The following is a 461,373-nucleotide window of genomic DNA, read 5'->3' as shown; positions in this document are numbered from 1 at the left end:
AGAATTCTTTTATCTATAGGCTCTTGATGCTGCCGGCTTCTAGGGTGAATATTTATTGGGCGAAGCTTGGTGCCATTCTTGTTTTTGTTTTTGGACTGATTGCGTTTCAGTTGGCCACTTTGCCCTTACACGTGTTTACGTTCAACAGTATCGTACCCCTGGAGGTCAGGAATCCCGTAACGATTGCACAAATCATTATGCGAAATGATCTGTTTCAGGTGTTACTGCCCCTTCATGCTGCTGATTTTTTGCTGTTCTACAGCGTCGGAGCCACCGCCGTCATCGTCGTATTTACGATTATTTTAATTGAACGTAGTTACCGTCTTCGGGGTTTGATTGCAGGGCTGCTCTATCTGCTTGGAGCGGCTGCCCTGTTATTTGCTGCTCCTGTTATAAATGAAGCTAGTAACTACCTCTACAGGGATGAAGTGTTCATTCTGGTAGCTGCAGCTGCCCTCTTCATTCTAATTCTGTCCGTGTGGATCAGCCTATATCTGATCCGCCGCAAAATATCTGTGTAAGGAGGAGTATCCGAATGCTGAGATATTGGAAATTGACGGTACTCCTGCCGCTCATCACCCTGGTCATCGGATCCTATTATGCCACCGCATACGGTGGCAGGCCTGAGTATATACTGGACACTATTCGCGGAAACGGGTCGGAGGCTGAATCTTTGGCGCTTCAAGCCTCGGATGGCGGTTTTCTTCTTGAGATTTCCAAGGAGGGCAGCCGCTTTCGTTCTATATGGGAGTATCTCTATGGTGATGTGTATGTCACGGACACCCGACTTAAGGAAAAGGCTGCGGAATACCGCGATTTTATGCGCGGAGTTACACATTTGAACGGAATAGTAGAAGATGACTCAAGACTGGTACGTGCGGAACTCAAGAGCGAGCGAGTTAGAACACTAGGAGAGGAAACAAAGAAATACCGTTTTCAGATTTCGCTGCTCGATAAGAGTACTGGAAATCAATCCACTTGGGAAATCCCGATTGTGAATGAAGAAGTGTTCCCCAGCATTGACCTTCATAACGTTTTGCTGCAGGGGCAAACCTTAAACTTGTTTACTTATAAAAGTAAAATGGTAGACAACGTTGACATAAGCGAATTTCATAGGTATACCGTAGACCTCAACACAAAGCAGCTAATAGAAGATCGCACCATTCTATCGCGTGAGAATTCCGCTGGAATTTATCTTATTAATGAACAGGACCCTACGCAGGCAAACCGCTATGCCGTGTTCCATAAAATTTATGCTTCTAAAAATGCTGCTACTCTCGCCAATGAAATACAGTACCATGAACTATTCATTTTTGACAATCAAACCGGTATATTGGAAAAAGTTCAATCTGGGCCTCTTGACGAACTGCTTAAAAGTAAAGCAGAGGTCGGGATGAGTTACAATGCAGAAGAGATCTATCTGACATCTTGGGCTAACCCCAAAGAACCCAGAGTAATGCGTTATAACATAAAGAAGACAAAAGTAACGCATGATCACCGTATTTCCATGGACGGAGCCCCTCTTCGTGCCGATGTAAGTTATGGTCAGATTTCACATAACCGAATCTACCTGCTGTTGAATCCCAACATGTTCGAAGACGTTCCTCCCGGCGTGGTGATTGCCGACTTGGAAAGCGGCAAGGTTATGTACGAAGGTGTTGTAGCCCGAACGGACAGCGGCAGGCTAGAGCGTTTTAGTATAAGAGACATGAAGGTTCAGTAATATGCTTTCGATCGAATGTTCTGCAGCTCATTGATAACTTTAATCACCGTAAAAAAGCGCTGCCTTCTCCCTTCGGAGAGTAAGCAGCGCTTTTCCTTTTCCGGCCTCTACATCTTCGACTTCAGAATCGTCAGCAGCGCATACGAGATCACATGCAGCTGGGCATTGCTCTCGTCGAACGGGCTGTCCTGCGTCCCGTAGGTGTCCCTGCGGAGCAGCTCCCGGTTCAGCTTGCTGAGGGTGTCGAGCAGGCGTTCCTTGTCCCATTCGTCCATCTGTGATTTGGGGCGGTCGGCCGGGGCTTCCACATTATTAAACCGGCTGAATTCCGGGGTAAGCATGAAATCGGCGAACTTCATGGATTCTCTTTCCTTTCGTAAGGAGGTTACGAGGGAAAGTATATAGCAAAATGGACGCAAAGTGAATCCTTGAGGTCTACGCCTTCTTCATTGGTGACTCAGGCCTCATTCAGGTTTCATTCCGGCGGTATCCGACTGCCGCCTACCCCATACCGCTCCGCCCTACTCGGCCGCCTGATGCCGCTTGCGCCGCAGTCCCTCGAGGAAGTGCAGCGACACCCGCAGTGCGTTCTCCAGATACGGCGTTGTTCCGGCGAACGGATGAACCGCTCCGAAGGTGTGGTTGGCGCCATCTATGGTCAGCGGTTGATGCTGAGGCGCCGCTTCCTTCAGCCGCTGGAAGCCCTCCCGCAGCCGAGGCGAATCCTGGTCTCCCTGCACCTGCAGCACGGGCAGCTTCAGCCCCGCGAGCCGCGCGGCGACATCGAACCGCTCCTCATTGGCCCGCAGATCCTCATAGAACACGGCCCGGATCGGCATTTCTTGCTTGGTCCGCGCATTCGCCACGTAGGCCACGCCATGCTCGGCGAGCTCCCGCTTGAAGGTGTCGTCGAACAGATCGGCCCGCGCGATCCCGTTCCATGTGATCAAACCGGCAATGTCCGCCGGGTGGTCGGCGGCATAGATGATGCTGCCCCCTCCGCCCTTGCTGTGCCCAAGCAGGTACACCTGCGAGAGGTCCGCATGCTCCGCCCCGGGCAGACGGCCGTTTTTCAAAGCCTCCAGCAGCAGGGAGAGATCTTCCTGCTCTCTGGAGTACGTATTGAACGCGAATTTCTCCAGTTCGTCGAAGTCCGACTCGCCTACGCCGTTGCAGGAGAAGTTGAAGGTCACCGTATAATAGCCCTCGGCGGCAAAACGCTCTGCGGCATACGGGAAGAAGCCCCAATCCTTGAAGCCCTTGAACCCGTGCAGGATCACAAGCACCGGCTGCTTGTCCCCTCTGTCGGAAGGCTTCACCCTTACTTCGCCACGAATACGCAGTGCTCCCAGCTCTACATGGGTGCCCGCATCCAGCTCGAATGGCTGCTTCTGTACAGCTTCGCTCATCGTCGCTCACTCCTTCGCATGATCGTATCCTTTGGTAAGTGCTCATCTGACACACCTTGGGATTACCCGGTTTCTTTCTTAATTCCCGGCAGGTACCCCAATATCCTCCAGGAGCGGCGAACAACAAAAGAACCGGACCCGCAGGCCCGGCTCTCGCTTCTTGGCATTATTCCAAGCGCCTTCCGATTCCAACCCGGCCTGCCCTCTTAGGCCGTTACAACTTTCTGGCTTGCCGTGATGGCCTGCTCCAGATCGTACAGGATATCCTCGATTGCTTCCGTACCGATCGACAAGCGGAGCAGCCCCGGCGTGACGCCGGCGGACAGCTGCTCTTGCTCGTTCAGCTGCTGGTGGGTCGTACTCGCCGGATGGATGATCAGCGACTTCGAGTCGCCGACGTTCGCCAGATGCGAGAACAGCTTCACGGCATGGATCAGCCGCTTGCCGGCCTCGACGCCTCCCTTGATGCCGAAGCTTAGGATCGCGCCCTGTCCCTTCGGCAGGTATTTCTGTGCGAGCGCATGCGATGCGTGGCTCTCAAGGCCCGGGTAGCTCACCCACTCCACCGCCTCGTGCGCCTCGAGGAAGCGGGCGACCTCCAGAGCGTTGGAGCTGTGGCGCTCCAGGCGCAGATGCAGCGTCTCCAGCCCCTGCAGGAGCAGGAACGAGTTGAACGGCGAGAGCGAGGCGCCAAGATCGCGCAGGAGCTGGACGCGGGCCTTAATGATGTAAGCGATCGGGCCGACCGCTTCCGTATAGACCACACCGTGGTAGCTCGGATCCGGTTCCGTCAGGCCCGGGAATTTGCCGCTGGCGGCCCAGTCGAATTTGCCGCTGTCGACGATCACGCCGCCAATCGAAGTACCATGGCCGCCGATGAATTTCGTGGCGGAGTGCACAACGATATCCGCACCATGCTCGATCGGGCGGAGCAGATAAGGGCTTGGGAACGTGTTGTCGACGATGAGCGGGATGCCGTTCTCATGTGCGATCGCGGCCACCGCCTCGATGTCGAGCACGTCTGCCTTCGGATTGCCGATGGTCTCGGCGTACAGTGCTTTCGTCTTGTCGGTGATGGCCGCACGGAAGTTCTCCGGATCGCTCGAATCGACGAACTTGACCGTGATCCCGAGCTTGCGCAGCGAGTGGGCGAAGAGATTGTACGTCCCGCCATACAGGCTTGTCGAGGACACGATCTCATCTCCCGCTTCCGCGATGTTCAGGATGGAGAACGTGATGGCCGCCTGCCCCGAAGCCAGCCCGAGTGCACCGACCCCGCCTTCGAGCGCCGCAATGCGTTTCTCGAAGACATCCGTCGTCGGGTTCATGATCCGTGTATAAATATTGCCGAACTCCTTCAGCCCAAACAGGTTTGCTGCATGCTCGGTATCCTTGAAGCCGTACGAGGTCGTCTGGTAGATCGGAACGGCGCGGGAGAATGTAGTCGGGTCAAGCTCCTGGCCTGCGTGGACGGCAAGGGTTTCGGGTCTCAGTACTCTTTCGTTCGTGGACATGGTCATCAGCCTCCTGAGGGTTCTTGGGCTGCTCTGCAGCCAGCTTGCTGAAGAGAGCCCGGTTACAAAAAAGGAGACTCCAGGCTCCTTGCGGGCGTGGGTCTCCGGAAATCCGGTCAACCGGGTCATGGTGTAAAAGATTATTCCGATTATTCCGATGTGGTATTCAATTTCTCTTTGTATCCTACCATCCGCCACTCATGCTGTCAATACAGTCCAAGCTTTCCGTTCCAAAGCATTCTTGGCGCCGTCCACAGCGGACCGGGACCGGTGCAGCCTCCCGGCGCCTCTGTCTCAGCATGCAGACGGCCTGCCCCGATACCGGTCCTTCGTGATCTTAATCCTTCGTAATCACGATCCAATTGTTCTCTTCGCTCATCGGCTGCACCTCGGCCCCGAGCTGCCCGGCCAGAAAGCGGATCGGCGCGTACAGCACCGGGCCGCACCATTCGGCCGGACCGCCCATGTCTACGGATGCGCCGTCAACCATCGCCGCGGAGCTGCCCGGCGTCAGCACGATCACCCGGCTGCCGGCCTCGACTCGAACCGTCTTGTCGGCCGCATTCCAGGATACTTGGCCGCCGAACGCCTCGGCCAGCTCCCGTACGGAGCCGTACCCGATGCCGTCCGTAATGTAATACATATCCTGGAAAACTTCAGGCTCTCGTCCCTCGTTCATGATATGCTGCAGTTCGGCTTTATCTGACCAGTAGAGCTCCAGTTCTTTGTGCATGAGCTTCAGATCCTCTTTGAGGAAGCGGTACAGGTCCGACCGTTGGTCGAGCGCTTCAATCACCTCATCGGCGGCCTCCGCCGCTTCGAGGTCGATCCCATTTCCTTCCGGAAGCTGGGTGACGGTCACCTTCCCGTTCACATTCCAGCGCTCGAGAGACAGGGAAACTTTCCCGCTTTTCACGCCGTCCGCCATGAACCGGGGGTCCTTGCTCTCCAGCTCGAATCCGGCTTTTCTCCACTGCTGCTTGTCATCGGCGAACAGCGTCACGACGGCCTTCGTGTCCTTCGGCGCCTCCTCCTTCTTCCACTGCGACGAAGCGGCTGCCGCATAAGCGAACATGGATTTGCCCATGCCGTACAAGCCCTCCACCGTCACTTCCTTGTCGAAGAAGAAGCTCTCCACGACCGGTCTCAGCACCTCTTCGGCTTCCTCGCTTCGTTCCTCATCCCTCTGCTGCATGAACTGCCGTACGCCTTCGGAAGCCGCTGCCGCCTCCGCCGCTTCGTAAACCTTCTCCGCCAGCTTGCGGAGGCCTGTATCATCCAGCGTCAGGTTCTTGAGATACTTCTGCAGCAGCACCGGGAACTCGCCGTCCTGCACGCTGAGCGACAACACCGTACCCTGCACCTCGCTTCCCTGCAGCTTCTCGCTCTTCTTCTCGGCCCGAAGGTTCGCCGCATCAGGCAGGTTCAGGAGCAGGAAGCTTCCGAACTCATTCGAGACTTCAGTCGCCTGCTCCACCAGTCCGGCAAATTCCTGCGGAATCTCCGACAGCTCACCCATCGTATCGATGACGAGCGGACGGCTGAGCCCTTCTACTTTCACAACCAGGGTGTCCCGGTCGGCCGAGAGCTCGAAGGGAATCACCCGATCCGCTTTCTCCAGCGTTCCCTTCGCGGAGACCGTGCTGTCCGCGTTATTCAGCGAGACGGAAGTGAGGCTGAGCTTCATCTCGTCCAGCGTCCGGTACATTTTCAGGTCTTTTTCCTTGTCAATTTCGGTCCAGATTTCCTCGGCCGAAGCATTTTCCCCATTGGCATCTGCTTTGGGAGGCTCCACATCAAAATCGAACGACAGCGTCATGTTTCCTTCATACGACACAACCTGCTTCTCGTTCTCCAGCATCACCTTCGGGTCAAAGCCTCCGACGGCCGAGCAGCCCGACACGACCACGAGCGAACCTGCCAGGCATCCGGCCAACCAGCGTTTGTTCATCAAATGAAAGCCCTCTTTTCTCTGTTCTGTCTCTATGAAACCCTCTGCTTATGTATTGTCTCTCTCAATATAAAGGGGTGCGCCCTCCGCTGACAAGAAAAATCTGTACCTTCCAATTTAACCCAATCGCATCGATAGCCCGCCTAAACAAAAAGAAAGCCTCCGGAACCGAGTCCGGAAGCCCTCTATCCACCGGCAAACTGCCGTGTCCTTTACCATCCTAAACCACAACTACAACTACTTCACCGCAGCCACCTGCAGCTCATACGTCCAGCCGAACGGATCCGCGACGCGGCCGTACTGGATACCGGTCAGTGTGTCATAGACCTTGGCCGCAAGCTCGCCGGTCTTGCCTCCGCCGATCTCGATGTCGCCGTTCTCGGAATACAGTGCCCCGATCGGGGAGATGACCGCTGCAGTGCCCGAGCCGAACGCTTCCGTCAGAGTCCCTCTCTCATGCGCCTCGAACAGCTCGTCGACCGAGATCGTGCGCTCTTCCACCGGAATGTTCCACTCTTTGAGCAGCGCGATGACCGAACGGCGGGTGATGCCGTCGAGAATGCTGCCGCTTAAGCTTGGCGTAACGACCTTCCCGTCGATGTAGAAGAAGACGTTCATGCTGCCTACTTCCTCGATATACTTGCGGTGTACGCCGTCCAGCCACAGAACCTGCGCGCAGCCTCTCTTCGCCGCTTCCTCCTGGGCTTTCAGACCGGAGGCATAGTTGCCGGCCGTCTTCGCCGTACCGACGCCGCCCTTCACCGCACGGACGTAACCCGATTCCACGTAGATTTTGACCGGATTGATGCCCTCGGCATAGTACGCGCCTACCGGCGACATGATGATGATGAACTGGTACTTGGCGGAAGGCGCAACGCCCAGCGACGGCTCGGTGGCGATTACGAACGGCCGGATGTACAGGGACGTGCCCGGTGCGGACGGAATCCAGTCACTGTCGATCCGGATCAGTTCTTCGAGGCCGGCCATGGCCAGCTCCGCATCGATCTCCGGCATATGCATCCGCTCGTTCGACAGGTTCAGCCGCTTGAAGTTGTCCTGCGGCCGGAACAGCAGCAGACGCCCTTCGGCGGCCCGGTAAGCCTTCAGCCCCTCGAAGACCGACTGGCCGTAGTGGAAGATCTTCGCCGCAGGGTCCAGCGTAATCCCCTGGTAAGGAACGATCCGCGGAGCGTGCCAGCCCTTGCCCGTCTCGTAATCCACAATGAACATGTGGTCCGTGAAATGCTTGCCGAAGCCCAGCTGATCCTCCTTCGGCCTCTGTTTGGGTGAAGTGCTGCGCTCGATCTCTATGGAATAGGTCATTCTGCATGTTCCTCTCGAATTGGTTTGGTTGAAAAGTATAATACCACTCCGGCTCCTATATGAAAAGGATCTGTTTTATGGGATAATCATACCTAATAGGTATGGAGAGCGCAAAGGAGTGAAAGAGCATGGATATTCGCCAGCTGCGTTACTTCCTGGCGATCGCGGAAGAAGGCGCCATCACGCGTGCGGCAAAGGTGCTTAATATCGAACAGCCGCCGCTCAGCCGGCAGCTCAGGCAGATGGAGCAGGAGCTTGGCGTCACCCTGTTCGACCGCAGCGGCTCCCGGCTCAAGCTGACGCCGGCCGGGGAGCGTCTGCGGCAGCGGGCGCAGACGCTCCTGGCCCAGTTCCACGAGACGGTGCAGGAGGTCAAGGAGCTCGACGAAGGCGTGCGGGGCGTGCTGTCCATCGGCTCGGTCGTCTCGTGCATCTCGCTATTGCCGCCGAAGATCGAGGTGTTCCGGGAGCGGTATCCGGAGGTGACGTTCAAGATCCAGGAGGGCGACCACTACCAGCTCGGCGAACAGCTGGAGAAGCGCAGCATCGACCTCATCCTCGCCCGCCTGCCCTTCGAGGCGTCCGGCAGCGCCGAGCATGCGGTGCTGCCCCTGCCGTCCGACCCGTTCGTGGCCGTCATCCCCGCTCCCTGGAGCAGCCGCTTCTCCCCTGGCTGCATCCGGATGAACGAGCTGGCGGACGTTCCGTTCCTCAGCCTCAAGACGGAGAAGACCACCGGCATGCATGAGAAAGTCATGAAGGAATGCCGGGAGCACGGCTTCGAGCCCCGCGTCATCGGCGAATGCTCCTCCGTGGCCATCATCATCGCGCTGGTCGCCGCCGGGATCGGGGCCACCGTCTTTCCCGCTTCCGTCATGGCCTCGTTCACGCTGCCGCAGATCAAGACGCTGCCGATCGCCGATACGGAGGTGCAGTCCGGCGTCGGCATCCTGTGGCTCACTGACCGCTACCTGCCCAAGACGGCCCGCCGGTTCATCCAAATGTTCGCAACATGAGAAGACGAAGAGAAAGCCGTCCGGCTGCGGCCGAACTGGTGCCCCCGACCGCCCTGATTCCGATGATCCCTCTAACGAGCCGCCTGGTGTTTGACCCCCGGCAATTTAAGCCGCCGGACCCCGCCGGCGGCGGCCCGCATCGTTCTCAGGCAGGCCCGCTCTTCTCCTACGACGCCTCACCGGCGGCCGCCTGTGCAGCCGCTTCACCGCTGAGCGCCGGAACCGTGATCCGCACGCCGGTGCCCATGCCCGGCCGGCTCTCGATCTCCACGCCGTATTCCTTGCCGTAGTGCAGGCGTATGCGCTGGTCGACGTTCCGGATGCCGTAGCCCACATGCTGCCCCTGCACGGGATCGAACACCTGGCGGATGAGCCCGCGGTCCATCCCGATCCCGTCGTCGATGATCTTGAAGACGACGCTGCCCTGCTCGAGCCGTCCGACGATCCGGATGTGAATGCGGTCGCCGCACCACGCATGCTCGAGCGCATTCTCGATGAACGGCTGCAGGATGAGCTTGACCGTCGTGTACGGCAGAATCTCCGGCTCGATGTCGAAGAGGATGCGCAGCCGCTCCTCGTACTTCGTCTGCTGGATATTCATGTACGCCTGGGCCTGCGCCAGCTCGTCCGCGACCGGGATCACCGTCCGCCCTTCGTTAAGCGAGAGGCGGTAGAACTTCGCGAGGTCGAGCACCATCCGCTGCAGCTTGTCGGTCTGTCCGAACTTCGCGAGCCGGGAGATGGACGAGAGCGTGTTGTACAGGAAGTGCGGGTTGATCTGCGCCTGCAGCGACTCGAGCTCCGCCTCTTTCTTTTGGATGCGGGTCAGGTAGACCTCCTGGATGAGATTGCCCGTATGCTGCCCCATCTCATTGAGCGCCTCCGAGATCTGGGTGAACTCGTCCCGTCCCCTGAAGTGAAGCCGCCGGTCGAACTCCCCCTCCTGGAACGAATCGAGCACCTTCACAATCTTCGATACCCGGCGGGAGAAGTAGCGGGAGATGAAGTACCCGATAGCCAGGAAGACGGCGATACAGCCGAGGCAGATCAGAATCGTCCACGTCCGCACCTTCTCCGTATCCCGCTCCGTGATGTCCGGCGGTATGACCGCGGTGAGCTTCCAGGGCAGCCCGGGCAGCTCCTCCCGGATGTAGAGCCGCCCTGCCTCCTCTCCGCTCCATACGTCCGCGCCTCCTCCGCCCTCCGCTCCGGTTGAGATCACCACGGAACGGCGCTCCTCATCGGCCACCAGGAGCGTCGTCCCCTGGCCGATTTTGGTATAGTCGACGCTCTCGAACAGATCCGCCAGCCGGACGGAGATCCGGATGAACCCGGTCTCCTCCAGATTCAGCGGGTTGCGCGTGTCCACGATGCGCCGGAGCAGTGAGATCCGTCCGTATTGCGCGTCATCCTCTACCTGCTGCCAGCGCATCGTCACGCCGTATTTCTCCTGCGGGTACTCCCGGTACCAGGCTTTGTCCGTAATCCGCCGGATGTGATACAGGTCGAACAGCCGGTTCTTCAGGGTCAAAGGATCGGCGCCCTCGTAGTTCTGGTATACCTCAGGCAGCGTCTCGTTGTGGAGATACACCGACAGCCAGAGCATGCCCGAAGTCGTCTCCAGCGTGGAGCGCAGCTTCGGCAGCAGATATTTGGTCGTCGCCTCGTAGCTGACCCACCCCTCCTGGTAGTGCCGCAGCTGGTCGCCGAGCGTATAGTCGAAGTACAGCATGTCGGAGACGCGTTTGGCCTCGGCCATTTTGTACCCGATATTATCCTTCATCTGCTGCAGCGTGCCCCGGATGTTCTCCCGCGTCTGTTCGCGGATCGACCCGACGAAGATCGAGTTCGCCGTATAGCCGACGAGCAGTACGGGAATGAGGATGAGCACGCAGAACGACAGCATGAGCTTGTAGCCGAAGGGAAGATACGGATTCGTCTGCCTCCACTGCCCCATAAGTGATCCCCTCCGCCCTGTACGGTTAATGCTTGCGCCGGTATTCGAGTGGCGTCATGCCATACGTCTCCTTGAACTGCCGGGAGAAGTACGGCAGGTAGCGGTACCCCACGCCCTCGGCAATCTCATAGATCTTCAGCTTGCTCTGCCTCAGCAGCTTGCAGGCCTTCTCCATCCGCAGCGTGATGAGGTATTCGCTGAAGCCTCGCCCCGTTTCTTCCTTGAACAGAGACCCCAGATAATTGGGCGAAAAGGAAAAGCGCTCCGCCACATCCTTCAGGGTGATGTTTTCGGCCAGATGCGTCTGCAGGTACGCCTGGATCTCGCTGACCAGCTTCCAGTTCTTGTTGCGCCGCCGGGTGTGCAGCCGTTCCGAGACCTCGAAGACCCGGCGCCTCAGCCAGGAATGGATATCGCCTATGGTCTCGAAGCGGTGAAGAATATCCAGATCCTGCAGCTCCATGCCAAGCAGGGAGAACAGGTCCTCGTTCATCGTCCGCAGCCGCTCGTCAAGCTTCATGAGCAGCGCCAGGGCGAAGTTGTGGATCGTAAAACGGGATTTGAGGCTCATCGCCACCTGGAACAGCCGCTGCAGCTCATCGTGGATGCGGACGAGATCGTAATTCGCCATCGCTTCGAACAGGGCGTCGAGCTGCAGATCGAGCTTGCGGGAATCCTCCCGCTGCGCCGTCCGGAGCTGGCCCGAGGAGATGACCCGGCCTTTGCCGTAGAACATCTTGTACTCGAGCGCCTCCGCCGCCTCCCGGTACGAATCCGCAAGCGCCGCCAGTTCGCTCGCCTCGCCTCCGAGCCCGGCCGTGACCGTGAAGGCGCTGCGTTCGTTCAAGTGCCGCAGCACCTCCTCGGCCAGCTCCGCGCCGTCAGCCGGCAGCAGCAGCATGATCCGCTGCCGGCTGACCTTGCATACATGCTCGATGCCGAGCCTGCGGCTGAGCTCCATCACCTCGGGGACGAAAGCCTGCGGCTCGCCGCCAGCCTCGCGGCCTTCCTGCGGGCCGAGCTTCCAGGCGAGGTCGTCGATCTCCAGCACGGCCGCCCGGCCGGGCCAGCTCCAGCCGTTCATGCCGTAGCCGGTGCCGAGCGCCTGCAGCACGTCGGCTCCCGTGCTTCCTTCGAGCAGCCGGAGCAGATACTCGTTCTTGGCGATCGGGATCATCTGCTTGTAGGCGAGGTCTGCCTCCTGGCGCGCCCGCTCCTGATCGAGCTGCCCGCGCACCTTCACCAGGGAGTCGATGAGCTCCTGGTCGTCCATCGGCTTCAGCACGTAGCTGCAAGCGTTCAGGGCGAGCGCTTGTTTGACGTAATGAAAGTCCTGGTAGCCGCTGACGAAGATGACGCGCAGCGCTCCCTGCTTCTCGATTGCCCGCTTCGCCAGCTCCAGGCCCGACATGTTCGGCATCCGCACATCCGTCACCAGAATATCGACCGTCTCGGTCTCGAGCACCTTGCAAGCCGCAAAGCCGCTGTTCACCGCATCCACCACTTCCATGCCGAGCTCCTGCCAAGGAATGAAGGTCTTCATTCCTTCCAGGTCGAGATTCTCGTCGTCGGCGAGCAGCACTTTGTACATGTCTTTGGACCTCCTTTTGGCAAATACAAAGAAGGATATACTTTTCAGTATACCCTCCCCCTGTCGTTTGGCAATAGAGCGCTTACTTGCCGCCTTTCATCTGCTTCAGGTTCTCCTGCCACTTCTGCGTCTTGTACTCGAGGAGCTTCGCATACCCCGCCGCCTGCGCATCCTTCTCCGCCTTGTCGAGGATCGCCAGGACCTCTTCATCGCTCTTCGCAAAGAGCGCCTTGGCCCGTGCCTCGAGGAAAATGTCGTTGATCGTCTGCTCGGAGATTCCCTCCGGCGAATCCGGCAGCGGCTTCAGGTTGATGAATTCCGTCGCGTTCGCCTGCGTCTTCCACGTGATCTCGGACTGCCAGCGAGTCGCCCAGTTGCGTTTCTCCACCGGCAGCGTATTCTCATACTTCGCCTTGGTCGAATCGATGTACACGGTATTGCCGTTCCACATCAGGTTGATCGTCACCGACTGCAGCTTCGACAGCCCTTCCGTGTCGCTCGAATACTTCTCCGTGAACTTCGGTGTAATCCCGTCCGCCTCAAGGCCGTCCCAATACATCCCCGGAGGGCCCCACATCTGGACGCGCTGGCCTTCCGGCCCCGTATACCAGTCGAGGAAGGCGAAGATTGCTTCCGGGTCCTTCGCCGCCTTGGTGATCAGCGAGACGTTCCAGCCGAGCTGGGTATAGTTGCCCGGGAAGATCTTGTTCTTGTCGAGCCCCGCCTTGTGGATCGGCCAGATCACGAAATATCCGGCTCCCGGGTCCTTCGCCGACAGCGCCGTATGCGCCTTCAATCCGATGTCGGTCGGGCTCGCTCCGGCGAACACCGCCACATTGCCGTTCACGACCTTCTCGGTGATCTGGTCGACCGTCTGCGTCAGCGCATCCTGCGTAATGAGCTTCTCGCGGAAGAGCTTGCTCGTATACAGCGTCGCTTCACGGAAGACCGGATCGGTGAAGATCGAAGTCAGCTTATCCCCGTTCGGCACCGCACGGTTGCCTACGAAGCTGTTCGGATGGTTCTCCGCGAAGGCCGAGTACAGTACGTCGAGGCCCTGGCCGTCCTTGGCCAGATGCGGCTCATACGGCACGACGTTCGGGTACTTCTCTTTGACCATCCGGAGGTAGGCATACAGATCGTCCGTCGTCTCGAGCTTCGGCGAGCCGAGCTCCTTGTAGATCTTCTTATTAACGACATAGCCGGCGTTGCCGTTCGGCTGATTCGTGTACCAGTTCGGGAACTGATAGATCTTCCCGTCCGGGGAGCGCAGCATGTTCAGCCCTTCCGGCCCGAGCCACTTCTTGAGGTTCGGATACTTCTCGATGTATTCGTCATAGGCTACGAGCATCCCGGCTTCACGGAGCTTCTCCACGTCCGATCCGCGGTCGGTCCAGATGACGTCCGGCAGCTCATTGGACGCGATCATCGTATTGAGCTTCTGCTTGGCCGCACCGCCGGAGTTTACGGGCTTCACGGTGACCTTCTTGTTCTCCTTAATCCACTTCGTCGCGGCATCTTCGCCCCACGGCGGCATTGTGTACCAGTCATAGTGTCCGTAGAAGGTGAACTCCAGGGGCTTCGACCCCAGCTCGACCGGCGACCCTCCCGTGCTCCCCGTGCCGGTCTGGGCCCCCCCCGAAGGTGCGGGTTGACTGCTGCAGCCCGCCAGGATTGTTACGGTGGCGAGCACCGATGCGCTGAGCGCCGCCCATCCTCTTTGTCTGTTGATCATCCCGTTAACCCCTCTCATTCATCGGAATTGTATGTGAACAGCTCATGCTTGTAAAGCCATTCCCCTGCAGGAGGCGGACATCAGCCCTTGAGCGAGCCGACGAGCACGCCTTTGACAAAATATTTCTGCACGAACGGGTACACGAGCATGATCGGCACGGTAGCCACCATCATCGTCGCCATCGACAGCGACTTGGTGGTCACGGTCTGCATCTGGCCGAGCCGCCCCTGGGCCGCCGAGTCCATCTGCGACATCTGCTCGCTCATGATGTTGGAGCTCAGGATCTGCTTCAGCATCGTCTGGATCGGGAACAGGTCCTGGTTCGTAATGTAGATGCTCGGGAGGAACCAATCGTTCCAGTGATACACGGCGGTGAACAGACCGAGTGTCGCCACCACCGGACCCGAGAGCGGCATCACGATCCGGATGAACGTGCCCCAGTTGCCGCAGCCGTCCATTTTTGCCGACTCTTCAAGACCTGCGGGAAGCTCCTGGAAAAAGGTGCGGAAAATGATCATATTCCAGACGGAGATCAGCGAAGGGATAATGAACACCCAGAACGAGTTCATCATGCCGAGTTCGCGGATGAGCAGGAAGGTAGGAATCAGCCCCCCGCTGAAGTACATCGTGATGATGCAGACCACCATGTAGAATTTGCGGCCCATGAGCTCCCGCTTCGACAGCCCGTAGGCGAACAAGGCGGTGGCGAGCACCGAAAGCACCGTCCCTACCACGGTCCGCAGCACCGAGACGCCGAAGGCGGTCAGGATCCGTTTGTCGTTGAAGACGATTTCATAATTCTCCCACGTGAAAGCGCGGGGCCAGAACGTCACGCCGCCGAGCATTGTGTCCGAGCCCTTGTTGAACGAGATGACCGCCGCATTCCAAAACGGGTAAAAGGTCGTAAACGCCAGCAGGGCCAGCGCCGCATAAATGAAGGCCATCAGGACGCGGTCCGACGGGCTGAGCCGGATCATAAGCTTCTCTCCTTTCGGTTAGCGGTGCGCCGCTGTGAGGTGAGGACACCGCCAGTCCTACCACAGGGAATTCCCCGAACGGCGTGCGGCGTAGTTCGCCATAGCCAGCAGGCCAACGGAAATCACGGCCTTGAACAATCCGACGGCGGTTGCGTAAGAGTAGCGGGAATTCTGAATCCCTACGCGGTAGACGTACGTATCGATGACATCCGAGACGTCGCGCAGCACCGGGTTTGCGCCGAGCAGGAGGATATCGTCGAAGCCCGCGTTCAGCAGGTTGCCGATTGCCAGGATCATGAAGATAATGATCACCGGCATCATACAGGGCAGCGTGATCAGGAACATCTGCTTGATCTTCCCCGCCCCGTCCATCTCGGCGGCTTCATAGAGATGCGGGTCGATGCCGGCGATGGCCGCCAGATACACGATCGAGGCGAAGCCGATCTCCTTCCACACGCCGGTGGACACCAGGATGGTCCAGAAATACTCCGGCAGGGAGAGGAAATTAATCGGCTCCCCGATGAGGCCCGCCGCCTGCAGCGCGATATTCACGCTTCCATTATCCGTCGACAGCATGGACATCACGAACCCGGCGACGATCACCCAGGACAGGAAGTGCGGCAGGTAAGACACGGTCTGCACGACCCGCTTGAACATCATATGCTTGACCTCATTGAGCATGAGCGCCAGCAGAATCGGGGCCGGAAAGCCGATGACCAGCTTCAGCAGCGAGATCACGATCGTGTTGCGCATGACTTCGCCGAACTCGGCCGCCTGGAAGAACATGTTGAAGTGCTTCAGCCCCACCCAGGGGCTCTCTTTCATCCCGCCGAAAATGTTGTAATCCTGGAACGCCATCAGCACGCCGTACATCGGAATATAGCTGAAGACGAAGATCAGGATCAGCGCGGGCCACACCATGAGCTGGATATCCAGCTGCCCGAGGAACCGCTGCACGGCACTCCGGCGGGGCCGCCGTTTGGCGGTTTCGCTGCTGCCGCTTACCGTAAGTTCGGCCACTGCCGCTCCTCCCTCCATCAGATCCGTTTGAGCTTACTATGCTGCCCGTTTCATGTCTTCATTGTATCCCTCTGTAAGTGCTGCATCTATCTGTCTAATCAACTAAAAATGATACTTTTCAATGATGCGATCCTACGCTATTTCTTTTACCTTATCCGAAAGCAGAAAAACCGTCCGGTGCCCGGACGGTCCTCTTGATGTATGATCCATAAGTTCGGTTTGGGAAGGGATCTACGTTCCGTCAACCCCACCATTCTCTCTCCGAACTGCATTCCACCTTACTCCGCAAAACGCCAAAGGCACTTTATACACATTACAGAAGGCTAAATGCCGCATTGGATAATAATGTAATCTTCCTCTTGAACCTTCTTTGCAAATGAAATGAGCCTGCCAAGACAATCGAGCATTTCTTCCCTTTGGAATGTTAAGGGTTCATAGTATCCCGATTCTATGGGGGCTTCGGCTCCATCCCAAGTATATTCACCTGTCAGAATCACTTGGTCAGGTGCTTCGGAAAAGATCAGAAACCAAGCTTCCATCAATCTCAGGAATTTCTCCGCTCCCCTTCTCTCTACCATGGACTGACCATACCGGTTAAATCCATACTCCCTCACGTTCTTAGAAGGGTTGTGGGTTTCGATCCAGCTTAGCGAATCCTGCATATATGCAAACATGCCATCACTCATAACGGCAACATTTGCCGGATGTCTGTCTCTGTATTTTAAAATCTCGGTGCTGTGCAGCAGGGCGTTATAGTCATTTTGTGAAATCAGAATAAAGTCATGTACTAAAGCCATTACGGCAGCCCCCTTTTTTAGGTACCATCTCTCCATTCATCTAACCGAAGTATATCAGAACTTCCATCTGCAGGTCCTTTGTTAATCCCCCATTCTGTTTCAAATAGAACTAAAATGATCAACAAGAAGCCTTATGCTAGAGACCATATGCGTAGGGAAGAACAAGCCCCCCCCCCCCTTTACATTGACGTTACGTTAACATTTAATTTGGTAGTATGGAAGGCAGGGAATCCCATTGAAGATCAAAGAAGCCGCAGAGAGGCTCAACATTACGGCTCGGGCGATCCGGTTCTATGAAGAAAAAGGGCTGATCGCCCCGGCCAAGCAGGACGACAATCAATACCGCCGCTTCAGCGAGAAGGACATCTGGCGGCTGCAGACCATCATCGCGCTCCGCGAATCCGGCATGCCTTTGGAGGACATCAAGAAGGCGCTGGAGCAGAGCGATGCCCGGGATCACGAAGAGCTGCAGTATTACCTGGAGCTCCAGCGCTCGGTCATGTTCTCGAAGTGGCTGGAGATCAAGCAGATTATCGAGACGACCGACTATATGATCGGTATGCTGAAGGAGCACCAATCGCTGCCGCTGGACGATATCTATGCGCTCGCCGAGGGCTCCAAACGGCTGCGGGAGCAGCGCCGGGACTGGAAGGACCTGTGGAACTACGACCGGCTCGCCGGCCTTCACGACCAACGGGTGCTCACCGATGCCGAAGAGTACAGAGGCTATACTGAGGCGCTGGAGACCGCCGTGCGGTGGCTCGCCCCCATTCCCGGGGAGAACGGGCTCGATATCGGGACGGGTACCGGCAACCTGGCCGCACGGCTCATCGAACGCGGTGTACGGATGTCGGGCGTGGACCAGTCGAAGGAAATGCTGAAAAGGTGCCGCCGGAAGAACCCCGGGATGGAGACGAAGCTCGGAAATTTTCTCGCACTCCCCTATCTGGACGGGCGGTTCGACTTCGTGGTGACGAGCTTCGCCTTTCACCATCTGACCGACGACCAGAAGGTGCTGGCTCTGGGCGAGATCCGCAGGGTGCTGCAGCCCCGCGGACGGATCTGCATCGTGGACCGGATGGTGACTGCGGATGACGAGTCCGCTGCCTGGCAGGGGAAGCACTATCCCTCCCTGCCGCGGCTGCTGCAGTGGCTCGAGGATGCCGGCTATGTGACCAAACACGGACAGATCGACGGCATGGTGCACATCGTCTATGCGGTACCGATCCGGTAGCATCATGCGCTTGACCTTGCCGCAGCGTCAATCCCTATGATGAGAGCATCACACAAAGGGAGGCTGTATCCATGGACAAAGAGCAGCTGCAGCAGATCTACACGCAGGAAGAGTATTACTGGGGCAGGGAACCTAACGAGCTGGCAAAGCGCGTATCCGCATTCATTCCGGAAGGCGGCCGGCAGGGAAAGAAGCTGCTGGACCTCGGGGCCGGGGAAGGACGGGACAGCGTGTTCCTGGCAAAGCTGGGCTTCGATGTGCTCGCCATGGACTTCTCCTCTGCGGGCCTAGCCAAAGCCCGCCGGCTGGCGGAAGAAGCGAAAGTGTCCATCCGTACGCTGGAGGGTGACTTGAATGACTGGGTACCCGATGCCGAAGCGGATGTCGTCTATTCGATAGGTACACTCCAGTACCTGCATCCGGAGAACCGGTCCCGGCAGTTCCGCCATTGGCAGGACCGCACGGCTGCCGGCGGACTTCACGTGTTGTTCGCCTTCACACGGCATCCCGATGTGGAGACAGCTCCCGATTGGGGGAAGAACGAATACCTGTACGAGCCGCAGGAATTGGAGAACTATTATCCACACTGGGTTACACTCGCAAGCGAGTCCGTCATCTTCGATTGCTCGTCCAGCGGCATTCCCCACCGGCATGCGGCAAGCATTCTCATCGCCAAGAAACCAACCTAAAGAAGGGCTGCCGAGCGTTCGGCGGCCTTTTTCTCACCCTTTACCATTTATATAGTTATAAATTAATAAAAGAAAATATTGACAAATTAATATCAATTATTTAACATAAATTTTGTAGATGGATGCGCTTTCAGTGATATTCAGCCCCAATATCCCACTTCAGCGGTCCTTCTGCGCAAGCCCATCCGTATCACGTATCATGACTTGGAATGGAGGTGACACAGTCCTATCCGTAAATAGCGGCGTTAACCGTACGTCTGCAATCCCAATTCCCTAATTGAAAGGAAGCGAATTCGTATGAAAAAGCCCGCCAAAAAATGGCTCGTCACCGCCGCTCTCAGCTGCGCCATGGCACTCACCTCCGTGATCCCGGCCAGCGCCGCCTTCTGGAACCTGACCGGAGACATCGGCGTGCATGACCCTTCCATCATTAAGGAAGGCAGCTCTTACTATACGTTCTCCACCGGCACGGGCCTGCAGGTGCTGCGGTCGGATAACGGCACGAACTGGTACCGTACTCCGCAGATTTTTCTGCAACCGCTCTCATGGTGGAAGACCTATGTGCCCAATAACACCAACAATGACGTCTGGGCACCGGACATCCACTATTTTAACGGCCGGTACTGGCTCTACTACTCCATCTCCACCTTCGGCTCCCGCACGTCCCTCATCGGTCTGACCTCGACGGCCAGCATCGGCTCCGGTCAGTGGCGTGACGACGGACTGGTCATCCGCACGACGCAGGACGGCAACGACTACAATGCGATCGACCCGAACCTCACGATCGATGCCAATGGCGAGCCATGGCTGAGCTTCGGCTCCTTCGGCAGCGGTCTGAAGCTGGTGAAAATTGATAAGAACACGATGAAGCCGACCGGCAGCCTGACGACGATCGCCCGACGTACCACGAACGGCGGGGCCATAGAAGCGCCGACGATCACGTACCGCAACGGCTACTACTACCTGTTCGCCTCCATTGACTACTGCTGCCGCGGCGTGGACAGCACGTACAAGATGGTGTACGGCCGTTCGACCTCCATCACCGGCCCGTACCTCGACAAGAACGGGGTCTCCATGCTGAACAACGGCGGCACGATCCTCGACAGCGGCAATGACCGCTGGAAGGGTCCCGGCCACCAGGACGTGTACAACAATAACATCATCGTCAGACACGCCTACGACGCGACAGACAACGGTGCGCCGAAGCTGCTGATCAACGACCTGCTGTGGGATTCCTCCGGCTGGCCGACGTACTAAGATCGAGCCCTCGTGAGATATAAATTTTTAGATTTCAAGTGAAAAACGGCGTACCATGGGGCTGCCTATGGTACGCCGTTTCTATTTAGGCTATGGTATGGTTACTGCCCCTCCTCTAGAGGATTTCCGCTGTTCGGCCCTGGAACGGAGACAGTTCCGTCGATGCGCTCTGTATAATCTGATGTGCAGCGTGCCGTGAATTTGCCCGGTGTATTGGGGAGCACCTCCATGACGCACATCTGCTTTTGTACCTTGTAGCGGTTTCCTGCCCGAACCACAAAGTAGTCCAAGGGCGGCCAATCCGGTCCTTCCGCAAAATGCGCTGTTACCGAAACGCGAATCCGGTCCGGATTGGAAGCATCCGTCCTCCCAACCTCAAATGAGCTTAACGGTGAACCCTCCAGTGTCTTATCGTTCATCAGCGCTGTAAAATAATCGCGGACGATCGCTTCGCCCTGCTCCGCCGGATTCGCCGTCACTTGCTCTGCAGGCCGGCTTGTGCGCGCTTCCAGTGTTTGCGTGCTTCGCCAGTATTCAGCCCCGTAGACGGACGCACACAGCGAAACTGACAGGATCATCATGAGTACTATAACGTTCCTGGTATGACCCACTAGGATAGACCTCCCCATCACTATGCTTGGCGATCTTGGCCGACGATGACGCGCCAGTGGGAGCCTTTCCTGATCACGGGAAAGGTGAATTCGCCTGGTTCCCCGCCCACAACCGCGTGGATTCTTGCTTCCATGATCCTCTCGCCCTTCTTGGTTACGGAGAGAACGCGGGCTTCGCTAATTTCATCTGAGATCGTGCGGTACTGGCGGATCTGCTCCCTCTTGGCCGGGAATCTCAGGTCATCCGCATACTGCACCATGCTCTCGATATCGTGTCTGAGCAGCGATTCCAGGTAACGTTCCACCACGATCCGGGCTTCGTACTCCGCAGGAATCGGCGCCTTCGCGGCCGTTGCGTCTTGAGTCAGTCCGGCCAGGACCACAGTGAACAACCCGATCACACTGACCGCCGCCTTCCACCTGTGTCTGAACAGAAGGACCGGCACGATCAGGAGGAAGACAAAGGCCAGGCTCTGAAGTACCCAGGCACCGATGCGCTGCTGTCCGGGCTCGGTCAATCTCACCCAATCAAACATCTGGATGATGCCGAGCCCTGCCTTCGGCAGCTCGATGCCCATATAGCCGAATACCGTGCCCACAGCTACAGAGCCTGCGGCCAGACCGAAGAGAACGGTGAACCGGGAAAACCGGCCGATCCACTTCGGCAGAAGGAAGGCCAGCAACGCGCCCGCCGATATCATGCCGATGCTGTATATGTAAATCTCCGTCTCTGTTACGGGGATGATCAGACCTAAGGGTACAGCCCCCGTGTCAGCGGACCTCCCGCCGGCAAGCAGGATACGAATCCCTACCATAACCATGTACAGTCCGGCTAATCTCGATACAAATGACGCACCAAGTTGTAAAGCGCTCATGCTCCCTCTCCCCTTAAGATCCGGCCTTGTTGATGCGCCGGTAATGCACAATTTGTGTGAAGTAACGAAGTACCAGAAGAAAAGCAACCCATACAAAAGTCCGAATCAGAAGAGAGTCCAGTTGATACGTCATGTCCATATAGTACATCTCATGCTCATTCGGACTGCTGTATTTGAGGTGATACATGTAATTCCAGATCCGTCCCGGCAGCTGGTGTGCAGAGTACAGGATAGGCAATAGCAAAGGTAGAGAAGCGATCCTCTCACTCTGCGTCCTTAGGAAAATAAGCAGTCCCAGAAGGATCATTATCCCCGCATAGCCGGAGTAAGATCCCCAGCGGTCACCCAGCAGAACGCCGTAATACCAAGGCAAAGGCCCCGGGAACCTGCAGCTTTTGAAGCCCGAAGACCAGCCCAAAGGGTAGCAGCGTCAGCATGACGGCCCACCGGTCAGCTGTTTTTCGGGTCAGCAGCAGAGACAGCATTCCTGCCAGCAGGGTCAGAGAGACAACCCCGATCCCTCGACCGAGATAATGCACCTGAAGCTCCTCCACCACGGCATAAGCATACCAGCCCAGAAACAGCACGGACACAGGCAGCAGGACATCAAGGCTTGCTCCGTACGTCTGCCGGGTCAGCTCCCGGCGAAGCATGCGTGGATCACCGAACTGCCGCAGCGTCCGCTCTAACGCGTCTTCCCTGCCTAGACCTTCCGCCTCCAGCTCCTCCACGGAGCAGGCGATGTGGGTCCGCATCTCCTCCCGCCACTCCGCCTTTTCTTCACGCCGAAGGAACGTCCCTCTGAGGATGCTCAACAGGTAGCGGTCTATCTTATCCATTTCTGTGTCCTCCAAGTGCTTGATTATTTATGAACGGAGCTGTCCTCCCGAGTACCCGGCACGCTCCGCATAAGGCATTCGGTCCAGCAAAGGCTGAGCGTCTTTTAAGGCTTCCGCCGGCAGCTTGCCTGCCTTCACATCCTTCAGGATCTGATTCATCCGCATGTAGTCCTCGTGCGAGATCAGGGTTCCCACCACAAGAACCCACCGCCCTCCTCGGCGAACGGCCGGATACGTGTATTCATGCGTTCTTCCTTCCGAAACCGTATGGAGCATCACTTCCATCACATGCCGGCCAAGAGGTGCAACCGATACGACCGAGACTTCGGAGTACGTCTTCGCTATACGCTTGTCATCTTCAATCTGGGACTGACGATTAGCGAAATGCCGGTTCTCTGCATATGTTGCGGCCTCTTCCGGCTTTCCGCTCAGCAGAGCTGCAGCGTACTTCCCAGCCGTGGCCTTCACTTGGCTTTCCGCATCTGCACCGCTGCTCCCCGCTGTCGCCGCCCAGCCCGTTCCCGCAAGACAAAATAGCAGAACGCATGACGTCTTACGAATGGCAGTCGGGGACATGGCGTGCCAGCGGATCAGCAGCCCACCCGGTACTAGAAGGAGCAGTACTGCTGCCAGTCCCCCCATGATCCACCCGTACAGGACCTGCTCCCTCGGATGATGGAGTTCAAACATGCCAAATAGGGATACTCCAACCTCCTCCAGATGGAGGATATCCGATGCCGCCCTGGCGCACAACACCCCGAGTCCGAGCGAGAATACTGCTCCGGTTAGCAAGCTCATCCCCAAGGATTGCCTTCTCAGAATGAAAGGCAGGACCGCCGAGACACCGATCCCTGCTGCAAGCAGCAGGCCGGCATAGGCCAGCATCCCCTCCTCCGAACCCGGCGTGAACAAGCCGAGCTGCGCATAGCCGGTGTCATCCCCCCCGGCCTCACGAAGGAGTATCCGGATGCCTAGAAGCACCAGGAAGAATCCGATAAGACGAAATCCAGTACTAATGAAAATTTGGAAACGGGACACGGTCATTCCTCCTTTCCCCCTATGCCCTGCTGGCTCCGGCAGGCTTGCTCTTCTGCTGTTGAAGAAAACCATGAGCGACTGCCAGAAAGACCGCCAACACGAAGAGTCGGATCGAGACCCCTTCCAAGTGGGACAATACTTCGTGGCGGGATACAGGATTCATTCCTCGATCCAAGGCCGAGAACAGATGCAGGTTCAAGCTCCTGCACAGATCAAATGCCTTGTAGAGGAAGGCAAGAACCAAAGGAAGAGCGGAAACGCCGGTGTTCTTCGTTACGTTCAGAAGCACCAGCCCCCACAGGAACATCATCGCCAGGAAGAGCTGATAGCTTCTCCAATCCGATGTGTAGTTGTTCATGACCGCACCATACCACCTGACAGCCTCCGGAATCCCGATGGCAAGGCACACATGCAGGAAGGCATAAGGCAGCACCGCACCCAGCAAACCGAAGCGGTCTGCTCGATTGCGGGTCGTGAGCATAAACAAGACCGCAGCCAGCAGGGTGAGCGGAATCAGCGGAAGCACCAAGCGGCCGTCGTACAGACGAAACTGGTTCTGCAGATACAAGAAGAGGAACGTCGCCCAGAGCAGCGCAGATACATGCAGGACCACATCCATGCTGACTCCGTACGTCTGCCGGGTTAAATCCCGGCGAAGCATGCCCGGATCGCCGAACTGCCGGAGGGTGCGCTCTAGCGCTTCTTCCCTTCCGTGGCCTTCCGCCTCCAGCTCCTCCACGGCGCAATCGATATGCGTCTGCATCTCGGCCTTCCACTCCGCCTTCTCTTTCCCGGTCAGAAAGGTGCCTCTAAGTATTCGGTTCAGATAGCGGTCCGCCTTGTCCATGCCCGAGCCCTCCAAGAAATTGGTTGATGATCTGCGTGTTCCTTACCCAGGATTCTTTATTCCGGGCCAGCTTGCCCTGCCCTTCCTCCGTGATCCGGTAATACCTGCGGCGCGGCCCTGCATCCCGCTTGTCCCAGTAGCCCTCGATGAACCCGTTCGCCTCCAGCCGCTTGAGCGCAGGGTACATTGTGCCTTCCTTGAGCTCGAAGGCTCCCTCGGTCGAGGCATTCACAATCTTGGTGATTTCGTACCCGTACGCATCCCCGTTCTGAAGGATCGACAGGATGATGGCATCGATATAGCCTTTGATCATCTCATTGCGCATGACGGGCCTCCTTACTATGTCATTCTATGTATTCAGAATAGCTTGGCAGGGATTGCACAGCATGAGGCTAAATATCCATTTTTATACAAGGTAAAAAGATACAAAAACGTAAATATGTCCCCAATTCAAGAATGGGGGGCACGAAAAAACGGGCCTCTCCCTTCCAGGAGAGCACCCGCCCTTCTCTGTTACACCTGAAACTTCGCCGTAATGGCCTTGAGCTCCTGCGCCATCTCGTTCAGGGAAGCCGCCGAGTGGGAAATCTCCTGCATCGAGGCCAGCTGCTGCTCTGTCGCTGCCGAGACCGTCTCGGTACCGGCCGCTGTGGCGTCTGCAATTCCCGCCACCTGGTCGATCGAGTACGAGACCTGCTCCACACTTGCGGCAATCTGCTGTACGGCAGCCGAAACCTGCTCGATCTGCCCCGCTACGTCGTTCACGGACCGGTTGATGTCCCCGAACTTGTCCCCTGCGGTCTGCACCGCCACGATGCCGCCCGAGACTTCCTGTACGGCCACCTCCATGGTGCCGATCGCCTGTCTCGTCTCCGACTGAATATGCGAGACGAGCTCCTCGATCCCCTTGCTCGAAGCCGCCGACTGCTCGGCGAGCTTCCTCACCTCGGCGGCGACGACCGCGAAGCCTTTGCCCTGCTCGCCCACGCGCGCCGCTTCGATGGCCGCGTTCAGTGCCAGCAGGTTCGTCTGGTTCGCAATCGCCGAGATCATGCCGCTGATCTTGCCGATCTCATCGGAGCGGGCACCGAGGCCCTGGACCACTCCGGCCAAGCCGCTTACCGCAGCCTGGATGGATTTCATCTGTTCCACCGCCGTGCCCGCCGCTTGGTTGCCTTCGCGGGATTTCTCGAGCGTCTGCACGGCCGATGCAGCCGCATCCGACGTATTGGCAGCCACATGCTGTACCGAGGTCGTCATCTCTTTCATCGCCTGGGCACTCGAACCGACGGACTGCACCTGCCGGTCGGAGCCGGAGGCGACCTCCTGGATGATGTTCACAATCTGCTCGGTTGCGAAGCCCGTCTCTTTCGCGCCTACGGTGAGCTGCTCCGCCGAAGAAGCGAGCTGTTCCATGTTCCCGCTGACCCGGGAGATCACCTCCCGCAGGTTCGCGGACATCCGGTTGAAGGCGCCCGCCAGTTCTCCGAGCTCATCCCGGCTGCGGATCGCAATGGTCTCAGTCAGATCACCCTCGCTGATCTTCTGGGCGGCCGAGCGCATCTCGCGGAGCGGTCTGAGGATGGAGCGCATGAACAGATACGCGGTCAGTGCGCCCAGGAGCAGCGCAGCGGCTACCACCAGCACGGTCGTGTTAAAGATCCCCCGGGCCGCTTTCTCCACCTCCGAGTCGAACATTGAACCGGCCAGCTTCCAGCCGGTCGCCTCGTTCGTGTAGAACACCATGTGTTTGTCCGCACCTTCATCCGTGTACGAAAATTCGCCTTGGGCATTCGCATACATAGGATCAAAGTGTGATGCCGCGGATTCGGTGCCGCTGGCGATCTGCGGGTGAACGACGACCTTCCGATTTTTGTCCAAAATAAACGTATATCCTTCCGTGCCGATCTTCGCCAGCTTCGTGAACTCCAGAATGTGCTTCAGGTTGATGTCGATCCCGAAGACGCCCGAACGGTCCTCCAGCATCTGCACGACACTGACGACCACCTCACCTGTGGATGCGGTCACATACGGATCCGTAACGACCGCCTTGCCCGGCTGCTTCATAGCCTCCTCGTACCACGGCCTATTCCGGGGATCGAAGCCGGCGGGCAGTTCCTGCAGCGGGGAGAGGAACATCCGCCCATCTGCCGTTCCTACGTAAGCGACCATAACGTCCGGATGCAAACCCACGTACTGTTCCAGCTTGGTGATCAGCAGCGGGATCTGCTCCGGTCTGTAGTTGGATGCGTTGAACACCTTGGAGAAATAACTCATGTCATGAACCTTGGAGGCCATTTTATCGTTAATGGTAGAGTTCAGCATCTGCAAGTTGTCCATAGCACTCGAATGAATCTTGGAGCTGATCTCATTCTTTGCGCTCATGTAGGCCAGAATGCCGATCGTCAGGCTCGGCAGGAGCAGAATGGCGGCAAATACGGTCACAAATTTCGTTCGGAGATTCCACGCGGTTCCGGCTTTCCCGGGTTTTTTCGGTTTCATCGCTTTTACCCTCGCTTTAGATAGTTATGTACCGCCAAGGTTTTACACAATTCGACATGTTTATCATAAAAAAATACCCCGTATGCGGATAGACACGGACAGGGCCTGACATCGCAGGGAAGTGATCGCAGTGTGGGATGCAATCTGCGTAATGTTCTTTATCAAGAACATTTGTATTGCTGATTATGATACGCGCAGGCACACTACATGTCAACAACCTTAACATAAGGGAGTATCGGCTGTAAGACGAGCATTGTTTAGAGGCTGTCCCGAAAAAGTTCGGGATTTTGGCATCGCGGGCACCCTTCTGCCGCAGTATCGTTGGCGGACAAGCTCAACGCTCTCCTCTACCCATGACTCCTTTTACTTTTTGGTAAAACGAAAGAAGCCCGAAGAGAAGCATTCTGCGTCAGAAGGCAGATATGCTCTCATCGGACGAAACAAAACATCAGCCTAAAAGCGGCGGTGACTTGAGACAGGCTTACCCGGGCACCGCTGGGGCATCCGTTCAGAAGCAGCGGGAAGTGATCATCTTCTTCTTCGTGTAGAACTCGACGCCGTCCCGGCCGTTCGCATGCAGATCGCCGTAGAACGAGTCCTTCCAGCCCGAGAACGGGAAGAACGCCATCGGCGCAGGGACGCCCACGTTCACGCCCAGCATGCCCGCTTCCGCTTCTTCGCGGAACTGCCGGATCGCGCGGGCGCTGTCCGTATAGAGCACGGCCGAATTGCCGAAGCGGGATTCGTTCGCGATGGCGAGCGCTTCATCCAGGTCCGCAGCGCGGAGTACCGCGAGCACCGGACCAAAGATCTCCTCCTGCGCGAGGGACATCTCCGGACGGACGCCGTCGAAGAGCGTAGGCCCGAGGAAATAGCCGGCAGACGGAGAGAGCGAGGCTGTCCCCGCTTCTGCGGCTCGGGAAGCCGGAGCCCCCTCGGCCGGCGGCGGCGGATCGGCGGCATGGCGGAGTCCCCCGCTCCGGCCGTCGAGCACGATCCGGGCGCCCTCCGCCACGCCGCGCTCGATCATGCGCCGGATCCGTTCCCGGTGCTCCTCGCGGATGACGGGCGTGAGCCCCGAGTCCGGATCTGCGCCGGGGCCGACGGTCAGGGCGGCTGCCGCGGCCGCCAGCCGCCCGACGAAGGCATCGCCGTCGCCTACGACGACTACGGCGCTGCAGGCCATACACCGCTCGCCGGCGCTGCCGAAGGCCGAGGCGATGATGTTCTCCACCGTCTTCTCCGGGTGGGCGTCCGGCATGACAATATGGTAGTTCTTCGCGCCCGAGAGCGCCTGCACCCGCTTGCCGGCGGCCGTACCTTTACGGTATACGCTCAAGGCCGCCGGCTGGGAGCCGACGAACGAAAGGGCTTTGACCTTGTCATGTTCGGTCAGCGCATTCACGGCGTCATAGCCGCCATGCACCACGTTCAGCACACCGGGCGGCAGGCCGGCTTCCTCGAGCAGGGCTGACAGCTTCATGGCGGTCAGCGGCGTGCGTTCGCTGGGCTTCAGCACGAACGTATTGCCGCAGGCCACGGCCAGCGGGAACATCCAGCAGGGCACCATCATCGGGAAGTTGAACGGCGTGATCCCCGCCACGACGCCCAGAGGCACGCGCAGCATCGACGAGTCGAGATCCGGCGCGATGTTCGCGAGTCCCGTTCCCATCATCAGGGACGGGGCGCCTGCGGCAAATTCGACGCATTCGATGCCCCGCTGCACTTCCACGGCAGCTTCCTTCAGGCTCTTGCCGTTCTCGGCGGTGATCAGCGCGGCCAGCTCCTCCGCATGATCCTGCAGCAGCTGCCAATAGCGGAAAAGCACGCGCGCCCGCTTTGGCACCGGCATCCGGCTCCAGGAACCGAATGCTTCTACCGCCGCTTCCACCGCCAGACTGACTTCCGCAGCTCCCGAGAGAGGCACCCGCGCCAGGAGCCCGCCGGTCGCCGGGTTGACCACCTCTTCGCAGGCTCCGTCTGCGGGAAACACCTCCCGTCCGCCGATCCGATTCGGCAACAGCGGCACCCCGCTCTGCTCCATTCGTATAGCCGCACTTCCAGCGTTCATAGAATCTCCTCCGTTTCGGGTGAGATATAAATTCTTATCTTTGAACAAATCGATCCCTCATGGCAGGAATTCTCCCATGTCTATCGAAATAAAAGGCAAACACGCCGTTCCGTCCCTTCGCTCCCTTCCTCGTTCCATCCCGTCTCGCTGCGCCGGCCTGCCTGCTGCACTCGCTCGTTACCACGGCGCTCACAACACATCTACCTAAGTAGGAGGCGATGTTCTTGGCAAGCACGCTGCTGCAGCTCACGATCCGCGAGATTCTCCGCCGCCCCCTGTTCCGCAAGGCGGAAGCGCTGGCCAGCGACCAGGCGCTCGATCGGGTCGTCCGGTGGGCCCACATCTTGGAGGTCAGCGAAGTGGGCCAGCTGCTTAACGGCGGAGAGCTGGTTCTCTCTACCGGCGTCGGCTGGCAGGAGAGCGAAGAGACGAGCCAGCTCTTCCTGAAAGGGCTGATCGACAGCGGGGCCTCGGGCCTCTGCATCGAGCTCGGCCGCTACACGAAGCACCCTCTCCAGGGCATGAAAGAGCTCGCGCTTCAGGCCCACTTCCCTCTGATCTTCTTCCATGAGGAAGTCCGCTATATTGACATCACCCAGGATCTGCATTCGTTTTTCATCAACCGCCATCACCGCATGGTCTCCGAGCTGGAGGCCTTATCCGCCCGCCTGAACCAGTCCCTGCTCGCCGGACGGGGTATCCTTCCGCTGCTGCAGCTGCTCCAGAGCACTACCGGCGCTTCCATCGCTTTCCTGCCGATCGGGGCGGAAGCTTCCTTCGTGCCTCCGCTCGGGCGTACGGAGGAAGCCCGCTTCACCGCCGAATGGTCCCAGGGCGCTCGCAGCCGGCCGCCGCAAGCGCCGCCGTACCGGACCCACCGGCCGATCCTCGCGCTCGATCAGCATTTTGGCGACCTCATTCTCTCCTCCCCCGAAGAGCTCAGCGACTATGCGCTGCTGGCGCTCGACCGCACCGCCACTGCGGTGGCCCAGGAGATGATGCGCACCCGTTACATGGAGGAGAAGCGCCGGCACCAGGAGGACCGCTGGCTCGCGGACTGGCTGGACGGGAAGCATACGGAGAAGGAAGTGCTCACCGGCCTCAGTACGCTGTGTGCAACGGGCCGCATCCGGTCGGCCACCGTCTGCCTGTTCGATCCCGAACCTGCGCTGGCCGCCGCCAGGGACTTCGAATCCGTACTCATCCAAAAGCATATCGTCGCCCGTTCCATCTTCGGCGGCGAAGGCTTCACGGTCCTGCCCGGCTGGGTGGACCGGCAGGCCGTGTATGTACTCGCGGACGGGATGCCTCCGGGGCGTACGCCGGCCGCCGAGCGCATTCTCCGCTGCCTCCACCTTCTGCGGAAGACCGAGCCGGGCACCGGCCTCTTCCACAGCCGGGCCGGCATCGGCCGGGAGGTCACCGACCTCACCCGGCTGCGGGAAAGCTATGATACCGCGAGGGAGACGGCCGTAATCCAGAAGGATACGGGCCCTCTCCCCCGGCCGATGTACAGCGAACTCCACGTGGAGCGCATCCTGGCCCTGCTCAAAGGCACGGGGCAGCTGCCCGCCTTGATCGAAGATTACATCGGGCCGCTGATCCGCTATGACGCCGAGCGCAGCGCCCAACTGCTCAAGACGCTGAAGGTGTATCTCGCCGCCAGCGGTTCCAAGCAGGAGACCGCCGCCGCCCTGTTCATTGTCCGGCAGACCCTCTATCACCGTCTCGAGAAGATCGCTTCCCTGATCGGCAGCGACTTCGACCAGCCGCGCAAGCGGCTGGCCCTGGAGCTGGCTCTATACGCCTACGAATACGGGAACGGCCCGATGAGCTGAGCCGTTTCTCCTGAAGCCGGCTTAGCTTACACGGGCGAATTCCGGCACGGCCAATCCGTTTTAATCGCATGGCCCTGAGCCCGCTCAGCCTGCCACATACGTCACGAGCACATCCCGATTCCGCTGCCGGCAGGCCGGAGTCATGCCCGGCCGAGCTGTTTCATCAAAGCGCAGCCCAGCGTTCTCCTCGCTTCCGCAGTGAGCAGGTGCATCACCCGCCGCTCCTCCGGCCGCTGCGGATGGTGCAGCACGATCCTCGTGCCGCTCAGCCCTTCGGACACTTCTCCGATGATATAGCCCTGGATCAGATAGGCGTTCATCCGGTACTGCTCCTCGACCACCTGTCTATGTTCGGACATGGGCATCCCCTCCTAACCCTGCAGCAGCGGCTGGGTGGTGCCCGCCCCCGGACTGCCGGCGTTCCCATCCGTCAGCCCCGCTCCGTATTTTGCCCGCTTCAGATACTGCCCGCGGCCGGGAACGCCCGTGAAGACGCGGTCGCGGACGACGAACTCGCCGCGGGAGAGCACCGACACCGGCAGGCCGGTCAGCTCCATGCCTTCGAACGGGTTGTAATCGACGTTCATGTGATGGGACGCCGCCGAGACGACGCGGCGCGCCGCCGGATCGAAGAGCACGAGGTCCGCGTCGCTGCCTACAGCCACGGTCCCCTTGCAGGGGAAGAGACCGAACAGCTTGGCGCTCCGGGTGGAGACGATATCGACGAACTGGTTCAGCGTCAGCCTCCCCTTGGCCACTCCTTCGGAATAGAGAATGCTGAAGCGGTCCTCGATCGTCGGCCCCCCGTTCGGAATACGGCTGAAGTCGCCGCGGCCGAGCTCCTTCTGCCCCTTGAAGTTGAAGGAGCAGTGGTCCGATCCCAGCGTTTGCAGCTCCCCGCTCTTCAGCGCGTTCCAGAGTGCGCTCTGATGGGACTTCTCCCGCAGCGGCGGAGACCAGACATACTTCGCCCCTTGGAAGTCCGGCCGCTCCAGGTCCGTCTCGTCGAGTACGAGGTACTGCGGGCACGTCTCGCCCCAGATATCGAGACCCCGGCTGCGCCCTTCCGCGATCTGCCGGACCGCTTCCTCGCAGGTGACATGAACGACGTAGAGCTGGGAGCCCGCCAGAGCTGTCAGCTTCACGGCGCGGCCCGTCGCCTCGCCCTCGATCACGGAGGGTCTCGTCTTGGCATGGTAGATCGGATCGGTGTTCCCCGCCTCCAGCGCCTCGCGGATCAGGTAGTCGATAACGTCCCCGTTCTCCGCATGCACCATCACCAGCGCGCCATGCTCTTTGGCCGAGAGCAGGGTGCGGTACAGGGTGCCGTCATCCGCCTGGAAAACGTTCTTGTACGCCATGAACACCTTCAGTGAAGTGATGCCCTCCTCCTTGATGATCCGCGGCAGCTCCTCCAGAACCTCATCGGTCATCTCCGAGATCATGAGGTGGAAGCCGTAGTCGATCACCGCCTTCTCCTCCGACTTCGCATGCCACTGAGCCACGGCCTCGGAGAGCGGCTTTCCTTTGTTCGTCAGGCAGAAGTCGATCACCGTCGTTGTCCCGCCGAAGGCGGCGGCTCTTGTACCGGTCTCGAAGTCGTCCGCCGTCACCGTTCCGCCGAACGGCATGTCGAGATGTGTATGCGGGTCGATGCCGCCGGGCATGACGTACAGCCCCGCCGCATCCACCACCTCAGCCCCCTCCGCCGAGAGCCCTTCCCCGATCGATGCGATCCGTCCGTCGCACAGCAGAAGATCCGCCCGGTACGTATCGCTTGCCGTGACAATCGTGCCGCCCCGTATCAGCTTCGCCGTCATGGTTACACCGCCTCCTTCGTATCGCTGCTTCCCGTCTGTGCCCCGCTTCCAAGCTCCGCCAAGGCTTGCTGCCGTTGGTTCCAGGACATCGGGGCTGCCAGAGCCGGCAGCTCCACCATCTCGATCGCCCCGTCGACCGGGCATACGATCGAGCAGAGGTTGCAGCCGACACAGTCTTCCTCCCTCACCTTCAGGTAGGAGGAGCCGTCCGCCGCCGTGTGCCTCTCGATGCACTGGTGGGATGTGTCTTCGCAGGCGATATGGCATTTGTTGCACGAAATACAGGTCTGCGTATCAATTCGTGCGACAACCTTATAGTTGAGATCCAGCGCACCCCAATCCGAGTACCTCTCGACCGAACGGCCCACAAGCTCGGACACGCTGGAGATGCCTTTGTCATCCAAATAATCGTTCAGCCCCTCGACCAGCTCATGAATGATCCGGAAGCCGTGGTGCATGACGGCCGTGCACAACTGTACGCCCGTCGCGCCCATGAGCATGAACTCCACCGCGTCCCGCCAGTCCGAGATGCCGCCGATCCCCGAGATCGGCACGCCCACCTGCGGATGCCGCGCACATTCCGCCACCATGTTCAGCGCGATCGGCTTCACCGCAGGTCCGCAGTAGCCGCCGTGCGTCCCCTTGCCGCCGACATGGGGAACCGTGTTCCACGTGTCGAGATCGACGCCGGCGAGCGAGTTGATCGTATTGATGAGCGACACGGCGTCCGCTCCTCCCCGTACCGCGGCCGCGGCCGTTGCGGTGATGTCCGTGATGTTCGGCGTCAGCTTCACGATGACCGGCGTGCGGGCCGCCTCCTTGACCCACATCGTCTGCGCTTCCACGAGGTCCGGCTGCTGCCCGGACGCCGCCCCCATGCCGCGCTCGGCCATGCCGTGCGGACAGCCGAAGTTGAGCTCAAGCCCGTCGACGCCGACCTCCTCCACCCGCTTTACGATCTCATGCCACTTTTCCCGCTTCGGTTCCACCATCAGCGAGGCGATGATGGCGTGCCCGGGAAACCGTTTCTTGGTCTCGGCGATCTCCCTGAGATTCACTTCCAGCGGACGGTCGGTGATCAGCTCGATATTGTTGAAGCCGGCCACGCGCCGGCCGCCGAAGTGAACGGCGGCGAACCGGGCCGACGTATTGATGATGGGATCCCCCAGCGTCTTCCACACGGCGCCGCCCCAGCCCGCTTCGAAAGCACGCTGCACCTGGTAGCCCGTATTGGTCGGCGGCGCGGAGGCCAGCCAGAACGGATTCGGCGACTGAATTCCTGCGAGATTGATACGTAAATCGGCCATGCCGTTCCCTCCTCGACATTGTTCTGCATACGCTGGTTACGCGGTTTCTACGCCATAGCCTTCGGACATCCGGCGGATCGCTTCGGCGGCCAGCTTGCCCTGCTGTGCGGCGGAGACCACCATCGCCTCTCCCTGTCCCTGGCCGAAAATCACATCGCCGGCCGCATAGATCCGGGGATTCGAGGTACGAAGGGTCTCGGGATCGACCCGCACGACGCCGCGGTCATGCTCCAGCCCAAGGGCCTCGATTAGCGGCACATGCCGCGTCTGGCCGATGGCCTTCACTACTGCATCCGCCTCCATGACGAAGGAAGAGCCGGGGATCTCCACTGGCACGGGCCGCCCGCCATCTTCCGCCGGACGCAGCTCCATGCGCACGCATTCGAGGCCGGTGACCCGGCCGGAGGCATCGCCGACAATCCGCTTGGGCGCGGTGAGCCAGCGGAACTCGACCCCCTCCGCCTTCGCGAATTCGTACTCGAATGCGTAGGCCGTCATCTCCTGCCGGGTGCGGCGGTACACCATCCGTACCTGCGAGGCTCCCAGGCGCTGCGAGGTCACCGCGGCATCCACGGCGGTATTGCCTGCGCCGATCACGATCACCCGGGCTCCGGCAAGATCCTCGGGCATCCCGGTCTTCGTCCCTTCGATAAGCTCGATCGCATCGTAGACGCCGGCAAGCCCTTCTCCTTCAATGCCGAGCATGGGCACCGTCGACATGCCGGCCGCGAGCACGATCTCATCGTACGAGGCCAGAAGCTCCTCCACGGAGATGTCCCGGCCGACCCGCACTCCGGTACGGAGTTCCACGCCGAGCGACCGCACCTGCTCCACCTCCCAGAGCGGCACCTCCTGCGGCAGCCGGAACGATACGATGCCATAGGTGTTCAGGCCGCCTCCGAGCTCCTTCGCTTCATACACCGTCACCGCGAAGCCGAAGCGGGCCAGCTCCCTGGCGGCGGACAGGCCCGCGGGCCCGGCTCCGATCACCGCCGTCTTCCGGCCGTTCGGTGCGCCCGCCTGCAGCAGCGCCTGGCCGCTCTTCATCGCCCAGTCCGTGGCATAGCGCTGAAGCCTGCCGATGAGAATCGGCTTCGAGGCGCCGTTCAGCACACAGGCGCCCTCGCAGAGCTCTTCGGTCGGGCAGACCCGGGAGCAGCTCGCCCCCGCCGGGTTCGCCAGCATGATCGTCCGCCCCGCTCCCTTGAGGTGGCCCGTGGCGATCTGTTTGATGAACGTGGGCACGGGAATCGCGGTCGGACAGGCCTGGACACAGGGCGCGTCATAACAGTACAGGCAGCGGTTCGCTTCCTCGAGCGCTTCGCCCGGCCGCATCCCGGGGTCGATTTCGTCGAACGGTCCTTTGGCCTTCGAGGCCGAGCATGGCAGATGGTTCATAGGCAGGTCCTCCTTATTACGGTCTCTGTTTGATCGCCGGCAGGCAGCCCTTCCTTTTTCCCCTACAGATTCATAATCGCCTCATACGTCTCCGGCCGCCGGTCCCGGTAGAATTGCCAGATGTCCCGCACCTCGCGGATCAGCTCGCGGTCCATCACGCCGATTACCACTTCATCGCTGTCCCGGCTGCCGATCGATAGGATGGTGCCTCTCGGGTCCACCAGGTACGACTGGCCGTAGAATTCGCCCATGTTCCACGGCGCCTCGACCCCGACCCGGTTCACCGCCCCGACATAGTAGCCGTTGGCCACCGCGTGCGCCGGCTGCTCCAGCTTCCACAGGTACTCCGACGTTCCCGCCACCGTCGCCGACGGGTTGAACACAATCTCCGCCCCGTTCAGGCCGAGCAGGCGGGCGCCCTCAGGGAAGTGCCGGTCATAGCAGATGTACACGCCGATCTTCGCATAGGCCGTATCGAAGACCGGATAGCCCGTGTTCCCCGGCTTGAAGTAGAACTTCTCCCAGAAGCCGGAGCTCCCGCCGCCCGCCGCCACATGGGGAATATGATGCTTGCGGTACTTGCCGAGGTAAGAGCCGTCCGCATCGATCACGGCCGCGGTATTGTAATACGATGCGATGCCTTCGCGCTCATACACCGGGAGCACGATCACGATGCCAAGCTCCTTCGCGAGCTCCCGGAACCGCCGCGTCGTCGGCCCCTCCGGCACCGGTTCGGCCGCATCGTACCATTTCGTTTTTTGTTCGGAGCAGAAATACGGGCCGTAGAAAATCTCCTGCAGGCACACGATCTGCGCTCCTCTGGCCGCCGCCTCCCTTACCAGCTCCACGTGCTTGAGCACCGCGGCCTCCTTATGCACGCCCACCGGCTCATCCCCATGCACGTCGTGGGAGGCCTGGATCAAACCTATCGTTACGTAGCGCATAAGCGCTCCTCCTTCCGGGATTCGATGATGCGTCTGGCCGCCCTGTACAGCAGCTGCGCGCCGAGGGCAATGTCCTCCGGTGACGAATACTCCTCGGGATTGTGGGATATGCCCTTGCGGCTGCGGACGAAGATCATGCCGTAGTCACAGAAGTGCGACATCGCCAGCGCGTCGTGAAAGGGCCCGCTCATCAGCTCCGGCGGCTCCAGCCCCATCGCCCGTCCCTGCTCCCTCAGCAGCGCCTTGATCCAGGGGGCGCAGTAGCGGGGCTCGCTGTTCGTATCCTCGCGGATGGTCACGGTGAGCCCGTGCGCTTCCGCCGTATCGTCGATGAGCCTCCGCAGCCGAAGCTCCAGGCTTTCGCGACGCTCAAGATCGATGTCCCGCAGGTCCAGGGTGAAGCTGACCCGCTCCGGGATGATGTTGCGCGAGTTCGGGAACACGTTCAGCGAACCGACCGTGCCGACGGTCGGCGCTCCCGGCTCCTCGCCGGCGAGGGCGTTCAGCCCCGCGATGATCTTGGCGGCGCCAACCAGCGCATCCTGCCGCAGCAGCATCGGTACGGAGCCGGCATGCCCCGCGAAGCCCGTCAGCTCCACAGTCAGCCACAGCGGGCCGGCGATACCCGTCACAATGCCGACGGGCTGCTCCAGCGCTTCGAGCACCGGCCCCTGCTCGATATGCAGCTCGAGGTAGGCGGCCACGCTTGCAGCCGGGTACTGCGAAGCTGCGAAGGCTTCCGGATCCGGCGTGCAGCCGAATGCCTCGAGCGCCTGCCTGCGCGTAATACCGTCCGCGTCCGCCCGGTCCAGCTCGCCTTCCTCCAGCCGGCCGGTCAGCCCCCGCACGCCGAACAGCCCTTTGTTGAACCGGCAGCCTTCCTCATCGCAGAAGGCCGCCACCTCGACCGCCATCCCCGGCACGACGCCGTCTTCGATCAGCGTCTGCACCGCCTCCAGCGCGCCCAGCACGCCGATCGCCCCGTCGAACCGCCCGCCGTAGGGCTGCGAGTCGATGTGCGAGCCGAGCATGAGCACGGGGGCGGCCGGGTCCGTCCCCTCAAGGCGGCCGATGAGATTGCCGAATGCGTCGATCCGAGTCTGCAGCCCGGCTTCCTCCATCCAGGACTTCACGAGCAGCACGCCTTCCTTGTCTTCTTTTGTGAGCGCCAGCCGGCGCACACCGGTCTCCCCCAGCATGCCGATCTGCGACAATGCTTCCAGCCGTCCGTGCAGCCGTTCGCTGCTGATCGTACGCGGTGCCGTTTGGGCCATGCAGCCTCCCGCCTTTCCTATGTGATGGGTTGATTCTTCATCGGGGTAAGGTGTATTGTCTGCCGAACCTCCTTCACAGCGTCTCCAGCGCTTCCCTGAGCGTCACGGCGATGAGATCCAGCTCCGCTTCCGTCGTTACAAAAGGCGGCGCCACCGTCACGATATTTGCATAGCCCGGCACAGTATCGCCGTTCTTGCCGAGAATCACGCCCCGGCTCCGGCAGAAGGAGAGCACCTTCATCACCTTGTCCGCAGATGCCGGTTCCTTACTCTCCCGGTCCTCCACCAGTTCGATGCCGGCGATGAATCCGAAGAACCGCAGGTCCCCGACATGCGGATGCTCCGCAAGCCCCGCCAGCCGGAGCCGGAGCCCTTCGCCGAGCTCCGCCGCCCGCTCCACGAGCCCCTCCCTCTCGAGGATCTCGAGGTTCTGCAGCGCCACGGCACAGGAGACCGGATTGCCGCCGAAGGTGTTGACATGGCGGAAGTGCGTGTCGTCCCCGGCCCCGCGGAACGCTTCGTAGAGCTCCGCCCTCACCGCTGTTGCGGACAGGGGGGCGTAGGCGCTCGTCAGGCCCTTGGCCATCGTGACGATGTCGGCCGTGATCCCGTAGTTGTGATGGCCGAGCCGCTCGCCGGACCGGCCGAAGCCCGTGATCACCTCGTCGATGATGAGCAGCACGCCGTATTTGTCGCAGATCTCACGCACCGCCGGCAGGTATCCGGGCGGGGGGACGATCACCCCGCCCCCGGTGATGGCGGGCTCCATGATGACGCCGGCCACCGTCTCCGCCCCTTCCCAGACGATCGCGTCCTCGATGGCTCTCGCGCACTCGAGCCGGCAGCTCTCCGGGGACTGGCCGAACGGACAGCGGTAGCAGTACGGCGGAGGCACGTGCTGGAAGCCCATGCCGAGCGGTTCGTATTTGCGCTTGCGCTGGGCCTGCCCCGTCGCCGCCAGGGCTCCCATGGAATTCCCGTGGTAGGCCCGGTGCCTCGAGATGAATTTGTGCCGTGCCGGCTCGCCGTTCTGGTGGTGATACTGCCTGGCGATTTTGAAGGCGACTTCATTGGCCTCCGAACCCGAGTTCGAGTAAAAAATCCGGTACTCCGGCCCGCCGATCCATTCGCTGAGCTTCTCCGCCAGCCGGATCGCGGGCAGATGGGACTGCATCAGCGGCGTGTAGGCGATCGTCTTCATCTGCTCGAAGGCCCGCAGCGCGATTTCTTCCCGGCCGTGCCCCACGTTCACACACCACAGACCGGACATGCCGTCGAGGTACCGGTTCCCGTCGACATCCGTCACCCAGCTTCCCTGGCCTTCGGCGAAGATCACCGGATGGTCATTGTGCGGGCTCATATGGTGCCACAGGTGGCGCCGGTCCTTGGCCAGCAGCTCTTCCTTCAGCGACTGCTCTTCCATCGTGCTCATAGCCCCGCCCCTTCCTCATGGAGTAGAGCGCCGGTCCGCGGACGGACGGCTGCTCTCCCGCTGCTTCCTAGGGGTACCGCCATTATGGGGGCGGCAGCTCCCGTTCTTTTCTGAAAGCTGACTTGGTCATGTTAACATCAAGCTGCCCGCTAACATCCTGCGGTTTGCCGTTCGACTCCCCGGTTACTTGGAAACCGCCGCTTCAAATACCTTCTTGTCGATCGCCTGATCGAGCTCCGCGGGCTTCTTGATCAGCCCGTACTTCAGCGCGATGTCCGCCGTGCGCTTCACCGAGGCGTCGTCGAACCTGCCGACGTCCTCGGGTTTGAAGCCTTCGGGGCGCACCAGCTTCGCCATCTCCATGAGCATCGTCGTCTGGTGCCCCTTCGTCGTGCTGCCGGCCGACACGCTCTTCATGACCGTATCCACCGTCTCCTCCTGGTGGTCAATCGCATAGTTCCAGCCCTTCAGGATCGCACGCACCGTTTTCACCGTGAGGTCCCGGTTCGCCTCCAGCCAGTCTTTTTTGGCAATCAGCGTATCCTCCAGCATCGCTACTCCGGCTTCTTCGAGGGAGAAGACGTTCAGATCCGCCTCCTTCACCCCGCTCTCGAGCACGACATAGTACTCGTTATAGATCGTCGCCGTAGCCACATCAAGCTGGTCGCTGAAGAACTGGTCCATGGTGAAGCCCTGCTTCACGAGCGAGATATCCTTCTTCGGATCGAGTCCGTATTTCTCCATGAACGCGAGGACCTGGAACTGCTGGCTCCCCATCCATGTGCCGACCTTCTTCCCTTTCATCTTCTCAGGCGTATCGATACCCTTCTCCTTCTTGGCGATGAGCCGGTAGGAGCTCTTCTGCGACACCTGGGCCAGTGAGACGAGCGGCAGGCCGTTGTCCCGGTTGACGAAGAGGGAGTCAAGTGAAGTGACGCCGATGTGCGCCGCCCCGTTCACCACCTGCTGCTCGATGATCACGTCCGGCCCGCCGGGCACAATCTCCGCATCAATGCCTTCCTCTGCAAAATATCCCTTTTCCTTCGCCGCATAAATTCCCCCGAACTGGGCTTGAGGCACCCACTTCAGCTGGATTTTGACCTTCTGCAGCGATTTGGTTCCGCTCCCTCCGGCAACCGGTTGGTCGCTGCTCGAGACATCCGCCGGAGCCGTAGCGCCTCCTCCACAGGCGCTAAGAAGCAGCATGACGGCGGCCAATACGATGGAACAAAACCTCATCCCTTTGCGGCTGCTCATCTGGATCGTGTCCCCTTCCGAAATCATTGCTCTCTCTCGTTCTTGCTTCTGATGGACTCCCGATGGTGGTAAAGCTGCTCGGTCAGGATTTCCGCCTCTGCGATACGTGCCACGGGATCGCGAGCCGTTCCGCTCCTTCGATCAGAGCGTAGAGCACGATGCCGAGCACGGCGGCGATGGTGATGCAGGCCCAGGCCAGCGGCATGCTGCCAAGCCGGATCTGGTCGGAGAGCAGGTACCCGAGCCCCCGGGAAGCTACGAAAAATTCGCCGACGATCGCCCCGATAATGCCCGTCGACATGCCGATCTTGAGAGCCGAGAATATGTCGGGCAGCGCATGGGGAAGCCGGAGCTTGCGCAGCGTCTGCCAGCGGTCCGCCGCCGCCGAGGCCATCAGCTCCAGGCAGCTGGGTTCGATGGCCGTCAGCCCCTTGTACGCGCTCACGGCCATCGTCGCCGTTGTGAGTACCGCCACCACTGCGATCCGCGAGAGGATGCCGTCGCCGAACCAGGAGCTGGCGATCGGCGACAGCGCCACGATCGGCACGGCGCTGACGGCCGCCAGCACCGAGATGCCCGCCTGCCCGGCCCGGGGCAGAAACGAGGCGCCGACCGCGGCGGCGAGCCCGAGCGCCGAGCCGAGCAGGCAGCCGCCTGCGATCTCGGCTCCGGTGTACAGGGAGTAGAGCCAGAGCACGTCGGCGTTATCGCGGATCGAAGCGCCGATGTCGGACGGCATCGGCAGCTGGTACGGCTCGAGGCCAAACAGCCGGTGCAGCCCACCGAGCTGCCACAGGAGCAGGAACAGGAGGCCGGCGGCAGCGGGATACAGCCGGCTCTGCCAGGAGGCGGCGCTCCTGGCTCTGCGCCCTCTCTCCGTTCGTGTGAACTCCGCCGGAGGCTCTCCGCGGTCTCCCGGCTCCCGGACCGCTTGGGCCAGCAGCTCTTTTTCCGCTGTGAATGCGGCTTCTTTCACGAGCCTCCCCTCCTTGCCCGAAATTCCGGCTGCCAGGGCGCCACCCGCCGCTCGATCCAGGAGACGATCCCGTACGCCCCGAGCCCGATGCCCATCGACACGATCACCGTCGACCAGAACGTATAGACCTGGGCGCTGCCGTAGTAGAGAGACGACACCATAAGGACGCCGATCCCGTCCGGCGCTCCCATCAGCTCCACCACGACCGAGGCCGTAATCGCCAGCGGAGCGGCGATCTTCAGCCCCGTGAAAAGGCCGGGCAGCGCCGCAGGGAGGATCAGCTTGCGGTAGGTCACCCGCCGGCCGGCCGCCAGGGACCGCATCAGCTCGAGCTGTCCCGGCTGCACGCTTTTGAGCCCCCGGAGCGCATGAACCGTCACGGGAAAAAACGTCACATAAGCGGCCATCAGCACCCGTGCCGTTTCTGCCTGGTGCAGAATGCCGTAGACGATGGGCGCCAGCCCGATGATCGGAACCATCTGTGAGGCGACGGCGTAGGGGGCGAAGATGCGCTCGGCCGTCCGGGACAAGCTCATCCCTATGGCGAGCAGGTACCCGATCAGGGCTCCGGCGGCAAAGCCGAGCGCCGCATTGCCGAAGGTCACGGCGCCCTGCCCGGCTAGCTCCGAACCGCCCGCAGCTATCGCAGCCAGCACGAGATGCGGGTACGGCAGCTTCGAGGCGGCGGACGTTCCGGCCGGCCCGGAGGACTGGTGCAGCAGCCAGGCGCACGCCTCCCACAGGAGCAGGAGGCCGCCGGCCCAGCAGAGAATCCAGCGGGTGTCCCGCCGGTTAGACCGCTCGTTCATGACGGGGCTCACCTTCCTCCCGGAAACAGGCCCGGACCCGGCTGACGAGCTCATGGAATGGCGGCTCATCCCGCTGTCCCGGCACGCGCCGGGGGCCGAGGCCTACGTCGAAGATGGAATGCATCCGGCCCGGATGGGCGGACAGGACCATAATGCGGTCGGAGAGAAACACGGCTTCGGGAATCGAATGGGTCACGAAGACAATGGTCTTGCCTGTGGCTTGTTTGATGGAGAGGAGTTCGATGTGCAGCTTTTCCTTGGTGAATTCGTCGAGGGCGGAGAAGGGTTCATCCATGAACAGGATCGGGGGATCCAGCGAGAGGGCTCTGGCGATGGCCACCCGCTGCTGCATCCCGCCGCTGAGCTGCCAGGGGTAATGGCCCGCGAAGCTATGGAGGCCGACCAGATCGAGAAGAGCGTCACAGGTGTCGTCGCGTTCGGCCCGGCTGGCGCCCAGCAGCTCGAGCGGGAGCTCGATATTCCTGCGCACCGTGCGCCAATCGAACAAAGTGGGGTGCTGGAACACGATGCCGAATTCGCGGCGCAGGCGGGCGGTGCGGGGATCTCCGCCGCTGACACGGATCTCTCCCGCTGTGGGCTGGAGCAGGTCGGCCATCAGCCGGAGCAGGGTGGATTTGCCGCAGCCGGAAGGGCCGAGCAGGGATATCAGTTCACCGGGATAAATGTCGAAGCTTATTCCGCTTAGGGCCGGCATATCTTGAAAACGGTGAAACACTTCACGGACAGAGATACACGGGGTTTCCTGGTTCGGCGGTCGGTCCATGCGACCCCTCCTTACGCAGTGGTTGCGAACTGAAGAGCGGTGGATACAAATCGGGGTATGTGAACGGGCAAGTTACTTTTATGTCCTTTGTATGTCATATTATATAACCTCTTTCTGCCTTTATCACTATACAGACTGTGGGGAATCTGGGCTTAACGCTTTGACATACTGTCCAAAGATATCGTAAATATCTCACCGGTACAGCTGTCTCCCTCCCCGTTATCGCCTTCATCATGCACCTTACGTCCCATTTACCAAATATTTTCCCAAGCATTCTGTCCCCCTGTGAACATTCTATGTGTCAATCTTCGCAAAACAATGTAAAATAATAGGGACAGTCCCTACGGAGTCCCTACTCCGAAAGCGGACGCGGCCGGTCTTCATCAAACCCGGTCCAGGCGCCGATGTATATAGTAAGAACTATTTGAATCGTTCATAACAAGGGAGTTTTCTCATGAGTATAGATATCATTTCCGAATCCAAACAACGCTGCATCGAATGGGGGATGAAGCCGAATCAAATTCCCGTGCCAGTCTCCACCCTCTCCCCCTTGGAGCTTAAACGAAGCCAGGATAAATACCATGCGATCATTTCGGTGGTCGATTATTTCGTACAGAAACTGATCAAGATGCTCGACGGCACGCCGATCATGCTTCTGATCGCCAACCACGAAGGCTTCGTCCTCTCCCTCTTCGGAGACGAGAACATCCGCCAGATGATGAACAAGCTTGGCATCGTTGAAGGCATACAGTTCAGCGAGAAGGAAATGGGCACGAACGTAGTTCATATGGCTATGCTGCACAATAAGAGCATCCAGCTCGTCGGTCCCCAGCATTTCCATGAGGTGCTGTGGCAGACCGCGTGCTACTGCGTTCCTTTTCATTTCAAAAAAATCAACAACCTGTCCGGCACGATCGCTATCATGACGGCAACGCAGTATCACAGCCCCTTCATTCTGCCTCTGCTCACCAGCATGGTCGATTCCATGGAACGGGAGCTGCTGCTGCGGCAGGCCAGCCGGGATCAGACCATCATCAACGACCTGATGATCCATACCATGAATAACGGGGTCATTATCACCGATGACAAGGGCAACATCCAGGAGTTCAACTCGTTTGCCGAGAAGATTACGAACCGGGACCGTGAGAGCGTCATCGGTAATCCAATCTTCTCCTTCGAGCAGTTCGGCAACTATATCTATAACGTGCTGAAAAACAAGCAGCGCTTCCAGGACATCGAGCTGACCTTCACGAACTCGCTCGACCACCGGACGATCTGTCTGTTCGATGCCATGCCGATCTTCGGCGACCGCGGCAACCTCATCGGCTCATACGCCCAGTTCCGCGACATCACCGAGCGGTATGAGCTCGAGAAGCAGATCATCACCTCCGAGAAGTTCTCAGCGATCGGCAAGCTCGCTGCAGGCCTCGCCCACGAGATCCGCAATCCGCTGACCTCCGTCATGGGCTTCATCTACCTGCTGCGCGAGCGGGCCAAGACGGAATCGGAGAGCGGGTATCTCGATCTGATCTACTCCGAGCTTGAAACGATGAAGCAGCTCGTCTCGGACTTCGTCATGATGGCCAAGCCCGGCACGCCGGACCGCAAGGACATCGTAATCGAAGATCTGCTCAGGGACACCGTTCGTTTTATGGAAAGTCAGGCCAAGCTCAGCTCATCGACCATCACCGACTACATCCTGACGGAAGAAACCCTGATGCGCATTGACCCTATCCAGATCAAGCAGGTGCTCATTAACCTGATTCAGAATGCGCTCGAGGCGATGCCCGAGGGAGGGGAGGTCAAGATCGAATCACGCTTGGCCAAACCAAATAGTTACCATATTACCATTTCGGATGAAGGAATGGGGATGACCGATGACGAAATGAGAGAGGTGATGAACCCCTTCTTCACGACGAAAGAAGCGGGGCTGGGCCTGGGGTTATCTACCTGTTACCGGATTATCGAGAATCATAAAGGCAAGCTGTCGTTCACGTCCCAAAAAGGGAGAGGCACGAAATTTACCATCGATCTTCCAAGATAGAAGATCAGGAAATTCATCCCACAGAGGAGGTTTTCTATGGAAACTGTTGCATCATCGCTCGTTCGCCATCTTCACCGCTGGGGAATTCGGCACACCTTCGGCGTGCCCGGCAAAGCGATCGTTCCGCTCATCCTTGAACTTGGCAACCAGAACGTGGAGTTCGTGCTCAGCCGCCACGAAGGCGGCGCCGGGTTCTCAGCCGCAGGGTATGCCCTCATGAACGGCAGCCTTGGCGTGGCCATCGGCACCTCCGGACCTGGAGGCACCAATATGCTGACCGCGGCCGGACAGGCCAAAGCGTACCACCTGCCCGTCCTCTTCATCACCGGGCATGCGTCAAGCAAGGACAGCGGCCGGCCGCTCGGGCAGGACTCCACCTTCTTCGCGGCCGATCTGGCCCGCATGTTCGAGTCTGTGACGCTGTTCAGCGCCAGAGTCGAGCGGAGCGAGCAGTTCCCCGTGTACCTGCAGCATGCCCTAGAGCGTGCGCTTACCGGCGTGCGCGGCCCCGTCCATCTTTCCATCCCGCAGGATGTGCTGACCGAGCCGGTTCTCCCATTCGAGCTCGAGCTGCCCGCTGCCCACCCTCCCCTGCGTTCTCCGCGTCTGAAGGAAGCCGTAGAGATGCTGGAGCAGGCCCGCAGGCCCGCTCTTCTGCTGGGCAAGGGCGTACATATCTCCGGGGCTTACGAGGCGGCGGAAGCCTTCGCCGAACGGTGGCAGATCCCCGTTATGACCACACCCGGCGGCAAGGGCGCCTTTCGTTCACGGCACCCCCTGCATATCGGTCCATACGGCCTAGGCGGCTGCCCTGAGGCTTCCATGTACCTCAAGAGCGGCATCGACCTGTTCGTCGCCATCGGCACGAAGCTCAGTGACATGTCCCTGCCTGCCATCACGGAAGACATGGTTCCGCAGGCTGTGCTTCATTTTGACATCGACGGAACCTTCGTCGGCAAGAGCTTCCCTGCCCCCACCCTGTTCATTCAAGGAGATGCCAAGGCGAACCTGGAAGCGCTGCTGGAGCTTGCCGCTGACCGAGCACCACAGGCCGGCGAAAGTTATACCGAGGTCGCTGCCGCGCTGCAGACGCCTGTCCTTTCGGAGAATGAGGTTATGAAAGCGAAATCATTGGTAATTCCGGACGAAACCGGGGCGCTCATCACCGCCGTACAAGTGATGGAGGTCCTGGGCCGCAGCCTCCCTCCGGATGTCATTGTGTTCGGAGATGACGGGAGCCACAGCTATCATGCGATCCGAAGTCTCGACATTCATACCCCCGGCTCCTTCCGCTTCGATGATGTCTTCGCGGCGATGGGCCATGCGATCGGCTTCTCCATCGGAGCCAAGATCGCCTCGCCCGAGCGGACGGTGATCTGCCTGACCGGTGACGGCTGCATGTTCATGCACGGGACCGAGATCTCGACGGCCGTGAACAATGGGGCGGACGTGATCTTCGTCGTTCTGAACAACGGCCGCCTGGATATGGTCAATAAAGGCATGCGGCATGCGACGGGACGAAGTGACGGGACGGTGTACGAGACGCCGCTGCAGGCCGCTCTGCTCGCCGAGGCCCTGGGGGCCTTGGCCTTCACCGCTTCCACCCCTCCCGAGCTCGAGGAGGCACTGGAGAAGGCTCTGCAGGCGGGGAGAACCGCCGTCATTGAAGTTCTGGTCGATCCGGAGGAGATTCCTCCTACTTTAGCCCGAGGATAGGGGAGACAGCTATGAACAGCGAACAAATGGATAAAGGCAAAGAACAGCTTACTTTGATGGCCGGATCCATCGGCAATCAGATTGTGGGCCAATTGCAGCAGGATTTCCCCGAATTGGCGGAGTATGTCGTCGGATTCGGATTCGGTGAAATCTACGCCAGGGCAGGGCTCAGCCTGCAGCAGAAGGAAATGCTGACTATCTCCGCCCTGATCGCACTGGGAGACACAGCCAACCAGCTGCACTTTCACTTTCATGCGGCACTGCATGTGGGCTTGACCCCCAAAGAGCTCACCGAAATTCTGCTTCACTGCATTCCTCTAGTAGGCATCCCCAAAGTGATGAACGGCTTCCGCATCCTGGGTGCCGTCCTGGAGGAACGCGGGAATATGGCATCCCAGTAAGCAGAAGCCTTGGGAGGCAAAGCGGCCGCCGGTCTGCTGCCTCCCGACAGTCCCCTTGATCCACATCAAGAGCATTAGACATACAAAAGAAGGCCCGCCACCAAGGGAACGGACCTTCTTTTTTGTGCGATTCGATTGGCTTATCCGGTTGTCAGTCCAAGTTCAGTTCGATCTTACGCTCCTGGAATACGCCCATGACCACATTCAGAGCGCCGCAGGCCTTAGGGAAGCCGGCATAGCCCGCGCAGTGCATGACAATCTCCAGAATATCCTCCGGTTCCAGTCCCACGTTCAGCGCTGCATGGACATGGAAGCCCAGCTGATCGGTGGCTCCCTGGGTGATCAGAGAGGTCAGCGTGATGATCTCCCGCTGTCTCAGATCCAGCCGCTTGCGCGAGTAAAGATCCCCAAAACCGAAAGAAACCAGCATGTCTCCAAAATCGGGGAAGAACGTGCGGATGCCTTCGATGGTCCGCGTGCCTTCTTCTCCTACCATCTTCACCAGCGTATCCCGGCCCTGCCGGTAGCGTTCCTCGTTCGTTTGTTCCTTACCACTCATGGTCTTCCCTCACTCCTGTTCAACCGTTATCCCCGGGCCATCGTCGGCGGAATCTCCAGAGGATCCACCATAATCTCAATCACAGCGGTCCGCTTGGCCCCAAGGGCGGAGGCCATAGCCTCTCTCAGCTCTTCTGCGGTACGGCAGCGGTACGACAGGGCTCCCATCGATTCCCCGAAGAGAGCCGCGTTCAGCGGCGTTTCGTAGACGGTCCCGATCGCCCGGCCCAGATGCCGGGCCATTCCCTTATCCACCATATCCAGTCTTTCGTTGTTCAATACCACGAAGAGCACAGGGGCACCGTAGTTCACCGCCGTAGAGACTTCGGTCCCGTTCATGAACATACAGCCGTCTCCCGTGAGGCATACGACCACCCGCTCCGGCTCGGCCAGCTGGGCACCGATTGCATACCCGATTGCCCGGCCCATCGTTGCATAGACTTCCTCGAAGTGAAACGTCCCAGGCTCCAGAACCTCGAAGTGCTTCACGGCATAGAACGAATGGCTGCCGGCGTCCCCGAACATCTGGCTGCTTGCCGGCAGCGCTTCGCGAAGAAGCTTCATCACCTGTTCGCCGTTCAGCATTCCGCCTCCTGTATCAGCCGCAGCCGCGACCGCAGTCTCCAGTGCGCAGGCAACGGCTTCCCGGGCGGCCGCTTCCAGCTCACGCTGAGCGGCACGTCCCGAACCGAGCTCCACCAGCTTCCGCAGGTTAAGCGTCAGGTCGCCCAGTACGGGAAGCGTCGGTACCGGTAATGATTTGCCGATGAAGCGGGCATCATAATCGAACTGTACGACCTGCTTCGGGAAGAGGTCGGGCCCCATACCGGCCGTCTCCATATCGCTGAGCTGAGTGCCTACGGCTACCAGCACATCGATGCCCTGGGCCAACACGTCATGGGCAGCGTCTGTTCCCCCAAGGCCGAAGGGTCCGACCGAGAGCGGATGGGTCGAAGGGAAAGCCCCCTTGCCGCCAGGTGTCGTGATCACAGGGAGATTATACAGCTCGGCGAACGCCATAAGCTCCTTATAAGCCCCCTGGTTGTGCACACCGCCGCCCAGCAGCAGCAGCGGGCGCTCGGCGCTGTCCAATAAATCCGACACCTCCTGAAGATTGGAGGAGAGCACGGGCGGATAATGCGTAGGAAGAGCCAGCTGGAATTCCGGAATCTGTTCCATCAGCACATCGGAGGGGATAGACAAATGCACGGGACCCTTGGCGCCGGTGAAGGCCTGTTCAAGCGCATGCTGCAGATACGTCTTCAAGAGATCCCCCCGGTCCACACGGGCGCTGAATCGGGTGACAGGCTCAAACATCTTCACGAGGTCCGTGCCGAACATCGTGCTGTCCTGGCCGAGGACTTTGCCGATCTCGCGGATCGGCGGCTGCCCTGTCAGGAACAGGACCGGCAGATTCGACGCCAGGGCCTGTCCCGCAGCCGTCAGCATATTCACGCCCCCCGGCCCCGCGGTGCCGAGAGCTACGCCAAGGGATCTGCCGCCGTAAGCATATCCTGCGGCGGCGAGGCCGGCCCCGCCTTCATGCTTGCTAAGTACGAACGTCAATCCTTGACGGTCCATTTCGACCACCAGGGGAGTCACGGGCTTGCCGGGGATCCCAAACACGTGGGTTACGCCCCAAGCCGCGAGATGCTTCACTAACAATTGCGCCACGGTTTGCATAAGTTGTACTCCTTCTCTTTGGTGCCTTTATCCGTTGTTTTTCGCGAGGAGCTGCAGATGCTCGTATTTCGCCTCGAACTCATCTGCAGGAATGGGTTTGCTGTAATAATATCCCTGTACTTCATTGCATTGCTGCTTTCTCAGGAACTGAAGCTGCCCCGCATCCTCCACGCCCTCCGCGATCACTTCAAGCCCCATGCCGTGAGCCATCGCAATAATGGTACCCACTATATCGGAATCATGGGCATCGAACATAATATCGCGGACAAAGGACTGGTCGATCTTCAGCCGGTCGATCGAGAATTTCTTCAAATAATTGAGCGAGCTGTATCCCGTACCGAAATCATCGATACTGATTTGAACGCCGAGCGCATGCAGCTTCTCCAATGTCGGAATCGTGTGCTCCACGTCCATCGTCATCGTCTCGGTAATCTCCAGTTCCAGGTACTTCGCCTCCAGGCCGCTTTCCTCCAGGAAGTTCCTGACGATATCCACCAGTGAGTCCTTCGCAAACTGCTGCGAGGACAGGTTCACGGCAATCCGCAGGGGGGCAAGACCCATGTCCTGCCATCTCTTGTTCTGGTGGCAGGCAGTGCGCAGCACCCATTGGTCGAGCGGGATGATCAGCCCCGTTTCTTCCGCCAGCGGAATGAATTCATAAGGCGAAACGATGCCGCGCTCCGGATGCTGCCAGCGGACCAGCGCCTCCACCCCGTTGACCCTGCCGGTCCGGATATCGATTTGGGGCTGATAATAGAGAACAAATTCGTTGTTCTCGAGCGCCCGGCGCAGGGAAGTCTCCATCCGGATTTTCTCGTGGGATCTCGTCTGCATGTCCGCCGAATAAAGCAGGGACTGATTCTTGCCCCGCTCCTTGGCCTTGTACATGGCCGTATCGGCATGAATCATCAGCATCTCGATATCGAGACCGTCATCCGGGTACATGGCAATGCCGATGCTGGCCGTGATGTGGAACTCGTACCCGTTCATGTTGAACGGCTGATGGAAGAGCTTCAGAATATCTTCCACGCGCCGGGTCACTTCCTCAACCGAGAGGATCCCCGGAAGCATAAACATGAATTCGTCTCCGCCCATCCGTGCGATGATATCCCCGGGTGCCAGCAGCGATTTGAGGCGGTCGACGACGAGCTTCAAAAGCATATCGCCGTTGGTATGGCCCAGCGTGTCGTTCACGAGCTTGAAGCGGTCCAGATCAAGATAAATGACGGCAATCTGATACGGATGCAGCCCCATCTTCGCCTGCTCGATCATCGAATGCAGCTTCATTTTGTAATACCGGCGGTTCGGAATGTCTGTCAGGTCGTCATGATTGGCCAGGTAATTGTAGCGCTCTTCGGCTTCGTAGCGGTCGGTAATGTTGCGGAACTGGCCGAACGCCCCAATGATTCTCCGGAACTCGTCATAGATCGGGAACGCATCGAATAGACAGACGTTCTTATGCCGGCTGCCGTCCCGGCTGCCGAATTCGATCTGGATGTCCTCATACTGCTTGCCTTCCTCAATGACGGAGTGGATGAACCCTCCCATCGGATCGAGCAGCAGGACCGGCTTGTCCACCGTCTCCTCGATAGTCAGACCCGTAAGTTCCTGGGCAAATTGGTTGAAATCCGTTATGACACCCTCTTTGTCCGTGATAATGATCCCGTTGCGGGTATTTTGAAGCATGATCTGGTTCATGATGTTCAGCTTCCGGTTCTGTTTCCGCAGCAGCAGCTCTCTTTCAATGGAGTCGATCGTCGTCGTCAGCATCGTAATCATCAAGGGATTCTTAAATTCGATGGCCGTCATGATGGACACGGAGCCGAGAAGATTGTTATTGTCCGTGTACCGGAACGCCACCGCATAGCAAGCGCTCGTATGCAGATACTCATGGTAGTGGTCAGGCCCGATCAGCTCGATCGGATGGCCGCTGTGCATGAGAGACAGGGAGACTACGTTGGTGCCCATCGCTTCCTCGGTAAACTGTACCCCGGGACGGATTCCCAGCTCGTTGACCATGCTTCTGATGGTCTCATCACCCATCATGCGGAGAATGAAACCTTTCTCATCTGCGACGGAGAGCAGCAGGGGGGTCCCTTTCAGGGAATGCAGCACTTTGTTCCCGAAGAACTGGACTACCGACAGGATTTCATCATATTCCTTGCGCTTGGCTTCCAGCTCCTCCTCTGTCATCACGACGGCAGGAGCGGGGATCACTTTGGAATCCATGCCGGCCTCGGCGCAAAACCGCTTCGATGCGGTAATGTAATCTTTAGGTATGCCGCTCATCTTAAAGTCCTACCTTTGTTTGACGTGTATATCTGTTATTTCGCCAAGTCTTTGGGTATATTATAGACCAAATGGCCGTTTTTGTCGCATAATATCACATTTTTTTAATATTAAATTATGGAATTCGATCATTATCATCAAATTTCTTCCATAATAGGGTGATATCATCGAAAAAGTAGGAATATGGACCCTAAACCGGATGACCTGCCCATCCGTTCATTCCCTGGTTTTCGACATCGCGAAACGCGATACAGGAGGCTTTCCAGCTCCTGCCTTGCAAGCGCCATAAACACCAAATTGACACGGAACCCCCTTAAATTATTGGAACATTACGGATCTTTTTTGGTAGAATTATGTTAAAACGGCTGGGCCGTCCTAGAGAGGACGTTTAGCAGGAAAGGACGGTTTCGACGCGTGATCTTACCATTCAAATTTCCGGGTGCCCGGTTCAGTGCGGGCATCGTAGTGCTGGCCGCGGTGACGGCAGCTGCAGCCCTGCTCTCCTCCCCGCCGGGCTTCCCCGGCGGCCTCCCCGGAGCGGGCGTCCCCGCCAATCCCCCCGGGGATGAGAAGCAGCAGCCGGTGCAAGGCGAATCCGCGGCGGCCGGACCACTCCGGGTGGACCGCTTCGGCCAGGTTACTTCCTCCCGGTACCAGGAGAAGGTGACCGTCGAAGAAGCGCTGAAGCAGGACCGCAAAGCCGATGAAGCCTATTACGGCAGTCTGCAGGCTCCGGACTGGGACGCTTACGGAGGTCTCAAGGGCAGCGGGGAAACCTATGGGCTCAAGGCCACCGGCTATTACCATGTCGAGACGGTGCAGGACCGTAAAGTGCTTGTCACGCCTCTTGGCACGCTGTACTTCTCCCTCGGCGTCAACGGCCTGACGGTGAATGATACGTATACCCAGGTCAAGGGCCAGGAAGATCACTTCGAATGGCTCCCTCCCTATGAAGGGGAATACCGCTCCGCCTTTCTGAATTCCAAGGATACGTTCTCCTTCTATGTCGCGAACCGTGTCCGCAAGACCGGGCAGCCCTACACCTCCCGCGAATTCTACCAGGAGAGCATCACCCGCATCCGCAAATGGGGCTTTAACAGCGTCGGCGGCTGGTCTCCGGCCAACTACGCCACGGAGTTCAAAGTGGCCCACTTCCCTTTTCTCCCGCTCTCGGAGATCAAGGAAGCGAAGGTGGACGGGCTGAAGATTTTCGATATTTTTGCGGATGGCATTGAAGCCAAGATCGATGCCCAGTTCGCGAAGACCCTTCCGCAGAACAAGGATAATCCTTATATCGTCGGATACTTCCTTGGCAATGAATCCGATTACCACCGGATCATCAACGAGGTGCCGAAGCTGAAGGCCAGCCAGGCGCCGTCCAAGCGCAAGCTCGTGGAGATGCTCATCGCTGAATATGGCACGGTCGACAAGTTCAACGCCGCCTGGAAGGCCGGCTTCAGCTCCTTCGACCGCTTGTATGAGGAGCCGCTTGCCCTCTCCTCCTCGCAGGCGGCCAGCGACATGGATGCCTTCCTGGAGCTGTATCTCGACACCTATTACGGAACGGTGGAGCGTCTTTTCCGCAAGTATGACACGAATCATCTGCTTCTCGGGGACCGCTGGCTGACTACGCCTTCGAACCACCCGAAGATCCGCGGCATGATGGCGAGGGCTGCCGGGAAGTATATGGATGTGATCTCCATCAACCACTACTCCCCGCAGCTGGACCGGACGATGCTGCAGGATGTATATGACAAGTCGGGCGGCCGGCCGGTGCTCTTGACGGAGTTCGCCTTCGGCACCCGGGAGCAGGGGCTGTCCGCACCTCTGCTGGCGGGCAGCGAAGACGGGCGCGCGCGTCTGTACCGCGCCTATGTGGAAGAAGCCGCATCGCTGGGCTTCGTGGTCGGCACGCACTGGTTCTCCTACCTTGACCAGCCGGCGACCGGCCGGTGGTTCGAGGGTTTGGAGGGCGAGAGCTACAACTTCGGCCTCTTGAATGTCGCCGACAGGCCCTATAAGACGTTCCTATCCGGCGTGACGGAGACGAACAAGAACATCTATGACCTGATGCTCGGCAAAAAAGCCCCCTTCCGGACGACGGAGGCGGCGGTAAGAACCAAGTAAGGGCGAGCCCGATGAAGCTCGGGAAACGGGAAACGATTGGAAGGGCCGTTCGGACAGGGAACAGCGGAGGGGACAGCCGGGTTCATCACACCGGCATTCCGTCCATCCGCAAGCTGTGTTACAGCTCGGACGGCAGTCCGTGAAGATACATCGCCCTGCAGTCGGAGTGCCGCAGCAGGGCGGCTGTCGTTGAGGGATGGGGCGCTTTGTAAATCAAGGGATCATCCCTCTCGTCATAGGCTTCCCGTATCGGAAAGGCCAGTCGCTCATCATCCAGCGAGAACCGGGCGTCTACGCCCGGTTTATTCCCGCGGGCATCCAGCCGGATCCATCTTCCGAGCGACCGGAGGTATACGGCATTCAGCGCGTGGATCACGTAGCCGGTATCCGGCGTATCCCCAAGGGTCAGACGCTGATAGCAGTAGCCTGAGGGAACCCCTTGACTTCTCAGCAGCGCACACAGCAGATTCGACTTGGCATAACAGATTCCCTCTTGGTACCGGAGGACCTCGGAAGCCCCCTTGGTGATCCGCGTGCTTTGAATATCCCAGGAATGCGAGATGCGGTCACGGACAAACTCGAATGCCGACTGGACAAAAACGACCTCATCGGCGGAAGCGCGGTAAAGCTCATCCGCGAGCTCCCGGATCGAAGGGTGGCTGTAGTCCGCCCACTCCGACTCTTCCAGATAATCCTCCAGCGTATCCGATTCGCAGCTCAATTTCATAGTCATACATATCCCCTCCTAATTAACAGGTAATAGAAAATGGCAGCCAATCCTATGTACTTCGGCGTGATGAAGTAATTATGCATGATAATTGATTATGCATTATAATGAATAATTATACAATTCATTTTTACGCCATCCGGAACCGTATCCTAAAACAAATACTCCCCAGCCGTAAACCAGGCTGGGGAGTTCTTCATTTGATGAGCTGTGGCGAACGGAACGATACGGAACGGTTACCCTTTGATCCCGGTCAGCGTGACGCCTTCGATAATGTACCGCTGGCCGAAGAGGTACACGATCAGGACGGGCACGACGGCGATCGACGAGCCGGCCATCATCAGCGTCCAGTCGGTAATATACATGCCGCGGAACATATTGAGCAGCAGCGGCACGGTGAATTTCTCCGGCGTATTCAGGAAGATCAGCGGTCCGAAGAAGTTGTTCCACAGCCCGAGGAAGGTGAAGATCCCGAGGGCTGCCAGCGCCGGCCGCACCAGCGGAAGGATGACGCGCCAGTAGATCGTCCAGCGGCTCGCGCCGTCCACGACGGCGGCTTCGGCCAGCTCGTCGGGGATGCTCTTCATGAACTGGCGCAGCATGAACACCCCGAAGGCGCTGAAGAGAATCTCCGGCACGAGGATCGCCAGGTGGGTGTCGATCCAGCCGATGCTCTTCATCATGAGGTAGAGCGGGATGATCGTCACCTGCCCCGGCACCATCATCGTCGCCAGGAAGAGCACGAAGATCGGCTCGCGGAGCGGGAAGCGGATCTTGGCGAAGGCATAGGCCGCCATCGAGCAGGTGAACAGCTTGCCGATCACCGAGAGCACCGCGATGTAGGCGCTGTTGAAGTAGGCGCGTCCGAAGGGTAGTGCCTCCCACGAGCGCTTGTAATTGCCCCACTCCCAAGGATCCGGGATCCATTGGGGAGGGATCAGGAAGATCTGGTGAAACTGCTTCAGCGAGCTCAGGATCATCCATACGAACGGTCCTGTCATGAGCAGGGCGCCGGCGATCAGCACGGCGTGCAGCAGGAGCCCTGCCAGCGGGCTCGCCCCGCTGCGGTCCGTACGGAGCAGACCGGCGGATGCCGATTTGCTTTTGGGCGGCGTGCGCATTTGCATGTTGGCTTCCATAGGGATCTCTCTCCTCCTCTCTCTAGGCCGTCAGTCGCCGTAATGAACCCAGCGCTTCGACGTGTACATCTGCACCAGCGTCAGCGACAGGATCAGAATGAACAGCAGGACGGCGGCGGCGGCGCTTTTGCCGAACGTGAAATCCACGAACGCCAGCTGATAAATATGGTAGACCATCGTATAGCTGGCCTTGGCCGGACCGCCGCCCGTCATGACGAACGACTGGTCGAACACCTGGAACGAGCCGATGATCGTCATGATCGTCGCGAAGAAGGTCGTCGGCGACAGCAGCGGCAGCGTGATATGCCAGAACTGCCGGAACTTCCCGGCCCCGTCGATCTGGGCCGCTTCGTAATAGCTTGCCGAGATGCCCTGCAGCCCTGCAAGGAACAGCACCATGTTGCCGCCGAGCCCCCACCAGACGCTGAGCAGAGCGATCGACGGGATGACCATAGCCCGGTCCGTGAGCCAATTCGGTCCCTCGATGCCGAACCACTGCTTCAGGTAAACGTTGATGACACCGAACTCCGAGTTGAGCAGCCACAGCCATACCATCGACACGGCGATGGAGCCGGTGACCACCGGCATATAATAGAACAGCCGGTAGATCACCTTGCCCCGCACCTTATTCAGCGCTACGGCTACCAGGATGGCCAGCAGGATGCCGGACGGAACGACGAGCACCGTGTACCAGAGCGTGTTGAAGAGCGACAGACGAAAATCCTCGGAAGCGAGCTGGCCGGTAAAATTCTGCAGGCCGACGAACTGCTTGGCGCCGAACCCGTCCCACTTCATCATACTGAGCGTGAAGGCGGAGATGAGCGGGATCAGGGCGAACACCAGGAGGCCGAGGGACTGCGGGAGAATAAAGAGATACCCCCACAGCCCTTCCGATACGCGTTTGTTCATAGCCTCATCCCCCGTTACTTGCCCGACTTGTATTCTTGGATCTTCTGGTTCGCCTTCGTGCCGAGCGACTTCAGCGTCTCATCGAGCTTGCCGTCCTTCAGCCAGAGCGTCTCCATCTCATCGGTGATGACCTTGCTGAGGCCCGGTACCCCCGCTTCAGCAGGCATAAGGGCATAGCCGACCGCTCGGGTATCGAGGAAGAATTTCGCATGCTCCGGCACATTGCCTTCCATGACGACCGCGTCAGCCCCTTCGACGGATGGAACCGCATTGCCGCCGCCCTGCAGACGGAAGGTCTGGCCTTCCTTGGCATTGAATTCGTTAATGAAGTCGAACGCTTCTTTCGGATGCTTCGTGCTCTTATTCATTACCATATAGGCTGCGGCGATCGCCGCCGGCTCGATCTTCTTGCCCGTATTCGTCGGGTAAGGCACGATGTCGAACTGCAGGTCCTTGTTCTGCTTGAAGATCGGAAGGTACCAGCGGCCAGCCGTAACGAAGCCCACCTGGTTCGACATGAACATGGCGTCTCCGCCCTGCCCCTTCGGCAGCGTGCCGGCGAAGGTCATGTTCTTTTGCTTCACATTGTCATACAGGAACTTGAACGCTTCGACGGTCTTCGGATCCTTGTCCGCAACAAACTCCCCTTGCTCGTTGTAGACCTTCCCTCCGTTAGAGGAGGCGAAGCTGTAATAATTCGTCCACGAATTATCAAGCACGAAGCCGTGCTTGCCGGCTGCCCGCAGCTTCTCGAGCACGCCTTGGAAGGCCGCCCAGGTCCATTCGCCCTTCTCATGCAGATCGGCAGGCAGGACGCTGACGCCGGATTCCTGGAGCAGCTTCTTGTTGTACCACAGGATGAGCGGGTTGCAGTCCACCGGCACCCCGTAGATCTGATCTCCCTTCTTCGCCGCCCCCCAGAGGCCCGGGAAGAACGAGTCCGGCTTGATTTTGCTGTTCGCGTCTTTCATGTATGTACTCAGGTCGGCGATCGTGCCGTTCTCGATCATCTTGACGATCGCCGCGTCGCCCGCATAGAACACATCCGGTGCCGCTCCGCCGCTGAGCTGGGTCAGAATCTTCTGGTCATAGTCGGCAGGGATCGGAATGAGCTCGACCTCCACGTTCGGATGCTTGGCGTTATAGTCTTTCGTGAATTCCTGGAATCGTCCGAGCTCGCCCGGATTCCCCCACGTCGACCACTTGATCTTGACCTTCCCTCCGGAAGAGCCCGAATCCGCCGTCCCGCCGGCTCCGCTATCCGTACCGCAGGCCTGAAGCAGCGGCAGCATAGCCAGTACAGCGGCCCCCATCACAAACGGTACGCGTGCATTCCATTTCATACTGATCATCCTTTCGACCCCCGAATTTGAATACGCTTTCAGTATAGCCCTGCGGACCCGTTCTTTGTAACCGCTTTTATTCCGAAATGGTGTCATGATTTCCTGAGATTAGGAGCCCTCTTCTCCGCCCGCTTGTCCCTTCTCCCGATAGTCCGCCGGCGACACCCTCATCACTTTCTTGAAGGCCTTGCTGAAATACTTGACATCATTGAAGCCGGAGAGCTCCGCCACTTCATACACGCGCAGTGTAGTGGTCCTTAGCAGGCTGCATGCATGCTCAAGCCGCAGATGGATCAGATGGTCGATGAAATTCTGGCCCGTCACCTTCTTGAAGAGCTCACTGAAATAGTTGCGGCTGACCGCCACATGATCCGCGACGTCCTGAAGTGAAATATTGCGGGTATAGTTGCTCCCAAGATAATGGAGCGCCTGCGTGACGATGCGCCGGTGCAGCCCCGCATCCTCGCTGCCCGCCGGCCGGGCGTCGGCCCGTTCAAGCGAATGCAGCGCCCCATGCAGCAGGCAGCGGACCTCCTCGAGCGATTCCATCGCCCGCAGCGCATCCAGGCGTTCGGCCGCCTCGCCGCCCGCATCCGCCGGAAGGCGCATCGAAGCGAGCAGGTCCCGGGCCTGGCGCTTCACCTCCGCCGGGGACGGGCGGTGCCTGCGCCACTGGTCCGCCAGCTCGTCAAGCAGGCGGGACGCCTCCTCAGCCCGCCCGCCTGCGATCTGCCCTTCCAGCGCGGTGAGCAGCTTCTCCTGCGCCTCCCGGGCACGGGCTGCGCCGGCTCCGGCCGGCTCCCCGCGGTACTCGCGAAGGGCACCCGGGCCTTCATAGAAGCGCAGACGCGAAGCCTCGCGTCCCTCCCGGACCGCCCGGCGGAAGCCCGCCGCACCGGCTGCCTGACCGCTCACCCCAAGGGTCATGGAGCTCCCCCGTTCGGCCGCCTTGGCCTGCAGCCGCTGCAGTCCCTCCGTGCACCGCAGCACAAGAATGAGCTGCTCCGCACCGACGCGCAGAGCGATGCCCTCACCGCCGTATTCCTCATAAAAGCTCTCCTGCAGCTCTTCCATCAGGATCTCCGTGTAGATCCCGCCTTCCTCCGAACGCAGCTTCGCCGCCCCGTCGAGCTCGGCGACGACGGCCCGGTAACCGGCTTCCAGCCAATGCAGCTCGGGAGCTGTGGACTCCGCCGTCTCTTCCCCCATAAGCAGCCGGGCAAAGGCCTTCTCCAGCTCCTCCCTGCGCTGCGCCAGCTTCCGGTGCTCCATTAGGTCGCGGATTCGGCGCTCCTCCTCGGCCTGGGATCTCGCTTTGTCCAGCACTTCCTTCAGATCCGAAGGCTGCATGGTCGGCTTCAGCAGGTAATCCGTCGCCCCCATCCGTATTCCTTCCCGGACATAGGCAAAATCGCTGTGGCAGCTCAGCAGGATAATCTTAAGCGACGGGCACCGCTCCCTGGCCACACGCATCAGCTCCATGCCGTCCATGACCGGCATGGCGATATCCGTGATGAGAATATCCACTTCTCCCCGCTCGATCCAGGGCAGCGCACTGCGGCCGTTCGAAGCCTCGCCAACGACCCGGTAACCGTTTCCTTCCCAATCGAACGTCTCCCGCAGGCCCATCCGGGCGAGCGGCTCATCATCCACGAGCAGAACTCTGTACATAGGCTTCCTCCTTCGGTTGTTTCGGAAACATGTTGGACTGCATGGGAAACGAAAGCTGTACACGCGTTCCCGCACCTTCACGGCTCTCCACCGAAACCCCATACTGGCTCCCGTAGTAGAGCTGAAGCGTCTGGTGAACATGGGAGAGTCCGATGCGCGTCATCCCCCCCGCCCGGCTGCCCCCGCTCCCGCTTAGCAGATAAGGCAGCTTCTCCGGTGGAATCCCGATACCGTCATCCTCGATGACAATCACGGCATCCTCCCCCTGGCTGTAGACCGTGATGCCGACCGCCCCATGGTCATCCCTCGGCGCAATGCCGTGGAATATGGCATTCTCCACCACCGGCTGCAGCAGCATCCTCGGCATCGTCAGGCCGGAGAGCTCCGGCGGGCACTGTACGCGAAGCGTAATTCCGTTATTATAGCGGTACTGCTGGATGATCATATACTTCTCCAGCAGCTGCAGCTCTTCTCCCAGCGTAACGATCGGACCGGTCCGCTCCAGGCTGGATTCGAGAATATGCACGAGCGTCGAGATCATGGCCGCCACATCGTCGGTGCGCTGCAGCTTGGCCATCCAGCGAATGGTATTCAGCGTGTTGTACAAAAAATGCGGGTTGATCTGGTAGCGCAGCGCCCGGATCTCGGCCTTCTTCTTCTCGCCCTCCTCTTCCGCGATCCTTGCAATAAGCTGCTGAATCCGGGCGATCATCTTATTGAAGCTGCGGCTAAGCCGCCCGATCTCGTTGCGCCCCTGAATCGGGGCACGCACTGTCAGATCCCCAGTCTCCCCCCGGTGCATGAGCTGGCTCAGATGCACCAGCGGGCGGCCGATCCGCTGCGCAACATAGTAGCCCATGATCAGGGCCACCAAGCCCGAGCCCAGAGCAATCCACACCGTAAGGTCGCGGATCTCCACGGTTCCGGCGACGAGCTCCTCCAGCGGTACGATCCCGGTAACCTTCCAGCCGTTGCCCAGCACCGCCGGAATCACCATCTGCTGGCGGCCTTCGACCTCCAGAACCTCCGTCTGATCGGGGAGCTGAAGCGCGGAGCGCTGACCGTACAAGGAAGCGTCGCTGTGGTAAGCGAACCGGTTGCTATCATCGACCAGGAACGTGTAGCCTGTCCGGCCAAAACGCATCTCCCCCAGCGTCTCGGTCAGCACCTTGCCCCGGACTTCAATGAACATGACGCCGATGATGCGGCCCGTCTCGACCTCCTTCACCGTCCGGCCCACCCCGAACACCGGGATGCCCATATCGACGCCTTTGAGGTAGGAAATATTGGAGAGGCCGAACCAGACCGTGCGTCCATCCGCTTCCACGATCCGCTTGTACCACTCCGACTGCCAGGGGTCGGTCAGGCTCTGGATCGAGGAGGAAATCACCGAGTTCTGCCGGTCCACGTCCAGGATGTAGATATCCATAATCTCCGGCATGTTCATGATGAGCTGGTAGAGGAACTGCCTAGCGTCATAATTCAGCTTGAACTGTTCGAAGGGCTCGGAGGCCTTGGTTTCCAGCGCTTCCTGGATGAGCGGCGAGCTGAACAGCCGCATCGAGGTATCGTCGAGCCGCTTGAAGACGAAATCCAGGTTATCGCGCACCTGCTTGATCGTCAGTGTCGCCACGTGGCTGACCTGCTCTTCAATCATGCGGGCCGATTTCTGGTACGACAGGTATCCGCCGATCAGGACCGGGATAAGAATCGAGATAAAGAAGAGCAGGTAGAGCTGGACCGCAATGGAATGAAAACCTTTGACATACCGATCGAAGAACCTCTTCCACCGGGAGAATAAGGCGCTGGGCATGATGTCCCTCCATTCGTAACTGATTGGTAGAGGGATTCGGATACGGGGGGACGATTTCCTGCTTGACAGAATGGGCCCGCCTGCAGGGCCTTCTCTCCATCGGCCTTGATTGTATTTTATTCGACACCGAAAAGGTTACTTCGACATCCACAATATGTTAGATTGTTAACGTAATGTAAATCATTTACTTTATATGGGGGGTATGATGATGTTGAAATGGGTTCCAAAACAGGTCCGTTTGCTCTCTCTGGCGTTATCCTGCGTTCTGGCTCTTCCTTTAGGCAGCGCATCGGCAGCCGAAAGCGCTGCCATACCGACTGTCGAGAAAGCCCAGGCCGCCCCTGCCGGAGCCGGCGAATGGGATTATGTCGGCTCCTCCACCTTCACCTACTCGAGCGCGGTTGCTAAATCAGCCGGAGGCGATTTCCTCGTCTGTCTGGAATCCGGTCCCTCGGGCTACTACAACCTGTATGAAGACGATCCTGACGGCAACCCCGACGAACGGGTAGGCTACGTCTACCTGTATCCCGGCGCATGCGGCGCCTTCCGCAGCATCGGCGGTTTCGTGGACGGCGATAACAAACGGGCGGAGTTCTATGTGTACAAAGCTTTCGGAGGCACGGCTACGGTTTCCTTCTATGATTGACGGGAAATCCGCTCCTTGTGCGGCAGCAGGTACCGCAGCACGTGTTGAAGCTTGATCAGGATTGGCTGGGCCATCGGTTTTCCGATGGCCTTTTTTATATCGAGGCTTTTGCCCACGAGCCCAGGCTAGATCTACATTCTTGTCGTTCAAAAAAAAGACTGCCTGACGGCAGCCTCTCTGGTCCTAAAGACGTTAGTTTGGTTTTGGGACAGGTACATACTGTATCCGCTGCATTCCGGTTCAGGCACGTTCCTACCGGCTGCTCCTCAGCCCGGCTACCCCATCCACAGCTTGAACAGCCCTTCGGTAACCCCGAGATTGTACATGTAATAAATCCCGAAGCCCGTGCTGACGATCCCGGTCAAGGAAGTGAGCGGGGTATTCAGGCGTGATTTGCCTGCCGTAAGCACGAACGGGATTCCGATCACCGTAGTAAAGAAGAGCATGCCCGCTACCGTTCCCGCCCCGAAGATCAGGATATAAACGGCTCCTTCCCAGGCGCTCCGCACTGTACTCATCGTAAGCAGCACCATAGCCCCGCTTCCCGCCAGACCATGCACGAGCCCGATCAGCATGGACTTCCCATAAGAAACACGGGACCGGGAGGATGCCCGATCGTCCGATGGAGGAAGATGCAGATGAGGCGCCCCGCCCTGTTCATGCGTATGTACTTTGATTTTCCGGAAGGACAGCATCGTAGTAATTCCGAGATACACCAGCATGATGCCCACGAGGAATTCCAGGGACATCGCCCATTTCTCCGGGATTTCATTTTTCATGAGAATCAGAATCACACCGACGATGAACAAAGTGGCCGTGTGGCCGATTCCCCAATAGACCCCCGCCAGGGAAGATCTGGACAGCTTCTTGCTCTGGCTCGCGATCGTCGATACGGCGATGACATGGTCCGGCTCCACGGCGTGCTTGATGCCGAGGATAAAGCCCAGAGCCAGAATCGACAGTAAACTGACTTCCATTACCAACAACCCCCTGCTCCCTTAATCCAAATCCGTGTTCCGTGTTACATTCTCAAAACATCGTGTTACCTATGTTACTTAATGTAACACACCCTCCGGCATTCGTCATCTATTAAATTCGTCATCTCTCCATTGACGAAGGAAGCGAGGCGCCGCCGGCCGGCAACCCCCGCATATAAAAAGGGTGCCTCGCCCCATCCGGAACGGACACCCTTCTTGCTTACACTTATTCCGCTTCCTCAAGACGCTCTCTACAGAAGTGCTCGAGGGTCTGCACCTCTTCGTCTTCGAGGTCGAACTCCAGGTATTTGTCGCTGCTGCGCTCGTAAAGGTCATACTTCACGATGCCGCTGCGGTTCTCATCCACTCCGTAAATGACGCGCACATACACGCCCTGCTCGGAGTAGAGCTCGTCATCCTCTTCCACCTCGAGATCGAGCCTGAATTCATAGCGCTGGCCCGAAATGATGCCGAACGGATCTTTGACCTTCTCCACGCTGTATTCGGTAACACTGAACAATGGAATCATCCTTTCCAGACTTCTGCCCCCCTATTATACATGAAAAAGGGCGGAAGACCAGCGTTCGGCCCCTGTCCTCCGAACCGGCCCGGCCGGCCTACCTCCCGCTTGGCCGCACAAAGGTGGAAGACTCCCGGATGATCAGCCTGGACTTCACTTCAATCGGACCAGCCGTCATCCCCCCGCTGCCCGGCTTGTCCTCCCCAAGTATGGCGATCAGCTTCTCCGCCAGCATCGAACCCATCAGATAGCCCGGCTGCTCCACCGAGCTGAGATTCGGGGTGATATACCGTGAGATGCGGTTGTTATCCACGCCGAATACCGCCAGCTCGTCCGGGATGTGGATGCCCCGCTCTCCGCACGCTTTGTAGACGCCGAGCGCCATCTCGTCATTGGCCGTGTAGACCGCGGTGAATGGAATCCCCTTCTCCCTCAGCCGGAGTAGGGCACGGTAGCCGCTTTCTTCGCTGAAGTCCCCCTTCTCGATCAGCTCCGGCTCGAAGCCCAGGCCGTGGCGGTGAAGAGCCTTCATATACCCCTCCAGGCGCTCATAAGCGTCGGTGGCCTCTTGGTAGCCGCTGATGAAGGCGATCCGCCGGTGGCCCTGCCGGACGAAATGCCCGACGACCTCCATCGAGAACTCTACATTATCCGTACAGCAGCAGGGGATCGAGTCGTGTCCGATCTGCCTTCCGATTACGCCGATCGTGAACCCCTTGTCCGCCTCCTCCGCAAGCACCTCAGAGGGCATCTCCGGGGACACGAAGATCAGCGCATCCACCGTCCGGTTGTGCAGCAGGGCAAAATACTCCTGCTCCCTTCCTTTCCTCCCGGAGTAGTCGCAAATGATCACATGGTAGCCCTTGGATTCCGCTTTATTCTGGACCCCCTTGATGATCTCGGCGAACAGCGACACATTGATATCCGGCACGATCACGCCGATGGTCATCGTCCGTTGGGACCGAAGCTGCTTGGCGGCCGCATTCGGGTGGTAATTCATATCGCGGATCGCCTGCAGCACCTTTTCCCGCGTTTTCTCTTTGACAAGCTCTCTATTGTTCAGCACCCTCGAGACCGTCGCTGGGGACACCCCGGCCGCCCGGGCCACGTCGATGATTTTTTTATCCAATCCGGCTCCCCGCCCTTCCCCTGACCACGTCCGTCTTCTCCCATGCCGGAAGAACATCGGGTTTCCTCCCATTATAGGTGGGCCGCCCGGCTAAAACAATAGAAGGGGCAGGCCGCTGCAGGGGACTAGTCCAATGTAGTACTTTTTACAAAAGGTGGTTTGTTTATAATGGATATAAGGATGATTTATCTCCTTAATCTCTTTTATCTGGGGGGTCTATGATGGCGAAAAAACGGTACGACTCCGCACTGCTGCTCAGTCTGCTGCTTCTGGCCGGCAGTCTGCTCTTCGTCCTTGCCTTCTTTGTCCTCCGCTATATCCTGCTGTATACGGATTGGATCCAGTTGAATTAATAACCGGGCGGGATTCATTACCTGGGAGACGGGGCTCCCTTTCTTCCGGACACGACCCGCCGCGCGAAGATCGCCCATTCGATGGAGCCCGAGTGTCACTCCCCACTGCCGGCGATATTCCAAGCCGGTCTTCGCCGCTGTATCCTTCCTTATAAGCTCTGCTCGGTGATGGTCCCGCCGGGCCCGAAGGTCAGCGTCTTCGTAGCAATCTTATCGATGAAGAACCGGTCATGGCTGACCGTGACCACCGCGCCGGGAAAATGGATCAGCGCCTGCTCCATCACTTGAATGCTCGCCAGGTCGAGATGATTCGTCGGTTCGTCGAGTACGATGACCGAAGCTCCCGACAGCAGACACTTGGCCAGCGCCACCCTCGCCTGCTGCCCGCCGGACAGCTGACCGATCATTTTATGCTGGTCGGCCTCGGAGAACTGCAGCATGGACAGGAAGCGGGTTACTTTCTTGCGGGGCGCATCCAGGCCAAGACCGTAAACATTCACGGCGTGAGAGACGGTGTCCTTCCCGTCCAGCTCTTCCCACATCCGGTTGAAGTAGGCGAATGAGACGCCCTTCTCCCAGCGGATCTCGCCCGAGTCGGGCGGCTCCTGTCCGGTCAGCGCTTTGATCAGGGTCGATTTGCCGCTGCCGTTCGGCCCTAGAATGGCCAGCCGGTCTTCCTTCTGAATATCGAAGCTGACGTTCTGGAACAGGGTGCGGTCCCCATACGACTTGCAGATTCCTTCAACCCTGCACAGGTTATCCGGAACCCGCAGGTTCTGGTAGATATCGGTAATGAGCGCATTCACCGGATTAGGCTCGACACGCTTCTTCAGATCCGCGAGCTTGCGGGACAAGCGGTCGCCCGATTTCTTCTGGCGCTTGTTGTCGATCCCTTCGGCCTCAATCAACAGCAGCTGTTCTTCCCATTCGAACTGGCGGTCGAGCTCCTTTTTGCGGAGTTTTTTCTTCCGTATGTATTCCGTATAGCTTCCCTCATATTCGTGAAAATGGTAATTCTCGATCTCCACGATTCGGGTAACGACCTTGTCGATAAACTGCCGGTCATGCGAGATCAGGATCATCGCGCCGCCGAACCGGTTCAGCCACTGCTCCAGCCACACCAGCCCGTCGAGATCCAGATAATTCGTCGGCTCGTCGAGCAGCACGACATCCGGCTGCTGGATGAGCATCTTCGCGAGGGCGGCCCGGTTCCTCCATCCCCCGGACAGCTGTCCGATCGGCTGGTGGCGGGACGTGTCGTGGAATCCGAGCTTGCTCAGCACCGTGTCGATCAACACCGGTACATTCCAGCCGTCATGATGCTCCATCATCTCGAAGAGCTCCGCCTGCCGGTTCAGCAGTTCATCCATCTGCCGGTCGTCCGGACCCGCCCCCATCTTCTCCTCAATCTCCTTCAGCTCCCGTTCAATCTGGCGGATATGCTCAAAGCATAGTTCCAGCTCCTGCTGGACGGAGTTCTCTCCCTCCAGCTCCGAGAACTGGGAGAAATACCCCACCTTGAGGTTCCCGTTCACTTCCACTTTCCCAGCGGTCGGCACTTCCCGGCCCAGGATCAGCTTGAAGACCGTTGATTTGCCTGCTCCGTTGCGGCCGATGAGTGCCACTCTTTCCCCTTCACCCACCTTGAAATACACATCCCGAAGGATCAGGGTATCCTCATATTTCTTCGTGACATTCTCCAGTCGAATCAAACTCACACCATTCACCTCCTCTCTATAATTCTGGAATGGCGTCCGTTCTCCTGCACTGCATCATGAGACAGACGCCGCAGTCCCTTCCCCGATACATAAAAAAACCGGTAACCCGGAGCAGAGGAACCTCTGCAGCCGGCATACCGGTCTAATCTATACCTAAGCATCCGGGTTCACTTCCTGCGAACCGGGCGTTCTATCTCCCCACGACAGGCCCTGCCGCACGGATATCCTCGCTGACGTCGCCGAACTTCGCGAAGTTGCGGTGGAACGCAGCCGCCAGCTCGGCCGCTTTGGCGTCGTAGGTGCTGCCGTCCGTCCAGGTTCCGCGGGGCTGCAGCACGTGATCCGGCACGCCGGCAACCCGGTCCGGGACCTGCAGGCCGAACACCGCGTCCGGAGTGAACCCCGCCTTCTCGATGCCGCCGTCCAGCGCGGCGGCGACCATCGCGCGGGTATGCGCCAGATTCATGCGCGAGCCCGTACCGTAAGGACCGCCCGTCCAGCCTGTATTAACGAGATACACGCGGACCGCATGCCGGTCGATTTTGCTGCCGAGCATCTGCGCGTACACTTCCGGCTTCATCGGCAGGAACGGAGCGCCGAAGCAGGCGGAGAATACGGCTTCCGGCTCCGTGACGCCGCGTTCGGTACCCGCAAGCTTCGAGGTATAGCCGGAGAGGAAATGATACATCGCCTGCGCCTTCGTCAGCTTGGCGATCGGGGGCAGCACGCCGGACGCATCGGCGGTCAGGAAGACGATGACCTCCGGGTGGCCGGCCATGCCGTCCGGAACGGCATTCGGAATGTAGTCGATCGGATAAGCGGCCCGCGTGTTCTCCGTCAGCTCCCCGCTGCTGTAGTCGGCTTCGCGGGTGAACGGATTCACCGCTACGTTCTCCAGCACGGCGCCGTGACGGATCGCCTGCCAGATCTGCGGCTCCTTTTCTTCGGTGAGGCCGATGCACTTGGCGTAGCAGCCGCCCTCGAAGTTGAACACGCCGCGCTCCGACCAGCCGTGCTCGTCATCGCCGATGAGGCGGCGGGACGGGTCGGCCGAGAGGGTCGTCTTGCCGGTGCCCGACAGGCCGTAGAAGAGCGCCGTATCTCCGCGTCCGCCTACGCTGGCCGAGCAGTGCATCGGCAGCACGCCCTGCAGCGGCAGCAGGTAGTTCAGGACGCTGAAGATCGACTTTTTCATCTCGCCGGCATATTCCGTTCCGCCTATAAGAACCATCCGGCGCTCGAAGGAGATGACAATGAACGTCTCGGATCTCGTGCCGTCCTTCTCCGGCTCGGCCTTCAGGCCCGGCAGCGCCAGCACCGTGAAGTCGGGCGTCACCGCCCCCTGCTCTCCGTCCGCCGGACGGATGAACAGCTGCCTAGCGAACAGGTTGTGCCAGGCATACTCGGTCCGTACGCGGATCGCCAGGCGGTGAGCCGGATCGCTGCCCGCATAGCCGTCGAAGATGTAGGTCTCGCGGCCGGCCAGATAGTCCTGCGCCCGGAGATAGAGCCGTTCGAACTGCTCCTCCGTCATGGGTCGGTTGACATGACCCCAATCGATCTGCTCGCGCACGGAAGGCTCGCTGACAATGTACTTGTCCTTCGGCGAACGGCCCGTGAACGCACCCGTGCGCACACTCAGGGCGCCGGTCGAGGTCAGTCTGCCCTCTCCCCGGGCCAGCGCCTCCTCGATCAGCTCGCTAACCCCGAGTCCGTAATGTACCTGCTCCGATTCGATTATATCAACACTGCGCTTTGCCATGGCTGCACATTCCTTTCTGCTGTAAGCTCCGCCAATTCCACAACCCGGCAGGCATAGGCCCACTCGTTGTCATACCAGGCGAGCACCTTGATTTGATTCTCCATGGAGGCGACGGACAGGCCGTCGACCACCGCGGATTGGGAGCTGCCGATGAAGTCCACCGAGACGAGCGGCTCTTCGGTGTATCCGAGATAGCGGGAGAACGCCCCCTGCGCCGCTTCGCGGAAGACCCCGCGCACCTCGGCCGCATCAGCGGAGCGCCGGACCTGGACCGTCAGATCGATAAGCGAGACATCCTGCGTCGGCACCCGGAGGGACAAGCCCTGGATGTGCGGGGCCAGGTGAGGCAGCACATCCCCGAGCGCCTTGCCGACTCCGGTCGACGTAGGCACGATCGACTGGGTGCAGGCGCGGGCGCGCCGCAGATCCTTATGCGGGTTATCCAGGTGATTCTGATCGGAGGTGAACGAATGAACGGTGGTCATCCAGCCGCCGGTAACTCCGAAGGCACCGTCCAGGATATGGAGCACGGGCGACAGGCAGTTCGTGGTGCAGGAGGCGGCGGAGAGAATCCGGTGCTTCTGCGGATCGTATATGCCGTCGTTCACCCCCATCACGACCGTCAAGTCCACATCCTTCCCCGGCGCGGTCAGGATGACCTCGGCAGCTCCGGCGGCGAGATGCTTCGCGGCGCCCTCCCGGCTGTTGAACTTGCCCGTCGCATCCAGCACCAGGGTTACGCCGAGCTCTCTCCAGGGCAGATTCTCCGGGTCCCGCTCGCAGGTAACACGGATGCTCTGTCCGTTAATGACGAGCCCGCCGTCCTCTACCGAGACGTCAGCGTCCCAGCGGCCGTGGACCGTATCGTATTTGAGCAGGTGGGCTACCGTCTCCGCGGGGTAGACGCAGTTGATCGCCTTAAGCGCAAGTCCCGACGTTTCTCCCGAGAAGAGCCGGCGGATCAGAAGCCGTCCAATCCTCCCCATTCCGCTGATGCCGATGCTTTTCGTCACTTTCACCCTCGATCGCCTCCAATGGTACACTCATATAAAGTTTGATCTCGGTATTTATTGTACACTATTTAATATATAATGTGCACTATTTAATTCATTAATTCTCTTTTTGTTCATTTAGAACACGATCACGCCAAGCAGCAGGGCGGTGGCCAGCATGACAGCCGTAGTACCCACCGCCCACTTCAGGGTGAACCGCTGGTGGTCGCCAAAATCAACGCCCGCCAGGCCTACAAGCAGGTAGGTCGACGGTACCAGCGGGCTGAGCAGATGCACGGGCTGTCCTAGCAGCGACGCTCTGGCCATCTCTGCCGGGGTGACCCCGTAAGCCGCCGCCGCTTCCGTAATGAGAGGCAGAATACCGAAATAGTACGCGTCATTGGTCATGAAGAACGTAAACGGCATCGAAGCGAGCGCGGCGATCACGGGCATATGCGGCCCGAGTGCATCGGGAATAACGGCGACGAGGGACTGGGCCATGGCGTCGACCATCTTCGTGCCGGAGAGAATGCCGGTGAAGATCCCGGCGGCGAACACCATGCCTGCCACAGCAAGCGCATTGCCGGCATGGGCCTCCAGCCGCTCCTTCTGGTCCGCGAGCTTCGGATAGTTCACGATAAGGGCGATCGCCAGCGCGATCATAAAAAGAATCGTCAGCGGCAGCACGTTCAGGATCAGACAGGTCATCAGCGCAGCGGTCAGCGTAAAGTTGAACCAGAGCAGCCTCGGCCGCTTGTGCTCAAGCACCTCGGTGGAAGCCGCGAGCCCGGCGATGGCCGCCTCCTGCTCCGGATGGCGCAGTGCGCCTTCGAGCCCGAGCCGTTTGCGCTCTCCGCGCCCAAGCAGATAGGCGGCGAAGACGACCCATACCGCGGCAGCCACCATGCCTGGAATCAGCGGCGTGAACACCTCCGAGGCATCGAGATGCAGGGCACTCATGACGCGGGCGGTAGGTCCTCCCCATGGCGTAATGTTCATAACGCCGCTGCCGAGCATCGTTATCGCGGACAGAATCAGCGGGTTCATGCCGAGCCGCTGGTACAGGGGCAGCATCGCTGCAGCCACGATCATGTAGGTGGTGGAGCCGTCCCCGTCGAGCGACACGAACAGCGACAGCAGTGCCGTGCCGACGACGATCTTGACCGGATCGCCCTTCACCAGCCTCAGCGTTGTATTCACCATGGGATCGAACAAGCCGGCATCGATCATGACGCCGAAATAGAGGATGCCGAAGGTCAGCATAACGCCGGTAGGAGCGATCGTCTTGACACCGTTCAGCATCATGTTCCCGAGCTCCGCATGGAAGCCGCCGATCAGGGCGAAGACAATCGGTACAAGGATCAGCGCCGCCAGCGGCGAGATCCGCTTCGTCATGATCAGGTACATGAAGACCGTGATCATTCCGAAGCCGAGCAGCGAGAGAAACATCTTCAGCACCCCCCTGCCGCGGAAGGCAGCATGTGAACGAAGTCTTCCTTCAACCGATTGTCTTCCAGACGGTACGCCGGAAAGGAAGCATAGCCGAACTCCAGCAGATCGAGACACGTCTCGCAGAGCTCTTCCGGCCTCCGGCTTCGGGCGGCATCCGCACCGCAGAGCGGACAGGCCGTGGAGTTCCCCGCTGTCTTAACCGCTTTCATTCTTCTGTAAGTTTTCAGCATGGTTTGCTGTGCCTGCATCTCCAATCATCCTCCTCGAGGGCTGCACTCTATGGAACCCCTTCCATGTAAGCGCATTATTTTGTTCTTACGAGTAGTATAGAGACCCTGAGGTGAAGGGAACAGTTTTCACGCATAAGTTGGATTTTTTTCATGAAGTTCATTTTTTTCATAAATTTCACGGCTCCCTCCCTGCATCTCCCATGGAAGCGAATACAAGAAATCTGTTACAATGTACGAATGACCATTTCGCCTTTTCTCTCCATCCATCGCGATCGTGAAGGACTTTTAAGCCGTTCCTCAGACCGAAGGGCATGGGGAAACCAGGCCAATCCACACCGGAACCACAGCTTCGTAGGACCAGGAGGCCTCATGTTCCCGATACCGAAACCGAGACCGAGACTGCGTCTGCTGACGCAGATCGTTCTGCTGATCTCTGCTGTCGTCTTCACCAGCATGCTGCTGGCCGGCACCCTATTCACCGTCATGCTGGAGAGGGTGGTTGCCGGGTATATCGGCCAGAATGCGCTGAATGTCGCCCGGATGACCGCGATGAACGAGCGGGTCGTGGAGGCGTTCGACACCCCCGACCCCTCCTCCGTCATCCAGCCGATTGCCGAGCGCATCCGCCGGGAGACCGGGGCCAGCTACGTGGTGGTCGGCTCCCGGGAAGGCATCCGCTACTCCCATACGAACCCGGAGCTCATCGGGAGCGGCATGCAGGGCGGCGACAATGCCCCTGTGCTCGCCGGAGAGTCGATCATCTCGGAGGCGGTCGGCTCGATGGGCCCGTCGCTGCGCGGCAAAACACCCGTGTTTAACGCGCGCGGCGAGGTGATCGGGATTGTCTCGGCCGGCTTTCTCTCCGGCAATATCCGCAGCGTGGTCGAAGGCTATACGCATATCATCGCCGGCCTCAGCGCTCTCCTGCTTGCCGCCGGCATCATCGGCGCCTACCTGATCGCCCGCCGGGTCAAGAAGCTGATCTTCGGCCTGGAGCCGGGCGAGATCGCCTTCCTGTTCAAGGAAAAGGAAGCGACGATCGAAGCCATCCGCGATGCGATCGTCGCCGTGAACCGGCAGGGGATCATCGTGACGATGAACCGCCGGGCCCGGGAGCTGCTGCAGATGCACCATCTGGAGGTTGGCGGCAGGCTGACCCACCGCCCCCTCCTCGAAGCTGCCAGGGAGGTGGCCGAATCGAAGCGGGGCTACAGCGACCACCGCGTGTTCCTCGACTCGGAGGTGTATGCCCTGCATGCGGAGCCGATCCTGAGCGGAGACCGGGCGGAAGGCACGGTCTTCACCTTCCATACCGAGTCCGAGATCGAGCGGCTGACGGATGAATTCTCGAAGATCCGGGCCTTCTCGGATAACATGAGGGCCCAGACCCATGAATACCTCAATACCTTGAACACGATCTCCGGCCTGCTGACACTCGGCCACACCGACAAGGCGGCCGAACTCATCTCGGGTGAGGTCCGGGAACGGCAGGACGTGATCGCCTTCCTGGTGAGCTCTGTGCGGGACCCGCTCGTCGCCGCCTGCCTGCTCGGCAAGTCCAACCGTGCGAGGGAGCTGAAGGTGCTCCTCGACATCGACCCGGACAGCCACCTGTCCAGCCTGCCTGAGGGGCTGGACAGCCAGGCCCTGGTCACGGTGCTCGGCAACCTGCTCGACAATGCCATGGAGGCCGCCCGCGGACCGTCTATCGGTGACCCCCGGGTCCGGCTTTCGTTCACCGATCTGGGTCACGATATTATCTTCGATATTGAAGATACCGGGCCCGGCATCCCTCCGGAGCGGGAGAAGGATGTGTTCATCAGCGGGTACTCCACCAAGCCGGGCGGGAACCGGGGGCTCGGTCTTGCCATCGTGAAGCATGCGCTGCAGACAGTGCACGGGAGCATCTTCCTGGGCCGCAGCGAGCTCGGCGGCGCCCGGTTCACCGTCACCGTCCCCAAGTCCAATCCATCCGCCCACGAGGAAGCGAGGTGATTCCCAGTGTCCGATATGACGCTGACCGTCATGATCGTCGAAGATGATCCCGTGGCGGCCAAAATCTACGAGCAGTTCGCCGCCAAGCTGGGGGATTTCCGCATCATCGCCACGGCCGCCACAGGCCGCCAGGCGCTCGAGCTGCTCGATGTGTACACTCCGCAGCTCATTCTGCTCGATGTGTTCCTTCCCGATATGAACGGGATGGATGTGCTGCGCCATGTCCGGCAGCACGGGCTGAAGACCGACGTGATCCTCATCACCGCCGCGAACGATACCGAAACGGTAGGTGAGGCGATCCGAGGGGGCGCATACGGTTATATCATCAAGCCCATCCTGCTCGACAAGTTCACGGCGACCCTGAAGCAGTATGCACAGACCCGGGCCCAGCTCGGGCAGCGGCAGACAATGGAGCAGCATGAGGTCGACCGTCTATTCAGGCCTGCCTCGGCGGACGGCAGCGGACCGACCGCCGGCGAGCAGGCGGCCCTTCCGAAGGGCATCGATAAGCTGACCCTGAAGCTGGTACGCGATAAGCTTCGCACGCTGGACGAGCCCAAAGGCGCCGACGAATTCGCCGCCGTGGCGGGTATGAGCCACTCCACCGTGCGGCGTTATCTCGAATACCTCGTTTCCGTAGGCGAGGTGCAGGTCGATATCCTCTACGGCACGGTTGGCCGGCCGGAGCGCAAGTACTCCCGCCGCCTGTCATGAAGCCGGCTTCCTGATGCAAGCGGGTCTGGAGGTGCGGCTGACCCGCAGGGCACTTCCATGCGCCATCCTCTGCTCCTCCCATCGCAGGACCTGGTCCACGGTTACCCTGGGACAATAAACAAGCACCTCCGCTTCCCGAAGGAAACGAAGGTGCTTGTTTATTGTGCGTATCGCAGCTGTTCAGTGGTGCTGCTTACTTTCGGGAACTGCCCCTTAGACGCTGCCCTGGGAGCTGACTCGGCCGGCCACAGCGGTGCGGCGGCTCCACGCCAGGGAGACGAACAGACTGGCCATGAGCACGGCTGCGCCGAGCAGATAAGGAATGTTGATGTGAATATCGAACAGGATGCCGGCAACGGCAGGTCCGAAGATATTGCCAAGGCTCATGTAGGCGTTGTTCATGCCCGCTACGAAGCCCTGCTCCTCACCCGCCATCTTGGATAGCAGCGTATTGATCGCCGGACGCATGATCGAGGTGAAGGTGAAGAAGAGCAGCGTTACGACAAGCACGTACGAGAAGCCGCCCGACACCAGCATCAGCACAAGCATAACCGCTGAGAAGAGGAACGTCAGGTTGATCAGCTTCCGCTCGCCGAAGCGAAGCAGGAGCTTGTTGATTAGAACGGCCTGGATGACGGCACCGATCAAGGCGCCGATCGTGATCAGAATCGAGATTTCGCGTGCCGTGAAGCCGTACTTCTGGTCAACGAACAGCGGGAAGATCGCTTCGAAGTTCGCGAGGCCGAAGGTCATCGTGAAGACCAGCAGCAGCAGGACGAAGTACGGGGCGTTGAACGAGCGGCCGAGCTGCTTGAAGATGCTCTCCCGCTTCCTTGTGCTGTTCTTCGCGGAGTCGCGCTGTGCGGCGGACAAGGTCTCCGGCAGCATCAGCATCGAGAGCAGCATGGCCACAAGGCCGACGCCGGCCGATACGTAGAACGGCGCCCGGAAGCCGAATTCGGCGAGGAATCCGCCGATACCGGGCCCAATCACGAAGCCGAGCGACATGGCGGCGCCGAGCAAGCCCATGCCCTTGCCGCGGTTTTTCTCATCGGTAATGTCCGCCACGTAAGCCATCATCGACGGGATCATGGCTGCCGCGCCGATACCGCCCACGAAGCGGGACACGTACAGCATCCAGATCTGCTCCGCCGCGGCGAATATAAGATTGGAGATCGTGAACATCGCCAAGCCGAGAATGATCAGCTTGCGGCGCCCGTACTTGTCCGACCACTCGCCGCTGATCGGCGAGAAGATGAATTGGGTCAGGCCGAAGGCGGCCACCAGGTAGCCGGCGGTTTGGCCGCCCGCGTTAAAATGCTTCAGGAACTCGGGCAGGACGGGAATAATGAGTCCGATCCCCAGCATCGCGATGAACATGTTGACCATCAGGATATAGAGCGGGGATTTCTTATTTTGTAACTCTGACATGACTAAGGTTTCTCCTCTTCTTTCTTCCGGCCGGAGGCCGGCGGTTTCTCTCTTAAGGTAGTATATCACAGATTGACTTTAAGTCAATCTGTAACAAAAAACGTCTCCGGTGGTTCTTGACACCTCCGCCCTGCCGCACTATCATAAGATCGACCCGGTGAGGAGTCCAGCAGGAAGAGGAGAGGTTCGGTACCATGCCAAGAAACACAGCCAAAGACCAGGAACTCCGCAAGGAACGCTGCAGCCAGATTCTTTCCGCTGCGGTGGAGCTCTTCGCAAAGCAGGGGCTGACCTCCACCAAAATCTCCGATATTGCCAAAAAGGCCGGCATGAGCCACGGGCTCGTCTACAATTATTTTCGTTCCAAAGAGGAGATCTATCTCTCCCTTCTCGATATGAATATGAACGTGCTGGAGAACATCCTGCTTTGGATCCATTCACTCGACCGCACACCGAAAGGCAAGCTGGAGCAGCTCATCGACAAGTTCCGTAATGAGCCTTGGGATGAAGCCCTGTTCTATCAGATGTTCGTCGACCAGATTTTCTCCTCTGAGACGATCTCCGAGGAGCTGAAGGCCTCCGTCCGTGGCAAGATGAGCGAGAATCTGGATATTCTGGCGGACATCTTCGCGGAGGGACAGGCTGCCGGGCAGTTCAGGGCAGGGTCTGCCCGGGAGCTCGCTTTTTACTTCCTGACGATTGCCCATGCCCGAATGATATCGGAGTCACAGGGATTTAAGATTTGTGACAACCGCTCGGAAGCCTGGGATGCTATTCTTGACTTCTTTTGTGTGGTTGAAGACGGGACCTGACCATCCCTTAGCGGGCAGCCTGCTGCAGGATCGGGTTTGAAATTGCATTACTGCCGCTTTTCCATACCTACCCAAAGAGAGCCCGTGCACCGCACCGGCTCTCTTTGGGCCGCAGCATGCTGCTGCTCTTTCGTATTCTTAAGGCCGCTTAAGTCCCGGGCTCCGCATCCATTTCGTCGGCTGCATCAATCGCGGACTCGCCAGGCACTCTCGTGATGGACTCCGCCTCCTCCAGCCGCCGCTGGATGGCCCCAAGGTCTGCCCCGTCCGATTCGTACTCCCGCTTCCCTGCGCTTTCCCGATTCACCGCATCATCTCCTTTTATCCTCCGGTCTGAACTACATCAGTACAAGCGCCTGCGATTTGCGGTGGCTCATATGCTCCATGAGGTAGGCGATGTAGACCTCGTCACGAACGAGCCAGGCGCCGTACTGCCGCTTGACATACCTCTCCGCTTCCTCGAACGACGGGAACGTACGGTTGAGCTCGTCCCCCTCCACATCGACAATCCAATCCTCATCCGAAGCGAAAACGAACATCTGCTGTTCTTTGCCGTTCTCGTACAGGGTGCCGAAGGAAGAATCCTTGACGTTGTATTCGTTCCTGAACGCATCCATGCGCAGCGGCTCCTTGGAGAAGGTCTCCGCGACGAAGATGCGGTATACGTCCTCCGTCATCGGGCAACCCGATGCCTTCGCGTGCCCTCCTCCTCCGAACTGTCCCGCTACGGCGGACACGTCAACATCGTCGTGAATGGTGCGGAAGCTGGCTTTTCGGCCGCTCATGTTCATGATCGCAATATAGTCCAGGTGCGGATACTCCTTGCCCAGCTCATTGCCGAGCTCGGAGTGGTAGGATTCCGCATGCACCACACCGACACAGTATCCCCCGACAAAAGTCTGCACGGTCTCCCGCTTCTTGCGGCGCACATACCGTCCGATCCGCTCTTCCTCCACATCCAGCATCTCGAGCTCCAGAGCACTGAAAGCGAACGGCTCCCCGGTCTTCAGCCGCTCGAGCATCCGTTCCTCGAACTCTTCCAGCGACAGCATGGAGAACAGATCGCTGAGCCGCTTCGCGTCCATACTGCCGGCCCTGTCCCACTCCCATGTATCGTACAGGCGGACAAGCTCGACGAAGTCCTCGAGACCCTGGCTCGGCTTCAGCAGCCGGCCTTTGAGCAGATAGTCGTAGAACAGCGAGGTGGCGGAAGCCAGCCGCCCGTCATCATACTCCACCTCCACGAGCGCCCAGGGGTGGCGGTTCAGGTGCTGGGAGGTTTTGTGGTGATCGATAAGCTTCACCTTCCCCCCGCTGCTCACAAAATCGCTGATCCGCTGCTCGTTGGCCTCATTGACGGCCAAGTCCGTAATGAAGAGGTGCTTCTTCTTCTTCTTGGTCCGCTCGAGGAACCGCTCTACCTGCGTGTTCAGTCCGCCGATGGAGTTGTAGCGGACCTCCACCTTGTCGCCGAACGCGCATTTGGCCAGAATGCCGCAGCCGAGCCCGTCGAGATCGTTATGGGTATAGAGATAGTACATGGCTTGGGGCTCCTCCCGCATAGGCATGTTAGGATTACGAGGGATAAAATTCCCTCCGGAGGATGGAATTATGCGCCAGAGACCGGGAAGCTGCAGGGACAGGTTCTGCAGCGAGGCTGGGAGGCCAAGCCCCGCGCTGTCCGGCGGCATGACAAAGAAGCCGCCGCACCGACGGCGCAGCGGCCCTTGTCTTCGAACAACCACGCTATCTGCCGGTCAGCCTGACATTCTTCATCAGCGCATCCCAAGCTTCGGAGGAGCCGTACCACTGGGTACCTTTGGCGATCCGGACGGCGTAAACGCCGTCCAGGTTCCACTCCTCCTCCTGCCATCCTGCTGCTTCCTCATGGTAATTCACGATGAGCAGAGAACAGCCGCGGGGAGCCGTCAGCTCATCGAGCGCTTTTTTGAGTGGCGCGGCTTCCTCCTTGCGGACCAGGCTGCGGATGAACAGAATCCGCTGCCCGCTGCGCACGGTCCGCAGAAAGCGGGCAATCCGGCGGTCGAGCTTCTTCCGGAAGTCCGGATAACCGTAGAGCGGATCCTGGCCCGGCTCCGTCGGCAGTGGGAAATCATGATAGGACCAGCATGTCGTCGCTCGGTCGCGCACAAGCGTCGTCACGCGGCTGGGCCGGCCCGGCTCGAGATTGTCCCTCCGCATGAACTGCGCAAACTCCGTCTGCAGCACCTTCGTCAGCTCGGGGGTATGGGAGAAATAGAACCAATCGAACGGATAGGCGTCCCGGCGGAGCTTCAGCCGTCTGAGCTGGAAGGCGGTCTGGCAGTTCGCTCCAAGAGAGATCACCACATCATAGCTTCGGGAGGCTGTACTCCAGCGCATGGATTTCACTCCTCTCTAGTGGACGCCGCTCGGGTGAATCCCGGGTTACACCACGCGGACAAATTGGATGGCGCGCAGCGGAATCACCGCTTCATCTCCGGGAGGGCCATAAATGACCGGAGTGATCTTGAGCGTAATCCGCGACCCGGTTACCGCCAGCAGTTCGCCGGTAAACAGCTCACCTGGCACCAGCACCTCGACTTCACTGCCGATGAAAGATGACAACATCTGCTTGAAGTTCATTACGATCTCTCCTCTCCTGGTTATTGAACGGCCACGATCTGCGACAGCGGAATCATGACGAGCTCGCCGGACGTTTCCCGGATCTGTACCGCGTCTACGCCTACCGTAATCACCACGCCCTGCAGCGACGCATCAGGCAGTGTAATGGAAACGGTGTCGCCCAGCTTCGACTCCAGGTACGCCCTAAGCTCAGGCTGCGGGAACAGTCCGGTCTCCAGCTGCTCCCGAAGTTCCGCGAGCTCGCTTGTCACCGCGATCCACTGCCCCTCAAGCTCAAGGAGCTCGCCGCGGAGCTGGTTCACTTCCTGCTTCAGGGCCAGCTGCGCATCCTCCAGGCGGCGGATCTCCCCGGCTGCAAGCTCGCGGAACGCTTCGAACTCTACCACAAGCCGGCGCACCCTCCTCTCGAGCTCCTTGCTTGGCTTCCAGCAAAAAAAACACATGGCAGCAAAACTCCCTTCTGCAACTGGGAATAAGTGGTACATCTCAGTGTATGAGAGATTGATAGAGTAGAGTGACGGCACCGCGCCAAAAAGGGCGGCTGCAGCATGCATCAGCCCTCTTCTCTTTACGCCTCCGGAGCTTGGTTCCGTCGGAGCGGCCGAATGCGCGCCTGCCGCTCCGACAGCTTTCTTTTGTCCGCATCTTGTAGGTCAGGTTCCGTTCTGCGAGACTTCCCGGCTCATAAAGACCGGATAAGGGCGTCCGCCTGGAGGGCCCGCTCCTCCCACCGGTTGCGGAACGCATACGCCCTCCGCTGCTCCTTCGCCCCGGGGGAGTCGGATTCACTCAGCAGCTTGTGAAGCTTCCAGCCGAAATCGTCATGCGACGTCGCTGTAACCACGTGCGGATGCATAGCGATGCATTCAGGCAGGGCCGTAGACAGCACCCTCGCCCCACCGGCGAGATATTCGTAAGCTTTGACCGGATTGGTGGCCAGCGTAATCGGATGGTAGCGGAACGGAATCATCGCCACGTCAAAATGCTGCAGGTAAGCAGGCAGCGCCTCATGCGGCTTCTCGCCCAGCACATGGACGTTCGGGAATTCCCCATAGGACGGCACATCACCATAGGCCGCACCGATGGACACAAACTGCACATGCGGGAACCACCGGGCCATGGTCATCACAAGCGGATGGTCCACCCAGTAAGCCCAGGCTCCAATGTACCCGACAAGGGGACCCTCGGGCAGATCCGCCGGACGGGGATATCGATCCCGAGCCAGGAACCGTTCATCCGCCGCATTGCGGATCAGTGTGATGCCCTTATCCGGGTAGGCCAGCTCCAGCCGCTGCCGGATGACTTCCGCACTGCAGACGACATGGTCTGCCGAGGCCACCATGGGCGCTTCGTACCTCGCCCACTGGGGAAACTCGTCGCAGCAGTCATAGACTACCCGGTTCGGCCGAAACAGGGGGATGCGTGTGCGCTGCTTGGCCCATGTCGTCCACACGATCACCTGCTCGCTCCGCCTCAGCTCCGGCAGCACCTGCCCGATCAACCTATGCGTATCGCTGAACAGGAACACGTTCGGCTCCACTTCCTCGAACTGTACCTTAAGGGGAGTGAGGTTCTCGAAGAAGACCCGGTGTCCCCTCCTTCCTAGATGAGTCATGAGCTGCTGCGGACGCTGCTTCATATAATTCCAGCTGAGCGTCTTCGGGTAGATGATGACAGCCACTGACACAACAACTCCTCTTTGTCCATATGCTTCAGTGTATGCGGTGCCCGCGCCACGGGTAGCCGTAAGAGCCCGCTCCCGGCAAAAATGGGTGCTTGCATCATCCGCCCTGCGATGATACCCTGAATTTGGAAAATTGCTTCATCATATATCCCCATTTCATAAGGTATTGGCGACCATGAGGGGCAGGGAGGCATGCTGATGAATAGCATTCATAAGGATGCGGGCAGGCACAAAGACGACGGCATAGTGACGGCCGTCAGCCGGAGTGAAGGACACACGTTCAGCAAGCGCAGCCTGGAAGAAATCCGGCTCGTGGCAGGGCTCGGCGTCGAGGGAGACGCACACCAGGGCGCTACCGTCAAGCACCGATCCCGTGTCGCGCAGGATCCGACCCAGCCGAACCTGCGGCAGGTGCATCTGATTCATGCGGAGCTTCATGATGAGCTTCGAGCCAAGGGCTTCCCCGTAGGGGCCGGCGAGATGGGAGAGAATGTCACCACGCGCGGCATCGATCTGCTGGGACTTCCCGCCGGCGCAGTTCTGCATATCGGGCTAGATGCGGTGATTGAGGTGACGGGCCTGCGCAATCCGTGCCCCCAGCTCGACCGGTTCATGCCGGGGCTGAAGGATCAAGTGCTGGAGCAGAAGCCGGACGGCAGCCTGGTCCGGAAGGCCGGGATCATGGCGGTTGTGCTGGCCGGCGGATTGATCCGTCCGGGGGACTCTATCGTCGTGAAGCTGCCTCCGCTGCCCCATCGGCCGCTGGACCGGGTGTAGGACGTTTTAGGCTGATACGCGCGGTCATTCGTGCTACCCGCGGCCCCCGGTGGGGGCCCTTGTCTTCTGCCCTGCCGCGGGGCGTCTGGTATGCCATATCATTTTTGCTATGCTGAATTCAAACCTTTGAATACGGGAGTCGGAGCATTGATGCCTAACATACTGATCGTGGACGATGAAGCGGATCTTCGAAAGCTGCTTACCGATTATTTTGAAATCAACGGGTATACCGTCATGACGGCCAGGGACAGCCGGGAGGCACTGCGGAAAGTGGAACAACAACCCGATCTCGTTTTGCTGGATATCAACATGCCTGAGCAGAACGGCCTTCAATTATGCGAGAAAATCCGAGACTTTGTCTCTTGCCCGATCTTATTTTTAACGGCTCGAATCGAAGATGCCGATAAAATAGCCGGATTTCGGGCTGGAGGCGATGACTATATCCTCAAGCCTTTCAGCATTCACGAGCTGGGGGCCAGGGTCGAAGCGCATTTGCGCAGGGAACAGCGAATCCAAACCAAATCCTCGGTGAGGTTTACCGATGATTTGGTCATTGACTATACGGCCCGGGAGCTCCACTACCGGGATCAGCGAATTCCTCTGGCCAAAAAAGAGTTCGACATTATCGAATTGCTGTCCACGCATCCCGGTATGGTGTTCGAAAAGGAACGCATGTACGAAAATATTTGGGGCCTGGAGGATGAAGGCGACAGCAGCGTGATCGCGGAGCATATCCGGCGAATTCGTTCCAAATTAAAGGATTACGGCTGCGATAACCGAATCGAGACCGTTTGGGGAGTAGGATACAAATGGCCAAGCTCATAAATGAGCTGCTGCTAAAGCGGTTTACCTTACTGCAATCTTTCATCCTATTATGCGTGGTCACGCTCATTGCCGTGCTGGCCATCATAACCATGGAGTTCGCCTTGGCGGAGAACCTGCGTCAGCGTTTCGGTGAAACGGATTGGATGCTGCCCTTCCTCGTCGCGGCGGTGCTGCTGACCGTGGCCGCTGGAATTGTCACCATGGCCGTTCTATTTTACAGATGGAAACTAAAACGTCCGCTGGAGCTATTAAAGCGGGCATCCGAAAACATTACGGCCAACGATCTAGGCTTCCGCCTCTTCTATGACAGCCGGGACGAGATGGGCGAGCTGATCACGGCATTTGAAAATATGCGCTCACAATTGGAAAAAAACATAAAGACGCTCTGGCGTTCGGTCGAGGAGCGCAAGCAGCTCAATGCGATTTTTGCCCATGACCTGAGAACGCCGCTGTCGGTGTTGAAAGGAAACGCCGAACTACTCGCCACCTATCTGCCCGAGAAGAAATTGTCGGAAGAAAAGGTGCTGGACCTGATCCATACCATGAACCTTCACATCATGCGTCTGGAGAGCTATGCGGAGGCCATGAATTCGATTCAGAAGCTGGAGGATGTCCCAGTGAATCGCCAGTCGATGGATGCGATCTCGTTGACGGCTTTGCTGAACGGCAGCGCCGAACAAATCACAAGGCAGTTCGGCAAACGCTTCGTCTCTTCCATGGAATATGATAATCCCGCAATACACGTGGATCCCTATATCGTCATGCGGATTTTCGAGAACATGGTGGCCAATGGGGGGCGATACGCAGCCAATCAAGTGAACATTGGCTATGACATTCAGGAAGGCTCTATGAAGATTACCGTCTCAGACGACGGGCCTGGTTTCTCGGACGAAGCCCTGCACAAGGCTGTGCTCCCTTTTTACCGTGGCGAGGTGTGGGATGCGACCGAACATCGCGGGCTGGGCCTTTACGTTTGCAAGGTGTTTAGTGAAAAACATGGAGGGAGCCTGCGGGTCGAAAACGGTCCTCACGGCGGCGGACGCGTGACGGCAAGTTTTGGGATCCAAGTTGATAAATAGTTGAAAATGATCTGATAGCATTTCCTTATCTTGAATTCAAGGAGTGCTATGATGCTAAAACTGAAAAAAAGAATGTGTATCGCAATCAGCTGCTTACTGTTGTTATGTTCCGTGTGGGGGAACCCCGTCTCCGCCAAGGAAGCTCGAGAAAGGACAGAAGTCCTGCGGGATATCGACGACTATATGAATCGGAACATGAAGGCCAATCACATCAAGGCTGCGTCACTGGCCATTGCCAATAGCGATGAGGTCTTCTACGCAAAAGGCTACGGAACATACACAGATGGCCAAAGCGTTACGGGCGATACCCCTTTTCCTATTGCTTCATTAAGCAAGTCCTTTACCGCATTGGCCGTTCTGCAGCTGGCGGACAACGGTCGGATTGACCTGGATGCGGCTTACGCTTCCTATTTTCCCGAACTTTCTCCCCGGGATCCCCGCGTTCATAACATCACGGTCCGTCATTTATTGAATCAGACCAGCGGTCTCAATGACAAAATCAATCCCGATATGACGAGGACTCCGCAATTCCAATCCCTGCATGAAGCGAATCGGTTATTAACCGACGTTCAAGTTGCCCATAACCCAGGAACAGCTTACAGCTATCATAATCCCAATTACGTGCTGCTGGCGAACCTCGTGGAAAGCGTCAGCGGAGAGCGCTTTTCAGATTACCTGAGCAGCCATATTTTTGAACCGCTGGGAATGAACCATACCTTCAGTGTCAGCACGACACAGCAATTCTACGCCAATGAAACTATTCCGCTAGGACATTACTTTAGTTTGGGACTTTCCGTTGGCCATTCGGAACCGCTGTGGTTCATTGAGGGCCCTGCCGGCATCGTTTCAACAGCGGAGGACATGTCCCTGTGGATGCTTTCCCAATATCACGGCCGCCTCCTTTCGCCTGCGCTGATGAAACAATATCATGCAGCCGGAACCATCGGTCCATACGGCATGGGCTGGCTTGCAGACCAAGACGAATCCGGCGGCCGAACGATCTCGCATAGCGGCATTTTCTGGACGTACAAGTCGGAAGAAAGGGTTTATTTGGACGAGCGGATGGGCATCGCGGTGATGTTTGATTCCGGTTTAAACGCTTTTGTGAACTACTCGGCTTTTATCGATGGAATCGCGGATATCATGAGGGGGGTGAAGCCTGAATCCTCTTTACTGAACGGCCGAAACATGGAGACGATCATGATTGCGCTGATCCTCGCTACGCTTGTTTGGGGCGTGTACGCCTATTTTCGCATCCGTAGGAGGAACAAACGCCTAACAATCAGCAAATTGATTCTCATAACGGTCGGAAGGCTGATCCCGATCCTAATTCTCTTGTCCCTCTCCCCATTGGTGACGTTTATCGGCGGAGGACGCGTGCTGCCTTGGTTCGGCATCTGGACTACCCTGTCGTCTCCAATGCTATGGCTTGCTGTATGGTCGCTTGTCAATGTCGTGCATTTGGCTGTCTATTATAACGTCTATATTCAGAATACAAAGAACGGCCGTTTGGGGGCCGACTGCCGGTAATGCTTGTGCCGCGGCGCTCATTATTGAAACATTTCGCCCTCTCTTTTCGTTTACTATTATGGAATTAATTGGTTTCCAAAATGATGGGAACGAAACGGAGTTTTTTTACATGAAGGTTCGCAATGCATGCAGGCCGCTGCTTCGGTGGTCTGCCGTCTTGTCTGCCGCAGCCGTGCTGGCAGTATCCACAGGGACACCCTCATCCGTCCAAGCGGCCTCCCGTGCCGAAGCGGCACAGCCCAAGATCGTCCAAGCCATAGCCGATACTTATCCCCTGGCGCTCGATGACCAAGGGAATGTGTGGGGCAAGGCCCTTCGGTCCATCTCGGTCAAAGACGGGTTTCATCGTTCGCTATTGATGAAGGGCAAAGGGTTGGACCGGGTAAGGAGCATAGCTTACGGAAAAGGAAATATAGTGGCTTTGAGGGAGGACGGAACGCTCTGGACTGTGGAAAAGGAAGACCCCGCCATTACAAAAGAGCTTTTCCACGTGTCTCTTGGTGATCAGGTACCCGGACTGCATGGAATCGAGAAGGTCATTCTCAATGGAGCACTCGGTCTGGCTGTGGACCAAGAGGGGAAGGTATGGACGTTTGAGTCGGTCTCGAGAAAGTACCGAAACAGTCCAGGGGATTCCTACTACTTGAAAGCCGAGCAGCTGAAAGGACTGGATTCCATTGAGGACTTGGCCTTCGGCACAACCGGCTTGTCCTTCTTACGTGAGGACGGAACCGTCTGGGTCATCGAATATCCCAAAAGTCAGTACGGCTTCACTTTGGATAAACATGCAATCCGCTCGACAGCCCCCAAGCCCATGAAAGAATTGAAAGATATTGTGAAGGTCGATACCGATACCGCCCTGACCAAAGACGGCACCGTCTGGGTGTGGGGGACCGGCGTGCTTGCGACCAAACAAAAAAACAGTATTGACACCGTGGTCTCCCCCTATCAGCTGCCCAGTTTATCGGAAGTAGCGGATTTCGATAACGGAGGCAAGCACGCCCTGTTCGTGAAGAAGGATGGTTCCGTCTGGGGGCTTGGCTATTTCATCCTAAAGATGGATGCCTTGGGCGGGAAACATCCGGAAGAATGGAAGGACCTCTCCCCGGTCGAGGGATTGTCGGATATCGTGTCCGTCTCCGTAAGCGACGATCCTGTCGGCGTCGGAGTCGATGCTGCCGTCAAGAAAGACGGCACCATGTCGATGTGGGGGATCACTGACAACCACACCTTTTACCCCAAGCCGCTTCAGGTCGACTTTAGAACAAATTAAACGCCCCAAAGCCTGCTCCTTTAACGGGGCAGGCTTATGTTGGTACTACGGCGTCGGCGTGGTGAATGAAAAGAACCCTTGGAAGAAACGCTTCCCCCATCCGGCATTAAGGAAACTTATACTTCTTGCTTATAAGAAGCCGAGGGCTTGCGAGCACGCGCCGCGAAGAGGCTGCCGATCTTTTGCATAGGCACGCCGAACAGGATAAGCAGCGCCGCGAACCCGTCAATCCAGGTCAGCCTCTCACCCAGCAGCAGGTAGATGAACAGCAGCGTCACAAAGGGCGTAAAGAACGTGAAGCTCGCTATCAGCGAAGCCGGCGAATAGGCAAGAGCCCGGAAATAAAGGAAAAAGCCGAGGACGATATTGCTCAGGCTCAGCCACAAGACGCCCAGGAAATCCGCTCGTCCGGGAACAATCCAGCTGGAATAGCCCAGCATAGTGACCGCAGATAACACCAGCGCCACAAGGGTGATCAGGAACGTACTGATCATGGTGTCCTTCGAGTTCTTTTTGACGAGATTGGTGAAGATTCCCCAGCTCACGGCGGCCAAGATGGCCAGCATATCGCCCTTGGCATTGGTGAAGCTGAGATTTGCGGGATCTCCCTTGGTCATCAGCAGCACCGTGCCGAGAAACCCCGTTCCCACCGAGACGAGCTTCGGCAGCGTTAATTTTTCTCTGTGCATGGGAACGGCGAACAGGACAATGAAGATCGGAAACAGGTAGTTGAGCATCGATGCCTCGACCGCCGGAATCAGCTCCAGGGACTTCAGATAAAAGAAGTCATAGAGAAACGTGAACAGCCCGCAGGCGAACAGCAGCCCATAGTCTGCGCCCTTCCACGACTTCAGCGCCCCCTTCAAGCGTACCTTGCAGAGCAGGACGGCCAAAAACAGGAGCGCTCCGAGTCCGTACATATAAAACATCACTTGGTAGCTGTCAAGCCGGTCCAAAAGCAGCTTGCTTACGGCCGACAAGGACCCCCACATGAGCAGCAGGATCGGCATGAGCACGTATGGATTTTTGGAAGCATCGAGCTTATCTTGGTGTTGGGTTTGCATAAGATCCTCTTTCTTTGATCATCTTTACATCCTACAATCACAATCTCGAAAACAGAATTTCAGAAGTCCCTTCAGCATGGCTGTCATCCATCATTTTGGTATAGCGATAACTCATTTACTCCCCACCTTACACCGGAATCTCGAATTCATCCATAAATCGTATCAGCACCTGCTTTAATTTCAAACATATAAGAGGGCCTGATCTCGTCGAGCCTCCGCCGAAGATTGTACTTGAATTTCTTCTCGATGAACGTGCGGATCTCTTCTTTGGAATGAAGCCGATCGGACTTACTCGCATGGCCGAACCGTTCCCGTAGCTTCTATACGGTTTGGCACCAGGAGTCTTGCTCCAGGCTTCGAATTGCTGCCCATACCCCACATCCGGATACCACTTGGCATACTGCCTCAGCTTCTCTGCATACAGCTTCCTGCCGGCGAAATAATCAAAGAGCTTATTCTTATGCTTCTCCCTGCTGAGCACAGCATCGGCGACAGCTGCGGTCAAGACCGTATCATCCGTATATCTCGTAAATCGATCATACAGTGGGAAGTCCGTGGATTTGACATTATGCCATTCGAACACCGAACCAATCACATCCCCTACAACAGCGCCTAACATTGTTCACCCCTGCCAATGGAAATCCTTTGATCTCTCTTACTCATATATCCTCGCGGCTAACAACAGATCTGCGATTGTCTGCCAAGTAGGATCAGAAGGGACTGCTTCACTGTCCGTCAGCCATGCTTCCATCGCTTCGAAGTGCCCGTCCAGCGTCCTATTCTCCCACCCCTCTGGCTGCTCTGACAAGTCTTTACGCAGTTCCACTAAGAATCGAATCAAATCCTCCTTCGACTGTACCTGCCTTCCGTTCTCGTGAAGGGGCATCCGATTCCTCTCCTTTCCTTCGCCTCATTCTTCCCTCCGCCATTCCATCAGCCAGCAGTCGCGGAGCGCCCCCTCGTGCCACTCGTGCGCAGGCAGCAGCTTCACCTTGCGGAAGCCGCTCTTCCCATAGCACGCCAGCGCCCGCTCATTCCAAGCCTGCGGATCCATAACCACCCGCTCGGCCCCGTGTTCCTCCGCCAGGAAACGTAGCATACCGCGCATCCATTGCTCTCCGACGCCCTGGTTCCAATAAGCGGGCTCCCCGATGAACTGGTCCATGCCGAAGCACCGTTCCCCCGCCTGCTCCTCTAACCCGTACTCCGCTCTCTCGTCGCCATCCACGGTATAATATTGAACATAACCGATCGGCTTCCCGCTGTGCTCCAGTATGCATTTGGCCGCCGGATCGTCTTGGTCATAAAAATCGGCCTGGATCATCTCCATCGTATACGGCCGGTCCCGGCCCTCATAATAGCGAAGAAGCTCCGGGTCGTTCAGCCAGCGTTGAAGCAGCGGAGCGTCTGTGTCCTGCAGCTGCCGTACGGTCAGCGGATTGCTACGGAATAGGATCGGAGTTTCCCCCCGTAAAGCATACTCCATCAGAAAAGCCCGGTCCTCCGGATACGTTAAGGGGAGCTCCCGGATCTCCTGCGCCGTCATCCACCGGATATCATAGATCAGCCCGTCCGGATCTTGGATCACGGGAGTCCCTCCCGTGATCTCCGCTTCATAGAATTTGACCAGGTAGGGATAGCCGCGGGAAACGCCTCTCTTCTCATGAAGATAGGCTCCGACCTGCACCCGGTACCCCGTCTCCTCCCATACTTCCCGGGCACAGCAGTCTTCGTAGGCTTCCTCCTCTTCAAGGCCGCCTGCGGGAACCGACCACTTCTTTTCTTCCTCGGGCCTCCCCTGCAAGATCATGAGCATTTGATGATTGTTATTGCGGATTACCGCCGCCGCACCTCTCCACATGCCGATTCCCGCTTTCCTGATTGATTTTATAGTAGGGAACGTCTGAAGGCCTGCCCAGTGTACCGGCCGGGCAGGCGGATGATCAAAGCTGCGATGGTTACTGCAGGTACTCCGCTTGGTGCACGAATCACCTTCGATAGGCTGAAGCCTGCCTGTCGACACTCCCTCTCACCTGGATCCCCATCTCCCACCTATTGTAGCACATTTCCAATTCCAATAGGCTCAGTCAACGTGGTTCAGACGATTTTTTGCCCAGCGTTGGTCACGGACGGCCCCTTCACATAGCTTTCGTTCACGCCTCTCTCCATTTTCAGCAGCAGGGAATAGGACAGCATCACAAATGCAAAGACCACGACGGACTTGATACTTGCCATGGGATTGCCGACCGCCATCTCGGACCAGAAGGCAGCAATGCAGTCAATCACCAGGCCGGCATACGCCCATTCTTTCAGCCTGTAATACTTGGGAACGAGCAGAACAAGGATACCGATGATTTTGGCCGTTCCGAGAAGAGTCAGGAAGTAGGCCGGGTAGCCTAGCCCCTGAGTCGTTTCCACGAACGTTTTGGGCGAATGGGCAATCTCATTGAAGGCGCTGATGGCGAATCCCAAGAGCGTGCAAAGCGTGATGATCCAGTAAGCGATTTTGATGTTTTTCATTTTGAACTCTCCCCGTCTCATTTATTGTTGTTCCTGTTGTTCATTGTAGCTGGAATGAGACGCGGGCAAAGCTGAATAAAGTCATGAATTCACAAAGAAAAAGGCAGAACATTTGATCGCTAAAGCATGATGAATCTCATGCTCTATGCCAAAAGTCATGCCTTTATCGGATGGATGCTTGATGACGGACTGAGAAGAGTGCAGCCTGTGTCCGGTCCCGCAGACCGAGTTTGGCTATGAGGTTCGAAACGTGGTTTTTCACTGTGCCTTCCGTGATGACAAGGCTGCCTGCGATCTCTTTATTATTCAATCCCTGCCCAAGCAAAGTGAGAATCTCTTTCTCACGTTCGGTCAGAACCTCAAGAACGGCAGGTTCGTTTGGGCTGAGCACATGCGGTTGATCCATGTTCCGTTCCGACATTTTATGAAGCTCCCCCAGCAGCACCGCCGTAATATCGGATTGAAGCACCGTTCCGCCGTTATAGACGGTTCGTATGCTGCTAACGATCGCCTCGGATGGCATATCCTTCAACAAGTAGCCATGGACACCTTGTTCCAGGACTTGCAGGATCAACTCCGCATCATCGAAGGTGGTCAGAATGAGGATCTTGGTCTCAGGCAGATGCTTTAAGATCAACCGGGTCCCTTCGATCCCATCCATTCCCGGCATTCGGATATCCATCAGCACCACGTCCGGCCGCCATTCGAGCGCTTTGGCATAGGCATCTCTCCCGTCCACCGCCGTTCCGACCACTTCCATACCCGGTTCTAGACCGATGAGGGCGGCCAGCCCCTCTCTCATGAGCCGCTGGTCATCTACGATCAGAATTTTCAAAGAACGACACGCTCTCTTTCCAAAGCAGAATAGGGAAATGCTCCCTCCACAGCAAAACCGTTGTTGCGATCCAGGTAGAATCTCACCTCTCCATTCCATTCCCTCGCTCTTTCCTGCAAACTGATGAGACCAAAGCCCGGTTTCAGTTCATCAGGTACCACGCCGTCATTGCGGATGCTCAGTGATAATCCGCCCTCCGAATAGGCTAATGTAACATTCACATGCTTGGCATGACCGTGCTTCTGCGCATTGGTAAGCGATTCCTGAACCATGCGATACACCGTTAACTGGAGATTGCCGGGCAGTGCAACGGGGATTCCCTTGAGTTCAACGTCGGTTTGTACTCCTGTGAATTTGGTAAATTCATCGCTCAGCTTTTGGAGGCTGTCATGCAGGGAGGTCGAGGACTTCGCAGGTTCATCCCGGATGGCCCTTACCGACAGCCGGATTTCCTGCAGGGACGCTCGGATTAAATCTTCACATTCCAGGTAGATCTGCTGACTGCGAGAGGGATCCGACCCGCCCAGCTTGCGGGCCAGCTGCATTTGAACCAATAATGCCGTTAACTTATGACCTACCGTATCGTGAATATCCCGTGCAATGCGCACTCGTTCCCTGGCAGCCGCCCACTCTTCCGTTTGGAGAGCATATTCCTGCAGCTGCTCATGAGACTGCATCAACTGGGCATACAGCTGCATCGCATTCTTGCGGGAGCGCCCATAATGCTGGATGACAGCGCTCACGATCCCCGAGAAGATAATGAACGAACAGGAAATAAAGTAGCCGGTTGTATCAAGCTGCTGATATAAATACCAATCCATACTTCCCATCGTTACTAGGTACACGGTAAGCAGCAAGACGCACGTCGTGACCAGCATTCGGGTGTTTGGGACCAGCATAAGAATCGCCAGGGCGGTAATTCCAATGAACAAATGATTGGGAAAATCTTCACTGATATACACATAGCCGTAAGCAGCGGATACCAGGAAATCGAGGAGGAGGATGTGAAGAAGCCCATTGTGCCGTTTCTTCTTTTGAAGATAGAACAAGTTGATCCCCAGGAACAGCAGCAGGGAAAACACAACAATGCCCAGTCTCCAGAATAGCGCAATCGAATGCTCAAAATAAAAAGCACCGGCTAACGCCAAATCCAAAATGAGCTTCAAGCCGAACAGAAGTCTCCATGAAAAGGGGCTCTTTCTTATGTACTCCATCGCCTTGATCATGCACTGGTTCACCTCGCTTTACCCCCATATTAGCACAGATCCTTACGGGCGTCGTGAAAAATGAACAGTAGGTGCACAAAGGCAGCCGATCATCCTGGTCGGCTGCCCTTCGATTTTGATTCGGGTAACTCGCTCCATCCTTGCCATTCTTGGTTGGCCTTGCTGGAGGGCGGCTGTTAAATTTTCTCCAGGATCACCAGCCGGTTGGTAATCTGGTTGTAGGCCAAGCGATAGGACTTTCCATTGATCAGCCCAAACTTGGATGCGTTGGCAGCGGTAAGCTGAAAGAAGAGATCGAACGATTCAACATTGCTTTTTCGGATGGCGAACGTCTTGCATAGGTTTCCGCGAACAACCGTTATCGTTTTTCGGGTACTGTAGATTCCAAAGTCATCTATAAAAGGACCGCCAAGCGTGATCGAGCCGCCATGCAGGTTATTCCTGTCGAGTTTAAATTCAGCATTACTCCGAGTGACAGGGGATCTGAACATTCTTATGATCTTTGTTTTTTCATTGAAGACAAGCAAATAACGTTGTTCCTCCTTAACGTTAAACAACCGGGCTGTGCTTGTACTTAAAGAGGCAAAGCTAAAGTCACATTCGGAGGCATCCCCTTTGACAACACGAACCCTCTTCTTAACCTTGCCACGTTGGAGGATAACCATGGACCCATTAGGAATTCTAAACAGATTCCCGCCGCCTCCCCCACCACATTCATTGATGAATAAAATATTGGAGTCTTGATTCCTGATGACATCGAAATCCAAAACGCCTCTTAAAATCATGCAAGCCCACCATCCCCTCGCCTCAGTACTACAACCTATGCGAAGAATAGCGGAACGTTTGTACACCTCCCCAATCCATGCGTTAAAAAGAGGCAGTTACATTGCGACGTGCTTATACAAGCAGTCAACGAAATAACATGCAATTTCATAAATCAAATGCTTCTTCTAGTGCGGCCGTATCCTCAAAGATTTGAAATAAACGGATCTTCCCTTGCTCTACTTCGCAAATGCTTGCCCAATCACTCTCGAACACTTTACCCGTTATGTTAACCTTAATGCGGAAATTCCCCCATGCACAGGCTGCTTCCTCATTACCGATGAGTTTATGTAGGACAAACCGTTCTATTTGTTCTGTTTCCTCTAACAGGTTTAAATATTTTCTCACGCCTTCTTTACCATAAAATGTGCCGTATAAAGGGATTTTATCGGAGGGCTCTTTTTTAAGAATAATAAATTTCGCTTCATCATGAACGAGTTCGATCACTTTATCCATCTGTTTGCTTCCTAATGCTTGAAAATAACTTGTCAGCACCTGTTGGGCACTTTGCATTTTCAATTACTCTCCTCTCAAAATAGGGCATAGGCTTCGCCATCCAATATTAGCATATTTCACCATTATTCTCTCCCTTGATGAGAAAATCGGCAGCCGATCGCTGACCGGATATTTTTTACTCGGTAAAAGGAGAATTTAAAACCCCATGTTCAAACCCCATTCGAAGCAGCGCAGAACTTAAATTATTTTGCTGTTGATTTCTAATCTTCAATTCCGCATCGTAATTTATTAGTTCAATCATAGCTTTCTTAAACCCCAGCCTCGGGTAAGACTCCAGTATTAGTTTCACAATCTCCTCCGATAAATCCCCTGCACGCAAGCCTAACACATCCATACCGGCTCCAAAATGTACTAAAGCGATTTCCGGCTGCTTCTCTCCTGCAACCTCGGATGTATGTAAAAGAATGGCCTCTCTCACCAAATCGATTTTCTCTGGAGAAATTCCATGACTTGCAAGAAATGTTTCAGCATGATCCGCTCCCTCATGTTCGAATGAATGCTTACGGCAAACATGTTCCGTCAATCCAATATCATGCAGCACCGCACCGAGAAAGAACAATTCTTGGTCATACGTAAGACCGTACTTTTTACCTAAGGCATCGCCAAATGCATAGGTGCGCATGCAGTGATTATAGAGAAATTCAGGTGAGATTTCGAGAACAAGTTGTGCTGCTTTATTAGCCAGCCTGCTATCTGGAATTGTAATTTGGTACATAGTGTCCCCTCCGTTTTGGAATCATTTTCCGGAACCGATCGGTCTCTAATAGAATAATGGATGTTGTTCATTTTAACAAGAGAAATATGATACATTTTAGATACCATCACTTACTGGGGGTTGTCATGAGAAAGGGAGAAGTAACGAAACAGCATATTATCAATAAATCCGCGGAACTATTTAATCAAAAAGGGTATGCAGGTTGTTCGATAAGTGAAATTATGGATGCAACAGGTTTAAAGAAAGGCGGAATTTATCGTTTTTTTAGCAGTAAAGATGAAATTGCGTTGGAATCCTTTGCCTATGCAGTAGAGATGGTTGGTGAGCATTTTACTCGTGCTATGGAGGGGAATAAGACAGCAATAGAAAAGATCATATCGCTCTTCGATGTCTATGCAGACGTTGTTCACCACCCTCCACTAAGAGGTGGATGTCCTCTATTGAACACGGCTGTTGAAAGTGATGATACGCACCCTTTCTTACGAGAACAAGCATTGGCAGCCATGAACGGTTTTCTAGCCACAATTCAAAGTATCTTATCAGAGGGGATTGAGAACAAAGAGCTGCGTCCGGATATTGATCGCACCTCTTTGGCATCCTTCATATTTGCAAATTTGGAGGGGAGTATCATGGCCAGCAAGTTAGAAGGGGATAACCAACATGTTGCTTTTGGTAAGGAGCATTTGTTTACTTACCTGCGAACCCTTCGAATCCAAAATTGATACCTTGGAGGATTATTATTCTGCCTCAATCAGAAACCTGTCGAAAGTAAGAATGGAGAGTGGCTATGATTGATGAGGTCAATGATCCGAGCCTCCCCAACGAAAGAGGTACAAACAAGATGCGGGCGATGGTCTATGATACCTATGGGATGCCGGAAGTCCTCCGAATAGAAGAGGTGGATATTCCTGTTCCGAAGGACCATGAAGTGTTGATCGAGGTGCATGCGGCCTCCGTTAATTCCTGGGATTGGGATCTCCTTCGCGGAAAACCGTTCTTAACCCGCCTGGGCGGGTTTCGTCGACCTCGCTACAGAATTCTTGGCGCGGACATCGCGGGGCGGGTCGTTGCGGTAGGAGTAACGGTTACACGATTTCGACCAGGGGATGAGGTTTTTGGGGACCTTTCCGGGAGTGGCTGGGGTGGATTTGCGGAGTATGTATGCGCCAGCGAGGAGGCATTGACCCCGAAGCCCGCCAGGCTGAACTTCCCGCAGGCGGCGGCAATCCCTCAAGCAGCCGTTCTAGCCTTGCAGGGCATGCGCATGAAAGGCGAGCTTCAAAAGGGTCAACGAGTTCTAATTAATGGAGCTGGCGGCGGAGTTGGGACGTTTGCAATCCAATTTGCCAAATTGCACGGGGCGGAAGTGACCGGTGTAGATAGCGCAGAGAAGCTGGATATGCTTCGTGCTATAGGGTCGGATTTCGTGTTGGATTATACGAAAGAGGACTTCACCAGAAGGGGACATAAATACGATTTGATCCTCGATGTCGTCGGGAACCGTTCTGTTTTCGCGGTGAAGCGTGCACTAATGCCAGGAGGCACGTATGTCATGATCGGCGGCCCCCTATCTCGGATTCTTCTGGCGTTGGTGGCGGCACCGTTGTACGCTCGGCTTAAAAGAATGAAATTGGCGGTGCTCGTCCATAAACCAAATCACAGGGATCAAATGGTTTGGAAGGAGCTTGTCGAATCAGGCCAAGTTCTTCCTGTTATTGAAAGTCAGTATCCGTTAAGCGAAGCGGCTGAGGCGCTTCGTCATATGGGAGAAGGTCATGCTAAGGGGAAAATTGTTATCCAAATGAAGCGTTAGTGAGCTGTCCTTTGCTGCCCCATATATGAGCAAAGGCTGTCGTTCTAACGAAGCTATTCATTTTTCCGTGAACATAATTAAAGCTCAAGCCTTTCGGCCTGAGCTTTAATCCATTAGATGACCCAGCCTGCCGCAAGAACGATGACCAGCAGAATGTAAAGGACCAGAATTGTTGCTGTGCTGGTAGAGAAGCCTTTTACGCAGCTCATGGTGTATCCTCCCTTCGCAACCGATACGATATTGTATGGATGTTTATGCAGGAGCGTATAGGCGATTTGGATAATTGGGTGGGGCTTTTTTTCTCCCCACCCTTACGCATCCGATTCTAAGAAAAAGACAAGTTAACCATAACGTTCATTGACAATAACCACATTTTGAATAACTATATAATTTCCAAGGTCAATGCATTCATTTAGGTGTCGGCGATTATTCCTCTTTAGATTCGACTGGATTCCCCAATGATGCTGGCTCATCGATTAGCTTGATTGGCGCATATGTAAGGTTGGAATCCGGATCTGAATTACGCCGGTTCCTCATTCGGGCCCTTTCCACATTGAATTAGTCCCAAACAATGACGGTATTAAAAAACTCAATGGATTTGATTTCTTTATCATTGATTATGGGGACAAAGGGTTTCACGATTGTTGTGTAATCACTAGTATAATCCGCTCGTACAAGCCCGTTGAAAACAGACGTCGTTTCCGATCTTCCATCTTTGTAATGGATAGTGATTGGATAACTGTCCACATGCTCGTTCAGCCCTTTTTCCTTACTGAGGCGACTGGCCTCTTCATAAATCTCTTTGATATGCGAACTTTCGAATTTTATTGTAACCGAAAGCGGAGAAATGGAAATCGATGATAGCGTGGCTGCATAGTTATATAATGACAGGCCCTGTTGGAACTGATGTGAAGTTGAGATATCCTTGTAATCCAGTATGAATTTGGTCTCCCATGAACCTGAAACTACAGTTTCGTATTCATCTGGATATACATCGGCCCCCTCCAAATCACTAAGCTGCAAAGTAACAGGACTTCCGGCGATGGCTCTAGCCGTCGCCATTGAAATACTCATCATCAAACTGATCTTATTATCGCTCGGATTCTCATCGTCCAACAAGATATAATCAAAACTCGCACTGTATGTCGAAGTTAAATTTAAGTAGGAATCAAATCGGTACCGTTTTGCATCCAGAACCGTACCTTCCACCGCTGTGAAGTCTATTAAAATATAAATCATGCTGCTGTCGCCGATGATTTGCTTCACTTCAAGTGTGCCCTTCTCGTCTACCGCCAGCTTATTAACGACATAAGCGCTTTTTTTCAATAACACCTCTTGCTCGCTATCCGCAGGTTTTAGGAAGTTCATCCATCTCATATCCAAAGCCGTATTGGCGCCTGAATAAACAGGCTCCGTCTCGATAGTACCTAAGTTCTCCTCAGTTGTATTCTCTACAATTCCGTGCTGTGAATGTATCGTGTCGGTATTCTTGGGAGATTCATGGAGCTCTACAGGGATCCGTTTAGTAAGGATGAAAAAACTAAGAGCTGCCATTCCGATTAGAAGGAAGCAGAACATTCCTCTCCACTTTTTCTTCATGGTTTCTCCTTTGTCTGCAGATGGACTGATTACACAAATTACCATAATAAGTAACGAAATCCACCAGCAATTTGTTGCATTGATGCAGGGAATGCCAAATAGTCCGAACAACCAGACGGCTGCTCACCTGTCAATTCAAGCTTCATAAAGACAAATAAACGAAGCTCCCCTATTCCTTTATGGAGAGCTTCGTTTATTTGTCGACTTATGAAAATCCCCGTTTACGGTTTTTCTAAGGCGATAGCGGTGAGCGGCGGGTTAAGTGAGTGTTTTGGTCATGATATAATCTATTTGTTCTTCATCCCCCATATAGAAAGTGTGGGCTCCTGTCTGAACAAACTCCATTTTTTTATAAAAGGCAATGGCATTCTCATTTTTTTCCCAAACCCCCAGCCAGATCTTCGCTTTATTCCGCTCCATCGAAAGGTCTATCGCTTTATTCAGTAGATATTTACCAAGCCCCTGTTTATGAAATGCTTTCCTTATATAAATCCTCTCGATCTCAAGCGAATCACTGCCCATGAATTCTGATTGGGCGTCATCGGTGTTTACCTTTAAATATCCGGCAATGTCTTCGTTCGAATAAATAAAATAGAATGCCGAAGAGGGATTGGATAACTCTTTTTCTAATTGGGTTAAGTTAAAGGCTCTTTCCAAGTAGGCTTTCATTTGTTCAGGAGAATTTTGATCCCTAAATGTCTCGTTAAATGTTTTAACACTAATTTCTTGGAGCAAGCCTAGATCCTCCATTGTGCACTTTTTTATCCCTATAGTCATTGGATTCATCCTCCATTACATCAATCAATAAATTCTCTTGTTTCCCTTTTTTACAAACTCCCAGTCTTTTTCCACATTTTTTCTGACTCTTTGCAGCAGGTCAAAAATGGTTTCTATTTCACTTTCGGAAAATCCAGAGAGTGCGACCGTATTGGAATAATCGTTTTCCCTTTTTATGAAAGGGTACACCGTCATCCCCTTCTCTGTAGGGAATAGCTTTTTGATTTTTTTGTTAATTTGATCCTCCTTCTTTTCGATGAATCCATTCATCTCAAGCTTCATTACAGCACGAGCGGCCGTTGTTCGGTCTACCTTTATCATTTCAGCTAACTTTTCTTGAATAATACCTGGATGTTCACATATTCGCACGAGGTACAAGTACTGTCCTTTGGTAAGATCATATGTTTTAAATTCGATATTACTTATTGAATCCAATGCCCTGGCAATCATTCCGACCTCACGTAGAACTTCCTTCATATCGACAACTCCGCTGCAATTGTATTTTCAAAAACGTGGTAAGAGAATAGTACATCATTTTTGTTGCAATTACAACAAAATATCTACAAGTATTTACGCACTAACTAGCCGTTAACGTAATGAAGGCCGCCAATCGTGCCGGCGGCCTCCATGTGTTATTGAGCAAATGTTTGCGCGGAAGCGCATTGAGGAAGATGGAGGAATAGAAGTTTACGCATCCGCGCAAGGCAAGCTGATCCGAAACAGGGTCGTATAATCCGGACTTGATACGAGCTCGATCGTACCATGGTGGAGCGTAATGATTTTTTTGCAAATCGCAAGGCCGAGTCCCGTGCTGTCCTTCCCGCTGCCTGCTGTACGGGTAAACTCATCGAACAAGCTGCCTCGTATCTGTTCATGCACGCCTACTCCGTTGTCCCCAATGCAGAGCTCCGCCTGATCGCCCTTTCTCCTGCAGGATATGTACAGCATGGTTCCCGCGGGATTATACTTCATCGCATTGCCGATCAGATTAGTAACCACCCGGTTCATATGCACTTTATCCAGATGAACGAAGAGCGGCCACTCCACAATCTCTGCTTCCAGTATGAACCCCTTGTCTTCCAAATCCGGATAGAATTCGGCAGCGAGCTCCTGAAACCACACAGCAATATTTACCTTTTCCCTATGCAGCTTCATTCTAGGGTCATCCAGCTTGGACAGCTCGAACAGATCTTGGATCAGATGGGCCATATAAGCGGACTTGTCGTGAATATACCGGATATAGTTAGCCTCCTGCTGTTCTTCGAGATCCCGGTTGTCCAGCAGCAGCTTGGAATAGCCGAATACGGAGGTCACCGGTGTCTTGAGATCGTGCGACAAGTGCAGCAGCAGGTTCAGTTTGTTGGTTTCCGCCGCATCGCGCTCGGCCGAGGTGCGCTGCAGGCGCTCCGCCATGCCGTTGAAGGCTTCCCGGATCTCCGCCAATTCCTGCTCGGCTGAGAAATCCAGCCGCTTGTTGTAATTGAGCCTTTCCATTTCGCGGATTCCTTCCACGATCTGCTGCAGCGGTTTCTTGACCTGCCGGACGGAGAAGCGGGTGTACACATAGATCGCGATGATTAGGAACATCAGGAACAATCCTGCAAAAATACCCAAGGCCAGCGAAATGTCCCACCAGGCTTCAGGCACCTTCCACAGCAGCACGAAGGACTCTCCCTTCGGGCCTGTGACCGGATAAGCATGGTAGAATATCGAATCCCCGTTCCGCAGAACATCCAGCTTCTCGAAAAGCTGCTCCTGGCTGTATCGGACAGTGCTGTCCTCTTTGACACCGTGAATGTCAATGACCTCTCCCGATTCGTTCACGAGCTCGACCCACCCGCCATACTTCCCGAGAAGTTGGCTGTTCACCCTCCCGGAAGCGGAATCGTAGATATCCTTGCTGCTGATCTGCGAATAATCCGGTGAAATATCGAACATATGGTCCATGAGCAGGTCGGCGGCGAAGAGGGAGGCGAAGAGCGTAACCAGCAGCAGACCGCTGATTGCCAAGTAGTTGCGAAAAAAAAGCCGCTTCAGCGGCCGCTTTTCGGACAGGTCAGCAGCCTTTTTCAAAACGGTAGCCGAGCCCCCTTATTGTGATCAGATAATCCGGCTTTCTTGGATTCGCCTCAATCTTTTCCCTGATTTTGCTGATGTACACCATAATCAAATTCTCATCCCCGATGTATTCTTCGCCCCACACCTGCTCGTAGATGTGTGCCTTGGTCATGACACGGCCCGCCCCCTTCATCAGCAGGGCGAGGATCTTGAATTCGTAGGAGGTTGTTTCCTCCTGGACACCTGCTTTGTAGAGCTTGCAGCCCTTCAAATCCAGCCTAATGTCCCCGATTTCAATATAATCCAGCTCCTGCTCCTCCGGATCCCGGTACGCTTCAATCCGGCGGAACAGCGCCTGCACCCTGCTTGCCACTTCAAGCGGATTGAAGGGCTTGCCGACATAATCGTCAGCGCCCAGCTGAAGTCCGTAAATTTTGTCCATATCATCGGATTTGGCGGATACAAACAGGAACGGAATATTCGAGGTGGAACGCATGGTTTTGAGCAGCTGGTACCCGTCCATCTCCGGCATCATGATATCTGCGATGACCAAATCGACCGCTTCGCGTTCAAACATTTCCATCGCTTCCGCCCCATTCGCCGCTTCCAGCGTCGTATAACCGAGATTCTTCAGATAGATGGTAAGCAGCTCCCGAATTTCCTTTTCATCGTCAATGATCAGGATGGTCTTCATCTTCTCCCCCCTCGATACAGCAAGGTCCTCCGGTGCACAGAAGTACAACCAGGAGGACCGGACCAAGTAGCTTAGAACAGATTATCCGCAAAACGTGATAATAACGCCGCCGCTTCCTTCCGCAGCATCGGCCGCTCCGACTGGTAATCGATTGAACCGTCAGCAGCCGGGGTCACTTCCGGCCCATATAATCCTTTCGCCGCCGCAAAGCGAACTCCTTCGAGGGACCAGGATTCCGTCTCTCCGGTCAGCTTCACTTCCTTCGGAACAGCCCGCAGTTCTTTGGAGGCCAGGCGCCAGGCTATCAGCGCCGCTTCCCCTCTGGTGATCGGCCGGTCCGGATCGAAGCGGGCTCCTTCTGTTCCGTCGATCAATCCAAACTCATAGGCGGCCTGAATTCGCTCGGCATTGGCGCTGTGCACCGTGTCACTGAATACAGACTTCTTCTGGGAGGAGCCCACCCCGGACCAGCCCATGAACCAATCGACGAACTCCCCGCGCGTGATCGGCCGGTCGGGATCAAATACATTCGCAGCGGCAGCATTCTCATTCATGACCCCCAGCTGACGCAGATGATAGATATAGCCGGCATACGGATGATCCGCGCCAACGTCGGCATAGCGCTGCGGCTCCGGCAGCTTCTGCGCCCAGCTGTCGGACTTGGCATCGTAATAAAATGCGGTCACGGCGCCCCTGTCATCCAGCTTGAAAGCGGCCTGCACCCCTTTCTCATCCTGAAACAGGTTCGGTTCGATGGGGGTAAGGGTGTGCTCGCCAAGCAAATCCTTCACCTTAAGCTTCCCTTCCTCCGCATGGATACGGATGGTCCACATCCGGTTGCGCAGGTCGCCGTACATCCCTTCGAACGGAGCCAAAGGCTCCTGCAGCGCCTTGACGGGACTCGGACCGGCAGTTTCATCGGGGTAATACCGGTCCATGAACGACTCGAACAGATCGGTACGGAACTCCGCATCTTTATTGACGGCGATGAATACGCCGACCTTCTGTTCGGGAAGGAGCCACATCGTGGAATGATACCCATACAAGTCCCCGCCCTTCTCTACAACATTCCGTCCATTGTAGATCTGCCGATTGGAGTATTCATATCCGTAAGCCATATTGGGCAGCTTCGGATGGATCGCCAGCTGCGGCTTGAGCATTTCCTCCGTCGTTTCGGCTTTGAGAATCCGCTCGCTCCCAAGCTTTCCGCCTCCCAGCTGGGCCATCATGAAGTTGGCCATGTCGGAGCCCGTGGACAGCATCCCTCCGCCAGGGAGCTCCGTGGGAACAGTCGCATAAGTTTCCATCGCTTGGCCGAGCACGTCGTAAGGAATGGCCAGCTCCTCGATGATCTCTGGAGTCAGCCTGATATCGGTACGGGTCATACCGAGCGGCTGGAAAATATGTTCCTTGAGATAGGCGCCGAAGGGCTGGCCGGTGACCTGCTCAACCGCATACCCTTGAATCGTGAAGGCCAGGTTATCATACCGATAGAAGGCTCCGGGTGTGCGGGTCACGGTGGGCACATGCTCTTGTAGATACTGCCCCAGTGAAATTTCCTGCGCCAAGTCCGTAGTCGTGTCACCAGGGGCGTCCCCGCTCTCGAAGCCGGTGGAGTTGGTGAGCAGATGCTTCATCGTCAGCGGGGTGTCTGTCTGGTTGGGGATGCGGAGCTCTCCCAGGTAAGAAGACATGTCGCGGTTCAGATCGATCTTCCCCTGCTCGGCCAGCTGCATCACGGCGGCAGCGGTAATGACCTTGGACACGGACGCCAGGCGAAACACCGTTTTATCCGGATCGACCGGCCTTTTGTGCTGGATATCCGCATAGCCGTATCCCTTCTTCAGGAGAACCTCATCGTCCTTCACCACCGCAATGACGGCTCCCGCCATATTCCCCTTGATGTCCGTCCGGTCAAAAAATGCATCCGTGAACTGTTCCACATCACCTGCAGTAATCGTTCCTGGTGCGGAACCGGGTACAGCGGCCGATCCTTCTGAAGGCGCACTCACTCCGGCGATTAAAGTGAAGGCCAGAACAGCGGCCGCCTTACGGAGTAATCTTGGATTCCTCATCGTCTGTTGGCTCCTTCCATATCACTGTTGTAACAAAGGTAAGCATAGCGGAGCAAACTTAATGGAGATTCTACATAACCTTAATGTAATGTGAAATGTGGAGGTCCACGCCGCTGCCCAAGCCGCTCTGCTACAGATCCGGCAGATTCCCCGATTTGGTTCCGACCCTGTAAGGAGTCGTAACACCTTCATAATTGAACATCATGCTCATGCCCATGGAGGCATGCATCAGATTGTGGCAGTGCATCATCCACAGCCCCGGATTATCCGCGATCACGTAGATTTCATAGGTCTCATCCTGCTGCGTTAGAAGCGTATCCAGAACGACAGGACTTCCGCTAAGCGGCTTGCCGTTACGGCTCAGTACCTGGAAGGTGTGGCCGTGCAGATGAAAAGGATGGTCGCCGCCCCCCTCATTCGTAAGCGTAATCTTCACGCGATCCCCCTCTTTTACGATCACCGGCGGGATTTCATGAAAGCTTTTGCCATTGATGGTGTTGATGAATACGTTCCGGCCCAACGTCAAGGTCTGCGAGCGATCTACGGGTAGGTCCGTCATAGGAGGGCTCTGAACTGGAGCTCCATAATCCGTCCATGTGAATAAGGCGAGGCCGGCAGGGGTGTCCGGTTCACTTCCCGATCCCAGACTCATCTTCAAGCCCGATCCGCTCACCAGCGTTACCTTCCCCTGCTGCGGCATCTGCAGCAGAAGATCATACCGCTGCCCGGCTCCCATCCTGAATTGGTGATGATCCAGCTCCCCCGGTTCATTCAGATCATGACCGTCCATGGCGATGATACGGTAAGGAGCCCCGTACACACTTACGGTTTCGGTCTCGTTCGCCGCATGGATCAGCCTTAGTCGGATTGCCTCCCCCGGAGCCGCATCGATCGTCAGCTCCTTCGTGGAGCCGTTCAGGAGATAGCTGCCGTTCAGCTCCTGTACGAGCAGGGTCTCCTCCCGGTTGTAGTCGAACGCATCCTCCTTCGGCTCAACGATGAAGGGGCCGAGCAGGCCTTTCTTGACCTGCTCCGAACTGGCCTGATGGGAGTGATACCAGTAGGTTCCGGGGGAACCCGCAATGAATTCATACGTGAACTGCTCCCCCGGATTCACAACATCCTGGGTGACGCCCGCTACGCCGTCCTGTGAGCAGGGGAGCTCAATACCGTGCCAATGCAGCGTCACCCCTTCGGTTATGTCCTCATTAACAAGCATGACGCGGATCCGGTCCCCCTGGGAGACCCGAATCTCCGGACCTGGCGTAAGACCGTTGAAAGCCCACACGTTCTCGGTTCTTCCATCGTCCAGCTCCTTCACGGTCTGCGAGGCGGTGAGCCGGAATTCCCTAAGGGGCTCCTCGCCTGCCCCCTCGATTAGTGCTTCGCAAGACCGACCGGCCACGTTATGCGCGGCCGTCAGGGCGGAACCGTAGACATGCTCCGCTCCCGCTTCCATAGAATGAGCTCCGCCCATATTCACTTCGTAGGGCCGCTGCATTCGCATCTGCCAAAAGTAAGTTCCGATCACTGCGCCAAGCAGTATGGTTAAACCCAGTGCTGCCAAGCCCCCTTTCGCTTTCCAGCCAAGTCTGCGCATGGACACCCTCTCCTTAGATAGTGATTGATCAATAACTATTCGCGGCAGTCCGACGATCCTTACTCCCTTTTCTGCAGCGCACGAATCGTAGCCGCAATGCCGTCCGCCGGCTTGGTTGCCGGGATTTTACCAATGCAGCGTTCATATTTTGCGCCGCTCAAGCGCAAAGGCTCTTCCGTTAAATAGAGCATTTCAACGACCTCCTTCATGACGGGGACGAACAGGCCCAGCAGCGATAATCCTACTCTGCCCAGCGGAATCACCGGCTTCTTCGTCCCGCTGGCCTCTTGGGCGATCCGCACAATCTCGTGCCCTGAGATGATGTCCGCCCCGGGAATATTCCAGTTCTGCCCGTAGGCCTCCTCATGACCGGCCAGTTCGACAACCATGATGGCAGCGTCCGGCAGATACACATACTCACGGGGAATCTTCATGCTGCCGATGAAGAAGGCCATTTTGCCAGCGGCGATTGCCTCGAGTGTACCGCCCAGGTAAGAAGCCTGGTTCGCGGTCGGTCCGTAGTAATCCGGCAGCCTGACAATCATGGGGCGAACATGGTTCCAGCGGCTGCTGAAGATCATCTGTTCGAACGCAAGACGGACCTTTCCTTTCTTCGTATGCGGCTGTTTGGGATGATCCTCGGTCACCCGGCTCATCTGTCTCCTTCCGTACGGGTAAATCCCGTCGATCGCCACCACTTTGAGGCCCAGCCGGTTGGCAGCCTCCATGACCGATTCGCCCAGCGGGATCAATTTGCTTTCCATCTCATGGTAAGGTACATTCGCGCAGTGGAACAGCACATCCGCTTCCTTCGCCGCTGCAGCTACGTCATCCGGCTTGAAGGCGTCGCCGACCGCAAGCGTCAGGTGAGAGGGACGTCCCATCTGCTCCGCAAGCTCCTCCAGCTTTTGACGCGACCGTCCGAAGGCAATCGTGGGTACTCCCCGTTTGACCAGCTCCGCCGTAATAACGGCTCCCGTTCCACCTGTTGCTCCTACTACCATTGCTTTTCTCATGTTCTTCATCTCTCCTTTTCATTTGTGATTGATCAATCACTAACTGATTGATTTCATCTTACATCGCGGTTAGTGATTAGTCAATAACTAATTTTGCAGACAAGTTTCTTTTCCTCTTGCAGACCTGAACCCCTCACTCCGCCGCAATAGGAATAAGAACCACAATGCCGATGGTCACCACCAAAAAGAGTACTGCGGCCAACCGGTAGTCCCGGTCCCTTCTCTTGAATAACACCCAGCTGAAGATTTCGGAGAAGAGAGGAACGGCGAATAAGAAGGGAAACAGGTACTTCATCGAAAAGCCGAACGATAAGCTGCCCGCGAGAAATAGAGGAAAGCCGGTCAGCAGCCAAAAGAGAGCGAGCAGGATACCGACGACGATATGCAGAAAAACGATCAGGCCCCTGATCATATTGGATACAGTCCTCCTATACCTTCGTATAATTGACAGCCGGCGAAGAGTTACGCTAGCCTGAGTAAGGGTGTAGGCAGTGAGCACACTCACCACACCAAGCAAAAAAACGATGGGAGACATAGATCATCATGACGTACAGGAACATACAGCTCCGCCGGCCCAGGCCGGATGACGCCCAGGCCGTCAGCGATCTCGTGATCGCCTGCGATGTGGAGGATTTCGGGTTCCCCGACTTCGACCTCAGCGAGCTGCTCGACATGTGGTCCGGCTTTGATCTGGAGCGCAATGTCTGGATCGCCGAGAACGCCGATAACACCATTGTAGGCTATGCCTTCCTCGAGGAGGACAGCGACGAAAAGCTGTTCAGCTATGGCTTCGTCCTGCCGTCCGCCCGGGGAACGGGCATAGGGACCGCCCTCCTCGCGGCGCTCGAGACCCGTGCCGGTGAGCTCGCGGCTGCATCCGGACGGCACAAGCGGCTGCAGAATGTCGTGCCGACCCTCCGGACGGACGCTCAAGAGTTAGTGCAGGGCCGCGGTTTTACTCCCGTCCGGCTCTTCAAACGCATGAGCATCCGCATGGAAGCCGCCCCAGCTCAGCCGGTACTGCCGGAAGGCGTCACCCTGGCCCCGTTCCTCCCTCATCGGGACGGACGCAGCGTGTACGATGCCTATATCGAGACCTTCGCTGACCACTGGGACTTTGCGGCTCCCGAGTACGCTATATGGGCCGAGCAGCTAAGCCGTCCCTCCTTCGGCCCCGAGTGGTGGCTCATCGCCCGCGGGTCTGCCGGCGATATCGCCGGATTCGCGCTCGCCCGGATGCGGGAGGACACGCTGTATATCCAACAGATCGGTGTCCGCGGCCCCTTTCGCGGTAAAGGACTCGGCCTGGCTCTGCTGCAGACGGCCTTCCATAAGGCATACGCCGCAGGACAGCCGAACGTCTCCCTCGGAGTGGATACCTCGAGCGCCACAGGCGCCTTCCGGCTGTACGAGAAGGCCGGGATGCAGGCCGTCTATGAGGTTACGATTGTGGAGAAGAGGGTTCAGCCGTGATTCGTTCGTTGGCTCCCCCCGCTCACCATCCCGCGTACACGATATTCCCCGCTTCATCCAACCCGCGGAAAACAAAATTACCGGCATCGGCCGGGGATAAAAGCAGGTACTGGGCGGCAAAGCCCTGCTCCACATCCATCTCCACATACACGGCTGATTGACTCCTGGCCGCTTCGACCGATGTGATGTTCTTCATCGGCCCTTCGCTCGTCACGATGATTTTCTTAATCCGCGGGTCTGCCGCCTCTGCCGCCAGGATCGTATCATACTTCTGCTCCTTCGTAAGCTGGGCGGACCATGTGGTTCTTAGCGCCGCTCCGGGCTCGCGCTCCGTGAGCGAACCGGCCATATGCAGACGGTAGAGCAAGCCCCACGTTCGCTTGACGACCATTACTTCATGAGAATATCCGGTATCCCAGAGCATCAGGAGATGATCTCCGGCCTTCTTGCGGTATGTGGACTCCCCTTCCGTATGCAGACGGCGGACCGCCCCCTCGGGCGTATAAGCATTGCCCATGAGCATGCAGGGGATTCCATAAACGATCACCCAGAGCAGCAGCCCGCTCAGCACTATGCACCGCTTCTTCATCCGGTCACCTCCGGCAGATCGCTATTCCTTTTGCACCATCCAAATGACTACGTCACTGCTCAGCTCCACCCTGCTTCTTTGTCCATTTTACCATATTCAGGAATATCAATGGCATATGCTGAACAAAAAACCGCCGGCATCTCCATGCCAGCGGCTTCCCCAATGCGTTTTTTATTTGTCAAAAAGCTTCTCCAGCGCTTCCCGCTGCGGCGGCCGAATGCTGATCACCGGGCGGATCTCCTTCGCCATCGCTTCGGCTTCCTCGATGGTCGACGCTTTACCGAGAGCGATCAGGGTGCCGACCGCTACCGCACCGGTACGGCCTTTGCCTCCGCCGCAGTGAAAGCCCACCTTCCTGCCTCGGCGGTAGGCGTCCACGACCGTATCGATTGCCTGCCGGAACAGCACGTCCTGCGGCTCGTCCGCATCGTCACCCAGCCCGATCTTGATCCACTGCGCATCCGAGCCCGGATACGCACACTCCTCCGCTTCCCCGCGCAGGTCCACAATGACCTCGCACTGTTCTTCGGTAATCATGTCTTTCACATCGGAAGCACCCCCGAGATAAATCCGGTCATCCACTAAGGCTTGATACGTTTTGGTCATGAGCGTAAGCATCTCCTTTTCGTTCCAACGGACCCGATCTTCTCAGATGGTCTTTGACTTTGACTGGTATTACTCTTTGATCGGTATTACGTGCCGTCTGATGCGAACTGCTGTATCCGTGCCTTGATGCTCTCGCGCACCTCGCGGAACTTAGCCATGATCTCTTCCTCGGTTCCCGTCGCCTTGGCCGGGTCTTCGAAGCCCCAATGCCACTTCACGGTGTTCTTGTTGGGGATCACCGGGCAGTGCTCGTCCGCATGGCCGCAGAGCGTGATGACATAATCCGCGCGGCTCAGGATCTCGGGGTCGATCACATCGGACGTATGTCCGCTGATGTCCACGCCGGCTTCCTTCATGACCTGAACGGCCCGCGGATTAAGGCCGTGGGACTCGAGGCCCGCGCTCTTCACTTCATATTGGTCGGAGCCGAGGGCCTTGAGAAAACCGTCCGCCATCTGGCTGCGGCAGGAATTCCCGGTGCACAAAAAGTATACGAGCTTCTTTTCCATAGACAGGTTCCTCTTTTCGTTATCTCGAGATAGGTCCGGCAGCTGCTCTCATGATCCTTAGGAGAGGAGCCGGAGCCACAAGTACAGCCCGGTTAAGGTAATGAACAGCGTGGGGACCGTTAGAATGACCCCCACCCGGAAGTAATAGCCCCAGGTAATCGTGACGCCTTTGCGCGAGAGAACATGCAGCCACAGCAGCGTGGCCAGGGAACCGATCGGTGTAAGCTTCGGGCCCAGGTCCGAACCGATCACATTCGCATAGATGAGCGCTTCGCGGATGACCCCTTCCGTCGCCGTCTCCCGGATAGCGAGCGCATCGATCATCACCGTCGGCAAGTTGTTCATAACCGAGGACAGGATGGCGGCGATGAAGCCCATGCCTGCCGTCGCCGCGAACAAGCCGTGACCTGCAACGGACTCGATCAGGCTCCCCAGTTGATCCGTGAGCCCGGCGTTGCGCAGGCCGTACACCACGACGTACATCCCGATCGAGAAAACGACGATCGCCCAAGGCGCTTCCTTGACTACGCGGCGGGTTTCGATCGCCGGGCTGCGGCGGGCCGCCAGAATGAAGAGAAGGGCAACCACACCGGCCACGATCGACACGGGGATGGACGTGAACTCGCTCATCAGGTACGCGATCAGCAGAACCCCCAGGATGACCCACGAGAGGCGGAACAGCCGCTCGTCCTTGATCGCTTCCCTTGGCTCCTTCACCTGACCCGGGTCATAGCGCACCGGGATGCTTTTGCGGAAGAAGAGATACAGCACCAAGAGGCTCGCCGCCAGAGAGAAGAAGTTCGGCACGATCATCCGGCTGGCATATTCCACGAACCCGATGTCAAAATAATCCGCCGACACGATATTCACCAGATTGCTGACGATGAGCGGCAGCGAAGCTGTGTCCGCGATAAACCCGCCGGCCATAATAAACGGCAGAATCATCCGCTCGTCGAACCTCAGCGCGCGGACCATAGCCAGCACGATCGGCGTAAGGATCAGCGCGGCCCCGTCGTTGGCGAAGAGTGCGGATACCGCCGCGCCCAGCAGGATGACGTAGATGAACATCAGCCTGCCGTTCCCCTTGGCCAGCCTTGCCATATGAAGGGCCGACCATTCGAAGAATCCGATCTCATCGAGGATCAGCGAGATCAGGATAATCGCCACGAACGCCAGCGTCGCATTCCAGACGATCAGCGTAACATCCCGGACGTCACCGAGGCTTACCACCCCGAAGAGCAGGGCCAGTACCGCCCCGCCAGTGGCCGACCAGCCGATGTTCAGCCCCTTGGGCTGCCAGATGACGAATACCAGTGTAATCAAGAAAATCAAAACTGCCGCGTAAACCATACGTACCCCCTGTGTCGTTCAGCTTGGGCTGCAGCAGTCATTCCCGCAGCCCAAAGCCTCCACCCTCTCCTGCTGGGAAGGGAGATGCTCAAAGAGGTCCTGCAGATATGGCTTGTCCCGTATCGCCAGGGAGTAATAGATCCACTGCCCTCTGCGGGTCTCGCTGACAAGACCGCCATCCTTCAGCTTTCTCATATGCTGGCTCACATTCGGCTGGCTGAGCTCCATGAGTTCCACGATCTCGCAGACGCACAGCGGCCTCTCCTTGAGCAGCGCGAGCATCGTCAGACGGGATTTGTCTCCGAGCAGCTTGAATACGTCGGCCATCCCTTGAATGGTCTGCATCTCCAGGCACCTCCTCTTCCTCCGTACAGTATGTAGTGTGCTGCTTTAACTGCATATTATTATATAACTATTTGCTTATATGTAAAGAGGGGAGTGGAAAAAGGGTTAGTACTCTGTACGATTGCGCTGATCAACCAACTCCCTTGCTGCACTTCGATCATGGATTCACGTAATCGTCAATCGCAATACTAAAAGGGCTGCCGGATAGCAGCCCTTTCCTATCTAGTCCCTCACATCTGACCTCTTCAGCCTCTCAGTCTCCTGCCTTGGCGGCTTCCCCGCCTGCTTCCGTCCACAGCCTGCGCGCTGTCCGGGCCAGCCACAGCGACTGCGACCACCGGTCCCCGAGCTCCTCGGTTCTGCCGGCAGCCTCATCCCGGGTGATTGCATAGGGAGGCGGCCCCAGCTCACAAACGAACGGTAGGATGGCCCCCCTTCCTGCCGCCTGCCGCCAGTGCTCCATCCCCCGCTTCCACCAGCGGGCAAAATGCTCCACCGCTTCATGCTCCCCATGATCGCCCGGATCAATCTGAATCTGCTCCCCGTTCGAGATGCGGCCGTGAATGGCGGACGTGCGTGTGAGCAGGGTTCCCAGCAGCGACTCGGCTTCGGGCGGGACGGTCCGCATCTCTCCAGCGGTCACGTAGTGGGAGAAGTCGATCGTCAGCCGCAGCTTCTCCAGCGCGCGGACATAATCCACTGTGCGCAGCAGGTCCTGCGTGATCGTCCCGCGGTGGGTTTCGATGCAGACGGGGATCCCGTATATCTCCTCCAGCGCCTGCAGCCCCCCCAGCAGCTCCACTGCAGGGACACCGGTTACAAACGGCGTCATGACCTGGACATTCACATGCCCGATCACGCCCTCGTACGCTGCGGCCCGCTGCAGGAACTCCTCCAACTCCTGCACGGTAGCGGGATATGCGTTGACACTGAACGACAGGCCGTAGGCTTGCAGCAGCGATTTCCAGGCGTCCGCCTTTCCGGGCTCCGGCAGGAAGCCGTTCACTCCGTCGAAGCCCGCTTCGGCGATGAGGCGGACTTTGTCCTCGTCGGTGGGGTGCCGCCCGGTGATCTGCAGCCCGTTCATCCCCCACCAGGACATCTCGACCTGCAGCTTCGGCGGGTTCTCAATGCGGATAGAGCGCGTCGAATTCAACACCGCAGGGCCCTCCATCCATGCTCGTCTCGGCATCGACCGGCGTCCCGTCCGCTCTCAGCAAGGGCCTGTAATGCGTGGCGATCTTCGCCAGCGAAGCCGGCGCATAGTGGCAGATGAACGCCCGGCGGAAGCGGTCCTTGGACTTGTTCCGGTAGGAGCCGTGAATGAGATTGCCGTTGAAAAAGAGAACGTCTCCCCCGTCCATCACCGCAGGAACCGCCTTGAGGCCCGGCGGTACTTTGACCAAATGCTTCGTGAAGGATTCGCTCTCGTCGGCAAGCTCCGGGCACACGATCTCATGCCCGCTGGTTTTCGGTACGACCAGCAGACCGCCGTTCTCTTCATCGGCTGGATCAACCGCCGTCCAGGCGGCGATGCAGTTGCCCGGCTCCACTTTCAGGTAGAAATTGTCCTGATGGAGTGCCTGCCCCCGGGAGCCCGGCGGCTTGTAGTAAAACATGCTCTGGGCCGCGAGCGCCTCCTCTCCGTAGAGATCCTCAAGGACCGCCAGCACAGGTGGGTGCAGCAGATAACGCCTGGAGGTTTCGTCGAATCGGTGAGGGTGCATCACTCTCGGGTAGCGGGAGAGCGGATCTTCCGCTCCGGCATCCAGGTTCGGCTCGAAATGACCGGGGATCCTCCGGCTGCCGATCTCCTCGAAGGTGCGTCCGATCTCGGCCAGTTCCTCGTCGGTGAACAGCCCTTTGACGATGAGATAGCCTTCGGTGTCAAAGTGATTTTTTTGCTCGGCGGTGATTGATTTCAGTACTTGCGGCACGGGTACTCTCCTCCTTGAAATGATGCGGAATGGTGGATCATGAATCTGATTTCGTACTTTCATCTTACGGGAGAACGGCCTGCCCTCCAAGCAAGAATCCTGCTGAGAGGTATCACGATTCTGCTGCAGTTCCGATTTTGTTTACGTTAATAGGCCTTATTTTGAATGGGGACTGGTGCTTTTGTGCCGCCGGGCTTATGATGGGAAGCAGTAAAGTCTGCATTATGTTCCTGCTGCCGGGCAGGGACCGTGAAGGAGGTACCAATGTGATGACCAAACGCAAGGAAGAGCATCCCGCCCCCAAGGAAGAAGTCAGCGGGATCGTGATTGCCGGGCATTTTGATGAAGGGGACCATTATGCGACTTCCCGCCCGAACGGCCGGAAGGACTGGCTCCTTACTTATACCCTGGGCGGCGAAGGGTATTACGAAACGCCGGGCCAGGAGCTCCGCTGCCGCCGGGGCGACCTTGTGCTGATGAGGCCGGGTACGCCCCACAGGTACGGCACCGTGAAGGGGGAACGGTGGCATTTTGTATGGGTTCATTTCTCAGATCGGATTATGGAGACCGGCACGCTGACGGATGCCCCCCTCCTCCATCACCAGGTGAGCGACAAAACCGCCGGGCGGCGCATCTACCGCGCTTTCCGGCGCATTCTGACCGACTCGGTCGAGCGGAACCTATACTGGCAGGAGCTCTGTGAGCAGGCGGTTCGCGAAATTCTCCTGCTGCTTGCCCAGTCGATGAAGCGGGCAATCGACCCGCGCATCCGGTCTGTGCTGCACCTGCTGTCCACCCGGCTTCGTGAAGGGGTAAGCATTGAAGACGCGGCCCGGACCGCCGGCCTGTCGCCTTCGCGCCTGTCCCACCTGTTCAAGGCCGAGACCGGGCACTCGGTCATCGAGACGCTGAACCGCATGCGGATTCAGCAGGCCGCTCTGCTGCTCAGCCATACGGACCGCACCGCGCTGGAGGTGTCCCAGGACGTGGGATACCAGAACTATCACCACTTTGCGGCACAGTTCCGCAGAGTTTACGGGGTGAACCCGAGCACGTATAAGAGCGGAGGGGCTGCACGAGAGGTGTAAAAGCTTGTGCGGGGTGAGCGTGGAGTGAGCGTTGTGTGTGGCGGTGGAGCGTGGCGATGGAGCGGGCATGACGGCGCATGGTGGCGGCGGAGTGAGCGTGGAGTGTGGCAGCGGAGCGGGCGTGGAGTGTGGCGGTGGCGTAGGTGCAGTGCGAGGCGGCGAGGCGTGACGGCGGAGCGAGCGTGGTAGCGGAGCGGGCGTGGTAGCGGAGCGGGCGTGGTGTGAGGCGGCGCGGCGATGCAGCGGAGCGAGCGTGGAGCGTGGGGCAGAGCGGGCGCGGAGAATGGCGGCGGAGCGAGTGCTGAGCATAGCAGCGGAATATAGCAGCGGAGCGTGGCAGCAGAGTGCGCGTGGAGCGTACACGGTGCGAGGCGGTGGAGCGAGCGTGGTGTGGCTGCGGCGCAGGTGCGGTGCGAGGCGGCGAGGCGTGACGGCGGAGCGGGCGTGGTGTGAGGCGGCGCGGCGATGCAGCGGAGCGGCAGGCACTGGCATTTGTAGCCAAGCTTCTTGTGGCGGACCCAGGGGACACGGACCGGAGTATTGGCCAGACCCAAACCGTACACTGAGCTGATTCCTGCTCCTACTGTGCAAGTAAACAGCTCTACCCGGATTGCCAAATGGGATCCAGGTGGGTTTGCAGCATCCCACACTGTGTAACTCTGCCGGCCGCACCAAATTTCAAGTGCATGCCCACAGAGCATGTGAGCAATAGAGGAACTCAGATGCCTTATTCCATGGAAAAGAGCCGCCCTGAGAGGAATAGAGGAACTCAGATTCGCTATTCCATGGGATTGAGGGGTCATTCCCCCAATTGCGTCTGCATAAGGAATCTGAGTTCCGTTATTATTCGGGAAATGATGGGAAATACTCGAATAGCGAACTTCAGTTCCGTTATTTCAAAATAGCAGGCCAGGTGTGTGACTTTGCGGTTTGTGTTGTCAAGTGTCGGCAGCCAATTGTCGGGTCATGATGCGAGTGCCTGCTGTACCGGACTCATCTCCCGAACTCAAACGCGAGTCTTGAGTCCGCATCACCCGAGTGCGCTCTCCACCCGGCCTTCGGCCGTCCAGCTTGCGCTGTTGCGGATCAGCCGCCGGTAAGGCTCGGCCGGAACGACAGCGCGTGATGCCACGGCTGCAGGTACACCACCCGCCCGGTACCAGCCCGCATCAGCCGGGCGTGCTCTTCACCCGGCCTTCGGCCGCCCAGCTTGCGCTGTTGCGGATCAGCCGCGGTAAGGCGCCGGCCGAAACGATGGCGCGTGATGCCCCACTGCGGGTACAGCACCGGCCCGGTCCTGCCCGCATCACCCGAGCGTGCTCTCCACCCGGCCGGCCGCCGCCCAGCTTGCGCTGTTGCGGATCAGCCGTCGGTAAGGCGCCGGCCGGAACGACGGCGCGTGATGCCCCGGCTGCAGGTACACCACCCGACCGAGGCCGTAGTCGTGCTCCCAGCCGGCGGGCAGCCGATTGCCCTCGAATTCGAACTCGAGGAAGATCCTCCGCTCGACGAACGGGTCCGGCGCGAACAGGTAGGGCTCCTCGTCGAGCACGAAGTCCTCCACGCCTTCGAGCAGCGGATGCCCTTGCGCTTCCGCCGTGCGGGAATACCGCAGCTTCTGATACGGCGGATGGCCGGTGAACTCGGCCCCGATCATCTGCAGCAGCTCGTAGCTGCACTGCAGCGAGATGCCGTTGTGGATCACGAGCAGGCCGCCCCCGCCCGCCACGTACCGGAGCAGGCCGGCAGTCTGCGCCTTGGTCAGCTCCCGGTTCCAGCAGTCCGTGTAGGCGATGCAGAGCGGATAGCCGCCCGCCTCGGTCTGCAGCCGGAGCAGGACATCATAGTCCTCCGTCGCCGTCAGTTCGAACGCTTCGCCCAGAATCGCTTCGAGCTCCACACGTGCGGGCTCCAGGGGATGCCAGGGGGCATCCGTGTAATCGCCAAGCAATAGAGCTTTCTTTTTCTCCATCATTCTTCATACGCCTCCCGTAGGTTCAGTTCAGCTTGCATACTTACTTACCAAGGCAGCTCCCTGCCGGTGTCCGCTTCGATATAGATCGGCTGCTCGCGGATCTCGTTCCCGTGCTCGCCGATGCGCCGAAGGATGTTCTCCGCCGCCTCTTGAGGGGTGTAGGTCCCCGCGTCGTTCCATGTCCCGCTCATATACGTCTTCACCCACCCGGGATGGAACAGCAGCACGCGCCCTCCGTCACGCCGTATACGGTTATGGATGATCGTCGAGCCCATGTTCAGTGCGCTCTTCGCCATACAGTAGCCGAACCAGGCTTCCCGGTAGCTCTGCGTAATGCTCCCCGCTTCCGAGGAGATGTTCACGATGAGCTTGCCGCCGTTCATGAGCGGACCGATCAAGGCGTTCGACATCCGAATGGCCCCGAGTGCCGAGACATTATACACCCGCAGCATTTCGTCAAAATCTAGCTCCCCCTCGATCGGCACCGAGGTATCCCCGAGCAGCGCCGCATTGTTGATCAACAAGTCCAAAGCATCCGTTCGGCTGCGGATGAACGCTCCCGCTTCCCGGACACTCTCGTCACTGCCCACGTCGAGGTAGAAAGCATGCAGCGTCTGGGGGAACGTCTCCTTCAGCCGGTCCATCTCCGCATTCTCTCTAGAGATCCCGCCGGCAAATACGGTACAGCCGGTGCGAAGCAGCGTCTCCGTCAGTGCCAGCCCTACTCCCCTGTCCGTTCCCGTGATGCATACCGTCCGGTGCTCTGCCATGCCGCTCACGCTCCGTTTCATTTTTCAAATGTGTGCCGGCTCTACTGACTACTGTCTGCTGACTGCGGCTCCTTTTATCGTAAAAGATACGCTCCCCTCCGAACATAACCCAATGGAGGGCAAATATAGTATAATGTCTTTGTCTGTATGCGCATTCAATTAGGATTCAGAGAGGAGTGCGGAGCCATGCAAGCCCACCAGCCGAAGATGAAACACACCGTCAATTTCCGCCAGGATATCAAATTCTATTATGCCGGAACGGAAGCCTGTGAACCCGGACAAGCCTGGGGGCCCGGCGTCAAGGATCATTACAAAATCTTCTACATCCACAGCGGCCGGGGAACCTTCCGCACGGCCACATCGGCTTACCCGAGGTCTGCAGGAGAAGGGTTCTTTCTGGTACCCGGCGAGCTGTATGATTACGAGGCCGATGCGGAGGATCCCTGGACACTCTCGTGGGTGGCTTTCAACGGTGAAGCGGTGAATCCCTTTCTCGAGCAGGCCGGCCTCTCCTACGCAAGCCCCTTATTCACGTGCCCGCCGGACGGCCCGATCCGCCAGAGTCTGCAGGCTATGGTCGAAGCGGACCGGAACCCGGACAGCTTCAGCCTGCCGCTCCGTCTGACTGCAGCTCTTTACACCTTCCTAGCCGCTCTTATAGATGCGATCCAGGCCGGCCCGGTTGACCCGACCCGCAGCTCGATCCAATCGTATTACGTCTCCCAGGCGCTCGATTTTATCGAAACGAATTATTCCCGGTCCGTCTCCATAGAGGATATGGCCCATGACATGGGGCTCAGCCGCAAATATATCGCGAGCCTGTTCAAGTCTGCCGTCGGCGTCCCTCCCCAGCAGTACCTATGCCGCTACCGGATGCAGAAAGCCCGCGAGCTTATGCAGGGCTCCCTGTCGATCAAGGAAATCTCCTATTCCGTGGGATACAGCGACCAGCTGATCTTCTCCCGCATGTTCAAAAAGACGTTTGGCTACGCGCCCAGGGAATACCGGCAGAAGGCCGGAGAATCTCTGCGATCCGGACAACCGGCTTCTCCACGGCCCGCCCCCTCTTCTTGATGGGGCGCCCCCCCTCCCCATCCGGTTCCCATGCCGGACGGGGATATTTTTTGTCCTGACAGCAAAAAACCACCCCGCGCCGGAGGATGGCTCATCGCTTGTCGTATGGGTTGGTTACATCCTCGTCTTCCACCGGATCCTGACACGGATCGCGATCAGCTCGAGTAGAATCGCTAAGCCAAGAAACGAAATCGGCATGCCTCCAGCTTCCCGCAGATCGCTATCAAAGGAGCTGGCCATGGACATGTCGAAGCTTACTTATCCCGCCCGCCCCTGCAGCACCCCCCCTGGCAATGGCAGCCGCAGAGTTCATCTCGAATGCGAGGAACGTCCAGGAGATGAGGAAGGTGCTGCAGGATGGAATGACCGCCTGGAACACGATCTGCCACCCATTCGCCCTGCCCGCCCGCAGGGCCTCCAGCACACCTTCGTCGAGCTCCCCGAACGATTCGGAATAGGCCTTTGGCCAAGTTAGCCGATGGTGGGAACGGTCATGCCGATTACGGCGGCGGCACATCCTCAACTGGCAGCTGCGCAGGCTGCCTTAAAGCCGGCCCAGGCTGATGAACCCGCTGCATACGATATCTCTACCCTGTTCTCTACCCCCGGCTGACTCATGCCCGTCTTGCTATACGAATGCTTTTTGCATGTGCTCGGCTTTCGCTTTCAACGCTTCAACGCAGGCCTGCCCCGGGTCCTTGCTTCCCAGAATCACTTCGCTCTCGCCATACCACCCGTGATAATCGGTACCGCCGGTCATCACCAGTCCATACTGCTCGGCATATGCCCTGGCACGGTCTTCGTCCTCCGGGCCGTGAAGCGGATGACGCACCTCAATCCCTGCCAATCCGGCTTCCACCAGCTCAGCCACGGTTTCGAAGCTCCGGTATGGTCCCGGATGGGCCAGAACGGGAACCCCTCCCGCAGCCCGTACCGCTTGAACGGCCGCCGCGGCATCCGCATATTCCATCGGCATATAAGCGATCCCGGGCTTCTGTCCATCCTGCCCCCGCGAGAACAGCTCCTCATACAAGTCGCCGTAGATGGTGTCGGCATATCCGTTCTCAATGAGAGCATGCATAATATGCTGCTTATACACAACCGTGCCGCCCTGTGCAAGCTCCATCACCTCGTCCCAATCAATCCGGTAGCCCGCCGCCTTGATCCTGGAGACCATCCGGGGGGCAGCTTCGCGGCGCCTTTCCATAATCGGGTCACACAGCGCTCTCAGTGCAGGATGCTCCGGCTGAATATAATAACCGAGGATATGGACTCTCCGTCCTCTCCCGAAATCATACGCGGAGATCTCAATGCCGGGAATGATCTCCACCCCCCGTTCACGCCCTTGTTCGATCATCCCTTCAAGGCCTTGGCTCGTATCGTGATTAGTAATGGCCAGGTGGGTCACTTCTTCTTCTACCGCTATGTCGAGAATCTCCGCAAAAGACATGGAGCAGTCCGATAGATTCGTATGGCAGTGCAGATCCGCTTTCATGGGCAAGCCCCCTCCGTTTATCAGTTCCCTACTTCAATGAGTTTAAGTTAGTGTAACTTGATGCCCGGCAGGCTTGGTTAAGATCATGTAAAATTCATGCAAAGAATTTGTGAAGATCACCTTCCCGCCGCTCGGCGTGACAATTCCGCTCCGGATTTAGTACACTTGAAGGATAAGGAGTGATATGCGGTGAACAACAGAAGATTTACTCTGGAGGAAGCCAATGCGATGCTGCCCGGGCTCCGGCAGGATTTGGCCAAGCTGCAGAACCTCATGAAGCAGTTCGAGGGGCTCTACCGGGAATTGAAGCAGGCCAAGGCCGAGCACCTGCTGCAGCCGGCCGGCGGGGACGGCGGCGACCCGTTCTTCGAGATGGAGGGGCGGCTCGACTTTCTGCGGATCGAAGCGGAACTCTTCATCGAGAACTTCACGCGCCAGGGCGTGCTGCTCAAGATGATCAAACCCGGCCTGATCGACTTCCCTGCGGTCGTAGACGGCGAAGAAGTGCTCATCTGCTGGAAGGAAGGCGAGGAGCGCATCACGCACTACCACGGCTGGCACGACGGCTTTGCAGGCCGCAAGCCTTTTCCGGGTGCTTGAGGCTCACGAACGCCTTCACATCAGACGGCCCGGCTGTTGGCAAACAAGAAAAACCGTCCGGCTTGCCTGGACGGCTTTTCTTGTTTTGCCTATGGAGAGAGGAACGGGCTTCGTCGGGCGCTGTGACACGGAGTTACCGGCCATCGCAGCCGTCCATCCTATAGGGAGCCTGCCGCAGAAGCGGCAGACCTCCTTCTCTTATGACTGAGGCCGGAGCGGCCTCAGTCATAAGAAAAAGCCCGCTGCTCCCCTTCAAGGGGGAACGCGGACTTTTTCTTATGCCAAGTACACAGGCAACCGGTCCCCGGCCCGGAACCAACGACCATGCCGGCCGTCTCGGCTGCTTCACCGGATTACTGTTGATTGTTGTTCGCATTCGGGTTCTCGGAGAACACCTCGGCCGCTTCCTCTGCGGAGAATTCCGTATCGTTCTCGCCCTCGACAGGCAGCTTGTTCAGCTCCGTGGACTGTACGTCCGCCTTGGACACTTGATTCCGCTGGTTTGCCATCGTAAGCACCTCCTTCCTGAAAATGACAACAACATCCGTTATCATTCCACAGGAAGGCTTTTCTATACCCCACTCCGGAAAAATCTACCTTGTCATGCTGCGGCCGGTGCTACGCACCGGCTTTTTTCGGCTGCCCGGCAGGTTCGTGCCCACGACTCCGAGCACGATCAGCGCCGCGCCGACGAAATGATAATACAACAGCTGCTCGCCGAGCAGAAGCGCTCCCGCGGCCATCGTCACCAGGGTGGAAAGATGGCTGAAGACCCCGGCCTTCGAGGCCTCCAGCTTCGACAGCGCGTAGTTGTTGAGCATGGCGGTCACCATCGACGACAAGATGCCCAAGTACAGCACGGAACCGAGGAATGGCAGGCTGCCCAGCGGCTTAAAGTAAGCCGGGAGCGTCCCGGCCAGCAAGTGGCGGATCACGGACATGCCGTTAAAAAATACGAAGCCGATCAGCGTCATGGCAAAGGTCATCTCCATCACCTTGAAGCGCTGGGTCATCCGCCGGGCAAGCACGCTGTAAGCAGCCATGCAGCCGGCGGAGACCAGGATCAGCACCGTTCCGAGCAGGGCTCCCGATCCGATGGCCGCCCCCTTCATCACAAAGATGTAAACCACGCCTGCAGCCGACAGGAGAATGAACAGGATCTGCCGCATACCTGCAAATTCCTTGAGCACCACAGCCGCCAGCAGTGCCGTGAAGATCGGTACGGTCGCATGGATGATGCCCGCTTCCGACGAAGTGCTGTACGCCAGCCCGAACGCCTGGAAGGCGAAGAACAGCGACGGGTACATCAGCGCCAGCGGCAGAAGATGGGCCAGCTCCCGGGGACGGAGCTTCACGCGGATCCATCCGAATGCCGCGGCCAGCGCCAGCACGGCGAACGAAGCCGTGAACCGGTGGGCCAGCGTATCGAGCGGGTGTGCGGTGTCCAGGGCAATCTTCACGAAGAGGAACGAGAAGCCGATGATCACCGCACTACCCACAGCCGCCAGATATGCCGCTGTTTTCCCGCGATCACGCAAGGCCTCGTCGTTCTTCTGCTGACGGGTGACGCTGGTGTCGGCCTTTTCGGCCCCCTCTTCCCTTATCCTGCTCTCAGTCTCCATAGGCTTCATCAAGCTGTCCCTCCGTTCCTGCCTGTGTGTCTTACCAGGCTCTGTCGAGACCTATCGTAACCCGATCCTCGGCGTGGTACAATATGGTAAAAATCGAATCTGTACCGGTACAGAGGATTCCGGAAGGTGAACCGCATGCTGAAATACATGGAATTGGCGTACGAAATCGAGCGGCTGATCGAGACTCTTCCGCTCCGGGAAGGCGGCAGGCTGCCTTCGATCCGTACGCTCTCCCAGCGCTATGGCTGCAGCAAGAGCACGATCATCCGCACCCTGCAGGAGCTCGAACGGCAGCACCGGATCTACGCCGTGCCCAAAAGCGGCTATTACGTCGTCCGCAGCCGCGCGGCCTCGGAGGATGCCGGGTCCGGCACGCTTGACTTCATCTCCGCCGCGCCGGACCCGGAGCTCTTTCCGTATCTCGACTTCCAGCACTGCATCAATCAAGCGATCGAAACGTACAAAAACGACCTGTTCGTCTACGGTACATCCCAAGGCCTGCCATCGCTGCTGCGCATGGTCCGCCGTCTGCTTGCTTCCTCTCAGGTGTTCACGGAGACGGACCGCCTCTTCGTCACCTCCGGCGTTCAGCAGGCACTCTCCCTGCTGGCCACCATGCCGTTCCCCGGCGGGCGCCGCACCGTCCTCATCGAGCAGCCCGGCTACCATCTTATGGTACGTCACCTGCAAACCTACGGCATCCCGGCCCGGGGCATCCGCCGTACAGGGGAAGGGATCGATATGGAAGAACTGGAGCATCTCTTTCGCGGAGGAGATATCAAGTTCTTCTATACGATGCCGCGCTTTCACAATCCGCTCGGGTGCTCCTACATCGAGGATCAGAAAAAGCAGATCGTAAGGCTCGCCGCGAAGCACGATGTCTACCTGGTCGAGGATGATTATATGGCGGACTTCGAGGAGAACCGCCGGGCCGATCCCCTCTTCGCCCATGATCCTTCGGGGCGCGTGATCTATCTCAAAAGCTTCGCCAAAATCCTGTTCCCGGGCCTGCGTCTGGGCATCGCGGTCCTGCCGCCGGCGCTTGCCGAGGAGTTCTCCAGCTACAAGAAGCTGCAGGATATCGACACCTCCATGCTGTCGCAGGCGGCGCTCGAGATCTACTTGAAGAGCGGCATGTTCGAACGGCACAAGCAGCGGATCTCCCGTTCCTATGCAGAGAAAGCCCGCCTGCTCCACGACTGCCTGCAGAAAGCTGCCGGGCCGCTGGGGGATCGCGCAGCGTTCCGTCCGTCTTCCGCACCCATGATCCACACGCATCTGGATCTGCATCCCGGGATCGATGTCCCCCGACTGGCCGCCCGGCTCGACCGCCGCTCCGTTCGGATCGGGACGATGGATCCGCATTATCTGCACGGCTTCCCCCGGGATAACCTGCTCAAGCTGACCGTATCCCAGGTGAAGGCGGACGAGATCGAACGTGGGGTGGAGCTGATCGCGGAGGAGATAGCGGCAAGTCCTTTGAACGCTGCTAAGGGCCGGCCTTTCTCTTGATCGTTCATTCTCTTCTCTTTCGACAGCAAACAACAAAAGATAACAATTATAACGATGTTCGTGTTCAAACAGAAGGCTGCCCGAAGGCAGCCTCGAATGGGAATCGTATGTGGTTGCGTCGAAATTACAGCGCCTGCTCCTCCGCTGCACGGCCCGCTTCCTGCGCGCCTGCACCGCCTTTGATAAAATCGTACATCGACCGTACCTGCACACGGCCCGGGTCCCCGGCCGCGAAAGGCTCGCCGCCGTCCGAACGCTTGCGGAATGCTACGGTCACCGGACTGCCCGGCAGAAGATCGAAGAAGTTGTCGGTGAAGTGGCCTTCGGCCTCCGGCGACAGCCATACCTGCTTCGCTAGGCGGTCCGCCTCCAGCGTGAAGAGCACCTGCTCCCCTTCCACACGCTGCGTAACCTTCACGCCCGGCGCCGCCAGCTGCAGATCCTTCACCGGGACGAAGTAATGCTCCTTGAGATCCGCCGTGCCTTCGCTGCCTTCGAAGCGGGCTGTGAGCACGACCGAGGCCGGGTCGGCCCCTTCCAGCACTTCCTCCCGCGCCAGTGACTTCAGCAGCACCGACGTATTCGCAGCCAGCGTCACAGCTGCAGTCCACTGCTTCAGCACGTTCCCCTGGAAGTCGAGCAGCCGGAGCTCCAGCGCTCCCGTCAGCGGCTCCAGCAGGTCGGACACCCCGTGGATCTCGACCGTGCCGTCATTCTCGTCGAGCGACAGCATCACGCTGCGGAAGCTCCGCTTCGCATAATACTGCAGCGCCTTCCAGCGGCCGAGATAATCCATGCCCGCCCAGGAAGCGACCGGCCAGCAGTCGTTCATCTGCCAGTAGAGCGAGCCCATCGTGAAGCCCATGCGGCGGCGGTGCGCTTCGATCGCGGTTTTCATCGCTTCGCCCTGCAGCACCTGGCTCATATAGAGGAAGGAGCGGAAATCCTTCGGCTCGCTGAGATACTGGTCCATATACTCCTTGATGAGCATGTTGCCCCGCCCGTTCTTCTGGTGGCTGAGCATGACCTCGGAGACGAGCGCCATATCTTCCTCGGCCGCATAGGTCTCCACCGTCTTCTCCTCGGGGAACGATTGGAAGCCGTATTCGCTCATGAAGCGGCCGATGTGCACCTTGTAGTTCGAGAACGGCTCGACGTTATGCCACACGCCCCAGTAGTGGATATCCCCATCCGGTGAGGAGCTCGTGGCATGCTGGTTCTCATCCCCAGTCACTTCGCGCATCGGGGAGGACGGCCAGTAATCCGTCTCCGGCGACAGGGCGCGGATCGTTTCGGGCAGAATCTCATGGAAAATCGCCTCATAATCCCGCCAGATTTTCTCCCGGAGCTCCGGCGTATACTGCTTTTTCCAGCCCCAGCCCGCATTCTCGTTATAATGGGACCAGGCCGTGTCCATCTCGTTGTTGCCGCACCACAGCACGACCGACGGGTGGCGGCGCAGCCGCTTCACGTTTTCCTCGGCTTCGGCGCGGACGCTGGCCAGGAACGCCTCGTCCCCCGGATACATGCTGCACGCGAACATGAAATCCTGCCACACGAGGATGCCGTACTCGTCGCACAGCCGGTAGAAGTCATCGTGCTCGTAGATCCCGCCGCCCCAGACACGCAGCATGTTCATATTGGCTTCCGCCGTCGAAGCTACCTCATGACGGTAGCGCTCATAGGTCACCTCGGTCACGAAGCTGTCGTTCGGGATGTGGTTCGCTCCCTTGCAGAAGACCGGCACGCCGTTGAGCTCGATGTAGAAGCTCGTGCCGTGCGCATCCTTCTCCCGCACGAGCTTCGCCGACCGGAGACCGGTCGTCACGGACTCCTGCGCATGCACCTCCCCGCCGGATACCAGCTCCGCCCGGAAGTCCGTCAGCTCCTGAGTCCCCAGGCCGCGCGACCACCACAGGCGCGGGCTCTCCAGCTCGGCGGCCAGTTCGACCGTATGGCTGCCGGCTTGCAGACGGACCTCACGGCTCCACTGCCGCCCCTCGGCCGTTACGCGGAGCTCGCCGCTCCAGGCTTCGTCCGTCTGGACCTCGACCAGCGCCGTGAGACGGGCCGCCTCCGCCTTCACCTCATCCTGGCGGATATGGAAGTCCCGGATGCGGATGCCGGACCAGCTCTCGAGCCGCACGTCCTTCCAGATGCCGCTGGTCACAAACCGCGGCCCCCAGTCCCACCCGTAGTGATAAGGCGCCTTGCGAGCGAAAACGCTTACCTTTTCGTCCCCAAGACCGCCTGCTTCACTCTGGTCATTGACCGCAGGCAGCGCATACCCGAGCGCCCGCAGCTTCGGCAGATCCTCTTGAATCGGGGAACGGAACCGGATGCGCAGCGTGTTCTCCTCCTGCAGCAGTCCTTTGACGTCTACGCGCCAAGAGCGGAACATATTGTCGGCTGACAGAACCGGCTTCCCGTTCAGGTACACGTCGGCATACGTATCGAGGCCGTCGAAGACAAGCTCGACGTTCACTTGGCTCAGCTGTTCGGATGACGCATGGAAGCTCGTGCGGTACTCCCAGTCTTCCTTGTCGATCCACTGCAGCCTCTTCTCATTCGTGCCGTAGAAAGGATCTTCGATCTTCCCGTTTCGGAGCAGGTCCGTATGTACACAGCCCGGTACGGCGGCGGGCAGCCACTGCTCGTCTTTGCAGGCTTTGAATTCCCAGCCGGACAGGGTTATATAAGCAGGTTTCGTTATTGTCACAATCACCGTCTCCTTCTATGGAAGTGAAATAGAGTGGAATGCTGTGCCCCCATTATAAGGCAAATACCCACCCCTGACAATAACATAATACGGACATCAATTATAACAAATATAACACAAGATACAGTTGATCTTGGCCCCCATGGCCATGGAGGATAAATGGACGAATGCCGGTATATCCGTGAAAAAAAGCCCAGTCCGCTTCCCCTTCGGGAAACCGGCTGAGCTTATTGAGGATAGGAACCTTAGAATTCATACGCTTGAAGAAGCTCCGCCAATCTCAGTGCATGTGAGGCATGGAACGCTTCCCGCTTCTCCGCATCCAGATAATCGTCGATATAGTGCATGAGCACCGTTCTGCGCTGAAGCTCTTCCGGCAGCGTCAGAAGCTCATCCAGCGATGTATGCGACGGCAGGTTGTGGGGCTGCATATGGCACTCGTAGAAGAGCACCTTCGTCTTCGCCGCGGCCTCTTCCATCTGGCCGAGGTCAAACCGCGTATCCCCGCTGAAATAAAAATAAGGCGCGCAAAGCAGCCCGAAGGAAATCATTCCCGGGATATGTACGGTTCTTACCAGCTCGAAGCGCTGTCCTTCGATCTCGAACGCGTCCCGTACTGGGACGACCTCGAAGAAGTCCGAGAGCTCCTTCGGCCCCCGCGTCGAATAAGCGAGCCCGTGCCGGAGCGCATCCCACAGGTCCCCGAGCAGCTCTTCGTGCACGAACAGCCGGGGATTGCCCTTCAGCGGGTAGACCCCATGGTAGAACGCCAGCTTTTGCAGCCCGTTGATGTGGTCCTCGTGCAGGTGGGTGACGAAGACGTTCTCCACCCGGTTGAGCTCCAGCCCCAGCTCATGCAGCGCCGCATGGTTGGACTCCGGAAAATCAATGCACAGATTCGTGCCGCCGAACTCGAGCAGGGCGCTGTTATGCCCCTGCTTCACGCTGAAGCCGTCGCCCGCCCCCAAAAAAGTGAGTTTCATATTCCCTATTTCCCTCCCACAGTGAATCTATTATAGTAAGGATGAACTGACACCCTTGCTTGGAGGATAACCTGATGCTCCGCCGACTCTTCCCTTCCCGCCCGGAGCGGCGAAGATGGAAGCCATCGCTCTCGATGCTGCTGATCTCCTTGATCATTGTACTACTTACGAACAGTGTTTTCTATTATTATACAAAAAACAGAATGGCCCGCGAGCTCGAGGAACGGCTGCAGCTCATCGCCGATGTCCTGGCCGTCTCCATCCAGCATGCACGGGCCGGCGAGAAGCATGTGGAAGATCTCATCGGCCTGAACCTGCGGTCCGTCTCGATCGCAGCCCAGAGCCAGCTGCCTGCCGACATCGAGCAGGTCACGAGCGAACAGCTGGAGACGCTCAGCCGGCAGCTGATGGTCGACCATATCACGCTGATGAAACGGCAGGGCGACGATATTGTCGGCTACAAGTCTTCCGACCCGAAGGAGATCGGCATGAGCACAAAGGGCTGGCGCGGAGACTGGTTCCAGGCGTTCACCCAGCTGCTGGACCGCAAACAGACGCAGGTCCCGAGCGGGCAGGCGCTGCCGAACTACTGGTCCGGCCCGGTCAATACCTCGATGACCAATCCGAGCTCCGTGGACAAATGGGGCTATTATCATGACGGCTCGACGAACTACATCACCGATCCCTTCGTTCACGATACGCATCTGAGGTCTTACCAGCAGGATACCGGGGTGGATGCATTCATCCGCGAGATGACGCGCGAGGACCGGCCGAATGCGGCAAGCGAGATTACGGTCTACAACCCCCCGATCTTCCTGAAGGAGCAGGAGCAGTACCGCAAGGACGGGTACACTTGGTTCTCCGACCGCGAGATTCTGTTCGGCAGCTACACCATGAAGGACGGCCGGGATCCCTCCTCGGTCCATGAAGTGATGCGAACCGGACGGAATCAGGCGTTCACGACCGTGCTGGACGGGCATACCTATCTCAAGATGTTCATCCCGCTCGGGCTGGAGTACCCGGTCGTCATCGGGCTGACCGCAGATTATGAGCCCATCCTGGACTGGGTCCGCAAACAGCAGAGGCAGCTTACCCTGCTCATCGCCACCACGATCTTCATCGGGCTGCTCACCCTCTTCCTCTCGGCCCGGGTGATGAGCCGCAGCCGGGAACGGACGGCCGAGAGCGTGCAGGAAGTATATACCGACAAGATCGACGATCTGTTCCGCTCGATGAAGGAGCAGCGGCACGATTTTAACAACCATGTAGCGGCTCTCTCCGCCCTTGTGCAGCTGAAGCAGTATGAGGAGCTGACCCAGTATACGGAGCAGCTGATGGAGGAGACCCACGCCCTGAACGACATCATCCAGATCAACGTCCCGGCCCTGTGCGCTATTGTCCAGGCCAAGCTGATCCAGTCCGCCCAGCGGAAAATCCACTTCACCCACGATGTGGCGAACTTGTCGGGCGCGAACCTCGGGGCGCTGAAAGCTACCGACCTCGTCAAGGTCGTGAGCAACCTGCTTGATAACGCTTTCGATGCCGTCAGCGATTCGCCAGGGTCCGAGAAGCATGTACGGCTGACCGGGAGACTCTCGGACGGGAGGCTGCAGTTCGTGGTTGCCAATAACGGCGAACCGATCCCGGAGACGATGCGGGAACATATATTCGAAGCCGGCTTCACCACCAAGACGGGGAGCGGCAGCCACGAGGGACTCGGGCTGTTCATCGTTCAGTCGATCCTGAGCAGATACAAGGGACAGATCGAGGTTCACAGCTCTCCGGCCGAAACTCGTTTTGTGCTAAGCATTCCGGTCTAGGAATTAGGGAAACACATCAGGAGAAATACAGAGGGTAGGGATGCATCATGACTTATACCGTTATCATTGCGGAGGATGATCCCCTGCAGGCGAGGCTGTTGGAGCAGCTCTGCACGGAGGAGGGACTGCTGGTGGTCGGCGCGGTTTCGTCGGGCCGCCGGCTCATTGATGAGGTCACGGCAGGGAGGCCGGATCTCGTGATAGCCGACATCACCCTAAAGAGACAGGACGGCATCTCCGCCGTCCGGGAAATGATCGGGGACGGGCTCGCTCCCGTGGTGATCCTCGTCTCCGGCTCCGTCGATCCAGAGCACCTGCTCGCAGGCTATGACATTGCCGCCGTGGATTATGTGCGCAAGCCGATCCTGCGTGCCCGCTTCCAGCAGGCCGTGGACCGGGCCAAAGCCAGGGTGGATGCCAGACGCCGGGCGGCTGCGCTTCCGGAGCAGGTGAACTTCATCACCTGCAAGGTCCGTTACAGGGACCTGCAGTTCGCCGAGCCAGAGCTGCTCTACGCCGAGCGGACGATGCTCCGCAAGACGAAGGTGGTTCTCAGCGACGGCACCCATTTTCTCACAAGCACTCCCCTGCATGACATTCAGGTCCAGTGTTCGGAGCGCATCGTATTCAGCCACCGGAGTTACCTCGTCAACACCGCGCGGATCGCGGCGATCGAAACGGTACCCGGCGGTTCCAGGCGGAACTACGAGATCACCTTGATCGGCTGCCCGGTCAAGGTGCCGCTGACGCCTACGTACTACGGCGAATGCAGACAGCAGATGGAGTCGTTCGCGGGTAGACCGCTATGAGGACCAGCGCATCCGCTGTTTGCCGGCCGGCGGCAGCTTGGACGAATCCGGCGGAATCGGCATCGGGAGCAGCCAGTGGCCGGGCCGCATCCCCCGCACCGGCGGAACGGACAGCTTCGGGCGGACATACGCTTCATTCCTTTGGGGAAGCCGTGACAGAGGAAAGTGGCGGCGGCACGAACGGCAGAGCCCTTCGCTCGGCTCCTCATAAATGATCAGTCTCTCCGACAAGCAGTGTATGCAGCGGTCTCTCATGGTTCCCGTCCTCTTTCGATCAGTATATACTTCTACTGTACCAACCGGCAGCAGGGCTTGGGTATGGGTTGCGTCCGAAATGCGGAATCTTGCGCCCGAAATGTGCATGGCCGGGATGAACCTGAAAAGGAAGAAAAATATAGTCGAATGAAATATGCACCTAAAAGCGCGCTGGGCCAGGGCATGCTCTTCGCAGCGGTAACCATCCTGGTTGTCTCCATTGCCGGCGGCATCGCGCTGTACCTCCTGTTCTTCCGCCCGGCGGACGATTTTGCCTACCACGATACCTACTTTGCAGTTGGGCACATCCCCGTAGTCACGGCAGGCCTTCTGCTCGTTCTTTCCTTTATGGTGCTGACGGGATTATTCTGCGCGGTCAAGTGACTGTGGCTCCGGTACCGGCAATGATCCGCAGCTGCAGCAGCGATACTCTAAGATAAACGGCTTCTCCGTCCTATTAGGGCGATGCGTGTTTATAAGAATCGAGCCTTGGCGAGTTATAAATTGTTGTCAAGGAAAAAGGCCCGGGATCCTGTGATCCGGGCCATTATTATGACGCCTGCTCCTCGTATCCGCTTCCAATTCGTTCGCATGCTACTACTGCGATTCGCTCGCTCCGGTAGGGATCCGCAGATCCTGGAAGTTCTCCACAGATGCGCTTTTCTCATAAAAATGGGTGGCATTCGCCTGAATCCCTTCGCGGGTGTAGAACGGGTCGTCCGGCTGCAGCGGGAAGGTCACCTTCTCTCCGGTGCTTGCCGACTTGTAGATTCCGAGGATGAGCTCCAGCGTGCTGCGGCCGCTGATCCCGTCGACGAGTACCGGCGCTCCGGTTTCGATGGCGGCGAGGAGATTGTCCACCTGGCCGGCGTGCCCGGTGTGCGCCGGACCCGGCAGGCTGTCATACAGCTCCCGGATCTGTGCCTCAAGTTCGCCGTCCGCTGCCGGGAAGCCGTTCGGCAGCGATTGCGAGGCCTTCACCTTCCAAGGAGCGGAAACGCGGGCCCGTCTGCCCTGGAAGATCAGCTGCTGCTCCTCCCCGTGATGCACGACCGAGCTGGTGATCTGAGCCAGCGCCCCGTCCGGGAAGCGCAGCATCGCAATCGAGAGATCCTCAACCTCCGCGTTGTCGTGGAATGTGTTGCTCATGAACGCCTGCAGCTCGGCCGGCCTGCCCATCATCCACAGGAACGCGTCGATATGGTGCACCGCATGGTTCAGGGTGCAGCCCCCGCCTTCCTTCTCCCAGGTGCCGCGCCACCACAGATCGTAATAGCAGTGGCCCCGCCACCAAAACGAATCCACCTGCGCGTGTACGACCGGTCCCATGAGCCCGCTGTCCAGGACCGACTTCAGCTTCCACAGGGGCTCCGTGAATCGGTTCTGGGCCACCACCGACAGGATTCGTCCGCTCTCCAAGGCTGCCGCATTCATTTCGTCACACTCCTGCAGCGAGGAAGCCATCGGCTTCTCCACGAGCACATGCTTGCCGGCCCGCAGGAAGTCGATCGAGATGGGTGCATGGGTGTAGGGCGGCGTGCAGACCGATACGAGATCAATGTCCTCCTGAAGCAGCTCCTTATAATCCGCGACTGCGCGCGCACCCTCCAAGCCGAATTCGGCGATGCGGGCTTCCGCCTTGTCCTGGTAAATATCGCTGACCGCGACAATCCGGCAGCGCTCCGGAAACTTCAGGTAAGCATCGATGTGGGCACGCGAAATGGCACCTGTGCCAATGATGGCTATCTTCAACATAGGGAAAGACCTCCTCAGGCTTCTCTTTTTTCTTTTATTGTAAAAGAATCCTGCTCTCCTTTATGCCGCAATATTGTGGGATAATGCTTCAATCTTGCGGAACTGTGTGAACGGCTGCTGGTGGAGCAGCGAAATCATGCCGGGGCGGAGAACCGGCCTGCGAGGTGGCTCCATGCTGCCGAAGCGGGATCTTTTTCGGGCTTACGGAGGCGGCGCCCCGCCGATGGGCCGAGGCTTCGGGCTTCGTACACGGATTTTCCGTGTTCGCCCGGTCGGCCCAAGGCGGTTTCGCGTCCCCAAGACGGATTTTCCGGCTTACATGGGCCGCGTCCGGCCGATGGTCCGAGGCTTCGGGGGCTGTACACGGATTTTCCGTGTTAGCCCGGCCAGCCCGGGGCGGGATCGCGGCCCGAAGACGGATTTTCCGGCTTACGTGGGCTGCGCTCGGTCGAATGTCCAAGGCTACGGGCTCCGTACACGGATTTTCCGTGTTAGCCGGCCAGCCGGCCGCATGTCAGGGAGGCTTGTCCCTGGGCTAGCCTCCTCCTCCGGCACGCGTACACCGTATCAGGCCGCACACAGTTGGCGTGTTGTAACCCCGTCCCCAGCATATGCAGCGGACAGAATCGCTTAATGTTCCACTCCTGCGCCTCCGTTGGCATAAGAAAATCCCCTGGTCGGTGTCCTTTCGAAGAAGTGCATCCGTGGATTAATCAAAAACATCCGTCTCCCCGGCCAGCCCTGCCGGAAGAAACGGATGTTTCACTCAGCCCTTTTTCACACCGTCCGCATCAAATAACCGCACGTACGCCACAAGCTCAGCCCAGTTCACCCACGATAGGCCCACCTTCTGGTCAGCCGCCCCATAGGCCATCACGAGATCGTCTCCGACAAGGATCCCTGCGGTGGTGAACAGGCATGGCGTCGGATAATCCGTCGGCATCTCCCACTCCTGCTGCGCGTACATCATGCGCTCGGAGCACCGGTGTGTCACGACGGGAAAATCATCCTCCTGCTCCCGTACGATCAGGAACGACTGGGTGTAGCCGAAGTGCGCATCCTTTTTGCCGTGGTACGCGACCAGCCACTCGTCTTCGGAGATGCGCAGCGGCGGCCAGCTCGCCCCGATGCGGTTCTCCTCCCAGTCGAACCGGCCGGCCGCCAGCAGCCGGTGCTCCGCCTTCGGCGAAGCGAAGTCCCCGATCTCCTCGGCCGCCGCCAGGTAGATCGAAGGGCCGAGATCCGCCCCGTCCGGGAAGGCCGCCGGGGTCATGGGACGGTGCAGCATGACATACTGCAGCCGCCCGTGGATCTTCATCCGCTCAGGGAACAGGAACACATCGCGGTTGTCACTCACATGCCCTTCGGTCAGCGGGCCCACATAAGCGAAGGCTTCCTCATACCGGCGCGCCTTCAGCTTGTCGAGGTCAAGCCGGTACAGCACGGTAACCGTCACGTTCGTCCGGCACGTTTCGTAGAAAGGGCCCTCCCCCTCCTGAGTCCACTCCGGCACATAATCGTAGCGGGTCTCAATGGGAGGGTCCCCATCCACCAGCCAATACGGCCCGGGCGGGAACAGCCGGCACGCAGCCGAGAGATACAGCTGTCCCTCGACCGGAAAAATCCGTGGATCTTCGATGCAGCCGTTGGCGTAATTCCATACCTGCCGCCCGACCGCATCCGTGACCTTCAGTTCCTCTTCCTCCCAGCCCAGCTCAGGGGCCAATGCCGGACGCGAGAAATCCGCATCCCAGGTCTGCCCCCGGTCATGGCTGACGGCATAGCCAAGGAAGATCGGGTAGGGCGGGTATTTGCCCTCGCGCTGCTTTTGCGGCCACGGCCCTGTCGCCCGGAACAGCATATGCAGGGTATCCGCATCCTCCGGGTCCTGGACGATCGCCGGGTTGAGCACCATCTTGCTGGCCCAGTCGCAGCCCGGCTGGGGGACCAGCACCGGCTCCGGCGAATAGTGAAACTGGGGTTTCATGCCTCTCTCCGCCTCCTTATCAATATACAGAGATACGCAGCGGAACGAACCGCCTGCAGGAGACGGCATCGGCTGCCGCCCCGGCTTTACTTGTCAATCTGATGCTGACCTTCCGTCCGGCCCTTGCCTATCGATCGGCCCTTGTACTACCGCCTGACGATTCCTTCGTTCGGACTCGCCCTTCCATATCCACTATGCTCGACAAACAGACTCCGGCTTCCCTCACGGCGGCTGTGCCATCCACCAGACTATGCCATTCCATCTCAACTATGCCCCGAGCAGTCTCGTCTTTTCTTCCTGACCCTGCTTGTCGATCTGATGCTGACCTTCCGTCCGGCCCTTGCTTATCGATCCCGACCCTGTCCTACCGTCCCGACAATTCCTTAGCTCGGACTCGCCCTTCCATATCCATTAGGATCGACAAGCAGACTCCAGCTTCCCTCACGGCGGTTGTGCCATCCACCAGACTATGCCATTCTATCCCAACTATGCCCCGAGCAGTCTCGTCTTTCCATCCTGACCCAGCTTGTCGATGAGAACACTTCCTTATCGTCCGGTCCTTGCCCAAGGATCAGACAATGCCGCTTCATCCCGGCTATGACTTCCGCTGACCTTTCTTTCCTTCCGGCTGGACTTGCCCAACCTGCTCCGCCTTCCATTCCGGCGATGCCGATCGATTCTGCCCTGCGATCCCGACTTGCGGCTCCATCCTCCTCTCCACCTGCTCTCCGCTCACTCTCAAGACTTCCCCTTGCGCGTCAGCCCGGCAAGCTCGCTCCACTCCTCGGGGGTCACCTCGAGCAGGTCGTTGAACTGCCCGGCGCCCTGCAGCCACTCCCCGCCGTCGATCGTTACGACCTCGCCGTTGATGTAGCCGGCGTAGTCGGAGATCAGGTAGGCGGCCAGGTTCGCCAGCTCCGCCTTCTCCCCGACGCGCTTCAGCGGCACGCCCTGCACCAGCTTCTCCGCGAGCTCCGGCGTCGGCGCCAGCCGGCTCCACGCACCGTCGGTCGGGAACAGGCCCGGGGCAATGGCCGCCTGGCGGATGCCGTAGCGGGCCCACTCCACCGCGAGCGAGCGGGTCAGCGCCAGCACGCCGGCCTTCGCGGCCGCGGAGGGCACGACGAACGCCGAGCCCGTGGACGCGTACGTCGTCACGATGTTCAGCATCGTGCCGCCCCGGCCCGCTGCGATCCACCGCCGGCCCAGCTCCAGCGTTGTGTAAAACGTGCCGTGCAGCACGATGTTCAGCACGGCGTCCACTGCCCTCGGCGAGAGGCTCTCCGTCGGGCTCGCGAAGTTGCCCGCCGCATTGTTCACGAGCACGTCGATGTGCCCGTAGTGCCCCTCGACGGCATCGATCATCGCCAGCACCTGGGCCGCATCGCGCACGTCGCAGGGCGTATGGAACACCTCGCCGCCTCCGGCGCAGAGCTCCGAAGCGGCCTGCGCCAGCACCTCCTCCCGGCGGCTGGTGATCGCCAGCTTCGCCCCGAGCTCAAGGAAACGCTCGCCCATCGCCCGGCCGAGTCCGGTGCCGCCGCCGGTGATCAGCACGACCTTATCGCGCAAGAGCTCCTTATCGAACATGGCGGCGCTCCTTCCCGGCCGGCCGGCGTCCCGGCACGGCCGCCCCCTTTTCCAGGCAGCCCTCTCCGAACCGTCCCCGGGCATGCCGCTCCCCCTCATGCTCGGCCGCGGCCGCCTCTCCTGCCTCCACCCGTCCATGCTCCGCTTCAGCCGGCCCCGCAGGCTCTACCTGCTTCCACCTCCAGTTCACCGCATTCATCCTAAGGTTCAGCCCGATCAGCGTATGATTCATCGTCTATGCCCCATCTCCTGATTGGTAGTGGTCCTTGTACTGCTCGCGAAGCTCGCGCTTCATGAACTTGCCTACGGACGTCCGGGGAATCTCCTGCAGCACCACGACATCGTCCGGAATCCACCACTTGGCAAACCGGCCCTCCAGAAAGGCCAGCAGCTCCTCCTTCCCGGCCGCCCCTTCCGAGCCCTCCTTCCACGACACAAAAGCCAGCGGCCTCTCACCCCACTTCGGATGCGGAACCCCGATGACACAAGCCTCGAAGACCCCGGGATGCGCCATGAGAGCGTTCTCCAGATCGACGGAAGAAATCCACTCGCCGCCGCTCTTCACGAGATCCTTCATCCGGTCGACCAAGCGCACGAAGCCCTCCGCATCGATCACCGCGATGTCCCCGGTCTTGAACCAGCCGTCCTCGAACGCTTCCCGGGTCCGTTCGTCCCTGTAATACTCGGAGGCGATCCACGGCCCGCGCAGCCAGATCTCGCCCATGTCCCTGCCGCTGCGGGGGACGTCGCCCTGGGGACCGACGATCCGCATCTCGAGCCCGGGCACGAGCACCCCCTGCGACGCCAGAATATCGAGCTGCCGCTCCTCCGGCAGGCTGAGCTGGCCGCTCTTCAACCGGGAGACGGTCACGAGCGGACTCGTCTCGGTCATGCCGTATGCGTGGCAGAGCGGAACGCCGATCCGCCGGTAGCTCTCGATGAGGCTCCGGGGCGCCGCCGATCCGCCGCAGATGGCGGCCCGCAGGCTCGAGAGGTCCGCCTGCACGGACATCTGTGCCTGCAGTGCCGCGGTCCACACCGTAGGGACCCCGGCGGCAATCGTCACGCGCTCCGTCTCGATGAGCCGCAGCAGCACATCCGGCGCGGGAACCGGCCCCGGCAGCACCTGCTTCGCGCCGAACCAGACCGAAGCGAACGGCAGTCCCCACGCGTTGACGTGGAACATGGGCACGACCGGCAGCACGGTATCCCGCTCCGACAGTCCGAGCGTATCGGCGCTGCCCAGGGCCAGCGAGTGCAGATAGATGCCCCGGTGGGAGTAGATCACGCCTTTGGGGTTGCCGGTTGTGGCCGAGGTGTAGCACATGCCCGCGGGAGCGCTTTCATCAATGTCGCCGGGAAACTCGCAGCCTGCGTCCCCGCTCTCTATCATGTTCTCATAGGAATAGGGCGGCTGTAAAGAGGTCTCCGGGAGGCCTTCCCCCTCCGCCATGACGATATAACCTTCGACGTGGACCAGCCGGTCCTTCACTCTCTCGAGCAGCGGCAGCAGGCACTCATCCACGAGCACGAAGCGGCTCTCCGCATGATTCAGGATATACGCGATATGTTCCGGAGACAGCCGGATATTCACCGTATGCAGGACCGCCCCCATACAGGGGATCGCAAAATAAGCCTCCAGGTGCCTGTGATGGTTCCACGCGAAGGTCGCCACCCGGTCCCCTCGCTTCACCCCCAGCGCCTCCAGCGAGGAAGCCAGACGGCGCGTCCTCCGGCCGAACTCGCCGTACGTATAACGCAGCACCCCCGCAGCTGTGCGGGATACGATTTCTTTTTGCGCGAACAGCGTCTGGGACCTCTCGAATAATGAGCGGAGCGTTAATGGAAATTCTCCCATCCAGCGGCACCTCCGTGAGTAGATTCCTGCCTTCCGCTTCCTACTGTCATCATATCAGAGGCCCCCCGCTTATATGAATGAAAAGTAAAGAAGTGTTACAATAGGGAGGTGGAGCTTTTTTCCACCCCTGTGCCACTGCCCCTCGGGCGGACCAAACACTACAGAGAGAAGGGTGTTCGCATGCCAAACCAACTGCAGCGCCAAGACGTGCCCGCGCACGAAAAATGGAATCTGGCCGACATTTACCCCTCGCCCGCCGCGTGGGACGAAGACTACGCCAAGATCGAAACCCTGATCACCACGGTCAAGGCATTCGAGAACCAGCTGACCGCAAGCGGCTCCCTGCTCGCTTTCCTCCGCAGCCAGGAAGAGATGTACCGCCTGTACGAAAAGGTGTATGTGTACGCTTCTCTCCAGCTCGCCCAGGATACGCGCGAAACCTCCTCGCAGGCTCTGCTCGACAAGGCCAGCCAGCTCGGTGTGCGGGTCAGCGCTTCGACGGCCTTTTTCTCCCCGTTCCTGATGTCCCTCGATCCCGAGGTGCTCGAAGGCTATATCAAGGAAGAGGAAGGACTGCGCTACTACGAGAGAGACCTCTACGAGGAATACAAATACAAGAAGCACGTGCTGAGCCAGGAAAAAGAGGAGGTCCTCTCCCAGCTCGGCGAGGTGATCGGCGCCCCGCGCACGATCTTCAATATGCTCAACAATGCGGACATCCGCTTCGGCAAGGTGCATAACGAGGAAGGCGGCGAGGTTCCGCTGACCCGCGGGATGTACGCCAAGATCATGGAGCACCAGGACCGCTCGAAGCGGGAGGAGGCGTTCCATGCGTTCAACAAGCCCTACCTCGAGCTGAAAAACACCATCGCCGCCACCCTCGGCTCCTCGGTGAAGAACAACGTCCTCTTCTCCCGGATGCGGGGCTATGAGTCGCCGCTGCAGCGCTCCCTCTTCAAGGACGACGTGCCGGTGTCGGTGTACGATAACCTGCTGGAAGCCACCAAGGCGAACCTGGCTCCCCTCCACCACTACCTCCAGGTGCGCAAAAAAGCACTCGGCGTCGAGGATCTGCGCGTGTATGACCTCAGCGTGCCGCTGGTCACCGATGTGGAGATGACGATTCCGTACGAGGAAGCGTACGACACCATGCTGGCAGCCCTGGCTCCGCTCGGCGACGAGTATGTGAGCGTGCTGGCCGAAGCCCGCACCTCCGGCTGGATCGACGTCCGCGAGACCGAGGGCAAGCGCTCCGGCGCCTTCTGCTCGGGCCCGTACGGCACGCACCCGTATGTGCTGCTCAACCACAACAACACGTTCGACAGCATGTTCACCCTGGCGCACGAGATGGGCCATGCCATGCACTCGTACTACAGCGACAAGCACCAGCCGGCGATCTCGGCGCAGTATACAATTTTCGTGGCGGAGGTGGCCTCTACGGTCAACGAGGTGCTGCTCATGAAGCACTACCTGAAGCAGAATCCATCGGAGAGCCTCAAGAAGTACCTCCTGAACCACTTCATCGACGAGTTCCGCGGCACCTACTTCACGCAGGTTATGTTCGCCGAGTTCGAGAAGCAGGTGCACGAGAAAGCGATGCGCGGCGAGACCCTGAACAGCGATTCGCTCAGCGAGGTGTACGAGGACCTTTACAAGACCTACTACGGCGACGTGCTCGAGCTCAACCCCGAGGTCAAATACGGCTGGGCCCGCATCCCGCACTTCTACAACGCGTTCTACGTCTACAAGTATGCGACCGGCTATGCGTCGGCGTTCCATCTGGCCTCCCGCATCTTCGACGGGGATGCCGAAACGGTGCGGACGTACCTGGAGTTCCTGAAGTCCGGCCGCTCGGAGTACCCGCTCGAGCTTCTGCGCCGCACCGGCGTGGATCTGCTCCAGCCCGAGCCGATCCAGGGGGCCATGGAGGCGTTCGCCGGGATCGTGAAGGAATTCGAGAGCACCTTCTGAGTGCAGCCTGAAATAAAAAAAGCCAAGCTTCCTCTCCGCCGCGGAGAAGGGGCTTGGCTTTTTTGAGATCGTCAGCAAGACGGACCGCTTCGGTCAGCACGCATCGTCTCATCAGGGAAATGTGAGCCTGTTGTCGCCGGACTGCGTGATACAATGGGAGGCAAATGGGCTGATCATACCAGTTTAGAATCGACAGAGTGGGAGTTTCTGCGCCATGTGGGATTGTCACTCGGGGTGCCCGATACGGCCATTCTGCGTGAGGACCAGGCGGCTCATACATTCGATAACGCCCGCTTGTCCCGGGAAGTACTGCAGCAGGCAGGCATTCATCCCCGGAGCTTCACGCTCGTCTGCAAAAACTACCATGCGCGAGGAGCTCTGCTGACGTATCAGCTTCATTTTCCCAGGGAGACAGTCTTCCATGTGAGTCCGGTCGTTGACAACACCGGGATTACCAAGGAGAATTGGCATCTGGAAGAATCAAAGATCCACTGCGTCATGAACGAGCTCGAGAAGGTCGGAACGTATTTCCGCCCTCATATTCTCCGCAGTTCCATGTGAAGCAGAGGAAAGGGCCGGCCGGCACCGTCGAGCTCGGAACGGCCTCTCTGTACGAATCCATACCGCTTGTAGAACGCACATGCGCCATCGTTTTGTTCGTTGACATCTACTTGCAAAGAGCCGCCATGCATGCTTTCCACATGCCGGATTAACCGGCTGCCCATCCCCTGGCCATGATACGCCGGATCGATGAACAGCATCTCGATCTTGGTCCCATCCAGCCCGATGAATCCGGTCGGCGTCTGATGGTCCCACAGGGCCAACCAGATTTCAACCTCTCGCAGGGCACCGCCCCGAACGATTCCATGGTAGAATTCCAAATCCACTTCGGTCAGAAAGGTATGCGTCTGCCGGACAGCCCGGTACCAGATATCCACGAGCTGATCATGAAATTTTTCTTGATAAGGGATAATGTCGATTGTCATGACAAGTCCTCCTGTACTTTTGTTGATCGTTGATCGCAGATTGCAGACGACCCTCGGTTTCATGTTACCAGACACTAAGCCCAGTTCGATGATCGTTATCCTCGGTGATATATGCGAGCGACTCTACTCCGTTGAACCGGGCATTCTCGTACAGCCGCTCGAGCTGCACTTGATCTTTGCAATAGACAGCAGCATAGATGCTGTCGACAATGAGGAAAATCAGGGCGCATTCACTTTTCATAAACTCCTCAAATGTACAAAAGGTTGAGATCGCCTTCCCCTTTGGAAAGGCCTTCAAATCCGCGAAGATGACATACTGCGGGAACTCCCTCTGGATGATATTATTCAGCATCTCACCTTCCATCTGCATGACATGTCCGTCAAACATCTCGATGAGGTTCCCGTCCACAGCCTGATACATCTCCGCAGCGCCGATCCTCCACGTGTATGCGGAGCAGTCGACTGGCTGTAACATCCGCGCTAACCATCGGTCATACTCATTGGGAATAAGAAAACGGATCCCCCGCTTCATCCGTGGACCCTCCTTCTTGCTGCCCCCCTATTCTACCACTCTTCTAATATATGGTAGAATAGTCAAGGTAAATACGAATAAGGAGCCTCTTACGTCATGTGGAAAAAATCAACTTTGGCTGTTCTGCTGGGGATCAGCCTTTCACTGTCCGCAGCCCTACCCGGCAGTGCCTCGGAATATGCGGATACCCCTACGCTGCCTGCGGACGGCGACCATATTCCGAAGTCCGTAACACTGCTCAAGGAAACGCCTTACTATGCGATCCCGAATGTGCTTCTGAATCAGCCGGAAGGGGCTTTCTCCCCGCAGACGGTGGAGATTATAGAAGCCGAGGCCCACTGGGCGGCCTTCCCCAACTGGTGGAAAATTCGTACGGTCTTCGGCGACCGGTGGATTAAGACGGAGCCCGGGACGTTCGAAGTGCCTCTGCCAAGCAAGCTTACGCTCCTTCAGGACACCCCGATCTATGCCAAAGCCGACGAGCGCCTGAAGCCCTCCGCCGTTCTGTCACCCCAGGAAGTCAGCGTTGCCGGTGCCGAAAAAAGGTGGTTCTACAGCGCACTGAATGACGAGAACGAGCAGAAATGGATCCAGATCCAGACCTCCTGGCTTGGCCCCCAATGGATCCGTCTGCCGATGAAACAAATTGGATCGCTGAAGCGCAGTTCCGGGAGTAAATTTTATCGAATCACGCAGCTGTCTACCCTTCCTCCCATGCTGGAAGTACTCGGCACCAGTGCTCCCTCGAGTGAAGTAAGAAACAGCATTCTGACAGAAACCGGTGAATTCGTCACCCCGCTTGGCAGCTTTTATGAGGTGGAAACGAGCGAGGGCAGAAGATGGACGCGGACTCCCGGTCAGGTAATCACTGTGTCGGACGAGACGATCACCCGAAGCAAGCCGGCCGCTCTCTATCCGCTGCCTAGTCTGGACAGCGGCGAGCCTGTATTGGCTGCCCCCCAAACCTTGAACGTTTCGGAGAAACTCGAAGGGGATCCGGTGCATTACTACGACGGAGGCTGGTATCATGTGAAGGCTGCCGAGGGCGAGGGCTGGTTCAATGCCCGGTTCTCGGAGCCGGAAGACTCTAAGCCCGTAATGGCGGAGATTGACCTGCGAACGGACAAGACCCCTCTGTATCTCTATCCCGACAGCTCCCTTCTGCTGCACAATGGGGTACTGAGTCCCCAGACGGTACGAGCGACAGCTTCCTGGGATGCTCCGAACGGTGTACGCTGGTTCCGGATTTCGACCTTCCTGGGGGACGCCTGGCTTGAACTCAACCCGCTTCAAGACCGTTATCTCCCGGCCGGGCGCGAACAGGATCCGCAGATCTACGGAGAGAAGAGATATCAAGGCTACTTTTATATGAACAATGGGGTACTGCCGCACGGAGAGGAGAAAGTGGGGGTTGAACGGCAAAATGAAATCTACTTTCGATCCTCCTTTTTGGCCCAAATGTATCACTTTACCGTCAGTGGACCCGATGCCGACAGCAGCTGGACCTTCACCCATGAGTCGGGCTATGCTTTCCGGGTGAAAGCCGGCGGGAAGAAGGCCGAGCTGTTCTGGAAAGGCCGGAATGCCGGAACCGCGCTTCTGTCCGCCGAGCCAGCCGTCTCCGTGGATCAGGAAGCGCCCGATCTCCGGCTCGACGATATGAGAGCCTTGTTCGGGGCTTCAACAGTGACCGCACCGGATCACAGCTGGGTGAGTCTCAGTTCCTCTGAGTATACATTGGGTGACTTCGAGCCGCCCGTCCGTATGGAAGGGAATGTGCTGAGGTTGTCGGTCCTGCTGTATGACATGGAACGCCCGGAAACCAATGAGTCGGCCAACCGGCTCAAGCTATACGTCATCGACCGCGATGCCGAGCGTTCCACGGCTTTGACAGCACAGAACAGCGCAAACCAAGAAAAACTGTTCTCCATGGCCCAAAACGTGGCTCTGTATGACCTGACAGCGCAAAAAACGCTGAAACCCGGCCTGAACCGCCTCACCGCCGTCTTCAAGGTAGGCGAACGGATCATCCATGAACAGGACTTCGAGGTGACGGCACAATAAGCTACAGAGGCTTCGATAACCGCTTCTTGCTTCAGTCTGTCTGTCCGCACGCTGTTAAGGATCCAACCAAACTAAGAAAAACGCCTGTCGGCGTCCTTTTAAGGAAGATGCGCGTTTATAAGAAATATAAGATAACGGGATCGGGCCCTGGCGTGACCGCCGGGAGGTGGCGGCCCAACTGTTCTTCAACCTGAACTGGCAGGATCCCTATTTCACCGCAGTCCATATGGGCAAGGTGCGGGAGAGTACGCCTGCCGGACGAATGGTTTCAACAGCAGCCCCAGCCGTCGGTGCTGAAAAGCCTGTTTACCTTAGGCGGGCGGCCGCGCTCCGCGACCTGCAGTTCAATACGGAAAGTGTGCGATTCAGCCTCCGCCTCTGGTGACCGATCGTATTGGCAGGACGTCGGAGCGTTCATTTTAAATAGCGGAAGTGAGGTATCTTATTGGGGGATTTCCCAGCATTTCCCGCAAAATAGCGGAACTCAAATGCCTTATATGGGGAAAAGGGGCCTGCAAACCACGCCGATCCTTAGGATAGCGCATCTGAGTTCCCTTATTTCGGGTAGGAACCATCGAAAAGTGGAAATAACGCACCGTACTTCCGCTATTTTCATAGACGGCTTGCGCGCCAGCAGAATCGTCTTGCGATATAGGAAAGCTTCAGCTTCGCTAAGCATATATCCTTTCTTATATCTTAAGCCAAAGGGCTGCCCATCCAAGGCAGCCCTTCTTTTTGCCCCCACCCCGGTTACCGCACCCCCATCGCCCGTTCCGCCGCTTCCACCGTATGCTTCAGCAGCATGGCGATCGTCACGGGCCCTACGCCGGCCGGAACCGGCGTAATGGCGGATGCGTTCCTGCACGCCGCTTCATAATTGACGTCGCCGACATTGCCCGGATTGTAGCCTGCATCGAGTACTACGGCGCCCGGCTTGATCCACTCTCCCTGGATGAAGCGCGGCTTCCCCACCGCCGCCACCACGATATCCCCCAGGGCCACCATCTCGGCGAGGTTCGCAGTCTTGGAATGGCAGACCGTCACGGTCGCGTTCCGGTTAAGGAGCATCGCGGATACGGGCTTGCCCAGAATGGGGCTCCTTCCGATGACCACCGCATGCTTGCCTTCGATCCCGATGCCGTAATCATCGAGGATCGCCAGGATCGCAGCAGGGGTACAGGATGGATACGCCGCTGCACCGAAAACATTCATGGCATAGCCCAGCATCGTCACCCCGTCCACGTCCTTGCCGATCGCAATCGCATCGAAGGCCGCCCGCTCATCGATATGCGCGGGCACCGGATGCTGCAGAAGAATGCCGTGCACGGCAGGGTCTTCGTTCAGACGGCTGATGACGCCAAGCAGCTCCTCTGTCGTTGTCGTGCCGGGAAGCTCCACCCGGATGGACTCGATGCCGAGCCGCCGGCAGGCATTTCCCTTCATTTTCACATACGTCGCCGACGCAGGATCGCTGCCGACCAGGATGGTCGCCAGGCAGGGACTACTCCCCCGCTCCTTCAGCCGCCCCACACGCTCCGCCAGCCTTGCTTTGATGCCTGCCGCCACACGGCTGCCATCCAGCACAATAGGTTCCCTCATGTTCATACCGCTCCTTCGCTTGGAGATATAAACAAAAAGAGGCAAGGGAATCTTCTCTCCCTTACCTCTGCCCAGGCGTACGGCTCGTATATCCGTGTGCTTCCTCATGGTTCCCCATGCTCCGCCAGTCACACACAGCGATCAGTTTCTATCATTGTACATGATTCGCTGCCAATTCATCAACTGCCGCTTGTATCGTTCTAACGTTCAGCCCGAGATCTGCAGCACCAGCTTCCCCACCGTGCTCTTCCCCTCAAGAAGCTCGTGTGCCTCGGAAGCCTTCTCGAGCGGGTACACGCCGAACACCTCCGAACGGATCACGCCGTCCGCCAGCAGGCCGAGCGCGGCCTTCGCCGCCTCTCCCACCTCTGAAGAGGCATACTCACTGTAGCCGCCGATGTTGAAGCCGATCAGCGATCGGTTCGCAAGCCAGGCCTCCGTCATGGACTGCGGGACGTCCCCCGCTCCGCTGGCATTGCCGAGCAGCACGAGCTGACCCAAGGGACGCAGCAGCTCCTGACTGGCCCGGCGCATCTCCCCGCCTACGGGGTCCAGCACCAGATCCAGGCCGCGGAAGCCTTCCTTCCGGCGCAGCTCTTCCGCGAAGCTTGCCCGCAGGAACAGCTCGTCGTAGCCCAGCGATGCGGCCAGCTCGACCTTCTGCGCGCCGCCGACCGTGCCGTAGACCCGGCCTGCGCCCAAATGCCGGGCAAGCTGCCCAAGGAAGCTGCCGAGTCCGCCCGCTGCACCATGGACGAGCACATGGTCCCCTGGACGCATCCTCGCCACCTGGCCAAGGGCCATACACGCTGTCGTCAGGTTGACGATGCTCGCTGCGGCCGTGCACAGGTCGAGCCCGGCCAGGGGACCTTCAAGCGGTATCGTCAGCTCCGGCCGGGTGACGGCAACGGAAGCGTAACCCCCCAGCTCGGTCAAGGTCATGGCAGCTACAGGCTGCCCCACCCGGAACCCCTGCACGCCTTCGCCGATGGCCCTGACATAACCGGATACCTCCAGGCCGGGAACGACCGGGAAAGGCAGCAGCTCCCCGAGATCCCCCCGCCTCAGGAGGACATCCACATATCCTACGCCTGCATACACGACGTCCACCGTCAGTCTTCCCGGAGGCGGCTGAAGGTTCGGCAGCTCCTTCACCGTCAGTTCCTCGGCCCCCATCGGCCGGTCAATTACTACTGTTTTCATCACCTGTAACACCCTCTCTGATTTCGTTAATAAGCTTAGTTTAGACGGATCCGGAGAGGGGAGCCACAGTATGTTTATGCTAGTAAAAGCAGTACCAGGCAGCCGTTCATCCACCGGTACCGCCCAGCAGGTGCAGCAGATTCGATTCGGTCTCCGTCCCCGTGACCGGGGTGTATATGCAGCAGTGCACATCCGTTCTGCCGTTCAGGCTGCCGAAGGAATGGATCTCGAAGAGAAGCTCCCCGGCACGCGGGTCGTTCAGCTCCACGCGGGCGGTTTTCTTCAGCTGAATGTCATGCCGGCTCCAGAGCGTATCGAACACCGGGCACTTCCTGCAAAGCCGCTTCACCGTCTCCCCGAACCACGGGTCCTCCCGGTGCTTGTCGTAGTAAGAGCGGAATACCGCGACGGAATACCGGGCGAATGCCTCCCAGTTCACCATGCGGGCCCGAAGGCTCTCATCCTCGAAGAGCAGCCGGATCATCACGCGGTCGTGAGCCTCCATGGACGCAAAGTCCGCAAGCACCATCCCCGCCGCCCGGTTCCAAGCCAGCACTTCCGTCCGGTCGCTGCTGATAAAAGAAGGGTACGGGAGCCGGTCGATAATCCGCTGCCATTCAGGGCAGATCTCCGTCTCCCTGGAGACAGGGGTTTCGGAGGCCTCCGGGGAAGCAAGCCGGAGAAGGTGCGTCATCTCATCCCCGCTGAGCTGCAGGGCCCGGCCGATGCCTTCGATGACCTCCCGCGACGCGGTCACTTCACGCCCCTGTTCGAGCCAAGTGTAGTACGTGGCGCTCACCCCCGCCAGATAAGCCACCTCTTCCCTGCGCAGCCCAGGCGTTCTCCGGCGTCCGTACGAACCGGTGATGCCGGCCTGCTCCGGCTGCAGACGCTCCCTCCTGGATTTGAGAAATTCGCCCAGAATTTTCGCCCTGCTTCCGGCTTCCTCTGCTTTCAACGCTGCTTCTCTGCCTGCCATCCTGCCTCACCCGCGCTTTCTTCCTTTTTCTCCTATTGTAACGTCTTCGGGGCTCCGAATACCATACCCGAACACCTTAGGCGGCGATCGGAAGCAAGCAGTCATATCCCCTTCTTCCGAAGCGTAATATTACTAAAGGCAATAGAGCGAGAGCGAAGGAGGCTGCGTACTCATGGAATACATCCTACTCGGGCTGCTTGCGCTGCGCGGGCAGACGATCTACGAGCTCAGCAAGAATATGAAAAATACCGTCGCCCTCTCCTACAGCGACAGCCTCGGAGGCATCCAGGCGGCGCTGAAGAAGCTGATGGACAAGGAATGGATCTCCTGCAGCGAGATGGTGGAGCGCGGCAAGCTCAAGAAGGTATACTCCATCGAAGCGCCGGGCCGCGAGCAGCTGCTCGATTGGCTGCGCTCGCCGATCCCGATCGACAAGCTGAAGGACCTGGCGGTGGCGCGGCTGTTTTTCCTCGGACTGCTTCCCGCCTCCGACTGCGCCAAGGTCATCGAAGGGTACACGGTATCCCTTACGGAGATGCACCGGCACCTGACCGCGCTGGAGATTCAGGCGAGCCTGATGGAGCCCGGAATCCCGGAGGAGAAGCGGGAGATCTACCGCTGGCAGCTGCTCTCGCTCCGGTACAGCGTAGACCAATATGCATTCGGCGCAAAGTGGTACTCGGAGCTGCTGAAGAACATGACAGAAGGAGGCGGGCCAAGCGATGGGAATCTCCACGGAGCATAAAGTACTGCAGACGGACGAGGCGCAGGTTCACTACTATGTCACGGGGCAGCCCGGCGGGGAGCTGCTGATGTGCCTGCACCCGGCGTTCGGGGACCACCGCTGCTTTGACGGGCAGCTCGCTCACTTCGCCGGACACTGCCGGGTGGTGACGGTCGATCTGCTCGGACACGGCCGCACCCAGGTGTACGATGCGGGGCTGGGCCTGGATGCGGCGGCCAGCCATCTGCTCGGTATTCTGGCGGAAGAGAAAGCGGACCGATGCCATCTTCTGGGCGTGTCGATGGGCTCGCTGCTGGCGCAGGCCTTCGCCTGCCAGTACCCGGACAAGGTGAAGTCCCTCATCTCCGTCGGCGGCTATTCGATCCGGGAGGAGCATCCGGAGATTGTTAAGGCCCAGCGGGCCGAAATGCTCAAGTGGCTGCTCATGGGCATTCTCTCCATGAACCGTTTCCGCCGCTACCTGGCTTCGGTCACTGTGATCCGTCCCGAGCAGCAGGAGCTCTACTATGAGATGGCCTGTGCGTTCAGCCGCCGTTCCTTCCGGGTCATGTCCGGACTGCGTCATCTGCCCGGCATCGCTGCAGGGAAGGTGAGCGCGGTTCCGCTGCTGCTTGTCTGCGGAGACCGGGACCTGCCCTTGGTCAAAGAAGCTTCGATCCGCTGGCAGGAGCGGGAGCCCCAGAGCACCTATGTGGAGCTGGAGGATGCGGGTCACTGCGCCAATATGGACCGTCCGGAAGCTTTTAACGAAGTGCTGGCTGCCTTTTTGAGGAGGGGCGTTTGCGGGTAAGAAGGGATAAACGTGCCCATAGGCAGGAAGGAGCAAGGAAAATGAGCGGAAGCCGCGGGGAGACCAAGCGGGAGGCCGAACCGGCCAGAACGGCACGCAAGGCAGCCATGGTTACGGGGGCGAGCAGCGGGATCGGCAAAGGGATTTGTCACGTGCTGGCACGAGCGGGATACCATATCTCCACCGTGTACAAGTCCAATGAACTCGGCATCCAGGAGCTGGAGCAGACGGTAAAAGGGACTTACGGCCGCCAGTTCCATGCGGTGCAGGGGGATTTGTCCGACCCCGGCTTCGTGGAGCGGTATGCCGAGGAAGCGATCCGGGAGCTGGGCGAGGTGCACCTGCTCGTCAATAATGCAGGGGCCGGCTTCGGGAAGCACCTGTTCGAGATCGGGACGGAGGAGATGCTCTCGTTCATCAACATCGATTTTGTCGCGCCGGTGCTGCTCATGAAGCACGCCGGCCGGCATATGAAGGAGAAGGGCATCCGGGGGAGCCTGATCAATATCACCTCCACGCGGGCCGAGCGGGCCTATCCGCATGACTCGCTGTACGGCGGGATGAAGGCGGGCCTGCGGCGAGCGGCGGAGTCCATCGCGATCGAGCTGGCGATGCACGGCATCCGCGTGAACAATGTGGCCCCCGGGGCGACCGAGATCGAACGCGGCAGCGCGGCGTATTACGACAAGCTCGGGGAGAAGATCCCGCTGCGGCGGGTCGGCAAGCCGGAGGACATCGGGGAGGCCGTGCTGTGGCTTGCCTCCGACGCGGCCTCCTATATCACCGGCGCCACGCTGAAGGTGGACGGCGGCCTCATCCTGCCCGGGATGCCGGAGAAGGATGACGAGACGGCGAAGTATTACGGCTGGGAGCCTGTCCGGGCGGAGCGGTAGAAACCGGCGGGCGCCGCTGCACGGCGGTTCCGGGCAGGTGACTGCGGAGGCTTCGCTGCGCAGGGGCTGCGGCCGCGCAGGTTGGAGGCGGGATCGGGATCGGGTCCGGAAGGGTTAAACTTGCGATAGGGGAACTGAGATTCGCTATGGAGACGAACGCCCCCGTTTTCCGCTCAAAAGGCGGGCCATAACGCATCGGAGTTCCGCTATCTTCCGGAAAATCATGGGAAATGCCCCAATAAGGAATCCTAGTTCCTTTAATGGAAAACCGGTGGGATTTGGCGTTACGATACATGGCTTGAACCAGCGAGACAGAGGAATATTAGCCGGTTGGTACTTCGCCGGCGCCCCAAGTGGACAAGCGGAGCTTCGTAGGAGGCTCCGTTTTGGTCTACGCAGGAAGCCGTTGGCAGATGAATCTGGCGGCTGACAAGGCTCCGGGCTCCGGCTCTCCCGAGGCCTGACCTGCGGGTATCTAACGGCTTTCCTGGGAAGTAAAAAAGGGAGCCTTGCAGGAGGCTCCGCTTGGGGTTAAGTGCAAAGAAAACTTCTGGCCAAGCGGTTTCTCTGCTGGCCGGCAAGGCCCTGCGTGCAAGGCTCCGCATGCAGCGCAGCCCTCGGTCTCGAGGCTCCGCTGAAGCCTGTCCTCACCTCCCGGCTCACTGCCGGCAGGTATGTTTCAGCGAGAAGCGGATCCTTGGCCCAGCTGCCATAGGTCGCATATGTCAGCCCGCCAAGCGGCCCTCATCACTCCAGGCGCTCTGCCTACAGGATGCTCTGCCGCGCAGAAGCATTCTAAGGCCTCCCCTGCTTCACCGAATCCGGTTGGTTCACGCGGAACTTGCGGTCCTTCTCGTTATCTTGTGGAGCAAAGGCCGGGTCGATCGGATGGCTGTCCATGATCTTCTCACTTGCCGGCTTCTTATCCTCCTGGCTCATCTCGTGTCACCTCCTTACGTAGAATGTTCTGCATTCGATGGAGTCAGCGCGGCTGCCAATCCTCCCACATGTCCTTCACGGCCTGCAGTTTGCCTACTTCAAGCAGGCCGATCACTTCCGTATGCAGCAGATCCGACCAGCCGGATACGATGGTGCCGTCCTTCATCCGGGCGACATACACGACGGACTCGACCGAATCGTCATCCTCAACAACGGACAGCAGGTGGTGAAGCAGCGCCCGGGGCGAAAGTGCATCATCCATCGGCTCATCCCTCCTGTCCTTCAAGTGGTTCCTTCCTGTATCTCTTCCTGCTGCAGGGCATGGGCCACAGAAGCCAGCACCGTGAGAGGTCCATCCTCCCGGTTAGCTTGGAAAGGGGACGCATGGATGAGCGCCCACCCGATTTCCTGCAGAATCCACGTCCATAGAGCTTTCTGCTGCGGTTCAGCCGCCGGATTCTCCTTCGGGTCTCTCACAGACCACACCAATTCCGTAAGCACCGCCTGAAACGCCTGCTTGCGGAGGGAATGGGATTCTTCTGCCCCATCCGAGATAATCCGAACCCGCAGCCGCTCGTTGTATCGGATCTCCAGTCCGCTGCTCATGTTCTCATGCTGCACAGGCTGCCTGCTCCCCCTCCGTCTGATAAGCAGCGGGGCCGAACTCCCCCTCCTTGGCGGACCCGGCCCGGCTTCCTATTCGTTTTCCACGGAAATGTGGGAGTTGTCGAGCTTGTAGTTTTCCTTGGCGGTGACGTTCTCTTCTTCCTCGCCATTCATGGCACTCGCCAGATTCGCCGCATCCACGGTCTGCTCCTGCTGGTCGATTCCTGCTTTGGTCGCCTGATCCACTTGCGTATCCCTCCTTTCCTTGGAACATCAGTTACTCTCCCCAGGCCGGTTGTAAATATACGCCAGAAGTTCCAAACTTCCTCCACTAAGGAACATGCGCTCCAACTCTTTCACGGTGAAAGCCAAACCACCCAAAGGGTTACGTCAGCTTGTTCAGCGGCGGAGCGAATAGGTATACAATAGGAGCATCATAGAGAAAAGGATGTGCACGTCATGAAGCTCAGGCTGATCCGCCACGCCACCCTGTGGATTGAATACGGGGGACTCACCTTCCTCGTAGACCCGATGTTCAGTCCGGAAGGAGCCAATCCGCCGATCAACGGTTCGACCAACGAAAGACGAAATCCGCTCGTCCCCCTGCCCCTTCCGCTGGAGAGCCTGCTCGATCCGTCTGCGGTTCTCGTCACTCATACACACCAGGACCACTGGGACAAAGCGGCGGCCGCCGCCCTGAACCCGGCCATGCCGCTGCTCTGTCAGCCGCAGGACCAGGCACTCTTCGAAGGGAGCGGATTCCGTGAGGTGCTTCCCGTCATCGCATCCGCCGAATTTAAGGGAGTCACGATCACGCGGACGGGAGGCCGGCACGGCACCGGCGAGATCGGGCAGCGGATGGGCCCGGTATCCGGATTTGTACTGCGGGCGCCGGGCGAGCCAGTCTTGTATATTACCGGCGATACAATCTGGTGCGACGAGGTGAAGCAGGCGCTGGATGAGCACCGCCCGGACATGACGGTCGTGAATGCAGGCGGGGCCCGGTTCGCCCAAGGGGATCCGATCACCATGGATGCGGACGATGTGACGGCCGTCTGCCGATACGCTCCTTATACCCGGGTGGCGGCCGTGCACATGGATACGATCAACCACTGCCTGGTTACGCGGGACGACCTTCGCAGCCGGCTGAAGGAGGAAGGGCTGCTCGGCCAGACCGCCATCCCCGAGGACGGTGATTGGCTGTGACCCTGACCGACAGCGGCCCTGCTCTCCGTATTTCCTGTGACCGTGACCTGCTCGACGAGCCTTTCGTCTATGAGTATCTGCACCGGAACATGTACTGGGCCAAGTCCCTGACCTGGGACCAGTTCCAGCGGTCGCTGGACCACTCCGCCCTGCTCTTCGGAGTTTATGACCTCAGCGGGGGATACCGGCGGCAGGCCGGCTTCGCACGGGTCGTCTCGGATCTTGCCACGTTCGCATACCTCACGGACGTGTTCATCACCGAAGAGAGCCGCGGACTCGGCTGGTCCAAGCAGCTGCTTCAGGCCGTCATGGCCCACCCGCAGCTGCAGGGGCTGCGCCGTTTCCTGCTCGTTACAGAAGATTCCGCGGGCTTGTATGCGAAGTTCGGGTTCCGGCCGCTGGAGGATGCCGGACACTGGATGCAGGTGTTTCACGACCCCGGCGGGCATGCCGCTGCTTCCGATGCGTCCGCCGTGCCCCTGCCCGGTACGGGATAGAAGCCGTCAAGCGCCGCCCGTCTCTGGGAATTCAAAAAGGAGCTTCCGTCAGGCAAGCTCCTTTTTCACGTCATATGCTATCCGGCTGTACCCATAGATTCAGCCCCGCCCGCTGCCGAAGCGTTCACGCCCCTATTCTACGAAGGGCTGTCCCCCCATTACACTTTGTGGTGTTTCTAAAGATCTTCATATGATCCGCGTACGTTCTTTAAAGCTGCTCGGCCCCCTTAATGAACTGGCGTCCTGCCATCTTCTTGATTTCGTCCATCAAGAGCTTGACCCCTTCTTCGATCCGCTCTTCTTCCGCCCTGGCAATGCTTATCTTAAGTAGGGGGCGCTTCTCAAAGCCTTCCGCGAAAAAAGGATCAAGCGGCTTCAGCACGATATTCTTTTTTTGCAATCGGTTCACCAGAGTGGGAATATGCAGCGGTACAGAAAACGCGATATGGGTATGCGAACCGGAGGAGACGGACACATGATGCGCGAAATCCGTATCATTGAAGGTGTCCAGCGCCCGGTTCAGACGAAGCAGACGTTCGCTGTAAGAAGCAGATATCTGCTGCTTGCGCCTCTCGAACATCCCATTCTGTATGTAAATTTCCAGCGCGGCCTGCGACAGCATCGAACTGTCGAGATCGGCCAGCTGCTTGTACAAGCCGAATGTGTCCTGAAGCTCCGGAGGAAGAACCGCCGCGCCAATCCGCAAACCAGGGAACAGCATCTTCGAGAAGCTGTTCAAATATATGACTCGCGACGAAGCGTAAGCGTAAATGGGATCGGACCTCGGATCTGTCTCGAGATCGGCCAAATAATCGTCTTCCGCCACGTATACGTCGTAGCGCTCCGCCAGCTCGGCTATCGCTTTCTTGGTCGATTCCGGGTAAGACGTGCCGAGCGGATTGTGGAAACGGGGCATGGTATAGAACATCTTGATGTCTCCGGTTCGGAACAAATGCTCCAGCTTATCCAAATCGATCCCTTGCTCCGTCCTGGCGATACCCCGAAGCGGAACGCGGTGCGTTACCAGCAGCCGAATCATCAGATGATAGCTGGGCTGCTCCAGCAGAACCGCTCGCTTCCCATTCGGAAACGGCATCGTGCACAGGAGCGACAGCGCCTGCTGTATGCCCGACGTGATCGTGATCCGTTCGGGGCGGACGAACACCTGGCGGTCCGCTAGGCGCTTGCTTATCACATGCAGCAGCGTAGGCAGGCCTTGCGACATACCGTAGGTAAACAAATCGCTCCGGTACATATCAATCGCTCTATTCAGGCAGTGCTGAAAATCCACATATGGAAAAAGCTCCGGATCGGGAGAAGGGGCCGAAAAATCCAGCATTGCCTGCTCCCGCGCCTGCTCTGCGCCGGGCTTTTGCACAACCGCATAATAACCGCTCTGCGGAACCGTATACACGAGATGGCGCCGTTCCAGCTCCGCGTAAGCCCGGATCACGGTGCTCTTGCTGCAGGCAAAGCGCAAGGACATGTCACGGATGGACGGCAGCCTCTGCCCTCCGCGAATCGTTCCGACTTCCAACTGCCGCTCGATTTCTTTCATTAGTTCGACATATTTCCGGATGACGGTGTCCCCCTTTTTCTTGTCATACCAACAAATATTGTACCGGTACAGTTTGGGTGGAAATAGATTGAATCCCCACCGGACGTCCTTCATACTTGATCTTAAAGTCGGCCGGCTTTTTGAAACCAAGTGAAAGGAGGACTGGGATTGGGAAGTCAGCGCCCAGTTTATTTACTTGCTTTATTATACGCGCTCATTATTGGCTTTTCCTTCCTGTTTACGAAGCTTGCTCTGCAGGTTGCGGATCCGGTCGACACGCTTGCAATACGATTTGTGATTGCGTTCTTCGCGATTTCCGTTCCAGTGCTGGCAGGCTGGATCAAACTGAGGCTGAGCCGCAGCTTGTGGCGCCTTATTCCGTTAGGCCTACTGTACCCAACCGCTTTCTTTGGATTTCAGGCTGTCGGACTAACGTACACGACGTCGTCGGAAGCCGCTATTTTTCAAGCGACTTCGCCCATCTTTACGCTGGCCCTGGCAACATTACTGCTCCGCGAAAGCACCACGTGGATTCAAAAGGCGTTGGTTCTGTTCTCGGTCGGCGGGGTGATCTATATCGCGGTCATGAATGGGGTATCGATAGAGAGTACAAGCGCATGGGGGATGGTGTGGCTGCTCGTATCAACCGTCGCCTTATCGCTGTACAGCGTGCTTGCCAGATTGCACCGCAGCGGGTATACGGCGTTTGAAATGAGTTACGTAATGATGCTAACCGGCTGCATCGCCTTCACTACGCTTGCGGTCGTCCGGCATACGATTGCCGGAACCATGAACACATTGCTGGAGCCTTTGGCGGAACCGACCTTTCTCTTGTCGATTCTGTATATCGGACTGATGTCGTCCATGCTTTCTTCGGTTATGTCCAATTATCTCTTGTCCCGAATCGAAGCCTACAAGATGAGCCTCTTCGTCAATCTCGGCACGCTATTGTCGGTTGCAGCCGGAGTTGTCTTTCTGCGCGAAAAGCTGGAATATTTCCACATTGTCGGTGCGATGCTCATCATCGGCGGCGTACTTGGGGTTCACACCCGAGCGAAAAAACAAGTAACGGAGGTTGAATCGAGATGAAAATTGTAGTCGCTGGAGCGAGCGGTGTCGTCGGACAGGCGCTCATGCCCCTTCTTGTTCAAGAGGGGCATGATGTCGTCGGATTTACGCGAAACCCGAATAGCGCAACCGAGTTGAAAAAAAAGGGCATAGAGCCCGTTATTCTAGATGTGTTTGACCGTGAAGCTGTATTTTCCGCACTGCAGGAAACAAAACCGGATGCCGTGATTCACCAGCTCACCTCGTTAAGCGCAAGAAACTTCTCCGACAACGCCAGAATCCGAAAAGAGGGGACGCGTAATCTCGTGGATGCGTCACTTGCGGCAGACGTTGGCAAAATGGTCGTCCAAAGCATTTCGTGGACTTATGCACCGGGCGATGGGCCGGCTGAGGAAGACAGCCCGCTTGACCTGGATGCCCCGCCTCCGCGGAGCACAACGATCGAAGGTGTCTGCGCACTGGAAAGCGCCGCTTCCGAAATGCCGGAACATGTCATCCTGCGCTACGGCTTACTTTATGGAAACGGAACGTGGTACGCCCCGGATGGCTATCTGGCAGAGCAGGCCCGGCAGCGGCTGCTCCCAGCGACGCGGGGGATTAGTTCCTTCGTGCATGTCGATGATGCAGCCCTAGCCGCGGCAAATGCCTTGAATTGGCCTTCCGGATGCTACAATATCGTCGACGACGAGCCGGCTGCCGGAACCGATTGGCTTCCGGTCTTCGCTGATGCCGTAGGCGCCCCACAACCGGACGTTCAACAGGGACATGCGGCCTGGGAGCGCGGGGCCCTAAACGGCAAAGCGCTTAGGCACGGCTGGAAGCCGCGCTACACCTCGTGGCGTGATGGATTCAGGCTCGCACTCGGATCCGCCTCATCGCAAGACTCGCTTCGACAAGATGCTAGGCCATGACTTTGAGACATGCAAGGCCAGTCCCTTGAGGAGCTGGACTTAGGGTGGCTGGTGCAGCAGATCTGCTCAGGCTGTTATTTCACCTGCCTACCCTATGGGAGGGAGCTTATCACTGTACTGTCCCCCATCAAGCAGACAGCACACAAAATAAAAATCAATTAAGCGGTCTTGGTCCTGTATTCCTTCGGACGGAGGCCGCTTAGTATTGCTTGTAATCTGAGTCAGCCCCGTGAAATACTGATCTAAAAAGGAACCAATCCATTGATTAAAACCATAAAGTGATTAAATTTCCTTTATGTTCTAATGGTGGGAAGGTAAAACCAAGATTATGTCCAAATCTTTCATGTAGATACGATCTGCTCAGTCCCTTCGCTTCTCGCATCGCCGTATCCAAAACTTTCTGGAAGGATGGGAAACAAATGGGTATGTGCTTATCAAAAGCAGCCAGACGTTTTACCCTGCTGGCCGGTTTGCTCCTCGGCCTCCAGCTGCCTCTTCTGCTGCCCCTCACAGCCGAAGCGAAAAGCAGTATCGATGTCAGAATCACCAATCCCCAGAATGTACAAAAAGTTGGGGGACAGTTAAGGGTTGAAGCCTCTATTTCATCGGAGTATGCACTGAAGGAGGCTAAAGCTTCCGTCGGCGGCATAGAAGCCCCTCTCTTTCAAAGCTGCTCTGGCTGTTCAACCTGGACCGGCACGCTGAATACCTCCTCATTGCCCCAAGGCCCCCATAACGTAATCGTTAAAGCTACAGATGTAAAGAAGAAGACTGGAACCGCCAGCGCACCCTTCGTGCATGATGAAGTCCCGCCCGTCGTTTCCTTAATCGAGTTACCCGAGCAGCACAGCATCATTACCGACGGCTCGATTCAGATCAACTCAGAGGCCACGGATGAATTCGCAACCCCGGTGCATCTCCTCAATATATACGAAGAAGGCGACCCGTATAACGCCGTTATATCAGAATCCTGGACGGGAACATCGTACTCAAAGATGGTTAATGTCTCGGCTTACACTGGCACCACACTGCTCATCCACTATTCCATCGGCGACGGATGGGAGCCGGAAAGTAATAACCTCTCGAATCCCGTAAACTTCGGCCGAACAGTTCATATTGCGTCCCTATCCGCTCTCACCCCTGCTGAACGTATTCCAAATGCTGAGATTGTCGACAGTGATGCGAACAGATTGCTGATCAACCGATCGGATAAGCTATTTATCCGAAGCCGGACCGATGGTACGGAAACACCGGTTGCCGGTGGATACTATCCCGTCGGATTAACTCTGAACGGAGCCGTGACCGGATCTTTAGCTGAGCCGGAATACACGGTCCGCCTTCATAGTTGGAATGGCACAACCGTTGCCCAAGCCGACATAGGACAATGGGATCGCCCCTCGGCCATCACGATCGCATCTAGCGCCAGTCGCATCAGGGGCAAGTATCTGCTTTCTGCCTTTGAAGGAACTGTTTATTGGATCAATACGGAGACCAATGAGGTACGCAAACCTCCGGACTTCTTGCAATTCCCCCATAGCTCTGATATTACCGATTATGAACTCATGGATAATGGCGACCTGCTGATGAGTGGGGACCCAAAGTCTCCTGACACCATATACCGGTATTCTGCGGCGACCGGTCAGACAGAACCTTTCCTCACCTTCCCATATCCCCCGTTTGGACCCATCTCTGATGGTGAGACGATCTTGTTCTATGCCGGCGGGGCCCTGCAGAAATACCGGGATGGCAGTGTAACCAGTGAAGTGTATGGTATTCCCCTTGATGAATTCTCAGTGCCTTCAGAATACTATAAATACAATAATGGATGGCTCGCCTATATAGGGCAAAACCATCAGGCGTATTTGAAATCCCCGGAAGGAACGGTCACCCAAGTTACTTACTTTCAGGAGCCGGTATCGCTCCACGCTCTAGGAGAAGACGGCACTCTGATCGTTAAGGATTCGCCATTTACCTACCATCTTTACCGTCCGGGTCAGGAGCAGCTAATTGAAATTGGATCTAACCGGGGGGCACGTGTGGATTTACATGAAGGCCAGGTCCATTATCTGCTTGGGGACACCTTTTTCTATGTTAACCAAGCTCCCGGAGGTACACAGGCCTTCTCTTCGCCAGCGCCTCATAGCTTGAGCCTGCCGTAGTACGGCACAGTGGTGCCCAGGGGGCATGCACAATCGGCAGTGGTAAATCAAAAAAGCGTGAGTCATGGAGGTCAACTACTCCAAACTCGCGCTTCTCCTTGCCCCTTCTCCTTCTGTACCTTGGTACAGACTCCGTTATTTGTTCTTGCGTTCGGGACGGTCCTGGATCGGCACAAGGTCCACGCCGGCCTCTTCCGCAAGATCAGGGAATTCCGTCACGAACCAGCTGTCCCAGCCCCGGTTCTCATCCCGGTCGTTGCGCCACTCGTCGAGCCGCTTGGCCGCTTCCTCTTCGCCCATCTCTCGCAGCTTCTCGATCACTTCCAGCTTCCTCTCAGGTCCTTTACCGGACATGCGAATCACCCTTTCTCCTTATTGGTCCTCTCTTCTAAGAAAATGAATCAATGACCGACACCAAAACCAGCACAACCCCCGACCAGGTGGGCCCCCACAGCGAATCCACCCCCGTCACCTCCTCCGAATCCATGATATAATTGGTAAATCCATTCCTCTTATTCCGTTTTTAAACCAATCTATACAGTTCAAACCAAGCGTCTGTCCGGAGGAAAGGATGTTCGATAGACCTTGGTTTGCTGCCGCTGCCAGGAGGACAAGAGAACCTATGAACCGTGAAGAAATTGTAAAACTGCTGGAAGACTCTGGACTTGAGGCGTACCGGGAGGCCATCGCTTCCTGGATTTTCCCCTCTCATCAGTTACATCTGCAGCCCGAGCAGGAAGAGCTTCTCCCGCTTGGCTCCAGCAAGATGGGCGGCCATCCCGACCTTCCCTCAGACGTGGAATGGCCGATGTGGAAGCACTACCACCAGAGCTTCCTTGCCCAGATCAACCTGGCGGATGTTACCACACCACCTCATTCCCTGCCTTCCGGTGGGCTGCTGTCCTTCTTTTATGCGGTCGAAGCGATGCTCGAGGACTCGGAGTTCTACGGAGATCGGCATACCTGCCGTGTGATCTATACCCCCGCCGAGCAGCTGGGTGAGCTAGCCCGCCGCCCTTCACCGGATGAGCTCCGGGAGGAATTCGTGCTGAAGCCGAACCGGGTGGGCTTCGTCCCGACCCTCTGCGTTCCACCGCAAGAGTCCGCCTTCTTGGAGAGCCTGGGTCTCGGCTGGAACAGCAGCAGAAAGGAGTTTGACAAGTATAGGAGAGCCTTCCTCAAAGGATTCAACAAACACCAGTCCGCCGGAAACTGCATCCACCGCTTCCTCGGTCATGCCGATCCGATCCAGGGAGATATGCAGTTCAGCTGCGAGATGAATACGCAGGGGCTGTCCTGGGAGGACATCCGGGAGTCGGAAGCGGTACGTCAGCGTGTGCAGCAATCCGCGCTGGGCTGGCTCCTGCTGCTGCAGATCGATTCCGAGGAAGAGAAGACGGGCATGATGTGGGGTGACACAGGGAGGGTTTATTTTTGGATCAAAGAAGAGGATTTGTCGGCGCAGCGGTTTGACCGGGCGGTATGCGAAATGCAGTGCTGCTGAGCACAACGGAAATGGACGAGGGGCAAGAATCCATGGGGCAGCCCTGTCCGTAAGCCGATGATTCCGTACATACATTGTGGAGACCGGCCGTTCGGCAAATAACAAAGCACCGCAGCGGCCTGCGGTGCTTTCTCATATTCCGTGCCTGTTTAGCCCTGCTGCGCTGCATTCGGATCCATGAAGAAGACTTCCCATTGATGGCCGTCCACATCCTCGAAGCTCCACGAGTACATAAAACCGTAATCGAGCGGCTCTTTGGCCGGCTTGCCCCCCGCTTGACGCACCTTGTCTACAATCTCGTCCACCTGCGCCCGGCTCTCTGCCGTCAGCGCCAGGATTACCTCGCCGCTCCGCGCCGTGTCGCAGATTTCTTTGGTGCTGAACGAAGCATACTTCTCATGTGTGAGCAGCATGGCGAAGATCTGCTCGCTGATGACCAGACAAGCTGCCGTATCATCGGAGTATTGGTCATTGAACGCAAAGCCTACCGCCTCGAAGAACGCCCTGGACTGCTTCAAATCCCGAACCGGCAGATTTACAAAAATCATGTTCGCTGTCAGTGCCATCCTTGAATCACCTCATCAGAATAGTTGGGAGCTGCTCCCCTTGGTTTCCACTTCTTCATCATAGCAAAGCGTGACCCCAAATATTTCTTACCGATTGCGGCTTTTCTTCAGGAACCCTGACAGACTGATGTCACTGTGCCTCCTTATAATAAGGGTATAAAGTCAATCAGAGGAACAAAGGAGATGTATCTTATGCCAAACGCCGTAACGATGTATCAATACCATGCCTGGGCCAACCAAACCCTGCTGAACCGGATCAGCGAGCTCCCTTCCGAGGTATATACACAGGAAGTGAAAAGTATATTCCCCACGGTTGCCAAAGGCATGGCTCATATCTATGCCGTCGACTGTACCTGGCTGGAGATCCTAAGCGGCGTGCCGATGCCGGAAGCTTTGGTTATCGGCCGCCCCCTGGAAGACGAAGCCGAGCAGCTGAGCATCCGGGAGCTCTCGGAACGGTTCAAACTCCTGTCCGAACGGTATGAAGCCTTCTTCCGGAAGGAGACGGACCTGGAACGTACGGTCCTGCTCGATAATCCTTACGTCACCGTGCGTGAAACGAGTTTGGCCGAGATGGTGCTGCAGGTGGTCAATCACGGGACCTATCACCGGGGGAACGTATCGGCTATGCTGCGGCAGATGGGCCACGCCTCGACAATGACGGAATACGCACTGTTCTGGTATATGGACGGCAGCCAGACGGCCGGGCAGACCCCTCCGGCAGCCAAAGCCCAGTAACCCAGTAAAGGGATTACGATTCGTTGAACCCGGCAAGATCACCGGGGCTTCAGCGTCAAAGAAACGGACTGCCGGAGCGGTCCGTTTTTTGCTGCCCGATGGAAGGCGCTCCGGAGCGCTGCGCCTCTCAATCCAAGCTGTAATGAATTTACACTTTTAACTCAAATAAATCTATTTTTTAGGCTGAGAAAGTAGGATAAGATTTGGTATGAGCTCAGAACAGGGAAGACGATAGCGGCAGCAGCGGCCTTCTTCTCCCAGATCGATGGGTTTAAGTTACCAATTGAAGGAGGAATCAGCGGCTAACCAAGATGCATTCATCACGAAAAAGAAAGCGAATTCATAAAGAGGAAATCGAAGTGAAGGAGACGATGTAATGAAAAAGTTTGTCAAGCCTTTATCCATGGCGCTGGTGCTTTTATGGACCTCCGCCGCCACATGCTTTGCCGATAACCCCGTAGTTCTAAATACCTATACCGCTGACCCTGCGGCTATGGTCTATAACAATACGGTCTACTTGTATACCGGCCACGACGAGGCTTCCGCTACCGGCACCGGGTATGTCATGCGCGACTGGAAGGTCTACTCCTCCACGGATATGGTGAACTGGACGGATCGTGGGACGCCTATGGCTGTAAGCGCCTTCGGCTGGGCCAAAGGAGACGCCTGGGCCGGCCAGGTCATAGAGCGGAACGGCAAGTTCTATTGGTACATCTGTGCAGAGCATAAGACCATTCCGGGCAAAGCCATAGGGGTGGCGGTATCCGACAGTCCGACGGGTCCATTCCGGGATGCCCTGGGACATGCATTGATCACCAACGATATGACGAAGTTCTCGGGCATCTCCTGGGATGACATCGACCCGAGCGTGATGATCGATGACAACGGGCAGGCTTATCTGTACTGGGGCAACACCGCCCTGATGTATGTCAAGCTCAACAGTGACATGATCTCCTACAGCGGTTCGATCAACAGTGTTCCCTTGACGCAGGCTTCCATCGGTCCTACGCAGTTTACGGAGGCCCCTTGGATCCATAAACGCAATGGACTTTATTACCTGTCGTACGCTTCCGGCTGGCCGGAGGCGATCTCCTACTCCACGAGCACCAGCCCGACCGGCCCCTGGACGTACAGAGGGGTCATCATGGCGCCGACAGGAACCAGCGGTACGAACCATCAAGCGATCATCGAGTATAAGGGGCAGCCATATTTCATTTACCATAACGGCGCTCTCCCTACAGGCGGGGATTACCGCCGCTCGGTGGCCATCGAGAAATTCAACTACAATGCGGACGGGACCATTCCTGTGCTGAGCCAGACCTCCACCGGAGTGAATGGGGTCAAGAACCGCCTGCAGTCCTATAATTTCCAGAATATGTTCGTGCGGCACGCGAGCTTCGATGTCACGATCGATACGAACATCTCGCCGGCCGGCGACCAGTATTGGCAGGTCGTGCCGGGGCTTGCGAATGGAGGCTCGGAATATGTCTCCTTCCAATCGGTGTACTATCCCGGATATTACCTGAGGCATTCCAATTACGATTTTGTCCTGGCGAAGAACGACGGCACGGACACCTTCAAGGCTGATGCGACCTTCAAGAAGGTGCCGGGGTTGAAGGATGCCACATGGACCTCGTTCCAGTCTTATAACTTCCCGGCACGGTACATCCGGCACAGTGCGTATCAGCTGAAGCTCGATCCGATCAGCACCGATCAAGAGAAGCAGGACGCCACGTTCAAAATTGTGAATTAATTCAAAGTGTAACAAGAGCAAGCATCCCCGGATCCAGGAAGGACATGGTTCCAGGGGGTGCTTGTTTTTTAGTGAAAAGATGCGGGTAAACAGCGGAAACGGCGGTGCCTCCTGCTGCTTATGCCGAATTCATCCTACTGCCGGGCGGCACGCTGCGCGAGCATTCTGCGCACGAACACAGCCGCGATCATCATCGACATGGCGACCGATACGGCGCTGATGGCGAACAGAGCCGGGTAGCCGAGGTAATCGGACACGGCCCCAAGCAGAATCGAGCCCAGCCCGATGCCGAGGTCGAAGGCGGTCAGGAACGAGGCGTTGGCCAAGCCTCTGCGCTCCGGATGCGCCATCCGAAGCGTTGCGGCCTGCAGAGCCGGCTGGGCGCCGCCCGTGCCGATCCCGTACAGCACCGCTGCCGCAAGGACCCCGGGCAGGCCCGAGGCAACCGCGAGCACAGCCAGCGCCGCCACCGTGACCCCAAGCGCCGGCACGATAACGGCGAGCTCGCCATGCCGGTCCGACAGAGAGCCGGCCAGCGGGCGGATCAGAGTTAGCGTGATGGCATAGGTGAGGAAGAAATGCCCGGCGTTGACGCCGATGGACTGTGCAAAGAGCGGCAGGAAGGTCGTTACCCCGCCGTAAGCGACCGCAAGGAAGAAGACGCCGGCCGCGATCGGACCGAGCGACTTGTCGAAGAATACCATCGGGCCGCGGGAAGCCGAAGGCTGGAACGGCGTACGCACACCGGACGCCAAGAGCAGCGAGACAGCCGAGAGACCGGCGGCGAAGAGGAAGAGATGGTGGTAGGAGGACTGCTCCAGCACCCACAGACCGAGCAGAGGCCCTACTGCCATGGCCACCGTCATGGAGGCGCCCGCCCATCCCATGCCTTCAGCACGCCGGGAGGCCGGAATGCTGTCCGTGATGGCCGTGAAGATGGACGTGGTGGTGAACGCCCAGCTTACCCCATGCAGCGCGCGCAGGATCATCAGGGCAGCGATACCGAATACCCAGTCATACAGATACATCGCAGCCGTGAAGGCCAGCAGCCCGCCAAGAATGAACGGCCTTCTGCCGTACCGGTCCAGCAGTGCGCCGACCAGCGGACGGCAGACCACCGCCGCGATCGTGAACATGCCCGCCGCAAGGCCAATCTGCGAATCGGTGCCGCCAAGCTTCTGGATGAAAAAGGGCAGCGTAGGCAGCAGCAGATAAAACCCCGTTCCCAGAAACAGCATCCCGATCGTCAATGTCATGAACGATCGCGTCCACAATTTGTCCACGAGGATCCCCCCGATCAAATGGATGAACTCCCTGCCATACCGTGAAGCGTATAAAAGAATAGGCACTCCGGTGAACCCTTCACGAGGTCTCCACAGATCACTACGACTTATGATGTATCCTTTCCCTGCATTTGGCAACCATTTTTTATTCACCGAAACCAGTTGATTCCTGGCCGTGTCCAGGTGAATCCCCAGCGGAGAGCAGCCCGCTGACGAACCCGTATTTTCATTTCCGGTTTGTCCCCCACCCTGTTTCAACGATCCGCAGAACGGGTAATCACCCTTAAACAACTGCTCAGAATTTTTTGGAATATGGCCGGTCATCTTGTACTACATTCGCTCCTGCCACATATATGTAAGTAAAGGAGAGTGATGGTTGTCATGGATGAGCAGGCACAGTACATTGTCAAGGTGGACGATCAGGATCACATCTTTGAGTCGTATGCGGAATTCTGCAACTTCATGTCGGATAACAGCCAGGCTGTTATCCAGGGAATCGAGAAGCTGGAAGACTAGCCTCTGCCTCCATGAATCCGTCGGACGGATGCTCTTTGCTCCCTTTTGTAACGCAGCTCTGCAAGGCTTAGCTGGCCATTGGCCGGCTAGGCCTTTTTCGCATACTCTGTTCTGATCTCTTGCGCTTCAGCTCCTCCTCTGCTCACCCGCTGCCGCCCCTCCCCGCTGCCCTGCATCACCGAAGGTCCAGTTCACGAGAAAGATGCCCGCAAAAATCAGCACCCCGCCTGCAGCCGTATATCCCGTGACCTCCTCGCCGAGAAGCAGCCAGCCGGACAGCACGCCGAAGAAGGGGGCGAGGAACAGGAACGCGCTCGTGCGCCCGGGATCCCCCTGGCTGAGCAGATAATACCAGGCAGCGAACTGCACGATAGAGCCGAGCAGGGCCAAATAGAGCAGAACTCCGACGGATACGGCGTTCCAGTGGAGCTTCGGCGTTTCGGCCAGGAGGCTCAGTCCCAGCAGGACCAGCCCGCCGAAGAGCATCTGGTACGCGGTCAGCACCCAGGTGTGAAAGCGGGCGCCCCAGGCTTTGACGAGCAGCGTGGCGGCCGCCCAGGAGAAGGCGGATCCGAGTCCCAGCAGCGTCCCTGTCTCGAGCCGCAGTCCTCCGCCGAGTGTAACGGCCACGCCTGCGAAGCCGGTCAGCACGCCCAGCCATTGGACCGGGCGGTATCTCCAGCCCATGAACAAGGTGCCGAGCACGACAACCAGCAGCGGGTTCAGAAACGTGAGGATCGACGATTCCCCCGCCGTGATGGTCTGCAGGCTGAGGAAGATACAGCCCATGACGCCTGCCGTCTGCAGGCAGCCGATCAGGGTCAGCCGCCCCCAATCCGGCAGGCCCGCCGGCAGCGGAAGCTTCCGGCGGCGGACCCACAGGGCCATCAGCCCGCCCGCCAGCGTAAACCGGAGTCCGACGAGCAGCAGCGGGGAGAGCCAGGGCAGACCCAGCTTGCCGACCGCGAAGGACGAGCCCATCAGCGAGGTGGCCAGGAGGGTCAGCAGGGTATACGGAATACGGTTCATCTTTTTGTATCCTCCTTGCCGGATAGTGTATGGATTGTTCCTCTCCGATTGTAGCATGGAGACACTTCGGTTATGATCGAACTATGGAAACACGCTGTCTATCCGGATCAAAAAAAGGAGATTCTGTCCATGAGCCTTCCAGGTCCTCATCTCACCTCAGCTGCCGCCCTGATCGCAGACCCGTCGCGTGCCGCGATCCTGCTCGGCCTGCTCGGCGGCAAATCGCTTCCTGCCGGGGAGCTGGCGCGCCTCGCCGGTGTCTCACCCCAGACGGCCAGCTCCCACCTGGCCAAGCTGGTCGAAGGCGGCCTGATCGTCCATGAATCGCAGGGCCGGCACAAGTACTTCCGGCTAGCCGGCCGGGAGGTCGCCCACGCGCTCGAGGCGCTTCATGCGATCGCTCCGCCGAAGCCCGTTCGCTCCCTGCGCGAATCCGACCAGCTCCGGGCACTGAAGCATGCCCGCACCTGCTACGACCATCTGGCCGGCCGCCTGGGGGTCGCACTGACGGACCGGCTCCTCGAGCTTGGGTGGCTTGAAGCCTCGGACTGCCGGGACTTCGCCCTGACGGGGCCCGGCCGGGAGCGGCTCGCGCAATTCGGTGTGAGCGTCCCGGAGAACGGCGGCAGGCGGCGGCACTTCGCCCGGCAGTGCCTCGACTGGAGCGAACGCCGGCCCCACCTGGCCGGGAGCCTCGGTTCAGCGCTGGCGGACCGGTTCTTCGAGCTCCGGTGGATCGAAAGGCTGCCCGGCGGGCGGTCCCTCCGGGTGACAACCGAAGGCACCCGCGGGCTGGCCTCCGCCTTCGGCCTGTCATGGGAGCCGGGCACCGGGGTACCGCCTCACGGCGAGTGACGGCCGTGCGGTCCCCTGCCGAGCCGTACGGCTAGCTGACCGGCACGGCGTCCATCTCGGGGCCGTGCACGTTCGTGATCTGAGCACGTGCCAGCCGCCGAGATCCTTTCGGGACCATACGCGAAGAAGCGAAGAACCCTGTCCGGCGGTAAAGCCGGGCAGGGTTCCATTTTTTGTATACGCTAAGGACTACTGCTGTTGAATTCATAGTAGAATCGCGGGCGCTCTCCCATCATCACCTGATAAATTTCATAATTGCTCTTCATCGCTCCGGCCAGGAAGGTCTTGTAGGGCCTGTCCGCCACATTGACCAGTCCGGAATTATACCGCTCCGCCCAATCGCCGATGCCCTGCCAGTATCTTCCCGTTCCGGCCTGGTCGACGTAATTAAACCAGTGCACGCCTACGACATAACTGAGGCTGGCCGCGCCTTCCACATAATTGCGGTACCGCAGCTGCCGGTCGTTCTGGTTCAGCGCCGCGCCCGGCACAAGAGGCTTCAGCCCCTGCTCCGCCGTGCCGTAGCCGAATTCGCTGAAGAGGATCGGCTTGCCTCCCGATTTTGCGTGCACCTCGCTCAGCAGGTCGGTCTCCAGCTTCCGCGTGTAGTAGTTGATGGAGATGACATCCATGTATTTGCCCGATGCCTCGGCGAGATAGCCCCGGAGCTTCGTATCATGGAACGGCGTCGTGATCCACCGGTCCCCGAGCAGGAGGTGGTTCCTGTCGTACTTGCGGTAGACGCGCGAGACCGTGCCGTAGAACGTATCGAGATAGAGCTGGAAAAAGGCATTCATGTCCTGCCACGAGGCCGAGCTCTTCAGAGGCAGCTCCTTCTCTTTCATCTCCTCGAAGGATGAGAAGGCGGTGCCCCACGCCGTATTGAATGCAGTGACGGTCCCGTACTTCGCCTCGAGCTCGCTCACCAGCCGCAGCTTGATGGCCGCCCGGCTCCCCTGCAGCTTCGGTACCTCGCGGTGGAACTTGTGGTAGTCGTACTCGTTATCGAGGAAATACCCGACGATCATCTCGTCGTTCTCATGCTGGGGCAGGACGGCCGCGAAGGTCTCCTCCATCTTCTGCTCCGCATCCGGAGCGAAGATATCGAACAAGGACAATCCCGGCACGCGGGCCCAGTCCATCCAGCTCAGGGGCAGCATCCGCACATACGGGAAGGCGTTCCGGCTCCCGTACTGCTCGGGGGAGAAGCTCCCTGCCGTGTTGAAGCCCCAGCCTTTCAGCCGTCCCACTGCCTCTGAATAGAAGCCGCTGGCGGAGGGAAACCGGCCCGTCTTGCGGTACTTGTTCGCCATGTAGTAGGAGAAGCTCCCCGGATCGTCCGGCACAAAAGCCTGCTGGTACTCCCCTTCCGGCGAAGGAAACCACTCGAACTGCTCCTCGCGTCCCTCCACCTTCGTGTAAGTCTCCAGGTTCGTCAGGCCGTTCACCCCGAGGCTGAAGAAAATATTTCCTTCCGGCGTCTTCAGCACCTTCCGTCCTCCGGCATCGCCTACGGCGAAGTAGCCCGTCGCCTCCAGGCCGTACCGTTCGGCGCTGCCGTCAAGCCCTCCGAAGCGGTCCCACTCCTGGGGCGGCGCCAAGCTGCCGTAGTAGACTTCATCGGCAGCCGCGTCGCTGCGCAGCTCCTGCTCGCTTTTCACCCTCCCCGCGAAGGCGTTCATGCCAAGCTGGCCGAAGCGGTCCACCTTGATCGAACCCGATGCGTTCAGCGTGTACGTGCGCAGGGAGCTCGGCTCCCAGCCGTCCATTACGGCGTAGGTCTGCAGCTTCGGGAAACCCGTCAGCCGCAGGGGCTCCGTGTAGCGCACGTATGGCTGCTCGTCCCCAAGCCGGTAATACACCGCCGCGCCCGGGGAAGCGGAGGAAAGCTCTGCGGTCACCCCTTCCGCCGTACGGGTTGAAGACAGCTGAACCGAGGTCGTGCTCCGGTTGATGGTCACCTCGGCCAGCTGTAGTGCCCACGGCTTGTCCGCGGACTCCGGCAGCTCGAGCTTGAGGTAGCGGAGCCCTTCTTCCGCCGTTACAGCCTCGTAGACGTATCCCAGCCAGCCGCCGGATGAGGTCCCCGCCCCGTAGGCTTCCGCTTCGATCGGCTTGTAGGCTGATCCATCCGTGGAGCCGTAGATCCGGAGCTTGTCCCCGGCGGCCGCCAGGTACTTGTACACCGATAACGTGACCGAACGGATATCCTCATCGAACCGGTACACGATCCGCCCGGGGGCAGTCGAGGTCCGCGTCAGCCGGCCGGTATCCCCTCCGTAGTAAGCAGGGTCGGTGCCGGTCAGATACACATTCGAACGGGCGTAGATTTGGCCCGTGGTATCGAGGGTGTCGGTGAAGCCCTTCATCCCTTGCGGAGAGGACAGGAGGAAGGGCGCCGTCTCCCCGGATTCACGGCTGCTCAGGAAGGTCATCCCGTCCGTTTCGTTGACGAGCGCCAGGCTGATCTCCGTGAGACCCAGCATCCGGGCTTCCCTGGCATACTCCGTAATGTCGAACTGCAGCCAGCCGGGAGGCCCGTAATCCAGGGTCAGCCCGCCGAGCAGCTTCCCGTAGGTCAGTCCGGTGACGGTGGACGGATCCGGCGTATAGGCCGCAGCGGTTACGGAGGAAGCCTCCCCTCCGGCCGGCCATCCGTGGACTTCGGATCCCACCTGGCCGTAGACGGCTTCCGTTAAGCTGGAGAAAGTCTCTCCATACGCCGACTCCCCTACCGTGGACGGCACGCTGTCTCCATACGCCGCGCCGGTTACGGTCAGCGGCTTATTCGCATACGTCAGCGTCCTCTCCGACCACATCCCGGAGACCGAGTATAGCTTGAGGACGGCCGGCCGGCGGGAGCTGTCCGAGGCATACCCGTAGACCTGAAGGGTGACCGTATCCCCCTCGCCGGTGAGTTCAGGCAGACGGAATTTGAGATAGGCCTCCCGGCTGCGGAATTTCTTGACCAGCAGCTCTTTCTTATCCCCGTAGACCGCCTGGGGAACTCCACTGTCCACGAACCCATCCTCGTAGGCCTTCTCCACACGGCCCTCCGAATCCGCCGGCACGGGCACATAGCGGTAGGTGGACACACGGCTGGCCGCCGTCCCGGTCAAGACGGCGCAGGTTCGCAGCTCCATATAATCCAGGACATCGATCGGCCCTCCATAATGCCTGCGCGAAGGGGATGAACGGGGATCGCTTCCGTCCGTCGTGTAATAGATCGCGGCTCCCTCCGTATCGGAGCGGAGCACCACCTTGCTGCCATAGGGAACCAGTCCGCCGGGCAGAGAGGCACTAACGCCGGCCGGCCCGTTCAGCACCACCTTCCCCAAGGAAGGCGGTTCCTCGGAGGGCCGGCCGTTATAACGAATCTGGACAAAATGCGTGTCCTCCGGAAGCAGACTCGTTTCATACGTCACGGCATGGAGATACCCCCCGTTCTCGTACACATTCGCGGTCACTTGACTGTATGTCATGCCGTCCGGGGATACATAGAAGCTCGGGTGTCCGTAAGGCCTGCCCGTAGGCGTATAGTAAGCACTTACGGCAAAAGAACGAAGAGGCTCCTTCGTCCGGTAGGTTATGTACTCCCCCCCGGAGCCGCTGGGCTGTACGCGGGTTACATCCTCAGCATCGCGCCCGGGGTAGGTTCGCAGACTCAAGGAGCTCGAACGGTCATAGATCCTGCTCCAATCCGCGAGATCGTCGATCAGAACGGCGGAGACACCTGCCGCAATCCCTTTGCCGGACGGCGGCAGCAGCATGGCAAGCAGGCTGCACACCAGCAGCCTGGGGATCCAGTTACGAAACAATAAGTTCAAAACAATCACTAGTTCATCCTTTCTCTCATCCACGTAATCCGGCAGCTAGGCACGGATTCTTTTCCCTGCATAAAACTTGCACCAGGTGCGGCTGTAACGTACGCCGCCGATCTGCACATAGTCGTCATCATACCCTTGGATGATGCCGCTGCAGTCGAGCCGGCGCTCCGCGTCAGGCTGCGTGAGCCAGATGTTCACGGGCCGTTGGAACAGCGCAGCGGCAAACAGCTCCGTACCAGAGACCAACTCTTTATGGTCTCTCCCCATGAATTTGGGATTTTCATACATTTTATACCACCTCCAAGTAGCAGTATGGCACAAGTTGGGGCCATGTTCAATTGTTGGCGCTTTCTTCCGGGGGATTTGGAGCCGCAACGCCAACAAAAGCCAGGCCATGTAAGTTCGGCTCTGACTCTGATTATTGGATCATAAAAACTGGATCTGTTGGCATCGATTAGTAGTGTATAGATGGAATATACCCGCTGTGCAAGCAGGTGAATCAGCCCAATGGATGCAGCGCCGTTCATCGGCAGGAGAATCCAACCCGATGAGCGTTCCAGCATGACCTCTGAGGAGCCTCCGGTCCCCTGTGACAAGCAGGTTCATCCACACTAGCCCGCACCGGGAGTTTTCCGAAGTCTCGCCGTTTCATGCTGAAACAACAGGATACTCTAAGGCGCCATCCCCTTGCATTTTATAGGCCTTTGACCGGAATCCGGATCGTGAATTCGGGGTCCGGATCATACGGGTTCTGAGACATCGGGTACACCTCGTAATGCGTGATCTCCGTGTCCTTGTTCAGGACGCAGCCCTGCTCTGAGATCCACTCGTAGATCAGCCGGTACGTTTCTTGGATGTTCTGGCCTTTGGCATGCTTGCATTCGGCATAGGCGAGGGTCGGGACGCTGATGTCCAGCATGCCATCGGGTACCCCCGCTTCAGGAGTGACTTCCAGCACGGCATAGTGAACGAAGCCCTTCGCCTCGGGATGCGCGTGATAGGAGAGGCCGAGCAGCTGCTCCGGGTTTGCCTGATGGGCAATCTCACCGAGCCGCCCGCGCAGCTCCTGCTGAACGAGCCGGATGCCGCCCGCGGCCGCCTCCGCGAACGTGCCTTCCCACCGCAAACCTACCGCCCGAAACGCCGGCTTCTGAATCACTTGGACTTCCAGTACTCTTGTCATGCTCCCGCCTCCCCGTGAACGTTTCCTACAAACTATTCGATAAGCGCCTGTTGATTCCCTTTTTTGTCATCCTCCGATTTTACAAATAGAGGATAATGAAGAACACCAAGGCAAGCACGAACCGGTAGACAGCGAACCACGAGAGGCTCAATCGCTTGATGAGATTCAGGAACGTGACAATCGCCAGCATCGCCACGAGGAACGCTGTGCTAAGTCCCGTCAGGAACAGCGGAAGATCGCTTACCGACAGAAACTCCCGGCTCTTGTACAGGTCGTAGGCGGATGCGGCGAACATGATCGGCACGGAGACGATGAAGGTGAACTCCGCCGCCGCCTTCTGGCTCGTCCCGAGCAGCATGCCGCCCGAGATGGTCGAGCCCGACCGGGAAAAGCCCGGCCAGATCGCCAGGCACTGGAACAGTCCGATGCCGAACGCCTGCTTGTAGGTGATGTCATCCATCGTCTCGGCGGTGACCCTTCCCCGGAAGCGGTCGGCGGCAATCATCAGCACCCCCCCGGCAACGAGCCCGATGAGCACGGGCGTCGGACCGAAGAGGTGTTTTTTCATATATCCGTAGATCGTCAGGCCCGCCACCCCGAAAGGCACCAGTGCCGCCCCTACATGAAGCAGGTTCAGACCCGGGCGCTTCAGCATGCGCGGGGAAATCCGCAGGAAGCCGAGGAACCGCCTCCAGTACAGCACCAGCACGGCCAGTACCGCGCCGAACTGGATGACGACCTTGAAGGTCGATGCCTTGTCCCCCTCGAACTGGAGCAGGTACCCCGTGAGAATCATATGACCGGTCGACGAAACGGGCAGGAATTCGGTCAGCCCCTCGACGATGCCCATCACGACGGCTTTCCACAAGTCACTCATGCTTCTCTCTCCTCATTTACTCGTTACTGTATCTCTTTCTACGGAATATCCGTGCGCTTAAAATAAATCAGCGTCGCCAGGAATCCGGCCAGGGAGGCCAGGCCTACCGCTATGTACGAATAGTGGAGCGGATACGCCTCCACCTGTCCTCCGCCTGCAATGACCTGCACGGCCGACCAGGGGAAGAGGGCCTTATAATCCCGGTTGGCCAGGGCCACATTGCCCATCGTGATCACGGAAGTGAAGATAATCGTGGGCACGTAATTCTTGAAGAGGAACGTCACGAACATCGTCGGCGTGGACAAAAGAAACAGCAGGCCGCCCCCGGCCAAATACTGCCCGAGCGACTGAAGCAGCACGTCCGTATCCAGGCCGACGGCTCCACCCAGCAGGCCGGCCGCCAGAGCCAGCACCCAGGCGGTCAGCGTCAGCACCGCGATCCAGAGGCAGAGCAGCAGCAGCTTGCTGATAATCAGGCTGCCCCGCGATACGGGAATCGTGAGCAGATTCTTCAGCGTATCTTCCGTATATTCGCGCTGGAACAGGTACGCAGTGATCACCCCGTAGAGCAGCGTCCCGATGAGCAGCATCACATACAGGTTCGTGTCCTCGAACACCTTGGCGAAGCTCACGGTTTCCCCCGGCCGCCTCATGTGGAAGTCCAGCAGCCCAAGGAACATCATCACCGGGGCTGCGGCCGCCCCGATCAGGCTGACCAGGAACATGCGCGCCCGCTTCAGCTTGAGCAGCTCCGTATAGAGCAGATTAACCAAAGCTTCCTCCCCCAATCTTCCGGACAAAATAATCCTCGAGCCGGTCCTCGCTCACCGCCATTCCGGTCACCTCGATGCCGTGCTCGACGAACAGCTTGTTGATCTTCCCCTGCTCCCCGATGTGGGAGTAGATGCGGATGCGTCCCTCATCCCCCACTTCATAATCGTGAATGTGCCAGAATTTCTCGAGCAGCATGGCCGCCTTCGTATCGCTCGACACCTTGAATTCGAGAAACCGCCGGTTCTGGCGCCGGAGCTCCTCCAGGGAAATCTCCTCGAGCAGCCGGCCGTGGTGGATCACGCCGATCCGGTCGGCGAGCTGCTCTACCTCGGGCAGGATGTGGCTTGAGATCAGGATCGTGATCCGCCGCTCCCGGGCCAGCGAGGAGATCAGCCGGCGGATCTCCTTGATTCCGATGGGATCGAGTCCGTTCGTCGGCTCGTCGAGAATGAGCAGCTCCGGATGATGCAGGATGCTGCGGGCGATGCCGAGCCTCTGCTTCATGCCGAGCGAATACGAGCCGACCCGCTTCTTCGTCTCGCCCTGCAGGCCGACGGTCTCCAGCGCTTCGTCAATCGCATTCTTCTTATGTACGCCCATCAGCCTGGCATTGACCGCCAGATTCTCCCGCGCCGTCAGGTTCTCATAGAAGCCGGAGAACTCGACGATCGAGCCGATTCTCCGCAGGATCTCCTTCTGCTTCTCCTGCAGCCGTTCGCCGAAGATTTCGATCTCGCCCTGCGAAGGGCGGATCAGGCCGAGCAGCATGCGGATGGTGGTCGTTTTTCCCGCTCCGTTCTGTCCGAGGAACCCGTAGATCTGTCCCTGCTCCACGTGCATGTTCAGGCGGTCCACCGCTTTCTGCGTGCCGTAGATCTTGCTCAGCTCCGTCGTGCGGATGACAGTGCCCATGCGGCGCCTCCTTTCCTTATGTGGTGATATCCCCCGCTTCTCACTCATCATAACCCCCAGAGTTTAAGCCCCGCTTATCGAGTTCTTACCATTTCCTTAATCGGCTGCCCGTCCAAAAGCCAGCGTAAACACCGTTCGCACCCCCGGCTCGCTCTCGGCGCGGAGCCTTCCCCCGTTCTTCTCCGCCAGCGCCCGGGCGATCGCAAGACCGAGTCCGCTCCCTCCGTCGCGGGACGATCTCGATCGGTCCCCCCGGTAGCTGCGCTCGAAGATGTGCGGCAGCTCCTCCGCCGGGATGCCCGGTCCCCGGTCCCAGACCTGCAGCCGGTATTCCCCGCCCTCCGCCGCCAGCTCCACGCCCAGGACGCCGCCTTCCCCGCCGTAGCGCAGCGCGTTCTCCAGCAGATTCGAGAGAATCCGCTGCAGGCTGAGGGGGTCGGCTGTGATCCGGCAGCCCTCTTCGGGCAGACGGACCTGCAGTTCGATTCCCCGCTTCTGGAGCTCGGGGAGCCGGGAGATCAGCGCCTGCCGGGCTTCCTCGGCGAAGTCGAGCGGCTCGGGGCGCTGAGGCAGATCATCCGCGTCGAGCTTCGCGAGATGGAACGTCTCGTCGACGAGACGCTTCAGCGCATACGCCTTCCGGGAGAGGATCGCCACATACTCCTCCTGCTCCTCGCGGGTCGGCGCCACCCCGTCCCGCAGCGCATCGACATACCCGATCATCGAGGTGAGCGGGGTGCGGATGTCATGCGAGATGTTGGCGAGCAGGCTCTGCCTCGCCGCCTCAGACCGGAGCGAACGGGCCTGGACCTCCGCCAGGCGCTCGATGAGCCCGTTCACCGCGAAGGCGGCCTCGTTCCACACGGCATCCCCGCCGGCCAGCAGCCGGGCTCCGCCGTGTCCCTCCATGACGCGGTGCAGCTCGGCCGTCAGGGACTTCAGCCGTTCGGTATGCCGGAGGCTGCTCCGCAGCAGCAGCAGGGAGACCGTCACGACCACGGCCCACAGGACTCCCCGCAGGAGCCCCGCCGGCCCGCTCCAGCCCCAGCCCCCGGCCTCGGAGAGCAGCAGTCCCCCGGCGGCCGTCAGCTGCAGGAGGGGCAGCCCCCCTCCGTCACGCTTCATGAGGCTCACCCGCGAATTTGTAGCCGATCCCCCAAACCGTCTGGATGCGCTTCGGGTCGGACGGGTCGTCTTCGATTTTGAGGCGGAGCTTGCGGATATGCACCATCACGGTATTGTCGTCTTCGAGATACTCGCTGTCCCACACCTGCCGGAACAGCTGGGTCTTCGTGAACACCTGGTGGGGGTGCGAGGCGAACAGCTTCAGGAGCTGGAACTCCTTGGCGGTGAGGCTGACCTCCTGCCCGTCCTTGGTTACCGTATAGGTCCGCGTATCGACCGTCAGATTCCGAAAGCGCAGCACGGCGCTGTCGTGGCCGCCGCTCCCGACGGCGTCCGCTTCACTGCCCAGCACCCTGAAGCGCCGCAGCTGCGCCTTCACTCTTGCCACCACCTCATGGATGCTGAACGGCTTCGTAATATAATCATCGGCCCCCATGCTGAGGCCGAGCACCTTGTCAATCTCCTGATCCTTGGCGGTCAGCATGAGGATCGGCACGTTCGAGACGGCGCGGATGCGCCTGCACACCTCCATGCCGTCCACACCCGGCATCATCAGGTCAAGCAGAACCAGACTGTATGTCTGCCCCCCGATTAGGCGCAGTGCATCCTCCCCGTCTGCGGCCAGATCCACGCGGTACCTCTCCCGCTCCAGGTAGAGCCTGAGCAGATCCCGGATTTCTTTCTCGTCATCGGCGACAAGCAGCCGAACTTCTTCCATCGTTCTCACCTGTTCCTTTTCCTTCTCTAGTGCGTCACAGCCGTCCGGCCGTTCGCCATGAACTATCCTTATGGCAGACGGAGCCTCCCCCCCAAATGTTTCAATTCCGGTACTATTGCCCCCCGGGACTCCGAAAGTCCCCCCATTTTCCCATTCCTTCCTGTCCCTTCGGGGGCGGAGGAGGTATAATAGAGGAACATTCATTCTTACTTTTTCCCACCATTCATGCACAACAGGAGGACTTCCCTTATGCCCAGCGGGATGCTGCAAGGCCTTGCCCACCGGTACGAAGCGCCGGTTCAGTATAGATTGAAGCTCGACGATACCGAATTTCCCCTCAACGACTGGATTGGAGAGACGCTCCACATCCAGTTCACGGGAGAGATCCGCTGCGTTCACTGCTCGCGGAAGATCAAGAAAACCTATAATTCCGGCTACTGCTATCCCTGTTTCACCGAGCTGGCCGAGAACGATCTCTGCATCGTGAAGCCGCATGAATGCCACTTCGATCAGGGCACCTGCCGGGACCCCGAGTTCGCGCAGACCTACTGCATGGTACCGCATTATGTCTATCTGGCCGTAAGCAGCGGCCTGAAGGTCGGGCTGACGCGCAAGGGCAACCAGATGAAGCGCTGGACCGATCAAGGGGCGATCCAGGCGATTCCCCTCGCAGAGCTGCCGACACGCAAACTCGCAGGCGAGCTCGAATTCGAGCTGAGCAAGTATGTGATGGACAAGACCGACTGGCGAAAAATGCTCAAAGGCCAGGTCGACGACATCGACCTGCTGCGGAGCCGGCAGGAGATTCTGCCCCACGTGCCGGAAGCGTTCCGGCCCTATCTGCTGGATGATGCGGAGGTTCACGAGTTCGTGTATCCGCAGCTGCTCTCGCCCGAGAAGATCAAGACCTACGATCTGGCCAAGGCGCCGATCATCACGGACCGCCTCATTGGCATCAAGGGCAATTACTTGATTTTTGAAGGGGCCGTCCTCAATGTCAAGAAATTCAGCGGCTACAAGGTGAATATTGACATTACAGCCCCGGTGCCTGTCGAGGAAGCCGAAGACCAGCTCGTATACTAGAAAACAGCCATCATTCTTTGATTCCCATCCATCTATAATGAAGCGGCCCCCGATGCATTCCATCGGGGGCTGTTTTTACTTCCGGGCCTTCGCCAAATTCCAGACCGCGAGCAAGAGGGGGACAGCGAACGTTCCTAACCAACCGATGGTTGGCGCATACGTTACATAGTTTCGGCCAAACAGGGCAAACATCATCAGGAGGATCATGGCGAACGGGGCCGCCTTCACCGCCGTTTCGAATTTCATGCCGTACCTCCTTCGCGCAAGTGGAAGTGGGGTAAGCAGCGGCAGTTATCAGGGATTTCCTTGCTTAAGTTAGGATAAACAGGGAACCAATTATTGTCAATCTTATTCGTATCCTCTATTTCCCCTCTGCCCTATCCTGCCGGTCTCTCAAAAGTATCCTGCCGGGTACTGCCCCTCACCTTCGACGAGCTGGAACGGCTGACCGGTGAAGGACTAAGACTTCAGAAAAGGGAACCATCCCTCTTCTTTCGAGTCGGAACGGTTCCCCTTTTCTCCTTATGCTATCTTATTCACAGCCATGCTCGATCTACCTTCCCTGCAGCACCAGCACGTGCTCCGAAATCGGGATCCCCAGCTCTCGCACGCCCTCGGCCAGGAGGGCTGCAATCCGCTGCGCGCCGGCCTCCGTGAAGTGCGTGTGGTCCGTCCCGTTCACGGAGATCATGAACAGGCGCTGCGCCTCGTCGTAGCCCATCGCCGCATAATCGGCCAGGCTGCGGGTCATGAGGTCGACGAGCGGCACGCCCAGCTCCTCCGCCAGTTCTTTCATCGCCGTGCAGTAGTCCGCGAAATCGTTCAGGAACACGCCGTCCTCGTAGTGCAGGCGGCCCATCGGCGTAATCAGCACCGGCCGGGCCCCGTGCTCATGGGCCCCCGTGATGTACTGCCGCAGATAGTCCTTATAGCCCCCGAACGGCTCCGTGTACCGCTCCGGCCGGCTCGGCGTCGCATCGTTGTGTCCCATCTGCACGAAGAGGTAGTCCCCCTCGCCGATCTCCGCGAGGATCTCCGCCAGGCGCCCTTCCTCCACGAACGTCTTCGAGCTGCGCCCGCCAATCGCCCGGTTATCGAAGAGAACCTCCGCTGTAAAATGCTCCGCAATATACTGGCCCCACCCGGCCTGCGGCGCCCGGTCCTCCGTATAAGTCTGTACCGTGGAGTCTCCGGCCAGATAGACTTTGATCTTCTTAGTCGCGCTCATCGTTACTTCTCCTCTCCCGCCGTGTAGATGGACAGCTTCACCGGACCGATCAGTCCCGAGGGTAGCGACTGCCCGTCGTAGCGGTTGGCCAGCGTGTTCGTCACGGCTACCGTCAGCTCGTTATCCCCCCCGCGGAGCAACTCCCCGACCTGGAAGCGGTACGGACTCCACATCTGGGCACCGGCCTCCCTGCCGTTGACCCATACGCGGACAAGCTCATGTGCCTCGCCGAGATCCAGTACGGCATGGTTATCCACGCCAGCCGTTCGGCTTTCCAGCCGCACGTTCCCCTCATAGACTACCGTGCCGGAAAAATGAGCCATCCCCTCCCATTCCGTCCATGAGGAAAGGGAGGAAAGCTCTTCCACGCCCGGTGCTCCCTGCACCCGCCAGCCTTCCGTCACCGGAATCTCCTGGGACAGCCTCCGGATGCCGGAGACCGCAAGCTGCCGGTCAGCCGGCTGACGCGGGTCGACGGCGATCACGAGGCATTCCCTCCGCTCAATCCGCAGCTGCAGCTCCGCTCCGTTCTCTGCAGGTGCGGTCGCAGCCGTTTCCATCGTCCCTGTCCAGGGATTCCAGATCTCCGTTCGTCCGTCGGTGCCTGCCGGCAGTCGGAATGCGCCTTCGTAAGCGGCCTCCCCTTCGTTGACCACGCAGTAGAAGTGTACGCCTTCCTTCACGACGTGGCTGATCCGGATGTCCGGATGGGCGGGAGACAGGCTGCCATCCCGTCCGAGCGCCGCTTCGAGCAGCTCCGCCGCTCCGGCGGGCGCCGTCCGCCTCTGGCCGATGTCCGGTCCGCCGGCACCCGCCTGCTCCCCATCCACGGCCTCGACCACAATGCCGCCCTGCTCCGCGAAGGTCCGGAGCCTGCTCCAGGTCTCCCGTCCGAACTGGCTGCCGTTCTCCACGAGCACGGACCGATACGCCTGACCCGCGATGCGAAGCACTCCCCCGTCGAGCTCGCATGCGGAGTGCAGCAGCTCTTCTTCGAGATAATTGAACTCGAGCTGCCGCTCGAAGAGCCCCCGCACGGACTGCCAGGGCAGGCCGGAAGGCGCTGTCAGGACCGCGATCTGCGCCTGGTTGACGCTGTCCGTCATGAGCCAGCTCATCCGCTTGATATAGCGGGAGAACCGCCGGTACTCCGGCCACCAGATATTGTTCAGTCCCACATCCGGCGGACGCTCGTCACGCCGCTCATCACGGATCGAGTAATAGAACGCGTGCGGAGAGATCAGGTTCACGCCTCGGACGAACAGCCAATCCAGGTACCATTTCATCTCGTCCGCCTTGAGCGCCCAGCCGCTTTCTTTTCCGCAGACCCCGAACGCCTCATTGAGGTTGCGCCGTCTGCCCCGGTGGCGGGCCGAATCAGCCGAGCACTTACCGAGCGTGCTGTGCGCCCCGGTGATCCCGAGGTCGTTCTCGGGAGCGATGAAGCGCCATACGACGTCCTGCCCGGGAATGTGAAAATACTGCAGCAGCCCGATATCGTCGCTCGCCGCCGGATGGCCGGTCAGAGCGATCCCGTGCGCTTCGCACCAATCGTAGAGAGGCTTGTAGTAAGCGCGCGTCATCCGCAGGTAAACCGCATGCTCGTAAGCGCTGCGGATGCGCTGCGTCTCCTCCCCGGCCTGAAGCCACAGGGCGGGCAGTTCTTCCAGCCGGACACCGGCGGCAAGCACCTCCTCCAGCAGGTCCGCTGTCCATGGCTTCAGGCCGCGGATATGCCGTCTCCCGAGCAGATCCGGTTCGTCGGTGAACATCGCGATCACGGTCGATCCGAAGTACGCCCCGAGCTTCCCATAATACCGCTCGTGGGTCAGCTCAATGAATGCCCGGACCGCCTCGGGATTCAGAAGGTCGGCAGCCAGCGGGGCATCCGCTTCCCCATCGTCCTGTCCCTCGTGAATGCCGCGGATCGTCCCTTTGGAATACGTATCCGTGAACACGAGAAGGGACCAGGTCCCCTCGCCCGGCGGAGTGAATTCGACTGTCTCCCCGTCGGAGGCAGCGGGTTGGAGCTGCAGCGTGGCCGACGGGTCAATCTCCTTCTCCGATATCCTGCGGACCGCCAGAGCCGCAATAATCCGCTCGCCCGGGCTTACGCTCAGCTTGATGCGGGTGCTCCCCTCCTCAGCGCAGGGGTACTCCGTCATCTGCAGTCCCCGGCTGGCGAAGTCCGGATTGCGCTTCACCACGAGGCCATTGGCCGCTCCGGAGGGATACATGCCCTCATCGTACAGAATGACTCGCATACCGAGCTCCGCCGCTTCCTTCACGGCCGCTTCGGCCAGCTCCAGGAATTCCGGCCCGAGATAAGGCTGGGATCGCGGCAGTCCCATGCGCGGGTGAAGCACGAAGCCCGCGACCTCCTTGGCATGGAAATCTCGGATCTGCCTTATGATTTCCTCCTTCGACAGCCCATCGTTCCAGAACCAGAACGGCACCGGGGTGAATTCGTCGGGGGGATGGACGAACGTTTCCTTCAAACGGTCCAGCATACGGTTGTACCTCCAGGGTCAAAAAGTAATGTTCCATGCACACGATCGGCGGCCGCTTCGGCGACTTTTCTTCTATGTAAGCCTGTTTCCTACTGCCGGCCTTGGCCTGAACGCGTCCGGTTCATGCCGGGCAGCCTCCACAGGCAGGATGTCTGATACTCTCTATGGATTCTCTATGGCTGCCGCAGCATGGCCTCTCTCTTCACCATACCCGCTCCGCCGCTTGACCGCCATTGGATATTCTTGCAGATCCTTGTGCGATGCCCGCTAAGCCGGGCTCATGCGCATTTTTCGCTGTACCGCCGCTTTCCGACCGGCGGGAGACGCCTGCTGCGGGACCGACCTTGCGCGGGAGGAACGGGCGAACTGCCCGCAGATACTCCAAAAAGGGACACCCCGTTCCCGGAGTGCCCCGCCTTCGATCAGTTCAATCCGCCCAGCACCGGATGCGGTACATACGGCTCTTCCAGACGCGTGATCTCTTCCGGCGTCAGCTTCAGCGTCAAGGCTGCGGCCGCATCGTCGAGGTGGTGCGTCTTCGTCGCCCCGATGATCGGTGCGGTCACCGGCTCCTTCTGCAGCACCCACGCCAGCGCAACCTGGGCTCGGGGCACGCCGCGCTCCGCCGCCACCTCAGCCACCCGCTCGACGACCCGGCGGTCGGCTTCCGCCGTAGCGGCATAGAGCGTTTTGCCGAACTCGTCCGTCATCGAGCGCTCGCTGCTCTCATCCCATTCGCGGGTCAGCCTTCCGCGTGCCATCGGGCTCCATGGAATGACGCCGATGCCCCCGTCCTTGCAGAGCGGCAGCATCTCCCGTTCTTCCTCGCGGTACAGGAGGTTGAGGTAATTCTGCATGGAGACAAAGCGTGTCCACCCATGGCGCTCCGCCGTATGCTGCGCCTTGAGGAACTGCCACGCATACATGGAGGAGGCGCCGATATAACGGGCCTTGCCGGCCTTCACGACATCGTGGAGGGCTTCCATCGTCTCTTCGATCGGCGTTGCGTTATCCCAGCGGTGGATCTGGTAGAGGTCGACATAGTCGGTGCCGAGCCGCTTCAGGCTGTGATCGATCTCGGTCAGGATGACCTTGCGCGACAGTCCGCCGCCGTTCGGCCCCTTGCGCATCGGATAGAACACCTTCGTGGCGATGACCACCTCGTCGCGGTTCGCGTAATCCTTGAGGGCACGGCCAACGATTTCCTCGCTCGTCCCGTCGGAATACATGTTGGCGGTATCGAAAAAGTTGATCCCGAGATCCAGCGCCTTTTTGATGAACGGCCGGCTCTGCTCCTCATCCAGCGACCACGGGTGCGCCCCGCGCTCCGGCACCCCATAGCTCATGCACCCCAGGCACAGCCGGGAAACGTCCAATCCGGTAGAACCAAGCTTCACATACTCCATCTTCCCACTCACTCCTCCTTGACCAAGCTTCAGTTCCCATCATATCCCAAAAAGAGGAAGAACGGAAGACACGCACTTGAGAGATTGTTTGGCCCCTGGACTGTGATGGCTGTCAGTCAGACAAGCCGGTATGTATATGGTGGTATATTAAAAAAGGGGGCCGCACGAACCACCCTCCGCCCCGTCGGCAGGGTCACCCCCAAGGTCAGAAAACTCAGGGCCGATGGAGGTTGATGCATTATTGCCGTCGTAAGGCGTGACTTTTGAAACAAAAGCGGAACTGCGATGTGCCGCTTCCAGCGGAGAAGGCGACTTTTGTAACTCCGATGTACCATCCCGAGCGTGAGAGGTCTGCTCCTGTGAACCAGCGGAATTATGATGCGCTACTGCACTCGTGGGAGGGTCTTTTGTGAAATAGAGGTAGTACGACGCGCTATTGTCACCATGTGAGGTACCTTTTGAGAAATAGCGGATCTCCGATGCACCGTCCCCAGCGTGAGTGGTCCGCTCCTATGAAACAGCGGAGCTTCGATGCACTACTACACTAGTTGGCGGAACTGTCGTGAAATAGGGGTAGTACGACGCGCTATTTTCACCATGAGAGGTATCTTTTGAGAAATAGCGGAGCTCCGATGTACCATCCCCATCTTGAGAGGTCCTCTCCTATGAACCAGTGGCTGTGATGCACTTCTACACTCGTGGGAGGGCCTTTCGTGAGATAGAGGAACCACGATGCGCTATTGTCACAATGTAAGGTACCTTTTGAGAAATAGCGGAGCTCCGATGTACCATCCCCATTTTGAGATGTCCTTTCCTATGGACCAGTGGCTGTGATGCACTTCTACACTCGCGGGAGGGCCTTTCGTGAAATAGAGGAACTACGATGCGTTATTCTCACCATGAGAAGTCCCTTTTGGGAAATAGCGGAACTCAGATGCGTTATTGGCATCCTAACAGGCCTATACCCCCATGTTAGAGCAAAATAAGACATCTGAGTTCCGCTGATATGAACGTAACCGAGCAACTCCCAGCACGTATCCCTGTTTTTTTGTACTCCAAACTAAGCCTGTCAAGGTGTTCTTTTTGACAGGCGGCTTCTTTCCTCCCATACTTGTTTACGGGTCTGACTATCAAGTCAGACCCTGCCTTACGGCGAGTAACGGGGTGCAGGGGGCGTGCTCCCTGCATAGTCTTTTTCCTGAGAACAGCGGGACATGTCTACATTCCTTGGCACGAGGGCAAAATGGTTCTTTGCGCCGGCTGGCAACCTGATATTCGTGGGTTCTCACATGTGATTACATACGACCAGAGAGTTTCCTGCTAACTATCAACGCACATAAAGCTCCTGTTCCCTTGCTTTGTGCAGCGGAACTACGCGGATTTCTCTCTGCCTAGCTTTGTACTTTGCCCCCGAGCCAAAGAATGTAACGCATCTTCCTCAAATCCGTTCTCTTACCACCTCCTTCTTCGTATTTTCAAACTTCTATTACAAGCACAAGCGATTATGCTGCCGCCCTTTGCTTCTGGACTTCCTTGGCTATAGCCCAGATAAATCCCAAGAGCTCCCTGGCCACGGCGGTAACGATGGTTCCTTTGTTCTTTCCCCTGAAGCTTAACCTATTAAATTTATGATGCAGTCTTTTATGCGCCTTCCAAGAGATCTCAATAATCTCCGAGCTTAGCTCCTTTTGCCTCTCTCGCAGGGCTCTTCTTACAGCGGGTTTGCTCCGATAGGTCCAGGCGGCTTCGACCAGTACCCGTCGGATATGCGCATTTCCGACTTTCGTGATTCGCCCTTGCCGGCGGCTGCCTCCGCTTGAACTTTCCGAAGGTACCAATCCGGAATAACTCATAAGCTGCGGCGCAAAAGCAAATCTTCCTGCGAGATCTCCGAGTTCGGCCGCAAGAGTAGTGGCCGTAACTAAAGCAATACCATGAAGTCCTTGCAGCGCCTGAATCATGGTAGCCTGGCACCCTGCCGAAGCCTGCCGTTCCATTTCCTTTTCGTATCGCCCAATCCGGTTTGCGGCCTCCCTGATGGTGTTGCGGTATTCTTGAAAGACGATATCCTCGCACGCATCCGTAAAGCGCAAGGTATCCAGCCAGTTCTCGTAGGCCGATGTCCATACCTTCGTGCCGCCCGGTGGATGAAGCTGGTGCCGAAGCAGGAACTTCGTTAGCCGCTGCTTGTGCCGATTCATATCCTGAACCGCATCCTCCCGGGCCCGAACCAAATCCCGCAGCGCTTCGTCCTCGGGTGTAGGTACGTAGATTTCGGTTAACTCTCTGGCCCTGTAGAGCTGCGCTAAACGTATGGCATCCCTTTTGTCGGTTTTAATGCGCTTGTTGCCATCCAATGCTTTGGGCGCAACGACGCTGCAATTGACAAAGAGTTCAAGGAACCAACGATACAGTTGAAACCCTGTAGGCCCGGCCTCATAGCAAACGTCGAGTTTGATCTCATCGTCCTTTGCAAGCTGCTTGACTAATTTTCGCACGGCCTCTTTGGTATGTGGAATCGTCCCCCAGAACCGTACAGGCTCATCTCGATTTTCCGTGGCGATAGCAACAGCAATTTTTTCCTTGGATACGTCTAACCCTACATACTTTGTGGACATACTCATTACTAACCGACTCCTTTTTGTTTGTAGCTCTGTTTTGGATTTGATTGGTTTATTCATTCCAAGTCATTTCCAACTTCAACCTACGTGATGCAAAGAGGTAGTCGGTTTCGTTCATTATAACTATTCGACGTACACTATGCGAAACGGGGCCGCAGCAAGCCCCACAGCTATTCCGGGCGTGCATCAGCACCTACGCGTACCGTATTTCCCCATAAAGTCCGGCTCCGTAACTTGCCGAAGGACGCCTCGAGGCTTGCAGATCCAGCCTGCCACAGCGGGCGCGACGGACGAGGGCCTGCCACGCCGAGCGGGAAACAGGCCAACCATTCAACCATGCTCAGGCACCCGACCCGCATCCCACGCATTCATTCTTCTCCATCCAGCGCCTCCCCCTGGCTCAGCGTGTAATCCGCACTCGGCCAAGGGACAGTCCCTTCGTCTCGATCCGCAGGGTGAGCAGGACGAGTCCTGCCACGCCAAGCGCGACGAATACGGGGAACCAGGCTCCCGCCAGCCGGCCAAGTCCGATGAAGAGGCACATGGCGAGCGTCGGGATCAGCGGCTGGCCGTAAGCCCGCCACCAGTCAAGCGGGAAGCGTTCCCGGTGGAAGAAGCCGATCATGGCCGCTGCCGATGCGGCCCAGCTGCCGGTATAGATCCAGACGGCCCATACGGGGTGGATGCCGACGAGCAGAGGCACAAGTACGATCACCGGCACGCCTGCCACGATCATCACCCAGAAGTTCGCCTTCGTCTTCCCGACGCCCGCCAGGATATTGCTGCCGAGCCGGCCGACGGAAGAGAAGAACACCCCAAGCGCCAGCAGGCGGATATACGTGCCGGAATCCTGCGTCGTATAGCCCGAGCCGAAGAGGAAGGAGTTGAGCTCGTCCGGGAAAAGGCAAATGGCCGCAGTCAGCGGATAGAGCGCCAGATTGTTGTAGCGGATGCACAGCGTGCCACGGCGCCGGCTTTCTTCGGGGTCGCGGATACTGTCGGCCACGAACGGCAGCGTCACGATCATGAACGCCCACGTGATGATGCCCACGAAGCCCGTGATCCGCGACGCATTCGCCAGCTCGCCGACGGCCACGACCGAGATCGAGCCGATCATCATGACAAGGAAAGGCTGCTGGAACGCCTTGGCGATATTGCCGGCCCACATCGGCACCCCGTACTGCAGCATTTCGCGCAGCTGGCCGAGGGACAGCGGACCTTTCCACTTCGGGCGGTGCACCCGGTGCGCCCGCCAGCTGACGAAGGCCGCCGTACAGGCCGCCCCGATGCAGCTCCACAGGGCGACGCCCCACAGATAGCCGCCGACCGGCAGCAGGACGCCCACAACCATGCCGGCCGTCGAGAAGACGGTCATGACAACCATGAAGAACGCCTGGGTGTGGAACTCCCGGGAGCCTGAGAACGAAGCGACGCCGATGTTCACGACGGACTGGAAGATCAGCGTTGCCGCGCTGATTGTCAGCGCTCCCTGCAGCTTCGGGATCCCGTAGGCCCCCGCCAGCACCGGCGCCAGCAGAACCAGAACCAAGCCCGTCAAGACAGCAAAAAACACGCTGCCGGCAACCGCATGCCGGAATTTCACGTGCAGGGCTTCTTCCTTATGCGTTGAGAAAGCATACACTAGGGCCGAGTTGAACCCCACATTCAGAAACAGCGTGACCATTCCAAAAATCTGCAGAAGCAGATTCACTTCCCCGAACGCCACGGGATCGTTCAGCAGCCGTGCGAGTACAATGCTCCCCACCGTCTGCAGAAGTTGATTGACGAACAGCCCCAAGACCACAATCGAGACGCTTCGAATCAAAAATCGCTGGGAGCCGCTCAGCGGCATACCCGATTCGGACATGGCCATCCCCTTCTTCTTCGATGAAATCACTTGCTGCATGGCAATGCAAACGTTTGCTACATCGTATCAGTGAAACGTTTTAAGCGCAAAGGCCAAAAAATGCGAAAAAACAGACTCTCGGACCCATTTCACCGAAAAAACATCCATTTCTTGCTCTTCAGACACCAAGTTAGATTCTTCCCGAGTCCAGGCGCGGGAGGCGTAGGCGGAAGGGAAGTGCTATAATACCCGGTAAGTAAAACGGGGCCGCCGTTCGTTTCATAACGGTGCGCATTGAGTAAGGAATGCGGATGACTACAAATTAAAAACGTCTTGTGAAACGCTTGCAAGCACCAAGAATAGGAGAACCCGCCGTGACGTTACTTACCCGCCCATTGAACCCCATGAACCCCGGGGGCCTTATGAGCCTTCTGCAGCCGGCAAGGCCTTATCTCATTACGCTGCTCGTGCTGGCGTATGCCATGCATGTGCTGACCGGCTGGGCTTGGGCCGCCGCGCTTCAAGGCTGGCTCGCCGTCCTCTGTTATCTCGTCTCCTTCCCGGCCGCCCGCCGCCTGTTCCAGGTGGTCGGCTCGCTGTTCATCGCCGCCTCGCTGGCCTGTATGGCCTGGGCCGGAGTGCCCTGGAGCGAGCTGCCGGGCCTCATGACCCGCAATGTGATGCTGGTCGCCCTGCTCTTCATGCTCCCCTTCGTGAACCGAGCGATCCGCCTTGGCGGGTACGACCGTAATCTCAGCCGCTGGCTGAACGCCCCCTCGGGGGGCTTGGGCCAGCTGTATATCCGTTCCTTGGCCGTCAGCTATATCCTGAGCCTGTTCCTCTTCTTCGCCGCCCTCCCTCTCCTGCACCGCGTGCTGGGGAGGCAGCTGAGGAACGCGGGAGAGGACACTTCGCGCCGGTTCATCGGCATGTCGGTGCTCCGCGGCTTCGGCATGGTCGCCGTGTGGAGCCCGGTGGAGCCGCTCGTCGCCACCGCCGTCCTCCTGACCGGCGTGTCCTACCTCGCGCTGCTGCCGTGGCTGCTCGCCGTCTCGCTCGTGCTCTTCGCCGCCTGCTGCCTGTGGGCCCTGAAGTTCCGCAGCCTGCCGCTGGCACCCGCACAGGAAGCGGACCCGTCTCAGCCCCCGGCACAGCCCAAGGCCCACTCGATCCCGAAGACGCTCGTCTTCCTCGGGGCGCTTGTGCTGCTCATCGGCTCGGCCTTCCTGCTGCAGGCGGCGCTGGGGTCCACCTTTTTCGCGGCGATGACCTTCGTGCTGCTGCCCTTCGCAGCCGGATGGGCCCTGCTGCTGAAGCGCTTCGGGCGCTTCGCCGCGCTCAGCTCCCGGCACTGGAAGGAAGGGGTGGACAACCTCCGCCATCTGCTCGTTCTGTTCCTCTCCTTCGGGCTCTTCAACAGCGTGCTCGCACGCACGCCGCTGCTGGGAGAGCTCAGCGGAAGCGTCGAAAGCCTCTCCGGCTCGCCGCTGCTGGTGTTCCTCATCATCCTGGCCGTCTCGCTCGTTCTTCCGGTGCTCGGCATCCATCCGCTCGTCGTCATGAGCCTGTTCGGCATCTTCCTCCAGCCGGTGATGGAGCACGTGAGTCCGCTGAGCCTTGCCGTTGTGATGATCACCTCGACGCTGGCGTCCTCTTTTATGGGCACGTTCAACACGACCGTGACGATCATGGCCGGACTGCTCGAGGTGAATCCGTACCGGATTACGCAGTGGAACCTGGCCTACGGCATCGTCTTCGGCGGAATCGGGATCGCCGCGGGGCTGCTGCTTTTATAATTTCTTTGACAGGCCGAAAATACTTCAAAACCCCTTGCCTTAAAGTCCACTTGAAGGTGTAGCATGAGGACTTGAGGTGAAAAGATCCAATGAATACCCTATATGCAGACTATCCGGGATCAACGAATGCGGATCGGAAGGTGATCCCATGGACTTAGTCAGACCTATTCTGCGGCTGGCTCTGCCGTCGATCGCAACGTTCTCATCCATGACTTTTACGGGACTGCTCGTCCTGATGATCGTCGGCAAACTGGGGGCCGCAGCCATTGCCGTCGTCGGTATCGCCAACATTCTGATGTACAACGTGTGGGCCATGTTCTCCGGCGTACAGGGCACGATCAACTATCTCGTCGCCCAGAATTTCGGCTCGAATACGATGAAGCAGGGCAACCAGCGCATGCAGATCGCCCTGCTCGGCACTCTGCTGCAGGCCATCGTGCTCTTCGCAGCCAGCTTCGCGCTGCCCTATTGGACCCTGAAGCTGATGGGCTCGAACGAGGAAATCCTGACCCTCGGCGCCCCTTACGTGCAGGTCCGTTTCTATGCCATGATCTTCACGCTCTTCAGCGGCGTCTTCTTCGCCTACATGAGAGCGATCGGCGACACGAAAACCCCGATGACGATCTCGTTGATCAATAGCGCTCTTGTCGTCACCCTGACTTACCTGCTCGCCTACGGCAAGTTCGGCTTCCCGGACCTCGGGCTGCAGGGAGCCGCATGGGGCATGGCGGCGGCGGAGGTGATCACTCTGCTGCTCAACCTGGTCGTCTTCTACCGGGTCATGCACAAGAAGTACAATACCAGAGCCTGGTTCAAGATGGAGCTTGCGCAGATCAAAATGGTCTTCTCCGAGAGCGTCAAGCTCGGCGTGACAGAGATGTCCAACAGCGTCGGGATGCTCGTCTTCACCGCCTGTATTACGCGCCTTGGCACCACGGCGATCGCGGCCAACGAGATTGCCCTGAATATCCTGTCGTTCGGCTTCATGCCGTCGAACGGCTTCGGTGCCGCCGCGACGATCGGCATCGGCCAGGAGATCGGCAAGGGCCGCCCGCTGGAGGCCAGGCGCTTCGGACTCGTAACCGTATACCTTGGGCTTCTCTTCATGGTGCTCGTATCACTCTTCCTGTTCCTGTTAGCCCTGCCGGTAGCGAAGCTCTATACGAGTGAAGCGGCCGTATATATGACCGCGATCTCGCTGATCCATCTTGCCTCGTTCATCCAGCTCTTCACGGGGGGAAGCATCATCTTCGCCGGGGGCTTGCGGGGCATCGGGGATACGACCTTCCTGTCCCGCATCTCGCTGGTACTCAACTGGCTGCTGTTCATTCCCTGCACGGTTCTGTTAACGCAGGTCTACGATTTCGGCCAGGTCGGCGCCTGGACCGCGCTGTGCATGCTCATCGTCATGCAGGCCGTTGCGAACGGCTGGCGCTATCTGTCGCTCGACTGGAGCAGCGCCAGCGCCAAATCGGCCCCCGCTGCACCCGGCGCAGCGATGCATATGTAAGCAGCCTGCCGGCAGGGTACGCGGCATGTCGAAGCAGTCCGGCGCTCACCTTGGGGCAGAACAAAAAAGCCCGTCCGAAATCCTTTTCGGACGGGCCTTGCCTTCTGTAAGCGGCTTACGGATGCTCACGTATTGCTCGCATGCGCCAATGACTGGATGACGCGGGTGTACTTCCGGCCGCATCTATGTCTGCTTGCTGCTTCAAGCGCAGGGTCCTCTACGTCTGCTTGCTGCTTTAAGACCCGGGTCATCTGCGCTTGCTTAGCAACTTAACGCTGCTCTCGGGCTCGCCGCTCAAGCGAGTCGTACCACTCCATCTTGGCGTCGATCTTGCCGAGGGCGTGCTGCAGCTCGTTCATTTTCTCCTGGATCGCGGTACGGTGCAGGGCCAGCATCGACTTGCGCTGGGAGATCGTTCCGTCGCCCTCGCGGGTGAGCTCGACCATCCGCTTGATCTCGGAGACCGGCATGCCTGTGGCTCGCAGACAGGTGATGAGCTCGAGCCATCCCATATCATGGGGTTCGAATATTCGGTTGCCGTGATCGTCCCTGCCGACATTCGGCAGCAGGCCCTCCTGTTCGTAGAACCGCAGGGTATGGGGCATGAGGCCTACCTGCTGTGCCGCTTCCTTGATGGATAATCCCATGATTCCGTCCTCCCGTGTTCACGCACCGCCGCCGGGCGTAACTGCCGGCCGGATACGCAGTTATGTATCGTTGTTCTCCGTGTATGTCATACGATTGGTATGTAGCATTTTAGCACGATCCTTATCCCTTGTAAAAGGAGAACCATGCCATGATGCGGTCCTACCTGCTCTTGTTATTCTGCGTTACCTGCTGGGGTAGCAACTTCGTCTTCGGGTCGATGCTCGTTCACGAATTCCCGCCCCTCCTTCTGTCGGCCTTCCGGCTTACCGCCACCTCTCTGTTCCTGCTGGTTTATGCGTGGAGCACGAAGCGGCTGCAGATCCTCTCCCGCAGGGATTACCTGCTTCTCGTCCCGCTCGGCTTCATCGGCACGCTGATGAATCAGGCGGCCTTTTTCACGGGCCTGCAGACGGTAAGCGCCACGACAGCCTCGCTCGTCCTGTCGCTGGCTCCGATCACCACCGCCCTGCTCGCCGCGGTCTTCCTGAAGGAGGCTTTCACACCGCGCATGGCGGCCGGTTCGGTCCTTGCGATTGGGGGGATCTTCCTTGTCGTCGGGCAGTCCGGCGGGCTCGCGCTGTCCCGGGGGCTGCTCTACATCGGCATCGCCATGCTGACCTTCGCCGTCTCGATCATCATGATGCGCAGGCTCACCGAACGCATCGATCCTTTCGTCGCGACGGTCTACTCGACCGTCATCGGCTCCGGCATGGTCATCCCCGCCGCCCTGATCAAGGAACCGCTGCATGGCATCAGCACACAACTATGGGCCTGGGGACTGCTTGTGACGACGGCCATTGTCATGCAGGGCGTCTGCGGACTGGTTTGGAACACGCAGCTGCGCCGGGTCGGAGCGGGCAAAGCCTCCGTGTTCCTGAACCTGCAGCCCTTCGTCGCCATGGTCGTCGGCTTTGCCTTCCTGGGCACACCGGTAACCGCCGTGCAGCTGGCCGGCTCCGTCCTGATCGTAGGCGGCGTCATCCTCGCCACACTCAAGAAGAAGGCGAAGGCTCCTGCCCCCCTGGCTCCCGGCGTCACCACTACCTGAACCCGGCGGCTTCCGAGCCGGCCTGGCGGCATATCCTGATGCCGTGCGGGGAAGCCGCCCGGATATCCTGTCCGGATGATCTCCTCATCCGAATGAGCAGCTCCGCGTCCCTTGGGACGGCGGGGCTTTTTGGCGTTCCCTCCCGCCTCTCCCGCCTCCCTCTTTCACGGCCTGCCTGTTCCCTGAGAATTACATACCCGCTGGGGCCTGTTCTTTTATTAACCTCCAAAAATTACATTTACAGGTTATTCCTTTTCTGTTATGATCATCTCACAGACAACTAACCGGCATAAATACACTATATGAGTTATAAATGAGGAGGATGGGATCGATGAAAATTCAACGTTTACCTTGGGCAGGCATCCGGATTGAGGCAGGAGACAAGGCTGTGGTCATCGATGCGGTTACACGCATTCCCGCGAAGTTCGGCGGTTCCAAGGAGCCGATGTATCCGCTGGCCGAATTCGGAAGAGCCGACGCCGTACTGGTCACGCATTTGCATGAGGATCACTTTGATCCCGAGGCGATCATCGCAGCTTACGGCCCTGATATTCCCGTCTATGTGCCGGAGCAGGGGGCTGACGCCGCCCGGGCGGCCGGACTGCGGAATGTCTCAGGCAGTACGGCCGGTACGGCCTACGAGCTCGGCGGCGGAATCACCGTGACGGCGGCTCCCTCGGTGGACGGCGTCGGCGATCCCCAGATCGCCTGGATTGTCGAAGCCGGCGGACGCAGAGCCATCCACTGCGGCGATACGCTGTGGCATGGCTATTGGTGGTCCATTACCGCGGCTCATGGCCCCTTCGACGCCGCCTGCCTTCCGGTCAACGGAGCTGTGCTGGAGGTACCCGGCCGGACGCCGAGCGGCCAGCCGATCTGTCTGACGCCTGAGCAGGCCGTCTCGGCTGCGGCCGTGCTTCAAGCCGGCGTGCTTATCCCCATCCACTACGGGGCCATTCACCATCCCCCGGTCTACCGGGAGACACCGGATATCCCCGCACGGCTGGAGGCCGCCGCGGCAGGCCGGGTGACCCTGAATCTGCTGAAGCCGAGAGAAGCGCTCGAGCTGTAACCTTGGCCGGCTTCCGCTGTTCTTCATATATACTTGCACCCTATTCGCACCGGAAGAGCAGGCAGCAGAGCAGCAGTTCATTCACATGGGTGACTGTTCTGCCATCCCTGATTCTGCCTCTCTTCCCATCCGGGCCAATGGGATGAGGCGCCTCTTCTCTTTCGGACCGGTTTATGGGCTTGCGTCCTTATTTTATAAGCCGCGGTCCCCATCCTGTACGGATTTTTTCAATAATAACCAAAGTCCCCACATTGAGTTGTTCGCCACCTGCGCATATAATAGGGAAAGAATGAAGACTAAAAGAAAAGGTGTCACTCAATGAGCATACTTAATGTAGAACGACTGAGCCACGGCTTTGGAGACCGCGCGATCTTCAATAACGTATCTTTCCGCCTGCTCAAAGGCGAGCACATCGGACTGATCGGCGCCAACGGCGAAGGCAAATCAACCTTCATGAACATCATTACCGGCAAGCTGCAGCCGGACGACGGCAAGGTGGAGTGGTCCAAGCGCATGCGCGTCGGTTATCTCGACCAGCACGCCGTGCTGAACAAGGGCATGACGATCCGCGACGTGCTCAAGGGTGCGTTCCAATACCTGTTCGATATGGAGCAGGAGATGAACGACATGTACGGCCGGATGGGCGAGGTCTCTCCGGAGGAGCTCGAGCAGCTGCTCGAGGAGGTCGGCGTGATCCAGGATACGCTCACCGACCAGGATTTCTATATGATCGATGCGAAGATCGAAGAAACCGCCCGCGGTCTCGGGCTGACCGATATCGGACTCGACAAGGACGTCAACGACCTCAGCGGCGGACAGCGGACGAAGGTCCTGCTGGCGAAGCTGCTGCTTGAGAAGCCGGACATCCTGCTCCTCGACGAGCCGACGAACTATCTTGACGAACAGCATATCGAATGGCTGAAGCGGTACCTGCAGGAGTACGAGAATGCGTTCATCCTCATCTCCCATGATATCCCGTTCCTGAACAGCGTCATCAATCTCATCTATCATATGGAGAACCAGGAGCTCAACCGCTACGTCGGAGACTACGATCATTTCCAGTCGGTCTATGAGATGAAGAAGCAGCAGCTCGAATCCGCCTACAAGCGGCAGCAGCAGGAAATTGCGGACCTCAAAGACTTCGTGGCGCGCAACAAAGCGAGCGTAGCCACCCGGAACATGGCGATGTCCCGCCAGAAGAAGCTCGACAAGATGGATGTCATTGAGCTGGCGAAGGAAAAGCCGAAGCCGCAGTTCAACTTCAAGGATGCGCGGACGTCCGGCAAGCTCATCTTCGAGACGTCGCAGCTGGTCATCGGCTATGACAGCCCGCTGTCCCGCCCGCTCGATCTGCGGATGGAGCGCGGCCAGAAGATCGCCCTCGTCGGCGCGAACGGGATCGGGAAGACGACGCTCCTGCGCAGCATCCTTGGCGAGATTCCGGCGCTGTCCGGCTCGGTGAGGCTCGGCGACAACCTCGATATCGGCTACTTCGAGCAGGAAGCGAAGGATGCCAACTACAATACCTGCATTGACGAAATCTGGAGCGAGTTCCCTTCCTTCAACCAGTTCGAGGTGCGCGCGGCGCTGGCCAAGTGCGGCCTGACGACGAAGCACATCGAGAGTAAGATCGCGGTGCTGAGCGGCGGCGAGAAAGCCAAGGTCCGCCTCTGCAAGCTGATCAACCGCGAGACGAACCTGCTCGTGCTCGACGAGCCCACGAACCATCTGGACGTGGATGCGAAGGATGAGCTGAAGCGCGCCCTCAAGGCGTACAAAGGCAGCATCCTGCTCATCTCCCACGAACCGGAATTTTACCGCGACGTCGTGACGGATACCTGGAACTGCGAGTCCTGGACGACGAAGGTGTTCTAGAACCCTTGGTAGTCATGAAGAAACCTGCCGGCCCATAGGTCAGCAGGTTTTTTGCTCTTTCCTTTATCCCAGGGAGACATTAAACTGGAGTATTGGAGGAATTAGCCCACCCGGACGGCTTGGCTCTACTTCCCAATCCCCTTCTCTTACCCGGTGTGATGCTTCGCATGAAGCTGCTTGAGATCCGCCACAGGGTCGTGGATCTCTTTGATCTCTTGTTCCACTCGGTCTCATCCCTTCAGCTAACCATGGCCGGCATTGCTGTGTATCCACTCTCGTATTCCTAGAGCCACCTCGGCTGGGTCCGTCTCGGACGTATCCAAGGTCGGCATGGGCGGATCATAAGCCAGATCCGCATTGTCCAGCAGCCACCTGGCAAACTTCAAATGCTCCGCAATCCGCTCCTCAGGCCAGCTCCTTGCCTCCAGCCGGGCTATCCGGCTTTCTTCGTCGCAATGCAGATTCAAGTAGTGCACGTTCGCAAAATAGGAATAATCCTCGCACTGCTCGGCATCCCACGGCATCACGGTCCCGCAGATCACGGTCATTCGTCCGCTTTCGGCAATGCCTCTGGCCACACGAAACCAGATATTCCGGATGCTCTGCCAATCTTCCCGGGCGAATGGAAGAATGTCGTCGATATCGAATACGGCCATGTCCGGCAGAATTCGCCGCAGCTCCGGAATGACCGTCGTTTTGCCGGAGCCGCTTGCTCCAGTAACGATAAACAGCGGAGTCTTGGACTGACCCGTCATACGCTCCCGCCCCCTTCGCTGTTCTCTTTTCCGCTGCCGCCCCCTGTCACTATAGCAACACCTGCAGGCTCAGCGTCTTCCATCACCAGGAACATGCCGGTCATGCTGGGAGAGTGATCACGGAAGCCGAACCGTTCGTAGAACCCCTCCTTGCCCGGGGACGCAAACAGCCCGACGAACGCGAGCCCCTGCGCATACCGGTTCGCCCGGATATACGCCAGCAGCCGCTCCACGATCGCCCTGCCGATCCCCCGCCCCCGGTATTCAGGCAGGACAGCCACATCCTGGATATAAAAGTACATCGCACCGTCCCCGACAATGCGGCCCATGCCCACCGTGCGGCCTTCCGCCTCAGCCACCACCGCATGCACGGAACGGGCGATCGACGTTTCCGCCATCCGGGAGTCTACGGTGCCCCATCCCGCAGCTTGCCACAGCATGAGATGCTCCTCCACGGTAGGCGGCCGTTCCACGATCTCGAATGCTTTTGCCCTCGTCATAGCACTCCTCCTCTCAACCGGCGGCTAGGAGATCAGGTCGCGCCAGTTGGGCCAAGCCTGCAGATAGCCTTCCAGATCCTGTGGATGCACGCTGACGCAGATGGCAATACGGCAGTAGAGCTGGAAGACCGTTTCCTCGATCAGCCGGGTCTGATCTACCGGCTTAGGATGCAGCACGTCATAGGCGGCGAGCAGGGTATCCAGATTCAAGTCGTCCGGGGATGAACAGAACGCGTATGTCAAATCATACAGCACCGGACCGGTCATCGGCGAAGGATCGATCACGCCGCAGAGCTCACGGTGATGAAATACAAAATTGTGGATGCCGGTATCGCCGTGCAGCAGATAAGGCTCTCCCGCATCGGAAATCCGTCCGAGCAGCCCCCTGATCCGTTCATGATCCTCAGCGGGAAGGATCCCAGCCAAGGTACGGGACGCATCCTCCGCACTCCGCTCTTGAAAGGCCCGCCAAGACTCCCGCGGCGCCTCGAGCCGCCCCCATCCTTCGCTGCTTGGGCACGCCTGATACTTGTTCAGCAGCTCCCGGACCAGCCGGATCATCCAGCGGGCCTTGGGGCCCCGGTGAATGTGCGTCGTCCCGGGCACGAAGGAATACACCATGCTGCCGCCCGCCGGGTCCGCGTGAAGCAGCCTCGGCAGCAGGCGGCTGTCCGCATACGCCGTATAGAACTGCTCCACCTGGCGAATCTCCTCCGGGCGGTCCATCTTCAACACATAGGCCGGTTCCTCTCCGACCGCGAGCTCGTATACCACCCCATCGGTAGTGCCCTTCAGCTGCTCCCTTGCATAGGTGCGGCTGTCCACTACGCCTGTGCTGCGGAGTGTTTCCAGCAGACCGTGAACGTCTTTTCTCTGAGTCATGTGTAGTCCTCCCCGTGATTCTCCATTCATCCATTATAAAATCACGGGGCCTCCCCAAGCGATGGAGAGTATGAGTATAGCGAAATGTTCTCTAAAGACGAACGAGCACGAGGGAATCGTTCCAATCACTAGATCCGGCCGTATGCCCCAGCCCCGCGAAGATGCCTGTGAAGGACAGAATCGTCATGGGATTCGTGATTGTGAGGAGAAAAATCGAGGTATACGACTTCAGCAGGCTTCCCCTCTGTACGGCGGCGGATTGCTCGGGCGGCTTGGATCGCAGGGTCCGCCATCCGAGATAGCATAGGAAGATCCCGCCAAGCAGCTGCAGCCAGAACGCATGGGCCGTCAGAAAGCCGGACACCGCCGTAAGGCCGAATCCGGCGACGATGCCGTAGATCGTGGCCCGAGACAAGCCCGTAGATCCGGCCCTGGACCAGCGACCGCCGGATGCAGAGCAGACCGATCGGCCCCACAAGTGCCGCAATGGCCAAGCCGATCAGAATGCCTTCCATAAATAACATGATACTCATCGCGCGCCCTCATTTTTGCCCTGAGATTAGTGCCACTCCAGGAACTCCAGCCGGTTGCCGAACGGATCGCTGACGTAGAAGCGGCTAACGCCTTCCTCCGATCTGGCATCGTCGTCAATGACAGGTATGCTCTGCTGAAGCAGATGGGCGCGCAGCTCCTCGAGCCGCTTCACCCTGAAAGCGGGATGCGCTTTAAGCGCGGGACGGAACTCCTGCTGCACACCGATATGCACCTGATGGATGCCGCATTGGAACCATACTCCCCCGCGCTTCTTCAGCGGCTCCGGCTTGGGAATCTCCTGCCAACCTAACACTTCTGCGTAGAACCCCCTGGCTTCTTCTTCGCATCCCTCGGGCGCAGCCAATTGGACATGATCCATTCCCTCGAATGAAAATGATGACACTGCAGCTCCTCCTCCTTCTCTCGCCCCCGCCCTCGTGAAGCAAATCATGCACCTTGACGGTACCGTTCCTATTCCCGCGCCGCTTCATTAAAAGTATGTTTGCGCTCTATCCCACGGCCTTCACTATCGTCAGAAAAGCATTGGTCTTCAGGTGATCGTATCATGCGGCCCCCTGCACAGCAACTGCTCTTTTCGAAGATCCCTTCATAAAAACATTACAAACAAAGGGAATATTTTCCTTTATACTGTTCTAGAAATTTCGTATTCCTATCATTCCTATCTCTCAGACAAAGGAGGCTTTATGTAATGAAAACCGCGTTGAGATTCATCGCCATGTTCGCCCTTATGCTCAGCCTGATATTCGGCAGCGTGGGGTCGGTGATCCCGAACGGAGGCGCCCCGACAGCCGAAGCGGCCGTGTCCGGGCCTACGGATTTTGCCGGCATCATCAACTACATCAAAGCGAACGGCTGGCTGCCGGGCAACTTTATCACCAAGAGCCAAGCGGCCCAGAGAGGCTGGGTTTCCAGCCAGTGCAACCTGGCCACGGCAGCACCGGGCTACAGCATCGGCGGCGACGTCTTCTACAACCGCGAGGGCAAGCTGCCATCCGCCTCCGGCCGCGTATGGTACGAGGCCGACGCATACTACAAATCAGGCTGCAGAGGCTCGCAGCGCGTTCTGTTCTCGAACGACGGCCTGTATTACACAACCAGCGACCATTACGCGACGTTCAAGAGATGGTATTAGTCTGGAATGAATAAGAGAGGGGCTGTCCCAAAGTCATGTGAGTATGACTTGTGGGACAGCCCCCTCTTATTGCACAGTGAGGAAATGTCCAAGGAAGATACGGACGTTTCCGCTTGTATGGCTCTATTTCAAAGCAGGGACATTCACATCATCTACATTGATATGCCCGAAGCCTCCCGTTGCATTATCGACAATCTTGATGTAGCATGACGTCCCCACATAAGAACCGGCATTCCATGTGATCCGGCTGTACGCTTCGTTATTGCCGCCCGTCGTCTTCATCAGTTCCGCTCCGTCGGAAGCGCGCACCAGAGCAACGTACAGGTTGTTGATATCATTTCCGCCGCCGATCAAGAAATCGATGGCACCGCTGCCGTCAAGTGTGAATGTCTCGGATTTGAGGACGCCGACTTGCCCGTCACCTCCGTCTTTAAACCCCCACAGGTGATACGATCCACTCTGATTGAAGGGTCCACCCCATCCCCAGTTCACATCGCCAGTCACGTCTGCAGCACTGAATGCGTTACCGCTTTCGACTGTCCAGCCGGTCAAATTCCCGCTCTCGAAATCATGGTTGGTTATTCCACCGATCGTGGAAGCTTGGGTCGTAATCATCAAGCTGCTGCTGGCGGCGGATCCATTTCCGGCTGCATCCCACGCTTTTACCGTGTAGGCGTAGGCTGTGCCTGCTGTTAATCCGGTGTCGGTATAACCCGTTGTTGTGCTGGTGCCCACTTGAGTCCCATCGCGGAAGATGGAATAGCCGGTAACCCCGACATTGTCGGTTGATGCTCCCCAGCTGAGCGTGACCGAATTCGCTGTCTTGGCCGGTGCTTGCAGATTGGCCGGCACCGTTGGGGCTTGCGTATCCGTCGTGCCTCCTTGAACAGGAACAAGGAAGTCGTCCACGTTGATATGACCCCACCCATCCGTCCGTTCATCGACAACCTTAATATACATGGAAGTCCCGATATAAGCGGTGGCATCCCAGGATCTTCGGGTGTAGCTTTCCGTTTCGCCTTTACTGCTTTGCCAGTTCCAGTAGGTGCCGGGTCCCGTCGACCGGAATAATTCTTTTCCGTCCGAAGCCCGGTGGAAGGATACGTAGAGCTTGTCGATGTCGGAACCTCCGCCGACCAGGAAGCTGATCTGACCATTGCCGCCTAATGTGAAGTTTTGCGACTTCAGAACGCCTGCTGCTTCGTCTCCGTTTTTCATACCCCAGAGATGATACGTGCCTTTGTGGTTGAATGGCTGTGTCTCCCAGAACACGGATTGATTCGTCACCGCCGCATCTGAGAATGCATTCCCGCTTTCAACTATCCAGCCGCTTAGATTGCCGGATTCAAATCCTCCGTTCGTCAAATTCGCGGACGAAGCCGGCGCGGCAACGGTAATCGCGCTTGCTGCCGTTTTGGCACCATCACGGGTTTTGACCGTGATCGTTGCGGTGCCTGCCGACTTGCCGATGACCACACCATTGACAACCGTTGCGACGCCGGGATTGCTCGAAGTCCAGGTCACGTTCTTGTTCGTCGCATTTGATGGAGCCACCGTCGCCTGTAACGGTTTTTTTTCGCCCACGGTCACTTGGAGGCTTGCCGGAGACAGTGTTACGCCGCTCGCCGGAGTCTGTACGTAAGCCGAGTTCATGCTCCAGACCTTTAGCGACTTTACGACAATGGAATCCGTATTGGTATCCGCCCATAACTGCAGGCCTTTAGCATCCTCACGCGTGGAATACGTGCGCGTCGTGATGGATTTTAATCCGTTCAAGTAAGACTCCACCATGGATTTATCCAGAAAAACATGCAGCTTTACATTTTCATTCCCGATATCTACGGTGCCCTTTTGGATCCCCTTGTTCGTACCCGCGACCGTTTTGGTCCGGTTCACTCCGTATTCATCCGCGCTGTTCTTGTAATACAGCAAGGTTTCTTCCTCCCCGTTTGGAGATCGGCGTACTTTGATGCCTACTTGATCCGCAGCCCCTCTGGCGAGCTCCATTTCAATCTCCAAGGTATCACCCGATACTGCGGAGAGAGCGGTGTTCGCCGCGGCAAAACTGGTATCCGTCGTGATATTAACCAGCTGCTGACCGCGTAGTGACTGCAGCTCGCGGATAGGGTTGATCCCCAGCTTACCGTCCGGCCGGAGACTCAATTCCACCGGCAGGCCGGCATTATGCGCCCAACCTGCATCGGATTCTTCCTGAGAAGATCTCTCTCCCTGTGCAATCGTAAACAGGATATTCCGTCCCAAGACCGGGTCAACAAAAGCGCTCGGACCCGTGAATTTGAAATCGCCGAAATCCATCAATTGCGGAGCCGGTTGATCCGGGGTGAATTTGGCGGTGCCGCTGTTCCAGGTGCCGATCCAGTAGTATACTTCAACGTCCGCTCCAGACCCGACCGGACTAATGGCGAGCAGGTGCTTGCCATTGCCCAGAGGCAGCAGCACGGGAAGCTCCCATACCGTTCCCAGGTGGGGATATACAGCCGTATTCGATTGATACAATGGCCCCCGGTAGGTCCAATTCATGAGATTGGAATCTGACGTGGAGTAAACAGCGGCGGTGCCGCCTTGACCATCGATCCCCGTCCCTACCAGCATGAACCATGTCGAACCATCCTTGAATACATAAGGATCACGGAACTCACCGATTTTTCCTTGGCCTGGCTGCTGAGTAACCGCAAGCTTGGATTCTTTGATCCACTTCTTCAAATCGTTGTCGCCATCCTGCTTCACCGTGCTCCGTGCCACACCGATATTCTGATTGCTGCCGATATAGGGCTTGGCATCATTACCGGCCGTGAAGAACAGCGTAGGGTTCCCGGCATCGTCTATGACGGAGCTTCCCGTCCAGTCGCCATCCGGGTCCACCTGGAACAGCTCCGGCGATACCGCCGGCGGAAGATCCCGCCAGTGCACCATGTCGTTGCTCACCCAGTGTCCCCAATGCATATTGTGCCAATAAGGGCCGTGTTGGTTGTTTTGATAAAAGAGATGGTATTGTCCGTTATAATAGAGTGGCGCATGGGGTTCGTTCATCCAATGGCCCGGTGCGATAGCATGATAAGTGGGACGGTATTTGTCCCCATTGTACGAGCTTCGGTCAAAGCCTAGGTCAGGCGTTGGCATATTCCCGCCCAGCTGGGTCAAATAGCTCTGGTAAGAACTTTGCACCTCCGCCGCGCTGGCAGCTCCGCTCCGAATCTTCACTTCATCAATGAGACCGTTAAACATATTCAGAGGGAACACAGCGAGCGGTGTGCTCTGGTTGTTCTTGCCGATCAGCAAGTTATTAGCAGAAGGAGTGATCGTTGAATTGGCAGGAATACTGCGCGATGCGACCTGCTGCCCATTCAAATACAGCTTCATCGTCCCTTGCGTTCCGTCCACCGTGGCTGTAAGATGCGACCATTCGTATTTGGGGAGCGGCTCGTAAGCCCACAGCTCATACCAATTTCCGCCTGACCCGATTTGCAGCGACCAGGTGCCTCCACGAAAGACCCCCAGCACAAATCCCTGTTTGGCGGGTTTATCATGCTGATTGACGATGGCCGACAGCATCCCGTTATCCCCCCATTCATAGGCCCGGGGGGCGACCCAGGTCTCGATGGTCATCGCCGTCGAAGGCGTGGCAATCGGGTTGTGCGTTACCCAAGTGGAGTAGCCGTCGAATAATAAGGCACTGCCTAAGATGCCGTCCGCTTTCCATTCGGGGGCGCTGGACGGTTTATAAACCGCGTTATTAAACACATAGTGTATGGGGTCGTTCGTATTTCCCACCGCTTCCTTCGTCGTGTTCCCGCTTCCTTCGTCAAACTTCCACTGGGCAACGGTGGTCGCAGCCGCATGGGTCTGTTGATAGGCGGGGCAGGATATGAGACCTAACGTCATAGAGAGCATGATGCTTAGCCATTTTTTACTTTGAAACAAAGCATTTCCTCCTTTTTCATCGTCAACTGATGTAACCGCATACATGAATCTCCGTAAGTTCGTTCCCTCCTTGATGATTACGATCATTCCGAATTGCGGCATCCATCACCCCCTCTCCTACTTGGATATCGTTCTCAGGAACCTCGTCGCTCGGACGCTCTTCGTAACAGTTCCTTTTCCAGCAGAAGGATGAACTCCCTGCTAAGCCCGAGCGCAAGCGCCTCTTGATAGGCGGCGGCGAGTACATCCGTACTCGCCTGCTCCAAGCCTGTTGTGCGGTCTGCCCCATCGATCACATGCATCACCCGCTGCCCAGACCCCCAAGAACCCTATTATCGCTTTCCCTGGGCGGACGTGTATTTGTCGCTGTCATAGCTGATAAATCCCTTGTTCTATTCGCTGGATGCAAGATTCAGCAAATTTGTAATAATCAAATTCATGATGGTTTGAGTCCTTCGTAAGTCCACTGTAGAATAAGCCCCACGCAACCTCACGGACCATGGAAACGTATTTCATGTCCTGCAGAATGTGAAAGGCATCCTCTTCGGCATGTCCGAAATATAACCCAAGCCATTCCCGCTCCTCCCCTTCACTGAATTGGTTTGTGAACGGAATAAGAGTCAACTCAAAAAACACATCCCCCATCCCCGACAATTCCCAATCTATGATTTGCAGCTGGTCGCCGGTATAGATCATGTTGCACAAGAAGGAATCATTGTGGCAGAACTTGTTGTTATATTCTTTGTCATTACTCCGCCTATGCGCAATGGTCTCCACTCGATGCAAGATTCGGTTTAGCCCCTCCGGATGCTTGACTTGAAACGAATCGGCGCCTTTCAAATAGCCATGAATCAAGTCGTAGGGGCTGCATATTCTTCCCTGATCCTCCATGCGGTGTATTCGCTTGAGACGATCCATGATCATTCCTTTGACGGCAGGGTTCTTCAGATCATCCTTCGCTAACATGCGGCCTTCGATGAACTCCGTAACTACAAATTGTTCAGGAGCAGCGCTAGAGATGACTTTAGGCGCAAATCCCTCACGGTTTGCCATCTTCATCACTTCGGTCTCTGAGCGGCGGGTCAGGTTTAAATATTCATTTTGCCTGCTGTTGATGCGAAGCACGTAGGCCTTCTCTTTGGTGTATACCTTATAGGTTTCGTTGCACAGGCCCCCTCCCAGTGTTTCAAAGCCCAACCGTTCGCGGTTTAGCTCGGGTACTGCACGAATGATGTCTTCCACTTCCATCCTCAAGAGGATTCACCCCGCCTTCTAAGCTTGAGAGTCCAGTCCCCTTCAACGTCATGAACCGTACCCCGCCCTTACCACGCCATCAAATTAGCTATCACCTGTGCGCTCTCCGCGCGGGTCACCTGATCTTTGGGCACGAATAGACCGTCGCCGCGTCCGTTAATCAGCTCCAGTGCCTGCGCCTTTCTTACTGCATCCAGCGCCCAGGTGCTGACGGTTCCTTCGTCAGCAAAGCCTTTGGCTTGGACCACGTCCGCCTGGGAGCTTTTAGCGTGCTTCCCATAGGCACGTACAAGCATGATCGCCATCTCCTCTCGGGTTATGACCGCATCCGGTGCGAAGCTGGTCTCCGAGAGTCCGGTCACGATGCCCGCTTCGCTGGCAGCAGCCACAACACCTGCGTACCAGCTTGTTGGCGACACGTCAGTGAACATCACGGCCCCTTGTGCACCAAGGCCAAGTGCCCGCACAATCAAGGCGGTGAATTCGGCGCGAGTCACCGGCTGGTTCGGCGCGAACTGCGTTTCACTGATCCCGTCCAAGATGTGTTTGGCCGCCATTTCCTTAATGACTCCCGCCGCCCAGAATGAATCGCTCACATCCGAGAAGCTCTTGTCGTAGTGGACAACGGCATACTTGCTGAAATGGCTGATGTGCGCAGTCCACTTGCCGTCCTCCATCCGGCCCCCCGCATACTCCATAGAACCGTCATCTTCGATGCAGTAGGCGCCCAGAAGCTCTGTCTTGACATCAGGTAAGAGTGTAAATGAAATTACAATCGTTTCGTCAAACTGGGATAGTGTCTTTTCCACTCCGTCTTTGCCAACAATGGCAAGCGAAAATTCAAGCATATCCCCGGCAGCGGTCAGCTTCGCATGCGACTTCTCTCCCGCTTTGTTAAGCAGCATGGTTTGATCCGATGCAGACACGGGCTCCATTCTAAGAAGGATCGTCGCATCTTTCCGTTCATCTGCCGGGAGGAAACTTTGCAGTTTCACCAGAACGCTGCCTGGGATGGTAACCGTCAGATGGTCATTGGAAATCTCGATGATATTCTTGTTGGTTATGGCGGCTGCATCCGCGGGAAGAACGACCTGCTTGGCATCACCGGCAATCGAAACGGCAACTTTGCCATCATGATCGGCCTGCGGGAGGTTCACCACCTCCGGTCTCGGATCAATGGCTATCCCGCCGGCAGTGCCGGGGCGGCTGTTTCCCTTCAACGCCACCGGAACATTCAGATTGTCAAAATTGATATGCCCCCAGCCACCTGTCGCCTGGTCGACGACCTGAATATAAAGGAGCTCTCCCTTATACGCCGAAGCATCCCACGTTACACGGCGGTAGGCCTCATTGTTGTCTCCGGTCTCTTTCATTAGAATCTGGCCGTCCGAAGCACGAACCAGAGCAGCATAAAGTTTGTCGATATCCTTGCCGCCGCCAACCAGGAAGCTGATCCTGCCTTCCCCGCCTAACGTAAAGGGTTGAGTTGTCAGGGAACCTGTCGCAGAATCCCCGATCTCCGGTGTAAATCCCCACAAATGATAGCGCTCGGGGTCCTTGGCAGCCGAGGCCTGGTTAAAGGGCCCGCCCCAACCCCAATCATTCACCTTCACGACATTCCGATTGGAAAATGCATTGCCTTCCACAGTCCATCCGGACAAATCGCCCTTCTCGAAATCGGCATTGGGCAGTTCGCCGACAGGCGTCTTCTGAACCTCGGGAGCCGGCCAGCTCGCTGGTACCGTATCTCCATAGGCGGAATTCATCTCCCATACCTGCAATTTCTCAATGGAGGCTTGTCCCCCTTCGCTCCACAAGCGAAGGCCGAGTGCATCGGCACGTGTCGGATAAATCCGGGAGGTGATGCTGTTCTTCCCGTTGGCATAGGCCTCCAGCATCGAGCGATCGAGATAGATATGCAGCTTTAATACATCCCCATCGAGCTCCATCCTGCCGCTCTGGATCCCCTTCTGCACATCCGGATCCAGAGAAGATTTCCATCTGTCCAGGTTCAGAAGCTGCTGATCCGCATCATAAACCAATCGGGTCTCCTCCTTGCCGTCGGCGGTCTTCCGCAGCGAAATACCAACCTTGTTCGCTGCACCGATTCTGGCTTCCAGGACAACCTCCAGCATGTCGCCCTGCACTCGAGCCAGCTTGGCATTGGCGGCTCCTATGGAAGCCTGCGACAGATCTACCAGCTTCCGGCCGCGGAGAGATTGAAGCTCTGTAATCGGCTCCACACCGAGCGTGCCGTCACTGCGTAAGGATAACTCGAGCGGCAGCCCGCCATTATGCGCCCAGCCTGAATCCGCATGCTGCTGTTCTGTACGTCGATCCTGGGTAATGCTGAACAGGATCGAACGTCCTTGACCATCCACCATACCGCTCGGACCGGTAAAATGTTCGCCAAAATCGAACATGCGGGGTTCCTCGTGGTCGGGGACGAACTTGTTGTTGGCTTTATCCCAGGTACCAATCCAGTGGAAGACATACTTCACATTATCTGCATCATAGTGGTCGAACCACGGATTAATAAAAAAGGCATATTTCATCGTTCCATTGCTGTCTTTGCCCAGCGGCAGGAATACCGGAAGCTCCCACACCTGCCCGGTTTTATGGTACTTCTCATAATTGCCGGCGAAGAACGGACCTTGGTAAGTCCAGTGAACCATATCCTCCGAGGTATACAGCAATGCCGTTCCGCCTACATTCTTGATTCCGGACCCCACCAATTGGTACCACGTGTTCCCGTCCTTCCATACGTATGGGTCCCGGAAATTGCCGAACCACACTTCGCCTTCGTCCGCCGGCAGGTTAGGCGCTTGAGTGGTGACCGGTGTTCCGTGGTAAACCCAATTCTTCAGGTTGACATCACCGTCTTTCGTGAAGGTGCTCCTGGCAAGTCCCGTCGCCTGGTTAGGCGAAGCCTTGTCATCCCCTGCCGTAAAGAACAACGCAGGATTGCCATCGTCGTCGACAACCGCGCTGCCGGACCACACCCCGTCCGGGGTTTCCGAACCCGCTTCCGGGGCAAGAGCAACCGGCATATCCTTCCAGTGCACCATATCCTCGCTCACCGCATGCCCCCAATGAATCTGATGCCAGTAAGGACCCTGCGGATTAAACTGATAGAAGATATGATACTTGCCGTCAAAGTAGAGCGGAGCGTGCGGCTCATTCATCCAGTGGCCGGGCGCGATCAAATGATACTGGGGCCGATAGCGGTCTCCATCGTACACGCTCCGGTCAAAGTCCATGGAAGGCGCAGGAGCAATGCCTCCCTCAAAATTCGACGTGACGGTATGATAGTCGTTTTGAATTTCCTCTGGAGTCAGAGACCGATTGAACACCTTCACTTCATCGATCATGCCGTTAAACATATTGGCGGTGAAGGCCCCGTTAATCACAACGCCGGAGTTATTTTTGCCGATCATAAAATCTTGGTTCGCCGGAGAGAGGGGGAGCTTCTTCTCCGCTGCTGAGGTACCTGCCAATTCGCCATTCAAATACAGCTTCAACTTCCCGTCGGTTTTACTGTAGGTAGCAGCGATGTGAGACCACTCGAACTTGGGGAGCGGCTTGTCTTCATCGGCCCATACTTCCGTCCATTTCCCGTTAATCCCTGCCTGGAACGACCACTTGCCATGACGGCCCATGCCAAGGATGTAGCCGGTGCGGGTATCACTGTCATATTGATTGACGATCGCCGACAGCTTTCCCCCATCCCCCCACTCATAAGACCTGGGGGCAACCCAGGATTCGATGGTGATTTCATCCGTAGGCTTGGCGATTTCATTCGCAGGTCTGGCTATCCAAGTGGAGTAGCCATCAAAGAGCAGCCCTTTGCCGGCCGCGCCTTGTCTCCATAAAGGTTCACTGTTCGGTTTGTATTTGGCATTGTTGAATACATAGTGAACCGCATCATTCTTATTGCGGACATCGTCCTTGGCCGCCGCTCCCTGACCTTCGTCCAAATGCCAGCTGCCGATCAGACCGGATCCTTTGACCTGAAAATCATCGACATTGATATGTCCGGCCGGATCCCCGTCTACAACTTGAATATAGACCTCCTGGCCGAGATAAGGCGCTGCATCCCAACGGGTGCGGGTATACTGCTCCGACTGGGTCCCGGTCGCTTTCATCAACACGGCTTGATCGGAAGCCCGGACCAGGGCCACGTAAAGGTGGTTCGGGTTAGCTCCGCCGCCTACAAGAAAAGAGACGAATCCCGTTCCGCCGAGCCTGAAGGGACGGGACGTTAACGTTCCCGTAGCTTGGTCCGCTTTACCATAGCCGGACACATGATAGGTACCCTCCTGTCCATAGGGCGCTGCAGGGTCACCAAAGCTGGACTGATCGGTCAGCGCGCCGGTAAATGCTTCGCCTTCCAAGGTCCAACCGCTCCAATCACCGGTCTCAAAACCTGGATTTTCAAGAGTCTCCGGCGTGGACGAGTATAAATTGGCTGCAAGAACGCCATCCGTCGGAACCGATTCATGGTAGGTAAAGAAAGCATCCGCAAACATCATCCCCCAATCCGAATCGGCATTGTCGACCAGCTCTAGATAGAGGTTCTCGCCCAGGTACTTGGACAGGTCCGCCCTGTACTGAACCATGTTGGCAAGCCGCATCCCTTGTTCAATGTTCGGGAAATTCCCATCATTGAACTCCGTATTTCCGTAACGGGCGATGAGCTCATCCGTATCCGCATTGTATAGGTTCAGATGTACAAGATCGGTGTGTTTGCCGCCGCCCAGCTTAAACGTAATCCAGCCGCTTCCGCCCAAGGTGAACGTAGACGAGCGCAGGATCCCGGTGTTCTTCTCGTCATATCTCCAGCCGTCAAGATGATAGCTGCCTTCCTGGCCATAGGGGATGTTCTCATCCCACCAGGTCGGATCGCCGGACACGCTGCCCGGTCCGAAGGCAGTGCCGGCGACAACCGTCCAGCCCAGCAGTGTGCCTGTTTCGAAGCCGGGATTGCGCAGCTCGTACCGGACGGGATGGTACAGATTCTTCGCAAGGACACCACCTGTCGGTGTATCCGTGAGATAAGTCCTGAAATCGTCGGCGAAGACGACTCCCCAGTCACTTGTGGCATCGTCTACAATCTCCAGATATAAGTTCTCACCTATATACGACCGCAAATCCGCTCTATACTGCACCATATTCGCAAGCCGAAGACCCTGGTCGACATGCGGGAAGTTCAGCTCAGAGAATTCCGTGTTTCCGTAACGCGCCACCAGCTCGCCGGTCTTGGCATCATAGACATCGATATGGGCCAAATCCGTATGTTTGCCGCCTCCTAGTCGGAACGTAATCCAGCCGGTTCCGCCCAGCTTAAAGGCAGTCGAACGAAGCTTCCCCGTCTTCTCCTCCGGGTATTTCCAACCGTTCAGATGATGTTGGCCTTCTTGGTTATAAGGAATCTTCTCATCCCAATAGGTCGTTTCATTCGATACGCTGCTAGGACCGAAAGCATCTCCTTCCACAACGGTCCAGCCGCTCAGATCTCCCGTTTCAAAGCCGGGATTTTGAATTTCCTTCACGCCCGGATCGTACAAATTATCTGCCCTAACGCCCTCACTTGGTTTGTTCTCATGGTATGTATGGATGGCATCGGCGAACAGCAGTCCCCAATCCGAAGTGCCGTGATCTACGATATCGATATACAGATGCTGTCCGATATAGGAGCTCAAATCGGCCTTATACTTCACCAGGTTGGCCAAATGCAGGCCAAGCTCTACGTTCGGGAAATTCTCCGCGCTCCACTCCGTATTGCCATAGCGTGCCAGCACTTCACCCGTATTCGCATTGCCGATTTCAATATAATCCCGATCCGTGTGTCTGCCGCCGCCGAGCATAAAGGTAATCCATCCGGAACCGCCTAAGGTGAAGGTGGAAGAACGTACCCTTCCTGTGGCCGATTCTTCATACTTCCATCCATTTAGATGGTAGGTGCCTTCCTGCCCATAGGGAATCCCTTCAGCCCAGAACATGGTTTCGTCCGATACGCTGTCAGGACCGAATGCACTTCCTTCGATCACCGTCCAACCGGTCATGTCTCCGGTTTCAAAGCCGGGATTCTCAATGGTATTCGCATATACCATCGATGTAACAGGGTTTGTTCCCGTCATCATAGCATTCGCGGGTCTAAAATCCGGCTTCACGGGATTCGCATATACCGATGAGGCAGCGGTCGTAACCGTATTATTAGCATTCATGGCTGGAAAATCATCAGCATATGCTCTATCAAGTCGGATTCCAGGGCACCCTGTCGACAGCACTAAGGAAAGGATGATCATATGGATCAGGCTGAAACGAATGTTCTTTTTGTTCAAGAGTCTGTCCTCCCTAGATCCAAATATTGCGCTTACATTTAGAAAGAGTTCAGTCTCCCCAATCCTATACCGACCTTATCGAAGTATAGTCTGGAGAGAACAAAACGGTGCCGCCTTATCGTCTTGAGATCGGCGCGTGCGAATAGATCGATTGTAGCGGATGGAAGTCCAAGCGATGAATGGTCGCCTCGCCGCCAATGGCATACAGCTCCAGACCTACGCTGGAAGGGTCAGGGAAGATTTGGTCAGTCATGGCCATCTCCCCGTTATTGGCAAAAATCTCAATAGAAGAGTGGTCGACGAATAAATGAAGATGAATCCGGCCTTCGAGGGGCTCAAGCCTTGCGTCATGCCTGCACGCGAAGCCAGGATGGAATCCACTTTCGCCGGAGTCGGTTCGGCAGACGTACAGCTGTCTTTCGGCAGCACGATATCCGACTACCGTCTTCTCCGTATCCGAGGTCCGAAGATGAAACCCTATTTCCTCCGCGCTGCCAACGTCAAATTCGCAAATGAGTTCGTATCGGTCCCCCTTCACATCCTTCAATAGATTCTCCCCGGGACGAACGGTTACGCCCCCCCACTGCCGGCTCTGCTCCTGCTCCCTCAGGCCCTGGAGCTCCGAAACCGGCTGCTGCACCACTCGAATGCCGGAAGGTGTAAGCCGCAGACGCAGCTCTCTCGGAAGCGTCATGGCGCTTCTCCATTCCTTCGTCGGCGTCAGATTGCAATATTTCCAGTTGCTCATCCAGCCGATAAACAGCTTCGCTTGATCCGGTCGCTGAACATCCGACCAAGTAACACCGGCATAATTGTCCCGGCCGTGATCCAGCCACAGCACCGTGTCCGAAGCGTTCTCATTTGTAAAGGTTATGCCGTCGAACTGTCCTATGAAATATTGAGTTCTGGAGCCCTCCGGATGATCGGGATGATCTCCGATGCTGACAATCAGCACCCACTTGTACTGGCCTTCGGAGCCCTCGATCGGCAGCTCGATGAGATCGGGGCATTCCCACACTCCCTCATGTGACCCTTCCGCTCTGCCAAATTCACTTGCGAAGGTCCAGCTCTTCAAGTCCTTCGAGGTGTAGAATTGAATATGATCGCCGGCAGCCAGCACCATGACCCAATGCTGCTTTTGCTCATGCCAGAATACTTTGGGATCCCGGAAATCCGTATGCAGCTCGTTGTCAAGAACAGGATTGTTCTCGTACATCGTCCAGCTTCTGCCTTGATCCGTACTGTATGCCAAGCTCTGCCGCTGTCTGGGGCGGTCGGAATCCGGGTACTGATCAGCGTGTGTAAATATCGCGACAAGGCCCCGCCGGCCGCCGAAGAAGCCGCTGCTATCCTTCCAATCCACTACAGCGCTGCCCGAGAATATAAAACCGTTGTGATCCGGCTTCAACGCGATCGGCATATGCTCCCAATGCACCAGATCCGTACTGATGGCATGACCCCAATGCATCGGCCCCCACGTTGTCCCATTCGGATGATGCTGATAGAACAAATGGTACTCCCCTTCGAAATAAACCATGCCGTTTGGGTCATTCATCCAGTGGGCCGAAGGCGTAAAGTGAAATTGCGGCCGGTATTTTTCGTTCTGAGATTTTTCGTTCAGGTCTGGAGTGTTCAATTCGTGTTCATCCTTCCTCATGTAAAGCCAAAGCCTTTTTCATTCGGGAAGAACAGACCGGAACAACGGGAAGATCGCTCCGGTTTGCTCTTCTGTGTTATGTGCTGGATATCATGCGGCTTGCTTTAGCTGTTGTTCTTTTTGAAATCGTCGTAGCCCTTTTGGTAGATCTGGAGCAGCTTTTGCAGTCCAATCTGATCCAGTTTCTTCAGGTAGCCGTCCCACTCTTTCTCGACGCCGCCTTCCATGAGCCACTTCGCTTTCATTTGCTTCGTATACTCTTTGAGCTGCGTCTCGATTTGGTTGATCTGTTCCAGATCTTCTGCGGAGAAGAAGACAAAAGGATAATTTTCTTTTGCTTGGTGCGGGAAGTAATGCGTTTGCAGCTCGTCCAACCGCTGCTTCGCACGCGGCTCCATGTCCACCAGTTTGCCGAATGCATCCTTCGTTATGACAACCGGTCCGCCTGGCGCCACTTTAATACGGTACTCCCCAGCCGTTGTCCCTTGCGGAACCGGCAGGTTCACAAGCTTGCCGTTCTCTTCCTTGTACACTTCGCCGATCGGTCCCCAGTGCGCCTCAATCGCCGTCTTAGGGTCATACAATTGGTCTGCCCAGCGAGCGGTAATTTCCGGATGCTTGTTCTCCTTCGTAATCACGAAAGAGTCGCGAGAGTACTCGGAATAGTTGGTTTTGCCGATGAGAATCCGGCCTTCTTTATTCTTGAGAGGCGGCATCAAGACGTAGTCTTTCATCCGCTCTTCACCGACAATCTCGGCTCCTTCCCACCAAATAAAAGATCCCAGGGTTTCATCGGTGGTCTTGCCTTTCGCCTTCAGCTTCTCGGCATCCATGCTGGCGATTTCCTTATCGATCAATCCTTCCTTGTACCAAGTATGGTAGTAGGCCATGGCTTCCTTGTATTCCGGGAGAGCCAGCGAATACAGGACCTTTCCGTCTTTGACGATCCGGTGGTCGTCCGTCGTTACGTCCGGCGCTCCGAACATCCCGAGCAGATCTCCCTCGTTCCCGCACCAGCCCTGGAACCACCAAGAGAGCGGAATGACCGTCCCCTTGCCGTTCACATTGCTGTCCTTGAACGCCTTCAAGGCGTCATGGTACTCATCCAGCGTCGTCGGTACCTTCAGATTCAATTGATCCAGCCACTTCTTGTTGATGAACATCTGGTTGGGCATATTAATCAGGTTCATCTCTTCCGCGTATGGCAAAGAATAGATATGGCCGTCGGGCGCCGTAACCACCGCTTTCAGATCGGGACGGGTCTCGAACAACTTCTTCAGGTTCGGCATGTACTTATCGATCAGGCTCTCCAGCGGGATAATGGTTCCCTCGCTACCGTATTTAATCAAGTCGAAATCAGAGAACTGCGCGTTGTAGAAGGCATCCGGAAGATCGTTTGTCGCGAGGAGCAGGTTCTTCTTCTCTTGGTAGCCGTCGCTTGCGATATTATTCCACTCAATATGCACATTGGATTGCGCCTCCAGATTCTTGAAGAAGGTCATTTCGCCGAAGCCCGGAGCTAACGGATTTTTGGGGGATACGAACTTCAGGGTGACTTTATCCTTTACAATCGGGTATCCGGTCATATTGATATCGGCCGCCGGAGTACCGCCTTCATTCGACTTTGACGCGTTCGAATCATTTTTGTTGCATGCGCTTACCAGCAGACTTGCCACGACCAATGGCACAACAGATGCAGCATATCTTTTTTTCAACTTCTGTTCCTCCCTTTTATGCACGCTGATCAAGTAACCGCCCTCTTCCCTCACACGCCAACATTGATTCTGGAATCCACCACCCCCTTTACGATTTTCTCCCCATAATCCGGTCGGATTATCCTTTCACGCTGCCGATCATAACCCCTTGGACAAAATAACGCTGAATAAAGGGATATACGACGAGTAACGGCAGAGAAGCAATCACGATGACGCCATACTTTAGCAAACTGGCTACCCGCTGCTGGACTTCCGCCGATTCCACATCGGTCACGAATTGGCTGGCGAGCTCGTTCTGAATGACCAATAGGTTGCGCAGCACGAGCTGCAGCGGATACATTCGTTCGTCCCCCAGGTAGATCAGGGCGTCGAAGAAGGAGTTCCAGTAGCCGACGGCGTAGAACAAGGCCAATACGGCAATAATGGCTTTAGAGAGAGGAAGCACGATCTTGGCAAAAAAAGTAACGTCCGAACAACCATCCATCTTCGCAGCCTCAAGCAGTTCAACGGGAATCGTATCCTGAAAAAACGAACGCGCAATGATGACATTAAAGAGAGAGACGGCCTTCGGCAGAATTAACGCCCACATCGTATTGATCAGATGCAGCTTCTTGATGACGAGATAGGTGGGGATCAACCCGCCGGAGAAGAACATGGTGATAAGCAGGTATACCATGATCGTGCTGCGCCCATATAAATCTTTGCGCGATAAAGCGTAGCCTGCCAGTACCGTGAGCAGAACGTTAATAGCCGTACCGACGCTCGTATAGAGAATGGTATTTTGATACCCTCTCCAAATGCTGCCTTCCTGGATGATTCTTGAATAGCCTTCCATCGTAATGCCTTTCGGCCAAATCCACATCTCCCCATTGAGAACGGCTGTGGGATTGCTGATCGAAGCGATAAAGACGAAATACAAGGGGTACAGCACAATTAGCGCGATGACGGACAGAACGAAATAGTTCAGGACATCGAATATCAAATCGTTACGCGATCTAAGCGTTGAGTTGGTCTGACCGACGGACACGGTACGTCCCTCCTAGAATAAGCTTGTATTGGACAGTTTTTTGGCGGTTTTGTTGACGGCGATCAGCAGGATCAGGTTAATGACCGAGTTAAATAAACCCACCGCAGCGGAGAAGCTGTACTGAGATTGCTTCAGGCCCACCTTGTAAACATAGGTTGAGATAATCTCGGAGCTCGGTAAATTGGTCGGTGTCTGCAGCAGATACGCCTTCTCGAAGCCCACGCCCATCACATTGCCGACCGCCAGGATCAAGAGAATAATCGCCGTAGGCATGATCGAAGGCAGATCGACATTCAGGATGCGCTGCCATTTCGTCGCGCCATCGACGATGGCCGCCTCATGAACTTCGGGATTCACGCCGGCCAGTGCCGCAATATAGACGATGGCACTGAATCCTGTCCCCTGCCACACATCGGATAAGATATAAATGGCTTTGAAATACTCCGGCTGGGACATAAACAGAATCGGTTCATTCCCGCTCCAATGCACGATAGCCTGATTGATGATTCCCGCCGGAGACAGGAAAACCAGAATCATGCCCGACAAGACGACAGTCGAAATAAAGAAAGGGGCATACACCGTGGTTTGGACAAACTTCTTAAACCGCAGGTTCGACACTTGATTCAACAGCAAGGCAAGAACGATAGGGAGCGGAAAGGTTACGATCAGACCAAGCACACTGAGTCCAAGCGTATTGCCAATCAGCTCCTTAAAGTTATAGGAGGTAAAGAACCGTTCGAAGTGCTCGAACCCTACCCACGGGCTTCCCAAGATCCCCTTCGTAACAGAAAAGTCTTTAAACGCAATGATGACCCCGTACATGGGCCAATAAGCGAAAACCGCAAAGTACAAAAGCGTAGGCAGCAAAAAAAGATAGAGCTGATAATTGTTAGCAATCGCTTTGAAACGACTCGAAATCAATGGGTTTACCTCACTTTCGATATGTATTGAAACGTTCCCATTTCAGAACTATAGTGCCCCCCTTTTTACGAAAAGGAAACGGATTCGCAATGATTTTATGAAACGTTTCCAAAATTCGGACCAAAAACCCGCAGCCGCTTATTTTGAAACGTTTCCAAATTGAGCGGAAAAACCAGGCCCTGCGTAAGCAGCTACGTTGTCTCCCCGGGCCTGAACTGTACCGGAATCCGAATGGTGTCCGTCGAGACCGATTCTCCGGCGATTTGGCTCAGAAGCAGCCTCACGGAGGTGCGGGCCATCTCCTCTACCGGCTGGCGTATCGTTGATAGGATGGGATGAAACAGCGTGTTATCTTGGATGCCGTCATAGCCGATCACCTTCACGTCCTGAGGAACACGGATCCCGTACTTCTGCGCCTGATCGATGTATTTGGCCGCGAAAATATCCGTGATGGCAAATACACCATCGACCTCGCGATGCTCTCTAACCTTGAAGAAGTTGCCGAAGTATTTCAGATCGTCCATCACAGGGTCGGGCTCTTCATAGACGATATAGTCCAGCCCCAGTGACTCCGCCTCGTCAATGAACCCTTTCTTCCGAAGCATCGTCTCGCTAAAAATCTCTGTTACAACGCCCAGAAAAGCCGGCTTACGAACACCTGCCCTATACAATTCCCTCATAGCCATCCGGCCGCCGGTATAGTTATCCGACGTTACGCAGGGGACGGATTTGGAAAAGTGGCGGTCGATGCTGACAATCGGAATCTCCGTATTCAGACTGCCCTCAATATCGTTATAGGTAATTCCGAGAACCCCCGCTACTTTGTTCTGGCTGAGCGTATCGAAATAATACAGTTCCTTCGCAGGCTTGCCCCCGCTGTTGCACAAGATCAATTTGTATCCTTCGCGGTCCAGCTCGTCTTCGATATAATAAGCAAGCTCCGAGAAGAACGGATTCCATATGCTTGGCAGCAGAAGCGCAACCAGATTGGATTTTTGCATTTTGAAATTCCTGGCGATCTCATTGGGTACATAATTCAACTGCCTGATCGCTTCCAGGACCTTTTCCCGAGTCTTCGGTTTGACCGAAGGGTGATTGTTGATGACCCGCGATACGGTACCCACACCCACTTCGGCCAATTCCGCTACATCTTTCAAGTTTGACAAGCCTATACCTCCCGGAAGCACACTGCCTCTTTCCTTGATATCGATATCATAGCATTAATTTGGAAACGTTTCAATATATTTTTGCAAGCAAGCTGCCGTCGGAGTTGGATAAGGTGCAGGGCAAGGCCCAGGCAGCCCAGTGAGGCTGAATTTCCAGCCAGTGCGCCTGGCCGAGATAGCACCGGGGTACAGCATCGGCGAGGACGTCATCTACAACCGCGAGGGCAGGCTGCTATCCGATGAAATAAGATTAACGGGTCACCGTTCTTTTGGGACGATGCGCGCAAGGAACTTGCTGAGAAGCAGTTCCCTTGCGGCATTGGAGCATGGATTATGAGAGTCTAGTTTTCGAGATAGAGCGATGAATGAGAGTTTATTTCAATGTGATATTGGTACCGGCCGGGTTATACCCTTCCTTATACGCACCCTCAGTAAAGTACTCCAAGCCTGTGATCCCGTCCAGGTGTTCTACCTCGAATACGATCTTCCCAGTTTTGAACACCTTCCCGTTGAATTCTCCGCCTACAGGATCCGATGCAGCGGACGCCTTGGCTTGCTCCCGTGTATTGGTAATGATCTTTCCGTTGGAAACCTGCCAAGTTAACCGCTCATCCGATGTATTGTCCACTTTTACTTCAAGCACAACCGCCTTCATCGGAACAGGAAAATCATCCTTTTTATATGCCGGATCGAGTGTCACTTTGAAGATCTGCATTCTCATGGGACCGCTGGTCACTTCGATGCTGGTACTGAACGACTTCGCCTGGGCAGGTGCAGGTGCGGCCGGCACAGCATCCTCCTCCGGAGGGGCGTCTTTCGCATCAATATGAATCGTCCGGTCGTCCCCGTTCCATTTCACCTCGGCGCCCAGCATTTCTGCAACGGTCCTTAGAGGTACTTAACTGGAACCATTGATGTTCTCCACGACGGCAATTAGGCGGTAAACCCGGGCTTCATACGGCAGAAGCCGGGACAGATCCCCCGGATCCCTGTCCGCATAGTTGAACAGGAGCGGCTCCATTCCCATCGCGGGCACCGATTCCGGAAGCTCGCAGTCTGCAGCTTCTTCGGAGATATTGAGCAGCACGAGCCAGCGGTCTCCTCCGAGCACCCGGAGGTAGGCATAGATTTGCGGATGCTCCTCAAACAGGGGCACGTAATCCCCGTAGACCATCACCTTATGGGCTTTGCGGAGAGAGATCAGCTTTTGGTAAAAGTAAAACACCGAGCCGGGATCTGCGAGCGCGGACTCCACGTTGATCTCCCGGTAGTTCGGATTGACCTTAAGCCAAGGGGTACCTTCGGTGAAACCGGCCTTCGGCGAGGAATTCCACTGCATCGGTGTACGTGAATTGTCGCGTGAGAGGTGGAGCAGCTCCTCGAACGCTTCCTGCGGATCCCGGCCCTTCCTCACTTCTTCCCTGTACTTGTTCTTCATCGCAATGTCGTTGTAGTCATCGATCGATGGGAAACGGACGCCGGTCATCCCGATCTCTTCCCCTTGGTAGATATACGGCATGCCAGGCAGTGTATGCAGCAGCACCGCAAAGCATTTGGCCGACTCCACCCGGTACGTCCTGTCGTTCCCGAAGCGCGTCACAAGACGTGTGTGATCGTGGTTGTTCAGGAACTGGGAATTCCATCCACTGCCCCACATGCCGTCGTACCACCGCTTCTGAATCGCTTTGAACCGCTGCATATCCCAGTGCGCCATGTAATCGCACACTTCAAAATGGAACAGCGTATGCAGCTCCCGCCGCTCCTCGCCGACATACAGTACGCCGTCTTCCGGCGTGACGAACGGAATCTCGCCCACGGTGAAGATATCGTAGTGCTGCAGCACCTTCTCGTGCATCTCTTGGAGATACTCGTGGATGCCCGGATTGTTCCCGAGATAGGAGATATTCTCCGGATGCTCCGCATCCGGGAAGCCCTCCTGCTTGGCGAGCAGGTTGATCACGTCCATCCGGAACCCGTCGATTCCCTTGTTCAGCCAGAAGCGCATCATGGCATAGATCTCCTCGCGGACCGTAGCGTTCGCCCAGTTCAGGTCCGGCTGCTCGACAGCAAAGGAGTGAAAATAATACTCGTCTGTCGTTTCATCGAACTCCCAGGCCGAAGGCGTGAAGTAGGAACGCCAATTATTCGCTTCCTTGCGCCAGATGTAATAATCCCGCTTAGGGTTGTCCGCGGAGGAGCGTGATTCGATGAACCACGGGTGCTGGTCTGACGTGTGGTTGACCACCAGATCCATGATCAGCTTGAGGCCCCGAGTGTGCACCTCTTTCAGCAGACGATCGAAAGAATCCATCGTCCCTGCCTTCGGCATGATAGAGAGGTAGTCGGAGATATCATAACCATTATCCACATCCGGCGAGCCGTAGCACGGATTTAACCAGATGACATCGGCACCGAGCTCCTTGATGTAATCCAGCTTGGCGATGACGCCTTCCAGGTCGCCGTATCCGTCTCCGTCTGTATCATAGAAGCTGCGCCAATACACTTGATACACGACGGCTTCCTTCCACCATGTTTGTTTCACAGCTTATGCCTCCTTCCTGTAGTTCAGCCCAAGTCCGGTCGTATTCTCCAGAATGTCGACTCGCAGGCCTCCGGTATCTCCCTGTTTCGTGACACTCAATGACAAACAGCCTTCCCCGATGCGGATGCGCTCGGCCGTCAGCTCGCCGAAGCCTTCCGGCAGGCAGGGGCTGAGCTCGATCGTCCCGGATAGCACATCGGGCACGAGCCCCAGCATCGCCTGCACGAACACCACGGCCGTGCCGGCCGCCCAAGCCTGCGGCGAACAGGTCCCCGGGTAGGCGACGGGGGCGCCGAACGAAGCGTCATAACCGCAGAACAGCTCGGGCAGCCGCTGGGTCTCGAAACCGGACGAAGCCTTCAGCAGACCGTTGACCAGGCGTCCGGCCTCCTCCGTATAGCCGAGACGGCTCATCCCGAGCAGGATCATCGCATTGTCGTGCGGCCACACGCTGCCGTTGTGGTAGCTCATCGGGTAATACCCGGCGGCGTCCGTGCTCATCGTCCGGACGCCGAACCCACTGAACAGGTCCGGCGCGCTCAGCCGCTTCGCTACCTGAGCGGCACGTTCCTCCCCCGGGAGGCCGCTCATCAGGAGATGGCCCGGATTCGAGGTGACGGACTTCACCTGCCGCCCCTCCCGGTCCAGCGCGACCGCATAGTAGCGCTCGTCCTCCATCCAGAACGCCTGCTCGAACGAAGCCTGGAGCGCAGCGGCCTCTCTCTCCAGCCTGCCGGCCGTCTCCGTCTGTCCAAGACGGGCCAGAATCGGCGCCAGCCCTTTCTTCGCCTGATACACGTAGCCCTGCACCTCGGAGAGGGCGATCGGCGAAGCGGCGTACTCGCCGGAGTCATGCACGATGGAGTTGGCCGAATCCTTCCAGCCCTGGTTCGGGAAGCCCTTCTCCGCCTCCTGGCGGTAGGTCAGGAAGCCGCTGCCGGCCCGCTCGGCCGCATCCATCCACTCCAGCGCCCGCATGACGCTCGGCAGGAGCTCCTCAGCCAAGATCAGATCCCCGGTCCACCGCACATACTCCACGAACAGCACGAGGAAGAGCGGCGTAGCGTCCACCGATCCGTAATAGGGGCCGAACGGCGATTGGCCCGTGTGCACGAGCTCGCCGAAGCGGATCTCGTGCATGATTTTGCCCGGCTGTTCGTCCCGTGATGCATCGTACGCCTGTCCCTGGTACGCGGCCAGCGTTCGCAGCGTGCCTGCGGCCGGCCGGGGGTTCAAGGGCAGCATGAACAGGGACGTAATGACGCTGTCCCGCCCGAACGGAACGGCGAACCACGGCAGCCCGGCCGCAGGAGTAGCGCCGTATCCCACGTCGGTCATCAGCATGCGCAGGTCCGTTACTCCCCTGCGGTACAGCCCGTTGAAGACGTCGTGATCGGAGGTGACGCGCGTTGAATGTTCATACCACTCCCCATAGGAAGCTTCCAGCAGCCCAAGCCCCTCCTCGAAGGTGTGTGCTTCCGCCCCGGGTGCCCCATTCAGAACCGGAGTGATGAAGAAGCAGATCTCCTTCCGCTCCTGCGGCTCCAGCCGGATGCTGAATCCTATCCTTCCGTCCGGACCTGCGGTATCCGCCGGCACATCCCACTGCACATGCGTCTCCCTCGTAATCCCGTCCTTCCCATCATAACGGATGGATAACGACCGGCTGTCTGCCGAACGGTCCGTGATGTGCCCGACTTCCCCGGCGCGGTACTTCCGGACGATGAACATATCCTGGAAGTCGGCATCGAAGCGGACGGAGAGCCGGACTTCTCTCGCCTTCGGATAATAGTTCGTCACAGCCAGCCTCTCGTACAGCCCGCCGGCATAGATGAACCTTTCCCGGCTGAGCTCCACAGCGCCTTCATCCTTACTGGCGCGCATGAGCCGGAACGAGGCCGCATAGCTGCGGTCCGCCTCGGACGAGAGCAGCTCCGGCCGCTCTCCGTCAATCCGCACTTCCATGCGGCTCAGAAACCGGGTATCTTGGGTGTACAGCCCTTGTCCCGTCTCCCCGTCACCGGTATCCCCGTTCAGAGCCGTGAGGAAGAACAGGTCCCCTTCTTTGATGACACGATAATCCATTGAACCCATCTCCTTTTATATTACCCGCGCCCATCGAGCGGCGGGCATAAGCCGAATATCTTTTGACACATAATCCTTCAACACATCAGCCCTTGATACCGGAGCTCGACACACCCTCGATATATTGTCTCTGAAAGATAAAGAAGAACACCAGGATCGGCAGCGTGCTGAGCACCACACCGGCCATGATAAGCGGCGTATTCTCGAAGAAGAGATCCTTGACGCTGTTGAGGCCGACGACAAGCACGTACCGCTCGGGGTCCGTGACCATCGTGCTAGGAATGAGGTACGAATTCCATGTGCCCGCGAAAGCCAGGATCGACATCGTGATCAGCGAAGATTTCGCCAGCGGATACACGATACGCCAGAACGCCCCCATCTTCGTCAGCCCGTCGATGCGCGCCGCTTCGATGAATTCCCCCGGCACCGAGATGAAGAACTGCCGCAGCATGAAGATGTAAAGGCATTGGTACAGGAACGGCACCGTCAGCGCCGCATAGGAGTTGAGCCAGCCCAGCTGCGCCACGTTCACGAACACAGGGATGAGAATCATATGGTACGGCACCATCATCGTCGCCACAACGATCCAGTAGATTCCCTTCCTCCCTGCGAATTGAACCTTGGCCAGGGCGAAGCCGGCCATCGGGTTGATGATGAGATTGCCAAGGATGACAAGCGCCGTCATTACTGCCGTGTTGGCGAGCCACTGGGGCACGTTATAGGCCGGGTTCGAGAAGAAAATCTTGTAGTTCTGGAACGTCCAGTGCGCGTCCAGCGTCAGCTTGTTGACGTCCTGCATCGTTACGAAGGACGTGTACAAGGTATAGAGGAACGGCAGGGCAAATATAAATCCGAGGGCGAACAGCAGGACGTAATTGCCCAGCCCGCCAAGTCTTTGGTAAGCTGTCATGTGGTTCACCCCTTCTCGTCCAGCAGCTTTTTCTGGAGAAACGTGATGATCATGATAATGAAGAAGAAGAGAACGACTGCGGCACTGCCGTAGCCGATGTTCATGTAACGGATTCCATGCTGGTAGAAGTACGTCACGACCGTATTCGTGGCGCCCGCCGGCGAGCCCAGTGCCCCGTATCTTGAGATCGCGGCAATCTGGTCATAGATCTGGAAGCCGAGAATCGTGGCCACGGATACGACGAAGAAGGTGATCGGCTTCAGGTAAGGCACCGTGATGTAGCGGAACTGGGCCCACTTCGAGGCGCCGTCGATCTGTCCCGCTTCGTACAGATCTTTCGGCACCTCCTGGAGCGCGGACAGGTAGACGATCATGCTGAAGCCGCACTGCTGGAAGATGAAGAGAACCGCCACGAACCACAGGGCATAATCCGTGCTGGCATACCAGGTGACATCCTTCAGACCGAAGAGCGTGAAGAACTTCGTCACGAAGCTGCCCTGCTTGAAGAGCATCATGAAGACGGTGGTCACCGCAATGGTCGAAGTGATGTACGGAATGAAGAAGATTGTGCGGAACACGCCTTTGCCCTTGATCTTCCGGTTCATAAGAATGGCCATCAGCAGGCCGATCACCGTCTGCAGCGGAACCGCAACCACCACGAGCTCCAGGGAATGCAGGACCGCCCGGTAGAACTCCTGGTCGTTCAAGATCTTGAGATAATTCTGGAGACCGATGAACCTGGCACTATCCAGAGCAGCGAAGTTGGCATTCTGGAAGCTGCGGGTGAACGATTGGATGAACGGATACAGGAACCACCACGCCCAGAGAATCAGAAAGGGAAGCGAGAACAGCCAGCCGACGGCATTGTCGGAATCGGCCACAGTCCTGAGCCAAGAGGTCTTCTTGACCGGCAGAGAATGCGCAGCGGCACCCGGTTTAGGATATACAGCCATACGATACCTCCTCAGGTGTGTAAGTCAGGGGTTCGGGAGAGCCCTTAGGGAATAAAAATCCCGTCCCCCACCGGGAACGGGATCGCTTCAACGGGGTTTACATGCAGCGCGTGCGTACTACTGCTTGAACTGGGATTGGATGCCGTCCAGAATGTCCTGCGGGCTCTTTTTCACGCCGCCCAGGATGGCGCTCTCCAGCTGGTTCACTAGCTCATCCTTGAACCGCTTTGAATCCGCTGGGTACGCGAAGTCCGTGCTGTAGTCAAGCGCCGGCTTCAGCTCCTTGAATTCCGGGTTCTCTTCGAAATACTTGGCCGAGAGGCTCTTCACCGCAGAGTTGTTGCCAAGCTTCAGGAACTCGGTCTGTGTCTTCTCGTTCGTCATGTAGTAGGCCGCCTGCAGCGCCGCCTCCTTGTTCTTGGCATCCTTGAGCACCACATAGGCGTCGGAGATCATCGTGCTGCCCTGCGCCGTTCCTTTGGGAACCGGAACAACCGCATAGTTCAGATCCGGCGCAGCGTCCTTCAGGAAGCTCTTGTACCAGTGGCCGCCGGTGGTCATTGCCGACTTCTTGTTCGCGAAAACCTCTCCGTCCCAGCCGTAGCCCAGGGATTTCGGCGTAACCGCAGCACCCGAGGCGTAGAGGTCGAAGATCTCCTGCAGCGCCTGCACGTTCTCCTTGGAATTGATCGACTTGCCGTTGTCCCAGCCGCCCCCGAAACTCTTCGCATAATTCGTGATATGGTACGGATCGAGGTTGATCGTGATGCCGTATACGTCATTCGTCTTGAGTTTCTTCGCCGCCGTTTCAACTTCGTCCCAGGTCGTCGGGTATGCGCCGAGTCCGGCATTCTTCCACATCTCTTCGTTGATGAAGAACATGGCCGGAGAGGAGCTGTTCGGCACCCCGTACAGCTTGCCGTCCGCCTTCCAGATGTTCGTGACCGCTTCACTGAAGATGCTCATGTCCACCTTCGTGGAAGCGACCAGCTCGTCGAGCGGTGTGAAGAGTCCCTTCTGAATATACTCATAAGCGCCTTCGTTAGAGATTTTGATAAAATCCGGAGCCACCTGCGCGGCGATCTCCCCCGGAAGCGCGTTCCAGAACTGGTCACTGCTCGGATACTGCTTGATTTTCAATTCGATGTTCGGATACTGGGCGGAGATCGTGTTCGCCGCCTCCTGATACGTCTTCAGGTCCTGCGCCGTGCCCCAGAAGCCCATTGTGACCGTCGTCTTCTTCACGCCCGCATCTCCCGAAGCACCAGATGTTGCCGCGCCGTTGTCGTTACCGCTGCCGCAAGCGGCGAGCGCCAGCGTCAAGGCCGCCGCAGCCGAGAGTTTCAATGTTTTATTCATGGTGTTCCCCCTACGATTGGTGTAGTGTGCTGTCCTGCTGTTATCGTAGCCCGTTTGGAAGCAAAAAAAAATTAACCCATCCACGATTCGTTTAATGAAATACACTTGGATATTTCAGGAAACCCGTGAATGGGCCGTTTTTTTATTGGAATGTACTTTTCTTAAACGGAATCAACCCGTCTCCCTGCGGTAATCCTTGGGAGCCATCCCCATGTATTTATGGAACACGATGGTGAAATGCACCTGGCTTTTGAAGCCGACGAGCTCGGCCACCTCATAAATCTTGTAAGTGGGATCCTTCAGCAGCTCTTTTGCCTTCTCGATCCGCACTTCATTGAGATAGTCGAACAGCCCACGGCCCACCTCCTGCTTGAAGATCCGGCTGACATAATTCGGGCTCGCCTGCAGCAGATCGCCAAGCCCTTTCAGGGAGATCGCCTCCTGGTAGCTCGTCTCCAGATATTGCAGGATCCGCCTCACCAGCGGATTATACTCCCTGGCCGGACCGGTAATCTTGGCTTTGAGCCGCCGGTTGATCAGCCCGTGGTAATAAGCCGACATGTCCGCGAACGATTCGAGCTCCTCTGTCCGGTCCGCAGTCCCCGCATCCGTCTCCCCTTCCTGGAGCATGAACAACAGCCCCTCATACGTCATCCGGACTTCCCGGCCGGTGAGACACTCATACTGCTCGACCAGCGCCTCCCACTCCTGCAAGCTTCCGGCGAGCAGGTCGTACTTCTCTTCGCGGATCCCGCTCTTCATCGCCGCGGTACAGGCCTGGATGCGCTCGTACGCCTCCTCCTGACCGGCAGGCTGCGGGCGGTAATAGAACAGGGGCTCACCCGGGTGATAGAACCGCTGGTCGAGGGCCTGGCGTGCCTGCGAAAGAGCCTGCGCCGTCCCCCGCAGCGAGTGGAACGGCTCGCTGAGGCCGAACACCGTATCGATGTTCAGGAACTGCTTCAGCGAAGAGTGGATCTGGATCACCGTATCGTTCACATAGGTGAATGCAGCATGGACGCTCTTCGACTCGCTGTAGCCGATCACGACAGCATACAGATTCTCCTCGACCTGAACGAATTCCGCCTGCTTCTCATGGGAGAGGAGCTCCCCCATCAGGTGACGGATCGTATTCGGTAGAATCGCCGGACTTTCCTTCGTGTAGCGTCTAAGCACATCGGCATACTGTTTCACGGTGAACAGCACCACGTGTAGGTTCCCTTCCGAGATGCCTGTTATTGCGGCATACTCGGTCTGTCCGGTCAGCAGCGCTCGCAGGGCTGCTTCCTTTTCCGGTCCGGCAGCCGCCGGCTCCCTGAAGTCAACTCTTCCGCCCGAAGGCAACGTTAGTTCTGCTTGCAGCCCGCTCAATACCTTCATGACTTCACCGATCTCCATGCTCGGCTTGTGAAAATAATCTACGGCCCCCAGTTTCATCGCCTGCTTCACATGAAGGAAGTCGTCGAAGGAGCTGAGCACAATCACCTTCGACCGTAGACCCCGGGTCTTCATCTCAGTCAGAACTTCGATCCCGTCCTTTTTCGGCATCTTGATATCGAGCAGCACCACGTCCGGCTGCAGTTCCTCCATCAGACGCAACGCCTCTTCTCCGTCGGCCGCCTCACCGGCGATCTCCATACCGGCCTCCTGCCATCCGATGGACGATTTGATACCCACCCGAACGAGAGGCTCGTCATCCACTACGATGATTCTCATGGTTCTCTCCTCCCTCCTCTTCCTGACCGCGGATCAGCGGTACGACGACCTCCGCCGTCGTGCCCCCGCCCGGTCTGCTTGTGATGTTCAATCCGTACTCCCCGCCAAAATGCAGCCCGATCCGTTTGCGGATATTGCTTACCCCAATACCGTTCAGCTGCTCTCCTGCCGTTTGAGCGATGCCGTCCTCCTGGCCCGGCTCAAGCCCCTTACCATTATCTTCCACAAGCATGTGCAGACACCCTTCCTTCGCGAAGATCCGGACAGCCAGTCGTCCCATGTGGGTGTTGCCGTCGAACCCGTGGAATACCGCATTTTCGATAAGCGGCTGCAGGAGGAACTTCAGCGTGGAACAGGCCATGACGTCCGGCTCTACGTCTAGTTCCACATCGAATTTATTGAAATACCGGAACTGCAGAATCTTCGTATAGCTGCGGATGAACGACACTTCCTCCTCCACTGTAACGAAGTCCCGCTCGGTCTTCGCCGTAAACCGGATCACGGCTGAGAACGCGGTCAGTGCGTCTTCGATGCCTGAGGCGCCCTGAATCTTGGCCATCCACTTGATGGCATTCAGCGTATTATACATAAAATGGGGATGAATCTGCGACTGCAGGGCCAAGAGCTCCAGCTGCCGCTTCTCCTCTTCGTCGTCGTAAATCTTCCGGATCAGCCTCCGGATCTCCCCAAGCATATGGTCGATCGTAATTCCGATCTTGCCGACCTCCCCCTGGTGAATATCAATTGTCACATCCAGATGTCCCTGCGATACCAACTTCATCTTCTTCTGCAGGTGCAGCAGCGGCCGGGTAATACCAGTGGCGATATAGACGGAGGCCCCGATCGATAAAGTCAGCAGCACGAGCAGCGAGATCGTGATCGTCCGGACGATGGTGTCCACGAAGCCGAACAGCTCGTTCTTCGGGATGATCGTAATCGCTTTCCAGCCCGAGATCTCTGAGCCAAACGAGATAAAATATTCCTCCGCATTCTGCGTCGCCTCCGGCGTCTCCCCTTTGATCACCACAAAGTCGTCGCCAAGCCGCTCTGCCGCGGAATGGCCGATCTCATCGCTGTTCGGGCTGTAGATGATCCGATCGTTCTCGTCCACGAGATAGAACCGCGTGTTCTCGGTGAACCGGATATCGCTCCATAAGGACCGCAGTTGGTCTACGCCGATGTTCAGGAGAATCAGTCCGAGGGCTTCTTTCGTATACGGATCGACGATCGCCCGCCCAACCGAGACCACCGGCTTGCGGTCATAGGACATCAGCCGATCGGGATGGACGCCGATCAGAACATGCTGTCCGTTCTTCGCGATGACCGATTGCACGAACGGCTCCCGGTAGAATTCTTGTTCCAGATAGTTGTGATTCATATAATCGTCATTGCTGCGGCCGAGCACGATCCCACCCCCGCTTTGGTAGATCACGACGGAATCAAGCAGATCGGAGTATAGCCGGATGCTGTTCTTCACAATATCGCCGGCCGTATCGTAATCCTGCTGCCTCTCATACAGCGGATAGATGGCGGCATCATAGTCCTTATGCATCATGAGCAGTAGCGTCTGGTTCTGCACGGGGTACATCGAAAGCCGTAGCAGCGGGCCCAGCGAGGTATCGATATTGCGGATAATCTGCCTGTTGTTTTCGAGGGCGGTATCCAATATCATACTCCGATTCGAATCGACGTACAGCCAGGACAGTGTCCCGCCGATGGTCACGAAGGGAATGATGATGAACGCGGAGAACGCCAGAATCAGCTTCTCTCTCAGTGTGGATTGGCGAAGGCGTTCCTGGATCAATTCCTTAATCCTTATCATACTAATCAACTCGCTCTGCAAGAATGAATGGTCCGTATGCTTCTAACTATAAACCGAAGAGGTCCGGAGATCTATTGCATTTTATGGAAAGGACCTGGCCGCAGGCTGGGAAAAGCACTCAGGAAACCTTAAGAATACCGCAGCCATTGGAGGAAAGGATGCGGCTTTCAGTTGTGACGAATCGATCAATCGTACGCTTGATTAAATGAGGCGCAATTGTAGGTAAGCCCGGATTCACATATACACTTCTTACGCATAGAGGAATAAGACCAGAACGACCGCGAGGGGCACCGGAGTCCAGGAGAATCTTCAAGTCGTTTCGTATCGCATCCGAAAACGCTCATACTTGTCGTCCCTCAAATGGAAGTAGCTGCAGAGCACCACGCTGCCCCCAGCTCCTTACCAGCTCCAGGCCCCGAACATCACGGTCAAAGCCGGCAGGCGTGAAGCGGGTACCGCGCAGGCTCAGCCGTAGCCCCTTCGCCGTTATGCGAATCTTGGCTATCTCTACAAACATGATCTGAAGGAGTCCCATCAGAAAGGAGGAGAACTTGTTGAACTGCTCTAGACTCTTCCGCATGGTTGTCCGCCGATACAGGAAGAACGCGATCGCCGCGCGCACCCGCTCGCGGGAAATTCCATGTGATCCCTTGCCGTGCTGGGTTCTAAAGTGCACCTGCTTCGGGGAAACGGACTCAACGAGATTGATCCTCCCAAGTCCAGTCTCTACTGTGCCGGAAGCAAACCTCTTAAAAAAACGTCGTTCCCACTCTCTTGCTTTTACGTCAAAATGATTCATACACTAACTCCTTTTGTCGGGTGAGCCCTCGTGGCAAACACGGAGCCACTGGCTGCACCTCTTATTCGATTTGGGCAAAGAAAAAAGCCCAAATCGAATGTTCAATCCCTCGGAAGGGCATTCACACATGCTGAAATAGGCATGTGCCTTGAACGCTCGATTTGAGCTGAGCTTTTTAAAACCTGGCAGGGGCAATCAACATAAGAAATAGATAAACACATTATACTCATTGTTCGATAAAGAATCTATACCGATATTTGTCAATTAGGGTCCTTCAGACGCAATTCTCCATTTGTTGTATGGTATCATAGATGTATAGAAAATCTTACGCCGGAAGGACACACCACCATGAAAAAACTGATCCCTTGGGCCCTTCTCATAACCCTCTGCCCCCTTTCTTCTGTTTTGCTGCAGACATACCTGGGAGGGGCCCGGGGCACATTCAGGATACCGCCGGCATGTTCCGCCGGCCGCTGCAAAGCGTGTATGCCGTTGTATTTCTGGATGCCATTCATTTCAAAGTCAAGCAGGACGGCGCGATGATCAACAAGACAGCATATATGGTGATTGGCATCGATCTGGACGGTAACAAGGACGTACTGGGCATGTGGATCGGTGAGAAGTTCTGGCTCAGTGTCCTGAGTGAACTCAAAAACCGTGGCGTCCAAGATATCCTGATCACGTGTGTGGATAACCTCAGCGGCTTCAGCCAAGCGATATCCGCATGTTATCCGAAGACAGAGATTCAAATGTGTATTATTCATCAAATCCGAAACTCCACACGGTAAGTCTCCTACAAGGACCTGAAAAAAGTAACGGCAGACCTAAAGCCCGTGTACAAAGCGGCAACAGTGGAAGCTGCTGAGTTTGAACTTAAACGGTTTGAGGAAGCGTGGGAAAGCAAGTATCCACTCATTATTCAATCATGGAGAACCAGTTGGGACGAGCTGACAATATTCTTTAAATATCCACCCGAACTTCGAAAGCTCATCTATACGACGTATATGATTGAGAGCAACTGCGCAAGGTAACAAAGGGAAAGAGCATCTTCCCAAGCGATGAAGCTCTTTTGAAGATGCTGTATTTGGCCACGATGGATGTTACACGCAAGTGGACAGGAAGGGTACAAAATTGGGGACAAATCCTTCTTCAATTATCCATACTGTACCCGGAGCGCATTGAACAGCGCCTGCGCTAGCTCCCCCCACACACACAAAATAAGGGGTTAGATCTACTCAGAATTTGGCTTGTTGTATTTCCAAACGTGCGGTTCCATATTTGAGTTTACACAAAATATTTGACAGACCTGGCAAGCAAGCCACGAACTGTTCGCATTGTCTATAGAAGATGCACCTATTCGGACAATTCCACTCCGCATAGGTGCTTTTTTTACATTTCGAACATACGCATATATTTGTTTAATGTATCGGAAAGCTCACTAAGATCTTTCGCCTGCTGGGCAAGTACTTCGATGCTGGTCAAATAACCTTTGGCCATATTCGTCATTTCCTGAGCGCTGGCGGCCGTTTCTTCAGAAGTGGCTGAAATGCTCTGAATGAAATCGACCAAACTCTCGTTGTTGGCTTGAACGGTCTTGCTGTTCGCGAGAATATCCTCGACCTTTCTAGTAAGCGTAGCTAAATTATCCGAAATGTGTACGAAAATATCCCGGGTGCTGCTAACATTCCGGTCATTCTCTTCGACGATGCGCAAATTGAATTTCATCTCGGTTACGGCCATTTCCGACTTGCTGCGAATCGTATCGACCTTGTGCTGAATTTCCTCCGTCGATTTGGCAGTTTGCTCGGCCAGCTTGCGAATCTCCCCCGCGACGACAGCGAAGCCTCTACCTGCTTCTCCGGCTCTTGCCGATTCGATGGATGCGTTTAGCGCCAGTAAATTCGTTTGATTGGCGATCTGATGAATGGTGTTGACGATGCTGTTGATTTCGGTTGAGCTGCGGTCCATTTCAACGACAATACTCTCAACATTTCTCGAAGCACGCTTGTTTTCTTCAGAGGAAGCGGTGAGATCGTTAATGATCGAAAGACCGTTATGGCTTAACTCATTTGTTCGATGGACCATAGAGCCGATCTCCGACGTTCTGCTTAAAATATTACCCATGCCGAGAGCCAGATCCGTCACTTGATCGGAGCCGCGCTCCGTTTCATAAGCCTGTTCTTCGCTGGCTTTCGCAATATTATAGATCGACTGGTCCAGCTCCGAAGTCGCGGCCATGTTGTTTTTCGATACATGATTCAACTTGTCGGAAGCACTGCCAATATCATTGGAAGCTTGATTGATTGAGTTGAAAATCTCTCTAAGCGAGTTTCGCATTGTGCCGATCGCCAGCGTGATTCTGCCGATTTCGTCGGAACGCTTCGCCAGTTTTTCGAAAGTAGCGTCATATTTAAGGTCTAACGTGCTCGTTTTGCGAATCAATACGACCAAATTGTCGAGCGGACTAAACGTTCTTTCGTAAATCAACAACATCGTAATAATAAACGCTACGAGACCGATAACCGATATGATGCCTTGGTACATTAAGATATTGTTAATCGTTTGGCTAATTCCGTTTACGGGGATGCCGATGTCCATAGCGCCATAAAGAGTACCGTCCTTATATATTGGCGTCATAATGTCATAAGTCCACACTTTTTGAACGTCTGCGTAAAATTTACTCGTTTTCACGGCCCCGTTCTTGGCTCCGTCAAGTGTATAGGCATCGTCCTTATATACTTTGCCGATTTTCTGAGAATCGCTATGTGCGATTGCCGTCACATTCGTGTCAATGACAACGGCATAAGCCAAGTTGGCTTGCTTAACCTTATCTTCCACAAAAGCCTGCAGATTTTTCGCGGGATCGGTCCCGCCTTGCAAAATGAGCTCGGCCTGCGCGGCGATTTCCTTGTCCAAGTCTACAGCCTTGCTGATCAGCACCTTGTTCATGTTGTTATTGATCGAATAGATAGTTGCACCCGTAGTGGCGGATAGCAGAATGAGCAGCATAATCAGCGTTATGACAACGACTTTATTTTTCAGTTTGCTAGATTTGGTGGATAGCTGTTTTCCCATAGACTCACCTCATAGATTTAAGTAGTTCTTTGCAGTGCTTTAAATAATACAGTAACCTTGTCTATCGGCTGCGAGAAGGCAAGCAGCACGCTTCCGTCACTTTTGGAAATGATCGCATCACTGATAAACGAACTGCCCTTCATTGCTTCGGTGAAATACTCGCGGTCCGCTCGCGATTGTCCAATATTCTCTTGATTTGTTCCTGCCACAATCGTCCCCTTGGCATCGATCACCAAAAACGACTTGCTCCCTCTGGAGCCCTGAAAGCTCTTCACCAGTGTATCATTGCCCCGCGTATAGAGCGGATTGTTGGCGGAGAAAAAATCGGCATCCGTCAGGCTTCCCGGAGCTCAAGCAGTTCACGGGACGTGTTGTGGGATGACAACAAATAAGCGGCCTGCTCCTGCAACTGCAGTGCAGTCCATAACCCTCCTGCGATTCAGTCCGAGCGTGTCTGCCCACCCATAACTGTACACTCCTCCGATAGGTAAATTTACTTTACCTATAAATGTATATCGGAGAAACCGGCAGGCGTTTGAAGTGGTTATTTTATACTAGCTTGGCTTGCCCTCTCTTCGGAAGCTCTGCCGCAGAAGTGCTGAGCCTCCCCTCAATTTCTCTATCCCGCAATGACATTGTTCGTATCTCATTAATTGCCCATTCTCGTACGTACACCTAGACACCCATCCAGTTCGCCGACATTATTAAATTGCAGGCCATATTCCACATCTCCGATGTATACCAAATACTCTTCGTCAAACCTAAACTCATGTACGCGTTTTACTCGGAGCAGCTTTCCGTCTTGATCAAACCCGTATTCGTACGAGTAACCCCCCAGTTCGGGTACCTTCTTTTTGTACAGCCTGCCTCTTTTCAATCCGCCAATAATTAGCTCCTATACAGGGCTGGACAGTAAAAGCCGCGGTGGATCGCTTCTCCGCCTTTGGAATAAGAAAGCCTTACAATGCTCCTGTGCAGCAACGCGCAGATGAGGGAGTTTGTCTGCATACTCGTGTTTAATTGGATTAACTGCGAATAATACTTACGAGTCTGGACGGATCGATTCGGTCTGATGCTTTGATTTGTGACTTTGCATCCTCTGCCCATTCATCGAATTCCGCCATCATCCATCAATGCATCTCCTGCGCTGCACCACAGAGTAAGGAAGTTAATCCGTTCTTTCATGGTAATGAACAAGTGTCTGTATTGAATTTCAAATTAATCTAGTTTACTAATTGGAATTTTAAAGTAAACTAATCCAAAAATTATTAATCCAAGGCTCACTAACGATGCCAAAAGAGGTTTCGAATAATGGAGACGTATAACAGAAAGAGCCAAATACCAAAACGCAACTGACCACCAAATGCTCCACCCATTGTGATAGGTCAAGAATTTTGCAAAACCAACGAAAGCTTCTGTCAATGACAAGATAACAACCCAGAATGTGATGTACAGAAACTGTTGAATAAACCCTGATCTATAACGATAAAAAGTAAGAAAAAGTAAGCAAATAGGAGGTAAAACAGAAAAATTTATCCGATGTTCATGTAATGTACGATTTGGAAAGAGGAATGCGCCGTGAAATTTCCATAATGGATGATTATGCTGTAGAGTAAAAATCACTAAACTTACAACGACTGTGAAAAGGGTGGATGGGTAATATTTCCTCCAGTTTCTCCAGTCCCCAAAACGCCATGCTGCAATTAGCCATACTATTGAAAGGATTAATGGCATGTAGGGGCGTACGATGGTTAACATAAGCATCTCCACAAAAAGGAATTTTTTTACTAGTATTAGCTTCTGGCATTAGTTTGTATTCGTTAATAAGAAACTTTGAGGCAAGAGAAGATTATATTTTTCGCAAATTACGACGAAATTGTTCGTGTTCAACTAAACTGCCCCGTTAACGTAATGAAGCTGCCGATCTGGGCCGGCAGCGGGTCTGTAAAATAAAATGTGTAACCTCTTAAACCGGAGAAAAAATGGAAATACTGAATTCCATATAAACCAACCGGACCGGAGGAACTGCACATGACTCAAAGTAAGTTTTGGACCAAGCAAGATCTGCGTTCTTTTGTAAAAGAACACAATTTCACTTCCCCTGAGCAAATCCAGATCACCTTAAAAGAATTGTTCAAAGATGTACTTCAGGAAGCATTGGAAGCTGAACTGGATACGCAGCTCGGCTATGACAGGCACGACGTGAAGAACAAACAGACCCAGAACAGCCGCAATGGCTATACCAAGAAAACGGTGACCTCGGAATACGGCGATGTGGAGATTCAGGTGCCCCGTGACCGGCTTGGAGAGTTTAACCCCATTGTGGTCACGAAGCATCAAACAAACGTTACCGGCATCGAGGATCAAATCATTGCCCTGTATGCCAAGGGAGTAAGTACAAGGGACATCCAGGATCACCTGGAGCATCTGTATGGCGTTGAAGTCTCTCCCACCCTCATCTCCAATGTCACCAATAAAATTGTTCCCCTAATCAAGGAGTGGCAAAACAGGCCGCTGCAAAGCGTCTATACGGTTGTCTTTTTGGACGCCATTCATTTTAAAGTCAAGCAGGACGGGCATATTGTGAACAAAGCGGCCTATATGGTCATTGGCATTGATCTGGACGGAAACAAAGACGTGCTTGGCATCTGGATTGGCGAGAACGAAACCGCGAAGTTTTGGCTCAGTGTGCTAAATGAGCTTAAAAACCGTGGGGTTCAAGATATACTTATCACTTGTGTCGACAATCTGTCGGGATTTTCTCAAGCCATAGCCGCCAGTTTCCCGCAAACGGAGATCCAAAAGTGTATCATTCACCAGATCCGTAACTCTATTCGCTACGTTTCCTACAAAGACGTAAAGAAGGTTACAGCAGACCTCAAGCCGATCTACAAAGCACCGACCGAGGAAGCCGCGCAGCTGGAGATGGACAAATTTGAGGAAACGTGGGGCGAGAAATATCCGCTTATTGTGAAGTCCTGGCGGCAGAACTGGGATGAGCTTACGACCTTCTTTAGGTATCCAGCCGAACTGCGAAGGCTGATTTACACCACAAACATGATTGAGAGTTATCACCGGCAGCTGCGCAAAGTGACCAAAGGAAAAAGCACCTTTCCCACCGACGAATCGTTGCTGAAGATGCTGTATCTCTCCACCATGGATGTACTGAAAAAGTGGACCGGCCGCATGCAGAATTGGGGGCAGATTTTGCTGCAATTGACCGTGTACTACCCCGAGCGTGTCCAAGTACGCTAAAAGCAGCTTTACTTGGAGAGGTGGGCATGGTAGGCTGATCGCCGGCGCGAGGAGGCTTCCAGCCAACTCGGCCACTCGCGATATTCCATGCCCACAGAGGCTCTAAGTCAAGCTGCGGAACAACCCTTAACTAGAATCGGCGTTAAAAGGTTACACAAAATTCTAGACAGACTCGTTATTAACTGCAATCCCCTCTACTTTGCCTTCTTGGCAAGGTGGAGGGCGATTTTCTTTATGTCCGTCCGAGAAGCGTTCTAGCTGGTTGCCGATCCATGATCCTGCACCCCGATTATCTGCATTAGGTATATATTCAACACTCGACCCCACTCCACCCTCGGCGCACATCATAGGCCGCTCTTCCCGATCGTAGCCTTTCTTCGTGGAATACCTTTCAGCGATTCTTTCCGGTTTTCTCCGCTCCTTCCCGATCAATCGTAGTACACGCAACGGATTCACCTTCAGCAACAGCTTTCCGATTATGCTTCACCGTCTCTCGATACCGGTCCGCCGGCAAGATCATCGTGTAGTCCACGCCCTTCGGCTGCAGGTTATCCATGTCGTTTATAACTCGCTCGGAGTACAAAGACATGAGAAATAAATGCAGCATCTTCATTGTTCTTTTGGCTCCATCCCTATTATTCATCATTAAAATTCAGAAATCCTACCACAATTATAACATGTACAGCTTAGGACCCATTGATAACGGCTATAGATTGATACTTCTTATAGCTGAGTCTTTTTTCAACAAAAAGCACTCTTCCCACTAAAGAAAAAGTGCCCCCCGTGCATTATGTAAGTTCAATATTCGTAATAGAGGAGAAGTGGATCCGCATGAGGCCTCGGTCTTCTGTAACCAGAACAATCATCCTGGTCATTGGGTCTATCTTATCAATATGCCCCGCGGCCGTGCGGATTCGCTTGCTCTCATAATATGATATACGCAGCTCCCTGCCGTTCTCCTGCGCTTCAGCCAGCTTTTCATCGAATTCCTCAAATCTTTGTTCATCCAGCACCGGCTGTTTCACGTCGTTATGCGACTCGTACATCTTCGCAAGCATTTTCTTCTGCTCGGGCATATAGAATCCAGCCCACTTGATGCGTCCACGGTCTCGTATCATGCTTTATGACCTCCAATTAGACCAGATCTCTTCAGACTCGTTGCCTCAGGATTCAAGCTGCGTGCCCGGAAAATGGCTCGCGTGCCAAATCGATTCCTTATCGAGTCCATAACATAACCGATCTCCCGCTCCTTGCTGTTATCCTCGAACAAATCCAGCTGAACAGTTGTGTCATCCTGCAGGTTGGTCAACGACACATGTACGTTACGAACGGACCGGCCGTGGTAATTCTGTTTGAAGATATCTTTGCAAACCTCATAAATCTTCGCCGTGACATTCGTGGCTACATCGATCGTGCGGGCGCGGCTGAATCCCCCTCCCCCTTCATCCTGGCTATACCCGATGCCAAGGGAAATCGTCCGGCCGGCCATCTTCACGTTCCGCATACGCCGTGTGACCTCCTCGATCTGGTCAAAGATCACCGTAAGCACTTCATCCCCCATGTAATCTCGCATTAGGGTGATTCCTGATCCTACGCCTTTTGTACCAACTCATTGCGATGCAGCTGTGGCCGATGATACGGGTCACTCAGATCGATACCGTGTGCGTGATTGTGGAGTTGATCTCCCATAATACCAAACCGTTTACGAAGCCTCTCGACAGGCATTCTGGCCAGATCTCCCAGGTTGTAGGCGCCCATGCAGTTCAGATTACGCTCCATACGGGAGCCAATTCCCCAGACGCTACGGAGCGGGGTGCCCCAGAGCTTCTCTGCAAAATCATGATATGACACTTCTGCTAAAAATCCTGTCTCCGAATTATTCTTAGCCAATACGTCGAGACAGACCTTCGCTTGAAAATAATTTTCGCCGACTCCGACCGCTACGACCAACCCACCAAGCTCTACTGCGATGCGATCTTGTATCATTCTTGCCGCCTGAAGATTGGTTCCATACATACCTGAATCGTAGCAAAAAAAGCTCTCATCAACGCTGTACTGGTACACACATTCAGGCGGGGCAAGCTGATGGAGAACTCAAGGTACGTAGACATGCTTGCTTCAACGACATGAATTCTGGGATCCCTGGGTACTTCATAATATCGAGATCCCGTCTTTATCCCGAAATTTTTTTTCATTGGTGGACTGGCAGCTAACACAACCGACCCACTTCGACTGGCATCTCCGATGACCACCAGAAATGTTTCAAGCGGCGGTAATCCCCTCCGGATACATTCAACGCTGGCATAAAAACTCTTTGAATCAATACAGAAGACCGGTACTCTTGGAAATGAACTGGTATCATACTTCATGCTGCATGGGTCACCCCCAATACGGAACATTTGTTCTCACTAGAAATATACCCATTATAAGGCGAATATATGTTCCCTACAATGAATAAATTTTTCCTTGTATGGCTTCACTGAACCCCCATCTTTAATGAGTGCTGCATAAAAAGCCTATCATCCGTCATTGATGACAAGGCTTCCATTTGAACATGTCAACAGAGCAGGCCATCAACCAGAGGCCAAGCGCAGACATGGCGGCGGAGTGCGACATCTCCGAACGACAGCTTTACCGCTGGCACAAGCTAAACTCCCAGGGGTAACAAAAAAGGAGCACGCTTATGCGGCTCCCCTTTTTGTTTTTGTTATGCTATATAGTTCTCTCACGATTATGATCAGGCTCCAAATGACCATAATCACGCCGATGGTCAAAAGTACTCTTGCAAGAGCACCACCTGGATCATCCATACCGAGGGTCATTCCAATCTCGTAAAGTAGAAACGGTTGTACTGGTGGCGTGAACATGAGTGCAAACCCGCTGAAAAAGGCAACTACGGCAACGATGAAACGACGGTCCACTTATATTCCCTCCCTTATGCCGTTTAGAATATATTAACAGTTGGATTTAAAACGTACAACAGAGGATATTACTTACAATCTCTATATAGCGCTCTCCTTTTACAATACGAGCGTGGGCTGTGAATACGATTTATCTGCGATGACACAAGTGAATGGACAACAAAAGACCATCCGATAAGATGGTCGTTAAAGTCTTCTCTCCATACCAAAGGGGGTAAATGAATCAATTCAAGTACCGCTATTAGAACCGGCACAGGCAATTTCGGAAAACGACTCGTATCAATCCAAACCATACCTTGATTCGCCAGGCTATCCCAGTGACTCATATCCAGGTCAGGCATGATCCGCTTCGGATGAGCAATTCTCCAGAAACCAAAGTACTCTCCAAGCGCCATGAGACGAAGAGCAGCATCCTGCTTTCCGAGGATCTCCCCTAGCTCCACATAAGTCAAACCATTCATCCGGGGAATATCGGATCGGGATAGGTTGTACATTAAATCTTTGGACAATCTTTCCGCATGCTCTTTCAGGATCAGTATCGTGAAAAAGTGAACATCGACTGCATCATAATAATCGCGGAATGTTTGTCTTATCGTTGAACTAAAAGGTATGGCAGCCCGAATAGCTTCCCTAGGTACAGAAATCGTCGTCTCTTCAACAATCTGATTAATCTTCTCGATGTGTCCAGTCATGTTCGTTCCCTATCCCCTTTTGATGGATTGCTGAAGTCTGATTTCATTAACGCCATGCTTGTTGGCTTAGAGCGACTTCACTTCGGCTACGGAACTTGGTTCAAGGTAAAATGCTATGTACAAAAGGCCTCAAACTTAGGCGAACGCAGCTTGCCGTCCTTTGTGAAACACTGAAACTTCACAGTGCAGCTGATGACCGGGTCAACAAAGATCCAGTCCTTGTTTTCGCCGCGGGTTATTTGCTTGGCGATTTTGATAAATGCTTTTCGCTCCGCGGCCGGCGGCGGAAACTCCAGCACGCCTACGTACTTCCCGCCGATCGACAGCCCCCATCCAAACTCACTGCGCTTCATAGAGCTTACCTGAACCGTCGCATACTGATATGCCTTTACCTTTTCCCATACATTCTTGGGGCGGGCATCGAGCGAATAAGATGAGTCGGGTCGGTACTGAACAACCCCCTCCAAACCAAGCTCCTTCGCCCTGGCAAAGAGCTGCTCTCCATCCTCATAAAGAGGGGTTACGGATACGATGTCACCAGGCCCTACGATGTTCTTCAGATGCTCTCTACGCTCGAGGAAGGTCTTCTTCAATAGCGGTACACCGTCTAAGAATAAAATGTCCCAGACAGGAAAATGGGCCCGCATTGTCTGGGCTGCCTTTTTCACAGCAGCCTCCTTCTTGGTGTGGAAGCGGGCCATGGCATCATCCCACCATGCCTTTGGCGGCTGGCCGGGCGTTTGATTGAGCAGGTCAAAGCATATGCATTCGCCATCCAGGATCGCTGAACGGCAGTTGAGTTTTAACTGAGATAGTTCCGGGAAGAAGCTTGCCGTGATTTCATTACCTTCACGTGTGAAGGCGCGCGTCCTCCCTTCGTTATAATGAATTATTGCGCGAAATCCGTCCCACTTCAAACTCGCCGGCCAGTCCGGCTTTAGGGTATGGGACGGCTGCAGCAACATTGGTTTTAATGGTTGATTTAACATGGACATCGTCCTCCATGTTCACCATATCACGGCAGCCACATCCCAAGGACATATGGAATGGCTGGAAACGAACGATCAACCATCCCTACAATTCCTCGTCATACCTAAACACTTGATCGTCACCACATTTTTCAATGCATCGTTTTAAAGCAATACCCTCTTGGTGCCAGAATCTTCTCCGTTTTTTGATCAGGGGTGTGCTAATCACAAGGAGCAGACCAACGGCCCATTCCATATAAATGACGCCGATCCCGTACGCCGGAGTCAAAGTGTTGTAGAGAATTACGCCGGCGAGAAATGCATACAACAGCCAATTGCTGCATATCTCCCCGATTGAAAAAGTACACCAAAACTGCCTGGGCCGCGAAGCCCGGAAGCATATAACCTAACCACTTTAATATTAGTATAAGATCCTTCATATATCTCCTACCTGCGGGCCCCCTCAAGCATTATTTTTCGTAGCAGCGGAGCATCCCACCATCTTGTTTCCACTGCGTGATAAAGCCAAAAGGGAGAGCATCTGTCCCCTCCCGCTCTCCCTTTATTTCAACTTTGCAAGCCGATCCGCAGCCAATTTATAACCACGGTCTGCGGCAAACTCGTATGTTCCTTCGCCTTGACCATATCACCGGTTGTTTCATAAATCACCCCGAGCTCATAGGCCGGGAGAGTGCTTCCTGCCCCCCGTACTCCATCATACCGATCAGTTTCACCGATCTCCAGGCATGCCTGAAAGCATCTCTCGATCAGCGGGTAGTAGTTCATGTTTTTCTCAATATCGCTGTACACCAGCTCCCGGTAAAAATGACCGCAGGCAAGATAGAAATCAGGATACTCGTACAGGTAGCGCTCCTCCTGCTCGATGATCTTCAGGCCTGCCTCAAAGTTTTTACTCGCTAGGGTATTGTAGAGAAAGTCCACGATCGCCAGCGGATAAAAAGCTTCATCTCCCTGCAGGAGGTTATAGCACTGCGTGAAGATCTCGTCCGCCTTGTCATACTCACCGATTAGCCGGTACTCCTTGGCCAGCTGGAACTTGAAATACGGATCTTCCGGATGCTCCTCGACCGCTTGCTGCAGTAACGCCAAGTTGCGCTTGGATTTATCCTTCTGGAAGTACCCAGCAACAGGCCGATCTGCTTGCTCCCAGCTCGGTCTCCTGCTTCATGCGCTTGGTTCGGTTCGGTTCGGTTTATATACAAGCTTCTCGGCTATCTGAAAAATGTGTATTCCTTAGGCGCGCATTCTACCACTTGCTTGTTAAGCTTACGTTTATTGGCGTTGGCTTTGAGATGGGTAGAGTCCGTGATGAGCACGCGGCCAGCTACCATCCGATGTTCCATAGCCACACGAACGACATGGTCGAAGAGCCCTTGGAATACTTCTTTGCCCTCAAAGCGATAATTCCGGTTCCAGCTGATCGTGCTGTGGTCCAGTGCTTTTTGGAGAGACCAAGGCACAGAAACCAGCGGTAGGCAATATTCAGGTTGATTTCCTGTTCCAACCGTCGCTCCGAACGGATTCCGTAAAGATACCCGATGAGCAGCATTTTAAAAAGCATAACAGGATCGATGGAAGGACGGCCTTTTGAATGGCTGTAATACGGGCGAACAAGCTCTGTAATAAAGGAAAAGTCGATATGTTTTTGGATATGCCGCAGCAGATGATTGTCCGGCACCATATGCTCAATACAGATAAGCTCATAGTCCCAATTGAGGATCAGGCTGATAAGTATATAACAAGAGGAACACCCGCTTCAGTCTGAGCTGCTCGTAAGCAACCTTCTTGCCTGATATGTCCCGCGGAGGTGCCACTGCAGCCGCGGTATTGGTTATGGATCAGTATTGGATGCTATAAATATATCATGGTTCCCGTCAATTGGACGGCCATCTATCGGTCATTTTCCGGTCAGAAATCGGCCACATTTTGACTGCTAATTTACCGATGTATTATGCCGATAAGTTAAATGTACGGGATTTTTCAAAAAGAACATAGGAAAAGAGGCTTTTTTTTTATGAAAACCCATTAGATTACAGTAGGCTTGAACAATTAATTCAAGCAGATGAATATTCTTAGAACATAGGATTATAGAAATTCCGTTAGTAATGTGTTGATAATATGGAGGGGAACTTAATGAGAAAACAGCTGAAAATTGTACTTGCGCTGGCATGTTTATTGATGTTTACGGGATGTTCAGCTTCCATAACGTCACAAGAAACAACCAAGATCACACTTCTAAATTCCAAAACCGAGATAACTACTCAATTAGAAGAAGTAGCGAAACAATACAATCAAGAGCATCCTGGAGTAACCTTAGAAATAATAACCGCCCCGGAGGGTACGTCTGCATATCAAAAGCTTATGTCGATGTACGGCTCAGGGAGCGCGGCAACCATGTCGATGCTTGATCCAGGGGACACACAGCAGTTCCTGGATCAAGCTGTTGATTTAAGTAAAGAAAAATGGGTGGCTGAAACGATTGACAATGGACTTGATGCTGTTAAGAAAAACGAAGCTGTACTCGGCTTTCCATTTGCAGTTGAAGGCTACGGATTAATATACAATAAGAAGGTGCTCGACAAGGCTGTTGGGGGTTCTTTCGATGCTTCATCGGTAAAAAGTAGAAGCAGCCTAAACTTATTAATGACTAAGATCAAGAAGACAGGTGTAGAACCAGTCTTGCTTTCTACGATGGATTGGTCACTCGGCTCTCATCTTTTAACTGTATCTTATTCTGTTCAACCCGGGGGTTTTTCAAACTTTGTTAAGGATATGCAGAATAAATCCATAGATATGTCTCAAAATGATGTGATGTCCGGGTGGGTACAAACCTTAGATCTGCTCAAAGATAACAACATCAATAAGAATTCGCCTCTGGAAAATATCGATGGAACCAAGGCTTTGGGAGAGGGAAAAGTAGGGCTTTGGTTTATGGGCAACTGGGCCTGGGCTGGAATCAAGAGCAATGATACAGGAAATGGGGAATATGGTTTCTTGCCTCTTCCGTTAAACGATAATACGGATGATCCTATTAATTCAAAGATTACAGTTGGAGTAACAAAGTATATATTCATCGACTCAAAAACCACCACTGCTAAACAGCAAGAGGAAGCCAAGAAGTTTCTTAATTGGCTCGTTTTCGAAAAATCCGGACAAGAGTTCCTAGTCAACAAGGCCAGTATTATACCTGCGTTCAAGAACATTTCCTTACAGCCTGTCGATCCTTTGGGGAAATCAATCAAGGCGTATATCTCGGAAGGAAAGACCTTGCCGTTTATGACAACTCTTCCTCCTGATCATTGGGCCATCACTGGTGCATCTATCCAAAGCTACATCAGCGGGAAAATAGATTCGGCTGAGTTGTTACGTCAAATACGCATTTACTGGAAAGCCCAACAATGACATCGGGACCAGGTATAGGAGGAAGAAACGATGTTTAGATTAACGTTAAAGAAAAAAATAATAAGTGCGGCGCTCATATTAGTTATCGTTCTTTCACTTTCGAGTGTTGTAGGCATTATTAAGATGTCGGATATGGGGCAGGCAGCAGATAATGTTAATAAGCGCTCTTTACCTGCCGTTATTCTTCTTCAGGGTATGGACAAGCAGATTACAGAAATCGACAGACTCACCGTTCGAATGATACTCGAAGAGGATCCTGCAGCCCGAAAAAAAGATCAAGATGACCTAGCAAAAGCTGTAGCTTTAATGGAAAAGAGCGTAAACCAATATCAGAGTCTTGCCTCCACAGTAGAGGAAAAAGAGCTATTCACCAATTTTTATGGTCAGTGGGCAATGTATCTTCGGTATTTAAAAGTGGTTTCCACTGCGATGGAAGAAAATAATAAAGTGATGTCATACATGATCATACAAGGGAATTCTGCTATTTATAATGCCGCATTAGACGATGTTAATAAACTGAGGCTTCTCAATGAGCAATACGCTATAGATGCAGCTAATCTATCGAGTCGTGCTTACCAATCAGGAAAAACATTAATGATTTCCCTGGCTGCCGTAAGCACTATCCTTGGAATCATCGGTTCGCTTTTACTTGCTGAATCGTTCACTAAACCTATATTAAAGATCGCGGAACAAATGAAGTTGGTAACTAGGGGGAACCTGCAAGTCGAGCCCCTTATGGTCAGATCAAAAGACGAGGTCGGGGAGCTGGCATCTGATTTTAATGTCATGTGCGAGTCACTGAGTAACCTTTTAAAAGAAGTGGTGGAAAACTCGTTACTGGTTGCCTCTACGGCAGAGCAATTAACGGCTAGTGCGGAGCAGACAAGTACTGCTAGCGAGCAGATAGCTGTAAGTGCCACTTTAGTCGCGGAGGGGTCGCAAACACAGCTTGCAGATATAGCTGAAACGTTGAATATAACAGTAGACGTTTCTAATAGTGTCGAGAAAATAACCAATCGGTTTGGTAATGTGGCCGATCTCACAATCCAAGCACAGAAAAAGGCTAATAATGGCCAAGCCATAATCTCTTCCACTGTCTCTCAAATAAGAGATGTTCATAGCAAGGTAACTCAATCTGCTGAAATAGTAAATATTCTAGGGGAGAAGTCTGCCGAGATTAGTCAAATCTCAGCTATGATCAGTGACATAGCAGACCGAACCAACTTACTTTCACTAAATGCGGCTATAGAAGCTGCAAGAGCAGGGGAGCATGGAAAAGGGTTCGCGGTTGTTGCCTTCGAAGTACGCAATCTGGCAGCACAGGCAAGCGAAGCAACGGGCAAAATCTCTTCTCTGGTCAACGAAATCACCTTGAGAACAGACGAAGTTGTAAACTCGATGAATGAAGGGGTTCATTCTCTAAATGAAGGTATGGTGCTCGTCGAAGGTGTGGGTACCGTATTCTCTGAAATTGTCGTTGCATTTGAAGAAGTCAGCGGTGAGGTGGATAATGCCGCTATTGAGGCAAGATCCGTAAGTGGAGGGACCGTTTCTATGGTGGAATCAATGAGAAAAATAGCTGAAATCTCCGAACGCGCAGTAGATTCGACTCAAATGGTAGCATCCGTTGTCGAGGAAACAACGGCATCCATGGAGGAAGTTTCTGCCGGGGCCAACATCCTTGCCAAGAGGGCGGAAGAAATGAATCAAACGGTATCTGTTTTTAAGATTTAAGTAGCCTGTGAAATCTATAAAATACACTTCAATTTTCCGGACACCACACTCCGTAACGTACAGGCAGAATGTAGTTCAAGTCCAAGAGGCTGACTTAAAAGTATTCACAAACTAATTTTTGAAGCCTGCGGATACCTCTAAACGACATAAATGGCGTCACCGATTCCGTATCTGTGACGCTATTTCTTGACTTAACCGCTTGCTCCAGCTTTTGTTTCGTGATGGGATGCGGTTTCGCCAAACTCGTTGAGAAACAGGCCGTTTAGCGCAGCGTCTTCCTCCTTCTCGGCTTTTTCGATCGTCGCCAACAAAGGTTGCACTTTTGCTTGCAGTATTCATTTTGTGTTTAACAACCGATCAGGATATATATTGATAATCCTCAGTTGCTTTTACGCGGCTCGCCGGACTCTATACGGATCACGCTGGCTGTTCCAATGCCAATCAGTTTAGCAAATGGACGAACGCCAAGGCTCTTATATTGTTCCCTAACCGCACGTATCTCAATCGTCGGCAGCTCATACTAATTAAAGGATCCCAGGGACTCTTCAAGAGGTTAATCAGCTCCTCCCTGGGGTCTCCCCGTCTGTGCTTATGCATGACATGCTGCGTCGAATAAACATTGAGAATGTTGCCAAACCTATAGATGTACCCCCTGCTTGATGGCAGGGTTTATCCGCTTGGCCCCCAGCTTGGTCACTGGGGGCCTTTTATTTCATCGACTCATAAGAAACAGTATGTTCGTAAATCCTACAACTATCAGAAGGTCCCGGAAGCTACCCTGAAAATAACTCATAGCGTATAGCCTAAAAAGGCAGCACGAAACTAGGCGCAGCTGCTTCAATTTTTTAAAAGCTGCGTCTTCCTCCAAGTAATGAGGCTGCTTCGGAACTAGGATACCTCGGTAGTGGCCAAAGTTACAGAGTACCCTAAGTTTTCTAACTTTCGAACCGTCTGTCTGACGATGGCGTCTTGCTTGCGCTTCTCAAAGTAATCAGAGCCTAAATCCTTGTAATTTTCCTGCCGGGTTATCAGATGGTACGCAATGGTCATGATGGAATTAGCAACAGCAACAGCTGCCCGATGTCCGCCTTTACGGGCTGCAATGCGTCTATACTGAGCACCGAGGTAGTTGTTCGATCCTCGAATGGAATGAGGCTTCAATGAGGGCAGAGCGGAGGTATTTGTTGCCTTTTCGTGTTTTGGAGGGGTTGCGCTTACCTGCACTCTCATTGTGCCCTGGCACAAGGCCGATCCATGAGCAGAGGTGTGGTGCACTTGGGAAACGGGAGGCGATATCGGTGCCGATTTCAGCCAGGATTTAATAAGAGTCTGTCAAAAATTTTGTGTAACCTTTTAACGCCGATTCTAGTTAATGGTTGTTCCGCAGCTTGACTTGGAGCCTCTGTGGGCATGGAATATCGCGAGTGGCCGAGTTGGCTGGAAGCCTCCTCGCGCCGGCGATCAGCCTACCATGCCCACCTCTCCAAGTAAAGCTGCTTTTAGCGTACTTGGACGCGCTCGGGGTAGTACACGGTCAATTGCAGCAAAATCTGCCCCCAATTCTGCACGCGGCCGGTCCACTTTTTCAGTACATCCATGGTGGAGAGATACAGCATCTTCAGCAACGATTCGTCGGTGGGAAAGATGCTTTTTCCTTTGGTCACTTTGCGCAGCTGCCGGTGATAACTCTCAATCATGTTTGTGGTGTAAATCAGCCTTCGCAGTTCGGCTGGATACCTAAAGAAGGTCGTAAGCTCATCCCAGTTCTGCCGCCAGGACTTCACAATAAGCGGATATTTCTCGCCCCACGTTTCCTCAAATTTGTCCATCTCCAGCTGCGCGGCTTCCTCGGTCGGTGCTTTGTAGATCGGCTTGAGGTCTGCTGTAACCTTCTTTACGTCTTTGTAGGAAACGTAGCGAATGGAGTTACGGATCTGATGAATGATACACTTTTGGATCTCCGTTTGTGGGAAACTGGCGGCTATGGCTTGAGAAAATCCCGACAGATTGTCGACACAAGTGATAAGTATATCTTGAACCCCACGGTTTTTAAGCTCATTTAGCACACTGAGCCAAAACTTCGCGGTTTCGTTCTCGCCAATCCAGATGCCAAGCACGTCTTTGTTTCCGTCCAGATCAATGCCAATGACCATATAGGCCGCTTTGTTCACAATATGCCCTTCCTGCTTGACTTTAAAATGAATGGCGTCCAAAAAGACAACCGTATAGACGCTTTGCAGCGGCCTGTTTTGCCACTCCTTAATTAGGGGAACAATTTTATTGGTGACATTGGATATGAGCGTCGGGGAGACTTCTACACCATACAAATGCTCCAGGTGATCCTGAATGTCTCTTGTACTCACACCCTTGGCATACAGCGCAATGATTTGATCCTCGATGCCGGTCACGGGGCACCTGAATCTCCACATCACCGTATTCCTAGGTCACCGTTTTCTTGGTATAGCCATTGCGGCTGTTCTTGGTCTGTTTATTCTTCACGTCGTGCCTGTCATAACCGAGCTGCGTATCCAGTTCAGCTTCCAATGCTTCTTGAAGTACATCATTGAACAATTCTTTTAAGGTGATCTGGATTTGCTCAGGGGAAGTGAAATTGTGTTCTTTTACAAAAGCACGTAGATCTTGCTTGGTCCAAAACTTACTTTGAGTCATGTTCAGTTCCTCCGGTCCGGTTGGTAGTATTTCCATTTTTTCTCCGGTTTAAGAGGTTACACATTTTATTTTACAGACCCTAAAAACTAACGTCTCCAGTTAGCTTAGTCTACTCAGGCAATTTAGCCTCAATGAAATTCCCTAAAGCTTCACTTTCAATATAGAATTGTGTCTCATGATCTATATGTCTTGGACTGAGTTCAAAAATTGAACTGACACCTGCAGTACCTCGATAGTAACTCACAGAAATACCAATATCCTTAAACTGTAACAATAAACTTCCGTCAGGTGTTGAGCCGTGGTTCATCCTATTACTACTTTCGAATTTGGCATCCCTTAATAACCGAAGCAATTCATTTTGTTCATTCTTATCAAGTTGAATTTTTTGATCGGGGAGCAGATTAATCGTTAATTCTTCAACCTGATCTTGATTTAAACTTTTACGAAATTCATTCCAAACAAGAACATCTTTAATATTGTCGCTGTTCCATAAGACCACAGCAGCAATAAGTGCGAGGCCTATAAGTGTTCTTACATTGTACTTCATTGAATGTGCTCCTCTAACCCGTTTGTCCATGTTATAGACGTTAATAGATAAGAGAAGTTCTGCAACCAATCGAATTAAGCTAAAATAAAGGAGCAGCTACCGCGTGATATGCTCCCCCACTCTGGGCTATAAGATATCAGAATACTCTTTGGATTACTCGTTCATCTCGTTCATCTCGCTCATCTGTGTGACCATGAAGTGCTCCACGGTAGCTTCCCAGTCCCATCGTAATGTACCCACCCAGAGTCCAATGCCCGTCCCTCCTAATCTATCTCTGTTCCCGGCTCCCCTCTTGTTCGCGCTGCACGGTTCGGCGGAGTATATCCGACCTGCTCCTGGAGCGAGGCCTTGATCTCTTCCGGCAGCGCGTTCCAGTGCAGATCCCACAACGCCGCTTCCATTGCATACAGTGCAAGAATGCTCACGCCCGGAATGCTTGCCTTCAGGCGCTTATAAGCCTCAACCGAGCCGATCCGCTCCAGGTCCTCCCGCGTCATGATGCCTTTGCTCTCCAGCCACTGCCTGCCCTTCGGGCCCATGTTCTTGATCCGCCCGCTCTCCTGCGCCCTTTTACGTCTTTGTGCCACAGCCTGCTCACCTCTTCTCTTCATATTGACCAAGCATCTCCCGCAGCTTGTCGCGGATCCCTTCGCGCACTTCCTTGGGACCTTTCACGATCGCCTCCATCCCCAGGCCGAGGAAAAAATGTACCGCCCATGGCACATACGAAGCGGGCATAGGGGTGCGGATGCTGCCCGAGCCATCCTTATGCAGCACAAGCGATTTTGCTAACCATACGTCCGTCCGGCACCGCCTTGCCCCCTCCGGGGTCAGCCCTACCTCAAGCACCAGCTCCTCGTTATCCCCAGGCCGCATGATCCACTCCTCAATCGCTTCTCTGCCGGTATCCAGACGTACGCTTTGGTCTTCCGCCGGCTGGCAGGACTGAACCCGATCCACGCGGAATACCCGGTAATCTCCGGCGGAGAAGCAGTACGCCTGGCAGTACCACAGTCCGTTCATCGTATAGATCCCAAGCGGCTGAATGCTCCGCTCCCGCAGTGAGGATGATTCGTACTTCATGGTCACTACCTGCTGCTGTATCGCGGCTTCGAGCAGTTCCCCCAGGTGCGGAGCTTCCAGTTCATGCGGCGGCACCCAGAAGATCAGACGCTGCTGCATCCGGGTGATGGAAGCTTTAAGGTCGCTGGACAAATAATGAAAAAACTTATGGAGCGCTCCCTCCACCTCGTTCCCGAAGGGCAGCGACTTGTAATTGCGAAGGGATTGGGCTGCGAAAAACAAAGCCATCGCTTCCTGCTCCGTAAAGCTGATCGGCGGCAGCACCTTCTCGCGAAGCACCCTGTAGCCGCCCCCTGCGCCTACCTCGGAATAAAGCGGGACGCCCAGTTCACCGAGCTCCATCAAATCGCGGATCATCGTACGGCGCGATACCCCGCACTCATCGGCGAGCTCCTGGACCGTAAACCTCATGCGCTCATTGACAAGCATGATCAACTGAACCAGCCGCTGCGCTTTATGCATGGATCCTTCCCTCCCTATGTCATTTACCGTGTAGAAGATAAATCCAGTATAGAGGATAAATGTGCCAGCAGCTGTCACTATTTTTGCGTATGCTTAGTCCCGAAGTTCAATCCACTCCCAGGAGGAATCCCCTATGCAACTCAATAATCAAAGTACAACCGCAGCAGAGTTCGTCTCGTGCAGGCTGAAAGCCGGCGTGGATCGTGAAGAGTTCCTGCGCCATGTCCGCGCATCCCAATCTTCGTTGAAGCAGTACCCGGGTTATGTCAGCCGGGAACTGTATCATGATGCGCATCAGGGCACCTGGTTTGATCTCGTCCGATGGGCGGATATGAAGTCAGCCGAGCAGGCCGCGGAGAAGTTCATGGACGACCCCCGCGCAGCGGGGTTGATCGGCTGCCTGGACCCTGCGGGCCTGGCGATGCATCATTATGACTGGCGGGAGGAGCTTGGCGCCGTCTCGGCACGGAATCCGATTGACACGGCCTCCGGCTGCGTCGAAATACTGCAGTACCGGCTGCTCGCAGGGGCCGGCCTGCCGCAGTACGAGGATGTGCTCCGCGAGATGTCGGGGACCCTCCGGACCCACGCGGGCTTCATCCGCAGAGAAGTCTATTACAGCGCCAAGACGGGACAGTGGCTGGAGACGATCTTTTACCGGGACCGTGCCTCCGCGGATGCGATGTTCGGCGAAATCAAGGACGCCCCCTGCATGAAAGCCTGCATGGAGATGCTCGATGAGCCCACGTTAACGATGACGTTTGCCGTTCCTGTGGCGTTGGGGGGAGAGGTTGTGTCAGGGCCGGCGTGGTCAGGCTTGGCCCAAGGTTCTTGAGGCAGCAGCAGGAACCCGAAAGTTGTGCGTCTCCGGATAATTCAGGTTGCCCCGTAGGAGCAGCTGCTTACAGGTATGAGTTCATCGGGATGCTGGAGAAGGCAACTTTAGCAGGCTATCAACGGTTTCTCATGTAAAATGCGCAGCGAACAGACTGATGGGCGAGTCCCGTCAGTCTGTTTGTTTGGGCAGACGGTTCCGCTCCGAATGTCTGCTCGCTGGGGCTGCTCAGTTTTTTGAGTGGATGCAAAAAAAGAAGGACCGCAGAGGCGATCCTTCGGACGACTGGTGCTAAGAATGGAGATTGGACGTTCCAGCACGCAGGCCATAACAAATAACGGAACTCAGATGCGTTATGCTCCTCATGCGATGGCCCTTTACAAAAATAGAGGAACTGTGATTCGCTATCCTGCCCCTTTTGCTTGTTTGGAGAGGGGAAGGGGGCCGATAAGGCATCTGAGTTCCGCTATTCACTGGGAAATGACGGGAAATGATCGAATAAGACATCTGAGTTCCTTTATTTGAAAAATCAATGAGTAACTAACGCCCTCTCCGGTTGCTCTAGGCGAAATACGGCACCGCCTGCAGCGGCACGGCCGTCCGGTCGTACGCCTGCGCAGCTCGTGGGCACGGCCTCTCCACCGGGCCGACTCGCCCGCCCCCCGATCAGCTGCTGCGGATCCACACCGTCATCTCGCCCGGCGTGCGGTTGCTCCAGGCGAAATACGGCACCGCCTGCAGCGGCACGGCCGTCCGGTCGTACGCCTGCGCAGCTCGTGGGCACGGCCTCTCCGCCCGCCCGACTCGCCCACTCCCGATCAGCTGCTGCGGATCCACACCGTCATCTCGCCCGGCGTCCGGTTGCTCCAGGCGAAGTACGGCACCGCCTGCAGCGGCACGGCCGTCCGGTCGTACGCCTGCGTCGAGTACAGCGAGCCGCCGCTGCCCGGCGGAACCACGCTGCGCGTGCCCATGCCCCGCAGGACGGTGACGCCGCCGAGCAGCCCCGCGTCGAACTCGGCCTCGAACTCCGCATCGCGTTCCAAGACGATGTCCTGCAGGTTCGGACCGTTGTCGGCCTCCTCGAGGCAGAAGACCACCGGACCGCGCTGCAGAGCGATCCGTCCGGCCGTCGCCCGCACGTTCGGATGGGCTCTGACGATCTCCACTGGCATGTCGAACGACAGCTCGATCCGGTCGCCGTCACTCCAGATCCGGGTGATCCGCAAGTAGCCCTTATCGAGCTGGCCGGTATCCGCACCCGAGCCGTTCACGGTCACCGCCGCCTTGCGGCACCAGCCCGGGATGCGCACGCATACCGTGAACTCCGCCGGCTGGGCCAGCCCGACCTCCAGCGCCGCCTGGCCGTTCCACGGATACTCCGTAGTCTGCGTCAGCGTAACCGGCTGCCCGTCAAGCGCCACCTCCGCCCGGCTGCCCGCATACAGGTGCACGTGCAGCTCCCGCTGCTCCTCGTTCACCGAGTAGATGTACTGCCCGAGGGAGGCGATCAGCCTGGCGATATTCGGCGGGCAGCAGGCGCAGCCGAACCAGGGCTGCCGGGTGCCTTTGACCGTGCGCATGTCATCCCGGAAGTTCGCGGTGTCCGGCCATACTTCCAGAGGATTCACATAGAAGTAGCTTTTGCCGTCGAGCGAGATCCCGCTTAGCACCCCGTTGTACAGTGCGAGCTCCATGACGTCGGCGTACCGGCGGTCCTGCTCCATCTGCAGCATCCGCTGCGCCCAGAACATGAGCCCGATCGCCGCGCAGGTCTCCGTATACGCCCGGTCGTTCGGCAGGTCATACGGCACGGTGAACCGCTCTTCGTATGCCGAGGAGCCGATGCCGCCGGTGACGTACATTTTGCGCTCGACGACATCGTTCCACAGCTCCCGGCATGCCTCACGCAGGCCCGTGTCCCGGTAATGCACCGCCAGGTCCGCCATGGCGCTGTACAGGTAGACGGCACGGACCGAATGCCCTTCCGCCGTCTTCTGCTCCCTTACAGGCAGGTGCGCCTGGAAGTAGTCGTAGCCCCGCTTGCGCTTGCGTGCCGCACCGCTGTCCCGCTGCGCCTCCGCCCGTTCCTGCTCCTCCGCATCGAAGAAATGCGGAAGCTGGCCGCGCTCCTCGACGAAGTATCGGCTGAGCTCGAGATACGCACGGTTGCCCGACGCCTGGTACAGCTTCACGAGCGCCAGCTCCACCTCCGGGTGGCCGTCGTAGCCCCGCTTCTGGCCGGGCTCCCTGCCGAACACCTCGCCGATATAATCGGCATACCGGCACATGATGTCGAGCAGCTTGCGCTTGCCGGTCGCTTCATAGTAAGCGACGGCGGCTTCCATCAGGTGGCCGGCGCAGTAGAGCTCATGGTTGTCGCGCAGATTCGTCCAGCGGGCCCCCGGCTCCTTCACCGTGTAATACGTGTTGAGATAGCCGTCCGGCCCCTGGGCCCGCTCCAGCAGATCGATCACGTCGTCAGCAATCTTTTCAAGCTCCGGATTGCGCTCCTTCGATAAGGCAAAACCCACAGTCTCCAGCCACTTGCCGAGGTCGCTGTCCTGGAACACCATCCCGTAATACTCGCCCGCCGCCTCTCCTGCGGCAAGACGGAAGTTCTCGATCGTATGGCTCGGCTCCGCTCCGGGAATCGCATCGTTAAGCGCGTCCCATTGGTAAGGAATGACGGTGTCGATCACATTGCGCTCCCTTGCCGACCAGAACGGGTCCTGAATCGTAACCTGGCGGAGCGGAACGGGGATAAGGGTCTTGCCAAGCTTATTATCGATGGTGGACATTGCGGCATACTCTCCTTTGGCTGGCGGATTGGTGTATTCAAGGTTTCTCAAGGTTTTCGGTTTCGGCGTTCACAAGTGTTACTCCAGGTCCACTCCAGATTCATTCCAGATTCACTCTAGGTTTACTCGCCCTTCAGACCCGACAGCGTGACTCCCTTGATGAAGAAATCCTGCGCGAGCAGGAAAATAACAATCAGCGGCAGAATGCAGATCACCGTGCCGGCCATGAGCACCGGCCAATCCGTCGAGTACATCCCCTGCATGGAAGCGAGCCCGAGCGGCAGCGTCATCAGGTCAACCGAATTGATATACACAAGCGGAGCGACAAAATCATTCCACGTCCCCATGAACACGAACACGCCGAGCGTGGCCATAGCCGGTTTGGAGAGCGGGATGAAGATGCGCCAGTAGATGCCGAAGGGCGTGCAGCCGTCGATCTTGGCGGCGTCTTCGAGCGATTCGGGAATCGTCACGAAGAACTGGCGCAGCAGAAAGGTGCCGAAGGCCGAGACGAGGGCCGGCAGGATCAGCGCCCAATGCGTGTCGACAAGGTTGTAGGAGCGCATCACGATGAAATTCGGGATCATCGTCACCTGGGCGGGCACCATCATCGTGGCCAGGTAGAGGCCGAAGAGCAGGTCACGGCCGCGAAAGCGCAGGCGGGCGAAGACGAAGCCGGCCATGGAGCTCGTCACGAGCTGGGCGGCGACGACGATCAAGGTGATTTTGACCGAGTTGAAAAAATACGTGTCAAACGGGAACCGCTCGGAGATGCGCAGGTAGTTGCCCCACTGGAGCTCGGCGCCGAAGGGCCTCGGCGGGAACACGAACACTTCGCTGAGCTGCTTGAGCGAGGTGCTGACCGTCCATAGGAAAGGCAGGATCATCGTAATGGCGCCGGCCAGCAGTACCAGGTGGGCGGCGGCTCTCAGAGCTGCGTGATTTTTCATCGTCTCATCCTCCGTAGGCCCCCCATTTTTTCTGACGCCACAGCTGAATCATTGTGATCAGGAACACCATGAAGAACAGCACGTAGGCCATGGCGCTCGCATATCCCATGTTGAAGTACTTGAAGGCGTTCTCATACAGGTAGTGAACGATCACGGACGTCGACCGCGCGGGTCCCCCCTGCGTCATCAGGAAGACGGTATCGAAGACCTGGAAGGATCCGATGAACGACATGACCGTCACGAAAAAGGTGGTCGGAGACAGCAGCGGTACCGTCACATACCAGAACTTCTGGTGCCACCGCGCCCCGTCCAGCTCCGCCGCCTCATAATAGCTGTCCCCAATCCCCTGCAGACCCGCCAGGAAGATCAGCATGTTGAACCCGACGTTCTTCCAGACGCTGGTGAGGATCACGGCCGGCATCGCCCAGACCGTGCTCGTGAGCCAGTTCGGTCCCTTGATCCCGATGAGGCTGAGCGCGTAATTCAGCAGTCCGTACTCGGGGTTGTAGATGAACTGCCAGACGACGGCTACCGCCACCATCGAGGAGACGACAGGCAGGAAGTACGCCGCCCGGTAGAACTTCTTGAATGCAATCCCCTGGTCCAGCGCGACGGCGAGGAACAAGGAGCAGACGATGCCGGCCGGCACGGATACCCCGGCAAAATAAATCGTGTTCCAGAATACCTTGATGAACGTCTCATCCTTGAGCAGTGCCGCATAGTTGTCGAAGCCCACCCACTGAATCGGCGAAAGCATATCCCAGGACGTAAAGCTGAGCAGGAAGGACGCGATCACGGGAATCAGGGTAAAAGCAAGGAACCCGATGATGTTGGGCAGCAGCAGCAGGATGGCCCATGTGCCGTTCTTATGAAACCACTTTTTGACCGCCGAAGCGGCTCCTCCCGGTTTCTTCGTATCCAGGGAAGCGGCTCCGGATTGGCCCAGACGGCCCTCAGCATTCATACAGCAATCACCTCCGTATACAAGAAGCGCATGGCAGATGCCGGTGCTTCCTGCGGTTTATTTGGCCAGCTCCACATTGGACCGGCTCTCGATATTCTTAAGCGTATCGGCCACGCTCTGCCCGGAGTACCACAGTTTGTCCGTCTCCTCCGTGATGATGTCATTGACTTTGTTCTGTGTGATGAGTGGGAACGGGAAGGCCCGTGCTTCTTTGAAATAAGGCACCAGACTCTGGAAGCCTTCCGGATGGACGGATGCGTTATACCACTTCTTCACGCCCTCCTCGGTGTACAGCGACTTGCGGTTGGGCATCCACAGCCCTTCCTTGATGTTGTCGATCTGGTATTCCTCGGAGGAGAGGAACTTCACGAGCTCCCAGGCCTCCTTCGGATGCTTCGTCTTGGCTGCGGCGGCGTGGACATGCGCCTGGCCGTGGGTTACGGCCTCCTTGAACTTCGGCAGGGCGGCTACGCCGACCGGGAAGCCCATCGTCGCCAGCTCCTGCAGCGCCCACGATCCGTCGACCGCCATGGCCACCTTGCCTGTCTGCAGCATCTGGTTCGCCTTCATGCCGATGCTCTCGAGTGTCTTGGCCGTCGGAGCCGCACCCTCCTTGACACGCAGGTCATAGATGCTCTGCAGCACCTGCTGTGCCTCCGGCGTGTTGATCGCCATCTTCGAGACGTCGGAGCTGAAGAGCTGCCCGCCGTTGGAGAGAATTTCGGCCGAGGTCATGTAGAAATTCTCAAGCCCGAAGGCGCCGTACTGGACGACCTTGTCGCCCTCCTTGACGGTCAGCTTCTTGGCAGCGTCCAGAAACTCCTCCCAGGTCCAGGCCTTGGCGGGGTCGCTCGGCGGATAAGGAACTTTCGCCTTGTCAAAAACCGCCTTGTTATAATACAGTACAGGGGACACGGTGCAGGAGCTGACCCCGTAGATTTTGCCGCCGATGTCCATGATCTGGGCCGAGGAAGGAATGAAGTCATCGAGCGACATGTCTGCCTTGAACATCGAGGTGAGATCCAGCAGCACATCGCGCTTCTGGAAGGCGCGGTAATCGGTCGAGCCGAGGAAGAACACGTCGGGCGCCGCCCCGCCGGCCAGCATCGTCAGCAGCTTCTGGGAATACTGGGTGTTCGGAACGGGCTGATACTCCACCTTGATGTTCGGATGCTTGGCCATGAAAGCGTCGAGGCCCTTCTTGACCGACTTCGTCTCGAGCGGGCTGGCCTCCCACCCCATGAACTTCAGGGTAACGACGCCTCCGGCAGTCTCTCCGCCCTTCTCGCCGGCGCTTGCGGGACCGCCCGCCGGGCCCCCTCCGCCGGAGCAGGCGGCTGTGAACACCGAGCACAGCAGTACGGTAGACACGGTTTGCAGCTTTCTCATCTCTGACCCTCCTAATCAATCTGGTTACGGATACACTCCTCGTTGCGCGAACAAGAACCGCTGAAGGAAGCAGGAATCGTCTGCCGTCTCCTCTGTCGCTTCTGTCCGGCGGCTTAACCCCATCTTAGCAGGGGTCGGCCCGCTTGTAAGTAGCCGGGGGACCACATTAGGTGGACAAAAGTGACTTTTATGTAAGCGTTGTCAGCATGCGACAAAGATAGACAAGCCCAGTTGACCGATCTGATCCTGCCAGTTCACTTATGATATTTCAAAAGAAAGGAGTGACCTCCCCGATGCGCTATTTCAAAACAGGGATCGAACGGCCGGTCGAATTCCTCTCCTGCGGGCTGTTCGTCTCGGACGTCCCGTGGACTCACGCGAACCGGATCGTCGATTCGTTCGAGATCATTATCGGCGTGAGCAAGTGCCTCTACATCGCCCAAGGGGGCACCCGGTATGAGGTCAAGCCGGGCGAGGTGCTGCTGCTCCTGCCGGGCCAGATTCATGAGGGCTACCAGGAATGCGAGGAGGGCGTCTCCTTTTGCTGGTTCCATTTTCTCCCTGCCGGCCCCTACGAACTGCTCGATGAATCCGCTCTCTCCGAAGAGCTCGCGCACCTGAACGACCCCGACTTCTGCCGGACCTTCTCCCAGGTCTGCTTCCCGCTCTACTATACGAACCCGATGATCGAACGGGTGAACATTCTGTTCCAGCAGCTGCAGCATATCGCCAGCTCCAACTACTACACGCGGTCCGCCGCGCACTACCTGTCGACCTCCCTGCTCATCGAGCTCTCCGAGCAGATGATCTCCGATTATTACAGCTCCAGCCGAATGACGCAGGGGGATAAAAGCATCAGCGAGATTATCGAGTGGATCCGCATTCATCTGCGCGAGAACATCTCGGTCACCGACGTGGCCGACAAGTTCGCGTACAACAAGAATTACCTCTCCCGCTTTTTCAAGAAAAAAACCGGCTACAACCTGCAGGAATACATCCACCTGCTCAAGATCTCCAAGGCCAAGGACCTGCTGACCCGCAGCACCCGGAGCATCAAGATCATCGCCGAGGGGGTCGGATTCCAGGACGAGAAGTACTTCATGCGCCTCTTCAAAAAGTACGAGAATATGACGCCGACTGAATACCGGGAGGCTTACTACCGGGTGCATATGAACAATCATTAGAGCGCAGCTGCAGGTGGACGATTCCGCACATTCGCTGGACGAATTGGGAGGGGGGGTGAGGGACGCTCCCTTTTTTGTATGGAATCATACCATCCTTTCGTGTCATCCCATACAGAAATGCCTCCGGTTTCCGTGCGATAATGAGTTCATTCAAGCGGAGTGGAACAGCCGCCATCACTTCTCCCTAAGATAAACGCTTATACCGTCCTTCTAAGGACAATGTTATCCGAACCACGACACGGTTCTTCCCTTGATACCCGGCACCAGCCGCCCCGCAGCACCCCCTCACAACAGAAAGGATGAATCCATCATGTATTCCCCCTATGCCATGGCCACCGCTGCCGATCCCTTCGGACAGCTTCAATCCTTCCTGGCCTGTACGCTGACCCCGGATGGGGCTGCCCACAGCCAGAGCGAACTGGTCCGCTTCGCGGAGTCGCTCCGCATCGAGGAGGAAGCGTCCCACATGCTCCCCTACCTGTTCGCCAAAGCGCTCGTCAAGCGCCTCGATCCGGCCAGCCATGAGCAGATGAATCTGTACCTGAAGCAGTACGATGTCCCGCAGATCACCCTGTTTAACCTGCTCGCCTCGGAGTTCCCGCTGATGAAGGACGTAACCGAGCTGGCGAACGCCATGCTTATTCAAGCCATGGAGACAGGGCAGCATGTCCGGCTGCTGGAGATCGGCATCGGGACCGGACGCCAGATCGTCGGCCTGCTGCACAAGCTGAAGGAGCTTGGCAAGTCCCCCGCTTCCTTCACGATCCACGCCATCGAGCCGAACCTCAGCTGCCTGCAGGAAGCGCTGGATCATGTGGGCAAGGCCGCCGAAGGATTGGATTTCCCCGTCATCTCCCACCCCATCCATGCCGAGATCGAGCAGCTGACCGATGCCGATTGGCAGCGTCTTATCCCCCGGCAGCCTGGTCTGCTCGTGAACGCCTCCTTTGCCCTCCACCACATCCGCGGTAGCCGGCTGGGCCTGGAAAACAAAGACGAGGTCCTCCGGCAGATTCGAGAGCTGCAGCCGTCCCTTGTCGTCCTCTGCGAGCCGGATTCCGACCATCATCACCCGCAGATCGAGCAGCGGTTGCGTAACTGTTCGGCGCACTGTTCGAGCTCATCGACTCCCTGCAGCTGCCCGTGGAGCATTCGCGCGCGCTGAAGCTCTTCTTCGGCAGGGAGATCGAGGACATTCTCTCCGCCTCCGAAGCGCTTCGCTGTGAGCGCCATGAAGCGACGGCCAACTGGATCACTAGGCTGGCGGATGCCGGCTTCCATCCTTCCCCTGCGCTGCAGCCTCCCCATGGCGCCTCACTCCCGGACGTCGGGATCACCTCCAGCGAATGGCATACCGGCTTCGGCAGCCGGGCGGTGAACCTGATCTCGGTGATTTGCGCGGTGGGTTGACTCTGAGCCCGGGGTCCAGCACAATCCAACAATCGAGTAGGAGGAGGCGGCTAGCCTCCGTCCTCTCACACCACCGTACATGCGGGTCCGCATACGGCGGTTCCAAAAGGTTAACAAAGTTCCGAGTAACGAGAAAGCAAACTTTTAAGCCCTTTCGCTTCCCAGTAGGAAGTCGGGAGGGCATTGTTTGTGCTACGGGACATTTCCCACGGACCTCGACGGGAGTTTGCCAACATATAGGCAGCCCAGTTCGGAACGCCGAGCGCACGTAGTTCGCGAATGCGTGTCTTCACCCGTTTCCACTGTTTCCATAGACACATGCGGAGTCTTCTCCGAATCCACTTGTCAAAGGCTTGGCAGTGCGTCTTCGCCGAGGCTAGGCGAAAATAACCTAGCCAGCCCAGCATGTACTGGTTCAGGCGCCGGATGCGTTCCTCCATCGGTACAGGCTTGGTTCGGTTCGTCAGTTCCCGGACTTTCTCTTTGAATCGCGAAATTGTCTTAGGAGCCAGCCGAATCGTCGCCTGTTTGTTCGACAGGAAACTAAAGCCTAGGAATTTGCGGTTCCATGGCCGGTCCACTGCACTTTTATCCCGGTTCACTTTCAGTTTCAGCTTTCCTTCCACAAAGCGAATCACCGATTCCATCACGCGCTCCCCTGCTCGCTTGCTGGAGACAAAGATGTTGCAGTCGTCCGCATAGCGGACAAACCGCAGTCCCCGTCTTGTCAGTTCCTTGTCCAGATCGTCCAGCAGGATGTTCGCCAGAAGCGGACTGAGCGGACCGCCCTGCGGCGTGCCTTCCGGTGTGCGCTCCAACGCTCCATGCGACATGACTCCGGCGTTCAAATAGGAGCGGATGAGCTTCAGGACACGCTTGTCCTCCACCTTCCGTGCTACTCTCGCCATGAGCATGTCATGGTTCACCCGGTCAAAGAATTTCTCCAGATCCATATCCACGACCCATCTGAGGCCGCTTTGGATATAGCTTTGTGCCTGCTTTACGGCGTCATGCGCCCGTCTTCCCGGGCGGAAACCGTAGCTGTACCCCGAGAAATGTGCATCAAAAATCGGATTCATCACTTGCAGAAGCGCCTGCTGGAGAAAACGGTCCATTACGGTCGGGATGCCAAGCAGCCGTACACCGCCTCCGGGTTTGGGGATTTCCACCCGTTTGACTGGCGCAGGTCTGTAGCTTCCCGTCAGGAGGTTGGCTTTCACCTGTTCCCAGTGGGTTTTCAGGTAAGCTTGTAGCTCGGCTACCGTTACACCATCCACTCCGGGCGCTCCTCCGTTCTGTACCACTCGCTTGTAGGCGAGCCGAATGTTGTGCCCTTCGAGCATCTTCTCCAGCAGTCTGCTCTGGTCTTTGCGAGAGAAAAGGTCGGCTTGTGCCGGCGAAGAACTCGGCGCTCCGGCATACCTTGGCGGCTTCACCGCTTCTCTCTGCCGCGAGCTCCCTTGCGGAATATTCTGCTGTCTCTGCTCTTCACGCGAACGCACCGGTTTCCTCTCTCCTTTCGGTTCAGCCCTTCCGCTTTCCGGCGTCCCGTACTCGCGTACTATGGCCTCTGCTGACTCCTGCGGATTCAGCGCGGCTTCTCAGCCGCGGTTACGAAGTCACTTCGCGTATCCGCAGGCCTCCCCAGATAAGAACGCCATCTGTCTGCCCGCGACCACCTAAGTTTACAGCATCAGCCCTTGGCGGCTTTGGATTTCGTCTTGTCTTGGAGACTCATCCGACTGACACTGCCTCAAATTAGGTTCGTGTACCTTGGCCCGTGCATTTGCCTCCGGCTTCCTTCAGATTCCGCCTCACGGCCGACACCCTTGCCCTTGGCTAACGGTAGGCGCTCGCCAGCCCCCGTTCGGGACTCTCACCCTAGAGATGGCGCCCATGCTGGGCGTACAACAAAACGAGCAGACCTCCGCGGCCTGCTCGTTAATGGATTTGAAGGGATTTCCGTTTCACCCACGCATAACAAAAAAACGCAGCCCCAACGGGAGCAGCGCTCAAATTTCCGTCCTCTTTATCCTTCGTTGATCAGCACACCTTGATTCCTCGACTTCATCTCTTTGTTCGAATTCGGGATGAGCGGCAGCATCTTCACGCTGCTGACCATGGCGGAGCGGCAGAGATGACAGGTTGGCGCCTCTTCGAACGTAAAGTTGTCGCGGGTCCACCCTTTGCAGCCTGCATCGGAGCAGGTCCAAACCTTGGTTTCGGCATGAGGCAGTTCTTCAACCGGAGTTCGTTTGTTGTACATGGTGTACCTCCCCTTCTCTACCCAGCATATGAAAAGAAAAAGCCGCTCCCAACACTGGTTAAGAGCAGCTTATCGGTTCAACGGTTATTAGAAATTAGTATACTTTAACAACGTTCTCCGCTTGCGGACCACGGTTGCCTTGAACTACATTGAATTCCACGCGCTGGCCTTCGTCAAGGGATTTGAAGCCCTCGCCTTGAATCGCCGAGAAATGAACGAATACGTCGTTGCCGCCTTCTCTCTCGATGAAGCCGAAGCCCTTCTCTGCGTTAAACCATTTCACTGTTCCTGTTTCCATGTGATCTTCCTCCTTGAAATAAACCCATATAATGGTGATCGCACAAACATAAACAAAAAAATCACATATGGAAAAGGATCCATCCGACAAATGAGAACCTTTTGCATATGTGACTTTAAGGTTTAATTTGCTTGTACAAACATCATACCACATCCTGTATCTTATAGCAAATCCAACCTGCCTGCAGCCTGTTGGCCTTACTTGAGGGCCGCCGGTGCGCCGAGCGGGCGGAGCTTACCCCACCCACTCATACACCCGGTCTTCGTTGGACCGCTCGAGAAGCCGGCACCGCCCGCTGCGGACGAGCTCGTCATCGATGTAGAGGCATACCTGCATATAGAGATTGACCGGCTTGCCCGTCGAGGACCGGGAGCCGTCCCCCCGGTGCTTCTGGATGAGCACCTCGCACATTACACGGACGCTGCCGACACCTTCGCTCAACAGCTCATTCACGACAGCTTTCAGCCGCTCCGGCAGAGCAAGGGTATTCGCGCTGCGGTCCTGCCCTGCACTTCCCCCAGCGGATGCCGGCTGCGCTGCGGGGACTGCGGCCGGGGCGGCTTCGCTTCCGAAGAGGTCGAACGCCAGCTGCCACTCCTCCTCCGGCTCGGCCGGTGGCGGCGCTGCGGCAGTCTCCGCAGCGGGAACGGGAGCATCCCAGACCGCAGGCCTGCGCCGCGGCTGAAGCTCCAGAGGCTCAAGCAGCTGGCGGATCTTGGCCTTCAAGCGGGCCAACTGCTTCTCCAGCAGTGGGAGCCCCAGGTCCAGATGCGCCTGAAGATCCGCCGGAAGCTTAAAGCCGTCGGGCAGGGCCACCTGGCTCTCGAGCGTCCAGCCGCTGTGGACCTTGGAGAGCAGCTCATCCCGCTCCGCGTCGAGCACTTCGAAGCCCTTCAGGATTGCCGCGACGGTTTTCGCGTCCATCCCCAGGTGCTGCTTCAAGTGCTCGATCCCGAAGTGGAGCACCTGCCCGGTCGCCTTGTGCTGCACGCGGTGCTGGTAGCGGAGCGGACGGCCGCACAGGCACGGATGCTCTGCGGAGACCCGGCCGGCATCCGTATAGCCGGTATACACCCAGTCCTCCAGGAGGTGCTCGATCTCCTCATAGGTCGCTTCATTCGGAATGACGGCTCCCTTGGCCCGGGCCAAGGTCATAGCGAACGCCGTCCGCCTCCCCCGGAGCATGCCCTCGCTGAGGAACTGCTGCTGCTCGGGGCTCAGGGATGCATAGACAGCATCCCGCTGTTCAACTGTGATGTCATAAGTGCTCAAACCCCATTCTCCTCTCAAAGACGTACGTACCTTCCTTATTCTTAGGCCCCCGGAAGACGGCTACCGCCCCTCGCCGACCAGCCAGGTTTTGGCTTCCTCCGGGTCGCCGAAGAACCGGAGCGGCAGTGCCGAGGCGCCTTTCGTACGCTTCAGCCTTCCCGCCAGTTTCAACCTCGCGGTGATGGAACAGCCCACAATGGCCAGCTTGGAGATGTGGGGACTGAGCCGCCCGATGCTCGCGGCGAATTCGTCCAGGACCCGGTCCGGCAGGTCGGTTTTATAAAAGTCCACCCAGATCTCCAGCCGCCGGCGGGTTTCGGCCACGAACGCCTCTTCTTCTTTCATGAGCGCCAGCAGGCCGCCCTGGTCCGAGTAGAAGCTGCCGTACTTCAGGCAGTGAATCTCCCCGCCTTTATAGTAATAGGGGAACAGGGAGCCGCCGGGCGATTTGATGCTGTACATGGATCATCATCCTCCTGCCAAGGTCAGTGGTCATACACGTCACCTACGTCCCGGTTTCCTCTGCCTGCCTCCACGGTCTCCTGTCCCTCAGGATATAGCCCGTTTCTATTTCCAGTTCTACAAATCCCGCCATATTCCTGCTGCTTGGCGTCTCGATCCCGCTGCCGCTGGCCATAAGGAGGATATTCCGCAGTCCGGACGCATCCGCCGCCTCCCGGTCCGGCAGATAGAACGCCCTGGCATAGGGAAACACCTCCCGGAGGGTGGTATAGACCGAACCAATGCGCTTATCCCCCGCCGGCTTGCCCATGAGATTCAGGATGAAGGCTCCGCGGGGCCGCAGCTTCTCCCGAACCTCCGTGAAGAATTCCAGCGTGGTCAGATGCGGCGGCGTGCCCTCTTTCGTGAACGCATCGAGCACGGCATAATCCAGCGAGCCGGACACCTGCCGCTCCAGCACCGTCCGCCCGTCGCCGACGATCACCTGATCCCCCGCATAACCGAAAAACGCACGGCTCAGCTCCACCACCTTGGCGTCAATCTCCGCCGTCACGAACCGCTTCTCCGGGTAATGGGACGCGAGCGTCCCGATGCCGTGACCGATGACAAACACGTCCCCGAACGACGGGTTGCCATGCTCCATCAGCGCCATGATCGCTCTCGGGTATTCCAGGACGATCCGATCCGGCCGTCTCAGGTCCACGGCCCCTTGAACGGCGTCTTCCCCGAATTGCAGGTACCGGAACCGTCCCGTCTCGCCGTACAGCTGGGCCGCCTCATACACGGCAATCACGCTGTACTTGCTGATTTCCTTGGACAATAGATGCAGCTCCGCTCTCTCCTTTCGTCTCCGTGCCCTATCCTCGCATTCCCCTATTATAACAGCATCCAGCAGGGATGTTCTGCGAAAAAAGCGCAGGGGGCTTCGTCCGACACACGCAAACAGCCGGCCCTCCCGCAAAGGCAGGAAGCCGGCTGTACTATTCATCGTATCCGGCGGGCTGTAAGGCCGGCTGGATTCGGAGGCCTTCTTGGGGATCCGGCCCCTAGTCCTGGCAGCTCCTGTTCGGCGTCTATCTCTCCTCCTGCTGCCAAATATCCGCATACTCCTTATGCCTGCGGAACTGTGCGTGGGCATATGAGCAGGCTGGCACGATCTTTTTGCCGGTCTCCCGCGCATGCTCCACCACCCGCCGTACGAGATCCTCCGCCACCTTTTGTCCCCGCAGCTCCGGAGCCACATACGTATGATCGAGCACCAGGGTATCGGGCCCCACCGGTGCGAACGTCACCTCGGCCAGCACCTCGCCGTTGTCCCTCAAGTAGAAGCCGTTTCCTTCCTGTACCGTTTCTCTCATGGCAGAATCCCCCGCTTTCCCTTCATTCTCTTCCCGCTGCCCGTGAAGGCACACTACTTATATATAACCCCAAATGGGCTGGACATACGCATCCCCTTTGCCCCTTCTCGTTCCTCCATCGAAAAACCGCCGTCCCGCCCCACCCGGATTTTTGCGCTGACGCCCATCCAGGAGTACACTAGAGAAAGACTACGACCGTACGGGGGAACCTAACAAGCATGGACGAACGAGACTGGACCATCCTGCATCTGCTCTTCGAGCACAAGAACATCACCAAGACTGCGCAGCTCCTCTACCTGTCGCAGCCCGCCCTGACCAAACGGCTGATGCACATCGAGCAGGAGTTCGGGGTCAAAATCGTCAACCGGGGCATCCGCGGCGTCCACTTTACGCCCCAGGGCGAATATTTGGCGAAGCGTGCGGAGGAGCTGCTTGCGGCGTTCCGCGAGATCCGGGAGAACGTGACGAATCTGAACCAGGATATTGCCGGCACGCTGCGGCTCGGCGTTTCGAATTATTTTGGCAAGTATGAGCTGCCCCACCTCCTCAAGCTGTTCCGCGAGCAGTACCCGCGCGTGGATTACCAGCTCGAGACCGCGTTCAGCAAGGACATCTTCACCATGGTGTACAACCACGACATTCACATCGGCTTTGTGCGCGGAGATTACAGCTGGCCCGGGGAGAAGCGTCTTCTGTTCCGGGAAAAGGTATGGATCGTCTCCAAGGACGAGATCGATCTGGAAGGACTGCCGCAGGCGCCGCGCATCGATTACTTCACCGATCCGCTGTTCAAGACGATGATCGACCGGTGGTGGGCCGACCACTACACGAAAGCTGCGTCGGTCTCTATGAAGGTGGACCGGGCTGACACGTGCCGCGAGATGGTGAAGAACGGGCTCGGGTACAGCTTCCTGCCCACACGATTTTTGAAGGAGATGGGCGATGTCCATACCGCCGAGATGAAAGACAAGAATGGGGAGCCGCTTATCCGCGAGACGTGGATGTTCTACCATCCCGAATCCCGGGAGAACCGCGTGGTGAACGCGTTCGTCGAGTTCATTGAGCATGCCGACCTGGAAGATATGGATCTGAGCCAGGATTAATGCCGGGGGACCGGCAGCGGCAGTGGATAGCTCGAACGGACGGCAGAAGAGGCCGCACGACCATCGTGGAACGCCAAGGTTCAAGCGGAGGCGGCCATGTGAGATCACCGGCTTCGCCGTCCTTCAAGGAACATGATCGTGCACTGAAGAGATAGACATGCTTGAATTTGAAAAAACGGCTCCCGTCATGAGACGGAAGCCGTTTTTTGTTCCGGCTTGGACTTCGTCAGCAGCGCGCCCCCGATCAGGAAGGCGCCGCTGACGTAGAAGACGGAGACGAGGCCGACCCACGAGCCGACCACGCCGAAGAAGAGCGGCGCCATGAGCTGGGACAGCCGGTTGGTCGCCAGGCGCAGCCCCAGCACCTCGCCGGTCTTGTTCTTCGGCGAGGCGTTGTAGGTCGTCGACATCGACAGCGGCTGGCCGCAGCCGAGTCCGACGCCCATCAGCATGCTGGTCAGCAGCAGCAGATAGACGCTCGAAGCGTAAGGAATCAGCACGAACGCGAGTCCCGCCGTGAGGATCGACCCAAGCAGCACCCGCTCGCGCCCGAGCAGCTTCGTCAGCGCCGGCAGGAAGAAGCGGACGAACACCATCGCGAGGCCCTGCAGGGCGATGATCCAGCCGATGCTCGACTCGGAGATGCCGAGCCGGGACCCGTACAGCGGGAAGTAGGCGACGAAGATATCCCGCGAGTAGAGCACGAGAGCGCTGGTCATGAGCGCGTTGCGCAGCAGAGGAAGGCGAAGCAGCCCAAGCGCGGACGGCCCCTCCGCCTCTTCCGGCGCGTCTCCCGCCGCCTCCGCTTCCTTGGCCCCGCCGTGCTTCAGGACGGGAATGTACCGGGCCAGTCCGAGCGGGAGCACGCAGCAGATCATGGCGATCAGGAACACCGCCGAATACGACACATGCTCTGCAAGGTAGCCCTGCGCCACCGGGCCGATGAACCCCGCCAGGGCCACGCTCATGCTCAGCATGCTGAAGTAGGCGTCCCGCTGGTCCTTCGACTTCGCGGCGTGGCCCAGCACGTTCTGCAGGCAGATCGCGATGAAGACATGCGACACGCCGACCGCCAGCTGCGAGACATACAGCGCCCACAGCGACGGGAACAGGAACGGCATCGCCATCCCTGCGGCGCAGCCCACGCTGCCGAGCAGGATCGGGATTCGGTCGCCGACCCGGTCGGCCAGCTTGCCCGCGTGGATGGCGAGCAGCAGCGGGAGCAGCGCGTACGACGAGGTCAGAGCCCCGATCTGCAGCGTGCCGGCCCCGAGTCCCGAGGCGAACAAGGTGATCACCGGCCTCGACATGTTGAGCATCATCTGGAATCCGAACATGATCAGCAGTACATTGCGGAGCACTTTTTTATCGCTGTGATCGCCACCGAGCGGCGATGCTTTGAGCAGTAGATTTCCTTTCATCCGGCAGCATCTCCCTACGTTCTCTCTCTGAAGCTATAGATCAAGCTTACACCGGATGAGCCGATCTATAAAATTCCGCCTTTGCATCCCGGGGCATAACCAAAACGAATACCGCCCGGCCCGCCATACCTTTTACCGGATCGACATGTTTGCTGTTTCAGCGCCCAGGCTCCGGGGTAATAGAAGGTAGTGGGAAGTGGTAATTATAAATCAAGCAGGAGGAAAAGATAGGTCACTATGCTTTCCGAAAGGTTGGTTTGCCATGTTCTCTCTTCTGAGAAGAAAACGATTTGCATTTCTTCGTAAGGTGCTGGAATCTTGTAAAATGACTAAGCAGGCGTCCTGATCACCCAAGGCACAGCCTGGTAGTCGATCGGCGAATAACATGATTGCGACTTCCCACCATACAAAAAAACCTGCGGCGCTGTGCCGCAGGTTTTTTCCTTATGATGAGAGGCGCCGGCGCTCAGCCTGTGGAAGGCCGAGGGACCGAAAGTCCGTTGATTCGGCCGTCCGACATCCCCCAAACCGGGAGAATCGTTCCTGCCGATCGTTTCCCCCCGTCGACAGCAAGAAGCCGGGAATCATGCGTTCCCGGCCCCTCGTTCTATATCCCAGTGGGTATTACCGTCTACAGGGCTGCATTTGTGGCGCTCACTTTATCCATAATCTTGCTTCTCAGTTCCTTGGACAGCTCAGCCGCTTCGTCAGCGGTAATCTGGTGAGCATCCACCGCACGGTCGATCCGGCTCTGGTAGAGGAACTCCAGGCGCTCTACCAGCTCGGAGCGGCCTTCAAAATCATCGTCACGCTGACGGTCCGCCACAGTCAGAAGCGAATCCCCCTGTGCCAGCGCATCAAGCAGATCCTGCAGATCCATATCGATGTAAGTAGCCGAGTTCAGGACGATATCGTCGAGGTTCAGGTTGAAGCGTTCTTCCAGCTTCAGCGACGGATTTTCCAGTACCGCCTTGTCTTCATAGCCGGCTTGGTTGAGAGCGTCGGACAAGGTCTTCTCGTTCGCCGAACGGATCTCGGCCGCCTCTTCCGAAGTCAGCTGGCCTGCTGCCACAGCTGTGTCGACGCGGTTGCCATAGTAAGCTTTCATCGCATTGAACAGCTCATAGCGGTCCTCGACAGCGTCCTCGTTGTTCTGGTAGTCAGCCGCTTGGTTGATCGATTGACCGGCCTTCAGCAGATCCTTCAGCTCGTATTCTTCGAGATCCAGGTAGATCGCCGCGACTCTCACGATATCCGTCAGATCCGCCCGGTAGCGCTGTTCCACAGGAATGGAAGTATCCACAGCCGAATCTTGATAGCCGGCTTTCGACAGGGCGTCGGACAGACGCTTCACCGCATCGGAGTTCAGCCCGTCAGCTTCTTCCGGCGTGATTTTGCCCGCATAGACGGCATCCGTCACGTTAGTGGTGTACATGTTCTTCAGGCCCTGATACAGCTCACCGCTGGACTCCAGCTCCGTACGGGAGAGATCGCTCAGGGTTCTGCCGTTCCCCAGCTCCCGCAGCACATCCGCATAATCCATATCCAGGTAGATCGCCGCATACTTTACGATGTTCCCGAGATCCAGGGAGAAGCGGTCTTTCAGCGGAATTTCCGTGTTGACCTCAAGGGTATCCTTGTAGCCCATGGTGTCGAGTGCCTTAGCGATCTGGTCCTGAATCTTGCTCTGGTATTTTGCCGCATCTTCCGAGGTGATCTCCTTGTTCGCCAGCGCCGCGTTCACGGAACCGTTAAACAGACGCTCGAGGTCTTCGCGAAGCTCTTCACGGCCTCTGTAGTCGTCATCGCGCATGCCGTTGGCAATCCCGCCGAGGGTATTGCCGCTCCTCAGAGCATCGCGGACATCCGCAAATTCTTTATCCATAAAAGCCGATGCATACCATACGATCTTGCTGAGGTCCGAGTTCAGACGGTAAGCGAAAGGTACTTTCACATCATCCTCGTCATCCGACTCGCTGCTTGCATACGCCACAGGCGCGTTATGTACGGCGGGCAGTCCTCCCCACAGCAGGGCGGCAGCCAGCGTCGCTGCGATCCATTTTCCGCTTTTGAGCTGCTTTGCTTTCATAAGTATTCTCCATCCTTTGTCTCTCTATATTTTGGTTTTAGCACCCGTGCACCAGGCTTTCCATACCCTTATTGTAGTTACAATGACACTTCTTTTTTAGTAGCAAGTGTCAGGTTTATAGGGCCTGTCACCCATGACATTTGTCACAGCAGATTCGGCTCCAGCCTGTTCCATGGATGCACTTCCCAGAAAAGAGCATATCGGCCTTCGGTGAAAATACGGAGAAAGCAGGCGGGACAAAAAGAAAGCTGCCCTTCAGGCAGCGTGTGGATCAATAAGGCTCAAGCCAGCCGTGCTCCCGGCAGTAAGAAATCGCCTCGATGCGGTTTTTCACTCCGAGCTTCTCGAGAATCCCGGATATGTAATTGCGGACCGTTCCGCCGGAGAGGTGGAGCACCCCAGCGATCTCCTTGGTGGACTTCCCGTCCGCTACGAGCACCAGCACTTCCCGCTCGCGGCCGGTCAGCGGATTCTCTTCGACGTATACGTCCTCCACGAGCTCCTTGGTATAGATCCGGCGGCCGTTCATCACGCTGCGGACCGCAGCGGCAAGTTCCTCGCTGGTGTTGTCCTTGGACAAATAGGCGCTCACGCCCGCCTTCACGGCACGTTCAAAATACCCGGCCCGCGTGAACGTGGTCAGGATGACCACCTTACAGGCGCCGCCCTTCAGCCGCTCGGCCGCATCCAGTCCGCTCATCACCGGCATCTCAATGTCCAGGATACAGATGTCGGGCCGGTGCTCCTCCACAAGCGCCAGGGCCTCCTCTCCGTTCATCGCCTTCCCCACAATTTCAAAATCCTCCTGCAGCTCCAGCAGCGCTGCCAGCGCATCGAGCAGCATGCGCTGATCCTCCGCGATTACAATACGCGTCATCGTTCATTCCTCTTTTCACACGGAATTGGGTCCTGCTTGATAATATGGGGCACCGTCATCCGCACGGTCGTCCCGCGCCCCGTGTCGATCTCCACCTTCCCATTCACAAAATCCAGCCGCTCCTTCATGCCGACGAGGCCGTTGCCCTGCCCCCAAGGCTCGCGTCCGCCGCCATTGTCCTCTACCGTCACGACCGTCTCCGCAGAGCGGTGCTCCATCCGGAGCCGGCAGCGGGACGCCCCGCTGTGCTTCACAACATTGGTCACCGCCTCCTTGATGCACATGCTGAGCACATTCTGGATCAGGGGGGAGAGCTCATTCAAGGACGCTTCGTCCTCGCAGAGGAATTCGATCTCCGCCGCGCCGAGGATCCGCCGGACGTGGGCCACTTCTTCGCGGACGGTCGTCCCCCGCATCTTGGATACGAGCTCCTGCACTTCCTTCAGCGTCGAGCGGGCCACCGTCTGCACCTCCCTCATCTCCAGCTGCGCCTTGGCCGGCCTGCTCTCGACGAGCTTGTCGGCGAGCTCGCTCTTGAGCCCGATCAGGGACAGCTTCTGGCCGAGGGTATCGTGAAGATCCCGCGAGATCCGCTGGCGCTCTTCCTGGATCACCAGCTCGGCGATGCGCCGGTTGGCCTCCACGAGCAGCTTTTGCAGCTCGATCCGCTTATACCGGAAGTAAGTATTGAACGGAATCAGAATAGCCCCGATCAGCGTCAGAATCACGAAGGGGAACTGGGCCAGGAAGAAAGCGTGCTGGGTCAGCGTGCAGTAATTGACGGCACCGAAGAAGACGAGCAGATGCAGCGTGTAGAGCACCGAGAACGGCCCTCTCCGGCGGATCCGCCCGATGAAGTACGAGACGCCGAAAGCCAGATACACGTACCCGTACGAGATGCTGACGACCCCCGACACGAGGATCTGCACGAAGGTCCAGAGGTACGCCGCGCGTCTTCCGGACAGGGCCGAGCCCAGCGCTGCAGCGAGGAAGAGCAGCAGCAGCGCAGCCCCCGCGGCGGCGGGAGGCCTTCCGGCACCGTGAAAGAGCAGGTAAAACGGGATAAGATACAGGACGAGCCAGCCGCCGAGCAGCAGCCGCTTTTGGGATTCGGACAATGGATCCGGCATAAGTTTAGCTTCCTTTCTGGGATGAATGGTACCGTTAGAGCTGGAGGGTTGAACGCAATAAAGAACAGCATCCCCCGTCCTGGCCAGATGCTGTTTCTTAAGCTGCCTTATGAGAAGAAGCTGCCGGGTTCTCCCGAGGCTTCATGCGCGTGCTGCGTATTGTTGAAGAAATCCAGGATGGCTTCCTCCACCAGATCCTGCAGCTCTTCGTCGGGCGTCTCGGTACGCGAGTGCCGTGCGTATTGTTTGATGCGTTCCAGCAGGGCCAGCAAAGTGTCGTTTCCCCTCTCCGTCGTGCAAATACCGGCAATAAGTTATGTAATGGTGAAGCTATGCGAACGCCATAAGCGTTATGCCATGATGAGGCGGCGTGAACGCGAGTAACGATGATCAGCGTTACAGCATGATGAGGCGGTGCGAACGCCAGTAACGAAGATCAGCGTAATGCCAGCGGCAGGCATAACAAGCCGGCCTCCCCGGTAAATACATGGTGGCACGTTTTCCGTAGGTCAGCGATCCGCAGATTTTAACAATCGTTAATTTAGTTCTAAACTAATTATATGTAGGATTTCCCTGTCCGTCAAATGAAAACTTTGGCAGCTTGTCTGTAGCAAGTGCGGTTGCCATTGCCTTAAACTTAGGAAAACCCTTTCAACATCCATTGACTTCGGCGCCTGCCCTCCTATACAATCGAACAAACCCCATTCGAACGGGCGTTCAAGCCCAGATCGGACAACACATGTAATTATGGTAAAAGGAGGTACGACTGCAATGACCGGGGCCGAGCCTGATGTGAAAGAGAAAATTATGGAGGCCGCCAAGAAGCTCTTTGCAGAACTTGGCTACGAGGGAACCAGCGTTAGAAACATTTGCGACAAAGCCGGCGTCTCGCTCCCGCTCGTCTCCTATCATTACGGTGGCAAGGAGAATGTATACTGGGCGATCCTCGAACCCTTGAAATCCGTCCCGTTCCGTCCGGCGACCGACGACCCCAAGGAGGATCTGCTGCATTTTGTGGAGACGATGATCACCTTCCTGCAGAGCGAGCCCGAGATCGCTCACATCCTGAGGCAGGAGCTGTCGATGAACAGCCCGCGGTCGGAGACCCTCTTCCCGCTCGTACAGAATATCACCGACCTGCTCCGAAGCATCCTCGAGCGCGGCCAGGCCCAGGGGGTCTTTCGCCTCCATTCGGTCGCCCATACGATGAAGCTCATCATCGGCTCGATGACCGCCTTCAGGAACGTGCGCTGCTTCGAAGCGCTCTACGGCTCGGATGCGGAGACGCCGCTTCAGCCGAAGGAGCTGTTTCATTTTATCTATGGGGGAATCAGAGGCTCGTAGTTTCATTTTTGCGCTCCGTCATGCTTCACATAAAGGTCGCTTTCAAAAATGAAATACATCGCCGGGGAGTTGCAGGGCTTGGACCACTCGCGGCAGAGGGGATAAAGGAACTCAGATGCGCTATTTGCCGGTCTAGCGACCTCACTTTTGAGAAAGCGGAACTCAGATGCGCTACGGGGACAAAAGTCAGCCCAAAACGCTGAATTTGAGCACATAAGATATCTGAGTTCCGCTATTTCGTGGGAAATACCGGGAAATAATCAAATAAGATACCTGAGTTCCTCTATTTTCGTGAGCGCATTCATAGCCAGACACAGCTAATCCTGATGCCCGCTTCCCTTTACCGCCAGCTTTTCAAAGTATACTGTTTCGGCCAGGAGGTGTGTCGCGTGACTACGCTGAAGTTCATGGCGGAAGACTCGGCCGCTCAAGCTTCTTCGCTCATGCCCATCGAGCTGGCGAACCTGATGCAGTCGGGCGGGGATTGATCGACCTGCCTGTGATAGTACAGCTAACCTGTTTGCGGGTCACCGGGGGACCGGATTAAGGCAGCAGATCTGGAATGGCTCCACCGGCGGCCCGTAAGTGGAGCTGGCGAAACAGATGGGTCGTCCCAGGATGGACCGACCAGAGGGCCGTGGGGGAAGCATTGCGATTCAGCAGGTAGCCGGCCGAGGACTCAGTGCAGAACCGCTATGCCCTTTGCAATCCTGCTTCAAGGGAATGTCTAACACCGGACACCAAAAGAAACCTCCAACCCGGGCATCGCTGCGGTTGGAGGTTTCTTTTCTGCTGAATTATAGTGAACGTTGGCTGGATCTTATCTGTTCTTGTGAGCTCCTTTATGTGAAGCTTAACGAAGCACCTAACGAACCAGCGGGTCAAGTGGAATGGGTATGTTAGGCGCCATTGTCCCTTACAGGCCAGCCCGCTGCTAACCCGCCAGCTCCTGCAGAATAGCCAGCACCTGCTCGCGCTTGACCCGCGACATGCCATTTTCGCTCAGCTGCCGGAGGCTGTTGTTCTTCGCGAAGTTCAGCATCGGGCTGTCCATCAAATGCGGAATATGCTTGTGCATGGCCGCCACCGCCGCTTCGTCCTCCAGCAGGTCCTGAATGGTGGTCTCGAGGGTATAGGTCACCCGGAACAGGTCTGCGGCACGGTAGCGGAACCGGTACGAACCCGAACCCACGACGAGCCGCGCTCCCTGCTCAGTCTCAGACGCCGCAACCACGCCTTCCGAGGCCGCGGTATCCGCTCCGCCTTCGACCAGGCCGGCCAGGGCGGCGCCTTTCAGCACCACCTCCGCCGTGGTGTTCGCCGGGATCTCGACGTGCACCTCGATCTCCTCCCCGTCCACACGCCAGCCGGTTTCGACCCGGCCGTACAGCGACTGGTGCGCGGCCCGGGCATGGGTGAGCTTCCGGCCGCCGAACAGCGGCTCGATGTGCACCCGCTTGTAAGCGGGTACGGCGGTGTCCATGTCGAGGCCCGCGACCCTGCGGTACATCCACTCCCCGATCGCCCCATAGGCGTAGTGGTTGAAGGAGTTCATGTCGTCGCTCCAGAACGAGCCGTCCGGCTTGATGCTGTCCCAGTGCTCCCAGATCGTCGTCGCGCCTTTGGAGACGGAGTACAGCCAGCCCGGATAGCTTTCCTGCAGGAGCAGCTTCACGGCGGTATCGTGATAGCCGCTGTTCGAGAGAGCGAAGCACAGGTACGGTGTGCCCACGAAGCCCGTCGACAGATGATAGCCGTTCTCCGCGATGAGATCGTTCAGATCCTTCGCCACCCGCGGCTTGACGCTGTCTTCGACGAGATCGAACATCAGCGCGAGCACATGCGCCGTCTGCGTCGGGGAAGCGATCCGGCCCGTGGCCGTAACGAACTCCTCGCGGAACGCACGGACGATGCCCTGATGCAGCTCGCCGTACCGGCGGGCATCCTCTTCGTACCCGAGGACCGCTGCGGAATCGCGGAGCAGCCGCGTCGAATGCGCGTAGTAAGCCGTGGCTACCAGCTCCTTCGGGGTCGCCCCGATGTAGCTGTCCTCCTTGGCATCTAGCGCGAGCCAGTCGCCGAAGTGAAAGCCCGTGTTCCACAGGTATTCGTTCTCGCCCTGGGCCCGGATATACTCGACCCAGGCCTTCATGCTGTCATACTGCTCGGCCAGCAAGCGGCGGTCGTCGTAGTAACAGTACACGGTCCACGGGCAGATCACCGCGGCATCACCCCAGGCTGCGGAACTCGCGCCACCGACTACGTCAGGGATCACGAACGGCACGCCGCCGTCCGGCAGCTGCTCCGCCTTCAGGTCGCGGAGCCACTTCGTGAAGAACGGTCCGCCTTGGTAGTTGAACAGCGCGGTGCCGATGAACACCTGCGCGTCGCCGGTCCAGCCGAGCCGCTCATCGCGCTGCGGGCAGTCGGTCGGCACGTCGAGGAAGTTGCCCCGCTGGCCCCACTGGATGTTCCGCTGCAGCTGGTTCACGAGCTCGTTCGAGCAGTCGAACTCACCCGCCGGCTCCATGTCCGAATGCATCACCTCACCGGTGAAAGCCTCCAGCGGAAGTCCGTTCTCCTGGCCCGGGAAGCCTTCAACCTGGACATAGCGGAAGCCCATGAAAGAGAAATGCGGCGCATAGCTCTCGGCCTCCCCGCCCCGGCATGTGTACTCCACCGTCTGCTTCGCCGGGCGCAGGTTGCCGAAATAGATGTTGCCGTCCTTGTCGAGCACCTCGGCATGGCGCAGCACAATCCGCGTGCCGGCCGGTGCCGAGACCTCGAAGCGCATGCGGCCTACCATGTTCTGGCCCAGATCGAGCACATGGTCGCCGGCCGGTGTGACGAAAGCGGACACGGGACGCAGGCGCTCCGTCACCCGCACAGGCGAGTTCTCCTGCGCAACAAGCGTGTCGAGCGGCAGGTCCAGCACCTCCACCGGCTTCCAGCCGCCGTCCACGGCGGCAGGCTCCGCCGTGCTCCACCCCGCGGGCTCCAGCCGGGCGTCATACGTCTCGCCGTGGTAGATCGTCGAGTACCGGATCCCGCCGGTCACCGCAGTCCAACTCCCGTCGGTACCGATGACCTCCTCCCGGCCGTCCGCGTACCTCACGTGCAGCTGCAGGAGCGCGGCCCGGCGGTCGCCATACTTGAAGTCTTTGCCCTCGAAGCCCATGCCGCTCTTGTACCAGCCGTCGCCGAGCCGGATGCCCGCCGCGTTGCTTCCCGGCTGGAGCAGTCCAGTGATGTCGCAGGTCTGGTACTGCAGCCGGTTTGGGTAGCTGGTCCAGCCCGGCGCGAGCTCCTCATCCGAGACCCGCTCGCCGTTGACGTAGAGCTCATACACCCCGGCCGCCGTCGCATAAATCCGGGCGGAAGCGATTACACCGCCTTGAAGCTCGAAGCCCCGGCGGAGCAGGAAAGCCGCCTCTTCCTGCGGATCGATCGCGCCCGCATCCGGCGTAATCCACTGCGCTGTCCACTCGCTGGGCTCCAGCAGGCCCATCTCCCACCACGCGGTCCCGCTCCACTCCGATTCGCTGCCGTGGTTGTCCCAAACCTTCGCCCGGTAATAGTACCGAGTACGGCTGGAGAGCACGGGGCCGGCGTACGGCACCTGAATGGACTGGTCCGACTCCGTGCGGCCCGAGTCCCAGAGGGGGGCGTCGAAGCGGTCTTCCCCGGCGGCCACCACGATCCGGTAGGCCTGCTGCAGCGTATTCCGGCGGTCCGAGCGCAGCTGCCAGCTTAGGCGGGGCTGTGCAGCGGAGAGGCCGAGCGGATTCGTACGATACTCGCATGTTACACGTTCAACGGTTAAGGCTCCCATGGTTAACACACTCCATTGTTTTGGATTCGATTCATGTTTCCAATCTAAGGATTTATTTCTCACCGGGATTCGCTTCCGCAAGTTGTCTTCTATCCTTTGACGGAACCGGCGGTCATTCCTGCCACGATTTTCTTGTTGAAGAAGATAAAAAGCAGCAGCGGAGGAAGCGTGATCAGCAGAATGTTCGTGAAGAGCAGGTTCCACTGCGTGACATACTGGCTGGAGAAATTATAGAGCGTGAGCTGCACGGTCGCATTCTTGGAGCCCGGGAAGAAATACAGCGGGTTCGTGAAGTCGTTGAAAATACCGACCGACGAAGTCACGATAATCGTTGCGGTCACCGGCTGCAGGAGCGGCAGAATTATCCGGAAAAACAGCGTCAGTCCACTGCACCCGTCCACGATGGCCGCCTCGTCGATCTCCCGCGGAATGGCGGACATGAAGCCCTTGTAGAGCAGCACGCAGAACGGGAACCCGAGCGCCACCTCGACCAGCACGAGGCCGGTCATCGTCTTGAAGAGGCCGACGCTGTCGAGCACCCAGATCGTCGGTACGATCGCCGGGGGAATGATGAGCCCCGAGAGGACCAGGAAGTTGATCCACGGCGTCGCCTTGTCGGTCCGGCGCTGCATGACATAGCCCGCCATCGCGCAGATGAACACAAGCACGAAGATGGACAGAACCGTGAGCACCGTCGAGTTGTAAAAGGCCCGCAGCAGCATGTAATCCCTGGCCGCAACCACCTGCTTGATATTGTCCCAGAGGTGAATCGAAGAAGGCCAGGCCAGATTCAGCAGGGACGACTCCTTCGTATTTTTCATAGCATTGACGATAATAAAATAGAACGGAATCCAGAACAGGATGACCGTCATGCCGACGGCCGCGATCTCCGCGCCCCAGCTTCTTGCTCCCTTGTTCATAGCTCGGCCTCCTTTCGGTTCAGGTACATGTAGAGCGGGAAGGCGAGCATCGTAACGACAAGGAACAGGATCACGTTGCCGGCCGTAGCGAGTCCGTAGAAGCCTCCCTGATACTGCTTGTAGATGATCGAAGCGATGAGGTCCGTCGAGAAGCCCGGCCCCCCCTTGGTCATCGCCCATACGAGGTCGAACGACCGCAGGCCCCCGATGAAGGAGAGGATAATGACCGAGTTGGTAGCCGGCCGGCTCAGCGGCACGATGATGTTCCAGAACTTGTGCAGCGCACCGCCGCCGTCAATCTGCAGCGCTTCATAATACTCCTCGGGAATCGAGAGAATCCCGGCGATATAGATGACGGTGGCGAAGCCGACCCCCTTCCACACATCCACGAGCGCCACGGAGATCAGCGCGAGATCCGGATTGCCCAGCCAGTCGGGTCCGGCGATGCCGAGCTTCGCCAGCGTCGTGTTGATGAGCCCCTGCGTCGGGTGCATCATCATGCTGAAGGCCAGACCGACCGCTATCGTACTAACCAGCGTAGGGAAAAAGATGACGGACCGCAGGTACCCTTTCGTTCTGATTTTTGATGTCAGGAAGACGCCGAGCAGCAGGCCGAGCACCACTTTGAGCACGCAGGTGACTACGGCGTAGAGCAGCGTGTTCTTGAATCCGATCCGAAGCGAAGGCTCTTCGAAGAACGTAATGAAGTTCTCGAGCCCGATGAATTTCCATTCGATCAGCGACCAGCGGGTGAGGCTGAAGAAGAATGACATGAGGGTCGGCACCAGGAAAATTGCAATATAGATCAGAGCGGCAGGCAGCAGAAAATAGTAGGAATACGTGCGTTTGAATATCGTAGTCATTCGTCTCTCCACTCCAGTCCTTCAGGAAGCGGTCCGGCCTGTGCGGCGTTCCAGGCCGGGTCTTCCGGTCATAATCGCCGGCGGTTACCAGCCCTGAAGGCCGAGCTGCTTCGCCTGCTTCTCCACATCTTTATCGTACAGCTGCGCGCCTTCCTTGGCCGGCTTGAAGCCCGCTCCCACTTCGGTTGTAATCTGCGCCAGGCTCGGCCCCTTGATCGGGGAGACGAACTCCAGCGCCGGCGCCGTCTTGTTCGTGTCAAAGTAAGGCAGCATATCCTTCACCACCTGCGGCACATTGTCCGGAAGCTTCGCCTCCTTGACGAGCAGCGGGCCCGACGGCTTCGACATCTTCGTGAGCGCTTCGATTCCTTCGATGGAGGAGGTGAACTCGACGAACTTTTTGGCTTCCTCAATATGCTCGCTCTTCTTGTAAATATAAGCGCCGTTGGATACCCACACCGTCAGGCCGTTCACATCGGGGTTGTCCCCCGGCTGGGCGAAGAAGCCAATATCGCCGATCTTGTCCGGGTTGTTCTGCTCGATTGCCGGAATGGCGAAGGTCAGCATCGGATAGTGGGCCCCCTTGCCTTCGGCGATCATCTTCAGGCCGGCATCGTAGGTCGTCGCCAGGAAGTCCTTGTTGAAGTAGCCCTTCTTCCCGATCTCTTCCAGCTTCTCGAAACTGCGGAGCGCCGCCGGCGTATCCGCGAACTTCGCCTTGTTGGCCGTATAATCGTCCGCAAACTTCGGCGTCTGCGCCTGAACGTTGTAGTAGTCGGCCAGGACGACGATCTGGGTCGTCCAATCATCCTTGAAGGAGCCGATCACCGGCGTAATCCCGGCGGCCTTGATTTTCTCATTGTTCGCCATAAGCTCCGCCCACGTCTTCGGCACGTTCAGCCCCAGCTGCGCATAGATCTTCTTGTTGTAGAGCCAGCCTCCGCCCATCGTAGAGCCGAGCGGACCTGCATACAGCTTGTCTTTGAACGTCACCGTAGGCTTGAAAGAATCCACGACGTTCTTCATGAACGGCTCATTCGTCAGATCGACGAGGTTCTGCTCGGGATTCAGCGCTTGCATCAGCGACCCGGCATTGTACCAGAACACATCGGTCATGTCCCCTGTGGCGAGCCTCGTCTTCACGAGGTTGTCGCCCTCGCCGCCGCCCGGACGCGTCTCAAGCTCGACCTGGATGTTTGGATATTTGGCTTCGAAGGCTTCGATCACGCCTTTGGCCTGGTTCACCGAATCCTGTGTATTGTCGGTCAGCAGAGAGATCGTGACCGTCTTGCCTTCGCCCTGTGGAGCGCTTCCCCCGGACTCCTCGTTGTCCGCCGCGCCGCCGCAGCCTGCCAGCACCCCCGCGAGCAGCGCCGCCGCCGACAGCACCGATATCCGTTTCGTCTTCTTTTGTCTCATGGGCTGATCCCCTTTCAGATCCGAGTGTATGACCATCTTTTTCGTTTGACCGGAGATGGTTCCCCTGTGGTTCTTATTGTAGCCCGCTTGGCGCTGATCCGGCAGTGGGTCATAATTTGGGTAGGCGTCCGTTTTTTTTGGGAGCGTTATCAATTCTGGATCCGAAGAAATCGGGCCTTATACAAAGTATCTTAGCCAAAGCAGCTGTTCAGAGCAGCTTGTCCAAGCCTCATGGTCCAGGCGCTATACGAGAGCTTGCAGGGAGAGCATGCGGCAAGATAAACGGCTTCGTCGTCCATATACGTTCTTTGATTTCAAAAAAGAAGCCTCCTACGCAGGCGGCGCAGGAAGCCCGGAGAGCTCCTTATACTGACCGGGCGTGACACCGGTATATTTCTTGAACACTTCGGAGAAATGGCGGTACGTGTGGTAGCCGACCTTCTCGCTGACCTCCTGGACCTTGAGCCCCTGCAGCAGCAGCGACTTCGCGAGCTCCATCCGGTAACGTGTCAGGTACTTGATGTACGACTGTCCCATCTCCTCTTTGAAAAGCACGCTGAAGTACGTCGGATTCATGCCGACATGCTCCGCCACCTCCTGCAGCGTCAGATCCCGCGTGCCGTGGCCTTCGATGTACTGCCTCGCCCGGGTGACGGCCGCATGCTTGGTATCCTCGCGGGCCGAGCTGCTCCAGTCGGCGATTTTCTCGATCTGCCGGCGGAACCAGGCGGCCACCTCGCCATTGGCAGCCATCTCCCGGAATTCGATGTGCGGCATGAAGCTCTCCCACGGCCCGCCGGGGAAGTCGCCTGCGTTCTTCTTCGACTCCTCCGCAGCCAGATAGATGAGCCTCAGCATCTCGTGCTCGGCCGCTTCAATCCCCAGCTTCCCGGACTGGATCGATGTGATGAACCGCTCAGCCTGCTCCATGAGCCCCTCCCGGTTTCCGGAGCGCAGGCTGAGGATGACGGCCTCCTCTCGCTCGGAGAGCCCTTCGGGCGCAGTAATACGCTCGCCGAGATCCTCGAAGCGGACCAGGCTCATCTCCCCGAGGAAGCGGGCCGACTGCAGCGCACGCGCTGCTTGCCTGTAACTCTCCGCCGCTTCCGCTGGGCGCGGATACGTCCGCCCGCAGCCAACCGCCGTGCCCGCCTGCTCCGACTCGCCGAGCAGCTCGTCCCACAGCTCCTGGCCGGGCGGCAGGAAATGAAACAGCACATGCAGCCGCTCCTGCCCATGCTTCACAGGCACCGCCCGGTAGGCGGGATGGTCCGGCGGAGCAAAGGCTTCCGAAGCCGCCGCAAGCACCGTGACGGCTTCAACCTCTACGGCATACGGACCGAAGCTCTCCCGCCACCGCGCTTCGGCCTCCGCGCCGGACAGGAGAAGCTCCAGCACTGCCTTCTCCAGCAGCTCGCGGGAGCTGACCTCCACCATCCGCTTCATCGCATGCATTTCCTGCTGCTCGCTGACCCGTCCCAACACCTTGCCGATGGCTTTTTCGATGCTCTCGATAGTGATCGGCTTCTCCAGGTAATCCACAACGCCCAGGTTGATCGCCCGTTTCACGTAGTCGAACTCGTTGAACCCGCTGAACACGATGCAGTACGTCTCCGGTGCTTCCCGCATCACTTCCTCGATGAGCCGGAGCCCATCCATTCCGGGCATCCGGATGTCGGTGAAGATAAGGTCCGGACGCTGCTCCCGGAATAGCGCCAGCGCGGACAGCCCGTCGCCGGCGGTGCCTACCAGCTCGATCCCAAGGCCCGTCCAGTCAATCATCGCCCGAAGCCCCTGAAGTACGATGTATTCATCATCAAATACGGCTGCTTTCAGCATCACGTGTTCCCCCTTTATTTATCTTGATCTCCCCAGCGCCCGGCTCCCTGCGTCAGCCGTGTGGTCAGGTCGTCCTCGGCTTAAAGTGCAGCCTCAATGCGGGTCCCCCCGGCCCTCTTCGCTTCGGACGGTGAGCGAGCTCGTCGGTCCGTAGGACAGCTGCAGACGCTTCCGCACAATGCGCAGACCGCAGTCCTGCTTATGGAGCGGTCAGGCCGTCTTCGGCTTGAAACGCACCTCGATGCGCGTTCCCCGGCCCTCTTCGCTTTGGACGGTGAGCGAGCTCGTCGGTCCGTAGGACAGCTGCAGACGCTCCCGCACATTGCGCAGACCGTAGCCCCCCTCGGTGACCGATACATCCGCCATGCCCACCCCGTCATCCTCAACGGTGAACAGCAGATAGTCCCCGTCCCTCACGCCCGTCAGCCGGATCGTCCCTTCGCCCACCTTGGGCTCAAGACCGTGATAGATCGCATTTTCCACGAGCGGCTGCAGAAGCAGCTTCATGATCTCCATGCCCATAATGGCGGGCTCTACCTCGACCTCGAATCGGAACCGGTTGTTGTAGCGGATGTTCTGGATCGTCATATAGTGTTCGATGTGCTTCAGCTCTTTGAAGACCGGAATCGTCTCCTGTCCCTTGTTCAGGCTGAGCTTGAAGCTCTCGGACAGCGACACGGCCATCTGCGCGATGTCGTGGTTCTTCTGGAGTACGGCCATCCAGTAGATGGAGTCAAGCGTATTGTACAAAAAATGCGGCTTGATCTGCGCCTGAAGCGCCCGCAGCTCCGCCTCGCGCTCCTTGAGCTCCGACTGCACGACCCGCTCCGCCAGCTCCTTGTTCTCGGAGGCCACCCGCTTGAACGTCTCCCCGATCGCCCCCACCTCGTCGTTATCAAAGGTCGTGACGAAGTGCCGCGTGCCGGTCGTCCACTCCAGCATCATCTTCTTGATCTGCAGCAGCGGCCGGACGATGCTGCCCGAGAGAATGACCGAGACGATGAGTGCGATCAGCGCCATCAGCGAGGCAATGACGGCCGTGTACAGGCCGATCTTATTCGACTTGCGGAGCAGCTCCTCCATGGGCATCAGGTGCACGAACGTCCACCCCGTCGTCTGGTTCTCGTAGCGGGAAACGAGATAGTCCTGCTCCTTCAGCCGGTTCAGTGCCTCGCTCACCGTCCCTTCCTTCGGCAGCTTCGTACCCGGCAGCGCGTCATTGTACACCGTGTGAAGACCGTCCTGTGCCTCGGCCAGCGCCATGAAGCCGCCCGCGTCGTCCGACCCGTTGAAGATGCTGCTGAATATCATATTCGACACGTTGATAATCAGGTAGCCGATCGGCTCCCCGTCCGGGCTCTCTGCATCCCGAAAAAGCTTCACCGTCGAGAACGTATTCTTGGCTTCGCCGAGCAGGTCGTACCCGAGAAACACCACCCGGCCCTGCGCACGGTTGGCGCTTTGGTACCACGGGGAGGCTTCGATGAGTTCCCGTTTGTCATCCTTCTCGTAGATCCCCGCATCATCGGAGCGTCCCGAGCAAAAGATTTTGTAATCGAGGTTCATCAGACAGATCGAAGTGACGAACCGCGTATCGAACAGATTGTTACTGATGACCTTCTGCAGGCGGTTCGCCGACCATTCACTGGTGTCCCTCTGTTCGAAGTTGGAGCCGGTCCGGCTGTGGAGGAGTTCCAGCCGGATCTCGTCATTGACCACGATTGCGCGGTTCAGGTTGACGAGATTGCGCAGCAGCAGGTCGGCGACCTCGCTGGAGGTTTCGAGGTGCTTCACGTTCGTCTGTGTATTCGTCTCCGTGAGCGCATCGCGTGCCGTATCGAACGATACGTAGCCCAGAATAAACAGCGGCGGCAAAGCCACCCCGATCATGGCGGCGAGGAACCGCCTGCGGAGCTTCTGGAAGCGAATTTTGTCAACCAGCATGCGCAGCCAAGATTTCATGATGCGGACACTCCTGTCTTGATGGAACCGTTTTCGTATGCAGGTATGCGTACCTGTTATGGGTGGAATCAGAGTGACACTCGGAAAAAGGAGGCCGGGTTCGAGTGGAGCTGATGCGTCCGGGAAGACCCGACTCGCCAATGGCGCAACTCCGATACGTCGTGGTGCACTTGGCCAGGTCCCCTCTGCGAATGGCAGAACTACGATACGCTGTGATACTTCTGGACAGGCCCCTCTGCAAATGGCGGAACTCTGATATGGCGTTGTGATGCGCTGAGCAGGCCCCCTCTGCAAATAAAGGAACTCAGATGCGCTATGGATGCCAACCGTAGGGTTTTCCCGTGGTTTCTGAAGGAATAAGGCATCTGAGTTCCGCTATCCCTCGGGAAATATCGGGAAATAGCCGAATAAGATACCTCAGTTCCGTTATCTGAATCCTGCGTCCGGTTTCTCTTCCGACTCCGGGCTCGGCCTGGTCCGCCTCTCGATCAAGCCCTCGCAGCTTCAGCCCCTTGCAGGACTCGTTCGGCTCCGCAAGCAGTACGGATGGCCTGCAGTGCCGCGTCCCACCATTGCCCTGCTGCTCTCCGCAGCCTTACGGCTCCCCCGAAGGGCAGCTGCTCCCCGGCGCAACCTCATCGCCCTACACCGGACGGAAAGGCAGCCCTGCCACCAAGTTAGCTTCAGTATAGGGGAAACCGGGTGCGAATTCTATTGCAAAATCAGCCAGCGCTCCGAAGATCGCCCTCCCTCCCTCGGAGCACAAAAAAAGGGACCCCAAGATCAGGTCCCTTTCCTTCCACTTCATTCCAATCCACTGATGCCTTTTCCCACCCACGAGAATCCCGCCCCGGTAGACTCCCCCTCCAACATCACAGGCTAGATGGAAATCAGATCTTTCACATCGAAGTTCACGGTCACTTCGTAATCCGCTTCGAAGTTATCGTACTTGATCTTGGCCGAGCCAAGCTCCAGATCATAGTACCAGCCTTCTTCCGCCGCCACCCACTCCGCCGGATCGAGGAACATCGGAAGCTTCCGGCCCAGCAGCTTCACCCCGACCGGAGCAATGTGCCTGCACACCAGCTCCATGACGACCCGCTTCACGGTACTCGGGTAAGCACCTTCTTTGCTGAAAGAGATAACCGTATTCCGTTCGGTTTGAACGCTGATCGTTGTTTTGAGATAGTCCCCGTTCTGATAACGGTTCGTTACGCCGTCGTCTTCATACAGCACGAAGCCTGCATTCTCGGACGGCTCGATGAGCAGATGCAGCTCTTCCACCTGGTCCTGATGAATGTTCTGCAGATGCGGTGCAAGAGGAATAATCGCTCCGCTTCGGATGAACATGGGAATGGAATCGATCGATACCCGCTTCGAGATCGTCTGACCCCCGGTATAGCGCTCTCTGGTATGCCAGTCGATCCATTCGCATCCTCTAGGCAGGTACACCTCTCTCGTATCCGCCCCTTTCTCCAGCACATTGGCCACCAGGATCGACCGCCCCAGCATGAAATCGAAGCTTTCCTCCCACGTGGCCGGGTCCTGCTGGAATTCATACACCATCGGACGCATCACCGGCGAACCTTCGACCGACGCTTCGTACAGCAGGGAGTAGAAATAAGGCACCAGCCGGTACCGAAGCCGGATCGCCTCCCGGATGTAGGGCGTGTAGGAAGGGTACATCCAAGGCTCCGTCACGGTATTGTCGGTGTTGCAGGAGTGAATGGAGAATCTCGGCTGGAAGATCCCGTTCTGTACCCAGCGCACGAACAGCTCCGGTTCCGGGGCGGGACCGAAGAAGCCGCCGATGTCGCAGCCTTGGTTCGCTACACCGGACAGGCCCATGCCGAGCATCACGGGAATATTGAATTGCAAGCTGTGCCAGCTCGTACTGTTGTCGCCCGCCCAGGTTTGGGCATAACGCTGAATCCCGGCAAAGCCGGCACGGCTCACGAGATAAGGTCTCGTATTCGGCGCAGCCTCGGCGATCGCTTCCTTGGCCGTATGGGCCATCAGATTGGGCAGAAGCGGCCGTACGGCGCTGATTTCCTTCTTATCGCCTTCATACTCGCAGAGCGCATCCGGATTGTTGATTTCATACTCGTTGTTGTCGTTCCAGATGGAAGTAACGCCCAAGCCGATAAACGAAGCGATAAGATGCTCCTTCCATAACTGTCTGCCCTTGGGATGGGTGAAGTCCACAAAAGAAGCTTGCCCTCCCCAATACCGGTCCGTCTGGGGCTGCTTCCCGCTTTCATCCCGGATGTAAGCCCCCGCCTCCTCAAACCGTTTATACAACGGGTGGGTCAGCAGCATGCCCGGCTTGACATTGGGAGCCAATGCGGACCCCTTGCTTTGCATTTGTTCGATAAATCGCCGGGGGTCAGGGAAGCGCTTATGGTTCCAGTTAAAGACATACCTTTTCCCATCTTCTCCCGTGGTGTAGCCGGAAGACATGAAGAATCCGTCGCAGGGGATGCCTTCCGCCCTGCAGCGATCCATGAAGCTCAAGATCGCTCCATCCGAGTTCTGATCCAGTTCGGTATAGTACATGGTGGAGCCCATATAGCCCAGCGAATACTGTGTCGGCAGAATCGTTTTGCCCGTCAGATCCGTGTAGTGCCGGACCACATCCTTGATTTGAGGACCGTACATGAAGAAGAGATCCAATTCCCCGCCGTCCGCGCAAAAATAGCTGTACTTGTTCCAGTACCCGCTGCGTTCGCATCCCATGTCGAAGGCGGAATCATGGCTGTTATGATAGAATAAGCCCGTCGCGGCCTGCGTGGGTCCATGAAACTTGATATAGAACGGGATGTGCTTGTACAGCGGATCCGTATGCTCGGAGTCGTAGCCGATCGTATCGACGTTATGCATCCGCAGTCTTCTCTTCTTTTTGTTCAGATGCCCGCTTTTCTCACCGAAGCCGTAGTAGTAATCTTCGTCCTTCATGCCGGAGTAGTGATACAGCCGGCCCTGCTTATCTTGCACATACGCACGCTCTCTCAGATCCTCATGAAGCACCCGGCCATCCGCATCCGTGATATCGATAGCAAAAGGCTCCTTATGAATCAGAACCCGCAGTGACTTCGTACGCAGCAGCAGATGGGTCCTCTCCTCTTCGTAGGAAGCCGGGAGAGCCTCCACTCTCCTGCGGTCCTCCATCATCGCATCCATCTTGTCATCCCATGCGGTCATGGTCAGCGTGTATGATGCTTCTTCCGCAAACTGTTCGTCGAAGGTACAGCGGATCCGGATCACATCATCGTTCATCAGATAGATGCGGTACTTGGCTTCATCGGTCACGAGATCCAGATAGTGATGCCCTTGTACGGTCTGCAATAACTTGCGGCTTACTCTCATGATTTATCCTCCGTGTTCCTACCCGTTATTTATATGGTTGTCGCTGCATGAATGCTTGATTGCCATTTCTTCAAGCCCGTAGCCGTTATGGCTGGAGTTCGATCTGCACTTACTTCATCCCGGAGGTGACCATCCCACTGACAAATTGACGCTGGAATAGGATGAACACAACAAGCACCGGAATCATCGTGATCACGGACATCGCCAGCAGACTGCCCCAGTCGACGTTATATTCTCCAATGAAGTTGGACAAGGCCAACTGAATCGTGTACAGGGACGGATCGCTGATTCCGATCAAAGGCCACAGGAAGTCATCCCACCGCCACATGAAGGAGAAGATGGCGAGCACCGCCAGGATCGGCTTGCAGATCGGCAGAATGATCCGCGAATAGATGCGCCACTCGGACGCGCCGTCCATCCGGGCCGCCTCAAGCAGTTCTTCCGGTACGGTAAGCAAATACTGCCTCAGCAAAAACACCCCTGTCGGAGTGGCCGCCGGCGGAATGATCAGAGCGAGCAGCGTGTTGAACAATCCCAGAACGCTGAGCACTTTAAAGATGGGGATCATGATGACTTCCAGGGGAACCATCAAGGTAGACACGAACCCGACGAGCAGCACCGTAGCTCCTGTAAATTTGTATTTCGCCAGCGCGAACCCCGCCATGGAGTTGATCAGCAGCAGCAGGATCGTGGAGCTGACCGTAACAATCGCGCTGTTAATGAAGTAGCGGCCGAAGTTACCTTTTTCAAACGCGGCCGTAAAATGCTCGAAGGTGAACGGCTCCGGCAGGAATCTGGGGGGAAAGCTGTACAAATCATTGTTCGTCTTGAAGGACGAGAGTACAATCCAGAGCACCGGAAACAACCATAAGGCTGCCATGGCAAAAAGAAGTACATATAATGCCGTTTTGGCGGATGCTTTCAATTCCACGTTAATCGGAGCCTCCCTTGGACAGCTTGAACTGCAGTGCGGTAAACATCGAAATCAGAACAAACAAGACCACGGACATGGCGCTGGCCATACCCAGCTCCTGCTTGGCAAAGCCGGTTTCGTAAATAAACTGCACGATATAGGTCGTATCCTGGCCGGGTCCGCCCCCCGTGAGCGCAAACATGAGAGGGTACGCTTTGAAGGCTTCAATCAGCGTCAGCATCACGACGAGTACGGTTGTAGGCTTGAGCAGCGGCAGGGTAATGCTCCGGAATACGCGGGTCTTGGAAGCCCCGTCCAATCGGGCCGCCTCATAATAATCGTTCGGGATCGCCTGAAGGCCGGCCATGAAAATCACCATATAAAACCCGAGGCGGGACCAAATCGTTGCAATAATCACCGATACATTGGCAAAAAACGAATCCGATAAAAAATGAAGAGGCTCCATGCCGAACAGGGTCATCAAGTAATTGAGCACGCCAAAATCGCCGAAAATCCATTTCCATGTCAAACCGACAATGATATAGGAAATCATGGTAGGCCAATAAAACACGGAGCGGAATAACCCTTTATACCGGATGGGCTGGATGAGCATCATCGCCACGGCGAGCGACAGGCAGCAGATCGACGGCACGACAATCAGCGCATACAGAGCGGTTCTTCCCAGTGCGCTCCAAAATTCGTCGTTCGCAAAGATCTCTGCGTAATTGCCAAAGCCTACAAACTCCATCGGATTCAAGCCGTCATACTCATGGAAGGAATAAATGAAGCCGATTACCATGGGAATGACGATAAAGGTGATGAAAATCAACAAGTTAGGCAGGACAAACAAATACGGGATCCATGTCTTCGTTTGTCCCGGTTTCCGGACCCTTCTTGCTTTTAACGCCGAGGCTGGTACAGCCATCCATTCTGCTCCTCTCTAAAGCCCCTGTCTACTGAAGAACCGGCTGCCGCCGGATGAACCGACAGCAGCACATCCTTCCACGAACGGAGCGCGCGTGTATTATTTCTTGTCGTCACTGATCGCTTTATCAATTAAGCCTGCAACCTCATCCAAGCCTGCCTGTGCCGAAGTTTTCCCCCCGACAATCTCCGAAAGCGTCTTCTTCAGATCGTTGCTGAATTTAGGCACAATCGTCTGCTTGGACCAGTCCTCCGCTGCGGCCGGAACGGTGCTGTTCAGCTCGTTCGAGAACACTTCCATCATCTCTTTGCCAAAAGCATAATTCAGCGTCGCGTTGTCTTTGCGCGGGCTGAGGAACAGGGCCTCCTGCGTATACTTCGCATTGACTTCTTTCGTAGAGATGTAATTGATGAAGTCGGCAGCTTCCTTCTCCACACCGGACTTCTGGAACGCCATGGCGAATTTGCCGCCCGGTACGGACGAACGCTGTTTCGCCTTCGGCATGTACGTAACGCCCCATTCGAAGTTCGTTATATCTTTATAGTTGCTGATCATCCAGTTCCCCGCCAAATGGGCGGCAACCGTACCGCTGCGGAACAGGTTGTTCGGGTTCTCCCCGCCGAGCCACACGGATGTCGGAGCAATCCCGTCGGTATGCAGCTTTTTGAAGAATTCCGCCGCCTGTACCCCAGCTTCGTTGTTGATGGCCGCTTTGGTTCCATCCGCAGTCATGAGGCTTCCCCCGAATTGATACAGAAGCGTAGACCAGCGCTGCGGGGTATAATCCCATACCAGACCGTATTTGGCCCCGCCTTTGTCCATAACCTGCTTCAGGGCAGCGGCGAATTCATCCCATGTCCAGAGGGCATCAGGGGAAGTCGGCACCTTCACTCCGGCTTTGTCGAACAAGGTCTTATTGTAGATCAAACCGTTCGCGGTTACGTCCATTGGAGCTGCTACCGCTTTGTTCTTCACTACATAAAACGGTTTCAAAGAATCGACGAATTGTCCTGTGTAGGCGTCCAGCCCGCCGTTCGTCTCCCCCAGGTCCACCGCCTGATTGGCAAATGCGCCAAGCTCCGACGTACTGATTCTCGCCAATGCGGGAGGTTTGCCGCCCGAGATCATCGTTTTCAGTTTCGTGGACAGGTCTTTGTAAGGAACTTCGATCATATTGATGTCTACGTTCGTGTTCTTGGCTTCGTAATCCTGAATGATGCCTTTCATGATATCGCCTTCATTTCCATCCGAGAACCAGACAAAGTCCAGCGCTGCCTTCTTGCCGCCGGCTGCTGCTCCTCCCCCCGATTCCTTTTGGGCGCATGCAGCGGTCATCAGGGTCGTCAGAACCATCACCATACCAATAGAGATCGTTTTCATTTTTCTGTTCATCCCTTGTACTCCTTCTCTCTGCTTAAAATAAAATGGATAAATACGGGTTATGTATGGAGTAAAGCATTACGTCCCCAGGCCTTTTTTGCGAAAGTGCTGCGGAGACATCCCCGCGTACTTCTTGAACGAACGGCTGAAATGAACCGCTGTGTTGAACCCCAGCTTCTCTGAGATTAACCCGACGGGCTCATCTGTCGTACGCAGCATTTTTTTCGCTTCCTCAATCCGTTTGCTGATGATATAGTTGTTGACCGTATAGCCGGTGACCTCTTTGAAGCAGTGGCAAATATAGTATTTGTTGAGATGCAGGGCACCGGACAAGGTCTGAAGCGAGAAATTCTCCGTATAATGCTGATTGACATACTGCAGAATACGGCGGACATTCTCCTGCGTGTGCGTTGGCTGTACTACAGGCGCAATTTCATGCAGCCGTTTGGCCTTCCGATAAACCGCCACCAGCAGCTGGGTTAAGAATGTTCTCAATATGAGCTCGTAGCCGAACGACTCCCGTTCGTTTTCGCGGTGAAGGGCCTGGAAGTACATCTCGATCTCTTTGCGCTCTTCCGGGGACCAGCGAATTAATAGGCCGTTCGGTGCTTCGAACAAGGACATCAGTTTGTGGAAGATCTCCTCCGGAATCTGCTCCTGCAAAAAAGATACTGTAAAATTGACATAGCTTCGGATGTAGGGAACATCCTTGGACGGATTCACCCTGTGTATGGTGCTTCCGCGAAATAGAAGCATATCTCCCGGCGACAGATCGAATATCTCATCGCCGATAATATAGTTCGCATTCCCGCGAATGAAGTAATACACCTCCAGCCCTTCATGGGTATGAACGGGCCAGTTGTACTGCCAATCGTCTGCGTCCGCCCGTACGTATATGCCTAATTTTTGTAGAGCCAGGTTGGTGGGCGTATGAATGACCAAGAGGGGCCTCCTTTCAAACCAAGCAGTAACAGCAGGCAGTGATCTTTTTCACTCAAAATATATCATGCCTAAATTGGTTCGACTTAACCGATATTGCTTTTCATTTGATATGAATTGTTGAAAATAAAAATGAGAGTCGGGGAACTCATCCGAAATTCCCCCACTCTTCTTCGATCCTGGCTTTGAGCTGCCGGTTTCGATACTCCAGGAAGGCCAGCATGTACCTTCTTAGAATCGCTCTCTCTACGATCCGCCCGAGCAGGCCGAAGGGGGCTGAGAAGACCAGCGTGTCCCTCATCAAGGTGGTATGGGGGCCCAGCTGCGTGAATGTATGCTCATGTCTCATGGTTTTGAATGCGCCGCTCAGCATCTCATCGACAAATCTTCTCGGCCTGTCATATTCAACGACCCTGGACGTCAGCCTCTGGGTGACAAAGAAGTGCCTTGCCTGAAAGGTGACCGTTTCACCCGGCCCGATCATCCCTGAAGTTCTTCCTGCCACGGCCCGTTCTCTCGTATGCTTCCATACGGTCTGCGTATGCAGTTCGATGCATCGTGCTCTGTCAAAGCACCGCTCGACAGGCACCTGGATCTCTATCTCGGTTGAACAAGTAATCATCACACCGCCTCTTTCCTTAAAACGAGTTTATCCGATTGTTCCCATGTAAATCCACTCCCCAGGGTGTGGATAAGGCTCATCAGCCCTTCCCTTCTCATGGGAGAACACTCCGGTATCGGCCGCCGAGATTTACAAAATTTTTCTAAAGATGAAGGGATTCGCAAATTATCCACGAAAATAGAATGCATCAGAAAGCGGTATCATAAAATTACCGTTGGCTTGGTGCTTCCCGTTTGGGTTTCCTGTCCCCCGCCCCGTATTCCGTTTCCCGCCACCCTTTAATTCGTAAGCGCTTACTTGTCCCGTTGATCCGTCCCTTTCTCTTCCATCCCCATGATGAAAGGATGATTATCGTGCGCTCCCGGATCCAGCTTATCCTCTCGCTCTGCCTTGTCCTGACCCTGCTGTCCACCGCCCTGCCCCTGCCTGCCGCCCCAACCGCCGAAGCGGCCGCCCCTTACGACGGGCTCCGCGCCAAATGGAGGGATGTGCTTACCGGCGGGACGTCCATCGACCCGTCGGCTCCCGAAATCGCCTCGAAGATCCAGGCGATTGAAAGTACGGCAGTCGGCTTCCAGGCGACACTGAAGCGGGGAGCCGACCGCGACGCCTGTAAGTGCCTGTGGCCCGTCCCGGCCGCCGAGCTTCCGAACCGGGCGTATATTTTCCAGAGCTATGACCGGCTCAAGGCGCTGGTCCTGGCCTATAAGACCCATGGGAGCTCGCTCCAAGGGGACAGCGCTCTGCGTACGGACATCTTCGAAGCGCTCGACTGGCTGAACGCCAACCGGTTCAACGCCTCCAAGCCCGGCCCCGGCTCCTCCCAGTGGTGGTACGGGGAGATTGGCGCCCCGCTGCGGCTCGGCGAGATCATGGTCATGCTCTACGATGAGCTGACCCCGGAGCAGATCGCCGCCTGGACGGCCGCGATCGACTACAACTCCCCGATCTCCTACAGCCCGATCGAGGAGTACAAATACATGGCGGCCAACCGCGTATGGCGTTCCATCGTGCATGCGCTGCGCGGCATCAATGGGGAGACCCCCGAGAAGATGGTCCAGGCCCGCGACGGGCTGAGCGACCTGACGGATGGGCGCCGCGGCGATCTCAACGTATTCGCGTATGAGTCCACCGGGGACGGCTTCTACCCCGACGGCTCCTTCATCCAGCACGGCAAGTTCGCGTATAACGGCGGGTACGGGAACTCGCTGCTTAAGGATCTCTCCGACGTCATGTACCTGCTGCAGGGGACTCCGTGGGAGGTCACCGACCCGCAGAGCGCGAGCGTATGGAAGTGGGTATCGGATTCCTTCGAGCCCCTGCTCTACCGAACCGGGGTCATGATGGATATGGTGCGGGGACGGGAGGTCGCCCGCTATAACTTCCAGGACAGCACCGCCGGGCACAAAGTGACCTCCAGCCTCATCCGGCTGTCCCTGATCGCGCCGGAGACCGAAAAGGCGAAGCTCCAAAGCCTCGTCAAGGAGCTCGTCAGCGGGGACGCCAGCTTTTACACGGATGCTTCGATCGAGATGATCGGCCGCGCCGGGGCCATCGTCAGCGATCCGGCGGTTGCCGCCCGCGGGGACATCTCGTTCAACAAAATGTTCCCCCGCATGGCCCGCGCCGTGCATGTACGTCCGGGCTTCGGATTCGGGATCAGCATGTTCTCGAACAACGTGGCGAATTTCGAAAACAACTTCGAGCTCCGCCGGGGCTGGTATACCGGCTCGGGCATGACCTACACCTACACGGCCGACAGAGAGCAGTACGGCGACGGATTCTGGGCGACAGTCGATTACTACAAGCTGCCTGGGACCACGGTCGACACGAAGCCCCGGACACTGAACGTGACCGAATCCGTCTACGTGAACACTGACGGCCGGGTCGGCGGCGTGTCCGACGGTCAGTACGGCGTGGTCGGGATGGGCCTCACGGCGCCCGGCGCTTCGGGCACCTCGCTTACCGGCAAGAAGGCGTGGTTCCTGTTCGACGATGAGGTCGTCTCCCTCGGGACGGACATCCGCCTGAACGCCGACGAGCCTTACACCGTTGAGACGATCGTCGACAACCGGAAGCTGAACGCGGCCGGCGATAACACGCTGACGGTGAACGGAACTCCCCGCGTGCCCGCGCTCGGTTCCCGGGAGAACCTGACCGGCGTCTCGTGGGCCCATCTGGCAGGTAATGTGCCCGGCTCGGATATCGGCTACTATTTCCCGGGAAACAACGCGGTGCTCAACGCCTCGCGTCAAGCAAGAACCGGCCGGTGGGGTGACCTCAACGTGAATACGAAGCCGTCGCCCGATACGCCGCTGACCCGCAGCTACGCGGCGCTCTGGTTCGATCACGGGGTGAGCCCGCAGCAGGCTTCGTACCAATATGTGACGCTGCCGAACAAGACGGCTGCGCAGACCTCCGCCTACGCCGCGCGTCCCGATATCCGCGTCCTGGCGAATACTTCGGCGGTGCAGGCGGTGCGGGAGCGCAAGCTCGGTCTGACCGGCGCCTTCTTCTGGAACGCAGGCCAGGCTTCAGCCGGCGGGATTGCAAGCTCCGGCGTGGCTGCCGTCCTTGTGAAGGAGACGCGGGAGGGTCTGAACGTCTCCGTCGCCGATCCGACGCGCACCGGAACCGCGCCTATCGTGATTAAGCTCGACGATTATGCGATCGGCGTCATCTCGGCCGACCCTGGCGTGACGGTCACCCAGACGTACCCGTGCATCCGCTTCACCGTCAATCCTGCAGGCACGGAAGGCGGAACGTTGACGGTCAAATTCCGGCAGAGAATATATGATGACAGTCCGATTATGCCATAATCCGGTCCCCGAGCCGGCCGGCAAGACGGTCAGAAGCCTCTTGGGACGGTTCGGGGACGCGGCATAATAACCATGACCGCCAGGACAACAACAGGCGTCCACGTTCTTTTGCCGTCCGGCCATGGTTTAGCGTCTTCTGGGCTGGACCGTCGCCGGCTTGCCCTGTCGTTACTCAACCGACGAAGGAGCAGCCTGCCTCGGCAGCTGCTCCTTCGTCGGTCCTTTGCTTTTCAACCTCGCTTCATTCACAAGGACCCGAGGATGTCCGACAGCGACTCCCAATGGTCTTCGATCCAGTGCATTTCCTCAATAAACCGCGCCAGCAATCCGCGCAGCCCGCTCTCAAGACGAACCTCCGTACGCAGCCACCAGAGCGATTCGATCAGGTACAGCATACGCACTGCACAGGAGAGCGTCCCTTCCGGCATTTCCACATAAGTACGGTATCCGTTCATAAATGCCCGGGCTGTGTCCATCTGCAGCTGTCCCTTCCGCAGACACCCCGACAGGATGGCACGGGCCGCATCAAGGTCCGGATAAGCCATCGTCATCCGGTCAAAATCAACGATGCCGGCCACATACTGCTCCTGGAGCACTATGTTGTCCACCCACAAATCCCAATGCAGCCATCCCGTCCGGCAGGAATCGAACTGGCCAAAATCAAGTGATTCCACCACAGCCTGTGACCGGCTGAGCCACTCCAATACAGTCTCGTCCCCGGCTTGATCGGCCTTCTCCCAGCTGCCCTGCCACTCCTTCAGATAACCGGCCTTATCCGGCCTCCAAGCCGGTTTGTCGAGCGGCGGAACGGACTGCAGCCACCGATGCATCCGCCCTGTCGTGATACCCAGTCCATCCATTTGGGCGGCATTCAGTTCCCCGGCTTCGGCCGTATATCCGTCTGTCCACTCCTGCACCGTATAGTACAGCCCGGACGGGGCTTCTTGAAGAAACGGTCCGACGCCGCAGCGATAAACCTCCGGGCACGCGATGCCCGCTCTGCTCAGCTCATGCTGCAGCCCCAGTGTCCTTTCGATCGCATTTTTTCTCTCGGGCCGCGTATGCAGCCTGTATCTCTCCGGGTGGTAGCATTTTACGAACACAGGCCCTTGATCCGTCACGGCCTTCCACTTGACGTTGAGCCAGCCCTTATCGATGGGCAGCATCCCGCTCACGGGCCATCCAAACTGCCGGTTCAAGGCCTCCGCAATCTCGGCGGCTGAGCGCTCTTCCAACTCCAGACTCATATGGCGGACATCCCTTTTTTTCTAAAAAAGACAAGAGAATTTAATAACGATAGGATCGCTATTCCAATAAACATAACAAAGGATACAGGATCGCCGCCGATTGATAGTGCATCAGAAAGGATGCCGATCTGATATGTTAAATAAGCGGAAACTGCAAGACTAGCAGATAGAATGATTCCTATGGTAAAGACATTCATAATAGATGAATGATCTTTATGGAACAATTGGATGATTAATGAGACCACTTGTATGACGATAAACAAGATATAAATGGGTCTGAAGTTAACAAAGATCGTTGTAATTTCCATGTTACCCCCCTGCTATATAGGCAAATCTCCCTCTTTACGAGCCGCTGACTGGTCGAGCAATTGTTTGATCAAGGGAATGGTAAGCAGCGATGTTGAGAATAGATATCCTGCCACTGCTCCCGTACTGTTCAAAATCATATCATCAACATCGAAACTTCCTAGCATGGTGAGATATTGAAATACCTCGATGAATAAATTGAACCCAATTAATGAGACAAGAAACCTAAACGCTCTCCTCATTTGTTTAAATAACATCGGTAACAAAACACCATAGGGAAAAAGCATAAACAAATTTCCGAATAAATTCATCGCCCAGGTATTGAAGTTATAGCTGTCTCTGTTAAGAATATACTGCTTTATGGAATGAAAAGGGTATACATTAAAGAGTCGAGCACCGATCCCGGAGTATGTGATTCGATCTAGAATTAAAAACTTAACCAATACCAAGAAATAGACAAACACTGTCCCCCATAAAAACAGCCGAATTACTCTTACGCTGCTCATCAGACCCTCCCCTTCATTTTTTAGACGATCCAGACTAAGAAAAGTTGAGGCATCCTTCTAAATAACGTAACGAAGCTGCCGGCCGATTCATGCCAGCAGCCTCATCCACGTTGGAGTAAACTCTCGTCACCACTTAGCTTAATAGCCTAATCCATGGTTGATTGGAGAAATGCCCTGATCAACGGATGTGCCATTTTAGTAAAGGCGGAGCGTTCAGGCTGAAATAATGTTCCGACAAAGAAGGGATGCTGATTAAGCTCCATGATCCGAGTCTCACCCTGTTCATCTACTCCCACACTACGCAGCCCTGCTTGTTCTAAAAGAGGCGCAAATTCTGGGTTCAGGCCATAATTGCATATTCCGTATTGTTCTGTGACTTCATCTTTCCCATAATAAGTCGCAACCTTAGACTCAGGCGCAAGTTTGAACGTGTGAGTTCTTTCGCTCACAGAGCATGTAAGAGGAGCAATCAGCATGAAGGAGGCGGCAGGGTTTTCCTCCGCATGATCTGCATCAGAAAGTCCCATCTGATTTCTGGCAAATTCAATGATCATGTGCTGGAACCCTCCGCAGGTTCCCAGAAAAGAAACCTGATGTTCACGAGCAAACCGGATGCCATGAAGTGCCCCTTGCATACTAGCGTAAGGGCTTGCAGGTACGGTCCAAAGAGCATGATACTGTGCCAGCTTCTGTTCGAAATCTTGTTCCAACGAAGGAGTTGCTATCCAATCGTATTGGATCTGATATCCGAGGTCCTTCGCCGCAAACTCAAGAGACTGGGGAATGGCTATATGAGCTTTGACCTCTGGATCATAATCACCGATTAGCCCTACGTGAATCATCTGTTTTTAACCACCTTTCTTTATTAGGGGACCCATTTAAAAACAGGACGCAAATCGTTTCAACGACGACACATGGCCTGGAGTAAACTCTAGATTTTATACTGGATCCCTCTTCACTGGAGGGGGCAATGACTTTGAAGAACGCATGAAGTCCAGAAGCTCTTCATAAATGCCTGGATTTGCACAGATGAATTCTTCCCCGTATAAGTCTGCAGGAATGTCATGAGGTACTACTCCAACATGACCGGTAACAGCTCCAGCCTCACGGGCTGCTCTCGCCCTATCTCCTTCCTTATTTTAACATCAGGTACGTCTTTTCACTATCCTCTCCGGCGGCTTAATCTGAACTAGGGAGCAGATACCTCGCAGGCAGCTGCTCCCCGGTTCAAGTCTTCTTTACGATGATGTATCTAAGAATATATTCCTTGGTCCGACTGTCGTTATAGGTTAGGATCTCTTTCGTGGTTCCCGTTTCAATCACTTGAAATCCCTCGAAATGACGGATTAAGTCCCTCTCCGTGAAAAAATGAGCATACTTTCCTTCTACATATTCATAGGTTCCGTCTTCTACCTTCCTACCGATTCCATTATTCGGATCCTCGTTTGAAAAGCAGGTGAAATACATGAGTCCCGAATCCTTTTACTGTTGAGTACAATTATGAATTAACTTCTTACGGTCGTGTTCTAGAAATAAGTGCAATACATCAAAACAATAGATGGCATCATACTTCTTATTTCCTATGAATGGATTCAAAACAGATCCCCAAATAAATTGACTTTTGGGATCCCATTTCATTACCATAGTAATGGCATCATTCGATAACTCGATCCCATCCACTCGGAAAAGTGCAGAAAGAGCCTTGGTATTCCTGCCATATCCTGAACCGGGTACTAAGACGGTCTTAACATGATTATTCTTAAAAACATCCATTGCTCCATAAACCGTTTTGCTGGGTTCCTGCCCCCAGATCATCCCTTCCTTGCTAAATCTATCATTCCAATATGTTTCCAGTATGAATCCCCCTTTATAAATTGGTTGGTTTCTCAGCAGCTTCTGCCACATCTAATTCATAAACGCATCGCTCTGTATAAATGTTCTTCAGCAAACGATATTATCTGAGCTGCATTCCTCAAAGCAGAATCGGATTCTAGAAAGGATTCTCCCCTTTAACAAACGGAATAAAAACAACATAAATCGATGCAATAAAAAGTACCCGAAATGTTCAAAAACGGGTTGAAGTACATGTAGAGTTAGAATAAGCCCAATGAGGAAAGCAATTATAAGTTCAAGGATTGTAGACACAGGCGTTTACCCCCCCATCAATTCATTCCCTTAGAATGATTCCTTCGTAGTTTTAGGCCCACATGCAAACGTCCCTTACTCTTATTGTAATCTAGATTCAGAAGGTTTTACATAATGTTACAATAATTACTGATTAAAGATTGATTTGAAATCTAATATATTATGCCCAGGAGAAAAACTGGGCATTTTGATCTGCCATACATCACTTTCGTTCCAACAGAAAAAACAAATGGGCGGCTGACTATGGCAAAGAATGGGGTATCTCCATAACTTAATCCGGCGGAGACTACTATATGTAAGGAGTTGGAGATGTTTATGGATATTCCGATTGAGGGAGTCGTCATTTGTTCCGATGACTTTGGAGGCCAACATTCCCATATACTGTACATCACCTCATGGGCCGGCCGGCCGGTACATGTGCATTCTTTTGCCGGAATAACCTCATTTGATGTCGGCCATAGTCACGAATATGCCGGAGTGACAGCTCCCGCGCCCTCGGGCGTTCCCCATGTACATGAGTATCATACAGAAACAACCTTCAACGACGGACATACCCATTTCATACGAGGTAAGACTGGTGAGGCAATTCCGCTTCCAGGTGGAGGTCATTATCACTATTTTCAAGGTTTCACGACAATGAACGGTACACATCCGCATGCTCATGCCTATCAGGGAAGAACCGGTGGCGAGCACATGTAATATCGGTTCTCCCTATATTAAGAATTCATTTTCTCTTAAATGCTTCCGTTTTCTTGGAATCATGTTCAAGCGCCGCGATCACATCGGCAACCAGCCGGTCGGCTCCGGCGATAAGACCCTCCGGGTGATGCGACATGCCCAATCGTACCACGACCAGGTGCTGTGATGGTACGATCACAATATGCTGCCCCATATTGCCCATGGCGAAAAATGCATCACGCGGCACATGCGGCATCCCCCATGGAAGGCCATACGGGGCGTTGCCACTCGCAGCAAGGTTAATCCAAAAGCCGGCTCCATAGCCGGTGTCGAGCGTCTGCGAGGACGAGTATTTAACCCACCCTGCCGGCAGGATGCGGTCATTACCTGCCATGCCGTCGTTCAGGTATAAGAGTCCGAAACGTGCCCAATCTCGCGCGGATGCTAACATAGACATGGCCCCGTTTGGTGTACCGGTCGCATCAAACTCCAGCGTCACGTGTTTCATGCCGACCGGCCCGAGAAGTTCACGCTGTACGAACTGTCTTACATCTGAGGCCCGGCCGCCAACGGCGTCACGGATGATGCGCGAGAGCAGGATATAGTTGCCGTCAGTGTAAGCCCATTGGTTTCCAGGCGCAGCAACGAGTTTGGCCTCCTGGGCGAAACCCGCCATGTCCCGTTCGAGAAATATCATTCTTGATGCAGGATCGAATCCTGAACTGGTTTGTTTAAGAGCAAGGCCGCTTGTTTGCCGTAACAATTCATTTATCGTGATCATATGGCGCGGGTCCTTTTCATTTGTCCAAGCTGCAATGGGTGCAGGTTGGTCGACACTGAGTTTCCCCTGCCGGACCAGAATCCCGATCAGCGCGTTGGTGACCGATTTTGTGGCTGAGAACCCCAATAATTGGGTTTCCACGCCTACCCCCTCAGCATAACGTTCGGCAGCGATCTTTCCGTCCTTGACCACGACTATCGCTTGAGTGCGTTTATAGGGCGGCTCTTCACGCTCCGCAAAAGCTCGGTCGAGTGCTGCGCGCAGCTGCTCGTTCTCAGGCTCAACCACAGCGGGTCCCGCGATCTCGGGAGCTTGTGAATGAGATAGGCCCACTGAGAAGTTAAAATCGGCGGCTGCAGCCAAGTCCGCATCCTCAGGTCTGTGTACCAGCATACAGCCCATGCCCTCACCGTACACGGCCTGAGTTCTGTAAAGTCCCGCGATAGACGTTGTTACTTCGCGTTCGTCACGGTCCACATCGAAGTGAATCAAACCGCTGATGGTTCCTATGGCCCCTTCGGGCTTGACCATGTCGGCGTAAACTCCATTGGGATGAAGGCCCGAGACAAAGGTTCCGGAGCAGATTTCCTTGCTGGCAAAACCCGAAGCAACCATCAATGGCTGATAAAGCACAACCCCTAAGCAAGCGGATAGTGCTAACACGGCTGCGAGTACGAGCAAAGTAAATCTGCGGTTCATTGGACTTCTCATTGAACTTCTAAGATGGATAGACCAAGGCCTGCTTTTGCGGAATTTTCTCAATCGAGTGAACAACTCCTCCAACTTTAAGTATACACCGTATACAAGACATTATAAGTATACGGTGTATACTCGTCAACCTTCTTAGGCTATACTAGGGTTAAACTTATTTATTCGGGAGCGTCGAACTGTGGATCAACATAACAACAATCAAGATCAAATATCAGAAGGCACCCGTAAAGGGAAAAGCCCTGTTCGCCTTAGCCGAGAGGCTGTCGTGGGACTGGCATTACATATTGCGGATAAGGAAGGAATCGACGCGGTGAGTTTTCGGCGTTTGGCCAATGATTTCGGCGTAACCCCCATGGCCGTCTATCGGCATGTACGCAGCAAGGATGATCTTTTAGATGCCATGACCGAACAGATGCTGGCTTCATTCGATACCTCGGCAGTACGGGAGACAGATTGGCGGGATCAGGTAAGAGGGTTACTATACGCGCTTCGTCAGGTGCTGCTCGACCATCCCTCTGGCAGAGTTTTGCTGTCCAGGCGATCTCTGCCGGAGGCAAACAGGCTTAAACTTTTCGAGGCCTCGCTTGGCATCCTTCGCGGCGCTGGCTTCGAGCCTCGAGAAGCGTTCTTTATTTTTGAACACTTTCTGAATCAAGTGGTATCGCTGGTTGTGGCGGGAGATGGTTACGTACAAGGATCGGAGGAAGAACGTCAAGTGTGGGGGGCGCAATTGCTGGAGTTTTATGGCGGCCTGCCGCAGCAAGAATTCCCTTGGCTCGTAGAAGCAGCCCCGAATATAGCCGCTTGCGTCGATAAGGATAGTCACTTTAAGTTCGGTATAGACCTCCTGCTGGCTGGAGTGGAGGCAATAGCGGTCTCCATGCGGTCAAAGAATCATTCGGCGGGTGAACAAAAACGAGCGCCTCGCTAAAATGGGGCTGTCACGAGGTCCATGTTTCAAGAACCCCATCAAAATATTATACTTCGGGCTCAGGGAAAGCCAAACAAGGAACAGCTGCCGCAGCGGCAGTCTGTTCCTTGGAAAACATCAACGTGAAGATCAACCTGCCTGGTGTCCCCCATCCTCCTCGATGCGCCGCGAAGCTGCCAAAAACCACAAGAGGAACGCGGTGCACACCAGCGCGACGAACCCGTATCCGCCGAACACGTCAGTCCGTGAGGCCAGAGCTCCGAAGCCCAGGCCGGTCAGGATATGGACTGCATTCAAGCCGAGGGACTGAAAAGAGTCGATCGTCGCCCGCATGGATGAATCGGCACGGTGGTGCAAATATCCGGTCACCAGCGGCTCCATCATGCCGGAGAACAAACAGACCGCCAGAAGGGCCGCCAGTCCGGCCGAGTCCCGGCTCACTGCGGCAGTCCCGAAGCCCGCGGCGCACACCACAGTCACACTGACCAGCAGGACCCGGTAACCCACCCGGCCTACCAGCCAGGGGGCCAGCAGGCTGCCGGGCAGGCGGAGCAGCATCAGGGCCGCGGACACGGCACCGAATGCAACAACCGGCAGTCCGATCCCGTTGACATATAACTGCCAGAACTCGTCGATGAATCCCACCGCCGAGCCCGCCATCATCCCGCTGAGCAGAACCGGCACCAGACTCCGCCGGCTGCGGAAGAAGCGCAGCGACGCGCGAACATAGTGCGAGAACGGCATCGGCGCTTCACCGGAGTGCGCCGCGTGCGGCTCGACTAGCAGCAAGGTCAGCAGCAGTGCCGCCGCCGCACTGCCAAGCGACAGCCAGTAGTTCAGTTCTAGATCATAATGTCCGGCAAGCCAGCTGCCGGACAAGGCGGCCAGGATGGCACCGCTCAAATCGAAGACGTTCAGCAGACCGAGCTGCCTTTCGAATGCCGAAGCCCTGCCCTGCTGCATCAGCGTATCGAAGAGCATCGCATTCTCCGCCCCGCTGCAGGCCGAGCGGCTGATCCCTGCCAGGAAGACTACCAGCGCGAAGTGCCAGAAGCTTGAAGCATAAAGCAGAAGCAAAAACTCGGCGCATCCGAGCAGCGCGCCCAGCACGAGCATCGGCTTCCGCCCCCACCGGTCGGCGGCGATGCCGGTCGGCACCTCCAGCAGGATGATCGTCACGGCATAGATGATCTCCGTATAGACGACCATCCCAATTGTCATGCCTCGTTCCTGCCAGTACAGCCGTTCGATCACATAGGCAGGGATCAAGCTGGAAAAAAAGCGGAGCGCAAACAGGATCCCCAGATTATACGTCATCTTCATCGGTCGAACCCCTTTCCTCATCGGATGGCTTGATGCTTCAAACACAATCCGATGAGGTGGAGCCCGTGCCGCTCTGTTCGTTCCTAGGGATTAACAGGGAGGTCTTGCGAAGTCCGGCATGGCTGTTCCTCCTTTACGAGGTATGGGATACCCTCATCATACGATGCGCCCGGACACGAATCAAATCCCCGCTGCCCGGCCGACTTAAGGTTTGCTTGACAGCCCCGCTTACGGCTCCCCCAGTACAGGAATCGGACCGGAGTCATTGCGGTTCTCCCAGGAATGCCACATGTTCCCTGTGGTCCATGAGATGCTTTTGTACATGATGTCCCGCTTCGACCACCAGTCTCCGCCGGTGTTCACCTGGCCGGCCGGTACGCCGTGATAAGCCATCAGCCCGCTGCCGTAGAGGCCTTCGAGAATCCAGCTGTGATGTCCCGGACCGACGACGGTGCTGCTTGTCTGGAACTTGCAGGAATCCGACTTGGCATAATGCGTGACATTGAGGGGATCACCGCCCGCCTTGAGCCTGACGTACCCGAGGCAGTAATTGCTTCCCCAGCTGCCGTTGGCCGAGAAAGCGATGAGCAGACGCCCGTCCTTCACGATCGGCTGCGGCCCCTCGTTCACGTAGGCGGACGGATTGGCATCCTTGCGCTCCCACGGCTCGCGGGGCTGGGATACGATATTCCGTCCGGTCAGCATTCTCATCGGATTGTTGAGGTCCACCTGGGCTATATAGATGTTCTGCTCCCCGTCCGTCGTTCCCGCCCATCCCGACCAGACCAGGTAATGCTTGAAATCGTATGAAACCATCGTAGCGTCGATCGACCACCGGTCGTCCGGCAGCGGCACCTTGCCCATGTAAGTGTATGGACCGCCTGGGCTGGAGCTCTTGAGCGCATACGTCCGGTGGCGCGCATTCAGCACCTCGAACGACTCGGTCGCTTGACCCGGCGAAGCCGCGAAGAAAATCCAGTACTCGCTGTTGATCTTCACGATATCCGGTGCCCAGATCTGCTGAAGGTCCGCGGGCTTCCACCATACCGTGGTCTGGGTGGCAAAGTCATTCAGTCCCGTAAGTGAGCTTGCCTTGCGGAGGTGGATTCCGTTGTTGTCGGACTGGACGGAATAGTACATGCCGCCTTCCTTGACAATGCTCGGATCCGCCCCGTCCATAATATACGTTCCTGCTGCGTGGGCACCCTGCAGGGGCAGGATCATCATCAGCAGCAGGCCGGCCAGCCATACTCTAAGAGGCTTCATCGTTCATTTCTCCTTTCGGAATGTCGAGTCCGTCAAACTGAGCTTGGGAATGGTTCTCCCGCCTCCTCCCCATTGTAACTGCTTACATTTCTCATCCTAGAGCAATCCCCCCGCCAAAAGAAGGACATTTTCCCGGCACTTCAGGACATATTTTCAGCAGCCCCCTGTTCAAAGTGCTTCGCTAAAATATCCATACCGCCGTGCACCCTATCCTTGTATAATGAGGTACGGGAGGCGTGTAATGAGAACTTATCTTCTAGTCAGCCAATGTCTTTATGCGATATCTCTTATCGGGTGGTTTCTCGTTTGGTCCCTGTCGTTCATGGTGTTCGACCAAGGCATCGCCCTGTGGAATACGCTGTTCTTCCTGAGTATCAGCGCATATCCCGTAGCCGTACTCGGCTGCTCGATAGCAGCTTGGATTCTGCGGACCCGGCGGCGGCGTACGGCCATTGCTGTCAATCTCGTCCCCCTGATCTGGATTGCCGCTGTAGGCGGGCTGATCCTATTCAGCTGAACGGCCTGCCAGTGCGCCTGTATGCCCCATACCGCCAAAAAACCTACTGCACGTAGTAGGTTTTTTGAGCTTGTACAGCCGGCCGTGTACGGGTCGGATGTGCCGGCTTATCTGCAGCATCAGCCCTCTTTTCCCCCCGTGAACGCAATCCCCTGAATGATCTGCTTCTGGAAGAAAATGAAGACGAGCAGCACCGGCAGCGTAGCGAGCGCATTGGCCGTCATAGGCAGGGCGTACTGCTGAACGTAGGAGCTCTGGAAGGCCGGAAGGCCCAGCGTGATCGTCATGTACGCTTTGTCGGAGATCGAGATCAGCGGCCAGACGAAGTCGTTCCACGAGCCGATGAAGGTGAAGATCCCGAGCGCTCCCATCGCCGGACGGGACAGCGGCAGGAAGAGCGACAGCCAGATCCGCAGCGGTCCTGCGCCGTCGATCCTCGCCGCTTCCTCGAGCTCCTTCGGCAGGCCGTCGAAGAACTGCTTCATGACGAAGATGCCGAGCGGCGCGGCGACCGCCGGCAGGATCAGCGAAGTCAGACTGCCGAGCAGGCCGTACTGCTTCATGATCAGGTAGAGCGGGATCAGCGTAGCCTCGGAGGGGATCATCATCCCCGAGAGGAAGAGCACGAAGAGCACCCTGCTGCCCCGGAACGGAAGCCGGGAGAAAGCATAAGCCGCCATCGAGCTCAGCAGCAGAATGAGCGCGGTAGTGCAGACGGCAACGATGAGCGAGTTGCCCATCCAGCCGAAGATCGGCGCTTCGCCAAGCACCTTGCGGTAATTCTCGAACGTCCAGCCGAGGCGCAGGCCCCCGGCTAACTGAAGCAGGCTGCCCCCTTCCGGCTTGACCGAGAGCGCCAGCATCCAGACGACAGGGGTCAGGAACACGACGGCGGTAATAACGGCCAAGAGGCGGATGCCCACCCTCCAGATCCGGTCCATCATACCAATCCCCCCTTAGTTCTCCCGCAGCAGACGGAACTGCAGCAGCGAGATCAGCAGAATGATGAGCAGCAGCACGAACGAGATCGCCGAAGCGTAGCCGAGCTCGAAGTATTGGAACCCTTTTTCGTAGATGGAGAACACGATGGTCTTCGTCGACCCGGCAGGCCCGCCGCCGGTAATCAGCTTCGACTGCCCGAAGATCTTGAAGGATGAGATCGTCTGCAGCACCACGACCAGCACGGTCACTCTCGACAAGGATGGCCAAGTAATCAACCGGAAGCTCTCCCAGCGGCTGGCCCCCTCGATCCGGGCCGCTTCGTAGTGCGTCTGAGGAATATCCTGCAGGCCCGCGAGATAAAGGATGAACACGAACCCGACCGTCCACCACAGCGTGGATAGGATAATCGACACCCAGGCGAGCAGCGGATCGGACAGCCAGAATACCTCCTGCGGGGCACCGAGTGCTCCGAGCAGCTGGCTCATCAGCCCCGTATACGGCTGCAGGAAGATCACCCAGATGCTCGAGATGACGGACACCGACAGGAGCATGGGCAGGAACACCGCCGCCCGGAACAGCGTGTGCCCGCGGGCAAGCCCATTTGCGAGCAGGGCGAGCAGCAGGCCGATGCCCGTCAGCAGCGGTACTGACACGACGACGAAGATGACCGTATGCCAGGTGTTGCTTAGGAACTCCGCATCCGAGAAGAGATCAAGATAGTTTTGCAGGCCGACGAACTTACGCTCGCCGATCAGCGCCCATTGGTAGAAGCTGATGCGCAGCCCGTACAGAATGGGAATCAGTGAAAACGCCGTAAAAAACAGCAGATAAGGCACGACCATCCAAAATCCGGTCCAGCCGCTTTTCTGCGAGTAGGTCATTGCTTCTCCGCCTCCTTCCTTCTTCTCTCTGTTGTGGCAGGAGGGAAGTTAAGGGAGCGGATGCCCCTCCGTCAGCCGGAGAGCCCGCTCCACTCCCTCCTCCACCTCTGCTACTTGTTCAGCTTGTCGATGATGGCATCCGCATTCTTCAGCGTGGTGGCCGCATCCTGCTTCTTGAACATCATCTTCTCGAATTCCTTGATGATCTCGTCGTTGATCTGGCCCTGCTTGCCGTTACGCGGCCAGTACTTCACGTAATTCGCCGACTCCACGTATTCGCTGCGGTATTTCAGCGCCTTGAATTCGTCGCTCTGCGTCACCTTGGTCACCGCCGGCACGTGGCCCGCCTTGGCCCACATCGCCCCGTGCTGGGCCAGCCAGTTCGAGAACGCCACCGCCGCCTTCTGCTTCGCCGGGTCTTCCTTGCTGTGCTTCGGCAGCACCAGCGTATGGGAATCGCCCCAGGTCGCCGGCTGGTCGTAGATCTGCGGCATCGGCACGACGCCGAACTCCAGTCCCTTCGCATTCTCGAACGCGCCCGTTCCCCACACACCCGTCACGAGCACCGCCGCTTTGCCGTCGAGGAACAGCTTGAACGCATCGTTGATGTTCGGCGGGATGAGTTCCTTCGTGTACAGGGAGTTGACATACTCGAGCGCCTGAAGTGCGGCCGGATTGTTCAGCGCGCCCTTCTTGCCGTCCTCCCCGTAGAATTTGCCCCCGTCCTTGAGCTGGTTGTAGAAGCCCCAGAACATCCAGTAAGCGTCGATCCGCACATTCGGCTGGGCAAGCGGCGCCACATCCTTCGGCACGCTGTCCTTGATCTTCTGCAGGAAGGCCGTGAAGCCTTCCGGCGACTTCTCGAGGACAGGCCTGCCGTCCTTCAGCACGCCGGCCTGGTCGAGGAACTTGGTGTTGTAGTACATGACCAGCGCGTGGGTATCGAGCGGGATCGCGTAGTGCTTGCTGTCATAGACAGTGGAGTCGAGGATGTTCTTGTTAAAATCGTTCCAGCTCACGCCCGCACCGGAGGCGTGCTCGTCAAGCGGGCTCAGTGTTCCGGCCGGCACGAACTGCGGCAGCCGGGCTGAATGCATGACCGCGACGTCCGGCGCCTGGTCGGAGGAAACCGCCGTCTGCAGCTTCGTGTAGTAGTCTTCCGACTTGGAGTTCAGGATCTCCACCTGCGTGTCCTTGCTCTCTTCATTGAACTTCTTGACCATCTCGTTCATGAAGTCGCCGTCGCCTCCGCTGAAAGGAGTCCAGTAGTTCAGCTTGACTTTGGCCGCAGCTGCGGCACCTCCTTCAGCCGGTGCGGCTCCCGTGCCGCCGGCCGGCGGCGGATCGGTCTTGGCGCAGGCCGACAGGGCCAGCGAAGCGGCGAGCAGCAGGCTCGCTGCGGGGATGAAGCGTTTGGTAAACGGACGCGGTATAGACATCGTGCAGACCTCCCGGATCGTTGTCTCTGGTGAGCAAGGCGGATCTTCCGCCTCCGACATGCAGGCATACAATGGATCAGCTTCCAATGCAGCAGCATGTTCGGAGCGGCTCCTCTTGATCTGCTCTCATCTTATCCTGCCGGCCTGCGCCGGACCATGACGCCGCTTTGGGGGATATGGACATATTTTTGGCACGGCGTATTCTCCCCCGACCCGCGCGTTCTCCCCCCGGCAGGCACGGCAAAAGGGAGCTGCCGCAGCAGCTCCCCGGTGGATCTTATTTTGGGCCCTTCATCTCCTGATAGGCCTTCTTCTGCTCTTCCATGACCTCCCTGCCGCCGATCTTCATATACTCCGCCACCATATCGTCATACAGCTTGTCAAAATCGGCCGGCTTGGCGGTCACGGTTTTGACCAGAATCTCGATCCCTTTATCGGACAGCGTCTGACTGTACTTGATCTGGGCTTCGATCGGCCGGTCAAAGCGCGGCTGCAGCTGCCCGTCCGTCTCTCCGATCTTGATGCTGCTCATGGTGAAGTCCTTGTACCGCGGATCGGCCGCATTGGCTTTCAGCGTTTTGTCGGGGTCGCCCATATCCTTGCCGTTGATGAGCATGCTGTAATCGAGGTAGTTGTACATAACCCGCTTGGCGTCTTCCGTGTCCAGGATGACCGGAATCCCTTCCTCGCCCAGCTTGTAGGTCACGCCCTCGGTCCCGTTCTGCAGATCGAAGATCACCTTGTAGTCGGCCATCCAATTCAGGAACTTGACCGCTTCCACGGCACGCTTGCTCGACTTCGGAATCATGATATGGGCGGAGAGCTTGTGATAGATCGCTTTGACGTGCTTGCCCTCGTAGTTGGTGAACGGATCGACAGGCAGCAGGACCGCTCCCGGGACGTTCTTCTGCAGCGTGGAGTAATACGTCATATACACCGGTTCGTTGGTGTTCGTGACGGTGAAGCCGACCTTGCCGTTGACCAGATCCGCCTGGAACTTCTTGCCGTCCTTATCCAGGGCAAAATCCGGGCTGACCAGCCCTTCGTTATACAGCTTGTTCAGGAAGCGGTAGGCTTCCTTGTTCCCCGGCTTCATCAGGTCCGGGAGCGAATAGTACTCCTCTTCTGTCATCTTCGTCCAGAACGAACGCAGAAGCGGATCGAGATTGTTGTTGTATTTGATCCCGTAGGGGATGACTTTGCCTCCCGTTCCCCCGGGGTCCTTCTCCTTGAACGCCTTCAGTACCGCATAGAACTCCTCCGTCGTCTGGGGCGGCTGCATCCCCAGCTTGTCCAGCCAATCCTTCCGGATGATGGGGGTCTGGGAGGCGAGGATGATGCGCTTCGCCGGGATCGTATACTGCTTGCCGCTGAACTTACCGTAGTTCAGCAGCTCGTCTCCCAGGTATTTCTTCACATTCGGTCCGTGCTCATTCAGCAGGGCACCGAGCTCTGTCAGTCCTCCCTGCTTCACCCAGTTCTGGACCGCAGGTTCGCTGTAGGTGAAGATGAGATCCGGCGCCTCGCCCGCCGCCATCAGGACGTTCAGCTTCGGCACCTCCTCGGTCCGCGGCACCGTGACGAATTCCAGCTTGATGTTGTTCGGATCTCCGAATTTCTCCTGCATGTATTTCACGAAAAAGCTTTCCGTCAGAGGGGGAGCTCCAGGAGGCGTATTGCCGCGGTCAAACAGCTCGATCTTGAGTGTCACCGGACTGCCCTTCCCTCCGTCCTGCGCCGCTCCGCCCTCCGGATCTCCGCCGCAGGCGGCCAGCATGCCGGCAAGCAGCGCAGCCATAACGGAAAGGCTTCCTTTTTTGACCGTGGATTTCTTCATGGCCATCAACGTTCATCCCCTTTTTCTCATATGGCACCGCTTAGCCTTTGACCGCCCCGATCATCATGCCGGAAATAAAATAGCGCTGCAGCCACGGATACACGAGCAGAATCGGAATGGTAGCAAACATAATGCTCGCCGCTTTCATGCTCTCGGGAATCGGTACGGTCGCGCTCATGCCTTCGGTAGCCATGGCATCGCTCATCTGATTGCTGATGACGAGCTGGTACAGCTTAAGCTGAATGGGATACATGTTCTGGTCCGTGATGTAGAACAGCGCATCCATGAAGCCGTTCCAGCGGCCGACGGCGTAGAACAGGCTCAGCGTCGCCAGCACAGGCAGGGACAGCGGCAGCACAATGCGGACCAGGATGCCGAAGTGGGAGCAGCCGTCCATCCGTGCCGACTCCTCAAGCTCCTCGGGAATCGAGGAGAAGAACGATTTCAGAATGATCAGGTAGAACGCGTTGATCATCCCGGGAAGCACCAGCGCCCAGATCGTGTTGGTGAGCTTCAGCGACTTGACAAGGAGATACTCAGGTATCAGGCCGCCGCTGAAGAACATGGTGAACAGGATGGTCAGCAGGAAGAAATCCCGGCCCCTCAATTTTTTCTTCGTCAGCGGGTAGGCCGCACAGATGGTCATCACCATGCAGATCAGCGTAAAGAGGACGACCAGCCCGATCGTAAAGAACAGCGAGTTGAACATCTTGACGTCCTTCAGCACCGTCTCGTAGGCCAGGGTGCTCCATTCGACGGGAACCACCGTCACTTGATTCGACAGGATGGCATCATTGGAGCTGAGCGAAACGGAGGCCAGGTGCAGAATGGGTACAAGACAAAGGAACGATGCGGCCGTGACGACGGCGAGGATTAGTATGTCGATCAATCGGTCGCTGACGGACGTTTTCATGGCGGATCCCCTCCCTTCACCAGATGCCCTGGTCGGTCACTTTCTTGGAAATGTAGTTGGAGGCGAGCAGGAAAATGAGGCCTACCACCGCCTGGAACAAACCGATGGCTGTCGCAATGGAGAATCGCGCCGACTGGACGCCCACCTTGTAGACGAAGGTGCTGATCACGTCGGACACGTCGGTCACTAGCGGATTGCCCAGCACGAACGGCCGTTCAAAGCCGATGCTGGCCATATGTCCGATGTTGATAATGAGCAGAATCATAATGGTCGGCTTGATGCTGGGGAGAGTGATGCTCCATATTTTCCTCAGCCGTCCGGCCCCGTCCACGTCCGCCGCCTCGTACAGCTCCTTGTTGATGCCTGTCAGAGCGGCAAGGTAGATGATGGTGCCCCAACCCGCATTCTGCCACACACCGGTCCCTACATAAGTCATGATCCAGTACGTTGGCTCCGTCAGGAAGGGAATCGCTCCAATGCCGGACACCTTCAGCAGATGGTTGACCAGACCGGTGTTGGTGGACAGAAGCTGATACACCATGCCCCCGATAATGACCCAGGAAATAAAATGCGGTAAATAAAGGATCGTCTGGGCCCCTTTCTTGAACCAGGGGATGCGGACTTCATTCAGCAATAAGGCAAGCACGATCGGGGTCGGAAAGGAAACCGCCAGATCGAGCAGGTTGAGCAGGAACGTGTTGCGCAGCACCTTATAGAAATCCTGCATGGCAAATATTTCGCGGAAGGCGGCAAGTCCCGCCCATGGGCTGCTCCAGATGCCCTCGAACATGTTGAACTCCTTGAAGGCGATCGTGACCCCATACATCGGGATGTACTTGAATACCAGAAAGTAAAGCATCGGCAGCGCCAGGAGCGCATATAACTGCCAATCCTGCCCCGGTACAAAGCGGCTTCTTTTCTTCACGGATACGGGCACGAACGATTCGGCGGGCAGGACGTTATCCTGCGCTGCAGGTCTCTTGCCTTGCATAGGCTTCCTCCTTTTCTTCGGTTGGTGTCTCCACAGTAAACCAAGCCGCCGCAGACGAGCAATTCACATAAATCGCCCGCTTATCGAAAAGGTATAAAGCGCTTTCAATTACAGGAATTAACCTTTGCGATCACTTAACCTAACCGCACTAACGCCGCGTCATCAAGGCCTGTATCCGAAAAAAACAGCGCCGGTTAACCGTCCGCCCGCTTGCGGTAATGGCCCGGGGGCTGCCCGAACATATTCTTGAACGCGCGGTGAAACGAGATGACGTGGACATAACCGACCTTCTCCGCGATGTCCTGAACCGGAAGTGACGTATGGAGCAGCAGCTTCTGCGCTTCCTCCAGCCGGACCCTGAGCATGTAATCGATGAATTTCTCGCCGAACTCCTCCTTGAAGAGCCTGCTCAGGTAGCGCGGGTTCATCTCGAACCGGTCGCTGATTTGGTTCAGGGACAGATTGGGGTCCGCGTAATGCTTCTCAATATATTCCTTCACCTGGCCGATCAGCGCGTAATTGTTTTTGACCGAGCGCAGCGACCGGACACGGTCCTCCATCCCGGTCAGCACCGAGCCGAGCCGTGCGCTCCATTCCTCCAGGGTCTCCGAGCCTCCGGCGATTCGCTCGAGCTCGGGCATCATTTCGTCTTGAACAAGCCGCCCCACTTCGCCCGACATATCGATCATCTCTTTGTGCAAATGATAAATCATGTAACTCGTTACCGTTTCGATATCCTTCTGCGAGAACCGCCCCTTCTTCAGCTCTTGGTAGAGCTGGAGCAGATGCTGGTGCCACTTTCCGTCGCCGGTACGCAGGGACTTCGCCAGCGTCCTGCAGGACTGGAGATGGGGGAAGATGCGCCCCTTCGCCTTGGACTGCAGATCGCCGCCGCCGATCATCGCCCCCACGCCGAAGACCGGCTTATACGAGATGTGCTCCTTGGCTTCCGCATACGAGCGGACCGCCTCGTCCGGAGAGTGGGCCTCCGAGCCGATGCCCGCCGACACCGTAAAGCCCAGGTTGTCCGCCGTCCACTCCTGCAGCTTGCTCACTGCGTCCCTTACCCGTTCCTGGTTCACACCGCCGTCCTGATAGAAGAGGATCGTCATCTGCTGCGGCTCCAGCCATTCGTTCCACACATAGAGTCCTTCGCTCTGGGCGATCTCCTGAAGCACATTGCTGAGCACGAAGGTAAGCAGATACCGGTCGGAGGCATGGTAAGCGGCGGCGAAGTGGGAAAACCGGTCGATCTCCACCACCGCCGCCGTTAACCGCTCGAAGTCGGGCCGCAGCTGCAGCTTCGCCATTTGTTCCCGCCACTGCACCATCGGCATCGCCTTATGCCCTTCGAGCCAATCGAACAGCGTCTGCCTCCTGCGGAGGAGCAGATCATCCTGATGCAGCTGCTCGTACTGTCCGGCCCTCTCGAGCAGTCCGTCGATCGCCGCCTCGATGAACTTCAGTTCGTCCTTCTCGGCATGCCCTACCAGCTCGCCGCTCTTGCGCTTGGTATAGTTCCGGATGCGGCCGGCGATCGTCTGGATCGGCTTGTAATTGCGGTGGGTGATATAGGTAAACCAGAGGAGGCCGCAGGCGGTCACGACGATCCCGACGATCATCCACATCTCATTCAGCCCGGACAGCAGGGACAGCTTCCTGTCCCCGGGCCCAACCGACACATACGTCCAACCCGTATAGTCCGATCGGGTATGGACGGAAGCGTCCCCTTCCGGGGCAGGAGGCTTAGCGGCTGCCCCGCCTTCAAAGGTATCTCCGCCGCTGCCCAGAAGCAGCACAGGACCGGCATCAAACCCGTTCAATTCCTTGACGAAACGAAGCAGGGCCTGCACCCGGATATTGACCACAATCATGCCCTGCTTCTCCCCGCTGTAGGGATACAGCTTGGCCAGCGAGACCACACGCTCTTCACCGTTTTCATGAATGAATTCCTTGAACGTTCGGGGGTCGGTCCACACCTTCCCGTTCCCTGCGGCCCGGTAAGCAGCTTCCAGGAAGGAACGGTCCCCGAATTGGTCCAGCGCCGAGAGGCCGCTTCTCGACAGCACCATACCGGAGTTTGGATTGTATAAGTAGATGGAGTTGGAGAAGGGGAGAATGGAGGATAGCTCCTCCATATTCTGGGATATTCGGAAATAGTCGTACAGCGCTTGATCCCCGGAAGCGGTAAAAAAATCAGCAAGGGAACGGTTCATATTCATTTCCTTGACCACCATCCGTTCCGCCGATTTCATGTTGGCGTCGATGGCCTGAAGGACCTTCACGGCGATCGCCTCGTTCATCATCCGGAGCTGGTTCTGGGCGGAGCCGCTGAGCACGGAATAAAAGGAAAAAATCAAAACGGAGATCACTACAAAAAAGATCGGCGTGTAGGACAACAGCATCCGGTAATACAGATTCATCCTCATCCTGATTCATCCTCCTGGGCCTTATTGGTCCTGAACAATGCCCCGTCCTCTCTCTCCTTCCAACACCTGGCTGCCCGCGGCATTTCAATTTTTTCCCTAGCTTACCACTTTGAAGCGCTTCCATCAATGTCTTTCCGGTGGCAGGTTCATGCCCAAAAAGGACCTGCATTGCGCAGATCCTAGGGGGCGGGGCCTCCCGCTGTCTCGGGTTTGGTTGATCGGGCTGCGTGCTTCAGTCCGACACATTGCAGGCCGAAACCCATGGCAGGCCGGCCTCCGTCACAACGGGTTCCCTCCTCGATGCTCCTTCCGGAACTCCAGCGGGGTATGGCCGGTGGCCGACTTGAACACCCGGTTGAAGTGCCGGATATTCGAGAAGCCCGATGCCTCCGCGATGGAAGCGATCTTCTCCGGGGAATACAGGAGCCGCTTCTTCGCCTCCTCCACCCGCAGGTTCGTCAAATATTCAATGAAGGACACCCCGGTCCGGGTCTTGAACAAGGTGCTGAGGTAGGAGGGGTTCAGGTACACTCTCTCGGCCGCCCCGCTCAGCGTAATCGGCTCCGCATAGTGCTCGCGGATATACGCCAGCACGGCCACCACCGGATGGACGGCCGCCCCCGCCCTGCGGGAGGACAGGACGGCGGCGAGCCGGCCGATGATCTCCCCGAACGCCGCCGTGAGCTCTGACCGCGAGGAGATCGAGCACAGCTCCGCGAGCACCTGCTTGATCTCCCTCGCCTCGAGCCATGCCTGCACGCAGTCCCGCTTTACCGCTGTCTCGTAGAAGTGCAGCACGGTCTTGCAGACCTGCTGCTGGATCGCGCCCGGATCGGCGCTGCGGCCGAAGAGCTCGCCGGCCCACTGGCGGGCGGCGGCCTCCGCGTTCCCGGCGCGGCCTTCTAGGACCGCCTCCTCGAGCAGGCGCCAGTCGCTGCCGGGCAGCTCCGCCTTCCGCCCCCCGTTCCCGGCGGTGGCCTCGTAGGTCAGCACGCGGTCGCCGCCCTGCACCAGCCGGTAGAGCAGCGCCACCTCCGCTTCGGCGAACGAACGCGCCGCCGATTCCAGGTCGCCTGCGGCTCCGCCCACCCCAATGGTGACGGTCAGGCTCGACAGCGTCCGGATCTGGTGGCACACGCGCTTCGCCAGGCGGACGACTTCCTCCCCCTCCCCCGCTTCATGGTTCAGCAGCGCGACCACCTTCGAGTCCCCCGAGATGAAGAGCTCCCCGCGCATCCGCGGGGGAATGAGCTCCTGCACGAACTGGGAGATGAACAGCGCGAAGAGCGAGGGATCGGCCAGCGAATACCGGCTCTCCGCAACCGAATCGCGGTCGAGATGGGCCACACAGCACGTCCAGGCGGGATAGGGGAAGCTCAGGCCCACGCGGTCCAGCAGCTCCAGCTCCTCCGCATGGATCGTGCCCGCCACCAGTGAAGACAGAATGTGCTGTCGGAGCTGCTGACGCACCTGCTTCTCCTCCTGGTCTTCCTCTGTAGACTCCCGCCTTCTGGCATGCTCCTCCAGCCACTCTTCCTTGAGCTTCGCCAGCGTGCCGAAGAGCTCTTCCCTCTCGGGGGGCTTCATAAGATAATCCTTGGCCCCCATCTTCAGCGACTCCCGGGCATAGGCAAAATCGCTGTAGCCGCTCATCACGATGCAGCGCACCCCGGGGTAATGCTCCTTGATGATGGACTGCAGCTGAATGCCGTCCATCCGGGGCATCCGGATATCCGTGATCACCACGTCGGGCAGGCAGGCTTCCATCCGCTCCAGCGCCTCCACCCCGTCCCTCGCCGTACCGGCGACCGTCCAGTCGGGCGCCAGGTCTGCCAGCAGATGTTCGAGCCCTCTGCGGAAGACCGATTCGTCATCAACGATCAATAAGGTCGGCATACCGTTCATCCCCCCTCGTTCTATCCGGGTCCCCGTCTTCTCTTAGGCTGACCAGAGGAAGCAGCAGGCTGACGCTCGTGCCGCTCCCCGGTCCGCTGTCGACGGTCAGCCCATACTGGTTCCCGTACCGCAGAGCAATCCGCCGGTGGACATTCACCAGCCCGTGCCCGCCGGGGCCTTCCGGCAGCGGTGCTTCATGAATTCTTCTCCGCAGCTCCTGCAGCCGGAGAGGCTCCATGCCGGGGCCGTCATCCACAACGGTGATCCTCATGCAGCCGTTCTCCCGGACGGCCCTGAGCCGGATCGTGCCGCTTCCCCAGTCCTTTTCGAAGCCGTGGATGATGCAGTTCTCGACGATCGGCTGCAGGATCAGGCGGATCACCGCGAAGCCGAGGAGCTCCTCCCCGATCTCGGTGATGAAGGTCAGCCGCTCCTCATACCGAATGCCCTGAATCGCCATGTACCCGTTCACATGCTCGAGCTCCTGCGACAGAGGCACCTCATGCCGGTTGCTGCCGATGCTGTAGCGCAGCAGACGGCTCAGGGTATTCGTCATCTTGACAACCTCCCGGCTGCCGCCAAGCTCGGCATACATCGAGATGGAACCGAGCGTGTTGTACAGAAAATGCGGATTAATCTGGCTCTGCAGCGCCGCCATCTGGGAATCCTTCTCCCGGATCTCCGACTCGTAGAGCCGGTAGCCGAGATCGCTGAGGCGCGAGACCATCAGGTTGAACGTCTGGCTGAGCTGCCCGACCTCGTCCCTGCTCTCGATCGGTACGGATACGCCGAGTTCCCCGCGCTCCACCCGCTTCATGACGCTGCGCAGGCGGCTGATGGGCCGGGTAATGCGCAGCGACAGCCAGACCGAGAGCACGAGGCCCAGCAGCAGGCAGAGCAGGCCGATGCCGATAATCGAACGGCGCACGCTCTCGGTCTCCTGCAGGAGCGCCGTCAGGGGGACCGTCTTCACCGTTGTCCAGCCCGTGACGTCGGAGGTCCGGTACGTCATCAGCTCCTCGCGGCCCCCGCGGCTGACGGTCAGCGTCCCTGCTCCCCGGTAGCCCGCCAGCGACTCCGCCTGTAAACGGGAGCCCTTCGCATAGACGATGGACCCTTGGCCGTCTACGAGCGCCACGTCCTCGGATGGTGAAGTAGACATCTGATCGAGCTTGCTCCGGACGCTGCGGATCTCCACGTCCAGTACGATATAGCCGAGGTCCTCGCCGGTCTCCAGGCTTCGAAGCTTACGGGCCAGAGAAAAGACTTCGAACGGAGCCCCGCCGGTGGATCTCACTTCATGCAGTCCGATATACACACCACGGCCGGTGCGGGAGGCCGCCTCCGCCCAGGGCTCCTGCCTCCAACCGGACGCGGAGAAGTGAGCGGCGCTGTCCGGCCGCAGCACATATGCGGCCCCCCGCTCCCCGTAGAGGTACATCCCCACCACATCGACACGCCCGTTCGTGAACACGAGCTTGACGAGCTCCTCGAGGGCAGCCCGCTCGTCGAACGAGGGAGGCCTGCCTTCCGGCCGTGGAGTCGCCAGAAACCGCATCACCTCCGGCAGCTGGTACGGCAGCGTCGACAGCAGGCCGAGTTCCTTCATATAAGTATCGATATTGGCCGTCAGCTCCCGGACGGCATCCCCTTGATATTTGCCGACATTGCGCTGGATGGAGGCCGAGTAACCCAGATAGCTGACCGTGCTCGCGACGAGCAGGGGCAGAGAGATCAGGACCAGGCTCACGATCATGAATTTGTGGAGCAGCGGCTGCCGGTGCAGCAGATCGCGAAGATGCTTTGTTCTCATGGCCTCGGCTCCCCTGCATTCTCTACGATCGTCCGCTTCAGCCCCTCCAGCACTTCGGCCGGCGTCCGCTTCCCGGCCAGCATCAGCTCGAAGCTGCGCTGGGCCGCCGCATTGATCCGCCCCTGCCTGGGACTCTTCGGATAATACACCGTATATTCGGCGGCCGCCGCATAGTCGGACCGGTGCCGCAGCGCCCGGAAGTCCGGCGATTCGAGCGCATGGAAGGCCGCCGGAATATGCCCGGCTCTCGCCCAGTCGGCCCCGTGCTGCGCCACCCAGTTCGCGAACCGGGTGGCGGCGGTCCGCCGCTTGGGATCCTTGATCATCCCCGCTGGAAAAGCCAAGGTGTGCGAATCCCCCCAGGAGGCAGGCCGGTCATACAGGGTGGGGAAGGGCACGACGCCGAAGTCGAGCTCCGGCAGCTTTTCGAAGATGCCCGTCCCCCATACGCCGAGGAACAGCACAGCGGCCTGGCCTTCGGAGAAGAGCTTCACGGCATCGGAGACGTCCGGCGGGATCAGCCCGCCGGCATACAGGCTCCGGACATACTGAAGAGCGCGGAGCGCTGCAGCGTCATTCAAAGCCAAGCTTCCGTCATCGGTATACATCTCCCTGCCGCCGTCGATTTGGTTATAGAGCGACCACCACAACCAATAAGCGTCGATCCGCATGCTGGGCATGGCCAGCGGCGCCACCTCCTTCGGCACGCGCTCCCGGAGAGTCTCAAGAAACCGGGTGAAGCCTTCCTCCCCTTGTACGAGCTTCGGTTTCCCTTCACCGGTCAGCAGCTCCGCTTCCCTCAGCCACCGCTTGTTGTAGTACATGACGTAAAAATGGGTGTCGAGCGGAACCGCGTAATGCCTGCCGTCCGCCACGGTGGCTTCGACAACTGCCGGGTTGTAGTCCCCCCAGCGGATTCCCGCGCTCCCGGCCTCCCCGTCGATGGCGTCCAGGAATCCGGCCGCCTGCAGCTGGGCGAACTGTGAGGCGTGCACCACTGCCACATCCGGTGCTTCCTCCGTCACAATGGAGGTCGTCAGCTTCGTGTAATAGTCTTCAGATTTATTGTTGATGAGATCCACCGTCACCCCGTCCGCGTTTTCCTGATTGTAGCGCTTCACCAGATCGATCATATACAAGCCGTCCCCGCCGCTGAAGGGGGTCCAGAACGTGATTTTCGTAGTCGCGCTTTCATTAGCAGCCGGCAGCGGCCCCTCCTGCGTCCCCGAGCCCAGGCATCCACCCGTCCCCAAAGCGACTGCCGTGAGGAGTAAGGCACTGCGGCACAGCCTTCCTATGCGTGTCATGTGTCAACCTCCGCAACCCAGTCTCACTTTGATGATTGGAACCTTAAGCATAGCCGATCCTCCGCAGCATTGTACATGGCACGGGGTTGGTAAATATGGACATATTTTTAGGTGGCGAAGCCCCATTCCATGCTGGGATAGGTATGGCAAAAAAGCCAAGCGAACGCCCATCCGCTTGGCTTCTTGAATCCGCTGCTCCGAGGCGAACCCGGCCGCCCATAACCGGCCGCCCAGGTCTTCCCGGATCCTCCGTCCGGACGCGAGGGGAATTAGAATGATGTGGCTGTTTCCGCCGGCAGCCCCTTGTCCTGGACAGCGGGCCTCGTTCACTGCCCCGGGTATTGCTCGTACCTGCCCCGGCTGCCGGCCTGGGACTGCGTTGCCCGGGTTACAACCCGTCGTTGATCCGTTTGATGATCTCGAGCGGGATCTTCGGCTTACGGTCGTAGGTGAGCAGTCCGTTGATCTCCTGCTCGACATCCGTCAGCTGGGTATAGCAGTAGCCCTGCACGACCGGGGACTCCAGCAGCGGCTGGATCACGCTGCGCAGGCGCCGCTCGAAGTCCTCCTCGTTCTCCGCGCCCGAGTAGCCCCAGCCCTCCCAATCGCTCTTCTTGAAGGCAATGCCTCCGAATTCCGTGACGATGATCGGCTGCCCGGCATACGGGAAGCCCTCGACCGCCAGGCGCCGGTTGGCCGGCATGGCGGAGACCGCCTTGTCCGCAGTGCTGTACCGCTCCTGAAGCACCTCCCTGCGCCACTCGTAATCGTGAATATTGAAGAGATCGGTCGTGACCATCTCCCACCCGTCATTAGATACGACCGGACGCATCTCATCGATCGATTTGGTCAGATGGTACATCGCCAGAGCGTGCTGCTGCTGCCGCTTGTCGATCTGGATGTTCGGCACCCCCCAGCTCTCGTTGAGCGGAACCCAGGCCACGATGGACGGGTGGTTGTAATCCCGCTCCACCGACTCCAGCCACTCGCGGGTGAAGCGGTGCACATACTCCTCCGAGTATTCATACGCATTGGCCGCCTCGCTCCAGACAAGCAGGCCGAGCCGGTCGCACCAGTACAGGTAGCGCGGGTCTTCGAGCTTCTGGTGCTTGCGCGCCCCGTTAAAGCCCATCGCCTTCGTCAGCTCCACATCCTGCCGGATCGCGGCGTCGCTTGGAGGGGTCAGGTTGCCGTCCGGGAAGTAGCCCTGATCAAGCACCAGCTTCATCGTATACGGTCGGTTGTTGATGCAGAGCTTCCCGTCTTCGACCGATACCTTCCGCATGCCGAAGTAGCTCTTGACCGTATCCACTACGCTCTCCCCGTCGAGTAGGGTGAACGTCACATCGTACAGGTTCGGATGCTCCGGCGTCCACCAGCCGCCGAGCCCGTGGTCGTTGAAGTCCTCAAGCCGGATACTGCGGGTATGCCGGCTGCCCGTAATGCGGTATACATCTTCCGCTGCCGGCTTCCCGTCGAACGAGATGTCCACCTTCAGCCGCAGATTCCCGCTCTGCTCAGCCCCCTGGATGAAGCTGCGAATCTCAATGGACTTGCGGTCGATATCCGGCGTCATCCGGACCTTCTCCAGATGGACGGGGGATACCGCCTCCATCCAGACCGTCTGCCAGATCCCCGTGGTCCGGGTGTAAAAAATGCTTGCCGAATCCATCAGCCAGTACTGCTTGCCCCTCGGCAGCGTGACATCCCGGCTGAAGTCGGAGGCCTTGACGACCAGCACGTTGTCCCCGTCCTGCGCTTTCAGGGCCTCCGTTATATCCGCATGAAACGGAGTATGGCCGCCCTCATGCCGCGCCACGAGCGTACCGTTCACCCAGACCGAAGCCTCGTAATCCACCGCGCCGAAGTGAAGCAGGATGCGGCGTCCGGCGAACGTCTCCGGCACGGTCAGCTTCCTGCGGTACCAGACGATGTCATGGAAGTCCGGGTCTCCGATGCCGCTCAGCTTGCTCTGGAAGGCGAACGGCACCTGGATCCGCTTGGTCAACTCCCTGGAGCCGGTGTGCCAGCGCTCCCGGTCCCCTGCCTGCTCGTCGTCGAAGTCGAACTCCCACTCTCCATTGAGATGAATCCACTGGTCTCTTACAAACTGCGGGCGCGGATGCTCCGCTCGAAGATGGTCCGTCATCTGCTTCTCCTCCATTAGTTTCCCCGTAGGTTAATTAATTAACAGTTTATAACGTTTTCACACCCCTATTATGCCTTCCATCCTCCGAATACGTCAACCAAAAGTTGATTAATTAACTTTTGAGGAATATAATAAAAGATGATTAGAGGCTTTGCTGTCCTTGAAGGACCGTGCTCGTGTCAAAATCACACCCGAAAGGCTTACCCTACATGAACATTCCCGTGAACAGCCGTCATATGTCCCTGCTCGAATGCTTCGGCTCCGAGACCCGTGTGCGGATGATTGAGCTGCTTGGCATGCAGCCGATGAACATCAAGGAGCTGGCGGATACGCTCGAGCTCTCTTCCGCCATTATCACCAAACACATTCAGAAGCTGGAGGAGAACGGGATCGTTGGAACGGAGAGTATCTCCGGCACCCGGGGCCGGCGCAAGGTCTGCTATCTCATCCCGGACTCCATCGTGCTCCAGCTGAAGAGCCCGGAGCCGCAGCCGGAGCAGGAGGAACGCAACGGCTATGCCGTCTCGATCCCTGTCGGCCAGTACGAGCGCTGCAGCGTGAAACCGACCTGCGGCCTAGCCTCGGAGTCCGGTGTCATTGGCATGGTGGACGACCCCCGGTATTTTTCCGACCCGGAGCACGTGAAGGCGAAGCATCTCTGGTTCGCCTCCGGCTTCATCGAATACCGCATCCCGAACTATCTCGTCGGCAGACAAACCGTCCGCAGCTTCTCCCTGTCGCTCGAGATCTGCTCCGAAGCGCCCGGCTATAACGAGCACTGGCCTTCCGATATCACCTTCTCGCTGGTGGACACGGTGCTCGGCACCTGGACCTGTCCCGGAGACTTCGGCAGCACGCCCGGCGTCCATACGCCGAAGTGGTGGAATCTCGGGACGCAGCACGGTCTGCTGAAGACGGTCACCATAGACGAACGCGGCACCTATCTCGACGGGGTCCGGCTGTCCGGACTGACTTCCGCGGACCTTGCCATTGGAACCGGGGAAGATCTTCTCTTTCGCATCGCCTGCCCCGAGACGGCCGAGCATCCCGGCGGCGTCAGCCTCTTTGGCCGGCACTTCGGCCATTATGACCAGGAGATTGAGGTCCGGATCCGTTACGAAGCTTAGCGGAAGGCGGCTTTGCGGGCAGCGCTTCGCAGGGGAGCCCCCCTCAAGATGAGATTTTCCAATATGTAAGACCCCTTGCAGACGACGAGGTTGATAGATTCGGGGTGAAAGCGCGGCACCGTGTGGAGCTGACGAATAAGGGGATCCGGGCGGCACCGCTCACCCGAACCGCCGCCCAGGGTTCCTCCGCCCCGCGAAGTTGCGCGCCCCACCTGACAGCAGCGCGGCATCATCCAACCGGCAGGGCCCCGGCGTTCCGCGGCCAGCACCGCACGCTGGGCGGCGCATCGCCAAAAAGCCGTGCAGATGCTTTCTCCTGCACGGCTTTGTTCACATTATGGAATTGATAACATTATCCTGCTGACGCGCAAGCTGTCTATATAAATAGAGGAAGTACGGTGCGTTATTCCCACTTTTCGATGGTACCCACCAGAAATAAAGGAACTCAGATGAGCTATTCCAGGGACGGGCGCGGATTCCAAGTCCCTTTTCCCCTGATAAGGCATTTGAATTCCGCTATGTTTCGGGAAATGCCGGGAAATCCCCCAATAAGACACCGCACATCCGCTATTTTTAAAACGAACGCTTTGGCGCCGTGCCGAAACGCTCGGTAACCGTAGGGTGAGGCGGAATCGCATACCTTCCGGCACGAACTGCAGGCCGCGGATCGCGGCCGCCTGGGGCGAACAGCGGATCTGTTCCGCCTGCAGCAGTGGCAGCTGCGACCATCCGTCCGGCAGTCGTGCTTCCCTGCATCTGTCCCCGTATGGACTGCGTGAGATAGGGATTCGGCCAGATCAACTGGTCCGGTGCCATCCTCCCATCTTCCTCAGAAGCCCTCAGAGCACCCGCTTGACCGCTTCCCACAGGGCCTGGCACAGCTCAGGCGACCGAGATTCTTCTCCTCCGGCCCGCACGCTCCAGTTCCCGGACGCTTCACGAATCTCCACGGGACCTCCCTGCGCGTTCAAATAGGCGATCATCTCCCCGATCGTCAAGAGAGGCAGCGCTTTGACCGAGTCCACGCCGTTGAGGTAATACACCATCTCTTCGTGATCTCCAATCGCCATGTAGTCTCCTTCCTGCGGCGTCCACTGCCGGCGCAGCCTCTCCTGCTGTTCCCTGCTCAGTTCCTGCAGACTGCTGCTGGTGATGCGCTGCATCATGAGACATCCTCCCCTTTTCCTTCCGGTTCACGGCATGTGGTGCACGCCAAACAGACCCATGTCGCGGGCGGAAGACTGGCTTCCGACCGGCGTCTATCCATGGGCCCCGTATGAACAAAAAAAGACCCGTGGCTGCGGGTCATTCATTACGAGCTGAATATGGCTCCGACCCATCTTCCGCTGACGAGGTTAGCTGTCGGGCTCGGGGTAGATGGTCCCCTACATGATCACATGATACGCCCCAAAAACTTGGTTCCCCCGCTTCCCGAGACCAACCGGCCCGGCAATTAAGCGCAGGTTAATCATACCGGGCCGTTGGAGCTTCCGTCAAGGCTTTCATCCCCATTTTCCATGATATACCGCTCCGTCCGCGCCCCCCTACTCGAACGATAAGGCGGATTACACCGCCTCCGTGCGGGAACATCCGGCCCAGCCGCCTCCCCGGCTTCTCCGGAAGGCGGTTACTGCTGCGAGGCGCTCCCCCGAGCGCCCAACGCAGCCAGGCCAGCTGCCCGGGCCATGGGATTCCACCGCAGCCGCGGCCTTATACGGCATTTCGTCCGTTCTTTTTTCAGCGCCGCCGCGCTTCATCCCTCCCGGTTCATCTCACCCGGTTTTAGTCTACCTGGTTTCTCACAAGCCCTCCCGGGTCGAGCCGCAAGTTGTGCCCCTCGGACTACCCGCTGCTTGCGGCCAACAGCTTCTTCGTTAATCGGGAGGCCAATTCATCGACGGACATCAGCCGGAGCCCCAGCAGGGGCGCCAATTGGCCGAGCAGTGAAGGACCGTTGTTCGATAAGATGACGAAGCCCACTCCTTTGGCCCGATTCAAGGCAATAAAGGAGCTTGAGCCATAGGTTCCCCCATTGTGCCAATGCGTGACCGTTCCGTCCTTCTCCCTGTATCTCATCCAGGCGTAGCCGATCCCAATCCCTCTGCCGGGCATAATGGCAGCATGCTCGCTTAAGGACTCTTCCACGGCCGAACTCAACATCGCTGAATCCGCCGCAGAGGAGGCGGGGGTTAGATGAGCTTCCAAATAATTCAGCATATCGGTTATCGTCGAGCGCACCGCCCCGGCGCCCCCCAGGGCATCCTGGAAGTCCCAATGCTTCCGCGGTTTCCCCCCCGAACTGTACACCGGCAGGAGCTGCCCCTGTGTGTTCGGTCCGCTGCCTGCAGCAGTATCCGGCATGCCAAGGGGGTGGAACACGTACCGGTTCAAGGCCTCGTGGAGCTTCATGCCGAGCCGCTTGCTGAGCAGCCACCCCAGCAGGCCAAAGCCGTAGTTGGAATACCGGTGCCTGCTGTGCTCCGCCGGTTTCTCCGCCAGAACGGCTTCGATCAATCGCGTCTCATCATAGTTGGCGTACGGATTGAGCCGGTCCGTGATGGCGGCTTTGAAATTGCCCGGTACATCCGGCAGGCCGGCAGTATGGGTAACGAGATGGAGCAGCGTCTTTTGATTGGCGAATGGACTTGAAGAGAGGTCCGGAAGCAAATCCGACAGCCGGTCGGAACGTCTCCATACCCCCTCGATCTCCCCGGCGGCCAGCAGCAAGCCGGTCATGGTTTTGGTAATGGAGCCGATCTCATAGATCCGCTTCGGACGGTCGGATCCCTCGGATGCTTCCTCGGATGCTCTCTCACCCGTCCATATCATTCGGCCGGAGGGATGAAGAATCCCGACCGTGACTTGATGTGCCGGCCGACGGGCCCAGCGCTGAACGCCTTTTTGTGTCAAGCATTCTTCTATCACTTGATGCATCTGCGGACACCTCAATTTCGCTATGATATTGTTATGATATCACTATTGGAATTAATTTACTATCCTATTTTTGAGGATACAGCAGGATGAACGCTGGTGAGATTCAAATTCTTAGATGAAAAACAAAATACCACCCCTTCCGGGTGGTATCTGCCGTATCTACACATTGTTCATAAACGTTTTGTGATAAGCATTGCGATACTGCGTCGGGGTCATATTCGTGTGGTGCCGGAACAGGCGCATAAAATATTTGTCATCGGGGTATCCCGTCTCGGCCGCCACCTCCTTCACGGACAGCGCGGCCTCCTCAAGCTCCTTCGGCAGTCCCCGGAAGAAGTTCAGCATGAGCAGCACGTTGAAGATCGGCACCACACCGGGCAGGATCAGCGCCCAGACGGAGTTCAGCATTCCCGTCTCCTTGACGACAAGGTAAGTTGGAATCAGGCCTCCGCTGAAGAGCATCGTGAAGACGAAGATCCAGGCATACACGGTCCTGGAGCGGAATGTGCGGGCATCCTTGGACAGCGGATAGGCCACCAGGATCGTGAGTACCAGGTTGACCGCCACCCCAAGCGTGACCCGGGTCAAGCTGACAAGGAACGAGCCCGTAAACTGGCGGTTATCCATCATGTAAGTATAGGACGAAAGCGTCCAATCCACCGGCCAGAAGGTCACCTTCCCCGCCGCCACCGCAGCGCTCGAGCTGAAGGAGATCGCGAGAATGTTCACCAGCGGAAAGAGACAGAGCAGCGCAAGCAGGGTAAGCACCGCATAATTGATACGAAGAAACCAGCGGTACGGAGCCAAGATATGATGCATCGGCGGTAACCCCTTTCGATGAGTATTGTTATGGAAAAAGTGCGAAAGCGCAGTACCGTGCTTTTGTTGATAGAAACGGCTGAGCCATCCTTTTAAGAACGATTCGTCGTTTATTAGTACTTATCAGATGATAGAAACGAGCTGCTGATGCGGGTTATACACGGCATGTATGTCGAATCAGTTGAAAAATCCGGTAATTCGCTATGCGGTAGGCCAGAAAATACCCGAGCCCGATGAACAGGAAGGATACCACCGACTTGATGAGCCCGAGCGCCGTCGAGACGGAATACTGGACGTCCTGCAGGCCGATCCGGTAGATCATCGTATCGAGAATGTCGCCCGACTCGTAGACCAGCGGGTTGTACAGGTTGAACACCTGGTCGAAGCCCCCGTTCAAGACATTCCCGAGGCTCAGCGCCAGCATCAGGATGATGATCGGGCGGATGCCCGGCAGCGTGATATGCCAGGTCTGCTTCCACCGCCCCGCCCCGTCCATCACGGCCGCTTCGTACAGCGAGCTGTCGATGCTCGTCAGTTCAGCAAGATAGATGATGGTGCCGAAGCCGAATTCCTTCCACTGGTCGCTGATGACGAGTACATAGGGGAACCAGTCGTTGCTGGCGAGGAACTGAATCGGAGGATAGCCCGCCGCCTTCAGCGCCATATTGACGATGCCTCCGCTCGGCGAGAGCACATCGATCAGGATCCCCGCAAGAATGACCCACGAGAAGAAGTGAGGCATATAAATAATGGTCTGCACCGACCGCTTGAAGCCCGAGGAGTGGACCTCGTTGAGCAGCTGAGCCACCAGGACCGGTACGGTCAGACCTGCAATAATTTTCATGACGGAGATAAAGACGGTGTTCCATACCACCTGATAGAAGCCGGGCAGCTCGAAGAGGTACTTGAAATTATCGAGTCCGACCCAGTTCATGACCCGGAAGCCGCCGATCGGCGAGAATTCCTGGAATGCAATGACGAGTCCGGCCATCGGGATGTAATTGTAGATCAGGATCGCGATCAGCCCGGAAACGAGCATGAGATGAAGCGCGATATTGCGTATGAATCCTTTGAGATTGGCGTTCATGTCCTGTCTCCTCCTCTTACGGTTATTATAAAACCGCTTTCGGGAGGCTTCCTAGTGGAGCCTGTTGACTTCCGGTGTCTTTTGTTGACCTAAAACTTTTCTAACATTTGATGAAATATAGGCCTTTGAACCTAAAGAATTCCTAATATTACAGGACAATGTTCGCGATTTTTGATATATTTGATATACAGTTCACTAAACCGAATCGGCTGGACGCACATCATCTTAGAAGGAGCATGCATCATGTCACACGAAAATCGGCAGCATCACCGGTCCACGACGGCGCTGGACCTGTCCTTGTCCATACATAGCATACAGAATAAAGAAACGAAGACCCGGCGGACCTTCATCGAGCTCAAAGACATCTCCCTGACGGGACTGTCCTTCAAGTGTTCGTTAAACTTTCCTTCGGACGGCGACTTCGTCCTGAAGTTCGAGAACGCACTCTTCGGCGAGATGCACGGAAAGATCGTCTGGAAGGAGCATACCGAGACCGGTTACCTGTACGGCGTGCATTTCCTGTCGATCTCCAATGCACTGAACCGCTTCCTGACGCACGAGAGCCTCGCGGGCAGCGGGCGTCTGAGAACGCAGGCCGCCGTCATGACCAAGCCTTGGTCCGCCCAGTTCGAAGCCGTACCGCAGCCGGTGCCGGATAATCATTCGCAGTAACAAGGGGATAACAAACAGAATGAAACTCATATCATGGAATGTCAACGGCCTGAGGGCCTGCGTCAATAAAGGGTTCAGCGAGTACTTCGCGGAGACGGATGCGGATGTCTTCTGCGTCCAGGAAACGAAGCTGCAGGAAGGCCAGATCGCGCTGGACTACCCGGAGTACCATCAATACTGGAACTATGCGGAGAAGAAAGGCTACTCGGGTACCGCCGTATTCACGAAAGTCAAGCCGCTCAGCGTACGTTACGGGCTCGAAGAGGACTCCGAGCCGGAGGGGCGCATTCTCACGCTTGAGTACGAAGGATTCTATCTCGTAACCGTCTATACGCCCAACGCCAAGCGGGACTTGTCGAGGCTGGACTACAGGCTCGAGTGGGAAGACCGGTTCCGCAGCTATATCACCGGGCTGGATGCCGTGAAGCCGGTCATCCTGTGCGGAGACCTCAATGTCGCCCACGAGGAGATCGACCTCAAGAATGCCAAGGGCAACCGCGGCAACTCCGGCTTTACCGCCGAAGAGCGGCAGAAGATGACTGACCTGCTGGAGGCCGGGTTCATCGATACGTTCCGGCACTTCTATCCCGAGCAGGCGGACGCCTACACCTGGTGGTCGAACATGCCGAAGGTACGGGAGCGGAACGTAGGATGGCGCATCGACTACTTCCTCGCCTCCGCCCGGCTTGCTCCTTCTCTGCAGGACGCCCAGATCCACGCCCATGTGCTGGGCAGCGACCACTGCCCGGTCGTGCTGACCTTGGCCGAAGTGCCTCAGGCAGCTTCAGTACAGCCTTAAGCGGCAGCACAACAACCCCCTACCGGTTCATGACCAATAGGGGGTATTTTGCTGCTGTTTATTAGGGGCACCGCTGCCAAAGCCTGCAGTCTCCGTCCGTTATGTTCCCGCCCGCTTTGGCCCCCCTCGCAGACTGCTTCTTGCGAAGGGGATCAATCCGGAATTCGATACCCCGCATGGCCTGCCGGACTTCGCAGCGCCTGCGAGCCAAGCGGGCAGCTGGTTACGGCTGCACCGCTTCTCGGCCTTTTCACCAGCTCTCCGCTGCAGTTCGGGCATACATGGTGCATCGCCTCCGTGCACTCGGGGCAGAAGGTACACTCATGTGTGCATATGTAGGCGGTCGATGTGCGGTCAAGCGTCTTCGTACATGTTTCACAGCGGTCTCTCATCTCGAGTCCCATCGTCATCACTCCGTCTCTGTCTTCCGGTGATATGGCACGCGCTCCCCTGGTGATCCAGAGCAAATGGGGTATGCATGCCTCTCCCGCTATCGGGGTACTCCTATTCAAACAGATCAGCGGTCTGATGAAAAGATCCACTTTTGCGGCAAAAGGATGTACCATTTCGGAGAAGGAAGAGCTGTGGACGCTGCCAGTCATGAAAGGCCTCCCGTATCATCAAACGTCTGGTATGCTGCCACAGGAGTCTTCGATTCTCCAAAGATGCTGGCCCTAAAAAGCTGAATTCGTTTTAAAACAGCCATTTATTTGGGATACTCAAAAATAAAAAGAAACCCTTGGATATCTTTGTCATCCGCTTCAGGACTCTGTAACCTAAGGCCGCACTCGTGACAGGACTGTAATCGGCATGATTTATCACGGCAGTATTGAGGTTAAATGTGAGTTCATAGAGATAGGTGCAGCTTTTCTAGATGGACCATGACTTGTTTTATCACCTCTTATAAGACGAGGTGTTGCGGCAAACTGCCTTTCAAGGAAAAAGGCCACCGATCATCGCCGGCAGCCTCATAAACTCCGATATAACTGTGTTCCCCCCACCTACTCCTCCGCGGTCCCGAACCGCTTGGCATTGCGTGCCCGTGCCCGCTCGGCTTCCACCTCACGATTGCGCGGCTCCGCCTGCGTGACCAGGGCCCCCATAAGCTTTCTGGCGGATGCCGCCACTTCGTCCACAGCGAGGTGGAATGCCTCCGCATTCGCCTTCGACGGGGTCTGAAAGCCCGAGATCTTGCGCACGAACTGCAGCGCAGCGGCCTGGATCTCCTCCTCAGTCGCGCGCGGCTCGAAGTTAAACAAGGTTTTGATATTGCGGCACATGGGCATCTCCCTTTCCTATGGTCATGGTCTTCGTTCACACTTGCCTATACTTGACCGTAAGCTCAGCCAGCTTCGTACGAATGGCCTCCAGCAGCTCCGGCGGCTGCTTCAGCGTGACATCCTGCCCTAGCCCAATGAAAAATTGTGCAAAATACGGAAGGTCCCGCTTCGCAATCTCCCCCTCCAGCCACCCGCTCCCATCCTCGCGCAGATGCAGCTTGGGCTCGGGCCAGGGCGCCGCCTCACACGCCTGCACCCCTGCCGGTGTCAGCTCCGCCAAAATGGTGACGGCCTCCTGCTCCACCAGGGCACGCTGCTCAAGCAGCCGGTTCTCCAGGTGGACATGCCGCAGCTCCATCGGCTTGGTCTCCGAAGCTTCGACGGCCTGCATCCGGTCACACCGGAACACCCGAAGTTCTCCGCTCTGAAAGCAGTAAGCGGGGCAGTACCACAGGCCGTCCCGCGTGTAGAGCCCGACCGGCTGGAGCTCCCTGCGGGAATGCTGCCCCCGGGATGCGTAATCGACGAGCAGCACTTGCTGCCGGATCGCCGCTTCGAGCAGAAGGGATAAATACGGGGAGGACGCCTGCCTCGCAGGAGTCACGAAGTCCACCCGCTGCTTCATCTGGTCGATCCGCTCCCGCGTATCCTGCGGCATATAATAATAGAATTTGTTCAGCGCCGAGGAAGTCTCCGTCTCGAAGGGAAGGGAGGCGTAGTGTCGCAGTGCATGGACCGCGAAGAAGACCGCAACCGCTTCCTCCTCGGAGAACGCGATCGGAGGCAGAATTCGCTGCTTCAATACCCGGTAGCCTCCATGAGGGCCTACCTCGGAATAGAGAGGGACCCCGAGCTCGCTCAGTTCCTGCAGATCGCGCAGGATCGTTCGCGGCGACACGCCGAACTCCCCGGCGAGCTCCTTGACAGTAAACTTGGGTTTTCGGTTGACGGCCATCATGAGTTCCATGAGTCGTTTGGATTTAGACATGCGCAGCTCCATTTTTCATGATCATGACATGAATTGTCACTATTGTCTGATATATTCAAAATGAAGTCAAGATGATTTTCCCTATATCGACCCATTAAAGGAGGAATATTCCATGAGCTCCACCCAACCACAGCACTCCCTCGGAATCCGCAAATTCTTCTCATCCGCTTCGCTCCGGCTCTCTTACCTCGATTACGGCGGGGAGAGCGACAACGTGCTGCTCCTGCTGCACGGACACCTGGGGAAAGCGAGAACCTTCTCGGAGGTGGCCGCGCAGTTCCCTGACTTTCATGTGATGGGCCTGGATCAGCGCGGCCACGGCTGGAGCGGACACCCGGAGGACCGGGATTACTCCCGGGAGGGCTATATCGGCGACATCCTCGCCTTCATCCGCACCGTGCTGGACGGCCGGCCGGTCACCCTGCTCGGCCATTCCCTGGGCGGGCTCAATGCGTACCAGTTCGCAGCACGCTATCCCGAGCTGGTGAAGGCTGTGATCGTCGAAGACATCGGGGCTGAGATTCAGGGGGACCTGAGCTTCGCCGAGAAGCTGCCCGAGCGCACCGGCTCCTTAAGAGAGCTCCGTGAGGCACTGAAGCAGGCAGGCCTGAAGAACATCGATTATTTCATCGAAGGCTCCTTCGAAGACGAGAAGGGCTGGGGGCTCCGCTGCGATCTGCCTGGCATGCGCATTTCCCAGGAGAACTGCAACGGAGCGTGGTGGGACGACTGGCTCTCCTCCACCTGCCCTATCCTGCTGATTCACGGCAGGCAAAGCTTTGTCATGGACGAGGCTCAAGCCGAGCGGATGGCGTCCCGCCGTCCCGGCACCCGGCTGGCCGTATTCGATACGGGTCATGGCGTTCATACGGATGATCCCGGCGGGTTCTGCCGGGAGGTGAGGGAGTTTCTCGAAGGGCTTCCATCCTGAGCTTGGGTGAGCATGGCCCGAAGGAAGGGGGCGCCGCACGGCGTCCCCTTCTCCTGCTTACCGCACCGGATACACCTTGAATTCCCCGTTTCCCGAGGAGAACCTGAGGATATTGCCATCCTCCGGAATGCCTTCATAATAAGCGCCGATCGCCCCTGTCGTACAGCGGTGCCCCGACAGCAGAAGGTTCGCCTCTCTTACGTCAACCTGCGCCTCCAGCTCCCGCATGAAGGCGAACACCCGCCCGAGGAAGCTGCGGATCTCCTCCACTCCCGCATAGACCCGGGGGTCCGGCACCGCGCCGGTCAGCTGAACTTCCTCCCTTCGCAGACCGTCGGCTTCCCCTAGATCGAAGACATCCAGCCGGGGATCCACAACCGCCCGCCGTCCCCCTGCGATCTCAGCGGTTTGAACCGCCCGCTCCTGCGGTGAGGAGAAGACCGCATCGAAGCGGATCTCCCGCAGCCGGTCCCTGAGCTCTTCGGCCTGCCGGATGCCGGTCTCGTTCAGCGGCAGTCCCTTTCTGCCCTGCAGCCTTCCTTCTTTGTTCCAATCAGTCTGCCCGTGCCGGACGACATAGATCATGGAGGGCACTCTCCTTATTCTGTATTGTCTAAATAAGGTAAGTTTAGCACGGATGTCCTCCTGCCGCCTCCTGTTATTCTTCATAATGATAATCCCGGAACTCCTGCGGTGTGACACCGGTGGTCTTCTTGAACAGATAGGCAAAATACGCGGTGGTCTGATACCCTACCTGCTCCGCGACCTCGTACACCTTCCTATGCGGATCGCGCAGCAGCTCCTTTGCCCGGTTCATGCGCAGCTCCTGCACATAGTCGGAGATGGTCCGGCCGGTCTCCTTCTTGAAGAGCACGCTGAGGTAGCTCGGATTGAGCTGGAACTGCTCGCCCAGCTGCTTGACGGTCACCTGATCGAGCAGATGGTCTTCCAGATACCGGGCGATGTTGTGGATCAGATGGTGCTGCTGCGCCGTCCGTTCTTTCTGCTGCATCTGCGCGTACCGGGACAGCTCATCCAGCAGCACCTTCCGGATCTCCGCGGTGCTCGCACAGTCGATCAGCCGCTGCCACATCCGGATGTTGATCTCGCCGTCGTCGCCCTTCGGGCGTTTGAACTTCCGTGCGAGCTCGCTGAGCAGCCCCATCCCGAAGGCCTGAACGTAGGAGAACGAAACCGGGCTCTGCATCAGCAGGAGGTCGAAGGCCTGGTTGAAAGCCAGCACCGCCTGCTCGCCGTCCCCTTTCTCCAGGAGCCGGACTATCTCGGGGATGTTCTCCTCCCGCAGCTGAAACTCCTGGTACTCCGTCGCTTCCAGCCGGTCAAAGTAATGAATGAGCCCGCTGCCGGCTCCTCTGGCCCGGTTCACCATATGCTTTACGTCCTTCAAGAGGAGCGGGGCCTCCTCCCACCCGCTGCTTTCCCGGCTCACCCCGATGGTGAGGGAAGCGGCACACTGCTCGCGGATCACATCCTGAACGAACGGCAGCTGCTTCTCTATCCGAGCCCGGTCCGCCGGCGAAGCGTTCAGGTGGATCACCGCCGCCTCGTCGGCCCCCGTTCTTCCGATATAAGTCCCCGGGAGACCGGACAAGCCCACCCGTACGGCCCTCATCAGCCCGTCGCTCAGCAGGATGCGCTGCCGGGCGTCCTGCAGCGGCGAATCGGGAAGCCTGTCGTAGCCGAACAGGAACAGGCGGAACGGCCGCGGCTCCGCCGGCAGCTCCAGCAGGCGGCTCCACGAACCGGCCATGTCTTCGTTCTGAAGGCGTCCTTCGAGCAGATCCCCTACGAAGCGGTCGTGCAGAACGTCGAGGCTGCCGGTTACTTTTTCCTTCAGGGCCTCGGTTTCCCGCTCGATCTGATGCTTCTTCTCGATGGCCGTCCGGAAGGCCGCCAGCTTCTCTTCCATCTCCTCCGTCTTGATGGGCTTGAGCACATAGGCCTTGACCCCGAGATGAATCGCTTCCTGCACGAATTCAAATTCGTCGTACCCGCTGATCATCAGCGTCTGGAGCGACTGGAGCTGCGGGTAGTCGGAGCGGCACCTGGCAAGCAGCTCGATGCCCGTCATCTCCGGCATCGACACGTCCGTGACCAGCACATCGACCGGTGTTTCAGCCAGTATAGCCAGAGCCTCCTCCCCCGACTCCGCCGTCAGAGGGGACTCGTAGCCCAGCCCGTCCCAGTCGATATGCCGGACAAGTCCTTCGATATGCAGCGGTTCGTCATCTACAATCAATACGCGGATCATCCTGCACCTCCTCGAATGAGTTCGGGCCGCTCCCTGCAAACCGGGATGTCTATGGTAACAGCCGTCCACTCCCCCTCGACGCTGTCTACGGCGAATCGGGCCCTCGAACCGAAATACAGCCCCAGCCGCTCCCGGATATTGTTCATACCGAATCCATTGCCGGTTCCGCTGTAGTTACCCGCTTGAATGAGGTCTAATACCTCCTTGCGGATCCCTTTGCCGTTATCGTAGATCTCCACATGAACGGTGTCATCGGATCGGCCAATCGTGACCCGGAGAAGCGCGTTCTCCGCTCTCATAATGCTGCCGTGCAGATAGCAGTTCTCGACGACCGGCTGCAGGAGCATTTTGATCGTGAAGAGGTCCAGCACCCCCGGCTCCACCTGCCACTCCACTGTAACCCGGTTCGGATACCGCAGCTGCTGGATCTCGATATACGCCCTGAGATGCTCGAGCTCCTCCCGAAATAGCGTAATGTTGTCCCGGTTATTCAGGGCGAGACGGTAGAAGGTCGTCATGGCGTCGATAATGCGTACCTGCATCTCGTCCTTCAGATCCATGGCCCGCCAGCGGACCAGACTGAGCGAATTGTAGATAAAATGGGGGTTGATCTGGGCCTGCAGCGCCTTGAACGACTGCTCTCGTTCCTTCAGGCTGGCCTGCGTGCTCTCTTCGACCAGACGGCCCAGACGGCCGGACATCTGATTGAACAGGAGCTCGAGCTCGCCAAGCTCGTCGCGGTCCCTGCTGCTCACGGTCACCTCGAACACCCCGTCCGAGATATCCGTCATCCGCATCCCGAGCTTACGGATGCGCCATACGATATTCCGCAGCACGGTCAGGATCAGGAAGGTGGACAGCAGCAGGAAGAAAGCGATGCCGACGGCCACTGCTAGGAAGATGCGCCTCGACTGCTCTTCCATCCGGTCCAGGTGGACCAGGGCGGCGACAGTCCAGCCAGAAGAGAGCCGGCTGGTCACCAGCAGCTTGCCTGTTCCCGGCGAAGCCTCCTGATTCTGCCGGTCCCAGTAGGGCTGCAGGCTGGAACCGGCGAGGGGCTCCCCGATCTCACCCGGTTCCGAGGAGGCGATCAGATGCCCGCCGCTGTCTACGATATACAGCTCGCCCGCTCCGCCGAAGGGATGCCGGAACGGTTCCGCGAAGACCGCATTATAGTCGAGCAGCATGTAGACGATGCCGTAGGGATCGCCGGAGCTGCCGAAAATTTTCTGCGTGACCATGAGCTTCGACCTGTCATCGGGTGCATTGGTCCATCTCATGGCTTCCGGGGAAGCCAGCGTCCGCTCGAACCAGAGCTTCTCCTGCAGGCCGGACAGCATACGGCTTTCCGGCTTCCAGAGCAGCCCGCCGTCCTGAACCAGTGTGGCGTTAGCGTGATAGATCCGGAAATCCTCGATGCCCGGCAGGTACTTGGCCGTATACTGGAAGGAGCGGTCCACGTATTCGACGGTCTCCACCTGCTCGAACATATCCGCATAATCGCGGGAGAGCCTGGAGATCAGCTCGCCGTCGGTGGCCGTCCGGACCGCCAGCAGATCGTAGCTCTGCTTCTTGAATTCGATGCTCCGGGCGCTCTGGCGGACCGCTTCCTCGATTGTGAGCAGATAGTTGGCTCTCGTGTGGTGAAGCACCAGATACCCGGCTCCGACAGCCAGAAGTGCCGTAGGCAGGAAGACAATAAGGCCGTAGAGCAGAACGAATTTGCCCTTCAGGTTCATGGGGCGGGTCAGGCGGATGATGGTTTTCTCGATATGCTGTCTAAGCATCGGCTTCCTCCCGTTCCCGTTACTGGCAGAGCTTCCCGCGAACATCAAAACGGAGCACCCCCTAGGGAAGGGGCTGCTCCTTCATTATACTAGAACTCGCCGTTCTCCTGGATATCCGCCTGATACGATTCCCGCCACTCCTGCTTCACCTCGCTCCAGTGGCCGCGCTTCTCCAGCGCATCCCGGAACGCCTGCCAGGCCGCTTCGAACTGCGCATCGTCCTTGGCCATCAGCAGCTTGCCCCGGTACTCCTTGCGGATATTCTCCAGCTCCGGCGCATACTTCTCCATGACACCGCCCTGCTTCGTCTGAACGAGGTCGTGCGAATGCGCATTGCGCACGCCGCCCATCTTCGCAATCGCTTCCGTGAACTGTACGGTCTTGGCCGCCCCTTTCTTCTCCGCCTCCGCCGTATTCCACCAAGGATACCATTTGCCGCTGAAGGACGAAGTCATGTAGAGCTCGGGCGTCACCTTGGCCTTTTGGGCTACGTCGCCCGAATTACGGTCCTTCTTGTAGGCTTCGTCCGTGAACTTCCATTTGCCGAGCGGCCCATCCGTCCAATTCCAATACAGTCCGGGAGGACCTTCGTTGATGACATGCTGCTGCTCCGGCTTCGGCTGCAGGCTGTAATCGAAGAATGTCAGGATTGCCTCCAGATTCTTGGTGTTCTTGTTAATATAGACATCGTAGCCCGGGTACGGATTCACGACCTGATTCGTACCGATCTTCTCGACGCCCGGTACTTTGGGGAACGGAATCGCCTGAACATACCACCCGGGCTCCGTAGGGCCGTCGAGCGTTTCCCAGACGGACGCAGGGATATTCCAGAAGCTTCCCACATTCATCGCGATCCGGCCGGCTTTATTCTTCTCCATGTACTGCTCTTTCTTGTTCGTCACGACCTCGGGGTCGATCAGCTTCTCACGGTACATCCGGTTCAGCCAATGATAGGCGGCTTTATAATTCGGATCATCGTAGGCGAAAACGAATTCGCCGCCCTTCTTCTCGATCCCCGCCCCGCCGGTCGTCACGCCGAAGGCGCTCATCACGGCGTTCTCGTCGCTCCAACCGAGCGAGCTGTTCGGGTCCATCAGGAAAGAGAGGGGAAGTATCGGCTTGCCCGACGCATCCTTAAGCCCGGCCGCTTTCTTCAGGAAGGCCTCAACGCCTTCCAGCGTGGCCAGATCCTCCGCCTTCATGCCGGCCTGCTCGAGCAGATCCGAGCGGACCATCCAGCCCACCGAAGACCAGCCGGGCCACGGATTGTCCGGATTCTGATCGAACCACGAGGGAATCGACCAGATATGGCCGTCCTTATCCTTCATGCGGTCCAGGTACTTCTTCGGGATGGAGGCCAGGCCCGGGTACTTCTCCGGCATATTGAAATACGGCTCGAGCGGCATGAGCAGCTTGGAGCGGTCCATCGCACTCTTGACCGTCTCGCTGCGGCTGAAGATAGCGGCGTCCTTGAACCCGCCCGTGTTGATCCGCAGGTTGAGCGCGGTTGTCGCATCCCCCTGCGTCGCTTCGAGCTTCACCTCCACGCCCGGCTCCTTGTCCTTCCAATACTTCTGGATCAGGCTGTTGTTGTTGATCGTCGCCGACCAGCCCAGCCACAGCTCGAACGATTTCGAGCTTCCGCCCGCCGCAGCCTCCGAAGCGCCTTGGCCCGCATCGGCCGACGGATTGCTGTTCCCGCTCCCGCTCTCTCCCGCACCCGAGCATCCTGCGGATACCGCCAGCATAGCGGCCAGCGTCAAGGCTCCCCACCGTCTGCCTGTTGACTTGAAACGCATACGCATATCCCTTCCCCCTGTCTCTGCCTGTTTTGGTATTTGAATGTTACCGCAGTTCACATCATTGTCTGAACACGGCCTTATCCTCTCACCTGCACTTCATGATCCGTGACCCGGCACTTCATGATCCCTTATCAGATACTGAATCATCCTTTCACGGACCCGACAAGAACGCCCTTCACAAAATATTTCTGGAGAAACGGATACACGCACAGGATCGGCAGCGCACTCACCATCACGACGGCCATCTTGATCGACATCAGCGTAATATTCTGCATCTGGGAGCTTCGGGCCAGCGCCTCCTGATTCGTGTTCGAACCAAGTACAGCCGATATATCCGAAGCCGCGAGCAGCTGCTGCAGGAAGGTCTGGACGGGAATCAGCGACTGGTCGGTTACGAAGAAGGCGCCGGTGAACCAGTCATTCCAGTGGCCGACCGCCGTAAAGAGTCCCAGGGCGGCCAGCATCGGCTTCGAGAGCGGAATGATGATCTGCAGGAGCACGCGCACCGGCCCGGCCCCGTCCATCTCCGCCGATTCGATCAGCGCCTCGGGAATGCCTTGAATGAACTTCAGCATGACGAACATATTCCAGACCGAGAACATGCCGGGCAGAATGTAGACCCAGAACGTGTTGAGCAGCCCCAGGTTGTTCAGCTGAATGTAGTACGGGACCAGTCCGCCGTTGAACAGCATGGTGATCAGGATGTAGCTGAGGATGACTCCCCGGAGCGGCAGCCCCCTGTAGGACAGCCCGAATGCCACGAGAAGCGTGACGAACAGCCCGGAGACCGTGCCCAGAACGGTCCTGGCGATCGTGATGAGATAGGCATGGCGGATGACCTCATTGCCCAGCACGATCTCATAGTTCAGGAGAGTGAAAGCCCGCGGCAGCAGGTACACGCCTCCCTTGGCGGCATCGGCCCCCTCGTTGAGGGAGATCGCCAGCATGTACAGGAACGGATAGAGCACGGACAGGCACATCAGGGCCAGCAGAGCGACGACCAGCGATTGGATGACGGTTTCGGCTGCATTCGGTTTCATAGGCGGTTCACCACAGCCCTTCGCCGTTCATTCTTCTGGACAGCTGGTTGGTCGTGACGACCAGCATCAGGCTAATCACCGAGGAGAGCAGGCCGACGGCAGTCGCCATGCCGAAGTATCCCTGCAGCAGGCCGCTGCGGAGGACATACGTATCCAGGACGTCCGCGACTTCCATATTGGCTGAGTTCATCAGCGGATAGATCTGATCCATGCCGACGGTGATGAGGCTCGGGATGCTGAGGATCAGCACGATGGAGATCGTCGGCAGGATGCCCGGCAGCGTGATATGGCGGATCTGCGCCAGCTTGCCGGCCCCCTCCACCTTCGCCGCTTCATAGAGCTGCGGGTCGATGGTCGTGATGGCCGCCAGGTAGAGGATGGTGTTCCAGCCGGTCTCCTTCCAGAGGCCGCTTGCGATCACCACCGGACGGAACCACTCCGTGGAGCCCAGGAAGAAGATCGGCTCCGCGCCCGCCGTGGTGACCGCCTGGTTCACGAGGCCCCCGTCCAATGTCAGGAAGGCCTGCAGGATGTAGGCCACGACGATCCAGGAAAAGAAGTGCGGCAGGTAGCTCACCGACTGGACGAAACGCCGGAAGGCCGTGTGGGTAACCTCGTTGATCATGAGCGCCAGCAGAATCGGAGCGGGGAATCCGAAGACGAATTTCAGCACCGAAATGTACAGCGTATTCCGGACCACCGTCCAGAACTGCTCCTCCCCGAGGAACGCAAAATTGTCCATACCCACCCAGGGGCTGCTCCAAATGGATGTGCCGATCTGAAAATCCCGGAACGCGACCTGAATCCCTGCCATCGGGATATAATGGAAGAGAAACAGCAGGACCACGCCCGGCAAAATCATGAGATACTGCCAGCGATACTTGTAAGCCTTTGCATACATAAGCATCCTCCTCGTGACTTCATGATAAAGGGAACTCATGGAAACCACCATATCACAACGATTGGATTTATTTCGTTTTGGTTGGGTGACAGCCCATCGTCCCATGCCGAATTTCTCGATGCCCTCGAGCACAAATCACGCAGACGAAAAAAATAGCGCCCCCGTGAAGGGGACGCGTTCAACGAAGCGGTAAGTTAGTTTAGTTCCTGCACTCGTTCATTGAAACCGCCCGTCCTATTACCGGACGAGCGTTTTTTGCATTCTACTTCTCCTGCTCCTTTATCACCTGTTCAATCCCGAGCAGAATCAGCTTCAAACCGAACTCAAATGCCCTGTCGGTCCCCATCAGCTCGAACAGCCCGTTTGTGAACATCCTCCGGAACAGTCCCGCTTCCGACTCGCTCATGGAGTCCAGGAGACGAACCATCTTCTCACCCGGAAGCTCTTTCTGCTCCTTAAGAATAGCGGAGACATTGCGCTGATGCTGTTCATCATCCAGAACAAAGAAGTAGACATAGTTCACAAGGGTGAGAACGACTTGCATCTTCTGCTCTTGATCAAGCGGCGTCGACTCCACACAGAGGAGCATACGGTTGGTGAACCGGATGATGTCCGGTTCGTGGGGCAGCGTCATCATCATGAGCTGCGTGGAGCATGGATACCGGCGGAGCACACTCCGTACCGTTACCGCAAGCCCCGTCAGCTGCTCCTTCCAGTCCCCATTGGAGTGGAACTCCTCCAGGATAATCTTCGATACCTGGTTGGCAAGACGCTGATAGAGGTTCTGCTTGCTCTTGAAGTACCAATACAAAGAGGGAGCCTGAATCCCCAGCCGGTCGGCCAATCGCCTCATGCTGAATTTCTCGATACCCTCCTCTCCAAGAAGCTCCCACGATGCCTCCAGAATCTTATCCTCCGAAATCTGAGGCTGCTGCTTTTTCATCGACATCCGTCCTTCTACCTAACAGTGTAAGTTTATGCTTTACAGATCCATAGGCCCATGATATCATCTAACACTGTAAGTCACAACCTTACGGTGTTAGATGATATCCTAACGGAGGGATTCCTCTTGAAGTAAACAACATGACTTTGTCTTCATCGCCCTCATCATCGGCAGGACCAAAATAAAATAAAGAAAGTAGTGACCAAACATGGATGCACAGAACCTCCATTATTTCGAAAAAGCACCGATCGCCAAAGCCGTAGCTCACTTCGCTGTACCCATGATGCTAGGCACATCAATGAGTGTCATCTATTCCATTTTGAATGCCTATTTCCTTGGTACATTGAACAATACGGCCATGTTAACCGCACTCGCGCTAACCCTGCCCTTATTCGCGATCATTATGGCGCTGGGCAACTTGATTGGAATGGGGAGCGGCACATTCATCTCCCGATTGCTGGGAGAGAAGAAATATGATGAGGTTAGGCACGTATCTTCCTTCGCCTTTTACAGCAGTATAGTTCTCGGTCTGATCGTGATGGCCGCCTGTCTCCCGTTGATCGATTCTATCGTTCGTGGCCTGGGGGCAACGCCTGACTCCTTCGGATACACCAAGGACTATGTCACGATTATGCTTATCGGTTCACCCTTCGTTGTATTATTCTTCACGCTGGAGAATATCGTGCGCTCGGAGGGGGCAGCCATCATGTCGATGGTCGGTATGATTCTCAGTGTTGTCGTAAATATTATTCTTGATGCTGCAGTCATCTTCGTTTTCCATTGGGGCGTGATCGGTGTCGCATCGGCTACAGTCATATCTAACTTGGTTGCGAGTGGATTCTACGCCTTCCATATGGGATATAAGAGCCCATTCCTTACTATCTCCGTAAAATGGTTCAAGGCCAACAAGGACATCCTGAGCAATGTATTCAAAATCGGAGTTCCCGTCTTTGTAATGAGCCTCTTCTTGGGTGCAATGTCACTCGTCTTAAACCTTTTTCTTGTCGAATATGGGGATCAGGCTGCAGCGGCTTTCGGAATCACCTCACGTTTACTGCAATTTCCTGAGTTTATACTGATGGGCTTATGCGAAGGGGTCGTGCCGCTCATTGCCTTCTCTTTTACAGCGAATAAATTACGCCTGAAGCAAACGATTGGATTCACGATCAAAACGATTGTGGTGTTAGCCGCCCTGTTCGGCGTCATCGTCTACTTGATTTCCGGCCGCCTCATTGGTTTATTTACGAATGATCCGCAATTAATTGAAGTGGGCAGCTATATTCTGCATGTGACGTTCTTATCCTTGTTCATTACGGGAATGACCACGTTGTTTACGGGGATCTTCCAAGCAACAGCGCAGGGAACCGCAGCCTTTATTATGTCAGTTATTCAAGGAGTTACTCTGATTCCTGTGCTCTATATCGCCAATCGAATGTATGGCTTCCACGGTGTGGTCTGGTCGCTTGTCATTGCGGATGCCGTCGCTTTCCTTGTCGGAGCTATCATGCTGTATATTCTTCGGAACAAATTGCAGCCGGATTTGGATCATTTGGGGCACTAGAAAAAAACATATCCCACGCAAGAAGGCAGGTAAGGGCACTCTCCTTTGTTATTGTCGAATCACCCGTCTCGCCTGATTTTCGTGATGACTCCATGATATACATCAAAAAAAGCACAGCCTCTTCAATTGTCTTGAAGGGCTGTGCTTTTTTTTTGACGAACTCGCGGCAACCGGTATCTTCTATGAGAAATCTTATGATTTCTTCAGCCTCATCTCTATTCTACGGCTGCCGGCTGTGAACCGCAGTCTGTTTCCTCAGGTGGGCAGTCCGACGCTCATTTCCTGACCATCACTGTACCGTAATAAATTCGATAGATCATCCGCCCAGGTTGCTGATGGGCACATCTTCCATACACCAATTGAATAATTCTTTATATTTTTACAGAATTTAAATAAATAAAAGGCAAGGAAAAGTCAAAGAGTTAGATTCATCGAGTATTTTTTTACGAGGAGCAAATGATTATAGAAGTGAAGGGAGTGGGACTTTTGAGCCAAAAGAGAAAGAATGAAATGACTTTCTTATACTGTTTACTTCTGCTCTCCATTTGGATTTCCCCTTTTCTATTCAATCGTTCAGACAAAAAGAGTCTGATTTTCGCCTATATATTTAATGCATGTACAAATGTTGTACTCGACAAGTTTGCAACAAAAATGAATTTAATTACATATCCAACCCGGTTATTGCATAGTTTTTTTAAAATCCATATCCTATTTGACTTATTACTGTATCCCATCGTTACGGTCATATATAATCAAATGTCGAGCAAAGAAAAGGATAACTTACTATCTGTCGCTTACAAGGTATTCTTCTTTTCCATCCCACTCACAGTATTTGAAATTTGGGCTGATCGAAAAACTGGTTTGATAAAGTGGAGCGCTTGGTGGAAATGGTATCACACATTATTCAGCGTCAGTTTGAAATCCTTAATTACAAGAGGCTTTGTTGAACTCTTTAGACGGTGGCAGAGATCGAAAGCCAACCCAAGAATAACGTAAAAAGGCGCCCTGACCTGACGGCAGGGCGCCTAGTATTATTTCTTTGCAAGAGCGGAACGGCCTTCCCGATCGCGTGACTCACGTATCTGCACGTAGACACTTCAAAAATACTCCAATTGCCGGTCCTAATGTTGCATGCCATGTAAGTAGAATGCCTATAGAGGGGTTTTTAGATGTACTGCCCGTTCCTATTATGAGGTCACGAGATCTTTCTGGTTAGGCAGTCTTCCACATCTTACATATGGAAGCATTCGCTTGAAGGTGTTTTATCTCATGCTACGCTATGGGGACACCCTACTTCAACCTAACCGTGCAAGCCTCCCACCAGTCGGGGACGGGGCAGGCAGCGGCCGATCGGGATTTGGACGAGGCTGGTTAGCCGCTGTTGGGACAACCGGTAGAGCTCGTCACATCCTCCGGCCCGAAAGCCAAGCAGCGGACGACCTCCCATGCCGAGCACGGATGATGCCAGCAGCAGGTGATGCAGGAGCATGCCGGCTTCCATCTGCTGAATGCGGTATCCTCTATACCCTAACTTAGGAATCAGGTGATCGGCATCACCGGCAAGGTGCAGACAGATCGGCACTTGAAACAAATTGACGTTGTGAAGGATCATTCCCTGCTGCAGACGGAGCCGATGATCACCGGCAAGCACGCGCCGGAGGGCGTGGGCGGCTGTGTCATAACGGTAAGCTCCGTCCGGCACGCCTTCGACATTATAGAAACACCCGTATATAGCGACACGATGCGGGGACACCTCCCCCGCTCCGTCCAAATCGCTGCGGTACGCAAAGGAAGCCGCAGCTTCATGCAGCAGGGCGGCCAGCTGCTGTGCCGTTACGCGGCACAAGACAAATTCGCTTTCGGGCGAATATCTTGCTCGGCCGGCCGCCGCGAGATCGAAGTTCAGCCGCTTCACTAGAGGCAAATAGACACTCTGCATTCCGCTTTCTGTGCGCACGGATGGCTCTAAACGGCGAAACGGCGGCAGCGTATCCAGCTCCGCCGATTTGTTCATCCAACTCAGCAGCGGGATCTCCTTTACGGTCTTCGAACGCATGAACTGCTGATGCTGAACAGCCGGCAGTTCGCGGCAAAGCTCATCCGCTGCAGCTTGCACCTGCGTGCCGATGCCGTCGCCGATCCAAGCGATTTCGCGCTGCGCCGAAAGCGGGATAACCGCATACACGTTCTCCTCCCGGCCGGATAACCCCAGCAGATGGCCTACGGCCGAGTCCAGAAACCGGTAATGAACTCTTGACGAATAGCCGAACCGTTTCGCCGTCTCCAGCAGCTGCCCCATCAGCACGCCTGTATCGAGCCCTTGCAGACGATAAGAAAAGGTGTTGTATTTGAAAGCATTTTTCCAAACCATCGCCGATACGAAGACAGCGCCGAAGCAAGAGGATAGATCGCTGCGGCCCCCGAGAGCCCGGGCCAAATACAAATCGAAGTCACCTTCGCGCAGCAGGACAAGGCGGTGATGCGCTGCATCGTAATGGTACACACCGGGATCGCCGGCTGCCGAGCGCAGATAGACGTACAATTCGTTCGGGTACAGCCCTCCACCCGAAGGGACGAATCTGTGGTACGACTGCACCGCAGCGGCATGAACATGACTGACTTGAGTCAGCCCGTAGGCGTACCAGAGGAACTGTCCGATGTCTTTCAGGCTAGGCTCAGCGGGCGTTCGCCGTGCTTCCAACGACAGCGGGATATCCGAGGACAGCGGAACAGCAGGCAGGCCTCGATACAGCTTATAGGACAACGGCTTGTCGTCCCAATTGACCACCCAGCCGGGCAGCCCGCTCTCTTCGCCGTCGGCATGGAGATGGCGGATAAACGCTTCCAGACTCATTCTGCTTCCCCCCATCGCACCAATAGAGAGCCAAGGTATGGCATTCGCCGGCATCGTCCCGCTCATTTAAGGGAACGGATGCGGATAAGCGTTGAGCTCCTCCGGACGCAATGGCCGCTCCGTGTACCCCAGCTTGGCCGGCACCCGAAGCACCCTGTTTAGTCCCGCCACCCGGGTAAAATGGTAGCCGAACGTCATCGGCAGCATGCCGGGGATCAGCACCTTCACACAGTGCAGCGAATTACGCCGCAGCTCCGGCGTCGTCTGGTCCACTACGATCACGTCCAACTGGAGCCGATGGAACGTGCCGATCATTGCCTTCAAGTCTTCAGTCAGATCACCGCTCTTCGGCGCGGCTCCAAATTCCTGAGCGAACGTTCGCATCGGCCGGTTTTGCTTCAGCAAAAAGCTTAGCCGCGGCTCCGCCTCCGGTAAGCTGTATAGCATGGAATGGTCCTCCATGCTCCGTACGAGCGAAGGATCGCGAAGCATTTTCGCATAGTTCTCCCGGTTCGTCTCGAATTTCTGACCCATGGTCAGCGTCATCCCCGACAGCTCGTGGACCGCTCCCTTGGCCGCCCGCACCGGATCCGGGTGCGCTCCGGCCGCACAGATGAGATTTATTCCGTTAGGCTTCCTATTCTTGGCCAGCGCCCAAATGCTGGGAATGCCATTCTCCATCGTTGCATTAAACAAGAGCACATCAAAACCGGCAGCGGCCTGCAATCGGTCTACCATGAGGTTCAATTCGCGGTCGCCCGTAGATCGAGGGTCTAGTTGGGGAAGCGGCAGCTGTGCGTACCACGTCAGCAGGAACGAATCGCGCTCCACGATTTCCAGCATGCCGTACAAGATCGCTTCCTCCAGGCTTCCACCCAAGGCGCAGCCGTTGGACGTCTCGTACACGAAGCCCTGCCGGCAAGGAGAGCTGTAATACGCAAGCCACTGGGGCACCAGCATCGGGCGCTCTTGCGCAAACGAGTACCCCCATACCCAATCCGTCTCGACATCGGGATCGAACGGCCGGAAAGGAAATCCCGGCAGCTCATATTGCTCCTTGGCATACAGCCCGACGGTCATGGGATCGAGCGCTTCCCCCGCCAGCTGCCGCCAGCTGCCGCGAACGACCGGCCGCTTACCTCGCGGCGACGTGCCGCAATATCGCTCCAATCCCTCCAAGATGGCGGAAAGCTCGCTGTCCGCATAGCAATTCGTCCGGCCCGCCGTCAACTCGTCCCCATCTACCATCGGAAGATTCACGGTTACATCGGCCAAAGGAGACAGCAGATCCGGTATTTTTCCATTCATTAATCCGGTCTTGTAATCGAGATAATCCCTGACCAGAAAAGATTTCAGCTCATCGAGCGATCGGCTGCGGTACATGTTCTCGCCGATTTTGGGACTCGGCTCAAGGGAGATCCGGGCCGCATCCCGCGAATCTTCCGGAAGACGTCCGCATACGGGGCACAGCGGGTCCGGCAGGAAGAAATGGCTGGAGCTGTACAGCGTCTTCAGATTGACGAATACCACATGCTCTTCTAGGCGGGATAGGCTGCCGCGCAGCACGTTCCGCGATTCCGCCGCAAGCAGATGGGCCATCTGCAGCAGTCCCGTGCGCGATGCCCACATGTCGGACGGGCCCCTCCCTGTCTCCGTCAAACGATGCCTCAGCTCCCACATTTCCCTTCGGTCGCGTCCCGCGATAAGCTGCCGGGTATCCGCACACCTGGAGCACCCAGGCCGGCCCGGCCTGACCAGCGGCCCGACAACACCTTCGCCAAAGGCGACGCAACCGCGCAGCCACGGAAGGCCAGCAGCCTCAAAAACCGCCTCCGCCTCTCGGTGAACAGCGGGATACCAAGCATCATGCAGGACCAGAGCGAGTTCGACTCCTGCCGGCATTTCCTCTCGGGCATCGGCCAAACGAACGATCCGGTACTCGGGACTCAGCTCCACACACACTAAATCCGCCAGCACACCCTCTCCGACTATGGCTACGACCGCACTCATCCGGCCTCCCCCTCTCCCAGCAGCACGCCGAAGACGACGGCAGGACCCTCACGCAAAAACGGCTCCACCGCCAGATCAATCACATATACTTCCCGGCCGCTGCTTTTCAGCTTCCTCATCGCATCACTGACCACATCCCGCTGTGCCACCGTCACCTCGGCGGGAACCGATAGCTCCAGCGGGGCGTTCGGACCGAGCTGGACGGATTCCGCCTCCACCGCCTGCGGTGCTCGGCAAGCGGTGCCGTTTTGCGCCTTCATCAGCGCAGCCTGCAGCGCCGTGCGCAGCGCCGTTGTCACGGTCAAGCCGGTGCCGCCGAACCATCCGTCCTCCGTGCCCACCCATACGGCCGGAAAGCCGCACACTTCCTCTCCGAGCCCGATCGAAGGCAGGCCCCGCATCGTGGTCAATGCTTGCAGATAATACAGGCAGCGCTCGTCGTCAACCTGACCGAGCCCTACCTGAGTGACAGGAGACTTGCGGCTGGTCAGCCGTGCCTCCAGGTGCTGCGACAAACAAGCCTGCAGCCCGCGCGCCAATCCTTCTGCAGCCCTCTCCCCGACACCAATGCCGATGTACTGCTCGGTGTTCACGAGAGCACCCGCGAGCCGCGACACGTACGATTCAAGCCCGGCAAGCCCCGATTCACGCCGTGCCTCCTCATGCGTGAGTCCGGAGCAGATCATCTCCGGCAGCAGATCGGCCGGCCCTTCCGACAACGGATTGGCGGCCTGGACGCGGCATTGTGACAGGGGAAGCTGTCTAAGGTCCCCTTCCTCCCACCTATGGAGAATTCCCGTTCTCTCCGAAGTTAACATGCCCAGATACGAAAACAGCCCGTTCACTGCGCCGCCGTCCAGCCTCTCCTCAAGCCGGAGCTCCACGTCATCCACCCATCTGGCTGCCTCATTCCATTTTCCGGCGGCGAGAGGATGCGGCAGGAACGGATGCCAGTTTCCTTCCAGCGTTTCCAAATCAAGCAGATACAGTGAGTTTCTCAGCTCCGACTGGGCAGCTCCCGCTACCTGCTTGAAGTGCTCGAACACAATCACATTCGCGAGCAGCGCCCCCGCCGTGGAGGAGAAGGCAAAACGTTCCGGGTCCTTACATACTTCGGACTTGTGGATGCGCCGCATTGCCGAATCCCAGCAGAACGCGCTCTCCGGCTGGACGAGCGGGCCCGCGATGCCTGCCTGATGAAGGCACACGGCGGGAAGCAGCGTTCTGCGTTCCGTCTGGCATGCTGCACGAAGCAACCGAAACTCCTCACCATCGCCCATCTCGGATACATAGAGAACCGTATCGAAAGGCCGCACGGCTTCCCTCCAAGCGCCGGCTCCCTTGTTCGGCAGTGCCACCTCTCCGATCTCCACCTCAGAGTCCGTCAAGCGGGCGTGCTCCTCCAAAACCTTAAGCCGCTTCCGATCCGTCTGCAGCGAATCCGTTATCAGCATGCAGAACCGGGGCAGGCCAGACTCCAGAAGCGCCGACACCAGCGAAGCAAACATCGGGCCGGAGCCGACCGCGAGCACCTTGGCCTGCCGGTAGCACTGGAAGCGGTAGGCACCGGAATCGCCGAAGCTTTCGAGAAAAGCGATCTGCCCTGCATACCTGCGGACCGTTTCCTCCGATAGCACGTGCGGACGGTCCTGGCTCGCATCCCGCGCGAATCCTTTCTGCATCAGCACTTCCGCGATTTCGTACACCCTGTCCCGATGCGGACCGGATAGACCGTCCGTCAATTCCGCCAGTGTGTGCTCCCCGTTGAACATGGGGATGAGCTTTTCCAGCCAGCGGTAGATCATTTCTCCTTGCATGTGGAACGTGCCGACGTTATTCCGGAAATAGACGCCGTCGTTTGGAACCGGCAAAAAAAACGTATCCGCCTTTACCTGAAGGCGCGCAGATCGGGTCAGCTTTGACATCTCAGCCCTCCTAGCCGTAAACGTCGTTCTCCACTTCGGAATATCCATGATATGAAATCCTATGTACGTCTCTTTGTCCCTCATGTCAGATATCTGCTTTAGAAAACAGCGATCACCCATGCACAGCGATGTGCATGGGTGATCACTTTACTGCAAGACGGGAGAAAGACGGGGGGGTCAGCGACAGCGATGGCCGCCTCCGCAGTGATGACAGCTGCCTGCGCAGTGATGGCAGAAGCCCGCACAGTTATGACAGCGACCCGCGCAAAAGCCGCCGCAAACGCCTCCACAAACTCCGGCACAAAAGACACCGCAAACTCCGGCACATACTCCGGCGCAAACCCCCGCACAAACCCCAGCACAAACTCCCGCACATAATCCGACGCACAGACGCGCAGGATCCACCGGCACTTGGCCGATCGGATACGGGCCGGCGGGATAAGCGGGATACTGGGCCTGCTGCTCCCAAGGCGTTACCTCGCTCGCCTGAAACTGCGAAACACCCAACTGCTGAAGCTCATTTTGAAAATTAGTCATGAGATAAACCTCCAATAATTTTTTGATGATCCTTTTCCTGATCCTTTGAAGCGAAATGATATCGAATGTTACCGAAACATGATTCCAATTTATGGTGTGAACTCCGCGAATGTTCCTGAGTCAATTGACCCATTTTTTGGGCGTTTGTACCAATAGTGCTGTACGCTATGAGTACGTTTCAAGAAAGCTGACTTAAAAAGAAAAGACCGCAGCTTATGCGGTCTTAATGAATGTCGGTCCTTGTCTTCCGGCCATTATTCTTCATTTAAAGTTTATTATACTCCTCATCCGATACGGGTTCCAGCCATTCCGGCCTACCTGCAGTGATTGCAATATGCTCGAACCAGCTGTCTTTTGTGGCGCCATGCCAGTGTTTTACCCCATCATGGGTAATAATAACATCACCGGCTTTCAAGAATTGGGCAGCCATTCCCTCCTCTTGGTACCAACCTTCGCCGCCGGTGATTAACAGAAGTTGAAATCCATCCCGATGAATGTGCCAGTTATTTCTGCAGCCCGGTTCAAAGGTCACGTTTCCAACGCCAACATTGACTTTAGGATCGGCAACCAGCATGTTAAGGTAACTTTGTCCAACAAAATAGTTTGAAAATGCTTCATTCTTCTCTCCCACGGGGAAAATCACGCCCTGTTTTACTTCTTCATGTTTTGCCATTTGGCTTCCTCCCATTACTTTTTTATTTTTCCTCCAACGACCGGAAAGAAACTATGCTCACCCTACTTCTGGATGGCCTCCACATTCTTCAAAGTCTCCATATCTGCATCGCTGATAACAAAATCAAGCTCTGCATTGATTCTCATGTTATCTGGATTGGCCGTCTTAGGAATGAGTACAAGACCAGGCTGGATATCCTACCGCAGGCTGAGCTGAGCAACGGATATTCCATACTTATCAGCTGTTGCCTTTATCTCTGTATTATCAAGAATGGCACCGTATGCAATGGGTGAATATGCCTCTACCAGGATGTCATTCTTGTGACAGATTCTATTAACTCGAGCGGAGTATTGCTCACAAATACGCCTCCTTATTATGGTCACTGATTCGCATCCCATCCTCTACTAAATAATCGATGTTGATCGGTTAATCGACATATGTATATAATAATAAAATTTCAGTTCCGGACAATCGTTATTATCCCTTGATTCGTCGATTTCTCGACACACGGATTAAAAGTGTCTATTATCTAGGAAAGGCTGGTACACTTAGGATCCAGCCCAAGAAAGGAATGAGGAATTAACGGGAGAGGTCATGCTACGGTTTGTGGGGATGGCTTATGCAGGCATGGTCGAATGGTGGATTACAAACCAAATGCCCTGCCCGCCTGAAGCAATGGCTAGGCAAGCTGCGATTTTATTAGAAAGAGTGGTGTGATGCATTTTAGAATACATCATCTCAGGCGCGGCTTGTACGCCAACGGTGATAACAAGAAACCCGGACCGAAGGCCACGGGTTTCTTATGGTCGATTTATTTTTTCTTGGCGTCCTCTTCGCTGACCACCTTTCCCTGGGTGACTTCTTCTCCGTTTTCTTGAAGTGTTTCTGCGAGTTCACCAACATAGGCACTCCCATTCAGATTAGCAAGAGAGAATGTGGATAAAATCGCGAGCGTTGCAATGGATTTCCTGAATTTTCTTTTGAGCACAGTAAGGTCTCTCCTTTCCTTTTCACTTATTTGTAAAATTTTAGTCTACACCCCTTTGATTTCATTCTATATTAAACTCTCAAATATTTCCAATGGTCTGCCTGACTGTCTGCCAGTAGGGTGGTTATAGTTTTTCCCTATGATATGTATAGAAAACTGAAGATGGATTGCACCGTAACATTTCATTAGACTGAAGAGGTAAACTGTGTTGTGAGTCGCAGGACTCTACTATGTTCAGTCCATTCTTTATTCAACCTTCTGCCTTCGCTGGTTTCGGAATTCCAGCGCTGTGATCCCTTCGGTATCTTTGAATATTCTCGTAAAATGCTTCACATTCTCGAATCCAACCTGCTCACTGATTTCATACACCTTGAGATCGGAGCACACCAACAGTTCCTTCGCCTTGTCCAGTCTTAACCGGCGAACATAGTTCGAGAAGCTCTCACCGCTGTATTCTTGGAAGGCCTGGCTGAAATACGAGTAATTGAGGGAGAAATGGTTGGAGACGATCGCCATGTTCAAATCGTCGGCATAATGCTTCTGCAAGTAGACGACAACCTTTTGCATCGTATTGGGTTCCGCCGGCGCTTTCTCTCTCCGGTCTTGGATGAACCGATCCAAACTAACGAGAAGCTGCTCGACAGCTGTGTAATAATCTTCAAACCGGTCGAAGTTCCCGATGTGCCCCACATGGGCGTGTGACCTTAATAGATCAAGTACCTTATAACCGTAGATGCCGAACAGCTTGTCGAACACCTCCTCATTCAGCAGCTGGCTAATACGTTCCAGATAGCCGATCTCACAGCTGCTAATCATGCGAACATCGAGGATTTGATCGAGAAGCTGTTTCATTTCATCCCTGCGTCCCATTCCGATGAAATTCAATATTCGCCGGATTAACTCAACAGGAACGACATGCCGCTCATTGCGTTCACTTAGGCGGGCGTGTTCCAGCACATCGAGTTCTGGAAGCAAAATACCGTATTTCAAGGTTTGCTTCGCTTGACTGTAGGCCCACCGGATCTGCTCGATCCCTTGAACCGGATCGCTAATCGCAATTCGCAGCTGCGAATAAGAACCACTTCTCCTCCACCGTTCCGCCAACTGGTAGAATATCACCGGATCGCGTGCAATCAATATCGTTCCGCCTGTTCCGTCACGCGTGAGCATCCAATCCGTATGCCCTTGTAACAGCTCCGTGATTCCAGTCCTGAAAGAAGCAGCATCCGCCCTGCTAACCTGTGATCCCTTACCGCGGCGCGCTAACAAGCCCAGCGTATATCCCGCATCCAGCCAGCTTAAGCCGGCTGGTGTTGTCGCATCACCCACATCCTTCTGGGTCAAATGCAGCGTAAGCAGCTCGGCAGCAAAAAGACGGGCCTCTTCGCCCGCTGTGTCTGCTCGCTCTTCTCTCGCCCTAATGTCAAGTATTAATCGCTCCAGGACGGCAAACAATTCCTCCCGCTTCACAGGCTTAATGAGATAATCCTTCACAGCAAAGCGGATCCCTTTCTGCGCATATACAAAGTCATTATAACCCGACAGCAGAACAACCTCGGGTTTAACCGGATGGTCTTGCAGCCGCTCGAGCAGTTCGATCCCATCCATAATGGGCATTCGGATATCTGTAAACATAATATCCGCAGGTTCCTGGCGAAGCAGCTCCAGCGCCTCTTGTCCATTCTCGGCAAACCTGTAGCTGAACAGACTAGGATGCTGCCTCTCAATGATCGATTGCAAGCCCCTGCGAATGATCTTCTCATCGTCGACGATCAGCAAGCTAATCATAGATGTCCTCTCCCCCTCCCATGACCCGATAGGGCAGAGTCATGATTACGCGTGTATAGCTTCCTTCCTGACTCTCGACCCCAATCCCATATTCCACACCATAGCTCATCACTAATCGTTGATCCACGTTACGCAGACCAATTCCATTGCTGTCCTGGTTATCTTTGCGAACGAATAATTGCCGGGCGTTCTGGTAAGCGGACTCTTCCATTCGCAGCATTCGATTCAATAAGGTAAGTCTCTCTTCCGGTATGCCGCAGCCGCTGTCCGTAACCTCAATGACACATGTTTGGTCACACCGGACGGCAGAGATGATAATGACCAGATTTCCATCGCTGGAATGCATGCGGCGCATCCCATGCTTGATTGCATTCTCGACTGTGGGCTGCAGTGACATTTTGAGTGATTCCTGTTTGAGGCATTCCGGTGCAATCGACAATCGGAGGTCAAGTCTTCCATCATAACGGATATTCATGATCGATACATAATCCTGGACATGCTGAATCTCATCGCTGAGCATCACGTGCTCCCGATTCCACTCCATGGAATACCGCATCATACCGCCTAGCGAGGTCATGATGTCCGATATCAGGTACTGCCCTTCCATCTCCGCCAGCATCTTGACGTTCTCCAGCGTATTGTAGAGAAAGTGGGAATCGATCTGGTTCTTCAGCGCCCGAAGCTCGGCTTCTTTGCCTGCCGCCTGCCTGGCTGCCTGCTCTTGAATAAGCTCGTTTATTTTCAGAATGAGCTTGCGGTAATGAAAGCCAAGCTCTCCTACCTCATCGGTACCGGTAATTGGCGGCAGCTCGACGTTGAAGTTACCGCTTCTTACCTGCTGCATCGATTCTCTTAACGCCTTAAGCCTGCGCAAAATCACCGCTTGCATCGAGTAAGACAGCAGTACGAGAAATGCCGCTAGTAACGAAAAGAGAACAATATACCGAACTCTCGAATGGTTAATGCCATTCATCGTGTCCGCAAGACTAACCATATTGACCAGATGGACGTCGATCGATGGGATGTAGCTCTGAAAGGCCAAGTAGGACTGCCCATCAACCTCTAATTGTACCGTCTCGTTAGCTGTGTTACTCGTCAGCTTCACACCGTTAATCAATTCCTCCGCGCTGTGCCGTTCGAACACAGCTGAATCCTTTAAGCTGAATACCTGTCCGCTCCTGGCGACTACGATCAGTTGGGAGTTCATGTCCTGCACACTGCTGAACGTTCGGGAGAAGAAATTCGATAGTACCATCGATATCTCCAGGATCCCATTATGTGTTGCGTTGTCGGGATATTTGAATTCCTGCAAGTACGTCATGAAAGGCTCATTCGGCGAGGGTTCGGATGGTAATCCGGTGAGGACAACGTTCCCCTGTATAGCCCACCAGGGCATACCGTTCTGCTTCATCACTTCATCATGCCAAGGCTTGTCTTGAATACGTGATTCCTGCAGAATGACGGGCCAAATTTCATTCACATACAGATTATCCGTGAACAACCGGACATTCGCAATCCGTGGATTGTTGAACAGAAAATATTGAAAGTTGTTGACCACAGCTTTTTTAATATAAAGAACATTCGCTGCATCCTGAGTTTGTTCAATTTGCAGATATTTGTTCATTTCCCGATTGGACAACGCAAGCTGTGCTGTCCATCTCATCAGTTCAATGTTATTCTCAATGTTGATCTTCTCGACCTCAAGCACATTCTCGTTGTTCTTCATCAAGTCTTTCATGGCCTTGGCGGAATCTTCATTGAGCGTATACCAAGAGAATAGAACAACCGGTATAAAGATAACGACCACAAATGACAGAATCAGTTTGGCTTGAAGCGAAAATTTAAACGTAAAATCACGTAGCCCCAAAAACCAACGGAATACCGCGCGTCCCATCCCCTGTCTCACATCCTGCTGCTTCCTCTGTGATGACTCCCCATAGCTGAAGCTAGGGGCTTCTCGGTTCAACGAGTCCGCTAATGCGGCGCTCTCCCCGAAGGCTCCATCCAAGCCGAAAGTTTTAGGCGGTTGCTCGTTTAAGGATGTTAACAGCCGCGTTCTCGTCTCGGTCGGCTATGTATCCGCAGCATAGGCAGTGGTGTTTTCGATCCTTGAGCAGTTTCTTAACGACTACACCACAGCTAGAACAAAGCTGAGACGTATTGCGTGGGTCAACCTGTTTCACGACTCTACCAGCACTCTCAGCCTTGTAGGTGGTGAACGAGACAAGTTGGCTCCAGCCGCTGTCTGCGATGCTCTTTGCCAAGTTATGATTCTTGGTCATGCCGAGAACGTTCAAGTCCTCGAATGCTATCAATCCGTAACGATTTACGAGCCCACGGCTAACTTTGTGGTTGTAATCCTTGCGCTGATTGGCTACATGTTCATGCAGCCGAGCAAGAACATGCACGGCCTTCTTACGGCGGTTAGAACCCTTCTTCTTGCGGCTGACGGAACGCTGTAAACGTTTGAGTCGCTTTTCCGACGCGCGGAGGTATGCAGGGGACTTAAAGTGCTCACCATCGGACGTAACGGCAAGAGTCCTAACGCCTAGATCAACGCCAACAGCATCTGCACAGTACGGGAGCTGTTTCGTTCCGATTTCCGCTGACAGGCAGGCGTAATACTTGCCGTTCTTTTGGATGATCGTACAAGTCTTGACCTTACCTTCCAAAGGTCGATGCAGCTTCATCCTAACATCTCCGATCTTGGAGAGTTTCAGTTTCTTGCCGTCGAGTTTGTAACGGCCCTGCGGATAGGTGAAGGAATCGTACTGTGAGGCCGGCTTAAACCGGGGGAACCCTGGCTTTTCACCACCCTTAACACGACGATAGAACGCCTGGAATGCTTTGTCTAAGCGTTTAGCTACATCTTGCAACACTTGGGAGTGCACCTGTTTGAGCGCCGGAATCGCCATTTTACGCTCGCTAAACGTGTTCGCTTGGTCGTAATAGTTCAGGCTCTTACCTTCGTTCTGGTACGTGTGAATACGCTCGGCCAGCAAGCGGTTGTACAGCAGCCGGCAACGCTCAAGTGTGAAGACAATAGCCTTGCGCTGTTCACGGTTTGGGTATAGTCGGTATTTGTACGCAATCAGCACGCTATCGCTCCTTTTGCTGTTCAATGTATCGCTTTACTGTTTCGAGCGATACGCTGCCGACTGTAGCTACAAAATAGCTGTTTGTCCACAGCGAGGGAATCCGTGACCTGAGCTCCTTGAACTCAAGTCGAAGAATGCGGGATGTGTAGCCTTTAAGGTGTTTTACAATCCGGTGGATACCGAACTGTGGATCGCATGTACTTAGCAGATGAACATGATCCGGCATGATTTCCATTTCCACAATTTCAGCTTGAAGTTCGTTAGCTTTGATGTGGAATAGTTCTTTCAAGCGACTATCAACAGGAGGATACAGAACCTTTCGTCTATATTTTGGGCAAAACACGACATGATATTTACAATCGAATGTAATATTGTGGTTGTTTTCTATTTCTCGTTGTGACATAGGATCACCTCAAGAAGACTATACCACAAAACAATTGATACGATTAGTATATCTAATGTCGGCTGCTAAAGGTGGCTAAAGCCACCCCACATCCGAAGTGCCTTACATCCCCATAACTAAAGTAAGGGGTTTTTCGGCACTAAATTATAAGAACTATTGATTGAGCGACGATTTCAGCTTTTGTACATTTCGTTCATAGGCTGCTTGGCGGCTGGCTTCGATAGCTTTATACTCGGGATCCCCGGTAATCGTCTTCATGAATTCGGCGAACAGCCGATCAAATTCAGCATCCGACCCCGCCATCAGCAGCTTGGGCAGTGTCTCGGCCCAGAGCCGCGTGGTTTCGCCCTGCGCAATACCTTCCTTCGTCGACGGGTCCGGGTCCAGATTTTCGAACTCGCTCATGCTGATTGTCTTGCCCTTCGTCCAATCCGCAATTTGTTTGGCTGGTTCAGCATCCATCCCTGTCATCCATGCCAGATTCATATTCTTATCCATTAACATCCAGTACATATAAGAAGCGCCATACTTCCTATTGAATGCCAATCGGTCGGTGTTGAGCAGATGCAAGACCTCCGGCAGGAACTGATCTTTGCCGTCGATCGTATCGTAGGTAACTCCCTTCTCTCCTAAGAACAAATCTTTGCTTCCCTCTTCGCTGAGCAAATAGGTGAGGAAGGCCATTGCCCTCTTCTTATCCTTGACGTTCTTCGAGATGAGCGTCACCGTCCAACCGGAGACGCCATTTCCGGCAAGGGTTGGCGCATCATGTGCATCATTCGCCGGACCATCTATCGCGATATACACCTTGTTCGGGTCCTTGCGATATAATGCTTGGTTAATCTCCGAGAAATCAGACCACTGATACAGCATGGCAAAATAACGCCCTTGCGATATTTTTTCATCCTTTTCCAGTCGTTTTTCATCAATATAGACATCTGTCGGGATCAGCCCGTCCTCATTCGCTTGGCGGAACACCTTCAGCCATTTCAGATAGGTTGGATCGCTTCGACGGTCGTACAGTTTGCCGTCTTTCTGCTGAGGAATGGCCAGGAAGTTCTGAAGATAGGCTTCAAGCGAGTAGTTGCCGGTTTCCGTAAATTCATGCAGGCCGATCGGAATCAGCGGCTGGCCGTCCACTTCGGGAAATTTCTCCTTCGCAGCTTTCAGCGCGCCAAGAAACCCTTCCGGCGTGCTCATATCCGGTTTCCCAAGTGCTTCATACATGTCTTTCCGCACAACAAAGGTTTGATTAGACGTAAAAAGCTGACCATACTTCCGATAGTCCGCAGGGGATGAAGATGCATTCGGGTAGCCATACACATGGCCGTCAGCCTGTGTATACCAGTTAAGCTTCACAGGGTCTGCGACTTTAAAGAAATAAGGGTCATACTGGTCCGCCAGCTCATTTAAGGGAAGCACCATATCTCCATTGATCATCTTCTGCACGGAATCCTCATACGAGCCCAGCGTGATGAAGTCCGGGAGCGACCTTGCCGCCATCATTGTGTTCAGCTTCTCGCTGGCGTCGCCGGCAGGCATCATGAAGTTCAAGCTGACACCGGTCTTCTTCGTAATATACTCGGAGACGACGTTTCCCCCCCACTTGCTCGTGTACCAGTCAAAATTGATATACCAGTCGAACGTAATCGGTGTCGTATCCAGCTTCCAGGCAGGCTCTTCAGAAGAAAGCTTCGTTTGAGAAGGATCTGCCTCCTTAAGATTGGCGTTGACGTTCGTATGATTCTCAGCAGTGCTGCTGCCCGATGTGCCGGCGTTCCCAGAACAAGCTGCTGCCGTCGAACATATCATCAGAGCTAGTAACAACTTGGCAGATTTACCCCTTTTACCCACTCATAGCTCCCCTTCATCTGTGCACTGATAGACTTCATGCCCTGAATTTGCCCATAAAAAAATAGGCTTACTCTATTCAGAAGCATCAATTTAGTGCCAGTATAAAGGTTATTGCTGGTAAATGAAAGAGCTATATAAAACGCAATTAAGATTATAACCTGACGAGTAGTCGATCAATTGTCTTCAATGGATGCTTGTTGATTCGCTTCATGAACTGACCTACATGTAACTTGATTCGATAAAACTTTTCAAAAAAAACACATTGTTAACGACATCTGCCTTTAGCCATAGCCACAATCCTTCCACCGGATTTAAATTCGGGCTGTACGGCGGTAAAAAGACAAGCTGTAGACGAGTATGCTTTTTCAAAAAGGGCTGCAGTGCCGCTGCATGATGAATACGGCTATTATCCAGAATGATTGCGATCTTTCCCTGTGGATACGCAGCAAGCAGATCTTCCAGGAACCGGATCCAAGCTGCTACATCCGCTGTTTCTTCTTCTCGATGATGTACTTATCCGGTTTCATAATTGATTGCTGCAAACAGCTTGGCACCTTCATGCTTCCCGTACGTTGGCACTCTGCGCTGTCTTCCGCGCGGAAACCAGCTATATTGCAACGCTTGATAAGAACGAATCATCGATTCGTCTTCGAACAGCAGGTGATCGATATCCTCTTCTTCAACCCTTTCCTTGAGCCGGGCGAAGGTGTGTTTTCGGAAATAAATTTGCTCTTCCTTGTCAGCTTTAGCCAGTGTATAAGTTGCTTTGGTAAAGCTGAAGTTTATCCGTTTGAGCATCGCGCTGATGCCACGAACGCTAATCTCTTGGCCAAACTCACGCTGAATCCACTCGGCTACCAGGGGCAATGTCCAGGTATAGCGAGCTTCAAAGCCAACATCGGCCGGCTGCTTCTGCTCCAGCATCGCTGCCAGCTGCTGCCTCTGTTCTTTGGACAGTTTGGGCGGCTGCCCAGGGGAATGATCCATCTCTAGACCTGCAATCCCTTGTTTTTGATAGCTTTGCCAGTAGCTGCTGATCATTTGGCGAGCGCGGCCAAGCAATTGACCGATTTCCATGAAGGAGTGACCTTCCAGATGAAGGCGCACGGCCAGATATTTTTCGTACAACCGTTTTTCTGAAGTTTCTTTCATGACTTCATTCAAGCGTTCAATCTCTGCTAATTTCTTATCCATCTTCATCGCCGCCTCAGGTGTTTTACTAATAATTACCCATACAAGCGGCATGTTACGTTATTAAATGCGTCTTATATAACATTAGATTTAGGTTTTTTAGGGGAATGACAGCAAGAGCATCATCGCTTGCGAAATCGGGTCAAGACGAAGGAATATGTTCCAGTAGAAAATCGATACATTTCTGAACAGAAGGATTATGATCATGTTGTCTTCTAAAGAGAAGTTTGATTTCACGAACAGGCGTTGGATCTACAAGACGAATGATTTTCAATGGCTGACCGGAAAAGATTTCAATGGAAGAAGCAGGTAAGATAGCTGCCCCCATCTTTTGCAGTACCATGGAAAGAAGATGGGCCGTGGAAGCGGACTCAAACTTGGATTGCAAAGATTTGGCGATTTTCGTGCCCCATGTATGTAGATGCTCGTTATAACTTATGTCCCCGACAAATAATGAAGATTCTATATTTTCCAGCTCATGAAACGAAACAGCAGTTCGATCCGCCCACGGATGATCCGCATCAACGACCAATGCCAGTTCTTCTTTGAACAGGTGCATCATATGAACTTCTTTGTTCGGCTCAAGCTTGTCGGTAATCCCGATATCGATACTACTATCCAGTAATTGTCGTGATATATTTTCTGCACTGGCAAAGTTTAGCGTAATGTCAGGATACTGTTCATGAAATTTCAGAAAATGGGGGATGAAACCAAAAAAGTCCATCGGAGGAATCCCTACCGAAAGTTTATTTACCCGAGCATGGCATAACGCGCAAGTTTCTTTCTTGGATTCTTCAATGAGCCTCATCACGGAAAGGGCTTTTTCGTAAAGGATTTCCCCGTCGGCCGTAACCTTTACCCCTCTGCCAACTCTCTCGAATAAAGAGGTTCCAACCTCAGCTTCCAGAAAGCGGATCTGTTGACTTAACGTAGGTTGAGAAATCAGTAGAACCTCTGCAGCCTTAGTAAAGCTTCCTTCTCTGCAAATTTGAATGAAACATTCTAATTGCCTGAACATGAAAGACTCACCTCAGCTTCTCTTACATAGGAATCCATCTCTCGGATAAATACGCTTGCCGTGGATCTCATCGTAACCGAATGTAGACGTATGAGAGATATATCCCAGCTAGGAGTATGCCCGACCAGTTTCACAATGCGCAATGAATCGTCACTTAGACTTTCGAGCAAAGAGGTTGGTATAAGTGCTGCTCCAAGTCCATGACGAACCCCATGGATTAATACGGAAGAGGAGGACGTTTCGATGATCGACCTCAAGGTAAACCCGCAAGAGAACCCATACATATCAAGTAATGATTTGTTTTGTACTCTGAACATAATCGAATTCATCTGCTTCAAAGATCGAAAAGGAATCGATGATTTGTCAGCCAAAGGATGTTCGGAATGAACCAACAGCACCATTTCTTGTCGATACAAATGAGTCGAAAGGACCGAAGCATCTGAGAGCTGAGATGCCGTGATTCCAATGTCCACCCTCCCTTCCAAAACGTTATTCGCGGCATCCTCCGTATCGATGATTTTTAATGAAATATTCGGGTACTTTTGGTGAAATCTCATAAAGCAGGGAGCCAGATATTCAAGCTCAGCAGGACAGCATCCAATCGAAATGGTTTCCTGAGACTTTCTGTTTCGCCCATTGATTTCATTTCGCGCCTCTTCAAGAAGCTTCATGATCGCGTTGCCTTTACTTAAGAGAATTTTTCCCGCTTCGGTTACTTCGACTCCCCTGCTTACCCGATCGAACAATTGAATATTATACTCATCCTCCAAAACCCGGATTTGCTGACTTAGTGTAGGCTGAGTCACACCTAATTCTTCTGTAGCTTTGGTGAAGCTGCCTGATTTGCAAATCTGAATAAAATATTCAAGCTGGCGCAATTCCACGGTGCATCCCCCTTAGGTAACGGAACTTTTCCGTGAGGTCATTGCAGGTAGCAATCCCTGCGCTTCATGTTTTTTTCCTCCTTACCATTATAAGAAGAAAACTGTCATGGAATATATCCGCTGGATTTCAGGTGAGGGTTGCTGGATTTTAGGGTTGGTGCGGCTCGGAACGCGTGGAGGATGAAATTGGTCCCTAAGTCAAGCTCGATGCCGCGGCGCAGCAGCCCCCCTGTTGGAAGGGGCCCTGCGGACTTTAGGGATATATACAAAAGAAGACGGCCAGCCTTTTATTCTTGGCCGGTCGTCTTTTCGTTGCGTACCTACTTGCGTCTCTTGGAACTTTTCACACGCGACCTGCCTCTCTGGGCACTTACAACACGCGTCACCTGGAACTGATTGACTCCGACCTGTATAATGGCAAACTGGCTGTAAGAAGTGCCGGAAGAAGTATAGGGCTGCGCTTGAATGTTTCCACTTGGAGTTCTAACGGTTGCGCTGATCCTCGTCACCAAGCAGACCCCACGACTAGAAGCGGTCCAAGTCTCGTCACGTTGAACATTAAAATTATCATCGGAGCAAAAGATGGATGCGTATTCAACTTTCCCGGACGCATTAAATGGCGTAGAGTTATAAATCTGAACGGGCGGGTAAGCAGCAGCTCTGCCTTTACATCCCCTACATCCCATACCCGATTCCCCCCTTCCTATGAATCTAGTACAGTTTATGCCGTTGGTAACCGTTTGGTAAGGTATAAAAGTGGATAAGAACGCCTGCCCGGCAATGGAGGCATATCTTTGAATAAGTTTGCGTGCAAAAAGCAGCGAAACCGAAATGCTCCGCTGCTTTAATGTTTTTGATACCATCGTATTTTGTGATACATCGACGAATCTTTCAATAGCCTGAAAGGCTGTAAATCCGGCTGATAATTGCCTTCGATGATCCAAATCCGCCGGTTCCTATCAATGCCGATGTCAAACCCGACCTGCCTAAGCTTGGGGAAACGCCCGCCAAGACGCTGTGCAGCCAACAGCGCGATCCGGTTAGCCTTGACGATCAAGCTTCGATCTCTGAGACGAGCTAATTTCAGCGCCTCAGGTACTGGAATGATGCGGCTGGGCACATTCGTGATGAGATACCCCTTCGCTGCCACTTTCGCATATGAGCCTGTCACGTTCCAAGTGGACGCATTGCCTTTTCTTCGCTGCACCATGATCCGAATGTCAAACGGACTGTGTTGAATTTGAGCAAGCTGCAGGCGTCGTTGGACAACATATCCTCGGTTTCCGGTTTCTTTACCGATCCATTGGAGTAACCGCTCGGTGTCTTTCATAGTGACCGTTTTTCTTTCGCTATGAATATGATAGGAGTTAGCTCCGTCGCGGGTGATAAACAAGATGTCCCGTCCGAAGCTCCCCGCGCGCGGCTTCAAAACGAGGCTTTGATATTGATGCAGCTGCTTTGCCAACTCGTTAAGCTTCAGCAGCCGGGTTTCAGGCAGCCTTGCGGCAAGAGAGGACGTACCCTTGAGGATGCGATATTGCATCCATTTGTCTCGTTTGATCGACATTCGAATCACAATCCTTCACCCCCTCCTGTTACCGTAGGAAGCTGCTCCGCTGACCGTTTATTCCTCCGCTTATACGTCTTATGTAGTAAGAAGGTGCCCAATGGGGCACCTTGGTGTGATTAGATGACAAATGCAGTAGAAACAATCACAAGCAGGATAAAAAGTACCAGGATAACCCCAGTGCTTGTGAATCCGCCACAACCTGCACCATAACCCATCGCTGCCGCCTCCTTCCGGTTAAGCTAACAGCAGTTTATGGCAATCTCCGCTTGTCCGGATTGGGCTGCGCAAGAAAATGTGTCCTTGTACTCAGTTCCCCGCACATTTTTTTTTGATTCATTTTCATGCACGGTCGTGTTGTAGAAGGAGAATCTATATAAGTTCTTTTCGTCTATGCAGATAAATAAAAAGAATGATACCCGAAACAGCGCATAACAGTGCACATAACCCAATCACGCCATAGCCAGCCTGAAGGCCTCGAAGCAGTCCTACTCCTGAATCTTCACCGTAGCGTAGAGTCCCTTTGTCCATTCGATTACACCGCCGATCAGATAGTTACCTATTACACTGCCTACCCCCATGAGCGTGACCGTGAACGTGATGGCCGTATCACTTTCATTCGGGTATCGTTTAGCAATAAAAGCCATAACGGTCGGATAGATCATTGCAATCCCAACACCTGACGCAGCGAATAGAAATGCTGCATCTTCCCCGCCAACGATTGTCCCGAAAGTACAAATCGCCGACATCATCGAAAATAGGATTAAGGATAATGTAAACCAGTAACCTTCATGAGAACCGTCGCCAGGAGCGGCGCGACAATGGAGCTCAGTCCATAAAAACCATGAGCCAAGTTCATCATCGTCCCCGTATTTTTAACGAAGATCCGCGCCCCCAATAGGGCGAGCCCATCTCCAGCATGCCATTGCCGATATACATAAGGAAATAAGAGGCGGAAAAGGAGACATAATGCTGCGAGACGAATATGAGGATGCCGGATATCGCCATCGCGGCAAAAGCAATGACCGAACTCGCTTGATGCCCCACCTCATCGTCAAAAAAGCGGTAAAGGAACACGCGATTAAATAACCGAGCGAATTCAGGGACAATAAAGTTCCCAGCTGCGATTCGTTCAGCATAAAGTCATATTGAATGCGGGGAATCGCTGGTCATATGATATTTTCTGAAAACCCGAATACAATAAACCCGATAAATATAGTCGCCAGCTGCATGGCATACACTTTATTCAACGTTCCCGGACTCTTCTCCACTCTTGACAGTCTCCTTCTCTCTCAAAACGTGCTTTAAAATCCAATGTAAGCCGTTTGTTCAGCTGCGTCAATGAAAGGATACTTAACAGGGGATTAGATTACGAGAACCTAGTATACATCGATAAAAACTACAGGAGATTCCTATTTCGTACCGTACGAAAAGGTTCGCAGAGTTGGTAAGATCGATAAGGAACAGGAGGTGACCATTGACAGGAAAGTAAGACTCTGAAACATGAAAGCGCTTAAGAACACAACAACACGAAAGGCCAGGTGCCCAACTCATGTACACAACGATGAATCTCCGATGCAAAATGACCGCTGTCTTCGCCCTGCTGCTGACCTTCTGCCTGCTGGCGTCGACCGGCCCCGAGGCTCCTGCACTGCCTCAGGCGGATGCGGCGGCCGCCTTCGCCAAAGGCGCGGATATCTCCTGGGTCCCCGGCATGGAAGCCCAGGGCAAGGTGTGGTATGACAAGAACGGTGTTCAGCGCGACATTCTCCGCATCCTCAAGGAGGACTACCAGTTGAACTCCGTGCGCATCCGCGTATGGGTGAATCCGAACATGAGCGATTACGGTAACGGTTACATGAATGCGGACAATGCGGCGAAGCTGGCCAAGCGTGCCAAGGATCTCGGTCTGCGCGTCATGCTCACCCTGCACTACAGCGATTCGTGGGCGGACCCCGGCCAGCAGAACAAGCCTGCTGCTTGGAAATCGCTGACCTTCCAAGGCCTGATGGATAATGTCTGGGCCCACACGGTGAACGTCATGAACAAGATGAAGAACAGCGGCGTCACGCCGGAGTGGGTGCAGGTCGGCAACGAGACGAACAACGGCATGCTCTGGGAGGACGGCAAGGCATCCGTCTCCATGAAGAACTACGCCTGGCTGGTCAACACCGGTCATAACGCGGTGAAGTCCGTAAGCAGCACGACCAAGACGGTCGTTCACCTGGCGAACGGCTATGACAATGCCACGTTCCGCTGGAACATCGGCGGGCTCGTCAGCAACGGCGCCAACTTCGATGTCGTGGCTGTATCGCTGTATCCGACCAGCACGGACTGGTCCACGAAGAACACGCAGACGCTGGCCAACCTGAACGACATGATCGCCACCTACGGCAAGGAAGTCATGGTCTCCGAGGTAGGCATGGATTACACCCAGGCGTCCGCGGCCAAGAGCTTCATCACCGACATCAAGAACAAGGTGCGCGGGATCGCAAGCGGCAAGGGCCTCGGCGTCTTCTACTGGGAGCCGGAAGCATCGCCGGGCTACAACGGCGGGTATAACAAAGGCGCCTGGGGAACCAACGGCAGACCGACGGCCGCCCTGGAAGGCTTCCTGAACTAAGAGTATCTCAAATTCCCGCAGCCAAGCACTGTCTCTGCCCTACCGGCGGAGGCGGTGTTTTTTTGGTGTTGGCGTGTTCCTCCGCCTCCACCTGCCTGCCCCCCGCGCTTCCCCTCTGCCCCTGACCCCGACAAACTATCGATTTCCTGTGCGTTTTGCAGGGTGGAAAGAAAAGGACGTGCAAAGGTCTGCCGTCTGAGTTACTCTTAAGGGTACAGCAAAGAATAACGGACCCGAGGTGGAAATATGCTGAAGCTGCTACTGGCTGATGATGAAAAAATGACTAGGGAAGGCATTCGGCGGTCGGTGGATTGGGAATCCTTCGGAATCACCGAGGTCGTCACCGCAGTAGACGGACTGGAAGCGCTGTCCCTGCTCGAAACGTTCGAACCGGATATCGTTCTCACGGACATCAAGATGCCCCGCATGGACGGCATCGACCTGGCCTTCCAGGTCCGGCGCAGGTACCCGGGCTGCAAGATTATATTCATGAGCGGCTATGCCGAGAAGGAATACCTGAAGGCCGCCATCTCGCTCAAGGCGATCTCCTACGTGGAGAAGCCGATCGATATGGACGAACTCGAGGAAGCGCTGCAGGGAGCCGTCCAGCTGTGCCTGCAAGAGAGGCGGCATATGGAGCATGAGGCGCTCACCAAGGAGAGCCTCCATGCGAGCTCCGCTTATATCCGCCAGGAAATCTGCCTCCAGCTCATCAGGGGCGCCCGCGACGAGGCGCAGCTTCGCGGCAGGCTGCAGCTGGCCGGGCTGGAGCTGCCGGAGCATCCCTCCTGCGCTGCGGTGATGATCAAGATCCTCCCGCCGCCGCCCTCTCCCGCGGAGCTTGAGGCTTGTGCCGCTGAGGCGGCCGGCGCTTACTGCCTGTCCTTCCTACTTGGACAGAAGGACGAGCTGCACACGGTGCTGCTGCTCTTCGCACCGGAGGACCGCCCGCTGGACGAGAACACGCTGTACGGCATCTGCCGGGCGCTCGGCACCGCCCTTGCCGGGCACACCGGAGGCCGCTTTTCGATAGGCGGGGGACGGGTCTCCCCAGGTCTGGAAGAGCTGCCCGCCTCCTACGCGTCCGCCGTCGCCCGCCTGCAGGAGACGTTCTACCGCGGGCCCGCTTCAGCCGCAGTGCACCGTGATACCCCCTCCGGCTTCGCCCTGCACGTGCACTATCATCCGGACCCGCTGCTCCATAAGACAGTGCAGGAGCTGCTCGTTGACGGGCGCTTCGAGGAGCTCCGCAGCCTGCTCGGACGCGTGGCCGTGGAGATCCGCCAGCGGCCGGAGACACTCATCAACAGCGTGAAGGAGATTTATTACCGGCTGCTGCTCGAGCTGGAAGGATTCGCAGGGGAGCGGGGGATCTCGCTTTTTCACAGCACGGGACCGGACGATCAGCCCTGGGAGCTCGTCTTCCACTGCCACTTCTTCGAGGACGTGCAGCAGGCGCTGCTCGGGAAGCTCGGCCAGCTCGAGCAGGCGCTGAAGGAGCGGGGCGGCGGCAGCACGGCGGCACGCATCATCCGGTACATCCACCACCATTATGCGGATGAGAACGTGACCGTACAGGGCATCAGCGAGCATATGCAGATGACCGCTTCGCACCTCATCGCCGTGTTCAAGGAAGCGACAGGAACCACCGTGAAGCAGTACCTGATGGAATACCGGATCGAGAAGGCCAAGGAGCTGCTCAAGACCGATTCGTACAAAATCTTCGACGTGGCGCTGCAGGTCGGTTACAGGGACGGCGAATATTTTGCCAAAATTTTCCGCAAGCTGACCGGCATGACCCCGTCGGAATACAGGGAGCGCAGCCGCGTATGATCACCTCCCTGACCCGGCTCGGCCGCAAGTGGCTCTACAACACGAAGCTCCGGCACAAGATCCTATACACCTACCTGCTGCTGATCCTGGTCCCGCTCGGCGCCTACCAGTTCGTTGTATCGGACAAGGTGTCCGGGCTGCTCATCAACCACGTTACCTATTCCGCAGAGCAGGGGTTCAACCAGACGTATGCCTTCCTGAGCTACCGGCTCCAGCGCATCGGCGAGACGACGGACGTGCTGATCGCCAACCCGTCGATCCTGCGGTCGATCACCGATCCGGGGACGAACACGGATATCCACCGGCAGCTCCAGGATTACAGCGACCTGAAGCAGCAGCTGCGCTCCCTGCAGGACGGGACGGACATCGCCCGGGTGACGCTCTATGTCGACAGCCAGTATGTCTTCGGCAATGAGTCCGAGAACTTCCTGCCCTTGAATCTGACCGAAGGGAACGCCTGCTTCGAGCGGCTCGTCGAGAACAATCCGAAGATGCTGTGGTGCTCCCCATCGGAGATCGAGACGAAGGGGACGGCGGCCAATCAGTATCTCTACGTGGTCCGCAGCCTGCTCGACCCGAACAACTACAAGCATACCGTCGGGCGGCTTCGCGTCGATGTCCGGGCGGATACGATCCGCGACATTCTGAAGAATGCCGATGCCGTGGAGAACAGCGTAACGTACCTGGCCTCCAGCGATTCGCGTATCGTGCTCTCGTCCGATGCCGTCGCATCCCCGCCCCCCTTCCCTCTGCCCGCTACCGGCACGCTTCAGGAAGGGACGGTTACGGCCGAGCTGGACGGGACCTACTATCTGTACCGGCCTATTCCTTCGTCGCAGTGGTCGATGGTCACAGCCATTCCGATCGACGATGTCATGAAGCAGAGCCGGCAGCTGCGCAACGACCTGCTGGCGCTGCTCCTCGTGGTAGCACTGGCAGCCCACATCGTGGCCTATCTTCTGTCGGTGTCGGTGACCCGGCGTATCTCCCACCTGACCGGGAGGCTCAAGGATGTGGAGAAGGGCAGCCTGATCCCCCTCGCCCAGACACAGGGCAAGGACGAGATCGGCGAGCTCATCAAGACCTACAACTTCATGATCGACAAGATCGCCACCATGCATGAAGAGCAGTACAAGCTCGGTCAGGAAGTGAAGAGCGCGGAGCTCAAGGCGCTGCAGTCCCAGATCAACCCCCACTTCCTGTATAACACGCTCGACCTCATCAACTGGATGGCCAGCAGCGGCATGAACGACGAGATCCGGCAGGTCGTCAAAGCGCTCTCACGCTTCTACAAGGTCAGCCTCAGCAGCGGCCGGGATGTGGTGACGGTCGGCGAAGAGCTTAAGCATGTCTCCTTCTACGTGCAGATCCAGAACATCCGCTTCGAGAACAAAATCCGCCTCGTGGCGGACGTGCCCGAGGAGCTGCTCGGCTGTGCGATCCCGAAGATCACCTTCCAGCCGATCGTCGAGAACGCCATCCTGCACGGCATTCTCGGCCGGGTCTCCCGCGAGGGTACGGTCACAATCTCGGCAGCCAGGGAAGCTGACGATCTCGTGATCACCATTGCCGACGACGGGATCGGCATGAAGGAGGAGCTCGTGCAGCAGATGGCCGCGGGCACCTACCGCGGCAGCCTGAAGGGCAGCGGCTACGGCAGCCGCAACGTGCTCCAGCGGCTGCAGCACGTGTTCGGCGAGGGCTACGGCCTCACGTACCGCAGCACGCCGGGGGAAGGCACGGCGGTGACCCTGCGGATACCTGCCGTGCTGCCGCCGGAGGAATAAGCCTTGCCGGCCGGCCCCGTTCAAACCGAGGCCGGCTGATAAACGGCGGAACCATGAATACGACAGGAGCAGCCTGGGACGCTATAGCGTTGTCCGGGCTGCTCCTGTTTAGTATGCCGTGGCGGAGAGGTTCACGGCAGCGCACCGATTCTTAGTAGTATTCCCCCTGCTTCCCAGAAAATCACCATGAACTTCTCCTGCGAGTCCTCCGACATAATGATCTTAGATCATAAATCAAAGGAGCAATGTTTTATGCATAAGATCAAAAACCTGGGTCTTGGCTCGTCCATCCGAAGCAAGATCATTATCCTTCTGCTCGCGGTCACCATCCTGCCTCTCTTGGTAACCAGCCTCCTGCTCATGTCGGTGTCCACCGGAGCGCTGGAATTATCGACCAAGGATAATCAGAAGGGTATGGCGCAGACCAATGCCGATTTTATCAATGATTGGATCACCGAAAAAATAACCAAGGTGGAGCGTGTCATCGAGTCCAACCCGGTATTCTACAGCGGAGATCGGGACCAGATCGTCGCGACATTAAAAACGCTGGTTCCCGCTGACGCGGATGTGGAGAGCTATGCTTATGTCAATCCCCAGGGTGTCTTCTACGACACGACGGGCGGGAGCGCCGATCTCTCGGCACTGGACTCCTACAAGAGCATGAAGTCCGCCAAGAAGGCCACGGTTTCCGACATTCTGATCTCGGCTGCAACCGGCCGGAAGGTCATCATCGTCAGCGTGCCCATCGTGGATAAGCAAGGGGAAGACCGGGGCATGATACAGACCCTCTTAAGTCCGTCCGATCTGATCGGGATCGTAGACAAAATTAAGGTAGGCGGAACCGGGTACGGTTATATGCTCTCCTCTGAAGGCAAGGTTCTGATTCACAAGGACGCGGATAAAATCGACAAGGAACTCGCCGCTTTCCTCCCGGCCGGCACCGCCTCCGAATTCACCACGCTGCTTAAGCAATCCGAAGGGGAATTCGACTACACGGAGAACGACAAGACCAGCTACGAAGCCGTCTTCCATACGATCCAGAGTACGGGATGGAAGCTCGTAATCGTGGCTCCCGAGGAAGAAGTCTTCGCCGCCGTCCAATCCGTTCGCACGCAAGTAGGCTTCATGATCGCTGCCGCAGCGATCTTGGTTGTTCTCATCTCCCTGGGGGTAGCACGCCTCGTGCTGAAGCCCCTGCTCGGCATTTCCACCCTGATGGGAGAGGTGAAGGCCGGGAATCTGACAGGCCGGCTGCCGGTGAACGGCTCGGACGAGCTTCAGACGCTGAAGATGAATATCAACGCGATGCTCGATTCCTTCTGTGCCCTCATCGGCAAAATCTCCGCAACATCCGAAGCGGTTGCCGCTTCTTCGGAAGAGCTTACGGCCACGGCCATCCAAACGGCCGCTTCGTCCGAACAAGTTTCCCGTTCGGTGAAAGGACTTGCTTCCGGCTCCGAGGCTCAATACAGTTCTGCCGCTGCGTGTTCGTCCACCATGGATGAGATGGCTTCCGGAATCGAATGGATCGCGGGTTCTTCGTCAGGCGTATCCGGCTCCGTCAGCGAAGTGGTCCAAGAGGTGGAGTATGGCCACCAGGAAGTCAAGCATGCGATCGATCAGATGAACCTTGTCAGTGCGACCGTGGCGGATACAGCCAAAGCCGTTCACACGCTGGAAGAGCAGTCTTTGACGATTGGGGAAATCATCGATGTCATCCGGGGCATCGCGGAGCAGACCAACCTGCTGTCGCTGAATGCCTCCATTGAGGCCGCAAGGGCCGGTGAACATGGCAAAGGCTTTGCCGTGGTGGCGTCCGAGGTCAAAAAGCTTGCGAATCAGACGCAGACCGAAACGGAACGGATCACCTCCCTGGTAGACAGCATCGCCGTTCACACCCGCACGGTAGCACATTCCGTAACGGACGGGGTCCGCAAAATGGACGAAGGCGTCGTGCAGGTAGCCAAGGTCGGAGAAGTGTTCGCCGAGATCACCCGCTCGGTGCAGCGTGTAAACGAACAGATTCTCGGCGTGTCCGAGGCATCGAAACAGCTGACAGCGGGCAAGGAGGAAGTGTCGGCTGCCCTCTCCGGGATGGTGAGGATCACTGAGGGGGCCATGCAGCAGCTGCAGGAAGTTTCTCAGGCCTCCGCCGAACAGAAGCTGTCCATGGACGAGGTATCGGATTCTTCCCGTTCCCTCAGCGATATGTCCGCCGACTTGCTGGAGATGATCAGTGTTTTTAAAGTGAAATAATCCGGACGTGTGTGACGGATATCCAGAGGCATCCGCCGGCGGCGGGTGCCTCTTCTTTACGTTGTCAGCATCTGCCTTCTGCCCACAGACTAAAACACCGCCCCTCTCCTCCAAAGGAAGATAAGGGCGGTGCCTAGGATGATGGCTGCGATCCAACCTTAGCTTGAATCGTCAGCAGCCCTTGCGCGATGCCGTCTCTTATCAAGATTGGAAAAGAGCATCCAGCGAGTAGGCACCCGCGCCGGCCAAAGCGATGCCGATGACGACCGCAATCAATACCAGCGGGTATTCATATCCGTTCGCCGTGACCCACAGTCCGTTCTGGGCGTGCACCTTGACGATAGCTCCGAGCATCGTCAGCGTGATCAGTACCGTCGCCAGCGGCGTGAGCAGCCCTGCCGCGAAGAGAGCGCCTCCGATCATCTCCATGAGTCCCGCCATCACCGCCATAAGCACGCCCGGCTTCATCCCGATCGACTCCATCCAGCCTCCCGTCCCCTTCGGTCCGTAGCCGCCGAACCAGCCGAACAGCTTCTGCGCCCCATGCCCTACGAACAGCAGCCCTACAACCAATCGAACCAGCAATAATCCCAGTGCCATCATGATAATCGTCTCCTTTTAGTTTGAATTAAATAATCTTGCAATTAAGATATTAGACGTGCAAAAAATATGATAGAACTCAGCGCTTAGGGTACAGCGGATAATCCACCTTGGTCGGAACCTGGATCAGAATCAGCCGAAGAGGCGCATCTTCCGTATTCGTGAGCACCACTTCCGTATCGGATGAGGAGGTGCCGATAACAAAGTCCTTGTGGCGGAATACAGCCGGCTCCTTCGAAGACACGCCTGCCTCCGCCCATGTTCCCTGTCCGCGGATTGCCAGTGCGGTTAACGTGTATCCTGCGGGTACGCTGTGCGTATATTGTGAACCCTGCCGTACCTCCACATCCCACATCTTCGTATCGGCCGCCAGCTTTATGGGCGCTCCCCCGCCGATGACGGTTTTGATGCTGTATCCTGCCCCGCTGCCCTCCAGCGGAAATTCCTCGTGACTGTACTGGTGGTATGTCGGCTGTCTCAGCACAGCCTCCGACAGGTCAGGCTCGAACCAGATCTGGAACAGCTCCGCTCCGGCACTCAGCTTCTCCTTATGGCTCACGCCCGACCCCGTCTGCATCACCTGTGCCCCGCCTGCGCCGACCACGCTGTCCGTCCCCAGGGTATCCCCGTGATAAGCCGTACCGTCCACCACATAGGTCATAATCTCAAACCCCTTATGCGGATGCAGGCCGATCTCCGCTTCCGACTCCGATGTGGCCCAGGCCCAATAGAACAGCGGCCCCACCCGTTTGATCACCGAGCCTTCCCCCGGGAAACCGATCGGCTTCTGCTCCTTGATCCGGCCGCCGTCAAATTCGCCTGTTCCCTGCATGACAGGTGTATACACAAGTGCTTGCATCGTATCCAGCCTCCATTTTCTTATCACGTATTGGACAAACTCTTTCATGCTCAGAAACATAGGAACATACATCCCACGCGCTCCTTGCGGGGCTAACGCGCCTCGGCCGCCTTGCCGAGCCGTTTGAGCAGCTCGGTCGCCGCCTGCCGGTCTTCCGGTGAAATCACCTTCATGAGATCATGAATCCGCGCCGCGTGCTGGGGGAAAATCTGGTGGAAGAGCTCATTCCCGGCTTCGGTGATCTCCGCATAGGTCACCCTGCGGTCTTCCTTGCACGGTACGCGCCGCAGCAGCTCCTTCTTCTCCAGCTTGTCGATATTGTAGGTGATGCTGCCGCTGGTGATTAAGACCTTCTCTCCGATCTGCTGCAGCGGAATTCTTCCCTTCGTATACAGCACTTCGAGAATCATGAATTCGGATGGAGACAGTCCGTACTGCTTCACATCCTTCTGGGCCTGCTCCATAATGGCCTTGTAAGCCTTCGAGAGCACAACGAACAGTTTCAGTGAGCCCGCTTGGGCTTCATCCAGCTGAAAGGGAACGGGCATCCGGCCTCGCCTCCGCAACTCATCTTTAATTTAATTATCTTTGGTTTAAGATAAATATACACCCTCATTTCTTCATTGTCAACAGCGAGCGGAGGAATTATTCAAAAAAGAACCACTGCCCCCATGCGCTTGGCACCGAAGCAGTGGTTCTTGGATTTACGTTGACTGTCTAAAGATGAGTACATCTGAAGAATGGGTGCTTATTGAGCCGGGCGCTTCAGCACCAGGCACTCGAACCCGTCCAGCTTCACGGATGCTTCCACGGGTCTGCCGGACAGCAGCTCCGTGTAATCCCCCGCCTGCTGGAGCTCAACCACAGCTTCGGAGCTGTTGAAGTTGAGCAGGAAAACATAATCATTCTCCCCATCCGTTCTCTTCTGTGCGGTTACCCCTTCCGGCAGTGTTCCAGGCAGCACCGGCTTCACTCCTGTCTCGGCTAGAATCGAACCATAGAAATCGTCATGGAACGGCGCTTTGTTCCGCGAAGCGATATAGTAAGCCTTGCCTTCGCCGAACCGGTTGACGGTCAGTGCCGGACGGCCGGCGTAGAAGTCATCCCCATAGGAAGCCAGCGCCTCAGCCCCCTCCAGGTGAATCAGATCGCACAGATCGTAAGCCTCGTAGGTGGTTCTCAGGGTCGGTTGGGCGCCTTCGGCAGGGATCACCGTGTTCGTCTGCCCGTCATGCAGCCCGTCGATCTCCTCGGACCAAATGCCGAGCGTGCGGCGCAGCGGTCCGGGGAAGCCGCCAAGGAAGCAGAGGTCGCTCTCGTTGACGATTCCGGACCAGTACGTGGTAACCAGGGTGCCCCCGTTCTCCACGAACTTCTCCAGCCGCTCGCCTACGCCAGGGCGTACCATGTACAGCATCGGCGCCACGACAACCTTGTACTTGCTGATATCGCAGTCCATCGACAGGATGTCCACCGGAATCCCGCGGGACCAGAACGGCTTGTAATGCTCGAGCACGGTCTCCTCGTGGTGGATGCCGACGTTGCGCGGCCCCTGGGAGTCCTTCACCGCCCAGCGGTTCTCCCAGTCGTAGAGAATCGCCACTTCCGGCTCCACCGACGTGCCGACGACTTCCTGCAGCTTCTCGAGCGCCTCGCCTACGGAGGTTACATCCCGGAATACGCGCGTATGCTCGTGTCCGGCGTGATCGACGACCGCACCGTGCAGCTTCTCCGAGGAGCCGCGGCTCTTGCGCCACTGGAAGTACTGCACGCTGTCCGAGCCATGGCCAACGGCCTGCAGGGAAGAGAGCAGGTGCATGCCCGGCTTCTTCAGCTTGCTGACCTCCTGCCAGTTCGTGAGGCTCGGCGTACTCTCCATGAGGAGGAACGGCTGTCCGCCCTTCAGCGAGCGGTTGATGTCGTGGAAGAAGGCGAAGCGGACCGCCTGGCCGATATCCCCTTCGTTATCATGCCAGGTAGGATAAGCATCCCACGAGACAAAATCCAGCGCCTCGGCGAACTTCCAGTAGTTCAGCCCTTCGTAGTTCTCCATGAGATTGGTCGTAACCGGCAGCTCCGGGTTCACGTCCTTCAGCGGCGCAATCTCATGCTTCATGAAATCGACGGTCTGGTCGGTGACGAACCGCTTCCAATCGAGATTCATCGCATGGACGAACGATTCCCCGTGCGGAGCAGGCGACTCGACCTGGGACCAATCGGTGTACGTATGGCTCCAGAACGACGTCCACCAGGCGTCATTGAGCGCTTCCAGCGTGCCATAGCGCTTCTGCAGCCAGCCGCGGAACGCATCATGGCAGTACTCGCAATGGCACTCGCCGCCGTACTCGTTGGAGATGTGCCAGCCGATCACAGCCGGATGCTGCGAGTAACGCTCGGCGAGCAGGCGGTTGATCTGCCCCACCTTCTCCCGGTAGACCGGAGAAGTGTAGCAGTGGTTATGCCGCTGCCCGTGCAGGTTGCGCACCCGGTTCGCGCCGGTGCGCAGCACCTCCGGATACTTGGCGGACATCCAGGCCGGGCGGGCGCCGCTTGGCGTAGCCAGGAACGCATAGATGCCGTTCTCGGCGAACGAATCGAGCAGCCGGTCCATCCAGCCCCACTCGTACCGGCCTTCTTCCGGCTCAAGCGCGGCCCAGGCGAAGATGCCGACCGACATGACATTACACTTCGCGAGCTTCATCAGCCGCAGGTCTTCCTTCAGGATCTCCGGGTACTTCTGCCACTGATCCGGATTGTAGTCGGCGCCGTGGAGCATCACCGGTGCCTTGGGGCTGACGGGAGGATACTTTTTGGACATCATAAACACCTACTTATGTAAGAATAGTAAAACTGGTAACCACCGGAACCATACGGCTATTGGCCGAACCGGGTCTGCCTTCCGGTCATGGATAATAATATCCCGCTTCCTCCGGGAGGAAGCGGGACCCCTGCGGCAGCACGCTGCCTGAATTTACTTCTTCGCCGCAGCGTCAGCCTGTGCCTGCATCTCGGTGAGCACTTTGTCGATACCGGCCTGCTTCAGCTTGTCACGGAATACCTGCACGCCGCCTTTGGCATCGGCAGGATCTACGATTCCGTAGAAGAGCGGTCTGCCGTACGTGTTCATCACGTTATTGATCGCAGCCACTTCGTTCTTCACTTTCGCATCGTCGAAGGTGAATGTCTCAAGCGGGTGGTTCACCGTAACCGTATTCTTCCAGCCTTCGGTGAACTTGTTGATCTCGTCAGCCACCGTTGCATCCAGACGCTCGTTCAGCGAGTTCCAGCCCCAAGGCGATACGCCGGCCGGAGGGAAGTTCGCGGAATCCTTCAGCGGCTTGAACTGCTTGTCGCCTACCGCCTCATAGTGCTTACCGGCAATTCCGTAGTTCGTCAGGTCGTGAATCTCTTTGTCGTAGCGGAGCAGATCGATCGCCATCAGCGCACGCTCGGCATTCTTGCTTGTTGCGTGAACCGACATCCCGTTGTTGATGAACGGATTCGCGAGGCGCTTCTTATCCGCGCTGAGATCGACGAGCTCGATCTTCCAGTCCGGGTGGGCTGCCTGGATCTCGGACTTGGCGCGGGTCAGCGTTCCGAGGTTCCATTCCACCGACGCCAGCTTGCCGTCCTTGAACGCCTGGATCTTGTCCATCTTGCTTACGAGCGCATCCCGGGACCAGGCACCGGTCTTCGCCGCGGCGTTCATCTTGGCTACGAAGCTCTCGAACTCCGGCGTTTCGGCATAGTTGAATACCTTCGAAGCGGCATCCGTTACCTTGTAGGCGATCGGGTACTGCGGCACGACGAAGTTCCACTCGTTGGCCTGAACCAGCTCGATTGCATTGAATTCGCTTGCACCAAGGCTTGGCGTGAAGCTCTTCTCCTTCTCAGCCACAGCCTTCAGGTAGTTCAGGTAGTCGTCATGCGTCTTGACTTCCGGCAGCCCGAGCTTCTCGCGAAGGTCGCCGCGGAGCGCTACGAGGTGGTAGCTGTACTCGAAGTTGTTCTGGGGAACCATGTAGATTTTGCCATTAACCTTGGCCTGCTCCCATGCAATCTTCGGCTCCTGCTCCCAGGTCTTCGGAGCATACTTCTTCAGCATGTCTTCCGTCAGCTCCAGGAAGCCGTTCTTGTTGGCCTGCTGGGCGTAGAAGAGCCACGGGGCGGACAGCACGAGGTCAAAATCCTCGTTCGCCGCAAACATCAGCGGGTACTTCTGGTTGTAATCGCCCCAGTCGATGAAGGATACATCGAGCGTCGCGTTGATTTTCTGCTTCATAATCTTGTTGACTTCGCCGTATACCTGATCGAAGTCCGCCGGCTTCGAGCCGAGCAGGACCATCTTCAGCTTGACTTCTTTGCTGGTATCTGCGCTTCCAGAAGAAGACGCGGCCGGTGCGTTGCTCGAGGCGGAGCCGTTCGGCGCCGGTGTGTTCGAGCTGCATCCTGCGAATACGGTTGCTGTAGTGAATGCCAAGCCGAGGGCCATCAGTTTGTTCTTGCTGCTCATAAGGTATTGCCTCCCCTTGTCTGTATCCTTTAGTGTAAACCCATCTATGATCACTGGATAGTCCCAGAATGATCCAATCCTTATATTCCGGATGGAGCGGCGGGGGCTTAGCCCTTCACCGCACCCACCGTAAGACCTTGTACGAAGAACCGCTGTACGAAAGGATAAAGCAGAACGATCGGCCCCGTAACGATGATCGCAAGCGCCATCTTCAGGCTCTCCCCGGGGAGTTCCGCGACCCGCATGCCCGATACTTCCATGAGCTTGCGCAGGCCTTCCAGGTTCCCGAGCGTTTTGTACAGCAGGTACTGCAGGGTGTACAGCTTCTCGTTCGAGACGAACAGCAGCGAGTTGAACCAGTCATTCCAGTAGCCGAGCGCCGTGAACAGCCCGATGGTGGCTAGAGCCGGCTTCGAGAGCGGCAGAATCAGCTTGACGAAAATCGTGAAGTCCCCCGCCCCGTCGATCTTCGCCGACTCCGTGATCGCTTCGGGGATGCTGCGCAGGAACGTACGCAGGATCAGAATATAGAAGACGTTGAGCATCGGCGGCAGTAGAAGCGCCCAGTACGTATCCTTCATTTGCAGGTAGTTCACCATGAGGATGTACCACGGAACGAGACCGCCCTGGAACAAGGTTGTGAAGTAGAAGTAGAACGCGAACCCGCTTTTCCACTGAAAATCCTGACGCTGCAGCACGTAAGCGGTCATCGCGGAGATGAACAGCCCGAGCACCGTGCCGACCACGGTCAGCGAGATCGTCAGCACGTAGGCATTGATGAACTGCTCCGGATGCTGGAACGCGAACTGGTAAGCGGCGAGCGAGAATTCCTTCGGCCACAGACCGAAGCCTTCCCGGGTAATGCTCGACTCGCTGGAGAACGAGCCGCTGACGACCAGGAGGAACGGTACCAGGCAGACCAGGGCGACCAAGCCTACGAACACATAGCCGATCAAATCGAGAATGCGCTGGTCCGCACGGTTTTTTTTGACGGTTGTTGTCATCATTGTCTTTCACCTCTTCGTTGTTATGGGAGGAGCGCCGTCTATCTTAGAACAGCGCATTCTCCCGGTCCGTCCGGCGGACGAGGTAGTTGGTGGCCAGAATGGTTACGAAGCAGAGTACGGACTGGTAGAAGCCGATCGCCGCCGACATGCCTACTTCATTGTTGACGAGCAGGGAGCGGTATACGTAGGTGTCGATGACATCCGTTGCCTGGAACAGCATGCCGTTGTTGCCGACGAGCTGGTAGAACAGGCCGAAGTCGCCGCGGAAGATGCCGCCGATGGCGAGCAGCACGAGAATCAGGATCGTCGGTCTTAGCGAAGGCAGCGTAATGTGGAGAATCCGCTGGAACACATTCGCCCCGTCGATGTCGGCCGCTTCGTACGTTTCCTTATCGATGCTAAGAATGGAGGCCATATAGAACACGGCGCCATATCCTACCACTTTCCAGGCCGAGAAGAAGATTAGAATGTACTTCCAGTATTCGGCGGTCGTGTAGATGTCGAGCGGCTCCATGCCGAACGACTTCAGCAATGTGTTGATGGCGCCGAACTCATAGTTGAACAGGTTATAAGCCACCGCTCCGACCACGACCCACGATATAAAGTAGGGCAGGAACATCAGCGTCTGCGCGGTCTTGCGGAACAGCTTGCTGCCGACCTCCGCGAGCAGAATTGCCACGACGATCTGCAGCGCATTGTTGATGATGATGAATGCGGCGTTGTACAGCAGGGTATTGCGTGTTACGTTGAATGCGTCGCCTGTCAGGAAGAAGAACTTGAAGTTGTCCAGTCCCACCCATGGCGAATTCAGAATCCCAAGGTCATAGCGGAACTGCTTGAACGCAAGCACAATGCCCGCCATCGGGATGTAGTTGAAAACAAAGAAGAAAAGCGTCGCCGGCGCGATCATCAGCAGCAGGCTCCGATTGGCGTTGATGCGGTAAAGCAGGCCCCTCTTCATCTCTCTTGTCACTCCTCCGGTTCGTGTCTCTGTAGGTTATGAACTCAGAGTACCAGTTCAAGAGAAACGTTCGTACCCTACAAAATAAGACTCTCCTGTACTTTTTGCGGCTGGCAGAATGCTGCGGGGAGAATGGCGGGACAGTCCAGCTAGCTGAGCGGGAACGGGAAAGTGTGAGATGCACCGGCCTTCGTTCGGGCGTTCGGCACAGGAGAGTTGATGTGCGCCGGCATTCGTGCGAGAGTCCGGGAAGCGGCATGCGTATACCGCCCCGCTCGCCCCATGATACTCGAATAACCGTACCCCCTACGAGCACATCCTATGACCGACGGATCGGATTCGACTCGCACGGGGCACGGCAAAAAGCCCCCTTCCATGGAAGAGGGCTCGCAAGTAATTAAGTGCAAACTTGAAATGATCAAACTGTGTAAGCTTGTTATTGTTGGGCACCTTGATGTTGGTGCCTCTGACGGCAGCCCCTGCAATATCAGCATGTTTTGGAAGTTGGAGCTCCCGGCAGATCCGTTAGGCCAGGTTAATCGCGCGAATGGTCTCCAGCGGGATCTTCGGTTCGCGGTCTTCCGTCAGCAGGCCGTTCACTTCCTGCTGTACATCGGTAATTTGGGTATAGCAGTAGCCGACGATGTAGTCCGTATCCTTCATGGCCTGCGTGATCGCCCGGAACCGTTCGATGAAAGCTTCTTCCGTGCTCTCTTGGTTCCCGTAGCCCCAGCCGGATTCCGTCTGGAATGCGATGCCGCCGAATTCACTTACAATCACCGGCTGTCCCTTATATGCATAGCCATGAGCAAGCGCATACTTCCAGTTATTGAAGGCCATGTCCTTGCCCGTTACAAGATCTTTGTCCGCATAGCGCTGCAGGAATTCTTGACCCGACTCCACATAATCATGCAGGGTGATAATATCCGAGACCGTATGTTCCCAGCCGTCGTTCGTAATGACCGGACGATAAGGATCGATGGACTTCGTCAAGTGGTAGATTCCTTCCGTGAACTTCTGCTGCCTGACATCGGTGAGGATGTGGGAGACGCCCCAGGATTCATTGAACGGAACCCAGGTGATGATGCTCGGGTGATTGTACTGTTGGCGGACGATCTCGACCCATTCCTTCGTGAACGTCTCGACGGCGTTGTCGTTGAATTCGAACGTCGCCGCCATCTCCGACCAGACCAGCAGCCCTTGGACGTCGCACCAGTAGAGGAACCGCGCGTCTTCTACCTTCATGTGCTTGCGCACCCCGTTGTATCCCATCTCCAGAATCTTCTCGATGTCTTCGAGCAGGGCTTCTTCGGACGGAGGAGTCAGATGGGTGTCCGGCCAGTACCCCTGGTCCAAGATCAGCCGCTGATAGATCGGGGCATTGTTCAGCAGCACCCTGCCCTTCTCGATCGAAATCTTCCGCAGTCCAAAGTAAGAATATACATGGTCCGCAATCTCTTCGCCGTTGTACAAAACGAATTCCACATCGTACAAATTCGGATGGCGCGGATCCCATGCACACAGCTTCCAAGGCCCGTTGGCTTCATGGACCAGATCAACCTCAAGCTGCAGCCAGGGGCGGTCGACCGCTATGCTCATGGTTTTGACCGGCTTGCCCTTCAAGGAGACGCGGGTTTCCAGCCTCAGGGAACGGCCGGCAAGATCCCCCTTCACCTGATATTCGAAGCGAACGGATTTGCGGTCGAAGTCCGGAGTGATCTTGACGGCATCGACATAAGCTTCTTCCACGTATTCGAGCCAGACGGTCTGCCAGATCCCCGTCGTCTGCACATAGAAGCATTCGAAGTTGTCGTCCACCCAGCGCTGCTTGCCCCGGGGCTGTGTACAATCCTGGCTGTCCTCGACCTTCACGGTCAAGCTGTTCTCCGATCCGGGACGAATGGATGACGTAATATCCAGGGAGAACGCGGCATACCCTCCTTGGTGGCCACCGGCATAGACTCCGTTCACCCACACCTTGGCCCGGTAATCGACGGCCTGAAAATGCAAAAGGGTCCGCTTCCCGGCTGCGTCCGCCGGAATGTCCAGTGTACGGCGGTACCATACGTTCGGATGGAACGTCTCTTCCCCAATGCCGCTGGCCTGGGTCTCGTAGGTGAACGGAACCGTAATCTTGCGTCCTGCGGGGAAGCGCTCCTGCCAGTTCTCACGCTCGCCGGCATTCGCGTCGTCGAAGCTGAAATCCCATTCGCCGTTCAGGTTCATCCAGTTTTCCCTGACGAACTGGGGTCTTGGGTAATCTTTGATATATTTCTGTGTGGCCATGCGTCTCTCGAGCTCCTATTCGTATGAAAATGAGAAATGATAATACAGGATGATGATAACGTACGCCAAAGCAAGACATGTTTTTGTTTTGTTTCAATATTTATGTTTACATCTAGATTATATATTTCACATTCGATTCATGTCAACGATTTATTACAATAAATTTGTATCATTAAACAAAAAAGTTTCAGATTGCTTTGCTTGCACAAAACATCTGAAACAATAAGAGCTCTCAGGGTATATGGTTTGCTTGCCGGAGCCTTGCTTACTCTTCCTTATGTTGAATACGCATGATGATGCCCTGCGCATAATCCCCGAAGCCTTTGCCGAACAGGTTGACGCCGCCTTGATGCATCGCATCCGGCTTCACACCGATCCGCAGCGAAATATAAGGCTTCGCAAGCAGGTTCAGATCCGCCAGTACGGCAGAGGAACTCTTCTCATTGTCTATGGTGCTTCGCTCCCCATCCACTCTCCAAGTCTTGAGCAGCCCGTGCTGGGTCGAGGTATCACTCCACCAGGGCGGGTTCAGCTTGCCGCGGTGATCGCCGAAGTCTCCGGGAGAGATCCATGTGCCGATCTCCACATCGTTCACCCAGACCGTAATGTCGGAAGGCCAGTCGTTATTGTAATTCGGAGCTTCCGAACACAGTTCAAGGGAGAATTCGATCGAGCTTATGTTTGCCGTGCTGTCCACACTTCTCGGGAAGCGGTATTCCACCCACCCTTGACGGAACCAGATAATCTCCGCGGTACGGCAATCGGGATGGTAGAAGCTCTCCGGTTCGTCCTCCGGAACGATCATCTCGGACAGGTTCGCCATACCGCAGGTAGGATGAATATCGAAGTTGACAAAATGTCCGATAGGCATCTCTACCTCTACCGTCTTGTTCGAGTGCTTATAAAAGGCGATCGGGTTCAGGATCATCCGCACATCATCGAAGTTGCGGCTGCACACCTTCATGGCTCCGCGGGATGCAGGCTGCAGCGAGGTCAGGATTAATTCCGCTTCCTCGAGCACCTTCACATTCGTCGCGGCGGTCGAGACCGGGATGCTGAGCGCTTCGGCAATCTCTATTATGTTCAGATTGGGCTTCTGAAGCAGCAGCTTGATAATGCCGATGCGGGTATGTGAAGCCAGAGCGTGGGCGACTTTCACCAGCTCATCCGGCTCGTCGATGGTCAATTCCAGCATAAGCGTATTCCTCCATTGGATACTTACTATTCTTTCAATAGTTTATCCAATAGTCGGCATTTTTGTCTACTCCTCTTGAAATAAAATGAGAATGATAGAACATTCATGACGGAAGCGCCCTCTCGGCTAACACCATCCCTCCTACCCTTTCAAGCCGGTGAAGCTCAGTCCCTTGACGATCTGCTTTTCAAACAACAAGAAGATCAGCATCAGCGGAATGGAAGAGATGGCATTGATGGCCATAGGCCTGACATATGTTTCGGCATACTGGCTTATCAGCGTCGGAATACCCATCGGCAGCGTGAAGAGCTCCTCGGAAGTGATGGAGATGAACGGCCACAGGAAATTGTTCCACTGGCCGATGAAGGTCAGGATGGCAATCGAGGCGAGCGCCGGCTTGGCGAGCGGCAGCACGATGCCGAAGAACACCCTGGCCAGTCCGCCGCCGTCCATCTCCGCGCTCTCGAGCAGCTCGTTCGGTACGGCATCAAAGAAGCTCTTCAGTACAATGACAGCGAATGGCGAAGCGATAGCCGGGAGAATGAGCCCCTGATAGGAGTCGAGCATACCGAGATCCTTGACGATCTGATACAGCGGAATAATCATCGCCTCTCCCGGGATCAACAGGCCCGCCAGGATGAAGAGGTACATGAACCGCTTATAGCGGAAGCGGATCTTCGACAGCGCGAATGCGCTCATGGAGGCTGCAAGTAAAGTAAACAGGGTGACGGCCACGGCTACGATCAGGGAATTGGCCATCCAGCGGAGCAGCGCCGTCTCCTGAAAGATATATGCATACTCGGTGAAGGAATACGGAGGTTTGTACCAGTCCAGTGCTCCTGTGATCTTCATGTTTTCGTCTTTGACGGATACGACCAGCATCCAGGAGATCGGAATCAGGAACATCAGTGCCATCAGCAGAGAGGCTGTTATTCGCAGGAACCGCATGCTAGTTGGCCTCCTTCGCATCGAGTCGGAGTTGGATCAGGGAGATCACCAGCAGGATCAGGAACAGTGCATACGACATGGCCGCAGCATAGCCCATATGGGAATTCCGGATGCCCTCTTCATAGATATACTGGATGATCGGCCGGGTATCCGTGCCTGGCCCGCCCCGGGTGATGATATAGATCTGTAGAAACACTTTGTAGGAAGCGATGATTTGAAGCAGAAGAATGGTTCTGGTCATCGGTCCCAGCAGCGGAAGCGTGATCCGGAAGAACATCTGCCGTTCCGTTGCCCCATCGAGCCGACCCGCTTCGTAGATATCTTCAGGGATGTCCTGCATGGCCGACAAGTAGAGGATCATATTGACGCCGACCGTCCACCAGAGCGTAATTCCGGTGATGGCCGCCCAAGCGAGCGGCGTCTCCGTGAGCCAGAAGATTTCCTGCTCCGACCCCAGGATGCCGAGTGTCTTCAGCAGATTGTTGAGGAAGCCGGTGTAGGGCTGGATCATGAACAATCCGACGTAGGAGACGACCGAGACCGACAATACGCTCGGCAGGAAGAACACGCTGCGGAAGAACCGCTGGAGCCTCGTCTTCTGATTCGCGATGACGGCGAGCAGCAGAGCGAACACCAGCATCGTCGGCGTGGACAGGAGCACAAAATAGGATGCGTTGAGCAAACCGTTCCAGAAGCCCTCGTCCTGCAGCATATGGGCGTAGTTATCGAGCCCGACGAACTTCATCTTCTTAATGAGCGTCCAGTCGTACAAGCTCATCTGAATCCCTTTGAACATCGGGAAGATGGTGAAGATCACATACAGCACCAGAAAAGGAAGAAGAAACAGCAGCGCCTTGAGGTCCATTCGCCATTGCTTTGTTTTGGCGCCCGCCTTGGTGCGGACAGCCTCTCTATCCATCGGCATCTCACTTGCCTTCATGTTGGTCTCCACCTCGCATTATAAACTGGGGAAAGCTTGAAGCCTATTCCTCTTCAAGCTTTCCGGATGAAGCCGCTGTGAAGCTACTTCGACAGCAGGGTTTTCAGTTCGCCTTCGATCTTCTTGAATACGGCTTCAGCCGGTGTTTTGTTCAGCCAGATTTCATCGAGGTATTTCTTCAGAACATCGTTCTTCGGCCAGGTTTTATCGGACGCTTTGGCGAACACGACATCGTTGGCTACCGAAGCATAGTCGCTGCGGTACTTCAGCGCTTTGTACTCGCTGGATTCAAACACAGCCTTATGCGCCGGGATATGGCCGGCCTTCGCCCACACCTGTCCGCCCTTCTCGGCCACATAATTCGCAAATTTCAATGCGGCTTCGCGTTTCTTCGGATCTTCCTTCTTCGTAACCGGGAGAATGATCGTATGGGAGTCGCCCCAAGTCTTTGCGCTTCCATAGATGGAAGGGATCGCGGTCGCTCCGAAGTCCAGATCCTTCGTCGTCTCCCAGGTGCCTGTCGCCCACACGCCCGTCATCATAATGGCTCCTTGGCCGCTCTGGAAGGTCTTGTAGAAATCCGGGTCCTGCGACTTGATCACCTTGCTGGTATAATACAGATCCTTCACGTAGTTCGCCGCCTGCACCGCTTTCTCCATATCGATGGCCGGGGACTTGCCGTCATCGGAGATCACGTCCTTGCCGCCGAGCTGCGAGTACAGCGCCCACCACAAGCGGTAGGGATCATCGCCGTTATTGGAGAAGGCGAACGGGGTAACGCCCTGCGGCAGCTTGCCTTTCATTGAGGTGAGGAAGTTCACGAATCCATCGGGCCCCGGCTCGATCTTCGGCTTGCCGTCTTCGCCCAGCAGGCCGGCCGCTGCCAGATGCTTTTTGTTATAGTACATGATGAAGGGATGGGTATCGATCGGTACCGCATAATGCTTGCCTTCCACCATCGCCGATTTCAGGATATTCTCGTTGTACTGGTTCCAATCCAGGTTCACGTCTTTGGCGGTCTCGTCCAGTTCGGTTACCACGCCCGCCTTGATCAGCTCCGGCAGTTTGGACGTGTGGGAGATGCCGATGTCCGGCCCCTTGCCCCCCGATACGCCGGTTACTAATTTGGTGTAATATTCGGCCCATTCCAGCTTGACGTTCTTGATGGTGATGTCGTTCTGAGAGGAGTTGAAGGACTTGATCATCTGATCCATATATTCGCCGTCGCCCCCGGCGAAGAGTGTCCAGTAGACGAGCTCCGTCTTTTGGCCGCCCGCTTCAGCGGATTTTGAATCCCCGCCGGCGGACTCTCCGGCCCCTGAACTGCCACCGGAACAACCGGCCAATACGGACATCATCATGGAGGCGCTCATTACGGATGCTAAGAGTTTCTGTTTTCTCACTGCCAACAACTCCCCTGGAATGATTAGATACAATTTCGATAAATTGTTTTAATTCAAATATTATGTATCTTACTTAAAATATAAGCGTTTCCAATTCCTTTTGTCAATATAAATTACAGTATTTTTGTTTATTTAATTTAAAATCACCTCAATATGGTCATTTTATTAGGTGTATTAGACGTATTTTTGTGTTTGTTACCGTTTTATTGTTTTAATTGAGTGAAAAGCCTTTATCCTTTGGAAGCGATAAAGGCTCAACATACACAGCTTAATCCGATTCCACTGCAGCCGCCGTACTCCCGCTGCTGCTCACCTTGAAGTTATCGACTAGTGTTTCCGCCGACAAGCTTCGAACGCCCACTTTGCCGTGGCTGAACGCCGTAGGGCTCTGATCCGTATAATCAAGCTTCGGATGGTCCATATCTCCTACATAGATTTTGATATTGGCGCCCTTCGCTACCACCTTCATGTGGTGCCAAGTGTCGGTGGTGCCGCTCATCGGGGCTCCGGCCAGATGCTCGAAGTCATAGTTGAACTTGCCGAGGTGAACGCCATCCGCGGTCAGGTAAGCCATATATCCCTGCAGGAAATCAGGATTGCGCTGGCCCCAGTCGTTCCCGGTGGCCGGGTTGTTCACCCGTACGAGAATGCCTGCATTCCCGGCTTCGCTGCCGGCCGTCATACGGATGTCCGTCTCCACAGTGTAATCCGACCAGGCACTGCTGCCCGTGACAGACTTCGCGAATCCTCCCGCCTCGGCCTTATAGACTCCTTCCTTGGGGATGACCGGATCACGGTGGAAGCGGAAGCTGTAGAAGTCGAATTCGCCCTTCACAATCTCCACTTTGATCGTATGCTCGCCGGCTGGCAGTTCTATGCCGTCTCTTGTCAGCGTCGTCCACAGATCAAAGCTGCCGGTGCTCGGCACATCGATGATGCCGGTAAGGTCGGTGGCATCGTCAAGCCACAGCCTCACTTGGCCGCCATCCATACTCGTCGCTGTTCTCAGATCCAGATTGTAAGGCCCCGCTTCTGCCACATCGACGCGGTACTTCAGCCATTCGCCCGTCTGGTTCCATCCGGTCGTGAATCCGCCATCCGGGTGCATGCGGATATCGACTCCATCGCTTCGGTACTGCTGACCGATGTTCTGCGGCGTAGTGTCATGATAGCCTATGCCTTCGCCGCCGCTCTGATAGTACGCCGCATAGACCGTTCCCGGCAGGGGAGCGGCTGGAGCGAAGCGGCCGACAGCGATGCGGGACAGCTCGAACCCGCCTTGGACAATCTCGACCTTCAGCTTATGCTTCCCTGCCGGAAGCTGAATATCGCCAAGGTCCACCGTGCTCCAGGTGTCCTTCCCGCCTGCGGCCGGGATATCGATGACGCCGGTCAGCTCCCGGGCATCGTCGAGCCAGAGCCTGATCCGGCCTCCGCCAGCTTCGGCGGCGGTCCGTACCCCCACTTGGTAAGTACCGGCTTCCGGTACCTCCACGTTATATTTCAGCCACTCGCCGCTCTCGGTCCCGCTGACGCTCCAGCCTTCCTGGCTGCTGGCGCGCAGATCTACCCCTTCACCCGCGCGATACACTCCTCCGCTGTTCTCCGGCGTCGTATCGTGGTAGCCGGTACCTTCACCGCCGGAATTAAAATGCGCGGCTTCGATGACCCCCGGCAGCGGTTTGTGAACCTCATAGGAGGTGAACTCCAGTCTTGCAAAATCATATTCGCCTTTCACCGTCTCGAGCTTAAGGGTATGCCTGCCCTCGGGTAAATAGATGCCCTCCTTCTTGGTCGTAACCCAGCGGTTCCAATCTCCCGAGATGGGCAGGTCCATCACGCCGGTCAGGTCGGTCCCGTCCTCCAGCCAGAGCCGCGCCTGGGTCCCTTCCATGGTAGTAGCGGAAGAGAGCTCAAAGTTGTACAGTCCCGCCTCCTTCACCTCGACGTTGTACTTCAGCCATTCGCCGGTCTGATTCCAGCCAACATTGTGCCCATTGAAGCTGTTCGTCCGGACATCCACGGCATCGCCCCGAAGCGCCCCTCCGATATTCTCGGGTGACGTCTCATGATAGCCGACTCCCTCTCCTCCATCATTGTAGTAAGGTGCTTCCACAATGCCAGGAAGGGGCTTGTAGGCATTGTAGGTGACGGTCTCCCCCGTGTCCACTTTCCAGTTCAGATCGTATTTAGTCCACCCTGCATCGCTGCCATCATTGAAATCATCCGAGAATACCCCGGTCTCTGCAGCAGCATGGAAGGTCATAGATGAGAAATCGAAGGATCCACCCAACGCTTCGACCGTAAGGGTATGCTTACCTTCCGGCAGCTGGAGTCCCTTAACAAGCAAGCTGTTCCATGGAGCTTCCTTGCCCGTCGCCGGTACGCTTACTCGATCGGCCAGCACGGTCCGGCCATCGAGCTTGATGCGAAGACGTGAAGGTTTGCCGGCAGCATACCGCAGTTCGAGATCGTAAGCGGCGGTTTCGGCCACATTCACGTTATAGCTCACGTCGTCTTTGGCCTTGAATGATTCGATATAATAGCCGCCTTCGCTGCTCAAGGCAAGATCCATGCCATCGCCGCGGTACGCGGATGCATCGTTCTTCTCCGGCTTGCCGCCGTGTCCGGGCTCATGGTCCGGTCCACGGTTCTTCTGCTTGCCTGGCGGGTTGTAATGTACCGCCTCGATCCGCCCCGGGACCGGCTTGTATGCGGAGAAAGCACTGCTTCCGTTCACCTTATTGCTGAAGGCGGTGTATCCGAATTCGGCGTGCGTGTCAGAGGTCGTATAGCCCACGCTTCCTCCTTCGAGGCCTTGTACCGAACGGGTCTGCTTCAGCATGCCGTCCACATAAATCCGCACGTCCGCCCCCGCCTTCTCCACCCGGAGCTGGTGCCACTTCGTATAATCATATCCTTGGGGAAGCGCAGAGGTCTGCCAGGCTCCATCCACCCCGTTCACACGGAAGAACGTCTCGAGCCGGTTCTTGCCCGGGTTCAATACAGCAACCCCATAATGGTTCTCATTCTTATAGGAGAACACGGTGCCGAAGCGCGGATCGGCGCTGTCTCCCTGCTTGACCTGCTTCATATGGAATTCGGCCGTGTAATCCGGACCCGAGGTCTTCGCCGTCACCCCCCGGTACCACTTCGTGCTGCCGGTCTTATCCTGCCGGAGCGACTCCCCGTTACGGATGTCCCAGCGGCCTTCACCTACCGTCTTCCATTCGCTGCCGAGACTGCTCCGGCGGAAACGGTCGCTGTAATCCGGCAGCTCGGGGTCGGGCTGATCCGATGTGGTCGGACCAAGTACAAGCATTTTGCCGCCGTTCCACGCCATGCGGTCCAGATTCAATTGACGTCCGGGGTTGGCATGGCTGTGATATACCATATAGTCGGAATCGAGATCGGGCCCCCGCACGACCGAGTTATGACCGAGCCCGACGTGTTCTCCTTCCGTGCTGATCAGAATCGGGTTTTGGCCAGCAGGAGGCACGAATCCTTCCAGAGGCGAAGTGCTGCTCCCATAATTGACCCGGTACCCCTTGCTCCAGACATGGTTTCCCACATAGGTCATGACGTATTTGCCGTCCCGCTTGAGAACCGTCGGGGCCTCCGTCCATCCCTTCATCTCCGCACCGGTGTCATGCCGCTCGCCGAAGGTAAGCGGATCACTCATCGGACGCGCATCGATCTGCCCTTCCCCGGTGCTGTAGAAGTACCACTTGCCGTCATCGTCCACGAACACATGCCCGTCGATCCCCATGCCCTTATTCTCCGTCTGCACAGTGAACGGGCCCAGCGGACTCGAGCTCCGCAGCACATAGTGACCATGTCCGGCAGGCGAAGTATACATATAGAAGAACCCGTTCCAATACACAACCTCTGGCGCATAAGCCCCTTTGGTCAACGGGTCGGTAGAGCACAGGCCCTTGTATTCCCAGTGCACGAGATCCTCGGACGACCAGACCTTCACTCCAGCCTTGTCATCAACCGTACTGACATAGAGATAATAAGTGCCGTTGAACTTCAGTATGTACGGATCGCCTTCTCCATAGAAATCACCGTTATTCCATACCCAGGAATCAGTTAAGGTGTAAGGATTGCTGTAGGCGAATCCTGCCGTCGGCAGGGTCAGCGCCAAGGAGCCTGCAAGCAAAACACTAAGCCACGGTTTCATGCCAATTCATCTCCTGTCTATTCTTATATTGAAAGCGCTTAAATATAAAGCAATAAAAAATATCGCTTTGACCCATCCACCTCCAAAGGAATACGGATGTACGGGCTCACAGTCCCCGGCCCATGATTACAGATTTTTTGTTGCTATACGGATTATAAGCCGGTAATTGATTCCATGTCAATGTATTAATTCAATAATAATGTAATAATTAAAAGGGGATTGTCAGATAATTGGCTGATTTAGGTTTAATTATTACGGTCGATTAACCGGTAATGTCACTTAATTCTATTTATTTTGTAATGTTCGAATGTCATTCCCTATGGCGGACCGATAGTTCTGGATGCCCGGTAAGACCTCTGTTCCTGCGGCAAGTCGGTGTCATCCTTGTTGCACTATAGATACAGTCAAGATCTCTTCCCCCATCCAAGCCAAAAAAGCCCCGGACGAGGCGGCCGGTGAACGGCCGGACCCTCTGATTCCGGAGCCTCTTGAGACTAATGGGTGTACCGGCTGCCTCCAGGAAGAGGCATACCGGTAAGAACCTTATTCTTCCGACGCCTGCAGGGCGCGGTACAGAATGACCGCCGCTTCCGCGCGGGTCGTTGCTTCTTTCGGTGCCAGCAGGCTGCCCCTGCCGTTGATCACGCCGGCTTGGACGAGGCCTGCAGCCGCCTCTGCGGCATACTCCGCCACGGTGGATGCGTCACTGAACGCCTCCAACCCGCTGCCGCTGGAATTCTTCCACTTGCCGGCCTTCTCGAGGGCTCTCACGGTCAGCACCATGAGGTCTTCTCTCGTGATGCGCTCCGAAGGTGCGAAGCCGCCGTTCTCTCGGCCGCCGGCCACGCCGAGCTTCTTCGCGATGCCTGCGGCATCATAGAAGTAATCCGTGCGTGTGACGTCGGAGAAGTTCGAATCGAACGATGCCGTCAATCCGGCCGCCCGTACGAGCATCTGCAGGAATTCGGCACGTGTTACAGGCGCATCCGGAGTGAACTCCGTATCGGATGTCCCCTGAATGACCCCTTTGGCCGCAAGGGCTTCTACCGCTTGAGCAGCCCAGCCGACATGCGACAGGTCGCTGAAGGAGCGCTTGTCATAAGCGGCTGCATAGGTGCTGAAATGAGTCGTCTGGAACGTCAGCAGGCCCGTCTTCGCATTCCAATGCGAGGTAGGGACGGCTTCCGCTTCACCGCTTGCGGTAAGATACCAGACCGTAAGGAATTCCGGCTGCTGCGCTTCCGCAGCGCTCGGCTTGTAAGGGATGGATACCGTGACCGGCGCATCCGGATTGTTCCACGCTATCGGCTGTCCGTTCACCAAGACCGTCAGGTCGATGACCGGCTTGCCGCCAAGCTTGCTCCGCAGGGCTTCGTCCTTCAGCGCGGACGGCTCCACTGCGCGGATGCCGACCGTCACCGGCCCGGTGCCCAGGCCCTTGCTTCCAGCGAGCATGCTGCCCGGAAGCGATACCGTGCCGAGCGGTGTGACCAGCTCGATGCGCAGATCAGGCTGCTCCTGCAGCAGTGCTGCCGGAAGCTCCTGCGCATACGCCTTGGCGCCCTGTACCGCAGGGAGCTCCAGCTTCAGGGCCTTGCCGCCCGATGCCTTCAAGCTCGCGGCCGCCTCTTCTGCGCTCAGCTTTGCGGTAGCTGTTCCGCTGGCCGCATCGTAGGCCGGCTTCTGCTCATCACTGTTGCTGCTGCCATTGCCACCGGAGCTCTCGCTTCCGCTGACAGATCCGCCGCTGCTGTCGTCATCGTCGTCATCGCTGCTGCTGTTACCGGTACCGTTATCGTTACCTCCGCCGGTACCGCTGCCGTTGTCGTCACTGCCGGTGCTGCCGCCGTTGTCGTTGTCGCCGCCGGTACCGTTATCGTTGTCGCCGCCAGTACCGTTATCGCTGTCTCCACCGGTACCGTTGTCGTTGTCTCCACCGGTACCGTTGTCGTTGTCTCCACCGGTACCGTTGTCGTTGTCTCCGCCGGTGCTGCCACCGTTATCTCCACCGGTGCCGCCGGTGCCGCCGCCCGGCTCATGGTTCACGGAGCCGTACACCGACACCGTTACGCTGCCCAGGACGGATGGCGTGATCTTCTGGCCTGCAGACAGCGCCGTCCACTCCGCGGAAGTCACACCGATCGTGCCTTCCCGCTCGATATTCTGCGCTTTGAACCTCACTTGAAGCGACTCCGTATTCGCCGCTTTGCCTTCCGCATGCTGTGTTACCAGATGAATCGTGCCGGCATCCGCATTGTAAGTTGCCTCCACAACGGTACCCGCTTCGGTGCTTTCGGCTCCTACGTATTGGAAGAGCTCACGGTCGTACGAGAGCTGCAGATCCTGCGAGCCGATCACATTCACGAGCCCGTCCACGCCGACGCCGACGGCAAACTCGCTGCCCGCTTCCACCTTAGCCGGAGCATTCAGGGTAGCCTTCGAATGATCCGTGTACAACTCAAACTCGTCAATGCTTCCCCAGCTTCCGTTGTTAGCGTCCGCTTCGACCCCAAGGGTCAGATGTCCGCCGGTCACCGAAATATTCGGAATAACGATATGCTTCCACTCATGCCACGCGGTATTGACGATGTCCGCGGTCCGCTTGTCGCCCGCCGCATTCACCGCGAAGAGTATCAGGCTCTTCTCCCCGCCGCCGCCCTGCGTGCGTACGGCCGCCGTGTAGGTGCCGTCAGGCAGGCCGGTCACCTTCTGCTCCACTTTGAACGTATAAGGCCGGTCGAGATAATAATGCAGGGAATAATCGCCGCTGTAGGCATTGCCGGCAGGAGCGCTCGACTTCTCGGCCGAGAGGGCCTGCGTGTCTCCGCTCAGGTTCCAGCTGCTGAAATCTCCGGCTTCGAAGCCGGCATTCAGCACATAGTTGCGTGTGCCTTCCACGGTAACAACGGCTTCCGCCTGAACCGAGGCCCCCTCGATCGTCCCTGCGATCCGAAGTGTACCCGGCTTCGCCAGGTCTTCCGCCTTTACTTCCTCCCATGCTACCGGAAGCGAACGGATGGAATCATCGCTGAACTCGCCCTTCACCTCAGCGGGAAGCTGCAGCTCGCCGCCCACGGTGATCTCCATGGTCACCGGCTGCACATATTGCAGTTCCGCCACGTAAGGCTCGTCTTCAAGCGGAGCCGAGACGAGGTTATACACATCGAGCGATGGAAGTGCATTGCCCTCGAAGTCGAACATCGCCTGGTTATCCCAGCCGTTGCCCTCTCCGGTCTTCCACCCCGCGCCCTCTACGGGAATCCAGTCCTGCTCCCAGTAGAACACGCCGAGACCACGGCCGCCCGGCACCTCATGAACCGCGTTCATGATATCCCGCACCGCCTGGGCCTGTCCCTGCACCGTCGCTTTGTAGCCGCCTGCGCTTTGTTCCGCCGGTCCGAAAATGTTCGTGAACCCGTCGCCGTTCTCCAGCGTGTATGCGTAGGCTGTCTCCACGACGATAACGTCTTTGTTATAACGAGCGCTGATATCGTTCATGTTCTGCTTCAGCTCTTCCAGCGTACCGTGCCAGTACGGGTAGAACGAGAGGCCAATGATATCAAAGTTCACGCCGCGGGCCGTAAGCGCATCGAACACCCTGTGGTAGAGGGCGTTGTCCCCGCCGTCCGCCAGATGCAGCATGATCCGCGTCTGGTTCTCCGGATCGTTGTCCTTCACCGCGCGGATCCCTGCCTTCAGGAGATTCGCGAACCCGTCATAGCCGCCGATCTCTTCTCCGGCGGACTGCTGCCACGTCTTGCCGTCCGGCCAGATCATGCCGCCGTTCGTCTCGTTGCCGATCTGCACCATGTCCGGCATCGCGTCCTTCGCCTTGAGCTCACGGAGTACGCTGTCGGTATAGTTGTAGACCTCCTGCTCCAGCTCGGCGCCGCTGAGATTCTCCCATGCGGCCGGCTTGAACTGCTTGCCCGGATCCGCCCAGAAGTCGCTGTAGTGGAAATCGAGCAGCACCTTCAGGCCCAGCTCCTTTGCATAAACAGCAGTCTCCACCGTCCGCGCCAGGTCGTTATTGCCTCCGCCAAGCGGATTCCCCTGCTCATCCACCGGGTTGTTCCAGATCCGCAGACGCACCCAGTTCGTCCCATGGTCCTTCAGGATCTGCAGCGCATCTTTCTCTACGCCGCCGTCGTAGTAATGCCCTCCGCTTTCTTTAATCTGGCTCAGCATGGAGACATCCGAGCCTTTAATGAAATCCGGGCTCAGCCCCTCAATGGGATTGATGCGGATCACGCTCTCCTGCTCTGCAGCCCGCGCCCCCTGGGGAACCCATGTCAGCGCCATGGCTGCCACCAGCAGCAGGGCCGTGCTTTTTTTCACGAATCGCATGCCTGAAAACGACCTCCCTGTCTTCGTTGTAAGCGGTTAACCAAGCTTTGGCAGACCGCTGAACCGATTATAGCAAACGCTCCCACGCGGATTACCCCCGCAAAATATCATTCTTCTGTACTTTTTGCAGGAATCCGCGGTTCCGGCTGCCCCGCCTTCTCTTTTATTTTAGGAAAAACTATGGTAACTTGAATGTCATATGAAGTTCAGGAGGACTAGAACATGGCCAAGCCGCAGTTCCGTTGGAACATTAAACTGAAGAAAAGCAACTCATACCTGGGTACCGTGTACCTCGAGGAGCCGCTCCCGGAGGTCGAGGACGTCATCATGATCGGCGACAAGAAGTACGCGCTCGTCGAGATTCAGCCGGGCAGCACCCGCGATTCCCATGATGTGTTCGTCGAGGAAGTCAAGAAGGACACTTTGAAAAAATAACAAAAACCAGCCTGTCCCATACCGGACAGCCGCTGGACACCGGCAGCCGGAGAAGGAAGCCTTCCTCTCCGGCTGTCGTTCATCCGGCCGGTCTTGTCTACGGCGGCACCTCAGTTACAGGGCTTCCCCTTTCGCTCCCGGCAGCAGCTAAGGCACGCCTGTCCCGATTTCATTCCATTTCACAACCCATTTTCCTAAATAGACATTTTTTACATTTTGACGAAAACGCGCAGGTCTTTTATTATTAATAGGTAATCATGATTTATAATCCATCTATCTTAACTTCACTTGTAAAAAGCAAACTTATTGAAAAATAAGGACGCAAAGCTTCGGGCCTACGGAATGCTATGTCATTCTATGGCAGCCGGGCCGCCTTAGTGGTGTGCATACAACCATCACCTGCTTGGGTGATGGTTTTTTTGATATCAAAGGGGCGCTTCCAACATGACATCGGCCAACTCTTCCCGCCTTCTGATTCTAGGCCTGCTCTTCGTATCCGTGCAGGCTGCCATATCCTTAGCGTACGGCGAATACATATTCCCCCTCTATCTGATGGATATCCTGGCTCCAGCCCTCTCCTTGGGTGTATTGATCGAAGTGATCCGCTCCCACACCGGTCCCCAGAAGCGATTCTGGAGTCTGATCGGCATATCTGTCTTTTGCGAGATGATGGCTCAGCTCATCTGGGGCTCCTATGAATGGATATGGAATATGGAGCCGCCTGAGATCGGTATCGCCGATATCTTCTGGGTTTCCCAGTCGCTGATTTACCTGGTCGCTTTCTACGGATGGGTCCGCTCAGGGGAGAAGAACCGCTACCTGCTCGACTCCCTGATTCTGGTGGTGAGTCTCGCCGTGATCAGCTGGGAGTTCCTGATCAAGCCGGTCTATTACGGCGAAGAGAATCTCAATCTCGTCACGATTACCGTCGACCTCCTCTATCCGATCACCTCTCTGCTCATGGTGTTCGTCCTCACCTCCTGGCTGCTGAACGGGGAGCGGCGGATGAGCCGACGGACCATGCGGATGCTGACCATCGGCTGCCTGAGCTATATGTCGGGGGACACGCTCTACATGCTGCTGATTGATATCCGTGCCCTGGATGCCCTGGAGCCCTGGATCGACACCTTCTGGACGGGCGCCGCCTTCTGGATGGCAGTGGCCGGCATCCGCTCCATCTCCGATGAACCGGATGCCGCCCCTGTAGAAGGCCGTCTCGGCCGGGTGGTCCGTTTCTCGGTTCCCTATACCGGCCTGCTCCTGCTGATCGTCATCTTGGTCTTCTTCCGCCTGACGACGGATGTGTTCGCCTGGGGACTGACGCTTACCGTTCTGCTTGTCCTCGTCCGGCAGATCCACTTCCTTACGGAGCGGGAGACGCTCAACGACAAGCTGAGCGAATCCCTCCGCAAGCTGGAGCGGATCGCAAGCAGTGACAGCCTGACGGGGCTGATGAACCGGCGGGCCTTCATGCTCGATCTGGAACAAAAGCTTGCTGAGGCAGGGCCGCGGCCTGTGGCCGTCCTGTATTTCGACCTGGACAAGTTCAAGCCCATCAATGACAATCACGGCCACCGCACAGGCGACCTGCTCCTGCAGGCCGTAGCCAAACGGCTGTCCACTCTGCAGCAGGACGGAATGAGCATGGCCCGTCTCGGGGGAGACGAGTTTGCGGTGTCCCTGTCTTCCCCAGGCAGCATAGAGCGGGTGCATGAACTGTCGAATGCCATCGTTGAGCATCTCTCCAAGCCTTATCGCCTGGAGGATGTGCCGATTCAAACGTCGCCTTCCGTCGGCATCGCCCTATACCCCCAGGATGCGCGGACCATGCCTAATCTGCTCGACGCGGCGGATCAGGCCATGTATGCGGCCAAACGGCTCGGGGGCAAGAGATGCTTCTTCTACCGGGGCGGTTAGCTCACCGGGACGGACTGCTCTGTCGGTGAGCCGATCATCAGGGGCAGCCTTCCCTGAACTTCCACTCCTGATGATGTAATATATGCTGTACAGACCGGCCCCCTGCTCACAGCTGCGAGCAGGGGGCCGGTCTGTTGGTATGAAGAGCGGATTCTCTTATTAAGGAAGAAGGGCGGGCGGCTTGCGGTGCAGCGTTCCTTGTTCATAGGCATAGGCCAGCCGGATCAGAAAGCCTTCGTCGAACGCTCGGCCCAGGAACTCGAGCCCTACCGGCAGGCCTTCCGGAGTGAAGCCCGCAGGCACCGTGACGGCAGGGAAGCCGGAGAACGGACTGAACTTCGTGTTCGAACCGGAGTTCTGCGGCTCCCCGATCGGGGCCGCCGGGTAAGCGGAGGTCGGATACACGATCGCATCCAGATCGTGATCCGCCATTACCGTAAGCAGCGATTCCCTGGTGAGCTTCGTACGGAACAGAACGATATCTTTATACTCTTGCGTATCCAGGGATTCGCGGGCGTTACGGGCTTTCATCGGCTCTTCCTGCGCCTTGATGTATTGTCCTGACTCGATTATGTCGTTCAAGGTAGCGTAAGGGGCCTTGGGCCCAAGCTCCTTCAGGTAGTCGTTCAGGTTGAACTTGAACTCGTAACCGCTGAGGCTCGGGTACTTCCCGATCTCTTCCGCATGAGGGATGAGGATCGGCACGGTCTGCGCGCCAAGCCGCTCGAGGTCATCCACCGCCTTGTAGACGAGGTCGCTGACCGCCTTCTGCTGCGGCTCCGAGCCAATCAGCTCCACGGCTACGCCGATCCGGACACCTTTGAGGCCGTCGGCATCCAGGAACGACGTATAGCTTGCGGGAATCCGGCCCACGCCGAAGGCCGTTGCGGTATCATCGGGGTCATAACCGGCCGTGGCGTCGAGCAGGATGGCCGCATCAGTGACGCTGCGGGCCATCGGGCCGCCGACATCCTGGGTGAGGGCCAGCGGGATAATCCCGTCACGGCTGGAGAGGCCTACGGTAGGCCGGATGCCTACCAGGCTGTTGAAGGCGGAAGGAACACGGATCGAACCTCCGGTATCCGTTCCCATCCCCGCTGCCGCGAAGTTCGCCGCGATGGAGGCACCCGTTCCGCCGCTCGAGCCGCCCGGGTTGAACTGCAGCGCATACGGGTTCAGCGTCTGGCCGCCGAGCGAGCTGGTCGTCGTAATATTGAAGGCGAACTCGCTCAGGTTAGACTTGCCGAGGATAATGGCTCCGGCGGCTTTGAGCTTCGCCACCTGGTCGGCGTCCTTGCCCGGCATCGAATCCTTCAGGCAGAGGCAGCCGGCCGTCGTGGCCATATCTTCGGTATCGTAATTATCCTTGACGATGATCGGGATGCCGTGCAGCGGTCCCCGCGGCCCCTGGGTCTGCCGCTCCTCATCCAGCGCCATCGCAATCTCCAGCGCTTCGGGATTGAGCGAGATCATCGAATTCAAGCTCACACCCTGCTTGTCGTACTTCGCAATCCGGTCCAGATACATCTGTACCAGCTCTGCGGAGGTCAGCTTGCCTTGAGCCATGGCGGTCTGCATCTCCGGGATCGTCGCTTCCACGAGCTCGAACGGCCTCAGATAGCCGTATACACGGTCAGCGACGGTGTAAGCCTGCTCCCTGGTGAGGGGATCTTCCGCCCCGAACCAATAGGAGCCGTAGCCGGTCATGAGACCCAGCTTGTAGACGGCTCCGACGACGGAAGTATACGGCGAATCGTCCGGCACATCCATGTAAGGCTCGGCCGCGGGGCTGAGCTGCAGCGCTTCGGACAGCGCTGCAGCCGTATCCTTCCGGGAGACGGCATCGCCCGGCGGAAGCTGGAACTCCGTGCTCTTGCCCGCCAGCTCCGCCGCCTGGCGCAGCAGGCCGGCCAGCTCGGCAGAGGCCATAGGCGCGGCCCCGGGAAGCCCGGAGCCATCGGAGGACAGCGGGGCAGCCTGCAGAGCCGCTTCATGAGCGGATAGAGAGAGCTCCGGCGGGGCCGCGTAGGCCGGCAGCGGAGCAGCCAGCAGAAGCGTACCTGCCAGCAGGGATGTTAAGCGCTTTTTCTTTCGCATCGAAGGTTGCATCATTGTGTCTCTCTCCTCCCGTAATTGCGTTATATTATCTAACACGTATGTATCGCAAGTTCATGGTACATGAGGAGATGGCTTTTTTCAATCCCCTCTCAACAGTTCGGCATGAAGCACAAAAAAACCGCCGGATCCCCAGCGGCAGGCACAGCTTTCTATCCTATTGTTCGGGTGTTCCCAGGCATTGCATCTATTAGGGGATCGGCGATGAAGTCTTACCTTCCGAGGTCAAGCTCCCCCGCTGTCCTTGGGTCCGCGGGCTTCCTCAGCAGGCCGACCAGCACAAGAAGCACCAGGGTAACCGCTGGGAACGCCACATCCGGCGGGTTGCCCACCGTCAGAATCGTCACGATGGCCCCAATCATGATCGCGCCGAGCAGTGCCGCTGCGTAACGCGCGGTCCTGCGGAACAGCAGAGCCACCCCGCCAACCGCTTCCAGCAGGCCGATCAACAGACGGAACCAATCCGGGAAGCCCATCGCTTTGAAGCCTTCGACGCTCATCGTCTCGCCGATCAGTTTCAGTACTCCTGCCTGAACGAACAGAATTGCCACTAGGATGAGCCCGATCCATCCCAGAATAAGCCAAACTTTTTTCATTACACAGCCTCCTTTAATCGATCTGTCTCGCGTATGCCGTTAGGCTACGTCGTTTATATATGAGGAAGATCTGTCACTTATTCTAACACGGGGCCCAGGGCTCGGTTTCTTCCGGATTGCGGTGTTATTTCGTAAATATTACTTTTTGAGTTAACAACCTCCTCTGTGTAACTCATTCTATTAAAAGTAATAATTACTATTATATAAAAAGAAGCATTCCCTATGTCTGACCTTCAAGCCCCCGACTCCGCTCCCCTGATTCCCGTCACTGTGCTAACCGGGTTCCTCGGTGCGGACAAAACAACCCTCCTGAACCATATCCTGACGGCGGATCACGGGCATAAGATCGCCGTAATCGTCAACAAATTCGGTGAAGTCGGGATCGACAACCAGCTGATTGTCGGAGCGGACTGGAGATGCGCCTGCGTGCCATGAACCCGGCCGGAAGGATCTACCGCACCCACTGCTCGCAGATCGAGCTGGACAAGGTCCTCGGCATCGAAGCCTTCGAGCTTGAGAAGAAGCTGGAGCTCGACCCGGGCTTTCTCGAAGAAGAGGCACACGAGCATGACGACGCTGTCACCTCCCTCGTCTTCCGCGAGGATCGCTCCCTCGATCTCAAGAAGCTCGAGGATTTCCTCGGCGTATGGCTGTCCGAGCACGGCGTAGACACGTTCCGTTACAAGGGCGTGCTCCATATCAAGGATGTCGAGGAACGCGTATTGTTCCAAGGCATCCACATGCTCTTCACCTCCGATTCCGACCGAAGCTGGAAGGAAGGCGAGGAGCGGCGCAGCGAGTTCGTCATCATCGGCCGCAACCTCGATGAGGCCTGGTTCCGCGAGCAGTTCGCCGGCTGCGTGGCCGTGTAGCCGCGGCAGGGTCCGCTGCCCGGGCGAAGTGCCGGATAGCCCGGTGGATCGAAGTGCGGGCGGCATTCGTCGGTCGAGAACACCGGGCCGGACCGCTCTGCTGTCCCTGCCCCCGAGGAAGCCCCGCAGCCTCCCCTCTTCCGAATCTCCGCACAACAAAGCCGGCCCCTGAACGATCAGATGAAATCGTTCAGGAGCCGGTTCATGATCATACGATGGTTATATCGCCTAACCATCCACGGCAGCGCTGCCGCTGCTTTCACCCGCATATTGCCCGCCGTGCTCACGCCCCGTGCGGTGCCGATCCCCCAACCCGATGTTCCGTGGGATAGGATACATCCGGTCCCTCCGATTCGTCCTGCTCTCAGGCCACGACGCTGACGTTGTAGCCCAGCTTGCGGATGGCGTCGAGCGCCTCAGCGGAGGACGAGTGGTCCGGGGCCGTAATCAGGGCGGTCTTCTCTCCGAAGTCCACGGTTCCCTCTGCCCCCTGCACGGCCGATACCGCCTTCTCGATCTTGGCCACGCACGATTTGCAGCCCATACCTTCGATCGCAATCTTAACTTGTTTGTTTTCCATTGTGGAACACGCTCCTTTAGCATCGTTATTTTTTACCCCTACAGGGTATATCCAAGCATAAAAAAGCCCCTGCTTCCGGACAGCTTACAGCTGCAGTGCTTTATCCAAAAACCCGGCCGCCAGCGTCTCCTTCGGCACAAACCCATTCACCTGGCCGAGCAGCCGGCCGTCCCGGTAAAGCAGAAGCGTCGGCAGTCCCTGTATATTCAGCCGTTCCGCCGTCTCGGTCTCCGTCTCCACATTCACGGTCGCAACAGCCACACGGCCCTTGTATTCCTCGGACAGCTCATCAAGAATGGGTTCCATCAGCTTGCAGTAGGAGCACCACCGTGCCCAGAATTCGACGAGCACCAGCTTCTCTGACGCTACGTAATCCTCGAAGGTCTTGTCAGTCAGCACTTTAACCGCCATTCTCCTCACTCCTTCAGATGCCCTGTGTGTTCGTTACTTTGATTTTCTTATGCTTTATTTATACTATACCCCCCTATTGTATGTCAACCTCATTTTAAGCTTAGCTTGCTTGGAACAAAAGCAAACAAGTAAAACCGTCTTGGTGTAATGACAGGATACCTGCAGGCCGTTTCCGCCAACCCCCGGGACCTTCCTGTCTTCCACTGTCTCAGTCCTCCTGTCCTCTCTCAGCCTCAGCCGGCCTCAAGCTCTCTTCCCGTCTTCCCCCCAATATGCAAAAAAAGAGAGAACCTGAGGGTCCTCTCCTGTCTGCCGCTGTGGGACAGCTTACTTTTTGTTCGAATCGATCAGCTTCTGGGTCCGCTCCTGGGCGTTCTTCAGCATGGCATCCACGTTCTGCTTATCCATGATGAGCTTCTCATACTCCTCGTTGATCGCCTTGTAGACATCGGCCTGGAAGGAAGTCGGTGGCACAAGCTTCGATGCCTTGGAGCCGGCGAGTACCGCCTTCAGGGATTCCTTATCGACCTTGTCCGGGGACTTCGTGCCGCCGACGATCGTGTCGATGATCTTGTTCAGGTCTTCCGACTTGACCTTGTTCCAGGAAGGTACATATTTGCCCTGCGCGATGGTGCCGTCGGTGGTGAAGTAGCGGATGAACTGGTACGCTTCCTGCTTATGCTTGGACTTCTCCGCCACAGCCATGAAGTCGGTCGTCACCATCGAGTATCCGCCTTGATCCGATGCATTGTTCTTCGGGAAAGGCGCCACAGCGACATTGAAGTTCAGCGGGAACTGCTCCGTCCCGCCGATCTCGGAGTTCATCCAGCTGCCGATAACGATCATACTCGCCGACTGGTTGAAGAACTGCGGACGGTAGTGAAGCTTCTGGGAGATCATGTCCGTGTAAGGCACGGAGGACTTGTCGACCTTCTCCATCTGGTAGCGCATCTCAATGGACTTCTTGAAAAGCGGGTTATCGAGATTGGACTTGCCGTCCGCCTTCAGATAGTCCGAGTTGTCCGGCTGATTCGCCATCGCCAGTCTCGTGAACTCCAGCCAGCCGCCGCCCTGCGGGCCATGGAAGTAGGTTCCGTAGCGCTTGCTCGCCCCTTCGCCCTTGGTCAGCTTCTTCGCATAGTCCATGAACTGATCCCAGGTCCACTCCTTAGGCACTTCCAGTCCCGCTTCCTGCAGGTGATCCTTGTTAAGCAGGACGTACCATGGGTTGAACTTGCCCGGCAGCGCATACACCTTGCCGTTCAATGTCGTGTCGACCTTGTACTCCTCGCCGACCTTGAAGCCTTCCTTCGCGATGAATTCGTCAATTGGAGCCACCATGCCAAGGGCGACGCGCTGGGCATACATGCCGGCTTCACTGAACATCATGACGTCCATTTCCTCGCCGGACGCCGCCGCGAGGTCGAGCTTCTTCGCATATTCCTGCGTATCGCCCTTCTCGCTCAGGTTGACGAGCTCCACCTTGATGTTCGGATACTTCGCTTCAAAGGATGAGATCACCTTCGTCCAGGCCTGCTGGGACTCGCTGCCGAAGGCGTGGAATTTGATCTTGACCGGCGAGCCTGCCGATCCGCTGCCGCCCGAGCCGCTCTCCGCCGCCGGCGTGTCGGCTCCCGCGCCGCCGCAGCCTGCTATCAGACTGATCGCCGCTGCGGTACCAACCAATTTCGTCCATGTGTTCGCTTTCATAAGTGAGCCCCTCCGTTGTATATAAGAATCTAAGGATAACTGAATCTAAGAATACGGATCCTCGTTTGCCTACTCATTATAGCAACCGTTTTCACGAGCCGGGTGACGCTATCTTGACCACTTCTCACGTTATTTTGACCTGATGTGCCAGGGTAAAGCAGGCAGCCGCCCCGCAGGATACCGGTCAGTGAAGCGGCAGCCAGCCGCTTCGGCAGGCTGTTCGGGCAGAACACATCACCACACCCTCTTGCCGGAGGACCGGAGACGGGATCCTGACGCTCTCCCGTCTTCCGCCCGGCCTACCCCATAGACGGCAATGATCGGTTCCAGCCTCGATCCCAGCATTCGGTTCACTTCGGATTGCTGCAAACCGTCACCCTTTTTTGCCGGCCTCTTAGCCCTTCACGCCGCCCACCGCAATGCCTTCGATGACGCTCTTCTGGCCGATGATGAAGGTGATCAGCAGCGGGAAGATCGCGGACACAGCAGCAGCCATGATCAGGGAGTAGAATTCGCCGTTCATCGAGGCGAACTTGTCCACCGCCTGCGGAATCGTGTAGAGCTTATCCGTGCGGATAAAGATCAGCGGGTTCTGGTAATCGTTCCACGTCCAGATGAAGCGCAGGATGGCATACGTGGCGATCGCCGGACGCACCAGCGGGAATGCGATCTGCCAGAAGATCCGCCAGTGGCCCGCCCCGTCGATTTTGGCCGATTCGATGTAATCGTTATGCAGGCCCATGAAGAACTGGCGCAGCATGAACGTACCCAGGACGCTGAAGCAGCCGAGCAGAATCAGCCCGAAGTGGCTGTCGAACAGTCCGATATTGCGGTAGAGGATGAACTGCGGAATGAGAATCGCCTGCGAGGGCACCATGTAAGTTGCAAGCACGATAAGGAACAGCCACTTGCCCGCCGGAAAATCGATCTTCGAGAACCCGTAGGCCGCAAGCGCCGACACCGCGCAAGAGATCAGGGTAGTCAGGACGGCCACCTTGATGGAATTCCAATAGTAGAGATAGAATGCATACTGCCCGGCCCAGATTTCTTTATAATTCGCAACCGCATTCCAGCGTTCCGGAATCCACTGGATGGGGTATTTGAACACGTCCGTCTCCAGCTTGAAGGATGCCGAGAGCATCCAGATGAACGGCAGGAGAAACAGAATGCTGACCGCCAGCATGACGACCGTATTGGTCAGCTTCCATACGCTGAGCTTTTCTTTCATGACTTTCGCCTCCTAGTAGTTAACCCATTTCTTTTGGCCGAACCACTGCAGTACCGTGATGAGCAGCACGCAGAAGAACAAGACAACGGCGACCGAGGAAGCATAGCCTACCCGTAGGTTGACGAACGCCTGATCGTAGAGATACCAGACGAGCATGCTCGTAGACTGCATCGGACCGCCCTTGGTCAGCACGGCGATCAGGTCGAACACCTTGAAGGACGAGATGATCCCGGTAACAAGCAGGAAGAACGAAGTCGGGGAGAGCATCGGCACCGTAATCTTCAGGAACTGCGTCCAGCCGTTCGCTCCGTCGATATCCGCCGCTTCATAGAGATCCTTCGGGATCGACTGCAGGGCAGCCATGTAGACGATCATGTTGTACCCGATCGAGATCCAGACCGAGATCATCATGACCGACGGCAGGGCATATGCCGGGTCCGCAATCCATTTCGGCGGATTGTCGATGCCGATCGACATCAGGAATTGGTTCACCGGTCCGGCGGACGGGTGGAAGAGCACCTGCCACACGATCGCGATCGCCACCACGCTCGAGATGTATGGCATGAAGTACGCTACCTTGAAAAAGCTCTTGAAGTACACATGCTTGTTGATCATGATCGCCAAGGCCAGCGAAACGATCATGTAAATCGGCACGGTGAAGATGAAAATGAAATTGTTCTTAAGGGAGATCCGGAAGCTTTCGTCGGCGAAGAGCTTCTCGAAGTTCGCAAGTCCGGTCCACTTCAGTCCCTTCATACCGGCCACGAAATTCCAGTCGGCAAAGCTGAGGAAGAAGGTCGCGATAATCGGCAGCAGCGTCAGCACGGTCACGCCGATCAGCATCGGGGAGACGAACAGGAGCCCCGCCAGGCTTTCCCTGCGCCGCAGGGCGCTCTTGCTTTTGATCTGCCGGGTTTGTTTGTTCTCCGTCAGGGTTATATTGGAGCTAGTCGTATTCACGGTCGGTCCACCTCTCGCTTCGTATGTCGTCTTGGTATAGTTCATTATAGGGATTCGGAGAGGGGCAACCATAACGTTATTTTGATATGTTCCGCGGCTATTTTGACTTGTTGAGACGGCGGTGAGTTCCTGCAGGCAGACAAAAAAAGCTCCTCCCGGACTCCCATCCGGAGAGAAGCTTAGTACATCCTTCCTTATGCATCCAGCATCGCGGCCTGCCGCTTGTAATGGTCTTCCAATACCAGGCAGGCCATCGCCTCAACAACGGGCACGATTCGCGGGCAGATGCATGGATCATGCCGGCCCTCAGTCCGGATCTCCTGTTCGCTGCCATGCACATTGAGCGTTCGCTGGGGAACCGAGATGGACGATGTCGGTTTGACGCTGATCCGGAAGACGATGTCCTGCCCGGTGCTGATCCCCCCGAGAATGCCGCCCGCATGATTGCTGGTAAAGCCTTCGGCGTTCATCCCGTCGTTATGCTCGCTTCCGAGCATGGAGGCCGCCCCGAAGCCGGCTCCGAATTCGATGCCTTTCACCGCGCCGATGGACAGCATCGCTTTGGCAAGCTCCGCATCCAGCTTATCGAACACCGGCTCCCCGAGTCCGGGCATCACTCCGCGGATCCGGCATTCGACGATGCCCCCGCAGCTGTCGCCGCGCGAAGCCAATTCCTCAATCCTCTGAATCATCTCGGCTGCCGCTCCAGGATCGCAGGCGCGGACCGCGTTGTGTTCGATGACTTCCTCCTGAAACGTTCGGCAAGCAATCCCCCCGATCTCCCGGGTATACGCCAGCACCTGCACGCCCCTTCTCTCCAGCAGCTTCCGGGCTACCGCCCCTCCGGCTACACGGGCTGCAGTTTCTCTTCCTGACGCCCGCCCGCTGCCCCGGTGGTCCCGGAGACCGTACTTCTTCAGGTAAGTATAATCGGCATGACCCGGGCGGAACGCCTGCTGAATATCGCTGTAAGCCTCCGGCCTCATATCGTGGTTATTCAAGATGACCATGAGCGGTGTACCGGTGGTTTTGCCCTCGAATACGCCCGATAAGATCCGGACGATATCATATTCCTTACGGGGCGTAGTCACGGACGATTGGCCGGGCTTTCTCCGGTCCATCTGTACCTGAATATAGGCTTCGTCGATCTCTACCCCGGGCGTCACGCCGTCCACGATCACACCGACAGCCGCGCCGTGGGACTCCCCGAAGGTCGTTATTCTGAATCGTTCGCCGAACGTATTGCCTGCCATAGGTGATGAGCCTCCCCGTCAGTATTCAATCCCTACCCCCAGCCCCGACAGCTGGTCAAAATAACCCGGACACGTCTTGGAGACGCAGCCCGGATCCGTTATGCGGATGCCGTGAACCCTCAGACCGATCAGGGAAAGGGCCATCGCCATCCGGTGGTCGTCATGCGAATCGAGCAAAGCCGGCACCGGCGTGCCTGGATAGACGGTCAAGCCGTCGTGATGCTCTTCCACACGGATGCCCAGCTTGCTGAGCTCCGCGCAGATCGCGGAGATGCGGTCGCATTCATGATGCCGGATATGGGCTGCATCCGTCAGCGTAATCGGTCCGTCGGCAAATGGGGCGAGGGCTGCGATCGTCAGCGTCTGATCCGACGACTTCTTCATACTGACCATGAACCCGCCCTTGAGCTGCCCGGTACCCTGCACTTCAACGAAGTTCTCTCCCCGCAGCACCGTACACCCCATACGCTCCAGCACGTCCAGGATTTCGATATCCGGCTGGGTCGTGCTCGCAGCGTCGAGCCCATCGATTCGGACACGGCCTGCAGTCAGCGCGGCCAGGGCCCAGAAGTAACCGCACGTGGAGACGTCCGGTTCGAGCGGGAACGAACGCGCTTGGTATCGGCCGGTCGGAACGGTGATCGTTTGGCCGTCCGCGGAGCCTTCGGCCGTAATGCCGAACGAGGCCATCGTATCGAGCGTCATCCGGACATAGTCTCTCTGTACAACTTCACCCTCGATATGCAGTGTAATGGGCTCCCGGGCATACGGGGCGGCGATGAGCAGCCCGCTGATGAATTGGCTGGATGTTGTGCCCGGCAGCGTCACCTCTCCGCCCCGCAGGCCGTTCGCACGGAGCAGGAACGGCAGACATCGCTCTTTCCCTCCATACTCGAACTCGGCGCCAAGGTGCGTCAGCGCCCCAAGCAGCGGAGCGAGCGGTCTCTCGCTCATCCGCCGGCTTCCTCTCAGGCTCCAGGCTCCACTGCCGGCCGCCAGGGCTCCAGGCAGGAAGCGCGCCACCGTTCCCGCTGCCCCCACGTACAATTCGCCGGACGGATTCGGCCATTTGCCTCCGCAGCCGTCGATATATACGGTCTCCCCCTCGACAGCCACGGGCACACCCAGCTTCGTAAGCGCATCAATGCACCAGTAAGAATCATCGCTTTGCAGAATCCCGTGGAGGGCCGATCTTCCTTTCGCGAGGGCGGCGATGACCAGCGCCCGGTTCGTCAGGCTCTTGCTTCCGGGCACCCGGATCTTTCCGTCGACAGCCGAGCTTGGAGGAACGATCTTCACTTCGGGTTTATCGTTATTCGCCGACCAGGGAGAACGGGCTTCCAGGTCCGGGAGATGAGGAATCATTGGCGTCCACCTCTTTTGTTTTCTTTTCCTGTCTCGATTATAATGAGATCGTTGAAATAGGTGAAATCGGATTTTCGGCACCATGTCATAGAGACGATCTATGCCAAATAAGAGGATCTGTCTCAAGCAAGAAGGTCCATGTTAAATAAAAGGTTCAATATCTTATAGAGAGGATCCGAATCCCATGATGAACCTGGAGTGGTACCGCATCTTTCTGCATACGGCGCGTCAACTCAATCTGACGAAAGCGGCGCAGGAGCTGCACATTACGCAGCCTTCCGTAAGCTATGCCCTGAAGCAGCTCGAAGAGGCGTTAGGCCTGACCTTGTTCCACCGGCTCCCCAAAGGCGTGGAGCTGACGGAAGAGGGCCGAGCGCTGCTGGGCTACGTGGAGCAGTCGTTCGCTGTACTGGACTCCGCACAGAAGCATCTCCAGAACCTGAAGCAGCTCAGCGAGGGGGAGATCCGGATCGGGGCCAGCGATTCGCTGATCAAGCATCTGCTGCTGCCGCAGCTGAACGCGTTCCACAAGGACTATCCGGGTATCCGGATCCGACTGTCGCACGGCAGGACGCCTGACATCACCCGGCGCCTCAAGGAAGGCGAGATCGATTGCGCTCTGGTGCACATGCCGATGGACGACCCCCAGCTGAATATCCGGACGCTGGCCGTGCTTGAAGATTGCTTCGTCGTCGGAGAAGCCTATCAAGCGCATGCGGAGCGTCCCCTCACGGCCAAGGAGCTGGCGGAGCTGCCGCTGATCCTGTTGTCTCCGGGGAGCAGCACGAGAGTATTCGTGGAGCAGTGGTTCGCTGCCAGAGGGCTGACGGTGAAACCGGATATCGAACTCGGAAGCATCGACCTGCTGGCGGAATTCGCCAAGCTTGGCTACGGTGCGGCATTCATCAGCCGATCTTTCGTGCAGGAGGAGCTTCGGGACGGCAAGCTCCGGGAATTGCGGCTGGAGGACCCGCTCCCCGCACGAAGCATAGGCTTTGCCGTGAGGCGGGACAGGAAGCTGTCGGCAGCGGCGGAGGGGTTTGTCCGCATGCTGCAGGACGGGCATGGCCAACCCCGGCCAACGTAAGAACAACGCTTGTGGCATCCGCCAGCAGAATAATTTCTTTAATTCTATAATGTAAAAAAACCGTCCGGGTTCCGGACGGTCCAGCATGCCGGCCAAGTCCACGGGACTTGGCCGGCACACTTATTGGGTAAACGGCGATTCTCACTCTTCTCACTGCGGCAAATCAGTTTAAACCGGCTGAGCATGAGTCCCCCACTTATATGAAGAGAACTACCAGAACAGCTCCCGGTATCCCGCCAGCCGTGCCAGACCTTCGGCAAAATAATAATCGCCGTAGATCAGCGGCACATCGATATTCTTCCCTTCCGGGAAATGGGAGGTGCCGTGCAGGATCAGACCCTCTTCCGCTTCGTTATCCCACGCGCCGTAATTCGCATACAGCGAATGCAGGATACGCTCTCCGGCCGAGCGGTACAGCTCCGACTCCCGGCCGTCCACCTGCTCGGCAAGCAGCAGCAGGCCGCAGGCCGCGCAGGCGCCGGCCGAGGAATCGCGGTAAGCGGGAACGCCTTCCGGCAGGCGGAAATCCCAATGGGGCACGCTGTCCTCCGGCAGGTTCGCCAGGAAGAAGTGCGCCGCGCGCTTGGCCGCATGCAGGTAAGCCTCATTCTGCGTATGCCGGTAGCTGAGGCTCATCCCGTAGATGGCCCAGGCGGTTCCCCGGGACCATGCCGATTCCGGAGCGTAGCCCTGCCCGCCGTTTACCTCGAGCTTCTCCCCGGTCTCCGGGTCGAAGATGACGATATGATTCGCCGACCCGTCCGGCCGGATGAAGTGCTCCACGGCCATGTCCGCATGGCGGACCGCGATATGCTTGTAGCGCGGGTCCCCCGTGACGGACGAAGCCCAGTGGAGCAGCGGCAGATTCATCATGCAGTCGATGATCGCCCAGCCGGCATTCTGCTCGCCTTCCCGCCAAGGGTTCCACGCGCGGATGTAGCCGCCCTGCACGTTGAACCGCGCTGCGAGCAAATTGGCGGCGAGAAGCGCGCGCCGCTTCGAATCTTCGGCTCCGAGCAGCTTGTAGCGGGCCACACTGGTCAGCGTCCACATGAAGCCGATATCATGATCGAGCTTATAATAATCCATGATGACCTGGTCCAGCTGCCGCTCGCAGGACTCCGCCAGCTCCCGCAGCTCCGCATTCTGTGTATCGCGGTAAACAAGCCACAGCAGGCCCGGCCAGAATCCGGCAGTCCACCAGGAGGCCGGCTCCAGCTTGTACTCCCCCTGCACAGAGGCATGGGGGAACCGGTCCCCAATGCGGCCGCTGATTCTTGTGACTTTGGCTGCCGTCCGGCTCCACGCCTCCTGTACCCAATCCGGCTCTCTTTTCGTCCCGTTCATGTCCTCATCTCCCTTGGTATTTCTCTTAGCCGCACTTGCAGCTCTCTACTTCCTATTGGATTCGATCATCTTCCGCGTCCGGATCCGGGCGTTAGAGATCATCTCATCGACGGTCTGTTTGTCCAGCATAAGCTTCTCGAATTCCTCATTGATCACCCGGTACACGTCGGCCTGGAAGGAGGACGGCGTCACGTGATTCGGCGCTTTGGCCCCTGCGAGCACGGCCTTCACGGAAGCCGTGTCAACAAGCTCCGGAGCCCTGCTCCCCGCCGCAATGGAATCGATCGTCTTCTCCAGAACCCCGCTGTCCACCCCGGTCCACGAGGGAATAAACTTCCCCTGCTCGAGTATCCCTTCGGTCGTATAATAACGGATGAACCGGTACGCCTCTTCCTTGTGCTTCGAATTCGCGGCCACGGCCATGAAGTCCGTCGTCACGATCGTGTATCCGCCGGGATCCGAGTCCTTATTCTTCGGGTAAGGCGCGGCCGCCACGCGAAAGTTCAGCGGGAACGCTTCCGTGCCGCCGATCTCCGAGTTCATCCAGCTTCCGATCACGATCATGCTCGCCGACCCGCCAAAGAACTGGGGCCGGTAATGCAGCTTTCTGGCAATGGCATCGATATAGGGCGTCGACGATCCGTCCACCTTCTCCATACGGTACCGCATTTCGATGGACCGGCGGAACAGGGGGCTGTCCAGATTGGATGTGCCGTCCGCCCGCAGATAATCGGAATGCTCCGGCTGGTTCGCCAGGGCCAGCCGGGTGTATTCCGCCCAGCCGTCCCCCCGCGGCCCATGCATGTAAGTGCCGTACCGCCGCTCCGCGCCTTCCCCCCGGGTCAGCTTCTTCGCGTAAGCCATGAAGTCGTCCCACGTCCAATCGGCCGGCACTTCCAGGCCCGCTTCGTCCAGGTGATCCTTGTTCAGCAGGACATACCATGGGTTGAACTTGCCCGGCAGCGCGTACACCTTCCCGCCCAGCGCCGTATCCACCTTGTATTCCTCGCCGATCCGGTAGCCCTCCGCCCGGATATACTCATCCAGCGGGGCGGCCATGCCCAAGGCGACCCGCTGCGCATACATGGCGGGCTCGCTGAACATGAGCACATCCATCGCTTCGCCGGAAGCCGCCGCGAGATCCAGCCGCTTCGCATACTCCTGCGTGTCCCCGTTCTCGCTGAGGTTCACGGACCGGACACGGATATCCGGGTGCTTCGCCTCGAAGGAGGAAATCACCCTCCCCCAGGCCTGCTGCTCTTCGCTTCCGGCGGTATAGAAGGCAATCGTCACTGGTTCCCGCTGCGCCCCTCCAGCGCTCTCCGTGTCCGCTCCGCTCCCGGGCGTACATCCGGCGAGCAGGCTGAGCGCTGCGGCCCAGACCATCCGCCGGCTCTGTCTCATCCATGCTGTAATTGTCATATCTGCCCCTTCGGCGTACAGCCGGAGCCCCTCCCCCGGCACACCCGCTCAGTATAGCAAGCCGGCACTGCGGCGCAATAACGCTATATTGACTTCTCCCGCCGTTATTTTGACGATCCGCCGCTAGGCTTTGACCGTGGAGGTTCCCCGGTATTCCTGCGGCGTGACCCCCGCTGCCGTCTTGAACATTTTGATAAAATAACTGTGGTTGTCATAGCCGAGCGCCTCGCAGATCTTCGCCACGGACAGGTTCGTTCCGTCAAGCAGCTCCTTCGCCCGATTCACCTTGGCCCGGTTCACGTACTCGATGAAGGTCTCCCCCGTCTCTTTCTTGAACAGCCGGCTGAAGTAGCTCGGATTCATGTACAGGTGCTCGGCCACCTCGTCGAGCGAGATTTTGCGGTTCAGATGCTGCGAAACATACTGGCAGGCATCAAGCACCTCCGTCCGCTTGCTGAGCACCTTGGCGTCCTGAGCCGCGACGAGCGAGGATTCGAAGAATCCGTTCACCCAGGCTTCGATCTCGTCAAGCGTATCCATCTCGAGAAGCTCCCGGTGCAGAATCTCCACCGAATAATGATTGCGGAACAGCTGCATCGACTGCAGCTTCAGCTTCAGATCCAGCACCAGCTTTAGCACCCAATCCTTGACCGTCTCCGGACGGAACCGCTCCGACCGCACGAACCCCGTCCAATGGGCGAGAACCGGCTCCACCGTCGCCGCGCTGCCTTCCATCAGAATCCCGCGGAAGCCGCTCGCCGCCTCGTCATAGTAGGAGAACAGATCCGCTTCCGAGAAGGTCAGCTTCTCCTTCTTCTCGATCGACTGCTGCCGCATATAGAAGCGCTGGCCGGATGAGCCGAGCAGTCCCATCATCTCCTTCTTCAGCCCCGCCGGATCCCCGCAGGTGCGGCCGATGATGAAGGACAATTTGAGCTTCAACGCCGCGTAGACCGTGGACTGCACCTTCGTCAGCAGCTTGACCGCCTCGTCGTACGGATTCGTTTTGATGCCGCCCTGCGAAGGTATCAGGATGAAGGAGCGGAGCACGTCATAGGTGAAGTTCACCGCCTCCTTCGCCTTCTCCCGCAGAATTTCTTCAAGAATGTTATTGACCGCAAAACGCAGCACGTCATCGGTAACGAACCGCTGCCGCGCCAGGCGCTGATCATCGATATAGCATGCCACCGGCAGACATACCCGATCCTGCAGGGAGATCCCGAAGGTCTCCGCCTCCTGGCGCCAGGCCCCCCCGTCGAGGATCGGCTCGTGAATCGTCGCACGGATGAAGCTCTCCTTATGGCGCTCCCGGTTGCGGTCAAGGATCTGCCTCAGCTGCTTCTGCCGTTCGGCCCCCTGCCGCTCTTCGTCTAGCGAGGCCTTGAACTGGGCAAGCAGCCTCTCCATGTCCTCCGGATCGAGCGTATCCTTAAGCAGGTAATCCTGCACGTTCAGCTTCATCGCCTGCTGGGCATAGTGAAATTCACTGTGACAGGAGAGAATCGCGAAGCGCGTCCGCGGCTCAAGCTCCTTCAGGGCCCGGATCAGCTCCAGGCCGTTCATGCGCGGCATGCCGATGTCCGTCACGACAATATCGGGAAGCTGCTTCTGCGCCGCCTCCAGCGCCACCGCCCCGTTCTCATAGGTGCCGGTCAGCGTCAGCCCGAGCCTCTCCCACTGGATGGTGTTCGCCAGAAATTCCAGCACCGGGTAATCATCATCCACCAGCATGACCTTGTACATACGGCTCCGCCTCCTCCTGCTTCGGAATATACATCGTGATGACCGTGCCCTCTCCCTCCCGGCTGTCGATCTCCATCCGGAAGCGTTCCCCGAAGGTCATCCGCATCCGTTCGCTCACATTGACCAGGCCGATGGAGGAGAAGCCTTTCTTGTCCGGCTCGGGCGTCTCCTCCGCCTGCTGGACAGCCAGCCGCCGGCGCAGCTTCTCGAGGGTCTCGGCATCCATCCCCTGGCCGTTATCCCGGACACCGATGCGGATGAAGCCCGCCTCCTCCAGCTGCGCCTGTACGCGGACCGTACCGGCCTGCTGATTCAGGCCGTGGATCAGGGCGTTCTCGATCAGCGGCTGCAGGAAGAAGCGCGGCACCCGCTCCAGATAGACGTCCGGCGCGATGTCCACCTCGAGGACCACGGTTTCCTTTTGGCGCATATTCATCAGCTTCATGTAATCGATCACCGTCTCCACCTCGTCGTGGAGCGGGATGCTTCCCTTGTCCTGGATCGTCATCCGCAGCAGCTTGGAGAGCGAAGCGATCATCTCCGCACTCTCCCGGTCTCCGCGCCCGAGCACCTTCATCCGGATCGAATTCAGCACGTTGAACAGGAAGTGCGGATTGATCTGCGCCTGCAGCATGCTCAGCTCCGCCTTCCGCTTGCGCGCCTGAGTCTCCGTAATCTCCTCGATCATATGGGAGATGCGCTCGAGCATGCCGTCGAACGATTTGCCGAGGCGGCCGATCTCATCCATGCCACGGATCGACGAGCGGACCGAGAGATCCCCCTTCTGCACTTCCACGGCCACCTTGTCCAGCTTCACCAGCGGCTTGGTGAACGCCCGCAGCGCCACCATCAGGAGCAGGAAGAAGAGCACGAAGGAGATCAGCTGGAACAGGAACACGTTCTGAAAAATCGCATTGATCTTGGTCACGGCCGTGCGGTACGGCGTCAGGGAAACCAGCTTCCAGCCGTTGACGCCGAAGGAGATCGGATGCTCCGAGATCAGGTAGTCAGTCCCGTCCCGCCGTACGATATCCGGATCCCGCTTCCCCTCCGCCTGCTTCAAATAGGGAAAATCCGCGCCGATGTGTCCCGGGTCCGTATGCGACAGTACCCGGTCGTCCTGGTCGAGAAGCATGACCTCCTGTCCGGCGGCGAGGCGCTCGAAATTCTTGTGAATCCGGCTCTCCATCATCGTGACGACCACATAAGCATAGATCGTGGAATTATCGAAGCTCTGGTTCCTCAGCGCCCGGACCACGGTCAGTTGATACGGGCTTCTCTCCCGCTCCGAGAGGAACTGGGTGGGCAGCGCACCCGCCCAATAGGAATGGAAAGGGCCGTACACCGCATTCGCCTGCTGGAGCCAGGGCTCCTTCAGGAACCGGCCGGGAGCATACTCGTAAGCGGGATAGTTCATAAAATACATCCCGTTCGGCAGCACGATCGTCAGGTAAACGCTGTCTCCGGCCGCCGTCAGGCTCTCGATCTTGTAGCGCACCACGCTCCCGGTGGTGTACTGTTCGTTCGTTAACCGGTCATCCCTGTAAACGGTCTCGTTGAGCTGTTTCAGGGCCATTTTGAGATCGGTGTCTTCCTGGATGAAATTCATGAGGTACGTCATGTATTCCAGCGAATTGGATACATGGCCGTCGATCAGCTCCAGCGTCTGCTTGGCACCCGCCACCGCCTGCTCCTTCACCGCGTCCCGGGTGAGGAGGTTATAGACGACGAGCGTAACCAGAGCCGGGAGCAGAATGCACAAGACCGACACGAGCGTCAGCTTGGTGCGAAATGATGTAATCGAGAACAGCCGGTGCCTTCGCCCAAACGGAGCCACTTCTCTCGCCTTCCTTCTCTTCGGTGACGCATCCGGAGGAGCTGCATGCTCCCCCCGGTGCGGTGACATAGGTTCATTATAGGTCAAAGGCCGGGGGGACGATAACGTTATTTTGACATCTCTTCTTCTTATTTTGACTACTTGGGGAAAGTCCGATGCACCGGGAACAAAATGCGCTATAATCGAGGCAGTTTTCAGGAAGACGAACGACGGGAAGGAAGGGAATAACGATCATGAAACCACTGCCAATCGCGGGCAATCCGCTGGTGACAAGAGAAGACCTGGTCCTGGCCTTCAGGCAGCTCAGCAGCCCCTTACAGCCTTATTACAGTCCGGGCTCGGCCCGGCTCGAGCTGGGCGGTACATCTGCAAGCTATTCCAGGGAAGTCGCCGGCTACGAAGGCTTCTCCCGTGTACTCTGGGGGCTGGTGCCGCTGCTGGCGGGCGGGGAAACCAGCGAGCTGCTGGAGACCGTGCTGGAAGGCATCTGCAGCGGCACGAATCCGGAGCACGAAGAGTACTGGGGGACCGTCCTCGACTATGACCAGAAATCCGTGGAGATGGCCGCCTTCGGCCTCGCCCTGGCGCTGGTCCCGGAGCTGCTGCGGGAGAAGCTGACCGGAGAGGAGCTGGAGCGGCTGGCCGCCTGGCTCCGGCAGATCAACGGACGGAAGCTGTGGGACTGCAACTGGCTGTTCTTCCGCGTCCTGGTCCAGATCGGCTTCCGCAAGGCGGGCCTTCCGTATGACGCCGCATTGACCGGACAGACGCTGGACGAGATCGAGCGCTTCTATCTCGGGGACGGCTGGTATGCCGACGGCGTAGGCGGCCACAGCGATTATTACGTCCCGTTCGCCATCCATTACTACGGGCTCGTCTATGCCAAGCTGATGGAATCGGAGGACCCGGAGCGCTCCCGCCTGTACAAAGAGCGTGCCGCCCTGTTCGCCCGCCGGTTCATCCACTGGTTCGCTGAGGACGGTTCGGCGCTGCCGTACGGCCGAAGCCTTGCCTACCGGTTCTCCCAGTCCGCGTTCTGGAGCGCGCTGGTGTTCGCCGGGGTGGAGCCGTTCCCTGTCGGCGTCACCAAGGGCATCATCCTGCGGAATCTGCGCTGGTGGTTCGCCCAGCCGATCTTCGCCCCGGACGGAACGCTGACGATCGGTTATGCATACCCGAACCTCGTCATGGCCGAGAATTACAATGCCCCCGGCTCGCCGTATTGGGCGCTGAAGACGTTCCTGCCGCTGGCGCTGCCGGCGGAGCATCCGTTCTGGACCGCCGAGGAGCTGCCGCTGCCGGAGCCGGACGAGAGCCTCGCCGTACAGCAGGCGCCCCATCTGGTCTTCCGCCGCGCGGACAGCGGGACGGTGCCCCACGTGCTTGCCTTCAATTCGGGGCACGGGTCGTCGAACGAGCACACGCATACGTCCGCCAAGTACGAGAAGTTCGTGTACTCCACCCTCTTCGGCTTCAGCGTGCCGCGGGCCGAGTGGGGACTTGCCCAGGGAGCGTTCGATTCCATGCTGGCGCTGAGCGAGGGCGATAACCTGTACCGCGTGAAGCGCCGGTGCGAGGAGACGCGGATCGCGGGCGACGGTCTGATCTACGCGCTGTGGAAGCCATGGGCGGATGTCGAGGTGCATACCTGGCTCGTGCCCGGGACCCCTTGGCATATCCGGGTTCACGGCATCCGCACCGCCCGCACGCTGGATGCGGCCGAAGGCGGGTTCGCGCTCGGGATCGAGCGAAGCGGAGCCCCGGCCGGACCGGTGGATACGGCGGTGCGGGAGGATGCCGCGTATGCGGCGTTCGCCGGCACCGCCAGCGGCATCCTGCGGATGTACGGCAGCGGCAACGCCGAGCTCATCCAGCCGAACGCGAACACGAACCTGCTGCACCCCCGCACGGTGATCCCGACGATCCGGACCCGGATAGAGCCCGGCGTGACCTGGCTCGCGTCGGCCGTCTACGGTGAAGGCGGCGTCAGCGGCGGCGCGGGGGGCTGGGAGTCGGCGCCGGTGGTGAGTATGGCCGGCGGCGAGCTGGTGATTCATGCTGGCGCGGACGGCTCCGGCGAGCCGCTGCTGCGCAGGCGGCTGGAGCTGTGAGATCAGCCGGCATGTAGACCACTGGGCGGAGAGGCAGCAAGCGGGCGGCATCCGGCCTGGATGCTGATTGATAAGCTCGCCTGCGGCGGTAGTGTCCGATGACAGAAGGGCATCCCCGGCGCTGGAGCATTCCCGCAAAGGCCCTTTGAGCCCGTGCACTTCGCCAAAGGCTCCGTCGCATGCGGAGGGATCGTCAATAAAAATCAGGCTGCCCGGCGGGCAGCCTGATTTTTCTCATGGGATCGACATAGGGTGGGCTCATGCTCCGGCTTAGTCTCCGAGGCGCTCGCACTCTTCCTCAAGGGCGCCTGCCGCTCTGCTTGCGCTGAGCGTGTCGCCCGTTTCATAAGCCTGCGTCACCGCCGCTCTTGCATGGCGGATCGAGTTGTCCGCCTGCTCGATCAGCTGATCTGTCGGATGCTCTACCGCTTGGGATACGGCATTATGGGCATGCTGCACCGCGTTGTCCGCCTGATTGGTTTTTTGGTTTGCCATAGTCTGCACCTCCCCCCTGTTTGGAACCCGTTTTAATATGGGGTTTTCCAAACGGGCTTATGCATCTCTGACCGTGTCCGGCCCCTGAGCAGCCTCAGTCGTACTTGGACGCCGGCCGGGTCGAGATCTCGAACTGGAAGAGCACCGGCGTATCGTTCTGCGCCGTGATGGAGTACCACGTGCCGCTCGTCGGAATCGTGATGCCGAGCGCCCCGCTCGCCCTCGATACATCGTCGGAGAACGTATCGAGCTCCCGGGCTTCCACATCGAAGAGCATGCCGACGGTCTGGCCATCCGTCAGGTAGTACTTGGAATCATGCAGCACATAGTCGGGATAGATGTCGTGTGGATAGGAGGCGCTGCTCGAGATGTTGTACTGCCCTGTGGAAGAAGGATAGTAGAAGGTCTGGGAGCCTAGCTTCACCCGGAAGCGCCATTCGTCGGTCCCCGACTCGTTATTGCCGAGCACACTGATGCGCTTCAGCTTCACCGTGACCATCGTGCAGGCGCAGTAGCCGTCACCGAGCGATGCCGTATCCCCCGGCTGCACCGGCTTCAGCCGCTCCAGCCACTGGACGCCGGGGGCCGTCAGATCCACCGCCGGCGCGTTCGTTTCGATCTTCGGCGGCTTCGGCTTCTCCGCCTTTGCCTTGTGCCTGCCCTGCGCCCCCGGGGCATCGTCGTCGGCATCATCGTCGATGAAGCCCGCCTGGTTCACGGGCTTCGCGGGTGCTTCCTCCGGTGCTGTGCCCGGCTTCTCTACCGATGGCGCCGCCGATACGCTGCCGGCCAGCAGTACTGCACTCAGGGCGGCGAGGGCCACGATCCGTTTGATCATCCCAATCACTCCTTCAAGAATACGTTCATGGAGTAATCGTACGGTTTGCGCGCGCAAGTGACCAGTGACCCCCGTCATCCCCGGGGTCATGCACTCGGTCATGCCTGCCGGTATGCCTCCGGTCCTGATGCTTCCACGAAACGAGCCACCCGGGAATCGACTGCGGTCCGATCTCCGGGACCTTCTGCCTGCGCAGCGGATGATGCCAGCCGGGCCTTGGTTTCCTTCGTCAAGTCGGTGAAGGTTTGAATCCGCCGGTCACTCTTGGGGTCACTCTCCTGATGCAGGATCATACCCGTGGCAAATATCATGCTTTCCTTCGCGCGCTGCTGCGCCCCACCGATTTAGGAATCTTCTGCTGTCCGGGACCTTCTTGTGCCCTACGCAAAACAGGCAGGGATTCTCGGCATCCCTGCCCGCCAACGCATCAGACCAATGGAACCATGCCCTGCTCGATCCAAGTTTCCCGGGTCGGGCCGTAGATATCCGGCACCCGCAGACCCGACTGCCGCATCAGCACCGTCATCTGGCCCCTATGGTGTACCTCATGCTGGATCACGATCCGCAGGGTCAGCCCGTTGGGCCACTGCTCCCCGTACATATCCACGAGCGTGGAGAGATCCGCATCGGTCCACTGGGCTTGTACGGCTGCCAGCATGGAAGCGGATGCCTTGCGGTACGTATCGGCAATGAAGGCTGCGGAGGCCGGAGCCTGCTCCTCCCCTTCCGGCGCCGGGAATTCGAGTCCCGTACGCGAGAGCATCTCATGGATCGTGGTGGCGATGTGCCATCCGATCTGGCCCAGGGAGCGGTAGTCCGGCGCAATCCTCTGCTGAAGGGAGCTGTCGGTAAGCGCATCCAGGATACGCTGGGTGGAAGCGGATTCATTCTGCCATGAAGCGGCGAATTCAGACACAGTCTTAAACATAAAGTGGATAACCTCCTAATAGATGGTTGCGGGTCCCAAACCCGTATATGTCCCCATCTTACAACGGCAACCCTGACAGCCTTATGTCAGCGATGGTTCGGCGGACAAATATTTCTTGGGCGGATGTGGAAGGATAGTAAGGAACTTCTTCACCGGAACGTGCTACAGGAAAGGGACGCAGGACATGCTCAATAAGTCGGTGATTTCTCCGAACCAGCTGCTGGCCATGATCATTCTCTTCGAGTTCGGCACCGCTCTGGTCATCCCGATCGGAGGGCAGACCAACCAGGGAGTTTGGCTGTCCATCTGGGTCGCACTGCCCGGGGGGCTGCTCATCTACCTCATGTTCGATTACCTGCTGCGCCAATACCCGAATATGATTCCGAGCGAATACATGGCCGTCCTGCTAGGGCGCTATCTCGCCTGGCCGCTTTCTCTGCTGTACATGCTGCACTTCCTGTATATCGCCTCCCGGAATCTCAGGGAAGCCGGGGACCTCTTGATCGCGTCCTCGTATGACCAGACGCCGACCGTGGTGATGCACCTCGCCATGATCATCGCCGCGGTCTATGTCCTGCAGAAGGGGGTCGAGGTCTTTTTCCGCTTGGCCCAGATCTACCTGATCATCATGATCTGCGCAGGAGGGCTCGGCAATCTCGTCATCCTGTTCTCTGGGCAGATCGACCCTGCGAATCTTCAGCCGATCACCGGCGAGGGCTGGCGGACGGTCCTGGGTGCCGCCTATCCGTATATCCTCATGTTTCCCTTCGCCGAGGTCGCCGCATTCGGTACGGTGCTGCCCCGGCTGAACCATGTCCGGATGGCGAGAAAGACGGGAATCCTGGCCCTGGTCCTCAGTGCCGTCGGGCTGAGCATCACCCATGCCGTCGAAATGTCCGTGCTCGGCTCGGACCTGTATTCCCGCTCGACCTTCCCGTTATTCACCACGATCGGACTGGTCGAGATCGCGGACTTTCTGCAGCGGCTCGATGCGCTCGTACTGCTAACGCTGATCATCGGCGTTTTTTTCAAAATGTCCATGTACATCTACAGCGCTATGGTTACGGCGGCCTATCTGTTCCGGATTGAGGATGAGCGCAGGCTCGCCTATGCTGCAGGAATCACGGTGCTGTTCATGTCCATTCTCATAGCCCCAAACTTCCTGGAACATAAGGAAGAGGGAACGACGCATCTGACCCTAATCTTCCCCGGCTATTCGTTATACCTTCCCGCACTGCTGGTCCTCCTCCACCTGATCCGCAAACGCTTCGGGGGCAAGCACCATTCGAGAACCTAAGGAAAGGCGGTGATCCCAGTCATGTTTCCCTGGAACTTCAAGAACAGCAGCCGGAACACCCGGCGGAGCAGCGGAGAGCCGCCGAGCCCCGAATCCGCCAAGGCAGGGAAGCAGCCGCTGTCCCTCCGGCTTGAGGAGAACCTGGACCGGATCCGGGAGGAGCTCGGGAACAGCCCGGATATTACCATACGGGGCTTTAAGGTGGACGGCTTTGACGTGCAGGCCGCCGCTGTTTATACCGACGGGATCACCGACAAGGCCTTGGTGAGCAACTTCATTCTCCACAGCATCATGTCCTCTTCCCTTGAAAAGAGCGCGAACTCGGGGCCGTCTTCCCTGTTCCGGCATATCAGGGACAGCGCCTTGGCGGTCGGGGAAGTCAGTCCGGCAAGGTACTGGCAGGAGGTGATCCTGGCCATCCTCTCCGGCGATACCGTGCTGCTTGTCGACGGATCGGCGGAAGCGATGGTCTGCGGCACGCGGGGCGGGGAGATGCGGAGCGTGACCGAGCCCTCCTCCCAGGTCGTCATCCGCGGGCCGAAGGACGGCTTCACGGAGTCGATCGCGACCAATGTGGCCTTGGTGCGCCGCCGCATCCGCAGTCCCCACCTGTTTCTCGAGAACATGAAGCTCGGTGCCGTCACCCAGACGGATGTGGCTATTATGTATATCCGGGGACTGGCCAACGACAAGATTGTGGAGGAAGTCCGCCGGCGGCTTCATGCCATTGAGACCGACGCCATTCTGGAATCCGGCTATATCGAGCAGTTCATCGAGGACGATACGTCCACCCTGTTCCCTACGCTCTACAACACCGAGCGCCCGGATTCGATTGCCGGGAATCTGCTCGAAGGCCGAATCGCGGTGTTCGTGGACGGCACGCCGTTCGTGCTCATCGCCCCTACGACCTTCTTCATGTTCTTCCAGTCGACGGAGGATTACTACCAGCGGTTCGAGGTCGCCACGGCGATCCGTGTGCTGAGACATGCCGCCTTCCTGATCTCGCTGTTCGTGCCTTCCATCTATATTGCCGCCATTACGTTCCATCATGAGATGGTGCCTACCCGGCTGCTGATCTCCCTGGCGGCCCAGCGGGAGGGGGTGCCTTTCCCGGCCTTCATAGAAGCCATGATCATGGAAGTTACCTTCGAAATTCTGCGCGAAGCCGGGATCCGGATGCCCCGGGCCATTGGCCAGGCCGTATCGATCGTCGGAGCGCTGGTGCTCGGCCAGGCCGCCGTGGAAGCGGGGATCATCTCGTCTGCGATGGTGATTGTCGTCGCCCTGACGGGGATCTCGAGCTTCTCCACGCCGGCGTACAATCTCTCGCTGTCCATCCGGCTGATCCGCTTCCTCATGATGGCCTGCGCCGGAGTGCTCGGGTTCTACGGCATTATGATCCTGAGCATCATGCTGCTGGCCCATATGTGTTCCCTGCGCTCCTTCGGCATCCCGTATATGACGCCTTACGGTCCCTTCATCCTGCAGGACCAGAAGGATTCCCTTCTCCGGATACCGCTCGGACAGCTCTTCTCACGCCCCCGGCTGGTGAACCAGAACAATATCATCCGGACGGAGCCTTCCCAGCCGGCAGGAAGCTCGCAGGATCATGGAGATCGTTCCTCATGAGACGGCAGCGTACCGCCTTCCTGCTGGCACTGCTGCTTGTCCTGCCGGGCCTCTCCGGCTGCTGGAACTCCCGGGAGCTGAGGGACCTCGCGATCGTGGTCGGCATGGGGATCGACAAGGCCGCGGGGGGAGAAGGATACCGCCTCTCGTTTCAGATCATGAATCCGGGCTCCGCCTCTCTCGGCTCCAAAGGCGGGGGCGGCGGAGATGCCAACACGATCTCCGTCTACTGGGCCGAGGATAAAAGCCTGTTCGGGGCCCTTCGCAAAGCGTCCCAAAAAGTGCCCAGGCAGCTTTTCTTCGCCCATATCCAGCTGCTCGTCATCGGGGAGTCGCTCGCCAAGGAAGGCCTGCGGGAGCTGTTCGACTTCTACGAGCGGAGCCACGAGCTCCGTCTCAATACGCCGGTCCTCGTATCCCGTGGAGTCGATGCCAAGGCCATTCTGAATCTTCTGATGCCCCTGGAGACGAGCTCCGCTCTGGGCAATGCCAAACGGATCCGCAATACGTCGAGGGTATGGGCGCATAATGCCGAGATGGAGGTAACGGATATCATCAAAAGCTTAAACCGTTCCGGAAGCATGCTGATCAGCGGCATCGGGCTCGAGGGCGACCGGAGCAAGGCGGCCTCCAAGGCGAATCTCCAGAAGGTGGAGCTGTCCGCCCATGCGGAGATCAGGGGAATGGCCCTGTTTCGGGACGGCAAATGGGCGGGTTGGGCTGACGGCGGCGAAGCCAGAGGGCTTGTCCGGGTGCTGGACAAAGTAAAGAGCACCATTGTAACGCTCCCCTGCGGCAAGCAGGAGGACGGCATCTCCGTTGAAGTCATCCAATCGAAAACCAAGGTGACGTACAAAATGAAGAACGGCGTCCCGGCATTCCAGATCCGGGTGAAGGAAGAAGGCAACCTGAATGAAATCCGCTGTCCGATGGATCCGAGCCAGAGATCCGAGATCGTAAAGCTGCAGAAGGAATGGGAGGACGGGGCGAAGCGGGAGATCGGGAAGGCGGTGAAGGCGGCGCAAGAGCGGCGGAGCGATTACTTGGGCTTTGACCGGATTGTGGAAAGCACGGATATGAAGACCTGGAAACAAGTGAAGGAGGACTGGCCCTCCCTGTTCACAAAGGCAGAGGTGGAGATCTCGGTCGAAACCTTCATCCGGAGAACCGGCATGAGGGCTGCCCCGTACCTGCTCCCGAAATAGCTCCTTAAGAGGGCTTGGAGGAGCCCCGCTTGGATTTGCCGCTTCCGGCAGCCGACCGGGCCTTCCAGATGGTATAGCCCCCATGAACCGCCGGAAGCGCCAAAAGGAGAATCACGATCACATAGTCGGTCACCGTAAGGACGGAATAGGATTCCCTTAGGAGCATGACAGCGTTGGGCAAGGTCCGGCCGGACACCATGTCTATTATGACCAGATAGAGCAGACCGGCGCCGAATATGCAGAGGGAGACGAACAACACTTTTACCATACAGCCAACTCCCTGCCTCTTGTGATGCTGGTTAGGATTTCCTAAACACCGGTCCGCTAAACAGAAAGGTTGTCCGGTCGGTCTCCGGTACCTAGGCTCGAGTCGGTCGGAAAATCCCGCAGACAGCGGAAAAGCCCTGCAGGGAACAGCCCTGCAGGACTTCAAGACGCTCTCTTATTGGCTTATATTGCATAAGGATAATGGCAGCGATCCCGGAACGGTCAATTTCCCTTCAGCTCCGCCCGCCAAGCACGGTCAGCCGGCCCGCCTTCTCCTCGACGCGGAGGAAGACCGGGCGCTCGTCCGGCGTCCGGTTGGGCGTGTGCACGGTGAGCACGAGCTCCCCCTCCAGGCTGCGGAAGATCATGCCGTGGCCGCCGTCACTGCGGTACAGCGGCTCTGCCTCGTGCAACCAGGGCCCCAGCACGCTGCCGCTGTCGGACCGGGCGGCGCCCAAGGCATAGCGCCCCTCGATAAAGCTGGCCCAGAGCATCAGCAGCTGCCCGCCCCCCGCCTTCCACAGATAGGGCCCGTCCGTAACGTAATTGACGGCGTCCTTGAATCTTTCGTGCACGAACGGAGTGGGCCAAGGCGCTTCAGAGGCCCGGAAGAGCACGACGGGCTCGCCCTCCGCCTGCTTCAGATCCGGCGACAATCTCACCGCGCACACCTGCGCGTCCGAGACCTGCTGCCATTCCCGGCAGAAGACCATCCAGGGCGCTCCGTCCGAGTCGATGAACAAGGTGCCGTCGAGCGAGCTCCACGCCTCGGGCGTCACCGGCCGCTTGCTATGCGGCCGGAAAGGGCCTGTCAGCGCCTCCGACACGAGCACTGCGGTGCCGAGCACCCCGTTATCGCTGCGCCGGAACGTCGCGAACATGTAATAGCGGTCCCGGTAAGCGTAGACCTCAGGCGCCCAGAAGTTGTTCTCGGCGTAGAAGTCCGCCTCCGGCCGGAATACGGGATACGGTCCCTCCCACCGGGCCAGATCGGTGCCAAAATAGACGTCGAAGCCCGTCCCCCGGCCCCAGATGTTCGGGTCGGTGCTGCCGTACATGTAATACCGGCCTTCCGTCGGAATCGCAACGATGAAGGGGTCCCGGATTTGAATCTCCTGATTGCTGCGCATGCGGCTTCCTCCTTGTGGTGCAGCCGCCGGCTGGAGCTTCCCCCGCGTTCCAGCGGCTTGCCCTTTCTTTACGCATAGGCCGGAACGACGACCCCGATGTCGAGCAGGCTGACGGGCCGCCCTCCGTCCAGATGCAGCTGCTCGTTCCCTTTGACCGTCACTCCGATCTCGCTTCCCCTGTAAATGACACTTCCCTCCACGGTCCGAACACTCATGCCGACGAGGGAGAGCAGGTTCCCGCTGCGGTCGGTCACGGCCCGCGTTCCCGCCGGGAATCGAAGATGCTCCTCCCCATCCCGGTAGAGAACAGCCTCCTCCCGCGTATTCACGAGCTCATACGTGACGCCGTCCACGACCCGGCTGTAGGCGGTCGCCTCCGCGACTTCCCGGCCGTGACCCATCGTGTAAGGCACGAGCCCGGTGAACCACAGCTCTCCCCCCGGCGTGGGCAGAATGCCGCAGAGCCGCTCTACGTAATCGAGCAGGCACAGGATCGCCGGCGAGTACGATTCGGTGTAGCCCTCTTCCCCGGTCCAGGGGCTCAGGCACTGGCCGAACCGGGTCATCCGGCTCATCGCGTAGAGGATCGGCTGGAGCACCCACGTCAGCTCCACATGCCGCCCGTGATGCTCGAACGCATGGGGCGCCCGGATCAGGCTCAGGAAGTTCACGGCGCCGGCCCAGGTGTTGTAGCTTGAGAAAGGGTCGAAGCGCGGATCGTCCATCGCCAGCGAGGTGAACGGGTACTTTGCGAAAAACTTGCGCGTGTTGAGCAGATACCTGCGCAGCGCCCCGTCGAAGAAAGCCCGGTCCCCGACCTCGCACGCCAGCACCCGCAGCAGGACGTCGGACTGCACCCGGACGTGCTGCCCGCTGCGGTCCAGATCGTAGAAGAATCCGTCCTCTTCGTGATAGCAGTAACGGAACAGGCTGCGTTCGCTCTCTTCCGCCCGGGCCTTCCAGGCCTGCGCCGTATCTCCGAGCTCCTGGGCGATCCGCGCCAGATAGTGCCGCTGGCAGGCCACATTCGCCGTCAGATCGGGCGCCACAAAGGGAAGGATCGGGGAGTCCGGCCAGCATTCCGTCGGATCTCCCCCGTGCGGCGTGTCTGGCACATGCCAGAAGCGCGGCGACAGATCGTGTCCCGTATCGAAGGTGCAGAACGCTTCGACCCCGCCGGTCCCCCGGGTATTGCGGTAAGCGGCCAGCCAGCCGTCGAACCGCTGCATGGCCCCGTACATGTTGGCTAAGAACTCCCGGTTCCGCCCGTTCAGCAGATAATGGTTCCATACGCTCCTCGCCAGAGGTGTCACCATCTGAATCTGCCTGTAGGATGGGCCGCTGCCCGTGATCTTGTAGGGCATGAGCCCGTCGTCCCTCTGGTAGTCCGCGAACAGCCTGAAGGAGGCCTCGGACACCGACGGGATAAACCGCGAGAGAAGCTCGGCGTTGATCGTCCCCGTGCTCTCCAGCCAGCAGCCCAGGTAGACGCCGCCCTCATGCAGGATGGGCGCTTCCCCGCCGGCCGGCACAATGCAGTCCATCAGCTTGCGCACCGCCGTGTAATAGACCTCCTCGAAGTCCTCCGAGGAAGCGGCGAACTTGACGCCCGAGCACTTCCACTCCCCGAGCACCGCGGCATCCGATTCCTTTTTCAAAGCACCGACTCTCGTCCCTGTATCCGTCTGCCTCAGCCGGTCAAGCAGCCCTTCCCTTATGCTCATTCCAATACTCCCCGCTTTCCTCTCGTGGAAGTTCCCCCGTACCGGCGCAGGGGAGAGGCTGCCCTGCGGCAGCCTCTCCCCTGTTCCACCGGCCCGGCGGTCTACTTGTTGTTGTTGAAAATTTTGACCGTGCCGTTATAGAAGTCCTCGACGCCCTTCTTGACGTCCTTCTTGCCGAAGCCGATCTCCTGCACCGTCGTTTCGGCCAGCTTGGAGAACTCCGTGAAGCCCGGCAGGTTGTAGCTGACCTTCACCGGCTCCTTCTTGCCCGCTTCAGATACCCGGCTCGTGTAGTCGTAGATGATCTGCTCCACCGGATTCGCTTCCTTTTTGAGCAGATCGCGCATGGCCGCCGTCACCGGGACCCCGCGGTCGTTGCCCAGGATTTTGGCCGCATCCGGGTCGTTGATGAAGAAGTTCATGAGCTGAGCGACTTCCTTCGGATGCTTCGTCTTCGCGTAGCCGGAGAGCCCCTGGCTCGATTCGAAGATGACGGCAGTGCCCTTCGGGCCTCTCGGCAGCTGCACCAGGGTCAGCGCATCCTTGGTCAAGTTCTGGTGGGCGACGAGCTGGTTGGAGGAGATGAGCCCCATCGCCGTTTTGCCCGTGACGATCAGGGATTTGCTTGTATCGGCCGGCGGATTCGAGACCTGCTGCTCCGGCGTGACCACGCCGCCCTCCTTGTGCATGCGCTCCCAGTACTGGAACCACTCCTCGATATCCCTAGCCTCGAAGCCCAGGGCGTTGTTCTCCATATCGTAGAGCTGCTTGCCTCTCTGCTTCAGGAAAATATCCATGCCGTCGACCGTGAAGTTATACGTGCCGTAGTAGCCCTTGCCCAGCTTCTCCGCGAGTTCCTTGCTGATCCGGGCATAATCGTCCCAGGTCCATCCGTCCTTCGGGACTTCGATACCGGCCTTCTTGAACAGCTCGGTATTGACGACGATCCCCCGGGCGTTGGCCCCGGCCGAGATGTGCTGCAGCTTGCCCTTGATCGTCCCGTAGTCGATCATGCCCTTATCCATATCGCTCAGATTGAGCTCCTTGCCGACATAAGGCTCGAGTTCAAGCAGCACGCCTTTGTTGGCGTAATCGACGACGTTGCCGCCGAGGAAGAACACGTCCGGCGCCGTGCCGGAAGCCAGCTGCGTGTTGAGCTTGTCGAAGTAACCCGAGCTCGGTGCGAACTCCCCGACCACCTTGATGTTCGGATGCTTCTCTTCGAACTTGCGCAGCGCCTCGTTCGTACGGTCCGCCCGCTTCTGGTCACCCCACCACATGATGCGCAGCTCCACCGCTTCCGTCTTCCCCTGCTCCGCGCTGCCGCTTGTTCCTGCAGCCGCCCCCTGCTCTGCCGTACTGCCGCCGCAGGCAGACAGCGTGCCGGCCAGCATGGCCAGCGTTATCAATCCGTACCGTTTTTTCATCGAGTTTACGCCCCTTTTTCATATTCGGATGGATAAGTCCTGGCCCTCTGCTTACTTGAGCCCCGTTGTCGCGATGCCGTCGAGAAAGTACTTCTGGAACGACAGGAAAATCGTCATGATCGGCAGCAGGGACAGGACCGACATTGCGAGCAGGGCGCCCCAGTTCGATTCCCCCGACGGGTCGAACAGCGACCGGATCCCGAGCTGCACTGTGAACAGCTGCACTTTGTTGAGATAGATCATCTGGCTGAAGAAGTCGTCCCACGACCAGATGAAGGTGAAGATCGCCGTGGTGATCAGCGCCGGCACAAGCAGCGGCCCGATGATGCGGAAGTAGATCTGGGCCTGCGAGCAGCCGTCGATCACCGCACTCTCGTCGAGCTCCTTGGGCAGTCCGCGGATGAACTGGACCATGAGCAGGATAAAGAAGGAATCATGCGCGAGCCACTTCGGAACGATGAGCGGCAGGTACGTGTTGATCCACTCGAACTTGTTATAGAGAATGTACTGCGGTACCAGGGTAACATGGTATGGCAGCATGATCGTGACGAGCATCAGCGAGAACCACACCTTCTTGAAGCGGAATTCCAGCCGGGCGAAGGCGTAGGCCGCCAGTGAGCAGGTAATGACGTTACCGAGCACGGAGAGGATCGAGATCTGGGCCGAATTTGCGAAGAAACGGGCGAACGAGATGCCCTGCAGGCCCTGCCATCCCGCAATATAGTTGGATAGAGTGACCTCCTTCGGCCACAGGCTCGTGTCGGTGAAGATCAATGTATTCGGCTTGAACGAGCTGCTCAGCAGCCACAGCACCGGATAGAGCATCAGGATGCCGAAGGCGATAATCACCGCATGCCTGCCGATCCGGAGGACGGATGCCGCCTGGTTCATGGTTTCATCCCCTTTCCTCCCTGCCGTCCCCGTAGAAGACCCAGTACTTCGAGGTCACGAACACCAGGGCCGTGAAGGCGCCGATAATGGCGAGCATGATCCAGGCCAACGCCGAAGCATAGCCCATATCGAAGAATGAGAACCCTTTCAAATACAGGTACAGCGTGTAAAATAATGTCGAGTCGATCGGCCCGCCCCGGCCGTCGCCGATCACGTAGCCGGGCGTGAACACCTGGAAGGAGTTGATAATGCTCATCACCAGGTTGAAAAACAGCACCGGAGACAGCAGCGGCAGCGTGATCCGGAAGAACTGGCGCACCTTGCCCGCCCCGTCCACTTCGGAAGCCTCGTACAGATCGGCCGGAATCTGCTTCAGTCCCGCCAGGAAAATGACCATGGCCGAGCCGAACTGCCAGACGGAGAGCGTGACGATCGTGTAGATCACATAGAGCGGATTCGCAATCCACGCCGGTCCTTCGATGCCGAAGTTGGCGAGGAAGTGATTGAAGAGCCCGTCGCCGTCGAAGATCTTCTTCCAGACGATCGCAATGGCCACGCTGCCGCCGAGCAGCGACGGGATATAGTAGACCGTCCGGTAGATGCCGAGGGCCCGGATGCCTTTGTTCAGCGCCATGGCCACGAGCAGGGCGAAGATGAGGCGGAGCGGAACCGACAGCAGCACGTACTGGAACGTAATTTTCAAGGACTGCAGGAAGGAAGCGTCATCGGTAAAAATCTGTACATAATTCTGCAGGCCCAGCCATTTGGGCGAATTGAGCAGATTGAATTTTGTCAGCGACAAGTAAAACGAATAGACCATCGGTCCGAGCGTCAGGCAGAAGAAACCGAGCAGCCACGGCAGAAGGAACAGATATGCCGTGCGGTCCTGCCGCCATAGAGCCGGTCTGCGTGCAGATGCCATGTGTACCCTCCCATCCGTAAGTGATGCGTATTTATCTCCTGCAGAGAGAGCCTCTCCCGTTACCCGAACGGGGCCGCAACATCATCATAAGGGATGAGGGCACTTGGAATGAATGCGATTTCTTCGGCAGTGCACTATCAATTTTTTCGGGTAGGATTGACCGGACATTGGCGGCAATCCGGCGGAGCCGTATGGTCAGACGGGACCGAATCACCCTCATATGCCGGAAGGCTTCTGCCTGTACTCCGACGGGGTGACCCCGTGCATCTTCTTGAACTTGGAGCTGAAATAACTTGGATTGGAGAAGCCGGTCAGCTCGGCGATATCCCACAGACTGAGCTCGCTTTCTTCCAGCAGCTTCAGTGCATGGGCCATCCGCACCTCGGTCACGTATTGGATGAAGGTCTTCCCCATCTTGGCCTTGAACAGCTCGGAGAAATACGAGGGGTTGTAATTGAAGCGATCCGCCAGCATCGTCAGGTGCAGGTCGTACATGTAGTTCGCCTCGATGAACGCCTTCGCGGCCCGGATGACCGAGCCTTCCGCGTCCTCCGGCTTCTCCCTCATCCCCTCATTGATGCGGCGGCCGATCCTACGCAGGAAGGCGGCGGCCTTCTCCACCGTGTCCAGGGCGAGCACCTTCTCCGGACGCACCCACAGCTGGTCGGCGCTGCCGAGCTGGACCCCGGCCGCGCTGCCGATCGCATCCAGCAGAAGATACAGCCCGAAGATCCGCTTGACGAGATGGCCGCGGGAGTGTCCGAGAGCCTCCTCCAGCTCCCGGCGCACCGCCGCCGCGAAGGAGTCCAGCTCGCCGCGGATCAGGTACCTCCGGATCAGCTTCGCGGTGTCCTCCGCCCCCTCGGCGGCTCTGGCCGCGGGCTGCTCCCTGGACGCCGCATCGACATCGCTTCCGGCCATATTCCAGGCGACCAGGGAGGACATGTACCCTTCCTTCCAGGCGCCGAAGCCTTCCGCCTCCCCGCCTATGCCGACCGCCGGCTCGAAGGCCAGATGGTCGGCCGCACACTGCCGCAGCCCTTCCGCGAACGCTTCGGCCGCCCCGGGCTCGGCCGGCGCGATGAAATGCATGAGCCCCGGGTAGCTTCCATCCCGGAACACGGGCAGCGGCTCCGCCGGGTACGTCTGCGCATACTCCCGGCAGATCAGCTCGAAGGGCGGCCGCAGCTTGTCCGGCGTGCGCTCTTCACCCGGCCGGGCTTCGCTTCGCCCCCTGAGTCCCGCGGTGACGAACCGTACCTTCCGCCCGGCCCAGCCATCCAGCTCGAACCACTTCGAGCGCTCGGTCACCGCCCGCTCGTCCAGGCCCTCTTCTTTGACCAGCCCCGTCAGAAAGTACTCCCTCATCTCCTTGTAATCCTGCGAGAGCCGCCACTGGACCTTCTCCTGCTGTACCTGCCGGCTCTTCTCCTCGTCGAGCTCCCGGATTACCTTGGCGAGTGCTGCTGTCAGCTCGTCCTGCGACACGGGCTTGAGCAGATAATCCCGCGCCTGGGTGCGGACCGCCGCCCGGGCATAATGAAAGTCCTCATAGCCCGTAATCACGATGAGCTTCAGGCCGGGATAAAGCACATGGCACGACTCCAGGAACGAGACGCCGTTCATCACCGGCATGTTCATATCGGTGATCACGATGTCAATAGTCTCGCCGGCCAGCTTCCCCAGGGCTTCCATGCCGTTGGCCGCTTCACAGGCGACTGTCAGGTCCGGGTTGTCCCACTCTACCTTAAGACGCAGGCCCAGCCGGATCTCGTGCTCGTCATCGACAATCATCACTCTATACGTCATGGGGGTTCCCTCCTGCAGGCAGATTCAGTTCAATGGACGTGCCTTCTCCTTCCCGGGAGTCAATGGTGAAGGTAAAGAGCGGTCCGTAGTAAAGGCGGCAGCGGGACAGGACATTGCGCAGGCCGATCTGCCCGGGGCCGGTGGAGCTCAGGATCGTCTGGAGCTGGGCGGCGGCCGTCTCCGCTTGGAGCCGCTGCACCAGCTCCGGCGGCATGCCGGGGCCGTTATCAGCCACGGTGAGCTGCAGGCGGCCGTCAGTACAGCGGATGCGGACCGCGACCTTCGCCTCCGGCCGTACCGAGAAGGCGTAAGCCACCGCGTTCTCCACGAGCGGCTGCAGGAGGAATTTCACGATGGGGATACGGCCCGCCGTCCCCCCCTCCTCCTCCAGCGTCAGCTGCAGCCGCTCCCCGAAGCGGATCTGCAGAATCGAGAGGTAGTGCCGCAGCACCCGGAGCTCCTCCTCGAGCGGGATCACATCATCGATGATTTTGAGGGAGAAGCGCAGCATTTTGCCCAGGGATTCGATCACCCGGACGGCGTCCCGCTGCCGGCCCTGCATCGTCAGGGAGCTCAGCAGCTCCAGCGTATTGAACAGGAAGTGCGGGTTGATCTGCAGGAGCAGCGCCTTGTATTCCGCCTGCTGCCGGAGCAGCTTCTGCTCGAACTCCGTCCGGATGTGCTGCCGCAGCTGGGTCACCATCGCCCGGAAGCTGGAGGTGACATACCCGACCTCGTTGCGGACATACCGCTCCGGCGGGATGCGGTTCTCGGCCAGCTCGAAGTCCCCCTTCTGGACGAGGCGCATCGCCGAAGCGAGGCGGGACAAGGGCTTCGTGATGCCGTAGGACAGCCACGAAGCCGCCAGGATTGCGCAGAGCAGCAGCAGCGACGTGATGAGCAGGATGCTGTCGCGCAGCTTGACCAGCTTCGCATATAAGTCCCCTTCCGACACGACGCCCACGAGCAGCCAGTTGTTCGGCTTCAGCTTTTTGTAGACGAGAATGTCCGTGGTCCCTTCCGCGTTCTTCGTATAGACGACGCCCTGCGGCTGGGCGCCCGTGCGGATCTCCTCCGCCTTCGCCATTGCCTCGGAGAGATCGACATCCTGCTGCTGGGGCAGCATCGGACGGCCCTCCTGATCGAGCAGGAAGATCGTGCCGCTCTCCCCCAGGTGGATGCGGTTCAAGGGCTCGAGCAGGAAGTCAGCGCTTACATTGATCTTCATGAGCGGCCTCGAAGCGGCTGGCTCGAACGCGCCGATCGGAAGCAGAAGGCTCACCACAGAGTACGGCCTCGACATGCCGGACTCCACAGGGTCCGTATGCGCCGGCACCCAGTGGTTCCCCCGCCGGACGAAGTCGTCGTACCAGGCCTCCTGCAGGAACGACAGGTCGGAGGCCACCTGGTTGCCCGCGCCGATCCGCGTGCCGTCCCCGCGGTATACGGACACCGACGAGATGCCGGAGTAGCTGTTCGTCGTCCGCGTCAGGAACTGGCTCAGCGCGATGTTCGCCAGCATCTTCTCCCCCTGCGGCAGCGCCGGGTCGGATAAGGCGTTGTCCCAGCTGCGGGTAATGTCGCTGTTGAACACGAGCGAAGACAGGTCATACATCTGCGTGGTAGCCATGGAGATGAACGAGCCGTACTCGTCCATCTTCTCGAGCGCCGAGGATTCGATGTAGGAGCGGATGATCGAGCGGGACTCATGGAACAGGAGATACGATACCGTCCCGAACGAGAGCACGAGCAGCAGGACGAAGAAGGCGATCAGCCGGTTTTTGAGTGAATAGAACATGGACGTGGACGTTCACCTCTTTCTTGCACAGGATTCGTAAGGAAGAGCACATTTAGGATAGCATACAAAAGGATGATTGCCAGGGATTCCGATCATCATCTAAGACTGTTGATGGATTTATGTAAAATAAAGTATAATTTAGTATATAAAGGGTGAGGTGAGTTTCTTGAAACTGAACTGCGACTGGCCCCGATCAAAGTACCGCCGTCCGGGCCTCTTTGCACAGACGAGTTTCCCACTGAAAGAGGAGCTGCGCACACTCCAATGGCTTCCTCAGGGCTGGGGATTCTACAGCAAAAATCCCAGGGAACCTTTCGAGGTGCATTATGGATAAATTTATTAGTAAGAAGGACCGCGTTTTTGCTGCAATCCATTGGAGTATCATCATCGCCTTAGTCTTCTTGTCTTCCCTAAGCATCTACCTGAAGTATTGGTTCGCCATCCCGCTGCTCCTCGCTCCCTTCGCCTTTTTTCTTTGGACATGGTTCCAAACCCAATATGAGTTGCGGCAGGATCTGCTGTTGATTCGTTCAGGGCCGCTTTGTTGGAAGATCCCCGTATCTTCCATACGGAAAGTCAATCGAACGAATAACGGAACATCCAGCCCCGCTCTATCCCTTAACCGCCTGGAAATAATCCATGAAGATGGAAGCATCTTCATCTCACCTGAGCACGAACAAGAATTTATCTCTAAACTTAAAACAATGAACGTGCGTATTCAAGTGGAAGGAAAACAAAATAAAGGCCGTAAGAAGTGATCATATCCTCGTTAAGTAGACAGTAAACAGAGGCTTTTAAGCGGCGATCGCTTCCCAGTATTCACCTGTGGAGCAGTCGCTTGGTCTAAGTATAGCAAAGCGCCCGTATTCACCTGTTTTACCGTTTCCCACACGAGGTTAAGATCGTTTCGTCTTACCGCCTTTGTCCTTGTATCTTTGTCATAGTAACGGTTGAGTGTTTGTCCTTTTGGGGCCATAAAAAATCCCCTCCGGTCAACAGTGTTGAGTTCATGATAACATGGACTCTTTTTTTACTGTCTGCCGTAAGGGGATATTAATACCCAAAAAAGGAAAGCCATCTTCTCCTGACTGATTTTAGGCGGACACTACTTTATTCGCTACGACCTGGACGTCCTTCACATCAATGCGGCCGTCATTGTTCAGGTCATACTTCGCGTCATAACCGGTCTGTCCTGCAGAGAAGCCGCTATGACGCGAGATCAGCACCAAGTCGCTCAGCCCGGTAACCCCATCCTGATCGAAGTCGGTGTCATCGATCCGGACCGTCAGGCTCACCGGCGCCTGCAGCTTGGAGATCCGGCCCTCGCTGTCAGCCTGGGACGATTCGGTACCCAGGGTGAATACGACGCTGCCTTTCTGCAGCACGGTGAACTTCAAGGTGAGCAGCCCCACCTCTCCTGTGCGGCCGGGCTGCTCTCCTAGCAGCGAGCCGGCAGCAGTCAAGGCGCCGGGTGTCTTCACGTTCTTCGAAAGCACGGCCGCCGTGCCTTCGGGGCCGAACGACGGGCTGAGGAGGACCTGCTGCAGCTTCACCTTCGCCGGATCGTAGGAGAGCTTTGCCAGGAAGGCGTAGAGATCCGCCGCCTGCTCTGCACGAACCTGCAGTTCCAGGACGGAGCCTACGGCCAGCGGCCCCGGTTTGGCCTGCAGGGACAGCAGCGCTGTGCTCGGCTCAGGAGTGTAAGGCGGGGTGGTCACCGTCACGATGTTGCTCTTCTCACTCCGCTTGCCGGTCCCGTCCACGGCAACCACATAGAACGAGTTCAACGACTCCGGATACAAATTGATCGCGGTGTACGTCTGCTCGGAAGCATCCAAGGTCTTGGCCAGTGTGCCGTTCACATACACCCAGTATTGGGCCACTCCCGTATCATCGGCGGCAGGCTGCCAAGTGAGCTGTGCGCTGTTATACGTCACGGCCGTCACGCTGAGCGCGTCGCCTGCCGGCCACTGGGGAGCCGACGTATCGGAAGGAGCCCCGGCGGTGATGTTGAAGATCGTATCGCCCAGCAGGTAGCGGAGCTCCCCATCCAGCAGCTTCGTTCTGCCGACCGCTCCGCCGATGATGATGAGTTCCTTCTGACCCGGCTGGTATTGATACAGGCTGGACTGATATTTGACAATCAGCGTGCCGTTCCCGCCAAGGTAATGGATATCGGCATCCGCGTTGAAATATGTCGCACGGGTTACGGTTCCTTCGGGGGATTTCAGGAAGATCGGCCGGACGCCGTTCTCCTCCGCCCCTTTGTAGGCGATCCATCCTTGATTGTACTCATAGCCGCTGTGCGGCTGAAGACGCTGCTCCCCGCTGAGTCCGTAGACTTCGGTCGTTACGCTCCCTCCTTCGTATTTATGGAGAGCGCCGTCCGACGTCGAGTAAAGCACGGTGGTTCCGTCCGAAACGGCGCCCCGCGGCTGATCGGGATCTTCGATGAAGGCTTCAAGCTGACCGGTCGCGGCACGATAGCGCTGAATCGCTCCACCGGCTTCACCGCCATCGATAAGTACATCGCCGGTAGACTCGAGCTCATAGTGGCCTCCGCTGATTACCGGTAGCTGGCGTGATTCCAGCGTTGCAGTATTCACCAAGTGCACTTTCGGTCCGTTCACGAAGAGCAGGGACGAGCCCCGGACCTGCCAAGAATAGGGCTCATCCAAGCTGATATCAATGGGTAGATTGGATTCACCGTTCCAGATGTTCAGACGGTATCCGTAGTCGGTATAGAGCGTCATGAACACGGCGCCGCTCGGCGTAAGCTGAATTCCGCTCGGGTAATCCGATTGATAGATGAGGGTCTCTGTCCCGTCGGCCCGATTCCTGATGTACACCTTCCCCTCCTTATGGATGAGGAGCCGTTCTGAATCTGCGTCGACGATCTCCACACCGGGAATGCGTTCCGCTTCCGTGATAGCCTGGCTGTTCTCGATATGCACGGTTCGATTGATAAAAAGGCTGTTTTTAGGATCCTCATATTGATCGGCCCCGTCGTTGATCCGATGAGTGATCCTCAAGGCTTCGCCGTTGTTGGCGGAGACGTCGTATGTTTTGTCCAGTAGAGGCGCACCCTGCGCACTGTCGTAGATAAAGGGCTCCCTGTCGCCTAACCGGCTGATGCCTACGAAGTATTCCGGAAAGGCGGTGAGGTCGTCCTGCACTTCCGCTATTACGTGGAGACTGTTGTCACGGATGACGGCATGATCCGAGGGTTCAAGGCGCGTGATGACGGGAGGGGAGTCATGCTTGAATTCAATGGAAGCGGAGCCCGTATTGTGATAAATATCTTCGGCAGTAACCGTAAGTGTAAGAGATCCCTTCGGAAGCGAAGAGATCTCGAGCTCTCCGGTCCAGTCGCAGGTCGGGCAGGACTGGGTGAGAGCGACCTCCAAACCACCAGCCGATGCCTTGGCTTCCTGAAGCCGGTACACGGAGGAAATCTGGGCTTCGATTGCCAGTTTGGTGTCCGCCTTCGCTTTGACCCGCGGCTTCTCGATGGTAATACGGATATTCTCCTCTGCATGAGAATACCCGGGCACGAGCAGTAGCAGGACCCCGAACAGCAGGGCCGCCAGCCATGTGTTACGTTTGCTTACCGTCCTTGTCCAACCCTTCATTTCCTTCTCAACCACCCATCGTATATTTTGATACGGGGTGCAATAAGGGGCTTGAGTGGTCTATCCGTATCCTTGAAACCATTCGATTAAAGGCTTCAATCTCCTTCATCTTTAGGAATAATTTAGAATATACGGGTCCGGACGCGATCTCGAATTGAACAAATAGAAACCAGTTTCTTATTCCCTATAGAATAGATATTCGAAGATGCCTCCAATCCTTCTCCCAGCATTTTCTCCTCCGGCTTCCTACGCAAATCCGATCCTCCTGTCGATACATTATCTTCCCGCGGCAGCCGTAGTCCAGGTCCTCCCATTGTCTGCCGACTGCAGCATCATAACACTCGAGGCTCCGGCCGCAGGCGTCCAAGTGAAGGAAGCCGTCGTGTTCGTCACGGATACATTAGCCAGATCCGAGACCGGTGTGCCGGCCGGTGTCGTTACATCCACCACTTCGGAGGAGCCCTGCGATGTCCCGCCGGTTACAACCAGCCGGAATTTATAGGCCGTGCCGGGCGTCAGGCCGGTCACTTGTCCGGTCGTGGAGGAGGCCGACAGCGGCTGTTTCATTTCGGCATCCGTCCAGACTGCCCCATCCGTAGACTGCTGAATTTTTACCGAACTGGCTCCGGATGAAGCGTTAAACGAGAAATCAGCCGTGTTCGAGGTCACAGACGTGCTGTTGAAGTTATAGTTTACCTGCCGTGTGGATACCGAATCGGACTGCAGGTCAAACTGATAATACGTATTCACATTCCGGTCATAGCCGTCACTGAACGCATCTTCCGGAAAAGCGGCCCACATCCGTTCGTTTCCGGCCGTCTCCTCGAGCAGGAAGGAAGCAAACTTCAGAGTAGTCGGATTGCCGATCGCGCTCAGCGGGATTTTAAATTTGACGAACGGCGAGTTCGCATCCCGGTAATATCCAAAGCTTCCGGCCGTATCTACCCATGATGAACCGTTGTACTGCTGAACATTAAAATACGTCTCATCTATTTTCCAGCGCACGTGGTATTTGGCACTGAAGGGAAGTGTCGGCTGCTGTGTTCGATAGGGAGAACCGCTGGTCGTTCCATTCTCCCCGCCAATGTACATTTGAACCCACTTCTGGCTCTGGTTCGTGAAGCGGGCATCGTCTTTATTGATCTCATCCCCCCGATACGCAACATACAGATTCGTACTATCCCAAGTGATGTAAAAATAATAAGTGGGCGAACGGGTAGAGGTAAAAAACGTCTCACTGCCGTAAAAGTCGTTCCCCCCATTCAAAGCGATCGTATGGCCGTAGGCGGCATACACCCGGTTATAACCGGAGAACCACGGAAGAAGCATAAGTGCGGGTATTAAAACATAAGGAAGCCATCGTTTGACCAAGCTGTACATTCTTGTTGAACCTCCTGAATATCACTTCACATCCCCTATTAGACCAACTACATCATATCGGCATAGAACGCCTTTAGGTTAAGATTTAAAACCTTTTCGCAATAAACCAATGAAATTTATATTATTCGACACAAATAGACATTTCCCTTCCCCGCAGCTGTGGATGTAAAGAAATTCCGCATGACCAAAAAGCCGAGAGAACCGTTCTCTCTTCGGCTTTTGTCTCGTTCCTTATCGGCTGCCCAGCAAATTCTTCCACGAGGCCTCGATATTCCGTACGCCTTCCTGCACCGTCAGCTTCCCGAGAAGCATCGCATTCAGATTCGGGGTGAAGTCCATGAACAGCCTCGCTCCTTCCGGAATCATCGGCCGGGACTTGGCCGTATCCAGCTGTGCTTTGAAGCCCTGGACCATCGGATCCTGAGCCAGCCGTTCATCTTCGTAAGCGGCGGACTGCGTAGGCAGGGTCTTGAACTCCATGCTCTGCAGCACCTGTGTTTCCGTTCCGGTCAGGTAGGCGATCAGCTCCAGGCTTTCTTGGGGATGCTTGGTGTATTTGTTGATAACCAGACTATGTCCCCCGACCGGAGAACCCTGTCCCTTGGGTCCCTTCGGCACGGGAGCAATACCCAGCGGGTCTCCGCGCTGGAACACCCTGCCTTTCAGGATCTCCCCCAGCGCCCAAGGGCCGTTGATGATCATCGCCGCCCTGCCCTCCGTGAAGTCCTTCATCATCCGGCCGTACCAGTCCGCGAAGTCCGGATAAGGCTGGGTCACCCCCTCGCGCCGGAGCCTCACCATGAATTCGAGCGCCCGCTGCGAATCCTCGGAGGCAATCTCGATACGCCGGTCCTCCGATACCATGTCGCCGCCGAAAGCCCACAGATAGGACAGAGCAAAGTAAGAATCCTCCGTGACATACAACCCGTATCGTCCGCCGCCGGTCACCGCTTTGGCGATCAGCAGGAGCTCCTCCATCGTCGCAGGCGGGTTTGGGAACCCTGCTTCGGCCAGAAGACGTTTATTATACAGCAGTGCAGGCACTTCCGTAACGGAAGGAAGCCCATAGAGCTTGCCTTGATACCTCGCAGACTGCAGGGCGGAAGGTACGTAGCCGGACCACGCCGATGCCGGAGCAAGGTTGTCCAGCGGATAGACGATATCCAGTTCGGCATACTCCGGAATCCAGGTCTGGTCCGCACGGAAGATGTCTACAGGCTGGTCACCCAGTACCGCCGTTTTGAATTCGTTGGTGGCAAACGGGAAAGCCCGCTGCTTCATCGTAACTTGAACATGCGGGTGCTCCCGGACGTAGGCATCGATCCGTTTCTGGAAGAACGCCGTCTCCGCAGGGGACGTCGTCGTCCAGAAGGTCAGCGATACTCGCTCCGCCTTCTCACCCGAACCCGAACAGGAGGATGTGAGCAGCAGGATGGGCAGTATCGCAGACAAAGCTGCTTTTCGGGTCATAACGGAACCTCCCCTTCACTGCGGGCGTGTATCTCGCGATAGCTGCAGATCTCGTTGCGCCCTCTGCGCTTGGCTTCGTACAGCGCCTGATCCGCTTCCTGGAGCAGCCCCCCTGGATTACCCGCGTCCGAAGCCACAGCCGACGCGATCCCGATGCTGACCGTGACCATCCCGCTTATCTCCGAGAGTTCATGCGCAATGCTGCGCTGGGCAAGGGCCAGCCGGAACCGCTCGGCGGTTCGTACCGCTTCCTCCTCCTCTTGATCCGGCAGCAGCACCACAAACTCCTCCCCTCCGTAGCGTGCGGCCAGATCCCCAGGCCCGACGGAGCGCTGAAGAATCTCGGCCACCTCCCTCAGACACGCGTCTCCCGCCTGATGACCGTACCGGTCGTTATACCGCTTGAAATAATCGATATCGAGCAGAATCAGCGAGATCGGTCTCGAGGACTCGGCCAGCTGTTTCCATTCCCGCTCTACAGCTTCGTCATAGCATCTCCGGTTGGCAATTCCCGTCAGACCGTCCCGGGCGGACAGCAGCTGGAGAAACTGGTTCGAGTCAATCACGGTACGGAGCGAGTGCGTCATCCTGTTGAAGGCTTCGGCCAGCTCCTGCAGTTCATCCCGGCCTTTGAAGTGCAGATCCGCTACCTGCAGGTTGCCTTCGGCCACGGTTTGGGCGGAGCGTTTCAGCAGACGGATACGGCGGATGAGGTGGTTGGAGAGGATGAACGCAATGAGGATCGATAGGACGATGGCTGAAGAGGCCATGGCATACTCCACCCATTGGATGGTCCGCCCGCTGTGCTCAATCTCGCTGCTGTACTGCTCGATCCGGGACTGCTCCGCCTTGAAAAACGAGTGCAGGGAGAACGCAACCGGATCGAAGCTGTCTTTCGTATAGCTTTCCTGCGCTCCGCGGACTTCCCCCTGCTTTTTGAGCTCCATAATTCTTTGTTTGTTACGGGCGAAGGCGGTCCACCGTTCTTTGAAGCGCGCAATCTGTGCCTTCCCTTCCGGGTCAGCCGTCATGGAGGCCAGCAGGTTCATCTCTTCTTCGACATACTGGATGCTCGCATCGAACTGGGACTTGAAATCCTCTTCAACATACAGGGGGGCGAGAAGGTAATGGGCCCCGTTGTCATTGGCTGTTCTGGCGAACAGATTCAGCCGCTGGAGAACCTCCAGCCGCTTCTCCGTCGCCAGCGTTTCATTCGTCAGATGGACGATCCGCTGGGTAAGGACGGTAGAAAGGATAACCGTGATAACGAACAGCACGATGATAGCCAAAAAGCTGGTATACAATTTTTTGCGGAGTGTAAATACCATGATGCAGTCCCCCGTACTCTAGAAACGCCAGCAGAAATTTCTTTTATTATTTCCCATAATTGCATTTTAGTCTGTAGCAAAAAGCACACCTGCCACCACAGAAATAAACCGCCCCCCCGCCAGGCCGAAAGTCGCTGGGGAGAGACGGTTGGTTCGCGTTGGACTAAGGGCGTTCTTATCCATGAGTCCTGCTCATCGGCAGACTCGCGCCTACTTCAAGTAAGGCCCGGCCTCACCGATCTTGCCTGGTGCCGGATTGCCCGGCAGATCAAGCACGTACACGCGCAGGTTGCCCTTACCCGAGACGGAAGCGGAGAGCTTGCCGTCGGTCACGGTCTTGACATCGCCGGTAACCGCATCCTTGTACGTACCGTTCGGAATCCCGCTGAAGGTGGCCGACTCGGTGACCGTAATCAGCGCGAAGCTGTCGATGCCTTTGGCCGTGTCTGTGAAGCGCCGCTTGTAAGCGATATCCCCCTCGACGCCTTCGGTCGAGTACTGGCCCTTCTGCAGGGCAGGAATCGCGCGGCGGATCTGATCCAGCCGCTGCAGATGTTTCACGAGCGGCGAGTTCAGCGTCTCGGCTACCGTGCCCGAAGCCGAAGCAACTTTGCCGAAGTCGGCTGCTGTGACGGAGCCTTCGATCTTGTCGCCGAAGTAAGCGCGGCCGGTCGTCGCCAGCGGGCAGGTCGGGCCGCAGTCGATCGGCTTGCCGGCCTGGAATTCGATCTCCGAGCCGTAATAGAGCGTCGGAATGCCGCGGAAGGTCCACATCAGGCTCATGTTCTCGGCCCATGCCGCCGTGCCTCCCGTGTAGCGCGTGGAGGACTTGTTGGGGCCATAGTCGTGGCTGTCGACATAGACGACGTTGTACGTCGCATCGTTGTAGCTGTCGTCGGAGTCCTTGCCGTTCCAGAAGGCATTGCCCGCGTCGGCAAAATTCATGTGCATCCGCATATCTATGACATTCATGCCCGATGCCTTGCTGTGGTCCGGCGTGTGATACGTATTGCCTTGGAGGAAGGCATTGTTCGACACCGGCTGGTTCGCTGTCCCGAGATTGTTCTCATAATTGTACATCTCGAGAGCGGCCGCGGCGTCGTCCGCACTGTATTCCTTGCGCTCCTTCCAGGTGAAGAACTGGGCCGAATGGTTGACCGAGCCGCGGTTCCACTTGTCGTTGACGAAGGCTCCCACCTCTCCGAACATGAAGAAGTTCTTGCCCTTCTCGCCGAACTTCGAGACGGCATGGTTCTGCGCGTCCGGCAGGAAGTGGCGGTTCCATGTGGTCCGCGGAATATGCACGGCCGTATCGATCCGGAAGCCGTCCACGCCCATATCGATGTACCTGCGGTAGACATCCTTCAGGAAGTCCTGCACGGGCTTCGACTCGGTATTGAAGTCGGCCAGGTCTTCATGGATCCAGCAGCTGCGGGCATCCTCGCCCTCCCAGTTGCCGATCCAGCACGGGTGGTACAGGTTCGCCGGGAACATGCCGGAGGTCGGATTCGGCCACTGGCAGTTGTACAGTTTGTAGCCCTCTTTGCTCGTCGACCCCGTCGGCACTCCCCAGTTCCGGCAGGTATTGCCTGCCGGCTCGGCGGTGGACCACAGGTCCCCGTTATACGGCTTGCCGCTGGCATTGACATTCAGCCCGTCATACTCGGCGCCGGCCTGCGGCTCATCGTAGTACCAGCTCCACTGGCTGTCACGAATGCCGTACACCTTCGGTGCGAACAGGTTCTTCTCCCCCCAGCGGCTGGAGTGGTTGTACACGACATCCTGAATGATCTTGATGCCCTTGTTGTGTGCGGCATTGATCAGATCCTGATAGGAGGCCCCTGCAGACTCCAGACGGGGATCGACGCGGTAAAAATCCCAACCATGGTAACCGTGGTAGTCATAATCCGAGCGGTTCAGCACCACCGGCGTAATCCAGACCGCGGAGAAGCCGAGCGCCTTGATGTAATCGAGCTTCTGGATCAGCCCCTTGAAGTCGCCGCGGAACATCGGGTCGTTGTTCGCCGCGTTGCCGCTTGTGAAGTGCGCGGAGCCTCCCCGGTTGTTGGTGGCGTCTCCGTCATAGAAGCGGGCGGTCATCACGAAGTAGATGGAGTCCTCCCGCATGTCCGTACCGAGCGGGGTGCCGCCCGGCACCGGCGGAGGCGCGTCACCTGTCGTCGCCGATACCGCCGTACCCGCGGCCGACTTGTTCGCCGGACTCGCCTTGTCGAACGCCTTCACCGTGTAGGTGTACGAAGTTTTGGCTTCCAGCCCGCTGTCGGTGTAAGTATTCGCGGCCGCCGTGAACACCTTGGTGCCCTGCGTGCCGCCCGTTCTCGCGATCTCATAGCCGGCCAGGCCGCTGCCGCCCGCATTATCGGACGAAGCGTCCCAGGTGAGGGTGATCCGCAGGCCGTCCGCCGACGCCTTCACATTCTGCGGAACCGACGGTGCCGTCACATCCGGTGGCGATTGCACGCAGGGATTGGCCGCATTCGCGGTAACGGTCCCGTCCTTCACCGTGGTCAGGCCCGTTCCGAGGCTGTAATCGCTTCCGCCGTTGTTATCCCATACGGAGCCGTTGTTGAACGCCGCTTTGAGGCTGGCCGCGGTCCCCAGCTCCACCGTTTTCTTCGTCCAATCGGCGCAGGCCGTCTCGTTCATCGGCACGCCCGGTGCGGTCGTCCAGCTGCCGCCGGCAGGCATATAATGAAGATTGACGCTGGTCCAGCCGCGCGTCTTCGTGTAGTAATAGACCTCGGCCCGATTGCCTCCGCCCGCAGAGGATGTTGCGGCCTGGAGAGCGGCCGACGGAGCGGACACATTCCCGAGGGCATCCTTGGCCGTTACCGTATAGGTGTAAGTCGTTGCAGCGGCGAGGCCCGTATCCGTGAAGGAAGCGGCGGTCACCCCCGCCTTGATCAGCGTGCCGTTGCGGTACACATCGTAACCGGCGACTCCGCTGCCGCCCGGATTATCGGTGGAGGCGGTCCACGAGAAGGCGATCGAGGATGACGTCACCGTCCCCTTCGTCAGACCGGCCGGCACACTAGGCGGGGTCGTATCGCCCACCGTACTGCACGGACTGCCGGCGCCGGCCAGCAGCTTGCCGTCCTTCACCTGATGGACTCCTGTGCCCATCGTATAATTGCTGCCCCCGTTGTTATCCCATACCCCCGAGCCGTTCGTGAAGACGGCCTGGAAAGAGGTGCCGGCGATGTCGACGGTTTTGCTGGTCCAATTCGTGCAGGCTGCTTCCATCGGGGTGCCCGGCACGGTCGTCCAGCTGCCGCTCCCGTTATGGTGAATGTTAACCGTGCTCCAATTTTTGTAGGGCGTGTAATAATACACGGTTGCCGTCCCAGCCGCTTCCGCCTTCGCGGGGCCTAGAGACACCCCCGGCAGCAGCGAGCCGCATACCGTCAAGCTGAGCAAAGCCGATACCCATCTTCTTGTCATACCACACTTGCCTCCTCCATGATCCTTGCTTGGATGATCCATTTCGTCGTGCTGGCGGTTTTCCGGGGTTGAACTCGCCTCCCCTCTTTTTCTGGAGTTCATGGGCCTAACGCATTTCATCGACACTGATTATCTTAACGGCTCCAGTTCAAGTCCCGTTCAAGCCCGGCCAAAACACACTAGAAAGGTCAATATTTTCCACCTCTCTGATCAAGCGGAGGGGGTGCGCTCCTCTAACAGGCCCCATATAATGGGTTATAGAGAAAGAAACCGGTTTTTATCGCTTTTCGCAAACGCTTGCATGAGGAGGTGCCCCCGTGCGGGAGACCATCATTCTGATCGGTGATCACCTGGAAGAAGGCAGCCGTCTTGCCCGCTACTTGACCCTCCATGGGTTCGAAGTGATCTGTGACGTCTACCACAGCCCTGCTCTGCCGGATCTGCTCCGCCGGTATCAACCGGTCCTGATCCTGCTCGAACTGGCGAAGCCCCGGCTGGCGGGGCTGGAGCTGTGCGCAGAGATCCGGAGGTCGCTCGATACGCCTCTGCTCTTCATTAGCTCTCTGAACGAAGATGCCATCAAAATCGAAGCGCTCCGAACCGGCGGAGACGACTACCTGACCAGACCGTTCTCGCTGGAGATTCTGCTCGCCCGCATCCAGGCGCATATCCGCAGACACCGGTGCGCCTTCCCTGCGAACCGGAAGCACATCCTCCTCTACCCCGATCTTGAGGTCGATCTGCTGGAACGCCGCGTGAAGGCAGGCGGCAGCGAGGTTCGGCTCTCCTCCAAGGAATTCAATCTTCTCGCCCTGCTGGCCAAGCACCCGAATCAGGTCTACGGCATTGAAGCCCTGCATGAGCTGCTGTGGGGAGAGACCCGCATGAGCGAACTGCGCACGGTCATGGTCCATATCTACAATCTGAGGCAGAAAATCGAGAAGGACCCGCGGAAGCCAAAGTACATCCATACGGTAAGGGGGGCCGGTTACAAGTTTGAATGGGCCGGAGTCCGGCAGGAAGGGAGTGTCCCGGCGTCATCTCCCCTTCCTTTGTAAGCGCTCGTATTATCGATTGATAAGTGTGCGGCAGGAAACAGCATACTCCCAACCCGCGTGCTGATCCCCCGCATCCGTGCCCGCGGCAGGCAGCCTTCAGGCTGGGAGGGACAGCGGGCATCCCCTCCACGCTACCGTGCTACCGTGCTACCGTGCTGACTTGCCGTAATGGCAGCACCTCTGCGCTGCCGGCTCGGTCAAGCTACCATGCGAATCCCTGCCTTCCTGATCTGCTGACAAAGGCCGTCTCCCGCCAATCGGGAAACGGCCTCTTTTGCATAACGGCATGGTTACAGCTTCATGAACTCCTGGAACGCACGGTCCGCAAGGTACGGCAGATACTCGTGCCCATACTCGTGATACACGAGCAGTTCCTTCTCCGACCGGATCTTGTTGTACGCGGCAAACTGGGTGGAGGGCGGACAAATCTTGTCGGTCAGCCCTGTGACCCACAGCACCCTCGCCTGAATCCGGTCCGCGAGGTTCTGGATATCGATGTAGCCCAGCCGGCGAAAAACTTCCTCTTCCCTCGCATGATGCGGGTCGAAGAAGCGGAAGTAATAGAGCAACTCTTCGTAAGCGGTCACCGACACATCCGACTGCCATGCCCTCTTGTAATCCGTCAGGAACGGATACACCGGGACGGCGATGCGTACCCGCGGTTCGAGGGCTGCGCAGGCCGTCGTCAGCGCTCCGCCCTGGGACAGACCGTACACACCGATGCGGTCCGGGTCCACGCCGTCCATCGCCATCAGAATGCGCACCGTCTGCACCGTATCGAGGAATACATTCCGGAAGTACATTTTGTCCGGATCGGGATCGTCGATCCCCCGGATCAGATGCCCGCGGATCGTCGTCCCTTGTACGGTCAGGTTATCCTGGGACGGCCCGCCCTGCCCCCGGCAGTCCATGGCCAGCACGGTGAAGCCGTGCGCGGCATAACCGATCTTCTCGAACCAGTCCCCGCTGTCGCAGGAATAGCCGTGGAGGTAAGCCAGCCCCGGCCCATTCCCTTCCGCCCGCTTCGGCCTCGCCAGCTTGCAGTGCACCCTGGCCCCGCCGACGCCGGTGAAGTAGAGATGATAGAAGTCGGCCAGCGGCGACTTGAAGTCCGCCGGTACCAGCTCGTAATCGAGGGACTGCTCCTCCAGCTCCTTCAGTCCCCGCTCCCAGTAAGCATCAAAATCATCAGGCTTCGGGCTGCTCCCCCCATACTGCAGCAGCTCCGTCAGCGGCATATCTGCAGGCACCGCACTCTCTCCTTTTTGACATCCGTCGTATGTACTGCAGCCGCAGCACCGGAATGCTGGCAGCCGGCGCTGAAGCGGTTACACCGGTACAGCCGGCCCTCCCCTGACTCCCATAGGGTGAGAGGAGGCGTTCCATTCCCGCCGGTTCTTCCCGGCTATCCACACCATCCGGTCCTCCCGCCTTATAGAAGACCGCCCGTAGGTCACAATCAAAGCCGCTCCCCTCCGCCAATCCGCCCAGAAAAAACCGAAAATTTGTTTGTTTTGTTATCATGAATTTTACTGATATCATCGTAATACAAAGGCTGTATTTTCGTCAATGTGAACCTGGGCTTCCGTGCATTGTTTCGTTTATGCATTCCAAGAAGCCTAGCTGCTCAGAAGAGAGTTCCCTGTAGATCTTTTCGTAAGATTTGTTATTTTAGTTATTGTATTGTTATCTAATCCTTGTTATAGTTAACGCATACTACATTCATCATTCATCCGAGGTGAGCTTATGAATACCAATGTACTGCAGCCTTATGTGGCGGGAATGACCTGGGGCTGGACCGGCATACGCGGCGAATGGGCCGCGGAAGAGGCCGAGCACTCCCTGACCCAGATGAAAGAGCGGCTGGGTGTCAACTGGGCAACCGTAGCGTTCGCGGCCCTGCAGCCTCATCCGCAGTCTACCGTCATTCCTTTCGAGGACGCGCCGACGGTGACCGACGAGGAAGTCCGCTGGGCGATCCGCCGGTCCAAGGAGCTCGGACTGAGGGTCTGCCTGAAGCCTGTCGTCAACTGTGCGGACGGCACCTGGCGGGCCCACATCAATTTCTTCGACATGGATGTGCCGTGCGAGCCGAAGTGGTCCGACTGGTTCGCTTCCTATACCCGCTTCATCCTCCACTACGCCCGGATCGCCGAGGAGACCGGCTGCGAGCTGTTCTGCATCGGCTGCGAGATGGTGCAGACCGACCGCCGCGAGCGGGAATGGCGGCAGCTGATCGCCGAAGTGCGGAAGGTGTACAGCGGCCCGATCACTTATAACTGTGACAAATACCAGGAGACCCATGTCTCGTGGTGGGATGCCGTCGATATCATCTCCTCGAGCGGCTACTACCCGATCGGCGATTGGGAGAACCAGCTCGACCGCATCGAACCCGTGGTCCGAAAGCACGGCAAGCCGTTCTTCTTCATGGAAGCCGGGGTGCCGAGCCGGGAAGGCTCGCAGCATCTACCGAACGACTGGGGCCTGCAGGGGGCGCCGAGCGAAGAGGTGCAGGAGCAGTACTACGAAGCGATGTTCGGGGCCTGCGATAAGCGTGACTGGGTCCTAGGCTTCATGCTGTGGGATTGGCCGGCCCGCTTGTACGACCGCAGCGCGGCGGCACAGAATGACGATTACTGCATGTACGGCAAGAAGGCCGAAGCCGTTGTGAAGCGGTATTACACGCAGAAGCAGACGCAGGACACTACCCAAGCACTTATCGATTAACAGGAAAAGGTGAACACTTTATGCGGCTCAGCGAACTTAAGACTTCCTGGCTCCCCCAAGTTGAGAAGGAAGTTAAAGATAACATCCTTGCTTTCTGGCTGAAGCAAACGCCGGATGCCGGGAACGGGGGGTTCCTCGGGGAGATCCGAAGCGACCTTACCGTGGTGGACAATGCGGAGAAAGCGCTCGTGCTCAACACGCGCATCCTGTGGACCTTCTCCTCCGCCTACCGGATCTTCAAGGATCCGGCATATCTGGAAGCGGCCCGCCGGGCGTACGCTTATCTGACAACTTACTTCACCGACCGCGAGTATGGCGGGCTGTTCTGGTCGGTCGATGCCCAGGGCCGTCCGGCCCAGACGAAGAAGCAGGTGTATGGCCAGGCCTTCGCCATCTATGCCTACGCCGAATATTTCCGCGCGGCGGGCGTCCCCGAAGCGCTGGACCAAGCGGTAGAGCTGTTCCATCTGCTCGAGAAGCACAGCTTCGATCCGGTCCACAAGGGCTATGTGGAAGCCCTCTCGCGTTCGTGGGAGGATACCAATGACTTCAGCCTCAGCGGCAAGGATCTCAACGAGAAAAAATCCATGAACACTCACCTTCACGTCATGGAGGCTTATACGAACCTCTACCGGGTGTATCCGTCCCAGGAGCTCCACCGTCAGCTCAAGGGGCTCATCGAAGTGACCTTGAAGCATATCGTCGACGAACGGAGCGCGCATTTCCTGCTGTTCTTCGACGAGGCGTGGAACTCCAAGAGCGACCACGTCTCCTACGGCCATGACATTGAAGGCAGCTGGCTGCTCGTCGAAGCCGCCGAGGTGCTGGGCGACACTGACCTGCTGGAGAAGGTGAAGATCACAGCCCTTCGCATGGCCGACGCTACCTACCGCGAAGGGATCGACGAGGACGGCGGCCTGTGGAACGAGGCCGATTCGAAGGGGAACCTGCTTGATCCCGACAAGGACTGGTGGCCGCAGGCCGAATCCGTCGTCGGCTTCTACAACGCCTACCAGCTGACAGGTGAGGAGAAATACCTGAACGCCGCTCTTGCTTCCTGGAAGTTCATCGTGGACCATATCGTCGACCGTGAACACGGGGAATGGTATTGGGGCGTCACCCGGGACCGCGAGCCGATCACAGCGCAGTCCAAGGTCAGTGCCTGGAAATGCCCTTATCATAACGGCAGAGCCTGCTTCGAGATCATCGAGCGTCTTCATCAAACTCACTAACACAGTCTCATCATCCCGCTCCACCATTCTTACACCATAACGGAGGAAACCATCCATGAGTTCCCTTTTTGAACAACGCAAACAAGCCCTGGAAGCCGAATATGAGGCGCTGATCAGCCGCAAGAACGAGAAGCTGCCGCTCGGCAACGGCATCTACGACCGCTACCGCTACCCGGTCCTGACCGCCCGGCATGCCCCGCTGGTCTGGAAATACGATTTCAATCCCGAGACGAATCCGTTCTTCATGGAGCGCCTCGGCATCAACGCCGCGTTCAATCCGGGCGCGATCGAGCTGAACGGCCGCTTCTACCTCGTGGCCCGCGTGGAAGGCAACGACCGCAAGTCGTTCTTCGCGATTGCCGAGAGCGAGAACGGGACGGACGGCTTCCGCTTCTGGGATCACCCGGTTGTGCTGCCGGAGACGGAAGAACCGGACGTCAACGTCTACGATATGCGCCTCGTAAAGCATGAGGACGGCTGGATCTACGGCCTCTTCTGCACGGAGCGCAAAGACCCGGCCGCGCCTCCGGGAGACCTCTCCAGCGCCGTCGCCCAGTGCGGCATCGTCCGCACAAAGGACCTACGCTCGTGGGAGCGCCTCGCCGATCTCAAGACGAAGTCCAACCAGCAGCGCAACGTGGTGCTTCACCCCGAGTTCGTGAACGGCCAGTACGCGTTCTACACGCGTCCCCAGGACGGCTTCATCGATACGGGTTCCGGCGGCGGGATCGGCTGGGGCTTGTCCGCCTCGATGGAGAATGCCTCCATCGAGAACGAAGTGATCATCGACCACCGCCAGTACCACACGATCAAGGAAGTGAAGAACGGCCAGGGCCCGGCTCCGATCAAGACACCGAAGGGCTGGCTGCACATCGCCCACGGCGTGCGCAACACTGCGGCCGGCCTGCGCTACGTGCTGTACGCCTTCCTGACCGACCTGAACGAGCCGCAGAAGCTCACGCACGCGCCGGGCGGCCACCTGATCGCCCCGGAAGGCGAAGAGCGGGTCGGCGACGTGTCGAACGTGGTCTTCTGCAACGGGGTTATCTCACGCGGGAACGGCGACGTCTTCCTGTACTACGCCTCCTCGGATACGCGCTGCCATGTAGCGACCACGACGGTGGACCAGCTGCTCGATTACGTGCTGAACACGCCGGAGGATCCGCTTCGCTCTCACGCCTGCGTGCAGCAGCGGATCGCGCTCATCGATAAGAATCTGCAGCTGTCGGGCGTGTAGGCTTCGAATACACAGCAGCAGCCATGCCCCGCAGGAAGCTCCCTCTACCGAAGAGCGAGCTTCCTGCGGGGCATTTTTCGGTTCCCGTTCACAGGGCGGACTGCCGCAAGCCGAGGCTCCGGCGCTCAAACCCTTTGGCTGATAGGCCGGGCGTTCATTCAGCCGCCTCCCTCGGAAGCCATGGCCGCCGCTTTGGTTGGATGAACCGTACCGTGCGGGTGCTGGGGCGGTGCATAAATCGCATACAGCTTAAGCGGTTTGTTCCCCGTATTCGTGACATTGTGCCACTTCCCCGCAGGCACCATGATGGCGAAGTCTTCATGAGCACGGGCCTGAAAATCCAGCTTATCCCTGCTGTCCCCCATTTGAACAAGGCCGTTGCCTTCTTCAATCCGCAGGAATTGATCCGTATGGGGATGTACTTCCAGACCGATATCCGATCCGGCGGGGATGCTCATCAAGGTTACTTGCAGATGCCCTCCCGTCCACAAGGCGGTCCGGTAAGTTGTGTTCCTCTCCGCAGCCTTCTCGATGTTCACCACAAACGGCCTGGGCCCGTGGTCTTTGATTGCTTCCGGACGGAAGGAGCCGGGGTCCGAAGCGGTTTCACCGCCGATGTGATCCTCCTGCCGCCAGCTATGCGGTACGGGCGGATACGCGAAATAGAACGGATGTCTTAGCATCCACTCGTAGGGATATGGGGATCGGCTGACATAGGCGTGATAAGGATCGAGAGGATGAAGAACGTAATACATCAGAGGGTCATTCCCTTCGCAATTTGGTAACAACACCCCCAGCATATGTCTATATGCAGCAAATGTGCTTCCCTCTTCCCCATCCTAGAGACGCTTCATTCCTATGCAAACAAGATAAACGGCTTCGCCGTCCTGTAAAAACGATGCGTTTTTATTAAAAATATAGGATGTGCCGCTGCTCAACCGGTACCGCTGGGCGGCGTCGGGCCGTCTGTTCTTCAAAGCGGATCTGGCGGGATCCCTGTCTCCCCGCAGTCCATTCCGGGGACAGAGATGCGGGGAAGTACACCTGCCGGAGGGATGGTGTCAGGCTGCAGCCGCCGCAGGCGGAGCTGATCCGATATTGGCCTCAGGCGGCCGCGATCCGAGACCTGCAGAGTTCGTGCCGGAAGGTATGCCGGTTCAGCCTCCCGTGACCGACCGTTTCGGCACCGCGCCGGAGCGCTTGTTTTAAAAATAGCGGAAGCGAGGTATCTTATTGAGGGTTTTCCCGGCTGTTCCCCGAACATAGCGGAACTCAGATCCCTTATCAGGGGAAAACGGGTCCGGAAACCGCGCCCATCCCTGCAATAGCGCATCTGAGTTCCTTTAATCCTAGTGAGTATCCTCGAAAAGTGGGAATAGCGTACCGTACTTCCGCTATTTTCATAGACGGTAAATTCTCAGACATTAAAAAAGCCGACGCCCCTTGACGTCAGCTTGCTTCCAGATATCATTTATACAGGCCGTGCTTACCTTCCGCCGGACCGGGCTTCCAGGACCCGGAGCCGGTTAGCCTTCCAGCTCGCGTTCAGCGTGGCGAAGGCGTCCGGCAGACTCTCCGCGACAGCCGCCCGCTGCAGATATTCCCCCCGGTAGAAGTCGATCTTGGCCTTGTTGCCGATCGCATACCACAGCGGCGAGGACGGCGCATTCTCGAATACGTCAGGCCCGTAAGAGAAGAATTCCTCAAGCTGCGGAAGCTCGGGCCTCCGCTTCTTCTGCGGCGGAATGAAGCCCGAGAGCTCGGCATAGCCCGATTCCTCGATCATGAAGCGGATCCAGGCCTTCGCCGCTTCCTTGTTCCTGCTGTTTCGGCTCACGGCATAGAACCAGTCCGTATTCATCAGCGCATGGTAGGTACCGCTGTTGCCGTAAGGAAACGGGATGTACCCGATATCCTGCGGGGCGGTCCCCGCCTGCTCCAGCTGCCGGATCATCCAGTTCCCCATGAAGAACATGCCCACGTTCCCCTGGGCAAATTCGCCTTTGGATGCCTCCCACCGGTTGCTCTGCAGGTCCGGTTCCACATACCCTCTGCTCATCAGCGTCCGCAGAATGGTGAGCGACCGTCCGAACTCGTTGTCCGTGCGGAACGGCTCGTCGGTTTGGATCATCGAATCCAGGTAGCTGCCCCGGCCGCTCATCATCGTGACGAGCACCTCTCCCCACTGCTTCATCGGCCACTGCGCCCCGTAATTAATGTAGAACGGCGTGATCCCGGCCCGCTTGAGCTTCTCGCAGGCGGCGTACAATTCATCCAGCGTCCGGGGCGGGGCTGTGATGCCGGCCCGGGCGAACGCTTTTTTGTTGTAGATAATGCCCTCGGTGGATACGCCGGAGACGATGCCGTACACGTTGCCGAGATAGGACTTGTAGTACTTGAAGTACAGCTCTCCGAGCCCTTCCGCCGTATCATTCAGGTTCTCAAAAAAGTCTCCCAGGTTCACCTGCGCGATATTCCCCGGAATGAGCAGCACATCGCCGGCATCCCCGGTTGTCAGCCGGATGCGGATATCGCTCTCGTAATTGACGATGGGCTCGAACACCACCTCCTCGACCTCCGGATACCGCTTCTGGAATGCATCGGCATACCGGTCGAAGGTCCCGTCTTCGACGAGGTCCACCCGGTGAGTCGAGACTGTCAGGCGTCCCGACACCTTGGAGCTTCCCCCGCTGACGCCGCCGGCCTCTGCTTCCTGCTGGGCCGGCGGCTGCTGTACCCCGCCTGCAGTCGTACACGCGGAGAGCAGCAGCAGCGTCGTTATGAACAATAATCCTTTACGCATGGGGGTACAGCCGCCTCCTTCCTGTCATCTCACCGTATCCCTGTACTCCTTCGGCGTGAATCCCACGGTTTTCTTAAAGATTTTGTTAAAATAAGCCGGATCGGGATACCCGACCCGCTCCCCGATCTCATAGGTCTTGAGCTCCGTATGCTCCTTGAGCAGCTCCTTGGCCTTCTGAATCCTGATGCCGATGAGAAACTCGGTCAGCGTCTGCCCGGTCTCGGTCTTGAACAGCTTGCTGAGGTAATTCGGGGTCAGGAAGACCTGCGCCGCCAGAGACGGCAGATCAATATCTCTCTGGCAGTCCTCCGTCAGGATCTTCTTGACCTGTCCGATCACCCGGTTCCCCTGCCCGCTGCGCCGCTCCCCGCTCCAATCGAGCAGGTCAGTCATCATCCCCAGCCACTGCGAGCCGATCTCCTCGAAGCGCAGGGACTCGTAGACGAGCTTCTCGAGCTGAAGCGAGCCTCCGTACTGCTGCTCGGTCCCTTCGATGAACTCGGGAATCTCCTGCCTCAGCAGGAAGACCGTCCCCTCCAGCACTTCGTGCAGCTGCTTCTTCTCCGGTCTGAGCTCTGCCAGATGGTGCAGAAACCGCTGCAGCACTTCCCGGATGGCCGGTACGTCGAGCACTCCGGTGTGAGGCTTCAGCTCCTTCTCGGCTTTGGCGAACAGTCCGTGCACCGAGATGTCGGGAATCTCCACCACGGAGGCATTCAGGACACGTCCGCTCCCGTACATCGCATAGTGGCTCGCCCGCAGCGCTTCCTTATAAGCCTCGCTCCACCGATGCGGCTCCCGGGCCACCGTGCCGAGTCCAATGGACAGCCGGCCCTTCTGTCCGGCGGTGCAGGACACCGCGAGCAGCCGGCCGAGATCAGCCGTCCCCTGCGGGTGCAAGAGCGGATCCGCCCCGAACAGGAGGCAGGCACTGTGCGCGGACAGCGGAACCGTCTCCAGGAATGCCGTCCCGCTCATCCCTGAGGCCCACCTGCGGAGCTGACCGAGGTCGACCGGCTCTTCCCCGCGGATGACGATGCAGGCCGCTTCCTCTCTGTCCGCCAGATCCGCCGCTTCTTCGATATGCGCCGGTTCCCGGCCCTGAAGCTTCTCGCGGAGCCAAGCCTCACGTCTCGCCTGCCCCTCGCTCCGCCGCTTCTCCGTCTCTCCGAGCAGGCGTCCGAGCAGGGCGAAGAGGTCCTGCTTGTTCACCGGCTTCAGCAGGTATTCCAGCACCCGGAACTGCAGGGCTCTCCTCGCGTATTCGAACTCGCTGTAGCCGCTTAAGATGACGCACTGGACCTCCGGCCTCAGGCCCCGCAGCCTCTCGATCAGCTCAAGGCCGTCCATCCCCGGCATCTGGATATCCGTTATGATCACATCCACCTCTTTGCCGGGCAGGTCCTCCAGGAGCTCGAGAGCACTTGCATAGGAGCCGACGACCTCGTAGGCCTCGCATTCCTTTGTGATGATCTTCGCGAGCCCCAGCCGGATGCGTTCCTCATCATCGGCGATCATGATTCGCAGCATGGCTTTCCTTCCTCCTATTCCCATGTCCGGTGCAGCCTGACATGAACCTCGGTGCCTTCGCCTTCCGTACTGTAGACCTCCAGCCCGTAGGCTTCACCGTAATACAGCTTCAGCCGTTCATTCACATTGCGCAGCCCGACCCCCCGTTGATCCCTCCGGTCGCCCTCCGCCTGAGGCACGGACAGGGACCGGCTCAGCTTCCCGAGCGTCTCCCGGCTCATGCCGACCCCGTTGTCCTTGATCACCATGACCGCATCTTCCCCGCTGATGGCCAGGGAGACGGACACCACCATGGTCTGCGTGGGATTCATCCCGTGCAGGATCGCATTCTCCACGATCGGCTGGACGGTCAGCTTCAGCATCCGCAGCGATTCGAACCTTCCGTACGGCTCTATCTCGAGCCGGAAGCGTCCGGGGTACCGGAATTCCTGAAGCTTCATATAATTGCGCAGATGCTCCAGCTCATCTTCGAACTGCACGAACTCCTTCTTGTCCGTGATGCTGTAGCGCAGCAGCTTTCCGAGGATCTCCGTCATATCGGCCACCTCGCTGTCATCGTTGAATTCGGCCGTCATGCGGATCGACTCCAGGGTGTTGTAGATAAAATGGGGATTGATCTGCGACTGCAGCGCGTGCAGCTCGGCCTCCTTTTTGCGCTCCCCGATCCGGTTATTCTCCTCGATGAGCTGACGAATCCGCTCGATCATCCGGTTGAACTGGTTGCCGAGCCGGCCGGCTTCATCCTGGACCGTCACCGGGAAGCTGACCTCGAGGTTGCCCTGCTGGACGCTCTTCATGAGGAGAAGCAGCTTGCGCAGCGACCTCGTGAGGGCAAACGACAGGAAGATGGACAGCGCCAGCGCCAGAGTGATCGTCAGCAGGGTCGCGAACAGGGTGAACTCGCGGGTCCGCTGCACCCCTTGGGTCAGCTCGTCCAGCGGAACGGTTATGACCACGCGCCAGCCGGAACGCTCCGATACGGAATAGACGACCAGCGACTCCCGGCCGTCCACCGCTTCGATGAAGCTGCCCTGAGGCTCCCGCCCGCGCTGCAGCCAGTGGCCCGCCTCCACATTCCGGGTCATGAACGTGCGGTCACTGTCGTAGATGACAATGTCTTCATTATTGATAATAAAAGTCTTCCCGCGGGTCACCTCATCCATATCCTTGACGAAGCGCTCGAAGGAATCCATATTGGCGTCCACGACAATCAGACCGATCGGTTCATAGGCGTTATTGAACACCTCACGGACCACCGAGAACAAATAATTGCGGCGGTTCGTATTGTTCACGACTTCCTCGGTAGGAATAAGGGCCGGCAGCCCTTTGTCCCGCCCCACCGCCTGCTTCCACACCGCGTACCGCTTGTCGATGTCCTGGCGGACCCCGCTTTTGTACCGGTAATACGCATTCCCGTACTGGTCGAACAGATAGACGGAGGTCGTATCCTCCTTGATATTGTTCAAGAAGTTGATGCTGGATTCGATCCGCTGGCGGATCTCCACGGAAGACGGGGTCAGGGACTGCGATGCCGCGGGTGCCCCGGTCTGCCCGCTCTCCAGGCTCTCGTAATACCGGTTGGAGAGCTCCAGATTCTCCTTGATCTCGTCCACGTACGCCGGGATGGTGGAGAGCTTCTCCATATCCTGAATGTATTCGTCCAGCCGGTTGGCGGTTTCCTTGGAAACCTCCTGCACATAAGCCGACGTATTATGCTGTACCGAACTCACGTAGTTCTGATCCGAATAATAACTGAGCAGCGAAATGGGAATAATCAGCAGGCATACGAAGATCAGAATGAGCTTCCATTCCATGCGAAGCTGTGTCAGCTGAACCATGCGCCCCCGCTGAGGCAAAAGATGAAATCGTTTCAGCATCCCCGCTCTCCTAACCGTCATCTCTCAACCAAGATGAACTTCTTCCGACTCGTGTTCTTATTGTAGCACAGGGCTCTCCTGCCGGTAGATGGTAATGAAAAACAGCCCGAAGGAAGAATTCCCTTCCAGGCCGGCCGCTCGGTCTGTTGGATGGAACGTTCGCCCAAGGCCCTGACACAGATGGCTGTTATCGCTTACATCTCTATTGTATAAGCAGCGGCCCCAGAATGCATTGCACTCTGTTATCAAAAGTTGTCCTCAATTACGCCGTCGTGCCGATGCCTTACCGCTGCCCCGTCCACCCAAGGGAGCATGCCATGGACCTGGAAGGTCACACGCCTCAGTCTGATGCACGCACTCCTGCCCCATTGTGCCTGAGCACCGGGCCGCTGACCTGTCCGTGCATTACGGACTGCATTACGGACTGCATGCAGGACAGGCATAAGACTGACCGCTGTCCGCGATCATGACAAACAGCCCGAAAGAGTATACCTCTTTCGGGCTGCTCGCGCGGTTTACTCTGCCGCGTTCAACCGGACCTCGTCCACGTACACCTCAGCCTGCCCGGTGCCGCTGACCGGTTCAATCTTCACCCCGATCGACTGCACGAGATCCGGGTGCGGGAGGGAAGCGACAGGGATGGCGGCGGTGACAAATCCGCTGGAATCCACCGGAACCGTGCCGCTGTCATACCAGACCCAGTCGGACCCCGTCTTCACATACAGCCGTGCATTCGCCTGGCCGGCGGACAGCTTCAGCCGGACGCTGATGGAGCCCACGGCGGACAGGTCGAGGGCTTCCATCTTGGCCAGCTCGAAGCCGGCACGTCCCGCAAGGGAGAAGGAGGAGCCTAGCGCGGAGCTGCCGGAGGCCGCGGCAGCCGTGTTGACGGCAGGGGCCGTCGCGGAGGCCTGATTCTGCTCCAGCACCCAGCCCGCGGTATCCGTCTCGAAGTCATAGAGAAGGCCTGGCTGCGCCGCCGAGCTGCCCGGACCCGATCCGCCGTTCGGCACGGTTGGCGCATCCGGGTTCAGCACCGCACGGATGTCATCGAAGTACATCGTGCCCTCAAGCTTCGCACCGTTTACGGCGTTGGTATAGACCGAGAACTCCTGGACGTTCTTCAGCTTGGTCTTCGTCAACTGCCCCGTGCCTCCGTGTACGGGAACGAACGCGGCGAACGGAATCACCTCGAGGTACGGCACGGCCTCATCCGTTGCAGGATAGTATTCGAAGTAAGTCCCATCCACCTTCAGCTGAATGACGAGCTTCTGGCTCTGCCCGTCCGGTGTGAGCCAGAACTGCAGCTGGTTGGCCCCGGACCAGTCGCGGCTGCCGAGAAGCTTGTTCACTCCCGCATAGCCCGCGCCGGCCAGCTTGTATTGATACTTCATCGCGTACAGGCCTTGACGGGCCTGATCCGGCGCCAGTGTTACGGATGCGCCGTCTCCGCTCGCGGAGACAAAGGCCGTCTGGAGTGCGGCATCCAATCCTTGGTAGCCTTCAAAATCGTCGACGACAGAAGGATCCTGCGGGGCTTCGTGATACACACTGTACAATTCCACATGGTCGAGATACACCGGCCCACTGTACTGGAGTCCGCTGCCGACGATCGAAAGAGCGAGGCTCTCCGCCGCTGCCGACGACTTGGGATCCGTCAGATCGATCGAGGCAGGATAAACCGCGTATACCGCATCCCCTACGATCACCGTCTCAAGCTCAGACAGCTTCCTGGACGTCGTGTTCATGCCGTACTTCGTATCCCAATCCGGAGGAAGCATGGCCACGGCCTGCAGTGAAGCGTCCGCACTCCTGCTCCCCGCCTCGACGGGAAGGAGCAGCTGCAGCTTTACCCGCTTGACATCCGCCAGATTCACATCGCCGGCCGCAGAGGTCAGCTGGAGCTTCAACTCCTGCCAGGTGTCCGTGTACACGGTATCCGTCACATTCAGCTGCAGCCTGCCGCTGCCGGCAAATTCGGCATGTTCGATCGAGGTCACGGAAGCCTGGTAGCCCCCGTTCGACTGGAAGCCGGCAATGCCGTCATCGAAGGTATAGGCATGCATCAGCATCTCTTCCACTTTGACGAACACCGTATTGGTTTCTTGGTGGGTGACCACCCCGTCCTTATACACCTTAACGGTATACTCAGCCGACTTGCCATTGAAGGCAGGGTCGAGCTTCCAATCCGCCGAGTAATAACCTTGCTCGTCCAGTGTCATGGAGGTTTCTTGTGCGGAGCCGCTTACGATATAGACCACCCGGTCCGGAGTCATGTGCAGCACCTTGGCCCGCACCTTCGTCACCGGGGTGCTGACCGTTCCCTGCTCTGCAGGCGTAACGGCGTGCATGACGGGAGCTTCCTCCGCCGGCGTTACCTTTCGGCCCGCGACCTCTCCCACTTCCCCAAGGAAGCTGGAGTAAGGATCGTTATAGAATGCCTTGAAGTCCGGCAGCAGCTCGTGGTCGCCGAGTTCCGGATGGCCGCTGTACGGCACGAACAGGTTGCTGTTCAGTCCGAAGTTGGCCCAAGTCTGCATGTAGGCCATCCGTTTCGCCGCCGGGTCGCTCTTGATCGCCCCGAGCACCTTGCTGAACCATTCGAGATCGCCGTTGCCGGTCGTCTTCATTCCCTGAGGACTGTAGCCGAACTCCGTCAGCGCAGCGATTTTGCCCCTGCTGTCGGCCACGGTGGAGATCATGCGCAGATCATCTACCAGCGCATTCAGGAACGCTTCCGTTCCCGGCGCCGCCTGGTTGTCGTACTGGTCCATCCCCAGGATGTCTACATAAGCATCCCCCGGGTAGGTTGTGAGATACTTGGCGGCATCGCCTCCGAACGGACCGTTCGGCGACCAGGCATAGAGCAGGTTGTGCACCCCTTTGGTATCCCGCAGATATTCGACGGTATATCGGTAGAGCTCGATGTACTGCTCCGTCGGCGTCGTCTTGGCTCCCCACCAGAACCAGCCGCCGTTCTGTTCATGGAACACCCGCAAGATCAGCGGGATCGGCGTGCCTTCATCGTCCTTGAGCTTCAGCGCGAAGTCGGCGATGAGATCGAGGTAGGCCGTGAACGCCGCATTGGCCTTGCCGCCAGGCAGTACGTTCTCCGCCACATTCCCAGTCGTATCGTTATACTTGCCCCCGGTCACGAAGTTCGAGGGGTGCATGCTCAGCGCAAGCAGTCCGCCGAGCTCGTGGGCCTGCTTCATCTTGGCCAGCAGCCGGTCCCGGCTCTGGGCCGTATCGCCCGGTACGCCCGGCTTCTCATCGCCCTGCAGGCTCAGCACATCCCAGCCGAAGAGGGCGGAATAATCGCCGGCAGCCTGCCGCACGTCCGAATCGGTCCCCATCGGATCCTGGACGGAGAAGCCTACATCCGTAGCATGCTGGTGGCCGAACAGGATCTCCTGTCCGCGCACCTCCTGCAGATAAGCGAACAAGGAGCGGGTAGCTTCCGTCGCCTGGGCATCTACGAGGTCGGCCGTCAGGCTGTCTCCGCTGTCACCGTCAGTTCCGCTATCGCCGCCGGTTCCGCCGCCACCACCGTTTCCGCTATCGCCGCCGGTTCCGCTGCCGCCACCATCGGTGCCACCATCGCTGCTGTCGTTGTCACCCCTGCCGCCTCCGCTGCTTCCTCCTGTGCCGCCGCTTCCACCCCCGGCCGGTGTCTGAGCTCCGGATGGCGTCAGCACACCGTCTGCTGCCGTGTAGCTTCCTTTGGCCGCCTCTTTCCCGTTGATGCTCACGCGGTCCGCTTCCACCTTCAGCTCCGTGACACTTCCGCGGAGGCTTAGGCTGGTTCCCGCCGCCGCCGGCGCGATCCGGAGCACGCCGAGCCCGGCGCCTTCCGCCACCTTCACCGTGGCCGGCCGGTTCACTTCGGCTTCTTCCACCCGGGCACCCTTCTCAAGCTCCAGTACGGAATCGCTGTCCAGCTCGATGTGCCCGACCACCGACGTACCGGAGACCACCGTGCGGACACGTCCCTCCTGCCGGCTTACGATCGCCCTGCCGAGCGAGGAATCGTTCACATGGACGGAGTTCTCGCCGCCTCCGGAGATGAACGTTGTTCCTTTGACATGGACTTTCTCCAGCTCCACGTCACCGTCAGCCACGCCTGGCGCTATGTACAAATTTCCCGCTACCTCGGTCTCTTTGAGAACCGAGCTTTTCTTGTTCAGGACGACATGGCCGCTGATTGCACCGCCGGCTCCGACGGGATTATAGCCGGCAATCAGACGGTCCAGCAGCGCCAGAAGCTCCGCACGCGTGATTCCTGCCTTCGGATGAAAGCCGCCATCCTCGTAACCGTTTACAATTCCGTTAAAAGCACGCACCGCTTCCTTGGCATAAGCGTCGATCTCTTCCGCATCCGGGAACCCCGCCTCAGCCTGACTGCCGCCAGCGGCCTTCAGTTCAAACACTCTCGCCAGCAGGACAACGGCGTCCTGCCTCGAGATCTCCGACTCCGCCTTCGATAACCCGCCCGGGAAGCCTTGGTAGTAGCCCGCCTGCTTGGCGGCCGAGAGCTCGTCCGCATACCACGCATCCCGCGTCACATCGGTGAACGGCTGGTCCGCCAATGCGTAGAAACCGAACAGCTCATTCACGATCTTCACAAATTCAGCCCGGGTGATCCGCTGGTCCGGTCTGAACGTCCCGTCCGCATACCCGTGGATCACGCCGTTCGCCAGCCATTTGCTAACGCTTTCTTTGGCCCAGTGTTCCACCGTATCCGCCAGGATGCCGGTTCCGGACGCCGCAGCGTACCCCGCCGCCGGTGACCCGGCCGAGAATACAAGGGATGCCGCCATACACGCCTTAAGCCACGCCTGATGCTTCTTCATCGGGATTCTCCTCTTCTCCATAAGGCCGCCCGGAGGGCAGGATACGCCATCCGGGAGAACCTCAATCATCTTTGGTGTGATTTGATGTGATTCCAGACGTTACTTGACCGAAGCTCTGGCTTCCTTCCACTTCGTGTTCAGCTTGTCGAGCTCCGCCTTCAGGTCTTTGGCTTCCAGAACGTCCTGAATGTACTTGCCGCCGAAGAAGTCGATCTTCGCTCTGTTGCCGATATCGTTCCATTTCGAGGAAGTCGGTACGTTCTCGATGAAGTTCGGCTTGTAGGACTGGAATTCCTTAAGCTGCTCA

At 57.1% G+C, this 461,373-nt stretch carries 381 protein-coding genes, 10 pseudogenes and 3 riboswitches (2 of these 394 running past the window's edge); of the genes and pseudogenes, 94 read left to right on the top strand and 297 right to left on the bottom strand.

What is annotated here, in order from left to right:
* Nucleotides 1–521, top strand: the 3' portion of a protein-coding gene (locus ACP26L_RS13370) for a hypothetical protein (RefSeq protein ID WP_426453139.1). Its footprint begins 301 nt before the window's first position; only the last 521 of its 822 coding nucleotides appear in the window; the start codon falls outside the window, past its left edge; the stop codon is at nucleotides 519–521.
* A 14-nt stretch (nucleotides 522–535) separates the two neighbouring features.
* A complete protein-coding gene (locus ACP26L_RS13365; RefSeq protein WP_426453137.1) occupies nucleotides 536–1,723 on the top strand; it encodes a hypothetical protein in 1,188 nt (395 codons plus the stop codon).
* A 107-nt stretch (nucleotides 1,724–1,830) separates the two neighbouring features.
* On the opposite strand, the gene ACP26L_RS13360 is transcribed toward ACP26L_RS13365, so the two are convergent.
* The 5 genes from ACP26L_RS13360 to ACP26L_RS13340 form a co-directional block, all read right to left on the bottom strand.
* Nucleotides 1,831–2,082, bottom strand: coding sequence for a hypothetical protein (locus ACP26L_RS13360; RefSeq protein WP_013916222.1), 252 nt, complete (start codon nucleotides 2,080–2,082; stop codon nucleotides 1,831–1,833).
* Nucleotides 2,083–2,244: 162 nt separating this feature from the next.
* Nucleotides 2,245–3,132, bottom strand: coding sequence for an alpha/beta hydrolase family protein (locus tag ACP26L_RS13355; RefSeq protein ID WP_426453135.1), 888 nt, complete (start codon nucleotides 3,130–3,132; stop codon nucleotides 2,245–2,247).
* 206 nt (nucleotides 3,133–3,338) lie between these two features.
* Nucleotides 3,339–4,646 carry a homocysteine synthase gene (locus ACP26L_RS13350; RefSeq protein WP_426453133.1) on the bottom strand — a complete coding sequence of 436 codons (1,308 nt, stop codon included), beginning with the start codon at nucleotides 4,644–4,646 and terminating at the stop codon, nucleotides 3,339–3,341.
* Nucleotides 4,647–4,983: 337 nt separating this feature from the next.
* Complete coding sequence (locus ACP26L_RS13345; protein WP_426453131.1) at nucleotides 4,984–6,597, bottom strand: copper amine oxidase N-terminal domain-containing protein; 1,614 nt, start codon at nucleotides 6,595–6,597, stop codon at nucleotides 4,984–4,986.
* Nucleotides 6,598–6,834: 237 nt separating this feature from the next.
* Nucleotides 6,835–7,920, bottom strand: coding sequence for a branched-chain amino acid aminotransferase (locus ACP26L_RS13340; RefSeq protein ID WP_426453130.1), 1,086 nt, complete (start codon nucleotides 7,918–7,920; stop codon nucleotides 6,835–6,837).
* 128 nt (nucleotides 7,921–8,048) lie between these two features.
* Between ACP26L_RS13340 and ACP26L_RS13335 the strand changes: the two genes are divergently transcribed.
* Nucleotides 8,049–8,936, top strand: coding sequence for a LysR family transcriptional regulator (locus ACP26L_RS13335; RefSeq protein ID WP_426453128.1), 888 nt, complete (start codon nucleotides 8,049–8,051; stop codon nucleotides 8,934–8,936).
* Nucleotides 8,937–9,102: 166 nt separating this feature from the next.
* Here ACP26L_RS13335 and ACP26L_RS13330 read toward each other — a convergent pair whose 3' ends face one another.
* The 6 genes from ACP26L_RS13330 to ACP26L_RS13305 form a co-directional block, all read right to left on the bottom strand.
* Nucleotides 9,103–10,893 carry a sensor histidine kinase gene (locus tag ACP26L_RS13330; RefSeq protein ID WP_426453127.1) on the bottom strand — a complete coding sequence of 597 codons (1,791 nt, stop codon included), beginning with the start codon at nucleotides 10,891–10,893 and terminating at the stop codon, nucleotides 9,103–9,105.
* A 25-nt stretch (nucleotides 10,894–10,918) separates the two neighbouring features.
* Nucleotides 10,919–12,484, bottom strand: a complete 1,566-nt coding sequence (locus tag ACP26L_RS13325) for a response regulator (RefSeq protein WP_426453125.1) — start codon at nucleotides 12,482–12,484, stop codon at nucleotides 10,919–10,921.
* Nucleotides 12,485–12,566: 82 nt separating this feature from the next.
* Nucleotides 12,567–14,219, bottom strand: a complete 1,653-nt coding sequence (locus ACP26L_RS13320; RefSeq protein WP_426453124.1) for an extracellular solute-binding protein — start codon at nucleotides 14,217–14,219, stop codon at nucleotides 12,567–12,569.
* Nucleotides 14,220–14,299: 80 nt separating this feature from the next.
* Entirely contained in the window at nucleotides 14,300–15,196 is an 897-nt protein-coding gene (locus ACP26L_RS13315) for a carbohydrate ABC transporter permease (RefSeq protein WP_426453123.1), read from the bottom strand.
* A 57-nt stretch (nucleotides 15,197–15,253) separates the two neighbouring features.
* Nucleotides 15,254–16,216, bottom strand: a complete 963-nt coding sequence (locus ACP26L_RS13310) for an ABC transporter permease (protein WP_426453122.1) — start codon at nucleotides 16,214–16,216, stop codon at nucleotides 15,254–15,256.
* A gap of 323 nt (nucleotides 16,217–16,539) precedes the next feature.
* On the bottom strand, nucleotides 16,540–17,013 hold the full coding sequence (locus ACP26L_RS13305; RefSeq protein ID WP_426453120.1) for a hypothetical protein: 474 nt from the start codon (nucleotides 17,011–17,013) through the stop codon (nucleotides 16,540–16,542).
* A gap of 235 nt (nucleotides 17,014–17,248) precedes the next feature.
* Here ACP26L_RS13305 and ACP26L_RS13300 point away from each other — a divergent pair, with 235 nt between their 5' ends.
* The 3 genes from ACP26L_RS13300 (at nucleotide 17,249) to ACP26L_RS13290 (ending at nucleotide 20,193) form a co-directional block, all read left to right on the top strand.
* Complete coding sequence (locus ACP26L_RS13300; RefSeq protein WP_426453118.1) at nucleotides 17,249–18,247, top strand: MerR family transcriptional regulator; 999 nt, start codon at nucleotides 17,249–17,251, stop codon at nucleotides 18,245–18,247.
* Nucleotides 18,248–18,318: 71 nt separating this feature from the next.
* On the top strand, nucleotides 18,319–18,936 hold the full coding sequence (locus tag ACP26L_RS13295; RefSeq protein WP_426453116.1) for an SAM-dependent methyltransferase: 618 nt from the start codon (nucleotides 18,319–18,321) through the stop codon (nucleotides 18,934–18,936).
* Between the two features lie 297 nt (nucleotides 18,937–19,233).
* Complete coding sequence (locus ACP26L_RS13290) at nucleotides 19,234–20,193, top strand: glycoside hydrolase family 43 protein (protein WP_426453115.1); 960 nt, start codon at nucleotides 19,234–19,236, stop codon at nucleotides 20,191–20,193.
* A 101-nt stretch (nucleotides 20,194–20,294) separates the two neighbouring features.
* On the opposite strand, the gene ACP26L_RS13285 is transcribed toward ACP26L_RS13290, so the two are convergent.
* The 8 genes from ACP26L_RS13285 to ACP26L_RS13250 form a co-directional block, all read right to left on the bottom strand.
* Nucleotides 20,295–20,774 carry a hypothetical protein gene (locus ACP26L_RS13285; RefSeq protein WP_426453113.1) on the bottom strand — a complete coding sequence of 160 codons (480 nt, stop codon included), beginning with the start codon at nucleotides 20,772–20,774 and terminating at the stop codon, nucleotides 20,295–20,297.
* 50 nt (nucleotides 20,775–20,824) lie between these two features.
* A complete protein-coding gene (locus ACP26L_RS13280; RefSeq protein ID WP_426453111.1) occupies nucleotides 20,825–21,679 on the bottom strand; it encodes a hypothetical protein in 855 nt (284 codons plus the stop codon).
* 341 nt (nucleotides 21,680–22,020) lie between these two features.
* Nucleotides 22,021–22,518 carry a permease prefix domain 1-containing protein gene (locus ACP26L_RS13275; RefSeq protein WP_426453109.1) on the bottom strand — a complete coding sequence of 166 codons (498 nt, stop codon included), beginning with the start codon at nucleotides 22,516–22,518 and terminating at the stop codon, nucleotides 22,021–22,023.
* Between the two features lie 27 nt (nucleotides 22,519–22,545).
* A complete protein-coding gene (locus tag ACP26L_RS13270; RefSeq protein WP_426453107.1) occupies nucleotides 22,546–23,562 on the bottom strand; it encodes a hypothetical protein in 1,017 nt (338 codons plus the stop codon).
* Nucleotides 23,563–23,575: 13 nt separating this feature from the next.
* Nucleotides 23,576–24,403, bottom strand: coding sequence for a permease prefix domain 1-containing protein (locus tag ACP26L_RS13265; protein WP_426453105.1), 828 nt, complete (start codon nucleotides 24,401–24,403; stop codon nucleotides 23,576–23,578).
* Nucleotides 24,366–24,728, bottom strand: coding sequence for a PadR family transcriptional regulator (locus ACP26L_RS13260; protein WP_426453103.1), 363 nt, complete (start codon nucleotides 24,726–24,728; stop codon nucleotides 24,366–24,368). The genes ACP26L_RS13265 and ACP26L_RS13260 overlap by 38 nt, the downstream gene beginning before the upstream one ends.
* A 188-nt stretch (nucleotides 24,729–24,916) precedes the next feature.
* Nucleotides 24,917–26,905, bottom strand: a complete 1,989-nt coding sequence (locus ACP26L_RS13255) for a methyl-accepting chemotaxis protein (RefSeq protein WP_426453101.1) — start codon at nucleotides 26,903–26,905, stop codon at nucleotides 24,917–24,919.
* 508 nt (nucleotides 26,906–27,413) lie between these two features.
* Nucleotides 27,414–28,976 carry a CoA-acylating methylmalonate-semialdehyde dehydrogenase gene (locus ACP26L_RS13250; RefSeq protein WP_426453099.1) on the bottom strand — a complete coding sequence of 521 codons (1,563 nt, stop codon included), beginning with the start codon at nucleotides 28,974–28,976 and terminating at the stop codon, nucleotides 27,414–27,416.
* Between the two features lie 224 nt (nucleotides 28,977–29,200).
* Here ACP26L_RS13250 and ACP26L_RS13245 point away from each other — a divergent pair, with 224 nt between their 5' ends.
* Nucleotides 29,201–30,814 carry a PucR family transcriptional regulator gene (locus ACP26L_RS13245; protein WP_426453098.1) on the top strand — a complete coding sequence of 538 codons (1,614 nt, stop codon included), beginning with the start codon at nucleotides 29,201–29,203 and terminating at the stop codon, nucleotides 30,812–30,814.
* Between the two features lie 140 nt (nucleotides 30,815–30,954).
* Here the strand turns inward: ACP26L_RS13245 and ACP26L_RS13240 are convergent, their stop codons facing one another.
* From ACP26L_RS13240 to ACP26L_RS13190, 11 genes are all read right to left on the bottom strand, one after another.
* Nucleotides 30,955–31,173 carry a hypothetical protein gene (locus tag ACP26L_RS13240; RefSeq protein ID WP_426453096.1) on the bottom strand — a complete coding sequence of 73 codons (219 nt, stop codon included), beginning with the start codon at nucleotides 31,171–31,173 and terminating at the stop codon, nucleotides 30,955–30,957.
* A 12-nt stretch (nucleotides 31,174–31,185) separates the two neighbouring features.
* The gene (gene hydA / locus ACP26L_RS13235) at nucleotides 31,186–32,634 is read right to left on the bottom strand and encodes a dihydropyrimidinase (protein ID WP_426453094.1); all 1,449 of its coding nucleotides are present in this window, start codon (nucleotides 32,632–32,634) and stop codon (nucleotides 31,186–31,188) included.
* A gap of 2 nt (nucleotides 32,635–32,636) precedes the next feature.
* A complete protein-coding gene (gene preA, locus ACP26L_RS13230) occupies nucleotides 32,637–33,941 on the bottom strand; it encodes an NAD-dependent dihydropyrimidine dehydrogenase subunit PreA (protein WP_426453092.1) in 1,305 nt (434 codons plus the stop codon).
* A 36-nt stretch (nucleotides 33,942–33,977) separates the two neighbouring features.
* Entirely contained in the window at nucleotides 33,978–35,339 is a 1,362-nt protein-coding gene (locus ACP26L_RS13225) for an NAD(P)-dependent oxidoreductase (RefSeq protein WP_426453090.1), read from the bottom strand.
* A 62-nt stretch (nucleotides 35,340–35,401) separates the two neighbouring features.
* Nucleotides 35,402–36,283, bottom strand: coding sequence for a nitrilase-related carbon-nitrogen hydrolase (locus tag ACP26L_RS13220; RefSeq protein WP_426453089.1), 882 nt, complete (start codon nucleotides 36,281–36,283; stop codon nucleotides 35,402–35,404).
* Nucleotides 36,271–37,557: a M20 family metallo-hydrolase gene (locus ACP26L_RS13215; RefSeq protein ID WP_426453087.1), complete on the bottom strand. Its 1,287-nt coding sequence runs from the start codon at nucleotides 37,555–37,557 to the stop codon at nucleotides 36,271–36,273. Before ACP26L_RS13215 ends, ACP26L_RS13220 begins: the two co-directional genes overlap by 13 nt.
* Nucleotides 37,558–37,630: 73 nt before the next feature.
* Nucleotides 37,631–38,989 (bottom strand): aspartate aminotransferase family protein, encoded by a 1,359-nt coding sequence (locus tag ACP26L_RS13210; protein ID WP_426453085.1) that lies wholly within the window; start codon nucleotides 38,987–38,989, stop codon nucleotides 37,631–37,633.
* Nucleotides 38,990–39,172: 183 nt separating this feature from the next.
* A complete protein-coding gene (locus ACP26L_RS13205) occupies nucleotides 39,173–40,246 on the bottom strand; it encodes an ABC transporter substrate-binding protein (RefSeq protein ID WP_426453084.1) in 1,074 nt (357 codons plus the stop codon).
* Nucleotides 40,247–40,328: 82 nt separating this feature from the next.
* Complete coding sequence (locus tag ACP26L_RS13200; protein ID WP_426453083.1) at nucleotides 40,329–41,222, bottom strand: ABC transporter permease; 894 nt, start codon at nucleotides 41,220–41,222, stop codon at nucleotides 40,329–40,331.
* Complete coding sequence (locus tag ACP26L_RS13195) at nucleotides 41,219–42,031, bottom strand: ABC transporter permease (RefSeq protein ID WP_426453081.1); 813 nt, start codon at nucleotides 42,029–42,031, stop codon at nucleotides 41,219–41,221. The genes ACP26L_RS13200 and ACP26L_RS13195 overlap by 4 nt, the downstream gene beginning before the upstream one ends.
* Nucleotides 42,015–42,815 carry an ABC transporter ATP-binding protein gene (locus ACP26L_RS13190; protein ID WP_426453080.1) on the bottom strand — a complete coding sequence of 267 codons (801 nt, stop codon included), beginning with the start codon at nucleotides 42,813–42,815 and terminating at the stop codon, nucleotides 42,015–42,017. Before ACP26L_RS13190 ends, ACP26L_RS13195 begins: the two co-directional genes overlap by 17 nt.
* Nucleotides 42,816–43,269: 454 nt before the next feature.
* Here ACP26L_RS13190 and ACP26L_RS13185 point away from each other — a divergent pair, with 454 nt between their 5' ends.
* Genes ACP26L_RS13185 through ACP26L_RS13175 form a run of 3 tightly spaced genes read left to right on the top strand, consistent with a single transcriptional unit; the run spans nucleotide 43,270 to nucleotide 46,976 of the window.
* Nucleotides 43,270–44,859, top strand: a complete 1,590-nt coding sequence (locus tag ACP26L_RS13185; protein WP_426453078.1) for an ATP-binding protein — start codon at nucleotides 43,270–43,272, stop codon at nucleotides 44,857–44,859.
* A 36-nt stretch (nucleotides 44,860–44,895) separates the two neighbouring features.
* Nucleotides 44,896–46,575, top strand: a complete 1,680-nt coding sequence (locus ACP26L_RS13180) for a thiamine pyrophosphate-binding protein (RefSeq protein ID WP_426453077.1) — start codon at nucleotides 44,896–44,898, stop codon at nucleotides 46,573–46,575.
* An 11-nt stretch (nucleotides 46,576–46,586) separates the two neighbouring features.
* A complete protein-coding gene (locus tag ACP26L_RS13175) occupies nucleotides 46,587–46,976 on the top strand; it encodes a carboxymuconolactone decarboxylase family protein (protein WP_426453075.1) in 390 nt (129 codons plus the stop codon).
* Between the two features lie 151 nt (nucleotides 46,977–47,127).
* Here ACP26L_RS13175 and ACP26L_RS13170 read toward each other — a convergent pair whose 3' ends face one another.
* The 3 genes from ACP26L_RS13170 to ACP26L_RS13160 are packed head-to-tail and all read right to left on the bottom strand — an operon-like array spanning nucleotide 47,128 to nucleotide 51,506.
* The gene (locus ACP26L_RS13170) at nucleotides 47,128–47,535 is read right to left on the bottom strand and encodes a carboxymuconolactone decarboxylase family protein (RefSeq protein WP_426453074.1); all 408 of its coding nucleotides are present in this window, start codon (nucleotides 47,533–47,535) and stop codon (nucleotides 47,128–47,130) included.
* A 26-nt stretch (nucleotides 47,536–47,561) separates the two neighbouring features.
* Entirely contained in the window at nucleotides 47,562–49,217 is a 1,656-nt protein-coding gene (locus tag ACP26L_RS13165) for a thiamine pyrophosphate-binding protein (RefSeq protein ID WP_426453072.1), read from the bottom strand.
* A 27-nt stretch (nucleotides 49,218–49,244) separates the two neighbouring features.
* Nucleotides 49,245–51,506: a putative bifunctional diguanylate cyclase/phosphodiesterase gene (locus ACP26L_RS13160; protein ID WP_426453070.1), complete on the bottom strand. Its 2,262-nt coding sequence runs from the start codon at nucleotides 51,504–51,506 to the stop codon at nucleotides 49,245–49,247.
* A 414-nt stretch (nucleotides 51,507–51,920) separates the two neighbouring features.
* On the opposite strand from ACP26L_RS13160, the gene ACP26L_RS13155 reads away from it, so the two are divergent.
* Nucleotides 51,921–53,633 (top strand): agarase, encoded by a 1,713-nt coding sequence (locus tag ACP26L_RS13155; protein WP_426453069.1) that lies wholly within the window; start codon nucleotides 51,921–51,923, stop codon nucleotides 53,631–53,633.
* A 118-nt stretch (nucleotides 53,634–53,751) separates the two neighbouring features.
* Here ACP26L_RS13155 and ACP26L_RS13150 read toward each other — a convergent pair whose 3' ends face one another.
* From ACP26L_RS13150 to ACP26L_RS13125, 6 genes are all read right to left on the bottom strand, one after another.
* Nucleotides 53,752–54,360, bottom strand: coding sequence for a transglutaminase-like domain-containing protein (locus tag ACP26L_RS13150; RefSeq protein WP_426454925.1), 609 nt, complete (start codon nucleotides 54,358–54,360; stop codon nucleotides 53,752–53,754).
* A gap of 236 nt (nucleotides 54,361–54,596) precedes the next feature.
* Nucleotides 54,597–55,499 carry a carbohydrate ABC transporter permease gene (locus ACP26L_RS13145; protein ID WP_426453067.1) on the bottom strand — a complete coding sequence of 301 codons (903 nt, stop codon included), beginning with the start codon at nucleotides 55,497–55,499 and terminating at the stop codon, nucleotides 54,597–54,599.
* Between the two features lie 30 nt (nucleotides 55,500–55,529).
* Nucleotides 55,530–56,408: a carbohydrate ABC transporter permease gene (locus ACP26L_RS13140; protein WP_426453065.1), complete on the bottom strand. Its 879-nt coding sequence runs from the start codon at nucleotides 56,406–56,408 to the stop codon at nucleotides 55,530–55,532.
* Nucleotides 56,409–56,422: 14 nt separating this feature from the next.
* Entirely contained in the window at nucleotides 56,423–57,760 is a 1,338-nt protein-coding gene (locus ACP26L_RS13135; RefSeq protein ID WP_426453064.1) for an ABC transporter substrate-binding protein, read from the bottom strand.
* Between the two features lie 99 nt (nucleotides 57,761–57,859).
* Nucleotides 57,860–59,422, bottom strand: a complete 1,563-nt coding sequence (locus tag ACP26L_RS13130; protein ID WP_426453062.1) for a response regulator transcription factor — start codon at nucleotides 59,420–59,422, stop codon at nucleotides 57,860–57,862.
* Nucleotides 59,397–61,235: a cache domain-containing sensor histidine kinase gene (locus tag ACP26L_RS13125; protein ID WP_426453060.1), complete on the bottom strand. Its 1,839-nt coding sequence runs from the start codon at nucleotides 61,233–61,235 to the stop codon at nucleotides 59,397–59,399. Before ACP26L_RS13125 ends, ACP26L_RS13130 begins: the two co-directional genes overlap by 26 nt.
* Nucleotides 61,236–61,443: 208 nt before the next feature.
* Between ACP26L_RS13125 and ACP26L_RS13120 the strand changes: the two genes are divergently transcribed.
* A complete protein-coding gene (locus tag ACP26L_RS13120) occupies nucleotides 61,444–61,881 on the top strand; it encodes a hypothetical protein (RefSeq protein ID WP_426453058.1) in 438 nt (145 codons plus the stop codon).
* Nucleotides 61,882–62,156: 275 nt separating this feature from the next.
* Here the strand turns inward: ACP26L_RS13120 and ACP26L_RS13115 are convergent, their stop codons facing one another.
* The 3 genes from ACP26L_RS13115 to ACP26L_RS13105 all read right to left on the bottom strand — a co-directional run bounded on the left by ACP26L_RS13115 (nucleotide 62,157) and on the right by ACP26L_RS13105 (nucleotide 64,507).
* Nucleotides 62,157–62,858 carry a sulfite exporter TauE/SafE family protein gene (locus tag ACP26L_RS13115; protein WP_426453057.1) on the bottom strand — a complete coding sequence of 234 codons (702 nt, stop codon included), beginning with the start codon at nucleotides 62,856–62,858 and terminating at the stop codon, nucleotides 62,157–62,159.
* Between the two features lie 226 nt (nucleotides 62,859–63,084).
* Nucleotides 63,085–63,378 (bottom strand): DUF6509 family protein, encoded by a 294-nt coding sequence (locus ACP26L_RS13110; RefSeq protein WP_426454924.1) that lies wholly within the window; start codon nucleotides 63,376–63,378, stop codon nucleotides 63,085–63,087.
* Between the two features lie 97 nt (nucleotides 63,379–63,475).
* On the bottom strand, nucleotides 63,476–64,507 hold the full coding sequence (locus ACP26L_RS13105; protein WP_426454923.1) for a LacI family DNA-binding transcriptional regulator: 1,032 nt from the start codon (nucleotides 64,505–64,507) through the stop codon (nucleotides 63,476–63,478).
* Nucleotides 64,508–64,728: 221 nt separating this feature from the next.
* Here ACP26L_RS13105 and ACP26L_RS13100 point away from each other — a divergent pair, with 221 nt between their 5' ends.
* On the top strand, nucleotides 64,729–64,860 hold the full coding sequence (locus tag ACP26L_RS13100) for a hypothetical protein (RefSeq protein ID WP_426453055.1): 132 nt from the start codon (nucleotides 64,729–64,731) through the stop codon (nucleotides 64,858–64,860).
* Nucleotides 64,861–65,009: 149 nt separating this feature from the next.
* Here ACP26L_RS13100 and ACP26L_RS13095 read toward each other — a convergent pair whose 3' ends face one another.
* The 5 genes from ACP26L_RS13095 to ACP26L_RS13075 form a co-directional block, all read right to left on the bottom strand.
* Entirely contained in the window at nucleotides 65,010–66,578 is a 1,569-nt protein-coding gene (locus tag ACP26L_RS13095) for an ABC-F family ATP-binding cassette domain-containing protein (protein ID WP_426453053.1), read from the bottom strand.
* Between the two features lie 190 nt (nucleotides 66,579–66,768).
* On the bottom strand, nucleotides 66,769–68,340 hold the full coding sequence (gene pckA / locus ACP26L_RS13090; RefSeq protein ID WP_426453051.1) for a phosphoenolpyruvate carboxykinase (ATP): 1,572 nt from the start codon (nucleotides 68,338–68,340) through the stop codon (nucleotides 66,769–66,771).
* Nucleotides 68,316–69,359, bottom strand: a complete 1,044-nt coding sequence (gap, locus tag ACP26L_RS13085) for a type I glyceraldehyde-3-phosphate dehydrogenase (RefSeq protein WP_426453050.1) — start codon at nucleotides 69,357–69,359, stop codon at nucleotides 68,316–68,318. Before gap ends, pckA begins: the two co-directional genes overlap by 25 nt.
* Before the next feature lie 111 nt (nucleotides 69,360–69,470).
* Nucleotides 69,471–70,781: a CitMHS family transporter gene (locus tag ACP26L_RS13080; RefSeq protein ID WP_426453048.1), complete on the bottom strand. Its 1,311-nt coding sequence runs from the start codon at nucleotides 70,779–70,781 to the stop codon at nucleotides 69,471–69,473.
* A 2-nt stretch (nucleotides 70,782–70,783) separates the two neighbouring features.
* Complete coding sequence (locus tag ACP26L_RS13075; protein ID WP_426453046.1) at nucleotides 70,784–71,032, bottom strand: hypothetical protein; 249 nt, start codon at nucleotides 71,030–71,032, stop codon at nucleotides 70,784–70,786.
* Nucleotides 71,033–71,383: 351 nt separating this feature from the next.
* Here ACP26L_RS13075 and ACP26L_RS13070 point away from each other — a divergent pair, with 351 nt between their 5' ends.
* Entirely contained in the window at nucleotides 71,384–73,009 is a 1,626-nt protein-coding gene (locus ACP26L_RS13070) for an ATP-binding protein (RefSeq protein WP_426453044.1), read from the top strand.
* Between the two features lie 6 nt (nucleotides 73,010–73,015).
* Complete coding sequence (locus ACP26L_RS13065; protein ID WP_426453042.1) at nucleotides 73,016–73,723, top strand: response regulator; 708 nt, start codon at nucleotides 73,016–73,018, stop codon at nucleotides 73,721–73,723.
* A 213-nt stretch (nucleotides 73,724–73,936) separates the two neighbouring features.
* Here ACP26L_RS13065 and ACP26L_RS13060 read toward each other — a convergent pair whose 3' ends face one another.
* The gene (locus tag ACP26L_RS13060) at nucleotides 73,937–75,154 is read right to left on the bottom strand and encodes an MFS transporter (RefSeq protein WP_426453040.1); all 1,218 of its coding nucleotides are present in this window, start codon (nucleotides 75,152–75,154) and stop codon (nucleotides 73,937–73,939) included.
* Nucleotides 75,155–75,348: 194 nt separating this feature from the next.
* Here ACP26L_RS13060 and ACP26L_RS13055 point away from each other — a divergent pair, with 194 nt between their 5' ends.
* Nucleotides 75,349–75,966, top strand: coding sequence for a TetR/AcrR family transcriptional regulator (locus ACP26L_RS13055; RefSeq protein WP_426453038.1), 618 nt, complete (start codon nucleotides 75,349–75,351; stop codon nucleotides 75,964–75,966).
* A 148-nt stretch (nucleotides 75,967–76,114) separates the two neighbouring features.
* Here ACP26L_RS13055 and ACP26L_RS13050 read toward each other — a convergent pair whose 3' ends face one another.
* The 6 genes from ACP26L_RS13050 to ACP26L_RS13025 all read right to left on the bottom strand — a co-directional run bounded on the left by ACP26L_RS13050 (nucleotide 76,115) and on the right by ACP26L_RS13025 (nucleotide 80,272).
* The gene (locus tag ACP26L_RS13050) at nucleotides 76,115–76,273 is read right to left on the bottom strand and encodes a hypothetical protein (RefSeq protein ID WP_426453036.1); all 159 of its coding nucleotides are present in this window, start codon (nucleotides 76,271–76,273) and stop codon (nucleotides 76,115–76,117) included.
* A gap of 31 nt (nucleotides 76,274–76,304) precedes the next feature.
* The gene (locus tag ACP26L_RS13045; protein WP_426453035.1) at nucleotides 76,305–77,507 is read right to left on the bottom strand and encodes a DHH family phosphoesterase; all 1,203 of its coding nucleotides are present in this window, start codon (nucleotides 77,505–77,507) and stop codon (nucleotides 76,305–76,307) included.
* Between the two features lie 205 nt (nucleotides 77,508–77,712).
* Nucleotides 77,713–78,348 carry a DUF1796 family putative cysteine peptidase gene (locus tag ACP26L_RS13040; protein ID WP_426453033.1) on the bottom strand — a complete coding sequence of 212 codons (636 nt, stop codon included), beginning with the start codon at nucleotides 78,346–78,348 and terminating at the stop codon, nucleotides 77,713–77,715.
* Between the two features lie 45 nt (nucleotides 78,349–78,393).
* Nucleotides 78,394–78,591, bottom strand: a complete 198-nt coding sequence (locus ACP26L_RS13035; RefSeq protein WP_426453032.1) for a hypothetical protein — start codon at nucleotides 78,589–78,591, stop codon at nucleotides 78,394–78,396.
* Nucleotides 78,592–78,611: 20 nt separating this feature from the next.
* Nucleotides 78,612–78,977, bottom strand: coding sequence for a mechanosensitive ion channel domain-containing protein (locus ACP26L_RS13030; protein WP_426453030.1), 366 nt, complete (start codon nucleotides 78,975–78,977; stop codon nucleotides 78,612–78,614).
* A 296-nt stretch (nucleotides 78,978–79,273) separates the two neighbouring features.
* Nucleotides 79,274–80,272: a glycosyl transferase family 1 gene (locus ACP26L_RS13025; RefSeq protein WP_426453028.1), complete on the bottom strand. Its 999-nt coding sequence runs from the start codon at nucleotides 80,270–80,272 to the stop codon at nucleotides 79,274–79,276.
* Between the two features lie 201 nt (nucleotides 80,273–80,473).
* On the opposite strand from ACP26L_RS13025, the gene ACP26L_RS13020 reads away from it, so the two are divergent.
* The 5 genes from ACP26L_RS13020 to ACP26L_RS13000 all read left to right on the top strand — a co-directional run bounded on the left by ACP26L_RS13020 (nucleotide 80,474) and on the right by ACP26L_RS13000 (nucleotide 85,759).
* The gene (locus ACP26L_RS13020; RefSeq protein WP_426453026.1) at nucleotides 80,474–81,052 is read left to right on the top strand and encodes an MOSC domain-containing protein; all 579 of its coding nucleotides are present in this window, start codon (nucleotides 80,474–80,476) and stop codon (nucleotides 81,050–81,052) included.
* A 150-nt stretch (nucleotides 81,053–81,202) separates the two neighbouring features.
* Nucleotides 81,203–81,877, top strand: coding sequence for a response regulator transcription factor (locus ACP26L_RS13015; protein WP_426453024.1), 675 nt, complete (start codon nucleotides 81,203–81,205; stop codon nucleotides 81,875–81,877).
* Nucleotides 81,862–82,956 carry a HAMP domain-containing sensor histidine kinase gene (locus ACP26L_RS13010; protein ID WP_426453022.1) on the top strand — a complete coding sequence of 365 codons (1,095 nt, stop codon included), beginning with the start codon at nucleotides 81,862–81,864 and terminating at the stop codon, nucleotides 82,954–82,956. The genes ACP26L_RS13015 and ACP26L_RS13010 overlap by 16 nt, the downstream gene beginning before the upstream one ends.
* A gap of 51 nt (nucleotides 82,957–83,007) precedes the next feature.
* Nucleotides 83,008–84,486: a serine hydrolase domain-containing protein gene (locus ACP26L_RS13005; protein WP_426453020.1), complete on the top strand. Its 1,479-nt coding sequence runs from the start codon at nucleotides 83,008–83,010 to the stop codon at nucleotides 84,484–84,486.
* A gap of 109 nt (nucleotides 84,487–84,595) precedes the next feature.
* Nucleotides 84,596–85,759 (top strand): RCC1 domain-containing protein, encoded by a 1,164-nt coding sequence (locus tag ACP26L_RS13000; protein WP_426453018.1) that lies wholly within the window; start codon nucleotides 84,596–84,598, stop codon nucleotides 85,757–85,759.
* Nucleotides 85,760–85,875: 116 nt separating this feature from the next.
* On the opposite strand, the gene ACP26L_RS12995 is transcribed toward ACP26L_RS13000, so the two are convergent.
* The 10 genes from ACP26L_RS12995 to ACP26L_RS12950 all read right to left on the bottom strand — a co-directional run bounded on the left by ACP26L_RS12995 (nucleotide 85,876) and on the right by ACP26L_RS12950 (nucleotide 93,457).
* Entirely contained in the window at nucleotides 85,876–86,823 is a 948-nt protein-coding gene (locus tag ACP26L_RS12995) for a DMT family transporter (protein ID WP_426453016.1), read from the bottom strand.
* Nucleotides 86,824–86,950: 127 nt separating this feature from the next.
* Nucleotides 86,951–87,442, bottom strand: coding sequence for an ADP-ribosylglycohydrolase family protein (locus tag ACP26L_RS12990; RefSeq protein ID WP_426453015.1), 492 nt, complete (start codon nucleotides 87,440–87,442; stop codon nucleotides 86,951–86,953).
* Between the two features lie 36 nt (nucleotides 87,443–87,478).
* Complete coding sequence (locus ACP26L_RS12985) at nucleotides 87,479–87,709, bottom strand: DUF7660 family protein (protein WP_426453013.1); 231 nt, start codon at nucleotides 87,707–87,709, stop codon at nucleotides 87,479–87,481.
* Nucleotides 87,710–87,733: 24 nt separating this feature from the next.
* Nucleotides 87,734–88,684, bottom strand: a complete 951-nt coding sequence (locus ACP26L_RS12980) for a GNAT family N-acetyltransferase (protein WP_426453011.1) — start codon at nucleotides 88,682–88,684, stop codon at nucleotides 87,734–87,736.
* 236 nt (nucleotides 88,685–88,920) lie between these two features.
* Entirely contained in the window at nucleotides 88,921–89,343 is a 423-nt protein-coding gene (locus ACP26L_RS12975; protein ID WP_426453009.1) for a DoxX family protein, read from the bottom strand.
* A gap of 163 nt (nucleotides 89,344–89,506) precedes the next feature.
* Nucleotides 89,507–90,178, bottom strand: coding sequence for a response regulator (locus ACP26L_RS12970; protein WP_426453007.1), 672 nt, complete (start codon nucleotides 90,176–90,178; stop codon nucleotides 89,507–89,509).
* Nucleotides 90,175–91,404, bottom strand: a complete 1,230-nt coding sequence (locus ACP26L_RS12965; RefSeq protein WP_426453005.1) for a sensor histidine kinase — start codon at nucleotides 91,402–91,404, stop codon at nucleotides 90,175–90,177. Before ACP26L_RS12965 ends, ACP26L_RS12970 begins: the two co-directional genes overlap by 4 nt.
* A gap of 176 nt (nucleotides 91,405–91,580) precedes the next feature.
* Complete coding sequence (locus tag ACP26L_RS12960) at nucleotides 91,581–92,189, bottom strand: hypothetical protein (protein ID WP_426453004.1); 609 nt, start codon at nucleotides 92,187–92,189, stop codon at nucleotides 91,581–91,583.
* A 145-nt stretch (nucleotides 92,190–92,334) separates the two neighbouring features.
* Nucleotides 92,335–92,739: a nuclear transport factor 2 family protein gene (locus ACP26L_RS12955; RefSeq protein WP_426453002.1), complete on the bottom strand. Its 405-nt coding sequence runs from the start codon at nucleotides 92,737–92,739 to the stop codon at nucleotides 92,335–92,337.
* A 118-nt stretch (nucleotides 92,740–92,857) separates the two neighbouring features.
* Entirely contained in the window at nucleotides 92,858–93,457 is a 600-nt protein-coding gene (locus ACP26L_RS12950; protein WP_426453001.1) for an HD domain-containing protein, read from the bottom strand.
* Nucleotides 93,458–93,582: 125 nt separating this feature from the next.
* Here ACP26L_RS12950 and ACP26L_RS12945 point away from each other — a divergent pair, with 125 nt between their 5' ends.
* A complete protein-coding gene (locus ACP26L_RS12945) occupies nucleotides 93,583–94,179 on the top strand; it encodes a TetR/AcrR family transcriptional regulator (protein ID WP_426452999.1) in 597 nt (198 codons plus the stop codon).
* A gap of 65 nt (nucleotides 94,180–94,244) precedes the next feature.
* Entirely contained in the window at nucleotides 94,245–95,270 is a 1,026-nt protein-coding gene (locus ACP26L_RS12940; protein ID WP_426452997.1) for an NAD(P)-dependent alcohol dehydrogenase, read from the top strand.
* A gap of 113 nt (nucleotides 95,271–95,383) precedes the next feature.
* Here the strand turns inward: ACP26L_RS12940 and ACP26L_RS12935 are convergent, their stop codons facing one another.
* The 10 genes from ACP26L_RS12935 to ACP26L_RS12890 form a co-directional block, all read right to left on the bottom strand.
* The gene (locus ACP26L_RS12935; RefSeq protein ID WP_426452996.1) at nucleotides 95,384–95,479 is read right to left on the bottom strand and encodes a YjcZ family sporulation protein; all 96 of its coding nucleotides are present in this window, start codon (nucleotides 95,477–95,479) and stop codon (nucleotides 95,384–95,386) included.
* 349 nt (nucleotides 95,480–95,828) lie between these two features.
* Nucleotides 95,829–96,869 carry a hypothetical protein gene (locus tag ACP26L_RS12930; RefSeq protein ID WP_426452994.1) on the bottom strand — a complete coding sequence of 347 codons (1,041 nt, stop codon included), beginning with the start codon at nucleotides 96,867–96,869 and terminating at the stop codon, nucleotides 95,829–95,831.
* Between the two features lie 258 nt (nucleotides 96,870–97,127).
* A complete protein-coding gene (locus tag ACP26L_RS12925; RefSeq protein WP_426452993.1) occupies nucleotides 97,128–97,646 on the bottom strand; it encodes a GNAT family N-acetyltransferase in 519 nt (172 codons plus the stop codon).
* Nucleotides 97,647–97,670: 24 nt separating this feature from the next.
* A complete protein-coding gene (locus ACP26L_RS12920) occupies nucleotides 97,671–98,123 on the bottom strand; it encodes a MarR family winged helix-turn-helix transcriptional regulator (protein WP_426452992.1) in 453 nt (150 codons plus the stop codon).
* 210 nt (nucleotides 98,124–98,333) lie between these two features.
* Nucleotides 98,334–99,719: a HAMP domain-containing sensor histidine kinase gene (locus tag ACP26L_RS12915; protein ID WP_426452991.1), complete on the bottom strand. Its 1,386-nt coding sequence runs from the start codon at nucleotides 99,717–99,719 to the stop codon at nucleotides 98,334–98,336.
* Nucleotides 99,703–100,398 carry a response regulator transcription factor gene (locus ACP26L_RS12910; RefSeq protein WP_426452989.1) on the bottom strand — a complete coding sequence of 232 codons (696 nt, stop codon included), beginning with the start codon at nucleotides 100,396–100,398 and terminating at the stop codon, nucleotides 99,703–99,705. The genes ACP26L_RS12915 and ACP26L_RS12910 overlap by 17 nt, the downstream gene beginning before the upstream one ends.
* A gap of 71 nt (nucleotides 100,399–100,469) precedes the next feature.
* Nucleotides 100,470–102,473, bottom strand: a complete 2,004-nt coding sequence (locus ACP26L_RS12905) for a serine hydrolase (protein ID WP_426452988.1) — start codon at nucleotides 102,471–102,473, stop codon at nucleotides 100,470–100,472.
* Between the two features lie 130 nt (nucleotides 102,474–102,603).
* Nucleotides 102,604–104,073 (bottom strand): multicopper oxidase family protein, encoded by a 1,470-nt coding sequence (locus ACP26L_RS12900; protein ID WP_426452986.1) that lies wholly within the window; start codon nucleotides 104,071–104,073, stop codon nucleotides 102,604–102,606.
* A 59-nt stretch (nucleotides 104,074–104,132) separates the two neighbouring features.
* Entirely contained in the window at nucleotides 104,133–105,089 is a 957-nt protein-coding gene (locus tag ACP26L_RS12895; protein ID WP_426452984.1) for an NAD-dependent epimerase/dehydratase family protein, read from the bottom strand.
* A 133-nt stretch (nucleotides 105,090–105,222) separates the two neighbouring features.
* Nucleotides 105,223–105,501, bottom strand: a complete 279-nt coding sequence (locus ACP26L_RS12890) for a hypothetical protein (protein ID WP_426452982.1) — start codon at nucleotides 105,499–105,501, stop codon at nucleotides 105,223–105,225.
* A 131-nt stretch (nucleotides 105,502–105,632) separates the two neighbouring features.
* On the opposite strand from ACP26L_RS12890, the gene ACP26L_RS12885 reads away from it, so the two are divergent.
* Nucleotides 105,633–106,562 carry a GNAT family N-acetyltransferase gene (locus tag ACP26L_RS12885; protein WP_426452981.1) on the top strand — a complete coding sequence of 310 codons (930 nt, stop codon included), beginning with the start codon at nucleotides 105,633–105,635 and terminating at the stop codon, nucleotides 106,560–106,562.
* A 22-nt stretch (nucleotides 106,563–106,584) separates the two neighbouring features.
* Here ACP26L_RS12885 and ACP26L_RS12880 read toward each other — a convergent pair whose 3' ends face one another.
* The 8 genes from ACP26L_RS12880 to ACP26L_RS12845 form a co-directional block, all read right to left on the bottom strand.
* The gene (locus ACP26L_RS12880) at nucleotides 106,585–107,151 is read right to left on the bottom strand and encodes a hypothetical protein (RefSeq protein WP_426452979.1); all 567 of its coding nucleotides are present in this window, start codon (nucleotides 107,149–107,151) and stop codon (nucleotides 106,585–106,587) included.
* Between the two features lie 59 nt (nucleotides 107,152–107,210).
* A complete protein-coding gene (locus tag ACP26L_RS12875; RefSeq protein WP_426452977.1) occupies nucleotides 107,211–107,333 on the bottom strand; it encodes a hypothetical protein in 123 nt (40 codons plus the stop codon).
* On the bottom strand, nucleotides 107,323–107,757 hold the full coding sequence (locus ACP26L_RS12870) for a protein-tyrosine phosphatase family protein (protein WP_426452975.1): 435 nt from the start codon (nucleotides 107,755–107,757) through the stop codon (nucleotides 107,323–107,325). Before ACP26L_RS12870 ends, ACP26L_RS12875 begins: the two co-directional genes overlap by 11 nt.
* A gap of 86 nt (nucleotides 107,758–107,843) precedes the next feature.
* Nucleotides 107,844–108,266, bottom strand: coding sequence for an arsenate reductase (thioredoxin) (gene arsC, locus ACP26L_RS12865; protein ID WP_426452973.1), 423 nt, complete (start codon nucleotides 108,264–108,266; stop codon nucleotides 107,844–107,846).
* A 57-nt stretch (nucleotides 108,267–108,323) separates the two neighbouring features.
* Entirely contained in the window at nucleotides 108,324–109,616 is a 1,293-nt protein-coding gene (locus tag ACP26L_RS12860; protein WP_426452971.1) for an arsenic transporter, read from the bottom strand.
* Between the two features lie 18 nt (nucleotides 109,617–109,634).
* On the bottom strand, nucleotides 109,635–109,961 hold the full coding sequence (locus ACP26L_RS12855) for an ArsR/SmtB family transcription factor (RefSeq protein WP_426452969.1): 327 nt from the start codon (nucleotides 109,959–109,961) through the stop codon (nucleotides 109,635–109,637).
* A gap of 253 nt (nucleotides 109,962–110,214) precedes the next feature.
* A complete protein-coding gene (locus tag ACP26L_RS12850) occupies nucleotides 110,215–111,120 on the bottom strand; it encodes a sugar phosphate isomerase/epimerase family protein (RefSeq protein ID WP_426452967.1) in 906 nt (301 codons plus the stop codon).
* Nucleotides 111,089–111,898, bottom strand: coding sequence for a phytanoyl-CoA dioxygenase family protein (locus ACP26L_RS12845; protein WP_426452965.1), 810 nt, complete (start codon nucleotides 111,896–111,898; stop codon nucleotides 111,089–111,091). The genes ACP26L_RS12850 and ACP26L_RS12845 overlap by 32 nt, the downstream gene beginning before the upstream one ends.
* A 269-nt stretch (nucleotides 111,899–112,167) precedes the next feature.
* On the opposite strand from ACP26L_RS12845, the gene ACP26L_RS12840 reads away from it, so the two are divergent.
* Entirely contained in the window at nucleotides 112,168–112,986 is an 819-nt protein-coding gene (locus ACP26L_RS12840; protein WP_426452963.1) for a helix-turn-helix domain-containing protein, read from the top strand.
* A gap of 1,169 nt (nucleotides 112,987–114,155) precedes the next feature.
* Here the strand turns inward: ACP26L_RS12840 and ACP26L_RS12835 are convergent.
* From ACP26L_RS12835 to ACP26L_RS12825, 3 genes are read right to left on the bottom strand one after another with little or no spacing between them, the layout of a single operon-like run.
* Entirely contained in the window at nucleotides 114,156–114,293 is a 138-nt protein-coding gene (locus tag ACP26L_RS12835; protein ID WP_426452961.1) for a hypothetical protein, read from the bottom strand.
* A complete protein-coding gene (locus ACP26L_RS12830; protein ID WP_426452959.1) occupies nucleotides 114,293–114,961 on the bottom strand; it encodes a ThuA domain-containing protein in 669 nt (222 codons plus the stop codon). Before ACP26L_RS12830 ends, ACP26L_RS12835 begins: the two co-directional genes overlap by 1 nt.
* Before the next feature lie 44 nt (nucleotides 114,962–115,005).
* Entirely contained in the window at nucleotides 115,006–115,731 is a 726-nt protein-coding gene (locus ACP26L_RS12825) for an SDR family NAD(P)-dependent oxidoreductase (protein WP_426452957.1), read from the bottom strand.
* Between the two features lie 186 nt (nucleotides 115,732–115,917).
* On the opposite strand from ACP26L_RS12825, the gene ACP26L_RS12820 reads away from it, so the two are divergent.
* Nucleotides 115,918–116,805 (top strand): helix-turn-helix domain-containing protein, encoded by an 888-nt coding sequence (locus ACP26L_RS12820; protein ID WP_426452956.1) that lies wholly within the window; start codon nucleotides 115,918–115,920, stop codon nucleotides 116,803–116,805.
* 114 nt (nucleotides 116,806–116,919) lie between these two features.
* Here the strand turns inward: ACP26L_RS12820 and ACP26L_RS12815 are convergent, their stop codons facing one another.
* The gene (locus ACP26L_RS12815; RefSeq protein ID WP_426452954.1) at nucleotides 116,920–117,051 is read right to left on the bottom strand and encodes a hypothetical protein; all 132 of its coding nucleotides are present in this window, start codon (nucleotides 117,049–117,051) and stop codon (nucleotides 116,920–116,922) included.
* A gap of 47 nt (nucleotides 117,052–117,098) precedes the next feature.
* On the opposite strand from ACP26L_RS12815, the gene ACP26L_RS12810 reads away from it, so the two are divergent.
* Complete coding sequence (locus ACP26L_RS12810; RefSeq protein ID WP_426452952.1) at nucleotides 117,099–117,263, top strand: hypothetical protein; 165 nt, start codon at nucleotides 117,099–117,101, stop codon at nucleotides 117,261–117,263.
* A 170-nt stretch (nucleotides 117,264–117,433) separates the two neighbouring features.
* Here ACP26L_RS12810 and ACP26L_RS12805 read toward each other — a convergent pair whose 3' ends face one another.
* The gene (locus tag ACP26L_RS12805; RefSeq protein WP_426452950.1) at nucleotides 117,434–118,300 is read right to left on the bottom strand and encodes a PHP domain-containing protein; all 867 of its coding nucleotides are present in this window, start codon (nucleotides 118,298–118,300) and stop codon (nucleotides 117,434–117,436) included.
* Between the two features lie 189 nt (nucleotides 118,301–118,489).
* On the opposite strand from ACP26L_RS12805, the gene ACP26L_RS12800 reads away from it, so the two are divergent.
* Nucleotides 118,490–118,900 carry a DUF2203 domain-containing protein gene (locus ACP26L_RS12800; protein WP_426452949.1) on the top strand — a complete coding sequence of 137 codons (411 nt, stop codon included), beginning with the start codon at nucleotides 118,490–118,492 and terminating at the stop codon, nucleotides 118,898–118,900.
* A 353-nt stretch (nucleotides 118,901–119,253) separates the two neighbouring features.
* Here ACP26L_RS12800 and ACP26L_RS12795 read toward each other — a convergent pair whose 3' ends face one another.
* Nucleotides 119,254–119,409, bottom strand: coding sequence for a hypothetical protein (locus tag ACP26L_RS12795; RefSeq protein WP_426452947.1), 156 nt, complete (start codon nucleotides 119,407–119,409; stop codon nucleotides 119,254–119,256).
* An 84-nt stretch (nucleotides 119,410–119,493) separates the two neighbouring features.
* On the bottom strand, nucleotides 119,494–120,531 hold the full coding sequence (locus ACP26L_RS12790; protein ID WP_426452945.1) for a DMT family transporter: 1,038 nt from the start codon (nucleotides 120,529–120,531) through the stop codon (nucleotides 119,494–119,496).
* A 135-nt stretch (nucleotides 120,532–120,666) separates the two neighbouring features.
* Here ACP26L_RS12790 and ACP26L_RS12785 point away from each other — a divergent pair, with 135 nt between their 5' ends.
* Nucleotides 120,667–122,043 (top strand): PLP-dependent aminotransferase family protein, encoded by a 1,377-nt coding sequence (locus ACP26L_RS12785; protein ID WP_426452943.1) that lies wholly within the window; start codon nucleotides 120,667–120,669, stop codon nucleotides 122,041–122,043.
* Between the two features lie 124 nt (nucleotides 122,044–122,167).
* Here ACP26L_RS12785 and ACP26L_RS12780 read toward each other — a convergent pair whose 3' ends face one another.
* The gene (locus tag ACP26L_RS12780; protein ID WP_426452941.1) at nucleotides 122,168–124,762 is read right to left on the bottom strand and encodes a beta-mannosidase; all 2,595 of its coding nucleotides are present in this window, start codon (nucleotides 124,760–124,762) and stop codon (nucleotides 122,168–122,170) included.
* Between the two features lie 245 nt (nucleotides 124,763–125,007).
* Nucleotides 125,008–125,745 (bottom strand): MBL fold metallo-hydrolase, encoded by a 738-nt coding sequence (locus tag ACP26L_RS12775; RefSeq protein WP_426452939.1) that lies wholly within the window; start codon nucleotides 125,743–125,745, stop codon nucleotides 125,008–125,010.
* A gap of 74 nt (nucleotides 125,746–125,819) precedes the next feature.
* On the opposite strand from ACP26L_RS12775, the gene ACP26L_RS12770 reads away from it, so the two are divergent.
* Both ACP26L_RS12770 and ACP26L_RS12765 read left to right on the top strand, forming a co-directional pair.
* On the top strand, nucleotides 125,820–127,565 hold the full coding sequence (locus ACP26L_RS12770; RefSeq protein WP_426452937.1) for a sensor histidine kinase: 1,746 nt from the start codon (nucleotides 125,820–125,822) through the stop codon (nucleotides 127,563–127,565).
* 47 nt (nucleotides 127,566–127,612) lie between these two features.
* Nucleotides 127,613–128,374: a LytR/AlgR family response regulator transcription factor gene (locus tag ACP26L_RS12765; protein WP_426452935.1), complete on the top strand. Its 762-nt coding sequence runs from the start codon at nucleotides 127,613–127,615 to the stop codon at nucleotides 128,372–128,374.
* Here the strand turns inward: ACP26L_RS12765 and ACP26L_RS12760 are convergent.
* On the bottom strand, nucleotides 128,369–128,605 hold the full coding sequence (locus ACP26L_RS12760; protein ID WP_426452933.1) for a hypothetical protein: 237 nt from the start codon (nucleotides 128,603–128,605) through the stop codon (nucleotides 128,369–128,371). The two genes, ACP26L_RS12765 and ACP26L_RS12760, sit on opposite strands and share 6 nt — an antisense overlap.
* Nucleotides 128,606–128,776: 171 nt before the next feature.
* Between ACP26L_RS12760 and ACP26L_RS12755 the strand changes: the two genes are divergently transcribed.
* Nucleotides 128,777–129,013, top strand: coding sequence for a hypothetical protein (locus ACP26L_RS12755; protein WP_426452931.1), 237 nt, complete (start codon nucleotides 128,777–128,779; stop codon nucleotides 129,011–129,013).
* A 213-nt stretch (nucleotides 129,014–129,226) separates the two neighbouring features.
* On the opposite strand, the gene ACP26L_RS12750 is transcribed toward ACP26L_RS12755, so the two are convergent.
* From ACP26L_RS12750 to ACP26L_RS12735, 4 genes are all read right to left on the bottom strand, one after another.
* Nucleotides 129,227–130,384, bottom strand: coding sequence for a Gfo/Idh/MocA family protein (locus ACP26L_RS12750; protein ID WP_426452929.1), 1,158 nt, complete (start codon nucleotides 130,382–130,384; stop codon nucleotides 129,227–129,229).
* Nucleotides 130,385–131,150: 766 nt separating this feature from the next.
* Nucleotides 131,151–132,371, bottom strand: a complete 1,221-nt coding sequence (locus ACP26L_RS12745) for a hypothetical protein (RefSeq protein ID WP_426452927.1) — start codon at nucleotides 132,369–132,371, stop codon at nucleotides 131,151–131,153.
* A gap of 738 nt (nucleotides 132,372–133,109) precedes the next feature.
* Nucleotides 133,110–133,961, bottom strand: a complete 852-nt coding sequence (locus ACP26L_RS12740) for an SDR family oxidoreductase (RefSeq protein ID WP_426454921.1) — start codon at nucleotides 133,959–133,961, stop codon at nucleotides 133,110–133,112.
* A gap of 235 nt (nucleotides 133,962–134,196) precedes the next feature.
* Entirely contained in the window at nucleotides 134,197–135,819 is a 1,623-nt protein-coding gene (locus ACP26L_RS12735) for a long-chain fatty acid--CoA ligase (protein WP_426452925.1), read from the bottom strand.
* Between the two features lie 180 nt (nucleotides 135,820–135,999).
* Between ACP26L_RS12735 and pepF the strand changes: the two genes are divergently transcribed.
* Entirely contained in the window at nucleotides 136,000–137,790 is a 1,791-nt protein-coding gene (gene pepF, locus ACP26L_RS12730) for an oligoendopeptidase F (RefSeq protein WP_426452923.1), read from the top strand.
* A 153-nt stretch (nucleotides 137,791–137,943) separates the two neighbouring features.
* Complete coding sequence (locus ACP26L_RS12725; protein ID WP_426452921.1) at nucleotides 137,944–138,351, top strand: YdcF family protein; 408 nt, start codon at nucleotides 137,944–137,946, stop codon at nucleotides 138,349–138,351.
* Here the strand turns inward: ACP26L_RS12725 and ACP26L_RS12720 are convergent.
* Nucleotides 138,327–138,776: a GNAT family N-acetyltransferase gene (locus tag ACP26L_RS12720; protein ID WP_426452919.1), complete on the bottom strand. Its 450-nt coding sequence runs from the start codon at nucleotides 138,774–138,776 to the stop codon at nucleotides 138,327–138,329. The genes ACP26L_RS12725 and ACP26L_RS12720 overlap by 25 nt on opposite strands.
* A 64-nt stretch (nucleotides 138,777–138,840) precedes the next feature.
* Nucleotides 138,841–139,308 (bottom strand): DUF2691 family protein, encoded by a 468-nt coding sequence (locus ACP26L_RS12715; RefSeq protein ID WP_426452917.1) that lies wholly within the window; start codon nucleotides 139,306–139,308, stop codon nucleotides 138,841–138,843.
* A 96-nt stretch (nucleotides 139,309–139,404) separates the two neighbouring features.
* Between ACP26L_RS12715 and ACP26L_RS12710 the strand changes: the two genes are divergently transcribed.
* Entirely contained in the window at nucleotides 139,405–141,372 is a 1,968-nt protein-coding gene (locus ACP26L_RS12710) for a hypothetical protein (RefSeq protein WP_426452915.1), read from the top strand.
* 750 nt (nucleotides 141,373–142,122) lie between these two features.
* On the opposite strand, the gene ACP26L_RS12705 is transcribed toward ACP26L_RS12710, so the two are convergent.
* The 3 genes from ACP26L_RS12705 to ACP26L_RS12695 all read right to left on the bottom strand — a co-directional run bounded on the left by ACP26L_RS12705 (nucleotide 142,123) and on the right by ACP26L_RS12695 (nucleotide 145,153).
* Nucleotides 142,123–142,971, bottom strand: a complete 849-nt coding sequence (locus tag ACP26L_RS12705) for a bifunctional 5,10-methylenetetrahydrofolate dehydrogenase/5,10-methenyltetrahydrofolate cyclohydrolase (protein WP_426452913.1) — start codon at nucleotides 142,969–142,971, stop codon at nucleotides 142,123–142,125.
* 62 nt (nucleotides 142,972–143,033) lie between these two features.
* Nucleotides 143,034–143,113: riboswitch (ZMP/ZTP riboswitch) on the bottom strand.
* A gap of 65 nt (nucleotides 143,114–143,178) precedes the next feature.
* Complete coding sequence (locus ACP26L_RS12700) at nucleotides 143,179–144,174, bottom strand: quinone oxidoreductase family protein (RefSeq protein WP_426452911.1); 996 nt, start codon at nucleotides 144,172–144,174, stop codon at nucleotides 143,179–143,181.
* 106 nt (nucleotides 144,175–144,280) lie between these two features.
* Nucleotides 144,281–145,153: a helix-turn-helix transcriptional regulator gene (locus ACP26L_RS12695; RefSeq protein ID WP_426452909.1), complete on the bottom strand. Its 873-nt coding sequence runs from the start codon at nucleotides 145,151–145,153 to the stop codon at nucleotides 144,281–144,283.
* Nucleotides 145,154–145,325: 172 nt separating this feature from the next.
* Here ACP26L_RS12695 and ACP26L_RS12690 point away from each other — a divergent pair, with 172 nt between their 5' ends.
* Genes ACP26L_RS12690 through ACP26L_RS12680 form a run of 3 tightly spaced genes read left to right on the top strand, consistent with a single transcriptional unit; the run spans nucleotide 145,326 to nucleotide 147,581 of the window.
* Nucleotides 145,326–145,898: a PadR family transcriptional regulator gene (locus tag ACP26L_RS12690; protein WP_426452907.1), complete on the top strand. Its 573-nt coding sequence runs from the start codon at nucleotides 145,326–145,328 to the stop codon at nucleotides 145,896–145,898.
* A complete protein-coding gene (locus ACP26L_RS12685) occupies nucleotides 145,876–146,688 on the top strand; it encodes an alpha/beta fold hydrolase (protein ID WP_426452905.1) in 813 nt (270 codons plus the stop codon). The genes ACP26L_RS12690 and ACP26L_RS12685 overlap by 23 nt, the downstream gene beginning before the upstream one ends.
* A gap of 41 nt (nucleotides 146,689–146,729) precedes the next feature.
* Nucleotides 146,730–147,581, top strand: coding sequence for an SDR family NAD(P)-dependent oxidoreductase (locus tag ACP26L_RS12680; RefSeq protein WP_426452903.1), 852 nt, complete (start codon nucleotides 146,730–146,732; stop codon nucleotides 147,579–147,581).
* Between the two features lie 795 nt (nucleotides 147,582–148,376).
* Here the strand turns inward: ACP26L_RS12680 and ACP26L_RS12675 are convergent.
* The 4 genes from ACP26L_RS12675 to ACP26L_RS12660 all read right to left on the bottom strand — a co-directional run bounded on the left by ACP26L_RS12675 (nucleotide 148,377) and on the right by ACP26L_RS12660 (nucleotide 149,372).
* Nucleotides 148,377–148,520 carry a hypothetical protein gene (locus ACP26L_RS12675; RefSeq protein WP_426452901.1) on the bottom strand — a complete coding sequence of 48 codons (144 nt, stop codon included), beginning with the start codon at nucleotides 148,518–148,520 and terminating at the stop codon, nucleotides 148,377–148,379.
* Nucleotides 148,521–148,563: 43 nt separating this feature from the next.
* On the bottom strand, nucleotides 148,564–148,782 hold the full coding sequence (locus tag ACP26L_RS12670; protein WP_426452899.1) for a hypothetical protein: 219 nt from the start codon (nucleotides 148,780–148,782) through the stop codon (nucleotides 148,564–148,566).
* 20 nt (nucleotides 148,783–148,802) lie between these two features.
* Nucleotides 148,803–149,126, bottom strand: coding sequence for a hypothetical protein (locus tag ACP26L_RS12665; protein ID WP_426452898.1), 324 nt, complete (start codon nucleotides 149,124–149,126; stop codon nucleotides 148,803–148,805).
* Between the two features lie 90 nt (nucleotides 149,127–149,216).
* Nucleotides 149,217–149,372: a hypothetical protein gene (locus ACP26L_RS12660; protein ID WP_426452896.1), complete on the bottom strand. Its 156-nt coding sequence runs from the start codon at nucleotides 149,370–149,372 to the stop codon at nucleotides 149,217–149,219.
* A gap of 213 nt (nucleotides 149,373–149,585) precedes the next feature.
* Here ACP26L_RS12660 and ACP26L_RS12655 point away from each other — a divergent pair, with 213 nt between their 5' ends.
* On the top strand, nucleotides 149,586–150,332 hold the full coding sequence (locus ACP26L_RS12655; RefSeq protein ID WP_426452895.1) for an MBL fold metallo-hydrolase: 747 nt from the start codon (nucleotides 149,586–149,588) through the stop codon (nucleotides 150,330–150,332).
* Nucleotides 150,329–150,829: a GNAT family N-acetyltransferase gene (locus tag ACP26L_RS12650; protein WP_426452894.1), complete on the top strand. Its 501-nt coding sequence runs from the start codon at nucleotides 150,329–150,331 to the stop codon at nucleotides 150,827–150,829. Before ACP26L_RS12655 ends, ACP26L_RS12650 begins: the two co-directional genes overlap by 4 nt.
* Before the next feature lie 208 nt (nucleotides 150,830–151,037).
* Here the strand turns inward: ACP26L_RS12650 and ACP26L_RS12645 are convergent, their stop codons facing one another.
* Nucleotides 151,038–152,408, bottom strand: coding sequence for a PLP-dependent aminotransferase family protein (locus ACP26L_RS12645; protein ID WP_426454919.1), 1,371 nt, complete (start codon nucleotides 152,406–152,408; stop codon nucleotides 151,038–151,040).
* Between the two features lie 147 nt (nucleotides 152,409–152,555).
* Here ACP26L_RS12645 and ACP26L_RS12640 point away from each other — a divergent pair, with 147 nt between their 5' ends.
* The 3 genes from ACP26L_RS12640 (at nucleotide 152,556) to ACP26L_RS12630 (ending at nucleotide 156,525) form a co-directional block, all read left to right on the top strand.
* Complete coding sequence (locus ACP26L_RS12640; protein WP_426452892.1) at nucleotides 152,556–153,476, top strand: DMT family transporter; 921 nt, start codon at nucleotides 152,556–152,558, stop codon at nucleotides 153,474–153,476.
* Entirely contained in the window at nucleotides 153,473–154,366 is an 894-nt protein-coding gene (locus ACP26L_RS12635; protein WP_426452890.1) for an NAD-dependent epimerase/dehydratase family protein, read from the top strand. Before ACP26L_RS12640 ends, ACP26L_RS12635 begins: the two co-directional genes overlap by 4 nt.
* Before the next feature lie 419 nt (nucleotides 154,367–154,785).
* Entirely contained in the window at nucleotides 154,786–156,525 is a 1,740-nt protein-coding gene (locus tag ACP26L_RS12630) for a hypothetical protein (protein ID WP_426452888.1), read from the top strand.
* Between the two features lie 135 nt (nucleotides 156,526–156,660).
* Here ACP26L_RS12630 and ACP26L_RS12625 read toward each other — a convergent pair whose 3' ends face one another.
* The gene (locus ACP26L_RS12625) at nucleotides 156,661–156,879 is read right to left on the bottom strand and encodes a hypothetical protein (RefSeq protein ID WP_426452887.1); all 219 of its coding nucleotides are present in this window, start codon (nucleotides 156,877–156,879) and stop codon (nucleotides 156,661–156,663) included.
* 268 nt (nucleotides 156,880–157,147) lie between these two features.
* Between ACP26L_RS12625 and ACP26L_RS12620 the strand changes: the two genes are divergently transcribed.
* Nucleotides 157,148–158,029 carry a YwqG family protein gene (locus ACP26L_RS12620; RefSeq protein WP_426452885.1) on the top strand — a complete coding sequence of 294 codons (882 nt, stop codon included), beginning with the start codon at nucleotides 157,148–157,150 and terminating at the stop codon, nucleotides 158,027–158,029.
* Nucleotides 158,030–158,178: 149 nt separating this feature from the next.
* On the opposite strand, the gene ACP26L_RS12615 is transcribed toward ACP26L_RS12620, so the two are convergent.
* Nucleotides 158,179–158,595 (bottom strand): VOC family protein, encoded by a 417-nt coding sequence (locus ACP26L_RS12615; protein ID WP_426452883.1) that lies wholly within the window; start codon nucleotides 158,593–158,595, stop codon nucleotides 158,179–158,181.
* A gap of 192 nt (nucleotides 158,596–158,787) precedes the next feature.
* Between ACP26L_RS12615 and ACP26L_RS12610 the strand changes: the two genes are divergently transcribed.
* Complete coding sequence (locus ACP26L_RS12610; RefSeq protein ID WP_426452881.1) at nucleotides 158,788–159,333, top strand: DinB family protein; 546 nt, start codon at nucleotides 158,788–158,790, stop codon at nucleotides 159,331–159,333.
* 376 nt (nucleotides 159,334–159,709) lie between these two features.
* Nucleotides 159,710–161,086, top strand: coding sequence for a family 43 glycosylhydrolase (locus tag ACP26L_RS12605; protein WP_426452879.1), 1,377 nt, complete (start codon nucleotides 159,710–159,712; stop codon nucleotides 161,084–161,086).
* 134 nt (nucleotides 161,087–161,220) lie between these two features.
* Here ACP26L_RS12605 and ACP26L_RS12600 read toward each other — a convergent pair whose 3' ends face one another.
* A complete protein-coding gene (locus ACP26L_RS12600; protein WP_426452877.1) occupies nucleotides 161,221–162,369 on the bottom strand; it encodes an MFS transporter in 1,149 nt (382 codons plus the stop codon).
* A gap of 381 nt (nucleotides 162,370–162,750) precedes the next feature.
* Here ACP26L_RS12600 and ACP26L_RS12595 point away from each other — a divergent pair, with 381 nt between their 5' ends.
* Nucleotides 162,751–162,885: a hypothetical protein gene (locus tag ACP26L_RS12595; protein WP_426452875.1), complete on the top strand. Its 135-nt coding sequence runs from the start codon at nucleotides 162,751–162,753 to the stop codon at nucleotides 162,883–162,885.
* A gap of 126 nt (nucleotides 162,886–163,011) precedes the next feature.
* Here ACP26L_RS12595 and ACP26L_RS12590 read toward each other — a convergent pair whose 3' ends face one another.
* Nucleotides 163,012–163,914 (bottom strand): DMT family transporter, encoded by a 903-nt coding sequence (locus ACP26L_RS12590; protein WP_426452873.1) that lies wholly within the window; start codon nucleotides 163,912–163,914, stop codon nucleotides 163,012–163,014.
* Between the two features lie 129 nt (nucleotides 163,915–164,043).
* Between ACP26L_RS12590 and ACP26L_RS12585 the strand changes: the two genes are divergently transcribed.
* Nucleotides 164,044–164,769, top strand: coding sequence for an ArsR/SmtB family transcription factor (locus tag ACP26L_RS12585; protein WP_426452871.1), 726 nt, complete (start codon nucleotides 164,044–164,046; stop codon nucleotides 164,767–164,769).
* 182 nt (nucleotides 164,770–164,951) lie between these two features.
* On the opposite strand, the gene ACP26L_RS12580 is transcribed toward ACP26L_RS12585, so the two are convergent.
* The 8 genes from ACP26L_RS12580 to ACP26L_RS12545 all read right to left on the bottom strand — a co-directional run bounded on the left by ACP26L_RS12580 (nucleotide 164,952) and on the right by ACP26L_RS12545 (nucleotide 174,185).
* Entirely contained in the window at nucleotides 164,952–168,605 is a 3,654-nt protein-coding gene (locus ACP26L_RS12580; protein ID WP_426454917.1) for a DUF7594 domain-containing protein, read from the bottom strand.
* 36 nt (nucleotides 168,606–168,641) lie between these two features.
* Nucleotides 168,642–168,863, bottom strand: coding sequence for a hypothetical protein (locus tag ACP26L_RS12575; protein WP_426452869.1), 222 nt, complete (start codon nucleotides 168,861–168,863; stop codon nucleotides 168,642–168,644).
* A 427-nt stretch (nucleotides 168,864–169,290) separates the two neighbouring features.
* Complete coding sequence (locus tag ACP26L_RS12570) at nucleotides 169,291–169,779, bottom strand: GyrI-like domain-containing protein (protein ID WP_426452867.1); 489 nt, start codon at nucleotides 169,777–169,779, stop codon at nucleotides 169,291–169,293.
* A gap of 79 nt (nucleotides 169,780–169,858) precedes the next feature.
* Nucleotides 169,859–170,656, bottom strand: a complete 798-nt coding sequence (locus tag ACP26L_RS12565) for an undecaprenyl-diphosphate phosphatase (protein ID WP_426452866.1) — start codon at nucleotides 170,654–170,656, stop codon at nucleotides 169,859–169,861.
* Nucleotides 170,657–170,694: 38 nt separating this feature from the next.
* Nucleotides 170,695–171,429, bottom strand: a complete 735-nt coding sequence (locus tag ACP26L_RS12560; protein ID WP_426452864.1) for an ABC transporter permease — start codon at nucleotides 171,427–171,429, stop codon at nucleotides 170,695–170,697.
* Nucleotides 171,422–172,342 carry an ABC transporter ATP-binding protein gene (locus tag ACP26L_RS12555; protein WP_426452862.1) on the bottom strand — a complete coding sequence of 307 codons (921 nt, stop codon included), beginning with the start codon at nucleotides 172,340–172,342 and terminating at the stop codon, nucleotides 171,422–171,424. The genes ACP26L_RS12560 and ACP26L_RS12555 overlap by 8 nt, the downstream gene beginning before the upstream one ends.
* 96 nt (nucleotides 172,343–172,438) lie before the next feature.
* A complete protein-coding gene (locus ACP26L_RS12550; protein WP_426452861.1) occupies nucleotides 172,439–173,467 on the bottom strand; it encodes a sensor histidine kinase in 1,029 nt (342 codons plus the stop codon).
* Nucleotides 173,457–174,185, bottom strand: a complete 729-nt coding sequence (locus ACP26L_RS12545; RefSeq protein WP_426454915.1) for a response regulator transcription factor — start codon at nucleotides 174,183–174,185, stop codon at nucleotides 173,457–173,459. The genes ACP26L_RS12550 and ACP26L_RS12545 overlap by 11 nt, the downstream gene beginning before the upstream one ends.
* A 249-nt stretch (nucleotides 174,186–174,434) precedes the next feature.
* On the opposite strand from ACP26L_RS12545, the gene ACP26L_RS12540 reads away from it, so the two are divergent.
* The gene (locus ACP26L_RS12540; RefSeq protein WP_426452859.1) at nucleotides 174,435–175,268 is read left to right on the top strand and encodes a DUF2797 domain-containing protein; all 834 of its coding nucleotides are present in this window, start codon (nucleotides 174,435–174,437) and stop codon (nucleotides 175,266–175,268) included.
* A 75-nt stretch (nucleotides 175,269–175,343) separates the two neighbouring features.
* Here the strand turns inward: ACP26L_RS12540 and ACP26L_RS12535 are convergent, their stop codons facing one another.
* From ACP26L_RS12535 to ACP26L_RS12510, 6 genes are all read right to left on the bottom strand, one after another.
* Nucleotides 175,344–175,514: a hypothetical protein gene (locus tag ACP26L_RS12535; protein WP_426452857.1), complete on the bottom strand. Its 171-nt coding sequence runs from the start codon at nucleotides 175,512–175,514 to the stop codon at nucleotides 175,344–175,346.
* A 307-nt stretch (nucleotides 175,515–175,821) separates the two neighbouring features.
* Nucleotides 175,822–176,496 carry a rhamnogalacturonan acetylesterase gene (locus ACP26L_RS12530; protein ID WP_426452855.1) on the bottom strand — a complete coding sequence of 225 codons (675 nt, stop codon included), beginning with the start codon at nucleotides 176,494–176,496 and terminating at the stop codon, nucleotides 175,822–175,824.
* Between the two features lie 2 nt (nucleotides 176,497–176,498).
* Nucleotides 176,499–179,006, bottom strand: a complete 2,508-nt coding sequence (locus ACP26L_RS12525) for a glycosylhydrolase-like jelly roll fold domain-containing protein (protein ID WP_426452853.1) — start codon at nucleotides 179,004–179,006, stop codon at nucleotides 176,499–176,501.
* A gap of 422 nt (nucleotides 179,007–179,428) precedes the next feature.
* Nucleotides 179,429–180,412 carry an aldo/keto reductase gene (locus tag ACP26L_RS12520; protein ID WP_426454912.1) on the bottom strand — a complete coding sequence of 328 codons (984 nt, stop codon included), beginning with the start codon at nucleotides 180,410–180,412 and terminating at the stop codon, nucleotides 179,429–179,431.
* 1,502 nt (nucleotides 180,413–181,914) lie between these two features.
* The gene (locus ACP26L_RS12515) at nucleotides 181,915–183,036 is read right to left on the bottom strand and encodes an IS110 family transposase (protein WP_426448395.1); all 1,122 of its coding nucleotides are present in this window, start codon (nucleotides 183,034–183,036) and stop codon (nucleotides 181,915–181,917) included.
* 397 nt (nucleotides 183,037–183,433) lie between these two features.
* Entirely contained in the window at nucleotides 183,434–184,939 is a 1,506-nt protein-coding gene (locus tag ACP26L_RS12510; RefSeq protein WP_426452851.1) for an oligosaccharide flippase family protein, read from the bottom strand.
* Between the two features lie 314 nt (nucleotides 184,940–185,253).
* Between ACP26L_RS12510 and ACP26L_RS12505 the strand changes: the two genes are divergently transcribed.
* Together ACP26L_RS12505 and ACP26L_RS12500 are read left to right on the top strand one after the other, a co-directional pair.
* Nucleotides 185,254–186,675 (top strand): hypothetical protein, encoded by a 1,422-nt coding sequence (locus ACP26L_RS12505; RefSeq protein WP_426452850.1) that lies wholly within the window; start codon nucleotides 185,254–185,256, stop codon nucleotides 186,673–186,675.
* A gap of 148 nt (nucleotides 186,676–186,823) precedes the next feature.
* Entirely contained in the window at nucleotides 186,824–188,185 is a 1,362-nt protein-coding gene (locus ACP26L_RS12500; protein WP_426452849.1) for an MATE family efflux transporter, read from the top strand.
* Between the two features lie 269 nt (nucleotides 188,186–188,454).
* Here the strand turns inward: ACP26L_RS12500 and ACP26L_RS12495 are convergent, their stop codons facing one another.
* Nucleotides 188,455–188,832 carry a MerR family transcriptional regulator gene (locus tag ACP26L_RS12495; RefSeq protein ID WP_426452847.1) on the bottom strand — a complete coding sequence of 126 codons (378 nt, stop codon included), beginning with the start codon at nucleotides 188,830–188,832 and terminating at the stop codon, nucleotides 188,455–188,457.
* Nucleotides 188,833–188,981: 149 nt separating this feature from the next.
* Here ACP26L_RS12495 and ACP26L_RS12490 point away from each other — a divergent pair, with 149 nt between their 5' ends.
* The 3 genes from ACP26L_RS12490 (at nucleotide 188,982) to ACP26L_RS12480 (ending at nucleotide 192,828) form a co-directional block, all read left to right on the top strand.
* Nucleotides 188,982–189,881 (top strand): DMT family transporter, encoded by a 900-nt coding sequence (locus tag ACP26L_RS12490; RefSeq protein WP_426452845.1) that lies wholly within the window; start codon nucleotides 188,982–188,984, stop codon nucleotides 189,879–189,881.
* Nucleotides 189,882–190,212: 331 nt separating this feature from the next.
* On the top strand, nucleotides 190,213–190,953 hold the full coding sequence (locus ACP26L_RS12485; RefSeq protein WP_426452843.1) for an MBL fold metallo-hydrolase: 741 nt from the start codon (nucleotides 190,213–190,215) through the stop codon (nucleotides 190,951–190,953).
* Between the two features lie 318 nt (nucleotides 190,954–191,271).
* Nucleotides 191,272–192,828 (top strand): ABC-F family ATP-binding cassette domain-containing protein, encoded by a 1,557-nt coding sequence (locus ACP26L_RS12480; RefSeq protein WP_426452841.1) that lies wholly within the window; start codon nucleotides 191,272–191,274, stop codon nucleotides 192,826–192,828.
* Between the two features lie 242 nt (nucleotides 192,829–193,070).
* On the opposite strand, the gene ACP26L_RS12475 is transcribed toward ACP26L_RS12480, so the two are convergent.
* The 5 genes from ACP26L_RS12475 to ACP26L_RS12455 form a co-directional block, all read right to left on the bottom strand.
* A complete protein-coding gene (locus ACP26L_RS12475; protein ID WP_426452840.1) occupies nucleotides 193,071–193,583 on the bottom strand; it encodes an AAA family ATPase in 513 nt (170 codons plus the stop codon).
* Complete coding sequence (locus ACP26L_RS12470) at nucleotides 193,580–194,083, bottom strand: GNAT family N-acetyltransferase (protein WP_426452839.1); 504 nt, start codon at nucleotides 194,081–194,083, stop codon at nucleotides 193,580–193,582. Before ACP26L_RS12470 ends, ACP26L_RS12475 begins: the two co-directional genes overlap by 4 nt.
* 24 nt (nucleotides 194,084–194,107) lie before the next feature.
* On the bottom strand, nucleotides 194,108–194,965 hold the full coding sequence (locus ACP26L_RS12465) for a phosphotransferase (RefSeq protein ID WP_426452838.1): 858 nt from the start codon (nucleotides 194,963–194,965) through the stop codon (nucleotides 194,108–194,110).
* 91 nt (nucleotides 194,966–195,056) lie between these two features.
* Nucleotides 195,057–195,380 carry a LysE family translocator gene (locus tag ACP26L_RS12460; protein WP_426452836.1) on the bottom strand — a complete coding sequence of 108 codons (324 nt, stop codon included), beginning with the start codon at nucleotides 195,378–195,380 and terminating at the stop codon, nucleotides 195,057–195,059.
* A 144-nt stretch (nucleotides 195,381–195,524) separates the two neighbouring features.
* Complete coding sequence (locus ACP26L_RS12455; protein ID WP_426454910.1) at nucleotides 195,525–195,878, bottom strand: glyoxalase; 354 nt, start codon at nucleotides 195,876–195,878, stop codon at nucleotides 195,525–195,527.
* Nucleotides 195,879–196,208: 330 nt separating this feature from the next.
* On the opposite strand from ACP26L_RS12455, the gene ACP26L_RS12450 reads away from it, so the two are divergent.
* Nucleotides 196,209–196,652, top strand: a complete 444-nt coding sequence (locus tag ACP26L_RS12450; RefSeq protein ID WP_426452834.1) for a ribonuclease domain-containing protein — start codon at nucleotides 196,209–196,211, stop codon at nucleotides 196,650–196,652.
* Between the two features lie 123 nt (nucleotides 196,653–196,775).
* Here ACP26L_RS12450 and ACP26L_RS12445 read toward each other — a convergent pair whose 3' ends face one another.
* The 18 genes from ACP26L_RS12445 to ACP26L_RS12360 all read right to left on the bottom strand — a co-directional run bounded on the left by ACP26L_RS12445 (nucleotide 196,776) and on the right by ACP26L_RS12360 (nucleotide 226,864).
* The gene (locus ACP26L_RS12445) at nucleotides 196,776–200,594 is read right to left on the bottom strand and encodes a GH32 C-terminal domain-containing protein (RefSeq protein ID WP_426452832.1); all 3,819 of its coding nucleotides are present in this window, start codon (nucleotides 200,592–200,594) and stop codon (nucleotides 196,776–196,778) included.
* 134 nt (nucleotides 200,595–200,728) lie between these two features.
* A complete protein-coding gene (sda, locus tag ACP26L_RS12440) occupies nucleotides 200,729–200,896 on the bottom strand; it encodes a sporulation histidine kinase inhibitor Sda (RefSeq protein WP_426452830.1) in 168 nt (55 codons plus the stop codon).
* 67 nt (nucleotides 200,897–200,963) lie between these two features.
* Nucleotides 200,964–201,842: a phosphotransferase gene (locus tag ACP26L_RS12435; protein WP_426452828.1), complete on the bottom strand. Its 879-nt coding sequence runs from the start codon at nucleotides 201,840–201,842 to the stop codon at nucleotides 200,964–200,966.
* 74 nt (nucleotides 201,843–201,916) lie between these two features.
* Entirely contained in the window at nucleotides 201,917–207,988 is a 6,072-nt protein-coding gene (locus tag ACP26L_RS12430) for an S-layer homology domain-containing protein (protein ID WP_426452826.1), read from the bottom strand.
* A 319-nt stretch (nucleotides 207,989–208,307) separates the two neighbouring features.
* Entirely contained in the window at nucleotides 208,308–209,828 is a 1,521-nt protein-coding gene (locus tag ACP26L_RS12425) for a glycoside hydrolase family 32 protein (protein ID WP_426452824.1), read from the bottom strand.
* Nucleotides 209,829–209,953: 125 nt separating this feature from the next.
* Nucleotides 209,954–211,564 (bottom strand): ABC transporter substrate-binding protein, encoded by a 1,611-nt coding sequence (locus ACP26L_RS12420; RefSeq protein WP_426452823.1) that lies wholly within the window; start codon nucleotides 211,562–211,564, stop codon nucleotides 209,954–209,956.
* Between the two features lie 118 nt (nucleotides 211,565–211,682).
* On the bottom strand, nucleotides 211,683–212,591 hold the full coding sequence (locus ACP26L_RS12415) for a carbohydrate ABC transporter permease (protein WP_426452822.1): 909 nt from the start codon (nucleotides 212,589–212,591) through the stop codon (nucleotides 211,683–211,685).
* 12 nt (nucleotides 212,592–212,603) lie between these two features.
* The gene (locus tag ACP26L_RS12410) at nucleotides 212,604–213,512 is read right to left on the bottom strand and encodes an ABC transporter permease (protein ID WP_426452821.1); all 909 of its coding nucleotides are present in this window, start codon (nucleotides 213,510–213,512) and stop codon (nucleotides 212,604–212,606) included.
* Between the two features lie 191 nt (nucleotides 213,513–213,703).
* Complete coding sequence (locus tag ACP26L_RS12405) at nucleotides 213,704–214,678, bottom strand: LacI family DNA-binding transcriptional regulator (RefSeq protein ID WP_426452820.1); 975 nt, start codon at nucleotides 214,676–214,678, stop codon at nucleotides 213,704–213,706.
* Nucleotides 214,679–215,051: 373 nt separating this feature from the next.
* A complete protein-coding gene (locus ACP26L_RS12400; RefSeq protein WP_426452819.1) occupies nucleotides 215,052–215,537 on the bottom strand; it encodes a stalk domain-containing protein in 486 nt (161 codons plus the stop codon).
* 39 nt (nucleotides 215,538–215,576) lie between these two features.
* Nucleotides 215,577–217,220, bottom strand: a complete 1,644-nt coding sequence (locus tag ACP26L_RS12395) for a glycoside hydrolase family 13 protein (RefSeq protein WP_426452818.1) — start codon at nucleotides 217,218–217,220, stop codon at nucleotides 215,577–215,579.
* Nucleotides 217,221–217,223: 3 nt separating this feature from the next.
* The gene (locus tag ACP26L_RS12390) at nucleotides 217,224–219,305 is read right to left on the bottom strand and encodes a glycogen debranching N-terminal domain-containing protein (protein ID WP_426452817.1); all 2,082 of its coding nucleotides are present in this window, start codon (nucleotides 219,303–219,305) and stop codon (nucleotides 217,224–217,226) included.
* 85 nt (nucleotides 219,306–219,390) lie between these two features.
* On the bottom strand, nucleotides 219,391–220,215 hold the full coding sequence (locus ACP26L_RS12385; RefSeq protein WP_426452816.1) for a carbohydrate ABC transporter permease: 825 nt from the start codon (nucleotides 220,213–220,215) through the stop codon (nucleotides 219,391–219,393).
* 5 nt (nucleotides 220,216–220,220) lie between these two features.
* Nucleotides 220,221–221,168 carry a carbohydrate ABC transporter permease gene (locus tag ACP26L_RS12380; RefSeq protein ID WP_426452815.1) on the bottom strand — a complete coding sequence of 316 codons (948 nt, stop codon included), beginning with the start codon at nucleotides 221,166–221,168 and terminating at the stop codon, nucleotides 220,221–220,223.
* A 117-nt stretch (nucleotides 221,169–221,285) separates the two neighbouring features.
* Nucleotides 221,286–222,527, bottom strand: a complete 1,242-nt coding sequence (locus tag ACP26L_RS12375; protein ID WP_426452814.1) for an ABC transporter substrate-binding protein — start codon at nucleotides 222,525–222,527, stop codon at nucleotides 221,286–221,288.
* A 171-nt stretch (nucleotides 222,528–222,698) separates the two neighbouring features.
* Entirely contained in the window at nucleotides 222,699–224,243 is a 1,545-nt protein-coding gene (locus ACP26L_RS12370; protein WP_426452813.1) for a response regulator transcription factor, read from the bottom strand.
* On the bottom strand, nucleotides 224,221–226,065 hold the full coding sequence (locus ACP26L_RS12365; protein WP_426452812.1) for a cache domain-containing sensor histidine kinase: 1,845 nt from the start codon (nucleotides 226,063–226,065) through the stop codon (nucleotides 224,221–224,223). Before ACP26L_RS12365 ends, ACP26L_RS12370 begins: the two co-directional genes overlap by 23 nt.
* A gap of 340 nt (nucleotides 226,066–226,405) precedes the next feature.
* A complete protein-coding gene (locus ACP26L_RS12360) occupies nucleotides 226,406–226,864 on the bottom strand; it encodes a hypothetical protein (RefSeq protein ID WP_426452811.1) in 459 nt (152 codons plus the stop codon).
* Nucleotides 226,865–227,331: 467 nt separating this feature from the next.
* On the opposite strand from ACP26L_RS12360, the pseudogene ACP26L_RS12355 reads away from it, so the two are divergent.
* Nucleotides 227,332–228,062: pseudogene (locus ACP26L_RS12355) on the top strand (IS256 family transposase); the annotation flags it as partial.
* Nucleotides 228,063–228,253: 191 nt separating this feature from the next.
* On the opposite strand, the gene ACP26L_RS12350 reads toward ACP26L_RS12355, so the two are convergent.
* The 3 genes from ACP26L_RS12350 to ACP26L_RS12340 form a co-directional block, all read right to left on the bottom strand.
* Entirely contained in the window at nucleotides 228,254–229,939 is a 1,686-nt protein-coding gene (locus tag ACP26L_RS12350; protein ID WP_426452810.1) for a methyl-accepting chemotaxis protein, read from the bottom strand.
* A 17-nt stretch (nucleotides 229,940–229,956) separates the two neighbouring features.
* Nucleotides 229,957–230,172 (bottom strand): PDC sensor domain-containing protein, encoded by a 216-nt coding sequence (locus tag ACP26L_RS12345; RefSeq protein WP_426452809.1) that lies wholly within the window; start codon nucleotides 230,170–230,172, stop codon nucleotides 229,957–229,959.
* A 985-nt stretch (nucleotides 230,173–231,157) separates the two neighbouring features.
* Nucleotides 231,158–231,697, bottom strand: a complete 540-nt coding sequence (locus ACP26L_RS12340; RefSeq protein ID WP_426452808.1) for a CBO0543 family protein — start codon at nucleotides 231,695–231,697, stop codon at nucleotides 231,158–231,160.
* 273 nt (nucleotides 231,698–231,970) lie between these two features.
* Here ACP26L_RS12340 and ACP26L_RS12335 point away from each other — a divergent pair, with 273 nt between their 5' ends.
* Nucleotides 231,971–233,194 (top strand): IS256 family transposase, encoded by a 1,224-nt coding sequence (locus tag ACP26L_RS12335; RefSeq protein WP_426452807.1) that lies wholly within the window; start codon nucleotides 231,971–231,973, stop codon nucleotides 233,192–233,194.
* Between the two features lie 162 nt (nucleotides 233,195–233,356).
* On the opposite strand, the pseudogene ACP26L_RS12330 reads toward ACP26L_RS12335, so the two are convergent.
* The 10 genes and pseudogenes from ACP26L_RS12330 to ACP26L_RS12285 form a co-directional block, all read right to left on the bottom strand.
* Nucleotides 233,357–233,783: pseudogene (locus ACP26L_RS12330) on the bottom strand (DNA-entry nuclease).
* A gap of 199 nt (nucleotides 233,784–233,982) precedes the next feature.
* Complete coding sequence (locus ACP26L_RS12325) at nucleotides 233,983–234,312, bottom strand: YolD-like family protein (protein ID WP_426452806.1); 330 nt, start codon at nucleotides 234,310–234,312, stop codon at nucleotides 233,983–233,985.
* Entirely contained in the window at nucleotides 234,309–234,755 is a 447-nt protein-coding gene (locus tag ACP26L_RS12320; protein ID WP_426452805.1) for a DNA polymerase, read from the bottom strand. Before ACP26L_RS12320 ends, ACP26L_RS12325 begins: the two co-directional genes overlap by 4 nt.
* Before the next feature lie 29 nt (nucleotides 234,756–234,784).
* Entirely contained in the window at nucleotides 234,785–235,258 is a 474-nt protein-coding gene (locus tag ACP26L_RS12315) for a DNA polymerase thumb domain-containing protein (RefSeq protein WP_426452804.1), read from the bottom strand.
* A complete protein-coding gene (locus tag ACP26L_RS12310; RefSeq protein ID WP_426452803.1) occupies nucleotides 235,177–235,563 on the bottom strand; it encodes a hypothetical protein in 387 nt (128 codons plus the stop codon). The genes ACP26L_RS12315 and ACP26L_RS12310 overlap by 82 nt, the downstream gene beginning before the upstream one ends.
* A gap of 312 nt (nucleotides 235,564–235,875) precedes the next feature.
* Nucleotides 235,876–236,115: a hypothetical protein gene (locus tag ACP26L_RS12305; protein WP_426452802.1), complete on the bottom strand. Its 240-nt coding sequence runs from the start codon at nucleotides 236,113–236,115 to the stop codon at nucleotides 235,876–235,878.
* A gap of 68 nt (nucleotides 236,116–236,183) precedes the next feature.
* Nucleotides 236,184–236,807 carry a hypothetical protein gene (locus ACP26L_RS12300; protein WP_426452801.1) on the bottom strand — a complete coding sequence of 208 codons (624 nt, stop codon included), beginning with the start codon at nucleotides 236,805–236,807 and terminating at the stop codon, nucleotides 236,184–236,186.
* Between the two features lie 113 nt (nucleotides 236,808–236,920).
* Entirely contained in the window at nucleotides 236,921–237,796 is an 876-nt protein-coding gene (locus tag ACP26L_RS12295) for a DNA ligase (RefSeq protein WP_426452800.1), read from the bottom strand.
* A 546-nt stretch (nucleotides 237,797–238,342) separates the two neighbouring features.
* Nucleotides 238,343–238,885, bottom strand: a complete 543-nt coding sequence (locus tag ACP26L_RS12290; RefSeq protein WP_426452799.1) for a tetratricopeptide repeat protein — start codon at nucleotides 238,883–238,885, stop codon at nucleotides 238,343–238,345.
* Nucleotides 238,886–239,061: 176 nt separating this feature from the next.
* Nucleotides 239,062–239,538, bottom strand: a pseudogene (locus tag ACP26L_RS12285) (transposase); the annotation flags it as partial.
* A 391-nt stretch (nucleotides 239,539–239,929) separates the two neighbouring features.
* On the opposite strand from ACP26L_RS12285, the gene ACP26L_RS12280 reads away from it, so the two are divergent.
* Together ACP26L_RS12280 and ACP26L_RS12275 are read left to right on the top strand one after the other, a co-directional pair.
* Entirely contained in the window at nucleotides 239,930–241,198 is a 1,269-nt protein-coding gene (locus ACP26L_RS12280; protein ID WP_426452798.1) for an ABC transporter substrate-binding protein, read from the top strand.
* Between the two features lie 30 nt (nucleotides 241,199–241,228).
* Nucleotides 241,229–242,932 (top strand): methyl-accepting chemotaxis protein, encoded by a 1,704-nt coding sequence (locus ACP26L_RS12275; RefSeq protein WP_426452797.1) that lies wholly within the window; start codon nucleotides 241,229–241,231, stop codon nucleotides 242,930–242,932.
* Nucleotides 242,933–243,820: 888 nt separating this feature from the next.
* Here ACP26L_RS12275 and ACP26L_RS12270 read toward each other — a convergent pair.
* The 5 genes and pseudogenes from ACP26L_RS12270 to ACP26L_RS12250 all read right to left on the bottom strand — a co-directional run.
* Nucleotides 243,821–244,250 (bottom strand): annotated as a pseudogene (locus ACP26L_RS12270) (transposase); the annotation flags it as partial.
* A gap of 181 nt (nucleotides 244,251–244,431) precedes the next feature.
* Nucleotides 244,432–245,602: pseudogene (locus tag ACP26L_RS12265) on the bottom strand (IS256 family transposase).
* 109 nt (nucleotides 245,603–245,711) lie between these two features.
* Nucleotides 245,712–246,149, bottom strand: coding sequence for a hypothetical protein (locus ACP26L_RS12260; RefSeq protein WP_426452796.1), 438 nt, complete (start codon nucleotides 246,147–246,149; stop codon nucleotides 245,712–245,714).
* Nucleotides 246,150–246,412: 263 nt separating this feature from the next.
* Nucleotides 246,413–246,736, bottom strand: coding sequence for a TfoX/Sxy family protein (locus ACP26L_RS12255; RefSeq protein WP_426452795.1), 324 nt, complete (start codon nucleotides 246,734–246,736; stop codon nucleotides 246,413–246,415).
* A gap of 7 nt (nucleotides 246,737–246,743) precedes the next feature.
* Nucleotides 246,744–247,694, bottom strand: coding sequence for a helix-turn-helix transcriptional regulator (locus ACP26L_RS12250; protein ID WP_426452794.1), 951 nt, complete (start codon nucleotides 247,692–247,694; stop codon nucleotides 246,744–246,746).
* 133 nt (nucleotides 247,695–247,827) lie between these two features.
* Here ACP26L_RS12250 and ACP26L_RS12245 point away from each other — a divergent pair, with 133 nt between their 5' ends.
* Nucleotides 247,828–248,529, top strand: coding sequence for a hypothetical protein (locus tag ACP26L_RS12245; RefSeq protein WP_426452793.1), 702 nt, complete (start codon nucleotides 247,828–247,830; stop codon nucleotides 248,527–248,529).
* 666 nt (nucleotides 248,530–249,195) lie between these two features.
* Here the strand turns inward: ACP26L_RS12245 and ACP26L_RS12240 are convergent.
* The 5 genes from ACP26L_RS12240 to ACP26L_RS12220 all read right to left on the bottom strand — a co-directional run bounded on the left by ACP26L_RS12240 (nucleotide 249,196) and on the right by ACP26L_RS12220 (nucleotide 254,633).
* A complete protein-coding gene (locus ACP26L_RS12240; RefSeq protein WP_426452792.1) occupies nucleotides 249,196–249,366 on the bottom strand; it encodes a hypothetical protein in 171 nt (56 codons plus the stop codon).
* Nucleotides 249,348–251,330 carry a glycoside hydrolase family 127 protein gene (locus ACP26L_RS12235; RefSeq protein ID WP_426452791.1) on the bottom strand — a complete coding sequence of 661 codons (1,983 nt, stop codon included), beginning with the start codon at nucleotides 251,328–251,330 and terminating at the stop codon, nucleotides 249,348–249,350. The genes ACP26L_RS12240 and ACP26L_RS12235 overlap by 19 nt, the downstream gene beginning before the upstream one ends.
* 122 nt (nucleotides 251,331–251,452) lie before the next feature.
* Nucleotides 251,453–252,280 (bottom strand): carbohydrate ABC transporter permease, encoded by an 828-nt coding sequence (locus tag ACP26L_RS12230; RefSeq protein WP_426452790.1) that lies wholly within the window; start codon nucleotides 252,278–252,280, stop codon nucleotides 251,453–251,455.
* Between the two features lie 4 nt (nucleotides 252,281–252,284).
* Nucleotides 252,285–253,244, bottom strand: a complete 960-nt coding sequence (locus ACP26L_RS12225; RefSeq protein ID WP_426452789.1) for a carbohydrate ABC transporter permease — start codon at nucleotides 253,242–253,244, stop codon at nucleotides 252,285–252,287.
* A 57-nt stretch (nucleotides 253,245–253,301) separates the two neighbouring features.
* The gene (locus ACP26L_RS12220) at nucleotides 253,302–254,633 is read right to left on the bottom strand and encodes an ABC transporter substrate-binding protein (protein WP_426452788.1); all 1,332 of its coding nucleotides are present in this window, start codon (nucleotides 254,631–254,633) and stop codon (nucleotides 253,302–253,304) included.
* A gap of 293 nt (nucleotides 254,634–254,926) precedes the next feature.
* On the opposite strand from ACP26L_RS12220, the gene ACP26L_RS12215 reads away from it, so the two are divergent.
* A complete protein-coding gene (locus ACP26L_RS12215) occupies nucleotides 254,927–255,817 on the top strand; it encodes an AraC family transcriptional regulator (RefSeq protein WP_426452787.1) in 891 nt (296 codons plus the stop codon).
* 310 nt (nucleotides 255,818–256,127) lie between these two features.
* Nucleotides 256,128–257,227 (top strand): annotated as a pseudogene (locus ACP26L_RS12210) (GRAS family protein).
* A 110-nt stretch (nucleotides 257,228–257,337) separates the two neighbouring features.
* Here ACP26L_RS12210 and ltrA read toward each other — a convergent pair.
* The 7 genes from ltrA to ACP26L_RS12175 all read right to left on the bottom strand — a co-directional run bounded on the left by ltrA (nucleotide 257,338) and on the right by ACP26L_RS12175 (nucleotide 262,883).
* On the bottom strand, nucleotides 257,338–258,729 hold the full coding sequence (gene ltrA / locus ACP26L_RS12205) for a group II intron reverse transcriptase/maturase (RefSeq protein WP_426452786.1): 1,392 nt from the start codon (nucleotides 258,727–258,729) through the stop codon (nucleotides 257,338–257,340).
* Between the two features lie 527 nt (nucleotides 258,730–259,256).
* Entirely contained in the window at nucleotides 259,257–259,493 is a 237-nt protein-coding gene (locus ACP26L_RS12200) for a cold-shock protein (RefSeq protein ID WP_426452785.1), read from the bottom strand.
* 94 nt (nucleotides 259,494–259,587) lie between these two features.
* Nucleotides 259,588–259,791, bottom strand: coding sequence for a cold-shock protein (locus tag ACP26L_RS12195; protein ID WP_013916011.1), 204 nt, complete (start codon nucleotides 259,789–259,791; stop codon nucleotides 259,588–259,590).
* Nucleotides 259,792–260,025: 234 nt separating this feature from the next.
* Nucleotides 260,026–261,063 carry a hypothetical protein gene (locus ACP26L_RS12190; RefSeq protein WP_426452784.1) on the bottom strand — a complete coding sequence of 346 codons (1,038 nt, stop codon included), beginning with the start codon at nucleotides 261,061–261,063 and terminating at the stop codon, nucleotides 260,026–260,028.
* 60 nt (nucleotides 261,064–261,123) lie between these two features.
* Nucleotides 261,124–261,525 carry a hypothetical protein gene (locus ACP26L_RS12185; protein ID WP_426452783.1) on the bottom strand — a complete coding sequence of 134 codons (402 nt, stop codon included), beginning with the start codon at nucleotides 261,523–261,525 and terminating at the stop codon, nucleotides 261,124–261,126.
* A 43-nt stretch (nucleotides 261,526–261,568) separates the two neighbouring features.
* Nucleotides 261,569–262,345: a spermidine synthase gene (locus tag ACP26L_RS12180; protein WP_426452782.1), complete on the bottom strand. Its 777-nt coding sequence runs from the start codon at nucleotides 262,343–262,345 to the stop codon at nucleotides 261,569–261,571.
* A gap of 253 nt (nucleotides 262,346–262,598) precedes the next feature.
* Entirely contained in the window at nucleotides 262,599–262,883 is a 285-nt protein-coding gene (locus tag ACP26L_RS12175; protein WP_426452781.1) for a GNAT family N-acetyltransferase, read from the bottom strand.
* 218 nt (nucleotides 262,884–263,101) lie between these two features.
* Here ACP26L_RS12175 and ACP26L_RS12170 point away from each other — a divergent pair, with 218 nt between their 5' ends.
* Nucleotides 263,102–263,986, top strand: a complete 885-nt coding sequence (locus tag ACP26L_RS12170) for a LysR family transcriptional regulator (RefSeq protein ID WP_426452780.1) — start codon at nucleotides 263,102–263,104, stop codon at nucleotides 263,984–263,986.
* A gap of 185 nt (nucleotides 263,987–264,171) precedes the next feature.
* Here the strand turns inward: ACP26L_RS12170 and ACP26L_RS12165 are convergent, their stop codons facing one another.
* From ACP26L_RS12165 to ACP26L_RS12145, 5 genes are all read right to left on the bottom strand, one after another.
* Nucleotides 264,172–265,407 carry an MFS transporter gene (locus ACP26L_RS12165; RefSeq protein ID WP_426452779.1) on the bottom strand — a complete coding sequence of 412 codons (1,236 nt, stop codon included), beginning with the start codon at nucleotides 265,405–265,407 and terminating at the stop codon, nucleotides 264,172–264,174.
* A 631-nt stretch (nucleotides 265,408–266,038) separates the two neighbouring features.
* Nucleotides 266,039–267,496: a hypothetical protein gene (locus ACP26L_RS12160; protein WP_426452778.1), complete on the bottom strand. Its 1,458-nt coding sequence runs from the start codon at nucleotides 267,494–267,496 to the stop codon at nucleotides 266,039–266,041.
* Between the two features lie 271 nt (nucleotides 267,497–267,767).
* Nucleotides 267,768–268,373 carry a response regulator gene (locus tag ACP26L_RS12155; RefSeq protein ID WP_426452777.1) on the bottom strand — a complete coding sequence of 202 codons (606 nt, stop codon included), beginning with the start codon at nucleotides 268,371–268,373 and terminating at the stop codon, nucleotides 267,768–267,770.
* On the bottom strand, nucleotides 268,370–269,503 hold the full coding sequence (locus ACP26L_RS12150) for a sensor histidine kinase (protein ID WP_426452776.1): 1,134 nt from the start codon (nucleotides 269,501–269,503) through the stop codon (nucleotides 268,370–268,372). Before ACP26L_RS12150 ends, ACP26L_RS12155 begins: the two co-directional genes overlap by 4 nt.
* A gap of 107 nt (nucleotides 269,504–269,610) precedes the next feature.
* Nucleotides 269,611–269,775: a hypothetical protein gene (locus ACP26L_RS12145; RefSeq protein ID WP_426452775.1), complete on the bottom strand. Its 165-nt coding sequence runs from the start codon at nucleotides 269,773–269,775 to the stop codon at nucleotides 269,611–269,613.
* Nucleotides 269,776–270,274: 499 nt separating this feature from the next.
* Between ACP26L_RS12145 and ACP26L_RS12140 the strand changes: the two genes are divergently transcribed.
* On the top strand, nucleotides 270,275–270,847 hold the full coding sequence (locus ACP26L_RS12140) for a TetR/AcrR family transcriptional regulator (protein WP_426452774.1): 573 nt from the start codon (nucleotides 270,275–270,277) through the stop codon (nucleotides 270,845–270,847).
* 934 nt (nucleotides 270,848–271,781) lie between these two features.
* Here ACP26L_RS12140 and ACP26L_RS12135 read toward each other — a convergent pair.
* The 12 genes from ACP26L_RS12135 to ACP26L_RS12080 form a co-directional block, all read right to left on the bottom strand.
* Nucleotides 271,782–274,679, bottom strand: coding sequence for a family 78 glycoside hydrolase catalytic domain (locus tag ACP26L_RS12135; protein WP_426452773.1), 2,898 nt, complete (start codon nucleotides 274,677–274,679; stop codon nucleotides 271,782–271,784).
* 89 nt (nucleotides 274,680–274,768) lie between these two features.
* On the bottom strand, nucleotides 274,769–275,599 hold the full coding sequence (locus tag ACP26L_RS12130) for a carbohydrate ABC transporter permease (protein ID WP_426452772.1): 831 nt from the start codon (nucleotides 275,597–275,599) through the stop codon (nucleotides 274,769–274,771).
* A complete protein-coding gene (locus ACP26L_RS12125) occupies nucleotides 275,596–276,462 on the bottom strand; it encodes a carbohydrate ABC transporter permease (protein ID WP_426452771.1) in 867 nt (288 codons plus the stop codon). Before ACP26L_RS12125 ends, ACP26L_RS12130 begins: the two co-directional genes overlap by 4 nt.
* An 84-nt stretch (nucleotides 276,463–276,546) precedes the next feature.
* Nucleotides 276,547–277,881: an ABC transporter substrate-binding protein gene (locus tag ACP26L_RS12120; RefSeq protein ID WP_426452770.1), complete on the bottom strand. Its 1,335-nt coding sequence runs from the start codon at nucleotides 277,879–277,881 to the stop codon at nucleotides 276,547–276,549.
* 330 nt (nucleotides 277,882–278,211) lie between these two features.
* Entirely contained in the window at nucleotides 278,212–279,720 is a 1,509-nt protein-coding gene (locus ACP26L_RS12115; RefSeq protein WP_426452769.1) for a response regulator, read from the bottom strand.
* Between the two features lie 210 nt (nucleotides 279,721–279,930).
* Nucleotides 279,931–281,682, bottom strand: coding sequence for a cache domain-containing sensor histidine kinase (locus ACP26L_RS12110; RefSeq protein WP_426452768.1), 1,752 nt, complete (start codon nucleotides 281,680–281,682; stop codon nucleotides 279,931–279,933).
* 879 nt (nucleotides 281,683–282,561) lie between these two features.
* Nucleotides 282,562–285,048 carry a TIM-barrel domain-containing protein gene (locus ACP26L_RS12105; protein WP_426452767.1) on the bottom strand — a complete coding sequence of 829 codons (2,487 nt, stop codon included), beginning with the start codon at nucleotides 285,046–285,048 and terminating at the stop codon, nucleotides 282,562–282,564.
* Between the two features lie 109 nt (nucleotides 285,049–285,157).
* Entirely contained in the window at nucleotides 285,158–285,979 is an 822-nt protein-coding gene (locus ACP26L_RS12100) for a carbohydrate ABC transporter permease (protein ID WP_426452766.1), read from the bottom strand.
* Nucleotide 285,980: 1 nt separating this feature from the next.
* Nucleotides 285,981–286,886, bottom strand: coding sequence for a carbohydrate ABC transporter permease (locus ACP26L_RS12095; protein ID WP_426452765.1), 906 nt, complete (start codon nucleotides 286,884–286,886; stop codon nucleotides 285,981–285,983).
* Nucleotides 286,887–286,985: 99 nt separating this feature from the next.
* Complete coding sequence (locus tag ACP26L_RS12090) at nucleotides 286,986–288,278, bottom strand: ABC transporter substrate-binding protein (RefSeq protein WP_426452764.1); 1,293 nt, start codon at nucleotides 288,276–288,278, stop codon at nucleotides 286,986–286,988.
* A gap of 66 nt (nucleotides 288,279–288,344) precedes the next feature.
* Complete coding sequence (locus tag ACP26L_RS12085) at nucleotides 288,345–289,208, bottom strand: helix-turn-helix domain-containing protein (protein ID WP_426452763.1); 864 nt, start codon at nucleotides 289,206–289,208, stop codon at nucleotides 288,345–288,347.
* A gap of 145 nt (nucleotides 289,209–289,353) precedes the next feature.
* The gene (locus tag ACP26L_RS12080; RefSeq protein ID WP_426452762.1) at nucleotides 289,354–289,827 is read right to left on the bottom strand and encodes an SRPBCC family protein; all 474 of its coding nucleotides are present in this window, start codon (nucleotides 289,825–289,827) and stop codon (nucleotides 289,354–289,356) included.
* Between the two features lie 353 nt (nucleotides 289,828–290,180).
* Here ACP26L_RS12080 and ACP26L_RS12075 point away from each other — a divergent pair, with 353 nt between their 5' ends.
* The gene (locus ACP26L_RS12075; protein WP_426452761.1) at nucleotides 290,181–292,646 is read left to right on the top strand and encodes a polysaccharide lyase 8 family protein; all 2,466 of its coding nucleotides are present in this window, start codon (nucleotides 290,181–290,183) and stop codon (nucleotides 292,644–292,646) included.
* Nucleotides 292,647–292,891: 245 nt separating this feature from the next.
* On the opposite strand, the gene ACP26L_RS12070 is transcribed toward ACP26L_RS12075, so the two are convergent.
* The 5 genes from ACP26L_RS12070 to ACP26L_RS12050 form a co-directional block, all read right to left on the bottom strand.
* Nucleotides 292,892–293,893 carry a phosphotransferase enzyme family protein gene (locus ACP26L_RS12070; RefSeq protein ID WP_426452760.1) on the bottom strand — a complete coding sequence of 334 codons (1,002 nt, stop codon included), beginning with the start codon at nucleotides 293,891–293,893 and terminating at the stop codon, nucleotides 292,892–292,894.
* Nucleotides 293,890–294,201: a hypothetical protein gene (locus ACP26L_RS12065; protein WP_426452759.1), complete on the bottom strand. Its 312-nt coding sequence runs from the start codon at nucleotides 294,199–294,201 to the stop codon at nucleotides 293,890–293,892. Before ACP26L_RS12065 ends, ACP26L_RS12070 begins: the two co-directional genes overlap by 4 nt.
* 12 nt (nucleotides 294,202–294,213) lie before the next feature.
* On the bottom strand, nucleotides 294,214–294,705 hold the full coding sequence (locus ACP26L_RS12060) for a VanZ family protein (protein WP_426452758.1): 492 nt from the start codon (nucleotides 294,703–294,705) through the stop codon (nucleotides 294,214–294,216).
* 146 nt (nucleotides 294,706–294,851) lie between these two features.
* Nucleotides 294,852–295,547 (bottom strand): CTP synthase C-terminal region-related (seleno)protein, encoded by a 696-nt coding sequence (locus tag ACP26L_RS12055; RefSeq protein ID WP_426452757.1) that lies wholly within the window; start codon nucleotides 295,545–295,547, stop codon nucleotides 294,852–294,854.
* A gap of 640 nt (nucleotides 295,548–296,187) precedes the next feature.
* Nucleotides 296,188–296,610 (bottom strand): class I SAM-dependent methyltransferase, encoded by a 423-nt coding sequence (locus tag ACP26L_RS12050; RefSeq protein ID WP_426452756.1) that lies wholly within the window; start codon nucleotides 296,608–296,610, stop codon nucleotides 296,188–296,190.
* A 555-nt stretch (nucleotides 296,611–297,165) separates the two neighbouring features.
* Between ACP26L_RS12050 and ACP26L_RS12045 the strand changes: the two genes are divergently transcribed.
* Entirely contained in the window at nucleotides 297,166–297,549 is a 384-nt protein-coding gene (locus ACP26L_RS12045; RefSeq protein WP_426452755.1) for a YmaF family protein, read from the top strand.
* Nucleotides 297,550–297,574: 25 nt separating this feature from the next.
* Here ACP26L_RS12045 and ACP26L_RS12040 read toward each other — a convergent pair whose 3' ends face one another.
* Entirely contained in the window at nucleotides 297,575–299,008 is a 1,434-nt protein-coding gene (locus tag ACP26L_RS12040) for a serine hydrolase domain-containing protein (protein WP_426452754.1), read from the bottom strand.
* Between the two features lie 190 nt (nucleotides 299,009–299,198).
* Between ACP26L_RS12040 and ACP26L_RS12035 the strand changes: the two genes are divergently transcribed.
* Entirely contained in the window at nucleotides 299,199–299,951 is a 753-nt protein-coding gene (locus ACP26L_RS12035; RefSeq protein WP_426452753.1) for a TetR/AcrR family transcriptional regulator C-terminal domain-containing protein, read from the top strand.
* A gap of 129 nt (nucleotides 299,952–300,080) precedes the next feature.
* Here ACP26L_RS12035 and ACP26L_RS12030 read toward each other — a convergent pair whose 3' ends face one another.
* Entirely contained in the window at nucleotides 300,081–301,274 is a 1,194-nt protein-coding gene (locus tag ACP26L_RS12030) for an MFS transporter (protein WP_426452752.1), read from the bottom strand.
* 228 nt (nucleotides 301,275–301,502) lie between these two features.
* Nucleotides 301,503–302,540, bottom strand: a complete 1,038-nt coding sequence (locus ACP26L_RS12025) for a glycoside hydrolase family 43 protein (RefSeq protein WP_426452751.1) — start codon at nucleotides 302,538–302,540, stop codon at nucleotides 301,503–301,505.
* A 241-nt stretch (nucleotides 302,541–302,781) separates the two neighbouring features.
* Between ACP26L_RS12025 and ACP26L_RS12020 the strand changes: the two genes are divergently transcribed.
* Nucleotides 302,782–303,057, top strand: coding sequence for a hypothetical protein (locus tag ACP26L_RS12020; protein ID WP_426452750.1), 276 nt, complete (start codon nucleotides 302,782–302,784; stop codon nucleotides 303,055–303,057).
* Between the two features lie 119 nt (nucleotides 303,058–303,176).
* Here the strand turns inward: ACP26L_RS12020 and ACP26L_RS12015 are convergent, their stop codons facing one another.
* From ACP26L_RS12015 to ACP26L_RS11965, 11 genes are all read right to left on the bottom strand, one after another.
* Nucleotides 303,177–304,001, bottom strand: coding sequence for a carbohydrate ABC transporter permease (locus ACP26L_RS12015; RefSeq protein WP_426452749.1), 825 nt, complete (start codon nucleotides 303,999–304,001; stop codon nucleotides 303,177–303,179).
* A gap of 12 nt (nucleotides 304,002–304,013) precedes the next feature.
* Nucleotides 304,014–304,880: a carbohydrate ABC transporter permease gene (locus ACP26L_RS12010; protein WP_426452748.1), complete on the bottom strand. Its 867-nt coding sequence runs from the start codon at nucleotides 304,878–304,880 to the stop codon at nucleotides 304,014–304,016.
* A gap of 110 nt (nucleotides 304,881–304,990) precedes the next feature.
* On the bottom strand, nucleotides 304,991–306,319 hold the full coding sequence (locus tag ACP26L_RS12005; RefSeq protein WP_426452747.1) for an ABC transporter substrate-binding protein: 1,329 nt from the start codon (nucleotides 306,317–306,319) through the stop codon (nucleotides 304,991–304,993).
* A 277-nt stretch (nucleotides 306,320–306,596) separates the two neighbouring features.
* Entirely contained in the window at nucleotides 306,597–308,162 is a 1,566-nt protein-coding gene (locus tag ACP26L_RS12000) for an extracellular solute-binding protein (protein WP_426452746.1), read from the bottom strand.
* 34 nt (nucleotides 308,163–308,196) lie between these two features.
* Entirely contained in the window at nucleotides 308,197–309,069 is an 873-nt protein-coding gene (locus tag ACP26L_RS11995; RefSeq protein ID WP_426452745.1) for a carbohydrate ABC transporter permease, read from the bottom strand.
* Nucleotides 309,070–309,085: 16 nt separating this feature from the next.
* The gene (locus tag ACP26L_RS11990; protein WP_426452744.1) at nucleotides 309,086–310,060 is read right to left on the bottom strand and encodes an ABC transporter permease; all 975 of its coding nucleotides are present in this window, start codon (nucleotides 310,058–310,060) and stop codon (nucleotides 309,086–309,088) included.
* A gap of 194 nt (nucleotides 310,061–310,254) precedes the next feature.
* On the bottom strand, nucleotides 310,255–312,489 hold the full coding sequence (locus ACP26L_RS11985; protein WP_426452743.1) for a helix-turn-helix domain-containing protein: 2,235 nt from the start codon (nucleotides 312,487–312,489) through the stop codon (nucleotides 310,255–310,257).
* Between the two features lie 279 nt (nucleotides 312,490–312,768).
* Nucleotides 312,769–314,385 (bottom strand): response regulator, encoded by a 1,617-nt coding sequence (locus tag ACP26L_RS11980; protein WP_426452742.1) that lies wholly within the window; start codon nucleotides 314,383–314,385, stop codon nucleotides 312,769–312,771.
* Complete coding sequence (locus tag ACP26L_RS11975; RefSeq protein WP_426452741.1) at nucleotides 314,363–316,198, bottom strand: cache domain-containing sensor histidine kinase; 1,836 nt, start codon at nucleotides 316,196–316,198, stop codon at nucleotides 314,363–314,365. Before ACP26L_RS11975 ends, ACP26L_RS11980 begins: the two co-directional genes overlap by 23 nt.
* Nucleotides 316,195–317,505 (bottom strand): extracellular solute-binding protein, encoded by a 1,311-nt coding sequence (locus ACP26L_RS11970; RefSeq protein ID WP_426452740.1) that lies wholly within the window; start codon nucleotides 317,503–317,505, stop codon nucleotides 316,195–316,197. The genes ACP26L_RS11975 and ACP26L_RS11970 overlap by 4 nt, the downstream gene beginning before the upstream one ends.
* A 388-nt stretch (nucleotides 317,506–317,893) precedes the next feature.
* Nucleotides 317,894–319,669, bottom strand: coding sequence for a glycoside hydrolase family 2 protein (locus ACP26L_RS11965; RefSeq protein ID WP_426452739.1), 1,776 nt, complete (start codon nucleotides 319,667–319,669; stop codon nucleotides 317,894–317,896).
* Between the two features lie 194 nt (nucleotides 319,670–319,863).
* Here ACP26L_RS11965 and ACP26L_RS11960 point away from each other — a divergent pair, with 194 nt between their 5' ends.
* A complete protein-coding gene (locus ACP26L_RS11960) occupies nucleotides 319,864–320,781 on the top strand; it encodes an ArsR/SmtB family transcription factor (RefSeq protein ID WP_426452738.1) in 918 nt (305 codons plus the stop codon).
* Nucleotides 320,782–321,354: 573 nt separating this feature from the next.
* Here ACP26L_RS11960 and ACP26L_RS11955 read toward each other — a convergent pair.
* From ACP26L_RS11955 to ACP26L_RS11935, 5 genes are all read right to left on the bottom strand, one after another.
* Complete coding sequence (locus tag ACP26L_RS11955) at nucleotides 321,355–321,597, bottom strand: hypothetical protein (RefSeq protein ID WP_426452737.1); 243 nt, start codon at nucleotides 321,595–321,597, stop codon at nucleotides 321,355–321,357.
* Between the two features lie 23 nt (nucleotides 321,598–321,620).
* A complete protein-coding gene (locus tag ACP26L_RS11950) occupies nucleotides 321,621–321,947 on the bottom strand; it encodes a hypothetical protein (protein WP_426452736.1) in 327 nt (108 codons plus the stop codon).
* A gap of 162 nt (nucleotides 321,948–322,109) precedes the next feature.
* Nucleotides 322,110–322,251: riboswitch (cyclic di-AMP (ydaO/yuaA leader) on the bottom strand.
* Nucleotides 322,252–322,623: 372 nt separating this feature from the next.
* Entirely contained in the window at nucleotides 322,624–323,610 is a 987-nt protein-coding gene (locus tag ACP26L_RS11945; protein WP_426452735.1) for a serine hydrolase domain-containing protein, read from the bottom strand.
* Nucleotides 323,611–323,874: 264 nt separating this feature from the next.
* The gene (locus tag ACP26L_RS11940; protein ID WP_426452734.1) at nucleotides 323,875–324,534 is read right to left on the bottom strand and encodes an AraC family transcriptional regulator; all 660 of its coding nucleotides are present in this window, start codon (nucleotides 324,532–324,534) and stop codon (nucleotides 323,875–323,877) included.
* A 154-nt stretch (nucleotides 324,535–324,688) separates the two neighbouring features.
* Entirely contained in the window at nucleotides 324,689–325,621 is a 933-nt protein-coding gene (locus ACP26L_RS11935; protein WP_426452733.1) for an ABC transporter permease, read from the bottom strand.
* A gap of 243 nt (nucleotides 325,622–325,864) precedes the next feature.
* Here ACP26L_RS11935 and ACP26L_RS11930 point away from each other — a divergent pair, with 243 nt between their 5' ends.
* Both ACP26L_RS11930 and ACP26L_RS11925 read left to right on the top strand, forming a co-directional pair.
* Nucleotides 325,865–326,293, top strand: a complete 429-nt coding sequence (locus ACP26L_RS11930; protein ID WP_426452732.1) for a PilZ domain-containing protein — start codon at nucleotides 325,865–325,867, stop codon at nucleotides 326,291–326,293.
* A gap of 19 nt (nucleotides 326,294–326,312) precedes the next feature.
* Nucleotides 326,313–327,092, top strand: coding sequence for an exodeoxyribonuclease III (locus ACP26L_RS11925; RefSeq protein WP_426452731.1), 780 nt, complete (start codon nucleotides 326,313–326,315; stop codon nucleotides 327,090–327,092).
* A 152-nt stretch (nucleotides 327,093–327,244) separates the two neighbouring features.
* Here ACP26L_RS11925 and ACP26L_RS11920 read toward each other — a convergent pair whose 3' ends face one another.
* The 3 genes from ACP26L_RS11920 to ACP26L_RS11910 form a co-directional block, all read right to left on the bottom strand.
* Nucleotides 327,245–327,484 (bottom strand): DUF1272 domain-containing protein, encoded by a 240-nt coding sequence (locus ACP26L_RS11920; protein ID WP_426454908.1) that lies wholly within the window; start codon nucleotides 327,482–327,484, stop codon nucleotides 327,245–327,247.
* 609 nt (nucleotides 327,485–328,093) lie between these two features.
* Nucleotides 328,094–328,372: a DUF2277 domain-containing protein gene (locus tag ACP26L_RS11915; RefSeq protein ID WP_426452730.1), complete on the bottom strand. Its 279-nt coding sequence runs from the start codon at nucleotides 328,370–328,372 to the stop codon at nucleotides 328,094–328,096.
* Nucleotides 328,373–328,406: 34 nt separating this feature from the next.
* Nucleotides 328,407–329,360 (bottom strand): helix-turn-helix transcriptional regulator, encoded by a 954-nt coding sequence (locus ACP26L_RS11910; RefSeq protein ID WP_426452729.1) that lies wholly within the window; start codon nucleotides 329,358–329,360, stop codon nucleotides 328,407–328,409.
* 112 nt (nucleotides 329,361–329,472) lie between these two features.
* On the opposite strand from ACP26L_RS11910, the gene ACP26L_RS11905 reads away from it, so the two are divergent.
* Complete coding sequence (locus ACP26L_RS11905; RefSeq protein ID WP_426452728.1) at nucleotides 329,473–330,291, top strand: alpha/beta fold hydrolase; 819 nt, start codon at nucleotides 329,473–329,475, stop codon at nucleotides 330,289–330,291.
* Nucleotides 330,292–330,348: 57 nt separating this feature from the next.
* On the opposite strand, the gene ACP26L_RS11900 is transcribed toward ACP26L_RS11905, so the two are convergent.
* From ACP26L_RS11900 to ACP26L_RS11870, 7 genes are all read right to left on the bottom strand, one after another.
* Nucleotides 330,349–330,876: a histidine phosphatase family protein gene (locus ACP26L_RS11900; protein ID WP_426452727.1), complete on the bottom strand. Its 528-nt coding sequence runs from the start codon at nucleotides 330,874–330,876 to the stop codon at nucleotides 330,349–330,351.
* Nucleotides 330,877–330,949: 73 nt separating this feature from the next.
* Nucleotides 330,950–332,563: a response regulator transcription factor gene (locus ACP26L_RS11895; RefSeq protein ID WP_426452726.1), complete on the bottom strand. Its 1,614-nt coding sequence runs from the start codon at nucleotides 332,561–332,563 to the stop codon at nucleotides 330,950–330,952.
* The gene (locus ACP26L_RS11890) at nucleotides 332,560–334,350 is read right to left on the bottom strand and encodes a cache domain-containing sensor histidine kinase (RefSeq protein WP_426452725.1); all 1,791 of its coding nucleotides are present in this window, start codon (nucleotides 334,348–334,350) and stop codon (nucleotides 332,560–332,562) included. The genes ACP26L_RS11895 and ACP26L_RS11890 overlap by 4 nt, the downstream gene beginning before the upstream one ends.
* Before the next feature lie 89 nt (nucleotides 334,351–334,439).
* Nucleotides 334,440–336,155 carry a hypothetical protein gene (locus ACP26L_RS11885; RefSeq protein WP_426452724.1) on the bottom strand — a complete coding sequence of 572 codons (1,716 nt, stop codon included), beginning with the start codon at nucleotides 336,153–336,155 and terminating at the stop codon, nucleotides 334,440–334,442.
* A 140-nt stretch (nucleotides 336,156–336,295) separates the two neighbouring features.
* Complete coding sequence (locus tag ACP26L_RS11880) at nucleotides 336,296–337,192, bottom strand: carbohydrate ABC transporter permease (RefSeq protein ID WP_426452723.1); 897 nt, start codon at nucleotides 337,190–337,192, stop codon at nucleotides 336,296–336,298.
* A gap of 7 nt (nucleotides 337,193–337,199) precedes the next feature.
* On the bottom strand, nucleotides 337,200–338,093 hold the full coding sequence (locus tag ACP26L_RS11875; protein ID WP_426452722.1) for an ABC transporter permease: 894 nt from the start codon (nucleotides 338,091–338,093) through the stop codon (nucleotides 337,200–337,202).
* Nucleotides 338,094–338,355: 262 nt separating this feature from the next.
* Entirely contained in the window at nucleotides 338,356–339,036 is a 681-nt protein-coding gene (locus ACP26L_RS11870) for a TetR/AcrR family transcriptional regulator (protein WP_426452721.1), read from the bottom strand.
* A gap of 208 nt (nucleotides 339,037–339,244) precedes the next feature.
* On the opposite strand from ACP26L_RS11870, the gene ACP26L_RS11865 reads away from it, so the two are divergent.
* The gene (locus ACP26L_RS11865; protein WP_426452720.1) at nucleotides 339,245–340,597 is read left to right on the top strand and encodes an MATE family efflux transporter; all 1,353 of its coding nucleotides are present in this window, start codon (nucleotides 339,245–339,247) and stop codon (nucleotides 340,595–340,597) included.
* A gap of 456 nt (nucleotides 340,598–341,053) precedes the next feature.
* Complete coding sequence (locus ACP26L_RS11860) at nucleotides 341,054–341,593, top strand: CBO0543 family protein (protein ID WP_426452719.1); 540 nt, start codon at nucleotides 341,054–341,056, stop codon at nucleotides 341,591–341,593.
* Between the two features lie 304 nt (nucleotides 341,594–341,897).
* On the opposite strand, the gene ACP26L_RS11855 is transcribed toward ACP26L_RS11860, so the two are convergent.
* The 5 genes from ACP26L_RS11855 to ACP26L_RS11835 form a co-directional block, all read right to left on the bottom strand.
* Nucleotides 341,898–343,451: a SagB family peptide dehydrogenase gene (locus ACP26L_RS11855; RefSeq protein ID WP_426452718.1), complete on the bottom strand. Its 1,554-nt coding sequence runs from the start codon at nucleotides 343,449–343,451 to the stop codon at nucleotides 341,898–341,900.
* 66 nt (nucleotides 343,452–343,517) lie between these two features.
* On the bottom strand, nucleotides 343,518–345,461 hold the full coding sequence (locus tag ACP26L_RS11850) for a TOMM precursor leader peptide-binding protein (protein WP_426452717.1): 1,944 nt from the start codon (nucleotides 345,459–345,461) through the stop codon (nucleotides 343,518–343,520).
* Nucleotides 345,458–347,386, bottom strand: a complete 1,929-nt coding sequence (locus ACP26L_RS11845) for a putative thiazole-containing bacteriocin maturation protein (RefSeq protein ID WP_426452716.1) — start codon at nucleotides 347,384–347,386, stop codon at nucleotides 345,458–345,460. The genes ACP26L_RS11850 and ACP26L_RS11845 overlap by 4 nt, the downstream gene beginning before the upstream one ends.
* Before the next feature lie 177 nt (nucleotides 347,387–347,563).
* Nucleotides 347,564–347,923: a heterocycloanthracin/sonorensin family bacteriocin gene (locus ACP26L_RS11840; protein ID WP_426452715.1), complete on the bottom strand. Its 360-nt coding sequence runs from the start codon at nucleotides 347,921–347,923 to the stop codon at nucleotides 347,564–347,566.
* 265 nt (nucleotides 347,924–348,188) lie between these two features.
* Nucleotides 348,189–348,596 (bottom strand): cupin domain-containing protein, encoded by a 408-nt coding sequence (locus ACP26L_RS11835; protein ID WP_426452714.1) that lies wholly within the window; start codon nucleotides 348,594–348,596, stop codon nucleotides 348,189–348,191.
* 588 nt (nucleotides 348,597–349,184) lie between these two features.
* Between ACP26L_RS11835 and ACP26L_RS11830 the strand changes: the two are divergent.
* Nucleotides 349,185–349,313: pseudogene (locus ACP26L_RS11830) on the top strand (TetR-like C-terminal domain-containing protein); the annotation flags it as partial.
* Nucleotides 349,314–349,407: 94 nt separating this feature from the next.
* Here ACP26L_RS11830 and ACP26L_RS11825 read toward each other — a convergent pair.
* The 12 genes and pseudogenes from ACP26L_RS11825 to ACP26L_RS11770 all read right to left on the bottom strand — a co-directional run bounded on the left by ACP26L_RS11825 (nucleotide 349,408) and on the right by ACP26L_RS11770 (nucleotide 362,619).
* The gene (locus tag ACP26L_RS11825) at nucleotides 349,408–349,584 is read right to left on the bottom strand and encodes a hypothetical protein (protein WP_426452713.1); all 177 of its coding nucleotides are present in this window, start codon (nucleotides 349,582–349,584) and stop codon (nucleotides 349,408–349,410) included.
* 246 nt (nucleotides 349,585–349,830) lie between these two features.
* The gene (locus tag ACP26L_RS11820) at nucleotides 349,831–351,372 is read right to left on the bottom strand and encodes a response regulator (protein ID WP_426452712.1); all 1,542 of its coding nucleotides are present in this window, start codon (nucleotides 351,370–351,372) and stop codon (nucleotides 349,831–349,833) included.
* A complete protein-coding gene (locus ACP26L_RS11815) occupies nucleotides 351,365–353,266 on the bottom strand; it encodes a sensor histidine kinase (protein WP_426452711.1) in 1,902 nt (633 codons plus the stop codon). Before ACP26L_RS11815 ends, ACP26L_RS11820 begins: the two co-directional genes overlap by 8 nt.
* A 124-nt stretch (nucleotides 353,267–353,390) precedes the next feature.
* The gene (locus ACP26L_RS11810; RefSeq protein WP_426452710.1) at nucleotides 353,391–354,470 is read right to left on the bottom strand and encodes an RNA-guided endonuclease InsQ/TnpB family protein; all 1,080 of its coding nucleotides are present in this window, start codon (nucleotides 354,468–354,470) and stop codon (nucleotides 353,391–353,393) included.
* A gap of 1 nt (nucleotide 354,471) precedes the next feature.
* Nucleotides 354,472–354,873, bottom strand: a complete 402-nt coding sequence (gene tnpA, locus ACP26L_RS11805; protein ID WP_426452709.1) for an IS200/IS605 family transposase — start codon at nucleotides 354,871–354,873, stop codon at nucleotides 354,472–354,474.
* A 153-nt stretch (nucleotides 354,874–355,026) separates the two neighbouring features.
* Nucleotides 355,027–356,685: an extracellular solute-binding protein gene (locus tag ACP26L_RS11800; protein WP_426454907.1), complete on the bottom strand. Its 1,659-nt coding sequence runs from the start codon at nucleotides 356,683–356,685 to the stop codon at nucleotides 355,027–355,029.
* A 193-nt stretch (nucleotides 356,686–356,878) separates the two neighbouring features.
* Nucleotides 356,879–357,921: pseudogene (locus ACP26L_RS11795) on the bottom strand (IS630 family transposase).
* A 139-nt stretch (nucleotides 357,922–358,060) separates the two neighbouring features.
* On the bottom strand, nucleotides 358,061–358,936 hold the full coding sequence (locus ACP26L_RS11790) for a LysR family transcriptional regulator (RefSeq protein ID WP_426452708.1): 876 nt from the start codon (nucleotides 358,934–358,936) through the stop codon (nucleotides 358,061–358,063).
* Nucleotides 358,921–359,820 carry a LysR family transcriptional regulator gene (locus ACP26L_RS11785; protein ID WP_426452707.1) on the bottom strand — a complete coding sequence of 300 codons (900 nt, stop codon included), beginning with the start codon at nucleotides 359,818–359,820 and terminating at the stop codon, nucleotides 358,921–358,923. The genes ACP26L_RS11790 and ACP26L_RS11785 overlap by 16 nt, the downstream gene beginning before the upstream one ends.
* A gap of 844 nt (nucleotides 359,821–360,664) precedes the next feature.
* Nucleotides 360,665–361,387, bottom strand: a complete 723-nt coding sequence (locus ACP26L_RS11780) for a YheC/YheD family protein (protein WP_426452706.1) — start codon at nucleotides 361,385–361,387, stop codon at nucleotides 360,665–360,667.
* A gap of 119 nt (nucleotides 361,388–361,506) precedes the next feature.
* The gene (locus ACP26L_RS11775; RefSeq protein ID WP_014651926.1) at nucleotides 361,507–361,605 is read right to left on the bottom strand and encodes a YjcZ family sporulation protein; all 99 of its coding nucleotides are present in this window, start codon (nucleotides 361,603–361,605) and stop codon (nucleotides 361,507–361,509) included.
* A gap of 154 nt (nucleotides 361,606–361,759) precedes the next feature.
* Nucleotides 361,760–362,619 (bottom strand): annotated as a pseudogene (locus ACP26L_RS11770) (MFS transporter).
* A gap of 320 nt (nucleotides 362,620–362,939) precedes the next feature.
* Here ACP26L_RS11770 and ACP26L_RS11765 point away from each other — a divergent pair.
* The 4 genes from ACP26L_RS11765 to ACP26L_RS11750 all read left to right on the top strand — a co-directional run bounded on the left by ACP26L_RS11765 (nucleotide 362,940) and on the right by ACP26L_RS11750 (nucleotide 369,886).
* Complete coding sequence (locus tag ACP26L_RS11765; RefSeq protein WP_426452705.1) at nucleotides 362,940–364,010, top strand: glycoside hydrolase family 53 protein; 1,071 nt, start codon at nucleotides 362,940–362,942, stop codon at nucleotides 364,008–364,010.
* 246 nt (nucleotides 364,011–364,256) lie between these two features.
* Nucleotides 364,257–365,843, top strand: coding sequence for a response regulator transcription factor (locus ACP26L_RS11760; RefSeq protein WP_426452704.1), 1,587 nt, complete (start codon nucleotides 364,257–364,259; stop codon nucleotides 365,841–365,843).
* Entirely contained in the window at nucleotides 365,840–367,630 is a 1,791-nt protein-coding gene (locus tag ACP26L_RS11755; RefSeq protein ID WP_426452703.1) for a cache domain-containing sensor histidine kinase, read from the top strand. Before ACP26L_RS11760 ends, ACP26L_RS11755 begins: the two co-directional genes overlap by 4 nt.
* 252 nt (nucleotides 367,631–367,882) lie before the next feature.
* A complete protein-coding gene (locus tag ACP26L_RS11750) occupies nucleotides 367,883–369,886 on the top strand; it encodes a methyl-accepting chemotaxis protein (RefSeq protein WP_426452702.1) in 2,004 nt (667 codons plus the stop codon).
* A 201-nt stretch (nucleotides 369,887–370,087) separates the two neighbouring features.
* Here the strand turns inward: ACP26L_RS11750 and ACP26L_RS11745 are convergent, their stop codons facing one another.
* From ACP26L_RS11745 to ACP26L_RS11680, 14 genes are all read right to left on the bottom strand, one after another.
* Nucleotides 370,088–370,489 carry a DoxX family protein gene (locus tag ACP26L_RS11745; protein WP_426452701.1) on the bottom strand — a complete coding sequence of 134 codons (402 nt, stop codon included), beginning with the start codon at nucleotides 370,487–370,489 and terminating at the stop codon, nucleotides 370,088–370,090.
* Nucleotides 370,490–370,565: 76 nt separating this feature from the next.
* The gene (locus tag ACP26L_RS11740; RefSeq protein WP_426452700.1) at nucleotides 370,566–371,345 is read right to left on the bottom strand and encodes a pirin family protein; all 780 of its coding nucleotides are present in this window, start codon (nucleotides 371,343–371,345) and stop codon (nucleotides 370,566–370,568) included.
* Between the two features lie 92 nt (nucleotides 371,346–371,437).
* Complete coding sequence (locus ACP26L_RS11735; protein ID WP_426452699.1) at nucleotides 371,438–371,893, bottom strand: MarR family winged helix-turn-helix transcriptional regulator; 456 nt, start codon at nucleotides 371,891–371,893, stop codon at nucleotides 371,438–371,440.
* A 200-nt stretch (nucleotides 371,894–372,093) separates the two neighbouring features.
* A complete protein-coding gene (locus ACP26L_RS11730; protein WP_426452698.1) occupies nucleotides 372,094–374,163 on the bottom strand; it encodes a beta-galactosidase in 2,070 nt (689 codons plus the stop codon).
* Nucleotides 374,164–374,316: 153 nt separating this feature from the next.
* A complete protein-coding gene (locus ACP26L_RS11725; RefSeq protein WP_426452697.1) occupies nucleotides 374,317–375,858 on the bottom strand; it encodes an ABC transporter substrate-binding protein in 1,542 nt (513 codons plus the stop codon).
* Nucleotides 375,859–375,965: 107 nt separating this feature from the next.
* Nucleotides 375,966–376,865 carry a carbohydrate ABC transporter permease gene (locus ACP26L_RS11720; RefSeq protein ID WP_013915912.1) on the bottom strand — a complete coding sequence of 300 codons (900 nt, stop codon included), beginning with the start codon at nucleotides 376,863–376,865 and terminating at the stop codon, nucleotides 375,966–375,968.
* 43 nt (nucleotides 376,866–376,908) lie between these two features.
* Nucleotides 376,909–377,826, bottom strand: a complete 918-nt coding sequence (locus ACP26L_RS11715; RefSeq protein WP_426452696.1) for an ABC transporter permease — start codon at nucleotides 377,824–377,826, stop codon at nucleotides 376,909–376,911.
* 525 nt (nucleotides 377,827–378,351) lie between these two features.
* Nucleotides 378,352–380,112, bottom strand: coding sequence for a glycoside hydrolase family 2 protein (locus ACP26L_RS11710; protein WP_426452695.1), 1,761 nt, complete (start codon nucleotides 380,110–380,112; stop codon nucleotides 378,352–378,354).
* 265 nt (nucleotides 380,113–380,377) lie between these two features.
* Nucleotides 380,378–381,307, bottom strand: coding sequence for an ArsR/SmtB family transcription factor (locus ACP26L_RS11705; protein ID WP_426452694.1), 930 nt, complete (start codon nucleotides 381,305–381,307; stop codon nucleotides 380,378–380,380).
* Nucleotides 381,308–381,448: 141 nt separating this feature from the next.
* A complete protein-coding gene (locus ACP26L_RS11700) occupies nucleotides 381,449–382,255 on the bottom strand; it encodes a carbohydrate ABC transporter permease (RefSeq protein ID WP_426452693.1) in 807 nt (268 codons plus the stop codon).
* A gap of 1 nt (nucleotide 382,256) precedes the next feature.
* Nucleotides 382,257–383,195 carry a carbohydrate ABC transporter permease gene (locus ACP26L_RS11695; protein ID WP_426452692.1) on the bottom strand — a complete coding sequence of 313 codons (939 nt, stop codon included), beginning with the start codon at nucleotides 383,193–383,195 and terminating at the stop codon, nucleotides 382,257–382,259.
* Nucleotides 383,196–383,278: 83 nt separating this feature from the next.
* Nucleotides 383,279–384,568: an extracellular solute-binding protein gene (locus ACP26L_RS11690; RefSeq protein ID WP_426452691.1), complete on the bottom strand. Its 1,290-nt coding sequence runs from the start codon at nucleotides 384,566–384,568 to the stop codon at nucleotides 383,279–383,281.
* Between the two features lie 298 nt (nucleotides 384,569–384,866).
* Nucleotides 384,867–388,781 carry a carbohydrate-binding protein gene (locus tag ACP26L_RS11685; protein WP_426452690.1) on the bottom strand — a complete coding sequence of 1,305 codons (3,915 nt, stop codon included), beginning with the start codon at nucleotides 388,779–388,781 and terminating at the stop codon, nucleotides 384,867–384,869.
* A 543-nt stretch (nucleotides 388,782–389,324) separates the two neighbouring features.
* Complete coding sequence (locus ACP26L_RS11680; protein WP_426452689.1) at nucleotides 389,325–393,128, bottom strand: glycosyl hydrolase 53 family protein; 3,804 nt, start codon at nucleotides 393,126–393,128, stop codon at nucleotides 389,325–389,327.
* A 222-nt stretch (nucleotides 393,129–393,350) separates the two neighbouring features.
* Between ACP26L_RS11680 and ACP26L_RS11675 the strand changes: the two genes are divergently transcribed.
* Nucleotides 393,351–393,563, top strand: coding sequence for a hypothetical protein (locus ACP26L_RS11675; RefSeq protein ID WP_426452688.1), 213 nt, complete (start codon nucleotides 393,351–393,353; stop codon nucleotides 393,561–393,563).
* Between the two features lie 286 nt (nucleotides 393,564–393,849).
* Nucleotides 393,850–393,940: riboswitch (cyclic di-GMP riboswitch) on the top strand.
* Between the two features lie 67 nt (nucleotides 393,941–394,007).
* Nucleotides 394,008–395,480, top strand: coding sequence for a diguanylate cyclase domain-containing protein (locus ACP26L_RS11670; protein ID WP_426452687.1), 1,473 nt, complete (start codon nucleotides 394,008–394,010; stop codon nucleotides 395,478–395,480).
* A gap of 159 nt (nucleotides 395,481–395,639) precedes the next feature.
* Here the strand turns inward: ACP26L_RS11670 and ACP26L_RS11665 are convergent, their stop codons facing one another.
* Nucleotides 395,640–397,592, bottom strand: a complete 1,953-nt coding sequence (locus ACP26L_RS11665; protein ID WP_426452686.1) for an amidase family protein — start codon at nucleotides 397,590–397,592, stop codon at nucleotides 395,640–395,642.
* A 215-nt stretch (nucleotides 397,593–397,807) separates the two neighbouring features.
* A complete protein-coding gene (locus ACP26L_RS11660; protein ID WP_426452685.1) occupies nucleotides 397,808–398,191 on the bottom strand; it encodes a DoxX family protein in 384 nt (127 codons plus the stop codon).
* A 255-nt stretch (nucleotides 398,192–398,446) separates the two neighbouring features.
* On the opposite strand from ACP26L_RS11660, the pseudogene ACP26L_RS11655 reads away from it, so the two are divergent.
* Together ACP26L_RS11655 and ACP26L_RS11650 are read left to right on the top strand one after the other, a co-directional pair.
* Nucleotides 398,447–398,602: pseudogene (locus ACP26L_RS11655) on the top strand (GTP-binding protein); the annotation flags it as partial.
* Nucleotides 398,603–398,607: 5 nt separating this feature from the next.
* On the top strand, nucleotides 398,608–399,063 hold the full coding sequence (locus ACP26L_RS11650) for a CobW family GTP-binding protein (protein ID WP_426452684.1): 456 nt from the start codon (nucleotides 398,608–398,610) through the stop codon (nucleotides 399,061–399,063).
* Between the two features lie 364 nt (nucleotides 399,064–399,427).
* Here the strand turns inward: ACP26L_RS11650 and ACP26L_RS11645 are convergent, their stop codons facing one another.
* The 7 genes from ACP26L_RS11645 to aroA form a co-directional block, all read right to left on the bottom strand.
* The gene (locus tag ACP26L_RS11645; RefSeq protein WP_426452683.1) at nucleotides 399,428–399,643 is read right to left on the bottom strand and encodes a heavy-metal-associated domain-containing protein; all 216 of its coding nucleotides are present in this window, start codon (nucleotides 399,641–399,643) and stop codon (nucleotides 399,428–399,430) included.
* Nucleotides 399,644–399,727: 84 nt separating this feature from the next.
* Nucleotides 399,728–400,054, bottom strand: a complete 327-nt coding sequence (gene trxA, locus ACP26L_RS11640; protein ID WP_426452682.1) for a thioredoxin — start codon at nucleotides 400,052–400,054, stop codon at nucleotides 399,728–399,730.
* A gap of 327 nt (nucleotides 400,055–400,381) precedes the next feature.
* Entirely contained in the window at nucleotides 400,382–401,764 is a 1,383-nt protein-coding gene (locus ACP26L_RS11635; protein WP_426452681.1) for an ABC transporter substrate-binding protein, read from the bottom strand.
* 394 nt (nucleotides 401,765–402,158) lie between these two features.
* Nucleotides 402,159–402,992 carry a carbohydrate ABC transporter permease gene (locus ACP26L_RS11630; RefSeq protein ID WP_426452680.1) on the bottom strand — a complete coding sequence of 278 codons (834 nt, stop codon included), beginning with the start codon at nucleotides 402,990–402,992 and terminating at the stop codon, nucleotides 402,159–402,161.
* 12 nt (nucleotides 402,993–403,004) lie between these two features.
* On the bottom strand, nucleotides 403,005–403,952 hold the full coding sequence (locus tag ACP26L_RS11625; protein ID WP_426452679.1) for a carbohydrate ABC transporter permease: 948 nt from the start codon (nucleotides 403,950–403,952) through the stop codon (nucleotides 403,005–403,007).
* A 194-nt stretch (nucleotides 403,953–404,146) separates the two neighbouring features.
* On the bottom strand, nucleotides 404,147–405,205 hold the full coding sequence (gene aroC, locus ACP26L_RS11620; protein ID WP_426452678.1) for a chorismate synthase: 1,059 nt from the start codon (nucleotides 405,203–405,205) through the stop codon (nucleotides 404,147–404,149).
* Nucleotides 405,206–405,223: 18 nt separating this feature from the next.
* Nucleotides 405,224–406,570 (bottom strand): 3-phosphoshikimate 1-carboxyvinyltransferase, encoded by a 1,347-nt coding sequence (gene aroA, locus ACP26L_RS11615; RefSeq protein WP_426452677.1) that lies wholly within the window; start codon nucleotides 406,568–406,570, stop codon nucleotides 405,224–405,226.
* Nucleotides 406,571–406,754: 184 nt separating this feature from the next.
* Here aroA and ACP26L_RS11610 point away from each other — a divergent pair, with 184 nt between their 5' ends.
* Nucleotides 406,755–407,657 (top strand): LysR family transcriptional regulator, encoded by a 903-nt coding sequence (locus tag ACP26L_RS11610; protein ID WP_426452676.1) that lies wholly within the window; start codon nucleotides 406,755–406,757, stop codon nucleotides 407,655–407,657.
* 210 nt (nucleotides 407,658–407,867) lie between these two features.
* Here ACP26L_RS11610 and ACP26L_RS11605 read toward each other — a convergent pair whose 3' ends face one another.
* From ACP26L_RS11605 to ACP26L_RS11590, 4 genes are all read right to left on the bottom strand, one after another.
* Nucleotides 407,868–409,004, bottom strand: coding sequence for a glycoside hydrolase family 88 protein (locus ACP26L_RS11605; RefSeq protein WP_426452675.1), 1,137 nt, complete (start codon nucleotides 409,002–409,004; stop codon nucleotides 407,868–407,870).
* 45 nt (nucleotides 409,005–409,049) lie between these two features.
* Complete coding sequence (locus ACP26L_RS11600) at nucleotides 409,050–410,426, bottom strand: ABC transporter substrate-binding protein (RefSeq protein ID WP_426452674.1); 1,377 nt, start codon at nucleotides 410,424–410,426, stop codon at nucleotides 409,050–409,052.
* A 123-nt stretch (nucleotides 410,427–410,549) separates the two neighbouring features.
* Nucleotides 410,550–412,169, bottom strand: coding sequence for a response regulator transcription factor (locus tag ACP26L_RS11595; RefSeq protein WP_426452673.1), 1,620 nt, complete (start codon nucleotides 412,167–412,169; stop codon nucleotides 410,550–410,552).
* Complete coding sequence (locus tag ACP26L_RS11590; protein ID WP_426452672.1) at nucleotides 412,144–414,006, bottom strand: cache domain-containing sensor histidine kinase; 1,863 nt, start codon at nucleotides 414,004–414,006, stop codon at nucleotides 412,144–412,146. The genes ACP26L_RS11595 and ACP26L_RS11590 overlap by 26 nt, the downstream gene beginning before the upstream one ends.
* Before the next feature lie 233 nt (nucleotides 414,007–414,239).
* Between ACP26L_RS11590 and ACP26L_RS11585 the strand changes: the two genes are divergently transcribed.
* A complete protein-coding gene (locus ACP26L_RS11585) occupies nucleotides 414,240–416,117 on the top strand; it encodes a DUF2264 domain-containing protein (RefSeq protein WP_426452671.1) in 1,878 nt (625 codons plus the stop codon).
* Between the two features lie 270 nt (nucleotides 416,118–416,387).
* Here ACP26L_RS11585 and ACP26L_RS11580 read toward each other — a convergent pair whose 3' ends face one another.
* From ACP26L_RS11580 to ACP26L_RS11565, 4 genes are all read right to left on the bottom strand, one after another.
* Nucleotides 416,388–416,612 (bottom strand): hypothetical protein, encoded by a 225-nt coding sequence (locus ACP26L_RS11580; RefSeq protein WP_426452670.1) that lies wholly within the window; start codon nucleotides 416,610–416,612, stop codon nucleotides 416,388–416,390.
* Nucleotides 416,613–416,706: 94 nt separating this feature from the next.
* Complete coding sequence (locus ACP26L_RS11575; RefSeq protein ID WP_426452669.1) at nucleotides 416,707–417,450, bottom strand: hypothetical protein; 744 nt, start codon at nucleotides 417,448–417,450, stop codon at nucleotides 416,707–416,709.
* 98 nt (nucleotides 417,451–417,548) lie between these two features.
* Nucleotides 417,549–417,743: a hypothetical protein gene (locus tag ACP26L_RS11570; RefSeq protein ID WP_426452668.1), complete on the bottom strand. Its 195-nt coding sequence runs from the start codon at nucleotides 417,741–417,743 to the stop codon at nucleotides 417,549–417,551.
* A gap of 134 nt (nucleotides 417,744–417,877) precedes the next feature.
* Nucleotides 417,878–418,378: a DinB family protein gene (locus tag ACP26L_RS11565; protein ID WP_426452667.1), complete on the bottom strand. Its 501-nt coding sequence runs from the start codon at nucleotides 418,376–418,378 to the stop codon at nucleotides 417,878–417,880.
* A gap of 184 nt (nucleotides 418,379–418,562) precedes the next feature.
* On the opposite strand from ACP26L_RS11565, the gene ACP26L_RS11560 reads away from it, so the two are divergent.
* Genes ACP26L_RS11560 through ACP26L_RS11550 form a run of 3 tightly spaced genes read left to right on the top strand, consistent with a single transcriptional unit; the run spans nucleotide 418,563 to nucleotide 422,509 of the window.
* Nucleotides 418,563–419,675, top strand: a complete 1,113-nt coding sequence (locus ACP26L_RS11560; protein WP_426452666.1) for a GerAB/ArcD/ProY family transporter — start codon at nucleotides 418,563–418,565, stop codon at nucleotides 419,673–419,675.
* 21 nt (nucleotides 419,676–419,696) lie between these two features.
* The gene (locus tag ACP26L_RS11555; protein WP_426452665.1) at nucleotides 419,697–421,304 is read left to right on the top strand and encodes a spore germination protein; all 1,608 of its coding nucleotides are present in this window, start codon (nucleotides 419,697–419,699) and stop codon (nucleotides 421,302–421,304) included.
* Entirely contained in the window at nucleotides 421,301–422,509 is a 1,209-nt protein-coding gene (locus ACP26L_RS11550) for a Ger(x)C family spore germination protein (protein WP_426452664.1), read from the top strand. Before ACP26L_RS11555 ends, ACP26L_RS11550 begins: the two co-directional genes overlap by 4 nt.
* Before the next feature lie 4 nt (nucleotides 422,510–422,513).
* On the opposite strand, the gene ACP26L_RS11545 is transcribed toward ACP26L_RS11550, so the two are convergent.
* From ACP26L_RS11545 to ACP26L_RS11510, 8 genes are all read right to left on the bottom strand, one after another.
* Entirely contained in the window at nucleotides 422,514–422,777 is a 264-nt protein-coding gene (locus ACP26L_RS11545; protein WP_426452663.1) for a hypothetical protein, read from the bottom strand.
* A 232-nt stretch (nucleotides 422,778–423,009) separates the two neighbouring features.
* Nucleotides 423,010–423,906 carry a glycoside hydrolase family 43 protein gene (locus tag ACP26L_RS11540; RefSeq protein WP_426452662.1) on the bottom strand — a complete coding sequence of 299 codons (897 nt, stop codon included), beginning with the start codon at nucleotides 423,904–423,906 and terminating at the stop codon, nucleotides 423,010–423,012.
* 68 nt (nucleotides 423,907–423,974) lie between these two features.
* The gene (locus tag ACP26L_RS11535) at nucleotides 423,975–425,630 is read right to left on the bottom strand and encodes an MGH1-like glycoside hydrolase domain-containing protein (RefSeq protein ID WP_426452661.1); all 1,656 of its coding nucleotides are present in this window, start codon (nucleotides 425,628–425,630) and stop codon (nucleotides 423,975–423,977) included.
* 101 nt (nucleotides 425,631–425,731) lie between these two features.
* Nucleotides 425,732–427,057 carry an ABC transporter substrate-binding protein gene (locus tag ACP26L_RS11530; RefSeq protein WP_426452660.1) on the bottom strand — a complete coding sequence of 442 codons (1,326 nt, stop codon included), beginning with the start codon at nucleotides 427,055–427,057 and terminating at the stop codon, nucleotides 425,732–425,734.
* A gap of 51 nt (nucleotides 427,058–427,108) precedes the next feature.
* Nucleotides 427,109–427,948 (bottom strand): carbohydrate ABC transporter permease, encoded by an 840-nt coding sequence (locus ACP26L_RS11525; protein WP_426452659.1) that lies wholly within the window; start codon nucleotides 427,946–427,948, stop codon nucleotides 427,109–427,111.
* 4 nt (nucleotides 427,949–427,952) lie between these two features.
* The gene (locus ACP26L_RS11520) at nucleotides 427,953–428,870 is read right to left on the bottom strand and encodes a carbohydrate ABC transporter permease (RefSeq protein WP_426452658.1); all 918 of its coding nucleotides are present in this window, start codon (nucleotides 428,868–428,870) and stop codon (nucleotides 427,953–427,955) included.
* 216 nt (nucleotides 428,871–429,086) lie between these two features.
* Nucleotides 429,087–430,679 carry a response regulator transcription factor gene (locus ACP26L_RS11515; RefSeq protein ID WP_426452657.1) on the bottom strand — a complete coding sequence of 531 codons (1,593 nt, stop codon included), beginning with the start codon at nucleotides 430,677–430,679 and terminating at the stop codon, nucleotides 429,087–429,089.
* Nucleotides 430,669–432,477, bottom strand: a complete 1,809-nt coding sequence (locus tag ACP26L_RS11510; RefSeq protein WP_426452656.1) for a cache domain-containing sensor histidine kinase — start codon at nucleotides 432,475–432,477, stop codon at nucleotides 430,669–430,671. Before ACP26L_RS11510 ends, ACP26L_RS11515 begins: the two co-directional genes overlap by 11 nt.
* A 326-nt stretch (nucleotides 432,478–432,803) precedes the next feature.
* On the opposite strand from ACP26L_RS11510, the gene ACP26L_RS11505 reads away from it, so the two are divergent.
* A complete protein-coding gene (locus tag ACP26L_RS11505; RefSeq protein WP_426452655.1) occupies nucleotides 432,804–433,235 on the top strand; it encodes a PH domain-containing protein in 432 nt (143 codons plus the stop codon).
* 336 nt (nucleotides 433,236–433,571) lie between these two features.
* Here ACP26L_RS11505 and ACP26L_RS11500 read toward each other — a convergent pair whose 3' ends face one another.
* The 5 genes from ACP26L_RS11500 to ACP26L_RS11480 all read right to left on the bottom strand — a co-directional run bounded on the left by ACP26L_RS11500 (nucleotide 433,572) and on the right by ACP26L_RS11480 (nucleotide 443,749).
* The gene (locus tag ACP26L_RS11500) at nucleotides 433,572–436,109 is read right to left on the bottom strand and encodes a fibronectin type III domain-containing protein (protein ID WP_426452654.1); all 2,538 of its coding nucleotides are present in this window, start codon (nucleotides 436,107–436,109) and stop codon (nucleotides 433,572–433,574) included.
* 276 nt (nucleotides 436,110–436,385) lie between these two features.
* On the bottom strand, nucleotides 436,386–437,438 hold the full coding sequence (locus ACP26L_RS11495) for a hypothetical protein (RefSeq protein WP_426452653.1): 1,053 nt from the start codon (nucleotides 437,436–437,438) through the stop codon (nucleotides 436,386–436,388).
* Between the two features lie 282 nt (nucleotides 437,439–437,720).
* Nucleotides 437,721–438,959: an extracellular solute-binding protein gene (locus ACP26L_RS11490; protein ID WP_426452652.1), complete on the bottom strand. Its 1,239-nt coding sequence runs from the start codon at nucleotides 438,957–438,959 to the stop codon at nucleotides 437,721–437,723.
* Entirely contained in the window at nucleotides 438,956–440,287 is a 1,332-nt protein-coding gene (locus ACP26L_RS11485) for a diguanylate cyclase (RefSeq protein ID WP_426452651.1), read from the bottom strand. The genes ACP26L_RS11490 and ACP26L_RS11485 overlap by 4 nt, the downstream gene beginning before the upstream one ends.
* Before the next feature lie 210 nt (nucleotides 440,288–440,497).
* Nucleotides 440,498–443,749 carry a carbohydrate binding domain-containing protein gene (locus ACP26L_RS11480; protein WP_426452650.1) on the bottom strand — a complete coding sequence of 1,084 codons (3,252 nt, stop codon included), beginning with the start codon at nucleotides 443,747–443,749 and terminating at the stop codon, nucleotides 440,498–440,500.
* 317 nt (nucleotides 443,750–444,066) lie between these two features.
* Between ACP26L_RS11480 and ACP26L_RS11475 the strand changes: the two genes are divergently transcribed.
* Nucleotides 444,067–444,807 carry a response regulator transcription factor gene (locus tag ACP26L_RS11475; protein WP_426452649.1) on the top strand — a complete coding sequence of 247 codons (741 nt, stop codon included), beginning with the start codon at nucleotides 444,067–444,069 and terminating at the stop codon, nucleotides 444,805–444,807.
* Between the two features lie 290 nt (nucleotides 444,808–445,097).
* On the opposite strand, the gene ACP26L_RS11470 is transcribed toward ACP26L_RS11475, so the two are convergent.
* Nucleotides 445,098–446,057: an acetylxylan esterase gene (locus ACP26L_RS11470; protein ID WP_426452648.1), complete on the bottom strand. Its 960-nt coding sequence runs from the start codon at nucleotides 446,055–446,057 to the stop codon at nucleotides 445,098–445,100.
* Nucleotides 446,058–446,553: 496 nt separating this feature from the next.
* Here ACP26L_RS11470 and ACP26L_RS11465 point away from each other — a divergent pair, with 496 nt between their 5' ends.
* Genes ACP26L_RS11465 through ACP26L_RS11455 form a run of 3 tightly spaced genes read left to right on the top strand, consistent with a single transcriptional unit; the run spans nucleotide 446,554 to nucleotide 450,003 of the window.
* The gene (locus ACP26L_RS11465; RefSeq protein ID WP_426452647.1) at nucleotides 446,554–447,534 is read left to right on the top strand and encodes a glycoside hydrolase family 113; all 981 of its coding nucleotides are present in this window, start codon (nucleotides 446,554–446,556) and stop codon (nucleotides 447,532–447,534) included.
* A 20-nt stretch (nucleotides 447,535–447,554) separates the two neighbouring features.
* Nucleotides 447,555–448,766, top strand: coding sequence for an AGE family epimerase/isomerase (locus ACP26L_RS11460; protein WP_426452646.1), 1,212 nt, complete (start codon nucleotides 447,555–447,557; stop codon nucleotides 448,764–448,766).
* 55 nt (nucleotides 448,767–448,821) lie between these two features.
* Nucleotides 448,822–450,003 carry a glycoside hydrolase family 130 protein gene (locus ACP26L_RS11455; protein ID WP_426452645.1) on the top strand — a complete coding sequence of 394 codons (1,182 nt, stop codon included), beginning with the start codon at nucleotides 448,822–448,824 and terminating at the stop codon, nucleotides 450,001–450,003.
* Between the two features lie 158 nt (nucleotides 450,004–450,161).
* On the opposite strand, the gene ACP26L_RS11450 is transcribed toward ACP26L_RS11455, so the two are convergent.
* A complete protein-coding gene (locus ACP26L_RS11450) occupies nucleotides 450,162–450,758 on the bottom strand; it encodes a cupin domain-containing protein (RefSeq protein ID WP_426452644.1) in 597 nt (198 codons plus the stop codon).
* A gap of 169 nt (nucleotides 450,759–450,927) precedes the next feature.
* Here ACP26L_RS11450 and ACP26L_RS11445 point away from each other — a divergent pair, with 169 nt between their 5' ends.
* Nucleotides 450,928–451,212, top strand: a complete 285-nt coding sequence (locus tag ACP26L_RS11445; protein ID WP_426452643.1) for a hypothetical protein — start codon at nucleotides 450,928–450,930, stop codon at nucleotides 451,210–451,212.
* A 277-nt stretch (nucleotides 451,213–451,489) separates the two neighbouring features.
* On the opposite strand, the gene ACP26L_RS11440 is transcribed toward ACP26L_RS11445, so the two are convergent.
* From ACP26L_RS11440 to ACP26L_RS11420, 5 genes are all read right to left on the bottom strand, one after another.
* A complete protein-coding gene (locus ACP26L_RS11440) occupies nucleotides 451,490–452,806 on the bottom strand; it encodes an ABC transporter substrate-binding protein (protein WP_426452642.1) in 1,317 nt (438 codons plus the stop codon).
* Nucleotides 452,807–452,830: 24 nt separating this feature from the next.
* Nucleotides 452,831–454,336 (bottom strand): response regulator transcription factor, encoded by a 1,506-nt coding sequence (locus ACP26L_RS11435; RefSeq protein ID WP_426452641.1) that lies wholly within the window; start codon nucleotides 454,334–454,336, stop codon nucleotides 452,831–452,833.
* A gap of 14 nt (nucleotides 454,337–454,350) precedes the next feature.
* Nucleotides 454,351–456,213, bottom strand: a complete 1,863-nt coding sequence (locus tag ACP26L_RS11430) for a cache domain-containing sensor histidine kinase (RefSeq protein ID WP_426452640.1) — start codon at nucleotides 456,211–456,213, stop codon at nucleotides 454,351–454,353.
* A 515-nt stretch (nucleotides 456,214–456,728) separates the two neighbouring features.
* Nucleotides 456,729–461,066, bottom strand: a complete 4,338-nt coding sequence (locus tag ACP26L_RS11425; protein WP_426452639.1) for a glycosyl hydrolase — start codon at nucleotides 461,064–461,066, stop codon at nucleotides 456,729–456,731.
* A 99-nt stretch (nucleotides 461,067–461,165) separates the two neighbouring features.
* Nucleotides 461,166–461,373, bottom strand: partial view of an ABC transporter substrate-binding protein gene (locus ACP26L_RS11420; protein WP_426452638.1) — the final stretch only. It continues 1,085 nt past the right edge of the window; the window shows 208 of its 1,293 coding nt (coding positions 1,086–1,293); its start codon lies beyond the right edge, outside the window; its stop codon occupies nucleotides 461,166–461,168.

The organism is Paenibacillus sp. S-38 (genome assembly GCF_049942825.1).
Classification (GTDB): Bacteria; Bacillota; Bacilli; order Paenibacillales; family NBRC-103111; genus Paenibacillus_G.
This window is presented reverse-complemented; position numbering and strand designations above follow the sequence as displayed.

What these genes read in the sequence shown, in the direction of transcription:
- ACP26L_RS13365 (WP_426453137.1), top strand. Translation starts at nt 536, where the DNA reads ATGCTGAGATATTGGAAATTGACGGTACTCCTGCCGCTCATCACCCTG.
- ACP26L_RS13360 (WP_013916222.1), bottom strand. Translation starts at nt 2,082, where the DNA reads ATGAAGTTCGCCGATTTCATGCTTACCCCGGAATTCAGCCGGTTTAAT.
- ACP26L_RS13355 (WP_426453135.1), bottom strand. Translation starts at nt 3,132, where the DNA reads ATGAGCGAAGCTGTACAGAAGCAGCCATTCGAGCTGGATGCGGGCACC.
- ACP26L_RS13350 (WP_426453133.1), bottom strand. Translation starts at nt 4,646, where the DNA reads ATGTCCACGAACGAAAGAGTACTGAGACCCGAAACCCTTGCCGTCCAC.
- ACP26L_RS13345 (WP_426453131.1), bottom strand. Translation starts at nt 6,597, where the DNA reads ATGAACAAACGCTGGTTGGCCGGATGCCTGGCAGGTTCGCTCGTGGTC.
- ACP26L_RS13340 (WP_426453130.1), bottom strand. Translation starts at nt 7,920, where the DNA reads ATGACCTATTCCATAGAGATCGAGCGCAGCACTTCACCCAAACAGAGG.
- ACP26L_RS13335 (WP_426453128.1), top strand. Translation starts at nt 8,049, where the DNA reads ATGGATATTCGCCAGCTGCGTTACTTCCTGGCGATCGCGGAAGAAGGC.
- ACP26L_RS13330 (WP_426453127.1), bottom strand. Translation starts at nt 10,893, where the DNA reads ATGGGGCAGTGGAGGCAGACGAATCCGTATCTTCCCTTCGGCTACAAG.
- ACP26L_RS13325 (WP_426453125.1), bottom strand. Translation starts at nt 12,484, where the DNA reads ATGTACAAAGTGCTGCTCGCCGACGACGAGAATCTCGACCTGGAAGGA.
- ACP26L_RS13320 (WP_426453124.1), bottom strand. Translation starts at nt 14,219, where the DNA reads ATGATCAACAGACAAAGAGGATGGGCGGCGCTCAGCGCATCGGTGCTC.
- ACP26L_RS13315 (WP_426453123.1), bottom strand. Translation starts at nt 15,196, where the DNA reads ATGATCCGGCTCAGCCCGTCGGACCGCGTCCTGATGGCCTTCATTTAT.
- ACP26L_RS13305 (WP_426453120.1), bottom strand. Translation starts at nt 17,013, where the DNA reads ATGGCTTTAGTACATGACTTTATTCTGATTTCACAAAATGACTATAAC.
- ACP26L_RS13295 (WP_426453116.1), top strand. Translation starts at nt 18,319, where the DNA reads ATGGACAAAGAGCAGCTGCAGCAGATCTACACGCAGGAAGAGTATTAC.
- ACP26L_RS13290 (WP_426453115.1), top strand. Translation starts at nt 19,234, where the DNA reads ATGAAAAAGCCCGCCAAAAAATGGCTCGTCACCGCCGCTCTCAGCTGC.
- ACP26L_RS13285 (WP_426453113.1), bottom strand. Translation starts at nt 20,774, where the DNA reads ATGATGATCCTGTCAGTTTCGCTGTGTGCGTCCGTCTACGGGGCTGAA.
- ACP26L_RS13280 (WP_426453111.1), bottom strand. Translation starts at nt 21,679, where the DNA reads ATGAGCGCTTTACAACTTGGTGCGTCATTTGTATCGAGATTAGCCGGA.
- ACP26L_RS13275 (WP_426453109.1), bottom strand. Translation starts at nt 22,518, where the DNA reads ATGGATAAGATAGACCGCTACCTGTTGAGCATCCTCAGAGGGACGTTC.
- ACP26L_RS13270 (WP_426453107.1), bottom strand. Translation starts at nt 23,562, where the DNA reads ATGACCGTGTCCCGTTTCCAAATTTTCATTAGTACTGGATTTCGTCTT.
- ACP26L_RS13265 (WP_426453105.1), bottom strand. Translation starts at nt 24,403, where the DNA reads ATGGACAAGGCGGACCGCTATCTGAACCGAATACTTAGAGGCACCTTT.
- ACP26L_RS13260 (WP_426453103.1), bottom strand. Translation starts at nt 24,728, where the DNA reads ATGCGCAATGAGATGATCAAAGGCTATATCGATGCCATCATCCTGTCG.
- ACP26L_RS13255 (WP_426453101.1), bottom strand. Translation starts at nt 26,905, where the DNA reads ATGAAACCGAAAAAACCCGGGAAAGCCGGAACCGCGTGGAATCTCCGA.
- ACP26L_RS13250 (WP_426453099.1), bottom strand. Translation starts at nt 28,976, where the DNA reads ATGAACGCTGGAAGTGCGGCTATACGAATGGAGCAGAGCGGGGTGCCG.
- ACP26L_RS13240 (WP_426453096.1), bottom strand. Translation starts at nt 31,173, where the DNA reads ATGTCCGAACATAGACAGGTGGTCGAGGAGCAGTACCGGATGAACGCC.
- hydA (WP_426453094.1), bottom strand. Translation starts at nt 32,634, where the DNA reads ATGACGGCGAAGCTGATACGGGGCGGCACGATTGTCACGGCAAGCGAT.
- preA (WP_426453092.1), bottom strand. Translation starts at nt 33,941, where the DNA reads ATGGCCGATTTACGTATCAATCTCGCAGGAATTCAGTCGCCGAATCCG.
- ACP26L_RS13225 (WP_426453090.1), bottom strand. Translation starts at nt 35,339, where the DNA reads ATGAACCATCTGCCATGCTCGGCCTCGAAGGCCAAAGGACCGTTCGAC.
- ACP26L_RS13220 (WP_426453089.1), bottom strand. Translation starts at nt 36,283, where the DNA reads ATGCGCTACGTAACGATAGGTTTGATCCAGGCCTCCCACGACGTGCAT.
- ACP26L_RS13215 (WP_426453087.1), bottom strand. Translation starts at nt 37,557, where the DNA reads ATGGCCCAAACGGCACCGCGTACGATCAGCAGCGAACGGCTGCACGGA.
- ACP26L_RS13210 (WP_426453085.1), bottom strand. Translation starts at nt 38,989, where the DNA reads ATGAGCACGATGGAAGAGCAGTCGCTGAAGGAAGAGCTGCTGGCCAAG.
- ACP26L_RS13205 (WP_426453084.1), bottom strand. Translation starts at nt 40,246, where the DNA reads ATGAGCAGCCGCAAAGGGATGAGGTTTTGTTCCATCGTATTGGCCGCC.
- ACP26L_RS13195 (WP_426453081.1), bottom strand. Translation starts at nt 42,031, where the DNA reads ATGAACGAGCGGTCTAACCGGCGGGACACCCGCTGGATTCTCTGCTGG.
- ACP26L_RS13190 (WP_426453080.1), bottom strand. Translation starts at nt 42,815, where the DNA reads ATGGACCGACCGCCGAACCAGGAAACCCCGTGTATCTCTGTCCGTGAA.
- ACP26L_RS13185 (WP_426453078.1), top strand. Translation starts at nt 43,270, where the DNA reads ATGAGTATAGATATCATTTCCGAATCCAAACAACGCTGCATCGAATGG.
- ACP26L_RS13180 (WP_426453077.1), top strand. Translation starts at nt 44,896, where the DNA reads ATGGAAACTGTTGCATCATCGCTCGTTCGCCATCTTCACCGCTGGGGA.
- ACP26L_RS13175 (WP_426453075.1), top strand. Translation starts at nt 46,587, where the DNA reads ATGAACAGCGAACAAATGGATAAAGGCAAAGAACAGCTTACTTTGATG.
- ACP26L_RS13170 (WP_426453074.1), bottom strand. Translation starts at nt 47,535, where the DNA reads ATGAGTGGTAAGGAACAAACGAACGAGGAACGCTACCGGCAGGGCCGG.
- ACP26L_RS13165 (WP_426453072.1), bottom strand. Translation starts at nt 49,217, where the DNA reads ATGCAAACCGTGGCGCAATTGTTAGTGAAGCATCTCGCGGCTTGGGGC.
- ACP26L_RS13160 (WP_426453070.1), bottom strand. Translation starts at nt 51,506, where the DNA reads ATGAGCGGCATACCTAAAGATTACATTACCGCATCGAAGCGGTTTTGC.
- ACP26L_RS13150 (WP_426454925.1), bottom strand. Translation starts at nt 54,360, where the DNA reads ATGAAATTGAGCTGCGAATCGGATACGCTGGAGGATTATCTGGAAGAG.
- ACP26L_RS13145 (WP_426453067.1), bottom strand. Translation starts at nt 55,499, where the DNA reads ATGGAAGCCAACATGCAAATGCGCACGCCGCCCAAAAGCAAATCGGCA.
- ACP26L_RS13140 (WP_426453065.1), bottom strand. Translation starts at nt 56,408, where the DNA reads ATGAACAAACGCGTATCGGAAGGGCTGTGGGGGTATCTCTTTATTCTC.
- ACP26L_RS13135 (WP_426453064.1), bottom strand. Translation starts at nt 57,760, where the DNA reads ATGATCAGTATGAAATGGAATGCACGCGTACCGTTTGTGATGGGGGCC.
- ACP26L_RS13130 (WP_426453062.1), bottom strand. Translation starts at nt 59,422, where the DNA reads ATGTACAGAGTTCTGCTCGTGGATGATGAGCCGCTCGCCCGGATGGGC.
- ACP26L_RS13125 (WP_426453060.1), bottom strand. Translation starts at nt 61,235, where the DNA reads ATGCCCAGCGCCTTATTCTCCCGGTGGAAGAGGTTCTTCGATCGGTAT.
- ACP26L_RS13120 (WP_426453058.1), top strand. Translation starts at nt 61,444, where the DNA reads ATGTTGAAATGGGTTCCAAAACAGGTCCGTTTGCTCTCTCTGGCGTTA.
- ACP26L_RS13115 (WP_426453057.1), bottom strand. Translation starts at nt 62,858, where the DNA reads ATGGAAGTCAGTTTACTGTCGATTCTGGCTCTGGGCTTTATCCTCGGC.
- ACP26L_RS13100 (WP_426453055.1), top strand. Translation starts at nt 64,729, where the DNA reads ATGGCGAAAAAACGGTACGACTCCGCACTGCTGCTCAGTCTGCTGCTT.
- pckA (WP_426453051.1), bottom strand. Translation starts at nt 68,340, where the DNA reads ATGGCAAAGCGCAGTGTTGATATAATCGAATCGGAGCAGGTACATTAC.
- ACP26L_RS13080 (WP_426453048.1), bottom strand. Translation starts at nt 70,781, where the DNA reads ATGTTTCTCTCGCTGCTCGGCTTCGGAATGATCACGGTCTTCATGTAC.
- ACP26L_RS13075 (WP_426453046.1), bottom strand. Translation starts at nt 71,032, where the DNA reads ATGCAGGCACAGCAAACCATGCTGAAAACTTACAGAAGAATGAAAGCG.
- ACP26L_RS13070 (WP_426453044.1), top strand. Translation starts at nt 71,384, where the DNA reads ATGTTCCCGATACCGAAACCGAGACCGAGACTGCGTCTGCTGACGCAG.
- ACP26L_RS13060 (WP_426453040.1), bottom strand. Translation starts at nt 75,154, where the DNA reads ATGTCAGAGTTACAAAATAAGAAATCCCCGCTCTATATCCTGATGGTC.
- ACP26L_RS13055 (WP_426453038.1), top strand. Translation starts at nt 75,349, where the DNA reads ATGCCAAGAAACACAGCCAAAGACCAGGAACTCCGCAAGGAACGCTGC.
- ACP26L_RS13045 (WP_426453035.1), bottom strand. Translation starts at nt 77,507, where the DNA reads ATGTACTATCTCTATACCCATAACGATCTCGACGGGCTCGGCTGCGGC.
- ACP26L_RS13040 (WP_426453033.1), bottom strand. Translation starts at nt 78,348, where the DNA reads ATGCGCTGGAGTACAGCCTCCCGAAGCTATGATGTGGTGATCTCTCTT.
- ACP26L_RS13035 (WP_426453032.1), bottom strand. Translation starts at nt 78,591, where the DNA reads ATGAACTTCAAGCAGATGTTGTCATCTTTCATCGGCAGTGAAGTCGAG.
- ACP26L_RS13020 (WP_426453026.1), top strand. Translation starts at nt 80,474, where the DNA reads ATGAATAGCATTCATAAGGATGCGGGCAGGCACAAAGACGACGGCATA.
- ACP26L_RS13015 (WP_426453024.1), top strand. Translation starts at nt 81,203, where the DNA reads ATGCCTAACATACTGATCGTGGACGATGAAGCGGATCTTCGAAAGCTG.
- ACP26L_RS13010 (WP_426453022.1), top strand. Translation starts at nt 81,862, where the DNA reads ATGGCCAAGCTCATAAATGAGCTGCTGCTAAAGCGGTTTACCTTACTG.
- ACP26L_RS13005 (WP_426453020.1), top strand. Translation starts at nt 83,008, where the DNA reads ATGCTAAAACTGAAAAAAAGAATGTGTATCGCAATCAGCTGCTTACTG.
- ACP26L_RS13000 (WP_426453018.1), top strand. Translation starts at nt 84,596, where the DNA reads ATGAAGGTTCGCAATGCATGCAGGCCGCTGCTTCGGTGGTCTGCCGTC.
- ACP26L_RS12995 (WP_426453016.1), bottom strand. Translation starts at nt 86,823, where the DNA reads ATGCAAACCCAACACCAAGATAAGCTCGATGCTTCCAAAAATCCATAC.
- ACP26L_RS12990 (WP_426453015.1), bottom strand. Translation starts at nt 87,442, where the DNA reads ATGTTAGGCGCTGTTGTAGGGGATGTGATTGGTTCGGTGTTCGAATGG.
- ACP26L_RS12985 (WP_426453013.1), bottom strand. Translation starts at nt 87,709, where the DNA reads ATGCCCCTTCACGAGAACGGAAGGCAGGTACAGTCGAAGGAGGATTTG.
- ACP26L_RS12980 (WP_426453011.1), bottom strand. Translation starts at nt 88,684, where the DNA reads ATGTGGAGAGGTGCGGCGGCGGTAATCCGCAATAACAATCATCAAATG.
- ACP26L_RS12975 (WP_426453009.1), bottom strand. Translation starts at nt 89,343, where the DNA reads ATGAAAAACATCAAAATCGCTTACTGGATCATCACGCTTTGCACGCTC.
- ACP26L_RS12965 (WP_426453005.1), bottom strand. Translation starts at nt 91,404, where the DNA reads ATGATCAAGGCGATGGAGTACATAAGAAAGAGCCCCTTTTCATGGAGA.
- ACP26L_RS12960 (WP_426453004.1), bottom strand. Translation starts at nt 92,189, where the DNA reads ATGATTTTAAGAGGCGTTTTGGATTTCGATGTCATCAGGAATCAAGAC.
- ACP26L_RS12955 (WP_426453002.1), bottom strand. Translation starts at nt 92,739, where the DNA reads ATGCAAAGTGCCCAACAGGTGCTGACAAGTTATTTTCAAGCATTAGGA.
- ACP26L_RS12950 (WP_426453001.1), bottom strand. Translation starts at nt 93,457, where the DNA reads ATGTACCAAATTACAATTCCAGATAGCAGGCTGGCTAATAAAGCAGCA.
- ACP26L_RS12945 (WP_426452999.1), top strand. Translation starts at nt 93,583, where the DNA reads ATGAGAAAGGGAGAAGTAACGAAACAGCATATTATCAATAAATCCGCG.
- ACP26L_RS12940 (WP_426452997.1), top strand. Translation starts at nt 94,245, where the DNA reads ATGATTGATGAGGTCAATGATCCGAGCCTCCCCAACGAAAGAGGTACA.
- ACP26L_RS12935 (WP_426452996.1), bottom strand. Translation starts at nt 95,479, where the DNA reads ATGAGCTGCGTAAAAGGCTTCTCTACCAGCACAGCAACAATTCTGGTC.
- ACP26L_RS12930 (WP_426452994.1), bottom strand. Translation starts at nt 96,869, where the DNA reads ATGAAGAAAAAGTGGAGAGGAATGTTCTGCTTCCTTCTAATCGGAATG.
- ACP26L_RS12925 (WP_426452993.1), bottom strand. Translation starts at nt 97,646, where the DNA reads ATGACTATAGGGATAAAAAAGTGCACAATGGAGGATCTAGGCTTGCTC.
- ACP26L_RS12920 (WP_426452992.1), bottom strand. Translation starts at nt 98,123, where the DNA reads ATGAAGGAAGTTCTACGTGAGGTCGGAATGATTGCCAGGGCATTGGAT.
- ACP26L_RS12910 (WP_426452989.1), bottom strand. Translation starts at nt 100,398, where the DNA reads ATGAAGACCATCCTGATCATTGACGATGAAAAGGAAATTCGGGAGCTG.
- ACP26L_RS12905 (WP_426452988.1), bottom strand. Translation starts at nt 102,473, where the DNA reads ATGAGGAATCCAAGATTACTCCGTAAGGCGGCCGCTGTTCTGGCCTTC.
- ACP26L_RS12900 (WP_426452986.1), bottom strand. Translation starts at nt 104,073, where the DNA reads ATGCGCAGACTTGGCTGGAAAGCGAAAGGGGGCTTGGCAGCACTGGGT.
- ACP26L_RS12895 (WP_426452984.1), bottom strand. Translation starts at nt 105,089, where the DNA reads ATGAGAAAAGCAATGGTAGTAGGAGCAACAGGTGGAACGGGAGCCGTT.
- ACP26L_RS12890 (WP_426452982.1), bottom strand. Translation starts at nt 105,501, where the DNA reads ATGATCAGGGGCCTGATCGTTTTTCTGCATATCGTCGTCGGTATCCTG.
- ACP26L_RS12885 (WP_426452981.1), top strand. Translation starts at nt 105,633, where the DNA reads ATGACGTACAGGAACATACAGCTCCGCCGGCCCAGGCCGGATGACGCC.
- ACP26L_RS12880 (WP_426452979.1), bottom strand. Translation starts at nt 107,151, where the DNA reads ATGAAGAAGCGGTGCATAGTGCTGAGCGGGCTGCTGCTCTGGGTGATC.
- ACP26L_RS12870 (WP_426452975.1), bottom strand. Translation starts at nt 107,757, where the DNA reads ATGACCAAAACGTATCAAGCCTTAGTGGATGACCGGATTTATCTCGGG.
- arsC (WP_426452973.1), bottom strand. Translation starts at nt 108,266, where the DNA reads ATGGAAAAGAAGCTCGTATACTTTTTGTGCACCGGGAATTCCTGCCGC.
- ACP26L_RS12860 (WP_426452971.1), bottom strand. Translation starts at nt 109,616, where the DNA reads ATGGTTTACGCGGCAGTTTTGATTTTCTTGATTACACTGGTATTCGTC.
- ACP26L_RS12855 (WP_426452969.1), bottom strand. Translation starts at nt 109,961, where the DNA reads ATGCAGACCATTCAAGGGATGGCCGACGTATTCAAGCTGCTCGGAGAC.
- ACP26L_RS12840 (WP_426452963.1), top strand. Translation starts at nt 112,168, where the DNA reads ATGACCAAACGCAAGGAAGAGCATCCCGCCCCCAAGGAAGAAGTCAGC.
- ACP26L_RS12835 (WP_426452961.1), bottom strand. Translation starts at nt 114,293, where the DNA reads ATGCGGGCAGGACCGGGCCGGTGCTGTACCCGCAGTGGGGCATCACGC.
- ACP26L_RS12830 (WP_426452959.1), bottom strand. Translation starts at nt 114,961, where the DNA reads ATGATGGAGAAAAAGAAAGCTCTATTGCTTGGCGATTACACGGATGCC.
- ACP26L_RS12825 (WP_426452957.1), bottom strand. Translation starts at nt 115,731, where the DNA reads ATGGCAGAGCACCGGACGGTATGCATCACGGGAACGGACAGGGGAGTA.
- ACP26L_RS12820 (WP_426452956.1), top strand. Translation starts at nt 115,918, where the DNA reads ATGCAAGCCCACCAGCCGAAGATGAAACACACCGTCAATTTCCGCCAG.
- ACP26L_RS12815 (WP_426452954.1), bottom strand. Translation starts at nt 117,051, where the DNA reads ATGTCCATGGCCAGCTCCTTTGATAGCGATCTGCGGGAAGCTGGAGGC.
- ACP26L_RS12810 (WP_426452952.1), top strand. Translation starts at nt 117,099, where the DNA reads ATGGCAGCCGCAGAGTTCATCTCGAATGCGAGGAACGTCCAGGAGATG.
- ACP26L_RS12805 (WP_426452950.1), bottom strand. Translation starts at nt 118,300, where the DNA reads ATGAAAGCGGATCTGCACTGCCATACGAATCTATCGGACTGCTCCATG.
- ACP26L_RS12795 (WP_426452947.1), bottom strand. Translation starts at nt 119,409, where the DNA reads ATGGCAAACCAGCGGAATCAAGTGTCCAAGGCGGACGTACAGTCCACG.
- ACP26L_RS12790 (WP_426452945.1), bottom strand. Translation starts at nt 120,531, where the DNA reads ATGAAGCCTATGGAGACTGAGAGCAGGATAAGGGAAGAGGGGGCCGAA.
- ACP26L_RS12785 (WP_426452943.1), top strand. Translation starts at nt 120,667, where the DNA reads ATGCTGAAATACATGGAATTGGCGTACGAAATCGAGCGGCTGATCGAG.
- ACP26L_RS12775 (WP_426452939.1), bottom strand. Translation starts at nt 125,745, where the DNA reads ATGAAACTCACTTTTTTGGGGGCGGGCGACGGCTTCAGCGTGAAGCAG.
- ACP26L_RS12770 (WP_426452937.1), top strand. Translation starts at nt 125,820, where the DNA reads ATGCTCCGCCGACTCTTCCCTTCCCGCCCGGAGCGGCGAAGATGGAAG.
- ACP26L_RS12765 (WP_426452935.1), top strand. Translation starts at nt 127,613, where the DNA reads ATGACTTATACCGTTATCATTGCGGAGGATGATCCCCTGCAGGCGAGG.
- ACP26L_RS12755 (WP_426452931.1), top strand. Translation starts at nt 128,777, where the DNA reads ATGAAATATGCACCTAAAAGCGCGCTGGGCCAGGGCATGCTCTTCGCA.
- ACP26L_RS12750 (WP_426452929.1), bottom strand. Translation starts at nt 130,384, where the DNA reads ATGTTGAAGATAGCCATCATTGGCACAGGTGCCATTTCGCGTGCCCAC.
- ACP26L_RS12745 (WP_426452927.1), bottom strand. Translation starts at nt 132,371, where the DNA reads ATGAAACCCCAGTTTCACTATTCGCCGGAGCCGGTGCTGGTCCCCCAG.
- ACP26L_RS12740 (WP_426454921.1), bottom strand. Translation starts at nt 133,961, where the DNA reads ATGTTCGATAAGGAGCTCTTGCGCGATAAGGTCGTGCTGATCACCGGC.
- ACP26L_RS12735 (WP_426452925.1), bottom strand. Translation starts at nt 135,819, where the DNA reads ATGGGAGAATTTCCATTAACGCTCCGCTCATTATTCGAGAGGTCCCAG.
- pepF (WP_426452923.1), top strand. Translation starts at nt 136,000, where the DNA reads ATGCCAAACCAACTGCAGCGCCAAGACGTGCCCGCGCACGAAAAATGG.
- ACP26L_RS12725 (WP_426452921.1), top strand. Translation starts at nt 137,944, where the DNA reads ATGGGAGGCAAATGGGCTGATCATACCAGTTTAGAATCGACAGAGTGG.
- ACP26L_RS12720 (WP_426452919.1), bottom strand. Translation starts at nt 138,776, where the DNA reads ATGACAATCGACATTATCCCTTATCAAGAAAAATTTCATGATCAGCTC.
- ACP26L_RS12715 (WP_426452917.1), bottom strand. Translation starts at nt 139,308, where the DNA reads ATGAAGCGGGGGATCCGTTTTCTTATTCCCAATGAGTATGACCGATGG.
- ACP26L_RS12710 (WP_426452915.1), top strand. Translation starts at nt 139,405, where the DNA reads ATGTGGAAAAAATCAACTTTGGCTGTTCTGCTGGGGATCAGCCTTTCA.
- ACP26L_RS12705 (WP_426452913.1), bottom strand. Translation starts at nt 142,971, where the DNA reads ATGAGGGAACCTATTGTGCTGGATGGCAGCCGTGTGGCGGCAGGCATC.
- ACP26L_RS12700 (WP_426452911.1), bottom strand. Translation starts at nt 144,174, where the DNA reads ATGAAAACAGTAGTAATTGACCGGCCGATGGGGGCCGAGGAACTGACG.
- ACP26L_RS12695 (WP_426452909.1), bottom strand. Translation starts at nt 145,153, where the DNA reads ATGGCAGGCAGAGAAGCAGCGTTGAAAGCAGAGGAAGCCGGAAGCAGG.
- ACP26L_RS12690 (WP_426452907.1), top strand. Translation starts at nt 145,326, where the DNA reads ATGGAATACATCCTACTCGGGCTGCTTGCGCTGCGCGGGCAGACGATC.
- ACP26L_RS12685 (WP_426452905.1), top strand. Translation starts at nt 145,876, where the DNA reads ATGGGAATCTCCACGGAGCATAAAGTACTGCAGACGGACGAGGCGCAG.
- ACP26L_RS12680 (WP_426452903.1), top strand. Translation starts at nt 146,730, where the DNA reads ATGAGCGGAAGCCGCGGGGAGACCAAGCGGGAGGCCGAACCGGCCAGA.
- ACP26L_RS12675 (WP_426452901.1), bottom strand. Translation starts at nt 148,520, where the DNA reads ATGAGCCAGGAGGATAAGAAGCCGGCAAGTGAGAAGATCATGGACAGC.
- ACP26L_RS12670 (WP_426452899.1), bottom strand. Translation starts at nt 148,782, where the DNA reads ATGGATGATGCACTTTCGCCCCGGGCGCTGCTTCACCACCTGCTGTCC.
- ACP26L_RS12665 (WP_426452898.1), bottom strand. Translation starts at nt 149,126, where the DNA reads ATGAGCAGCGGACTGGAGATCCGATACAACGAGCGGCTGCGGGTTCGG.
- ACP26L_RS12655 (WP_426452895.1), top strand. Translation starts at nt 149,586, where the DNA reads ATGAAGCTCAGGCTGATCCGCCACGCCACCCTGTGGATTGAATACGGG.
- ACP26L_RS12635 (WP_426452890.1), top strand. Translation starts at nt 153,473, where the DNA reads ATGAAAATTGTAGTCGCTGGAGCGAGCGGTGTCGTCGGACAGGCGCTC.
- ACP26L_RS12630 (WP_426452888.1), top strand. Translation starts at nt 154,786, where the DNA reads ATGGGTATGTGCTTATCAAAAGCAGCCAGACGTTTTACCCTGCTGGCC.
- ACP26L_RS12625 (WP_426452887.1), bottom strand. Translation starts at nt 156,879, where the DNA reads ATGTCCGGTAAAGGACCTGAGAGGAAGCTGGAAGTGATCGAGAAGCTG.
- ACP26L_RS12620 (WP_426452885.1), top strand. Translation starts at nt 157,148, where the DNA reads ATGAACCGTGAAGAAATTGTAAAACTGCTGGAAGACTCTGGACTTGAG.
- ACP26L_RS12615 (WP_426452883.1), bottom strand. Translation starts at nt 158,595, where the DNA reads ATGGCACTGACAGCGAACATGATTTTTGTAAATCTGCCGGTTCGGGAT.
- ACP26L_RS12610 (WP_426452881.1), top strand. Translation starts at nt 158,788, where the DNA reads ATGCCAAACGCCGTAACGATGTATCAATACCATGCCTGGGCCAACCAA.
- ACP26L_RS12605 (WP_426452879.1), top strand. Translation starts at nt 159,710, where the DNA reads ATGAAAAAGTTTGTCAAGCCTTTATCCATGGCGCTGGTGCTTTTATGG.
- ACP26L_RS12595 (WP_426452875.1), top strand. Translation starts at nt 162,751, where the DNA reads ATGGATGAGCAGGCACAGTACATTGTCAAGGTGGACGATCAGGATCAC.
- ACP26L_RS12590 (WP_426452873.1), bottom strand. Translation starts at nt 163,914, where the DNA reads ATGAACCGTATTCCGTATACCCTGCTGACCCTCCTGGCCACCTCGCTG.
- ACP26L_RS12585 (WP_426452871.1), top strand. Translation starts at nt 164,044, where the DNA reads ATGAGCCTTCCAGGTCCTCATCTCACCTCAGCTGCCGCCCTGATCGCA.
- ACP26L_RS12575 (WP_426452869.1), bottom strand. Translation starts at nt 168,863, where the DNA reads ATGGGGAGAGACCATAAAGAGTTGGTCTCTGGTACGGAGCTGTTTGCC.
- ACP26L_RS12570 (WP_426452867.1), bottom strand. Translation starts at nt 169,779, where the DNA reads ATGACAAGAGTACTGGAAGTCCAAGTGATTCAGAAGCCGGCGTTTCGG.
- ACP26L_RS12565 (WP_426452866.1), bottom strand. Translation starts at nt 170,656, where the DNA reads ATGAGTGACTTGTGGAAAGCCGTCGTGATGGGCATCGTCGAGGGGCTG.
- ACP26L_RS12555 (WP_426452862.1), bottom strand. Translation starts at nt 172,342, where the DNA reads ATGGGCACTGTCATCCGCACGACGGAGCTGAGCAAGATCTACGGCACG.
- ACP26L_RS12550 (WP_426452861.1), bottom strand. Translation starts at nt 173,467, where the DNA reads ATGAAGCGTGACGGAGGGGGGCTGCCCCTCCTGCAGCTGACGGCCGCC.
- ACP26L_RS12545 (WP_426454915.1), bottom strand. Translation starts at nt 174,185, where the DNA reads ATGGAAGAAGTTCGGCTGCTTGTCGCCGATGACGAGAAAGAAATCCGG.
- ACP26L_RS12540 (WP_426452859.1), top strand. Translation starts at nt 174,435, where the DNA reads ATGCCCAGCGGGATGCTGCAAGGCCTTGCCCACCGGTACGAAGCGCCG.
- ACP26L_RS12535 (WP_426452857.1), bottom strand. Translation starts at nt 175,514, where the DNA reads ATGAAATTCGAAACGGCGGTGAAGGCGGCCCCGTTCGCCATGATCCTC.
- ACP26L_RS12530 (WP_426452855.1), bottom strand. Translation starts at nt 176,496, where the DNA reads ATGAGCGCGACTAAGAAGATCAAAGTCTATCTGGCCGGAGACTCCACG.
- ACP26L_RS12525 (WP_426452853.1), bottom strand. Translation starts at nt 179,006, where the DNA reads ATGCTGGACCGTTTGAAGGAAACGTTCGTCCATCCCCCCGACGAATTC.
- ACP26L_RS12520 (WP_426454912.1), bottom strand. Translation starts at nt 180,412, where the DNA reads ATGGAGTATGTGAAGCTTGGTTCTACCGGATTGGACGTTTCCCGGCTG.
- ACP26L_RS12515 (WP_426448395.1), bottom strand. Translation starts at nt 183,036, where the DNA reads ATGAGTATGTCCACAAAGTATGTAGGGTTAGACGTATCCAAGGAAAAA.
- ACP26L_RS12510 (WP_426452851.1), bottom strand. Translation starts at nt 184,939, where the DNA reads ATGCAGCAAGTGATTTCATCGAAGAAGAAGGGGATGGCCATGTCCGAA.
- ACP26L_RS12500 (WP_426452849.1), top strand. Translation starts at nt 186,824, where the DNA reads ATGGACTTAGTCAGACCTATTCTGCGGCTGGCTCTGCCGTCGATCGCA.
- ACP26L_RS12495 (WP_426452847.1), bottom strand. Translation starts at nt 188,832, where the DNA reads ATGGGATTATCCATCAAGGAAGCGGCACAGCAGGTAGGCCTCATGCCC.
- ACP26L_RS12490 (WP_426452845.1), top strand. Translation starts at nt 188,982, where the DNA reads ATGATGCGGTCCTACCTGCTCTTGTTATTCTGCGTTACCTGCTGGGGT.
- ACP26L_RS12485 (WP_426452843.1), top strand. Translation starts at nt 190,213, where the DNA reads ATGAAAATTCAACGTTTACCTTGGGCAGGCATCCGGATTGAGGCAGGA.
- ACP26L_RS12480 (WP_426452841.1), top strand. Translation starts at nt 191,272, where the DNA reads ATGAGCATACTTAATGTAGAACGACTGAGCCACGGCTTTGGAGACCGC.
- ACP26L_RS12475 (WP_426452840.1), bottom strand. Translation starts at nt 193,583, where the DNA reads ATGACGGGTCAGTCCAAGACTCCGCTGTTTATCGTTACTGGAGCAAGC.
- ACP26L_RS12470 (WP_426452839.1), bottom strand. Translation starts at nt 194,083, where the DNA reads ATGACGAGGGCAAAAGCATTCGAGATCGTGGAACGGCCGCCTACCGTG.
- ACP26L_RS12465 (WP_426452838.1), bottom strand. Translation starts at nt 194,965, where the DNA reads ATGACTCAGAGAAAAGACGTTCACGGTCTGCTGGAAACACTCCGCAGC.
- ACP26L_RS12455 (WP_426454910.1), bottom strand. Translation starts at nt 195,878, where the DNA reads ATGGATCATGTCCAATTGGCTGCGCCCGAGGGATGCGAAGAAGAAGCC.
- ACP26L_RS12450 (WP_426452834.1), top strand. Translation starts at nt 196,209, where the DNA reads ATGAAAACCGCGTTGAGATTCATCGCCATGTTCGCCCTTATGCTCAGC.
- sda (WP_426452830.1), bottom strand. Translation starts at nt 200,896, where the DNA reads ATGCATGTGATCGATGGGGCAGACCGCACAACAGGCTTGGAGCAGGCG.
- ACP26L_RS12435 (WP_426452828.1), bottom strand. Translation starts at nt 201,842, where the DNA reads ATGGAAGTGGAAGACATCATTCGTGCAGTACCCGAGCTAAACCGCGAA.
- ACP26L_RS12430 (WP_426452826.1), bottom strand. Translation starts at nt 207,988, where the DNA reads ATGACGGGAACAAACCCTGTTACATCGATGGTATATGCGAATACCATT.
- ACP26L_RS12390 (WP_426452817.1), bottom strand. Translation starts at nt 219,305, where the DNA reads ATGGATTATCGTGTCATCAAAGAAGGGGACCTGTTCTTCCTCACGGCT.
- ACP26L_RS12385 (WP_426452816.1), bottom strand. Translation starts at nt 220,215, where the DNA reads ATGACAGCTTACCAAAGACTTGGCGGGCTGGGCAATTACGTCCTGCTG.
- ACP26L_RS12380 (WP_426452815.1), bottom strand. Translation starts at nt 221,168, where the DNA reads ATGGCTGTATATCCTAAACCGGGTGCCGCTGCGCATTCTCTGCCGGTC.
- ACP26L_RS12375 (WP_426452814.1), bottom strand. Translation starts at nt 222,527, where the DNA reads ATGAATAAAACATTGAAACTCTCGGCTGCGGCGGCCTTGACGCTGGCG.
- ACP26L_RS12370 (WP_426452813.1), bottom strand. Translation starts at nt 224,243, where the DNA reads ATGAGAATCATCGTAGTGGATGACGAGCCTCTCGTTCGGGTGGGTATC.
- ACP26L_RS12365 (WP_426452812.1), bottom strand. Translation starts at nt 226,065, where the DNA reads ATGATAAGGATTAAGGAATTGATCCAGGAACGCCTTCGCCAATCCACA.
- ACP26L_RS12360 (WP_426452811.1), bottom strand. Translation starts at nt 226,864, where the DNA reads ATGAATCATTTTGACGTAAAAGCAAGAGAGTGGGAACGACGTTTTTTT.
- ACP26L_RS12350 (WP_426452810.1), bottom strand. Translation starts at nt 229,939, where the DNA reads ATGGGAAAACAGCTATCCACCAAATCTAGCAAACTGAAAAATAAAGTC.
- ACP26L_RS12340 (WP_426452808.1), bottom strand. Translation starts at nt 231,697, where the DNA reads ATGTTAACCATCGTACGCCCCTACATGCCATTAATCCTTTCAATAGTA.
- ACP26L_RS12335 (WP_426452807.1), top strand. Translation starts at nt 231,971, where the DNA reads ATGACTCAAAGTAAGTTTTGGACCAAGCAAGATCTGCGTTCTTTTGTA.
- ACP26L_RS12325 (WP_426452806.1), bottom strand. Translation starts at nt 234,312, where the DNA reads ATGATACGAGACCGTGGACGCATCAAGTGGGCTGGATTCTATATGCCC.
- ACP26L_RS12320 (WP_426452805.1), bottom strand. Translation starts at nt 234,755, where the DNA reads ATGGGGGATGAAGTGCTTACGGTGATCTTTGACCAGATCGAGGAGGTC.
- ACP26L_RS12310 (WP_426452803.1), bottom strand. Translation starts at nt 235,563, where the DNA reads ATGAAGTATGATACCAGTTCATTTCCAAGAGTACCGGTCTTCTGTATT.
- ACP26L_RS12300 (WP_426452801.1), bottom strand. Translation starts at nt 236,807, where the DNA reads ATGACTGGACACATCGAGAAGATTAATCAGATTGTTGAAGAGACGACG.
- ACP26L_RS12295 (WP_426452800.1), bottom strand. Translation starts at nt 237,796, where the DNA reads ATGTTAAATCAACCATTAAAACCAATGTTGCTGCAGCCGTCCCATACC.
- ACP26L_RS12280 (WP_426452798.1), top strand. Translation starts at nt 239,930, where the DNA reads ATGAGAAAACAGCTGAAAATTGTACTTGCGCTGGCATGTTTATTGATG.
- ACP26L_RS12275 (WP_426452797.1), top strand. Translation starts at nt 241,229, where the DNA reads ATGTTTAGATTAACGTTAAAGAAAAAAATAATAAGTGCGGCGCTCATA.
- ACP26L_RS12260 (WP_426452796.1), bottom strand. Translation starts at nt 246,149, where the DNA reads ATGAAGTACAATGTAAGAACACTTATAGGCCTCGCACTTATTGCTGCT.
- ACP26L_RS12250 (WP_426452794.1), bottom strand. Translation starts at nt 247,694, where the DNA reads ATGCATAAAGCGCAGCGGCTGGTTCAGTTGATCATGCTTGTCAATGAG.
- ACP26L_RS12245 (WP_426452793.1), top strand. Translation starts at nt 247,828, where the DNA reads ATGCAACTCAATAATCAAAGTACAACCGCAGCAGAGTTCGTCTCGTGC.
- ACP26L_RS12235 (WP_426452791.1), bottom strand. Translation starts at nt 251,330, where the DNA reads ATGTCCACCATCGATAATAAGCTTGGCAAGACCCTTATCCCCGTTCCG.
- ACP26L_RS12230 (WP_426452790.1), bottom strand. Translation starts at nt 252,280, where the DNA reads ATGAAAAATCACGCAGCTCTGAGAGCCGCCGCCCACCTGGTACTGCTG.
- ACP26L_RS12225 (WP_426452789.1), bottom strand. Translation starts at nt 253,244, where the DNA reads ATGAATGCTGAGGGCCGTCTGGGCCAATCCGGAGCCGCTTCCCTGGAT.
- ACP26L_RS12220 (WP_426452788.1), bottom strand. Translation starts at nt 254,633, where the DNA reads ATGAGAAAGCTGCAAACCGTGTCTACCGTACTGCTGTGCTCGGTGTTC.
- ACP26L_RS12215 (WP_426452787.1), top strand. Translation starts at nt 254,927, where the DNA reads ATGCGCTATTTCAAAACAGGGATCGAACGGCCGGTCGAATTCCTCTCC.
- ACP26L_RS12200 (WP_426452785.1), bottom strand. Translation starts at nt 259,493, where the DNA reads ATGTACAACAAACGAACTCCGGTTGAAGAACTGCCTCATGCCGAAACC.
- ACP26L_RS12195 (WP_013916011.1), bottom strand. Translation starts at nt 259,791, where the DNA reads ATGGAAACAGGAACAGTGAAATGGTTTAACGCAGAGAAGGGCTTCGGC.
- ACP26L_RS12185 (WP_426452783.1), bottom strand. Translation starts at nt 261,525, where the DNA reads ATGTACAGCATCAAATCGCCCGGCGGCTCCCTGTTCCCCTATTACTAT.
- ACP26L_RS12175 (WP_426452781.1), bottom strand. Translation starts at nt 262,883, where the DNA reads ATGAGAGAAACGGTACAGGAAGGAAACGGCTTCTACTTGAGGGACAAC.
- ACP26L_RS12170 (WP_426452780.1), top strand. Translation starts at nt 263,102, where the DNA reads ATGGACGAACGAGACTGGACCATCCTGCATCTGCTCTTCGAGCACAAG.
- ACP26L_RS12165 (WP_426452779.1), bottom strand. Translation starts at nt 265,407, where the DNA reads ATGAAAGGAAATCTACTGCTCAAAGCATCGCCGCTCGGTGGCGATCAC.
- ACP26L_RS12160 (WP_426452778.1), bottom strand. Translation starts at nt 267,496, where the DNA reads ATGAAAGCAAAGCAGCTCAAAAGCGGAAAATGGATCGCAGCGACGCTG.
- ACP26L_RS12155 (WP_426452777.1), bottom strand. Translation starts at nt 268,373, where the DNA reads ATGACGCGTATTGTAATCGCGGAGGATCAGCGCATGCTGCTCGATGCG.
- ACP26L_RS12150 (WP_426452776.1), bottom strand. Translation starts at nt 269,503, where the DNA reads ATGCCGGATCCATTGTCCGAATCCCAAAAGCGGCTGCTGCTCGGCGGC.
- ACP26L_RS12140 (WP_426452774.1), top strand. Translation starts at nt 270,275, where the DNA reads ATGACCGGGGCCGAGCCTGATGTGAAAGAGAAAATTATGGAGGCCGCC.
- ACP26L_RS12135 (WP_426452773.1), bottom strand. Translation starts at nt 274,679, where the DNA reads ATGGGAGCCTTAACCGTTGAACGTGTAACATGCGAGTATCGTACGAAT.
- ACP26L_RS12130 (WP_426452772.1), bottom strand. Translation starts at nt 275,599, where the DNA reads ATGAACAAGGGAGCAAGAAGCTGGGGCGCGGAGATCGCGGCCGTCGGC.
- ACP26L_RS12125 (WP_426452771.1), bottom strand. Translation starts at nt 276,462, where the DNA reads ATGACTACGATATTCAAACGCACGTATTCCTACTATTTTCTGCTGCCT.
- ACP26L_RS12120 (WP_426452770.1), bottom strand. Translation starts at nt 277,881, where the DNA reads ATGAGACAAAAGAAGACGAAACGGATATCGGTGCTGTCGGCGGCGGCG.
- ACP26L_RS12115 (WP_426452769.1), bottom strand. Translation starts at nt 279,720, where the DNA reads ATGCTGAAAGCAGCCGTATTTGATGATGAATACATCGTACTTCAGGGG.
- ACP26L_RS12110 (WP_426452768.1), bottom strand. Translation starts at nt 281,682, where the DNA reads ATGAAATCTTGGCTGCGCATGCTGGTTGACAAAATTCGCTTCCAGAAG.
- ACP26L_RS12105 (WP_426452767.1), bottom strand. Translation starts at nt 285,048, where the DNA reads ATGAGAGTAAGCCGCAAGTTATTGCAGACCGTACAAGGGCATCACTAT.
- ACP26L_RS12095 (WP_426452765.1), bottom strand. Translation starts at nt 286,886, where the DNA reads ATGGCTGTACCAGCCTCGGCGTTAAAAGCAAGAAGGGTCCGGAAACCG.
- ACP26L_RS12090 (WP_426452764.1), bottom strand. Translation starts at nt 288,278, where the DNA reads ATGAACAGAAAAATGAAAACGATCTCTATTGGTATGGTGATGGTTCTG.
- ACP26L_RS12080 (WP_426452762.1), bottom strand. Translation starts at nt 289,827, where the DNA reads ATGATTACTTGTTCAACCGAGATAGAGATCCAGGTGCCTGTCGAGCGG.
- ACP26L_RS12070 (WP_426452760.1), bottom strand. Translation starts at nt 293,893, where the DNA reads ATGAGTCTGGAGTTGGAAGAGCGCTCAGCCGCCGAGATTGCGGAGGCC.
- ACP26L_RS12065 (WP_426452759.1), bottom strand. Translation starts at nt 294,201, where the DNA reads ATGGAAATTACAACGATCTTTGTTAACTTCAGACCCATTTATATCTTG.
- ACP26L_RS12060 (WP_426452758.1), bottom strand. Translation starts at nt 294,705, where the DNA reads ATGAGCAGCGTAAGAGTAATTCGGCTGTTTTTATGGGGGACAGTGTTT.
- ACP26L_RS12055 (WP_426452757.1), bottom strand. Translation starts at nt 295,547, where the DNA reads ATGATTCACGTAGGGCTAATCGGTGATTATGATCCAGAGGTCAAAGCT.
- ACP26L_RS12050 (WP_426452756.1), bottom strand. Translation starts at nt 296,610, where the DNA reads ATGTGGCAGAAGCTGCTGAGAAACCAACCAATTTATAAAGGGGGATTC.
- ACP26L_RS12045 (WP_426452755.1), top strand. Translation starts at nt 297,166, where the DNA reads ATGGATATTCCGATTGAGGGAGTCGTCATTTGTTCCGATGACTTTGGA.
- ACP26L_RS12040 (WP_426452754.1), bottom strand. Translation starts at nt 299,008, where the DNA reads ATGAACCGCAGATTTACTTTGCTCGTACTCGCAGCCGTGTTAGCACTA.
- ACP26L_RS12030 (WP_426452752.1), bottom strand. Translation starts at nt 301,274, where the DNA reads ATGAAGATGACGTATAATCTGGGGATCCTGTTTGCGCTCCGCTTTTTT.
- ACP26L_RS12025 (WP_426452751.1), bottom strand. Translation starts at nt 302,540, where the DNA reads ATGAAGCCTCTTAGAGTATGGCTGGCCGGCCTGCTGCTGATGATGATC.
- ACP26L_RS12020 (WP_426452750.1), top strand. Translation starts at nt 302,782, where the DNA reads ATGAGAACTTATCTTCTAGTCAGCCAATGTCTTTATGCGATATCTCTT.
- ACP26L_RS12015 (WP_426452749.1), bottom strand. Translation starts at nt 304,001, where the DNA reads ATGATGGACCGGATCTGGAGGGTGGGCATCCGCCTCTTGGCCGTTATT.
- ACP26L_RS12010 (WP_426452748.1), bottom strand. Translation starts at nt 304,880, where the DNA reads ATGACCTACTCGCAGAAAAGCGGCTGGACCGGATTTTGGATGGTCGTG.
- ACP26L_RS12005 (WP_426452747.1), bottom strand. Translation starts at nt 306,319, where the DNA reads ATGTCTATACCGCGTCCGTTTACCAAACGCTTCATCCCCGCAGCGAGC.
- ACP26L_RS12000 (WP_426452746.1), bottom strand. Translation starts at nt 308,162, where the DNA reads ATGGCCATGAAGAAATCCACGGTCAAAAAAGGAAGCCTTTCCGTTATG.
- ACP26L_RS11995 (WP_426452745.1), bottom strand. Translation starts at nt 309,069, where the DNA reads ATGAAAACGTCCGTCAGCGACCGATTGATCGACATACTAATCCTCGCC.
- ACP26L_RS11990 (WP_426452744.1), bottom strand. Translation starts at nt 310,060, where the DNA reads ATGCAAGGCAAGAGACCTGCAGCGCAGGATAACGTCCTGCCCGCCGAA.
- ACP26L_RS11985 (WP_426452743.1), bottom strand. Translation starts at nt 312,489, where the DNA reads ATGAGGATGAATCTGTATTACCGGATGCTGTTGTCCTACACGCCGATC.
- ACP26L_RS11980 (WP_426452742.1), bottom strand. Translation starts at nt 314,385, where the DNA reads ATGCCGACCTTATTGATCGTTGATGACGAATCGGTCTTCCGCAGAGGG.
- ACP26L_RS11975 (WP_426452741.1), bottom strand. Translation starts at nt 316,198, where the DNA reads ATGAGAACAAAGCATCTTCGCGATCTGCTGCACCGGCAGCCGCTGCTC.
- ACP26L_RS11970 (WP_426452740.1), bottom strand. Translation starts at nt 317,505, where the DNA reads ATGACACGCATAGGAAGGCTGTGCCGCAGTGCCTTACTCCTCACGGCA.
- ACP26L_RS11965 (WP_426452739.1), bottom strand. Translation starts at nt 319,669, where the DNA reads ATGGAGGAGAAGCAGATGACGGACCATCTTCGAGCGGAGCATCCGCGC.
- ACP26L_RS11960 (WP_426452738.1), top strand. Translation starts at nt 319,864, where the DNA reads ATGAACATTCCCGTGAACAGCCGTCATATGTCCCTGCTCGAATGCTTC.
- ACP26L_RS11955 (WP_426452737.1), bottom strand. Translation starts at nt 321,597, where the DNA reads ATGGCACCGGACCAGTTGATCTGGCCGAATCCCTATCTCACGCAGTCC.
- ACP26L_RS11950 (WP_426452736.1), bottom strand. Translation starts at nt 321,947, where the DNA reads ATGATGCAGCGCATCACCAGCAGCAGTCTGCAGGAACTGAGCAGGGAA.
- ACP26L_RS11945 (WP_426452735.1), bottom strand. Translation starts at nt 323,610, where the DNA reads ATGATATGGACGGGTGAGAGAGCATCCGAGGAAGCATCCGAGGGATCC.
- ACP26L_RS11940 (WP_426452734.1), bottom strand. Translation starts at nt 324,534, where the DNA reads ATGCATCATATCTTGGCTCCGTACCGCTGGTTTCTTCGTATCAATTAT.
- ACP26L_RS11935 (WP_426452733.1), bottom strand. Translation starts at nt 325,621, where the DNA reads ATGAACGCCAATCTCAAAGGATTCATACGCAATATCGCGCTTCATCTC.
- ACP26L_RS11930 (WP_426452732.1), top strand. Translation starts at nt 325,865, where the DNA reads ATGTCACACGAAAATCGGCAGCATCACCGGTCCACGACGGCGCTGGAC.
- ACP26L_RS11925 (WP_426452731.1), top strand. Translation starts at nt 326,313, where the DNA reads ATGAAACTCATATCATGGAATGTCAACGGCCTGAGGGCCTGCGTCAAT.
- ACP26L_RS11920 (WP_426454908.1), bottom strand. Translation starts at nt 327,484, where the DNA reads ATGAGAGACCGCTGTGAAACATGTACGAAGACGCTTGACCGCACATCG.
- ACP26L_RS11915 (WP_426452730.1), bottom strand. Translation starts at nt 328,372, where the DNA reads ATGTGCCGCAATATCAAAACCTTGTTTAACTTCGAGCCGCGCGCGACT.
- ACP26L_RS11910 (WP_426452729.1), bottom strand. Translation starts at nt 329,360, where the DNA reads ATGTCTAAATCCAAACGACTCATGGAACTCATGATGGCCGTCAACCGA.
- ACP26L_RS11905 (WP_426452728.1), top strand. Translation starts at nt 329,473, where the DNA reads ATGAGCTCCACCCAACCACAGCACTCCCTCGGAATCCGCAAATTCTTC.
- ACP26L_RS11900 (WP_426452727.1), bottom strand. Translation starts at nt 330,876, where the DNA reads ATGATCTATGTCGTCCGGCACGGGCAGACTGATTGGAACAAAGAAGGA.
- ACP26L_RS11895 (WP_426452726.1), bottom strand. Translation starts at nt 332,563, where the DNA reads ATGATCCGCGTATTGATTGTAGATGACGAACCGCTGCATATCGAAGGA.
- ACP26L_RS11890 (WP_426452725.1), bottom strand. Translation starts at nt 334,350, where the DNA reads ATGCTTAGACAGCATATCGAGAAAACCATCATCCGCCTGACCCGCCCC.
- ACP26L_RS11885 (WP_426452724.1), bottom strand. Translation starts at nt 336,155, where the DNA reads ATGCGTATGCGTTTCAAGTCAACAGGCAGACGGTGGGGAGCCTTGACG.
- ACP26L_RS11880 (WP_426452723.1), bottom strand. Translation starts at nt 337,192, where the DNA reads ATGAAACCGAATGCAGCCGAAACCGTCATCCAATCGCTGGTCGTCGCT.
- ACP26L_RS11875 (WP_426452722.1), bottom strand. Translation starts at nt 338,093, where the DNA reads ATGTATGCAAAGGCTTACAAGTATCGCTGGCAGTATCTCATGATTTTG.
- ACP26L_RS11870 (WP_426452721.1), bottom strand. Translation starts at nt 339,036, where the DNA reads ATGAAAAAGCAGCAGCCTCAGATTTCGGAGGATAAGATTCTGGAGGCA.
- ACP26L_RS11865 (WP_426452720.1), top strand. Translation starts at nt 339,245, where the DNA reads ATGGATGCACAGAACCTCCATTATTTCGAAAAAGCACCGATCGCCAAA.
- ACP26L_RS11860 (WP_426452719.1), top strand. Translation starts at nt 341,054, where the DNA reads ATGATTATAGAAGTGAAGGGAGTGGGACTTTTGAGCCAAAAGAGAAAG.
- ACP26L_RS11855 (WP_426452718.1), bottom strand. Translation starts at nt 343,451, where the DNA reads ATGAGTCTGGAAGCGTTTATCCGCCATCTCCATGCCGACGGCGAAGAG.
- ACP26L_RS11850 (WP_426452717.1), bottom strand. Translation starts at nt 345,461, where the DNA reads ATGAGTGCGGTCGTAGCCATAGTCGGAGAGGGTGTGCTGGCGGATTTA.
- ACP26L_RS11845 (WP_426452716.1), bottom strand. Translation starts at nt 347,386, where the DNA reads ATGTCAAAGCTGACCCGATCTGCGCGCCTTCAGGTAAAGGCGGATACG.
- ACP26L_RS11840 (WP_426452715.1), bottom strand. Translation starts at nt 347,923, where the DNA reads ATGACTAATTTTCAAAATGAGCTTCAGCAGTTGGGTGTTTCGCAGTTT.
- ACP26L_RS11835 (WP_426452714.1), bottom strand. Translation starts at nt 348,596, where the DNA reads ATGGCAAAACATGAAGAAGTAAAACAGGGCGTGATTTTCCCCGTGGGA.
- ACP26L_RS11820 (WP_426452712.1), bottom strand. Translation starts at nt 351,372, where the DNA reads ATGATTAGCTTGCTGATCGTCGACGATGAGAAGATCATTCGCAGGGGC.
- ACP26L_RS11815 (WP_426452711.1), bottom strand. Translation starts at nt 353,266, where the DNA reads ATGGGACGCGCGGTATTCCGTTGGTTTTTGGGGCTACGTGATTTTACG.
- tnpA (WP_426452709.1), bottom strand. Translation starts at nt 354,873, where the DNA reads ATGTCACAACGAGAAATAGAAAACAACCACAATATTACATTCGATTGT.
- ACP26L_RS11800 (WP_426454907.1), bottom strand. Translation starts at nt 356,685, where the DNA reads ATGATATGTTCGACGGCAGCAGCTTGTTCTGGGAACGCCGGCACATCG.
- ACP26L_RS11790 (WP_426452708.1), bottom strand. Translation starts at nt 358,936, where the DNA reads ATGTTCAGGCAATTAGAATGTTTCATTCAAATTTGCAGAGAAGGAAGC.
- ACP26L_RS11780 (WP_426452706.1), bottom strand. Translation starts at nt 361,387, where the DNA reads ATGTCGATCAAACGAGACAAATGGATGCAATATCGCATCCTCAAGGGT.
- ACP26L_RS11775 (WP_014651926.1), bottom strand. Translation starts at nt 361,605, where the DNA reads ATGGGTTATGGTGCAGGTTGTGGCGGATTCACAAGCACTGGGGTTATC.
- ACP26L_RS11765 (WP_426452705.1), top strand. Translation starts at nt 362,940, where the DNA reads ATGTACACAACGATGAATCTCCGATGCAAAATGACCGCTGTCTTCGCC.
- ACP26L_RS11760 (WP_426452704.1), top strand. Translation starts at nt 364,257, where the DNA reads ATGCTGAAGCTGCTACTGGCTGATGATGAAAAAATGACTAGGGAAGGC.
- ACP26L_RS11755 (WP_426452703.1), top strand. Translation starts at nt 365,840, where the DNA reads ATGATCACCTCCCTGACCCGGCTCGGCCGCAAGTGGCTCTACAACACG.
- ACP26L_RS11750 (WP_426452702.1), top strand. Translation starts at nt 367,883, where the DNA reads ATGCATAAGATCAAAAACCTGGGTCTTGGCTCGTCCATCCGAAGCAAG.
- ACP26L_RS11745 (WP_426452701.1), bottom strand. Translation starts at nt 370,489, where the DNA reads ATGATGGCACTGGGATTATTGCTGGTTCGATTGGTTGTAGGGCTGCTG.
- ACP26L_RS11740 (WP_426452700.1), bottom strand. Translation starts at nt 371,345, where the DNA reads ATGCAAGCACTTGTGTATACACCTGTCATGCAGGGAACAGGCGAATTT.
- ACP26L_RS11735 (WP_426452699.1), bottom strand. Translation starts at nt 371,893, where the DNA reads ATGCCCGTTCCCTTTCAGCTGGATGAAGCCCAAGCGGGCTCACTGAAA.
- ACP26L_RS11730 (WP_426452698.1), bottom strand. Translation starts at nt 374,163, where the DNA reads ATGTCCAAAAAGTATCCTCCCGTCAGCCCCAAGGCACCGGTGATGCTC.
- ACP26L_RS11725 (WP_426452697.1), bottom strand. Translation starts at nt 375,858, where the DNA reads ATGAGCAGCAAGAACAAACTGATGGCCCTCGGCTTGGCATTCACTACA.
- ACP26L_RS11720 (WP_013915912.1), bottom strand. Translation starts at nt 376,865, where the DNA reads ATGATGACAACAACCGTCAAAAAAAACCGTGCGGACCAGCGCATTCTC.
- ACP26L_RS11715 (WP_426452696.1), bottom strand. Translation starts at nt 377,826, where the DNA reads ATGAAGAGGGGCCTGCTTTACCGCATCAACGCCAATCGGAGCCTGCTG.
- ACP26L_RS11710 (WP_426452695.1), bottom strand. Translation starts at nt 380,112, where the DNA reads ATGGCCACACAGAAATATATCAAAGATTACCCAAGACCCCAGTTCGTC.
- ACP26L_RS11705 (WP_426452694.1), bottom strand. Translation starts at nt 381,307, where the DNA reads ATGCTGGAATTGACCATCGACGAGCCGGATGAGCTGGTGAAAGTCGCC.
- ACP26L_RS11700 (WP_426452693.1), bottom strand. Translation starts at nt 382,255, where the DNA reads ATGCGGTTCCTGCGAATAACAGCCTCTCTGCTGATGGCACTGATGTTC.
- ACP26L_RS11695 (WP_426452692.1), bottom strand. Translation starts at nt 383,195, where the DNA reads ATGAAGGCAAGTGAGATGCCGATGGATAGAGAGGCTGTCCGCACCAAG.
- ACP26L_RS11690 (WP_426452691.1), bottom strand. Translation starts at nt 384,568, where the DNA reads ATGAGCGCCTCCATGATGATGTCCGTATTGGCCGGTTGTTCCGGTGGC.
- ACP26L_RS11685 (WP_426452690.1), bottom strand. Translation starts at nt 388,781, where the DNA reads ATGAAACCGTGGCTTAGTGTTTTGCTTGCAGGCTCCTTGGCGCTGACC.
- ACP26L_RS11680 (WP_426452689.1), bottom strand. Translation starts at nt 393,128, where the DNA reads ATGCGATTCGTGAAAAAAAGCACGGCCCTGCTGCTGGTGGCAGCCATG.
- ACP26L_RS11675 (WP_426452688.1), top strand. Translation starts at nt 393,351, where the DNA reads ATGGCCAAGCCGCAGTTCCGTTGGAACATTAAACTGAAGAAAAGCAAC.
- ACP26L_RS11670 (WP_426452687.1), top strand. Translation starts at nt 394,008, where the DNA reads ATGACATCGGCCAACTCTTCCCGCCTTCTGATTCTAGGCCTGCTCTTC.
- ACP26L_RS11665 (WP_426452686.1), bottom strand. Translation starts at nt 397,592, where the DNA reads ATGATGCAACCTTCGATGCGAAAGAAAAAGCGCTTAACATCCCTGCTG.
- ACP26L_RS11660 (WP_426452685.1), bottom strand. Translation starts at nt 398,191, where the DNA reads ATGAAAAAAGTTTGGCTTATTCTGGGATGGATCGGGCTCATCCTAGTG.
- ACP26L_RS11650 (WP_426452684.1), top strand. Translation starts at nt 398,608, where the DNA reads ATGCGCCTGCGTGCCATGAACCCGGCCGGAAGGATCTACCGCACCCAC.
- ACP26L_RS11645 (WP_426452683.1), bottom strand. Translation starts at nt 399,643, where the DNA reads ATGGAAAACAAACAAGTTAAGATTGCGATCGAAGGTATGGGCTGCAAA.
- trxA (WP_426452682.1), bottom strand. Translation starts at nt 400,054, where the DNA reads ATGGCGGTTAAAGTGCTGACTGACAAGACCTTCGAGGATTACGTAGCG.
- ACP26L_RS11635 (WP_426452681.1), bottom strand. Translation starts at nt 401,764, where the DNA reads ATGAAAGCGAACACATGGACGAAATTGGTTGGTACCGCAGCGGCGATC.
- ACP26L_RS11630 (WP_426452680.1), bottom strand. Translation starts at nt 402,992, where the DNA reads ATGAAAGAAAAGCTCAGCGTATGGAAGCTGACCAATACGGTCGTCATG.
- aroC (WP_426452678.1), bottom strand. Translation starts at nt 405,205, where the DNA reads ATGGCAGGCAATACGTTCGGCGAACGATTCAGAATAACGACCTTCGGG.
- aroA (WP_426452677.1), bottom strand. Translation starts at nt 406,570, where the DNA reads ATGATTCCTCATCTCCCGGACCTGGAAGCCCGTTCTCCCTGGTCGGCG.
- ACP26L_RS11610 (WP_426452676.1), top strand. Translation starts at nt 406,755, where the DNA reads ATGATGAACCTGGAGTGGTACCGCATCTTTCTGCATACGGCGCGTCAA.
- ACP26L_RS11605 (WP_426452675.1), bottom strand. Translation starts at nt 409,004, where the DNA reads ATGAACGGGACGAAAAGAGAGCCGGATTGGGTACAGGAGGCGTGGAGC.
- ACP26L_RS11600 (WP_426452674.1), bottom strand. Translation starts at nt 410,426, where the DNA reads ATGACAATTACAGCATGGATGAGACAGAGCCGGCGGATGGTCTGGGCC.
- ACP26L_RS11595 (WP_426452673.1), bottom strand. Translation starts at nt 412,169, where the DNA reads ATGTACAAGGTCATGCTGGTGGATGATGATTACCCGGTGCTGGAATTT.
- ACP26L_RS11585 (WP_426452671.1), top strand. Translation starts at nt 414,240, where the DNA reads ATGAAACCACTGCCAATCGCGGGCAATCCGCTGGTGACAAGAGAAGAC.
- ACP26L_RS11580 (WP_426452670.1), bottom strand. Translation starts at nt 416,612, where the DNA reads ATGGCAAACCAAAAAACCAATCAGGCGGACAACGCGGTGCAGCATGCC.
- ACP26L_RS11575 (WP_426452669.1), bottom strand. Translation starts at nt 417,450, where the DNA reads ATGATCAAACGGATCGTGGCCCTCGCCGCCCTGAGTGCAGTACTGCTG.
- ACP26L_RS11570 (WP_426452668.1), bottom strand. Translation starts at nt 417,743, where the DNA reads ATGATCCTGCATCAGGAGAGTGACCCCAAGAGTGACCGGCGGATTCAA.
- ACP26L_RS11565 (WP_426452667.1), bottom strand. Translation starts at nt 418,378, where the DNA reads ATGTTTAAGACTGTGTCTGAATTCGCCGCTTCATGGCAGAATGAATCC.
- ACP26L_RS11560 (WP_426452666.1), top strand. Translation starts at nt 418,563, where the DNA reads ATGCTCAATAAGTCGGTGATTTCTCCGAACCAGCTGCTGGCCATGATC.
- ACP26L_RS11555 (WP_426452665.1), top strand. Translation starts at nt 419,697, where the DNA reads ATGTTTCCCTGGAACTTCAAGAACAGCAGCCGGAACACCCGGCGGAGC.
- ACP26L_RS11550 (WP_426452664.1), top strand. Translation starts at nt 421,301, where the DNA reads ATGAGACGGCAGCGTACCGCCTTCCTGCTGGCACTGCTGCTTGTCCTG.
- ACP26L_RS11545 (WP_426452663.1), bottom strand. Translation starts at nt 422,777, where the DNA reads ATGGTAAAAGTGTTGTTCGTCTCCCTCTGCATATTCGGCGCCGGTCTG.
- ACP26L_RS11540 (WP_426452662.1), bottom strand. Translation starts at nt 423,906, where the DNA reads ATGCGCAGCAATCAGGAGATTCAAATCCGGGACCCCTTCATCGTTGCG.
- ACP26L_RS11535 (WP_426452661.1), bottom strand. Translation starts at nt 425,630, where the DNA reads ATGAGCATAAGGGAAGGGCTGCTTGACCGGCTGAGGCAGACGGATACA.
- ACP26L_RS11530 (WP_426452660.1), bottom strand. Translation starts at nt 427,057, where the DNA reads ATGAAAAAACGGTACGGATTGATAACGCTGGCCATGCTGGCCGGCACG.
- ACP26L_RS11525 (WP_426452659.1), bottom strand. Translation starts at nt 427,948, where the DNA reads ATGAACCAGGCGGCATCCGTCCTCCGGATCGGCAGGCATGCGGTGATT.
- ACP26L_RS11520 (WP_426452658.1), bottom strand. Translation starts at nt 428,870, where the DNA reads ATGGCATCTGCACGCAGACCGGCTCTATGGCGGCAGGACCGCACGGCA.
- ACP26L_RS11515 (WP_426452657.1), bottom strand. Translation starts at nt 430,679, where the DNA reads ATGACGTATAGAGTGATGATTGTCGATGACGAGCACGAGATCCGGCTG.
- ACP26L_RS11510 (WP_426452656.1), bottom strand. Translation starts at nt 432,477, where the DNA reads ATGTTCTATTCACTCAAAAACCGGCTGATCGCCTTCTTCGTCCTGCTG.
- ACP26L_RS11505 (WP_426452655.1), top strand. Translation starts at nt 432,804, where the DNA reads ATGGATAAATTTATTAGTAAGAAGGACCGCGTTTTTGCTGCAATCCAT.
- ACP26L_RS11500 (WP_426452654.1), bottom strand. Translation starts at nt 436,109, where the DNA reads ATGAAGGGTTGGACAAGGACGGTAAGCAAACGTAACACATGGCTGGCG.
- ACP26L_RS11495 (WP_426452653.1), bottom strand. Translation starts at nt 437,438, where the DNA reads ATGCTTCTTCCGTGGTTCTCCGGTTATAACCGGGTGTATGCCGCCTAC.
- ACP26L_RS11490 (WP_426452652.1), bottom strand. Translation starts at nt 438,959, where the DNA reads ATGACCCGAAAAGCAGCTTTGTCTGCGATACTGCCCATCCTGCTGCTC.
- ACP26L_RS11485 (WP_426452651.1), bottom strand. Translation starts at nt 440,287, where the DNA reads ATGGTATTTACACTCCGCAAAAAATTGTATACCAGCTTTTTGGCTATC.
- ACP26L_RS11480 (WP_426452650.1), bottom strand. Translation starts at nt 443,749, where the DNA reads ATGACAAGAAGATGGGTATCGGCTTTGCTCAGCTTGACGGTATGCGGC.
- ACP26L_RS11465 (WP_426452647.1), top strand. Translation starts at nt 446,554, where the DNA reads ATGAATACCAATGTACTGCAGCCTTATGTGGCGGGAATGACCTGGGGC.
- ACP26L_RS11460 (WP_426452646.1), top strand. Translation starts at nt 447,555, where the DNA reads ATGCGGCTCAGCGAACTTAAGACTTCCTGGCTCCCCCAAGTTGAGAAG.
- ACP26L_RS11455 (WP_426452645.1), top strand. Translation starts at nt 448,822, where the DNA reads ATGAGTTCCCTTTTTGAACAACGCAAACAAGCCCTGGAAGCCGAATAT.
- ACP26L_RS11450 (WP_426452644.1), bottom strand. Translation starts at nt 450,758, where the DNA reads ATGTATTACGTTCTTCATCCTCTCGATCCTTATCACGCCTATGTCAGC.
- ACP26L_RS11440 (WP_426452642.1), bottom strand. Translation starts at nt 452,806, where the DNA reads ATGCGTAAAGGATTATTGTTCATAACGACGCTGCTGCTGCTCTCCGCG.
- ACP26L_RS11435 (WP_426452641.1), bottom strand. Translation starts at nt 454,336, where the DNA reads ATGCTGCGAATCATGATCGCCGATGATGAGGAACGCATCCGGCTGGGG.
- ACP26L_RS11430 (WP_426452640.1), bottom strand. Translation starts at nt 456,213, where the DNA reads ATGCTGAAACGATTTCATCTTTTGCCTCAGCGGGGGCGCATGGTTCAG.
- ACP26L_RS11425 (WP_426452639.1), bottom strand. Translation starts at nt 461,066, where the DNA reads ATGAAGAAGCATCAGGCGTGGCTTAAGGCGTGTATGGCGGCATCCCTT.